The sequence below is a fragment of the Streptomyces sp. NA04227 genome (genome assembly GCF_013364195.1).
Classification (GTDB): domain Bacteria; phylum Actinomycetota; class Actinomycetes; order Streptomycetales; family Streptomycetaceae; genus Streptomyces.
Genome location: NZ_CP054918.1, coordinates 4,027,665 through 4,489,037 on the forward strand (window position 1 = coordinate 4,027,665; position 461,373 = coordinate 4,489,037).

Below are 461,373 nucleotides of genomic sequence, written 5' to 3' on the forward strand. Positions count from 1 at the left end.
GGTGAGCGACCCCCGCTACCTGGAGCACTTCAGCAAGAGCGCGTACTTCCAGACGGCGTTCACGGGGCATCTGCCGAGGCGGTAGGGACGGCGGCCGGTGCGCGCTCTGTAGTGGGGGGCCTCAGATTGTGGCAGTGGCCGTCCCCGCTCGTGCACGAGGCGCCACTTCAACTCATCGGCTCAGGGGCTCAGTTCATGGACCCGGGGTCCCAGTTCGTGGACCCGGCGCCTCAGTTCGCCAGCGGCAGGCGGCGGACCAGGAGTTTCCCGGCCATGGTGATACCGCCGTCCATCGCGATCGCCAGCCCGTCGGCATAGATGTGCGGTCCCTCGACGGCCGGGCCCTCGCCGTCTTCGCCGTCCTCCGAACCGACCTCACCGAGCAGATACGGGATCGGGCTGTGGCCGTGGACGACACGGGAACCGCCGTACGTCTCCAGGAGTTCGCGCACCGCAGCGGCGCCGCCCTCGTCGCGGAAGGCGAAGCGCTTGGTGAACTTGCGGAACAGGTCCCAGGTCTCGTCCGCGTCGTTGCGGGTCAGCGCCTCGCGGACGTTGTCGTTGACCTCCTCGATGGAGGCGCCGAAGTCCAGGTACGCGGTGGTGTCGGAGTGCAGCAGCAGATGCCCGTCCTCCTCCTCCATCGCGTCCAGGCGGGACATCCACTGGATGTGGTGGTCCTGGAGCCGCTCCATGTCGGTCTTCTGGCCGCCGTTCAGCAGCCAGGCCGCCTGGAAAGTGGCCGTGCCCGCACCGGAGTTGACCGGGGTGTCGCCGAAGCGCTTGGCACCGATGAGCAGCAGCTCGTGGTTGCCCAGGAGCGCCTTGCAGTAGCCACCCGCCGCCGCGGCCTGCGCCGACAGCCGCATCACCAGGTCGATCACGCCGATGCCGTCCGGGCCGCGGTCGGTGAAGTCGCCGAGGAACCACAGCCGGGTGTTGCCCGCCGACCAGTTGCCCTCGGCGTCGATCAGCCCCTGCTCGGCGAGCGCGGCGACGAGTTCGTCGTAGTAGCCGTGCACATCGCCGACCACATAGAGCGGGCCGAGCCCGTCCTGCTCCTGCGGGGCGGGCGCGGGCTGGTTGACGACCGAAACCTGAAGTGTGTCGCCCCGGTTGATGACCGGCAGGTCGCGTTGGGTGGGGCTGTAGCCGTCGAGGTCGCCGGCGCCGCCCGGCGCGGGGTCCGCGGCGCCTTCACGGGGTTCACCGATGCTCGCGGCGGGGCGTTGCGCGGGGACGGACGACGGGGCGGGAGGGACGGGGGAAGCAGGGACTGCGGATCCTGGGATCGCCGATCCTTGGTTCGCCGACCCCGGGATCGCCTGGCCGCGCGCCTGTTGGCCGTGTGCCGATTGGCTGGGGGGCGTCTGCCCGGGGAGTGCCTGTACGGGGGCTGCCTGCCCCGGGACGGTCTGGCCGGGGGCCGCCGGGCGAGGGGCTGCAGAGGCTGGGTTCGCCGATCCGGGGTTCGCTGATCCTGGGATCGCGAGTCCCTGGTTTGTGGGCCCCCCGGTGGTAATCCTCCCCAAATACGCGGGAGTTGATACGTCGAGGGCCGCCCCGGAACCCGGGTGGTCCCGCCGTTCCACCTTCCGAAGCCGCCGCGTCTGCTGCGTCTCGTGAGCCTGCTGGGCCTGCCGGTCTTGCTGGACCTGCCGGTCCTGCGGGACCTGTCGATCCTGCGGGACCTGCCGTTCCTGCTGAGCCTGCCGTTCCCGCTGAACCTGTCGGTCCCGCGTGGCCTGTTGGCCCTGCTCGGGCGCCCGCACTCGCGGGATCTGCTGGGCCTGCTCGTTCAGCTCGTTCCGTTCGACCAACCCGGCCCGCCGCGCCTCGTCCCGAGGCGCCTGCTGCACCCGCGGCGCCTGCGCGTTCTGAGGGACCTGCGGGGCCCTCTGCGCCTGCGAGTCCTGCACCGGCTGCTGTTGAGGGGCTTGAGGGGCTTGAGGGGCTTGTGGCGCGTGCGGAGCTTGGGAGGCCTGAGAGGCGTCCTGCGCGTGCGGGCCGGTCTCGTGGACGTACGCGGGGACGCGGAAGTCACGCAGTGTCGCTGTGCGGACCACGGGTCCCTGACCGGCCCCCTGAGTCATCGACCCCTCCACCATCGCGCCGCAACTGCACCGGAGGGGACTGCCTCGTCGCAGCTTGCCCGCGGTGTCGTGCGCCCATCATAGGAATGCGGCTGGCGCCGTGTGACGTCCCAGGGGTGCTGAATCCTTGCTCTTCCCTGGATCATCACGTTTTTCGCCCGAATTGCGGCCCTTGGCCTGCGGCCGACCCCGCACGGCCCGCACCTCGCACCGCGCAGCGGCGGCGCCCGCCCCGTGCGGCGCCCGCCCGGGACATCCCGCGCCGCCGCCCCTCAACTCGGCGTCGGATTACGCGGCGGGCTCACCGTCGTCCGGGGCTCGCGACGCTGGGAGGAGGCGCGCACGATCAGTTCGGTCGGTATCACCTGCTCGACCGGCTGGTCCGAGGCGACGCCCTCGATCGCGTCGATGAGCAGCTGGACGACGGCGGTGCCGATCCGGCGCGGCATCAGGGACAGCGTGGTGACCGGCGGCTCCGTGTTGGAGTACACGGCCGACTCGCTGCAGCAGACCAGCAACAGGTCGTCCGGCACGCGCAGTCCGTAGCGGCGGGCGGCGGCGAGCAGGTCGGTGCCGTTGGGGTCGAAGAGACCGTAAACGGCGTCCGGGCGGTCGGGCCGGGCCAGCAGCCGGTCGGCGGCGCCTGCCCCGGCGCACGGGTCGTGGGCGGGGTAGGCCTCGTACACCGGGTCCTGGCCGACCCGTTCGCACCAGCGCAGGTAGGCGGTGGTGGACAGGTGGGTGTACGTGTCCGTGGTGGTGCCGGTGAGCAGGCCGATGCGGCGGGCACCGGCCGCGGCGAGGTGGTCGAGGATGCCGTGGACGGCGGCCTCGTGGTCGTTGTCGACCCAGGCGGTGACCGGCAGCGAGCCCGCGGGGCGGCCGTCGGAGACCACCGGCAGGCCCTGCCTGACCAGCTCGGTGACCACCGGGTCCTGGTCGGAGGGGTCGATGACAACGGTGCCGTCGAGCGCGACGTTGGACCAGACGTCGTGCCGGGAGGTGGCGGGCAGGATCACCAGGGCGTAGCCGCGGGCGAGCGCGGCCGAGGTGGCCGCCCGTGCCATCTCCGCGAAGTAGGCGAACTCCGTGAAGGTGAAAGGTTCATCCCCGTATGTGGTGACCGTCAGGCCGATGAGTCCTGATTTGCCCGTACGGAGGGTGCGCGCGGCGGCCGAGGGGCGGTACCCGAGGCGGTCCGCGACCTCGCGGACATGACGGCGCGTGGCATCAGGGAGCCTGCCCTTGCCGTTGAGGGCGTCGGAGACCGTGGTGATGGAGACACCGGCGGCGGCGGCCACGTCTCTGATGCCCGCTCTGCCCGGCCGGCTGCCCCGGCGTGTCGTGTCCGTTCGGCCCACCTGATGCTTACCTGCTGCTGTCATGGCGAGCCGATAGTAGGGCTCTCCGGGAGGGGTAGTGCGGACGCATATGCACCCATTGACAGTCACGTTTCTGCATGGCCCTCATGACTCAATGACCTTGGAAAGCAAGGAAGTTGACGATATGCCAGATGATTGACGCTGTGCAAAAGCGTGCGCGCCTGCCAATGTCGTGATGTTGCGAACAGGTCTCAACTCACCTTGACGAGCGATGCGCGCCACGGCGCAAGCCACCGGCGCGTGTTTTCCGGCCACGCGCCCCTGGCGTGATCCGGTGTGGTGGCGGTGTCCGCCCCCGCCGTGACCGGCGGACTTTTCCACAGGTTCGGCCGCCCCATTCGCAGCGGCGCTCAATCCTCATATGGTGAGCAGTATTGGATCGACAGGGACGGAAACCGGTCGGCCGGTCGACACAGGATCGAGTTGCCGCTCTCGGTACGAGGAGGACCACGGTGAGTGAGACGAGCCCCAAGCTGCGTGCCGTACTGGACGGCATCCCCACCTACAAGCCGGGCAAGCCCGCGGCCACGGGGGGCGCCAAGGCGTACAAGCTGTCCTCGAACGAGAACCCCTACCCGCCGCTGCCGGGTGTTCTGGAGAGCGCGATCGCGGCGGCCGGTGCGTTCAACCGTTACCCGGACATGGCCTGTACGGGCCTGATGAACGAGATCGCGAGCCGTTTCGGCGTCCCCGTCACGCACGTGGCGACCGGCACCGGCTCGGTCGGCGTGGCCCAGCAGCTGATCCAGTCCACCGCGGGCCCGGGGGACGAGGTGATCTACGCCTGGCGCTCCTTCGAGGCGTACCCGATCGTCACCCAGATCAGCGGGGCGACCTCGGTCAAGGTGCCGCTGAACGACGCCGAGGTGCACGACCTGGACGCGATGGCCGCGGCGATCACCGAGCGCACCCGGCTGATCTTCGTCTGCAACCCGAACAACCCGACCGGGACCGTGGTCCGCCGCGCCGAGCTGGAGCGGTTCCTGGACCGGGTGCCGGAGAACGTCCTGGTGGTGCTCGACGAGGCGTACCGCGAGTTCATCCGGGACGCCGAGGTGCCGGACGGGGTGGAGATCTACCGGGACCGGCCCAACGTCTGTGTGCTGCGCACCTTCTCCAAGGCGTACGGCCTGGCCGGTCTGCGGGTCGGCTTCGCCATCGCCCACGAGCCGGTGGCCGCCGCGCTGCGCAAGACGGCCGTGCCGTTCGGCGTCAGCCAGCTCGCCCAGGACGCCGCGGTGGCCTCGCTGCGCGCCGAGGACGAACTCCTCGGCCGGGTCGGCACCTTGGTGTGCGAGCGCGCCAGGGTCGTCGAGACGCTGACCGCGCAGGGCTGGACCGTCCCGGAGACGCAGGCCAACTTCGTGTGGCTGCGGCTCGGCGAGCGCACCCTCGACTTCGCGGCGGCGTGCGAGGCGGCCGGAGTGGTCGTACGGCCCTTCCCGGGCGAGGGCATGCGCGCCACGATCGGCGAGCCGGAGGCCAACGACGTGTTCCTTCAGGTGACCAAGGAGTTCCGCAAGGAGCTCTGAGGCCCGCCCGCGCGCTGCCCCTCGGGGCGCGCGCCGAGGACGGATCCGCCCGCGCGAGCTGTACGGGCTCGCGCGGGCGGATCCGTGATCCTGGGATCGAGGCGCCCCCTGGGAGGCGCCCGCTGGGAGGCACCCCCTCGGAGGCGCCGCCTCCGGTCCGGGGACGCGCCCTCAGGCTTGTGCTCCCGGCTCAGAACGCCTCGTCGGAAACCTCCACCGCCGTGCGGTCCAGGCTCTCCAGGAGGGCGAACTGGGCGTCGGTGCGGGGGAGTTCGTGGCGGAAGAAGAAGCGGCAGGCGGCGCGCTTGCCCTCGTAGAAGCCGCCCTCCGACTCGCCCGTCGCGAGGAGCTGTTCGAGCCACATCCAGGCGACGACGACATGGCCGACCGCCTCCAGGTACACGCTCGCGTTGGCGAGCGCGGTGGCCGGATCGCCGGTGCCCCACAGGGTCGCGGTGACCTCGCCGATCCGCCGCAGGCGGCCGCCGAGGGCCTCGGCGAAGAGGGCCGCCTCGCCGCCCGCCTTGGTGGCGCGGGTGAGCGTCGCGGTGATCTGCTCGCCGAGCAGGGCGAGACCGGCGCCGCCGTCCATCACGGCCTTGCGGCCGAGCAGGTCCAGGCCGTGGATGCCGTGCGTGCCCTCGTGGATGGGGTTGAGCCGGTTGTCGCGGTAGAACTGCTCGACGTTGTACTCGCGGGTGTAGCCGTAGCCGCCGTGCACCTGGATGGCCAGGTCGTTGGCGGCCAGGCACCACTGCGAGGGCCAGCTCTTGGCGATCGGCGTGAGCACGTCGAGCAGCAGTTTCGCGCGGGAACGGTCCTCTTCGGCGGGGGCGGTGCGCTGCTCGTCGACGAGCCGTCCGCAGTACAGGTTGAGCGCGAGCGCCCCCTCCACGTACGACTTCTGGGCCAGGAGCATCCGGCGCACGTCCGCGTGGGCGAGGATCGGCACCTGCGGGCTGCCCGGGTCGCGGTCGGTGAGGGGGCGGCCCTGCGGGCGGGTGCGGGCGTAGTCGAGGGCGTGCAGGTAGCCGGTGTAGCCGAGGGCGGTGGCGCCGAGGCCGACGCCGATCCGGGCCTCGTTCATCATGTGGAACATGTACGCGAGCCCGCGGTGCGGTTCGCCGATCAGGTGTCCCACGGCGCCGGGCGCGCCGCCGGGGCGGTGGGCGCCCTCGCCGAAGTTGAGCAGGGTGTTGGTGGTGCCGCGGTAGCCCATCTTGTGGTTGAGCCCGGCCAGCACGACGTCGTTGCGCTCGCCCGGTGAACCGTCCGCGCCGACGAGGAACTTGGGCACGATGAACAGCGAGAGGCCCTTGACCCCGGGCGGTCCGCCGGGGATGCGGGCGAGCACCAGGTGGACGATGTTCTCGGAGAGTTCGTGGTCGCCGCCGGAGATCCACATCTTGCTGCCGAACAGCCGGAACGTGCCGTCCTCCTGCCGCTCGGCGCGGGTGCGCACGTCGGCGAGGGAGGACCCGGCCTGCGGCTCGGACAGGCACATGGTGCCGAACCAGCGGCCCTCGGCCATCGGCCGTACGTAGGTGTCGATCTGCTCCGGACTGCCGTGCGCGAGCAGCAGGTTGGCGTTGCCGATGGTCAGGAAGGGGTAGGCGCTGGTGCCGACGTTGGCCGCCTGGAACCAGGCGAAGCAGGCGCTGGACACCACGACGGGAAGCTGTCCGCCGCCGATCTCGTAGTCCATGGTGGCCGCGGTGAGGCCGGACTCGGCGAAGACGTCCAGGGCCTTCTTGACCTCCGGGATGATGTGCACGCGCTCCCCGTCGAACCGGGGCTCCTCGGCGTCCGCCTTCTTGTTGTGCGGCGCGAAGTGGCGGGTGGCGATCTGCTCGCTGAGGTCGAGCGCCGCGTCGAAGGTCTCACGGGAGTGCTCGGCGTAGCGGGGGCGCTCGGTCAGGGCCCGGACATCCAGCCACTCATGGAGCAGGAAGTCGAGATCGCGGCGGGACAGCAGCAGGGACATCTGGGTCTCCCGTGGACTGGGACTCGGGCAGGCGGGCGCGTCGGCTCGCGTCCGTGCGTCGTGCCGAGGACGGAACCGCACCCAGACTAAGCGGTTGCTTACAAATGTGCGAGGGGCCGGTTCGGGGCGCCGCGGAGGGCCCGGGCGTGAGCCTGGGCACAGTCGGACCCCCCGCTTCGGGGATCCGTACGGTCGTAGTACATAATTGCTTGTGAATGTGAACGCGTTCACAAGCGCGATGCATATCTCCCGTTACTCCCGATATTCAGGTGGGCAAAGGGGCGCTCGGCCACCTTGGTTCACCGCGACGCAAGGAGAGGCGACGTGGACCTGGCACTGGCTCCGGAGACTCTCGCCCGATGGCAGTTCGGCATCACGACCGTCTACCACTTCCTGTTCGTACCCCTCACCATCTCGCTGGCCTCCCTCACCGCGGGCCTGGAGACGGCGTGGGTGCGCACCGGCAAGGAGAAGTACCTCAGAGCGACGAAGTTCTGGGGAAAGCTCTTCCTGATCAACATCGCCATGGGCGTGGTCACCGGCATCGTCCAGGAGTTCCAGTTCGGCATGAACTGGTCCGACTACTCGCGCTTCGTCGGTGACGTCTTCGGTGCGCCACTGGCCTTCGAGGCGCTGATCGCCTTCTTCTTCGAGTCGACGTTCATCGGGCTGTGGATCTTCGGCTGGGACAAGCTGCCGAAGAGGCTCCATGTGGCGTGCATGTGGATGGTGGCCATGGGCACCGTCCTGTCCGCGTACTTCATCCTCGCCGCGAACTCCTGGATGCAGCACCCCGTCGGCTACCGCATCAACGAGGCTTCGGGCCGCGCCGAGCTGACCGACTTCTGGCAGGTCCTCAGCCAGAACACCGCGGTCACCCAGGGCTTCCACACGCTGTCCGCCTCCTTCCTCACCGGCGGCGCCTTCATGGTCGGCATCTCCGCCTACCACCTGCGCCGCAAGAAGCACGTCCAAGTGATGCGAACCTCGCTGCGTCTCGGCCTGATCACCGTGGTCGTCGCCGGCATGCTCACCGCGATCAGCGGCGACCTGCTCGGCAAGGTCATGTACAAGCAGCAGCCGATGAAGATGGCCGCGGCCGAGGCGCTGTGGGACGGCGAGAAGCCCGCGCCGTTCTCGGTCTTCGCGTACGGGGACGTGGAGAAGGGGCACAACACCGTCGCCGTCGAGATACCGGGTCTGCTGTCCTTCCTGGCCAACGACGACTTCACCTCGTACGTGCCCGGCATCAACGACGTGAACAAGGCCGAGCAGGAGAAGTACGGGCCCGGCGACTACCGGCCCAACATCCCGGTCGCGTACTGGGGCTTCCGCTGGATGATCGGCTTCGGGATGACCTCCTTCGGCCTCGGGCTGCTCGGCCTGTGGCTGACCCGCAAGAAGTTCCTGCTGCCAAGGAAGCTGCGCACCGGCGAGGACGAGGCGCCGCATCTGGTGCCGCTGAACAAGCCCCTCGGCGCCCGGCTCGGCGGCGCGTACTGGCGCGTGGCCACCCTCACCCTCGTCTTCCCGCTGATCGCCAACTCCTGGGGCTGGATCTTCACCGAGATGGGGCGTCAGCCCTGGGTGGTCTACGGCCTCTTCCAGACCCGGGACGCCGTCTCCCCCGGTGTCTCCCAGGCCGAGGTGCTCACCTCGATGATCGTCTTCACCGCGCTGTACGCCGTGCTCGCCGTGATCGAGGTCCGGCTGCTCGTGAAGTACGCCAAGGCCGGGCCGCCGGAGCTGACCGAGGCGGACCTGAACCCGCCCACCAAGGTCGGCGGCCACGACGAGGCCGACCGCCCGATGGCCTTCTCGTACTGACCGCCCGCTCGCGAAAGGAACTGAGCCGCTGTGGAACTCCACGACCTCTGGTTCGTCATCATCGCCTTCCTGTGGACGGGCTACTTCTTCCTGGAGGGCTTCGACTTCGGGATCGGCGTCCTGACCAAGCTGCTCGCGCGCGACCGGCCCGAGCGACGGGTGCTGATCAACACCATCGGCCCGGTCTGGGACGGCAACGAGGTCTGGCTGCTCTCCGCGGCCGGGTCGACCTTCGCCGCCTTCCCGGAGTGGTACGCCACCCTGTTCTCCGGCTTCTACCTGCCGCTCCTCGCGATCCTGGTCTGCCTGATCCTGCGCGGCGTCGCCTTCGAGTACCGGGTGAAGCGGCCCGAGGAACGCTGGCAGCGCAACTGGGAGCACGTCATCTTCTGGTCCTCGCTGCTGCCGGCGGTGCTGTGGGGCGTGGCCTTCGGCAACATCGTGCACGGCGTCGAGATCGACCGGCACAAGGAGTACGTGGGCGGGCTCGGCGACCTGCTGACCCCGTACGCGCTGCTCGGCGGGCTGGTGACGCTGACCCTGTTCACCTTCCACGGGGCGGTCTTCGCCGCACTGAAGACGAACGGCGAAATCCGGCTGCGGGCACGGAAGTTCGCGGGCGGCAGCGGGCTGCTCGCCTTCGCCGCCACGGCCGGTTTCCTGCTGTGGACCCAGGCCGACAAGGGCGACGGTGTGAGCCTGGCCGTTGTCCTGGTGGCGGCCGGGGCACTGCTCGCGGCGCTGGTGGCGGTCCGGGCCGGGCGCGAGGGCTTGGCCTTCGCCTTCTCGGGTCTGACGATCGTGGGCACCATGGCGACGCTCTTCCTCGTCCTCTTCCCCGACGTCATGCCGTCGACGTTGAACGAGGACTGGAGCCTGACGGTGACCAACGCGTCCTCCAGCCCGTACACGCTCAAGATCATGAGCTGGTGCGGCCTGTTCGTCACCCCGCTGGTGATGCTCTACCAGGGCTGGACGTACTGGGTCTTCCGCAAGCGCATCGGTACGCAGCACCTGGCCGACAGCGCGCACTGAGCCAACTCGGGCCCTGCTCCCGGGAGTACGGCTCGCCACCGACCGAACTACTCGCCGCTAGGCGGTGTTTCACGTGAAACCAATCGACATCCGACTGCTCCGGCACGCCCGTGCCACCCGGCGCTTCTTCGTCCTCCTGGTCCTGCTCGGGGTCGCGGGGGCCGGACTGGTCATCGCGCAGGCCACCCTGATCGCCGAGATCGTGGTGGGCGCCTTCGAGGACGGGCGGTCGGCGGGTCAACTCCGTGACGCACTGCTGCTTTTGGTGGCCGTGGCTCTCGGCCGGGGCGCCGTCGGCTGGCTCACCGAGCTGGCGGCGCACCGGGCGAGCGCGGCGGTCAAGTCGGAGTTGCGCGGCCGGTTGCTGGAGCACGCCGGACGGCTCGGGCCCGACCGGCTCCCGGGCCAGGACACCGGCTCCCTGGTCGCGTTGGTGACCCGAGGCGTGGACGCCCTCGACGACTACTTCGCCCGCTACCTGCCCCAACTCGCCCTCGCCGTCGTGGTTCCGGTGGCCGTGCTCGCGCGGATCGTCACCGAGGACTGGGTCTCCGCCGCGATCATCGCCGGGACCCTGCCGCTGATTCCGGTGTTCATGGTGCTCATCGGCTGGGCGACGCAGGCCCGTACCGACCGCCAGTGGCGGCTGCTCTCGCAGCTCTCGGGGCACTTCCTCGATGTCGTCGCGGGGCTTCCGACGCTCAAGGTGTTCGGCCGGGCCAAGGCCCAGGCCGAGTCCATCCGCAAGATCACCGATGACTACCGCCGGGCGACCCTACGCACCCTGCGCATCGCCTTCCTCTCCTCCTTCGCCCTCGAACTGCTCGCCACGCTCTCGGTCGCGCTGGTCGCGGTCGGCATCGGCATGCGGCTCGTGCACGGCGATCTCGACCTGTACGTGGGACTGGTGATCCTCATCCTGGCGCCGGAGGCGTATCTGCCGGTGCGTCAGGTGGGCGCCCAGTTCCATGCGGCGGCCGAGGGACTGGCCGCCGCCGACAGTCTGTTCGCGGTCCTGGAGACACCCCTGCCACCGGCCGGTACCGAGCCGGTCCCCGCGGGCGCCATCGAGTTCGACGAGGTCACCGTCCGCTATCCGGGCCGGAGTTCGGCCGCGGTCGCCGGGGTCTCGTTTCACGTGAAACAAGGCGAGGTGGTGGCGCTCACCGGTCCCAGCGGCTCCGGAAAGTCCACGCTGCTGCATGCCCTGCTCGGTCTGGTGACCCCCGAGAGCGGCCACATCCGTATCGGCGGCGGGGACCTCACCACCCTCGCGCCCGCCCGCTGGCACGAGCGGATCGCCTGGGTGCCCCAGCGCCCGCAGCTCTACGCGGGCACGCTCGCCGAGAACGTACGCCTCGCCCGCCCCGACGCCACCGACGAGGAGGTCCGCAGGGCGCTGGCCGAGGCGGGCGCCCTTGACTTCACCGAGGCACTTCCCGAGGGCCTCGCGACCCGCCTCGGCGACGACGGCGCCGGACTCTCCGCAGGCCAGCGCCAACGCCTCGCCCTCGCCCGTGCCGTCCTCGCCGACCGCCCCGTCCTCCTCCTCGACGAGCCGACGGCCGCCCTCGACGGCGCCACCGAGGCTGAGATCGTCGCCTCCGTACGACGGTTGGCGGCGGGGCGCACCGTCGTCCTGGTGGTGCATCGCCCGGCACTCCTTGCGGTGGCGGATCGGGTGGTGCGGGTCGGGGGCGGGGAGGAAAAGGAAGCGGGGGCTGCGGTCGGTACGCGCGCCTTGGCCTGTGCGGATGGGTCGGCAGGTACGGGAAGCGCCGTAGGTACGGGAAGCGCGGTAGGTACGCGAGCCGCGGTTCCGAACTCGCCCACGGCGCCCGTCGATTCGCGCGCCCACGCCGACGAGCTGCCCTCCGCCCCCAGCCCTGCCCACAGCCCTGCCCACACCTTCACCCACCCCTCCGCCCACACCCCCGTCCTCACCCGCGTCCGCGCCCTCGGCCGTCCTCGGCGGGGGCGGCTCGGGCTCGCGTTGCTGCTCGGTGTGCTGGCGCTCGGCAGTGCGGTGGGGCTGATGGGCACCTCGGGCTGGCTGATCTCGCGGGCCTCCGAGCAGCCGCCGGTGCTGTATCTGATGGTCGCCGTGACGGCCACGCGCGCCTTCGGCATCGGCCGGGCCGTGTTCCGGTACGGGGAACGCCTGGTCTCGCACGACGCCGTACTGCGCATGCTGGCCGACACCCGGGTCGCCGTCTTCCGCCGCCTGGAGTCGCTGGCGCCCGCCGGACTGCGCACCGTCCGCCGCGGCGATCTGCTCTCCCGGCTGGTGTCCGACGTGGACGCGCTCCAGGACTACTGGCTGCGCTGGCTGCTGCCGACCGGTGCCGCCGTGCTCGTCTCGCTGCTCGCCGCCGGGTTCACGGCCTGGCTGCTGCCCGAGGCGGGTGCCGCGCTCGCCGTCGGCCTGCTGCTCGCCGGTGCCGGGGTGCCGCTGCTCGCCGCCGCCCTGGCTCGCCGCACCGAACGCAGGCTGGCCCCGGCGCGCGGCGCGCTGGCGACCACCGTCACGGACCTGCTCACCGGCACCGCCGAACTCACGGTCGCGGGCGCACTCGGCTCCCGTACCGAGGCCGCGCGGACCGCCGACGCCGAGCTGACCCGGATCGCCTCGCGCACCGCGGCCGTCACCGCGCTCGGCAACGGACTCACCGCACTGCTCTCCGGTCTGACCGTCGCCGCGAGCGCCCTGCTCGGCACGGCGGCCGTCGCGGCCGGACGACTCGACGGCGTCCTGCTCGCGGCCGTGATCCTGCTGCCGCTCGCGGCCTTCGAGTCCGTCCTCGGCATGCCGCTCGCCGTGCAGTACCGGCAGCGCGTCCACGCAGGCGGACGGCGCGTACACGAGGTGCTCGACGCCCCGCTTCCCGTACCGGAGCCCGAGTCACCCGCATCCGCTCCCGCCTCCCCGTTCCCGCTGGAACTGCGCGGGGTCGTCGCCCGGTACGACCGGGTGCGTACGGGCGAGGACGCGGGCGCGCACCCGGACGCGGACGCGCAGGGGCATGCGGACGAAGAGCACCGCCACGGCGAGGTGGCGCCCGCGCTCGACGGGTTCGATCTGACGCTGCACGAGGGGCGGCGGATCGCGGTGGTCGGGGCCTCGGGTGCCGGGAAGACGACGCTGGCGCAGGTGCTGCTGCGGTTCGTCGACGTGCACCGGGGCGCCTACCGTCTCGGCGGCACGGACGCCCGGGCGCTCGACGGCGACGTGGTCCGCGGATTCGTCGGGCTGTGCGCGCAGGACGCCCACCTCTTCGACTCCTCCGTACGCGAGAACCTGCTGCTCGCCCGCAAGGACGCGAACGAGGCACAGTTGCGGGAGGCGCTCGCGTCCGCCCGGCTGCTCGACTGGGTGGACTCGCTGCCGGACGGCCTGGACACGGCGGTCGGCGAGCACGGCAGGCGGCTCTCCGGCGGCCAGCGGCAGCGGCTCGCGCTGGCCCGCGCCCTGCTCGCCGGGTTCCCCGTACTGGTCCTGGACGAGCCCGCCGAACACCTCGACCTGGCCACCGCCGACGCCCTGACCCGCGACCTGCTCACCGCCACCGAGGGCCGGACGACGGTCCTGATCACGCACCGGCTCGCGGGCCTGGAAGCGGTGGACGAGGTGCTCGTGCTCGACGCGGGCCGGGTCGTCCAGCGCGGACGGTACGCCGACCTGGTGGCGGTGGAAGGCCCGCTGCGCCGGATGCGGGAGCGGGAAAGGGAGACGGATCTGCTGGTGGCGGGGGTTCGGACGGCGCGGGTGGGGGCGCCGGTGGTCCGGCGACGTGCCGGAATCGGTGCCCCCACCCGGTAGGGACGTGTGCGGCCGGTGGGGCGTCAGGCGACGGGGCTGGTGAATCCCTGGACGTTGTCGCCGGGCCCGGTGTCGACCTTCTTGTACTGGACCTCACCGGGGCCCGCGTTGCCGCTCACGACGTAGGTGTTGGCGGCGGCATCGTGCTGGTAGACGATCCCGACGTGATCGGCGCGAGAGTCGCCGTCACCGTCCTTGTAGACGACGGCGTCGCCGGGGCGGGGGGTGTAGCCGTCCCCGACGGGGTGCCAGGTGCCGTGCTTCTTCCCGTACTTCTTGAACGACTCCGCGTCGGGGTCGAGGGTGCCGAGGTGGGCGATCCCGCCGGCCTCGCGCCAGGCGTAGCGGGCGAAGTCCGAGCACCACACGCCCCGGCCCCAGTCCGGCTTTCCGACCGCGGCGCACACCCGCACACCTGCCTTGGTGGCGGGTCCGTTCATCCTGCCCGAGTAGAAGTTGCAGTCCGCGAGCCTGGAGAGGACCCCGGGATCGATGCGCGGGCCGGGTACGTCGATCCGGGAGAGCTGGGCGGCACTGTGCACATTTCCGTCATAGATCTCCTTGTGGTACTCGCGCATGGCGATGTCCGCGGCCCGTTGCCCGGCAGCGCGCGCCTTTGTGTCGCGCGGCCGGTCCCGGTGCGTGGGGCCGGAGGTGGCGATGGCGAGCCGGGACCGGTCGCCGTCGCAGGTGCCGAGGACGACCGGGTCCCCGGGGCCCCAGCCGATGTGGACGCAGGTGCCGGTCCGGAGGTTCTTCAGCTTGCCGGTGCCGTCGGCTTCGTCGGCGACCGCCCAGTAGTCGCTCCCGTCGTCGCCGCAGGTGCTCTGGACGACCCGGTCTCCCCGGGTGGTCACGCAGGTGCCGCTGTGTTCCGCGTGGAGCCGCTTGTACGCGCCCTCGCTGTCGTGGCGCTTGCCCCACCAGAACACGGAGTTGGCCGTGGCGGCGTCGGGGCTGCCGTACTTCCAGGAGATCACGGGTGCGCCGTCGTCACGGGAGGCGTCGCGCACCGCGGGGGCGAGCTGCTTGCCGCCCGGCGAGGCGTCGGTGAACACATAGTGGTTGTGGCCGTGACCGGCGGGCGCGGACGGCGGGGCGGTGCCGGGGGTGTCCTGCTCCGGGCAGGCGGGAACGTCCGTGCCGTCGTCCGCCTTCGCCTCGTTGTCGCCGCCGCTCTTCGCGTAGTACGCGGACACCCAGCCCTGCGTGGCGCCGTCGTCGAGGTCGGCCAGGAACCAGCGGTTGTTGGTGCCTTCGGGGCCGGTGACGGAATCGCCGGTGACCGCGCAGCGGACGTAGTTGCGCCCCTCGCGGAGCGTGCCGACGCGTGCGGCGGTACGGGAAGGCCCGCCGCGTCCCGGCGCGTCCTTGAACGTGCTCACCCAGTACGTGCCCGCCGGGACATCCGGCGCCGCCGTGTTCTGCTCGCCCCCGCTGCTGGTGCCGTCGTCACGGATACCGGTGAGGCGGAAGGCCTTGTACTCGGCGTGGGCGGCCGCACTCCACACGTTCTCGCGGGGCCCGGCGGCCCCGCCGGCCTGCTCCCACACCACCGCCGCGCCGCCCGGCTCGTTCTGCCAGCGGACGAACAGCGCGATGTGCGCGTCCGCGCCGGGCCCGCGGTAGTACGCGAGTGCGTCACCCGGTTCGAGTTCTTGCTTGCCGATCTCGTGGGACATGCTGGGGTTGCCGCCGAGCGGCGTGAGTGCCGGACTGGTGCTGCCCACGGTCAGGTTGTCCGCGCCCCATGCGAGCGACACGAATCCGGAGCAGTCGGCGCGGAAGGTGTCCGGCGCTCCGCAGTCGGCCGCGGTGCCCTGGGCGGTGTAGCAGTCGCTCATCGAGTAGGGGATGTCGCTTCGGTTCAGCCACACGCGGGCCCGGTCAAGGACCTCGGTCCGGGTCGGCGGCCGGTCGTCGGCCGAGGCGCTGCCCGGCTGCGGCAGGTGAACGAGGCCGACCATGGCGGCGATCAAGGCGATCACCAGCAGGCCCCGGGTAACAAGGGTTCGCATCGAACCTCCATCGGGTGGTGGCGGCTCCAGCGGCCGCCCGCGCGACCACGATGGGGCGAGCCGGTGTTCAGACCCTGTTCAGTTGAACTGCCCGGCCGGTACTGGCTGTTCAGATACGGGGTGAGCCCGCGCAGCCGCTATGGTCTGCCGGTGTGACAAGCCCTCATGGCGAACACCCGGACCTCACCGAGAGCCTGCGCCGGGTCAACGACAAAGAAGAACTCGGCCGTCACCTGACGCTGCTGCACGAGGGGCGCTGCCCCGACCTGACGCTGGAAGCACTCGCCCGCGCCGCCTTCGGCAGGACGCGGACGAGCAAACGCGGGGTGGTCAGGAACTGGCTCAAGGGGCAGAACGCGCCCCGCGAGTGGGAGCCCCTGAAGGCACTGCTCGTGAAGCTCGGCGCCACGGAGGAGGAGATCACCGAGTTCGAGCGCGCCTTCGAACGCATCGAGGACCGCAGGAAGGCCAACGGCGCCCGCGCGACGAGACCCGGCGGGGACGCCGAGGCCGACCGCACCACGGCGCCCCCACCCGGCCCGGAACCGGACGTGGACGACGGTGACGGCGCGGATCCCGGCGAGGCAGCGACCCCTGTTCTTCCTGGCCGCCCCGACACCGAGGACGCCCCGGCACCGGTGCCTGGGCCGACCGGTACGGAACGGAACGGCGAGGCATCGGTCCCCGAGCCGACCGGTACGGAACGGAACGGCAAGGCACCGGCCCCCGAGCCGACCGGTACGGAACCGAACAGCAAGGCACCGGCCCCGCCCGCGCGCCGACGCCGACGCAGGATTGCGCTGGTGAGCTGCGGCGTGGGAGTGGGCGTGGTGCTGTGCGTGGGAGCGGCCGCGTACCTCTTCACCAGGTCCGACCAGCCCCACAGCGCCACCGGTGATCCCGGGCGCAGCGCCGGCCCGGCCCCCACCGGCACCACCGCACCCCGTCCCGCTTCCCCCGGGCCCGCCGTGACCGGCACCCCGGACAACCGGTCGCCCGGCGGAGCGCCACCGGTCACGGCCACGAAGCCGCCTGCAAAGTCCCATGCCCCCACCCGCCCTCCGACCGGGCAAGCCCCCGGGCCGCTTCCCGCTTTCGGCAGCGGTACCCAGCTCGTCTCGGTGGAGAGCGGGCTGTGCGTGGACGCGGGCGTCGACAGCGACGACTCCGAGGTCTACCAGTGGGCCTGCGCCGACGGAGCCGCGAACCAGACCTGGCACCTCGGCCGCACCGGCGGCGACGTCTACCGGATCAAGGACGACCACTCCGGCAAGTGCCTGGGAATCGTGCGGACCCCCGAGCGTCTGGACGTCGTCCAGACCGCCTGCACCGCCGAGCCCGCCCAGCGGTGGAGGTTCAAGGCCGCCGACACCGGCAGGTACGGCGGCGAGTGGTACTCCGGCTACTTCATCAACTCCCGCTACGGAAAGTGCCTCACGCTCAGCCAGTCCTCCCACGAACAGCGGGCCGACATCGGCGAGTGGGACTGCGCCGACGGCTCCCGCAATCAGATCTTCCGCGTGCGCCCCAAGGCCCTGTGACCCCGGAAACGGCGCCGCGACCGGGGCCGCGACCGGCGCCAGGCGCGGGGCCGGGCACCGGGCGGGACCAAACGCCGACTTTTGTCACCAATGCGGACTAACTACTCTCGGAGGCATGTCCGAATCAGTCGGCTCCGCAGCCCCCGCACCGGACCCCGCCGCCACCTCCGGCGCCGCCCCTGCCGCCGCGGGCACCGCACGCCCCGCCGATACCGGTCTCCCGGAGCAGCCCGGAGACCCCGTAGGCCTCTCGCCCGAGCTGAGCGCCGGGATGCCGCGCCTCCTGGAGGCGATGCGGTTCGTGGACGCCGGTCTGGGGCTGCACACCACCCTGGACCGGATCACCGCGATCGCGGCGGCCCTGGCCGATGCCCGGTGTGCCGCGATCGCGGTGCTGCCCCGGGAAGGCGAGGGAAAGGCCGAGTATGTGTTCCACGGGGTGGACGACGCGACCTGTGAGCGCATCCGGACGCTGCCCGAGGGGCACACCGGCATGCGCGCGGCGCTCGCCCGGGCGCACGGGCAGCATCCGGACCGGGGCAGGCACAGCCTCGATGTGGCGATCCGGGTGCACGGCTCGCTGTTCGGCCTGCTCTGCCTGGCCGAGAAGCGGGACGCCGACGAGTTCACCGACGACGACCTGGTCCTGGCGCGGGCCATCGCCACCGAGGCGGGCATCGCGATCGGCAACTCGCGGCTGTACGAGGAGGCCAGCCAGCGGGAACGCTGGATCGACGGCACCGCGGCGGTCACCACCGCCCTGCTCACCGCGAGCGACGCCGACGAGGCGCTCCAGGTGATCGCCGAACAGGCCGGCCGGCTCTCCGACTCGATCGCCGCCGCCGTTCTGCTGCCCGCCGAGGAGGGCGGCATCGAGGTCGTCGCGGTCGCTTCCGACCGGGCGCGGGAGGCGCTCGGCCGGATCGTCTCGACGCGCAGCAAGGTGGTACGGCAGGTCTTGGCGGGCGAGGCGGTGTTCATCGAGGATGCGGCCACCCACCCGTGGATGACGGACGACATCGCCCGCAGCTACGGCCCCACCATGGTGCTGCCGCTCCAGAGCAGCGGACGCGTGCTCGGCGGGCTGATCACCCAACGCAAGCGCGGCGGGCGCCAGTACACCCGCACCGAGCGGACCCTGGCCACCCGCTTCGCCTCGCAGGCCGCGCTCGCGCTGATGCTCGCCGACGCGCAGCGCGACCGGGAACGCCTCGCCGTCTACGAGGACCGCGACCGCATCGCCCGTGACCTGCACGACCTGGTGATCCAGCGGCTGTTCGCGACCGGGATGACCCTGGAGAGCGCACACCGGGGTTCGCACGAGCCGGAAGTACGGACCGGCGTCGAGAAGGCCGTCGACGAACTGGACGTCACCATCCAGGAGATCCGCGGCGCGATCTTCGCCCTGCAACAGGGCCCCACCGAACGGCAGCCGGGCCTGCGGGCCCGGGTACTGCGCGAGATCGGCATGTCCTCGGTACTGCTCGGCTTCCGGCCCGGCCACCACTTCGCCGGACCGGTCGACGCGGTGGACCCGGTGACCGGCAAGAACCTCATCGCGGCCCTGCGCGAGATGCTCTCCAACGCCTACCGGCACGCCCACGCCGGACGGATCGAGGTCGTCGTGGACGCGACGGTGACCCTCGCCGACGGCCGTCCCGGGGTACGCCTGAGCGTGGCGGACGACGGCGTCGGCATCCCGGAGGACGGCCGCCGCAGCGGCCTCGCCAACCTGGAACGCCGCGCCGAGTCGCTGGGCGGCGCGAGCTGGCGCGGCGGCGGCATCGGCCAGGGCGGCGCGGGCACGACGGTGTACTGGCAGGCGCCGGGGGCACCCGCGCGCTGAGGCGGCGGTGGCACCGCGTCGGTGACGGCGTGGGCGACACGTCGGTGACGGCGTGGGCAACGCGTCGGTGACGGCGGGGGCGACACGTCGGTGACGGCGGGCCCGTCCGCTGGCGCTCACGCGGTGACCACGCGGGCGATCACGGTCCCGCAGCGTTGGGCAAGCCGCTGTTCGGCGGAACGCCGGTCGTCCGTACGGGGTAGTGCGTCCCCCGGGCGCAGGAGCAGCGCGGGCCCGTCGGCGCCGTCCGCGACACGATCCGGACATGTCGTCATGCCGCCGAGGTCCCCGTCGCCCGGGCCGTCACCGAAGCCGCCGCCCGCTGGTGGCGGTGGTGCTGTGTGCGCTGACCGGCCTCGGCACCCCGGCGGCCACCGCGACCGGCGTCCCGCAGCACCCGGACACCGCATCGGCCGCTCCGGCCGCCCCGGCCGACCCCGCCCCCGGCCCCGAGTCCGCGAGCGCCGAAGTGGCGCGGCTGTACGCGGAGGCGGCGCGGACGAGTGCCGCGTACGAGCAGGGGCGGATCAACGCCGAGGGGCAGCGTGAACGGGCGGCGCGGGCGGAGGAGTTGTTGCGGACGGAGCGGGAGCGGGCCCGGGTGCTGCGGCGTGACCTGGGACAGCTGGCGCGCGAGCAGTACCGCGTCGGCGGCGGGCTGCGGTATGCCGCGCGGATGCTGCTCGCCGCGGACCCCAGCGAGATGCTGCGCGGCTCGCACACGGTCGCGCACGCCAATCTCGCCGTCGACAACGCGGTGGCCCGCAGCCTTGCCGCGCAGCGCAGGCTGGAGCGCACCGAGCGCGAGGCGGCGGGCGTACAACGCGCCCTGGACCGGCAACTGGCCGCCCTCGGCACCATGAAGCAGCAGCTCAAGGACCAACTCGCCCAGGCCAAGGGCACCTTGCAGGGCGAGGCCGACGACGCGCTTGACGCGGGTACCTGCCCGGACGCCGCGCGACTCGACGTCCCCGAGAAACCGGCGCCCGGCCCCTGGGTCGCCCCGGTGGACGAGTACCGCCTGTCCGCCGGGTTCGACAGCGCGGGCGCCCGCTGGTCGCACCGGCACACCGGGCAGGACTTCGCGGTGCCGATCGGAACCCCGGTCCACGCGGCGGGCGAGGGCAAGGTGGTACGGGTGGCCTGCGGCGGCGGCTTCGGCATCCAGGTCGTGATCGCGCACCCGAACGGCTACTTCACGCAGTACGCCCACCTGGCCGCGCCCGCCGTCGAGGAGGGCGAACGCGTCCGTAGTGGCCAGTGGATCGGCCAGTCCGGCACCAGCGGCAACTCGACGGGCCCGCACCTGCACTTCGAGGTACGGCTCACCGAGTCGATGGGCTCGGCCGTGGACCCGGTGCCCTGGATGGCCGAACACGGCGTACAGATCGTGGAGTTCAGCGGGACGCCGGACGACGGGCCGGAGCTCTGACGAGGGTCCCGCCTGGCCCAGGTGGGTCCGGCGGAACTCGCTGATTCGCCCACGCGACAACTCGGTAGCGGCCCGCGCCGTCCCCGCCTACGTTCGGTCCATGGCTGACGAAGGCTTCACCCATCCGCGACTGGCCGCGCTCTACGATCCGCTCGATCCCGACCGCAGCGATCTGGACGCCTACCTGCGGATGGCGGAGGAGTTCGGGGCGCGCCGGGTGCTGGACATCGGGTGCGGCACAGGGGTGTTCGCCCTACTGCTCGCGGACCGTGGGATCGAGGTCGTCGGCGTCGACCCCGCGCGGGCGTCCGTCGACGTCGCCCGGGCCAAGCCGGGCAGTGAGCGCGTGCGCTGGATCTGCGGCAATGCGACGGAACTCCCGCCGTTGCAGGCCGACTTGGCGACCATGACGGCGAATGTCGCGCAGGCCATCGTCGACCCGGGGGTGTGGCGGGAGACGCTGCGGGGAGCCTACGAGGCGCTGCGGCCCGGCGGGCGTCTGGTCTTCGAGACCCGTGATCCGGCGCGGCGCGGATGGGAGGAGTGGACTCGCGACAACTCCCTTGGCGTTACCGAGATTTCGGGCGTCGGACCGGTCGAGACGTGGGTGGAGCTGATCGAGGTCGGCCTGCCCCTGGTGACCTTCCGCTGGACCTACGCCTTCGCCTCGGACGGAGAGGTACTCACCTCGGACTCGACCCTGCGTTTTCGTGAACGGGCGGAAATCGAGCAGGACTTGGCCGAGCAGGGCTTCGTCGTGGAGGAGGTCCGCGACGCACCCGACCGGCCGGGGAAGGAACTGGTCTTCGTGGCACGGCGCCCCTTGCCCCGCCGTCCCTGACGAGCAGGGGCCAGTACCCGCCTGCTCCGTACATCGGTACTTCGGTATCCGACCGGCCCGGTGGGGAACCGCGTGCGCGGCGGGAGACCGACTGCTCCTTGGAGGCGTGTACTCGCCACGCAGAAACCCGGCTCCGCTGTCGGCGCTCTCCTCTAGAGTCGCTCGTGTGACCGAACCCGCGTATCTCGCCGCAGTCCGGGAGTCGTACAACACCGTCGCCATCGATTACGCCCAACTGGTCAAGGAACCAGCGGAGTTGGACCCTGTCACCCGGGCGATGCTGACCGCGTTCGCCGAGACCGTGCGGGTGGCCGACCGGGGGCCGGTCGCGGATCTGGGATGCGGGCCGGGCAAGATCACGGCGCATCTGGCGCAGTTGGGGGTGCCGGTCTTCGGGATCGATCTGTCGCCGAAGATGATCGAGCTTGCGCGGCGGGCGTATCCGGGACTGAGTTTCACCGTGGGCTCGATGACCGCGCTGGAGGTCCGGGACGACGAACTCGGCGGCGTACTCGCGTTCTACTCCGCGCATCACACCCCGCCGGAGCAACTGCCCACCGTGTTCGCCGAGTTCCACCGCACGCTCGCCCCCGGCGGCCATCTGATGCTGGCCGGCTACGTCGGAGACGACGAGCGGCTGCGTCCGACACAGGCGTACGGAGGCCATCCGGTGTCCTACGAGTCCCACTTGCTGCCGCCGGACCGGATAGCCGCGCTGCTGACGGAGGCCGGGCTCGTCCTCACCGCCCACCTCGTGCAGTTGCCCCACGAGGGGTTGGTGAGGACGGTCGCCACGTTTCTGGCCCGGAAGCCCGAGGACGGCTAACGCACCGGTCCCGCTCCCGGCCGGGACCGGGACCGCGACAGGTGCCGGGCCTGGGACCGGAGCCTAGAGAGTGAGCTCGTAATAGAGCACCTTGTGCGTCGGCTCGTAACCGAGGCTGTCGTTGACGCGCCGCATGGGGGTGTTGCTGTCGGCGGTGTCGGTGATCAGGGTGCCCAGGTCGGGGTGGTCGTGGCGGGCGCGCAGTACGGACTCGGCCTTCATCCAGTGGCCGAGTCCATGGCCGCGGTGCTCGGGCAGGACGCCGGTGCCGTAGTGCTGGGCTTCGCCCTTGCCGTCGCCGGGGACCACCAACTCCGTGAAACCCACAATGGAGTTGGGGGAGGGCGCGGAGGTGTCGACGGCGACGACGGTGTGGAGCAGATCGCCGCGCTCGGCGATGGTGCGGGCGGCGGCGCGGACGCGCGCCACGTCCCAGGTGACCGTGCCGTAGTCGGCGTCGTCCATGGGCATGTCGTCCATGGCGCGGCGCGAGTCGGCGAAGCTCTGGGCGAGGTGGTCGGGGACCGTGCCGTACCAGGATTCCAGGCGGTAGCCGGGATGCGGGGTGTCGACGACCGCGCTTAGGGCAGTCAAGTCCGCCTTGTTCAGGGTCAGTTGGGCATAGGTGAGGCCGAGGACGCGGCGGAAGCCGTGTGCGGCCAGGAAGCGGTCGCCGGGGGATCCGTCCTCGGCCTGGGCGGCGAGGCAGCGCCTGCCGTTGTCCCGCGCGGCCGCGGCCGCCGCGTCGAACAGGCGTGAGCCGATACGGGTGCGCCGCTCGGTGGGGTGGACGTTGATGTCCAGTTCGGCGCGGTGCGCCTGGCCCTCGGTGGTGAACAGTCGCAGGAACGCCGACCCGACGGGGATCGCGTCGGCGTCGGAGGCGAGCCACGCCAGGCGGTAGCTGGACGTGCCGCGGTCGGGGTCGGTCAGTGGGGTGATGCGGATGGGCAAGAGGTCTCCGTCGTCGGAAGGTGGCAAAGCTCGACACAGGGTTCGGCACAAGGAACGGCACGGGAAATCGACTGCCGGGCACTGATGCGCATGTGCGGCACACCTCCTCAACGAAAGCGCCGGTCCGGGACGTGACCGGCCGGGGGACCGTACCCGTACGGCCGGGTGCCGGGCAACGGGATATCGACGGCGGGCAGGGCACGGGTGTCAATCGTCCACGCACGGCGTTGAGTTGAGGCGCGTTGCGGGAGTCGCCGCACGGTGCGTCGCCTCGGCTCTTGACCCCGGCGAGGGAATCTCCAGACAACAACTTGCCGGTATCCGTACCCCCGTTTGGATAGCTTAACTATCTTATATGTGTTAGCGAATCTAGGGGGATTTCGCATGGAGCACATCCACACCGAGCCGCCGACCTCGTCCGTTGTCGCTCTGGCCGGCGAGTGGGGCTTCGGCGGCTGGCTGCGGACGTACGCATCCCGCCAGAGCTGGATGTACAAGAAGTGGCGCGACTGGCGGCTGTATCTCTACGACGGAGGCGTGGTCGTCACGGCGCCCAGCGGCTACGAGGCCGCGTTCGACTGGGGTACGTCGCGGGTATTGCAGTACCTCCGCACCATCAACGGCTCGGACGCGCACGCCCGTTACACCCTGATCGACCCCTACGGCGACGCCGTGAACATCGGGCCGGGCGCGAATCTCCTGACGCAGAAGTGGCAGGAGCGCCTCGGCATCAACTCCTCCCTGATCGGCCCGCCGATCCTCGGCTGGGGGGAGTGGGGCGAGCACATCCAGCTCAAGATCACCGAGGCGCAGCTCGCGGATGTGCTCGGCCGTATCGCACGGGGCGAGACGGCACAGTTCGGCCCCATCAACGCCGACCGGCACGGCCTGCTCACCGGTGAGCAGGAGGCCGACTGGGCGGAGATCGACCGGGTCAGGCTGGCCGACGGTACGGTTCAAGTCGTCGCCCACAACGGCGAGTTACTCCTCGACGGGCTGCACGAGATCGGGTTCATCCCCAACCTCGACCTCTTCCTCCATGTCTGTGAGTACTTCACGGCGAGGGACTGACGGCGGCGCGAGGGACGACGGCTCAGCGGGAGGCCAGGATCTGTTCGATGACGGCGGCGACGCCGTCCTCCTCGTTGACGAGGGTCTGATGCGGGGCGGCGGCCACCACGGCCGGGTGGGCGTTGCCCATCGCGTAACCGGCGCCCACCCAGCGGAGCATCTCGATGTCGTTGGGCATGTCCCCGAAGGCGACGACCTCGGCCGCCTCAACTCCCCTGTCCGCACAGCACTGTTCGAGCGTGCTCGCCTTCGTGACACCGGGACCGCTGATTTCGAGCAGCGCGCTCGAACTGGAACGGGTCAGGGTCGCGGTGTCCCCGATGGCCTTGCGGCCCAGGTCCATGAAGGTGTCCGCGTCGAGCACGGCATGCCGCGCGAGCATCTTCAGGATCGGCTCGTCGCCGCCCTCGAAGTCCTCGGCGAGCAGCTTCTCGGCCGGGGCGACGATGTCGTGCGACTCCACCCAGATCCTCGGATACGTGGGCTCGTGCTGGAGCCCGTGCCCGGTGCGCTCGATGGCGAAGCTCGTACCGGGCAGTGCCGCGCGCAGCCGCTCGACCACCTCCAGGGCGGTCGCCCGGGGCAGCGGACGCAGCTTGACGAAGCGATGCTCGTCCAGGTCCGTGGACATGTCGACCACGGCGGCACCGTTGTTGCAGATGGCGAGGCCATGGCCGTGCACATAGTCCTGTACGGGCTGCATCCAGCGCAGCGGCCGTCCGGTCACGAAGAAGACGTCGATACCGGCGGCCTCGGCGTCGGCCAAGGCCTGGACGGTACGAGGTGAGACGGTCTTGTCCTCACGGAGCAACGTTCCGTCAAGATCGGTCGCGATCAGCTTGGGCTCGGCGGGCCAGGGCGCGGCAGGGCTCTGTGTGGTCACGAGCCGCATTCTTGCGCATATGCCACGGCGGGCGGGTGGCCGCGGGGGAAACGTGTCCAGCGGTTTCATCCCCCGGGCCCCCGGCCTCGACCTGGTGCGGCAGTACCCCTGCTCAGTGGGCGCCGGGCTCCTCGAACGCACCCTGCCGCGCCGCAACGGTGAACGCGGTGAAGGCGGCGGCTCCGATGGTGAAGACGGGGCCATGGGGGTTCTTGGAGTCGCGGATGGCGATTTGGCAGGGCTGGGCGGCGATTTCGATGCATTCGCCGCCGGTGTTGCCGCTGTAGCTGGACTTGCGCCAGGTCACGTCACCCAGCGGGGTGCATTCGATGCAGTCGCCGCCGCTGTCGCCGCTGTAACTCGACTTACGCCAAGTCGTGTTCGGCGGAATCCACGTTCCCGTCCCCATAACGCTCCTCCATCACGCGGCTGATCAGTGCCGCGGACTTCTCGACGGAGAGCGCGGCGGCCTGCAAGCGAGCGTAACGGAGCGAACTCTCCTTGAGAGTATCTGGATTGGCAGTCGCATGACCCGAGGCCATGTCCTCCGTATAGAAGACGTCAGGGTCGTCCTCGAATCGCAGGACGTTGAACGAACCGGTCAGCGCAGTGTGCTCCCCGGCCGAGAACGGCAGCACCTGCACGTTCACGTACCGGCGCTGCTCGTGGACGCTCAGGAGATGGGCGAGCTGGTTCCACATGACGTGCTGGCCGCCGATTGGCCGGTACAGAACCGCCTCGTCCAGCACCACCCAGAGCTGAGCGGGGGCCTCACGGTCAAGGATTCGCTGCCGCTCCATGCGTGCGGCCACGAGTTCGTCGAGGTTGTCCGGTGACGGCGCTCCCATGACCGCCCGCGCGTAGGCCTCCGTCTGCAAGAGCCCGTAGACCACCTGCGCCTGGTAGGTGGAGATGTAGGACGCCTTCGCCTCCAGACCCGCGTACTCCTGGAACCACGGCGGGAGTTGGCTGCGCAGCACGAGACCGACGAGGCGGCCCATGTCTCCGCCCGTCTTGAGCGTGACGTCGACGCGCTCGGCGAATTCCCGAGTTGGAACTTTGTGGGCGGTTTCAATCTGACCGACGAGGGAGCCGGTGCAGAAGAGCTTGGCGCCGAGTTCGGCCTGGGTGAGTTGAGCGGCCTCGCGGCGGAGGCGGAGTTCGGCGCCGAAGTGGTGCAAGGGTGAGGCGTCCGGGTCGAGTTGTCGGATCTGTACCACAATGCCCTCCAACGGAAGTCACGGTTCGTTTCTGTCCGTAGCCGAGAGTAGTCAGGCGGGGTCAAGCTTGTGGAGTGAAGTCACCAACTCATTTGCCCCCAATGGGAGTTCACGTGCCCGAACGCGATACCCCGCGCGCCCTTCGCGCCCCCTACGTCTCTCACGACTCCCGTGAGGCACTGGTGGTCCTGCACCCCGAGGGTGCCGTCGCGACGACGTACCGCATCCGCCTGACGGTGGGCGACCACTCGGCCGGCCACCTGCGCCGCATCCTCCGCCACTACCTGGACGCCTGGTCCCTGCCGGACCTCGCCCCGGCGGCGGAACTCGCCCTCACCGAACTCCTGGCGAACGTCGTACGGCACGTACCGGATCGCCTCTGCGCCCTGTGGTTCCGCCGCCACGGCGAGGGCGTACGCGTCGAAGTGACCGATGGATCACCGGAGTTGCCGCAGGTGCGGGCGGCCGGTCCGCTGGACGAGGGCGGGCGCGGGCTGCGCCTGGTGGAGGCGGTCACCGACCGCTGGGGAGTCGAGCCGTGCGGCTTCGGGGAGCAGGCGTACTGGGGGCTGGGCGAGGAGGGGAAGCCGGGAAAGACGGTGTGGTTCGAGTGCGTACGGGAGGGCGGGGCGGGCACGGTGAGCGGCACCGGGACGCTGCGGGTGGTCGACGCGTGGCAGTGACCGGCGCGGCTCCGCTGCGTCCTATCCGTCGATGTCGAGTGCCGTGCCGTACAGCCGGTCCACCTTCAGCCGGATGACCATCCGGCGCTCGGCGACCAGCTCCTCCAGGAAAGCGGCTTCGTCCTCGGGCCTCCCGTCCGGCGGGATCATCCCGAGCAGCTCCCGCCCCACCGCGTCGCCGGGAACCGTCGTGATCTCGGAGACCAGGGCCTCGCCTTCGGCGACGGCGAACGACCACACGTCGCCGCCCGGTACGTGCAGCGCGGCACGCGGATTGTGCCGCAGATGCGCGACCTTGACCCGGTCCGCCGTCGTCGAGAACCGCACGATGCGGGCTTCGGGGTCCCAGCTGTACACCATGGTCGTCAGATGGGGGTGGCCACTGCGCTTGACGGTGGCGAGCGTGCCGAACTGCTGCCGGCCCAGCAGGCTGGAGAGGGCTTCGTCGGACAGTGGACGAGGTGCTGGTCGTTGAGTCATGACGTGATCAACACCCGCGGCCCCCAAGCAATTTCCTGGACCTCACATGCCCAACGCCCACCTTGTTCAGTACCTGCCCCGGACGCCCCGGACGAGCAGAGTGCCCGTGCGCCGACTCCCCGGGGGCGGGGCAAGGACGGAGGCTCATACATCCACGTAGCCGTGTTCCTTGAGGATCAGCGTCCACACATCGGGTTCGTAGTCCCACCGTTTGACGACCGCGGGGTCCTCCTCAGGGCCGCGGGGGATGTACGACGCCTGGCAGCCGTAGCACCCTTCGACCGGGGGGCGTTGGGAGAGCGCGAACACTCCCCCTGGCTTGAGGTTCGCGTGCACGAGCGGCAGCAGCAGCCCCGGATCGGTGAACCAGGCGGCACCGAACACGCTGTAGACCGCGTCGAAGGGTGTGCTCGTGTCTCCGAAGCAGGCGAGGGCATCGGCCTGGCGGAGTGTCATCCCCTCCACATCGGGCCACCGCTCGCGTGCCTTGTCGAGCTGCTTGGCGGAGAGATCGATCCCCACGGCCTTCATGCCGAGCGCCGCGAGATGAGCCACGTTCCCACCGGACCCGCATCCGAGGTCGAGCACACTGTCGCCGGATTCGAGGCCGAGTACGTCGGCCCCGGGACCGTGGTCCGGGTACTGGGTCCAGTTGAACCATGTGGTCTCGCCCCTGGCATTGGTCTGCCGCCGCTGAGGCTTGCTCTGTGAGTAGGTGTCCCATGCGGCGCTGCGAGAGTCCGTCACTACCCGTCCGTTCTCGTCAAGGCGACAGCCGCCCGGCACGATACCGGGCGGCTGAGGCTCTGGTGGTTCAGTCGTTGCGTGGTGCGGAACTACTTGGCCACGGGGCTGTCGGAGCAGCCTGTGTAGCTCTGGGTGCGCAGTCGGCCGCACCGTTGACGGAGTGAGGCGTCAGGAGATGGCGTAAGGCGGCCTGACCTCTGACGTCCCGTCTCTTGCGCCGCCCCGTGTCCGCACCGCGATACCGCATGCCCCGGACCTCGACGGGTGCGGTTCAATCGTCCGTGGTCACGGCGTGGGGCACCGGAACTCCCCACGCTACGGGGGAGGTTGAGCGGTGTGCGGGTCCTCGCGGACAGGTACGAGCTGGTGTCGTTCGTCGGGCGCGGCGGAATGGGTGAGGTCTGGGAAGGGCGGGACCGGGTCATCGGGCGCCGGGTGGCCGTCAAGCTGTTGCCGCACCAACGGGGCGCCGGGAGCTCGGAGTTGTTCTTCCGCGAGGCGCGGACCGCGGGCGGACTGAACCACCGGGGCGTCGTCACCGTTCACGACATGGGGCAGGACCCGTCGGACGGCACGCTGTTCCTCGTCATGGAGTACGTGGCGGGCCGGGACCTGTCCGCCGTACTGCACGAGGACGGGCCGCCCCCGGTGGCGGCGGCACTGGACTGGGCCGCACAGGCCGCCGCCGCGCTCGCCGCGGCCCACGAGGCCGGGGTCGTGCACCGGGACCTGAAGCCCGCCAACCTCATGCTGACGACCGGCGGCGAGATCAAGGTCCTCGACTTCGGCATCGCCCGCTTCATGGCCACTACCGACAAGTCGAGCCAGGTGATGGGCTCCCTGGCGTACATGGCCCCCGAACGCTTCGACGAACACCCGGGCGACGCCCAGTCCGACCTGTACTCCTTCGGTTGCGTACTGCACGAACTCCTCACCGGGGAAGCGCCATTCACCACTTCGGGCGCCGTCGCGACGATGACCGCGCATCTGCGCGGTACGCCCGAGGCGCCGGGACGCAGGCGCGAGGGTGTGCCGAGTGAAGTGGACGCTCTTACGTTGCGGTTGCTGGCCAAGGAGGCCGCCGAGCGGCCGGAGTCGGCGAGGCGGGTGCACGAGGAACTGCGCGCGTTGGCTGCGGGGGCTCCTCCCGCATCCGCGGTTTCGACGGCCTCCTCGGGTTCGGCGCCTGCCTCGGCTCCGGTGCCTTCCTCGCCTCCCGCCCCTTCCTCGCCTCCCGCGCCTTCCTTTGCTCCGGCCGGGGCATCCGCACCAACCCCCGTACCCACCGCGGCTGTTGCGGAGGTGAATTCCGCGGCTGCGGTCGCGCCAGCGGTCCCGGTCGTTTCCCCGGCGGCTTCGCTCGCTCCTCCCTCGGCTCCCGAGATGCCGCAGACCCCTCCGCCGTCTGCGGCACCCGCGTCGGGCAGCGGCGGCGGACAGCACGTACACCATCTGCCGACGCAGACCGCCGTACCGCGGCGCCCCACCGAAGGACCGGCGGCGGGTGGTGGGCGTCAACTGCTCACCCGTAGGCGGGCGTTGTGGCTCGCGCTGGGGGTCGGGGCGGTGGCGGTCGCGGGGGCCGGTGGGGCCGTCGCCCTGCTCGGCGACGAGGGGGAGAAGAAGCCGGAGGCGTCCGGCGACAAGGGCGCCGGGAGCCGGAAGCCGAGCGGGCCGCCCGCTCCCGCGCGCAAGCCCTGGGCGCTGCGGCAGGAGACGGTCATCCCGTGTCCTCCGGTGCTGTCCGGCCGGGTGCTCTACTTCAGCGACGGCGGCATGGTGTGCGGCCTGGACGCGCTCACCGGGACGCAGCAGTGGGAAACACCGATGGAATCGGACGCGAACCAATTCACCGTCGCAGGTGGCCTGTTGTACATCGGGGACGAGGAAGGCCATCTCCGGGCGCTGACCGTCGACGGCGGCGTACCGAAGTGGAAGTTCCCCACCGGCGACCGGGTGCGCTCCAGGCCCGTCGTCGCGGACGGGACGGTGTACTTCGCGAGCCTCGACAAGCAGGTCTACGCGGTGGACGCGGTACGCGGCACCAAGAAGTGGAGCTTCCCGGCGGGCGAGGAGATCTACTGCTCGCCGATCGTGCGCGACGGCACGGTCTACATCGGCGTCGACGGCGACGACCGGACCCTCTACGCCCTCGACGCCGAGAAGGGCACCAAGAAGTGGGCCTACCGTGTCGACGTCGGCTTTCCGAAGCAGCCCGCGACCACCGGTGACCTGGTCTTCTCGACCGGCAACGACCAGAGCCTGTACGCCGTTTCGATCTCCGACGGCACCAAGAAGTGGTCCCTGCCACTCAAGGGCAAGCCGGGCACGCCCGACTACTACGACGCCTCACCGCCGTCGGCGGACGGGGACATGGTCTACGTCGGCGGCCTCGACGCCGTACATGCCCTGACCGCCGCCGACGGCCGCGAGAAGTGGTCCTACCCGGGTCTCGTCGAGCCCTCCACGCCCGTCCTCGTGGACGGCACGGTCTACGTCAGCGACCTGGGCGACCCGGAGGGCACCGTCTACGCACTCGACGCGAAGTCCGGCACCGAGCGCTGGTCCACCCCGACCGGCGCCAGCCTCGACAGCATGACCCTGCACAACGCGCCCGTCCTCGGCCACGGTCTCGTCTACGTCACCAACGAGAACGGCCTCCATGCCCTTGATGCCGCGACGGGGCAGGGGCCGGAGGGGATGGGAACGGAGGGGTGACCGGAGGGGATGTGACCGGAGGGGATGTGAACGGTGGTGCGTGGCGGGCAACCCGCTCCCGCCCGGTTGTTCACCCCCAGCCGCTCAGCCGAGCTGCGCCACCGCCTCCGTCGCGATCCGCTCGAAGACCTGCTGGTCCGCGGCGAAGTCGGTGTCAGGGATCGGCCAGTGGACGACGAGTTCGGTGAAGCCCAGGTCCCGGTGGCGGCCCGCGAAGTCGACGAAGGCGTCGAGGGAGGCGAGGGGGCGGGCGCGGTCCGGGGTGAAGCCGGTCAGCAGGACGCGGTCCAAGTCGCCTGTGTCGCGGCCCAGTTCGGCGCAGGCGGCGTCCAGCTTCTCGGCCTGGCGGCGGATCGCTTCGACGGACTGCTCGGGGGTGCCGTCCTCGTACAGCTTCGGGTCGCCCGTGGTCACCCACGCCTGCCCGTACCGGGCGGCGAGCCGCAGCCCGCGCGGGCCGGTGGCGGCGATGGCGAACGGCAGGCGCGGGAGCTGGACGCAGCCGGGGACGTTGCGCGCCTCGGTGGCCGCGTAGAACGTGCCCTCGTGGGTGACCTCGGCCGGTTCGGTCAGGAGCCGGTCGAGCAGGGGCACGAACTCGCCGAAGCGGTCGGCCCGTTCGCGGGGCGACCAGGGCTCGGCGTCCTTCGGGCGCAGCGTGGTCGCGTCGAAACCGTTGGACCCCGCGCCGATGCCGAGCGTGATCCGCCCTTCGGAGATGTCGTCGAGCGAGATCAGTTCCTTGGCCAGGGTGACCGGGTGCCGGAAGTTGGGCGAGCTGACCAGCGTGCCCAGTCGCAGGCGCGTGGTGGCGCCCGCGGCGGCCGTCAGCGTCGGCACCGCCCCGAACCACGGACCGTCCCGGAAGGGGTAGCGCCAGGCCAGGTGGTCGTAGGTGTAGGCGGCGTGGAAGCCGAGGTCCTCGGCCCGTTGCCACAGGTCACGGCCGCCCTGGTGCCAGCGGCGGGTGGGGAGGATGACGGTGCTGAGGCGCATGGCAGGAGATTACGCGAGGGGGAGGCGACCGGTTCGGTGCGGGGGCCGGGGCGGAACTCCGGATTCCGGGGGCGGGGCTGGGCGCAGGGCTCCGGGGCGGATTCTCCCGCTCACTCGCCCTCGGGAACAGTGATGATCTTCCCGTTCTTGTCCACCGAGTGGGTCTGCCAGTACTTGTCCCACTTGTCGTCGACGTGCTTGGGGACCTTGCCCTCCGGGTAGCGGACGTAGCCCTTCGGGGGCTCCTCGTCGTCGGGGACGCAGGCGCTGCCGGTGCCGCCCACGGTCATGACCGGGTACTCGCCGCCGCCGCAGGTCGCTTCCTGCAGGGAACAGCCGGTGGTCAGGGTCGCGGCCGCCGCGGAGGCGAGCGCGAGGCCGAGGGCGGCGCGGCGGGTCCGGCCACGGCTCCGGTTTCCGGCCCGGTTCCGGGTGAGGGCCCCGCTCGCGGAGGGCTGGGGCTGAACGCGGCTGTTGGTACGCACTGGGGGCTCCTTGGGGGGTTGGCTTCGGGTACCAGAGTGCGGGAGGGGGCGGGAGGGGGGCATGAGTATGGGTACTCAGGCTGGGAGTTGGGCGTACCCGGGGTCGGGATGCCCGCCCGCCACAGGGATCACTTCTGGGAATCTGTGATGACGGAGTGTGGTGTCGCGGGTGTGGTTCTTGCTGCTGCGGGAGCGCGCATTTCGCAGCATGCTCGACCCTATGGCGGACACGACGCGTATCAGGGTCACACTGCCGACCGACCAGGTGGCCGAGTTGAAGAAGCTCACCGACAACGTCTCCGGCTACGTCGCCGAAGCGGTGGCACGGCGGCTCCGGCACCAGCTGCTGGGGGTCGAACTGCTGTGCAACCAGGCGGAATACGGGGCTTTCACCGAGGAAGAGCTGGCTGAGGCCCAGTCCCGGATCTTCGGAGCGGACGTGATGGATGCGGAGGGCGGGGTGGCGAGCGGGGTGTGAGGGAGCATGACGAGACCGTGGTCCTCGACTCCCAGGGGGCTGAGCGCTTGGACGACGTGGAGGGCTGCAAGGTTCTTGCGATGCTCCAGGTCTTCCACGGCATCGGTGCCGACCTCGCTGCCTGGCCCTGCCGCCCGCGACGGCCGCTGTGAAGGCCCCCGAGTGCACAAGGGCCTGCCCCCGAGTACACACAGACCTGTGGACAACTCCTGTGTACAGACGCCGTGCCGGGACCGTCGAAATTCGGCCGAGTACGGGGCGGATTCGCAAGCTGCTTGCTGAGGCCGCTTGGTGAGGCTCCGTCAGAGGCCGTGTAGCTCAGTGTGGTTGGGAGAAGCGCACGTAGCGCGGTGGGACCTCGGCGGTGAGCCAGACGCCGTTGGCGGTGACGCGGAAGGTGTGGCCGTCGGCGTGCATGGCGGGGGCGTCCACGGTGAGGATGACGGGGCGGCCGCGTCGGGCGCCGACCCTGGTGGCCGTCTCTCGGTCGGCCGACAGGTGGACGTCGTGCCGGTTCATCGGGCGCAGGCCCTCGGCGCGGATCGCGGCCAGGTGTCGGGCGACGGTGCCGTGGTAGAGCACGCCGGGCGGAGGGGTTGGGGAAAGTCCCAGGTCAACGGGGATGCTGTGGCCTTGTCGTGCCCGGATCCGGGTGCCTTCGACGGCGAAGCGCTGCTTGTCGTTGGCGCGGACCACGTGGTCGAGCTCGGCGCTGGTGAACGCGAAACCGTGGGCCGACGCGGCGGCCATGAGTACGTCGATCTCCACCCAGCCCGCCTCGTCCGGGGCCAGGCCGATCCGCTCGGGAGAGTGCCGCAGGTGCCTGGACAGGTACTTCGAGACCTTGATGGTGCGCTGCTCGTCCGGGGTGCTGGGGGTGTTGGGAGTGCTGGGGGTGTCAGGGGTAACGGGGGTGCCCGTCCCGCTCGCGCCGTTCACGCCGTCTGCTTCGTCCATGTCGTACATGCCGTCCATGGAATCTCAGCGTGCAGATCTGTCCGGATCTTGTCCATGCGATTTTGTGCGGTGATGTTTGATCCACAGAAAGTTAAGTTATCCACAGGGGTGCGGTGTTTTCTGTGGACAACTCGTCTGTGAATAAAGGGGCTTGGTCAACAGGCCCTCACTCAGGCTCGGTTGAATCGCCGTCAGCGGTCAATCGCCGTACGGGCAACGCCGGTTCACCTTGGCCGCAACTCCCCTTGGGGGACGGGCAACATTACAACCCTGGGGATTCCGGGTCCAGTTGCGGGGCGAGGAGAAACGTAGGCGTGCCGTCGCCTCGCGATACGGCAAGTTCGCGGTCCGCTGTGGGGCGACCGTGCCCAGCGCGCGGTCATCAACGAGTGGCTGTGACGCTCGGCCCTCTCACCAGGGCTCCACGTTCCACCACCGCGGGCAGGTCGCTGGTGGGAACAGCACCTGAAGGCCACTCCGGCCGGTGCTTGACCTCAACCTTGGTTGATGTACGAGAGTCGTGCCATCGAACGGCGAGACGAGGAGATTCCCATGACACATCCCAGGATCCTGGTGACCGGCGCGACGGGAAAGGTCGGCGGCGCGGTGGTGGCCCAACTGCACGCGGCGGGCGTGCCCGTTCGGGCGCTGGTGCGAGGGGAGTCGGACTTCCCGGAGGGTGTACAGGCGGTGCGCGGCGATCTCGGTGATCCCGCGTCGCTGGGCACGGCCCTGGAGGGCGTCGATTCGGTCTTCCTGGTGTGGCCGTTCCTGAGCGCCGAGGGCGCGTCGGACGTGATCGAGACGATCGGGAAGCATGCTCAACGGGTGGTGTACCTGTCATCCGCCGGAGTGGGGAGCGAGAAGGAGGAGCCGGGCGAGGCGATCACCATGTTCCACACGGAGCTGGAGCGGCTGATCGAGGCATCGGGACTGGAGCGGACGGCGCTGCGGCCGACCGGGTTCGCGAGCAACACGCTGGGCTGGGCGGAGGAGGTCCGCACCACCGGTGCGGTACGGGCGCCGCTGGCAAGGCTGGCCCGTCCGCTGATCCACGAGGCGGACATTGCCGCGGTCGCCGTTCAGGCGCTGACGACCGACGCCCTGCTCGGCACCCGCCCTCTGCTCACCGGCCCCGAACTGATCACCCAGGAACAGCAGGTGGCCCTGATCGGCGAGGCGATCGGGCGACCGGTGCGGTTCGAGGAGATCACGCTGGACGAGGCCGCCGAGCAGATGAAGGCCGCAGGCTACCCGGCAGAGCTGGTGGAGGCCGTGTTGCCGGCCCAGGCCGGGATGATCGGCAATCCGGAGCCGGTCAACGAGGAAGTGGAGCGCATCACGGGCAGCCCGGCCCGATCTTTCCAGGAGTGGGCGGTGGACCACGCGGCGGACTTCAGCTGAGAGGGACGCCCGCACACGGCTGAGAGGGACGCCCGCGCACGTTGACGTAACCGACCGAAGCGCCGGATCTCGGCTCCGTCGCCCCTGCACATGACGCCGAGACACATGACGCCGAGGCCGAGCCCCTTGCTCAGGGACGCGGAAGGCTCGCGTCAGGATCCGCGTGGGGCCCGCACCGGGAAAGGTGCACCCGGGAGGGGCGGTAACGGTAAGGGCCACCCCGGACGTCTCTCCTCCGGGAACCACGTCTCTCCTCCGGGAACCTCCACCACCCACCACACGTTCCCCTCACGGAAGCGGCCGAGGCACGGCACCACCTCGCGTCCATGCGGAAGCCCCCGCCCCGCCCCCGAGGCCGCGAACCAAAGGTCTGCCGGGCCCCCTCCCCATTGGGGAGAACCCTTACGGGCCCGTAGTACCCAAGACGTAGAAACGGACGCTCCCGTGGTCTGACGACCGGGCGCGGGCCGCGCGCCTACGGTCGATTCGTGACTGTGATCCTGACCGAAGGCCTGAGCAAGCGGTACCCGCGGGTGACCGCTCTCGACCGGCTCAGCATGGAGATCGGGGCCGGCGTGACCGGGCTCGTCGGCGCCAACGGCGCCGGCAAGTCGACGCTGATCAAGATCCTGCTGGGCCTGTCCCCCGCCACCGAGGGCCGAGCCGAGGTGCTCGGGCTCGATGTCGCCACCAAAGGCGGCGACATCCGCGAACGCGTCGGCTACATGCCCGAGCACGACTGTCTGCCGCCGGACGTCTCCGCCACGGAGTTCGTCGTCCACATGGCGCGGATGTCGGGGCTGCCGCCCGCCGCCGCACGTGAGCGCACCGCCGACACCCTGCGCCATGTCGGCCTGTACGAGGAGCGGTACCGCCCGATGGGCGGCTACTCGACGGGTATGAAGCAGCGGGTGAAACTGGCACAGGCGCTGGTGCACGACCCGCAGCTGGTCTTCCTGGACGAGCCGACCAACGGCCTCGACCCGGTCGGCCGCGACGACATGCTCGGCCTGATCCGCCGCGTCTACACCGACTTCGGCATCTCGGTCCTGGTCACCTCGCACCTGCTCGGCGAGCTGGAGCGCACCTGCGACCACGTCGTCGTCGTCGACGGCGGGCAGCTCCTGCGGTCCAGCTCCACCACCGACTTCACGCAGATCACCACCACGCTCGCGGTCGAGGTCACCGACACCGACGAACACCCCGACGGGACCCGTGCGCTGCGCGAGGCCCTGGAGCGGCTCGGCATCGGCACCCAGTCCGGCGGCAGCCTGCCGGGCGCGGGCCATGTGGTGCTGCTCACCGCCGAGGGCGAGCAGACCTACGACACCGTCCGCGACACGGTCGCCGATCTCGGCCTCGGCCTGGTCCGCATGGAACAGCGCAGGCACCACATCGCCGAGGTGTTCCACAGCGACGCCGACACCACCCCCAGCGCCCCCGGCCCGCACGCCCCCGGCCCGCACGCACAGCCCGACCCGAAGGAGGCGGCCGGTCATGGCGGCTGAGCAGAGCGGACAGTTCGGCGGTGGTGGCGGGCTCGCCCAGCGCGCGTCCGCGCCCACCGACCAGTCCCGTATCCACAACATCGGCTACCGCCACTACGACGGGCCCCGGCTCGGCCGCGCCTACGCGCGCCGTTCGCTGTTCGTGCAGTCGCTGCGCGGCGCCTACGGCCTCGGCCGCTCGGCGCGCTCCAAGGTGCTGCCGATGATCCTGTTCGGCGTGATGGTGCTGCCCGCGGCGATCATCGTCGCGGTCGCCGTGACGACCGACATGAACAAACTGCCGGTGGACTACCGCGAGTACGCGATCGTCCTCCAGGCGGTGATCGCCCTCTACCTGGCCTCGCAGGCACCCCAGGCGGTCTCGCTCGACCTGCGGTTCAAGACCGTGCCGCTGTACTTCTCGCGGCCGATCGAGCACCGCGACTACGTCCAGGCGAAGTTCGCCGCGCTCAGTGCCGCACTGTTCGCCCTGACCGCGATGCCGGTGACCGTCCTGTACGTGGGCGCGCTGCTCGGCAAGCTCGACTTCGTGGACCAGACCAAGGGATTCGCGCAGGGACTCGTGGCCGTGGCAGTGCTCTCCCTCCTCCTCGCCGGAATCGGGCTCGTCGTCTCGGCGGCCACCCCGCGCCGCGGCTTCGGCGTCGCCGCCGTCATCGCGCTCCTGACGATCCCGTACGGCGCGGTCAGCACCGTGCAGACCATCGCCCAGGAGTCGGGCAGCCCGGGCGCGATCGCCTGGCTCGGACTCTTCTCGCCGATCAGCCTGATCGACGGTCTGCAGAGCGCCTTCCTCGGCGCCGAGTCCAACTTCCCCGACTCCGCGGGCCCCTCGAACGCGGTCGGCGTCGTCTATCTCCTCGTCGTCGTCGGCGTCATCGCGGGCTGCTACGCCCTGCTCGTACGCCGCTACCGGAAGGCCGGGCTGTAACCCATGACGACAGCCCGCCCGTCGCCCACCACCACCCTTCTAAGGAATGGGCTGCGCCCATGACGACAATCCAGATCGACCACGTGAGCCGCTGGTTCGGCAACGTCGTCGCCGTCAACGACATCACCATGGACATCAGCCCGGGCGTCACCGGCCTGCTCGGCCCGAACGGCGCCGGAAAGTCCACCCTGCTCAACATGATGGGCGGCTTCCTGGCCCCCTCCACCGGCTCGGTGACCCTCGACGGCACCCCGGTCTGGCGCAACGAGCAGAGCTACCGCCACCTCGGGATCGTCCCCGAGCGTGAGGGCATGTACGACTTCCTCACCGGCCGCGAGTTCGTCGTCGCCAACGCCGAACTGCACGGCCTCGGCAAGAAGGAGGCGCAGCACGCGCTCGCCACCGTGCAGATGGAATACGCCCAGGACCGCAAGATCTCCACGTACTCCAAGGGCATGCGGCAGCGCGTCAAGATGGCCTCCGCCCTGGTGCACCAGCCGTCCGTGCTGCTGCTCGACGAGCCGTTCAACGGCATGGACCCGCGCCAGCGCATGCAGCTGATGGACCTGCTGCGGCGGATGGGCGACGAGGGCCGTACGGTCCTGTTCTCCTCGCATATCCTCGAAGAGGTCGAACAACTCGCCTCGCACATCGAGGTGATCGTGGCCGGACGGCACGCGGCCAGCGGCGACTTCCGCCGTATCCGCCGCCTGATGACCGACCGCCCGCACCGCTACCTGGTCCGCTCCAGCGACGACCGCGCGCTCGCCGCCGCGCTGATCGCGGACCCGTCCACGGCCGGAATCGAGGTCGACCTGACCGAGGGCGCGCTGCGCATCCAGGCCGTCGACTTCGGCCGGTTCACGCACCTGCTGCCGCGCGTCGCCCGCGAGCGCGGGATCCGGCTGCTCACGGTCTCGCCGTCCGACGAGTCCCTCGAGTCCGTCTTCTCGTATCTCGTCGCGGCGTAGGAGGCCCTGATGTACGACCCCACAGTCGCCCGGCTCACCTACCGGGCCCTCCTCGGCCGCCGCCGTGCCCTGATCCTGTTCGCCCTGCCCGCGCTGCTGCTGCTGATCGCGGTGGCGGTGCGCGCCTTCAACGGCGCGGACGACCGGACCGCGAGCGACCTCCTCGGTGGCTTCGCGCTCGCCACGATGGTGCCGCTGATCGGTGTGTTCGCCGGTACGGGCGCGATCGGTCCGGAGATCGACGACGGTTCCGTGGTCTATCTCCTGGCCAAGCCGATCAAACGGCCGTCGATCATCTTCACCAAGCTGATCGTGGCCGTCGCGGTCACCATGGTCTTCTCGGCCGTACCGACCCTGATCGCCGGGCTCATCCTCAACGGCAACGGCCAGCAGGTCGCGGTCGCCTACACGGTGGCCGCCCTGGTCGCTTCCATCGCCTACGCCGCGATCTTCCTGCTGCTCGGCACCGTCACCAAGCACGCGGTGGTCTTTGGCCTCATCTACGCCCTGGTCTGGGAGGCCGTGTTCGGCTCCCTGGTCGACGGCGCGCGCACCCTCAGCGTCCAGCAGTGGGCCCTCGCCGTCGGCGGCCGCACCGCCGAGGGCAACCTGGTCACCTCCGACGTCGGCCTGCCGCTGGCCACCGTCCTGCTCGCGGCCGTCACGGTCCTCGCCACCTGGTACGCGGGACAGCGGCTGCGGTCGCTGACGGTGGCGGGGGACGACTGAGGCACACCCGGTACGGGGCGGGCGGCGGCTCGACGAGCCCCGCAGCCCGGGAAATTCGGTGGCACGCCGGGTGGCGTACGCGGCACAGTGACTGTGTCAGCGGCGCCGCCCGGCGCCCTTGTTTACCGGGAGAGGAGCGCGGCGATGTCCAGTAGGAGTCCGTCCACAGCTCCCTTCGGGGCAGCCGGCGACAGGTAGCCGAGCAGGCTCACAGCCGCTCCGGCCGCGCTCGTCCCGCGGCCCCTGTCACCGCCCTCCCCTCCGCACGGGGAGCAGGCTGTCCGGGGCGGCCGCTTCGAGCGCGCAGACATACGCGCTGCGCGAGGCCGCCCACCCGGAGGATTGGCCGAGTGGCAAGGCACCGGCTTGCGCGAGTCGTTGAGCGCTTCGCGCAGGGCGTAGTCGGGTATACAGCCCGCGCGCGTTCGATCCGCGCATCCTCCGCAGAGCAGGGACTTGTTCGGTTGAGTTCTTGAGACTTTGGGCCTTTGGGCCTTTGAGCCCTTGGGTCCCCGAGTTCCTGAGCTTTGCGTCCTTGAGCCGTTGGCCACTGGGTCCTTCAGTGGTCAACGGCTCAACTCATGCTCTGGCTCAGCTCACTTGGCAGACCCGTTGCCGTTGCCGCCCCGCCCCGGGTAGCCGAACAGCAGCCCCTCCATGGCCGCGAGCAGTTCCTCGCGCGCGGTCTCGCGGTCCGTCGCGCGGGCGACCAGGCGGGCCGCCTCGTCCAGGGCGCCGAGTACCAGGTGCGCCAGCGGACGTACCGGCTGCTCGGGCAGAGCGCCCGCGTCGATGGCGCTGCGGAGTGCGGCGATGATCGCGCCGAGGCCGTGTTCCTCGCCGATGCGGCGCCAGCGTTCCCAGCCGAGCACGCCCGGTGCGTCGATCAGCAGGATGCGCTCGACCTCGGGTTCCGCGCAGGCGTCGAGGAATCCCCTGGCTCCGGCGCGCAGGGCCTGGACCGGGTCGGCGACGCCCGTCAGCGCGTCCGCGACGACCCGCCGGGTCACCTCCGCCTCCACCTGCTCGACCACCGCGTCGAACAACGCCCGCTTGTCCTTGAACTGGTGGTACAGCGCGCCCCGGGTCACACCGGCCGCGCGCACCAGTTCCTCGGTGCCGACCGCCGCGTACCCCCGTTGCCCGAAGAGCCGCGTACCGGCGGCGATCAGCGCCGACCGGGTCTCCTGCGAGCGCTCGGCCTGCCTTCCGGCCATGCCGCCTCACCGTCCGTCCTTCCCCGACTGCCCCATGACCTTACTGACCTGGGGGAGCGGGTGACGTGTCCGGACCGGCCCCACCGGTCCGCCGAGGGCGAGGAGGGTTGAGATACATACTGCCTGTATGCAATTCTCCATACAGGCAGTATGTATCTTTCTCGCGCCGGGAGGTTCCGCATGCCGCAGGTCCGTCTGCCACAGGGCACGCTCCACTACCGAGAGGCCGGGTCGGGGACCCGGACGATCGTCTTTCTGCACGGGTACCTCATGGACAGCCGCCTCTGGGACGGGGTGATGGCCCGCCTGGACGGGGAGTTCCGCTGCATCGCCCTCGACCTGCCGCTCGGCGCCCACCGGGAGCCGATGAATCGCGGCGCCGACCTGAGCCTTAGGGGTCTCGGCGCGCTGGTGGCCGACGCGCTTCAGGCCCTCGACCTCAGGGACGTCACCCTGGTGGGCAACGACAGCGGTGACGCGATCGCCCAGGTGGTGGCCGGCTGGCACCCCGAGCGGCTCGGCCGGCTGGTGCTCACCCCGGGCGACTGCTTCGACAACTGCCCGCCGGAGGGGTTCAGGTCGCTGCCGAACCTCGCGCGGATCCCCGGAGCGGTCGCGCTCGGCCTCCGCACGCTGCGGTTCCGGCCGCTGCGCGCACTGCCGTTCACCTACGGCCTGCTCACTAGGGGACGGCTGCCGCACGACCTGATCGACGACTGGATCGCGGCCTTCCGCTCGGCGCCGGGCATCGCCCGCGACTGCGCCGAGGTCACGCGGAACCTCGGTCCCGCGACCACCCGCGAGGCGGCGCTCAGGCTCGCCGGGTTCACCAAACCGGCCCTCCTCGCCTTCGCTCCCGAGGACCGCCTCTTCCCCTTCGTGCACGCGGAACTGCTGGCGGCGCTGATGCCCGACGCCCGGGTGGAACGGATCGAGGGGAGCCGTACCTGGGTCATGCTCGACCAGCCCGAGCGCACCGCCGCAGTCATCCGGGACTTCGTCCGCGCGACCACGGACGGGCCCGCACTGTCGACCGGGGAGCAGCCGGAAACCGCCCGGCGCTGAGCGGCGGCGTTCGCGGCCGGGGCGGTGGCTGGAGTGTCAACGCCCCGGCGGCGGCCGGGGTGTCAGCGTCCCGGCGGCGGTCGGGCTGTCAGCCGGCGGTCGCCTCCGCGAGCAGCCGCTCCAGTACGACGGCGACCCCGTCCTCGTCGTTGGAGCAGGTCACCTCGTCGGCGGCGGCGCGGGCTTCCTCGTGGGCGTCGGCCATCGCGACCGCGTGGCCCGCCCAGCGGAACATCGGCAGGTCGTTGGGCATGTCGCCGAAGGCGATCGCCTCGGAGCCGCGCAGGCCGAGGCGGCGGGCGGCCAGGCGCAGGCCGGTGGCCTTGGTCAGGCCCAGCGGCAGCAGTTCGACGATGCCGGGGCCCGCCAGGGTCACCCCGACCAGTTCACCGGCGATCCGCCGGGCCAGCGCGGTGAGTTCGTCGTCGTCGAGGTCCGGGTGCTGGAGGAACACCTTGCCGAGCGGCGCCGCGAACAGCTCCCCGGCCTCGGTGACCGGGGTGCCGCGCAGGGACTCGCCGGTGCGGTAGCCGGGGCCGAGCAGTACCTCGCCGTCGGTGCCGTCGCGGACTACGGCCACCGCGAGCGGGCCCGTCTCGGTCTCGATCTTGGCGAGCGCGAGCGCGGCGAGGTGGCGGTCCAGGGTGACCGAGCTGAGCAGCCGCCCGGAGTCGGCGTCGTAGACCTGGCCGCCCTGACAGCACACGGCCAGCCCGCGATAGCCGATCTCCTGAAGGATGTGCCTGGTCAGCGGCACCGCGCGCCCGGTCACTATCAGGTGTGCCGCGCCCGCCTCCGTCACGGCGGCCAGCGCCTCGCGGGTGCGGGGCGAGACGGTGCCGTCGCCGCGCAGCAGCGTTCCGTCGAGATCGGTCGCGACCAAGCGGTACGGGAAGGGGGCGGGCGCGGCGGCGCTCACGGGCGGGCCGTTACTTCGGGTCGAGCGTGGTGCGGCCGCCGAGGTAGGGGCGCAGCACCTCCGGCACGTACACCGAACCGTCGGCCTGCTGGTGGTTCTCCAGGAGCGCGACGATCGTCCGCGGTACGGCGCACAGGGTGCCGTTCAGCGTCGCCAGCGGCCGGACCTTGCCGCCGCCGGACTCGCGCATCCGGATCGAGAGGCGACGGGCCTGGAACTCCAGGCAGTTGGAGGCCGAGGTCAGTTCGCGGTACTTGCCCTGGGTCGGGATCCACGCCTCGCAGTCGTACTTGCGCGAGGCGGAGGCGCCGAGGTCGCCGGAGGCCACGTCGATGACCTGGAAGGGGAGTTCGAGGCCCGAGAGCCACTGCTTCTCCCAGGCCAGCAGCCGGTCCAGCTCGGCTTCCGCCTCGGCCGGGTCGACGTAGGAGAACATCTCGACCTTGTCGAACTGGTGCACCCGGAAGATGCCGCGGGTGTCCTTGCCGTAGGTGCCCGCCTCGCGGCGGAAGCAGGGCGAGAAACCGGCGTAGCGCAGCGGCAGCTTGTCCGCGTCGATGATCTCGTCCATGTGGTACGCGGCGAGCGGTACCTCGGAGGTGCCGACCAGGTAGAAGTCGTCCTTCTCCAGGTGGTAGACGTTCTCGGCGGCCTGGCCGAGGAAGCCGGTGCCCTCCATGGCGTGCGGGCGGACCAGGGCCGGGGTCAGCATCGGTACGAAACCGGCCTCGGTGGCCTGCGCGATCGCGGCGTTGACCAGGGCGAGTTCGAGCAGGGCGCCGATGCCGGTCAGGTAGTAGAAGCGCGAGCCGGAGACCTTCGCGGCGCGCTCCACGTCGATCGCGCCGAGCGCCTGGCCGAGCTCCAGGTGGTCCTTGGGCTCGAAGCCCTCGGCGGCGAAGTCGCGCGGGGTGCCGAGCGTCTCGACGACCACGAAGTCCTCTTCGCCGCCGACCGGGACGTCCGGGTGGACGACGTTGCCGAGCTGGAGCAGCAGGGCCTTGGCCTCCTGGTCGGCGGCGTCCTGCTCGGCGTTGGCGGCCTTGACCGCGGCGGCCAGCTCGCTCGCCTTCTTCAGGAGCTCCTGCTTCTCGTCGCCCGTGGCCTTGGGGATGAGCTTGCCGAGCGACTTCTGCTCGGAGCGCAGCTCGTCGAAGCGGACGCCGGACGCCCTGCGCCGCTCGTCGGCACTGAGGAGGGAGTCGACGAGCGCGACGTCCTCTCCACGGGCGCGCTGGGAGGCGCGCACACGGTCGGGGTCCTCACGAAGCAGGCGAAGGTCAATCACGCGGCAAGGCTACCGGTGTGCCGGGCGGCTCCTCGACTTGAAATACCCCTGCGGGTGTTCTGTCGGAAATGCCGGAATTGCGGGACGCGGTGGGGTGGGGGATGGGGAGAACGGCGCCGGGAGCGGCTGTCTGGTATGCGTGATTTGTTGCTTCTTGATACCCAGTCAAAGAGTTGGCGCCGAATAACCGGAAGGGGTTCGTACGGTGCTTTTGTCTTGACCGGAAAGCCCGTCGGAGCGGTCCCGGGCGGGGTCGGGGCGGGCCTGTGAGTCACCTCCGAGGCCCTGGTTGTCCACAGGATTCCGGGGCTCTCGGGGGTTATCCACAGGGTGTGGGGAAGATCTGTGGACAGTGCTTCTTGATCTTTATCAAACCGCGACGCGTCAGCGAGGATTCCTGATTTCGTTGGGTTCGGTACGCGCTTTCGCAAGTTCGGCACCCACTTTCGGGTGGGATTCCTTCGCTCCATCGAGTTGATCAAGAGGAATGGGTGGACGAGGGGTGATCTGCCCCGGCCGTACCGCTTCTCGTGGATTCCTCACCGATTTGTCGATGAACTCTTCGCGCCGTGTCGACTTGTCCCCAGGTCGAGAACCGACCCTGTGGATAACTTCTGTGGACAACATATATCTGCAGGTAGGACAAGTGTCAGTAGCGGCCTCCGCGGCCTCGGCGCGGGCCGCAAGAGCGCGAACCGGCCCGACTCCCACCGGCGGCCGAACACACTCCCGAGTCCCGGATCGACCCGGCGACGGCACCTCGGGAAAAAGAAAGCGAACAGCCGGAATCCGGGCTTGCCGAACCGGGCGAAAACCGTCGGCCGCGCACGCTTCCAGGGCCGACTCAGGGGCCGACGGGAAACCGCCTGTGGAGATGTGGACGAAGGGCGGCGGGAGGACGGCAGGCTCAGGCCCGCCCGTCCCGGCTCCGGCGGAGCCAGTCCGAGGCGTCGGCGAACTCGGTGTCCGAGGTGCCGCGGCGCAGCGGCCGTACGTCGGCGCGGCTCACACCCGCCCGCGGATAGGAGCCGAGGAACCGGATCTGCGGACAGATCCGCTTGAGGCCCATCAGCGCCTCGCCGACGCGCTGATCGTCGATATGGCCCTCGGCGTCCACGGCGAAGCAGTAGTTGCCGATGCCCGCCCCGGTCGGCCGGGACTGGATGAGCATCAGGTTGACGCCGCGTACCGCGAACTCCTGGAGCAGTTCGAGCAGGGCGCCGGGGTGGTCCTCGCCGAGCCAGATGACCACAGAGGTCTTGTCCGCGCCGGTCGGCGCCGCGGGCCGTGCGGGACGGCCGACCAGGACGAACCGGGTCTCGGCGTTCTCCGCGTCGTGGATCTCGGTGACCAGCGGTTCGAGCCCGTAGGCGGCCGCGGCGAACTCACCGGCGAACGCGGCGTCGTAGCGGCCCTCCTGAACCTGGCGGGCCCCGTCGGCGTTCGAGGCCGAGGACTCCCAGACCGCCTCCGGCAGATGCGCCGCGAGCCAGTTGCGTACCTGGGTCTGGGCGGCGGGGTGCGCGGTGACCGTCTTGATGTCGGAGAGCTCGGTGCCCGGCCGGACCAGCAGGGCGAAGCTGATTTCGAGCAGCACCTCGCGGTAGATCTGCAGCGGCTCGCCTGCGATCAGCTCGTCCAGGGTGGTCGTGATGCCGCCCTCGACCGAGTTCTCGATCGGCACCAGCGCCGCCCCGGCCTCGCCCGCCCGTACGGCGTCCATCGCGGCGGACACCGAGACCATCGGGATCAGCTCACGGGTCGCCGCCTCCGGCAGCTTGCGCAGTGCTGCCTCGGTGAACGTGCCCTCGGGGCCGAGATACGTGTAACGCGTGGCGGACATACCGTAACCCTAGTCGTCCGGGGAGTCCCCCCGTTCCGCCCGGCCACAGTGCGGACACCCGCCGGACACCTGTACGCACGGGGGCCGCCCGGAGCCGCGCGGACGCCCGTGCGCGGCCGGTGCCCGCGCCCCGGTTCTCCCTCAGGACTCGAAGAGCCGCTGCCCCACGTACTCGCCCTTGCCCGCGCCGCCCGGCACCGCGAACAGGGCGCTCGACTCGTGCCGGATGAAGGGGGACAGCGCGTCGCCGCGGTCGAGCTTGCGCTGGACCGGGACGAAGCCGCGCACCGGGTCGGCCTGCCAGCAGATGAAGAGGAGCCCGGCGTCGGGCTCGCCCTTCGCGTCGAAGCCGTCGTGGAAGGAGAAGGGTCGGCGCAGCATCGCGGCGCCGCCGTTCTGGTCCGGCCGCGAGATACGGGCGTGCGCGTCGACCGGCACGACCAACTCGCCGTCCTTGTCCAGCGCTTCGAGCTTGGGCTGAGTGGTCTCCTTGCCGCCCGAGAGCGGGGCGCCGTCGGACTTGCGGCGCCCGATCACCCGCTCCTGCTCGCCGAGGGAGAGCCCCTCCCAGTCGTCCAGGAGCATCCGGATCCGGCGTACGACGGCGTAGGAACCGCCCGCCATCCAGTCCGGGCCGTCGCCCGCCGCGACGAAGACGCGCCGGTCGAAGTCCTTCTCGGTCGGCTTGGGGTTGTTGGTGCCGTCGATCTGGCCCATGAGGTTGCGGGTCGTCATGGGGTAGGCGGTGGCGCCGGGCGAACGGTTGAAGCCGTTCATCTGCCACCGCACCTTCGCCGCCCCCGCCGCCTCCTTCTGCAGAATCCGCAGCGCGTGGAAGGCGACCAGAGCGTCGTTCGCACCGATCTGCACCCACAGATCACCGTCGCTGCGGCGCTTGTCCAGCCGGTCGGACGAGAACTCGGGCAAGGCGTCCAGCTCGGTGGGACGACGGCGCTCCATCCCCGTACGGGCGAAGAAGCTGTGCCCGAAGCCGAAGGTGACGGTGAGCAGGGAAGGGCCGGCGTCGCGGGCGACGTCCGTGTCGGGGCTGCCCGCGCCCGTCACCGGCTCCCCCGCCATCAGCCGCTCGGCCGCCGCGGACCAGCGCCGCAGCAGCGCCGCCGCCTCCTTGCGCCCGGCGCCCGGAGCGAGATCGAAGGCCACCAGGTGCCCGCGCGCCTGCATCGGGGTCAGGATCCCGGGCTGATGTTTCCCGTGAAACATCGCCCTGTCCCTGCCAACCGAGGTCAACGGCTGCCCTGCCGCGCCCGGTTCACCGGACCCGCCGCCCGAGCCGCCCGATTCGGCGAGGGCGTATCCGGCGCCCGCCCCCACGGCACCGAGCGCAAGCCCGGTCGCCCCGGCGGTACCGAGGAGGGTGCGGCGGGAGACCCCGGAGGGGGAGGGCGGGGAGGCCGCGGACACCACCGACGGCTCCTTCTCCTCCTGCCCCTTCTCCTCCGGCCCCTGCTGGGTCTGTCCCTCTCGGGTCTGCCCCTGCCGGGACTGCTTCTGCTGCGGTGCGGGTTTCCTGGCCATGGTCAGCCGATCTTCAGGTTCTTGTACACGGTGGTCTGGTCGATGTCCGAGGTGCGTACCGTCACCGCCACGCGCCAGTCGCCCGGCGCCGGGAGCTGTACGCCCTTGGCGCTCCAGTGACCGGTGACCACGCGCTCGGGCGTGACGCGGAGGGGGCCGATGTCCTTCGCCGCGAGCGTGAAGGACACCTTCAGCTCGGGGAGGTTGACGGAGGTGCCGTCGGGCCGCCTGGCGTAGATGTGCAGTTCGTTGGGGCCGATGCCGCCCGGGTCGAGGTCGAGCTCGATCCGGCCCCGGCCGTCGTTGCCGCCGGTGTCGTAGGGCAGGGTCACGGAGACCGGCTGCCCCGGCACCGTACCGGAGCCGTTCGACCGTGCCGCCTCCTCGACGGTACGGGCGGGCTCGGTCGAACTGAGCAGAGTGGCGACGGCGAGCAGGACCACGGCCACCACGGTCTCCGTCAGCGCGGAACGCCTGAGCGCGGCCCGGTCCGGGTCCGCGTCCCGGCGACGCCTGGCGCCCGCGTCGGCCACGGCCCGCCGCTGCCGGGCGAGTTGGGCGGCGCGCACGGGGTCGGCGACTTCGGCTGCTTCATCCGTCTCAGCCGCTTCATCCGCCTCAGCCGCTTCATCCGCCTCGGCCACTGCATCTGCCTCGGCTGCTTCAGCGGCATCCGTACGGGAGTCCGTAGCAGCGCCCGTACGCGATTCGGAACCGGCCGAACTCGATTCCGTACCGCCAGTGCCGTCCCCCATCCGCCCCGACCACCGCCGCGAGAAGAAGGCGATGCCGACGAGGACCGCCACGAGGGCGCCCTTGATCAGGAGGAGGCGGCCGTAGTCGGTGTCGGTGAGGGCCGGCCAGGAGCCGACCTGGCGCCAGGACTGGTAGAGGCCGGTGGCCACCAGGACGACGACGCTGCCGAAGGCGACCGAGGAGAAGCGGCGTACGGCGCGGGCGGGCAGGGCGGGGACGAAGCGGAGTGCGACGAGTACCGAGGCCACGCCGCCGAGCCAGGCGGCGGCCGCGAGCAGGTGCACGATGTCCACCGGCATCGCGACACCGGTCTGGATGCCGGTCGAGGAGTGCTCCGACATGGCCCAGGTGGCCGCGATCCCGGCGGCCACCACGACCCCGCCGACCGAGAGGCCGAAGGTCAGGTCCCGCCGCTCCTCGGCCTGTTCGGCGGTGTCCCGGTGCACGTACGCGCCGAAGAGCACCGTGACGAACAGCGCGGCGGCGGCGAGCAGCAGCAGCCGGGAGACGAGCGCGGCGCCGGTCTTGGTCTGCAGGACCTCGTTCATCAGGGAGAGGTCGAAGACGTCCCCGAAGGCGCCGGTCGTCGTGTACGCGCCGCGCAGCAGGAGTTGCAGCAGGGTGCCGCCGGTCAGCGCGAGCCAGCCGCCGACCACCAGCCGCTGGAGCGGCCGCGCCGCCGCCCCGCCCTGCCAGCAGGCGAGGATGAAGGCGCCGCCTCCGGCGAGCAGGATGAATCCGGCGTACGAGGCATAGCGCGCGACGTCGTACAGCGCGCCGATCGTCCCGCCGCCCGCCTCGGGCTCGCCGACCGCGACCGTGGTCTTCGAGGGCGCCCCGATCGAGAAGGTGAAGGCGCCCGAGACGGGATGGCTGTCGGCGGAGACGACCTGGTACGTCACCGTGTACGTGCCGTCCGCGAGGCCGGGCCGCAGGCCGACCGCGTAGGTGTGGCGCCCGCGGTCGACCGTCTTGCCGTCGTCGGCCCGCTTGCCCTTCGGGTCGAGCACCTTCACCGAGTCGTCGGACGCCGCGACCTTCTCGGAGAAGGTCAGGCTGACCCGCTCCGGCGCCGACTCGACGACCGAGTCCTTACGCGGATCGCTCCCGCTGAGCGCGGCGTGCGCGGCGGCGGGCGGGGCGCCCAGGAGCAGCGCCGCGGCGAGCATGGGGAGCAGGCAGAGCAGGAGGCGTACGACGCGGCCCGGCCGGTGCGGGCCTTCGCCCCGCTTCGGTCGCCGTCCTTCGCGTGGGTCGGGCGCCGGTCGCCATGCCGCCCGCCGCGCAGCCTGCGCTGGCACCCGCCGCGCGGCCTGTCGTGGCGCCCGCCGCGCGGCCTTTCCTGGCGCCCGCCGCGTGGCCTGTCCGTCCGCCTGCCATGAAGTCCGCACGGACTCAGCCCTTCTCGGGCCGGTACGTCGCGGGCTTGACCGGTACCCGCACGGTGACCGTCCCGGACTTGGTGAACTTCAGCCGCAGGGTGACCTGCTCGCCCGCCTTCGGCTTGCGGTCGAGGCCCTCGAACATCAGGTGGCTGCCGCCGCTCTCGAAGACGACGCTGCCGTGCGCGGGCACGGTGAACCTCTCCACCTGGCGCATGGCCTGGTCCTTGGTCTCGTGCAGCGTCACCTCCTCGGCGAACTCGCTGCCGACCGAGGTCAGCACGTCGTCCGTACCGCCCTTGTTGGTGATCCGCAGATAGCCCGCGGCCATGTCCCCGGCCAGCGGCTGCGGTACGTAGGCGTCGCCGATCTCGATCCTGGGCGCGGACTTCTCGCTGCCCCCGTCCCCGTCGCCGGAGTCCGAGCAGCCCGCGAGCAGCGGGGCGAGGACGAGCGCGGACAGGGCGAGGGAGGTGACGGTCGTACGGCGCGGGCTCACGGGGCCTCGCCCTTCACGAGCTTGGGCAGGTCCTGGGTCCAGTCCTCGATCTCGGTGTCCTCGCCGTAGATCACGTACCCGTCGTCCGTCTTCGGCGAGAAGGCGATGACCTGGGTGCCGTGCATCGAGACGACGCGGCCCTTCTTGTCCTTGCTCGGCGGGTCGATGCTGATGCCGAGCTGCCGGGCCCCGGCCTGGATGGTGGCGAAGTCGCCGGTCAGGCCGGTGAAGTCGGGGTCGATGTCCTTCAGCCAGGCACCGAGTTCCTTCGGGGTGTCCCGCTCGGGGTCGGTGGTGACGAAGACGACCTGGAGGTTCTCGCGGTCCTCGGCGGAGAGCTTCTTGCCCAGTTCCTTCATGGCCACCGAGATGTTGCCCATGATCGGCGCGCAGACGTCCGGGCAGTGCGTGTACCCGAAGTAGACGAGGGTCGGCTTGCCCTTGGTGCGGGCGCGCAGGTCGTACTTCTTGCCCTCGGTGTCCTTGAGGACCAGGTCGGGCTTGGTGAACGGCCTGTCGAGTACGGTCGCCGCCTTCGCGTCGGCGCCGGACTCGGCGGAGACCTCGGCGACCGGCTTGGCCGAGTCCTCGCTGTCGCCGCAGGCGGTGAGGGTGAGTGCCGCGGCGGTCAGGGCCGCGGCGGCGAAAAGGGTGTGCTTGCGCATGAAGAGCCCCTGGATGAGGGGGGCGCCGGACGGTTGCCCGGCGCCCCGGGTCGTACTGGGTGGTTCCCGGTGGTACCTGGTGGTGCCGCGTACTACCGGACAGGCAGGTCAGCCGGTGCGGCGGCGGCCCGCGAAGACGCCGAAGGCGACACCCGCGGCGCCCACGACGATGCCGACCACGGCGAGGACGCGGGCGGTGGTGTCGCTGCCGCCGTCGTTGTCGTCGTCCGCGGCCTCGACGGTGGCCTTGCCGTCACCGGACTCGCCGTTCTCCTTGGAGTCACCGGAGCCGGAGTGGTCGTCGTCCGCCTTGCCGCCGCCGTGGTGGCCGCCCTCCTCGGCGTCCGCGAGGGTGAGCACCGGAGCCGGGTGCTCGGGCTCGGCCTGACCCTCCTGCGGCGCCTCGATCCAGCGCACGACCTCCTTGTTGGAGTACGTCTGGATCGCCTTGAACACCAACTCGTCCGTGTCCTTGGGCAGCTGCCCCATCGACAGCGGGAACTTCTGGAAGAAGCCCGGCTCGACGCCCTTGCCGTCGGCGGTCCAGGTGACCTTGGTAACGGCCTCGTCGATCTTCTCGCCGTGCATCTCGATCGGCTTGTCCAGCTTCGACTTGGTGACCACGGCCTTCCAGCCCGGCACCGCCTGCGGCTGCACGGAGGCCAGCGGGTGGTCGGCCGGGAAGTTCACCTCGAGCTTGGTGGTGGAGGCGTTGTCCCGCTCGTTGGGCACCTTGAAGTTGACGGTCGCGTAGTCGCCCTTGGCCGCCACACCCTCGGGCGACACGCTCACGTGCGCGAAGGCGGGCGCCGAGAACAGCGCGAGGGCGGTGAGGGTGCCCGCGCCGACGACGGCGGTGCGAGTGGCGCGGGCGGTGCGGGTGCTCACGGTGTGCTGGGAGTTCTTCGTCGGGTTCGTCATCGCGTTCTTCATCGGGAAGGGCTTCGCTTTCGGCAGTGGTTCGTGGGGCGCGGGAACGCCATCGGAAGCGGACGTACGGACGTGGCGTACGGACGTGGCGTACGGACGTGACACGCGCACGTACACACATACGTACGTGCTGTTTCGTCCGGTTCGCCTGATGCTTGTCCGGTGTTCGTCCGAGGGGTCCCGGCCGGGGTCTCAAGGTGGAGGTGGCTGTGCCGCGCCGCGCCGCGAGGAACGGGCGGGACAGGGGCGGGTACGTGCGCGCGGGGCGGACACACCTCGGACCGAGTTCCCGGATCGACGGACTCCCGGAGACCGGGGCCGTGGGCCGGTGAGGGCGAAGGGGTGCGCCGCGTCAGGCAGCGAGCACGAAGGCGGGGGCGGCGGGCGGTCCGCGCCGGACCACCGCGTGCTGAAGGTGGATGCCGCAGGGTTCGGGTACGTCCTCGCCGGTGCGGCGGCACGCGCCAGGTACGGGTACGGGGGTGCCGTGCCGCCCGGCGCCGAGGCCGAGCACCGCGAGCAGTGCCGACCGCAGGGACCGCATCAGGGCGACCTCGACGGCGCCGTGCGTGGAGAGCGCGACCAGCCGGAACAGGGCGAGTTCGCCGTGCCGCAGCAGCCAGGCCGCGACCAGTGCCGCGAGCAGGTGGGCGAGCGTCATCGCGGGCGAGGGCAGCAGGGTCTGCCAGGCCTCACCGGTGCCGGACGCCGTCTCGGCGGCGGAACCGTGGTGATGGGCGGCCGGGCCCGGGTCGATGCCCGCCCGGGTGAGCACCTCGCGGGCGCGCTCGGGGCCTATCGCCGAGGCGGGCACCCCGCACAGCAGTTGCGCGGCCTGCGCGGCGAGCGAACGCCCCGCCTCGTCGGCGGGGCCGCCGCCGGAGCCGCCCGAGCCGCCGCTCATCGCGGCCGCCGCGTGCTGGCCCGCGCCGAACAGCGAGTGCAGGGCGAGCTGTCCGGCCGCGAGCAGTGCCGCGATCCCCGGCAGCGAACGCCTGTGCCCGGCAAGGGCGGCGGCCACCAGGAAGACCAGTACGAATCCCGCCAGGAGCGAGGCGAGGGGCACGGCCGCGCAGGACGCCAGCGCGTGGCCCGCGGCGGCAAGCGCGACACAGGCCGCGGCGAACACCGCGGCCCTCAACAGCCGGAGCCCCGCTCCGGCCCGCACCTCGTCACGGGGGGCTCTCATGGCCCGTGCATCATCCCACCCGCCCCGGACACCTCGTACGGCAGGTGTCCTCGCCCGCGCATGGCAGAACCCGCCTGGTGGGGCCGGGTGTCCGCCCCGCGTACGCCGGAGATCACTACACCGGCGGCCGCACCGGGCGCGTCGGCCGTATGGGCGGTATCACGTCAACAGGGCGCTTACCTTCCTCCGCACCCGGCAATACGTATCGGTATGTCGAGCCGCGGCCTGGAGGGTGAAGCATGAGCATCTGGTGGTCCCTCCAGTTGCGCCGTGACGCGGCGAGTGTCCCGCTGGCCCGGCGCCTTCTGATCGGCGCGATGGAGACCGCGGGCGTCGACCCCGACATCTCCTACGACCTGTCGGTCGCCCTCAGCGAGGCCTGCGCCAACGCCGTCGAACACGGCGGCCGGGCCCCCGGCGCGACCCCCGGCGGCTACCGCGTGACCGCCTACCTCGAAGGCGAACGCTGTCGCATCGAGGTCGCCGACGCGGGCCCCGGCTTCCCCGTCGGCCGCCCCCGCACCACCGCCCCCGGCCGCGTCCCCGCCGAGTCCGAGAGCGGCCGCGGCATGTACCTGATCGAGGAACTCGCGGACCACGTCCACTTCGGCAACGCCCCGGGGCGGGGCGGGGCGGTGGTCAGCTTCGACAAGATCCTGAAGTGGAAGGCGCAGCCGCCGCTGCTGACGGCGTAGCACTCGCGCACGGAGGGAACCGGAACACCTCCCGCGCCCTCTGTTCAGTTGTCCGGCTGCCGCACTCCGGCGCGGCAGCCCGCAGCACCGGTGTGCCCGCCCTCTCGATCACGGACCTCGTGGCACGGACGTCAGAGGGTCGGCCCGTCCCCCACCGGGGCCGCCGGCCGGCCGCACCGGCTCGGCACAGCTGAGCAGGAGGCTGACTCTCGTGACGAACGTTCTCGCGCACGGCACCGCCGGACAGGACAGGGGTTTCCCGTTCGTGGGGCGGCAACGCGAGTTCAACCTGCTGCTGGACGCGGTCGGGCACCCTCCGGCGGTGGTACTGGTCGAGGGCGAGGCGGGGATCGGCAAGTCCCGCTTGGTGCACGAGGCATCACTCGTCCTGTCGGAGCAGGGCGGGCGGGTCCTCATGGGCTTCTGCCAGCCGCTGCGGGAGCCGTTTCCCTACGGCCCGGTGGTGGACGCGCTGCGCAAGGCCCGCGACTGGCTGCCCGAGGCCGGCGTCCCGCCGACGGCCGGCGCCCTCGCCCCGCTGCTCCCCGACCTGGCCGACCGCCTGCCGCCGGCCCCCGCCCCGGTCGAGGACCCGCACACCCGGCGCCACCTGCTGGTCCAGGCCGTGCACTCCTTCCTCGCCGCGCTCGGACCGGCCGTCCTGGTCGTGGAGGACCTGCACTGGGTCGACGAGGCCACCCGGGACCTGCTCCTGCTGCTCGCCCGCGATCTGCCCGACCAGCTCGCCCTCGTCCTCACCTACCGGGCCGAGGACCTGCCGTCCGCGACCCCGGTGCTCGGCTCCGCCTACCGCCGCCCGCCCGGGGTCGGCGGGAGCACCATCCGCCTCGGCACTCTCGCCGAGGACGACATCCACTCCCTGGCCGCCGCGGCGCTGGGCCACCGCGCCACCCGGGCACTGGGCCGGGCTCTGTACCGGCGCAGCGAGGGACTCGCGCTGGTGGTGGAGGAGGACCTGCTCACCCTGCGCGAGCAGGGACGGCAGCGGGACAGCGACCGGGACAGCGACACAGTGGTGGACTGGCTGCACGGCGCGGACGCGCCGCACGGCCTGCGCGAGGCCGTCACGGAGCGGCTGGCCGCGCTGTCGCCGGCCGGTGCGGCCGTCGTGGACGCGGCCGCGGTGCTCGCCGTCCCGTCCCCCGAGCCACTGCTCGCCCAGGTCACCGGGCTCCACCCCGACGAGAGTGCCGCCGGGATCACCGAGGCGGTGAAAGCCTCGGTCCTGCGCGAAACGGACGCGGGCCAGTACACCTTCCGGCACGTGCTGGCCCAGCAGGTCGCCTACCGGCACGTCCTCGGGCCACAGCGCAGGCTGCTGCACCAGCGGGTGATCGCGGAGCTGGAGACCCGGCAGCCGGTACCGCTCGTGCAGGTCGCCCACCACACACGCGCCCTCGGCGACCGGCAGGCGTGGCCGCGCCGGGCCGAGGAGGCCGCCGACCAGGCCATCACCATCGGCGACACCGGCACCGCGGCCACCCTGTTGCGTCAGATCATCGAGGAGCCGCACTCCGACGACGGCCTCCGCTCGCGGAGCGCACTCGCCCTCGCCCAGATCGGGACCCTCGGCGCGGACTACACCGCGAACGCGGCCCTGCTGCGCCGCATCCTGTCCGACCCCCAACTGACCGATGCCACCCGCGGCGAGGTCCGGCTCGCCCTCGGCCTGCTGGAGGCCACCCAGGCAGGCGACCGCGCCGGCTTCCGCCAGATCGAGCGTGCCGTCGACGAGTTGGCCGGCCGTCCGGAACGGGCGGCGCGGGCGATGGTGGCGCTCGCCATGAACGAGTGGGACGGCGGGGTGGAACGGTCCGGAGAGTGGATGGACCGGGCCGAGGCCGCGGTCGCCGACAGCGGCGACGACGGCATGCGGGCGGCCGTCCGGGCGTCCCGCATCACCCTCATGGCCAGAGAGGGCGACCCCGGCCTCTGGTCGCTGCTCGAGCAACTGCCGCAGGAGTCGGAGAACCAGGAGGTCGTACGGCAGACCGCCCGCGCCGTGCACAACGCCGGCACCCTGACCGCGGAGATCGGCAACGACGCCCGGGCCCGGCAACTCCTGGCCGGCAACCGGCACCTGTCCGACCGGTCGGGCATCCCGTACCTGGGGGTGTACGGGCGGGCCACCCTGCTGAGCCTGGACTTCACGGGCGGCCGCTGGCACGGGCTGGAGGAGCGCCTGGCCGCCCTCGCCGACGAGTATCCCGATCTCATCCTGGTCAGCATCGAACGCGCCCTCCTGCTCGGCGGTCTGGCCGCGGCCCGGGGCCGGAGCGGCCAGGCGCTGGAACACTTCGGCGTCGCGGCGGCGTACGGCGACACCCACACCGAGGTGAGCGTGGCGCTGAGGGCGGCCGCCGGGCTGGTCGGCCTCCGGCTGGCCCAGGGCAGCCCCGACGACGCCGCGGCGGCGGCCGGGCCCGCCGTCGCCGTGCTGCGCGAGACCCGGGCCTGGCCGAGGAACGCAGGTCTGCTGCCGGCCGCGGTCGAGGCCGCCCTCGCGGTCGGTGACCGCAGTGGTGCCGAGCGGCTCGCGGACGAGGCCGAGCGCGCGCTGTCCGGACGCCGGACTCCCGCCGCGGACGCGGGACTTCACCTCGCACGCGGACTGCTGCTGCGCGACGCCGCACCGGCCGATGCGGCCGACCGGTTCGCGCGGGCCCGCCGGGCGTGGCAGGAGATCGGCCGCCCCTACGACGCGGCCCGCGCCGCCGAGCGACTCGGGCACATCGAGACGGTCACCCGGCCCGGCACCGAGCCGCGGCACCTCACGGAGGCACTGGAGACCTACACGCTGCTCGGTGCTTCGGCCGACACCGCGCGCTGCCAGCGACTGCTGCGCGAGCTCGGGCTGGACCCGTCGGCGTCCCACCGCCGCCGGGGCTACGGCGACCGGCTCTCCCCGCGCGAACGCGAGGTCGCCGAGCTGGTGTCGCGAGGAGCGACCAACCGGGACATCGCCGGAGCACTCGTCCTGTCGCCCCGGACCGTCGAGCAGCACGTCGCCCGCGTCCTGCACAAGCTCGGCACCACGCGCAAGGCGGTGGGCGAGGCGCTCCGCGACCTGGAGGACCAGCCCTGACTTCGGGCCGGGCTGCCCCCGCCCGGGTTCGCGTCCCCCGCCCGGGTTCGCGTCCCCCCGCCCGAGTACGCGAGGTCGCTCCCCCCGAGGGCCGGGGCCCGGAAGGGGAGAGCACCGCAGCAGCCGACCAGAAGCACCCACGACGGCACGCGGTGACGGACCGTCGGTGTCCCGGTGCCCGTACCCGTGATGCGGCGCCGATTAGGGATACGTATTTCAGGCTTCCCTGACTGGTCACGTGAGCTCGCGGCGAGAATCCTCTGAGCCGTCGCGTGCCCACCCACGCCGGACCACTCCACACCGGCGGCTGTTCTCACGTTCCAGCCCGGCCCACGCGTCTCTTGGCCCCGGGTAACACCCCTCGTCCGGTGCCGGACGGGCCGCCGGGCCCGCACCACACGCTCCACCCCACGATCCGTCCGCGCACCCTCATCCCCCGGAGTGAACCCATGAGATCCGACAACCCGGCCCCCCATCGCCGAAGGCTCCAGACGCGTCCCCTCGTCGTCGGCGTCGCGGCCTCGTCGCTGGCCCTCGCAGGACTCCTCTGCACCGGCCCGGCGGTCCCGACCGCCGCCGCCGCACCCGCCGCCGCGACCGGCGCTCCCGCGGCGCTGACCGGACCGCAGCTCGCCGCCTCCTGGACCGGCCCGCTGAGCACGCGAGGACGGTACGTCGTCGACGCGAACGGCGACCGCTTCAAGCTCAAGGCCGGCAACTGGTCCGGTGCGCAGGGCACTTGGGAAGGCAGCGGCGACGTGGACGACGTCGCCAACCACCAGGCCGACCAGAAGTCGAACAACATCCCGCTCGGTCTGGACCGCACCCCGATCAAGCGGATCATGGCCGACTTCCACGCCCTCGGCCTCAACACCATCCGGCTGCCGTACGCCGACGCGATGATCAAGGACGACACCGTGGTGCCGGACTCCGCGGTCGCGGCCAACCCGCAGCTGAAGGGCAAGACCCCGCTGCAGGTCTTCGACGCCGTGGTGGAGGACCTGACCGCCGAAGGCTTCGCCGTCATCCTCAACAACCACACCACCACGTACCGCTGGTGCTGCTCCCTCGACGGCAACGAGCGCTGGAACACCAGCCAGACCACCGAGGAGTGGATCGACAACTGGCTGTTCCTGGTGGACCGCTACAAGTCGAACAAGCGGGTGGTCGGCGCCGACCTGCGCAACGAGGTCCGCCGTGACTGGAACGACGACCCCAACTGGGGCTGGGGCAACGAGCACGACCTGTACGAAGCCTTCCAGCAGGCCGGCAACAGGATCCTCGAGGCCAACCCGGACCTGCTGATCATCATGGAGGGCATCAACTGGCAGGGCATCCCCCAGGCCATGTTCCCGCACGGCCGGCCGACGCTCACCCCGGTCCGTAACCTCTCCAACACCCTGATCAACTCGGGCAAGCTGGTCTACTCCGCGCACTTCTACGGTTTCACCGGCCCCAACCACACCGGCTCGACCGGTGGTTGGCAGAACGGAGAGACCAACGACCCGCGCTACCGCGACCTCAGCCCCGAGGACCTGGTCAAGGTCGTCAACGACCAGGCCCTGTTCGTCACCCAGGAGGGCCAGCACTTCACCGCTCCCGTCTGGGTCAGCGAGTTCGGCACGGGCGGGCGAGGCCAGAGTGACGAGAAGGAGAAGGACTGGTTCAACCGCTTCACCGACATCCTGGTGGAGAACGACACCGACTTCGCCGTCTGGCCGCTGACCGGCTGGAGCACCGACGGCAAGCCCAACGACAACTGGGCGCTGATCTCCTACGACTCCGCCGGCAAGCGGCAGAGCGTCCTCGACTCCGGCGACTGGCGCACCACCTCCTGGAACAAGCTCGTCAACGCCACCGGCAAGACCGGCCAGGTCGCCGAGGTCAGCCACTGGAACATGCTCAACCTCGACTACGGCGACCAGAACGCCTCCGCCACCATGCGAGAGCAGGCGGACTGGAGCGAAGGCAACCGCAAGGGCAACTGCCCCGACAGCCAGCGCCTCGTCGCCCTCGCCCGCAGCAACAACCGCGGCCTGTGCACCGACGCCAACCAGCCCGAAAAGGGCGACGGCATGTGGACCACCGTCATCGACGAGCGCTACGTCAAGAACGGCGACTGGGCCAGCGGCTACAACAAGCTCGAATGCCCCGAGAACACCTTCGCCGTCGGCTACAGCGTCAACGGCAACTCGATGGCCGCCCTGCTCTGCGCCCCCTCCGCCGAGCCGTTGCCCACCACGAACCGGCTGGCCTGGTTCGACCACGGCGACAACCGGCCGGACAGCGGCGGGTCCAACGCCAGCGACTGGGCGCCCGGTGCCTACAAGGGCCAGTGCAAGGACGACGAGTACCTCGCCGGGGTCGCCTACACCTGGAAGTGGAACCACGGCGGGGCCCCCGACGCCCTGCTCTGCCGCCCGCTCGACTGACCTGACCCTCCGGCAGTTCCACGTTCCCTCGCCAGAAGAACCACACGGTCGAGACCTGCGTCCCGTGGCACCCGCGCGTACCCGGACCCGGGCGAGTTCCGTCCGTAGAACGCGTCCCCCAACCCTCCACCGAAGGTGACTCAACGTCATGTCCATCAGAAGGAAGACCGCGACCGTCCTCGCGACCGGCTCGATACTCGCGCTCAGCGGCCTGGCAGCCGCACCCGCGGCGAACGCCGACACCGCCGGGGCGACCCGGCCCGCCCCTCCCTCCGCCGTCGTCACCGGTGCCGGCGGAAATCAGCTCGTCTCCTACGACCCCGCCACCGGCCGCGCCGTGCTGACCACCGGCACCGCGTCCACCATGAACCGGACCGCCTCCGGCACCAAGGCCGGTAGCGTCAAGGTCGGCCAGGTCATCGACAGCCTGCCCTGCGCGGCGGCTCCGGAGGGCGCGCTGCTCGTCGTCACGGACGTGCAGAAGGCCAAGGGCGGCAGGCAGACCGTCAGCACCCGCCCGGCCGCCATCAACGAACTGCTGGGCGACAAGTCCGCCGCCGTGCACACCGCGGTGACTCCGTCGAGCCTCAAGGTCACCTCCGAGCTGCCCGGCCTCAAGGTCAGCTATGTGCCGAGAATCGACGGCGCCTCGGCCTCCGCCTCGATGGACCTGAACCTGAGCGCCGACACCAAAATCCCGCTGCCGGACGGCGGTTCGGCCGACTTCTCCGGCTCCGTCTCGCTCAACCCGAGCATCGACTTCGACTACCAGGGCGCCGCGATCGACGTCCAGAAGGCGCAGGTGAGCTTCAACACCGACGCCGAGGCGAAGTGGCGCGTCGCGGGCACGTTCAAGGCACTCAACAGCTCGGTCAAGATCCCGATCGCCAGCCTCAAGGCCTCGCCCGTCGTCTGGGTGGGCCCGGTGCCGGTGGTCGTGAACACGGACCTCACGCTCTACGCCCACATCACGGCCGAAGGGACCGTCACCGTCGACACCGAGCAGAGCTACACCGACAACTGGGGCGTGCACGCCGGTTACACGAAGCAGGACGGCTGGACCGCGGGCTCCGATTCCGGCGCGCCCGACCTCTCGCCGGTGACGGGCTCGGTGTCCGGCCACGGCGACATCCGCACCGGCCTGATGACCGAGGGCACGATCGCCATCTTCGACAGCCTGGGCGTGAAGGCCCACATCGAGCCGTACCTGCGCACGGTGGTCTCCGGCAAGGCCACGTTCGACGGCGAGGGCGGCGTCCAGTCACAGACCGGACCGCTCGAACTCTACGGCGGCGTCGACATCGGCGGCGCGCTGATGGCCCGCCTCAGGATCCTGGGCACCACGCTGTTCGAAAAGGAACTGCCGTTCACCGTCTACCGCGAGGAATGGCCGCTGCTGACCACCGAGGCGACCGCGTAGGACCGACCGGGCGCCGACCGTACGACACCGGGCGCCGACCGTACGACACGGGGCGCCGACCGTACGACACGGGGCGCCGACCGTATGACACGGGGCGCGGAGCGACCCTCAGTACTCGCTCCGCGCCCCGCGGCAGCCGGGCCCCTCAACCCTGGCGGTGACCGGGCCTCAGTCCCGGTCGTAGGTGTGGAACCCGCGGCCGGTCTTGCGGCCGAGGAGTCCCGATTCGACCATGGCGCCCATCCGGCCTCCGCCGACAACGCCCACGCGCTCGATCGCGGTCACGTCGGCTCCCCGGTACGGCGTACGAGGTGGCGGGTGTAGGCGTCGGGGGTGAAGAAGGCGGGCAGGTCCCGGCCGAGGGCGACGCGTTCGAAGACGGCGCGGGACTCGTCCGCGAGCGCCGCCGGGTCCTCCTCGGTCAGCGCGGCCGTCTCCTCGTCGAGCAGCCGCAGCACCGTCTCGCGCTCGACGACCTGATGCCGCAGCCACTGCCAGATCTGCACCCGGGCGATCTCCGCGGTCGCGGCGTCCTCCATCAGCCCGTACAGCGCGACGGCTCCGTGGCCGCGCAGCCAGGCGTCGAAGTAGCGCAACGAGACGGCGATGTTGGTACGGACGCCGTCGGGGGTCGGCGGTCCGCTGATACGGCGCACCGACAGCAGGTCCGCCGCGGTCACCCCCACGTCGTCACGGACGCGCTCGACCTGGTGGGGGCGTTCGCCGAGTACCGCGTCGAAGACGGTGCGGCAGACGGGGACCAGGCCGGGGTGGGCGACCCACGAGCCGTCGAAGCCCGCCTCGGCCTCGCGCTCCTTGTCCAGCCGCACCCTCGCGAGCGCCGCCTCGTTCGCCACCGCGTCCCGGCTCGGGACGTGCGCGGCCATGCCGCCGATGGCGTGCGCTCCGCGCTTGTGGCAGGTGCGTACGAGCAGTTCGGTGTAGGCGTGCATGAACGGGGCGGTCATCGTGACCTTGGCGCGGTCGGGCAGCAGGAAGTCGGTCCGGTGCCCGAAGGTCTTGATCAGGCTGAAGAGGTAGTCCCAGCGGCCCGCGTTCAGACCGGCGCTGTGCTCGCGCAGCTCGTAGAGGATCTCCTCCATCTCGAAGGCCGCGGTGATCGTCTCGATCAGGACGGTGGCGCGGATGGTGCCGCGCGGGATGCCGAGGAGCTCCTGCGCGAGGACGCACACCTCGTTCCACAGCCGTGCTTCGTACCGGTTCTCCAGCTTGGGCAGGTAGAAGTACGGGCCGTGTCCGGCGTCGATCTGCCGCTGCGCGCAGTGGAAGAAGTACAGGCCGAAGTCCACCAGCGAGGCGGGCGCGGGACGGTCGTCGACAAGGAGGTGGTCCTCGGTGAGGTGCCAGCCGCGGGGGCGCACGACGATGGTCGCGAGCTGCTCGCCGAGCCGGTACTCCTTGCCCTCGGGCGTGGTGAAGTCGATCCGGCGCTCGATGGCGTCGAGCAGATTGAGCTGACCCTGGACCACGTTGTCCCAGGTGGGCGAGGTCGCGTCCTCGAAGTCGGCCATCCATACGCGGGCGCCCGAGTTGAGGGCGTTGATGGTCATCCTGCGTTCCGGCGGGCCGGTGATCTCCACGCGGCGGTCGGTCAGTCCGGGCGCGGGCGGCGCGACGCGCCAGGAGTCGTCCGCGCGGACACCTCCGGTGGCGATCGGGAAGTCGAGCGGGGAGCCGGAGGTCAGCCGGGACGCGTGACGCCCGCGCTCCTTGAGGAGTTCCAGGCGGCGCTCGTGGAAGGCGGCGACGAGCCGGCCGACGAATTCCAGGGCCTGGGGCGTGAAGATCTCGTCGAAGCGGTCACCCGGTGCGTCGAGGACCTGGACGCGGTGCGTCAGTGCGTTGGTGGTGCCTGTGGACATACGGGTCTCCTCGTTGGGACCGGTGGACCGGCGGGAGCGGCGGGACCAGGGACGGTGGGAGCAGGAAGCAGGAAGCAGGAAGCAGGAAGCAGGGAGCAGGAAGCAGGAAGCCGGAAACGGATCGAGCAGGGAACGGATCGAGCAGGGAACGGAGGGAGCGGGGAGCGGAGGGAGCGGGGAGCGGTGGGAGCCGGGTGTGGAAGCGGAGACACGCCGGCCCCCACCTGTATGCGGGGCTGTCCGGCCGGGGGCGCCCCCGGCCGACGGGGTGCCTAGTGGAACTGCTCTTCCTCGGTGGACCCGGTCAGAGCGGTGGTGGAGGAGGCCGGGTTGACGGCGGTGGAGACCAGGTCGAAGTAGCCGGTGCCGACCTCGCGCTGGTGCTTGACGGCGGTGAAGCCGTGTTCCTGGGCGGCGAACTCGCGCTCCTGGAGGTCGACGTAGGCGGTCATGCCGTGCTCGGCGTAGCCGCGGGCCAGGTCGAACATGCCGTGGTTGAGGGAGTGGAATCCGGCCAGGGTGATGAACTGGAAGCGGTAGCCCATCGCTCCCAACTCCCGCTGGAACTTGGCGATCTGGTCGTCGTCGAGGGACGCCTTCCAGTTGAAGGACGGCGAGCAGTTGTACGCGAGCATCTGGTCCGGGTGCTCGGCGTGGATCGCCTCGGCGAACTCGCGGGCCTGCGCCAGGTCCGGGGTGCCGGTCTCCACCCAGATCAGGTCGGCGTACGGGGCGTAGGCCAGGCCACGGGCGATGACCGGCGCCATGCCGTTCCGCACCCGGTAGAAGCCCTCCGCGGTGCGCTCGCCCGTGACGAACCGCGCGTCGCGCTCGTCGACGTCACTGGTGATCAGGTTGGCGGCGAGGGCGTCGGTACGGGCGACGATCACGGTCGGCACGTCGGCGATGTCGGCGGCGAGACGGGCCGCGTTCAGGGTGCGGACGTGCTGGGCCGTGGGGACCAGGACCTTGCCGCCCAGGTGCCCGCACTTCTTCTCCGAGGCCAGCTGGTCCTCGTAGTGGATACCCGCCGCACCGGCGGCGATCATCGCCTTGGTCAGCTCGAAGGCGTTGAGCGGGCCGCCGAACCCGGCCTCCGCGTCCGCCACGATCGGGGCGAGCCAGTCGGTGGTGTCCGTGCCGCCCTCGGCGGTGGCGATCTGGTCGGCCCGCAGCAGCGCGTTGTTGATACGGCGCACCACCTGCGGCACCGAGTTGGCCGGGTACAGGCTCTGGTCGGGGTAGGTGTGCCCGGCCTGGTTGGCGTCGGCGGCGACCTGCCAGCCGGACAGGTAGATCGCCTGCAGTCCGGCCTTCACCATCTGCACGGCCTGGCCGCCGGTGAGCGCGCCGAGCGCGTGGATGTAGTCCTGTTCGTGCAACTGACGCCACAGGCGCTCGGCGCCGCGCCGCGCGAGGGAGTGCTCCTCGCGCACGCTGCCGGACAGCCGGACCACGTCCTCGGCGCCGTACGTACGCTCGATCCCCTTCCAGCGCGGATCCGTCGCCCACCGCCGGGCCAGCTCCTGTGCCGCCGCCTGTGTGCTTGCCTGCGCCGCCTGGGCCATGACCGTCTCCTGTTTCGGGTCGAGATCGAAGATCTGTGAAGGGTGCGAAGAAGACCGAGCGGCCTTCTGTGTGATGCGGCCCCGCCGGGCCGCGTCCCGCCAAGTGGGCTGGGACCGTCGGTCGACGGATGACAGGAAGAGCCGGGATCTCCGACGTCAGGGCATGAATCGCGCCCGGTTCACCGATGCCGCACCGGGATTCCGGCGGGGCCGCACTACGACTCTGACAGTGGCACTGAGTGCCATCAACCTTGGCACTCTGCCAACTTCTGCGAATCTTCCCGGGCCGGATTGCCAAGGTTGCGAAGCCCCGGGATGCGCCCTGCCCCTTTAGGCTGTCGGCGACGAGAGGAGGTCGGGGTGAGCAGGACATGAGCAAGACCTACGCGGGGGCACGACTGCGGCGGCTGCGCGAGGAACGCCGGATGAGCCAGGCGGAACTGGCTCGCGTGCTCGCGATCTCGCCGAGCTACCTGAACCAGATGGAGCACGACTCACGGCCGCTGACCGTCCCGGTCCTGCTCCGCCTGACCGAGACCTTCGGCGTGGACACCGCCTTCTTCTCCGAGCACGACACCAGCCGACTCGTCGCGGGCCTGCGCGAGGCCATGGCCGACGAGGTGGCGGCGGGCCGTATCTCCGCCGCCGACCTGTCGGAACTGGCCACCCGGCTGCCCGCCGTGGGAGAGGTGCTGCTGCAACTGGGCCGCCGCAACCTGGAGTTGGGCGAGCAGCTCGCCGAGGCGGCCGACGGGCGCGCGGCCACCGGCGAGACGACCGCCGCCCGTACCCCGCACGAGGAGATCCGCGAGTTCTTCTACCGCCGCCGGAACTACCTCCACGAAGCCGACACCGCCGCCGAGGAGTTGGCGGCCGCGGTCGGCATCCGGCCCGGCGAGGTCCGCCAGGCACTGGCCGCCCGCCTCGCCGACCGGCACGGCGTACGCATCGCGTCCGACGCGGACACTCCGCACCACTACGACCCGCAGGACCGCACGCTCCACCTCTCGCCCCGCCTGCGCCCCGGCCAGCAGGCATTTCGCATGGCCACCCAGCTCGGGCTCCTCGAACACGGCGAGGAGCTCTCCCGGCACGCCTCCGAGGACTTCGCCGAAGACTCCACCACCTGGAAGCTCGCGCGGATCGGCGTCGCCAACTACTTCGCCGCCGCGCTGGTCCTGCCGTACACCGTCTTCCACAGCGCGGCCGAGGAGTTGCGCTACGACATCGAGCGCCTCACCGACCGCTTCGGCCTGGGCTACGAGACGGTCAGCCACCGCCTCAGCACCCTTCAGCGCCCGCGCCTGCGCGGCGTCCCCTTCTCGTTCGTCCGGGTGGACCGGGCGGGCAACATGTCCAAGCGGCAGTCCGCGACCGGCTTCCACTTCTCCCGGGCCGGCGGCACCTGCCCGCTGTGGAACGTCTACGAAGCCTTCGCCGCCCCCGGCCGCATCCACGTGCAGATCGCCGCCATGCCCGACGGCCGGCGGTACTTGTGGACCGCGCGCACCGTCACCCGCAGCCGTGGCGGCTGGGGCGAACCGGGCAAGAGTTTCGCGATCGGCCTGGGCTGCGAGATCCGCCATGCCTCACGGCTCGTCTACTCCGACGGGCTCGACCTGGACAACGCCTCCGCGGCCACCCCGATCGGCATGGGCTGCCGCGTCTGCGAACGCCTCGACTGCCCGCAGCGCGCCGTGCCGCCACTGGGCCAGCGGCTCGCCATCGACGAGAACACCAGCACCTTCGTTCCCTACCCGATCGCCCCCTCGCCCTGAACCGCACGCGCCGCGTGAGGGGCAAGGCACGTGCCGACCGGTCGGCACGTGCCTCCTGTCATGCGCGCTCTGTCGTACCGACGTCCGCGCGCCCCGCTTCCCCGGTGCTCAGGGCCGGGACGGGGCGCGGGCGGCTCTCGGCGTCGATGGCGACGAAGGTGAGCTGAGCGGTGGCGACACCGGCCGCGGGCCCGGAGGAGTTCCACCGCTCGGCGGTGACGTGGACACCTACGTCCATCGAAGTGCGCCCGGCCCGCTCGACCTGCGCGTGCACGGTGAGGAGATTGCCTGCCCGTACGGGAGCGAGGAAGGCCATGCGGTTCACCGAGACGGTCACCGCCGGGCCGTCCGCGTGCCGTCCGGCGGCCGCTGCCACGGCGATCGTTAATTATCAAATGACCAAAATGACGATCGAACGCTAGGTAACTCTTGATCTGATCAAAACTTCGCCTCTACGTTCTGGCCACCTTCCCCAGCAGAGAGGCCGTTCTGTCATGACGATCAGATCAAATCGGCGATCAATTGCCCTCAGGGCACTGGTCGTTGGCGCCCTCGCCCTCGCCGGTACGGCGGTCGTGCCCGTTCCCGGCGCCGTCGCCGCGGGATCGACCACCTACGTCGACTGCTCGAAGCCGAGCGCCGGCAACGGCAGCCAGTCCAGCCCCTTCAACAGCGTCGGCCAGGCCAACGGCAGGACCTACCGGGCCGGTGACACGCTGGCCCTCGCCGCCGGCACCACCTGTACCGGTGCTCTCGCGCCGAAGGGCAGTGGCACCGCGGCCGCGCCGATCACCCTCACCAAGTACGGCACGGGTGACCTGCCGGTCCTCAACGGCGACGGGGCCGCCGACGCGCTCTCCCTGACCAACCAGGATCACTGGACGATCAAGGAGCTCAAGGTCACCAACCCGGCCTCTTCCCTGGCCCGCCGTACCGGCATCCGCATTTCGGCGACCGACGGAAAAGCGCACACCGGATTCGAACTCGCCAACCTCGTGATCGACCGTGTCGCCGGGCAGACGAACAAGACCGGTGACACGAAGGAGGACTACATCCAGTCCGCGGGCATCGTCACGGGCGCCACCGGCGCGAACTCCACGCTCAACGACGTCCACGTCCACCACAACACGGTCACCAACACCGGTGGCGGCGGCCTCAAGATCCGCACCGGCTCCCTGGAGACCAAGGGGAACGACATCCTCGTCGAACGCAACACCGTCCGGGCGGTCGGCGGTGACGGCATCATCGTCAGCTACTCCGACTCGCCCCTGATCCAGTACAACACCGCCGCCGACGTCGGAACCGGCGAATACCCCTTCTCCGGCGGCGTCTTCGCGGGGATCTGGGTTCTCGGTGACCACAACCCGACCATCCAGAAGAACGTCGTGTACGGGCTGCGGCCGTACACCAACGACAGCCAGGCATTTGACTGCGACTGGGCCAACACCGGCTACTGCACCATCCAGTACAACTACAGCCGCGACAACGCCGGAGGTTTCTTCCTCGACTGCGACGGCTGCGGCACCACCGGCGGCGCCAAGCAGGTCATTCGCTACAACATCTCCGAGAACGACTGCCGCATCAACAGCATCGGCTCGGGCAAGTCGGCCCTGCACATGTACAACAACGTCCTCTACTGCACGGACAAGAAGTGGAGCGTCAAGCTCCCCGCGAAGAGCCTGGTGGAGAACAACATCTGGGTGGGCACCTCGGACACCCGCCTGCCCACGGCCACCGGCACCGAGTGGAAGTGGAACGTCTACCAGGGCTTCCCCCGCCCCACCGCCAACGGAATCGAGGCCGACCCGCGGTTCGTCAGCCCCGGCACCGGCGGCAGCACCCTCCACTCCGTCGACGGCTACAAGCTCAAGCGCACCTCCCCGGCCCTCGGCAACGGCGCGGTCATGAACGAGAACGGCGGCCGCGACTACTGGGCCAACCCCGTCCCCGGCACGACAAAGCCCAACCGCGGCGCCTACGAGGGCCCCGGGCTCTGAGAACCGGGGCTCCGAGAACCGGGGCTCCGAGAAGCCGGGGCTCCGAGAACCGGGGCCGGGGTGGGCAGCTCCTTCCTGCCCGGGTGCGGTGGTGACCAGGAAACCGGGTGCGGCTGTCGGCCGTGTCCGGTCCACCGCACCGTTCCGGTCGCGTGGGGGTCCTGGCTAGGATCTGCCGCGATGAACGCGCGGCGCAGGGACGAAGGCTGTGCGACGGCACCGGCCGCCGCACAGTTCCTGCTGCGTTGCGCCGCCCTGCTGGCCCTGGTGATCTGGGCCGTCCCGGTCTGCTCCCACGCCGCGTCCGGCTCCGTCGGCTCCTTCGTCCCCGACCCGTCCGCGCCGGTGTCCGCGTCCGTGGCCGCGCCGGTGAACACGTCGGCGTCCGCGCCGGTGAACGCGTCGGCGGAACTCACGGAAGAGCACCTGTGCCCGGGCTCCGGGCACAGCCCCGGTGACACCGACTGCCGGGCCGCCACCCGTGCGCCGGTCCTCCCGGCCTCCGCGGCTCCCGGCTGCTCGCCGGGCGGCCCCGACGCGCATCCCCCGGCCCTCCGTTCCGGGACCGCTCTCCCCGGACCCGGCATGCCGGAGGTGCGCGAACACACCCCCGGCATCCACCAGTTGCAGGTCCAGCGGACCTAGGAGTTCGCGCGGGCAGGTCACCGAAAGTACGGCTGCCCACCCCGCGCCCCTCCGCCCACTGCCCGCCGCTCCGGCCCGGCAGTGCGTTCCGTCCGCTCGACTCACACCGCCGCGCCCACCGAGGGAGCGGCGGAGAACTGGACTTGTCATGGGATCCGCCGGATCGAAGCAAAGACGTACTGCCCGTACCGCCCGCCAGGCGAAGATCGAGGAAATGCGTCGTGCCCAGGCCGCACGCGAACGCCGCGCCCGCATCCTGACCTGGACGGCGACCGGTGCCGTTCTCGCCGGTGTCATCGGCGGCGGCTGGTACCTCGTCGAGGACACCCGGAAGAAGGACGCCGCCAGGGAGAGGGCCGCGGCGGCTCCCGTACCGGGCGAGAAGTCCTGGCGAGAACTCGGGCGCGAGCACGTCGCCACACCCGTGAAGTACGCGATGTCCCCGGCCGTCGGCGGTGATCACGCACAGGCCTGGATGAACTGCGACGGCGACGTCTACGGCACCGCGATTCCCGAGCCCAGCGCCGTCCACGCGCTGGAACACGGCGCCGTCTGGATCACCCACAACGGCAAGGCCGCCGCCAAGGACGTGGACCGCCTCACCTCGCGCGTGAAGCGGACCCCGTACTCGCTGATGAGCCCGTACGCCGAGCAGTCCTCCCCGATCGTCCTGTCGGCGTGGGGCAAGCAACTCCATGTGGAGTCCGCCGCCGACCCGCGGATCGAGAAGTTCCTCGACAAGTACGTGCAGGGCGCGCAGACGCCCGAGCCGGGCGCCGCCTGCACGGGGGGCATTCAGGCGTAGGTGCCGTCCCTGCGGCGCGCCGCCCCCGCCGCGTACGGCGGGGGCGGTCGCGCTCAGGACGGTGTCTCGACGGCGAGTTCGGCGAGTTCGGCGAGCAGTCCGCGTACGCGCCGCTCGATCTCGTCCCGGATCGGCCGGACCGCCTCGACGCCCTGTCCGGCGGGATCGTCCAACTGCCAGTCCAGGTACCGCTTTCCGGGGAAGTACGGGCAGGCGTCGCCGCAGCCCATCGTGATGACGACGTCCGACGTCCGCACCGCTTCGGTGGTCAGGACCTTGGGGATCTCGGCGGAGATGTCGATGCCGACCTCGCGCAGCGCTGCCACCACGGCCGGGTTCACGGCGTCGGCGGGTGCGGATCCGGCGGAGCGCACCTGGACCGAGTCCCCGCCGAGGTGGGTGAGGAAGGCGGCGGCCATCTGGGACCGGCCGGCGTTGTGTACGCAGACGAAGAGCACGGACGGGGTGGATCCGGAGGCGGACCCGGAGGCGGGGCCGGGGGAGGGAGTGGGAGTGGGAGTGCTCATGTGGACACCGCGCTTTCTTCGGAGGGCGGGGCAGTGGCTACGAGTGGCTTGGGGGCGGGTGCCGAGCGTCCGAAGGTGACGGCGACCAGGCCCAAGCCAACGACGGCACCGGCGAGTTGAGCGGCCACGAAGGGCGCCACGGAGGCGGGGGCGATGCCCGCGAAGGTGTCGGTGAACGCCCGGCCGACGGTCACCGCGGGGTTGGCGAAGCTGGTGGACGAGGTGAACCAGTAGGCGGCGCCGATGTAGGCGGCGACCGCACCCGGAGCGAGGTGCGCGCGCCCCGCGCGGGCCAGTCCGAAGATCAGCCAGACCAGTCCCGCGGTGGCGACCACCTCGCCCAGCCACAGCTCGCCCTCGAACCGGTCGTGCGTCGACCACCGCACCAGCGGGCGGCCGAACATGGCGTCCGCGAGGACCGCGCCGCCGATGGCCCCGGCGATCTGGGCGGGCAGGTACGCGGCCACCTCGCGCAGCCCGGGACCCTCGTGCGTACGGCGTCCGGTGAACCAGGCCGCGAGGGTCACCGCCGGATTGAAGTGCGCCCCGGACACCGGACCGAGCAAGGTGATGAGCACGCCCAGACCGAACACCGTCGCCAGCGAGTTGGCCAGCAACTGCACACCGACATCGCGGGTCAACTCGGTTGCCTGGATACCGGAACCGACGACCACGGCCACCAGCGCGGCGCTGCCGAGGGCCTCGGCAGCCGCACGTCTCACCAGCGGTACCGAGGCGCTCATACGGAGGTACCCACGGGCCCGACGGGCGTTTCGAGCAGCGCGGACAGCCGGGCCAGAGCACCGGGAACCACCCGGTAGTACACCCAGGTACCGCGCCGCTCGGAGCCGACCACCCCGGCCTCGCGCAGCACCTTCAGATGGTGCGAGATGGTCGGCTGGGAGACGTCGAACGGGCCGGTCAGATCGCACACGCACGCCTCCCCGCCCTCGTGGGAGGCGATCAGCGACAGCAGCCGCAGCCGGACCGGGTCGGACAGCGCCTTGAACATCCGCGCCAGCTCGGCCGCGTCCCCTTCGCCCAGCGGCTCGCGTACGAGCGGGGCGCAGCAGGCGGCGTCCTGAGCGACGGCGACCACCGGCAGAGCAACTTGTTTCGACATGCCTCTATGTTGACGCTCATCTATTCACGTGGCAACCTCGGCCGTATCGGCTGTATCGATAATTGTCGATGCAGAGGCTTCCGACTCCGACTCCCGACTCCCGACTGCGGCTTCCGGCTCCGACTTCCGGCTCCGACTTCCGGCTCCGATTTCCCGGACGGACGCGGTACGCGGTACGCGGGATGCGGGATCGGAACTCGTGAGGGGAGACCGTCATGTCGCGAGTCCAACTCGCTCTGCGCGTCGCGGATCTGGAAGGCTCGGTCGCCTTCTACAGCAAACTGTTCGGCGTCGAGCCCGCCAAGCGGCGCCCGGGCTACGCCAACTTCGCCGTCGCCGAACCCGCGCTGAAACTCGTCCTCATCGAGGGCGAGGCCGGGGAGGACACCCGCCTGGACCACCTCGGCGTCGAGGTGGAGGGCACCGGACAGGTCGCCGCCGCCACGACCAGGCTGCGCGAAGCGGGCCTGGCGACCTTCGAGGAGAACGACACCTCGTGCTGCTACGCCCTCCAGGACAAGGTGTGGGTGACCGGCCCCGGAAACGAACCGTGGGAGGTGTACGTCGTCAAGGCCGACGCCGACACCCTGGGGAAGGCCGACACCGCGGCCGACACCACGGCCGAGGCCGGTGCCGCGTCGGGCGACTGCTGCGGGACCACCTGTTGCTGACCGAACGGTGCTGACCGAACAGTGCTGACCGAAGGTTGCTGACCGAACGGTCGCCGACCGAACCGGCTCGGGGACCGAGGCTCAACCCGCCCCGTCCGGGCGCCCGTTGGCGGCACGTCCGGACCGGCCGTCGGCCGGTCCGGACGAACGGGCCTCAGAACGGGCCTCAGGCAGACGTCACGACGTTGTCGGCCTGGGGGCCCTTGGCGCCCTGAACGATGTCGAACTCGACCTTCTGGCCCTCGAAGAGCTCCCGGTAACCGTCACTCTTGATCGCGCTGTAGTGCGCGAACACGTCAGGGCCGCCGTCGTCCTGGGCGATGAAGCCGAAGCCCTTCTCCGCGTTGAACCACTTCACCGTGCCTGTAGCCATCAGTCTTCCTTCAACCGTGATTCGTGGTGGCCTGTCGGGCACCGGGAGCAACGCTATGCAAGAACGGCCCCTTTGGTGATCGCAATTGACCGATTGCCGACAACTTCGTGGCAGGGCCGTGGCGTTGGGCACCGACCGCCGCCCCTTGCACCACCCGCTCGCTCGGCGCCGCGGGCCCCGGAACGGCGAAGGGCCGGACACCGACCAGCGGTGCCCGGCCCCGGTGGAGCGGGTGACGTCCGGCCGCCGTGACGGCCGGACGTTTCGTACGCGCCCGCTGCGGGGGCGCCGATTCAGCCCTGCTGCCCCTTGAGCTTCGCCATCCACAGCTCGACCTCGTCCGAGCGGCGCGGCAGGCCCGCGGAGAGGTTCCGGTTGCCGTCCTCGGTGACGAGGATGTCGTCCTCGATACGGACGCCGATGCCGCGGTACTCCTCGGGCACCGTCAGGTCGTCGGCCTGGAAGTATAGACCCGGCTCGACAGTCAGGCACATGCCCGGCTCCAGGGTGCCGTCGACATAGGTCTCGGTACGGGCGGCCGCGCAGTCGTGGACGTCCATGCCGAGCATGTGGCCGGTGCCGTGCAGGGTCCAGCGGCGCTGGAGGCCGAGCTCCAGGACGCGGGCGACCGGGCCCTCGACGAGGCCCCACTCGACCAGCTTCTCGGCGAGGACGCGCTGCGCCTCGTCGTGGAAGTCGCGGTACTTGGCGCCCGGCCGCACCGCGGCGATGCCCGCCTCCTGCGACTCGTAGACCGCGTCGTAGATCTTCTTCTGGATCTCCGAGAAGCGGCCGTTGACCGGCAGGGTGCGGGTGACGTCGGCGGTGTAGAGGCTGTGGGTCTCCACGCCCGCGTCGAGCAGGAGCAGGTCGCCGGCGTTGACCGGGCCGTCGTTGCGCACCCAGTGCAGGGTGCAGGCGTGGGCGCCGGACGCGCAGATGGAGCCGTAGCCGATGTCGTTGCCCTCGACGCGGGCGCGCAGGAAGAAGGTGCCCTCGATGTAGCGCTCGCTGGTGGCCTCGGCCTTGTCGAGGACCTTCACGACGTCCTCGAAGCCGCGCACCGTGGAGTCGACGGCCTTCTGCAGCTCGCCGACCTCGAACGCGTCCTTGACCAGGCGGGCTTCGGAGAGGGAGACGCGCAGCTCCTCGTCGCGCTCGCCGGTCACCTTGTCGGTGAGGGCCGCCTCGATCACGGCGTCGTGGCCGCGTACGACCCGGACCGGGCCGGTGGCCTCGGTGAGCGCCTTCGGCAGCTCGCGCACATCGGAGGCGGGGATGCCGTACAGCTTCCCGGCCTCGGTCAGGGAGTTGCGGCGGCCGACCCACAGCTCGCCCTGGCCGTCGAGCCAGAACTCGCCGTTCTCCCGGTTGGAGCGGGGCAGCAGGTAGAGGGTGGCCTCGTGGCCGTCGGCGGTCGGCTCCAGGACCAGGACGCCGTCCTCGGTCTGGTCACCGGTGAGGTACGTGTACTCGACCGCGGAGCGGAACGGGTACTCGGTGTCGTTGGAGCGCGTCTTGAGACGGCCCGCGGGGATCACCAGGCGTTCGCCCGGGAAGCGCGCCGACAGGGCGGCCCGGCGGCGGGCGGTGTTCGGCGCCTGCTCGACCGGGTCCAGCTCGTACTGCTCGGTGTCGGCCCAGCCGGAGCTCATGTTCTGAGCAAGCTCGTCCGAGACTCCGGGGTACAGCCCGTTCTTGCGCTGCTTGATCGGCTGCTCTTCGTCCTCCGGGGTCTCCGGGGTGAGCTCGTCCGCCACGGTCGTCCTCCTCTGTACGGCATATGACCACCTCCATCGTACGGGTGTGCGGGAGGGGTCGCGGGCGGGATTCTGCCGGTTCGCGCAGTTCGGGAACGGGAGGGGGAAAGGGGCTTTCCGTGAGGTGATCGGTGAGGTGATCGGTGAGGGATCGGCGGGGTGACCGGCGCGGCGGCGGGGCCGCTCGCGGGGTCAGGCGAAGCGGGCGGCAAGGAGGACGACGTCCTCGGAATGGCCCGGGTGGCCGGGGCGGTCAGGACTGTCGAGAGGGCCAGGGCGGTCGGGGCCCAGGGCCGCCGGGGCGCCGTCGGTCTCCTCGGGCAGGAGGGTGCGCAGTACGTGGTCGGTGAGCGCCTCCGGGTCCTCGCGCACCGCGCGCGCCGCCCCCGAGGCGGCGGCGTGGAGGCGGGCGAAGGCGCGGTCCATGGGTTCGCCGGTGCGGCGCAGCAGTCCGTCGGTGTAGAGCAGCAGGGTCTCGCCGGGTTCGGTGTTGACCTCCACCGAGGGCGCCTCCCAGCAGGCCAGCATGCCGAGCGGGGCGGAGAGCGAGGTCTCCACGAACTCGGTGCGCCGGGCGCCGACGATCAGCGGCGGGCTGTGGCCCGCCCCGGCCAGCGTGATCCTGCGCACCGCGGGCTCGCAGTGCGCGAACAGGGCGGTCGCGCTGCGCGCGGGTTCGGTCAGCCGCAGCAGCAGTTCCAGATCGGACAGGACCGCGACCGGGTCCTCGCCCTCCATCACCGCGTACGCGCGCAGCGAGGCACGCAGCCGTCCCATCGCCGCCACCGCGCTCGGCCCCGAGCCGGTGACCGAGCCGACGGCCAGGCCGAGCGCGCCCTCGGGCAGCGGCAGCGCGTCGTACCAGTCGCCGCCGCCGTGCGCGCCGGTGCGATGGCGGACGGCGAGCTGGACCGAGGCGACGCGCGGTAGCCGGGGCGGCAGGAGTTCGGCGGCCAGGGTGGCCGTGACGGCGCGGGCCCGCTCCAGTTCGAGCAGCCGGGCGAGGTGTTCGGTGGCCTGGCGGGCGTACAGGCCGATGAGATGGCGCTGGCGTTCGGAGGGTTCGGCGGGCTCGTCGTAGAGCCAGACCGCGGCGCCGACGCGGCCCGCGGACTCGCTGGCCAGGGGGAGCGCGTAGCTCGCGGCGTAGCCGAGGCGGGCGGCCACCTCGCGGTGCCGCGGGTCGAGATCGTCCTCGGAGAGCAGATCGGGGTGGGCGATCTCACGCTCGCCGCCGGGCAGTCCGGCCGGGGTGTCGAGCAGCCTGCCGTACGAGGTCGCGCTGCGCGGCACCGTCTCGATGTGCCCGAGGTCGGCGCGGCCCAGACCGAGACCGACCGTGGTCTCGGTGCCGTCGCCCGGCTCGACGACGATCAGCGCGCGCCGGGCGCCCACCAGCAGCGCGCCCGCGCGCAGGATCTCGTGCAGGGCGGCGTCGAGCGTCGCGGTGCGGGACAGGCTCTCGGTGAACTCGTGCAGCGTGGTGAGGTCGGTGACCCAGCCCGCGAGCTGGTCCTGGAGCGCCTCCGCGGAGCTTTTGGGGGCGGCGGTTCCCGCGGACCCCGGGGAAGCGGAGCCCTCGGCGGCGGGGTGCTCGTCCGAGGGCTGGGCTGTATGGGCGGGGGAGGGAACCCGCGAGTCCGATGAGTTGATTCCGGCCACTTTCGGCAGGCGGGGCGCGTTCATGGCGTCCAGCCTTTTGGCCAGTGCGTTCTGCTCATGAGCATCGCAAACCCCCTGACTGTCTGCGCCGTGGGCGGTGCTTCCACATCTACACGCACGGAACGCGGGATGTCCAGCATTGTCCTGCGGGGATTCCCGGTGTTCGAGCGACGCAAGTGGTAGCTCCAACTTGACTGAAAAATGCCTCAGGTAACGGCATATTGAGGTCGACTGTGAGCGTTCGACGGAGCGTCACAGCGGTCGCGATGGGTACGTACTCGGTGTAGTCCGGGGGCAGTTGGTACCGCCCCGGAACCTCAAGGCCGCATCGGGCGTCCTAACCAGCGACGACCGTGCCCCAATCCTCCGTGGCTCAGGCGCCATGCACTACGCGGGACGGCAATTCGCCAGTCATCGCCACCCCCGCGCCATGGCCGTGCTTGTCGGACGAAGCTTGTCCGACGCAACAGGGAAGCAGCCGGTACACCGGCCCCCAGGGGCACCCCGCGCCGATCGACGGGGTGTGACGCACCGGTACGTGCGACGCGTACGTACGCACAGTGCACAGTTCGGTTCCATGTGTGATGTGGTTCGCGGTGCTCGGAGTGCTCGCAGCGCTCGCGGTATTGGCAGAGTTCCCAGAGTTCGCACAGTTGGCAGCGTTCAAGCGCGCAACGGAAAGGAACGAGCGGTCATGCGCGAGATCCTCGGAAGGCGACGCAGGCTTTTGTTCCGGCGAGACTCCCGGCGGCCGGAGACGACCTCCGCCGCCCTGGCGTACGCGACCGACTGGCAGTGGCCGGTGGTCCCGGGTGCCGGATGCCTGGCACGCGGCTCGGACCGCTGTGCCTGTCCGGACCCGGACTGCGCCGCGCCCGGCGCCCACCCCTTCGACCCCGGACTGCTCGCGGCCACCACCGACGCGCGGATGGTGCGCTGGTGGTGGACCCGGCGGCCGCACGCCCCGGTCCTGCTCGCCACCGGCGGCCGCGCCCCGTGCGCGGTCAGCCTCCCGGCAGCGGCCGCCGCCAAGGCGCTCGCCGCCCTGGACGCGCTGCAGATGCGGCTCGGCCCCGTCCTCGCCGACCCGGAGCGCTGGACGTTCCTGGTCGCCCCGTACTCACTGCCGCGGCTCGGTGAACTCCTGTACGCCAAGGACTTCGTGCCCGGCTCGCTCCGCTTCCACGGCGAGGGCGGCCACATCGCCCTGCCGCCCTCCCGCACCGGCGCGGGTCCCGTGCGCTGGGAGCGCGCGCCCCTGCCGGGCTCCAGTACGCCCTGGCTCCCCGATGTGGAGGCGGTCGTGGACGTCCTGGTCGACACTCTCACTCATACGGGTGTCAGCGCGCCGGAACTGTGACGCGCGCGGTGGACGGGGCCGGTAAGGCGTAGTCCGGGTACGTCCTGTTGCGTACGCGGACTCGAATCGATACCGAACCGAATTGCGAACGCGGTCGATATTCGACCGCGCCCGGCTAAGCGCCGGTGCGTACCGGTCGGCCGGTTCCGTCTCTCGCGTGTGTATACGGACGGGAAAGCGTTTACCGGCGGTACGGGAGGCCGTGATCGCTGCGGCCGGGGCACCCGGTGCGGCGGGAAGCGGAGCCAACTCCTCCCGCGCGCCCGGCCGTTGGGCGGGCTGACCTGCGGGGTGCACGCGCGACGTGGACAGCGCTCATGAAAAGACCCGGTTGCTGGCGACGGGGGATGCACCAGCAACCGGGCTATCTGAACGGTAACAAGAGATCGGTGTTCTGCAAATTCGATCGCGATTATTTGTGGACTGATTTACCTGTCCGGACCGTGAGTTGTGACAGGAGTCACCCACGGGAACTGGCTGAACGGTCGGTCAGGATGTTTCCCTCCGCCGATTTCGCCGCCCATGAGCCGGTGGCTGACCGACTGTTCAGCCCGCGGTCCGCCTCGCCGGGCGACGGGGGCCGTCCTCGCCGAGGGTCGGGGGCCGCCTCCGACGGCCTCGTCGTACGACGAGGGCCGCCCGCACACGGACGGGGCCGCGGCCCGGACCTGCGGCGGGGTCGCCGCAGCCGGTCCGGGCCACCGCCGCGATCAGCTCAGCGTCACCTGGCGGTTGGTGAGGCCGCTGCGCGCCCGGCGCTCCTCGCCGCTCAGCGGCTCCTTGCTCGCCAGCGCCGCCGTGAGCCGCTCGGCGAACTCGGCCGCGGGCTTCTCGACATCCGCCGCCGTCATCTCGCTGGGCAGGTCCCACACCGGCACCGTGAGCCCGTGCGCGCGGAACGAGCCGACCAGGCGGGTGCCCTCGCCCAGGGCGGAGGTCCCGGCGGCGTGCAGCCGCGCCAGCGCGTCGAGCAGCGTCTCCTCGGCGTGCGGCATGACCCAGCGCAGGTGGTTCTTGTCCGGCGTCTCGCACCAGTACGCGGCGTCCACGCCGGACAGCTTCACGGTCGGGATCGCCGCCTCGTTGGCGCGCTCCAGGGAGGCCGCCACCTCCGGCGAGGCGGACTCGCTGTCCGGCACCCAGAACTCGAAGCCGGAGTGCACCTCGGGCGCGAACGGCGCCTCGGGGTCGAGCAGGTCCTGGAGCCGCGGCCCGTCGGCCGGGGCCCGGCGTGCCTCGACCGGCGTGCCCGGCGGCACGGTCAGCGCCCGCTGGAGGGTGTCCGCGAGGTCGCGGCTCAGGTCGCCGGAGGAGGTGTCGTTCTGCAGACCGAGCAGGACCGAACCGTCGTCGCGGCGCAGCGCGGGCCACGCCATCGGAAGCACGGTCGCCAGCGTCACCGCCGGGACCTCCTCCGGCCGGTCCTTGAGCGTCAACTCGACCGTCGCGGCGGGCACCAGCTCCCGCAGCGCGATCCAGTCGCACTCGCCCTTCAGGCCCTCGAAGGGGCGCTGCACCAGTTCGGTCACCGCGTGCGCGGCGGCGCGGCCGTGGCACGCCTTGTAGCGGCGGCCCGAACCGCACGGGCACGGCTCGCGGGCGCCGACGACGGGGATCTCCCCGTCCGTGAGTTGCGGCTTGCCCGTGGCCTGGGGGCGCTTCTTCGCCATCGTGGGGTCTCCCGGTTGCGGCTCGTCTCGTACAGGCCGCGAGCCTAACCTCTCCCCGGTACGCGGACGCCGCGCCCGCCCGCGCGGCGAACGGGTCGACGGGAGGCGGGAGTCGGACCCGTCCACCCGCGCGAACCTCGCCAACTGCCCGCGTCAGTCCGCCTCTTCGAACTCCCCCAGCTCGTCGAGCTTCTGGAACTCCTCCAGCTCGTCGAAGGCGCGGGTCAGGCCGAGGGTGTCGAGTGCCAGGGCGCGCGGCGCGGTGACGCGGGCGGCGAAGTCCTCGCGGCGGTGGCGCGCGGACAGTCCGCCGTCGCCGCCGTGGACCAGCGCCCAGACGGTGACCTCGCCGCGCACCCCGTCCCGTACGCCCCAGTCCTCGGCCAGTGTCGTGATGATGTTGAGCCCGCGGCCGCCGTGCGCGGTGACCGACGGGGTGGCCGGGACGGGCCGGGTCGGGCCGCCGCCGTCGGTGACCTCGACGGTCAGCCGGCCCGCGCCATCGACCTGCCAGCCCGCACGGACCTCGCCCTCACCGCTCGGCCGGCCGTCCAGCGGTCTGCCGTGCCGACAGGCATTGCTCAGCAGCTCGGACAGTATGAGTACGGCGTCGTCGACGACCGAGTCGTCCAGCCTGTGCCCCCGCAGCTGTTCGCGCATGCGACGCCTTGCTTCCGCCACGCCCGCAGGGCCATGGGGCACGGCCATGCTCGACGACGTGGGCACCTCACGTGCCACCACCAACGCCACCCCCGAGACCTCCTTCGCCCCACGCCACGGAGTGGATGCCCCTTGTTACCGGCCGGGAAACCGGCGGAGGAACGGAGCGTGACGCATTTCCTACGATCGCGTACGCACCGAACGCGCCGGAGCACTCCCCGTGACCGTCCGTCATCTGCCCAGTTGGGCGAGGACCTGGGCCGGGCGGTTGGTGATGATCGCGTCGACGCCGAGCTCGGCGCAGAGCTCGACGTCGGAGGGTTCGTCGACCGTCCACACGTGCACCTGGTGACCGGCCTCCTTGAGCCGGGCCACGTAACGCGGGTATCTGCGCACGATCCGCATCGACGGCCCGGCGATCCCCACCCCCGGCGGCAGCCGCCCCTCGCGCAGCCACGGCGACAGGAACTGCAGCAGGTAGACGGTCGGAAGCGCGGGCGCCGCTTGCTGTACGCGATGCAGCGAACGGGCCGAGAAGCTCATGATCCGTACGGGGGAGAGGGCTTGGGCGGCAGCCGGGGGCGGAGTGGGGGTGAGCAGGCGCGGGGCGGCGTCGGGCGCGGCGAGACCGGGGTCGGGGCTGGGTCCGGCGAGGCCGTGGCGGTCGAGGAGGCGGAGCAGGCGCTCCTCCACCCGGCCCGCCCAGCGGGTGGGGTGCTTGGTCTCGATCGCGAGCTCCACCGGGCGGCCCGCCCCCGCCACCAGTTCGAGCAGCCGCTCCAGGGTCAGTACGGAGGTCTCGCCCCAGTCCGGTGCCTCGGCCGACTCCAGCGCGCCGCGGTGTTTCCAGGAGCCGAAGTCCAGGGCGGCGAGGTCGGACAGTTCGAGGGCCGAGACGGCTCCGCGCCCGTTCGACGTACGGTTGACCCTGCGGTCGTGCACACACACCAGGTGCCCGTCCGCGGTCAGCCGGACATCGCACTCGAGGGCGTCGGCACCGTCGTCGATCGCCTTCCGGTAGGCGGCCAGCGTGTGTTCGGGGGCGTCCTCGGAGGACCCGCGATGGGCGACGACCTGGATACGGCGCGCGTGATTCACCGCGCCATGGTGTCACCCGGCGGTCCCCCGGGGGCCTCAGCGGATGCGCTCGTTTCCCGGTCCGTCAAGGATGGCCGTGGAAACCGGAACGGCGTTCGTGGCGGTTCACGGTGGTCCGGGGCGGCTCTCACGGCCGCTCTCGGCGGCCGGTGGACGCACAGCGTCGGTTTATGGTGCCCTGACGCCCCTTGGGAAAGGCTTGTCCCGGACAGGTGCACAGCTGGAACAGCCGCCGGGCGCGGCCCGCGACCGGTACCGGAGGCAACAGCCGTGGAGCGAGGAGTAACGCAGTGAACACGGAGAACACCGGGGACACCGGGAACGCCGAGCACGCGGACGGCAAGGTCCCGCCGACCCCCGCCCCGTCCGCATCCCCCGTGCCGGTGGACTCACCCGCCCCGTCCTCGGCCGAGCAGGCGGCGGCCTCGGGCCCTGACCCTGATCCCGCCGGCGCGGCCCCGGCGGCAGCTTCCGGCGGTTCCGGTTCCGGTTCCGGTTCCGGTTCCGTTTCTGGGTCCGCTCCCGCTTCGTCCGCGGCCGAGCAGGGCGGGACGGGTGCGGCGCCGCAGTACGGCCACGGCAACCACCAGGCCCAGGGCAACCACCCCGAGTACGGCGCCGGTCACCAGTACGGTGGCGGCGGCGAGTACCAGTACGGCGGCGGTCAGGGCCCGCAGCAGGGCGCGGCGGGCCAGGGCCCGCACGGTCCCGGTCCCGCGCCCCAGCAGGGCGGCTGGCCGCCCGCGCCGCCGACCGTCCCCATGTACGCCGGTGGCGGCGGAGGCGGAGGCGGCGGCGGGCACCACTGGGGTTCCGGCTACCAGCCGCACCAGCCGCGGCCCAAGCGCCGCCGCGGTCTGTTGGTGGCGCTGCTCGCGGGCGCGCTGCTCACCGGTGCGGCGGGCGGCGGCATCGGCTATCTCATCGCGGACAGCAAGGACGACGACAGCGCCTCGGGCACGTCCACCACCGTCAACGCGAACACCCCGGCGGCGGACCTGAAGCGCTCGCCGACCTCGGTGGCCGGTATCGCCAAGCGGGCCCTGCCCAGCGTGGTGACGATCGAGGCGTCCGGCGGCAACGGCCAGGAGTCCGGCGGTACGGGATTCGTCTACGACCAGGAAGGCCACATCCTCACCAACAACCACGTGGTGGCCACCGCCGCCGAGGGCGGCAAGCTCTCGGCGACCTTCGCGGACGGCAAGAAGTACGCGGCCGAGGTCATCGGCCGGGCCCAGGGCTACGACGTCGCCGTCATCAAGCTCAGGAACGCTCCCGACGACCTGAAGCCGCTGCCGCTCGCCAACTCCGACAAGGTGGCCGTCGGCGACGCCACCATCGCCATCGGCGCCCCCTTCGGCCTCAACAACACCGTCACCACCGGCATCGTCTCGGCCAAGGACCGCCCGGTGGCCTCCAGCGACGGCGGCACCAGCAGCAAGGCCTCGTACATGAGCGCCCTGCAGACCGACGCGTCCATCAACCCGGGCAACTCCGGCGGCCCGCTGCTCGACTCGGGCGGCGCCGTGATCGGCATCAACTCCGCGATCCAGTCCGGCAATCAGGGCGGCGGCATGGACGGCGGTCAGGCCGGTTCGGTCGGCCTCGGCTTCGCCATCCCGATCAACCAGGCCCGTACGGTCGCCTCGCAGCTCATGAAGACCGGCGAACCGGTCTACCCGGTGATCGGCGCCTCGGTCAGCCTGGAGGGCGGCGGCGACGGCGCCCGCATCACCGAGGAGGGCGAGAACGGCGCCGAGCCGGTCACCCCCGGCGGCCCGGCCGACAAGGCGGGCCTCGAACCCGGCGACCTGATCACCGAGCTCGACGGCACCGTCATCGACAGCGGCCCGACCCTCATCGGCGAGATCTGGACCCGCAAGCCGGGCGACAAGGTCGAAATCACCTACGAACGCGACGGCGAGGAACACACGGTCGACGTGGTCCTGGGCCAGCGCAAGGGCGACGACAACTGAGCCGTTACCCTTGACCCCGCGCCGCGCATGCGCCGGCGCGGGGAGGTGTGCCCGAGCGGCCGAAGGGAACGGTCTTGAAAACCGTCGTGAGGCAACCCCTCACCGTGGGTTCAAATCCCACCGCCTCCGCGCAGTTCAGCTAGGTAGCTGGTCAGAAGGGGTGCCCCGAGTTGGGGGCACCCCTTCGTCGTGGGGACTTGTCCCGCCCTGAACCGCCTACTCGTGAGCACACCGCAGCGTCAGTCATGCCGGGCGACCTTGACCGCGGAAACGAGCAGGACCACGGCCAGGGCAGGGATCAGCACCGGATCCGCAACCACACCGAGCAGCAGGCCCCCCAGCAGCGCACCAGCGATCGAGCCCCCGCTCAGGATCACGGTGAACCGGATGTTGGCACCCAGCACCGCGAAGCTGCCATCACGGCTGTAGCGAGCGAAGGCCACCAACATGGTCGGCAAGGACACCAACAGCGACAGGCTGCCCGCCACCTTGATGTCCAGCGCGAACAGCAAGACGATCGTCGGGATCAGCAACTCACCCCCGGCGACGCCCATGATCGCCGCGACCACTCCGATTCCGAACCCGGCCACGACTCCGCAGGCAATCCGTGCCCACAGCGGCAGCGCGAGCATTCCCAGAACCGAACTGTGGGTGGCCACCAAGGCGGCAGCCATGAACACCATCAGCGCGGCCAGCACCTTGTACAGGGTGGAGCTACGCATCCGCACCGCCCAGGACGCTCCGGCCCAGGCCCCGAGCAGACTCCCGGCCAGCAAGTTGACCGCGACGGGCCAGTGCGCGGCCACTTCCGAAGCCGGAACCGCTGCCATCCGGGCGGGCAACGCGGCCAGGACCACGACAAGACTCATCGCCTTGTTCAGGATCACGGCCGAGAGCGCGGCGAACCCGAACAGGCTGATCAGCAGGGGCAGGCGGAACTCCGCACCGCCCAGCCCGATCATCCCGCCGAGTACGCCCACAGCGGCTCCCGCGCCGAACACCAAGGGCGCGGAACGCGTCGAGCGCGCGCGAACGAGGGCCGTGGCGTTGGTCATTGGGCGATCGTGCCTGGTAGGAGGCGCCGCCCGCTAGATCAGGCCGCGCTCCGGATCACCCGGCCCGGTCCGCCGCCACGGCTCTCTCCCCTCCCACTCCCTCCCCGGGTGCCCCTTCCTCCCCTTCCTCCACTTGCTCCTCGTCCTCCCTCTCCACCCCGCCGCCGTCCCCCGTACGCCCCCACCGCCGCGCCATCCCCGCACACACCATCAACTGGAGCTGGTGGTAAAGCATCAGTGGCAGTACGGCGAGGGCGGCGTCGCGGCCGAAGAGGACGGCGGCCATGGGGAGGCCGTTGGCGAGGCTTTTCTGGGAGCCGCAGAGGATTGTGGTGATGCGTTGCTCGTGGGGCAGTCCCGCCATCCGGGCGGCGGCGTGTGTGGAGCCCAGGGCGAGCGTCAGCAGCAGGGCCAGGACGAGGAAGAGGGCGAGCATGCGGGGCGGCGTGATCTGGGACCAGACGCCCTGGTTCATGCCTTCGCTGAACGCCGTGTAGACCACGAGCAGGATGGAGACGCGGTCGACGGGGCCCAGTACGCGCTTGTGCCGGGCCACGAAGCCGCCCAGCCAGGGGCGCAGCAACTGCCCTGCCAGGAACGGCGCGAGGAGCTGTCCGGCGATGCGCAGCAGGCCGTCCGTGGAGAGGCCGGTGCTCGGGCCGATCAGCCAGGCGGTGAGCAGCGGGGTGAGCGCCAGGCCGATCAGGCTCGAGTACGTGCCGGCGCAGATCGCCGCCGGTACGTCGCCCCGTGCGAGGGAGGCGAGGGCCACCGACGACTGGACCGTCGAGGGCACCACGCACAGGAACAGCACGCCGGTGTGCAGGTCGGGGCTGAGCAGGGACGGTACGAGTCCGGCCGCCGCCAGGCCGAGCAGCGGGAAGAAGACGAAGGTGAAGCCGAGTACGAGCAGGTGCAGCCGTACGTTGCGCAGCCCGGCCAGTGTCTCCTTCGTCGAGAGCCGGACGCCGTAGAGGAAGAACAGCAGGCCGATCGCGACGGCGGAGGCGTGGTCGACGACCGCGGCGGGTCCGCCCGAGGCGGGCAGCAGCGCCGCCAGCACCACGGTGCCGAACAGCGCCGCCACGTACGGATCCACCACCCGCCGCAGCCCGGAGACGGCTTTGCCGAGCGAGTTCCCGAGCGGGTTCCCGAGTGTGCTCCGGAGCCGGGCCCCGAGCCGGGCCCCGAGCGAGCCGGGAACGCTGCGGCGCGGGAGCCCGTCGTCCTGCCCGGGTGCCGCAACCGCCTTCCCCGCAAGGGGAGTTGGATCCTCGCCGCCCCGCTTCCCGAGCTCGTCGTCGACCGCGCCGCCCGTCATCCGTCGCTCTCGTCGTCTCCCGGTGGATCCGGGTTCATCAGGGTGTCCATGAGGTCCACCGCGCTGCCGTCGTGGTCGCTGCCCGAGGTGCCGCCGCCGGTGTTCAGGTTGCCGGTGCGGTCGATCTCCAGCCAGGAGTCGGCCTCGGAGTTGTCGATGAGGGTCAGGCTGGGGAGGCCCTTGGCCTCGGCGGGGGTGGCACCGGCGCCGAACACGACGCCGACGGCCGAGACCGCCGCGGCCACAACGGCCGCCGTACGAAAGGCAGTTGGGGTGGAAGGTGCCGCCCCACCGCCGGGCGCCGACCGGTGCCCGGCGGTGCGGCCGAGGGGGCGCGTCATACGGCGACGGCCTGTCGTACGGCCTCGTGGTGGCGGCTGATGTTGCGCTCCAGGAGCTCCGTGGACTCGCGTACGCCGACCGCGCCGGTGCCGTCGGTGGCGGCGGGCAGACGGCCGTCGGCGAACTTCAGTTCCGCGAGCGCGGTGTCCATCGCGGTGTGCGCGGCGAACAGGCACGGGGTGCTGTAAATGGCGACGTCGACGCCGAGTTCGGTGAGCTCGGTGAGCGAGAGCCGGGGGGACTTGCCGCCCGCGATCTGGTTGAACAGGATCGGCTTGTCGCCGACCACGGTGCGGATGCGGCGGATCCAGTCCGTGCTGCGCACACCGTCCACGAGCACCACATCGGCGTCGGTCTCGGCCAGCGCCTGGGCGCGGCGCAGGATGTCCGACTCCTCCGTGGCGTCCGTACGCGCCACCACCAGCAGGTCGGTACGGCTGGAAAGGACGAGGTCCAGCTTGGCCAAGTACTCGTCCAGCGGCAGGACTTGCTTGCCGTCCGCGTGCCCGCACCGGCGCGGCCGCTTCTGGTCCTCCAGGATGACGCCGGAGGCGCCGATCCGCTCGAGGCGCTGTACGACGTGGCAGGCGACCTCCGGGTCCACGTACCCGTCGTCGATGTCGACGAGCAGGTGGTGCCGCGGGAAGGCGCCGCGCAGCCGCTCGACGAAGGCGACCATGTCCGGCCAGGCGATGAAGCCGATGTCCGGCAGGCCGTAGTACGAGGCGGCGAAGCCGAAGCCGGAGACGAAGAAGCCGTCGAAGTGCTGGGCCGCCACGGAGGCGGAGTACATGTCGTAGACGCCGATCAGGGGCGTGGTGCCGGGGGCCGCGATCTCGCCGCGCAGGGTATGTCCGTACGTCATGAGGTTCTCCTGTTCATTCCTGTGAAGGGGCCCAGGGGAAGGGGAGGGCCCCGTGCGCCGCGCAGCACGGCGGGCCGCCCGGGCGCGGGCGCGCGGGCGGGTGCGGTGCGCAGCGGTGTGGTGCCGAGGGAGGGGCCAGCGCATGGCGTGCACGGCGCGGCAAGGCATGGCCGCGACCGGGCACGGCATGCGCTGCTGTCCCAAGAACAGGTCTAGATATAGCGAAACTTGCATCAATATGCGGCGTGGCGCGCCTTTAGTGAAGAAGTGACTCAGAGTCATCGTATTATGCGGAAACGCGCTGCTTCTGGCATATGCGCAACCTCGCGCTCCCGCGCGCCCTCCCGCGCCCTCGTGCGCGCCCGGAAGGGCCGGAGTGCGGTGACGCCCGTGAGGCGGGCCCGCGCGCCGCTTCAACCGCCGGACGGGGGTGGGGAGTTGGCGCGGGGGCCCGAGTGTCGAGTGTCGGCTCGCGTCGGGTCGTGTTGTAGGGCGCCCGGCCTCAGCGGGGTCCGCGGGTCAGGCGGGCCGCCGAGGTGAGGGTGGCGCGGGCCTCACGCTCCGTCAGGCCGGTGGTCAGGGCCGCCTTGACGAGGGCGTGGGCCAGGGTTTCGCCGATGCCGTTCTCGTAGGCGCGGCAAGCGGCCCAGAACAGGCGGGTGTTGCGCTGGCCCTCGTGGGCCGCGAGGACGAACTGCACGAGTCCCTGGCCCGCACCGGGTGGAGTGGTGCCGCCCGCGGGGTGTTCGGGCCGGGTCGGTGGCAGCAGCAGGCGCAGGAGTGCGGGCGGGCAGGGGGCGGGGTCCAGGTGGGCGGTGCCGGGGACGGTGCCGTAGGTGCCGTGGTCGGTGCGGGAGCCGGGGCCGACGAGGTAGCCGCCCGCGCCGCGGACGTCGATGCCGGGGGCGAGCCGTCCCGCCGAGTTGGGCACGACCACGTCCGGCGGGCCGCTCAGCCACACGTGCCGGCCCTCGCTCGGGGTCACCACCACCACGGTCTCCGGGATCGTGAACAGGTGGCGCAGCGCGAGTTCGCGCAGCGCGGCGGGGCCGTGCGGGGAGCCCGCTTCGGACTTGGTGTCGAGGTCGATGCCGATCAGGTGGTGCGGCGGCAGCCCGCAGGCGATGCCGTAGCCGGTGGACCAAGGGGCGGCGGCGAAGAGTTCACGGATGCGGTGCGGGTCGGTGGTCGCGTCGTGCACACCGTGGCCGGGCCGCCCGCACTCGCCGTGGCAGTGGGCGGGTTGCGGTTCGTCGCGGTGCGGCGAGGGCAGGGCGGGGAGCTTGCGGCGGGACAGGGGGATCACGGCCAGTCCGCGTTCGGCGGCCGTCAGGGCGTGGGCGAGGGCCAGAGCGGCGGGAGGCACGGCATGCCGGTCGGTGGTGGCCATGGCTCCATGTTCGTACGGATGTTCGAAAAGGGGAAGTGGGGGGCGCCCGGATCGGAGGCCTTCACGGGGAATGAGGGGAAACGGTTACCCCCTTGGCGCGCCTGGAAATCGACCGTCCTGTGCCGCTGACCTCGGGTTTGTTCGGGAAATGGTTGCAATACGGGTTTATCGACAAGTGCTCACGCCTGCGAGCGAATCGGCCCCCGCGCAGCCATGGCCGCCGAGACCGCTGGGCAACTCTGCTCTCGCGACGTCGTAACCACTCCGGGGCGGCGGGCCGGCCGCCCCGGAAACCAAGTCGTACGGCCGGTGACACCGGTACGTACAACCGTTCTGGGAGGAACAGACATGGCAAGCATCCGTACCGCTCGTGCCCTTGCCGCCTTCGCGGCCGTGCCGCTGGCCGCCGCCCTCTTCACCGGCGTCGCGTCGGCCGACACCGGGGCTCTCGCGGGCGACGGATCGAACGCCGGGGTGGCCTCCGTCGTCGGCAGCGGTGTCGGCGGAACCAACACCGGTATCTCGTCCACCCAGCAGCAGCAGGCCGTCGGCAACGGCGCCACCAACGAGAACACCACGGCCAACGTCAACGGCTCCGCCTTCACCCACATCGACCAGGACCGTACGGGGATCGTCTTCGCCCCGCTCTGGTGAGCCGCGCTCTTCCGGGGGCTGGTCCTCCTCCCGCGGTGGGGTGCCGGGAGGCGGACCGGGGGGCCCGGAAGAGAGCGGCCCGAGGGGGTGATGGCCCGCGCGGCGGTGCTTCGGCGCCGCCGCGCGGGTGTGTGTGCGTGCGAGGGCGTGTGGGGGGTGCGAGGCGTGCAAGGCGTACGGGCGTGCAAGGCGTACGGGCGTGCAGGGCGTGCAGGGCGTGCAGGGCGTGCAGGGCGTGCAGGGCGTGCAGGGCGTGCAGGGCGTGCAGGGCGTACGGGCCGTGCAAGGCGTACGGGGCGTGCGGATCGGATCGTCCGTACGCCTGTTGTGCCGCGCCGCGCCCCGTGCTCGGGGAGCATCCCTCGCGGGCGGGGAACACCCCTCGTAGTACGGAGAGTTGAGCGCGTTACGGCTGCGGGAGCAGGCGTGGGCGCGCGGGTCCGGCCCGCTGCCCGGGCCCTGTCCGGCCGCTGCCGGGGCCGCTGTCCTGGGCACTCGCGGTCCTCACGGAGGCCCGTCCCTCAGGGGCTCAGGGCCAACCCGCAAGGGGTCGCGCCGGGGACTCCACCCTCAGGAGGTGAGCTTGAGTTCACCCCTACAACCTGAGGGGGACAAGCCTTCGGCACCTCCGGCCGATCCCCATCACGGGCGGCCGCTCCTAGCGTGGAGCCATGACCGTTACTGGGCATTGCACCAGCGCACCCCAGGCCGTCGCCGCCGTGCCGACGGCCACCGCAGTACGCCCTGCCGCCCGCCCGTCGCCCGCCACCACCCCTTCAACGAGCGCGAAGCGCCCCCCTTCCCTTCCGGCGGCCGCGAAGACCGGAAAAGCCGGAAAGACCGGCCGCCCGGCCGCCGCGATGGCCGGTGCCGGGCGTCAGGCCACGGCCCTGCGCGTCCCGGCACAGCACCGGACCCGTCCCGTGCGCCCGGCCGGAACCCCGCGCACGGAACCGTCCCCGTACGGGACCCTGACCTCCGCGCCGACCTCCGCGCCCGGACCGACCACCGCCGCGCAGACCGCTTCGGCCACCGCCTCGGCCACGGCCGCGTCCACCGCCCGGTCCCTGACCCGGGACCGGGGCCGTCCGGCCTCCGCCCCGGCCGTCCCGGACGCGCACCTCGTCTACCCCTCCTTCGCCTCGTACGTGAAGGAGCGCGGCCCGGTGCTGCTGCGCACCGCGCGCTCGCTGACCTCGAACGTCAATGACGCCGAGGACCTGTTGCAGACCGCGCTCACCAAGACGTACGTCGCCTGGGACCGGATAGCGGACCACCGGGCGCTGGACGGCTACGTACGCCGTGCGCTGGTGAACACCCGTACCTCGCAGTGGCGCAAGCGCAAGGTCGACGAGTTCTCCTGCGACGAGCTGCCCGAGCCGGAGTCGACGGTCCTCGAGGACCCGGCCGAGCAGCAGGCGCTCCGGGACGCCATGTGGGGCGCGATCACCAAGCTGCCCGATCGTCAGCGCGCGATGGTCGTCCTCAGGTACTACGAGGACCTCAGCGAGGTGCAGACCGCGGAGATACTCGGCGTCTCGGTCGGCACCGTGAAGTCCGCCGTCTCCCGCGCCCTCGGCAAGCTGCGTGAGGACCCGGAGCTGCGCCAGGGAGTCTGAGGGTCCGAGCCGGTCGGCCGAAGTGGTGGCCGAGCGGCCGAAGTGTCCCGGAATCTCCGCCTCCGCGAACACGGAGAGCGATTTGACGGCTCCGTTACAGCAACGTTGCGTCACGAGAGCAGGAACATACCGAAGGCTAGTGACAGAGCGTCCACTACCGCACCAGAATCACGAGGCGAAACCCGCCATCGCCTCGGGAGGCCACCGGTGTACAGCACGATGCAGGACGTTCCCCTGACCGTAAGCCGCATCCTGACCCACGGCGCGACCGTGCACGGTGCCGCCGAGGTCATCACCTGGACCGGCGAGGGTGACCCGCATCGACGTACGTACGCCGAGGTCGGTGTGCGCGCCGCGCAGCTCGCCCACGCCCTGCGCGACGAGCTCGGCGTGGTCGCCGACGAGAGGGTGGCGACCCTCGCCTGGAACAACGCGGAGCACCTGGAGACCTACCTCGCGGTTCCGTCCATGGGTGCCGTCCTGCACACCCTGAACCTGCGCCTGCCCGCCGAGCAGCTCGCGTGGATCATCAACCACGCCCAGGACCGGGTCGTCCTGGTCAACGGCACCGTGCTGCCGCTGCTCGTGCCGCTGCTCCCGCAGCTCCCGACCATCGAGCACCTCGTGGTGATCGGCCCCGGCGACCGTTCCGTGCTCGACGGGGCCTCGGTCCGGGTCCACGACTACGAGGAACTGCTCGCGGGCCGCGCCGAGAGCTACGACTGGCCGGAGATCGACGAGCGCCAGGCCGCCGCCCTGTGCTACACCTCCGGCACCACCGGCGACCCCAAGGGCGTGCTGTACAGCCACCGTTCGCTCTACCTGCACTCGATGCAGGTCAACAACGCCGAGTCGTTCGCGCTGACCTCCAAGGACATCGCGCTGCCGGTGGTCCCGATGTTCCACGTCAACGCCTGGGGCCTGCCGCACGCGGCCTTCATGGCGGGCACCTCGCTGCTGATGCCCGACCGCTTCCTGCAGCCGGTGCCGCTGGCCGAGATGATCGAGCGGATCCGCCCCACGGTCAGCGCCGCGGTGCCCACCATCTGGCAGGGCCTGCTCGGCGAACTCGACGCCAACAAGCGGGACATCAGCTCCCTGGCCACCGTGATCATCGGCGGCTCCGCGTGTCCGCCCTCGCTGATGCGCGGCTTCGAGGAGCGCCACCAGGTCCGTCTCGTACAGGCCTGGGGCATGACCGAGACCTCCCCGCTCGGCTGCGTCGGCCACCCGCCGGCCGGACTCACCCCCGAGGAGGAGTGGCCGTACCGCATCACGCAGGGCCGCTTCCCCGCCTCCGTGGAGGCCCGCCTCACCGGCCCGGCCGGTGAGCGGCTGCCCTGGGACGGCGAGTCCGCGGGCGAGCTGGAGGTCCGCGGCCCCTGGATCGCGGGCGCGTACTACGGCGGCGCCGCGGGCGAACCGCTGCGCCCCGACGACAAGTTCAGCGAGGACGGCTGGCTGAAGACCGGCGACGTCGGCACCATCACGCCGAACGGCTACCTGAACCTCACCGACCGCGCCAAGGACGTCATCAAGTCCGGCGGTGAGTGGATCTCCTCGGTCGAGCTGGAGAACGCCCTCATGGCGCACCCCGAGGTCGCCGAGGCCGCCGTCGTCGCGGTGCCGGACGAGAAGTGGGGCGAGCGCCCGCTGGCGACCGTGGTCCTCAAGGAGGGCTCGACGGCCGACTTCGCCGTACTGCGCGAATTCCTCGCCACCAAGATCGCCAAGTGGCAGCTCCCCGAGCGCTGGACGATCATCCCCGCCGTCCCCAAGACCAGCGTCGGCAAGTTCGACAAGAAGGTCATCCGCAGGCAGTACGCGGAGGGCGAGCTGGACGTCACCGAACTCTGAGGTCTGGACGTCACCGAACTCTGAGGTCTGGACGTCACCGAACTCCGAGGTTCCGTACGCCCGTTGCCGACCGCACCTGTGAAAGGGGCGGTCGGCGGCGGGCGTTCGTGTCGGGTGAGGGGTTGGGTGGTGAGGGATGGTGCCTCTCAACGACTCGGCTGGGCAGGCAAGTTCGCCAAGTCGCCTGCCTACTGCGCGGGTTGCGCAACTCGGCCTTGCGTCAAGGTTCTTGGGCAGGCGCTTCTTGTGCGGTCGCTGCGGTCGCTTCTTGTGGCGGGCGGGATCTTGGGTCCTCCTCCGCCAGTCGACGCAGGACGGCAGCGGCCTGTGCCTCGGGAGGGGTGCCGTCGTCCCGGATCCGCCAGTGGTGGTGGCGGATGTCCTCGGGCGGCTCCGGGTTCCCGGACTCCGTGTCCGGCAGGCGCAGGAAGGTCATCTCGACCACGTCGGGATCGCTGAAGTCGGTGGCGATCCGGCCCCGCTCCAGGCCCCATCGGCTCAGCAGTTCCGGCTTCTCGGCCAGCCCCTCCTTGATCAGGCGGGCCAGCGTGCGAGCAGGCCAGGACCAGGAGTGGTCGGCCTCGGCCCTGGCGATCTCCGCGTCGTAGGCGGCGGAGTCGAAGCGGTGGGTGAGCAGTACGGGGCCGAGTTCGAGGGCATCCGGCTTGCTCCACGGCAGCGTTCGCCGGAGCTCCCAGACCACCTCGCCCACCTCGTCCGCGTCGTCCGCGTCGTCCGCGTCGTGCCGGATGGTGACACCGAAACCGCCGCAACATCCCTCGGCACAGTCGGCTACGGCGAGTTGCACCGTACGGGGCTCCGCCGTGGCCCGCAGCTTGCCACCGTCCAACACATAGGCGGGGCCGAGGGCGGCACCGATACGGAAGGCCGCCGGTATCAGCGGGCGGCCGTCGACGAGGATGCGCGCCTGGACCGATTGACGCTTCGCCGGGTCGTTGACAACCACCTCGATGCGCAGCCTGCCGGGCGGCTCGGCAGTCAGCCGGAACGGCCGTTGCCGGGTGCGGCGGATCCAGTTCGCTCGGGTCCGCGGCTTCGGTTCGCGTGTGGCTCTACGCCCCCTCCGTCCCGTGGCTTCACCTGAGGCGTCGGGCGGGGCGTCGGCCGGGGCGCCAGCGACGGCGAGGTTCGCGCTCGCCCATCGGGGCTCGGCGAGGAGCCGTTCCAGCGCATCCAGCAAGGTCGCGCGCCGTCCCGGAGGCCAGTCCAGGAGCACGCCGGTACCGCTGCTCAGGTCCAGTGCGAGCGAGAGCAGCAGGGCGGCGTTGTCGAGGGTGGCCGGGAGCAGGCCGGCCCGGGTGACCACCCGGTCGTAGAGGCCGAGTGCGTCGTGGCAGTGGAGCAGGTGGTGCGCGTCGTCGGGCGCGCACCCCATCCGGACCAGCAGTCTGCCCGCTCGGGCGAGCAGGTCGGCGTCGGAGGGCAACTGGTCCAATAGGTGCGGGAGTTGAGAGGCCTCCGCGAGTCGGCGGGCCTCTGCGCCGCAGACGAAACGGTGAGTGAAGGGACACGCGACCAGCTCCGTGCGTATGGCCTGCCCCTCCTCCGCACGCAACGTTCGGATCAGTGGCCGCAGTTCGTCGCGGTCGGCGTACACCGTGAGCCAGACGACGGCCGCGGCCCGGCTGTCGAGATTGTCGAGTGCGTGGACCGCCGGCTTGGTGAACTCCCGGACGAGGCCGAGACGGAAGAGGTGCGGAACGTCCTCGGCCTCGCCGACGCGGGCGAGCAGTGCCAGGCCCGTGAGGACGGCGGGCATGTCGGCACTCGTCCGGACCAACTGCCGAGCCAGCCTGCGGGCAGCGTCGAACTGACTTTCCGGCAAGGGAAGTTCGGCGACGGCGAAGCGGATCGGATTCCGGTGACGGTACCGAATGCCGAGCCGTTCGAAACGGCGGTGCAGGGTGTCGGCATCGTCCGGGAGCGGGCTGAGCGCCTCCCGGAGGGCTTCCTTCGCCTCGCGGCCCGAGGGTGGCTTCTTGTGTGCCGCGGACTGGCTGGGGCTCGGGAGGGAGAAGCCGCCTTGGGGCGGGATTCCGTCGGGGCAATCGCCCAGCAGGCGCAGGACCTTGTCGTACAGGGCGGTCGGGGAAGCAGTCGGGGGAGCAGGCGGTGAGGCAGTCGGGGGAGCGAGCGCGTCGCGCTCTTCCTCGGCGCTCACCGGGTGAAGTGGGACTCGATTCCGTAGGTCATGCGCGCAGCCTGGCAGCCGGAGCCTGCCGTGTCCAAGGAATTAGCCGAAGGAAATACCGGAGCGTGGACACAACACCGCTGGCAGGGAAGGCACTTCCGCGCCCGTGGCGAGAACTCCCGGCGTGCGGAAGGGACTTCCGGAGCGGGTACGAACGAACCCCGCGCGGATGCGAACGAACCCCCAGCAGGTGCGAACGAACCCCGAGTGGCAGCGGTCCTTGTGTCCCGGTCGACGGACCCCGCCACCGGAGAACCCTGGGGCCCGGGCCCGCCCCAACTCCCTCAACCCTGAGGCGCGTTGGTCCCGATCCGGGTCAGCAGGTCGACGATGTGGCTCTGTACCTCCGGGCTGGTCGAACGCTCGGCGAGGAAGAGCACCGTCTCACCCGCGGCGAGGCGCGGGAGGTCCTGGTGGTCGACGGCGGCGGTGTAGACGACCAGCGGGGTGCGGTTCAACTGCCCGTTGGCGCGCAGCCAGTCGACGATTCCCGCCTGGTCGCGGTGGACGCCCATGAGGTCCATCACCACCAGGTTGGGCCGGATCTGGGTGGCCAGACGTACCGCTTCCTGGTCGTCCGGCGCGCACGTGACCTGCATGCCGCGCCGCTCCAGGGTGGCGGTGAGCGCGAGCGCGATCTCCTCGTGCCGCTCGATCAACAGCACACGCGGCGGGTGCTGTTCGCTGTCGCGCGGTGCGAGGGCCTTGAGGAGTACGGCGGGGTCGGCGCCGTACGCGGCCTCGCGGCTGGCCTGGCCGAGTCCCGCCGTCACCAGGACCGGCACCTCGGCGGCCACCGCGGCCTGGCGCAGCGACTGGAGGGCGGTCCGGGTAATGGGGCCGGTGAGCGGGTCGACGAAGAGGGCCGCGGGGAAGGCGGCGATCTGGGCGTCGACCTCGGCACGCGAGTTCACGGTGACGGGCCGGTAGCCACGGTCGCTCAGCGCCTGCTGGGTCCCCATGTCGGGCGCGGGCCAGACCAGCAGCCGACGGGGGTTGTCCAGCGGCTCGGGCGGCAACTCGTCGTCCAGGTGCTGGCGTTGGGGGCGCTCGGCGATCTCGACGGCGCCGCCGGGGCCGTCCAGCGGCTCCGGGCCCTCGTCGGCGTTCTCGTCCGGCGCGCCGATCGCGTACGAGCGGCCACCGCCCTCGGACGCGGCGGGACGCGCCAACGCCGTCCCGTTCCCGTTCCCGCCGAGCGGCTGCCGCCGCGCACCCGTGTCACCGGAACCACCGCGCTCGCCGGGCGTCCCGAGCTTCCGCCGCCGTCCGCTGGTGGACTGCTGTCCGCCGGAGCCTGGGCCGCCTGGGCCGCCTTGCGTCTGGCCGCCGGAGGCCTGGACCGGGGTCCCCTGGCTTGGGGTGGCTTGTCCGGCTCCGGCCTGTCCGGCTCCGGTCTGGCCCGGGGCGGGCTGTCCGGGTCCGGGCTGTCCGGTGGACGCGGAGGCTGCGGGGCGGGGCGGTACCGGGGTCTGGCCGGTGTGCGGGCCGGTGCCGGGCTGGGGTGCGGCGGCGGGCAGGGCCTGGGCGGTACGTCCTGTGGTACGCGGCTGCGGCAGGGCGCCCGAGCGCTGCTGCTCGGCGATACGGCGGCCGAAGGGCACGCCCTGTCCGAGGGTGCGCACGCTGATGGCGCGCCCCTGTGTGGAGTCGGGGTCGGGCGCGGGCTGCCCGAGGGGTACGCCGCCGGTGTCGCCGGTGGCGCCCGCCTCGGCCGGGAGCGGTTGGGCGAGGGAGCGGCCCGAGCCCGAGGTGTGCGAGGTCGGCCCGGTCGGGGTGCCGTGCGACGGGGTACCCGGCGTGCCCTGCGCGGGATTTGCCGTCCGCGGATCCGTGGCGGGAGCCGTACCGCCCCAGGGGCCCGGGGCGGGCTGGCCGCCCTGGGTGTGCGGAGAGCCCGCAGCGTGGGCGGCATCCGGGGCGTCCGGAGCCTGCGCGGGGTTCGGGGTGTTCGGGCCGTCCGGGGTGGCGATCCTGGGATCGCGGATCCCGGGCACGGGGCCGCCGGGCGCACCGGGCGCAGGCAGCTGAGGCCGGGCGCGGCCGGAAGCCTGAGTGGCCTGAGCGGCGTGATACGCCTGAGCGGGGAGGGCACCGGCCGGTGTCCCGTTGCCGGGCCCGGGTGCCGGGACGGGCGCGGCCTCCGGCAACGGCTGAGCCGTCGTACCGGGACGCCGGACACCGGGCGGCCGCCCGGGAGCCTCGATCGGCCGTGCGGCATCCATCGACCGTGCGGATTCCATGGGATGGCCCTGGCCCTGGCTCTGGGCCCCGGCCTCCCGCCCGCGACCCTCAACCGCCCCTGCCTGACCGGGAGTTCCGAGTCCGTCGGTGGCCGGTGCGCCCTGCTCGGCGGCAGCGGCGGAGCGGCCACGGCGGCGGCCGGTGGGTGCCGGACTGGGGTGGGCCTGCGGCGGGGTGAAGTCGTCGGGGCCGTCCGTGAGCAGCATGGTGTGCTGGCCCGCGTCGTTGGCGTGGCCCCAAGCCTGTCCGTGCCCCTGCGGGCCGCCCCGGTCCTCCGGGGAACGGTCCGCCTCGGCGGGCGGCAGCGCGAACACCCGTCCGCCCGCCGCCTCCTGCGCCGAGGACCGCTCGGCCGCGGCCGCCAGCGCACGCCGACGGCGCCCGGCAGGCTGCTGCACGCCCTCACCCTCGGGACCCGGCATGCCCGTACCGGACGGACCACCCGTACCCGCCGAACTGCCCGTACCACTGGGCAGACCAGGAGCCCCAAGGGTCCCGTGAGCGGCCGCGAGCGCGGCGGCACCCGGAAGAGCCCGGGCACCGGGAAGCGCGGCGGCACCCGCCCCGCCCGGCCCCGCCGGTCCGGCGCCGGGCCGACGCACACCCGCGAGGCCCGCGGCGGGCACCGGCTGCCCGAGCCCACCGTGCGGTCCGTTCTGAGGGCGGTCCTGAGATCCGTCCCGAGCGTCGTCCCGAGATCCGTCCTGAGGTCGGTTCGTGCCACGGCCCTGCGCGGGGACGCCGCCCCGGCCGACCTGACCCTGGGCACCCGCACCCTGACCGGGCACCCCGCCATGGCGGCCGGGACCGGAAGCCTCCACGGCTCCGTGGCCGCTACGGGCCGCCGGAACACCGGGAGTTGACGGGAGTCCGGGAGCCGCGGGGCCTCCAGGAAGCTGCTGAGAACCCCCGGGGTTCTGAAGGTTCCCCGGTTGCCGACTGTTCGGCGCACCCGGCGGAACGGGAGCACCGGACGGTACGGAAGCACCGGGCCCCGCGCCCAGGGCATTGCGCGCCGCTGGAGCACTCGCACCGGGCTGCCCCGGCTGACCCGACTGAGCCGTGGAAGGAGAGGGAGCCGCCGGGAGTGCCGGGGCGTTGCCCTCGCGTCGGGCGCGGCGGCCGGTGGGAGCCGGTACGCCCTGCGGCGGCACCGTGTCACCGAGCCGCTGGCCGGGCGCCGACTCACCGGAAGCCGTCACGGCGCCCTCGGCCGGGCTCGGCCTGCCGCGCCTGCGGCCGGTACCGCGCGCGGCGGGCACCTCGGCGCCCGTACCGGCACCACCGTTCGTACCGTTCGTACCGTTCGCATCGCCCGAAGCGCTCGTGTCGCCCGCGCCCCCGGCCGTCGCCTCGCGATCGCCCCCGGAGACCTGCGCGTCCGGCGCCGCACCGGCGCCCTCCGCCTTGCGTCGACGACGCCGCCCGGTCCCGGCCTGCGCCGCACCGGCACCGTCCGTACCACCGGCGCCCGCACCGGCACCCTCGGTACCGCCCGCGCCGGAGCCCGAGGCGCTCACGCCGGAGCCCGAAGTACCGCCTCCGGAAGCCGAGTTGCCGGTCTGCTCGTGGCTCGGCGTGTCTGTCTGTGTGTCCGTCTGCGTGTCCGGCCGCGCGCCACGCCCCGGGAGCCCGCTGTCCAGGAACGCGTCCACCGAGGACCGCCTGGCCCGCCTGCGCCCACCCCCGGCCGTCGCGCCGGAGGCCGCACCGGCCCCGTCCGTGCCGGGTCCGGCCCCGTCCACGCCGGATCCATCCGTACCGACACCACCAGGCGCCCCGAACTCCCCGGTCTCCGAAGGTCCTTCAAACCCTTCGAACTCCCCGGACCCTTCGAACTCCCTGGCCCCGTCGAACTCTCCAGACGCTCCGAACTCCCCTGAAGCAGCCGATCCCGACGCCCCCGAAGCCCCCGAAGCAGCGGATCCCGCACCCGGCCCGGCAGCCCCGCCCCGGGTGCCGCCTTGGTCGGCCTGCTCGCCCTCTCCCTGCCCCACGGCCCCCGCCCCGGCGCCGATCGGCACCTCCAGGACGAACGCGCGGCCGCTCATGCCGGGCACCTCGTGGGTCTGGAGCACGCCGCCGTGGGCGCGTACCACGCCGCGCACGATGGGCTCGTGGACCGGGTTGCCGCCCGCGTAGGGGCCGCGTACCTCGATCCGTACGACCTCGCCGCGCTGCGCGGCGGCCACGACGATCGTCGAGTCCATGTAACCGCTGGCCGCCACGGGGGCGTTGCCGGTCGCGTCGACCCCGGCGACGTCGGCGACGAGGTGCGCGAGCGCGGTGGCGAGGCGTTCCGGGTCGACCTCGGCCTCGATGGGCGGGGCGTGTACGGCGAACTGGGCGCGGCCGGGGCCGATCAGTTCGACGGCGCCCTCGACACCGGCGGTGACCACCGCGTCGAGCAGGACGGTGCGGCGGTTCAGGTCGTCCGTACCGGCGTCGAGGCGCTGGTAGCCGAGGACGTTGTCGACGAGTGTGGTGATACGGGCGTAACCGGCGGACAGGTAGTGCAGGACCTGGTTGGCCTCGGGCCAGAGCTGGCCCGCGTCGTCGGCGGCGAGCTTGCCCAGCTCGCGGCGGAGTTCGTCGAGCGGGCCGCGCAGTGAGCCGCCGAGCATCTCCATGAGCTGGTCGTGCCGCGCGTCCAGGGCCTCGTACCGGTCCTGTTCGCGCTCGGCGAGCGCCGCGTACCGGTCCTTCTCGCCCGCGAGCTGCTCGTCGTGCTCCTCGGTCAGCCGCGCCAGCTCGGCGGAGTGCTCCTCGCGCAGCGCGGCCAGGGCGGCCTCGTGCTCCTCGCGCAGCGTCGTCAGGGTGGTGGTGTGCTCCTCGCGCAGGGTGGCGAGGGTGCTCTCGTACTTCTCGGCCTGGGCCTTCTTCGCCGCGGCGAGCTTGTCGAACGCCCGCCGGTCGGTGAACGTCAGCACCGCGCCGACCAGCTGATCGCCGTCCCGTACCGGCGAGGTCGTCAGGTCCACCGGCACCGGATCGCCGCTCTTGGCCCACATGACCTGTCCGCGCACCCGGTGCTTGCGCCCGGAGCGCAGGGTGTCGGCGAGCGGCGACTCGTCGTACGGGAAGGGCTCGCCGTCGGCCCGCGAGTGCAGGACGAGCGGGTGCAGCAGATGGCCGCCGAGGTCGCTGGCCCGGTAGCCGAGGATCTGGGCCACGGCCGGGTTGACCAGGACCACCCGGCCCTCGGTGTCGGTGCCCACGACGCCCTCGGCCGCGGCGCGCAGGATCATCTCCGTCTGCCGCTGCGAACGGGCCAGTTCGGCCTCGGTGTCGACGGTGCCGCTGAGGTCGCGCACGACGACCATCAGCAGTTCGTCGCCGGAGTAGGCGTAACCGTCGTACGCCTCCTTGCCGTTCTCCAGATTCGCGCTAGTGACCTCGACCGGGAACTCGCTGCCGTCGGTGCGGCGGGCGGTCATCCGGTTCGGTTTGGTGCGCCCGGCGGCGTCGAGGGAGGCGGGCCTGCGCATCGAGCCGGGGATCAGACGGGAGTCGAAGACGGGCAGCAGATCGAGCAGTCCGCGCCCGACGAGCGCGCAGCCGGGGGTCTCGAAGGTCTCCAGGGCGACGCTGTTGGCGTTGACGACGGTGCCGTTGGCGTTGACCAGCACCAGTGCGTCCGGCAGCGCATCGAGTATCGCAGCGAGGCGAGCAGCGCCTCGGGATGGCCTGCTGCTCACGACGAAGCTTCCTCCCTGTTACCGCACCTTGCCGACTCGCTAGGCCATCTTGCCCGCTGACCCCACGCGTGTCACGGGAGGGAGTCTACGGGCAGGCGTTGCGCTCGCGACGCCGGACGTGATCCGGCCCGCGCACGAACCGAACGAAGAGCACAAGCGGAGCGAATCGGGGGCGGGGACGAGTCGCCCGAAGACACCGGTACGGGTGGGGAGATGGCGCTCGGGCGTCCGGACGGTGCGAAAAGTGAGCGGCAGGGAGACCTCGGGCGAATCCGGGGCGGGCGCGGGGAAGGTACGGGAATCCTGCGCGAAGTGGGGAGGAAGAGTGGGCGAACGGGGGCGCGCCCCGGATTCACCCGCGCCCGCGCACACGCCCGAGCCCGCGCCGGGTCACGCTGGTCCGGTCCGGTGCGGAGAGGCGCGGACCGGTGTGAGGAAGCGCGGACCGGTGCGGGGAGGCGAGGGGAGGCGCGGACCGGCGCAGGTGGGCGCGGGCTGGTCAGCCGAGCGTCAGCGGTGGGCCCCGGCGGTGTGGTCGACCGGGCGGTCGTCGCCACGGCCGCCGATGACGGGGATGACCGGGACCATCTCGTTCCACTCCGAGATGGCACAGCCGTCGCGACGGTCGTACGTGACGTCCACGGGGTGGTTGTGCCAGGTACCGGTGATCCGCGCCTTGGCCGGTCCGCCGTACTGCATGGTGCACATCGGCGCCTGCGCCGCCCGCTCCCCGCCGGGGCCGGGCTTGCCCTGCGCCGCGCGGCGTCCCTTTCGCTGCTCGCTCTCGGCGAACGCGTAACCGCGCTCGGCCTCCAGCTCGGCCAGCCGCTCGCACGCCTGCCGCGCCTTGGGGTGGTTGCCGCTCGCCGGATTGCAGTTCAGCTGGTACGTCCCGTTGAGCGAGCTGTCGGCCTCGGTCACGGTGACTTTCAGCCGGTCCGGGGCGGCGATCGGGGACGGGTCCAGCGGCAGTGGCAGCAGCGATTCGGCGTGCGCGGCGACGGGTGCGGCGGCGAGGACGAGCAGGCCGAAGGAGGCGGAGAGGGCGAGGCGGCGCAGCATGGCGACTCCACAGTGATCACGCGTACGCCTGGGCGGCGCACGGTCTCTGCCGCGTTCAACGCCCAAAGCGCCCGGACGTTGCGCCCCGCCACCCGACTTGGCTCGATCGGGACCCGGCCGCGTCCGTCCGGCCGCCCCCGCTTGCGGACGGCACCGATCCGCCGGAGGGTGGCGGCGCTCACAGCCGGGCAGGGCGGGGCGGAGCGTGAGCGAAATTGGCGGAGACTCCGCTCGGGCCGATCCAGTACCGTGGGGTGCGATTGGTGACACCCCGGCGGACTGTGTCATCATCTGCACGCACCCGCTTCACGCAGGTGTGCTGGAGGCGTCGCCTAGTCCGGTCTATGGCGCCGCACTGCTAATGCGGTTTGGGGCTTAAACCCCATCGAGGGTTCAAATCCCTCCGCCTCCGCCGAAGATCCGAAGCCCTGGCCAGACGGCCGGGGCTTCGATCGTTTGTGCCCCGCTCTCACCGGTACGGGTGAGTGGTGGTGCCGGTGGGGGTGGCGGGTCGCGCGCGCGGGGGCGTGCGGGCCGCGACGTGCCGCGAGGACGCTGATCAGGCCCCGCCAGGCAGGGGCACTCAGAGGGAGTTTTCCCAGGTCAGGCGGGGTGCGGGTAATGGATTTCGCCTGACGGCCCAGGTCATGTAATGTTGTTCCCGCAACGCCGACCGGGACGAAAACCGGCCGGGGAGCACAACAAAACAAGCACTCGTAGCTTAACGGATAGAGCATCTGACTACGGATCAGAAGGTTGCAGGTTCGAATCCTGCCGAGTGCACAGCAGACCAGAGGCCCTGTGGAGTGATCCACAGGGCCTCTGGCTTTGGCTTGACGGCAGCGTTTGACGGCAACCCCTCAGAGGATGTCCGTGGTCACGCGGTTCGAACTGTGGCCAGAACCTCCATGATCATGCGGGCGTCGGTGCCCTGTCCGTGGGGGAGCGAAGCACAGGTGCGGCGCAGATCGTGGAAGCGGACCTTGCGGACGTCGGCGCGAGCATCCAGAGCCTCAAAGGAGCCGCCAGGAGCTGACGCCCTTCCTCGACGGTGAGCGGTTCGATATCACGCTTCGTTCCCATGCTCAGCTCCACGTTCCGCGCCACGATGCGGGGCAACTCGTCTTCACGGACGGCGTGCTGGAGAGCCGCCCGCAGGATCACGAGAAGGAAGCGCACGGTTCGGTCTGAGGGGAGCTTGTTGCAGCACTTGCCAAGGGCGCAGCAACGACTCGTAGTTGACGTACAACGGCGCCGCACCAATCGCTGCCGAGCACTACGGCCGCGCCGTCCTCGACAGTCGAGGGCGAGGGTGAGCAGCCCGGACAGGTGTATGAGCCGGGTGGCCTCCGATGTGGTCCGAAGCGCCGCCTCTCCTAGCTTGATCTGTCCGTGAAGGGGCTTGGACCCTTCGGAAAGAAACTGACGCTAGCGGAGTGATTTGGGCCCAACTCCATCCAATTTCGCACGCTTGCCTGCAAGACGTCCTCTAGCTTGTGACGGGCTTCGGGAATTGCCCCCGGCAATCTCAGCAGGCCGCCCGAGCTTTCCGAGGGATATCCGGAGTCGATCCTCGATGACGAGAAAGCCCGTAAGGCGGTCTGAGCGGTCCGGTCCCCAGCAGCACGGCTGCTGGGGACCGACGGCGAAGAGAAGGCTCCGCCCCTCGCACCGCGGATTTCGGTTCCGCCGTGCTCACAGAATCAGGAGACCCACGTTGCGCCTGGTCATCCCCTCGCTCGCCGCCGGTGCCGTCGCCTTCGCGCTCGCGGGCGCTGCCCCCGCGGGGGCCTATCCGGCCGCCGACTCTGTCACCCGGATCTCCTCATGGAGAAGCGGTGTGAACTACTGCCTGGACGCATCCGCTGACGGTGGCGTGAACGCGCATCGGTGTTCGACAGCCAATGGATACATGAAATGGAAGTGGATCCACAAGGAGGGCTTCGTCCGCCTGCAGAACCAGGAAACCGGTCAGTGCCTGGCCCAGAGCGGTGGCAGCCTCGCCACCATCAGGTGCGACTCGGACGGCTATGACCACGTCTGGCGCGCACGGGACCGCGACGAGGGTCGCGTCTCCATCAACAACGTGCGCAGCAACTATTACCTCGGGCTGAATGGCCGCGGGGATCCCTTTTTGTACTCGATTCAGGACTCCCTCGCGGATAAGTGGGACACTCCAGCCGTCGCCTAGGAGCTGTTCGGGGTTCGGATCTTGGTGAGGCCGGGTGGTGTGCTGGTCGGGGCTGGTAGAAAGCGGCGTGTGGCACGTTTTGATGTGACGGATGCTGAGTGGGCATTGCTGGAACCACACCTGCCGGTGGCCGCTTCCGGGCCGCTGCCGCGTCGGGTACGGGACCAGTTCAACGGGGTGTTGTGGCGGTTCCGCACCGGGTCGGGCTGGCGTGACGTGCCAGAACGCTACGGCCCCTGGTCCACGGTCTACTCCCGTTTCAATGCCTGGGCCAAAGCAGGGGTGTTCCAGGTGTTGATGGAAGCTCTCATCGCTGAGGCCAGCATGCGCGGGCAGGTCGGACTTGAGCTGGTCAGCGTGGACTCCACCATCGTGCGGGCTCACCACGAAGCAGCGGGGCTGGCGGTCGCCGGGGAGACCCTGGATGCGCTGGAGCAGGCGCTGACCGAGGAAAAGGGGGCTCCGCTGGACGATCAGCCGCCGGTGTGGAGGGTGGTGCGCGCCCGTCCGCGACCGGTGCGGACACGCCGCCGGGCCAGGACCGTGCTCGCGCACGCCGCCGCACCAGGGCCCGGGCCAAGGCGGCCGGACTCGGCCGGTCCCGCGGCGGGTTAAGCAGCAAGATCCACGCCGCTGTCGATGCCCGGGGCCTGCCGCTGGCGTTCGTCCTCACTGCCGGCCAGGCCGGGGACTGTCCGCAGTTGCCGACACTCCTGAACAAGATCCGGGTGCCCGGACCGGCGGGCAGGCCCCGCACCCGCCCCCGGTCGGTGGCCGCGGACAAGGCGTACTCGTCGAAGGCGAACCGGGCCTATCTGCGCCGTCGGCACATCACCGCGGTGATCCCTGAGAAGGCTGACCAGCAGGCCAACCGAAAGAAGAAGGGGTCGGCCGGTGGCCGGCCTGTCACCTTCGACCCAGAGCGCTACAAGCAGCGCAACACCGTCGAGCGCTGCTTCCAGAAACTCAAGACCTGGCGCGGTCTGGCCACCCGCTACGACAAAGCCCCAGAGAATTACGAAGCCGGACTCCATCTACGAGGCTCAATCATGTGGTTGAAGTACCTCACCTCCACCACATGATCCGAACCCCAAACAGCTCCTAGCACACGGCGGCTGTGAGCGGGGACGCCGGCTGACTGCGGTACCGTCGGATGGAATAGTGACGAATGCCCTCCGGAATCCCGGAGGGCATTCGCCGTTTGTGGAGGAGTGACATGGGGGCGCGGTGATGTGGCCGTGCTCAGGCCGCAGGCGTCAGCCCTCGGCGCCAGTACCGGAGTCCGTCTCGCCGTTGTTCCGCTCCGGTCTTGTTCCGCCCCGCTCTCGTCCGCCCGTCAACCCCCCGAACCGCCCCCGCGTGAAAGTTGCGCCTTCGACGTGCTGATGAACTCGTGGATCCAGGTGCGGGAGTCGTGGCGGTGGAGGGCCAGTTGCTCGTTGGTTTCGGCGGCGAGCATGGTGGCGATGCGGTTGATCGTGTCGCGGCCGAGCTGGCTCAACGCCGGGTCGTCGCTGAGGAGTTCCACCCGGAACACGGCCTCCTCGGCGGCCGAGCGCTGACGGTAGGACTCGTAGCGCAGTTCCTCCTGGACCTCGGCGGGCTTCTGCTCGTCGCGGGCGAACCAGCGGTCCATGACGCTGCGGCGGTAGTTCATCAGGGCGCCTCCGCAGTGTGCGTAGGCGTCGAGGCGCTCCTGGCGGATCTGTTCGGCCTGCCGTGAGCGCTCGGCGTCATTGGCCGCCCTGCGCTGGAACACGTGCGTGAGCGCCGCGCCGAGCAGTGTGCCGAGCACCGCTATGAGGCTTCCTGCCACCACTTCCATGGCATCAGTGGATCACGAACTGTCCGCACGGTCACGAACTCCCCTTGCCAGGCCGGGGTTTGGCGCGCGGAGTAACGTCGCCCGCCGAACCGCGCGTCGTACGGTCCGCCGTCACCGGTCCCGGTCGGGGCCGCCCAGGTCGGCCCGCATGGCGACGCGGAGGGTTTCCAGGGCGTCGACGTACGGGGTGTGGACCGTTTGCCAGGCCTCGCTGCGGGGGGCGGGGACGGAGGTGGTGTCCGGGCTGGGGGTGGTGTCCGGGCCCGAGGTGGTGTCCAGGGCGGAGGTGCGGGTGGCGAGGTTCTGGGTGCCTACCGCGTTGCGCAGTTCGCGCAGGCGGCGGTAGGTCTGTTCGGCGGCTTCGGAGACCGGGGCGGGGGCCACGAGCTGGATCTCGTACTTGAGGGCGAGCAGGGCGTGGCTGCGCCAGGCGTCGCGGATCTCCAGCTCGTCGACCGGGCCCGCGTTCCGGTGGCGGACTGCCAGGAGCTGGAGTTCGCTGTCCGTGGCGGTCAGTGCGGCCAGGTAGCGGGCGTACAACTCCCGTTTCAGTGACTCGTGTTGCGTGCCACGGTCTCGCCGCGAGCGCAGGCTCTCCGCGAGCAGGGTCGAACCGACGCCGACCACGGCGCCGATCAGTGTGCTCACGGGCGTGGTCCAGTCCATGGGGCGCAAGGCTAGATCACGGGCGGGAGGTGCTGACGTGCACCTGCAGTGCACACTTCTCGCCGAGCGGCGGGGCCTGGCCGGGCAGGCCCCCCAGGCCCGGCGGAAATTCCCTACCCCCGTGGCCGGAAACGGCTCAGACTCGTGTCATGGCTGACATGGGGGAGTTCCGGGAGGCGGTCGTCGCGTGGGCCGCCGGGGGGTCCGGTGAGCGGGCGCGGGAGCTGGCCGGGCGGGTGGCGGTGCGGGCGGCTGTGCTGCTCGAAGGGCCGAGCGATGTGGCGGCGGTGGACGCGCTCGCCGAGCGGCGTGGCCGGAATCTCGCGGCCGAGGGGGTCTGTGTCCTGCCGATGGGCGGTGCCATGAGCGTCGCGCGCTTCGCCGGGCTGCTCGGGCCGTCCGGCCTGGGCATCCGTCTCACCGGGCTGTGCGACGAGCGGGAGCGTCCGTACTACGCGCGCGGTCTCGAACGGGCCAGTGCGGGACAGGAGTTCTTCGTTTGCGCCGCGGATCTGGAGGACGAACTCATCCGTGCCCTCGGCGTGACGCGGGTGGCCGAACTCGTCCGCGCGGAGGGCGAGGTACGCCCCCTGGAGACCTTCCTGCGCCAGCCCGCACAACAGGGCCGCAGCTCACAACAGCAGCTTCGGCGCTTCTTCGGCACGAAGAAGGGACGCAAGATCCATTACGGTCGCGTCCTTGTCGAGGCACTCGAACCCGACCGGGTACCGGCGCCGCTCGACGATCTCTTCGCCTGCATCTGACCACCTGGCCACCACCTGCCGATTGGCAGCTTGGCCGAGTCGCCATCTGGCTGTCCACCCATCCGCCCACCCGCCTGTCCCGCCTCAGTGTCAGACCCTCCGGCTAGCGTCGAGGGATGGCCTGGTGGTGTACGGGGATGAGGTGGCGGGAGCGGGGCGGAGGGAGTGGGACGGGCGGGCCCGTGCTCGGGTGGTACGCGCCCGGGCGTGCGGACCGGGAGAGTGCGCCCTTGTTGGGGGAGCGGCTGGCTTTTCGGGTGGCGGCGGGCAGGCGGTGCCTCGGTGTGTGGCGGGGCGGGCGGTGGACGCCGTGTCCGGAGGAGGTGGCGGTGCCGGGTACGGTCACGCGCGCGCAGTGTGGCGACTGTGCGCGGATCGACCGCGCCCACTCGGTGGCCGCCGACACCTACGCCGACGACCCGCGCCCGTACCACGTCTACCTCGCCTGGTTCGGTCCCGGTCTGCTGAAGGTCGGCATCACCGGCGCCGCGCGAGGCTCGGCACGACTGCTCGAACAGGGCGCCGTCGCCTTCACCTGGCTCGGCGCCGGGCCACTCATGGCCGCCCGGCGCGCGGAGGAACTGCTGCGTGCCGCGCTCCGGGTGCCCGACCGGATCCCGTACGCCCAGAAGCGCGCCGTCCGCGGTCTGCTGCCCGGGCCGGAGGAACGCGCCACGGAGCTCGGCACCTTGCACGCGCGCGCCCGCGCACTGCCCGCCTGGCCCGAGTCTTTGGCGCCGCTGCCCTGCCAAGTCGTCGACCATGAGCAGGAGTTCGGGCTTGGTGCGCTGCCCGCGGCCGGTACGCCCGGCGTGGTCGGTGAGCTGGTCGTCGGAGGCACCGTCGCGGGGCGCCTGATCGCCGCCGCCGGTCCCGACCTGTATCTCGCTCAGAAGGATGCGCGGCGGGTAGTGATCGTCGACAGCCGGTTGCTGGCGGGGTGGCAGCTGGTGAGGGCGCCGGAGGCGGCGGGGACGACCGTGCCGGTGCGGCCGTTGGCCGTGGTGCAAGGGGGACTGTTCTGAACGGTGCTGCGTAGGGGTCCTGCGCCCGCGCCCGCGCCGGAGCCCGCGCCCGCCCTCATCCTCATCCCCACCCTCATCCCCATCCCCACCCTCATCCCCGCCCCGATTCTCAGGAAATTCACAGATTTCCCCAAGGGGGCTCTCACGGTGGCCCCGCACGGTGGGGACATGACCGTGACCTCGCCCCAGGGGCGTACCGAACCGCTGCGGCCGGACGGGAGTCCGGTCCGGGTGCTGGTGGTGGACGACGAGCAGTCCGTCGCCGAGTTGTTGTCGATGGCGCTGCGCTACGAGGGCTGGCAGATCCGGCATGCCGAGGACGGCGCCGGTGCGGTCCGCGCCGCCCGCGCGTTCCGGCCGCATGCCGTGGTCCTGGACATGGCGCTGCCGGACATGGACGGGCTGTCGGCCCTGGGCCGGCTCCGGCGCGAACTGCCGGACGTGCCCGTGCTGTTCCTCGCCGCCAGGGACGCGGGCGAAGGACGGATAGCCGGACTGACCGCGGGCGGCGACGACTGTGTGACCAAGCCCTTCGGCCTGGAGGACGTGGTGGCCCGGCTGCGCGGGCTGATCCGCCGCTCCGGCGCCGTCGACCGGCGCACGGAGTCGGTCCTGGTGGTCGGCGATCTCACCCTCGACGAGGAGAGCCACGAGGTGACCCGCGCGGGCGTCTCCATCCACCTCACGGCCACCGAGTTCGAGCTGCTGCGCTTCCTCATGCGCAATCCGCGCCGCGTCCTCAGCAAGCCGCAGATCCTGGACCGTGTGTGGTCGTACGACTTCGGCGGCCAGGCCAATGTCGTCGAGCTCTACATCTCCTACCTGCGCCGCAAGATCGACCGGGGCCGGGAACCGATGATCCACACGCGGCGGGGCGCCGGGTACCTGATCAAGCCCGCACCCGCGCCCGCACCTGCCCCCGCGCCTACTCGGGCCCCGGCATCGGCCCCGGCACCGGCCTTGACCACGACGTCCCGCTGAGCCGCCTCCTCGCCCCCCCGGCACCGCCCCTGTCGGCCCGCCGCCTCCTCCCGTAAGCAGCGCTCCCCTCACGGCTTCCGGCGCAGGCGCAGGTCCGCCACGATCGGGAGGTGGTCGGAGGCCAGGGTGTTCACCACCTCGGAGTTCAGGACTCGTACGCCCTCGCCGACCGTCACGTAGTCGATCCGCTTGACCGGAGCGGCTGCCGGGAACGTCGGCGCGGCGGGGTCGGCGTCCGTCAACTCCTGCCAGAGCGGGGCGAGTTCGGCGGCGCCGGGTTCCGCGTTGAAGTCGCCGAGCAGGATCTGGCGGGGGCAGCGGCCGTGCCGGTCGCAGTCCTCGGCGAGGATGCGCCGGGTGTCGGCGACCTGGGCGGTGCGTACGGCGGGGTCGGGGCGGTAGTCGAGGTGCGTGGAGTAGATGTGCACCGGCAGGCCGCGCACCCGTACGACGACCTCGGGGAAGCCCGGCGCCGGGGCGGGCACGGGGTTCGGGTCCTGCGTGGACAGCCGGGTGATGTCGTGGTTCACGGTCTCGGTGAACCGGTACCGCGAGAGCACCGCCGGGCCGTACTCCCGTCGCGGGGCGCCCTCGGACGGCGGGTCGAAGCTGTATATGGGCGCGAAGTAGACGTGCATACCGAGCCGTTCGGCCAGCTCGGTCGCGAGGTCGCGCCACTGGCTGCGGGCGCCCCAGTGGACGTCCACCTCCTGGAGGCCGATCACGTCCGCGTCGAGTGCGCGCAGCGCCGCCTCCTGCCGGTCCACGTCGAAGACACTGTCCGCGCCCGCGCCCGCGTGGATGTTGTACGTGGCGACACGCAGCGGCACGGAGTCCCAGGCCGCCGACTGCTCGCGTACGGGCGACGGTGGCGTTCCGTCGGACGTGTTCGTTGCCGTCCTCGCCGTCGCCGCCCTCGTCGCCGCCGTCGCCGGTGACGCCAGCGGGGCCAGGAGCGAGGCGGCGGCCGCGAGGGAGGCGAGCGCCGAGACGGACACGAGGGGGACGGGTGAGCGGCGGGTCGGGGTGCCGAGACGTGAACGGCCGTGCGGGGAAAGGGGCTTGAGCCCCGAGTGGCTCCCTGAGCCGAGTTCTGGTGCGTGCCGAGGCAGTGGAGACATCCGACTTCCCTGGGGTCAGGTCCGGCTTCGGGGGCCGGAGTCAGGTCCGGTGGCTGATCCGATGTCAGGGGTGCGCGCAGCACCGTACCGCTCCCGGCCGTCACTGAACCCGTACGCGACACGTGCGGCGAGTGACCGTGAGCTTGCGAGGGGCGGATTGGCGGAAGTTTGCGTTCCGCTTGGCTTCGGGGACCGTCGCCCGCGTGCGCGAAGTTGAACACGATCCGGGGTTTCCGTGAACGCTCCGGTGCGGGCAGACTCGCCCTGTGGCCGGGCCCGGTGAGGGCCGAGCGCGGCTGGTCGGGCATGGGGCGACGGGAAGAAGAGGACCATGGTGAAGGCAGCCGAAGGAACCCGCCGTCCCGCGCGCAGCAGTGTCTGGCTGGAGCGGTCGGCGGCGCGTGGCGCGACGGACCGGCGCAGTGATCAGCCGAGCGGTCTGGACCGTGCGCGGATCACGGCGGCGACCGTGCGGCTGCTCGACGCCGAGGGGCTCGCCAAGTTCTCCATGCGGCGGCTGGCAGCCGAACTCCACGTCACCGCCATGTCGGTGTACTGGTACGTGGACACCAAGGACGACCTGCTCGAACTCGCACTGGACGCCGTCTACGGTGAAATGACCCTGCCCGTCGGGGAATTGGGCACCGAGGACTGGCGGGACCAGTTGCGCGCGCTGGCCGCCGAGTACCGCTCGCTCCACGTACGCCACCCGTGGGTTTCCCCGCTCACCGGCAACTATCTCAACATCGGCCCCCGGGCACGGGAGTTCTCGCACGCCGTACAGCGGGTGGTGCGCGGCACCGGGCTCGGGCCCCAGGGGCAGATGGGGGCGATCTCGGCGGTCTTCCAGTTCGTGTACGGATTCGGCACCATCGAGGGGCAGTTCATCCGGCGCTGCGCCAACGCCGGTGTCAGCCAGGACGATTACCTGTGCGAGGCGCTCCGGGGCGTCAACACCGACCCCGAACTCGCCGACTCCCTCAAGCAGGCCACCGGCCTCATCGAGGCGGGCGGCGCCGAGAGTGTCGAGGAGATGCGCGAACGCGATTTCCGCTGGGCACTCGACCTGCTGATCTCGGGCATCGAGGTCGCGGTCGGCGCCGAGTCGATTCCCCCGCCCAGGAGTTGAGCCCGGGGACGACTCACGAACTCCCTTCTGAGGTAGGGGAGTTGGGGCCGCCTGCCCTGCTGAACCGGGCGCCCCACTCATGGATCCGGTCGACCAGTTCGGGCGGCTGAAGGACGGTGAAGTCGGCCTCCAGGGAGCCGAGGGCGAGGATCGTCCAGTCGAGGTTGTCGGCGTTCATACGGACCCGGCAGTGCTCGGCGTCGACCTCTTCCACTGTGCTCCACCGGCCGATCCGTTCGCGTACGGAGGCGGCCGGGGAATCCACCAACGCCTCCACGCGGCGCGGCAGTTGCACCAGGCGGGCGCGGATGAACTCGGCGGCGTCGGCGGCGGGAAGTTCGCGCGGCCGGAAGCGGGCGCCGGTGCCCTGGGGCGCGCTGAGCCGGTCGAGGCGGAAGCTGCGCCAGTCGTGCCGGGTCAGGTCGTAGGCGACGAGGTACCAGCGGCGGCCGAGCGGAACAAGGCGGTGCGGTTCGACGTGCCGCTCGGTGGCGCGGCCGTCGGCGGAGGTGTACGAGAAGCGGAGCTGTTCGGTGTCGCGGCAGGACATGGCCACCTCGGTCAGCACCGTGGGATCGATGTTCGCCGCGGCCGGGCCGACCCAGCCCGCGGGTACCGTCATCGCGCCCAGCGCCTCCACCCGGCGGCGCAGCCGGGCGGGCATCACCCGTACGACCTTGGCCAGCGCCCGTACCGAGGACTCGGCGATGCCCTCGACCGTGCCCTGTGCGGCGGTCTGGAGCCCGACCGCCAGGGCGACCGCCTCGTCGTCGTCGATCACCAGCGGGGGCAGGGCCGCGCCCGCGGCGAGCTGATAACCGCCGTCCACCCCGCGCCGCGCCTCCACGGGATAGCCGATCTCGCGCAGCCGGTCCACGTCCCGGCGCAGGGTGCGCGGTGAGACCTCCAGCCGCTCGGCCAGCTCGGTGCCGGGCCAGAAGCGGTGGGTCTGGAGCAGGGACAGCAGACGCAGGGTCCGGGTGCTGGTGTTCGCCATGCTCGGGATTGTTCCGTAATTCAGGACAGAAAGTGGCCGCAATGGCTTCTATCGTCGTTCTTGAGCGACGGGGCGGAGCGCAAGCTCCGAAGCCCTGGCCTCGGACGTCGCGCAGCCCGCGACAGCAGCTTCAGAACCGGCAGAACCTACGGAAGGTGTGGATCATGACCGTCAAGCAGGCGACGACCCCCAACCCCGGCCAGTCCGTCCGGAACGGCCAGGCCCCCGCCCTCACCGGCGAGCGCGCCGACCTCCTGGAGACCCTGGCCACGCACCGGCAGTTCCTGCGCCTGACCACGCGCGACCTGACCGACGAGCAGGTGGGCCGCCGTACCACCGTCAGCGAGCTTTGCCTGGGCGGACTGATCAAGCACGTCGCCGCGGTCGAGCGGGGGTGGCACGGCTTCATCGTCGACGGCCCTTCGGCGATGCCGAACTTCACCGAGTGGACCGAGGAGGACTTCGCCCGCCGCACCGACGAGTTCCGGATGCTGCCGGGCGAGACGCTGGCCGGAGTGCTCGCCGACTACGCCGAAGTGGCCCGTGGGACGGACGAGTTGATCGCCTCGCTGCCCGACCTGGACGCTTCCCACCCGCTGCCCGAGGCACCCTGGTTCGAGCCGGGCGGTCGCTGGTCGGTGCGCCGGGTGCTGCTGCACATCATCGCGGAGACCGCCCAGCACGCGGGCCACGCCGACATCATCCGCGAGGGCCTGGACGGCGCGAAGAGCATGGGCTGAGCCGCCCAACAGGCGGCGGCCGCCGGGCCCTTGGCAACCCTCGACGAGTGGCGACGAGTGGCTGACGGGTAACTCCCCTTGCCCAGGGCCCGGTTCACAACTGAGGCAGCGCCTCCCCGCGCACCGCCTGGATGTCGAGTTCGACCCGCAGCGTCGTACCGATCGCCGCGATGCCGGTCTTCAGTACCTGGTTGTAGTTCATCGCGAAGTCCTCGCGGCGCAGTTCGGCCGTGGCGCGGAAGGCGGCGCGGGTGCCGCCCCAGGGGTCCGGTCCGGTGCCGAGGTAGCCGAGGTCCAGGTCGACCTCGCGCAGGACGCCGTGCATCCCGAGTTCGCCGTGCACCATCCAGCGGCCGGGCCCGGCCGGGGTGAGACTGTGCGAGCGGTAGGTGATCTCCGGGAACCGCTCCACGTCCAGGAAGTCGGGCGACTTCAGGTGGCCGTCGCGCAGCGCGTTGCCCGTGTCGAGGGAGGCCGGGGCGATGGTCGCGGACACCCGTGAAGTGCCTGGGTTCTCAGGGGAGTTGGCGATGTCGATGCGGGCCCCGAAGTCCAGGAACCGTCCCCGCACACTGGAGATGCCCAGGTGCTGGGCGACGGCCGTCACCGAGGAGTGCGCGGGGTCGACGGTCCAGGGGCCGGGCGGCGGGAGTGCGTGCCCGTCCTGCCGGGCCAGTTCGATCCGGCCGAGCTCGGCCCGGCCGCTCGCGGTCACGAACGCCGTTCTGGCGAGCGGCTCGTAGCCGACGGCGGTGACGATCACCGTGTACGGACCGGGGGTCAGCGGCGCCCCCGTGCGCACCGCGCCCTCCGCGTCGACCTCGGCACGCAGCACCTGCGTACCCGCCATATCGGTCAGCGTGACAACGGCATGGGGCACCGCCCACCCGTCCCGCGTGCCGATCCGTGCGCTGACTGCCATCGCTTCAACCGCCTTGTGTTCAAGGTGAGTTACGTGTGAGGGGCCCCGACGGCGGCGCGAGCGGCCGTCCCCTGCCGCTGGGTCGCGCGCCGTCGGGGCCCGTTCCCGTGACCCGGGCGGCGGTGTCCTCCGCTCAAAGGCACCGGCGGGGCCGACGGGAACCCGGGGCGGCCGCCGCACCTGGCGGGGTGCGGCGACCGGGTAACTAGGGCCTGTCCGGGTGGGCGAGTTGGATGTCGTGACCGGCCGTGTCGCCGCCGGTCACGTGCAGGGAGGTCGCGGTGGGCGGGTAGCCGGTGGCGATCACCGTGTACTGCCCGGCGTCCAGATCGGTGAAGACGTACGCGCCGTCCTCGCCCGTCGTCGCGACCGCGACCACATTGCCCACGGCGTCGACGAGCGTGACCCGCGCGTCCCCCAGCGGACGGCCCGCGGCGGACACCGTGCCCCGCGCCTCGGCGCCCGGGTCGAGCGCGATCTCGACGCGGGTGACCCCCGCGCCGCCGATCTCCACGGGACGGGCCAGCGGACGGTAGCCGCTCGCGTTGACCGCGAGCGTGACCGGCCCCGGCACCAGCCCGGCGAAGTGGAACGCGCCCCGCTCGTCCGTGGTCGCGGTGGCGAGGACCTCGCCCCGGACATCCGTCACGACGACCACGGCCGCCGTCACCGGCCCCTCGCCCGCCACGGTCGTGACCACGCCGGACAGCCCGCTGGCCCCGCTGAGCAGCAGGTCGTACGTGACCGGCTCGCCCGTCACCACGACGGTCGCGGCATGCGGCCGGAACCCCTCGGCGGAGGCGATCAGGACGTACGTACCCGCGCCGGGCGCCGCCACCTCGTACCCGCCCTCCGGCCCGGCGAAGGACCGGCCGACCTGCCGCCCGACCAGCGAGGTCAGGGTGACTGCGGCGCCCGGGACGGGCGCGTCCTCGGCGCCGCGGACATGGCCGGTGACGGGGATGCCGGAGGTCGCGTCAGCGGGAGCGGCTTCGGTCGGGGTGACCTCCGCCGGGGAAGCCTCCGTCGGAACGGTCTCCGTCGGAACGGCGTCCGCAGCGCGTGCGAGACCGGAGCCCTCCGAACCGGCCGCGGAATCAGCGGAGTTGGAGGTGGCTGCCGCACCCCGCAGCGGCACCTCCTTGATGAACAGCACGGCGAGCAGGGAGAGGGCGGCCAGCGGGGCGGCGTAGAGGAAGACGTCCGCGATGCCGTGGCCGTAGGCGCTCTCCATCACCTGGCGCAGGGGTGCGGGCATGGCGTCGAGGTCGGGAATGCTGCCGTGGCCGCCGCCCTCGGCGGCGAGTTTCGCGCCCTCGGGGCCGAGGTCGGTCAGGCCGTCCTTGACGTAGTCGGTGATGCGGTGGGCCATCATCGCGCCGAGCGCGGAGACGCCCATCGCGCCGCCGAGCGAGCGGAAGAAGGCGACGACGGAGCTGGCGGAGCCCAGGTCGGAGGGGGCGACCTGGTTCTGCGTGCACAGCACCAGGTTCTGCATCATCATGCCGATACCGAGGCCGAGCACGGCCATGTACAGCGCGAGCAGCCAGTACTCGGTGTCGTAGCGCATGGTGCCGAGCAGGCCCAGGCCCGCGGTGGTCAGCAGGCTGCCCGCGAGCAGCCAGGCCTTCCAGCGGCCGGTCTTGGTGACCACGATGCCCGCGCCGGTCGAGGAGAGGAACAGACCGGCGATGAGCGGGATGGTCATCACCCCGGACATGGTCGGCGACTTGCCGCGCGCGAGCTGGAAGTACTGGCTGAAGAAGACCGTGGCCGTGAACATCGCCACCCCGACGAACAGCGAGGCGATCGAGGCCAGCGTGATCGTACGGTTGCGGAACAGCCGCAGCGGGATGATCGGTTCGCTCGCCCTGGTCTCCACCAGAAGGAAGAGCAGTCCGAGCAGGACCGCGCCGCCGACCATCGCGTACGTCTGGGTGGACAGCCAGTCGTACTTGTCACCGGCGAAGGTGATCCAGATGAGCAGCAGGCTGACCGCGGCCGTGATGAGGAAGGCGCCGCCCCAGTCGACCTTGACGTCCCGCTTCACGACGGGCAGGTGCAGGGTCCGCTGGAGGACGATCAGCGCGATCACCGCGAAGGGCACGCCGACGTAGAAGCACCAGCGCCAGCCGAGCCAGGAGGTGTCGGTGATGACGCCGCCGAGCAGCGGCCCGCCGACGGTGGCCACCGCGAAGGTCGCGCCGAGGTAGCCGCTGTAACGGCCGCGCTCGCGCGGGGAGATCATCGCAGCCATGACGATCTGGGCGAGCGCGGTGAGACCGCCGACGCCGACGCCCTGCACGACGCGGCAGGCGATCAGCATCGCGGGGTTCTGCGCGAGACCGGCGACCACCGAGCCGAGGACGTAGATGACCAGGGCTATCTGGACGAGCGCCTTCTTGGAGAAGAGGTCGGCGAGCTTCCCCCACAGCGGTGTGCTCGCCGTCATCGACAGCAGCGCCGCCGTGACGACCCAGGTGTAGGCGCTCTGGCCGCCGCCCAGGTCACCGATGATCTCGGGCAGGGCGTTGGACACGATGGTCGACGACAGGATGGCGACGAACATGCCGAGCAGCAGCCCGGACAGCGCCTCCATGATCTGCCGGTGCGTCATCGGCGCGTTGGCGTCGTGGTCGGCCTGTTTGCCGTGGGAGGGGCGCCCGGCGCGGTGTGCGCCGTTGCCGTGCGCCGTGCGCGGGGGATTGCCCTGCGCAGCGGCCTGTTCGGCGTCGCCGCCCCGCACACCGGTGTCTGGTGTGGTCGTTGCCATGGAGGTCCTTTGCTTGCGTGCTTCGTCGCTTGCGCGTGTGTGCCGGTGCGCCGGTGTGCTTCGTCTGTGCTTCGTCGTCGTTCAGGTGCTGCTGGGAGGCACGCGCGGCGTGGGCGGGGGCGCGAGTGTCCGAGAGTGCGCGGGCGCCTGGGGGTGCACGGGTGTCTGGGGGCGCGCGCTGGCGCGGCAGTCACCGAAGCCGGCGCGCAGTCTGGTCAGCAGATCGGTGAGGGTGCGGACCTCGTCCTGGGTCCAGTCGCTCAGCCGCTCGGACAGGTGCCGGGCGGTACTCGCGGACATTTCCGCGAGTTTGGCGGTGCCCGCCCCGGAGAGCCGGAGGATGCGCGAGCGCCGGTCGGCCGGGTCGGGCAGCCGGTCGATCCAGCCGCGCTCGGCCACGTGCGCCACATGCCGACTGGTCACCGACAGGTCCACCGCGAGCAGCTCGGCGAGGCGGCTCATCCGCATCTCGCCGTCGCGGGCCAGGACGAAGAGGACCGCGGCACTGGCCGGAGGGCAGTCGGCGGGCAGGATGCGGGCGAGGTCACGCTTGACCGCGTTCACGCTGCTGAGCTGACGCGCCAGTTCTTCGTACGGGTCGAGGTCCTCGTGCGGAGGGAGTTCCTTGTACGGAGGGAGTTCCTCGTACAGGGGGAGTTCCTCGTGCGGAGGGGGTTCCTTGTACGGATCGAGGGTGGCGCGCCGCCGGTCGTGGTCCGGTTCCTGACGCTTCACGGAGTTTCCCGTCTGCTTCTTCGTGGTTCTGCTCGGTCTGTTCCGGCTCGTTCCGGCCCGGCCTCTTCGCGGCGCCGCTGTCTGAGGTCCCATGCCTGAGCACCCCTGTGTGAGCACCCCTGTGTGAGCACTCCCGCACAGTTTGTTGCTTAGAGCAACGATAGGAGAAGTTGGTTGCCGCAGGCAAACGTAATGACGGGGTGGAGCCCTAAAGAAGGCGCAAAGGTCTGGGTGCGTACGGATAAAACGGCTGGTGGGAGGCTGTCCCGCCGTTTGGGGCGGTGTACTGGGACAGAGGGCGGGCGGTCCCGGTGGCCGACGAGTGACTTCAGCGGATCGTCGCGCCGAAGTGTCCTGCCCGCTCTTGGGTGCGGGGGCCGACTTCGCTAGTGTCCTGGCTCATGGCACACAACCCCCAAGCCCCGCAGGGCCCCGAGGGTCACGACCCGTCGGGCAGCACCCAGATGTTCCGCGCCTTCGTCGACGAGGGCGCCCCGCAGGCCGCTCAGCCCGCGGCGGCCTCGTCCGGTCCCCGTATCGGCCTGATCATCGGCGTCGTGATCGCCCTCGCCGTGGTGGCCGGGGTGGCCTGGCTCGCCCTGGGCTGAGCCGGGCGCGGGCAGGTAACCACGGCACGGCCGAACGGCTCGACGGGCTCGGGCAGTCGACAACGAACGGACAGCCGGACAGCCGGACAGCCGGACGGCCGGACGGCCGAAGACAAACGGACAAAGGACAGCGCGCGGCATTCTGCGCCGCACGCTGTCCTTCCGTTTTCCGGCGGTCGTTTCCGGCGGTCGTTCTCCAGTGGCCGCTCTCAGGCGGTAGCTCTCAGGCCGTCGTTCTCAGGCGGTCCGTCCCGCCCGCCGCCGGTCAGCCCAGCAACGCCTGCCAGGTCTGGGCGCCGACGATCCCGTCCGGCGTGAGCCCCCTGCTCTTCTGGAAGGCGGTCACCGCGTCCTTGGTGCCCTGCCCGAACTGCCCGTCGACCTTCAGCGCGGCGCCATGGCCGTTCAGCAGGAACTGGGCCGCCTTCACCGGGTTGCCGCCGCTGCCCGCGCGCAGCGTGTCGGCGAGCGCCTGCCAGGTCAGCGGGCCCGCGATGCCGTCGGCCGTGAGCCCCTTGCTCTTCTGGAAGGCGGTCACGGCCGCCTTGGTACCGGGACCGTACGCGCCGTCGACGTTCACCGCACCGCCGTGCCCGTTCAACAGATGCTGAAGAGCGGTCACTTGACTCCCCGAGCCACCCTCCTTGGCGATTGGCCATGACTGTACGGGCGGCGGGTTGTACCTCCCCTTGGCGAAGGTCTTCAGGTCGTTCAGCGAGCCGTTGAAGACGTTCTGGTCACCCGGCAGCGGTCCGGAGCGCGCGGTCTGCCAGATCGTGTACGTGGACCAGCCGGACGGCAACGGCAGCGCCGAACCGCCGTAATTGGCGATCCACAGCGGGGACTTGTTGGCGAAGGCCGAGGTGTTGCCGGTGCACTTCCTCCACCAGTCGGTCGTCGAGTAGATCACCGGATAGCGCCCGGTGCGCTGTTTGTAGCGCTCCAGGAAGTCGCCGATCCACTTGGTCATCGCGCCCTTGCCGAGCCCGTAACAGTCGTTGCCCTGATCGGGGTTGTACTCCACGTCGAGCGCGCCCGGCAGCGTCCTGCCGTCCGCCGTCCAGCCACCGCCGTGGTCGACGAAGTAGTCCGCCTGCCGCGCGCCGCTCGACTTCTCCGGGCTGGCGAAGTGGTACGCGCCCCTGATCAGCCCCGCCTTGGCCGAACCCCCGTACTGCTGACCGAAGTTGGGGTTCCGGTAGGTATGGGACTCGGTCGCCTTGACGTACGCGAACTTCGCCCCCTTCGCCGCCACCGCCCCCCAGTCCACATTGCCCTGATGGCTGCTGACGTCGAGCCCCTTCACCGCACCGGCGGCGAGCGGCGCCGGGATCTCGCGGCCGGTGTGCTCGGCGACACCGGAGCCCGCGTGGTGGTCGTCGGCCGGGGACGCCGCCGGGCGGGCGCCGTCGGCGAAGGCACCGACCGCGGGCGTGAGGCAGGCACAGCCGAGGGCGAGCGCGAGCGTGGTGAATCCGTATGTACCGATACGGGACTTGAGGGTCATGAAGCTTCACTCCTGTACGTGGGTGGGGGCGTGCGGGTGCGCACGCACCGGGTGGGTGCGTAGGGGGGAGGGGGTGGGGGTGGCGGTATGCGTGTCCGCTCGCCCCGCTCGTCAGTGGACGCGCAGGGTGGAGAACGCCCGCTCCACCGCCTCCTGGTGCAGTGCCCTCAGCAGGGTCGGCTTGCGCGTGCACGGGCGTCCGTAACGGGCTGGGGCGCGGTGCCCAGCCGTCTCAACAGCTCTGTTCCGTACGGCTTTTCGCTGGTCGTCGGCGTCCTGGGCGGCCGTACGTGCCTCGTACGCGCATTGAAGCGCCGACGGGCTCACGGCTCACGGCGAGAGATACACGTGATCTTGCGCGGCGGCGCGTACGGAGTCACACGTCGCCCGGTCGGAGCACCGCCCGTCCCCGCACGCCGACCGCGCACGCCGGGCGCACCTGCCCCGCACAGCTCGGACGCCTCATACGTATCCCCGTGTCCCCATGCGCGTCCCGGTGCACGTCTCCATACGTGTCTCCATGCGCGTCCCCCCGGATTTCCTGTCTCCGTTCCCTGGGGAAGAACGTACGGAGAAGGGACAACAGGGCGCGTCCAACAGGCAGTTGAAGTCCGGTGGCCTACCAGGGGCCGAGTCCGCCGCGCTCTCCACCCTGGGTCGCAGCTGACAGCCGACAGCCGATAGCCGACAGCCCTTAGCTCGGCAGGGGGACCTGTATCAGAGGGCTGCCCGCCCAGGCCCGACAGGACCTATCGGGTCCCGCACCGGGCGCAGCCGCCCTCCGGCTGTCCGCCGTCCAACTTGCCGCTCTTCCCACTCTTCCCGCTCTGCGGCAGCGCGAGGCCCGACTCGTACGCCACGACGACCGCCTGCGCGCGGCTGCGCAGGTCGAGTTTGGTCATCACGCGGTGCAGATGGGACTTGACCGTGGCCTCGGAGACGAAGAGGTGTGCGGCGATCTCCTCGTTGCACAGTCCGCGGGCCACCAGGAGCAGAACTTCCCTTTCCCGGGAGGTGAGTTGCTCCAGGGCGGTGTGCTCTTCGGCGGGCATGGTCCGCTGCGGTGCGTACGCCTCGATCAGACGGCGGGTGACGCTCGGCGCGAAGAGCATCTCGCCCCCGGCGATCACGGAGATGGTGTGCACCAGACGGTCCGCGGGGGTGTCCTTGAGCAGATAGCCGGCACATCCGGCCCGCAGCGCGGCGTAGACGTACTCGTCCCGGTCGAACACCGTCAGCACGATGACCCGGGGCAGCGGGTCCAGGTCGAGCGCGAGGATGCGCTCGGCGGCGACGATCCCGCCCATCCCCGGCATGCCGATGTCCATCAGCACCACCTCGGGCTTCTCGCGCGCCGTCGTCGCCAGCGCGGTCTCTCCGTCCGCGGCCTCCAGCACAGGGTCGAAGCCCGGCGTCGCGCGCAACAGGGCGGCCAGCCCGGCCCGGATGAGTTCCTGGTCGTCCACTACGAGAATGCTCGTCATGTCCTGATACCCCCGACCACTACGACGACTTCCGTACACGCCGGGTTTCAACAGCCCCTGGGGAACGAGGGATTGGGACAGTTGTTACGTACCGTCGACGGGCAGTGAGAGCCGCACCTCGAAGCCGCCCTCCGGCCGTTGCCCGGTGGTCAGGGTGCCGTCCCAGACCTTGACCCGCTCCCGCATACCGATGAGCCCGAGCCCCGAACCGGTGCCGCCACCGTCGGCCGCCGTGCGCCTCGCCCCGCTGTCACCCTTGCCGTACGAGCCGTTGCCGTACGTCCCTTCGCCGCGGCCGTCGTCCCGCACGGTGACCGCGATCCGCCCCGGCTGATGGGCGACCCGTACCTCCGCCTCGCGGGCGCCGGAGTGCTTGACCACATTGGTGAGGGCTTCCTGCACCACGCGGTAGACGCAGAGTTGGAGTCCGGGGCTGAGCGGCGGCGCGATGCCCTCGGTGTGGACGCGTACCCGGACTCCGGTGAGCCCGGTGCGTTCGGCCAGTTCGGGGATGCGGTCGATGCCGGGGAGTGGCTCGTGCGGCGGGAGGAGCGAGGGAGATCCGCCGTCGTGCGAGCCCGTGCCGGTGCCGTTGGGGCTGTCGTCGCTGCTGTCGGGGTCCGTCCTCAACAGGGCCAGCAGCCTGCGGAGTTCGTCGAGGGATTCGTGGGAGGCGCGGGCGACGGTCTCGACGGCGGTGCGGGCGGTCGGCGGATCGGAGGTGAAGACGTAGGAGGCGAGTCCGGACTGGATGCTGATCACGGACATGTGCTGGGCCAGTACGTCGTGCAACTCCCGTGCGATACGCACCCGTTCGTCGGTGATCGCCCGGCGGGCCTCGGCGGCCTGCTGGCGGGCGAGGAGCCGGGTCAGGCGGCGCAGTTCGGCGGTGCGCTGTGCGGCCCGGCGCTGCGCGAGGCCGAAGGCCAGTGCCACCAGCGGCACGACGAGCGCCTGCACCGCGACCAGGGCGGGTGACAGGCCGCCGCTGATGCCGCTCTGGGTCACGACGGCGGCGGTCAGCGCGGCGCCCGGAAGGGACACGCGCGGCGGGCGGGCGGCGGCCAGGCCCACCAGGGCGATGGCCGGGACCCAGTAGTTCAGCGAGGGCTGGTAGCCCAGGGCGAGATACGTCGCGTACCCGGCGCAGCACAGCACCAGCACCGTCGCCGGTGCGCTGCGGCGGGCGAGCAACGGCAGCGCGGTGCACAGCGTGAGCGCGTACGCGAGGGCGTCGAACTCGGCCCAGCCCGGCGGGTGGTACTGCTGCCCGGCCACACAGCCGCCGATCGCGAGACCGACGGCGAGGACCACGTCGCCCACTCTGCCCAGGCCCGGTTTGATGCGCACCGGTGGATGCTAGGCGGGCGCCGCGTCGGCGTCTTCAACCGCGGGGTTGAAGTTCCTTACCGCAAGCGGCAGTTGCCAGGCCCGATGGTTGGCGCTCCCGGCAGTTGCCGCTCCCTGCGGTCCCCACGATCCGGCCGCTCAGTCGTTGATGAGGCCCTCGCGGAGTTGCGCCAGCGTCCGGGTCAGCAGACGCGAGACGTGCATCTGCGAGATGCCGACCTCTTCGCCGATCTGGGACTGCGTCATGTTCGCGAAGAAGCGGAGCATGATGATCTGCCGTTCGCGGGGCGGGAGTTTGGCGAGCAGCGGCTTGAGCGACTCGCGGTACTCCACGCCTTCCAGGGCGCTGTCCTCGTAGCCGAGGCGGTCGGCGAGCGAGCCCTCGCCGCCGTCGTCCTCCGGTGCCGGGGAGTCGAGCGAGGAGGCCGTGTAGGCGTTGCCCACCGCGAGGCCGTCGACCACGTCCTCCTCCGACACCCCCAGTACGGCGGCGAGTTCGGCCACCGTGGGCGAGCGGTCGAGGCGCTGCGAGAGCTCGTCGCTGGCCTTGGTGAGGGCCAGCCGCAGCTCCTGGAGGCGGCGCGGTACGCGTACCGACCACGAGGTGTCGCGGAAGAAGCGCTTGATCTCCCCGACGACCGTCGGCATCGCGAACGTCGGGAATTCCACGCCGCGTTCGCAGTCGAAACGGTCGATCGCCTTGATCAGGCCGATGGTGCCGACCTGGACGATGTCCTCCATGGGTTCGTTGCGGCTGCGGAAGCGTGCCGCGGCGTACCGCACGAGGGGGAGGTTGAGCTCGATGAGGGTGTCGCGTACGTAGGCCCGCTCCGGGCTGTCCTTGTCGAGCGCGGAAAGCCGCAGGAACAGGGAGCGGGAGAGCGTGCGCGTGTCGATGACTTCCGAAGTGTGCAGCATGTCGGGTGCCGCCTCGGGCTCGTTGGGCGTCAGTACCTTCGAGCTGCCCTGGTCTGCGGACATGCCACCCCCTTGAGGTCGCGTAACGGTCGCGGTGGGCGCCCCGGTTGTGGAACGCAGCCTCCACCTGAATACCGGCGGGGGAGGCTCGCCAAACGCCGTTTCCGCAGAATGTCACATGTCGGCAACACGCTGTAGTGACATGTCGACATCGATCCGGGACGTCTGCGCAGGAAGCGGGGGTCCGCTTCACCCTTCGTGGCGCACGTCACAGTCCGGCCCCAAGTCGCGGACCACCCGTGCCGGTTACGCCTCGATCCTGTTTGCGGACCGGAGCCGAGCGAAGCTCCGGGCGAGCAGTCGCGACACATGCATCTGCGAAACGCCCAGTTCCGCGCTGATTTGGGACTGGGTGAGGTTGTTGTAGTAGCGCAGCAGCAGAATCCGCTGCTCGCGCTCGGGGAGCTGGACGAGCAGATGCCGTACGAGATCGCGGTGTTCGACGCCGTCGAGGGCCGGGTCCTCGTAGCCGAGCCGGTCGACGAGCCCCGGCAGCCCGTCGCCCTCCTGCGCCGCTTCGAGCGAGGTCGCGTGGTACGAGCGCCCCGCCTCGATGCAGGCGAGGACCTCCTCCTCGGTGATGCGCAGCCGTTCGGCGATCTCCGCGGTCGTGGGCGAGCGTCCGAAGGCGGTGGTGAGGTCCTCGGTGGCACCGGTCACCTGCACCCACAGCTCGTGCAGCCGCCGCGGTACGTGCACGGTGCGGACGTTGTCCCTGAAGTACCGCTTGATCTCGCCGATCACCGTCGGCATCGCGAACGTCGGGAACTGCACACCGCGCTCGGGGTCGAACCGGTCGATGGCGTTGATCAGGCCGATGGTGCCGACCTGGACCACGTCCTCCATCGGCTCGTTACGGCTGCGGAAACGTGCCGCCGCGTAGCGGACGAGCGGCAGGTTCGCCTCGATCAGTGCGGCCCGCACCCGGCCGTGCTCGGTGCTGCCCGGCGCGAGCCCGGCGAGCCTGGCGAAGAGCACCTGGGTCAGGGCGCGGGTGTCGGCACCGCGCTGCCGGGCCGGGGTGGCTTCCTGGGTGTACCCGGATTCCGATTCGGTTTCGGACTCGGTTTCCGGCTCGGGATCGGGCTCAGGATCGGGATCGGATTCGGGCTTTCCGCGGTGCTGTTCGGGGTCCTGCTCGTGACGGTGTCCCGGAAGCTGTTCGTGCTCCGGATTCCGTTCGTGTCCCGGGCCCTGCCGGGGTGGAGCCTTAGGCGCTGTGCTGGCCGGCAAGGTCGACGCCACCCCTTTTCGCGGAGATTTGCTCGTTCGGGAACTTCCTGAACCTGAAACCGTCAAAAGCGGTCATAGCATCACAAGACATGTGCACAGTGTGCAAGCACCGCAAATCTACGTGTTGACCGGTGAATCTGCAGGTAAGGGCGGGTGTGAGCCTGCGTGGGCACGGGCTTGCGACGCTCGTGCGGGGGACACGGGTGCGGACATACGAACGTCCCCCGCCGGAGGGGCGGGGGACGTGCGAGGGTGACGTCCAGGCCGGTGCGCGAGTCGTGTGCGGCCTTGAGTTGTCCGGGAGTTCGGAGGTGCGGGAGTTCGGTCGGCCCGCGCCTGCGGAGATGTGCCGTATCAGGCGGGGACCGTGTCGTGTCCGGCGCGGAACTCGTGCTTCCGGGCCGGGAATCGCCGTCCTGGGCTCAGAACTCGTAGTCGGCGATCACCCAGGTGGCGAACTCGCGCCAGAGCGCGGCCGCGGCCTGGTGGGCGGGGTGTTCGAGATAGCGGCGCAGGGCGTCGGTGTCCTCGACGGCGGAGTTGATCGCGAAGTCGTAGGCGATCGGCCGGTCGGTGATGTTCCAGGCGCACTCCCAGAAGCGCAGCTCCGGGATCTGCCCCTCGAGTTCGCGGAACGCCTTCTCGCCCGCGAGGACGCGCTCCTCGTCGCGGGCCACGCCCTCGTTCAGCTTGAACAGGACCAAGTGCCGGATCACGTGTGCTCCTCGGGGGGCTCTGGCCGACGGCGGGCCCGTGCCGCCACCGGTGTCAGTCGTTCTTGCCGCCGTTGGCGATCCATGTCATGAAGTCGCCTATGGACTTGGCTCCGCTGGATATGCCCTCGAAGCCCATCTGCACATAGTCGGCGGCCTTCGCCGGGTCGGTGATGATCACGTAGAGCACGAACACGGCCAGCACGTAGACTGCGATCTTCTTCGACTGCACACCCACGCTGTGGCTCCCCTTGCCCGGTGTCCCTCGTACTCCCCAACCTGCGCGGCGCCGCTCCGTGCGCCACCGGCGGCGAGTGTATCCCGCCCGTCCGACGGCCGACGGGGGGACGAGTCCGTATTCACCAGGCATTTCCTCTTCAATGCCCGCGTGTTGTAGGGGAGTTGTGGCAGGAGTGCCGCATATCCCTCACGGAGGGTGGTTGGCGGCAGAGGGCGGGTGGCCGGAGCAACTCCGTTTGTCCGGGCCGTTGTTCGCTCGCGCGATTTCTTGGGGCGAGCTTTGTGGGGCGAGTTCCTGCGGGGCGAGCTCTCGCAGGGCGGGCTCTCGTGGGCCTGGCGGTATCTGCCGACGGAACGCTGCGAGGGGCCCGATCCATTGGATCGAGCCCCTCGTTCACCAGCGGTAGCGGAGGGATTTGAACCCTCGGTGACTTGCGCCACACTCGCTTTCGAGGCGAGCTCCTTCGGCCGCTCGGACACGCTACCGAGAGAGATCCTAGCCCAAGGTCGGCCGTGCCCTGAAATCCGTATCCGGAGGCTGCTCAGCGGTCGCGGAAGAAGTCGGTGAGCAGGCGGGCGCACTCCTCCTCGCGGACGCCGGCGATCACCTCGGGGCGGTGGTTCAGGCGGCGGTCGCGGATCACGTCCCACAGCGAACCGGCCGCGCCCGCCTTCTCGTCGCGGGCGCCGTAGACCACGCGGTCGAGACGGGACAGGACGATGGCGCCCGCGCACATGGTGCAGGGCTCCAGGGTGACCACCAGGGTGCAGTCGGCCAGGCGCCAGCCGCCGAGTTGCTCGGCTGCCCGGCGGACGGCGAGCACCTCGGCGTGCGCGGTGGGGTCGCCGGTGGCCTCGCGTTCGTTGTGCGCGCGGGAGAGGGGGGAGCCGTCGGGTGCGAGGACCAGCGCGCCGACCGGGACGTCCCCGCCGCCGACCGCCAGCCGGGCCTGCGCCAGCGCCAGCTCCATCGGCTCCCGCCAGCGGTCGCGTACCGGGTCGGGTTCCTGTGCCGAGCTGCTCATGGTCCGGAACCTACCTTCCCGGCTCGGCCTCGGCGCGCCCGTCCCCGGCTCCGCCTCGGCGCCCGCCCCCGCCTCTGCCTCGGCGCTCACTCGGCGCCCCTGCCCGTCTCCTCCCCGGCCCCCTCGCACTCCGCCTCCGCGACGAAAACGCGCGCCAGCATCGAGTGGAACTGGCCACGCTCGGTGGCCGACAGTGGTGCGAGGAGTTCGTCCTGCGTCCTGAGCAGGTCGCCCAGCGCCGCCCGGTAGGCGTCGGCGCCGCTCTCGGTGAGGGTGACGACGTACTTGCGGCGGTCCGCGGTGCTGCGTTCCCGGCGGGCGAAGCCGCGTTGTTCCAGGTCGTCGACGACGGCGACCATCGTGGTGCGGTCCAGGCCGGTCAGGCCGCACAGGTCGCGCTGGGAGGGGGCCTGGGCCTGGTCCCGGATGAACGCCAGTACGCGGACGAGCCGTCCGGTCAGCCCGTGCCGCCGCAGTGCCCGGTCCACGGAGCGGCCGGTCATCGCCGAGGTCTTGATCAGCAGGTAGCCGGTGAGTTCGTCCACGTGCGGGACGGCGTCGTCCGGGGTTGCCGGGCGCTCGGGCACTGGACCCCCTCTTCATTCATCAGTTAGCGTGATCGTCATGACTGCTGACGATATTTTACGGCGCAGGGTCCCGCGGCGGAACGCGACGACGGCACGCCGCCGCACACAACGGGAAGAGACCGCGGTACGCGCGGTGCTCGTCATTATCGGTCTCATCACCGCGACCCCCGCGCTCGCCCTGGTCTCCCCGGGCACGCTGGACATCGCGTACGGGATCGGTGACGTCGCGGACCCGATGACGCTCGCTCTTCTCCAGCACCGCGGCCTGTTGCAGGGCGCGTTGGGGGCGGCGTTGGTCTGGGCCGCGTTCCGGCCCCTGGTGCGGGTCGCGGTGGCGGGCACCGCCGTCGTCACCAAGAGCACCTTCCTCGCGCTCACCGAACTCGACCCGGATGTCGGCGGCGCGGCGTCCAGCACCTTCGACGTGGTCGCCGTTGTGGTGCTGGCCGCCCTCATCGTCCGGCAGCTGACACGGCAGCGGCGGCGGGCCGGGAACTCGCCCGCGGCCACCGGCATCTGACGGCGGGACGCAGGCAGCGGTACGCAAGCGGCGGTACACAGGCGGCGGGCCGGGACCGCATACGACGGTTGCGTACGGCGGCTGGGTACGACGGCTGCGTATGGCAGCCGCGTGCGCGGGTCCCGGCAGGGCGACTCCCGGGACGTCCCGGCGGGCCGACTCCCCGGACGTCCCGGCGAACCGCGCCAGGACGCCCCGACCGACGGACGCCCCGACCGACGGACGCCCCAGCCGACGGACGCCCCGACCGACGACGTCCTAGCGCACCGCCTCCAAGACCTCCGCGACGCCCAGGAGTTCGGCGATCTCGCCCAGGGCGTCGCCGCTGTCCATCTGGCGCAGGTCGGCTTCGGAGACGCCGAGGTCGGTGAGGACCGTGCGGTCGCCGAGCGGTCCGGCGGGCAGCGGGTCGAGGGCGTCGATGCCGTCCTCGTCCTGCGCGCCGGTGTCCACCTCGGCGGGCTCACCGTCCTCGGTGCCGTCGAGGTCGAGGGTGTCGAGGTCGGTTCCGTCGTCGGATCCCGGCTCGCGGCCGACGAGTTCGTCGGTGAGCAGGATCTCCCCGTACGAGCTGCGGGCGGCGGCCGAGGCATCCGAGATGTAGATGCGCGGGTCCTCCTCGCCCTCGACACGGACGATGCCGAACCAGGCACCTTCCTGTTCGACGAATACGAGAACCGTGTCGTCGTCGACCGAGTTCTCGCGGGCGAGGTCGGTCAGATCTGACAGGGTCTCCACGTCGTCGAGCTCTGTATCGCTCGCTTCCCACCCGTCTTCGGTGCGCGCGAGCAGTGCGGCGAAGTACACCGTGACTCTCCCACTGGTCTAGGGCGTGCCGGTTGGGATTCCCCCCGGCGGAGGCTGCGAGCGGGAACGCAAGCGCGACCCCGCCCATCGGAATCGTGGCAGAAACAACGCCGTCAGGAGAGGTCTTCCGCCCGCTGTGTTGCGCGCGCCTCATCCCGGACCGTACGACAGCGGATCCGGCCGCACGCCTGCGGCCCCGCCGAGGACCCGAACGGCCGCGCCCGTTCACCGGGGGACGAACCCCTGGTCACCGGCAGTACGCCGGACGGTTCGGTACCGCGGTTCGGTGCTGTGGATCGGGGCGGCCGGGGCCGTCACCAGCGGAAGGTCCGCATCCGCATGTGCTGGCGCATCCGGGCGGCGCGGGCGCGGCGTGGCTGGACCCGGTCGCGCAGTTCTCGGGCCTCGTTGAGGTCGCGCAGAAACTGCGCGCGACGGCGGCGTCGCTCCGCCTCGTTCTCCTCCGGATACGCGTCCGGTCGGTCACCGCTCGGGTTCTGTTCCGGCATTCACCACACCACCCCGGGTCCGTCCCTCTCACTTTCCCCCCGGTGGCCGGTTTGATGCCAGTGCGGGAGGCGGGAACCGTGGGCCGCGCGGCGAAGGGCCTTGGCTACCCTGTGGCCATGCGCCTCCACGTCGTCGACCACCCGCTGGTCGCCCACAAACTGACCACACTGCGCGACCGGCGCACCGATTCCCCGACCTTCCGCCGTCTCGCCGACGAACTGGTCACGCTGCTCGCCTACGAGGCGACCCGCGACGTACGCACCGAGCAGGTCGACATCGAGACGCCCGTGGAGCGGACGACCGGGGTGAAGCTCTCCTACCCCCGGCCGATGGTGGTGCCGATCCTGCGCGCCGGTCTCGGCATGCTCGACGGCATGGTCCGGCTGCTGCCGACGGCCGAGGTCGGCTTCCTCGGCATGATCCGCAACGAGGAGACCCTGGAGGCCTCGACCTACGCGAGCCGGATGCCGGAGGACCTGTCCGGGCGGCAGGTCTACGTACTCGACCCGATGCTCGCGACCGGCGGCACCCTGGTCGCGGCCATAAAGGAACTCATCCGGCGCGGCGCCGACGACGTCACGGCCGTGGTGCTGCTCGCCGCCCCCGAGGGCGTCGAGGTGATGGAACGGGAGCTCGCGGGCACCCCGGTCACCGTCGTGACCGCCTCGGTCGACCAGCGCCTGAACGAGCACGGCTACATCGTGCCCGGCCTCGGCGACGCGGGGGACCGGTTGTACGGGGCGGCTGAGTAGAGGGGTTCCCGGGTTCCCGGTTCACGGGTTTACGGGTTTACGGGATTGCGGGTCTGCGCGCGGGTGGTTCGGGGCTGGTTCCCGGGGCGCCCGCGTGTGTTTTCGGGCCGCTTCTGAAGGCTGAGCCCGAGTCCGAGGCTGGGTTGCCCGAGGCGGGGCTCGAGCGCTCAAGTCCCTACGTGCCCCGGCCCGTTCTCGCCACAGCGGCAGGACAACGGGCGGACCCGGCTCGCCCCCAGCCTCAGTGGCAGGACTCCGACGGCTTCGGGGCCGGGGCCGGGTGGGCCAGCTGGTTCAGGGCGCGGGCGGCCTCGGCCTTCGGGGCGAGCTGCTTGAAGGCGGTGCCGATGATCAGGTCGACCTTGGCGCCGGAGCGGGTGTCGGCGCGCTTCTGGGCGCCGGGGAGCTGGCTGCCGAGGACCGGCAGCGAGGTGTCGAGCGAGGCCGGGGAGCCGAGGAGCAGGCCGGTGCCCGGGACCTTCTTGTCGAACTCCTTGGTGGCGTTGCCCACTTCGCCGATCTTGAAGCCGCGCTTCTTCAGCTCGTCGGCGGTCTTCTTGGCGAGACCGCCGCGCGGCGTCGCGTTGAAGACGTTGACGGTGACACGGCCCGGCTCGGGCAGCGGACGGGCCGACTTCGCCGAGGCGGAGGCGGAGGCGGACGCGGAGGCCTTGGGCCCGCAGTCCGGCGCGGAGGCGGAGGCGCTGTCGCCGCCGCCCGAGAACACGTCGATGAGCTGCAGGGTTCCCCAGCCGACCATGCCCAGCGCGGCGGCCGAGGCGATGGCGGCGACCACCCACCGGCCACGGCGGCGAGGCCTGCGCATCCGCGGATACTTCGATCCTGTGACGCGGTACTGGCGGCCCATGCCGGGAGGAGTCAGCATGCTCATGAGCGCAGCGTAGTGCCGCGAAGCGACAATGCCTACTAGATGATCATTGCCTTGTTGACGGACCAACCCAAAAGGGCCAACTGTTCATTGGTGGGCCCACTGAGGTTTGCCGGAGAGGCGCCCAGGCCACCGCCCCTGCCGGTGCTCGTCGGATTCCGTTTCCGGCCCTGTTCCGGTCCGGCTTCGTAACCGAGTCCGGTGCGTACGCCGTACCGGTGACGGACACACGCCGCCCCGGGCCGTGGTGCGCACCGGCCCCGGCCGCGGTGTGCGTTCCGGTTCGGGTTGCCTCAGTCCAGTTCGAGGACGCGGGCGTGGAGTACCTGGCGCTGCTGGAGGGCGGCGCGGACGGCCCGGTGCAGGCCGTCTTCGAGGTACAGGTCGCCCTGCCACTTCACGACGTGGGCGAACAGATCGCCGTAGAACGTCGAGTCCTCCGCGAGCAGCGTTTCCAGGTCCAGTTGGCCCTTGGTCGTCACGAGCTGATCGAGGCGGACCGGGCGCGGCGCGACGTCCGCCCACTGCCGGGTGCTTTCCCGGCCGTGGTCGGGGTACGGCCGGCCGTTTCCGATGCGCTTGAAGATCACACGGAAAGCCTACCGGTCCGGGCTCTTCGGGCGCAGCCATCGCGACGCTGTGTAGTGTCCGCGTCAGGCGGGACGGAGGGGAAACCCCGGGTCAAATCGCGGCAAACCCGGAGGCGGGGGCGGCCGGACGGAAGCCGGACGGAAGTCGGACGGCAGCCGGACGGAAACAGGGGCGCACTCCGACCCGCCGTTCACCGGACGCCTGCGCCGAGCTGCAACGCGCCCCCGCGCACGCCGCGCGAGCCGCGCACTCGTGTGCACCGAGCCCCCTTTGCCCCTACGAGCCATCCTCCGCCCCGTACCGTCGGGAAATTTCCGTCATCAGTGGCGGACGATTACTTTGCGTTCCCGTCGCCGCCCGGCTTCGCGGCCTTGGCCGCCTTCGCCGCGGCCTTCATCTCCTGCTTGTGCGCGCGCACCTTGACCAGCGAGTCGGGCCCGGTGATGTCCGCCACCGACCGGTACGAACCCTCCTCGCCGTACGAGCCCGCCGCCTCCCGCCAGCCCTCGGGCCGTACCCCGAGCTGCTTGCCGAGCAGGGCGAGGAAGATCTGCGCCTTCTGCTTGCCGTAGCCGGGCAGGTCCTCAAGGCGCTTCAGGAGGTCCCGGCCGCTGGCCGCGCCCTCCCAGACCGCGCTCGCCGAGCCGTCGTAGTGCTCCACGAGGTACTGGCAGAGCTGCTGCACCCGCCCCGCCATCGAGCCCGGGTAGCGGTGCACGGCCGGTTTCTCGGAGAGGAGCGCGGCGAAGGCCTCCGGGTTGTACCGGGCGATCTCGTGCGCGTCGAGGTCGTCGGCGCCCATGCGCTGGGCGATGGTGTACGGCCCCGTGAAGGCCTTCTCCATCGGCACCTGCTGGTCCAGGAGCATGCCGACGAGGGCGGCGAGCGGACTGCGCCCGAGCAACGCGTCCGCGTCGGGCTGCTGGGAGAGATGAAGGGTGACGTCCATGAGTCGATGATCGCCCGTCGGCCCGGGGAATGCCCGTCACCGCCCCGCCGCAGCCCCGTGCCCAGGGCTCCGGCGGGGCTGGGCCGGGCGGCCGCGCACCTACTCGCTCGACAGTGGCCCGAGCAGCCAGGCGCCCGCCGAGCGCGGGTGCTCGGAGAAGTAGAACTCCCGGATGGCCGTGAGGATTTCGTCGCGGTCGACGAGTCCGTCGGCGTCGGTGTCGAGCCGTCCGAAGACCTCGCGGGCGTCCGGCTCCGGCAGGCCCATCAGGGCGCCGGTCCAGCGGACCTGCTCGTCGCGGGTGAGCAGTCCGTCGCCGTCCTCGTCGGCGATGTCCATCAGGGCGTCCAGGAAGGGTTTGTAGCCCGCGTCGAAGGAGTCCGGGGTTTCCAGGAGGCCCGCGGCGAAGGCCGCCTTGTACTCGGCCTCGCTGATCCGACCGTCGTGGTCGGTGTCCGCCACGTGCACCAGGTGGTCCCACAGGCCGAGGCTGAGACCGCGCAGCCGGGCCAGCGGTTCGGCGGCCGGGGACAGGGCGAAGGCCTCGCCGAGCCGGGCCACCGCGGACTCGAAGTCGGCGCGGTCGACGTACCCGTCGCCGTCCGTGTCGTACGTGGAGAACCTGCGGGCCAGCTTGCGGTCGAGGAAAGCGGAGATCTCCAAGGCAAGTCCCTTCGTCCGCCGGGGTGTTGACGGTCCGCCAGGGTGTGGCGAGGGCGTCCCGTGCCCCCGCCGCGGCGTCCCGGGCTCCCGGCCGGGACGAGGGTAGCGGGGGCACGGCGCCGCGCGCCGGACTTCGGGGCGCCTCGTCCGACGACGGCCCCGCCGATGGCCCCGCCGATGGCCGCACCGATGGCCGCACCCTTGGCTGGGGGGCGGCACCGCGAGCGCCAACCACCCCAGCGCGCTCAACTCACCGCTGGCGGCGTCCAGTTGGCCGGAACGTGCCCGAGACGTACGCGCTGCGGATGGTCACCGACCGGCACCGTGGCCACCTTCTTCCCGGTGGCGAAGCTGATCGCGGTGACCTGGTCGGTGCCGCTCTCGGAGATCACGCAGTCCTCGCCGTCGCCGCTGACGGTCGCCCAGTACGGCTTCGAGGCGGTGACCAGCGGGCCCTCGGTGAGCGTGGCGCGGTCGACCACGGTGGCGTAGTCGTCCATGGTTCCGGCGACGCAGAGCTTGTCGCCCGCCGGGTTCATCGCCATTCCGTGGTGGCGCGAGTCGTTGACGTAGGTGGTGCGGTCGTCGCTGGTGTCCGGATTCTTGGGGAGTTCCCTGACCCGGGTGACCCGGTCGCGGTGTACGTCGTACTCCACCAGGCCGTTGAAGAACGAGACCTGGAAGTACAGCTTCGACTCGTCCGGGGTGAAGGCCACCGGCCGGATCGCGTCCGAGAGGTCCTCGCGGCCGAAGGCGTCGAGCCGTTCGCGCATGTCGATGACCTTGACGACCTCAAGGGTCTTCGCGTCGGCGATGGTGATCCGCCGGTCGCCCTTGGTGAAGTCCAGCCAGGGCGCGTCGAGATCGGTGTTCACCTCGCCGATCGACATGTTCCAGAGGTGCCGGCCGCCGTTCGTGTAGACGTTCTCGTGCGGCTTGTCCCCGGTCGAGAACGCACCGGCCTCCTCGCCGGTGGCGATGTCGAGTACGTGCACCTTGTTGGAGATCGACGCGGAGACCGCCACCCGCTTGCCGTCCGGCGAGACGGCCATGTGGTCGGAACGGTAACCGGACACCGGGAAACGCCAGTTGATCCGTCCGGTACGTACGTCGATCGAGACGACATCGGCGAAACTCGGCCGCGAGGCGACCACCGCGGTGCCGTCCGGCGTGGTGTACATGTCGTCCACGAACTGGTCGTGCCCCTCGCCGGGACCGGAGCGGATCCCCAGGAAGTAGGCCAGCTTGACCGGGTTGAGGTAGATCTCCCGGAGCCGCTCCTCCTTGTCGGGGATCATGTTGATCCGCCCGAGCTTCCCGTACGCGCCGCCGGACTCGATGACGTCAGCGGTCCCGTCCCAGTTGTTGCCGACGAAGAAGACCTGGCGCAGGTTCTGTTCGCCGCTGATGCCGCCCGTCCTGTCCTCGGAAGCGCCCGAACGCCACTGCGGCGTACGCGAGTTGAGGGACCGTACGAGGGAATCGGAAGCGCCGGCGGTCGTCGCTGCCGTGGCTTCGGGTGTCGTCGCGGTGGCGGTCGGGGTCAGGCACGCGGCGCCGAGTGCCAGGGTCAGGGCGAGGGTCGCGGTGAGAGTAAGCGCGGGGCGGCGTACGGGGGAACGGCCGCTTCGGGTCGGGTGGAGGGAGTTCGTCACGGGGTGCTCCCTGGCGTGAGGAGGAGGGGCGCGCCATGGAAGGTAGTGGCCTCCGCAAAAGGTGACCAGTGTTCATGTTCCAAATGTTCGTGCGTCGTTTGTGCGTGCGGGACAACAAGATCGTGGACGCGAACGCGAACGCGAACGCGAACGCGAGGGAGACAGGGGGACGGGAGAGGTCCGTGCCCAGGGTTCAGACGGTGTCGATGTGCACGTTGGTCGACTTCACCCGGGCCGTCGCGCGCATGCCGACCTCGAGGCCGAGTTCCTCGACGGCCTCCCGTGTGAGGAGGGAGACGAGCCGGTGCGGTCCTGCCTGGATCTCCACCTGGGCGGCCACGTCACCGAGTTTGACGGCGGTGACGATGCCGGGGAAGGCGTTGCGCGCGGAGGTGTACGAGTCCTCGTCGTCGCCGCCCTGCGCCAGTTCCACCGAGAAGGCAGCCAGGTCCCGGCCGTCGATCACCCGTCGGCCGCCCTCGTCGCGCCGCGTGGGCAGCCGTCCGCCGTCGGCCCAGCGCCGGGCGGTGTCCGGGCTGACACCGAGCAGGCGCGCGGCCTGGCCGATCGTGTAGGACTGCATGCGCGGCAATCTAGTCCATCGCCGCAGGACGGCCGCCGTCCCCGCAGGTCCGTCCGGCAGTGGCGGAACGAACTCCGCCTCGTCCGTCCGGCAGTGGCGGAACGAACTCCGCCTCGTCCGTCCGGCAGTGGCGGAACGAGCCCCTGGCCCGACCGTGCCGCAGGCGGCCCACTCCTCGCCGGCGCCGGGATTCCGACTCCCCGAACGGCCCCGAATGATCAACTTACGACGGGCGGCGCCGTACAAAGGATGCGGAAACCGGTCCGATTTCCTGCCGATTGACCGTCCCGTACCCCCACCCCTCGCGAACCCTCGGAGGTCCGCCATGCCCATCTCCGACCCGTCCTCGCACCCCTCCCCGCACCCGTACTCACCCACGTACCCGTACCCGAACTCGCGTCCGTCCCCGTACTCGCAGACCCGCAAGGAGCCCAACCCCGGCCGCCGGACGGTGAGTTCCTCGTCCGCCGGTGCCGTGGCGGCGGCCGTCGGCGCGCTTGCGCTGACCGTGCTCGTCCCGCAGGGGACCGCCGTCGCCACCATCTCGGGGGACGGCGGCGACCGGATCGGGCTGCTGCGGCCCGGCGGCGGCGCGTACGTCGCGGAGGGGCGGCTCACCTCGGACCCGGTGCGTCAGACGGAGGGGGCGAAGCAGCTCACGCTCGCGGGCGACCGGGTCGGGGTCCTGCTCGGCGACGGAACGGCCCAGGTCAAGGAGGGCGGCCTGGGCGCCGGATGGCAACCGGTGCGCGGCGAGGTGAAGCAACTCGCGCTGACCGGTACGCGGACGGGGGTGCTCCTGGCCAACGGCGAGGCGTACGTACGCGAGGGCGACGGGCCCTGGACCCTGGAGTCCACCAAGGTCAAGGAGCTCGACCTGGCGGGCGACCGGATCGGCATGATCCGCGGTGACGGCGCGGCCTACGTCAAGGACGGCCCGCTGGACGCCCCCTGGATCAAGATGGCGGACAACGTCACCGGCCTCGGTCTCGCGGGCGACCGGGTCGGCATCCACAACGGCGCGGGCGACGCGTACGTGAAGGAGGGCGCCCTCTCCGAGCCCTGGACGATCCAGCACCGCAACACCCTCCAGCTCGAACTCTCCGGCGACCGGCTGGCCATGGTCAACGACAAGGGCGAGGCCTTCGTCAAGGAGGGCGCCCTGCACGCGGACTGGGTCAAGGTCTCCGCGCACGTCACCCAGATCGCCCTCTCCGGCCGCCGGATCGGCATCCTCGACGGCGAGGGGCGGGCGCGGGTCAAGGAGGGCGCGATGCAGGCGAGATGGGTGGTGGTGGCGGAGGGGGTACGGGAGTTGGTGATGTCCTGAGGCCGGCATGTGTGGCGAACGGGGCCCTGGTGTGCCGGGGCCCCGTTCGTGCGGCAGCTCTGCGTCGCAATGCTGATGTGGGTTGCCGAGGGGGCTGTGTCGCGTCCTCAGGCCGCCACCGCCACGGCCGAGACCGCCGGTACGCGCAGGGTCCTGCGGGTGGTGGCCAGGCTGGTGCCGAGGGTGGCCGTGGCGGCGATCGCGGCGATGGCGAGCCAGATGCCGTAGGTGGCGTCCGGCAGGGCCGTATCGGTGCGGACCGCGTTGAACGGGAGGGTTCCGGCGAGGCCCGCGACCGTACCGAAGAAGACACCGGTGAGGGTCAGGAACAGGCCCTCCACGCCGACCGTGGTGAGCACCTGGCGCGGAGTCGAGCCCGCGAGGCGCTGGCGGCCGAACTCCCGGGTGCGGTACGAGGTCGCCGCGTACAGGCTGTTGACCAGCATGACGCAGGCGAAGACCACGATGATGCCGACGACGGTGAGGTTCAGCGTTTCGAGGTTCTTGTCGTCCACGGACTTGGTCAGGCCGGACGCCTCGATGGCGTCGTTCTCGATGGTCTGCATCGACAGCGTCGCCGCCGCCACCCCGGTGAACAGGATCAACGGCATGAGTACGGAGGCCAGTTGGTCCGCGCGCTGCCGCAGATTGTGCACCGCGAGATACGCGCCCGCGCCGCCGATCCTCGCCACCGGCCGCGCGATCCGGTCGAGCAGCACGCGCAGCAGCCGCGGCGAGAACACCGCGAACCCGATCGAGAGCAGAATCGCCCCGTACGCGGGCGCCGCCATCAGCGCAGGTTCGGTGCTCTTCATGGCGTACGTGGAGGTCACCGACCCGGCGCCGAGGACCAGCGCCGCCGCGCCGCCGAGGTTCCGCAGCCGGCTGCGGGGCGGGCGGCCGCCGGCGAGGGCGCGGGTGGCACGGCGTACGGCGAGGAAGGCGGCGCCGACCGCGGCGAGCAGGGTGATGGCGAAACCGGAGCCGAACGCGATCGGGCCGAAGGCGTAGTCGACGTTCTCGGCGACCTGGCCGCTGTCCTGGAACATCCCGAACAGCGCCCGCCCGCCGAGCATCGCGGGCCCGATCGCGAGCACCGCCGCGACCAGCGCGACCGCCAGCGCCTCGCCCACCACCATCCGCTTGATCTGCGCGGGAGTCGCCCCCGTACTGCGCAACAGGGCCAGTTCCTCGCCCCGTTGGCGGACGTTCACGGTGAGGGTGGAGGCGATCGCGAAGAAGACGAGCAGGGTGCCGTACCCGCCGACGACGCTCGCGGAGACGCTCAGGGTCTCCGCGCTGGTGTCGTCGATGTGCGCGGCGCCCGCCGTGTCGTGCAGCGAGTTGAAGGTCATCGTGATGCCCGCGCCGAGAAAGGCCGCGAGCAAGGTGGCGACGAACCGCCCCGGCCGCTGCCGTACGGACTTCACGGCCAGCGAGAACATGGCGAAGGGAGCGTGCATGGCGGTCAGACCTCCTGTCGGGTGGTGGGGGCGGTGCCGGGGGCGGTGTAGAGGGTGGTCGGGGCCGTCGGGATGGTCGGCGGCTGGTGCGCGGGGTGTGGCGGGTGGGCGCTTCCGTCGTCGCCCAGGCGGTCGCCGAGGTGGGCGAGGCGCTCGGCGACGGCGTCGACGGTCGGTGCGTCGATACGGCCCGCGAGGCGCCCGTCGGCGAGGAAGATCACGGAGTCGGCGTACGAAGCGGCGACGGGGTCGTGGGTCACCATCACCACGGTCCGCCCGTGCACCCGTACCGTCTCCTGCAACAGCCGCAGCACCTCGCGCGCACTGCGCATGTCCAGCGCGCCGGTGGGCTCGTCCGCGAAGATCACGCTCGGCTCCGTGACCAGCGCCCGCGCGATGGCGACCCGCTGCCGCTGGCCTCCGGAGAGCTGGTCCGGCCGGTGGCTCATCCGGTCGCCGAGTCCGACCTGGGCGAGGATCCGCTCGGTGCGGGCGCGGTCGATACGGCGCCCGGCGAGCCGCAGCGGCAGCGTCGTGTTCTGCGCGACGGTGAGCGTCGGCATCAGGTTGTACTGCTGGAACACGAACCCGATCCGGCTCCGCCGAAACTTGGTCAACTCGGCCTCGGAGCCCCCGGTCATCTCCTCACCGTCGACCATCACGATCCCGGCATCCGGCCGGTCGAGCCCCGCCGCACACTGCAACAGCGTCGACTTCCCCGACCCCGACGGCCCCATGATCGCGGTGAAACTCCCGGCGGGAAGGCTGAGGCTGACTCCGTCGAGGGCGGTTACGGCGGTGACGGCGGCCGGGGTGCCGGTGGCGGTCGCCTGCGGGTTCTTGCCGTTCCCGGTGCCCTCGGCGACCCCGTACCGCTTGGTGACCTTCACCAGCCGCAGGGCCTCGCCCCCGGCGGGCCCGGTGCGTACGTGATCCCTGGTCCTGCTCCTGCCCTTGCCCGTGCTCTGGCTCTTGCCCTTGCTCCGAAACATCGGCATCCCCTTGTGTCCCGTGAACTGCGTGGTCCGTGCTCGACCCGGTCGCGGCCTGCGAACTCGGCCGCCCCGTCCGACACTTCGAAGCTACGCAGGGTGAGCGCGGGGCACATTGGGGCTACGGACCGTATGGGGGGTGGTGTTGGGTACACCGGGGGTGGGGGGTTTCCGGCGGGCGGTGCCGGGGAGCGGGACGTGTCGGAGCGGGCCACCGCAAGGACCGGATCGAGCCCCGCACGGGTCCCAACTCCCTTGTCAGTACGTCCTGTTAGACATCACCCATGACGACGCGTCGACCGCAGATCAGTCTTGACCAGCTTCTCGAACGCCTGGCGCACAAGGTGGCCGGGGCCGCACCGGAGGGGTGGCGGAGGGGGCGGGTGAGTGCGGTGGGGAGCAGATCCGGGTCGGCGCAGTACGCGGGCTGGTACGAGCTGGGGGACGGGCGCCGGGCCGGTATGGAGGTGGAGGTCATCGGGGACCGGTACTGGGAGTGCTACTTCGGCGAGGTGGCGCCGGAGCGGCTCGCCGTCGAGTTCGTCGTCGAGGCGTCGGGGCGGTTCGAGGCCTTCACCAGCCCGGACGCCGAGCGCACGTTCGCCGCAGCCGACCGGCTGCTCCTGGTGCGCGATCCGGACGGCCTCCCGCCCGAGCCGGGCGACGAGCAGGAAGGTCCCGCCGACCCGACGTACGCGGGCGATCCGGACGAGGCCGTACGGCTGTTCCGTGAGTATCTGCGGCTGCGCGCCGGGATCCTCGGGCACGACGGATACCTCAACCCGCCGCTGGACGCCGCCTCGCGTGAACGGCTCCTGCGGCGGTACGACGTCGCGCTGCCGCCCGATCTGCTCGCCCTCTACGGCGAGTTCAACGGCGAGTACGACGAGGGCATGCTCTTCGAGAACCAGACCTGGTACGCGCTGGAGGGGGCGCTCGACCAGTCCTCCTTCTGGTTTCCCACCCTGAAGTGGTCCGACAATCCGCTGTGGTCGGCGGTCCCCGACTCCGATCCGCCGGGGGCGGTGCGGCGGTCCGTGCACCGCGCGGGGTGGCACCGGTTCGCCACCAACACCGGTGGCGACTTCCTCGCCGTCGACCTGGACCCCGGCCCCGGCGGGCGCCCCGGCCAGATCATCCGTCTCGACCGGGACTACGGGGCCTGCTACGTCGCCGACTCGATGACCACCCTGCTGCGGCACCACGTCGACGCGCTCCGGCGCGGTGACTACCGCTTGCGCACCCACGATCTCGACGCCGCTGATCTGGAAGACCTGGACGATCTGGACGGCGTGGAAGACCTGGACGATGGGGAAGACCCCGACAACGCAGAGGAGTTCGCGGGTCTGGACCCGGAGAACCTCGACCCCGATCTGCTCGACCGGTACCTGGACCGGGAGGGTATGGAACGCGGTGACCTCCGCCTCTTCCTGACCGTCGAGACGGGCCTGCCGCGCGAGCGCCACGCCCCCGTCGGCAGCGCTGCCACGCATCGCGTGACGCTCTCCGGCGAGGGGGCCGACTTCCACGCCGGGCTCGTGTCCCTGCGCCGGGCTCCGGTTGAGGCACTCCGGCTCGTGCTGGATGCGACCGCGCCGACGGGTTCGCCGGAGGGGGCTGGTTCCTCCGAGCCGACGGGTTCCTCCGAGACGGCGGATTCGCCCGAACCGGTAGACCTGGCACCGCTGTTGGGCCACCCGACCTTGCGCGCGCTCACGCTCGTCTCCGAGTGTCCGGTCGATGTGAGGGTACTGCCCACCCTGCCCAAGCTCCGCGGCCTCGACCTCTCCAAGGCCGAGGCGCACGGCATCGATGTGATGACCACCGAACTCGACGGACTGGCCTTCCTCTGCCTCCGGTACGCGCAGTGGCAGGCGGTCCCGGAGCCGGGCAGTGCGTCGTCGCTCGCGGCCGTGGCGCTCGGTGGCGACGCCTCACCGCGTGAAACGTACGACTGGGCAAGCCGGTTCGGGGCCGAGGCGTCGTTCCACGAGGGGAACCTGGAAGGTGAATAGCCCCTGCCTGGCCGCCTGTTCCCGCCCTCTCTCACTCGCTTTCCCTCTCGCTCGCTTTCCCTCCCTGCTGTCCCTCTCCCCTCACCTCCGTGCCATGGCCAGGAACTCCCGGCCTCGTTCGGGGGTGATGAGCGGGGCGAGGACCGGATCGGCGAGGAGGACGACCGGGGCCAGGTGGTGTTCGCTGCGGGGGCGCCACAGGGTGAGGGCGCGGTGGAGTTGCGGCCAGGCGCGCTCGTACAGGCGCTGTTTCTCTTCCTGGGCGCTGCGATAGCGGTCGTACGGGGACTCGCCGGGCCGGTACCGGCCGCCGTCGACGAAGGTGGGGGCGGGGCCGTCGAAGGGGTCCGGTACGCGGAAGGCGGGTTCGGCGGCGAGGCGGGCGGCGAGTTCGTGCACGGGGGCGTCGAACTCGGGGTTGCCGTAGGAGATGCGGAAGTCCGGTGTTTCGGAGCGGGCGGCGTACGCGGCGAGCAACTCCCGTACCGGCTCGGGGCCGTGGCCTTCCAGGTACTGGCGTGGGGACCAGGCATGCGGGAGTCGGCGGTAGCTGCGTTCCTCGTCGAAGAGGAGGGGGAGGAACTCGGCGGCCATGGAGGGGAGTTCGAGGACGTTGCGGTCCCCGATGCGGCAGGTGAGGAGGCGGGTGAGGGAGACGGTGTGCCGGTCGCCGAGCATCACGAGCATCTGGAAACGCAGCACGTCCGCCCGTTCGCGGCCGAAGCGGGCCGCCTGCTCGAACTCCTTCAGTGGCTCGTCCACGGCGCCGTCCAGCGCCGCGTGTCTCGCCTCCTCGGTACGGGCCTCCCAGTGCTCGCGGGTACGGCCCGGGGGCTGTCGCAGCGCATGGAAGGAGGCGTACAGGCGATTCATCAACTCCCAGAAGGAGGTGTGCCGTTCGGCGGGCATGCCGTCCCACGAGGCGAGCCAGTAGGCCGCCCATTCCCCGTTCTCGTCCACGTCCTTGGGATCGAGGAACAGTACGGCCGCGTCCGCTTCCAGGGACAGCCGAAGGGAGCGGGAGATGACTACGGATTCCGTGGCGATTCCGGTCTCACCGTCACCGTCACCGTCACCGTCACCTTGCTCGTTCCGCTGCTCCTCGCCTTCGTGATCCTCGTTCTGCTGCTGCTCGTTCTGTTCGCCCTGCGGGCTCTGCTCGTCCTCGCCGGTCGGCACCGGCAGGAGTAACTCGTCGCACCAGGCGTACGCCTCGGCCCAGTGGGCGTCGTCCGTGTCCTTCAGCCAGGCGAGTTCCTGGGCGCCGGCGAGCCGGTGGACGAACTCGCCCGCCTGCCGCCAGCCGTTGCTGACCAGGAAGAACGCGCGGAGGGACGGGGGCAGGGCGCGGCCGAGGCGGTTCTCGGCGGCGCGAATTTCGTCCACCGTGGCAGGGGCGAAGCCGAGTCCGCCCCGCGCGCGTATCTCGGTCGTGCCGGGGCCGTCGCCCCCGGGATCGTCGACGGACAGCCATTCCTCGCTCCACCGGTCGAGTAACGACGTCCACTGCTCTCGGTCCATGTGCCCGCCCCCCTCAGGCCGGTTACGGGCGTTGCGGGCGCCCGCGAAATCGCTTTCCCTCCGTGCCGCGGGTCAGTGACGGCACGGCTACCACGACACCACAAGCCACTGACAATGCGGCCTGGCCTGCAGCCGCCGATTCGTGAAGTGTCAAATATCCGGCGGAGTACGGCAGTTGGAGAGGAATGGAGGGGAAGGGAGGGTGAGGGGAAGCGGGAGGATGAGAGAGCGGGAGGGCGGCCGAGGAAGCGTGGCTACCGCGTGGCCCCGCCTCCGCCCCCGCTCGCCGCCCGCTGCCGATGCCGTACATACGCCCGGGCGTGCTGGGCCTCCGCCCCCGGTTCCGTGTCCAGTTCCTCGGCCAGGCGCAGGCGCAGGGCCTCGTAGACCTGCAGGGCCCGGTCGTGGTCGCCGAGGCCCGCGAGGGCGAGCATCAGGTGGGCGGCCAGGCTCTGGTGGAGGGGTTCCTCGTCGGAGAGGGGGCCGAGCCAGGCGACGGCGTCGCCGAACCGGCCCTCGGCACAGGTCAGTTGGGCGTGCACCAGGGCCAGGGCGATACGGCGTTCGGCGGCGGCCTGGGCGGCCGGGTGGTCGCGCAGCCGGGGCGGCAGGTCGGACAGGACGGGGCCGCGCCAGCAGCGCAGGGCCTCCTCGTAGTACGCGCGGGAGGCGGGCGGGTCCTGGGAGTGGACGAGTTCGGCGCGTTCGGCGGCCTCGTAGAAGCGGAGCAGGTCGAGCTGGGGGGTGTCGACCACGAGCCGGTAGCCGGTGTCGGCGGCCAGCATCGTGCCGGGGCCGTCGCCGCGTCGCGCCTCCAGCCATTTGCGCAGCCGTGCCACGTGCGTGTGCACCAGCGACCAGGCCGAGGGCGGCGGGTGCTCGCCCCACAGGACGTCGATGACCTCTTCTCGCCGTACGTCCTCGTTGGCGCGCAGCGCGAGAAGCGCGAGCAGGGACCGCTCCATGGCGGACCCGAGGTGGGCGGGCCCGTCCTCCCGTTCCACGGTCAGCGGGCCCAGCACCGAGAAGTGCAGCATCGATGGCTGGAGGGACTGCGGGGACTGTGGGGATTGGTGGGACTGCAGGGACTGGTGGGACTGCGGGGTCTGGAGAGGTTGGAGGGGCTGGGGTGGTCGTGGCGCGGCCGTTGGGTGGTACGGGTCCGCCGACTGCGCGTACGGCCCGGGGACCGGCTCCGTTTCCGAATGCGACTGCTGTGCGGCGTGGTCCGGCGGTGGTAGCAGCCTGCCCGTCGGCTGCCCGGAACCCCATGCCTGTGACGATGCGGCGCTCACGGTTCTCCTCTCGGCTCGGCCCCCCGGCTGTCCTGATTGACGGACTTTTTCGGGGCGGGGTTCCGTGCGCGGCCGACGCGGCGATTTTCGGCCAGTTCGTCCACCGGATCGTTCACCGGAGATCCATCACGGTTCACGAAGGCACACGAGAGGGGGTGGGTGTGCACGACGCCTGGACGTCGTGCACACCCTGTTCACACCGGTTCACCCCTGCTCGGCACGGCTCGTGGCATCTCGTACGGGGGACGCGACGGGATGGGACTTCAGAGGCTTCGGAGGTGTCAGAGGCATCAGCGGGATCAGCGGAATGAGGGCGAGGAAGACGAGGCAGCCGCTCGCCCAGAGCGGTCCGCGATCACCGGCGGCGGTGCCGAGGGTGGTCGCGGCGATCAGGGGTCCGGCTGCGGCACCGATGTTGAGCGCCGCGGTCGCATAGGAACCGGCCATCGTCGGGGCCCCCGCCGCCTCGTAGAGAACGCGGGCGATCAGTGTGCTGCCGACCCCGAACGACAGCACGCCCTGTACGAAGGTGAGGACGAGCAGGGCGACCGGCTCGTCCGCCACCACGGCCAGGGCCGGCCAGCCGACGAGCAGCAGCGGACCACCGCACGCGACGACCAGGCCCGGGCGCCGGTCGGACAGACGCCCGGCGACGGCGACCCCGACGAAGGAGCCCGCGCCGAAGAGGACGAGAGCGACGGAGATCCACAGTTCGCCGAGCCCGGCGACGTCGGTCACCACGGGGGCGAGGAAGGTGAAGCCCGCGAAGGTCGCCGCGTTGACCAGTGCGCCGAGCAGCATCGTCAAGAGCAGCCGTGGACGGGTGAGTTGGGCGAGTTCGGCGCGCAGGGCCGGTACGTCCCCGGTGGTCCGTGCGGTGTCGGTGGTCCGTACGTCGTCGGTGGTCGGTTCGGGAATCGCAGGGGCGGGGACCGCGCGCAGGATGCCGAGCGCCGTGGGGAGGCAGAGCGCGGCGACGGCCCAGAAGGCGGAGCGCCAGCCGAACAGCGCGCCGAGTACCGATCCGGCGGGGACACCGGCGACGGTGGCCACCGTCGTGCCGGACAGCAGTACGGCGAGTGCGCGCCCCTTCCTGTCCGGCGGGACCAGCGCGGCCGCCGTCGTCAGTGCCACGGCGAGGAAGCCCGCGTTCGCGAGCGCGGCGATCACCCGGGTCGCGAACAGGACCGGGAAGGACGTGGCGGTGGCGCCCACGACATGAGCCGCCGAGAAGACCAGGACGAAGCCGAGAAGGCTCGTCCGTCCCGGCCGGTCGCGGGCGAGCGCGGCCATCAGCGGAGCGCCGACGACCATGCCGATCGCGAACGCCGAGGTGAGCGTGCCCGCCGTTCCGACGGTGACGTCCAGGTCGGAGGCGAGGTCCGGCAGCAGGCCCGCGAGCATGAACTCGGAGGTACCCATGGCGAACACGGCCAGGGCGAGCAGGTACAGCGGGAGAGGGAGAGGGAGAGGGAGGCGGCGAGCGAGCGGGAGGAGAGGGCGCGGCCGGGGAGGACGCGGCGGAGTGGGCAGAGGACGAGGACGAGGACGGGACATCAGTGGCTCCGGGGTGAGGAGAGGCGTGGAAAGGCTTCTCGTCACCGCGGTCAGCGCCCCGGCGCGCAGCCGTCCGGCCGCGGACTGCGGCGGGACGGCGGGATCACGAGCACGCACGATTCGTGAGCTCGCACGATTCACGAGCTCACGGGATCATGAACTCCCCGGATCCCGAACTCACGGGATCACGGGATCACGAACTCAGTGGTTCCGGGGGCTGACGGGGTGACCGGCAGCCCCCACCTCGTCCGACTCGGGGCTCGACATGGGGCGCACGGTACCCCGGCAGGGGGCTCGGGAGCACCTGATTTCCGGGGACTCCGGCCTACCGGCATCCCGGCCCTGCCGGTATCCCAGCCCAACGCGCATCGCGCACCGCGCATCCGCATGCCCGCCTGCCCGCAACCCCGCATGTCTGGGCACGCGTTCCCGGGCCGTGTGCGCCTCCAGGAACGCGTGCCTTCGGACCCGTACGTCACCGGTCTCTACGGATAGGTGGCGAACTCCTACGACCGCGGCTTCGCGATCAACGCCGTTGCCTCCATAGGAAGTTGGGCGGCGCGTTCGACGACCAGGCCCGCGCGTTCGAGCAGGGAGGTGAAGAGGTCGACGGAGCGGTGGCGGCCGCCGGTGGTCATCAGGAGGTGGAGGTCCCAGAGGGCGGGCAGCATGGTGGAGTGCTCGTCGACGACCATCCGGTCCAGGACGAGCAGGCGGGCGTCGGGGCCGGACATCGCGCGGCGGCAGTGCTCGAAGGCCCGTACCGCGTCGTCGTCGGACCAGCCCGCGAGGACCCGGCAGAAGAGATAGACGTCGCCGCCCTGCGGCACGGCCTCGAACATGTCGCCGCCGAAGAGTTCGACGCGGTCCAGGCCGACCGTCTTGGACAGGTATTCGCGGGCGAGCGGGATCACCGACTCGCGGTCGAGCAGCTTGCCGCGGGCGTCCGGCGCGGCCTCCAGGAGTACCGAGAGCAGGTGGCCGTTGCCACCGCCGCAGTCCACGATGGTGCGGCCGGAGAAGTCGAAGACCTCGGGTACGTAGTCGAAGAAGAGGTTGCCCGCCTTCATGGTCCGCTGGAAGCGGTCGGCGAAGTCGGGGTGGCTGTCGAGATAGCGGTAGAGCGGTTCGCCGTAGGCGAGTTCGAAGCCCGCCTGGAGCGTGGTGAAGCACTCGGGGGCGTTGCCCCAGGCGGTGTAGAACTCCTCGCCGTAGAGGAGGCACATGTCGCGTAGGGAGCCGGGGCGCGTCAACAAGGCTTCCGCGACAGGGGTGTTGGAGTAGCCGGTGAGGTGGCTGCCCTCGAACACCCCGACCGCGACCAGCAGCCGCATGAGCCTGCGGATGCCCTCCTCCTGTGCCCCGGTCGCCTCCGCGAGTGCGGCGTCGGTGGTCAGCCCCGCCTCGATGTGGTCGGGCAGTCCGAGCTTCGCCGCGGTGTGCAGGGCCTGCGCCCGCCAGCCGCCGGAGATGAGCTCGACCACGTCCTGCACTGCCTTCAGATCAGCTTTCACCGCGAATTTTCTCCCAACTCCGGGGACGGGGGTGTCTCGGTCTGGCGCCGTACGCTCGTGGCGGACCTGAACGGCCGCCGTTGCCAAGGGAGTCGAGGCACTGTTCACTACGGAGCCCGACGGCGGACGCGTGGGACGCGCGGGACGCGAGAGTCGTTACGCGCCGGTCGGGACTCGCTGGGGAACTGGTCGGGGGAGGGCTCTGGCCGGGGCGAACCGTCCGGTCGGAGCCCCTGGTGGACGCGGCCGGTCGGTACGTGGAGCTGCGGATTGACTGGTGGGCGCTGGTCGGCCGGGACACCCTAGCCGCTCGTCCGGGTGTCCAACCGAAGCAATTCCCCAGTTGTTTCCCGGTCTCCCGTCCACCTCTCGTTCCTTTCGTCACATGCGTCTCGGCAGCCCCTTCCGTTTCGTCGGCCGTGCTTTCGAGGTCGGTCCCGATGGGTGCGGACGGGTGGCCACGTATGTGTGTGACTGCGGAGAGTGTGCAGTCGAACACCGTGGCGCACCCGTCGGTTCACCCGAACTCACCCCGTCCCCCTCCCGCGGGGTCAGTCCGCACGCCGGGCCGTGACCAGCCAGACGCTGCTGCGCAGTAGTACGGCCGATTCGGCGTTCCCGTTCAGGTGTTGCTCGCACTGATCGTGTTCCTCGGGCTGGTCGCGCTGCTCGGGCTGGTCGCGCTGCTCGGGCTGGTCGGGCTGTTCGTACGGTCGGAGGGTTTCGGTGAGGGTCCGGTGGGCGCGGGCGCGGGTGTCCTGGTCGGCGTGGGCGGTGAGGTGGCGGCCGGGGCCCGAGTCGAGCAGGAAGGCGCCGGCGTCGGCGGCGTCGCGGCCCCAAGTCCCCGGTGCCGTCACGTGGTTGACGGAGATGTCCGTGTAGTCCGCGGCGGTCAGGATGCCGGTGATGCGGTCCGGGTCGGCCAGGGAGAACATGCCGGGCCCGCCGGGGGCGCCGAAGCCGCCGAGGGGAAGCAGGTCGCCGAGTGCCTTCAGGGCCCGGAACCAGTCGTTGCCCTCGGCCTCCGCTCCGCAGACGAACGCGATCCGGCCACCGGGGCGCAGGGCCCGCCCGATGTTGCCGAAGGCGGCCACCGGGTCCGCGAAGAACATCACCCCGTGGCGGCTGATCGCCACGTCGAAGGTGTCCGGCCGCCACGGGTGGACCTGGGCGTCACCCTGCTCGAAGGCCACGTTGGCGAGCTGCTCGCGCCGGGCCGACTCGCGGGCCCGCTCCAGCATCGGCCCCGACAGATCGACACCGAGGGCCCGGCCCGCGACCGCCTGCCGCGCCGCCAGCCTCGTCGTACGCCCCGCCCCGCAGCCGATGTCCAGCACGTGGTCCCGCGCCCCGATCGCCGCGGCCGCGAACAGGGGCTCGTTCAGCCCCTCGTTCACCGCGTCCCAGCGGTCCTGGTGACGGGCCCAGTGATGGCCCTCGTAGCCGTTCCATGCCTGTTCCTGCGGGGAGTTGACGTGGGGGAGCTGAGCCATGGGTCTGGTCCTCCTGCCGGGTCGGTGGATCCGCGAGCCCTGCCGATCCACGGGCATGTGGACTTCCGGACATCCGGGCACGGGGGCATGCGGACATCCGGGCACAGACGCACAGACGCACAGACGCACAGACGCACAGACGCACAGACGCACAGAGGCACAAGGGCATCAGGGCATGAGGGCATGAGGGCACGAGGGCATGCGGATCTACGGGAATGGCCGCCCGTCTAGAATGGGCGCTTGCCCAAACAGTATGGGCGAGTGCCCGGACCGGCAACCCGGAATCCGTGCCAAGACCCTTGATGTGATGGGGTGTTGCCGTTGTCTCGTAGCAGGGAGGCGCCATGTCGCCGCGTGGAATAGCGACCCCCGACGTCCGTGAGCGGCTGTTCGCGGCCGCGGAACGGGTGCTGGAAAGCTCCGGTCCGGTCGCCCTGACCAGCCGTGCGATCACCGGCGAGGCCGGGTGCGCCAAGGGCCTGTTGCACGCGCACTTCGCCGGTCTCGACGAGTTCCTCGCGGAGCTCGTCCTGGACCGGTTCGCGCGTACCGCCCGGCAGGCCGAGGCGCTGCCCGGCCGGGCGGGAGAGGGCACCGTGACCGAGAACCTGGTTGCCGTCTCGCAGTCCCTGCTGACCTCAACCGCCCCTGTGATCACGGGACTTGCGCTCACCCGAGCGGACGCTGCCGTCCGGATACGCGAGGCGCTGGCGGCGGGTGCGCCCGGGTTCACCGCCCTCCAGGACTCGATCGCGGCGTACCTGGAGGCCGAGCGCCGCCTGGGCCGCATCGCGGACGGCGCCGACGTGAGCGCCCTGGCCCTCGCCCTCGTCGGTACGGTCCACCACCTGCGGATGACCACCTGGGCCGACGCCCCCGCCCCGACCGATCAGGTGGAGTCGCTCGTGGCACTGCTCGTCGGGGCGGCGGCCCCGAGGTCGTGAGCTCCAACTCCCCTCTTGCGTATGGCTGACCGCCGTACCGCCGTACGGGGCCGATCGCGGCGGTACCGGGCCGACCGTCGCCCGGGGGCGGAAGGCGTCACGCACTCGCGGCCCGGTCGCGCTCCCCTCGGTTCAGCTCCGCCGGATCGGCCGACTGAGTCGGCTCGGTCTGATCGACCTTCGCCTGGGGCCCCTGGCGCCGCGGGGCGGTGCGGGCGTGGGTCGCGTAGAGCGTGAGGCCGACGAAGGCCAGGCCGCCGACCAAGTTGCCGAGCACGGTGGGGATTTCGTTCCAGAGCAGGTAGTCGCCGAGCGAGAAGTCGCCGCCGAGCATCAGGCCGGACGGGAACAGGAACATGTTCACGACCGAGTGCTCGAAGCCCATGTAGAAGAAGACCAGCACGGGCATCCACATGGCGATCACCTTGCCCGAGACGGACGTTGACATCAGCGCGGCGACGACGCCCGTGGACACCATCCAGTTGCAGAGCACGCCACGGATGAACAGCGTCACCATTCCGGCCGCGCCGTGATCGGCGTAGCCGACCGTCCGGCCCTCGCCGATCTTGCCGATCGCCTGACCGATCTCGTTCGGGTCCACGGAGAAGGCGTACGTGAAGGTCACGGCCATCATGCAGGCGACGGTGAGCGCGCCCGCGAAGTTGCCGAGGAAGACCAGGCCCCAGTTCCGCAGGACGGAGCGCAGTGTGACGCCCGGCCGCTTGTCTATCCAGGCCAGCGGAACCAGCGTGAAGACGCCGGTCAGCAGGTCGAATCCCAGCAGGTAGAGCATGCAGAAGCCGACGGGGAACAGCAGCGCTCCGACCAGGGGCTGCCCGGTCTGCACGGTGATGCTGACCGCGAAGGCCGCGCCCATCGCGAGGATGGCGCCGGCCATGAAGGCGCGGATCACGGTGTCTCGGGTGGACATGAAGACCTTCGCCTCACCGGCGTCGATCATTCGTCTGACGAACTCGGACGGGGCCACATACGACATGACATCGCTCTTTCGCTGGGACGGCCTTGGCGATCGGCCGCGCGCACCCGGCCGGGCCCGTCCCGGACGCGGCATGGCGCGACTGCGGGCGGGCCCGGAAGGGCATGGCGCGGCGATCGTTTGGGTGCGGGGACTTGCTTGTCATGACACAGCGAAAAGCATGGAATCACGGACTTCTCACGGTGGCCAATGTGCGACTGTGAGCTTTCTGTACATCCGATACGGACGACTGTGAGGTCGGACCGCCCGGAGCCGCTGACCGAGGTGCGGGTGCGCCCGGTTGATGGCCTTCAGGGAAGGGAGCCAGCGAGAGGGAGCGAGACGGAGGAGAGACGTGGGAGAGGCGGGGGAGAGGGGGCCCTCGGCGAACTTCCGATCGCAGCCTCCCCCTGCGGGCGGAGCGCAGGCCCGCCCCACAGGTTGATGGGGAGAGCGGGGGTGGCGTGGGAGTGTCGACGCAGAGGGACCGGGTGCCTCCGTCTCCCCCACACAGGGGGCGCCCGAGGGCCGGTGCGCGACTCCCCCGCCGCGCACGGGCCCTTCCGGACGTGGCGGTCGTGGCCCCCTGGCGACCGGGTGGGCGCCGGGATGCGGACGCCATCGACCGCCACGTCCGACCTCTGACATCTCGCGCCCGGCGCAGCCCCGTCCGGCGGCTCATAGCGGATGACCCTCGCGTGCGCCCGTCCGGCCGGAAACGTACGCATGATTCGATGAGGATTCGACGCGGCCTGTGCGAATGCAACTCACCTTCTAGGCTGCCTTGGTTGAGGTTCCCTCAGATCCAAGGAGCAGGTGTGTCCGGTTCAGTCTTCGTCCGTTCCGCTCGTGCGTCGGCACCCACCCCGGTTCGCGGTTTGCTCGGCAGGGGTGGTCCGGGGGCCGTCGCGCTGGCCGTGTCCTGCGCGCTGGCGCTGACCGCCTGTGGTTCCTCGGACGACTCCGGTGACGACAAGCCCGCGGCGTCCGAGAAGGCGCGGCCCAAGGGCCTGGTCACGCCGCAGGAGGCGAACCGGATCGTGGACGAGTACGAGCGGGTGAACAACGCCGCCAACAAGAAGCAGGACGCCAAGCTGCTGCACACCGTCGAGGGCGGGCAGTCCTGGGTGCAGAGCAACGCCGACTACGAGCAGTTCGGCACCCGAAGCGCCAAGGAGAAGAAGGACTACACGACGCCGTTCTTCTACAGGAAGCGCACCTTCTACATACCGGCCGGTGGCACGTGGTTCGCGATGCGGGCGGAGTCGAGCAACGGCTACCCCTCGCTGGTCGTGTTCGACAAGGAGGGCGGCCGTTTCAAGGTGGTCGCCTCGGTCGGCGCGAAGGGACTGCCCGAGCTGTACAAGGACGCCGACGGGCTCGCCGAAGTGGCGGACGGCGCGGCGAAGTCGGGACGGCTGGCGCCCGAGGAGGTGGCGCCCGCGTACGAGGACCTGCTGTTCACCGGCGGCACCAAGCAGGGGCGCGACCTCTCGAAGGAGACCGAGCCCGCGAAGCTTCTCGTCAACTCCTACAAGAAGCGCAACGAGGGCGAGGTCGGCAAGGTCGCGTACCGCAACTTCGAGCCCATCAAGACCAGTTACGACAAGACGTATGCCCTGAAGACCAAGGACGGCGGCGTGGTCGCCGTCTCCGGCACCTCGTACCGCGAGGGCATCTCGGTGAAGCTGAAGCTCGTCAACACCACCAACCTGGTCCCGAACGAGCAGCAGTCCGTGTACAACCCGGACGAGCGCATCGTGATCCGCGACGAACACCAGGGCCTGCTGGTGGCCTCGCTGCCGAAGCAGGGGCTGCCGTCCGTGGAGTACAGCGAGTACGAGCTGACGAAGTCCGACTGAGGCGAGCGGACGAGTCGCGGTTTTCGGGTGGCGGCCGGGCGGCGGGACAGGTGTCCCCGCCCGGCCGGTGAGCCGCTCCGCTCAATGCCCGCCCGAAAATGCCTGGACGTCCGCGAGTCACTCCGTCTAAGTTGGGCGGACGCCCGCGATCACAGGGAAGGAGGCGAGAGCGATGTGCACCGTGTCGGTTCTGCGCTCCCGCCCCGATGTCCGGGCGTCCCACGGCTGATCCGGGAGCGCGTCACTCTCCCGAAGGATCGCTTCACCCATGACTGAACTGGTCATCCGTCCGCTGACCGCGGACGAGACTTCCCTCTTCAACTCCCTGTCCGACCCCGGCCTCGTCGGCCGCGCGCTGCTCGGCGATACGTACGCCATGGTCGCCGACGGTGGCGCGTACCGGCCCGAGTGGACCTGGGTCGCCCTGCGCGACGGTGTAGTGGTCGCCCGCGCCGCGTGGTGGGCCCCGCCCGAGGCCCCGCAGCCGACCGGCCTCGACTGGTTCGACTTCACCGACGCCGAGGCGGCCGTCCAACTGCTGCGCGCCGCGCCCTTCCACGTCGAGTACAGCCTGATGCTGCCGCCCGACTGGCGTGCGAACCCTCGGGTGCGGGCCGAGGCCGAGGCGCGGACGGCCGCGATCGAGGCGGCCGGTTTCCGGAAGCTGGTCGAGCGCTACCGCTACGCCTGGACCTCCGACTGCCCGCTCCCCGAGCGGACCGGGCGCCTGGAATACCGCCCGGCAACGGATGAAGCGGTCCTGCGCGACGTGGTGCGCCGTATCCAGGAGGACTCCCTCGACGCCCACGACCTGCACGACATCGCGGAGTTCGGCACCGAGAAGGCCGTCGACATCCTTCTCGACATCCTCGACTCCATGCCCTCCCCGCGGAGCTGGTGGCGCCTCGCCCACACGCCGGACGGCGAGATCGCGGGCCTCCACGTCCCCGCCCGCAACTCCTCCGGTCCCTGCGTCGGCTTCATCGGCGTCGTCCCCGAACAGCGCGGCCACGGCTACGCCCGCGACCTGCTGATCGAGTGCACCCAGGACCTGGTGGCACACGGCGCCACACGCATCATCGCCGCCACCGACCAGGGCAACTTCCCCATGGCGGCGCACTTCGCGGCGGTGGGGTATCCGGTGAGCGAGGAGCGGGTCGACTTCGTCTGACAGCGGTCGGCTGCGCCGAACACCCCACCATCGCGGCGCTGTTGGAGCGACTGATCGGGCGAGGGCCGGGCGCGGACATGGCGCGATGCCCTCCTTCCCCGGGCCGGTTGGGCCGGGGAAGGAGGGCATGTGCCGGTTCCCGCACGGGCGCGGCGCCCGTGGGTCCCGGATGCCGGACGAAGGTCAGCCGATCGTCCACCGCTGGAGCGCGGATCCCGTGCCCGGCTGCTGGGTCACCAGGGCGCCGTCCGCGTTCGAGGCGGTGGTGAGCAGCAGACCGCTCTTCGCGGAGGTCACGAGGTAACCGCCGTCGTTCTGCCGGTCGGCGTGCCAGAGCTGGTTGGCGGCACCGGTGCAGGTCCACTGGATCACCTTGGCGCCCGCGGCCGTCGAGGCGTCGCTGACGTCCGCGCACAGTCCGGACTCGACGTTGCGGAGTTCGTAGGCGCCGTTCGTCCGCCTGGTGAACGTCCACTTCTGGTTGTCGCCGCCGTGGGCGCCGTAGGTGATCAGCTGGACGCCCTTGGTGGTGCTGTGGTCCGGCACGTCGAGGGCCTTGCCGCTCGCGGCCAGGGTGCGGGTGCCCTCCAGGGAGGTGGCGCTCACCGGCGTCAGCGTCAGGGTCTGCTCGGCGGCGGTACGTGCCCCTCCGACGGCGTTGCCGGTGGTGTCGCTCCAGGAACGGTACGGGGTGGTCTCGGCGTACCTCGCGGCGTTCGCCGACATGCCGATGACCAGTCCGCTGTAGCGGTTGACGAGCCGGTACGTGCCCGCGGCCGAGGACCCGGGGATCACGAACCACTGCTGGCCGACGGTGGGACCGCTCGAACCCCCGGCCGTGACCGTGGGCTTGGTGCCCCAGGCCCGGTTGCCGGTGGCGGCGGAGTCCACGCCGAGGAATCCGCCGGTGGCGGTGTTGGCGATGCGGTAGGAGCCGTCGCCGTTCGGCGTGAACCGCCAGCTGTCCCGGCCCGATCCGGAGCTCGCGAGCGACGTGGTGCCCGAGCCGTCGGCGGCCTGGGCGAGGAAGCGGCCGCCCCCGCTCGCGATGCGGTAGGTGCGCGCCGGGTCCACGGGGGCGGCGGGCGAGTCGGTGTCGATGGTGATGTTGGTGTACTCGCTGGCGGAGTCGCCCGAGCAGCCGAAGGAGCAGTAGGAGCGGAAGCTCTTGCCGACGATGGCGGAGCTGGTCTTGTTCTTGCTGTCGAGGAACCAGCGGTACCAGGAGGCGTTGGTGTACGAGCCGGTGTCGCCGATCAGCTTCCACTGCTGCTTGGAGAGGTCGTCGGTGGCGTAGAACTGCTGGGGTGCCTTGCCGCTCTGGTCGACGGCCTGGGGTTCGCCGATGTAGAGGCCTAGGTGGGCGTTGTAGGTGATGTCCATGACGAAGAGGGGTGAGGTCGGCGGCGTCTTGCCTGCCGCCACCTGCTCGGTCACGGTGCCGGTGTTGGCCGGGTCGTACTCCTTGTCGGCGGGGGTGTAGCCGGTGGTGCTGCCCGAGCCGACCGGGACCATGTTGCTCTCGCGGCCGCCCTTGCCGGGCTCGGACCACTTGCCGTCGTACCACTTCTGCCAGGAGTCGGGCGCCATCTTCTGGGAGATCGGGGCGCGGGCCACGTGCGCGTGGAAGGCCTTCCAGCCGCCCTTCTTGTCGACGATCCGCGAGCCGTAGAAGACGTAGAAGTAGCCGGAGGCGGTGTCGGCGTACAGGCGCGGGTCGCCGTCGCCGTAGTGGTACGTCTGCTGCGGGAAGGCGGCCGCGTCGTCGCGCTTGGTGCTGTACGGAGACGTCAGGACGTGGTCCTTGATGTCCCAGGTCTTGCCCTGGTCGGTCGAGACGGCGTAGTCGATGCCGTCGTAGTGGACTCCGTCGGCGAAGGGCTGCGGTGTGAACTCGTTGTGCACCAGTCCGTACCAGTGGCCGGTGTCCGGGTCGACCCACACGCCCGCGAGGTCGCAGTAGTTGCGGTGCGCGTAGCCCGAACCCGCCGGGGCGGCGGTGGACTCCTTGCCGGTGACGCTGTTGTTGCAGCGCCAGGTGGTGTCGTTGTTGCGGTCCCTGCTCTCGGCCGGGTTCACCGCGTCGCTGATCGCACCGGACCGGTTGGCCGTGTCGAAGTCGCTGCCGGTGTAGAACGTCCACTTGCGCTGGTCCGTGGCGCCGTAGAGCGCGTGGGCCTGCTGGTAGTAGAAGGCGCCGTCCTTGTCGATGTACGTGCCCGCCGGGGTGTCGTCGGGACGGGTCCAGGAACCCTTGCCGTCCACGGTGACGCTGTACGTGGCCGACGACGACGCCGAAGCGGCCGAGGACGGTGCGGCCGGTTCCGCCGCCGCCGGCGCGGTCGCCGCCACGGCGCCCGCGGTCAGGGTGAGGGCCACGGCGACGAGCGTGCCTGTCAGTTGTCTGCCACGTCTTCGAGGAGCTGACACAGGGACTCCTAGGGTACGAAAAGGCCTGAATCGGTCTAGGCAGAGTGCTACGCGACCGCCCTCGTGCACATGGACGCAGCGGCGGGATGCCTTGGACTTTGGGAAGGCCGTGATCTCGACGTCGGGACGGTCGGCCCCGAGCCCCGCCCCGGAAAACGTCCGAGGCCGCGCCTTCCGGCACGGCCTCGGATGCGTCAGACGCTGTGGCGCGTCACACCGGACAAGGCCGGTACTCAAGGCCCAGTTCGTGGTCGACCGCGGCGCTCGTCCTCAGCGAGGCGTCGGTGACGCGTTGCCAGGAGCCGTACTTGGCGTAGAGCTGGTCGGCCGTCGGGCCCAGGGGGTTGCCGTACTTGGCGATGTTGCGCTCCTCCAGGACGCGGACCTCCTCGGGGCTCATCCCGGCGCGGGTGATCTCCTTGGCGTTGTTGCGCATGTCGACCAGCTTGCGGGCGATCTCCTCGTCGGTGGCGCCGTCCGCAGCCATGTCGGCCCGGGTGCGGTTCATGTCCTCCAGGAGCCAGTGGTACTTCGACCGGGTCACCTGGGCCTCGGCCTTCTCCTCCCACGACAGGACACGGATCCGGCAGACCACCGGGTCGGCGCTGGTGCAGGGCTCGTCGGCGGAGGCCGGTGCGGGCAGCGGGGCGACGATCACCGAGCCGCAGGCCTCGGCGGAGGCCGGGGAGGCGGCGGTGGTCAGCAGGGCCGCGGCGGTCAGGAGTGCCAGGAGCACGCGGCGGAGGGTGAGTCGGGCGAGTCCGGGGCCCGGTGCGGGCGGGGTGAGGCGCACGGAAGTGGCCCGGGAAAAGGGGGATTTGTGCATACGCGCAAGCTTGGGCGCGTGGGGGAGGCCCGACGCGGAGGCGCACACGGCTGTCGCCCCTAAGAGGGGCGTGCGCCGACCCTCCGTCCTCGCTTCCGCGAGCCCCCTGCCGAGCTTTCGCAACGCGCGAGGGCCCGGCCGTGTACAGCCGGGCCCCCCGGACGGCGAGATACGGGCCGTCCCTACGCGGAGTGGAGCGGGCCCCCAATGCCCCGCTTCACCTCAACTCACTTGGGAGTCACGTCACTTGACGTTGACCGCGGTCCACGCCGCCGCGACCGCCTTCTGCTCGGCGCTGTTGGCGCCGTAGAGGTCGGCAGCAGCCTGGAGGGTGGTGGTGCGGGCGCCCGCGTAGTCGGTGTTGGAGGTCATGTACGTGGACAGCGCGCGGTACCAGATCTTGTAGGCCTTGTCGCGGCCGATGCCGGTGAGCGTGGAGCCGTCGGACGTGGGCGAGTTGTAGGTGACGCCGTTGATCGTCTTGGTGCCGCTGCCCTCGCTGAGCAGGTAGAAGAAGTGGTTGCCGACGCCCGAGGAGTAGTGGACGTTCAGGCGGCCCAGGCCCTTGGACCAGTAGTCGGCGGACTTGCCGTCCTTGCTCGGCTTGTCCATGTAGCGCAGCGGGGTGCCGTCGCCGTTGATGTTGATCTTCTCGCCGATCAGGTAGTCACCGGCGTCCTTGGTGTTGTTCGCGTAGAACTCCACCGAGGTGCCGAGGATGTCGCTGGTCGCCTCGTTGAGGCCGCCGGACTCACGGCTGTAGGTGAGCTTTGCGGTGGCGGAGGTCAGACCGTGGGTCATCTCGTGGGCGGCGACGTCCAGCGAGGTGAGCGGGTTCTGGTTGTTGATGCCGTCGCCGTAGGTCATGCAGAAGCAGGAGTCCGACCAGAAGGCGTTGACGTAGGCGTTGCCGTAGTGGACCCGGGAGTACGCGGCCTGGCCGTCGCCCCGGATGCCGCTGCGGTTGAACTCGGACTTGTAGAAGTCCCAGGTGACACCGGCGCCGTAGGCGGCGTCGACGCCCGCCGTCTGCTTGTTGGCGGGGGTGCCGTCGCCCCAGGCGTCGTCGGCGTCGTGGAACAGGGTGCCGGTGCCGTTGGAGCCGCCGGCCAGGTCGTACGTCTTGTGGCCGCCGCGCCCGCCGTCGGTGAGGTCGAAACCGCCGCCGGAGGCCGGGGTGGTGCCGAGCGTGACGGAGCCCGCGTACTGGCCCTCGCCGGAGCCGGTGTGGATGCTCTCGTACTCGTGGAGCTTCTTGCCGGTCTTGGCGTCGGTGATGACGTGGAGTTCGCTCGGGGTGCCGTCGTGCTGGACGCCCTCGACCACGGACTCGTGGGCGAGGACCGGCGTGCCCTTGGCGGCCCAGATCACCTTGCGGGTGGTCGCGTCGGAGGCGTCGGCCGCGCCCGCGGCGGACAGGGCGGACTTCTTCGCGGCGGCGGCGGATATCGGCGCGTCGGTCGAAGTGACGGCTATCCGGGCCGAGTTGGCCTTGTTGACGCCCTTGAGCTTGCCGCTCTTTGCGGTGTGGGTGACCAGGTCGCCGCCGAGCACCGGGAGGCCGCGGTAGGTGCGCTCGTAGCGGGTGTGGACGGTGCCGTCGGCGTCCTTGAGGACGTCGCGGACCAGGAGCTTCTCGTCGCCGCCGAGGCCGAGCTTCGACGCGGTGGCGGAGACCTCCGCCTGGGCGGCGCGGATCGCGGTGGTGCGCTGGGCGGCGCCGAACGGAGCGGCGGCCGCCGTGTCCTGGCCGGAGCGGGAGGCGGGCGCCTCGGCGGCGCCCGCGGTGCCGAGGCCGCTCTGCACGGCGAGGACGACCAGGGTGGCCGAGGCGGCGAGTGCCGTCGCGCGCAGGGCCTTCTTGTTGACCGAACGGGAGTGGGTTCTCACTCGGTTCTCCTAATGGGGAGGAGCACGTGGGGAGGTGCGCGCACCCGTGTTCGGTGCACGAACGTGGGATTGCACCGAGGTGCGCGAGGAGAGAGTGACACCCGCGGGCCCGTAGGGACAGGTTTCGGCCCCGAGATTTTGCCCGACCGAATCGAAAGACGGGGATCAATGTCCGTCAATCGGACAAGTTGGGGGTGGTGAAGGCTTGTTCGCCGCCACGTGAACAGGCCGTGGCGACGGTCACGGACTCGACACCATTGCTTCACCGCTCGCCGTCCCCGTCGCGTTGACGCTCCCGAAGCGCGGTTGACAGGGTTGCCGCACCTGACCAATCGCAAACAGGGGGAAGAAATGGGACAGGAGAAGGACCATGCGTCCGGTGTGCCGGACGGGACTTCGGGCGGGACTTCGGGTGGCGCGCACGGGCGGTCCATGAGCCGTGCCAGGTTCCTGCGCACCGCCGCCGGGGTCGTGGTCGGCGGCGGCGCGGTGCTCGGCGGCGTCGGCGCGATGCAGGCCTCGGCCGGGCAGGACGGCTCCGACGCGAAGGACGGCGCCGAGGCCAAGGGTGCCGCGGCCGGTGCGGGCGCCAAGGCGCTGAACGTCACGTATGTGAAGGACCTGACGGGCCCGGGCATCACCGACCGCTTCGGTATGGCCGCCACCGACCTCGGCGTGCCCGCCAGGACCCCGGACGGGCGGCTGCTCTTCGTCTTCGGCGACACCTGGGAGGACGTGCCCTTCGGCAGGGACTGGCGCGCCCCGGTCGCGCTGTACTCCGAGACCACGGACCTGGCCGCGGGCATCGAGTGGTCGGGCGCCGTCGGCGGCGACCGCGCGCAGCAGCTCTGGGCGTACGAGCACGACAACCCCGAGTTCTCCACCGTGCTGCCGGGTGACGTGATCACCATCGGCGACACCATGTACCTGCATGTGGCCGTGCAGAAGCCGTACCCGACCGTGGTGTGGACCGAGATCTGGAAGTCGACCGATTCCGGGGCGAGTTGGCAGCACACCGGCTGCCGCTGGGGCAAGCCCGGCACCGACGACCCGGGCCTGAGCCAGCACTTCCAGATGGTGACCTGGGGCCAGGGGAACAACGGCTACGTCTACTGCTGGTCCACCCGGTTCGACGGCAACGAGCCGGTCATCATGCACCGGGTCCGTGAGGACCAGATCACCAACCCGACCGCGTACGAGCCGTGGACCGAGTCGGGCTGGGGCCGCTGGGGCGACCCCGCGAAGTTCGTGCTCACCGGCAAGTACCGGGAGCTGTGCCTGCGGCCGATCGACGGCAAGTGGCTCTTCACCGGCCTTGGTCCCGGCGGCATCGTCGCGCACGTCATGGACGTGCCGGACGGCGACCCGGGCCCCGCGCACACCCTCGTCCAGGGCGTGGGCTGGCCCGAGAACAACCCGCAGGCGGGCCGCGTCGCGCAGGTCTACGGCGGCTACGTCATCCCCGGTTCGACCCTGAACGACCTGCATCTGGCGGTCAGTCAGTGGGAGAACCCGGACGACCAGGTGCCGGACTCCTGGTCGTACCACGTGATGCAGTTCCGGGTGCAGGGCCTGGCGGGCTGACGCGAGCCCGGTCCCGGGTACGCGAACTCCGGGGCGGGTGCGGGCAGTTGCCCGGCCCGCCCCCGGTTCGTGAAGGTGGCCTGCGGACGGAACTCCCGCGTCCGTAACCCCGCTGGTCTACGGTCTGACCGTGGACCGACTCACCGCCGAAGACCCCTCCCGCATAGGCCCGTACCGGATCGTCGCCCGCCTCGGCGCGGGCGGGATGGGCCTGGTGTATCTCGCCCGCTCCGAGGGTGGCCGGACGCTCGCGATCAAGGTGGTGCAGGGGGAGTTCGCCCAGCACCCCGAATTCCGCAGGCGGTTCGCGCGCGAGGTGGCCGCCGCGCGGCGGGTGGGCGGGGAGTGGACCGCGGATGTGCTCGACGCGGACACCGAGGCCGAGACGCCCTGGGTGGCGACGCAGTACGTGCCGGGGCCCGATCTGCACAGTGTGGTGGCCGAGCAGTACGGGCCGCTGCCCGAGCACTCGGTCCGTGTGCTCGCCAACCGGCTCGCGCTCGCGCTGCGGGCCGTGCACGGTGCCGGGCTCGTCCACCGGGACCTCAAGCCCTCCAACGTGCTGGTCACCGTCGACGGCCCGCGCGTCATCGACTTCGGCATCGCCCGGGCGCTGGACAGCGTCACCGGCGACAGCCTGCACACCCGCACCGGCGTGGTCATCGGCTCGCCCGGCTTCATGTCCCCGGAACAGGTCCGCGGCCTCGACGTCACCCCGGCCTCGGACGTCTTCTGCCTGGGCGCGGTCCTCGCCTACGCGGCGACCGGACGCCAGCCCTTCGGCGCGGCGGACCGCGGCCTGCACGCCCAGATGTTCCGGGTCGCCGAGGAGGAGCCGGACCTGGACGGCGTCCCCGAGTCGCTGCTGCCGCTCGTACGGGAGTGCCTCACCAAGGATCCGGACGCCCGGCCGACTGTGGAGCGGGTGGCCGAGCGGACGGTCACGGTGGAGGGGGAGGAGTGGCTGCCGGGGGCCGTACTGGGTCAACTCGGGCGGCATGCGGCGCAGTTGCTCGACTTTGACGCGCTGGTGGCGCCTGCCGGGTCGACGACGCGGCGGTCCTCGGACGTCCCGCACCGGCCCGCGGACGTCCCGCGTCAGCCCTCGGACGTCCCGCACCGGCCGACGGTCGCCGTTCACGACGCGCCTACGGCGGCCGCCTCCGCCCCGGTGCCTCCCGCTTTCGCCGCCGACCCACCCGCCGTTCCGGCACCCTCCTTCGCGCCCGCCCAGGCGCCCGTCGCCGTCGGCCCGGACCGCCCCGGTGGCCGGGACCGGAAGCGGCGTCGGCCGCTGCTGCTCGGTGCGGTGGTGCTCGCCGTTCTCGCCGCCGGTGGCGGCTTGGTCGCTCTCCAGCCGTGGGAGAAGGAGAAGGGGAAGGGGGCGGCGGACGGGGCGGGGACGGGGACTGACCAGGGGGCGGTGGAGGTGCCAACTGCCCTTCAGGGGCCCTGGGAAGGGACTCTGGAGGACAAGGTGAACGGGAAGGTCATTGGCCACATCCCGGTCCGCCTCGACGTCGACTCCGACGGAGCCAAGTTCTCGTGGATGGACTCCACACATACGTGCACCTGGGACTCCCCGGCCGAGTCCACGTCCAGGGGCCCCGGCGCGGGTGAGCACGAACTCTCCCTGGGCACCGGGGACTTCGAGCACGCGGAACCCGAGGCCGGAGCCGCGAGCTGTCCGCCCTGGGCAGAGGCGACCGTCCGCACCCAGGGCGACGGACGGCTGACCTGGGAGGCCATGGGCAAGAAGATCCAGTTCGCCAAGGCGAAGGGCAGGAACCGGACCGAGGTGCCCGTCGACGTCGTGGGCGACTGGCGGCCGGAGCCCGCCAGCGAGCGGCAGCACAACGGCTACCGCCTGGAGGCCCTGACGATCCCGTCCGGCACGCTGGCCGAGAGCGCCGTCCTGCTCCGCTACCGGGGGACCGAGGGAAACCTGTGCCACTACAAGGGCGGCGTCTTCTCGGGGGCCGAGACGACGGTGGCCGTGTACGCCTCGGGCCCGAACTCCGCCGAGAAGTCCGCCCCGGGCTGCCCCGCGGAACAGCCCACCTTCACCGCGGCGGTGTCACTCTCCGGTGGCCTGACCCTGGACGTGAACGAACTGGACGGACCCTCGCCCCGTGTGGTGATGAAGAGCGGGGGCTGAGGGGCGCCTCACGGAGGAGCCGTTCACGGAGAGGCCGTTCACCCCACCCCCACCCCCCGCGCCCCGGCCGGGAAGCTCCCGAACCACCCGAGTTGTCACCGGCGCCGACGGAGTAATGGAGGCGTACACGGCGTACACGGGCTGACACAGCCGTAGATTCGAGTGGAGTCGAAGGGGGCGGTACACGGTGGTACCGAACATGATCGAGACCCTCGCGGTCGACGGCGGCCGGGAGTTCGTACGGGCGCTGGCGGCCGGTTTCGCCGATCTGCTGGTACGGGCGCCGGCGCTGTGGCGCCGCTCCGGGCCGGAGGCGGAAGGCCGGATGGCCGCCGAACTGGAGCGGTACGCGGGGGAGTTGGCGGACGCCGACGAGGACGGGGCGGCCGTCACCAGGGCCGAGCTCGTCTGGGAGACGCGGCTGCGCGATCTGCTGGCCGCGCACCCCGAGGCGCAGACGGAGCTGGCGGAGATCATCGAGGCGATCCGGCAGGAGCGCCCGCCCGTGCAGTCGGTGCGGCAGAACATCACCGCCAGCGGCCAGAACTCCACCGCCCAGGGCGTCATCGGCGGCAACATCGTCAACCACGGTCCCTACGGGCCGCCGTCGCTCGGTGAGCCCGCCCACGCGCCGGGCGCGGGCCGCGATGAGCCCGCGCCCCCGGAGTCCGCCCTCCGGCCCCCGGAGCCCTCAGCCCGGGAGGAAGGTTCGAGGTGACGGCCCCGGGTCCCGGCAGCGGCGAGCCGGAACGGGCGGCCCGGCCGAGCCAGTACGTCCACGCCGAGGCGGGCCACGCGTACGGCGTGATCGACGGCGATCTGCATGTGATCAGCGGGCGCGGACCGGTGTACCGGCTGTCGCGTCGGCCACCGGACGGACCCCGCCAAGAGGCGGGCACAGGCGCCGAGTTGGGGCGGCGACGGGGGCCGGGCCCGGACGGCGGCGGACCGCCCACCAGCCCGAGCCACCTGCTCAGCGCCCGCGCCGCCGTGGTCGACTTCACCGGGCGGGAGGCCGATGTCCGTGAGCTGACGCGGTGGCTGGCGGACGGGGAGCGGGTCGTGCGCTGGCTGTACGGGCCCGGCGGCCAGGGCAAGACACGGCTGGCGGCGCACCTGGCCGGGCAGGCCGCGCGCCGGGGCTGGCTGGTGCTCACCGCCGAGCATGTGACCGGCCGTATCGACGCCGAGCAGGCCCAGAGCCGGGACCTGGGGGTGGGCGAGGCGCCCGGTCTGCTCCTTGTGGTCGACTACGCGGACCGGTGGCCGCTGGCCCATCTGCTGTGGCTGTTCAGCAACCAGGTCCTCCAACAGGACGTGCCTGTAAGGGTGTTGCTGCTCGCCCGCACCTTGCATCCGTGGCCCGCCCTGCGGCACGCGCTCGCCGAGGGCGGCTGGCCGCTCGCCGCCTGCGTCGGCCGACGGCTGGGACCGTTGTCCACGCAGCGCAGCCGCAGCCAGATGTTCGAGGTGGCCCGCGACTGCTTCGCCGCCCGCTACGGGCTGCGCGACCCGGGCCGGATGCCCGCGCCCGACTGGCTGGAGAACGACGAGTTCGGCCTCACCCTGGCGGTGCAGGTCGCCGCCCTGGTCGCCGTCGACCGCCGCGCGCGCGGCGCTCCGGACCCGGGCGGGCGAGGCGCCCCGGGCCCGTGGTCCCCCGGCATGACGGAGCTGACCACCTACCTCCTGGACCGCGAGCGCCACCACTGGCACACCCTGTACGACGGCGGCGCCGCCCGGACCGGCTACGACCCCGCGGGCGGGCGGACATCCTTCGGCACCCCGCCCGCCGAGCTGTCACGGGCCGTGTTCACCGCCGCGCTCACCGGCCCACTCCCCTTCCGCGAGGCCCGAACCGCCTTGCTGGCAACGGGATTCGAGGGAGCCGACGCCGACCGGGTGCTGACCGACCACGCCTACTGCTACCCGCCCTCCGGCACCGCGACGGCCCTGGAACCCCTCTACCCCGACCGGCTCGCCGAGGACTTCCTGGCCCTCGCCCTGCCGGGCCACGATCACCCCGACCACCCCTCGGACCCCTGGACGAGCGAGGTCCCGCGGCTTCTGCTCACCGTCGAGGAAGGCGCCGACCCGCCGCCCTACGCCGCGCGTACCGTCATCTTCCTGGCCGCCGCCTGCGAGCGCTGGCCGCATCTCGCCGCCATCCTGGAGACCCTCGAACCGTGCCTGCCCGAGGAGCCCGGCGGCGAACTGGCCGTCGCCGCCGCCGACCTCGCCGAACGCCTCGCCGCCCACCGCCTGGCACGCGTCGAGGATCCGGCCGAACTGGCCCGCCTGCAGCAGGAATTGGGCGAGCGGCTCAACCGCGCGGACCGGCGGGGCAAGGCGGTGGTGGCGTTCACCGAGGCCGCGCGCCTGCACCGGTCGCTGATGGAGCGGGAACTCCCGGTCCACGGGCCGCTGTTCGTGAAGTCGGCGGCATTCGGTGCGGGCGTACTCCTCACGCTGCACGTGAACCAGGCGATAAACATCGAGGGCGCCGGGTTCGAACTCCCCGGCGAGGACATGGCCCAGGGCCACGAGATCGCCGGGATCCTGCACGAGGCCGTCGACGTGTGCCGCCGCCTGGTACGGCTGAACCCGGCCGAGCACGAGGACGACCTCGGCGGGGTGCTCGGCATGCTGGCCCTGGTACTGCGCTGGCTCGGACAGCCGCAGGAGGCGGTGGCCCCGGCGACCGAGGCCGTACGGATCTACCGCCGCCTCGCACGCGAGGATCCGGCCGAACACGAACCCCCGCTCGCCACCATGCTGATCGAGGCGCTCGCCCCGAGCCTGGTCGCCTCGCGCGGGCAGGAGGCACTCGACGCGGCGGGCGAGGCCGTGGACATCTACCGGCGGCTGGCGCGCGAGGAACCGGCCGAGTACGAGGGCGAGTTGGCCAGGGCGCTGGAGAGCCAGGCGGAGATGCTCCAGGAGCTGGGGCGTACGGACGAGTCCCTGGCAGTCCTCGACGAGGCCGTGCGGATACGTCGCCGGAAGCCGGGCGGCGAGGGCCCCGGCGGTCCCGATGCGGCCGCCGGACAGGAGGTGAACCTCGCGACCGTACGTACCGGGCACGCGATCAAGCTGTGGCTCCTCGGCCGCCGGGAGGATTCCCTGGCGCTGCTGACCGAGACCGCCGAGCAGTACCGGCCCCTCGCGGCCGCCGACCCCGCCACGCACGGACCGGGACTGCACTACGTACTGGCGAACCTCGCCCACCGGCTGGAGGAACTCGGCCTGTGGGAGGAGCAGTTGGCTGTGCACCGGGAGGTCGTCGAGCTGAGCCGGACCCTTGCCGGTCACGACCCGGAGTACACGGAAGACGTCCACGGCGCGCTGGCCCTGAGCGCGGTCGACCTGGTCCTCCTGGGCAGATGGGAGGAGGCGGTGGCGGTCGTCGGCGAGGTCGCCCCGTACTTCCGCGCGCCGGACGGATTCGACGGTGCGGTCAACGGCTACTGCTCCGTCCTGGAGAACGTCGGCGCAAAGGCGGCCGACCTGGCCCCCGACGGGGGCGGATATCCGGCCGTACTCGCCGAGTTCGCCGCGACCTACCGACGGCTGGCGCGTGACCGTCCGTCCGCCTACGACGTCGGCCTCACGGCGGCCCTGAAGTCCCTGACCCTGCTCCTTGGCGAGCAGGGACGCTGGTGGGAGGCGCTGGGCACCGCCCGGGAGGCCGTCGCGGTCCGTCGGAGGCTGGCGCGTCACAGCGCGGCCGTGACCGACGCCGGTCTCGCACTGGCGCTGAAACGGGTCGTCGACATCCTTCAGGCACTGGGGAGTTGGGACGAACTCCTGCACCCGGCCCGCGAGGCCTCGGCGATCCGCCGGAGGCTGGCGCACGACGAGGACCCCGCCGAGCACGAGAGCGCTCTGGCCGCTCTGCTCGCTCTGGAGGCGATGGCGCTCGGACGGCTGGCCCGTTGGCAGGAGGCGCTCGCGCCCGCCGAGGAGGCGGTGGCGATCCTGGGCCGACTGGCACTCGACGCCCCCGCCGAGCACAACCGCACGCTCGCCACCGCCCGGGACATTCTCGCGGAGGTGCGGGAGATGGGGCGGTGGTAGCGGTCCGGGAGGGGGAAGTAGAGCGTGCCCGCCGCCAGGTCCTCCTCGACGTCCAGGAGGAAGTCCAGGGTCTGCGGCCCGAAGGACCAGGAGATCATCGCGCGCACGGCGTCCCGGAACGGCCGTGCGCCCGGCGGCAGTTGGTCCCGCATCCAGGTGTGCGCGGCGTGGTTGTCGGTGCGCATGCTTGTGCAGAAGGCTTTCTGACGCGATGTCAGCGGGGTAAGCGATGCCTGGGAAGTCGGTGACGTCGGTGACGTCGGGAAGCCGATGACGCCGGTGAAGTCGGTGCTCTGCCCCCGGGACCTCCCACGCCCGTCAAAACCGGATGCGGCGCCCGGCGCGGACGTAGAGCATGAACACACAGGCCCCTGCCGTTCCCACTCGGCACCGTTCGGGCCCCGGGGGCCCGCCGCGTTCCGCCCCCCGCCGCCCCCTTCTCGTACCTCGCCTCTCACCTCCCGTACCTCACCCCTCACCTCCCAGGAGCTGATCCGCCCGTGCAGGCCGCCGTCGCCGTGAACCCGGCCCAGGTGCCCGAGCTGCTGCTCGGCCTGGCCACCGTCCGTCCCGTGTTCCTGTGGGGCGCGCCCGGCATCGGAAAGTCGTCGCTGGTAAGGGAGTTCGCGGAGTCGATCGGGCTGGAGTGCGTGAGTCTGCTCGGTACGCAGCTGGCGCCCGAGGACCTCATCGGCGTACCGCAGATCCGCGACGGCAGGTCGGTGTTCTGCCCGCCCGAGGCGATCGCCCGCGACGAGCCGTACTGCCTCTTCCTGGACGAGCTGAACGCGGCGACGCCCGATGTGCAGAAGGCGTTCTACTCGCTGATCCTGGACCGCCGTATCGGCAACTACGAACTGCCCGAGGGCAGCGTCGTGATCGGCGCGGGCAACCGTGCCACCGACAACGCGCTCGCCCGGCCGCTGGCGTCCGCCCTGGTCAACCGGCTCACCCACGTCCATCTCCAGGCCTCGCCCAAGGACTGGCTGAACTGGGCGGCCAGGTCCGGCATCCACCCCTGGGTGACCGACTACCTCACCGACCGGCCGCACCACCTGTGGTCCAAGCCGCCGAAGACGGAGGAGCCGTTCTCCACGCCGCGCTCCTGGCACATGCTCTCGGACGCCATCGAGTCCTTCGGCCCGACGCTCGACGAGGCGACGCTCAAGGTGCTCGCGCACGGCACCCTCACCCCGTCGCACGCCTCGGCGTTCTGCGGATACGTCAAGATCGTGCGCAGCGAGTTCGGTATCGACGCGATCCTCAAGGGCGACGCGCGCTGGCCGAACCGGATCCAGGACCGTGACCTGCTCTACTACCTCGCCGAGTCGTTCCGCGGCCGCCTGATCAAGGAGCTGCCCGGCAACAAGGAGCACGCCTCGCCGTCCGTACGGCAGACGGCGTACCGCGCACAGGCCCTGCTCGTACAGCTCGCCGAGATATCGGTCGAGGTCGCGCAGACCGTGATCGCGGACGACGAGGACGGCAACCCGGTGCTGCCCGCCTGGTTCCTGGTGGAGGCCGCGCGGGACATGCCCCGGCTGGTGGAGGCCCGCCGGTGAACGGGCAGACGCGCGGCGGCGGGAACGGACGGGGAGGGAACGGGCGGGGTGGGAACGGGCGGCGACGGCAGCAGCCGCCCCCGCTGGACCCGCGCGTCGAGCAGAACTACCAGAGCGGCCTGGAGATCGTCCGCCGCGACCCCGCCTTGAGCGCGCTGCGCGCGGACTTCTGCCGTACGGCCTGCCATGTCGCGCCGAAGGACGGCTGGGCGCTGGTGGAGTCGGACGGCTGTGTCCATGTGAACCCCAAGCGGCTTGCCGAACCACGGGAATGGGCCTGGGTGTTGGCGCACTGCCTACTGCACCTGGGCTTCGGCCACGTACCGGCGGCCCGGGGCGCGCGCGAACAGCCGGACCGCTACGAGGTGGCGGCCCGCTGTGTGGTCGTGAACCGTTTCCAGCAGTCGTTCCCGGTGGGCACGCCGCCGTTCGAACTGCCCGCGTCCTTCCCCGGCGGCGACGAGGAGCAACTCGCCGAACGCTTCCGCCGGGACGGCATCCCGGAGCGCTACGCGCACTGCGGGGTGGGCGGCCCGGACCTGCCCGACCAGCGGCTGGAGCCCTGGCCGTACACCCGCGACCCCGAGGACTGGCGCGAGGTCTTCGCCCGTTCGCTGACCCGTGGTGTCTCCGCCGCGATGAACGCGGCCGGACGGGGCCCGCTCGACTCCCCAAAGGGCCCCTGGGACAGGGCACTTGAGTGGTTCGTCTCCTCGTACCCGCTGCTCGGCGGCATCGCCTCCGGCATGACGGTGGTCGCGGACGCGGACCTCGCCCGCGCGCACCACATCTCCATCGCCGCGGTGAACGCCGCCGCGGCGGAGATCTACATCAACCCGCGCTGCGTCTACTCCGAGGAGGAGTGGCGCTTCGTCCTCGCGCACGAAATGCTGCACGCCGCGCTGCGCCACGCGGACCGCCGCGGCGCCCGCGACCCGTATCTCTTCAACGTCGCCTGCGACTTCGTCATCAACGCCTGGCTGGTCGAGATGGGCGTCGGCGAGATGCCCGACGGCCTGCTCCACGACCCCGAGCTCACCGGCCTGTCCGCCGAGGAGGTCTACGACCGGATCACCACCGACGCCCGCCGAAAGCGCCGCCTCGCCACCCTCGCGGGCAAGGGCCGCGGCGACATCCTCGGCGAACCGCTGCCGCACGCGTCCGCCGCCACGGACTACGTCGACCTGGACGAGTTCTACCGCCGCGGTCTGCTCCAGGGCTTCGACCTGCACGATCGCAGACGCGGCACCCTGCCCGCCGGTCTGGTGGAGGAGATCGAGGCCCTGGCCCACCCGCCGCTGCCCTGGGACGTACGGCTCGCCCGCTGGTTCGACGAGTACGTGCCCCGCCCCCAGCCCCTGCGCAGCTTCGCCCGCCCCGCCCGGCGCCAGGCGTCCACCCCCGAAATCCCGCGCGCGGGACGGTACTTCCCGCCCGAGGAGCAGGAACGCTGCACCTTCGGCGTCGTCCTGGACACCTCCGCCTCCATGGACCACCGTCTGCTCGGCAAGGCCCTGGGCGCCATCGCCTCCTACGCCGCGTCCCGCGACGTCCCCGCCGCCCGGGTCGTCTACTGCGACGCGGCCCCCTTCGACGCGGGCTACCTCCCGGCCGCAGACATCGCGAGCCGCCTGCGCGTACGCGGCCGCGGCGGCACCCGTCTGCAACCCGGCGTGGACCTCCTCCTGACCGCCGACGACTTCCCGCCGACCGCTCCCGTACTGCTGATCACGGACGGCGCCTGCGACGTACTGCGGGTGCGACGCGAGCACGCGTTTCTGCTGCCGCGCGGGGCGGGGCTGCCGTTCCGGGCGCGGGGGCCGGTGTTCGAGATGCACTGAGGTGTGTCGAGACGCGCTGAGGTGTGGGGCTGGGTTTTCCGGTCACTTATGGCGTGAATTGCGGCGACGTGGTCGAACTCCCCGCGACGGTGAGGCCTTCGCACCAGACTGAGGGCGTCCGGTTCGTCCGCGGGAAGCGGTTCGCGGGAAGCGGTTCGCCGGAACCCGCTGAAAGCTGAAAGGGGTCTTCGTGACCACGTACACGCCAGACGTTCTTCTTGTCGGCTCGGGCCCGGTCGGGGCCGCGCTGGCGCACCGGCTCGTGGTCGAAGGGGGCCTGGACGTGCTGATGGTCGAGCTGGGCGCGCAGGAGTCCCACCCGCGCGGGGAGAACCGCCGCAACCGGGCCGACTTCCGCGAGCGCGACGTGGTTCCGCCCGCCGTGCGCGCGGTGGGCGGCCTGGGCACGGTCTGGGAGTGCGGCGTCCCCACGTTCGTCCCGGAGGTGGAACTCACCTGGCAGGGACAGAAGTACCCGATCGACGCCGCCGCGCTGGACAAGCAGTACGCGAAGGCGGGCGAGCAACTCGGCCGTACGACCGGCCTGTTCCCCACCTCCGTACGCCATCGTGCGGTCCGGAAGGCGTTGTTGGAGGCCGGGCACGACGCGGTGACGGAACTCCCGCTGGCCGCCCGGACCGTCGCGGAGCCGGACCACGAACGGGTGGTGTGGGCGGGGACCGACGCGCTCTTCGGTCCGCTCGGCGACCCCGCCTTCACGCCCGACGCGGGCAGCTTCACGCTGCTGTCCGATCACCTGTGTACGGGGCTCAGCGTCGAGCGGGACGGGGAGAACCGGCGGGTGGTGGGCGCCGTGGTGACGGACCTCGACGCCGGGGCCGGGGTCGGGGGTGGTGGTGAGGTCAGCGTCGTCGCCAAGGCGTACGTCGTCGCGGGCGGCACGATGGCCACTCCGCAACTGCTCGCGGCCTCGGGCCTCGGCGAGCGGCTCCCGGCGCTCGGACGCTATGCGACCGACTCGCCGATCGCCGTCTGCCGTGTGGTGCTGAAGTCCGCGGTCGTGGACGCGGTCGAGGGGTCGGCGACCGGGGCGGCGCTGGAGCGCATCCGGCAGCACCGGAAGCGGCACCCGGAGGACCGGCTGCCGATCCCGCACAAGGACACTCCGGTCAACCTCTTCCTCCCGCCGTCCCAGGACAGGCCCTGGCACGCGCACATCCGCTCCGTGCCGGAGGGCGTGGCGGGCACCTCGGTCGACGAACGGATCGTTCTCGAACTCCGCTGGTTCGGCATCTGCCGCCCGCGCGAGGACAACAGGGTGGAGTTCAGCACCACGGCGCAGGACCGCAACGGAATGCCGCAGCCCGCACTGCAGCTCACGGCCGGTGCGGACGACGCGGCCAACGCCGAGGCCATGCTGCGCCACATGGTCGAAGTGGCCCAAACCATCGGCCAGTTCCTGCCGGGCGCCGAACCGCAGCTCATCCCCGCCGGGGCCGGGATGCAACTCGCCGGGACCACCCGCATGGGCACCGACCCGGACACCAGCGTCGTCAACGCCGACTCCCGGGTCTGGGGCGTGGCCAACCTCTACCTCGGCGGCAACGGCCTCCACCCGTTCGGCAACGCCTCCGCTCCCACCCTGACCAGCATCGCGGCGGCGCTGCACGCGGCGGACGCGATCACGGAGACGGTCAAGAAGGCTTAGCGGGGAGCACGGCGGGTCGTATGACGTGAAGACGCGCGTAGGGTCCCGACCGGTTCTCGGTCGGGACCCTACGAGTTGTGTGTGACCCTCGGCCCGTGACCCGCGTCGTCAGATGCCGAACTCCTGGCTGGACAGCCCGAGTACGGAGCACGCCTCACGCAGCACCTGCTCCTCGGCGGGAGCGACGTAGCCGTCCGCGCCCGCGACGACGAAGCCGGTCTGTACGACGGCCCTGGCCTCGGTCGGCTTCTTCGCGGCCTTGGCGATCTCCTGGAGCGCCTCGGCCTTGCCCTGCTGGAAGTTGAACGCCAGCTGGTCGACGTGCTTGTTGAAGCGTGTGCGCAACTGCTCCGACGGGAAGTTCTGCAGGACGTCGTTGTTCAGGATCAGCGACTCCACGTGCTGCCGCTCGGCAGGGTCCACGTTCCCGTCGGCGGCGGCGACCAGGGCGCACATGGCCATACTGGCGTCCCGGTACGCCCCGCTCTTCAACTCCGTCTTCAGGGACGTGAGCTGGGTCTTGAGCGCACTGACCAGCTGCGCCTTGGACCCACCGGAGCCTCCCGCACCCGGCCGCCCGTGCCCGCCGGCGCCACTACCGCCCCGCGCTCCCTGCGCCTGCTGCTGCAGACCCTTGGCCTGGTCCTTGATCCGATCCCACATCGCCATCCGTGCCACCTCGGCTTCAGCCGTGTCGTTCCACTCGTCCGCGTACGTTCCGCGCCTTCTCTGCCCACTCTCTTTGCAAACTCTTGGGGGGCTTTGGAAGTTCCGGGGAGAGCAGGGGCTGTCTGTTCTGATGGTCGCCGCCCTGGCCGGAAACGGTCGTACGCGGACGGCGGATCAGGCGGCGGCCCGACCGGCGCTGCCCAGGTGGGCGGGGATGTCCTGCTCGGCCCAAATGATCTTTCCTCGTGGGATGTAGCGGGTTCCCCAGCGGCGACTGAGTTGCGCGACGAGGAAGAGACCTCGGCCTCCCTCGTCCGTGGTGCGCGCGTGCCTGAGTCTGGGCGACGTGTTGCTGGTGTCGGAGACTTCGCAGATCAGGGCCGAGTGGCGGATCAGTCTGAGCTGGATCGGACCGGTCGCGTGTCTGATGGCGTTGGTGACGAGCTCGCTGACGACGATCTCTGTCGTCGCCGTCATTTCACCCAGGCCCCAGTTCTCGAGGTGGCGCGATGCCAGGGCGCGGGCATGGGCGACCACGGCCGGGTCGGACGGCATGTCCCACGTGGACACTTGGTCGGCGGTCAAGGGGTGTGGGCGGGCCAGGAGCAGGGTGATGTCGTCGGGCTGCGGTTCTGGCAGGAGTTGCTGGACCGTTGTCTCGCAGAGTTCTTCGAGGGGCAGGTCTCCCTGGACGAGGGCGGTTGCGAGCTTGGTCATCCCGCGGTCGACGTCCTGGTCGGCCGCCTCGATGAGCCCATCGGTGTAGAGGCCGAGGATCCCGCCCTCGGGGAGTTCGATTTCGGCCATCTCGAAGGGGAAGCCTCCGAGGCCGAGGGGAGGGCCTGCCGGGAGTTCGGGGAAGTGCACGGTGCTGTCGGGTGCGACGACGATCGGTGGCGGGTGCCCGGCGCGGGCCATCTGGCAGTGCCGGGTGACCGGGTCGTAGACGGCGTACAGGCAGGTCGCGCCGAGCAGGGCGGTGGCGGTGGCCGTGGCGGTGGTCCGGTCCGAGGGTTCCCCGTCGATGAGCCGGATGACCATGTCGTCGAGGTGGGCGAGGAGTTCGTCGGGAGGCAGGTCCATGTCGGCCAGCGTGTGGACGGCGGTACGCAGGCGCCCCATGGTGGCGGCCGCCGTGATCCCGTGGCCGACGACGTCGCCCACGGCGAGGGCAACGCGGGCCCCGGACAGGGGGAACACGTCGAACCAGTCTCCGCCGACACCGTCCTTCGCGTCCGCGGGGTGGTAGGAGGAAGCCACCTCAAGGACCGTGCCGGCCAGGAGAGTCTGTGGGAGCAGGCTCCGTTGCAGGGCCAGGGCGGTCGCGTGCTCGCGCGTGTAGCGGCGGGCGTTGTCGATGCACACCGCGGCTCTGGCCACCAGTTCCTGTGCGAGGAGCATGTCGTCGGGTTCGAAGGAGGCGACGTTCTCAGAGCGGACGAACGTGGCAAGACCCAGGACCGTGTCGCGGGCCCGTACGGGAACCGAGATGAGGGAGTGGAGTCCAAAGTCCCGCATGTTCGCGGCTCGTGCGGGTTCTTCGATCGCCCAGAGGTCGCTGGAGGGATCGAGGACGGACATGAGAACGCCATTGCCGTGCACGAGGTAGCTGGCGTCATGCGGCGGGGGTACGAAGTCCACCTGGTCGCCGATTCTGGCCACGGCTTCGGGGCAGCCTGTGCGGACGGACTGCATTCCGGCGCGGCGCATTCTGGGTTTGCTGCCGGGCGCCAGCGGGGTGGGCAGTTCCAGATTGAAGACGGACTCCAGGAGGTCGACGATGACGAAGTCCGCGAAACCGGGCGCGGCGACATCGGCGAGCTCCTGGGCTGTTCGCATGACGTCGAGTGAGCTTCCGATGCGAGCGCCGGCTTCGTTGACCAGTGCGAGGCGCTGCTGGGCCTTCCACCGGTCGGTCACGTCGGTGACCATGTAGCACACGCCGGTGATGGAGTCGTCCGCGTCGACCAGCGGGAAGAAGGAAGTGGAGTAGGAGCGCTGCCTGTGCGGGTCGGCCCAGCTCCAGCCCTGGTACTCGTGGTCGATGACAGGCTCGCCGGTCCGCAGTACGTCACGCATGGTGGCTTCGATCGCCCCTGAGACAAGGCCGGGCAGCAGTTCGCCGAGACGGTGGCCGATTCTCTGCGCGCGCGGCACCCCGCCGAAGCGTTCCAACGTGTCGTTCAGCCATACGTATTGAAGGTCCGAATCCATCACCGCCATGCCGATCGGCGAACGGGTCAGAAAACCGGCGAGAACGGATTGGCCTATTTCCCACTCGAGTTGTCGTTCGCGGACGGAGACGAGGAAGCACTCGTCCTCCCCCTCCCGCAGGACGAATCCCGCGGAGACGTTCAGGTCCACTTCCATCCGGTGGTGCTCCCGGTGCCGGACGGCGACGGTGCCGCTCCAACCCGTTCCCGTGCGGCAGCGGTCGGCGACCCTTCTGGCGCGCACACGGTCTGCCGGTTCTGCCAAGAGGAAGGCCGCGGATCGGCCGACCGCATCAGCCGGCGCGTACCCGAAGAGTTCCTCGGCTCTGCGGGACCAGCCGACAACGGTGCCCTTGGCGTTGATCAGGGCTGTCGCATCGAGGGCCGGGTTCACGGCGCCGGGGCGCCCAACCGGAGACACTGCGCCTGGCCCGACCTTCGAGGGACCACCCGCTGAGGGCATACGGCTCACCACCGTCCGACAGGTCTCCATGGTCCCGCCCCTCCCTGCGACTTTCCACTCGGGTTGGCAGGGGGAGTGGCGGGTCACGGTTGGGCTCCAGCAGGTGACGCTGCCGTCGTCGTGCAGACTGCCCATGCACCGGTCGTCGTCGTTGACGGAATCACCAGGTAGAACCCGTGGAATCCCAAGATGATCTCGCCGGATGCGGCACGGTTTCCCGGAGCACCGTTCCAGGAGTTCGAGCGCGGCGTGGCCCGGTCGGGGGCCGCCTCATGGTCCTGCGCTCAGCCTGCGGCTTCCGGCTCGGTTCTTCGCGACGTTCCGTGTCTTCTTCCTGTTGCCCGACTCGGCGAGCACGGCGAGGACCGCTGGAGACGCCGACTCTTCGGCGAGGAGGCGCTGCATCCAGTCCGTGACCGTGGCCAGCTCGACCGGTGTCGGCACGTGACCGTCCTCGATCGACAGGTAGAACAGCCAGTCGTGGACGCGTCGGCGGATGAACTCGCGGTTCCCTTCCGCCTTGAGCCGGCCGATCTCCGGCAGTAGTTCGGCCGACCACTGCTGGAACTCGGCAGGGCCGGTCACCTGCATCGCGATCCCGTCCACGAGGGCGACCACCGCCGATTTGGACACGATCTCGATGGGGTCGCGCAGGATCATGGTCACGATCGCGCGGTCCCGGTCCCGGTCGCGTCTCGGCGAGGAAGCGGTCACCGAGACGACGCGTTGGTACGCGGACGATCGCACGTGCTCGTCCGCTACGGCGTCGTCGACGTCCACGTCGAGGATGCCGGCGCCTGCCAGCAGCTCGGCCACATCGGAGCGCAATGTCATCGCTTCATCGCTTCATCTCTTCTCGCGGGGCCGGACTCCATATCGCGGGCATCCTCCTCCGGTCCGCACGCTGATCCAAACGAGACGGCCTCCAGCTGCGACCACGGGAGCCCAGCCCCGCCTACGCCCGGCTCCACGCACTGAGCAGCTTCGGGTCCCGTACCCGCTGATCGCCGGGGCGGCGGGCAGGAGCTCGGTTCGGATGGCTGCGGGCCCATCCGGGTGCCTTCCGGACGTGCCGTGGGCGGGAGGCGCCCGTTGAGGGGTATGTCGTTTCGGTCGGGGGCGACCTCGGGATCCGTGAGGAGATCAGCTGTGTACGCAGTGGTTCGGCGGTACGAAGGGGTGACTGATCCTGTCGAGGCGGGACGCCGAGTGGACGAGGGATTCGTGCCCCTCCTCCGCCAGGTCCCCGGCTTCGTGGCCTACTACTGGATCGACGCCGGGGACGGAGTGATGGTCTCCGTCAGCGTCTACGACAACCAAGCCGGGGCCGACGAGTCGGTCAGGAGGGCGGCCGACTTCGTACGGAACAACCTCGCATCGCTGCTCCCCCACCCTCCTCAGGTCACGTCCGGCCAGGTTGTGGCTGCGTAGCGACCTCCGCAACGGGGGGCGGATCCCCGCATCTCCGTGCTGCTGCCCCGGTCATTCGGAAACCGAGACGCACAACGTCGAAGGGCCCCACCGCAAGCGGTGGGGCCCTTCGACTTCGTGCCCGGTGAGGCACTGGCGGAGGATACGAGATTCGAACTCGTGAGGGGTTGCCCCCAACACGCCTTCCAAAGGTTCGTCCACTCGTCCGCAGGGGAACGTGTACGTCCTGGCCTGCGGTGACGTGGTCACCGAGAGCCGGTTCGTGCGGGGCCGGACGGAGGTGAATGAGGCCAGAACTGAGACCATCAGGACTACCTCGTCGTGCGACCTGGACCGGTGAGCGTCGCTGCTTCGGTTCGTGCCAGTACGACGCTGAACCAGGCGTAGGAATCGGGCAGTACGCGGAACCCGGGGAAGGGCGTCTCGCCGCGGTCCGTCGGCCGCACGATGTCGGCCGTTTTGTTCGCGTCCTCCAGGGTTTGGATTCGTCCTCGTTCACCGGCAGCCTTTCGGTCGGCGTCATGTGGCGTGAGCCGGAGGGACGGTAGAGCGGCCCGAGGGAGCGCAAGCAAGTACGCACGAGGGGGCGCAGGCGAGGATTCGGCCAGTCGGTCTCCGATCGCGAGGCCGGTCTGGTTTCGCGCGGCGAGCCGCCCAGGCCACTGGTCGTCAGGCGGCCGGATTCGATCCCGAGGAATTCGGCAGTCCCGTACTCGCCGAATCCGTGCCCAGTGAGATCCGACTCGTCCATCGCGGATGTCGCGAAGTGCGGGGTGCATCAGACCTGGCCGTAGAGGGCCGCCGAGTCGACCAGCCGGATGTCAGGTTCGGTTTCCGCTGTGGCATGCGCCTTCTCGTTGAATCCGGCTCCGCTGAAACAGATGAGCTGGGTTCTGCTGGTGTCGTAGCGGCCGGCCTGGGTTACGAGATCGCGGATGTGTCGTAGGCGGTCGATGTGAGCTGCGCCCATGGTGTCGTTCCACTTGGCTTCCCCGATGGCCAACAGCGGTGGCTTGGCGCCGTCGGCGATGCCGATGACCGCCACGTCGACCTCGTGACCGGTTCGGGCCTTGGGGTCGTGAACGACGCCGTGCCCGACGCGGGCCGGTAGACCGCCCAGAAGCTCGGGGTCGGCGTGATGCAAGGCCCATTCGCGGCAGATCTGCTCGAAATGGGGCCCGAGGACGTTGCTCACGAAGCGACGGCGGCTGGCCTGCCACACGCGGGCGGCGCTGCCGGGCCGCTCCAGCTGATCCCACACCGGGCGCATGATGGCGTGGTAAAAGCCGATCAAAGGCTCGGCGATGCGATAGGTGGGGCGGTTGTCGCGGAAGGCGTCGGCGTCGCGGTGGAGCAGGCCGGCGTCTTCGAGGACGTTGATGGGGTGGGCGATGTCGGTGGCCTTGCGTTCCAGATAGCCGGCCATGCCGCCGCGAGTGGCGTTGCCGTCGGCGACAGCCGCCAGGACGGACAAGTAGAGGGCGGTGTCGCGCAGATCGGGTTCCTCGGCGAGCAGGTACCGGGCCTCGCGAAAGAGCGGCGTTTCGGGATTGAGGACCGTTCGTACGACCCAGTCGTCGAAGTCCTCCGGCCCCGCCGGGCTGTCGCCCCGGGCGAACTCCCGCCGGTAGGCCGGGGTTCCGCCGACGATCGCGTTGACCTGGAGTGCAAGCCGGGGGTCGGTGATGCCCCAGAACTCGGCGGCGAGGCGGTGGTCGAGGGGGCGTACGACCAGTTCCAGTCCCGCCCGGCCTCGCAGCGGCGCATTCCCCGACAGCAGCCTGCCCATGAAGGACAAGGCCGACCCGCACAGCAGCAACCGGGTCCGGGAACCGGCGCGCTGCTCGCGCAGGGGGCGGAGCGCTTCCTGGATGACAGACGGCAGTTCCGGGTTGGCTTTGGCGAGGTACGGGAACTCGTCGATGACCACCGGCACCGGGCGCTCGGTGCCCAGGGCGAGAAGCGCGTCTACGACCTCCGACCAGTTGGCGAAGTGGAACGGGCTCGGCGGTCGCACATGTGTCGTCAGAGCAGCACTGATCCGGCGCAGCGACTCCGCGTCGGCGGCCTCGGTGGCTCCGAAATAGAAGCCGCCCGCGGCGCGGCAGGCGGCGTCCAGCAGGAAGGTCTTTCCCTGACGCCTCCGTCCGGAGACCACTCCGAGGGTCGCACCGGGTTGCGGGTCGGTGATGAAGCGCGTGAGTGCCGACCACTCGTAGTCACGGTCGAACATCTCGATCGGCCTGTCCATGAGCACTCCGTATAGATAGAAGTACACTTCTATAAAGCGTACCTCTATCTATCGCGCCGCTGTGCTGAACACGGGACTACCGCGCCTGGAAGCAGTTCTTCGAGTGCGCCGCGGTCGGGGATGATCGCCTTCACGATGCTGGGCCGCAGCGAAGGCGGCCCAGAAGATCGGAACGGTGATCCAGGACGCCTGTGAAACGGCCCTGTGGGCAAAAACCAGGACAACGTGGGCTGGGAACACGTCGAAGGGCCCCACCGCAAGCAGTGGGGCCCTTCGACATCGTGCCCGGTGAGGCACTGGCGGAGGATACGAGATTCGAACTCGTGAGGGGTTGCCCCCAACACGCTTTCCAAGCGTGCGCCCTAGGCCTCTAGGCGAATCCTCCGCCGGGAACATTACATGAAGGCCAGGAGTGCTAGCGAACTCGTTCCCGGTCGGCCGATCGGGTACCCTGGGCGCAGCCCCTCACGTGGCGCTATCTGACTGAACTCCCCCAGGGCCGGAAGGCAGCAAGGGTAGGTTGGCTCTGGCGGGTGCGTGGGGGGCCCTTGCGTTCCCGGGATCGGTTGTCCGTGCCGCGTGCCGCGTGTGGTCTGTGCCCTCGCTGCCTGTGCCATCCCTCTCGTCTCCGGGCTCCGGGCTCCGGACTGCGGCGGGACTCGTTGTCGGTGGGCGCCTATAACCTCGTAGGCGTGTCGTCTCTCGCGCTGTACCGCCGTTATCGCCCGGAGTCGTTCGCCGAGGTCATCGGGCAGGAGCATGTCACCGACCCGTTGCAGCAGGCGCTGCGGAACAACCGGGTCAATCACGCGTACCTGTTCAGTGGTCCGCGCGGCTGTGGCAAGACGACCAGTGCGCGCATCCTGGCGCGCTGTCTGAACTGTGAGCAGGGTCCCACCCCGACGCCCTGCGGGGAGTGCCACTCCTGTCGTGACCTGGCGCGCAACGGGCCCGGTTCCATCGACGTCATCGAGATCGACGCGGCGTCGCACGGTGGTGTGGACGACGCCCGTGAGCTGCGCGAGAAGGCGTTCTTCGGGCCGGCCGCCAGTCGCTACAAGATCTACATCATCGACGAGGCGCACATGGTCACCCCGGCGGGCTTCAACGCCCTGCTGAAGGTGGTCGAGGAGCCGCCCGAGCACCTCAAGTTCATCTTCGCCACCACCGAGCCCGAGAAGGTCATCGGGACGATCCGCTCGCGTACGCACCACTATCCGTTCCGGCTCGTGCCGCCGGGCACGCTGCGCGACTACCTCGGCGAGGTGTGCGGGCGCGAGGAGATCCCGGTCGAGGAGGGCGTACTGCCGCTGGTGGTGCGGGCGGGCGCCGGGTCCGTGCGTGACTCGATGTCCGTCATGGACCAGCTGCTCGCCGGGGCCCGCGCCGAGGGCGTGACGTATGCCATGGCCACCTCGCTGCTCGGGTACACCGACGGCTCGCTGCTCGACTCCGTGGTCGAGGCCTTCGCCTCGGGGGACGGCGCCGCGGCCTTCGAGGTCGTGGACCGGGTCATCGAAGGCGGCAACGACCCCCGCCGCTTCGTCGCCGACCTGCTGGAGCGGCTCCGTGACCTGGTGATTCTCGCCGCGGTCCCGGACGCCGCGGAGAAGAGTCTGCTCGACGCGCCCGCCGATGTCGTCGAGCGTATGCAGGCCCAGGCCGGTGTCTTCGGCGCCGCCGAACTGAGCCGCGCCGCCGACCTCGTCTACCAGGGCCTGACCGAGATGCGCGGCGCCACCGCTCCGCGCCTCCAACTCGAGCTGATCTGCGCCCGCGTCCTGCTGCCCGCCGCCTACGAGGACGAGCGCGCCGTACTCGCCCGCCTCGAACGGCTCGAACGCGGCGGCCTCCAGATCATGCCCGGCAGCCCGACGCCCCCCGTGGCCTACGCGCCCGGGGCCGGAGCGCACCCGCCGATGCAGGCGGACCCGAACGCGGCGGGGCCGGGGGGCGGTCCCGCCGGTGGCGCGGGGTACGGAAACGTGCCGCCCGGTGGGGGACCGGCGGCGGCGCGGGCTGCGGTACGGGGTGGTGGGGTTCTCGCTCCCACTCCGGCGCCCACTGCTCCCGCTCCCACTCCGGCTTCCGCTCCTCCTTCTGCTGCCCCACCCTCTACCTCTCCCTTCCCCCCTCCGTCTCCCTCGGCTTCCGCCGATGTGCCCTCCGAGGTGGCGCCCGCGCAGTCCGATGGAGGTGGCCAGCCCGCCCCGGGCGAGGCCGGACCCGGCGTTGCGGCAGAGACCGGAGCCGGGACCGGTGGCACCGGCGGGCGGCCCGGAGCCTGGCCCGGTGCGGCGGCGCCTGGCAGCGGAGGTGCTGGTGCCGGGGGCGGCGCCGACCGTCGTCCCGGCGGCTGGCCCACGGCTGCCGCGGCAGGCAGCGGGCAGGCCCAGGCTCCGGGACGCGCCGCTCCGCCGACGGCGCCGAGCGCCACGGGATCCAGTACGCCGGGACCGAGCTCGGCGCCCGCGACCTCAGCGGGACCGGCCTCCCAGGGACCGGCCTCCGCGCCCCCGAACCAGGCAGGCCCGGGCGGCACCTCGCCAGGCGCAGGCGCAGCTACTGGCGGTGGCGGCGGCACTGGCGGCGGCCTCGACCCCCGAACCCTGTGGCCGAACATCCTTGAGGCGGTCAAGAACCGGCGCCGGTTCACCTGGATTCTGCTGAGCCAGAACGCCCAGGTCGCCGGGTTCGACGGGACCACGCTCCAGCTCGGTTTCGTGAACGCGGGTGCCCGCGACAACTTCGCCAGCAGCGGCAGCGAGGAAGTGCTGCGGCAGGCGCTGGCCGAGGAGTTCAACCTCCCGTGGAAGGTCGAGGCGATCGTCGACCCCTCGGGCGGCAGCGCACCGCCCCCGGCGGCGGGCGGCTTCGGCGGTGGGCCGGGCGGTGGCTCCGGCGGCGGCTCGTACGGCGCCGGGGGTACTGGTGGTTCGTACGGCGGCGGTGGCTCCGGCGCCGGAGGCGGCAGCTCGTACGGCGGTGGTGGTGGAGGTGTCGGTGGTGGCTCGGGGCCGTCCGCTCCGCAGGCGTCGGCCGGTCCCTCGGCAGGCGGGCCGGGTGCGCAGCCGCAGCAGTCCGGTCCCGGGGGATCCGGGCACAGCGGCCCCGCCGCCTCCGGATCGCCCGCGCCGTCCTCGGCACCGCCCGCGCAGAGACCGGGCGCCGGTACCCCGGCAGCCGCTTCCGCACCGCGACCTCCGGAGCCGCAGTACGTGGCACCCGAGGACGACGTACCGGCCGAGGACGACGACGACCTCGACGCCTCCGCGGCCCTTTCCGGCCATGAACTGATCGTCCGCGAACTCGGCGCGACGGTCGTCGAGGAGACCCCGCACGGGGGATGACGGGTAGGGCGGGGGCTGACCTGGGTAGGGCGGGGACAACTCGGCTGGGACGAGGGGATGCCCAGGCTGGGACAGGAGATGACCCGGGTGGGCGGAGCGTGGAAGCGGCTGGGGCAGAGCGCGGAAGCGGGCGGAGCACGGAAGTTGGCGAGTTCGGGGCGCGGAAGCGGGCGGGTTCGGAGGAATCCACCAACCTCCCGACCCCCCTCCACTCGGCGGCCCGTACAAGAGCGGGGCGGCGTCGGCGGATAGGCTGGGCGGCGTGAAGGTCCTTGTCATCGGCGGCGGTGCCCGCGAACACGCCCTGTGCCGCTCCCTGTCCCTCGACCCCGACGTCAGCGCTCTGCACTGCGCGCCCGGCAACGCCGGTATCGGCGAACTGGCCGAACTGCACACGGTGGACGCCCTCGACGGCGATGCCGTGGCCGTGCTCGCGCGCCGGCTCGGGGCCGGTCTGGTGGTCGTCGGGCCCGAGGCCCCGCTGGTCGAGGGGGTCGCCGACGCCGTACGGGAAGCCGGTATCGCCTGCTTCGGGCCGAGCGCCGAGGCGGCGCGGCTCGAAGGGTCCAAGGCCTTCGCCAAGGACGTGATGGCCGCGGCCGGTGTGCCGACCGCCCGTAGCTACGTCTGCACCACGGCCGCGGAGATCGACGAGGCACTGGACGCCTTCGGCGCCCCGTACGTGGTCAAGGACGACGGGCTCGCGGCGGGCAAGGGCGTCGTCGTGACCGACGATCTCGCCGCCGCGCGCGAACACGCACTGGCCTGCGGACGGGTCGTCATCGAGGAGTACCTCGACGGTCCCGAGGTCTCCCTCTTCGCGATCACCGACGGTACGACGGTGCTGCCGCTCCAGCCCGCCCAGGACTTCAAGCGCGCCCTCGACGGCGACGAGGGCCCCAACACCGGTGGCATGGGCGCCTATTCGCCGCTGCCCTGGGCCGATTCCGGCCTGGTCGACGAGGTGCTGCGGACCGTGCTGCAGCCCACCGTCGACGAACTCCGCCGCCGTGGCACCCCCTTCTCCGGCCTCCTCTACGCGGGCCTCGCGCTGACCTCGCGCGGCGTGCGCGTCATCGAGTTCAACGCCCGGTTCGGCGACCCCGAGACCCAGGTCGTCCTGGCCCGTCTGCGGACCCCGCTGGCCGGAGTGCTGCTCGCCGCCGCCGAGGGCACCCTCGCGGACCTCGAACCGCTGCGCTGGAGCGAGGACGCGGCGGTCACCGTCGTCGTCGCCTCGCACAACTACCCCGGCACCCCGCGCACCGGCGACCCCATCACCGGCCTGGACGAGGTCGTCCAGAACGACGCCCCGCACGCCTACGTCCTGCACGCGGGCACCCGGCACACCGACGCCGCCGTCCTCAGCTCCGGCGGCCGCGTCCTGTCCGTCACGGCCACCGGCCCCGACCTGGCCCGCGCCCGCGAGCGCGCGTACACCGCGGTCGGCCGTATCCACCTCGACGGTTCGCACCACCGGACCGACATCGCGGCCAAGGCGGCGGCGGACACGGTCTGACGGGCGGATGGTCTGACGGCCGGACGGCCCGGCGGGCCGGTGGCCCGGTGGCCCGACGGGCCGAGCGAGGTTCCGCGGTTTCGTAGTTCTGTTCAGGTCAGGTCAGTTCAGTTCAGCGAAGCGGGCGGCGGCAGGAGACGGCTGAAACGGCCCCTCCTGCCGCCGCCCTCTTTTGTGCCTCCCGAACAGCGTTCCCGTACGCCGTTGTGTCTCTCCCATACGCCCCCGCCCCCCTCCCGTACGTCCCCGCGTCCCGCCCGCACGCCCCGGCTCACGCGTCGCCGTAGATCTCGCCGTACGACAGCCGCACCTCCTATACGCCTCGCAGGCCTCGGATTTCCCCTCTTTCCCCAAAGCCATTCCATTGGGTGAGGCGCTGCGCTACGGGCTGACGGGCGGGGCGGCCCCAACTACTGTGCGGCGCAAGCTTTCCGGTACGTGGCTCCTCGGCCGTATCGGGCACTTGGCCCACTGCCATTGCGATGTCAGTGGCGGCTGCCACAGTGGGGGAGTGAGCAGAGCTGAGGATGTGCGCGCGGGGATTCCGGCATCGTGTCCGGGGTCGCGGCAGGCGCGCCGGGACTGCCGTCGGCGAGCGTAGGGGGTGACAGCGGCCGTGTCCGGTACGGGTGTGGAGATGGGTGCGCGAGTGGCGCGGGCCCGGGCCCTGGGAGTGCTGCGGATTCGCGGCCGGGCACTGGCCGTCGCGCTGCTGCCCGCCGCCGTGTTCGTGATCCTCCTGGTCGCCGGTGCCACGGAACGTCTCACCGGTGCGGCCTGGGACGTGGTGCGCTGGGTCGTCGGCGCCGTCGCCGTCGTGGTGCTCCTGTGCGCGGTCGGGGTCGGCCTGGTCGTGGCACGTGCCCGGCCCGCGCTGAGCCCCACGGTGCCCATCCCCGAGCATGCCGCCCCGGACCTGTACCGGCTGGTGCGCGAACTGGCCGACCGGCTGGGCGTCCCCGCGCCCTCGGCGATAGCCCTCACCCCGGACTGCGACAGCTGGCTGGAGGACCGCACCCATCGGGCGCATCGTGGGCACGACGTGGTTACGGGAGCGTCGGGGACGGGGGTTGGGTCGGGCGCGAGTGCCGTCGCAGGGTCAACTTCCGCCCCGGCTACGGGTTCCGGCTCCAGTTCCAGTTCCAGCTCCGGTTCCGGGTCCGACACGTCGTCTCGCGGCGACGATGCGGTCGCAGGCGCCGGTGGGGCAGCGGGCCACGAGGAACCCGGTGGTGGCACCGTCGGTGAGTCTCGTACGGAGGCCCTCGCCTCGGCCTCAACTCCCGTGTCACGCCCCGTCTCCCATCGGGTCGGTACGGGCGGTACGGGTGTCGGTACGGGTGCGGACGCGCGCGACGGGGTGCATGGGCGGGGCGGGCCCTTGGCTCCCGTGCTCGTGATCGGCTCGCCGTTTCTGTGGTGGATGCGGGTGGGCGAACTGCGGGCCGTGCTCGCCCCGGTGGTCGCCGGTACGGAGCCGTCGGCGCACCCGGACATAGCGGCGGCCCGGCGTTTCGTACGAGGACTGGACGCGGCCGTGGCCGTCAGCGCGGCGCCCGGACGCGGGCCGCTGGCGCGGGTGGCGCTGGCCGGAGTGGGCTGGGTGACACGGCTGATGTTGCGCGGCTGCCGGGTGCACGCCGCGGAGATGGAGCGCGGGGTCGCGGCGGCCGCCGCCGAGCGTGCACAGGCTGTGGATTACGGTCCGCGCATCATGGCGCAGGAACAGGTGGGCCTCGCCTACGCGGGGTGGGACCGCCTGCTCACCAAGGTCGCCCTGCCCGCCTGGCGGATGGGGCGCTGGCCCTCGCGCCTGGACGCGGGAGTGGTCGCCGCGCTCACCGAACTGTCCCGGCGTGACCGGCTCGCCGACAACTTCTCCTCCCGCCTCAACGAACGCCCCGCCTGCGACCTGCTCGAAGAGCCCGGTGCGATGGACGAGGCGGCCTCCCTGCTCGCCGCCCGCCTCTTCCACGGCGGCCCCGCCGAGCCCGGCCCCGACTGGGCACCCATCGACTGGCAGAGCTACCCCGACGAAGTCGTGGACCGCAAGTGGCGCTCCGACGCGGCCCGCCTCCACAAGGTCCTGGACGGTCTCGGGGAACCTCAGGAGAGCGCTTCCGCAGGGGAGTTGAGGGGTGGGGAGGCGCGGGAGGGGGCGCATACGGATGCGAGCGCGGACGCGGTGGCTCGTACCGCGACCGATCCCGGCCCGACCCTTGCGCGAGTGGTGAACCAACTCAGCCTTGTCGGCGTCCCGTTCACCCCCGCTCCGGCCGTTTCCTCCGCCTCCACCACGCACCCCACCGACATCGACACCGAAACCGGCATCAGCACCGGCACCGACACCACCTCCGGTGCCGATCGCGACGACCGGGCCTCCCTGATCGCCGCCGCGCTCAGCGCCGAGCTGTCGCGGGAGGAGGCGAGCGGTCCGGGAGCGGGTTCGTCCGGTGGCGGGGGTACGGGCGGGGGCAGGCACGGGTCCGCCGCGGACGCCGAGGCGGTGTGGTGGGGGGAGGGGATGATGCCACTGTTCCCGTTGCAACCTCCGCGTACGGCACGGGAGTTGCTGGCCGATCACGTACGGGCGATGGTCTGCTGTGCGGCCGTGGACACGGCGGGCGCGGCGCCCGGTCTCGACTGGCTGGACGGCCCCTCGCTGCTGATCGACGGCCAACGGGACGCGGGACTGGGGCCGTTGGTGCTCAGCCTCGTCGAGGACGGCGACCCGGAACCGCTCAAGGACTGGCTCGCCGACCGCGGCGTACGCGCGGACAAGCCCGTACGTCTGGTCTGAGTGTGACGACCCGGGCCCCGTCTCGCGCCTGGGTCTGACGACTCGGGCCATGCCTCCCGCCTGGGCCTGACGATTCGGGCCATGCCTCCCGCCTGGGTCTGACGACCCGCGCCCCGTCTCACGCCCAGGGGGGCCCGACGACCCGCGCCCGCTTCCCGTACACCCGTTACCCCACCCTCCTCAAGCGCGCCCAACCGGCGCGCGGGCGCACGCCCCCGCGCACACTTGTGGTTTCCGTCACGCCAATTCACGACGAACGGTGACGAGACAGGTGCGGGATGTGGTGTGCTGGGACCAGTCCTGACACGGGCGGTGGCCGGGGGATCGCGGAACGCGACAATCCGTTCGCCCTGCCCGCAGGCGAGGGAGGGGAACCACGATGACCACACAAGGCCCGGGGCCGGGGCGCACGCCCAACACCGCCGCGTCCCCGGCAACGCCCCCGCGCGCCACCGCCCCACCACCCCCCGCGCCGCGCGCGACCCCGGTCACCCCCACGACCTCCGTCACCCCCACGACCCGAGCCATCCCCACGCCCAAGCCCCCCACCGACCCCTCCGATGCCCCGGCCCGCCACCCCGGCGCCCCGGCCCCTCACCCCGACGCCCCCACCCCACCCCCACCCCCGGCCCCCCGCTCCCTCGAACTCCCCACCCCCCGCTGGGAGTCCGGCGCCCTGGCCCACGCCGTCACCGACCCCTTCGGCCAGGGCCCGCTGCCCTGGCTGCGCGGCAGTGAGACGTACTTCGACGACACGGGACAGGTGGTGCCCTGGTACGTGGACCACGCTCCGGCGCCCGGGGCCCGGCACGTTCCGGCGCCGCGGGCGAGCGGGCCCCGTACCGCCGACGACGTGCACCGGCAGATCAAGGGGTTCACCGCGACCGGGGCGGTGGCGCCGGGCGAGGCGATCGACTTCCATGTGACGGTCGACCCGCCGCAGCAGTTCGGCGTGGACGTGTACCGGATCGGCCACTACAACGGCGACGGCGCGGCCAAGATCACCACGAGCCCGCGGCTCTCGGGCATCAAACAGCCGCCGCCGCTGACCGCCGACCGCTCGGTCTCCTGCCACCACTGGTGGCTCTCCTGGCGTCTCCAGGTGCCGAGTTACTGGAGCGTCGGCGCGTACGTCGCCGTGCTGACGACCGCCGACGGCCACCGCTCGCACGTCCCCTTCACGGTCCGCGACAACCGCAGCGCGGACCTGCTCCTGGTCCTCCCGGACATCACCTGGCAGGCGTACAACCTCTTCCCGGAGGACGGCCGTACGGGCGCGAGCCTCTACCACGCCTGGGACGAACAGGGGCGGCTGCTCGGCGAGGAACAGGCCGCGTGCACCGTCTCCTTCGACCGGCCCTACGCGGGCGCCGGACTCCCCCTGCACGTCGGCCACGCCTACGACGTCATCCGCTGGGCCGAGCGCTACGGCTACGACCTCGCCTACGCCGACGCCCGCGACCTGCACGCCGGACGCGTCGACCCGAGCCGCTACCGGGGCATGGTCTTCCCGGGCCACGACGAGTACTGGTCGACACCGATGCGCCGTACCGTCGAACGCGCCCGCGCCCAGGGCACCTCGCTGGTCTTCCTGTCCGCCAACTCCCTGTACTGGAAAGTGGAGTTGAACCCCTCACCGTCCGGAGTGCCGGACCGGCTGCTGAGCTGCCGCAAGCGGCGCGGGCCCGGAAAGCCGGTGCTGTGGCGGGAGGTCGAGCGGGCGGAGCAGGAGGTACTTGGCATCCAGTACGCGGGGCGGGTGCCCGAGCCGCGGCCGCTGGTGGTGCGCAACGCCGGGCACTGGCTGTGGGAGGCGACGGGGGCGTACGAGGGCGACAGCGTGGAGGGACTCGTCGCGGGCGAGGCCGACCGCTACTTCCCGCGCGCCCCGCTGCCCGAGCACGAGGAACGCGTGCTGCTCGCGCACTCCCCGTACGAGGACGTGGAGGGGACGCCGCGCTTCCAGGAGACCTCGCTGTACCGTGCGCCGTCCGGTGCGCTGGTCTTCGCCTCCGGCACCTTCGCCTGGTCGCCCGCCCTTGACCGGCCCGGCCACGTGGACGAACGCATCCAGCGCGCGACGGCCAATCTGCTCGACCGCATCTGCAAGCACAGCTGAGCAAGCACAGCTGAGCAAGCACAGCTGAGCAAGCACAGCTGAGCAAGCACAGCTGAGCAGGCACAGCCCAGCAAGCACCGCTGAGCGATCACAAACCGAGCAAACGCTGCTGAGCAAACACAGCTGAGCAAACGCGGCCGGGATCCGCGAACGCGGCCGAGGCCCGCGCGTGCGGTCGGATTCGGCCACCGGCACCGCTGTCGCGAGCGGTGCGCGCCTTCCCCGGCGGACCGCCCGACGGGCCCGCGCCACGAAAGACCCATCCCGTGGCCAGGGCTCCCGCCGCGATGCGGGAGAATCGAGGCACTGTACTGAACCACGGGGAGGCACCGTGTCCGGATTCGTCGTAAAGCCCGAGCCGCTGGAGGTTCCGGGCCTGGTGCATCTGCACACCGGCAAGGTGCGGGAGCTGTACCGCAACGAGTCCGGCGACCTGATCATGGTCGCAAGCGACCGGATGTCCGCCTACGACTGGGTGCTGCCCACCGAGATCCCGGACAAGGGGCGGGTCCTCACCCAGCTCTCCCTGTGGTGGTTCGACCAGCTCGCCGACCTGGCCCCGAACCACGTCATCGGCACCGAACTGCCCGCCGGCGCCCCGGCCGACTGGGCCGGGCGCACGCTGGTCTGCAAGTCCCTGGACATGGTCCCGGTCGAGTGCGTGGCCCGCGGCTACCTCACCGGTTCCGGCCTCGCCGAGTACAAGCAGTCGCGCACCGTCTGCGGCCTCGCCCTGCCGCCCGGCCTGGTCGACGGCTCCGAACTGCCCGCGCCGATCTTCACCCCGGCGACCAAGGCCGCGGTCGGCGACCACGACGAGAACGTCTCGTACGAGGAGGTCGCCCGCCAGGTCGGCGCGGAGACCGCCGCCGACCTGCGCCGCGCCACCATCGACGTGTACGCGCGCGCCCGCGACATCGCCCGCGACCGGGGGCTGATCCTCGCCGACACCAAGTTCGAGTTCGGCTTCGAGGGGGACACCCTCGTCCTCGCCGACGAGGTGCTGACCCCGGACTCCTCGCGCTTCTGGCCCGCCGACGAGTGGCAGCCCGGCCGCGCCCAGCCCTCCTTCGACAAGCAGTACGTACGCGACTGGCTGACCTCCGCCGAATCCGGCTGGGACCGCGCCTCCGAAACCCCGCCGCCCGCCCTTCCGGAGCGTGTGGTGGAGGCGACGCGAGCGAAGTACGTGGAGGCGTACGAGCGGCTTACGGGCTTGAACTGGCAGTGAGTCGGGGCTGACCAGGGGGCGGGGCGCTGAGCTGGAGGCGGGGCGAGGCGCTGAGCCGGAGACGGCGGTGCCGTGGCCCGCGTGATCGCGTCCCCTGGCGCCCCCGCCCCCCGTTGTCCGGCGCCGGCCCTGCTATCCCGCGCCACTGCCTCGGGTCAGCGGGGCGAGCGCCGCGTCCACCGTTTTCCGTAGGCTCCGGGCGCTCGCTCCGGCGCGTGAGCGTACGTTCACGCCGTACGCGAGCAGGGCGAGAACCTCGGCGTACGCGGCCGGGTCGGTGCCCTCGGTGAGCTGACCGAGGGCCGCCGCACGGGTGAGCGCGGCGCGCATGGCGTTCCGCAGTGCCCGGTGATGAGCGTCGAGCAGCTTGTGCACCTCGGGGTCGGGGCCCGTCGCGGCGCCCGTCTGGGCGTTGACGATCATGCAGCCCCAGCCCGCGCGTTCGCCGGTGCAGCGCACCGCGACCAGGCCCGCGAAGAACTCCCGTATCGCGGGCAACCCCCGCTCGTCCCGGCTCAGTTGCTCGAAGGCGGGCAGCGACCGGTGGTGCAGATAGCGGCGCAGGGCGGCCGCGTACAGCGCGTCCTTGCCGCCGAAAGTCCCGTACAGGCTGGACCGGTTGAGCCCCGTCGCGGCCGTGACCGCCTGGATCGAGGTGGCCGGTCCGCCCTGTTGCCAGAACAGTTCCTCGACGCGTTCCAGCGCCTGTTCGGGGTCGAAGTGCTTGATGTCCGGCATGAGTTGGGCTCGGGCTTCCGTGCGGGGCGGGCGGGGACCGGGGCGGCGCCGTACTTGAAACGACTGTTCCAAGATAGTCCCCGGGGGCCCTTGACGTACGACTGTCGGGCGCAGCAGTCTGGTGGTCCGATCCTGAAACGATCGTTCCAAGTTGATTCCGGGGCGAGCCGAGCGCCGGAAAACGTGTGCCGGACAAACGTGTGCCGGACAAGCGAGTGCACCGGCCGAATAGGGGGCGGAATTCATGAGCCGTAGCCTGCGCGAGGAATTACGAGAGCTGTACGAGAACGGTCATCTGAAGCTGCCCGAGGACGTGCTCAAGGTGATGAGCGAGGGCGCGTTGGAGCTCGTGGAGTCGGGCATGCGGGCGCACGCGCTGTCCGTGGGGGCGGCCGCACCGCGCTTCACGCTGCCGACCGCCTCGGGCCGTACGGCCGCCCTGGACGACCTGCTCGCCGAGGGCCCCGTCGTCCTCACCTTCTACCGCGGCGCCTGGTGCCCGTACTGCAACCTCGCGCTGCGCGCCCTGCAACGGCACCTCGACGCGTTCACCGCCCGGGGCGCCCGCCTGGTGGCGATCTCCCCGCAGATCCCGGACGAGTCGCTGGCCCTCTCCGAGCGGGAGAGCCTCGGCTTCGACGTGCTCAGCGACATCGGCTCCGAGGTAGCCGAGCGGTTCGGCATCGCCTTCGACCTCTCCGCGGACCTCGGCGCCCTGTACGACCGGCTGGGCTTTGACCTCCAGCGCGTCAACGACGGCCACGCCCGCACCCTGCCGCTGCCCGCCACGTACGTCATCGACCGCGAGGGCGTCATCCGCTGGGCCTTCGTCGAGACCGACTACACCGTGCGCGCCGAGCCCGCGGACATCCTGGCGGCGCTCGACGGCCTCGGCGGCGCGGAGTAGTGCTGGAGCAGTAGTGCCGGAGCGCGACCGGCCCGGGTGACGCTGCGGCCGAAGCTTGACGAGCGGGGCGGCTGGGCTGCTGGGCGGCCGAGTGGCCGGGCTGTCACGCGGGCAGCAGAAAAGGCCCCTGTCCGGTGATCCGGGCGGGGGCCTCACTGTCGTACTGAACTGCTGAACTGGAGCGAACGACGAGGTTCGAACTCGCGACCTCAACCTTGGCAAGGTTGCGCTCTACCAACTGAGCTACGTTCGCATGCGCCGTGGCGCGTCATCCACTATACCCAACCGCGAGAGCGCGCGAGCCGGACCGCGGCATGACGGTTCTCGGCCCCGAGTTTGCCGGCGGCGGAGGACAGGTAGTTGCGGACGGTGCCCTGGGAGAGGCGGGCGCGTTCGGCGATCTCGGACACCGGCGCTCCGTCCGCGGCGAGTTCCAGCACCTCGGCCTCCCGCGCGGTCAGCGGTGAGTCGCCCGCGGAGATCGCGTCGGCCGCCAAGTCGGGGTCCACATAACGGTTTCCGGCGTGCACGGTACGGATGATCTCGGCGAGGCCCTGTGCGCTGACCGTTTTCGGAACGAAGCCGCGTACGCCCGCCGCAAGGGCCCGCTTGAGGTGTCCGGGCCGCCCATGACTGGTCACGATCAGCGACCGGCACCCGGGCAGTTCCTCGCGCAGCCTTGTGGCCACACTCACACCGTCGGCGCCGGGCATCTGCAGATCGAGTACGGCGACGTCGGGCACATGCGCCCGGGCCATCGCCAGCGCCTCCGGACCGGACGCCGCCTCGGCCACCACGAGCAGGTCGTCCTCCAGCGCGAGCAGCGCCGCGAGCGCTCCCCGGATCAGATGCTCGTCGTCGGCGAGGAGTACGCGTACGGCAGCACCGGAACCGGAGTCTCCGATTCCGATGTTGTCTGCGCTCGCGCGGGAGTCCGAGCCCACGCCCGAGCCCGCACCCGCGCCGGAGCCCGAGCCCGCGTGCGAGCCCGCGTGCGAGCCTTGCCCCGCGGCCTCGCCGCCCCCGTCCGCCGGGCCCACGATGCCCTGGATCACGCCGCCTCCTCGCCGTCCGCAGCACGCTTCGTCATGTACGTCCCACCGTCCGCCGTCGCTGGGCGGTCCTGGTCCAGGCCGTGGCCCAGGCCCGGGCCCGGGCCCTGTTCCTGCTCTCTCTCCGGCCCGTCCGCACCGAGAGAAGCCTCCCCGTGGGAAGCCGTCCCGAGGGAACCCGCCCCGCGCCCACTCCCGCCCGTCTGACCCGGCGACCCGCCGGCCCCCCGTACCGGCACCTCAGCAACCACACGGAACCGCCCGCCCACCACCGGCCCGGCGCTCAGGCTCCCGTCCACCACCGCGAGCCGCTCCCGCAGCCCAGCCAGCCCGGACCCGCCCGATCCCGGCGTTCGGGCCCCTGCCACCGTCGTCCCAGACGTGGCTGTCGTGGCGGTCGCCCCCGCCCCGTCCCGCACCCCGTCGTTCTCCACCGTCAGCCTCGCCCGGTCACCGTCGACGGTCAGCGCGATGACGCACGTACGCGCGTCGCCGTGGCGCAGGACGTTCGTGGCGGCCTCGCGGACCACCCAGCCGAGGGCCGAGCGGGCCTCGCCGGGTAGGAGGCCCGCGGCGGCGGTGCCGGAGACGGCGCAGTCGATGCCCGCGGCGGTCAACACGCCCTGGGCGCCGGCCAGTTCGGTGTCGACGGCGACTCCGCGATAGCCGCGTACGACCTCGCGTACCTCGCGCTGCGACTCCTGGGCGATGCGCTGCGCCTCGATCATCTGCTCCACGGCCTCGGGGCGGGAGCGGCGGGCGAGCTGGACGGCCAGCTCGCTCTTGAGGGCGATGACGGCGAGGTTGCGGCCGAGGATGTCGTGCAGGTCGCGGCCGAAGCGCAGCCGCTCCTCGGCGACCGCGAGCCGGGCCCGGGTCTCCTTGGCCTCGTCGAGCGCGTACACGGCCCTGAGCAGCCAGACCGAGAAACCCGAGGTGAAGGCCAGGAACCCGCCGCTAATCAGTACCGCGAGACCGGCCGCGAGCACCTCGCCGCCGGACTGCCCGACCGGCACGCAGATCAGCGCGGCCGCCACGGCCACCCCGACCACCAGGCCCGGCAGCCGCTTGTGCCGCCGCACGCCGAGCGAGGCGATCCCGAGGCCGAAGGCGATCATGCCGAAGTACATCTGGCCTCCGGCCCGGCCGACTCCGCCGCCCGGCGCGTGCAGCGCGAGGGCGAGCACGGTCACGGCGGCGACGAGGGTGGACACGGACAGGACGACCAGCCGCCGCACCGGCCGGGGACGGCGCCCGAGGACCCAGTCCAGGCTGGCCGGGATGGTCACCATGCACAGCAGCGCGTGCACGGTCACGATCAGCAGCAGCGCGGTGGCCAGCGGCGTCGAGACCTCGCCGAAGCCGGTCGGCCCGAACGTGAAGATCTCGGTCGTGGCGATGAAGTAGTAGCACCACCGCGTGTATGCCTCGACCTTCGCCGGTGTGCTCTTGCCCCGCCACCACCTGCCGGGCTTTTCCATGGCCTTCATACGCGCCTGTTCCTCACCCGAGTTCTTGTCCGCGGCCTGGCCGCCGCTGCCGTTCGTCGCCCCGGCCCAGGTCAGCGGCGGGGCTCCCAGCGGAACCACCGTCGCACAGCGAAGCAGCACACGACGATCCAGGCCAGCGCGGTCGCCGTGGCGCCCAGCGTCTCGTACCCGGAGAGGTCGCCGGTCCATCCGGCCCGGATCAGTTGCACGGCCGGGGACAGCGGCAGCAGTTCGCACACGCCGGCCACGCGGTCGGGCATCACCTCCAGCGGGACGGTGATCCCGGAGCCGAGCATCGCGACCAGCAGGAACGGCATCACGGTGACGCCCGCGCTCTCCACGGTCCGGGTGAAACTCGCGGTCAGCGCGCCGAGCACGGCACACAGCGCCAGGCCGAGCAGGACACCGAGCAGCGCGAGGTGCGGCGCCTCGGGCGCCTCGACGCCGAGCAGCAGCGCACAGCCGACCGCGACGAGCAGGCACTGCACGAACCCGACGGCGGCCGCGGGCACCGAGGCCCCGGCCAGGACCTCGGCGTCGCTCGCCTCGCCGGTACGCAGCCGCTTCAGTACGAGTTCCTCGCGGCGTGCGACAAAGGTGGTCGTCAACGCGGTGTAGACGGCGAACAGCAGCGAGAAGCCCATCGCGGCGGGCAGCAGCACCTCCGCGAGGTCGAGTCCCGCCTTGTCCAGATCCATGTTCTCGGTACCGGAGCGCACGGTCAGCGGGAGCACGAACGGTACGAAGAGCGCCGTGAACAGCGTGCCCCGGTTGCGCAGAAACAGCGCCACCTCGGCCCGCGCCAGCGCGCCCACCCGCCCCCGCGCCGTAGTGCGCGCCCCACCACCCGCCACGGGGGCACCCACGCGCGCCCCGCCCTCGGCGACCGAACCGACCGAATCGGCTGCACCAGCTGAACTCGCTGAACCGACCGAACTCGCCTTACCGGCAGAGAACTTACGTTCCGTACGTTCCGCACTCACGCGCTGACCCCCTTCGCCCCGGTCGCAGCCCCGGCCGTACGACCCGCATCGCCCCCACGACCCGCATCGCCCCCACGACCCGCATCCGCCCCCTCGGCAGCCTCCGCCACCCCCGTACGCCTGTTGCTGTTGCTGTTGCTGTTGCTGTTGCTCTGCGCGATCCGCAGGAACGCCTCCTCCAGTGACGCCGCACGGACGTTGAGGGCGCGCAGCTCGACGCCGTGCTGGGCGGCCCAGGTCAGTACGACGGTGGCGGTGCGCTGCAACTCCCGTGTGTACAGGCGCAGATGGCGCCCGTCGGTCTCGTGGTGGGTGACGCCGAGCGGGGCGAGCGGCGGCAGATCGCCGGGCAGGTAGCGCTCGGGCAGTTCGAAGGACATCTGCGAGGGCTGTGAGGCCACCACATCGGCGACCGTGCCCTCGGCTGCGATCCGGCCCTCGTGCAGCACGGCGAGCCGGTCGGCCAGCTCCTCGGCCTCCTCCAGGTAGTGCGTGGTCAGCAGTACGGTCGTGCCTTCCTCGCGCAACTGCCGTACCAGGCGCCAGGTTTCGCGGCGCCCCTCGACGTCGAGTCCGGTGGTCGGCTCGTCCAGGAACAGCACCTCGGGACGCCCGAGCAGCGCGAGCGCGAGGTCGAGCCGCCGCCGTTCGCCGCCCGACAGCTGCTTGACCCGGACGTTCGCGCGCTTGCCGAGCCCGACCATGTCGAGCGCCTCGTCGACCGGGCGCGCGCCACTGGTGCACCCCGCCCACATGCGCACCGTCTCCGCCGCCGTGAGGTCCGAGGGGAAGCCGCCGTCCTGGAGCATCACGCCGGTACGGGGCCGTACGGCGGCGCGTTCGGTGAACGGGTCCCGGCCGAGCACGCGGACCCGGCCGCCCGCGGGCACGGCGAGCCCCTCCAGGAGCTCGACGGTGGAGGTCTTGCCCGCGCCGTTCGTACCGAGCAGGGCGAACAACTCCCCGCGCCGCACGGAGAAACTCACCCCGCGCACGGCCTCGAACCCGCCCTTGTAGGTGCGGCGCAGCTCCCTCGCCTCGATCACGCACTCAGTCGATTCCGTGTCCATGCCTTCGAGCCTCCCCGCCGCCGGGCCTCATCGGCAGTGCGCACTGTCATCGGCCCGCATGACAAATGTCAGACGCGGGTGAAGCGACGACAAGCGACCACAAGCGGCCACAAGCGACCACAGGGGAAAGCCGGGAATCAGCAGTAGCGGCGGCAGGAAGCAACGGGCAACACGCAACGGGCGAGAGACAACAGGTAACCGGCAACAGCCGCCGCGCAAGAAGCACAACGAGCAACCCACAACCCACAACTCGCGACTCGCAACCCACAACGCAAGAAGTCCCGGTCCGAAGACCGGGACTTCATCCGTTCACTGCACTTTTACTGCTCTGTGCATCTACAGAGCGAACGACGAGGTTCGAACTCGCGACCTCAACCTTGGCAAGGTTGCGCTCTACCAACTGAGCTACGTTCGCATTGCCTCCGACCGGCTCTCACCGATCGGCGCGAGCACCAGCCTACCCCATCCACAAGAGTGGTCGGTCCGGCGGTGCAGAGCGGGTGACAGGAATTGCACACTGCGCCTCCCCCTTGGAAAGGGGGTGTTCTACTACTGAACTACACCCGCACGTTCGTGAGGCCCGGCCTTTCGGCCTCGCCCCTCGGCGTGCTCCAGACTTTAGCTGACCTGCGGGGGTGCAGCGCAAGTCGGCTGCGTCCGGGGGCTGTTCCGATGGCCGCGGGCGGCCGGTGCCGACCGCCCGCGAAGTCCCCTGTGCCGAACCGGAACCCGCTGTTCAGCGGGCCGCTTCGAAGGCCTCGTAGACCTTCTTGGGGATGCGGCCGCGCGGCGGGACATCCATCTTGTGCGAGCGGGCCCAGGCGCGGACGGCGGCGGGATCCGGGGTGACGGCGGTGTGTGTGAAGGCCTTGCCGGACTTCGCCTGCTTGCGGCCCGCGTCGACGTAGGGCGCGAGCGCCTCGCGCAGTTTCGAGGCGTTCGTCTTGCTGAGGTCGATCTCGTACGACTTGCCGTCCAGGCCGAAGGCGATGGTTTCCGCCGCTTCTCCGCCGTCGATGTCGTCAAAGAGTGTGACCACGACACGCTGCGCCACGAATATCGGTCCCTTCGCGCGGCATCAACGGGCTTGACGTGCCCGTTTGCCGACTGTCCGGCTGTCCCTGGGAAAATCCCCCAGTAAGTGATTTCCTTTCTACAGGGCCCGGCATTGCATTGTGAAGCCCTCAGAAATATCTCTGCGTGTCTGCACACAATCTGCGCCGGACCATTTCCCTGGGGTTTCTCGGGTGTTTGTCGGGTGCTTGTTGGGGGGTTTCGACCCGGCTGCCCCCGCGTTAGGCGCATGGACGTGATGGACGTCTCGTGGGAAGCTACGAATCTACTCGCGTAGAATTTTCGGCGGATAGTTCCAGGTAGTCTGAAGGGACCTTGCAGGAATCTGAAGGGACCTTGCAGGAAGCTGCGGGAACCTGCTCAGCACCACACACCGGGAGTGCCAGTGGCACGCGTCGTAGTCGACGTCATGCTCAAGCCGGAGATCCTCGACCCCCAGGGCCAGGCCGTTCAGCGTGCGCTGCCGCGCCTCGGCTTCCAGGGCATCTCCGACGTACGTCAGGGAAAGCGCTTCGAACTCGAAGTGGACGGGCCGGTTGACGACGCCGCGCTCGCCCGAATCCACGAGCTCGCCGAAACCTTCCTCGCCAACACCGTGATCGAAAACTTCACCGTGAAGGTCGAGGAGGAAAAGTGACTTCACGTATTGGAGTCGTCACCTTCCCCGGCAGTCTCGACGATCGCGACACCCAGCGCGCCATCCGTCTCGCGGGCGCCGAGCCCGTCGCCCTGTGGCACAAGGACAAAGACCTGAAGCAGGTCGACGCCGTGGTCCTGCCCGGTGGTTTCTCCTACGGCGACTACCTGCGCGCCGGCGCCATCTCCCGTTTCTCCCCGGTGATGGAAACGATCATCACCGAGGCCCGCGCCGGACTTCCGGTGCTCGGCATCTGCAACGGATTCCAGGTCCTCACCGAGGCGCATCTGCTTCCCGGCGCGATGCTCGGAAACAATCACCTGCACTTCATCTGCCGCGACCAGAAGCTCCGCGTCGAGAACGCGGACACCGCCTGGACGGCCGATTACGAGGCGGGCCAGGAGATCCACATCCCGCTGAAGAACATGGACGGCCGCTACGTCGCCGACGAGCACACGCTGGACATGCTGGAGGCGGAGGGCCGGGTCGCCTTCCGGTACGTGGCCGGTTCGACGGGCAGCACGCCCGGCGTGGGCCACAACCCCAACGGCTCGCTGCGCGACATCGCGGGCATCACCAACGAGGCCGGAAACGTCGTCGGCCTCATGCCCCACCCCGAGCACGCCGTCGACCCGCTGGTGGGCAGCGGACGCACCGACGGCCTGCCGTTCTTCACCTCGATCCTCAAGAAGCTGGTCACCTCATGAGCCTCGACACGGTCGAGAACGCGACCCGTACCCCGGACGTCGACCTGCCCTGGGCCGAACTCGGCCTGAAGAAGGACGAGTACGAGCGCATCCTGGAGATCCTCGGCCGCCGCCCGACCGGCGCCGAGCTCGCCATGTACTCCGTGATGTGGTCCGAGCACTGCTCGTACAAGTCCTCCAAGGTGCACCTGCGCCAGTTCGGCGAGAAGGCCCCGCGGTCCGAGGCGATGCTCGTCGGCATCGGCGAGAACGCCGGTGTGGTCGACGTCGGCCAGGGCTACGCGGTCACCTTCAAGGTCGAGAGCCACAACCACCCCTCGTACGTCGAGCCGTACCAGGGCGCCGCGACCGGCGTCGGCGGCATCGTGCGCGACATCATCGCGATGGGCGCGCGCCCGGTCGCCGTGGTCGACCCGCTGCGGATGGGCGCCGCCGACCACCCCGACACCCACCGCGTGCTGCCCGGCGTGGTCGCCGGAATCGGCGGCTACGGCAACTGCCTGGGCCTGCCCAACATCGGCGGCGAGGTCGTCTTCGACGCCTGCTACCAGGGCAACCCGCTGGTCAACGCGGGCGCCATCGGCGTCATGAAGCACGAGGACATCCACCTCGCCAAGGCGTCCGGCGCGGGCAACAAGGTCATCCTGTACGGGGCCCGCACCGGCGGCGACGGCATCGGCGGCGCCTCCATCCTGGCCTCCGAGACCTTCGACGACGCCAAGCCCTCCAAGCGCCCCGCGGTCCAGGTCGGCGACCCCTTCCAGGAGAAGCTGCTCATCGAGTGCACCCTGGAGGCCTTCGCCGAGAAGCTCGTCGTCGGCATCCAGGACCTCGGCGCGGCCGGTCTGTCCTGCGCCACCAGCGAGCTGGCCTCCAACGGCTCCGGCGGCATGACCGTCGTCCTGGACGACGTACCGCTGCGCGACTCCACGCTCTCGCCCGAGGAAATCCTCATGAGCGAGTCGCAGGAGCGCATGTGCGCGGTGGTCGAGCCGGAGAAGGTCGAGCGCTTCCTCGCCATCTGCGAGAAGTGGGACGTCATCGCCACCGTCATCGGTGAGGTCACCGACGGCGACCGCCTGGAGATCTTCTGGCACGGCGAGAAGATCGTCGACGTCGACCCGCGCACCGTCGCCCACGACGGCCCGGTCTACGAGCGCCCGTACGCGCGCCCCGACTGGCAGGACGCCCTCCAGGCCGACGACGCGAACAAGCTGCCCCGGCCGGGCACCGGCGCCGAGCTGAAGGACCAGGTCCTCAAGCTCGTCGGCTCCCCGAACCAGGCCTCCAAGGCATGGGTCACCAGCCAGTACGACCACTTCGTGCAGGGCAACACGGTGCTCGCCCAGCCCGAGGACTCCGGCATGATCCGGATCGACGAGGAGACCGGCCTCGGCGTCGCCCTCGCCACCGACGGCAACGGCCGCTACGCCAAGCTGGACCCGTACCACGGCGCCCAGTTGGCGCTCGCCGAGGCGTACCGCAACGTCGCCACCACCGGTGCGACCCCGCTCGCCGTCTCCGACTGCCTCAACTTCGGCTCCCCCGAGGACCCGGCGGTCATGTGGCAGTTCGCGGAGGCGGTACGCGGTCTGGCCGACGGCTGTCTCCAGCTCGGCACCCCGGTCACCGGCGGCAACGTCTCGCTGTACAACCAGACCGGCGAGGCGGCCATCCACCCGACCCCGGTCGTGGCCGTCCTCGGCGTCATCGACGACGTCGCCCGCCGCACCCCCGTCGGCTTCCGGGAAGAGGGCCAGCTCCTCTACCTGCTCGGCGACACCCGCGAGGAGTTCGGCGGCTCGGCCTGGTCCCAGGTGATCCACGACCACCTGGGCGGTCTGCCCCCGCAGGTCGACCTGGACCGCGAGAAGCTGCTCGGCGAGATCCTCGTCTCGGCCTCCCGCGACGGCATGATCGACTCCGCCCACGACCTCTCCGACGGCGGCCTGATCCAGGCCGTGGTCGAGTCGTCCCTGCTCGGTGAAAAGGGCGCCCGCCTGACCGTCCCCGACGGTCTGGACGCCTTCACCTTCCTCCTCTCGGAATCCGCGGGCCGCGCCCTGGTCGCCGTCCCGCGCTCGGAGGAGGTCCGCTTCAACGACATGTGCGGGGCCCGGGGGCTGCCGGTCACGCGTATCGGTGTCGTGGACGGCGTCGAGTCCGAGGGCGCGGTGCTGGATGTGCAGGGCCAGTTCAGCGTTGCGCTGAGCGAGCTGCGTACGGCGCACGAGTCGACGATTCCGGGGCTCATGGCCTGAGTTCGGCCTCGTTCGGAGTAACTGCCGCCGCCCTGCCCGGAGTTCCGGGTGGGGCGGTGGTGTGTTTGAGGTGGGGATGCCGGGGCCAGTGATGAGATGTCGGGTGCGTCGAAGTAAGAATCGATCTACGTAAGAACTCATCTACCTTTGATGGCGTCGAGCCTCCGCTGATGGGCATCGAGCCTCCGCGGGCTATGTGGCGCGGCCCTGTCATGGCATCGCCGACCGAGCCGAGGACGACGCGACGACGTCCCGGCTATTCCTGCAGTCCGAGGTCGGCAGTCTGCACGCCGGGTAGTTCACCGAAGTTCGCCCGGTCGTCGAGGGTGACCACGGCTCTCGCTGTGGCGGCGGCAGTGGCCGCGATGATCAGGTCATGCGCGCCCCTCGGGCGACCCAGCCGACGAACCTCAGCCAGCAACTGGGCGTGAGTACGGGCGACTTCGAGCGTGTAGTCCTCAATGGGGACGACAGCGAGAATGGCGGTGACGAAGTCCTGGCGCTTCTGCCGCCGTTCTGGTGCGGCAAGTTCAACACCGAGAAGCAGCTCGGCCGCGGTGACCGCGGCAATGGTGACGTCGTCGCTGTCGGCGAAGACGATCCGCTTGCCGGATCGCTCCAGGCCGATAAGGACGCCCGTGTCGAGAATCAGTCGTCGGGCCACGACGCGCTCGGCTCGTCGGTGACCAGCGTGCGCGCCGCACGAACGTCGTCGGCGAAGTCAGGGTCGGGGGCATGGGCGGCCAGTATGTCGTTCAAGGCGGCGCCGTTCCCCGTTGGCGCAGGGCCGATGATGGCCAGACGCCGACCCGCACGAGTGATCACGACCGACTCACCATGCTCCGCCGCGTCGAGCAGAGCGGCGAAATTCCGCGATGCCTCTGTGGCGGTCATCAGTCTCATGAAATCAGAGTATCTGATTCCTGCGATGCGTGACTAGGTGCCACCCATCGTGATCATCGATCCGGAACCCCGTACGCCATCCCAGGTTCGGGCGTCACGTTCTCTCCAGCCGTAGCGCTCGTGCACCACCGAGCGGTGTGGCTACCGGAACCCGCCGGGTCGCTGGATCCGCCCGTCGCCTCAGCTCCAGAAATCGTCCGACTTCTCGATGTCCGCGCTGCACTCGTCGATGTCGCTGATCATGCCGTCGACCAGGGTGAAGAACAGGCCTTCCTGGAGGTCGATCTTCTTGCCCGCGCGTTCGGCGTGCATGCGGTGCATGGAGATCACGTGGCCGCGGCCGTCGGCGCAGACGGCTTCGAGGTCGGCGCGCATCTTGCCGGCCGTCTCGTCGCCCATCCGCCGGTACAGGCCGATGCAGGCGTCGCGGCCCTTGTGGTGGCCCGAGAGCTCGCCGTGGCCGGGGACGTGGTGGACGACGTCGGCGGTCATCAGGCCCGCGAGAGCGTCCATGTCGCCCTTGTTGAAGGCGTCGTAGCCCTTGCGGATGACTGTGCTGTCCGGGTGCTCACCCATGGTGACGCACCCCTTCCCTGTGTGAGTGTTCCGTCCTGCTTCTTCCCTTTGTTCCCCTCACTCATGGTCTCCCTTCGAGGGACTCAGGTCCATGCGGGAGGAGAAGGGAGGGGCGGGAGGAGAGGGGCGGAAGGCGGGACGAGCCGCGGGGCGAGGGGAGGGTGGGTCGGCCGGAATTGGCGGCACGGGTGTGAACTGCCGCGAATAGACTGGCCGGCATGCCGCCCAGGAAGCGCACCCGCAGCTACGACTCCGCGAAGATCAGGGCCGCTGTGCTCGCCCAGTACGCGCAGGTGCGCGAGGCCGTGGCGGGGCTCGACGCGGAGCGGCTCGCGGCGGACAGTGCGCTCGGCGGCTGGGCCGTGCGGGATCTTGTCGCGCACATCGCCATAGGGGTGCAGTCCGTCAGTCGCGGTGTGCAACGACCCGCGCCCGCGAAGGCCGAACACACCGCGCTCGACTTCCCGTTCCTCACCGCCCCCTTCGCCGAGGTGGTCGCCGAGGGCAGCAGGGCGCTGGCCTTGGCCGAGGCCGACCTGGTCACCTTCGGAAAGGCGGTCGCCGACCGGGTCGCCAAGGATCTCGCCAAGGCGCCGGACGAGCGGGTGATCGACGCCCGGTTCGGCTCGATCACGCTGGGGGACTTCCTGGTCACCCGTACGCTCGAACTCGCCGTGCACACGGACGACTTGAACCGTTCGACGGGCCTCGCCATCCCCATCGAGCGCGAGGTGCTCGCCGCGTCCACGCGGCTGCTCGCCGACGCCCTCGCCGTGAAGGCGCCCGGTGGAGCGGTGGAGGTGCGCGTCCCGCCGTTCGCCGTGGTCCAGTGCGTCGAGGGGCCGCGTCACACGCGCGGTACGCCGCCGAACGTCGTCGAGATGAGCCCGCTCACCTTCATACGGCTGGCCACCGGCCGTACGGACTGGGCCACGGCACTGGACGCCGCCCAGGTCAGCGCGAGCGGAGAACGCGCCGATCTGTCCGAGCTGCTGCCGCTGATGGGCTGATCCGTCCGCCCGGCGCAGCCCACCCCTCGCTACGCCAACTCCCCTCCCCACCCGAGGACTTCGCGTGACCACCCAGCAGGACTCGCTCCGGGCCGTTCCCGGTTGCCCCTTCGACCACGACTTTCTGGCGGACCCCTTCGCGGGATACGGACGGCTGCGTGCGGACGGGCCCGTGCACCGGATCGCGCTGCCGGACGGTTCGCCCGCCTGGCTCGTACTGCGCGAGGCGGATGTACGGGCCGGGCTCGCCGACCCCCGGCTGTCCTTGGACAAGGCCCATTCCGGGGGCGGTTACAAGGGGTTCAGCCTGCCTCCGGCGCTGGACGCCAATCTGCTCAACATGGACGGCGCGGACCATCTGCGGCTGCGGCGGCTGGTCGCACAGGGCTTCACGCCACGGCATGTCGAGAAGCTGCGCGGGCCGGTACAGGCCGAGGCCGATCGGCTGGCGGACGCGCTCGCCGCGCGTATCGCGGCCGAGGGCAGTGCCGATGTGGTCGCCGGGTTCTCGCAACCGCTGCCGCTCGCGGTGATCGGGGACCTGTTCGCCGTACCGGACGCCGACCGGCCCGCCTTCTCCGGCTGGGTGGCCACCATGCTCCTGCCGGAGGACCCGCGTCAGATCCCCGAGGCGGTGCGGCAGATCCACGGCTACTTTGTGGACCTCGTCGCCGAGCGCCGCCGCACCCCCGGCGACGACCTGCTCTCCGAGCTGATCGCGGCCCGCGACGAGGGCGACCGCCTCAGCGAGAACGAACTCGTCTCCCTCGCCTTCCTGATCCTGCTCGCCGGGAGCGAGAACGCCCAGCACCTGATCAGCGGCGGCCTGCTGACCCTGCTCCGCCACCCCGCCCAACTGGCGGAACTGCGAGCGGACTTCAGCCTGATGCCCGAGACCGTCGAGGAACTCCTGCGGCACGTCAACGCCAACCAGACGGCCATCCGCCGCTTCGCCACGGAGCCGATCGAACTCGGCGGTACGACGATCCCGCGCGGCGACACCGTCATGCTCAGCCTCGCCTCCGCCCACCGCGACCCGGCCCGCTACACCGCCCCGGACACCTTCGACATCCACCGGGCGGACAAGGGCCACCTCGCCCTCGGCCAGGGCCTGCACTACTGCCTCGGCGCCCCGCTGGCCCGGATGGAGATCGACGTCGCACTGAGCACGCTGCTGCGGCGCTTCCCGAACCTGGCCCTTGCGGTGCCGGCCGAGGAGCTCGCGTGGCGTACGACGTTCCGGACACACGCGCTGGGGGCGCTGAAGGTGCGGGGCTGAGGACTTCAACGGCGGTTGTGCACAGGAGAGTTCGGCCCGTACGGCCTCACCAAGTGGCCGGTCGAAGGCGCCCTGACGTGCGTACCGACGGCGCGGAGCGCAACCTGGTAGAGACGCCCGCGTTCGGCGGTCGCCCATGAGGGAGGCACGATGAGCGCACGCAGTGGAAAGCCGCGCAATATCTTCCTCGTATGGCTGATCTGGCCACTGATCACGCTCGGTATCTACTTCTTCGTCTGGTACTTCAAGATCAACCGCGAGGCCCGTGACTTCGACGAACGCATCGAGGTCAGCCCCGTACACGCGATGTTGGCCCAGCTCATCGGCTGGATCATCATCGTGCCCCCGTTCGTTTCGACCTACCGCACCGGCCAACGGATCGCGGCGATGCAGAGGGCCGCCGGACTGCCCGGCAGTTGCAACGCGTGGATCGGATTCATCCTGATGTTCGTCGCCGGTCTGCACTCGCTGTACTACCAGCACGAGATCAACCAGGTCTGGGCCCACTACGGCAACCCACCCGAGGGAACAGCCGTACCGCTCACGAGCTGACGATCACGCGGGAACTCCGGCCGCCGTCCAGTCCGGGGTGAACACGGGCTCGTGGCTGACCTGGACGCCGGATGTTCGGCCCCGCGGAGCGCCGTCTCGTCTCGGCGCGGAAGGGGCGTTCGGCCGGGGCCGGTGCCGCCGGGACGGACTCCCCAGGGGTGGCGGCGGTGTGGGCGTGCTGCCTGCCCGAGCCGTGACGTCCGACGGGCGGACGTCGAGAACCGCTCGGCAACGGGAGAACTCTCAGCCGGACCGGGAGAGCTCCCAGCCGGCCGTCACACAGAGCGACCAAGCGCGGGCTGAGCGCTGATTTTCAGCCAGCGCACCAGCAGATGGCGCTCGCGACACGGACCAGGTCGACGTGGCGGCGCTCCGCGAGGACGGCGTACGGGCCGTCGGGCAGCTGCATGGCCGAGAGCGTGACCGATGACACTCGTGGCCGTCAACGATGATCCGGATACCGGACATCGGCGTCTCAATCAGGCTCTGTCCTGGGGTTTCTTGCCGGAGGAGGGGAGTGGCGGCCGGGGCGGGGAGCAGGGGGCGGGTACCGGCCCCATTCGGACCAGTGGTCGATCTCGCCTACACTCGGTGGCGTGCCACGTGGTGACGGTCGACTCAATCACGACTTGCTCCCCGGCGAGAAAGGCCCCCAGGACGCTTGTGGCGTCTTCGGTGTCTGGGCTCCGGGCGAAGAAGTCGCAAAGCTCACGTACTTCGGGCTCTACGCCCTCCAGCATCGAGGTCAGGAGTCCGCGGGAATCGCGGTGAGCAACGGCTCCCAGATTCTCGTCTTCAAGGACATGGGCCTGGTCTCGCAGGTCTTCGACGAAACCTCTCTCGGTTCCCTCCAGGGACACATCGCCGTGGGCCACGCCCGCTACTCCACGACCGGTGCCTCGGTCTGGGAGAACGCGCAGCCCACCTTCCGTGCCACCGCGGAGGGCTCCATCGCCCTCGGGCACAACGGCAACCTGGTGAACACCGCCCACCTCGCCGAGCTCGTCGCCGAGCTTCCGCAGGGGCACGAGAGCCGCGGCGCCAAGGTGGCCGCGACCAATGACACCGACCAGGTCACGGCCCTGCTGGCCGGTCAGCGGGACGAGAACGGCAAGCCGCTCGGTCTCGAAGAGGCCGCGCTGAAGGTGCTGCCCGAGGTGCTGGGCGCCTTCTCGTTCGTCTTCATGGACGAGCACACCCTCTACGCCGCCCGCGACCCGCAGGGCATCCGCCCGCTGGTCCTCGGCCGCCTGGAGCGCGGCTGGGTGATCGCCTCGGAGAGCGCCGCGCTCGACATCTGCGGTGCGACCTACGTACGCGAGATCGAGCCCGGCGAGTTCGTCGCCGTGGACGAGAACGGCTTCCGCAGTACGCGCTTCGCCGAGGCTCGGCCCAAGGGCTGCGTATTCGAGTACGTCTACCTGGCCCGGCCGGACACCGACATCGCGGGGCGCAACGTCTACCTCTCCCGCGTGGAGATGGGCCGCAAGCTCGCCAAGGAAGCGCCGGTCGAGGCGGACCTGGTGATAGCGACACCGGAGTCCGGCACCCCGGCCGCCATCGGTTACGCCGAGGCCTCGGGTATCCCCTTCGGCGCCGGGCTCGTCAAGAACGCGTACGTGGGGCGGACCTTCATCCAGCCCTCGCAGACCATCCGTCAGCTGGGTATCCGGCTCAAGCTGAACCCGCTGAAGGAAGTCATCGCGGGCAAGCGTCTGGTGGTCGTGGACGACTCGATCGTGCGCGGCAACACCCAGCGCGCCCTGGTGCGGATGCTCCGCGAGGCGGGTGCCGCCGAGGTGCACGTACGGATCTCCTCGCCGCCGGTGAAGTGGCCCTGCTTCTTCGGTATCGACTTCGCGACCCGGGCCGAGCTGATCGCCAACGGCATGACCGTGGAGGAGATCGGCAAGTCGCTCGGCGCCGACTCGCTCTCGTACATCTCGCTCGACGGCATGATCGAGGCGACCACCATCGCCAAGCCGAATCTGTGCCGGGCCTGCTTCGACGGCGAGTACCCGATGGAGCTGCCCGACCCCGAGCTGCTCGGCAAGCAGCTCCTGGAGACCGAGCTCGCCGCGGGTCCGGCCTCGACGGCCGCCTCCGAGGCCGTCCGGCGCCCGTAGCTCCCGTACCTCCGCATTTCTGATCGCCTCCCGAAAGAGACGTGTCCCCATATGTCTGGTGTGCCAGGTTCCGCTGACGCACCCACCGGCGCCTCCTACGCCGCCGCGGGTGTCGACATCGAGGCGGGCGACCGCGCCGTCGAGCTGATGAAGGAGTGGGTCAGGAAGACCCGCCGCCCCGAGGTCCTCGGTGGCATCGGCGGCTTCGCCGGGCTCTTCGACGCCTCCGCGCTGAAGCGCTACGAGCGTCCGCTGCTCGCCTCCGCCACCGATGGTGTCGGCACCAAGGTGGACCTGGCGCGGCAGCTCGGGGTGTACGACTCCATCGGGCACGACCTGGTCGCCATGGTCATGGACGACATCGTGGTCTGCGGCGCCGAACCGCTGTTCATGACCGACTACATCTGCGTCGGCAAGGTGCACCCCGAGCGGGTCGCGGCGATCGTGAAGGGCATCGCGGAGGGCTGTGTGCTCGCCGGGTGCGCGCTGATCGGCGGCGAGACCGCGGAGCACCCGGGCCTGCTCGGGCCCGACGACTTCGATGTCGCCGGTGCCGGTACGGGCGTGGTCGAGGCGGACCGGGTGCTCGGCGCGGAGCGCATCCGGGAGGGCGACGCGGTGATCGCGATGGCCTCCTCGGGTCTGCACTCCAACGGCTACTCGCTGGTGCGCCACGTGCTCTTCGACCGGGCCGGGCTGCGGCTGGACCAGCACGTCGAGGAGTTCGGGCGCACCCTCGGCGAGGAGCTGCTCGAACCCACCAAGATCTACTCGCTCGACTGTCTGGCGCTGCTGCGGACCACCGAGGTGCACGCCTTCTCGCACGTCACCGGTGGCGGCCTGGCCGCGAACCTGGCCCGGGTCATCCCGGATTCGCTGTACGCGCGCCTGGACCGTTCGACCTGGACCCCGGCCCCGGTCTTCGACCTGGTCGGGCGGCACGGTCAGGTGGAGCGCCTCGAACTGGAGAAGACGCTCAACATGGGCGTCGGCATGATCGCGATCGTCCCGCAGGACTCGGTCGACGTCGCCCTGGCCACCCTCGCCGACCGCGAGGTGGAGGCCTGGGTCGCCGGTGAGATCACGGCCCGCGGTGCTCACTCGACGGGCGCGGCCCTCCATGGCGACCACGCCGCTTGACGCACGAGCGCCGAGGACGGCCCGCCGGCGACATGGCGGGCCGTCGTCCGGCGACCCGTTGACGCATGCGCCGTCGTCCGACGCGTGCCGGTGCGTGACGCGTCCGCGCCGCGGCTCTCCGTGCGCTGGACCGGCTCCCTCACCGCTCGCGCGGCAGCACGAAACCCGGTCCGGCACAAAGGCTCCGGACCGGGTGAAGTGCGGTTGTTGCGAGAGCGAGGGCTACAGGAGCCCGGCGGACCGCGAAGGCGGTCGCGTCAAGCGCCGCGGCGCTGTGACGACGGATCGGACTCTTCGGAGTCCTCGTCCTCGTCGTCGTTGTAGCGAGACGCGTACTGTGCGTACGGATCGTCTTCGCCCTCGTCATCGTCCTCGAGCGGCTCGCCGTTCGGCGGCTGGCTCGAAGTCGATGCGCCCAGCTCGTTGGCCAGACGCGACAGGTCAGTCCCGCCGCTGTTGTACTTCAGCTGGCGGGCGACCTTTGTCTGCTTGGCCTTGGCCCGGCCGCGCCCCATGGCTCGACCCCCTCGGTGACGGGGCTCGACGGCCCCAGAGTCTTGACACGCGTTCATGATCTGGAACGGGCCCTCCGTGGAGAGTCCGGTCCGTAGGGCTTCCACGGTACCTGCTGTTGCGGCCATACGGTACGTCGCCCGCAGGACGCGCCTGTCAGCAGAACCGGCGAGGAGCCCCATCCTCGCTGGTCAGCCGCAATATTAACCTCTTCTTCGCGGCCGACCCGCCGACGGGGGTGAGTCTTGTCTCTCACCGCTGCCGACGGCTGCGGTTCTGCTGGTCAAGCGCTTTCCGGTCGTCTTCCTGGCGGCTTGGCGCAGAGCGTCGCCGCACGCAAGCGGAAGGCGACCGCCCGCCCCCGCCGGGCCGGTCCGGAACAGATGTTCGGAGCGGTGGTTCGGAGCAGGTGTCCGAAGTCGCGGTCCGAAAAGAGTGTCCGGATCCGGTCGGCGGGGGCGGCCCGGCTCAGGCGCGGCGGGCCTGGGCCATCAGTCCTTCCGCGATGCGGTCCGCCGCCGCGGCCGGCGGTATGCCATCGTCCTTCGCGCGAGCGAATATTTGCAGCGTGGTGTCGAAGATCTTCGCGGCCTTCGTCTTGCAGCGCTCGAAGTCGAAGCCGTGCAGCTCGTCGGCGACCTGGATGACGCCACCGGCGTTCACCACGTAGTCGGGCGCGTAGAGGATGCCGCGGTCGGCGAGGTCCTTCTCGACGCCGGGGTGGGCGAGCTGGTTGTTGGCCGCGCCGCACACCACGGAGGCCGTAAGTACCGGCACCGTCGTGTCGTTGAGGGCTCCGCCGAGGGCGCACGGGGCGTAGATGTCCAGACCCTCGGTGCGGATCAGGGCGTCGGTGTCGGCGGCGACCGAGACGGCGGGGTGCCGCTCGGTGATCTTGCGCACCGACTCCTCGCGGACGTCCGTGATCACGATCTCGGCGCCCTCCTCGACGAGGTGCTCCACCAGGTGGTGGCCGACCTTGCCGACTCCGGCGATGCCGACCTTGCGACCGCGAAGTTCCGCGGAGCCCCACAGGTGCTGGGCGCTGGCGCGCATGCCCTGGTAGACGCCGAAGGCGGTGAGCACCGAGGAGTCACCGGCGCCGCCGTTCTCGGGCGAGCGGCCGGTGGTCCACTGGCACTCGCGGGCCACGACGTCCATGTCGGCGACGTACGTGCCGACGTCGCAGGCGGTGATGTAGCGCCCGCCGAGGGAGGCCACGAACCGGCCGTAGGCCAGCAGGAGTTCCTCGCTCTTGATGCGCTCGGGGTCGCCGATGATGACGGCCTTGCCGCCACCGTGGCCGATCCCGGCCATGGCGTTCTTGTAGGACATGCCGCGCGAGAGGTTCAGCGCGTCGGCGACGGCCTCCTCCTCGCTCGCGTACGCGTAGAAGCGCGTACCGCCGAGCGCGGGGCCGAGAGCGGAGTTGTGGATGGCGATGACGGCCTTGAGGCCGCTCGCGCGGTCCTGGCAGAGCACGACCTGCTCGTGGCCCGCCTGGTCCGAGTGGAACAGGGTGTGCAGTACCCCGGCAGGGGCGCCGGTTACGTCGGTCACTGTGGTGACTCCTGGGTAATAGCGGCGATGGACGGATGGTCCGCGGCCCGGTTGCCGCTTGTGGCGGAACGCCGGTCCGCGGCATTTCGGGTGCGGCCTTGGGGGCCGACGAGCACGAGATTAGAGCCTGTGGGGCGATGCGTGCGCACAGTCCCGCCGATCACGTTCCGGCCGCGCGGTGCCGTGGCACGATTTGCAGTGCTTTCCGTGCCGTCGACCGCCGTCGATCGCCGCCGCCCGCCGCCCGTCGCCCCCCCTGGGGCCGGTGCGGCACCGGCGGCCGGGCGGGCGGCCCGAACTGGAAGAGGAGTGGCTGTGCCCCAGGTGTCCTCGGTGACGGTGCCGTACGCCACGTATCTGCGTGTGTACGAGCCACTCGCCGCCTTCCCCGAGCCGGAACGCGGGCACTGGGAGCGGTACGCGAAGCGGACCGAACTGCCCTCCTGCCAGGACGAGCTGCGCCGCTCGCTGGCGTCCCTGGTGGCGACGCCGCCGATGGCGGTGCCGGTGCACGAGAGCGAGGACGCCTTCGTCGCCGAGGTGGACGGGGTGCTGTGCGTCTGCCCCTGGCGGACCCGGCTGCGCGGCTGGCAGTCGCTCGGCGAACTGGCCGGGCAGTGGCCGCTGCCGGTCCTGGACGCGGTGCTGCCGCCGGTGGTGCGTCAGCAGGCGATGGCCGACTACGAACAGTGGCTGGCCGAACACCCGGACGCACGGCCGTGGATCAGGTCCTCGACCTGGCAGGTGCCGCTGAGCTGGTTCGCGCTCTTCGAGGACGAGGAGCGCGAGTACGCGAAGGAGAACGGCGAAGAGCCCGCGCGACTTCGCTATCGCACGCCGATGGTGCAGGCCAGGCGCCGGGTCGCGCGCGCCTTCAAGGCGCTCAAGGACAGCGTGGACGAGGGCCCGCTGCTGGACGGTCTGGTGGAGGTGGGCCGCTGGCTGGAGGAGTTCCATCCGCGGTCCCTGGTCGAACTGGACTACGGGGGACTGGTACACGCACTCCCGGCGGAGGAACTCGACGCCGACCATTCGGCGGCGGATGTGACAGAAGGCATCACGGCTTTGCGCAGGGGCGAGGGAGCACAGGCGGCCGAGGCGTACCGTCGTCTCGTGGAGCGCTGGCGTTCGGTTCGCGAACGTCAGTTGGCGAACTGACGGGCCACCACATCTCCTTGTGGGGACGTAGGTCCCGATCCGGGCCAACCTCTCAAGCGTGATGGACCGCACTTACGGCCCTCTTGCGCCCATCACCCCTCCTCGTGCCAAAATAGGACAAGGAGTCCGGTGAGGCCTCCTTCCGCTCAACTGTGGGTGGAATGCTCGACATTGCACGCCATCGGGGGTCCGAGTGATCACCGAGCGCCACTGTGACTGATCGTCACGGTGGCGTAACTGTCCGCTATGGCATGGTCCATCGGCTTCCGTCGCTGATGGATACCTGACGGGGCAATTCCATCGGTTTGGCCGACGCGGCTGGACAGATGGTGTAGTTGTAGTGCCGAGGACAAGCCGTTCGTCCTATAACCGACTCGACCCGGGTCGCCCATTTCGGGCAACGCGGGCCAAGGTGCAGAATTTAGAGGAAAGAACCGAAGGTTCGGTTCTCCGAGGAGGCCGCTCATGACCGCTCGCACCCCTGATGCCGAGCCACTGCTGACGCCCGCTGAGGTTGCCACGATGTTCCGCGTCGACCCGAAGACGGTCACGCGCTGGGCAAAGGCCGGCAAGCTCACGTCGATCCGCACGCTCGGCGGCCACCGCCGCTACCGCGAGGCGGAGGTCCGTGCCCTGCTCGCGGGTATCCCGCAGCAGCGCAGCGAGGCCTGAGAAAAACCGCAAGAACCGTAGAAAACAGGACGTAGAGCCCCCAGTCGGGGCTTCGCCCGCACCGGACCCCCATCCGGTCGGCGTCCGACTTGCAGCTCCATGCGGCGCGGGCCCTGCCCCAACAGGCCCTGTTCCCCTGCAAGATCAAAGGGTGCGTCGTCGATCGCGCTGGACTCCGCCGGGTCCAGCGCGATCTTTTTTGTGCCCGGTGAGTGGCGCGCGCGAGGCCGCCCGGGACTCCCTCGTGAGCCGCTGGGCGCGCCGCGGACCCTCGCACTCTCTTCGCGCCCGCCGTTTCTTCCGCTCGCCACAGCGGGCGGCCAGCGCTTCTGTGGGATCCCTCCAACTGCCGGAACGGTGCGTGAAGCTCTCGCCACCGCCCCTCACCGGCACGTGCAATTGCACATATTAAATCGATGCGTTGTAGGAGGGGGTTAAGTAATGCCCCTGCGGTAAGAGATTCCGTGACACCTGTCACAGTGTGATGCTCTTGTTACTGCACCAGGGCCTGCGCTATGCGCAACTCTCCTGAATTGGAAGATGCTTGACAGCTCCCGGAGGTTGCTTCGCGAAGAGCATCAGTTCTGGCGAGTGTGTCCGGGGGCGGGGCGGCGGCGGGGCTCACGCCCTGTGAGGGCGGCGGTCCGGCGGGAGTTGGGGGCGGGTGGGGGTGCGGCGTACGTACGGGGTGCGGGCGCGGCGTGCTTGCGCGTACGTACGGGCCTGCCGTACGGCCCCTGGAGGTCACAGCGGGACTTGGCCGGGCGGGCCCGGCTCGGCCGGACTCCGCGCGGGCGCGTGCCCGCAGCACGGCGAAGGCCCGCACCCACTGGGTACGGGCCTTCATCTACTGCGGTCCTGACGGGATTTGAACCCGCGGCCTCCACCTTGACAGGGTGGCGAGCACTCCAAACTGCTCCACAGGACCTGGCTTGCAGCGGAACCTTCCTTCGCTGCGGAAGAGACTGTACCCCAGGTCAGGGGGGTGGGTCGAACTGAGCGGGAACGGGGCCCGAACAGCGGTCGAGCAGGGCCCCGACAGGTGTCCGTGGCCCTGCTCGACGTCGCGCGGGGATGCGTCCCGGCGCCGCCTCAGGCGTACTTGTCGACGATCTTCAGGATGCGCTTGTCGGAGACCGGATACGCGGTGCCGAGGGCGTGCGCGAAGTAGCTGACGCGCAGTTCCTGGAGCATCCAGCGGATCTCCTGGACCTCCTGCGGCGCGGGACGGCCCTGCGGGAGCTGTTCCAGGAGCCAGGCGTACTCGTCCTGGAGTTCGCGGACCTTGTCCATGCGGGTGGTGTCCCGCTGGGCGTTGGACGGCATCTGCTGGAGACGGCGGTCGGCGGCGACCAGGTACCGCATCAGGTGACCGAGCCGCCCGAGCCCCGCCTCGGTGACGAAGCCGGGGTGCACCAGGGCGTCCAGCTGGGCGCGCACATCGGCGACGTTGTCCTTGAGCGCGGGCGAGGTCACCGTCTTCAGGCGCCGCTCGCAGGACTGCCAGGCGGCGAGCACCTGCTGCACCTGGCCGACCGTGTGCACGGTCGCGTCGACGATCTCGGCGCGGACCTTCTCGTACAGCTTGCGGTAGGACTCCTCGTCCCAGGCGGGGCCGCCGAAGTCCGCGATCAGCTTGTCCGCGGCGGCCGTGACACAGTCCGCGAAGAGCTGCGGGATGCCGCCGTGGGGGTTCGCCGAGAGGGCGAGCTTGGCGGCGTTGCTCAGCTTGTCCGAGGCGAACTTGGCCGGGTTGACGGGGATGTTGCGCAGGATGAGCCGCCGGGTGCCGCGCCACATCGCCCGCTGCTGCTCGGCCTCGGTGTCGAAGAGACGTACGGAGACGGTGTCGCCGTCGTCCACCAGCGCCGGATACGCCTTGACCGGCTGCCCGGCCCGCTTGGTCTCGAAGAGGCGGCTGAGCGTGCCCACCGTCCAGTCGGTGAGGCCCGAGCGCTCCACCGACTGCTCGCCGGAGCGTTCCGCGGTCGCGGCGGCCGCCCGGGAGATCGCCTTGCGCGCCTTGGGCCGCAGCTGGAGCTTGAGCGCCTCCAGGTCCTTGTCCTCGGCGAGTTGGCGGCGCCGTTCGTCGACGATGCGGAAGGTGATCCGCAGATGCTCGGGCACCCGGGACAGGTCGAAGTCGTCGCCCGTGACCGGCACCCCCACCATCCGCTTCAGCTCGCGCGCCAGCGTCACGGTGATCGGCTCCTGGAGGGGCTGGGCACGCTCCAGGAAGGCCTTGGCGTAGTTGGGCGCCGGGACGTAGTGACGGCGGATGGGCTTGGGCAGCGAGCGGATCAGCTCGGTGACGACCTCCTCGCGCAGGCCCGGGATCTGCCAGTCGAAGCCCTCGTCGGTGACCTGGTTGAGGACCTGCAGCGGAATGTGCACGGTGACGCCGTCCGCGTCCGCACCCGGTTCGAACTGGTAGGTCACCCGGAACTTCAGCGCACCCTGGCGCCAACTGTCCGGATAATCCGCCTTGGTGACCGCCTGCGCCTGCTCGTTGATGAGCATCGAGCGCTCGAAGTCGAGGAGTTCGGGCTCCTCGGTCTTCTTCCGCTTCCACCAGGAGTCGAAGTGCGCCCCGGACACGACGTGTTCGGGCACCCGCTCGTCGTAGAAGTCGAACAGGGTCTCGTCGTCGACGAGGATGTCGCGGCGCCGCGCCCGGTGCTCCAACTCCTCGACCTCGGTGAGGAGTTTGCGGTTGTCCGCGAAGAACTTGTGGTGCGTGCGCCAGTCACCCTCGACCAGGGCGTGCCGGATGAACAGCTCGCGGCTGACCTCCGGGTCGATCCGGCCGTAGTTGACCTTGCGCTGCGCGACGATCGGCACCCCGTACAGCGTCACCTTCTCGTAGGCGAGCACCGCCGCCTGGTCCTTCTCCCAGTGCGGCTCGGAGTAGGTGTGCTTGAGCAGATGCCCGGCCAGCGGCTCGATCCACTCCGGTTCGATACGGGCGTTGACGCGCGCCCACAGCCGCGACGTCTCCACCAGCTCCGCCGACATGAGGAACCGCGGCGGCTTCTTGAACAGCGCCGAACCCGGGAACACCGCGAACTTCGCGCCACGCGCCCCGAGATACTCGTTCCGCCCGCCACGGCCCTTCTCGCCCTCGCCGCCGCGAGCGGGCTTCGCGTCCTTGCTCTCCTTGACGTCCTTCATACCGACGTGCGACAGCAGACCCGCGAGCAGCGAGATGTGGATCTGCTGGTCACCGGAGTCGTCCTCGGCGATCGTCAGGCCCATCTGCTTTGCCACGGTACGCAGTTGGGTGTAGATGTCCTGCCACTCGCGGATGCGCAGATAGTTCAGGAACTCGCTCTTGCACATCCGGCGGAACGCCGATGACGACAGCGCCTTCTGCTGCTCGCGCACATACCGCCACAGGTTGATGTACGCGAGGAAGTCGCTCGTCTCGTCCTTGAACCGGGCGTGCTGCTGATCGGCCTGCGCCTGCTTCTCGGTGGGGCGTTCGCGCGGGTCCTGGATCGACAACGCGGCCGCGATCACCATGACTTCACGGACACAGCCGTTGCGGTCCGCCTCCAGCACCATTCGCGCAAGGCGCGGGTCCACCGGCAACTGGGCCAGTTTCCGCCCCATTTGGGTGAGGCGTTTGCGTACGTCCTTCTCGCTGGGGTTCAACGCCCCCAGTTCCTGAAGGAGTTGGACGCCGTCGCGGATGTTGCGGTGGTCGGGCGGGTCGATGAAGGGGAACTTCTCGATCTCGCCGAGCCCGGCCGCGGTCATCTGCAGGATGACGGAGGCCAGGTTCGTACGCAGGATCTCGGCGTCGGTGAACTCCGGCCGCGCCAGGAAGTCGTCCTCCGAGTACAGCCGGATGCAGATACCGTCCGAGGTACGGCCGCAACGCCCCTTGCGCTGATTGGCACTTGCCTGACTGACCGGCTCGATCGGCAGCCGCTGCACCTTGGTGCGGTGGCTGTAGCGGGAGATACGGGCGGTGCCCGGGTCGATCACGTACTTGATGCCGGGGACGGTCAGCGAGGTCTCGGCGACGTTCGTGGCCAGCACGATGCGCCGCCCCTGATGCGCCTGGAACACCCGGTGCTGCTCGGCGTGCGACAGCCGCGCGTAGAGCGGCAGGATCTCGGTGGCACCCGGCATGCCCTGGGTGTGCCGGTACTTCTTCTCCAGCGCGTCCGCGGTGTCGCGGATCTCGCGCTCACCGGACAGGAAGACCAGGATGTCGCCGCGCGGCTCGCGCGAGAGCTCGTCCACCGCGTCCACGATCGCGGTGATCTGGTCCCGGTCCGACTCGGCGGAGTCCTCCTCGAGCAGCGGCCGGTAGCGCACCTCCACCGGATACGTCCGCCCGCTCACCTCGACGATCGGCGCGGCCCCGAAGTGCCGCGAGAAACGCTCCGGATCGATGGTCGCCGAGGTGATGACCACCTTCAGGTCCGGGCGGCGCGGCAGCAGCTGCGCCAGATAACCCAGCAGGAAGTCGATGTTCAGGGAACGCTCGTGCGCCTCGTCGATGATGATCGTGTCGTAGGCGCGCAGCTCCCGGTCGGTCTGGATCTCGGCGAGCAGGATGCCGTCCGTCATCAGCTTCACGAAGGTCGAACCGCCGACCTGGTCGGTGAACCGCACCTTCCAGCCGACGGCCTCACCCAGCGGCGAGTCCAGCTCCTGCGCCACCCGCTCGGCGACCGTACGGGCCGCCAGCCTGCGCGGCTGCGTGTGCCCGATCATGCCGCGCACACCCCGGCCCAGCTCCAGACAGATCTTCGGGATCTGCGTGGTCTTACCGGAACCGGTCTCACCCGCGACGATCACGACCTGGTGGTCGCGTATCGCCGCGAGGATCTCGTCCTTCTTCTGGCTGACCGGAAGCTGCTCGGGATACGAGACGGCCGGCACCCGGCCCGCCCGCAGGGCGAGCCGCTCCTCGGCGGCGGCGGCCTCCGCCCCGATCTCCGCGAGCACGGCGGACCGCGCCTCGGGCTTACGGATCCTGCGCGCACCCTCCAGCCTGCGGCCGAGCCGGTTGGCGTCGCGCAGCGACAGAGCGGAGAGGCGGTCGGAGAGAGCGGCGAAGTCGCCCTGCGGGGCGGTGCCCGAGGCGGAGGCGGGGGCGGGCTGCGTAGACATACGAACCCCAGGATCTCATCCCGGGGAAATCGGTGGCGAACTCTTTTGCCGGGGAGGCAGGGGAGGCGGGAGGGAGAGGGATCACGAGGGGCCGGGGGCTGGGTGCCCTGGGCTGGGGGCCTCCGGGGGCGGGGCTGGTGTGGTGGGTCGTGCGGCCGACCGTCGCGGGGCCGGTTTGGCGGGTTTGTCCTAGCGTGGCCGTATGTCTGAGGAATCCGGGGCGGATACGGGCGGGGACGTCCCCGAGGACGGGGACAGGGACGGGGGCGAGGGCCGGAGCGGGGGCGGCGCGCACGCTCGTACGCGGCGGCCCCGGGAGCGGTGGTCGTGGTTTCGCGGGACGCCGTTCTGGCCCGCGACCGTGCTCGTCGTCATCCTCGCCCTCGCGGCGGGCCTCTTCGCGGGCTCGTACACGTACTCCATGGCCAAGCCCACGCCGCACCACATCCCCATCGGTGTGACCGGGGACGTCGCGGCACTGAGCGGCAAGTCCTACATCGCCGACCTGGAGCGCGAACTCGACACCTCGCTGAGCCCGCACCGGTACGACACCCGGGCCGAGGCCGTGCACGAGGTGCAGGAGCAGAACATCTTCGCGATCGTCGACGTCGCGCCGGGCGGGCGGGCCGTCGAGTTCGCGGTGTCCAGCGCCTCGGGCGCCTCGGTCGCCGACGTACTCACCCGGGCGGCGCCGCAGGTGGCCGAGGAGGCCGGGGTGAAGGTGCGGGTGAGAGACCTCAACCCGCTCCAGGAGGGCGACCCGCGCGGCCTGGCGATCTTCTACATCACCCTGGCCGCGGTGATCGTCGGCTTCGTCGGCTCGATCCAGCTCTCCGTGCACGGCAGGGACCTGGGCCCGCTGGCACGCATCGTGTTCACCTCGGCGTACTCGATGCTCGGCGCCCTGGTGATCGTCGGGGTCGTCGACTGGTGGATCGGGGCCGTCGACCTGCCCGAGGGCGAGTCCTGGGTGATCCTCGCGCTGACGATGTTCACCTCCGGCATGGTCTCCACGATGTTCACCACCCTCTTCGGCCGCTGGGCGATGCTGCCCACCTGGGGCCTGCTGATCATCCTCGGCAACCCGTCCTCCGGCGGCGCCGTCTCCTGGCCCCTGCTGCCGACCGCACTGCGCGTCATCGGCCGTTGGCTCCCGCCCGGCGCCTCGGTCAGCGCCCAGCACACGGCCGTCTACTTCCCCCACAACCAGCACGCGGCCCCCTTTCTCGTCCTCGCCGCCTGGGCCCTCGTCGGCACCTCGGTGTTCTGGTTCTGGCGGCATCGCCATCCCGGCGCCTCGTCGACGTTGCCCCGGGGGGAGCACGCGGCGGTGTGAGAGGGGCCGGGTTGGTCGGCTCGGGTGGGCAACCGTTGGGCGGGGCGGATGGTCGTTGTCTGTACGGATGCGCGAAAGCGTTCGTGTGCGCGTACGCCGCCAGGACTTTCAAGAGCGCAAGATCACCAAGATCACCAAGAGCGCGACGATCGCCAAGATCACGAACATCGCAAGGTTCACGAAACACGAGATCCGTCCTAGGGGGGACCCATGTCTCGCAGTGCTCGTACGTCCCGTTCGCTCGGCTTACTGGCCGCCTCGGCCCTGATCGCCCTGCCCGTCGGGGTGGGGCTCGCGGCCTTGCCCGCGTCCGCGGCCGAACCCACGGCCACGGCGGTCGCCGACGACGGCGGCCACTCGGTCACGTACACGGCCGGGGCGCAGCAGTACAACGAGGTGGTGATCACCGAGGCCAAGGGCACGGAGTTCACCATCGACGACACCGTGCCGATCACGGCCGGCACCGGATGCGTGCACCCCGACAAGACCGACCAGACCAAGGTCGTGTGCACCCTGACCGAGTTCGGCGACTACTGGGTCCGCATCCATGTCGACCTCGGTGACTACAAGGACGAGTTGTCCATGCACGCTGGCAACGAGAACGTCATCCACGGCGGCTCCGGCAACGACACCCTCACCGGCGACGGCAACGACATGCTCTACGGCGACGACGGTGACGACACCCTCACCGGCGGCACCCAGCTCGGCGGCAACGGCGCCGACCTGCTCTCGGCCCCGAACTACAGCGCCGACGGCGGCTACGGCAACGACACCCTCGTGGGCACGGACGACGCCGACACCCTTTACGGCGGCCCCGACCACGACATGCTGATCGGCCGCGCGGGCGACGACGTGCTGTACGGCAACAGCGGCAACGACACCATCTACGGCGGTGGCGGCAACGACACCATCTCGGGCGGTCCGGGGACCAACGAGATCCACCAGTAGGGGCGCACGGCTCGGCGTCGTCGAGTCATCGGTAACGAAAGCGGTCGCAGGTACGAAAGCGGCTCCAGGTACGGAAGCGGCCCCACCGATGGATGGTCTTTCTTCGGTGGGGCCGTGCCGGGTGCCTTGTTCGGGCGTACGTTGGCGTACCGGTATGAAAAAGGCCCCCTCCGAGAATCTTCGGAGGGGGCGTTCTGCCTGTTCAGGCTGCTGTGGCTGGGGCCGGGGTCGAACCGGCGACCTTCCGCTTTTCAGGCGGACGCTCGTACCAACTGAGCTACCCAGCCATCCGCTCGGAGAGCGGGAGTGATCCGAGGGATCACAGCGGTCCTGACGGGATTTGAACCCGCGGCCTCCACCTTGACAGGGTGGCGAGCACTCCAAACTGCTCCACAGGACCAGGCTTTTGCGTGGTGCGCGGGATAAGTCTCGCACATCCTCTCGCGTGTCCCCAACGGGATTCTCGCCGTCTCCGCACGCTCACCGGGCAGCCGGAAGGTGGGGGATTCGCAGATTCCTGGAGGGAGATCACACAAGCCCGCCACCCTTCTTCCGGAAGCTCCGCCTTGCTCCGAGAAGCCCTTGAGCAAGGCCTTCATCGGTGTGAGGTGGTGCTCCGTCAGCTCGGGTGACGTCGCTGAATGAGCGTATCAGAACCACGGGGGTGCTCCGAAAACGTCCATGTGGGGAGGGTGGGAGGGGAGGGCGCGTGCGGGGTGGGTGGTCGGCTCCGGGAGCGCAAGTTGTTGTCCCCGGGCTGTGGATAACTGCCCGACCGTGACTGCCTGTGGAAAACCTCGGGTGAGGTCCGTCGCCGTGCCAGACTCGCAGTGCCTTGATCACAGGGCGCCGGGCCCGGGGAGCGGGCGCGGCCGGGGGGGAAGGGGCTGGGGGAGTGAAACCGAGGATACGAGGGACCTTGATCGCGGTCGCGGTGGTGGCCGCCGCGATCGGGGTCACGGAGTGCGGCAAGGCGGTTCGGGGCGACGAGGAGCCTCCGCGAGCGAAGAAGGAAGTACAGCGAGATGTGCGGCAGGTGATCGAGGACGCGGGGCTTTCGCCCGTGGACTCCTCGTATGTGGCGACCATGCACAGCGGGGGCTCGGCGCCTCGGAAGGAGTGTTGGATCGATGCCGAACGGTCGTTGGCCGCGGCGGTACCCGCGAAGGAGGACCTGGGCGCGGTGGTCGCGGTCGCCGAGCGGCACGGCTGGCGGGCGGGGAAGCGGCAGAAACTCCGAGGCGAAAGCGATCTTGAGTTCGTCGAGCTGAAGAAGTCGGGCTGGACACTCATCTTCTCGCGGTTCCTGTCCCAGGACCGCTTCGGGGGTTCCCTCCACTTCTCCGCCAGCCGCGACGACTGCTGAGGGGGCGGTGGTTGGCGTCGGCCGGAGCGGAAAACGCTCGAAGCCCGTCACCTGGGAAGGCGAACGGGCTTCGGGAAAAGAACGATGTGCCCCCAACGGGATTCGAACCCGTGCTACCGCCTTGAAAGGGCGGCGTCCTAGGCCGCTAGACGATGAGGGCTATCGGCCCACCTGGGCGCTGCGGTGCAGCGCGTCGGGGACGTGAGAAGCATATGGGATGCGAGGAGGGATCGCCAAAACGATTGTCGGGCGGAGCTGGCAGCAACGACCGACCACTGCCGGCACCGGGTGACGGCCACGGCCACGGCCAGGCCACGGCCACGCCTCCCGCACCGACCCGTCCCACAGGGCGGCCCGGTGCGGGAGGCGCCGGAGCTCAGCTGGTCGCCACCGGCTTCCCCGTCTGCTGCTCACCCTTGTCCGACCCCTGCTGCTCCCTGATGGGGAAGGCCAGGGAGTCCTCCAGCATCTTGATCAGGCTGGCGCGGGGCAGGAAGCGGAAGAAGGCGTCGCGCAGGGGGCGGAGGATGCCCGTGGCCTGCTCGAAGGAGCTGAGCCGACGGGAGGCGGCGACCATGCCGCTGGTGCGTTCGCGGCGCTCGTCCTCGTAGCGGCGCAGGGCGGCCGGGAGGTCGGTGGCCGATTCGAGGCAGCGGCCGAGGACGACGGCGTCCTCGATGGCCATGCCGGAGCCCTGGCCGAGGCTGGTGAGCATCGGGTGGGCGGCGTCGCCGAGGAGGGTGACCGGGCCCTTGCCCCAGCGGTCCAGGAAGGCGCGGTCGCGGGAGGGCACGGCGATGATCGACTCCTCGGGAGTGGAGCTGATCGCCTGCCGCACCTCGTCGGCCCAGCCCTCGTAGGAGGCGAGGACGTCGTCCTTGGTGCCCTGCCAGTCGTGGGAGCGCTCGGTGGGCATGTTCTCGGTGCCCCACCAGTAGAGGGTGCCGCCGCCCATGTCGACCAGACCGAAGCGCTTGCCGCTGCCCCAGAAGTGCACGACGGAGCCGGGCGGGAAGTTCGGGTGCGAGAAGGGCACCAGGCCCAGGTAGCAGACGTAGCCGCTGTCCTGGGACTCCTCCGGGGCGGGGCCGACGAGTTGGCGGCGGATGACGGAGTGGAAGCCGTCCGCGCCGATGAGTACGTCGCCGTGCGCTTCGGTGCCGTCCTCGAAGGCGACCCTGACGCCGTCCTCTTCGGACTCGAAGCCGGTGGCCACGGCGCCGGTGCGGATCGGGATGCCCTCGGCGGCGTCGAGCAGGGCCTTCTGCAGGGCGGGGCGGGTGATCAGGACGCTCGGTATGCCGATCCGGTCGATGATCTCCGGGAAGGGGAACTCCCGGATCGGCCGTCCGGCGGCGGTGCGGACGTGGTACGACTCGAGCGTCTGGCCGTGCGCGGCCAGGTCGATGCCGAGGCCGAGCGAGTCCAGGGCGCCGATGGCGTTGCTCATGACGGACAGGCCGGAACCGGCCGCCCGCAGTTCCCCGGCCCGCTCGTGGACCTCGACGTCGAGTCCGGCGCGACGCAGCGAGATCGCCGCCGTCAGTCCGCCGATTCCCGCGCCGATAACGAGGGCCTTCTTGGGTGCGTGCTGTGTCACTTCAGTGTCCGATCAGTTCGGTGACGGCCTTGACCAGGTGGGCGATGTGCGGTTCTTCCATGATCGTGAGGTGGTCCCCGGGCACGTCCACCACGGTGAGTTCACCCGCGGTGAGTGCGCCCCAGCCGTTGGCCGGGTCCTGGTGCAGGGACTCGGCGTGGCTGTGCATGGCGTCGAGGACCGCGGGCAGCGGCTCGGAGGCGTGCAGGAGTACCAGGTCCTGGTCGACCACGTCGGGCCGGTAGGCGGCGGTGGCCCGCCAGTTGGCCTCGTAGACGCGGAAGAGGCGGCGTACGACGGCACCGGTGCTGCCCGCGGGGAGGACTCCCTCGTCCACCGCCAGCCGGGCGATGAACTCGAACTTATCCTCCAGGGTGTCCAGTTCGGCGGGGATCACCTCCATCGGGGAGTCGCCGCCACGCTGGAGCCACAGCAGTTCCCAGAAGAACCACCCGAGCAGGGCGTCGTCGTCGGTCCTCTTGTGGGTGCCGAACTTCAGCGCCACGGTGTCGAGCAGGATGACGCGTTCGGCCTTTTCCCCCGCGGCCCGCAGCTGCCGGGCCATCTCGAAGGCGACGAAGCCGCCGAAGGACCAGCCGCCGATGGTGTACGGGCCGCTCGGCTGTGCGCGGCGCATGGCGGCGACGTAGGAGGCGGCGATGTCCTCCAGGGTGGTGAGGGGTTCGGTGCCGTGGTCGCCGCCTGCCGCCTGGAAGGCGTAGAACGGCTGGTCCTCGTGGAGGTACTTGGCGAAGGGGACGTAGCACAGGACGTTGCCGCCCATGGGGTGGACGAGGAAGAGCGGGCGCCGTGAGCCCTTGGTGCGCAGCGGCACCAGTGGGTCGAAGGCGGTGGTGGCCCCGCCGGAGCGCAGTCGCCGCGCCAGTTGCGCGACGGTCGGCGCGGACACGAACTCGGACAGCGGCAGGGCGGCGCCGTAGCGCTGTTCGAGGATGACGACCAGGCGCATGGCGGTGAGCGAGGTGCAGCCGAGTTCGAAGATGTTGTCGTGGACGCCGAGTGAGGGCAGTTCGAGCAGGTCGCAGATGACCTCGGCGAGGGTGCGTTCGTAGGCGTCCCGGGGCGCGGTGGCCTCGGTCGCGGCGGCCGTGGTCAGGGGGAACCGGCGCAGGGCGGCGTCGTCGCGTTTGCCGCTCGGGGTGAGCGGGAGCGCGTCCAGCCACTCGAAGTGCGAGGGCACCAGGTAGTCCGGCAGGACGGTCCGCAGCTGCTTTCCGAGCAGGGTCAGGTCCGCGCCCGCCGGGTCGCCGACCAGGAAGGCGGCGAGGAAGGAGTCGTTGCTCTCGCGCCGCCGGGCGACGACGGCCGCCTCCGAGAGGCCGGGGTGCATGGCCGCGAAGCGGGTCACGGCCAGCTCCACCTCGGCCGGTTCGACCCGGTAGCCGCGCACCTTGACCTGGGAGTCGGCCCGGCCGAGGCAGACCACGTCGCCGCCGGGCAGGGCGAAGGCCAGGTCGCCGGTGCGGTACAGGCGGCCGAGCGGATGCTCCACGAAGCGTTCCGCGGTGAGCTCCGGCTGGCCGATGTACCCGTCGGCGAGGCAGTCGCCCGCGAGGTACAGCTCGCCCTTGACCCCGGTCGGCACCGGCCGCAGCTCCTCGTCGAGGATCAGCAGCCGCGAGCCGTCGACGGCGGTGCCGATCGGCGGCAGCGCCGGGAAGAGGGCCGGGTCGCCGCTCATCGTGTACGAGGCGACCACGTGCGACTCGGTGGGCCCGTACTGGTTCTCCAGGATCACCCCGGGCGATGCCGCGCACAGGGCGCGGATTTCGTCGGTGACGCGCAGCTGCTCGCCGGAGGAGATGACGGCCTTCAGGCCGCTCGGCGCCAGGTCCAGGGCGGCGGCGGTCTCGGCCAGTTGCTGGAGGGCCACGTAGGGGAGGTAGATCCGCTGGACGCGTTCGCGCTCCAGCAGGCGCAGCAGTCCGGGCAGGTCGCGCCGTTGCTCCTCGGTCAGTACGTGCAGGGTGCCGCCGCTGCCGAGAGTGGCGAAGATCTCCTGGAAGGAGACATCGAAGCTGAGCGGGGCGAACTGCGCGGTGGCGCCGCCGGGTACGCCGCTCGGGATGCCGTTCTGCCAGTCGATCAGCTGCGACAGCGAACGGTGCGGCATCGCCACGCCCTTGGGGCGGCCGGTCGAGCCCGAGGTGAACAGCACGTACGCGGTGTCCGTGGGCGAGATCGCCGGGAGCGGCCCGCTCGCCTCGGCGCCGCCGAGGGCCTCCTCGGCGAGGAGTACGGGCGCGCCCTGGCCGAGCGGCGCGATGTGCGCGGCATGGGCGATGACGCTGTGCGGCCGGGCCTGTTCGACCATGGCGGCGAGCCGTTCCGCGGGGTAGGCGACGTCGAGCGGGACGGCGGCGGCGCCCGCCTTCAGCACGCCGAGGGTGACGGCGACCGTCTCGGGCGAGCGCTCCATGGCGATGCCGACCCGGTCCCCGGAGCGCGCGCCGCGCGCCAGCAGGGCGGCGGCCACCCGGTCGGAGGCACGGCCCAGTTCGGCGTAGGTCCAGTGCTCCTCGCCGAAGGCGAGGGCGCGGGCCTCGGGAGTACGGGCGGTCTGGGCGGCGACGGCGGTGACGACGTCCTGGGGCTCGGCCCCGGTCCGGGTGGTGAGGATGTCCTGGGGCTCGGCCCCGGCGGTCGCCCGGCCCGGCTGCCCGTCGGTCGGGGTCAGGAAGCCGAAGTCCGGTGCCTCGTCGGCGTGTTGGACCAGTCGCTCCAGGATCGCCGTGAAGCGGTCCCCGTACAGCTCGGCCTGCGCGTGCGTGAAGGTCTCGCCGTGGTGGTCCATCCGCAGCCGCAGGGCGCCGTCGCGGGGGTCGACCACGGCGTTGACCAGGAGCTGGAAGTTGGTCTCCTCCCAGGTGCGGAAGTCGAGCAGCCGCACTCCGGGCAGTGCGAGCACGGCGGTGAGCTGGCGGAAGTGGACGTAGTTGAAGGCGGTGTCCACCACGGTCCGGCCGAGGTCCTCCTGCACGGCGCTCAGCGGGTAGCGCTTGTGCGGGTGGCTCTCGCGCTCCAGCCGGAACGCCTCGCGGGCCACCTCCGCCCAGCTCGACCGGGCGGTGTTCAGCCGCAGCGGCAGGGTGTTGAGGAACAGCCCGGCGGTGCGGTCGGCGTCCTGGACCTCGGGGCGGCCGTGGGCCACCAGGCCGGTGGTGACGTCCTCGATGCCGGTGAAGTGCCGCAGCGTCAGGCAGTGCGCCGCGAACAGCACCGACTTGAGCGGCAGCGCGCGCTCGTTGGCGAACTCCCGTGCCGCGTGGACCAGTTCGTCGGGGATGCCGATCAGCCGGGTGATCTGCTCCGGTGGCCGGACGTCCTCGTGGGGGCGGAAGCCCGCGAGGCGCAGCCGCGGGGCCCCGGCGAGCAGCTCGCGCCAGAACTCCCGGGTGGGCGCCGACTCCAGGGCCTGGCGCTCGGCGCGTACGTGGTGCGCGGCACTGGGCGCGGCCGGGTCCGTGACGGCGGCCACGTCGAGGCCGCGGGCGTGCAGATGGTCCTGGAGGAGTTCCTGGATGAGGTGGGCGACGCTGCCGCCGTCGAGGATCGCGTGGTGGAAGCTCAGCACCAGCTCTACGGAGTCCGCCAGTACGTACACCTGGAAGCGGTGGAGCGGAGCCCGGGCGAAGTCGTAGTGGTGGAAGCGGCGTTCGTCGACGTGGGCGCGGATCTCGGCACGGGCCGCCTCCTCGTCACGGTCGCGCAGGTCGGTGATGCCGAGGCCGTCGGTGACCTCGGTGTGGACGATCTGCAGCGGCTCGGAGTGGCCGCCGAGGTCGAAGGAGGAGCGCAGCACGGGGTGGCGGGCCACCAGCCGGTCGAAGGCGGTACGGAAGGCGGACTCGTCCCAGTCGAGGGCGAGGGAGTACTGGAAGACGTCGTGGTAGACGGCCGAGTCCTCCTGGGCCCTGCTGTGGTAGAGCAGTCCGAGCTGGAGCCGGGTCAGCGGATGGGCGTCCTCGCGGCCCTCCAGGCGGCCCCGGTCCACTGAGGAGATCAGCGTGAAGGGCGCGAGCGGCGCGGAGTCCGCCGCGTCCGCCGGGGCGGTGGCGGTGGAGCGGGCGGCCACCTCGGCGACGGTCGGGTGGCGCACCAGGTCGCCGAGGGAGAAGTGCACTCCGGCCTGCTCGGCGCGGGCACGGATGCGCAGCATGGTGAGGGAGTCGCCGCCGAGCGCGTAGTAGTCGTCGTGCACGCCGACCCGTTCGACCTCAAGGACCTCGGCCCAGATTCCGGCCAGCAGCGCCTCGGTCGCATCGCGCGGAGCGCCGTCGCCGCGGCCGCTCGCCGCCACCGGGGCGGGCAGGGCGCGGCGGTCGGCCTTGCCGTTGGGGGTGAGCGGTACGGCGTCGATCCGGACGAAGTACGCCGGGAGCATGAACTCCGGCAGTACGGAGGCGAGTTCGGCGCGCAGCCGGGCCGGGTCGAGGGTGTCCGCGCTGACGTAGTAGCCGGTGAGGAAGGTGCCGCGGGTCGGTGACCGGTGGTCGGTGACCACCGCGTCGCGCACCCCGGGCACCGAGGCGAGGCGGTTCTGGACCTCGCCCAGCTCGACCCGGTTGCCGCGGATCTTCACCTGGCCGTCGATGCGGCCCAGGTACTCCAGGTCGCCGTCGGCGAGCCTGCGGGCCAGGTCGCCGGTGCGGTACAGTCGCCCGCTCCCGGCGAAGGGGTCGGGCCCGAAGCGCTCCTCGGTCAGCTCGGGACGGCCCAGATAGCCGCGGGCCACCTGGACGCCGCCGATGCACAACTCCCCCGGTACGCCCGGGGGTTGGAGGTTGCCCTGCGGGTCGAGCACGTAGAGGCGGGTGTTGTCGACCGGGCGGCCGATGGGCACCCGGCGCACCGGCTGCGAGGGGTCGGTCGGGCAGTCGTGGTACGAGACGTCGACGGCCGCCTCGGTGGGCCCGTACAGGTTGACCAACCGGGGCGCCGGGCCCGGTCCGTCGGCGAAGACGCGGTTGAACTGCTCCACGCGGGCCGGGGGAAGCGCCTCTCCGCTGCAGAACACCTGGCGCAGCGAGGCCACTTGCGCGCGGGCCTCGGCGGAGGCGTCAAGGAGGTCGAGGAAGGGCGCCAGCATCGAGGGGACGAAGTGCACGGTGGTGACGGCCTGTTCGGCGATGGCCCGCGCGATGTCGCCCGGGTCGCGCTGGGCGCCGGGCGGCAGCAGGGTGAGGCTCGCGCCCTCGATGGCCCACCAGAACAGCTCCCAGACGGAGACGTCGAAGGAGATCGGCGTCTTCTGGAGCAGGGTGTCGCCTTCCCCGACCGGATAGCGCCGCTGCATCCAGGCGAGCCGGTTGACGACCGAGTGGTGCTCGACCATCACGCCCTTGGGGCGGCCCGTGGAACCGGAGGTGTAGATGACGTACGCCAGGTCGGAGCCGGTGGCCAGCGGCTCCAGTGGCCCGTCCGGGCCGGTCAGGCAGTCCTCGACCGCAAGCACGGACACCTCGCCGACCTCGCCGACGTCGTCGGCCTCGGTTTCCGGCAGTACGGTCCCCCGGTCGGTGAGCGCGACGGGGGCGCCGCTGTCGCGCAGCACGAAGCGGATGCGGTCGGCGGGGTAGCCGGGGTCGACGGGGACGTAGGCGCCGCCCGCCTTGAGTACGCCGAGCAGGGCGACGATCAGCCGCGGGGAGCGGTCCATCAGGACGGCCACCCGGCTGCCGACGCCGACGCCGCGGGCGCGCAGCGCGCGGGCCACCTGGTTGGCCGCGGCGTCGAGTTCGGCGTAGCTGAGGGCGTCGCCCCGGGCGCCGGTGACGGCGGTCCGGTGCGGGGTGCGGGCGGCCTGCTCGGCCACCAGCTGGTGCAGGGTCTTCTCGGCCGGGTACGCGACGGGGGCGTCCTGGCCGCCGTGGACCAGTGCGGCGTATTCCGCCTCGTCCAGCATCGGCACGGTCAGCGCGGGGCGTTCGGGTTGCTCGACGCCGTTGCGGAGCAGGTTGAGCAGGTGCGCGGAGACCGATGCGATGGGCAGGTCCTCGTCGAAGATCTCCGTGGCGTAGTCGAAGTCGACGCGCAGGTCGCCCCCGTCGCCGAAGGCCCAGATGACCACGGCCAGCGCGGAGCCCTCGTGCAGCGGCGCCATGAACACCGTCTCGCGGTCCAGTCCCTCGGGCGCCTCGCGGGGCGGGTAGCGCAGGTAGGACAGCGTGACGTCGAAGAGCCTCCGGGAACCGGCCTGGTCGGGTGCGAGGGAACCGAGCACCTCGCCGAGCGGCAGCCGCTCGTGTTGGTGCAGCCGGTCCGTGTCGCGGCGCACTTCGGCGGCCAGTTCGGCCAGGGTCGCCTCGGGCGGCACGGCGACCCGCAGCGGCAGGTTGTTGGCGCGCTGCCCGGCGATGCTCAGCTGGGCGGCACCCCGCCGGTTGAGGAAGGGCACCCCGAGCACGACCTCCGGACGGGAGTGGACCCGGGCCAGGTAGGTGGCGAAGACGGCGGCGAGGTAGGCGAAGGGCGAGCTGCCCTGGGCGCGGACCCGGCGGACCAACTCGCCGTCCACGGTGAAGGAGTGCCGGGCCCGGCGGGCCCCGCCGGGGTGCTCCGCGCCGCTTCGCGCGAACAGGGCCGGGCTCGCCCCGGCGAGGTAGTCCCGGTGGAAGGCACGGTCGCGCGCGTGGTCCGCGGAGGCGCGGTAGGCGGCGTCGTCCTCGACCAGGGTGCGCACGGAAGGGGGCGCGGGCGGCTCGGCGGGGGCGGATCCCGCCGCCGCCGTGAGCCGTGCGTACTCCTCCCACAGCTGGCGGTCGATCTCGTTGCCGGACCAGCCGTCCATGAGGAGGTGGTGGGTCTTCAGGTGCAGATGGAGTACGGAAGGGCTCTCGCGCAGCAGGGTGGCGACGACGAGACGCGTACGGCGCGGGGGGAAGGGGCGGACGAAGGACTCCTCCCGCCAGGCGGCACAGGCGGCCGCGGGGTCCTCGGCCCCCGACAGGTCGAGGTGTTCGACCCACGGTTCGGAGTCCGCCGTCTCTATCCACTGGTAAGGAATTCCGTCTTCTTCATCGAAACGCAATGAGAATGCATCATTCCGCTTGAGGGTGCGCGTCAGGCTTTCCGTCAGCGCTGCCACGTCGACGGCCCCGGAAAGTCGCTGGTACAGGACACCGTTGAACTGTGGATCGCCGACGGCTGCCGCCTCGGCGGTCCAGATATCGTGCTGGTAGGCAGACAGAGGTATGCGCCGGGAAGCGGGCACGGGCCTTCCTTCAGTAGACAAGGGGTATCGGGTTCCGTTTATCGAAGGTCACCACCCGACACTCATCGACCCTATGTCCCGTCAGGTGGACGCTGTGGCCAATCTTCCTGAACCGGGCTCGCATCCCCTAGGAGATCGGCTGGTCAGGGAGCAAGGGGAACCCCCCGACGACAGTAGGTCCGTGATCGTAACCGGAAATGACGAGGGAATTAACACCGGTCTCATAAGGCTGCGGGGCAGCGGCTGAGGGGCGGCGTCCGGCACGGGGCGAAAAGACGTGCACAGTGATTCTGTGGCCGAATATCCCTGGGTATGGCGAGAAGCGGAGCGGCCACTTCCTCGTTAACTTCGGGAGATCCCGCGAGAATTCGCCCTACTATCCATCGAGTGAGTTTTTTCACGTCGGATGCACGGGAGAGTTGTGGCGGGGTTGGGTGCCGAAAAGGGCAGTCAGCAGCCTCGTCAGCCCCACCCCACCCCAGCCGCGGAACTACCCCCACCCCAGCTCATGCAGCCGCTCATCCTCGATCCCGAAGTGGTGGGCGACCTCGTGGACGACGGTCACGGCGACTTCCTCGACGATCTCCTCGGGGGCCTCGCAGTAGCGCAGGGTGGGGCCCATGTAGATCGTGATGCGGTCGGGGAGCACGCCGGCGTACCACTCGCCGCGTTCGGTGAGGGGCGTGCCTTCGTAGAGGCCGAGGAGTTCGGGGTCGTCGGAGGGGGGTTCGTCCTCCACGAAGACGGCCACGTTGTCCATCACCCGGGTCAGCTCGGGCGGGATCCGGTCGAGGGCCTCGGCCACCAGCTCTTCGAAGGCGTCGCGTGTCATCTCCAGCACATGCCCATTGTCCGGGACGCGGCCGGATACGGGAGGTGGCGTGCGCCAGGTGGCGCGCGGGAGGTGGCGTTTGCTGACCCCGAGGCCCGGGTCAGCTCGTCTGGGCCGTCAGAGCGCGGGTCGACAGCAGGCGGGTCATGGATTCCAGGTCCTGGCTGTCGTAGCGGCGGCTTTCGTTGTCCTCGCCGACGATGGCGGTGAGCACGGTGCCGGTGCGGACCAGGGTGCAGCGGGTGGTGTTGGCGTTGTAGCCGTCGCCGCGGTTTTCGGTGAGGGCGAAGGCGAAGGTCTCGTCGCCGATCCGGGGCATGGCCAGCGGGGTCGCGCCGTCGGTGCGTGCTTCCTCGCTCCAGGTGTCGAAGGCGCGGCGGGCCGCGTCCGTGTCCGGGAAGGCGGCGACGATGAAGTCGGTTTCCATGCTGTAGGTGCCCGCGTACTCGGCCTCGCCCCGGTAGGTCGAACCGTCGTCCTCGCCGGAGACGTCGGCCGAAGGTGCGGTGAGCTCGGTCCAGCCCGTGGGCAGGCTCGCCGTGTCGGGCAGGACTTCGAGGAGCCGGTCCGCGCTGGTCAGCGGGGCCATGGCGGCGTCGCCGTCCAGGCCGCCCGCGGAAGCGCCGCCGTCCGAACCGCCCGCGTCGCCGTCGCCCGCCTCACCCTCGCTGGCCCCTCCGTTTCCGGAACCTGAGCCTGAGCCCTCCCCGTCCTCGCCCGCCGGGCCACCGGTCCCGCCCGGGTGCTGGGCAGCCGGACCGTTCGACCCCCGCCCGTCGTCGGAGTCGACGAGTTCGGTGGCGGTGAAGACGAGCAGACCGGCGAGTACGGCCAGGGCGAGGGCGGCGAGGGCCAGGGCGGTGCGGCCGGAGGGGGTGTTGTTGAAGGTGACGGGGCCGAGCGAGATCGTGTTGCCGCGCACTTTCGAGCCGCCGTCGATGACGACGCTGTGGTGGTACTGCCGGGGCGCCTCGCCCGGCGGCGGTCCGGCCAGCGCCGCGGTGAGCCGGGCGGCGAAGTCGGGGTCCTCGGTGAGGTGTGCGGCCACCGCCTCGCGCAGGCGGGCGACGGTCTCGGGGTCCTGCGGCCGCTCCTCGGTGGCGTCGAGCGCGTGCTGCCCCTCGCTGCTGCGGCTCAGCTTCTCGCGTACGAGACCGGCCACCGTCTGTCCGATTTCGGTGCCGACGCCGGTGGCGGCTCCCGAGGACAGCCCTGTCACCACACGTACGGCCACTGCGACCAGATCCGAAGACTCCACAGACTCCACGCCCACCCATCCGAGCCGTACGTGCGCCGGTCCGGCCTCCGAGGTGCTGCGCCGGACAACCAAGTATGAGTCAACTCACGGTCATATCCCAGGAGTTGAGCACGTGTCGGGACCGGTGCGGTCCGTGGTGGTGCGGGGCGCCGCAAGGGCGTGAAGTGCGCACGCCGGGCGTACGCGGTGCGTGTCCTCTTGTGCGCCACGGGAGTTGGTCAGTCCGGTGTCCGTTCGCCCGGGGCATTCGGTGGCCCCGCGACCCGCACACCCGTCCGACACGACCGTCCGACCAGTGCCTGTGCCCGTACCCGAACCAGTGCCTGTACCTGTGCCTGTGCCCGTACCCGAATCCGTACCCGTGCCGTCCTGCGCCGTGCCGCATCCGGAGGTGGCTGTTTTGCGTTCCTTGTCGTTGGCCGTTCCGTTGAGTCTGAGCGTTCCCCGTCCCCTGCCCGTGCGGCTGGCCGCCGTGGCGCTCGTGGTCCTCGCGGCCGCGGGATGCGTGAAGGTGGCGGGCGACGACGGCGGCCGCCGTCCGCAGGTCCCGGACGGGCAGGGGGGTGCCGTGGCCGGGGTGGACGCCGGGGACACGGTGGGCGGCGAGGGCGCCGGGGCGCGGTCCGAGCAGGGGACGGGCCCGGACGGGGCGCAGGAGAGTCCGTCCGCTTCCGCGTCGGCCCCGGACGCCGAGCGCGGGGACGGCGCCTCGCCCTCCGCGCCGGCGGACCGGAGCCCGGGCCCGGACGGGGCCTCCGGGCCCGCGGCCGGAGGTTCCGGCGGCAGTGACGGCGCGCCTACGGACCGTCCGACCGCGCCGGACCGGCCGACCCCGCCCGCGCCCGGCGCGACGCCGACCTCGCCGCCCGGCGAACCCTCGCCCGAACCGACATCCGGCGGCGAGGGCGACACGAGTCCGAAGCCGTCACTCCCGGCGAAGTGACTTTCCGGGCCTCCTGCCCACCTGTCGGGCCCGTCAACTTGCCCACCCTGCCCTGCTGTTGAGCCGCCAAAGCCCCAGCGCCCTGCGGGGGCGCCCCTCGCGCGCTCACCCCGATATGGCGCACCTCACAACATCCACCTCCGCCCGCCTGCTCCCCGCCCCCGCGCCGCCCGCCGAGCTGACCTGCTGAAACGGTTACGGTGGGGTGGCGGGGCGGTGGCCACCAGCCGGTTTGCTCCGTGGGGGCGGGGGTGCGTATGGTGGTAGATCGTTTGATCCCATTTGCCCGGCGCAGCTCCTCACCGTACGAGGAACGAAGCGCGCCGCGTGTGGCGCGTACTCCCCCTAGCCGTGGCTGGACCGCATAGAGGCGGTCGATTGCGAGAACTCACGGAGTTTTGGGCGCGCGTGCCGAGACTCCGGAAGGTTTCGCATTTCGCATGTCTGTTTCCAGTACTGACCAGGTCCAGGCCGAGGCTCCGAGCCAGGCCGAGAACAACCCGGCCGACACCACCGAGGCCACTGCCGCCGCTGCGGAGAACACCGCCTCGGACACCGTCGACGCGGAAGGCGCCGCCGACGCCGCCCCCGAGCTCACCTTCGGCGACCTCGGTCTGCCCGAGGGCATCGTGCGCAAGCTCGCGGCGAACGGTGTGACCACGCCGTTCCCGATCCAGGCCGCCACCATCCCGGACGCGCTCGCCGGCCGGGACATCCTGGGCCGCGGACGCACCGGTTCCGGCAAGACCCTCTCCTTCGGTCTGCCGCTGCTCGCCACCCTGGCGGGCGGCCACACCGAGAAGAAGCGGCCGCGTGGCCTGATCCTGACGCCCACCCGTGAGCTCGCGATGCAGGTCGCGGACGCGCTCCAGCCCTACGGCGATGTGCTCGGCCTGCGGATGAAGGTCGTCTGCGGCGGTACGTCCATGGGCAACCAGATCTACGCGCTGGAGCGTGGGGTCGACATCCTCGTCGCCACCCCGGGCCGCCTGCGCGACATCATCAACCGCGGCGCCTGCCAGCTCGACCAGGTGCAGATCGCGGTGCTCGACGAGGCCGACCAGATGGCCGACCTCGGCTTCCTGCCCGAGGTCACCGAGCTGCTCGACCTCGTTCCGCCGGGCGGCCAGCGGATGCTCTTCTCGGCGACGCTCGAGAACGAGATCGACACCCTCGTGAAGCGGTACCTGAAGAACCCGGTCACGCACGAGGTCGACCCGTCCGCGGGCGCCGTGACCACCATGACGCACCACATCCTGGTCGTGAAGCCGCGCGACAAGGCGCCGGTCACCGCCGCGATCGCCGCGCGCAAGGGCCGCACGATCATCTTCGTCCGCACCCAGCTCGGTGCCGACCGTGTCGCCGAGCAGCTGCGCGACGCCGGAGTGAAGTCCGACGCGCTGCACGGCGGCATGACGCAGGGCGCGCGCACCCGCACCCTCGCCGACTTCAAGGACGGCTACGTCAACGTCCTGGTCGCCACCGACGTCGCCGCGCGCGGTATCCACGTCGACGGCATCGACCTGGTCCTGAACGTCGACCCGGCCGGTGACCACAAGGACTACCTGCACCGCAGTGGCCGTACCGCGCGGGCCGGACGTTCCGGCACCGTCGTCTCGCTGGCCCTGCCGCACCAGCGGCGGCAGATCTTCCGGCTGATGGAGGACGCGGGCGTGGACGCCTCGCGCCACATCGTCGGTGGCGGCGGCGTCTTCGAGCCCGAGGTCGCGGAGATCACCGGTGCCCGTTCGATGACCGAGGTGCAGGCCGAGTCGGTGGCCGGTGCCGCCAAGCAGGCCGAGCGCGAGGTCACCCAGCTCACCCGTGAACTGGAGCGCGCCCAGCGCCGTGCCACCGAGCTGCGCGAGGAGGCCGAGCGTCTTCTCGTACGTGCGGCCCGCGAGCGCGGCGAGGACCCGGCCGAGGTCCTGGCCGCCGCCAACGGCGGTGCGCAGCAGCCGAGTTCGGCGGACGAGCAGGCGGCTGCCGCCGATGTGGCCGTGACCGCCGAGACCGGTGGTTCGGTGCCCGAGCAGCCCGCGACCGAGGCCGTCGACCGCGAGGTGCGCCCGGCCCGCGACGAGCGTCCGGCCGCCGGCCGTGACGAGCGCCCGTTCGGTCGTACGGTGCGCGAGGAGCGCGGTTCGTACGAGCGCCGGGACGGTGACCGTGGCGGTTTCCGTCGCGACGACCGCCGGGACGACCGCCGGGACGACCGCGGTGGGTTCAACCGTGACCGCAACGACCGTGACCGGGGCGACCGGGGCGGCGACCGTGGTGGTTTCCGCCGGGACGACCGACGCGACGACCGTCGTGACGGCGACCGTGGCGGCTTCCGTCGCGACGACCGCCGGGACGACCGACGTGGCGGCGGCTTCAACCGCGACCGCAACGACCGCGACCGCGGCGGCGACCGTGGTGGCGACCGAGGCGGCTTCCGCCGGGACGACCGTCGTGACGACCGCGGCGGGTTCAACCGTGACCGCAACGACCGTGACCGGGGCGACCGCGGCGGCGACCGTGGTGGCTTCCGCCGGGACGACCGACGCGACGACCGTCGTGACGGCGACCGGGGCGGCGACCGAGGCGGCTTCCGCCGGGACAACGACCGTGGCGGCTTCAACCGCGACCGTGGCGGGGACCGTGGTGGTTTCCGCCGCGACGACCGTGGTGGCCACCGCGCCGGTGACCGTCCCTTCAACCGTGACCGCCGTGACGACCGTCCCTCGGGTGGTCACCCCTCGGGCGGCCACCGTTCCGCCGGGCACGACCGTCCCTTCGGCCGTCGTGACGACCACCGGGGCAGCGGTTTCGCCGCCAACCGCCGTGAGGACAAGCCGCGTTGGAAGCGCAACGGCTGACGGAGTTCCGTCCGGCGCTGCGGCCGTAACCGTGCTGTAGTGCTGTAGCCGTCCTCGCGACGACACGTGCACCGAGGCCCGGCCCGATCCCCCCAAGGGGACCGGGCCGGGCCTCGTTCGTCGTGTCTCCCGGAGCCGTGTCTCCCGGGGAAGAGGGCCCAGCCGCCCTCAGAGCAGCCGCCCCCTCAGGGCAACCGCCCTCAGACCAGATGCACATCCGGCACGTAAAGAATCCACTTGCCGCCGCTCGCCCGGAACGCCGACTCCTTGGACATGATCTCCTCGGCGTGGTTCCAGGCGAAGAGCAGGGCGTAGTCCGGGTACGGGGACGCGAAGCGGTCCGGGGTGACCACGGGGAGGTGGGAGCCGGGGGTGAGCTTGCCCTGTTTGGCGGGGGTGGTGTCGGTGACGAAGGGGATCAGGTCGGGGCCGATACCGCAGTAGTTGGCGACGGTGGCGCTCTTGGCGGTGGCGCCGTAGGCGACCACGCTGTGGCCCTCTTCCTTCAACTTGACCAACAGCGCGATGAGTTGGTCGCGGATCGCGGCGACGCGGGTGGCGAAGGCGTCCAGCGTGGCGGGCTCGGTCAGGCCGCGTTCGGTCTCCTCGGCGAGGAGCGCGCCGACGGCCTCGGCGACCGGGCGGGCGCCCTTGCGGGCCAGGGTGTAGCGGACTTCGCCGCCGTGCACGGTGAGCCGTTCGACGTCGACGAGCTCGAAGCCGTGGCGGGCGGCCAGGGCGGCGACCGAGCGGGCGGTGAAGAAGTAGAAGTGCTCGTCGTAGATCTGGTCGAAGGAGGCCCGCTCGACGATGTCGCCGAGGTAGGGGTCCTCGAAGACGAACACGCCGCCCCCGGTGAGCACCGCGTCCAGGCCTCGGAAGATCGAGTCCAAGTACGGGATGTGGCACAGGGTGTTGGCCGCGTAGACGACATCGGCGCGGCCGTCCTCGGCGGCGATCTCGCGGGCGGTCGACTCCTCGAAGAAGGCGGTGCGCACCCGGATGCCCTTGCCGCGCGCCACCTCGCCGACTCCGGCGGAGGGCTCCACGCCGAGGTGGCGCACCCCGGCCTCGTGCACGGTGCGCAGCATCACCCCGTCGTTGCAGCCGAGTTCGACGAGGAAGGAGTCCTCGCCGGTGAGTTCACAGTCCAGGAAGTGCCGGGCGGTACGGGTGAAGTGCTCGCGCATCACCGAGGAACCCGAGGAGTGGTACGGGTAGTCGGCGTGGAACATCTTCTCCCGCGGTACCTCCTCCAGGAGTTGGACCATGGTGCACTCGGTGCAGTGGCCGACCGCGAGCCGGAAGAAGAACTCTTCGTCGGTGGCGTCCGGGGCGCGGAAGGCATCCGAGACCGGCTGCCGTCCGAGGTCGAGGAACTCGCGGAGCGCGCCGCCGCAGATACGGCAAGGCGGCGTGGTGGCAGGGTAGTTGGCGGGCGCGGGCGCCGGGGCGGTGTCGGGGCTCGCGGTGGTCCCGCTCTCGTCTGTTGCGTTCGTCTCGGTCGCGTTCGTGTCGGTCACGGTTCAGCTCTCCTGGGCGGCGGGGTGGTTCGGGACGCGGCCGCCCGTGGCGGGGTGGTGCGGGTCCGGTCGGGTGGGTCGGTGGACGGGAAGCTGTCCGGCGGCGCGGGCCTCGGCCAGGGTGGGCGCGGCGAGGTCGCGTGCGGAGAGCAGCGGCTCGATGTCGGCGGGGATCGGCAGGCCGAGTGCCGGGTCCAGGGCGGACAGGGCCCGCTCCTGCGCGGGGGCGTAACTCGCCGCGAGCAGATAGGACATGACGCTGTCGTCGCGCAGGGAGACGAAGGCGTGTCCGACGCCGGGCGGCAGGTAGACGGCACGGCAGTGGTCTGCGTCCAGGACCACCGCGTCCCAGGCGCCGAAGGTGGGCGAGCCCTCGCGGAGGTCGACGACCAGGTCGAGCACTTCGCCGTACGGGCAGTGCACGTACTTGGCGTTGGCGGGCGCGCGGTCGTCGGTCAGCGTGTAGTGCACGCCGCGCACCACGCCGCGCCGGGAACGGCTGTGGCTGAGCTGTGCCACCTCGAAGAGCGGTCCGCCGTGTGCCTGGAGGAAGGCCGGTTCCTGGAAGGGGGAGACGAAGGCGCCGCGCTCGTCCGGGTAGACGGCGGGCGTGAACTCCAGGGCTCCCGCCACCGCGAGTTCCCGTACCAGGGTGTCGCCGTAGCGGCGGGGCTCGTCCTCGGCGAGGCCGCGTGAACTCCCCTGCGGGGAGGGCGAGAGGGTGCTCATACCGCCGCCAGGACCGTTCGCAGGGCGCCGATCACCTTGTCCTGGAGGGACTCGGGCAGCGAGGGGTACATCGGCAGCGAGAAGATCTCCTTGGCCAGGGCCTCGGTGTGCGGCAACGAGCCCTCGGGGACGCCGAGATGGGCGAAGCCGGACATGGTGTGCACGGGCCACGGATAGCTGATGTTGAGCTGGATGTCGTGCGCGCGCAGTGCTTCGAGGACGGCGTCGCGCTCGGGGTGGCGTACGACGTAGACGTAGTACACGTGGTCGTTGCCCTCGGCCAGACGCGGCAACTGGAGCCCCGTGTCGGCGAGTTCGGCGGCATAGCGGTCGGCGACGCGGCGGCGGCCCGCGAGGTAGTCGTCGAGGCGGCCGAGCTTGCGGCGCAGGATCTCCGCCTGCACCTCGTCCAGGCGGCTGTTGTGCCCGGGGGTCTCCACCACGTAGTAGCGCTCGGCCATGCCGTAGTAGCGCAACCGCCGTACCCGCTCGGCGACTTCGGGGTCCGAGGTGAGGACGGCGCCGCCGTCGCCGTAGGCGCCGAGCACCTTGGTCGGGTAGAAGGAGTACGCGGCGGCGTCGCCGAGGGTGCCCGCGAGGCTGCCGTGGTGCCGGGCGCCGTGGGCCTGGGCGCAGTCCTCCAGGATCACCAGGCCGTGCCGGTCGGCGAGTTCGCGCAGCGGCGCCATGTCGACGCACTGGCCGTACAGGTGCACCGGCAGCAGGCACTTGGTGCGCTCGGTGATCGCGGCCTCCACCCGGGAGGTGTCCATCAGGAAGTCCGCGGGCCGTACGTCCACGAAGACGGGGCGGGCGCCGACCGCGTCGATGGCGATCACGGTGGGCGCCGCGGTGTTGGACACCGTGATGACCTCGTCGCCGGGGCCGACGCCGAGCGCTTGGAGGCCCAGCTTGACGGCGTTGGTGCCGTTGTCGACGCCGACGCAGTGCGCCGCGCCGTGGTAGGCGGCGAACTCCTCCTCGAAGCCGCGCACACTGCGGCCGAGGATCAACTGCCCAGAGGAGAAGACGGTTTCGACCGCGTCGAGCAGGTCCTCGCGCTCCTCGCGGTACTCCTGAAGGTAGTCCCAGACGTACGTGGTCACGCGCTGTCCTTTCCGAGGGCGCGGGCGGTGCCCGGTGCGTTTGCTGCTGCGGGTGCTTGCTGCTCGCCGGGGCGGGCCCGCCGGTTCCCCGAGGCGAGGTCGTGCTCGGCGGCCGGTGTCGCTGCCGGTGCCGCCGTCGTGGACATGGGCGGTGGCGCCCCCGGTGGTGGCACCAGGGCGGCGACGGTCGCCTCCAGGGCGGTGCGGGTGTCCAGGAGGGGCCGCCAGCCGGTCACCGCGCGGAACGGGGCCGCATCGACGCGTACGTCCCGGAAGTCGCTGCCGGTCGCGGCGCCCGTGGGCGGTGCGGTGCGGTGTACCGGCACCGGCGGGCGGCCGGTGTACTCGGCGACCAGGGCGGCGACCTGCTCGAAGACCTCGCCGAGCGAGCTGTCCCGGTCCGCGCCGAGCGTCCAGGAGCGGCCCGCGAGCCGGTCCGCGTGGTCGAGCGCGGCGAGGAAGCCACGGGCGGCGTCGGCGACCGGCAGCAGATTGCGCCGCAGCGACCCGTCCGCCCACAACGTCAGCGGTTCGCCTTCCAGTGCGCGCCGCACCATCGCCGAGACCACACCCCGGTCCGGCGCCCGCGGGTTCACGGCCGGTCCGAAGACGGTCGGCAGCCGCAGGGCGACGCCGCGCACCACGCCCGCCAAGTCGGCGGCGCGCAGGGCGAGTTCGGCAGCATACTTCTGGCGGTCGTAACCGGTGAGGGGGCCTGCGGCGGCGGTGGCGGGCGGTGTCGCACCCGGGGCGGTGGGCGGTGGCTCGTGGGCGTCCAGGCTCGCCGTCGACGCGAACAGGACGGTCGGCGGCGGGGCGCCCTCCGAGCGGGGCCGCTCGGCGAGGATCTCCAACAGGTCCCTCAGTACGGTGACGTTGGTGTGCTCGGCGACCGGGTCACCGTCGCGCGTACGCCAACTCCCCTGTGCGTCCCGGTGAGTTACGAGATGGACGACGGCGTCGGCGTCCGCGACCGCTTCGGCCAGGGCGGTGCGGTCCGTCAGGTCCGCGCTGCGGATCTCGGTGTGCGCGGGCGCCGAGCAGGCGGGCGGCACGGCCGGGCGCCGGGCCACCGCGCGCAGCAGTACGGGCCGCTCGGCGAGCTGCGCCACGAGCGTGGCACCGAGGAAGCCGGAGGCGCCGAGCACCACCACACGCGGGGTCATGCCGGGCCTCCCGGGGCGCCGGTCGCGGCCGGGGCGAGCGCGGGGGCGAGCGCCGGGGCGGCCGACGGACGCGCGGCCGCGTCGTCCCGAGTACCGTCCGCCTCCCTCACGGCCACCGCGTCCACCGCGTCCACCGCGTCCACCGCGTCCATCGCGTCCACCGCAGACATCGCGTCCATCGCGTCCACCGCAGACATCGCGTCCATCGCCCGCAGGCACACCAGCAGGCTCCGCGCCTGCATGTTCACGTAGTGGCTGTGCCGCAGCAGGGCGCTGATCTGGTGGACGGAGACCCAGCGATGCTCGGGGCCCTCCGACACCTCACCGCCGCCCTCGGCCAACTGCCCCGCGTCCAGGACAACATGGCGCGTACGGGCGTGGTGGAACCGTCCGCCCTCCTCGGAGAGCACCGCGTCGAAGCGGACCGGGGACCGGTCGCCGGAGAGGGCGTCGAGTACCAAGTCCAGGTAGCGGGGGCGGAGTTCGGCGGGCAGGACCTCGTAGGTCTCGGGGGCGCACTGCACGGTCGGGGCCAGCTCGGCGGTGTCCACGAAACCGGGTTCGGTGCGGCAGTGCAGCAGTACGTGCGGTACGTCGTCGATACGGGTGACCAGGAAGGCGACAAGTCCCGTATGGGCGGGGGCGATCATCGGCTGGCTCCACTGCGAGACCTCCCGGCCCGCGGCCCGGACCCGGACCCCGATGACCCGGAAGAACCGTCCGCTCTCGTGCGCGAGGTCCCAGGCGCCTTGCCGCCATCCGTCGAGTTCGGCCAGTGCGACCCGCTCCACCTGTGGCTCGGTGCTCTCCCGTACGTCGACGATCCAGCTCAGCAGCGAGCGCGTACTGTGCAGCGAGGTCGCGGGCGGCAGGTCGCCTTCCGAAGCCTCGCCCGTGTGCCCCAACTCCCTTGGCAGGCAGGCCAGTACGGACCGGGTGTCCATGTTGACCAGGTCGTCCACGGCGAGCAGGGAGAGCAGTTCGCGCAGGGGGAGCCAGACGAAGCCGTCGTGCACCGGCACCGGCACCGACGGGTCCACCTCGACCGCGATGTTCCGGTTGCGTTTGCGCAGGAACCAGGCGCCCTGCTCGGACTGCCGTACGTCGCACAGGACGTGGTGCTGTTCGCGTGCCTCGGCGGTGAAGTACTCCACGTAGGGCACCCGGCTGCCGCCGTGCACGCCCTGGTAGTTGCTGCGGGTGGCCTGCACGGTGGGCGAGAGCTGGATGCCGTTGCAGTTGCCGGGCTCGGCCTTGAGCTGGACCAGGACCTGTGGTTCGCCGTCGACCCGGCGCAGCAGCAGGCCGAGGATGCCGGTCTCGGGCTGGTTGATGATCGGCTGGTCCCAGGCCGGAACGGGATGGCCGGGGCGCCGCACCCGCAGCCCTTCGACCGCGAAGAAACGGCCCGAGCGGTGCCGCAGACATCCGGTGCGCGCGTCGACGGCCCAGCCGTCCAGGCCGTCGAGCGGCACCTGTTCGGCGTGGGTGTGCATCCAGCCGCGCGCCTCGTCGAGCGGACCGGCGAGTGCGCGGGGAAGCAGCCCCGCCCGTGCCGGTCCGGTGGCGCCGACCGGGGCGTCCGTGGTCAGCAGACCGTCCCCAGGCGACCGGTCGGCCTCAGCGCTCAACTGCCTTCTGTCAGCCGGGAGTTCAGCACCCCTGGTCACACCCGCATTTCCACTCACCGGGTCACGCTCCCCGCCGCCCGGACCACGCTCGCCTCCCCCAGCACCTCCGTGAAGAACCCCATCTGGTGGTGCATACGGCTCCGGAAGAACTCGCTGTAGCGGGCGGCGTGTTCGGGGGTCATGGTGCCGAGGACCATGGCGAGGGCGACGTAACCGTCCTTGGGTTCGATGATCAGGTTGTTCCAGGCGGGCTCGACGTTGTCGACGTGGCGGTGGACGGCGCGGTCGAGTTCGGCGCGGCCGCCCTGCCAGCCTCGCGGCAGGGCGAGTTCGCCGCTCGCCGCGAGCGAGCCGTACCAGTCGAGCAGGTCCGCGCGGGCCGCCTCGGTCCCGGCCCGGTGGTGGCGCGGGTGGGTCAGCGCGCGGTAGGCGGCGCGGGCGCTGCGCGCGTCGGGAAAGCGGGCGATCTCGTGGTCGTGGTCGCAGGGCAGGCTGTGCTGGCGGGTGCCGAGGTCGTGCAACATGCTCACCGTGCAGTCGAGCAGGGTGGTGCAGCGCGCGCCGAGGTCGGTCAGGCGCAGCCACAGGTCCCAGTCCTCAAGCCCCACCCGTGACTCCCGCCAGCCGCCGGCCTGTTCGGCGAGCTCGGTGCGGTGCGCGGCGCAGGAGTTCTCGAAGAGCGGGTTCATGAGCTGGAGCTCGGGGTGCCAGCACATGGTGAGCGGGTCGGCCACCGAAAGCAGCGTGCCGGCGGCGTCGACCTTGCGGGCCCGGGTCGCGGCGAAGTCGGCGCCCTGGTCGAACACCTCGGTCAGCAGGGCCAGATGGTGCGGGTCCCAGACGTCGTCGTGATCGAGGTAGGCGACGATCTCGCCGCTCACCTCTTTCAGGGCGATGTTGGTGGGGCCCGCCTGGAAGCCGAAGCGGCGGGTGCGGCGCAGGGTGATCCGCGGGTCCCGCGCGGCGAGTTCGGCCACCACCTCGTCCGTGCCGTCGTCGCTGGCGTCGGACATCACGAAGAGTTCCCAGTCGGTCATCGTCTGGGCGCGCACGGATTCGAGGGTCGCGGTGATCGCCGGGCCCCGATTCCAGGTCGGACAAATCACGGAGATGCGAGGCACCTGCGTGTCCTTTCGTGCTCCGTGGGGGACCAGCGGTACGCACTCGCGACAAGCCGTAAATCGTGAATGGGCGGGCCTGGCCCGTGAATTGGGCGGCCTTGAACCGGCAGGCGCCGGACGCCGAGAATTTCCCCCGTCAATGCCATGCGAGAGGCATGTACGAGGAACAGGGTTAACGGGATTCCCGGGGCCTGTCAATCCGGGATTTATCCGTACCCGGAGGGTGAGAAACCCGTGGCGGTGTGTGAGGGATGGTGGCGAGTGTTCACTTTGGGCGGGATCGGCCCCGGGGTGGGGCTCTGCTCATGCTTTGACTTGAGCTTTACCTCTTGTGAAGTTCCTGCGATGATTCCTCGGACCAATCGTATTCCCCGGGGGAGCCAGGGTGGATTCTGTTGCTGTCTCCATCAGGACACCGTCGCTGAGACACAGGGTGATCAAGGCCCTGTCGGCGGCCGGTTTGGAGGTGTTCGCGGTGCCCGGACCAGGTGCCGCGACAGCTCAGGTAGTGATCGTGGAGTCGTGCGAACTGCTCGCACGGCCGCGGTCGACTTCACGCCACGGGGGCCTTGTTGCCCTCGTGCACGGCGAGCAGGACGCGGTCTGGGACTCGGCCGCGCTCATTGAGGTGGCGGGGGTCGTCGACCGAGACGACATGGACGACGTGCTCGTCACCGCGGTGCGTGAAGTGCGCGACGGGCACGGCTGGATCTCGCCGGGCCTGGCCCGGCGGGTGCTGTCCGGTCTCGGCGAGGAACGGCGCAGTCCGGCCCCGCCGCCGGGACTGCTCACCGCACGCGAGTCGGATGTGGCCGCCCTTGTGGCACAAGGCCTGTCCAACGCCGAGATCGCGGGCGAGCTGCGCGTCGAGGTGAGCACCGTGAAATTCCATGTCTCCAACGTTCTGCGGAAGTTGGAGTGTCGGGATCGAGCCAAGCTGGCGGCGGTGGTGCACGCCCACTCCGTCACGGCGGCCTGAGGGCGGCTGACCACCGTTGTTCGGGTTCCTCCCCCGTCTTCGGACGGGGGAGGAGAGGCCGCAAGACCCGTCTCGGGGCGGGGGTGCACAACTCGTGCGATGGCTATATTTGTTCTTGTTCGGCGGGGCGCGAGACCTGACCAGATGAATGTCCGCCCGCCCGTTCGCCGAACCAATAAACGGGGTGCATCCCAGGAATGATTGCCGGTGTGGGGCCGGCGTTCCATGACGGATGCTGCAAATTCAGGGAAACTCTGCGATGCGTCATTCTGGCGTACCGGGGCGGGGCTTTTCATGACCGATTTCTCGGTGCTCATTCCTTTCTCACCACGCAGGCCGGAACAGGTTCTGCCCTATGCCGCGCTGGTCCAGTGGACCGCCGCCCGGCGACTGTGGCAGGGCCAGGCGATGCTCGTGGACGCCGCACACGCGGCGGCCTCGGCGAGCGGCGCCGGGTTCCGGGTGCCGCTCGGCCTCGGCGTCACGCTGATGCCGCTGCGCCACCCGTACGACGCCGCCCATCAGGTCCGTTCGCTGGCCCTGACGACGGGTCAGCCGGTCGTGGCGGGCTTCGGCCCCGGGCAGCCCGCCTTCCAGGCGAGCATGCGCGGCAAGCCGTACGCCAGTCCGCTGACCGCGAGCCGGGAGTACGTCGGCATCGTGCGCGGGCTGCTGACGGGGGAGATCGTGCGCACTGAGGGACAGTACTTCTCCTGCCACGGCGGGCTGCCCCCGGCGACCCCGCCGCAGGTGGAGGTCGGACTCGGTGTGCTGCGCCCCGGCATGGCACGCCTGGCCGGTGAGGTCGCCGACCGGGCGATCACCTGGCTGACCCCGGCCACGTATGTACGCGACACCCTGCTGCCCGCCCTGCGCGAAGGCGCGGCGAAGGCGGGGCGCGAGGTGCCGAAGGTGACCGCGATCGTGCCGGTGGCGCTCAGGCGCCCCGACCGTGAACCGGAACAGCTCGCGCTGTCCTCCAACGCCGCGCACCTGGCGGCCGGTCACTACCAGGACATGCTGCGCCGCTCGGGCATCGAGGTCGTCGCCGACGACCCGGTGCTCAGCGCCAAACGCCTGGTCGCGGGCGGCGGTTTCCTGCACGGGGACCTGGACGAGGTGAGTGCCGCGCTCGACGCCTACCGCGAGGCGGGCGCCGACGAGGTGGTCCTCAACCTCACCGGTGTGTTCAACACCTTCGGCCAGCAGGCGGCGCTGGACGACCTCAAGAAGATTCTGGCGGCCCGCGCATGACGTACGAGCCGCAGGACGGCGCGGACCCGCGCACGGACCGGAGCAAGGAAGTGAGCGCAGCCATGAGCGAAGCGGGGACCGAAGGCAACGGCGGCCAGGCCATCGACGGCGGCAGCGGACTGGGCCCGGCCAAGCGCCACCTCGCCTCCTGGGGCACCGGCTCCGCCCTGCCCCGCCCCGAGGGCGCCACCGGCAGCGCCACCGTGGTCCTCGAATCCCCGGCCCACCTCGACCAGTTGCTCGCCTCGGACCTGGCCGGGCCCGGCACGCTCGTACTCGTCCCCGGCGACCAGGAAGCCGAAGGCCAGGACCCGGCGGCCGCGCCGCTGGTGCTCGGCTACCAGGGCTCGCTCGTCGAACCCGGCGACGAAATGTCGCTCGGCGACGCCTTCTTCCTGCAGACGCAGGACTACGCCACCAGCCAGTACATGTCGGTGATCGGTCCCACCCTGATCCGGATCACCGAGCCCGGCGACTTCGAGGCATTCCTCGCCGACGCCGACGCCGCCCACGACAAGGGCGAGTTCCCGGCCCACGTCAGCGAACCCGTCGTACGGCTCGCCGACCTGTCCGCGCTCGGCGCGGGCACCGGCGCCGACGGTCCGCGCACCCGGCTGTACGTGAACGCCGACGGCCAGGTCTCCACCGCACCCGGCGGCATTCCGCTGGGCGGCCTGGACTCCGGCCTCGACGCGCTCGACGCCCAGTGGCGCGACCTCAACTCCCGTTCCTTGCAGCCCTGTTCGGTGGCCCTCTCGGCAGCCGTACCGGACGAGGACCGCACCGCGCAGCTCACCGCGCGCCCCTGGCTCGGCCGCTATCTGGCCGTCCTGGACGCCCTGCGCGAACTGCGCACCCGCGGGGTCACCGGTCTGAAGGTCTCCGGCTTCGGCGGCCGCCTCGACCCGGCGCTCGACGAGGTCACCGTGCCCGCCGACACCGACCGCGCGCTCCCGCTGCTGCTGTGGAGCGAGGACAAGGCGTACGTGCACGTCGCCGAGACCGGCCGGTTCTTCCAGCTCGACCTGCGCGCCGCCAAGGTCGCCGAGGCCCTGCTCGTGCACGGCGAGCCCGGCGCCGCCGCCGCGCACGCCGCACCCGCGGCACTCCAGCAGGTGCAGGCCTTCTTCGGCACGGCGGGCGTCCGCCTGACCGCCGACCGGTCCGGGGACGGCGCGTGACGGCGGCCACGACGGCCGGGACCGTCACCACCACGACCACGCAGACCGTCGCCACCACGGCTACGGAGACGGCCACCACCACGGCTACGGAGAACCTCGCCGAAGCCGTCGGCGGCAGCCCGCGCACCGTGCCCGGGCGCGCCGGTGAGTGGCTCGCCTCGCTCGGCCCGGACCGGGTTCAACTGTGCGGCGTATACGACGAGTTGGGCGCCCCGCTGTACGAGGACCTGTGCCGCCGGGACACCTTCGAGGTCCGCGAGATCGTCTCGCTGGTCCGCACCACCCGAGGCCCGGTGCTCGATCTCGCCGCGGGCACCGGACGCCTGACGCTGCCGCTGCTTGCCGCGGGACGCGAGGTCACCGCGCTCGAACTCTCCCCGTACATGCTGGAGTTGCTCGGCGAGCGGCTCGCCGAGGCCCCGGCCAGGCTGCGCGAGAAGTGCACCCCGGTGCGCGGCGACATGGCGTCCTTCGCGCTCGACGCCCGCTTCGGCGCCGTCGTCCTCGGCACCACCTCGGTGTCCCTGCTCGACGCGGCGGGCCGCGCGGGCCTGTACCGCTGTGTGCGCGAACACCTCGCCGAGGGCGGCCTGTTCCTGCTCTCGACGGTCGACGTGCGCACCGGCGACGGCACCGAGCAGGAGGTCCGCGTGGCGGCCACCGGCGCCAGTGGACAGCTCTACCACCTGCACGAGCACCACAACCCCGAGGCGGGCACCCGCACGGTCACGCTGCACCGGGCCCAGGCGGACGAGGCTCCTCTTGACGAGAACGTGCTCGACGAGAACCCGCTGACCGTGTGCACCTCCACCGTCGCGGTGCTGCCCTCGGCCCAGCTGGAGGCCGAGTTGACCGCCGCCGGGTTCCGGGTGCGTGCCCAGCACCGGCCCGCCGGATCCGACGGCCGCCACGACGCCGTACTCCTGGAAGCAGAGGTGGCCCCGCGATGACCGAGACCACGACCGGCACGGCCCAGGCCGCGCCCGGCACCCACGAGTACGACCCGCTGTGGCCCTCGCTGCTGCCGCCCGAGAGGCAGGGCGCCGACGAACTGTGCGCCGTCTCCGCCGACGGCGTGCGGGTCCGTTTCGCCGACGGGCGTGAACTCCTGTGCGGCACCAGCGGGTTGTGGAACACCAACATCGGCTACGGCAACCCCGTCGTCGCCGAGGCGGTCGCCCGCGCGGTGCGCGAGGGCTCGTACCTGAGCGTCTTCCGGTACGAGAACACCTATGCCCGCGAGGCCTCCCGGGTGCTGACCGAACTCGCGGGCGCCGACCACTTCGGCCGCGTCCTGTGGTCCACCTCCGGTGGCGCCGCCAACGACCTGGTGATGAAGCTCGCCCGGATGTACCACGCACTGCGCGGCGAACCCCGGCGCAAGCTGGTGGTCGGCCTGCGCGGCAGCTACCACGGCCTGACCTACGGCAGCTTCGCGCTCACCGGCGAGGACCTCGGCCAGGGCGTGTACGGCGTCGACCAGCGCCTGATCCGGCACGTCGCCCCCAACGACCCCGAGGAGCTGACCACGCTGCTCGCCCGGCAGGGCGGCCAGGTCGCCGCCGTGGTCGTGGAACCGGTCCTCGGCTCCGGCGCGGTGCCGCTGACACCCGAGTTCACCGAGGCGCTGCTGCGACTGCGCGAGGAGCACGGCTTCCTGCTCGTCGCGGACGAGGTCGCCACCGGCTTCGGCCGTACCGGCTCCTTCTTCGCCTCCCAGCAGTGGCCCGGACGCCCCGACCTGGTCGTCGCCTCCAAGGGCCTGACCAACGGCACCATGGCCGCCGCCGCGGTCCTGGTCGCGCACCACGTCGCCGAGGCCGTGCACCGCTCGGGCGCCGTGCTCACCCACGGCGAGACCCAGGCCGGTACGCCCACCACCTGCGCCGCCGTCCTCGCCACCGTCGAGGAGATGCGCCGCCTGGACGCGGTCGCCCGCGGGCGGCGCCTGGCGGAGCAACTGGACGCCCACCTGGCCCGGTTGACCGCCGAAGTGCCCTCGGTGACCGGCACCACCGGACTCGGCTGCTTCCGCTCGGTGCGCCTGGCCACCGCCGACGGTGAGCCGCTGCCGCAGGCCGAGGTGCCCGAGCTGATCGCCGCGATCCGCACCGCGGGCGCCATCGTCCACCCGGGTCCGCACGGCATCCAGCTCATCCCCGCGCTCACCTACACCGAGGCCGAACTCACCGAACTCCTGGATTGCGTACGCGCCGGGATCGCCGCCCACACCGGGCGCGCCGAGGACATCGCGCACACCACCGGAGCCGACCGGTGAACCTCAGCTGGCACTGCCCCACCCGCGCCCTCTACGGGACCGCCGGGCTGGGCGACTGGATACGCGGACAAGGGGCCCGCACGGTCGCCCTGCTCGCCGACCCCAATGTCGCCGAGGGCGAACTCGCCTCGCGGCTGGGCCAGTTGCTGGAGGGCACGGGCTGCGAGGTCCGGTTCCTGACGGCGGAGGGCCCCGGCGGGCTCGACGAACTCGCCGCGCTCGCCCGGGATCTGGACGGCGCCGACCTGCTGGTGGCGATCGGCGGGGGAGCCCTGCTCGACCGCGCCAAGCTCGCCGCGCTGCTGCGCGACGACCCGAGCGCGTACACCCGGCTCGCGATGTCGCACCGCAGCGGCCTGGTCATGCTGCCCAGCGACGTGGTCCGCCGCCTGCCGCTCGTCGCGGTGCCCACCACCCTGGGCACCGGCGCCGAACTCAGCGCCGCCGCCTGCCTGTTGGAGCCCGCCGACCGGCGCAGGCTCGTCGTCGGCGAGGCGCTGCAGGCCGAGCTCGCGGTGATCGACCCGGCGGCGACGAGCACCCTGCCGTACGCGCTGGTCGCCGAGGGAGTCGTCGAGGCGCTGTTCCGCGTCACCGGTCTCTACGTCGGCGACCACCGCGAACTGCCCACCGAGGACGCGCTCGCCGAGGCCCTCGCCCGGCGCCTGGTACAGCTCGGCAACGAGGTGCGCGACGCCGGGCGCGAGCCCCAAGGCCTCGCCGCCCGGGGCGAGTTGCGCGCCGAGATCGCCAAGGTCTCCGGGCTCACCCACCTCACCTGGACCAGCCTCGGCCGCAACCGCTACGGGGCCAAGGGCTGGTACCTGGCCAACGAGCTGTCCACCGCGCTCGGCACCCGTAAGACCACCGCCGTCAGCGCACTGCTGCCGCCGCTGTGGCGCGCGATCACCGCGGGCGACACCCGGCTCGGCTCCGCGCCCCGGCTGCACCGGCTCTGGGACCTGCTGCGCACCGCGCACGGCAGCGCCCCGGACCTGCCCGCCGACCCGTCGGACGGGATCGCCGCGCTCTTCGACGACTGGCGCGTGGAGCGCGAACTACGCGCCGACGAGGAGCAGTTGACGCGGATCGCGACCCGCACCGTGCGTGCCTGGGGCGGCGGCCTGCCGATGCTCGGCGGGCTCTCGGCGGCCGAGATCCGGCAGTTGCTCGCGGCGGCCACCGCCCGGGCGGTGCCTCCCGAAGCCACCGACCGGCCCGCCGCGGGACCCACCGCAGAACCCGCGGCCGAAGCGGCCGCCGGACCGGCCGCCGGACCCGGAGCGCTCGCCACGGCAGCGGGCTGACGGACCAGGTCAGGCCCGGTCCCACCACAGACTTCCGCCTCCCGCTCACCCGGGGCGCGGGCACACACTTCCGGTTCCCGGTGACGGGAGACGGGGGAAATAACACACCTTTTCATTAGGTAAGGGAGGGAAAAGACATGCAGGGAGTCATCGACTCGCAGCACGGCGCCGAGGCGCTGGAGCTGGGCATGCAGGAGCTCGAGGCCATGGAGGCCCCGGGTTGGCAGACCTGGGCCGGTTTCGGCACGGGCACCGTGGTGACCAGCGCGATTGCCTACGGCAGCGTGTACGTCGCCGTTTCCGGCGCCGCCATCACCTGATCGGGCAGGCGCGGATCTCGCCGCGTCTGAGCGATTGCCTCGGAACGGTTGCCCGGCTGCCTGTGACGTAGCCGGGCAACCGCCCCGAACAGCATGACCGACCACTTGTTCTCCACTGTCACCAGGATCGAGGTGAAAGAAACATGCAGACCATCACCAACACTGCCGACCTGATGAAGGGCGGCGAGGCGCTGGAGCTCGGCATGCAGGAGCTGGAGGCCATGGAGGCCCCCGGTTTCTACACCGGCTTCAAGGACGGCCTGACCTTCACGGTGGCCGTCGGCACCCTCTCCGTGGGCGCCGCGATCGCCACGTGATCTGAGGCGAAACGCAGTTCGCGGCCTTGACCGCGACACGCACGCCCGGCCCCGGACGGCTTCTCGCCGTCCGGGGCCCGGGTGGCACTGCCGGACCCGCGCCCCGGGCGCGCACCCCGGCCACCCCCCAAGCAATTTGATTGGAGAGAAAGGCGATGTCGCACCCCGGATCGCGCTCACCGAACACCATCCTCGTATGGGTCCTCCTCGCGTTCGCCATGATCACCATGCCCGTCGGCTTCATGCTCGACAGCGCCGCGCGGTGGATCTTCCTCGGCGGGGCCTGCGTGGGCCTCTTCCTGTGCGCCTGGTCGGCCAATGTCAACCGGCGGACAAGGCAGCAGCAGTGAGCGCCCCCGTAGCCGTGTTCCACGGACTCACCAAGCGCTTCGGTGAGGTCAGCGCCGTCGAGGACGTGTCGTTCGAGGTACACCCGGGCCGCATCGTCGGTCTGCTCGGCAGCAACGGCGCCGGCAAGACGACCTCACTGCGCATGCTGCTGGGCCTGGTCCGGCCGACCTCCGGTACGGCCACCGTGTTCGGCAGCCCGTACGCCGAACTGCCCGGCGCCAACCGGCGGGTGGGCGTCGCCATGGACCACGTCGCGCCGATCCCCGGCACCACCGGACGCCGCGACCTGGAGATCTGGGCGCGCATGCTCGGCCTGCCCAAGCGCCGCGTCGGCCAGGTCCTGGAGCAGGTCGGCATCACCGAGGCCGCGGGCCGCAGGATCAAGGGCTACTCGACCGGTATGCGCCAGCGCCACGCGCTAGCCGCCGCGCTGCTCGCCGATCCGGAACTGCTCGTCCTGGACGAGCCCGCCAACGGCCTGGACCCCGAGGGCATCCGCTGGCTGCGGCACTTCCTGCGGTCGCTGGCCGCCGAGGGCCGCACCGTGCTGCTCTCCAGCCACCAGCTCGCCGAGGTCGAGCAGACCGTGGACGACGTCGTCATCATCCAGCGCACCACCCGCTACGCGGGCTCCATCACCGAGCTGGTTCCGCCGGGCAGCGGCGCCACCCTGGAGTCGCGCTTCTTCGACGTGATCCACGGCGAGCAGGCGGCGGCGCCGGGCTACGCCCACCCGACGGAGGTGCGCGGCTATGCGTGACGTACTGCGTGCCGAATGGCTCAAGGCCTGGAGCGGGCGCACCTGGTGGATCATGCTCCTGGTCGGGCTCTTCCTCGGCCTGCTCGGCGCCAGCGGCGCCGCGGCCGCGGCCGACGTCCAGATCGACGACGGGACGACGGACGCGGTGGCCGGTTCCGCCGAGGTGGTCCGCGCCTGGTTCTCGACGCTGCTCGCGTCCATGCTGTTCGGCGCCGTCTTCGTGACGCGCGAGTACGGCGCGGGCGCGATCAGCCGCTCGGTGCTGCTCAGCGGCAGCCGGAGCCGACTGCTCGCCGCCAAGACCCTGGTGGGCACCGGCATGGGCGCCCTGCTCGCGGCCGTCGCCACGCTGTGCGCGCCGCTGTCGCTGTGGCTGTTCTTCCCGATGTTCGGCATCGACGCGCACTGGTCGCGCGACGCGAGCCTCACCCTGCTCGGCGTCTTCGCGGTGATCACCCTCGCCGCGCCCTGGGGCGTCCTGCTCGGCTGGATCCTGCGCAACCAGGCCGCCACCATCGCCACCCTGCTCGTGGTCACCCTGTTCGTGGACGAGGGCCTGCACGCCCTGCTGCCCGAGGCGGGCCGCTTCACCATGCAGGTCGCGATGGGCACGGTCTACCGCGACGACAAGAACATGGCGCTCGACCTGCCGTACGCGCTCCTGGTCATCGCCGCCTGGCTGGCACTCGCCGGGTTCACCGCGAGACGCCTGTTCACCCGGCGTGACGTCACATGAGGGCCACCGAGGGAACGTCCCTCTCGCTCAGCGTGACCCACCTGGTCCGCAGTGGGACCGGCAAGCACCGTCGGCCGCGGGGCATCCGCGGCCGCCGGGCGGGCCGGTCCACCGGGCCGGGCACGCAGCGGGACACCACCCAGCTCCTGCTGCGGCCGCGGCTCGCCTCGCACGTCCAGGTGCACGCCCCCGTCGAGGACGGCTCGCCCTGGATCGTGCAGTCGGGCCAGGCCAAGTACATGCGCGTCGGCGCCGACATGGGACGGCTGCTCACCGTCCTGGACGGCGCCCGCGACCGGCGGGCCCTGGTCGAGACGCTCGGCCCGCCGTGGAACGAGGCCGTCCTGGACGGCGTCGTCGGCAAGCTCAACGCACAGGGTCTGCTCGACGACGGCACCGAACACCGCCAGAGCGGCACCTGGTTCAAGTGGGTGCCGCCGATGACGCTGCAGTTCACCGTCATCAAGCCGCACTGGCTTCTCAGCCGCCTCACCCCGGTGATCCGGTTGCTCGCCAACAAGGCGGGCGCGGCGCTCGGCATCCTGATCCTCGCGGGCGGCCTGCTCTCGCTGCTGCTCCAGGCCCCGGCGCTGACCACCGCGCTCGGCGAACCGGTGTCCTTCACCGTCCTGCTCGCGGTCTTCGCCGCCACCCTCGCCACCACGGCCCTGCACGAGATGGGCCACGGCGCGGTGCTCACCCACTACGGCGGCCGCCCGAGCCGGATGGGCTTCATGCTCTTCTACCTCTCGCCCGCCTTCTTCTGCGACGTCTCCGACGGCTGGCGCCTGCCGCGCAAGGAACAGCGCACGCACGTCGCCCTCGCGGGCATCGCCACCCAGCTCGTCATCGGCATGGGCGCGGCGATCACCGCCCTGGCCGTCGGCGGCCCGAGCGGCGAATCCGCCCTGCACACCGGCCTGTTGGTGTTCGCCGTGTCCACCTCGGTGACCGGCCTGCTCAACTTCGTGCCGTTCGTCAAGCTCGACGGCTACCTGGCCCTGATGAGCCACTTCGACGTCTCGCACCTGCGCGACCACGCGATGACCGACGCCCGCCGCTGGGTGGCGGGCGTCCTCTTCGGCGGCCGCTACACCCGCGAACTGCCGCAGCTGTCCTGGTCGGTGCCGTTCGGACTGGCCTGCATGGTCTTCCCGCTCTACTTGGTCGGGGTCGCCGCGACACTGTGGACGGACGTCTTCACCGGCCTCGGCATCACCGGCGCGATCATCCTCGGCTGCGGCCTGTGCTACCTCCTGTACCGGGCCGGGCTCGGCTGCAAGAAGCTTGTCCAGGAGGCGCGTTCGGCCGGAGCGGGCTTCGGCCGGATCACCGTGGTCGGCGTCCTCGCCGCGGGCGCGCTGACCGCCGCCCTCACCCTGATCCAGATCCCCTACACGGTCACCGGCGGCTTCGTGCAGAAGGACGGCCGGGTCGACCTGGTGATCGCCGACTCCGGCGACATCGACGCGGTCCACAAGGGCTCCCGGGTCGAACTCGTCAAGCGCGGCATGATCCTGCGCAAGGACCTCGCCACCACCACCCTCGGCGAGGTGCGCCCCCGCCAGGGCGAGGCCCCCCTCTCCGCCTTCCTCCCGGTCAAGGAGGGCTCGCGCTACCCGGTGCCCGCCGCGCGCATCCCGCTCGGCACCGTCGACGCGCTCCCGCCGTCCGTCAAGGTCGGCATGGCCCAGATCGACGCGGGCGAGCGCCCGCTCGGCCAGTGGCTCTACCTCAAGTACGTGGCACCCAGCCTGCGTTGACGCGGCGCGCGGGGCCGGCCACGGCGCCCGCACCGTCCGTCCGGACAGGCACGACAGGCAACAGGGTCAGGTAAGGCAGGCAAAGGCAGCACATGGACATCGATCGGCATCTGCACTTCTGCCCGCAGGGCAGCCCCTACTTCGACCTGCCCGCACGGCACAGCGCCGAGGAGGGCAACTTCGCCCTCGCCCGCGAGGAACTCCCGCCCGGCTGGACCCGCGGCGGCGACACCGAGTGGCTCGGCATCACCGCGCCGGACGCCAGGCTCCCCCTCCAGGGCTGGAAGATCCACGTCTCGGCCACCCCGGACAACGCCGAACGCATCCTCGCCACGGTCGCCAAGTACTGCCTCGCCGACGGCCTCACCTTCAAGTTCATCCGCAGCCCGCAGATCCTCGCCCACCGCAACGGCAAGTACGGGGACCGCAGCGCCAGCGGCAAGTTCATCACCATGTACCCCCTGGACGAGGCCCATCTCGCCCGCGTACTCGAGGAGTTGGGAGCCCTCCTCGACGGCGAGGAGGGCCCGTACATCCTCAGCGACCTGCGCTGGCGCAAGGGCCCGCTGTACGTCCGCTACGGCGGCTTCGTCTCGCGCACCGTGCGCGGCCGTAACGGCGAACTGGTGCACTGCATCGAGGACTTGGACGGCAACCTGGTGCCCGACCACCGCGGCCCCGGCTTCCGGCCGCCGCCGTGGGTGACCCTGCCCGACTGCCTCACCGAAGCCCTCGCCGCACGCAACGCGGGCACCCTCACCGACTTCCCGTACCGCGTCACCGCCGCCGTGCACTTCTCCAACGGCGGTGGTGTGTACCGGGGTTCGGACACCCGCACCGGCAAGGACGTGCTCCTCCGCGAGGCCCGCCCCCTTGCCGGACTCGTCGAGGGCACCGACGCGGTGGCCCGCCAGCGCCAGGAGCACTGGGCCCTGGAGCGCACCGCCGGACTCGACTGCGTCCCCGAGGTCCTCGACTACCGCCAGGGCAACGAGCACTGGTTCCTGGTCCGCGACTGGGTGGAGGGCGAGCCGCTGGCCAAGCTCATGCTCCACCGCAACCCGCTCACCAGCGGCAGCGCCGACCCCGAGGACTTCGCCGCGTACGCCCGCTGGGCACAGCAGGTGCTCGCCCACATCGAGCGCGGCATCACCCAACTCCACCAACGCGGCGTGGTCTTCGCCGACCTGCACCCCTCCAATGTGCTGGTCCGCCCCGACGACACGGTCGCCTTCATCGACTTCGAGACCGCCCGCGCCACCGACTCCGACGCCCCCCAGACCCTCGGCGCCGCGGGCTTCACCGCCCCGCACGACCGCACCGGCCCCGCCATCGACCGCTACGCGCTCGGCTGTCTGCGCCTGGCCGTCTTCGTCCCGCTGCCCACCCTCCTGATCTGGGGCCCGGAGAAGGCGGAACACCTCATCGACGCGGTCACCTCCCGCTTCCCCCTCCCCGCCGACTACGCCGACCTGGTACGCCGCGACCTCGGCCTGACCGCCCCCGCCGAACCGACCCCGCCCGCCGACTGGCCCGCCGCACACGGCAGTTCGTGGGAATCCCTGCGCACCGAGATCGCCGAGGGCATCCTCGCCACGGCCACCCCCGACCGCGAGGACCGCCTCTTCCCCGGCGACCCCGAACAGTTCTTCACGCCGGAGGGCGCCGCGGCACTCGCGAACGGCTCGGCGGGAGTTCTGTGGGCGCTGTCGCGTACGGGCACCGAGGTCCCGCAGGAGCATGTCGACTGGACCGTGGCCAAGGCGCGGTCGGTCGACTCGCCGAGGCCGGGGTTCTACGACGGGTTGGCGGGTGTCGCGTATGCGTTGCTGGAGCTCCAACGGCCTGAGGAAGCGGTCGAGTTGCTGGGGCGGGCGCTGGAGGCGTACGACGCCTCGGAAGGGGAGCCCGGCGAGGCGGCCGTGGACGACACGTTGCTGAGTGGGACCGCCGGACTCGGCCTCACCCTGTTGCACTTCGCCTCCGTCACTGGTGAACGGGCCTGGCTGGAACGGGCGTTGGCCCTCGCCGCACCTCTGCTCGCGCTCGACGCGCAGTCGTCGCAGTCCTCGCAGCAGTCCGGGGAGGACGGCGCCGACGGCGCCGGGACCGACCCGCGCGCCGCCGAGGCCAAGCGCCGCTTCGGCCTCCTTCGCGGACCGTCCGGCCGGGGACTGTTCCTGCTGCGCCTGTACGAGGCGACCGGTGACCGGGCCTACCTCGACGGCGCCGAGTACGCGGTCCGCCAGGACCTCGACCACGCCGGATGGACCGGGACGGAACTCCCGCCGGAGGCCCCCGGCCGACTCCCGCTGCTTGGCCTCGGCACCGGCGGCACCGCGATGCTCCTGCACGACCTGCTCCGGCACCTGCCGGATGCGGACACGGACGCGTCGCTGGTCGGGGCGCGGGACGCCGTGGCCGAACTGGCCAGGCACCAATTCCTTCCTCAGGGAGGCCTGTTCCACGGGCGGGCGGGGGAGTTGTTGGCTCTGCTGCATCTGAGTGGTGTTGGCATGGCAGTCGGCGGGGGTGCGGGTGCCGCCTCGGCTGTGGGTGCCGGTGACGGTGACGGTGCAGACCCGGCCGTCCGTACCGCGATCCTGCGCCAGGCAAGGGACTTCGCCCTTCAGGCCGTACCGGACGAGGAACGCACCGCCTTCCTCGGCCACGAATCCCTGAAGATCTCGACGGACTTGGCCACGGGCGGCGCGGGTGTCCTGCTAGCCCTGGACGCGGCGTTCGGCGACCGGGGGGCCACCCTTCCGTTCTTCGGTGCGTCGGCTGGTGCGTCGGTTGGTTCATCGGTCGGTTCGTCGGTCGGTCTGCCGGGTGGCCCGTCGTGATCGACTTTCTCGCAACTCTCCGTCCCGAGCAGGGACTTGCCGAACTGTGCGAGGTCCGCCCGGCACGCCCTGGCGACCTGCTGTGGCAGGTGCTGGTCCGTCTGCGCGTGGGCGCAGGGGCGGCCGAGTCGGTCGAGTTGGCTGACTCGGCAGAGCTGGCACGGTCGGCCGAACCGGGGGAGGAAGCCGCCGCGGACAGCGCCCCGGAAAGCGCCCACAGCCTCACCCCGCGAGTGGTCGGCGCATACGGCCACTCGCGTACCGACGCACTCGTACGCGGAGTCGGCGAGGCGGTGGAACGGTTCGCGCTGTTCCCCGAGCGGGGTGCGCCCGAGGGCGCCGTACGCGGCACCTTGCGTGAACTGACGCCGGACGCACTGGAGTTCGCGGACCCGGACGTCGCGCTCGGCGACCCGCGCGCGGCGGAGCAGGAGCTGCTCTGGTACCCGGCCCGGCGCCTGCGCGACGGTGCCGAGGTCCTGGTTCCGGCGGCCCTGGTGGACTACCCGGCTTCCGTCGAGGACGGGGCGTACTTCGACCCGAGCCCGTCGGGTGCCGCCTCCGGCCAGGGACAAGAAATGGCCCTGCGCTCGGCCCTGTTGGAGACCGTCGAACGGGACGCCCTGATGGTGGCCTGGGAGCGCCGCCTGGTCCTGTCGCGGATCAGGGTCGACCGGTTGCTCGGTGCGGACGGTACGGCCGGCATCGCCGGTTCGGTCGGCACGGGCGGCGGCGCGGCAGATGTCGGACCAAAGACGCCTGGCGCCAAGGCTGTTGGCGCAGCCGCAGTGGCCGCCGCCGCCGATGCCCGAGGCAAAGCGCACGCCTCCCGCCGTCACCTGCTCACGCTGTGGCGCCGGGTCGAGGCCGCGGGCCTGCGGCCGGTGCTCGCCGACCTGCCGACCGGGCTGCCCGGTGTCCACTGCACGGTCGCGATCGTCTTCGACGAACAGCGGCGGCACCCGTTGGCGGCGGTCGGCTGCAATACGAGCGACGACCCCTGGCGCGCGATGCTCGGCGCCTTCCAGGAGGCCCTGCAGATCCGTACCGTCGTCCGCCACCTCGGCACCGAGGAGGACGGTCTCGGCCCGGCCCCGGAGGTGATCGTCACGGACGACGACCGCCTGCGGCACGTGGCCTCCCGTACCGGATACGAGCAGGTCTCGGAGTGGGTGGCCGCCTTCACCGAGACCGAGGCGCCCGAGCGGTCGGCGGAGCTGCCGCCGCCGCTGTCCGCCTCGGACATCGTGGACCGGATCGTCGCGGACGGCGGCGACCCGCTGGCCCTGGACCTCAGCTTCCGGCTGCCCGCCGGACTGCGGGCCATGGGCTGGTCGGCGATGAAGGTGATCCCGGCCGGTTCGCAGGCCCTGCGCCTGTCCGAACGCCACGACTTCACCTGGCACCGCCCCCGCCTGGCGAGCGCCGAGGCCCGCACCGGCTGCACGGCGGGCCCCCCGTCCGCGTACCCGACCCGCCCTCACCCGCTGCCGTGAAGCCCGGCGGGAGAGGCCCGGAAGAGGCCGGGACGATGCGGGGCCGCGCGGCTGCGGGGTTCCGAGGCCCGGGCGTGGTCCCGGTCGGCCCGGACCTCGCGAGCCCCCGTCGAGACGGAGTGAGATGCACCATGCCGACCCTTCTGTCCCCACCCGCCCTGATTGACTGGACCGGGCCCACCAGGGTGCCGACCGCTCCCCTCTCCCCTCAGGAGTCCTCGTGAAAGCGCTGGTCCTCGCCGGAGGCAGTGGGACGCGGCTGCGGCCCCTGACCCACACCTCGGCCAAGCAACTCGTACCGGTCGCCAACAAGCCGGTCCTCTACTACGGCCTGGAGTCGCTCGCGGCGGCCGGGATCACCGAGGTCGGAGTGATCGTCGGCGCGACCGGGGCGGAGATCAGGGCGGCGGTCGGCGACGGCTCCCGCTTCGGCCTCAGCGTCACGTACATCCCGCAGGAGGCCCCGCTCGGCCTCGCGCACGCGGTCCTGATCGCACGGGACTTCCTGGGCGAGGACGACTTCGTGATGTTCCTCGGCGACAACTTCATCGTCGGCGGCATCACCGAGGTGACCGAGGCCTTCCGCACCGGCCGCCCGGACTCCCAGATCCTGGTCACCAAGGTCCCCGACCCGTCCGCCTTCGGTGTGGTGGAGCTGGACGAGGACGGCAGGGTGCGCGCCCTGGAGGAGAAGCCCCGCTTCCCCAAGAGCGACCTGGCCCTGGTCGGCGTCTTCTTCTTCACCCCCGTCGTGCACCGCGCGGTACGCGCGATCGAGCCCTCCCCGCGCGGCGAACTGGAGATCACCGACGCGCTCCAGTGGCTGGTGGACGAGGGCCACGAGGTACGCTCCCAGCCCGTCACGGGCTACTGGAAGGACACGGGCAACGCCAACGACATGCTCGACGTCAACCGCACCGTCCTGGACACCCTCGCCCCGCGCGTCGAGGGTCTGGTCGACACGGAGTCGGAGCTGACCGGCAACGTGGTGGTCGAACCCGGCGCCCGGATCGTGGGCTCCCGCATCGTCGGCCCCGCCATCATCGGCGCGGGCGCCACCGTCGTCGGCTCCCGGATCGGCCCGTACACCTCCATCGCCGCCGACTGCCGCATCGAGGACAGCGACGTCGAGTACTCGATCGTGCTCCAGGGCGCCCGCGTCTGCGGCGTCCGCCCGGTGCACTCCTCCCTCATCGGCCGCGAGGCCACCGTCGGCCCGGCGGCCACCGCCCCCGGCGCCCACCGCCTGATCGTCGGCGACCACAGCAGGGTGCAGATATGCGCCTGAGTTCCGGCCCCGGCCCCGGTCCCGGTCCCGGTCCCGGTCCCGGCGCCGATCCGAGCCCGAGCGGCGGCCATCCGAACCCGGGCGGCGGTCCTACGCGCATCCTGGTCACCGGCGGCGCGGGGTTCATCGGATCGGCGTACGTACGGGGCCTGCTGAACGGCACGCTCGGCGGCCCCGTCCCTTCCGTCTCTCCGGTCCCTCGCGAGCAGGAACCCCAGAGGGCCCGGGCGTCGGCCACCCCCCGGCAGCGCCAGCGCCAGCGCCAGCGCCAGGAGGAAATCCGGGTAACCGTCCTGGACAAACTCACCTACGCGGGCAGCCTCGCCAACCTGGCCCCGGTGCGGCAGGACCCGCGCCTGTCCTTCGTACGCGGCGACATCTGTGACGCGGACCTGGTCGGACGGCTGCTCGCGGACCACGACGAGGTGGTGCACTTCGCCGCCGAGTCGCACGTGGACCGCTCCCTGGACGGCGGCGCCGCCTTCGTCCGTACGAACGTCATGGGCACCCAGACCCTGCTCGAAGCGGCGGTCCGCCACGGCATCCGCACCTTCGTGCACGTCTCGACCGACGAGGTCTACGGCTCCCTCGCCCCGGGCGACCCCTCCTGGACCGAGGACATCCCGCTGGCCCCCAACTCGCCCTACTCCGCCTCGAAGGCGTCCTCGGACCTGCTCGCCCGCGCCGCCCACCAAAGCCACGGCCTGGACGTCCGCATCACCCGCTGCTCGAACAACTACGGCCCGTACCAGTACCCCGAAAAGGTCATCCCCCGCTTCGTCACCAACCTCCTCGACGGCCTCACGGTCCCCCTCTACGGCGACGGCTCGCACCTGCGGGACTGGCTCCACGTGGACGACCACTGCCACGCCCTGGAACTGGTCCGTACGCGGGGCCGCGCGGGCCGTACGTACAACATCGGCGGCGGCACCGAGCTGACCAACAAACAGCTCACCTCCCGGCTCCTGGCGGCCTGCGACGCCGACTGGGACCGCGTCCGCCACGTGACCGACCGCCAGGGCCACGACCACCGCTACTCCGTCGACTGGACCCGCGCCCACGAGGAGCTCGGCTACCGCCCCCACCACGACTTCACCACCGCCCTCACCGAAACGGTGCAGTGGTACCGCACCCACCGAACCTGGTGGGAACCGCTCGCCGCACGCGTACGCGGCACCACGGCGACAACCGGCGCACGTCAGCGGGTGCGTCCGGGCTATGCTGCTGGGGCGGGCCGTTAGCTCAATTGGCAGAGCAGTGGACTTTTAATCCATTGGTTGTGGGTTCGAGTCCCACACGGCCTACGGAATGAGACCAGGTCAGATAGCCCCTGACCTGGTCTTTTTCCTTCTTGTGGCGCCGGTGCCCGGGGAACGCGATGATCTTCGCACCCTCGTGTGAGGCCATTGTGAGGCCATCCTGCTCGGAAGGCTCCTCGACGGCGGCAAGGTCGGCGGTCTGTGAGGCCGGGCTCGTCTCCTCCGGAGCCTGCGCGGGTGCGCGGGAGGCGCCCCGCGGGACCATGCGCGCGGTGGCCTCGGCCGCCGCGGCAGCGACCTTCGGCAGCACCGATTCGTACGTGTCCCGCGTAAACCACGTGCTGCTGTGGCCGAGCGTTTCACTCACGATCTTCTCGTCAACCCCGGCGGCGAGCATCAACGAGGCGGCGACGTGCCGCAGATCGTGCAGCCGGATCGGCGGCAGCCCGGACGCCTCGACCGCCCGCTCAAAGTGATCGGACAGCCAACCGGGGTGGATCATGGACCCGTCTTCCCGGGTGAACATGCGCCCGCTGTCGACCCACGCCTCGCCCCACTTGGCGCGCTCGGCATCCTGCAACGCTTCCTGCGCGTCGAGGACTTCATCGGTGTACTCGTCGACCGTGACGACGCGTTCGCCGCTGTCCGTCTTCGGCGCGCTCTCGATGACCTCCCAACCGTTCTGCACAAGCTGCGTCGCAATGGTGAGCGTCTTGCGCTTGCGGTTCCGGTCCAGGCGCCGCAGCCCGCAGGATTCGCCGCGGCGCAGCCCGCGAAACGTGATGACGTGGTAGATGCCGTACAGGCGGTCGCCTCGCTCGGCCAAGAAGTCGAGGAACTGCCCGGCCTGCTCGGGAGTCCAGACCATGACCGGTGAGGGCCGTTCGCCGGTCTTCAGCCACTCCTCGACCAAGTGCTCTTCCCACACGAGCGGCTTGGGCCGTTTGGCCTGTTCGAGCTCGACGTGCACGGCGGCGTTGAACGTGATGTGCCCTCGCGCGATGGCGATGTTCAGCGCTGCGCGCAGCGTCCTGCGGATGTGCTGCTGTGACGAGGGTCCGGTGATACGCCGGAACGGCGGCATCTCTGCGATAGCGGCTTTCAGGGCCTTTCGGCGGCCCCGGTTCTCCACCCCTTTCCAGGGAACCCTCTTGAGCTCGTCCAGCGCATCGCGGCGGAGAGTGTTGGCGTCGCGGATTTCCTCGTTCGTCTCGGCTATGTCCTCGAACATGGCGTCGAGGTGCGGCACGTTGAGGCGGTCAAGGCGTATGTGTCCGATGCGCGGTTTCAGGTGCAGCCTGACGTCGACCTCGTAGCGGTCCCGGGTGGTTTCCCGGACCGACTTCCGGCCAGCGAGCCAGAGGTCGAGCCATTCGCCGACGGTGGTGTGCTGGGTGAGCGACTGGCCGGTGCTGAACCTGCGCTTGGTCTCGTCGTAGTTGGGGATGTCTTCCTTGCTCGCCGACACCGATTCGAGCAGGTCTGCAAGGCGGATGCGGCCCTCGGGATCGTCCTTGCCCGCGATGTTCAGCAGGGCGCGCAGCTTGTCGAGGTCCTGCTGCGCGTCGGTCTTGGTGTCGTAGCCGCTGCGGCGGAACCGGCGGCGGGTGCCGTCGCTGCGCGGCGGAAGCTCTTGGACGAGCGACCACACGCCGTGCTGCCGCTTGGGCAACTTCGGGCAGGCAGCGCCGAGTTGTTTGTTCGTAGTGGCGTCACGGCAACTGCAACGCTTGGTGATGATGCCTTTCACTCACTTCCCCTTGGTGCGCTTGGCCCTCGGCGGGGTGCCTCGGGTGGTCTGCTGGAAGAGGGCTACGTGCATGGTCTTGGGCGGGACGGTGGCGCCGAGTTCGTCCAGGGTTTCGAGGACACGCTGAAGGCGCGTGCGCGCGTGCTCGGCTTGCTCGGCCTGCTTGTGTGCGGCGTGGGCGAGAGCGTCGCGTGTGGCCGTGTCGTCGACGTCGTAGGCGTCGGCGCGCATGCGGTCGGCGCGGTCGGCGTGCTTGAGACCTTCCTCGGCGGTGCGGTCCGCCTTGCGGTACCCGGACAGGGCTTCACCGCCGTGCCCTTCCGTGCGCCACGCGAGGTGCTGCAAGGCGGCTGCGCGGCCCTGTGCGGCCGTTCCCGGGGTGGCTGACTGCTCCTCGCCTGCGAACCATCGCACGGCCTCGAACGGCGGTGTTGGCGCCGCGGGCAGGGCTTCGGTCTGTTCGGTGTAGCCGACGGGGAAGGCGAGTACCGCGGGGGGTACGTCGAGGGCGGCGGCGAGCACCAGGAGCTCGGCGACGGTGACGGAGGTTCGGCGGCCGTTTTCGAGATTCGAGATGACTGCGCGTGGGATCTCCATTCCGAGTTCGGTGCAGCGGTCGGACAGTTGTTGTGCGCTCATGCGGAGGTTGAGGCGGTAGCGCCGTACCTCGTGCGCGATCGTGGCGGCCAGTCGTTCCGGCCATCCTTGTTGCTCCATGGTGAATCAATATCACATTCATTCTGGCTTGTGGCAGCGCAGGTCGGTAGCGTGTGCGGTGTTCAGACCAGATCGGATTGGGAGGTGCACGCATGCCACGGGCCATTGACGAGGTCGAGGAGCAGCGGGGGATGACACACGATGAGTTGCTGGCTCTGCCCGTGAGCTTTTCTCTCGACGTTGCGAACCGCGCCCTAGACCTGGGGCGGACTACGGGGTTCGCGCTCGCCAAACGGGAGGCGTACCCGGTGCGCGTGCTGCGGCTTGGTCGGCAGTACCGCGTGACTCGGTACGACTTGCTGCGCTACCTCGGCGTAGTAGAGAGCAAGTCCGAGGATGTTTGCCCAACAGCGGCATGACTCGCTCTCACGACAGGTTATTGGTTACTGCGGCGTGACCTGCGGGAACGCCCCCGAAAGGCTCCTGTTGCCGCACTTCGGAATGCGGCGGCAGGAGCCCGAACCCTCGCCGAGGTGGGCGACAGCCGTCAGATCTGTCCTGCATCCGCGAGGGACCATAGACCTGGAGTCATGCCCCTCAGATGCCCCATGCCTGGCACAATGCCAGGCATGGATTCGGGGGCTGTTACAGGGCTGATCGGGGCGCTAGTTGGTGCTGTGGGCGCGCTCGTCGCTGCGCGGATCACGGGAAGGCTCGGCTCTCGTGGCCAACATGCACAAGCGAGGCATCAAGCCCGTCGAGAGGCATACGTCACGTTCATGCACAGCGTCATGGAATTCGAGGACGCTTTCATCCCTGTGAGGGTGGCCGCAACGCAGGGAGATGACAGCTCAGTGGCGGTCGCCCTCACTGCGCTGACTGCTAAGTATGAGGCAGTTCGTCGTGCTCAGGCGGCTGTCGGTATCGAGGGACCCGCCGAAGTGATGGGTGCCGCCGCCGCTACAGTCGTTGCCGTTCGTGGCGTGCTCTCCGAGCTGTCGGAGAATGCTCGTAGAGCGTCGAGTAGCGACCGCATCCGACACGTAGTAACCGAGCGCAACCGGTTTGAAAATAGGGTTGCACTCGTCTTGGACTCGCCCGAGCACATCCCAAATGATCCTTATCCGGTGCGACTGCGTCCATGACAAGTCAGGGCTGACTACTCGCATCATGTGAACCCCGTGGGGTCTACGCACAAGGGGGAGCACGGACCGGGTTGGCCGCAGATTCAGCAACGCCCCGACGTGATGAGCGCCGGGGCATTGGTGGCTATGTGGCCGTGCAGGGCAGTTGTCAGGGGTTTGTGATTGCCCAGCGGGCGCCGCTGGTTTCGTGCCACAGGGCGACGGCGCCGTCGGCCTCGCGGGTGTACCCGAACGTGCCGTGCGTGGGTCGGCCGTGTTCGTTCCACCATTGCCATGCGGCCTCGGCGCGTTGCCAGAGTTCCGGGTCTCCGCCGTAGGTCACGGTGCTGGTGTGGTCGCCGGTGAGAGGGATGCGAGCCCATGACCCGTCGGTGCGCTGAAGCTGTACGGACGTTGTCGTGTCCTCGACGTGGTACACGAGTTCCGTGCCGGGCAGATGGGCCGACACCAGTAGTCGTAGGGGGTAGTGCGCGCGGAAGTCGGCGGCGGTCAGGGTGGTTTGGCGTGAGCTGGCCTCGGGGGCGAGGGGGGCCCGGTTCGCGGTGGGGTAGGTCTGTGCGTCGCCTCGTGCGGCCATGAAGCGCCCGGCGGTGGCGGTGAAGCGCCCTGTTGCCCGGTGGTCGTCGTCGACCGTGAGTCGGACGATTCCGCCCTCGATGCCGAGGACGAGGTCGGCGACGATCAGCCCGCCCGTCACGGTCTGCTCGATCCAGGCCGTAGGGAGGTCGGTTGCGGGCACGGAACAGGTGGCGATGATCCGGTCGAACTTGTCCTCGGCGGGGTTCCCGAGGCGGCCGTCGCCGACGACGAGCCGGGGCATGTAGACGAGCTGTGCGAGGCGATCCTGCGCGGCCTCGACGAGGGCGGGGTCGATGTCGACGGAGTGCACGAGGCGGTCGCCGAGGCGGGCGCACAGCAGGGCGGCGTTGTAGCCGGTGCCGGTGCCGATTTCGAGGACACGGTGACCACTTTTGACGTCGAGGTCTTCGAGCATGCCGGCCATGAGGCTTGGCAGGGTGCTGGACGAGGTGGGAATGCCGGTCCACGCGGTGTCGTCGACCTGCTCGGCCGTCTTGGGGTCCAGGGCGGTGACGAGGGTGTCGTCACGGTAGGCGGCGGCGAGGTGTTCGGGGCTCTTGGTGGCGCGTTGCTGGCGCCACACCGTGATGCCCTGCTCGTTGGTCTCTTGGGCGAACCAGGTGGGGACGAACACGTGTCGGGGGATGGTGGCGAATGCGCGGGCCCATGGCGTGGAGCGGATGGCGCCGGCGCGTTTGAGTTCGTCGGCGAGCGCTGCCATGTGGGGGCGCGCGGCAACGGCAGGATCATGCACGGGGGGTGACTCCTTGCAGTTCGTCGGCGATGGCTTCGGCGATGGGCAGTCCGGTGGCGCCTTGAATCCAGTCCCATTGGCCGCATGGGTTGGCTTCGAGGAACGTCCAGGTTCCTCCCGGGGAGACGATGAAGTCGAGAGCGGCGAAGCTCAGACCGAGTTTGCGCATGAGCTGGCGGACACCGAGCCGGATGAGGTCGGGAACTTCCGTGGCCTTGTAGGTGAGTGAGCGGTAGTCGCTGCGCCAGTCCTCGTGTGCGGCGTCGCTGCCCGCGTGTACCTCGGCTGTGAACATGGCCTCGCCCACCACGGTCAGGCGGACCTCGTACGCCTTGTCGATCCAGGCTTGGAACATGTGGGCGGTGGTGTCGATGCCGCGCAGGTCGGCGAGGTCGTCGTCGGTCAGGCGGCGGGTGTAGACGGCCTTGAGTTCGTTGTCCTCGATGAGTACGGGCGAGGCAACGGGTTTGACGATGACCGGGCCCGCGATGCCGTCGACGAACTCGCGGACGGCGGCCGGGTTGTTGGTGATCAGGGTGCGGGGGATGGTGAGTCCGCACTGCCGCGCGGTGGCGAGTTGGTGGGGCTTGTACTCGGCGCGGGACATGGCGGCGGGGTGGTTGACCCATCGGCAGTCGAGGGCGGACAGGATTCCGCCGAGGCCGGAGCGTGCTTGCGCGGCGGCGAACCGGCGTTCGGCGTCCGACATGCCGGAGGGCAGGTTGAAGGGGTGGGGGGCGCGGAAGTAGCAGGCGCGGATGTCGGCGAGGTCGACGGAGCGGCGTGAGGTGGCGAGTTGGCCGTGCCACCCTCGCAGGGCGTCGATGCGCCCTGCGAGGGTGAGCTCTTGCGGGAACTCGGCGGTGTCCATGCGGAACACCTGCACCCCACGCTCTTGCAGCACCTTGACGACGCGGTCTGTTGGCCAGTCTTCGCGTGCGGCGACTACGAGAACGTGGGTCATGGCGCGTCAGTCCTTGGTGCCCTCGTCGAGCGGCGGCGGGTTGGTGATACTGCCGTCGGGGATGGTGGGGCTGTGGGTCTGCATGAACGGCAGGGGCCCGTCGTAGAGACCGACGGACATCTGCAAGTCCTCGTCGTAGAGAGCGGCCGGTTTGACGGTGGCCTGTGTCGCGTCGGGGGTGCGTGCGAAGCGCAGGGCCCACGGGCGGGTTTCCGGGGCGCTCGGGGGTTCGCTGCTGTGGGGGATACGGCCCCCTTCGGGCGCGAGGGGGAATGCCTCGCGCGGGTGCGCCAAGGTGATCACTTGGTTTGCCCTTCTGTCGGTTGTTGTGTGGAACCCCGGGCGGCCGACGGGCGGTGAATGCGTCCGCCTGCCGCCCGGGAGCTTTGGGGCCCGTCGGTGACGGTCAGACCGCTGCCTCGGGGGCGAAGGAGAGAACGCGTTCGAGCCGGCCGCGGTCGAGGCGGACGAGGAAGAGCGCGTGATCGGACACGCTGCGCGTCTCGTCGTTGTCGACGACTTCCACACCGACCACGGCGGGATGGATGCCGTAGCCGTACACGCGGTCGATGCGCTGGGGGCCGCCCTGGTCCCGGCGGCGGTATCCGGCCGTGGGGTTACGGGCGCTGGACTGGGTGAGTCCGCACTCGGTGTAGGCGGCGAGGTCGGTGTACCCGGCGTCGCACAGGATTCGGTCGGGTTCCGTGTCGCGCACGAGCTCGCCGTCGGCTTCCGGGATGGTGCGGTGCACCATGTGCGCGCGGTCCCCGACGGGCCATTGCGGCGGGGGGACGGGCCCGGGGTCGACGGTGTACGAGTTCGTGTCCCCGCCCACGATGGTCGCCATTTCGCGATTGGCGAGGGTGGTGAGCCAACGGGCCTCGGTGGCACGGGTGGTGGGGTCGTAAAAGCACATGTGGAACGACACGAGGTTCAGCAGGCGCGGGCAGTTGCCGAAGCGCACAACGAGGTGTGTCGGGTGCAGCCACCAGGGTTTCATCACGGGGTTGTTGCGCAGCACCGTGAACATGCCGGGGCGTATGAGGATGGACGTGGCGATGTCGTCTTTGTTGCCCGGGTCGGGGGCGGAGAGGTAGTCGACGAGGCCGAGGCGGTCGGCCGCGGCGTGCAGGCGGCGCTCGCCGCCGGCGCGGCTGTGCTTGGCTTCCTGGCGCAGGACGATGTCGGGCCGGTACAGGTCGAGGATGTCGTGCGCGTGTCCCCAGTGCACCCCGTCGGCGCCGCCGTCGGCGTCGAGGTTCCACACAGCGAGCGTGATCGTGTCGGGGCTCATGCGGCGGCGCCTTTCGGGGTGTCGAGGACGACGTCGCAAATGCTGGGGTAGTGGTCGGAGAGGCGGCCGGTTTCCTGTGTGTAGTAGGACTTGACGGCCAGGCCGCGGGTGAGGATGTGGTCGAGCCGGTATTTCGGGGGCTCGTTGGCCCAGTAGTCGCCGACGGTGTGTGTCTTGGGGGTGTCGGTCAGGGTCTCGGGGTCCTGCCAGCCGGAGTTGAGGAGTACGCGCACGGCCCGGGTGTCGAGGCCGCCCCACTGGCCAGCGGCACCGATCGAGCGGTAGCGCGGCCACATGTTCCGGGGGTGGTCCTGCTCCCAATCGGGCGTCGGGTCGTTGGGGTGGGGGCAGTTGAGATCGCCCATGAGGAGCGCGCGGGCGGGGACTTGGGGGAAGTCGCCTGCGTAGTCGGTCAGCCAGCGCGCTTCGCGCAGCCGGGTGTCGCCGTCGGTGTAGCTGAGGTGGGTTGCGAGGGTGAGCAGGTCGAACCTGTCGTCGTCGCCTGCCTCGACGGGGCGCAGCAGGGCGCGCAGCAGGGCGTGATGGAACACCCCTGCCCCCATCACGCGTCGGGCGAGCAGGCGCAGCCGTGAGGGCCGGTACAACAGGGCAGTGAAGTTGCGGCCGTCGCCGATGGACGAGGGCGCCATGAGGGCCGGTGCCATGCCGAGGCGGTGCGCGGTGTCGAGCAGGCGCTGCTCGCCGTTCACGTCCCAGTTGGTGCACTCCTGGAGCGCGAGCACGTCCGGGGCGAGGTCGGCGAGGATGTCGAGCTGAGCGTCGAGGCGGGTCTGCACGTGCCCGTCGAGTCCGCCCAGGTAGAGGTTCCATGTCACGGCGCGAAGGGTGGCGGTCATGCGTGCGCTCCGTTCTGGCACAGGGTGCGTACGGGGTGGTTGTCGTAGGTGAGGGCGCCGGAGTTGAGCGCGGCGACGAGGTCGGCGTCGTAGTCGATGCCGAGGGAGGCAAGGGCGGCGGCGGTGCGCCGTTCCCGGCGCAGTTGGTCGCTCCACTCCTGGCGGAGCTGATAGGGCCGGATCGAGTACCGGTTCTCGGCGTTGTGCGTGAGCCGACGTACCCGCACGTGCAGGGGCAAGGGGGCGGAGAGGCGCACGGGCTTGCGCAGCAGCGGCACGGGGAGCACTGGTTCCGGCTGCGCGGGCCGCTGGAGGAAGGGGAGGCGGTAGAGAGCCCGGCGTATTCCGGGCCCGAGCCAAATGGCGAGGCAGTCGATAAAGTCGCGCATGCGTCGTCTTCCGTAGGGGTTGGTGGCGTTGCTGCCTCGGCAGCCGTTGCACCGGCTGCCGAGGCTTCCTGCGGTGTGGAACCCGCACCCCGATCACGCGACGTCGGCGGGGAAGCCCGTCGGTCGAGCGCGACAAGGGGCGGGAATCTGGGGGCGCCTGCTCAGGCGTGAGTCCCGACCCGGGGCGGGCGGGTGACCTTGAGTCGCTGAGAGGCTTCGAGGGTGTAGAAATTGCCGTCCGTGAAATGGAGCCGGACCCTTCCGGCGGCACGGTTCTCGGCGTTACTCACGATGTGCGGAACACCGCCGATGATCACCACGTCATCGGGCCGTATGTGCTGGCCTGTCGCACGGAAGTGCGCGGCGCTCGGCACGCTCGGCCCGGTATCGCCCGGGGCGCCGAGCTGTACGGCGCCGGCGGGGGTGACGAGGCGGGTGCAGCCCACGCGCATATGGCGCTGCACGATCGGGGTGCGCATCACGAGGTCGACCCGCTCGGAATCGCTGTCCGGCGGAATCGGAAGAGCGCTGAGGAACACCAGGACGGGGAGACGTTCCGCGGACACCCGGTCTGCCCAGTCCGGGCCGATGGCCAGGGGTATGGAAGGCATCCCGTCGGCGAGGCGGAGCAGCGCGCGGTAAGGGGTGTCGATCTCGACGCGCGGCCCGATGTCGGCGACGTCGTTACCAGAGGACTTCGAGGTGAGGGGCACCAGCCATAAGGCGTCCGCGAGTTCGCCCATGACGTCGCGTACCTCGGCCGTGCGGTGCAGGTTCTCGGCGGGGTCCCGGGGGTGCGCGAGGAACACGAAACCGGCGGGGCCGGCCTCGGTCTCCTCGATCCACACCCACGACATGACACGGCCGATGAACTCAGGGGAGATCGTCACGACGAGGCGCCCCCCGTCCTCAGCTCGAACCACACTTCTTTCCCGCCGGTGGGGACAGGATCGGCGCCCCACTTGTCGACGGATTCGCTAACTAAGTACATACCTCTGCCGTTTTCAGCTAGAAAGTCAGGCTGCTTCACGACTGGTAGGGCAGGCTCGGTGTCCCGAACCGAGGCCCGGAGGCGGTCCGGGTGGTTGTGGAGCGTGAGCACACACTCAGGTGAACTCGCGTGCGCCCCCACGTTCGCCAGGAGTTCGGTCACACACAGATTCACCGTGTCCGTTATGGCCTCACGCCCCCACAGCGTCAGCAGGGCAGTCACGGCACGCCGGACACCAGGGATGCCGTCCGGGTGCGCCCTGAGCTGCTGCTCGTAGCGCTGTGAAGGCAGATCCTCCACAAAGTTCATGGCCCCTCCGGTGCGTGATGGCATGACGAGAGAACCGGCCCCACTCCATGCGAAGGCTCACCCTTCGCATGCAGGTCGTGACGCCTAGCGTGCTACTCAACTCCCGAGCGCGCAAGTAGTTCTCAAGATCAGTAAATTTGCATATGCCGCACGGGAGTTGACGAGTAGCGTGCGCCCTGACGCGGGTGGCGCACCGCTCCCAGCGCGGTGCAGACTTGCCCCCAGACCAGGGAGGACAAGGGGAGATGAGCGCTCCGACCGTTCGACGCAGGCGCCTCGGTGCGACGCTGCGCAAGCTGCGCGAAGACGCAGGCTTGACGCTTGAGGTCGTAGAGGAGCGAGTCGGTTTCACTGTGGCCAAGCTGTCTCGCATCGAGACTGCGCGCGTCGCAGCCAAGGCCGGCGACGTCGAGAAGTTGCTCGACCTGTACAAGTTCACCGACGAGGCCAAGCGTGAAGGGCTGTTGAAGCTCGTACGTGAGGGCGGTAAGCGTGGGTGGTGGCAGAGCTACCGCGAAATCTTGAAGCCCGTCTATCAAGACTTGATCAGCCTCGAAGCTGAGGCGTCCGGGATACGGACTTTCGAGACCCTGCTGATCCCTGGCCTGTTTCAGACCTCGGCCTACGCGCGCAGCGTCATCGGCGCAATCAACTTGCGCGCTACCCCGGACAAGGTGAATGCCCTTGTTGAAGTCCGGGTAGCCCGCCAGTCGGTCTTGACTCGCCCGGAACCGCTGGAAGTTTGGGCAATCATCCACGAAGCCGCCTTGCGTACCACGGTGGCCAGCAACCCGGCAGTGATGCGGGATCAGTTGCAGCGACTGTGTGACCTCGCGGAGCTCCCGCACGTCAACATCCAAGTCATGGCCGAGCGGTCAGCGCCGCACCCTGGTGCGGCAGGTGCGTTCACCATCCTGGGATTCCCAGAGCGTACGGACCTCGACGTTGTCCTGCTGGAGAGCCTTTCCAACAGCCTCTATATCGAAGATGACGAAGACGTGGAACTCTACGGAGCGGCCTTTGAGTTGCTGCGAGCAGACGCGTTGGGATTCGACAAGTCCCTCGAAATGATCACTGAATTGAAGGAAGCCACAAAGTGAGCAAGCGCATTCCCAACGCAAGCGCCATCGACACTCAGTGGGTGAAGTCCAGCCATAGCGGTGGGGACAGTAACTGTGTGGAGATCGGCGAGTATGGCGCCGAGGTCGTGGTGCGGGACTCCAAGAATCCGACGGGGCCGGCCCTGGTCTTTGACCCTGCTGCCGTGCAGGTGTTCGTCGGTCGAGTCGCTGGCGGGGCGTTCGACCTCTAACTCAAGAGGAAAGGACCGGTCTATGTCTGAGCATGTCCCCAACGCAAGCGATATCGATACTCAGTGGGTGAAGTCCAGCTACAGCGGCGCGAACAGTAATTGCGTCGAGCTCGGGAAGTTCGGTGCTGAGATCGCCGTGCGCGACTCGAAGAACCCGACGGGTCCGGCGCTTCTGCTCGGCCGCCGTGCCGTGCAGACGTTCGTCGGCCGGGTCGCCGGAGCGTTCGACCTGTAGAGCACCAGAACGCGAAAGCGCCCCCGGCGCCGGCCAGTTGGCCGGTACCGGGGGCGCAATGCGTGTGGGGTGGTTAGACGCTGCCACCGTCGCGCGGGGCGGCGGGGGCGCGGTCCGGGCCGGTGGGGGCCGGCTGCGGTGTCGGGAGTGGCTTGGGCGGGGTGGTGCGCAGCCACTTGGGGAGCAGGTTCTGTACGGCGTCGAGGGCCATCACGCGCGTGATACCGGCGGCGACTGCGAGGGCGGTTGCGACGCCGGCGGCGGTGCGCGGGATTCCGGCTGCGTCGATGATGAGCGGTGTTGCTGCGGCGAGGCCGAGCAGGGTCTGCACGATGGTGCGCAGGGTGCGGCGGGCGGCATCGGACATGGGTGGGGTGTCCTTCCTGTTCAGTTGTGGTCTGTCGGGGCGGGGGCGCGGTCGAGCTGGTGCTCGCCCTGGTCCTCGTTGGCCTCGACGTCGAGGCGGGGGTCGGGTGTCTTGCCGGTGTCGGGGTTGCGGCCGAGGGGGAGGTCGGGCGCCTCGTCGGCCGTGAAAGTGTTGCGGGTGTACGCGGTGAACAGCCGGGTTTCAACGGGCTGTCCGCGCTTGAGGCTGCGGTGCTGGATCTGCCATCCGACCTCGTCGAGGAAGTCGACGCCGTGCAGCGGCTGCACGCCCTGGACGGTTGTCCACGCGCGGGCGGGCACCTTCCGCGAGGTGACGACGACCGGTTCGCCCTCGGCGGGGAGCATGACGAGGCGGACCTCGGCGCCGGCCTCGGCGTAGGTCGAGGCGCGCAGTACGGCAACGGCGTTGTGTGCGGGTGCCTTGCCGACCCACGCATACCGCCATCCGTCCGAGGTGGTCGACTGGTCCGCGGTGGGGTGCAGCGGGACGGGCATCCAGGGGCGGCCGAGGAACCGGTCGGAATGCCGGTCGTCCATGACGAGGATGCGGTCGGGCGCTGCGAGGTCACGCGACCACATGCGCACGGTGCCGCGGTCCTCGCGTTCGCCCTCGACGGTGAGCGCGTACGTACCGTCGAACCGGCGGACGACCATGCCGAACGAGCCGTCGGGCCACTCGCCCACGGTGAACGTCGCGTAGTCCTTGCCGGGCGGGGCGACGACGAGCTGCCCACCGTCGACGATGCGCACGGCACCGTCGGATATCTCATTCAGCGGCGGGCGGGTCTGGGAGCGGCCGGCGAGCTCGCGCACCTGCCGCTCAAGGCGCCGGATGCGGTCGAGGAGATCATTCGGGATCGTTGCCATAGGGGTTCTCCAGGGTGAGTTGGGCGGACTCGGCGCGTCCGCGCTCGGGCGGGGTGACCGTGATGCCGACGACCCGGTGCCGGACGTCGTAGCCGTTGGGGAACCACAGATCGCGGATACGCAGGCGCACGGTGCGGCCGAGCAGGTCGGGGGTGATCTGCTTGCCGAGGTGCACCGTGATCTCGGGAATGGACACCGGGCGGCGCGCCGCGGCGGCGTCCGCGCGGGCGTGCTCGTCGAGGCCCTGCTGCGTCTCCTCGCTCGTGTAGTCGCTGGTGCCATCGAGGCGGGGCCAGCCGGCGGCGAGGTCGTCCTCGGCGATCAGCAGCTCGGACACGAGCGGTTTCGTGGCGGCGGCCTGGTTGGTGTTCGTCGACGCGCCGCGGGACTGCCAGACGTTCGCCTGCACGGTGGCGTCGGTGGGGAACTTGTAGGTGAGCACCGGGCCGGGGGAGTCCAGGACGAGGGCGGCCTCGCCGCGGGCGATGACGGGGTGCCCGAGGTCGAGCTGCCTGGCGCGGCGGCCGGTGGCCGGGTCGCGGAAGCACCGTATGCGCCACTCGAACCCGCCCTCGGTGCCGGCGAGTTTGTCGAGGAGTTCCCGCACCCGGGGAAGATCGGTCCGGGAGAACTTCCGGGACCGCTTCACCCCGGACAGGGCGGTGTCGTAGCCGATGCCGAGGTCACCGCCCGGGGTGGCTTGGACGTAGTCGACGAGGTCGCGCGCGATGTCGAACTGATCGAGGTTCTTGGCTTCGAGGGTGTCGAACAGAATCCGGTGATCGAGGTACGTGTCGACGGTGCCGGCCTGAATGCCGACGGACACGAACCCGCGCTCGTCCTTGGCGGCCTCGGTGGTCCACAGGATTCCGCCCCACCAGATGTCGCGCCCGCGCTCGACCCACAGCGCGGTACGCCCCGGGACGAGGATTGGCCGCACCCGGGCGGCCATGGCGCGGTTCGGGATGGGCACGGTGCCCTTGAGGCTGCCCGGCTTGCCGAGGAAATCGTCGATCGTGACGTCATGCAGCGGCAGCACGTCGAGTAGCCGGTCGGATCGCAGATCACACACCAACACCCGGTACGCAGAAGGCAAGTTCACGGCATCTGCTCCCTTCACCAGTGGGCCGAGCGCCACCGAAGAACGGCGCGCGCGTGTGGGTCGGGAGCGGTGCGGGACCGGAACGCGAGCGCCGTGTCGCCCGGCGGGAGCGTGAACAGTTCCTCGGGGTAGCTGCGGGCGGTGGCGGTGTCGTGCAGGTTCTCGGCGCCGTTCAGCACCACCGAAGAGGCGTAGGTGTCCACGGTCAGCTTGTCGCCCTCGTCGAGCTGCACCCCGTATTCGAGGACAACCCCGGTGGCCTCGTTGGTCAGTGACGGGGTGCCGACCGGGCCCCGGAACGTGATCACGGGATGAGTCGGTGCCCCGCCCCAGTTGCGCACGGTCAGGTTGCCGGTGCTCGCCGGTATCCCGCGCAGCAGGTCGCCCTCGTCGTCACGGTGCCAGTCGAGGCACGGCTCAGGCAGACCGGTCTCGGCGCACTGCTCGGCCGGTTCGTAGCGGCGCGGGTCGCTCGCCTCGAACTGGAGCGCCGCGCCGGTGATCGTGCCGACCGCGTACTCCTTGTCGACCGGGACCGCACGCTTTGTGATCCGGGCGAACGCGAGCAGCGGTCCGCGCTCGTCGGTGTGGATCAGCAGCGGCACCTCCTCGTCGACGAGACCCGTACCGGCGCTGAGCACGCGCATGGCCTCGCCGATCTCCTCGACCGGGGCCCGGATCACCATGTTCTCGAACGTGATCGTGCGCGGCTGCGCGAGCAGGGCGCCCGGGTAGGCGCCGTGCGCACCGGACCGGGCGACGGTGCCGGAGTCCAGGGCCGGGAGTTCTTCCCAACCGGTCAGTTTCTTCCACCTGTAGGGGGTGCCGGGGCCGAGCAGCAGAGAGCCGTACTGCACGGACCCCGGGCGGGTGGTCTGGGTGGTCACGGGCTATCCCCTTGCTTTCATCTGCCAGGCGAGCGCGGCGGCGGTCTGATCCGGCGAGGCGCCCGCGGTGTTCCAGTTCTCGATGTGCACCAGCGGCCCCGAACCGGCCCCGGCCGCGCCCATACCGGCCGCGCCGGCGAATGAGGGCACGGCGGGGGTGGGAACAAGGCGGCGCATGGTGCGGTCGACGGCGCCCTCACCGGACCGGATACCGGCGACGATGCCCGCGGGAATCCAGCGGCCGACGTCGCGCGCCATCAACCGGGAGGGCGAACCGATGTGAAGGGCCTTGCTGATCGGCCCCGGAATGACCTTCTTGGCCCATCCGGTGAGGGTCGATTTGATCGTGCCGCTCATGGACTGCACGCCGCGCAGCAGCCCGCGCGCGACGTCCTGCCCCTTGCCGTACAGGAGGTTGCCGAGGCTGCCGACCGCGGCGGCCATGCGGCCGGGCAGCCCGCGCAGCCACGCGAGGACCTGCTCGCCCACAGCGACCATGCCGGCCTTGAACCGGTTGAACGCGTTCGTAGCCGTCGCGTACAGCTTCGGTGCGAGGGAGGCGAGCGCGGCAACTGCCCGGCCGGGAAGGCTCGCGATCCAGCGCACGGCCCCGTCGATCCCGCCTTTCGCCCACGTGACCAGCCGGGCGAACAGCGATTGCAGGAACGCCCCGACCTTGGCGACGTGGGCCTGCACCTGCGTCCAGGCGGCGGAGAAGTCGCCTCGCAGCAGCGCAACGACGACGTTCAACGCCGGGACCACAACCCCTGTGAGCGTCTTGGAAAGCGCCGTTGCGAATACGGACGCGAGCTTGCCGAAGAGGGCAATCAGCGGCACCAAAACCGGCATCAGATCTTGCAGCAACTGCGTGTTGAGCTGCGCGATCTGAACAAGCAGAGGCGCAAGCGCGACCATGACCTGAGAGAACGCGAGCCCGAGCTCGGCAAGCGAGGGCGCGAGCGCAACGAGCAACTGCGACAGGACGGGCAGCAGCCCTTGAACCATGGTGAGAAGGACTTGCATCAACGGCTGCATGAGTACGGGAAGTTGAGCAAGGATCGGCGCAAGGGCGGTCATCAACACCTGTGCGAGCTGCTGCACGACCGGTGCGAGCATCGCGAACACCTGCCCAACCGCAGTCAGGACGGGTGTCAAGGCGGGCAGCAGCGCGGCGACGAGCTGCCCCACGATCGGCAGCAACGGCGCCACAGCCGAGACGAGTTGCCCGATGGCGCCGGCCGCCGCGGCGAGCACCGGGCCCAGGGCGGCGACGATGGGCTGCAACCCCGCGCCGAGCGCGGCGATCAACTGCTGCAACGGCGGCCCGAGCATCGCGAGCGCCGGACCCAACGCGCCGGCGAGCTGGGAGACGAGCGGCCCGAGCGCCCCCATGAGGGCGGACAGCACGGGCCCGCCTGCCTGCGCGAGCTGCGCGATCAACTGCCCCAGCGCAGGCAAGATGCCGGAGATCCCGGAGAACAGCGCCGAGAGCCCCGTAGCAGCGCCGGACGCCCCGGATTGCAGAGCAGTGAAGAACCCGGCCAACCCGTCGCCCATCGAGGCGAGACCGTCGGATATCGCCTCAATGACGGGGGTGGCCGCACTTACCGAGCTCGCCAGGGCGGGGGCGAGTTTTTCCACCATCGACAGCGCCCCGTCGGCGAGCGTGCCGATCTGCGGAGCGACCGCGGCGAACGCCTGCTTCAGGCTCGGCGCAATGGTCTTGAACGTGTCCCCGGCCTTGCCCGCGATCGAAACGAGCTGATCCTCGATCGGGCCGACCATGCCCTTTACCTGGCCGGTCACGTCCTCTTTGAGGCTGCCGAACGCGTCCTTCACTTCCTGCGACGAGGCCGCGGCCTTGATGCCGATCCCGGCGAACAGCGCCGGTATCGCAACGAGGGCACCACCGGCCGCAACAGCCCCGCCAGCAAGCGCGAGCGTCGACGCCTTGAGCACCCCCAACAGGGGGCCGAGGCCGGCGATACTCGCCCTGGCTCGCTCGGCGCCCCCGCCGATCCCCTCGCCGACCGCAACGCCCAGGGCTGCCGACTCGGCGACGAACTGGCCCCGCATGTCCCGCAGCCGGCCATCGGCCGACCGCTGCAACCCCTGTAGCGCGAGGTCGGCCTGCGCCACGCCCCGGCGAGCCCCGGACGAGTCAAGGTCGATAAATCCGACGAGCTCGCCGACAGTAAGCGCCATGGCGCAGACCACCCCGCATATTCAGTTGTGTATTCCGTTAGGTCCTGCTGTTGGTATTCGGTTGTTATTCAGTTATGGCGCACCGTTCCCTTATGCGGAGGGTGCGCCGGTCAGTGCCGCGATTTCACGAGGGTCCGTGACCTTGCGCGGCGTGCGAGCCCACGCGCGGGCGAATTGCGAATCGGAGGGAAGTCCCCCGACGAGGACGAGGAAACGCCGGGTGCTCAGGCGCGCGAGATCGTCGGCGCTCACCCCGTACTCGCGGGCGAGATCGGCCTCGACGGCACCCCAATGAATCAGGACCGCACGCCAGAACTCGGCGGCCTCGGGCCCGGTTTCGCCGCGGCCCGGCGCTGCTCCCGATTCGGCGACGAGGCTTTTCCCTCCTCGCCTGCTTCCTCCCGCTCGTCGTAGAGCCGCGCGGCCTCGGCCATACCGATGCTTCCCGGGGTTCGGCAGTTGGCCGCAGCCCACACCAGGACGATGCCGAGCTGCCGGTCGGTCATACCGGCCTCTGCCCACGCATCGAGTGCGTCCGGGCCGAACAGCGAGGCCAGCATGCGGCGAATGTCGTCCGGGTGGCTGCTGTCGCGTACGCGCTCCATCTGGAGCGTGAACAGCACCGGAAGCGAGGCCGGCAGCACGTACTCGACCCCGAACAGGCGCAGTACCGCACCCGTGCGCGCCTCGGCGTGCTCGCCAAAAAACTCGTCGAAATCGGCGGCCTCGACCTCGTCGACCGGGCCGAGCTGGTCCTCGCTCATGCGGCGACCTCCACGCACACCGGAGCCCAGTACGGGCGCGCGCACCGCGTGAATGTGGCCTGCCAACTCGTCTTGTCGTTGACCTCGCCGCCCTGCTCGTCCGGCGTGACGGTGGCCTCCCACACCGCCCAACGATCCTGCGAACGGTGGCGCCACCGAACGAGGTTGCGCGAGTCGATGCCGACCTGCGGAGTCCACACATGGTCGACGTACGCCTGCCCCGGCATCTGCTCCCCGGTACGCGGGTCGATGGCGTACTGCCCTTCCAGTTCGATCGTGGCACCGCGCTGCATCACGTCCTGCTCGTAATAGCCGCGGCTGTCGAAAGTCGTCGTATCGGCCGTTTCCTCGTTCTCACCCGGGTTGTGGGTGAAACTCGTCAGGTTCTCGATGGGCAGCCACGTCTCGCATTCCGCGGTGGCGTCGTTGACCTCGAATATCCAGTCGCGTGCGTCAATCGGTCGTCCCATGACGGGAACTCCCTTCGTTATGAGGGTCGGTGAAGAGTGGGGAATTCGATATCGAGCCGGAAATTCACGACGTGCTCGTGCCGGCCGTTCGCGTCGGTCCCCATCGGCGCGGGCGCGGCCTGTGCGACAGCGAGCACCAGCCACACACCGCCGGGCAGTTCGGTGCGGGTGAGCCCGTGCAGCGCGCCGTAAATCGCCTCGACTCGACGGCGGGAGAGACGCGGGTCGCTTGTGCCACGACACCGAACTTGAAGACTGCGCACGTCCCATCCCGAACGGGGATCCGTAGGGCCCGCCCCGTAAAGGGACAAGCAGACCGCCCGATGGGGATAGGGCGGCATGGTTTCGATGAAGGTGTCGCCCGTGGTGCCGGTCGGGTCGTACGCCAGTAGCCCGTGATCATGTAGATGCTGCGCGAGAGCGTGAAGCAGCACGGCACACTCCTAACTCGCTTGAGCCGGACGGGTGATGGGCGAACCCGAGATCAGCAAGAACCGTTTGCAGTCTCAAAGATTGGACGTTGGTGGCGCTGGAGGGTGCCCACACCTACCATGTCGATCTCAATGGACTAGACCACCCATTGGGGGAAATATGCGTAAACCCGCAGCCGCCATGATGGCGGCCCTTTCAGCCGCTTCAGTTCTCGCTCTCGGTATCGCTCCCGCGAATGCGTCCGACGACGTTCCGTCCGACTACTCCAATGAGCAACTTGCCGAGAATGTCGTCATCGAGGACGTTCCGGGGGATCCCGTTACTCAGGCCGACGAGGACGCACTGAAAGCGGCGATGATGGCGCGGAGTGCCTTCGGTAGCACGGCGATCGATCCATTCGCTCTCGATGTCTTTGGCGTCAGTGTCAACGTCCCCAAAGGCTGCTTCCTGAATCACAAGATCGAGGGTTCAGGGAAAAAAGTCGGCTATCAAATGGCCGGTGTTGACTGCGTCGGTCCCGCTGCCACGGTGACTCGCTTCTGCAACAGTCGACTTGAATTCCACTACGCCGACACATCCGGAAAAACCTACAAAATTGAGCGCGGGCCCGTGAACAAGTCATGTTCCACAGCGGGAGTGCCCACCTTCAAGATCGAACAGTTCCGTATCCTGCCCGAGTACGGTAAAACTTGCGCGCACCTTTACGTAAACGGCAAACGCAAAGCCGTGCAGTGCCACTTCATCACCAAGTGATTGCGACTGGGGACATGACTTACCGCTCTCGTAACTGGTGGATCGAGTGGGCAGTATTCCTGGCTGTCTCCGCCGCCACCACACTCGCGCTCATCGCGCTGTGGAGCATCATCCAGGACAGCAATGGGCCCATCAGCGGCCTGTACTTCATTGTTCCTGGCATACTCGCAGGAGTTCTCGCAGCACGCTGGTACAGGAGAAAACACGGCGGATAGCAAGGGCCAAGGGGGCGGGGCATCGCAGCTCTCCATCGTGACGCCCCGCCTAGCCAAGTCTCATACGAATCTGCGCAGCGATGATCTCAGCCACTGTCGCGGTGTTCTGATTCAGCGGATCTTCCAGGTACTTCGCCCTCCGGCCCGGATCGTGCCGGTAGTTCATCTCTTCATGCTGCCGCACCGCGTACGGGGTGTCATACGACACCGCAGCTCGCAGGTTCGCCTCGTCGACGGTGGCGACCCCGGAGCGTTCGAGCAGCCCCTCGTCGAGCGGGACCTGCGCGCGGGAACGGCCGAGGACGAACTCGCCCGCGAGCCGCAGCCCGCGCACCGCCCCCACCTGTGTGCCCCGCAGGATCGCACCGCCGTTGAAGCGGAGCCGCGAGCGCTGCGTCATTCACACATCACCTCCGTGCAGGCCGGGGCGGGCAGCCCCGGCGCCGTATGCGCGTGCACCTCTACGGCGGTGGTGGTGCGCCCGCCGGGCAGCGTGACGCGGCTGCCGGGCGGGCAGTTCAGATCCGGGCCGGCGATGACTTGCGCCGTGGCGGTCACCTCGCGGCCGTCCTTGTCGACGAGCTGCCGACGCACCGCGGCGACCAGGGCCGGTATCCCGCAGACCGTCGGCCCGAACTGCGGGCCGTACGCGGTGTCGCCGAGGTAGGGCTCGACGTCGATCCGGTGCCGCAGCAGCCACCCCGGGACCCGGGTCAGCACGATGTGACCGTGCCGGGCAGCAGTGCGGCCAGGCGCAGAAGCCGCACCGCGCGCGGGGCGACCTCAACCCCGTTGATCGCCTGCGGCTCGTTGGTGGGCTGCCGACCGGACAGGGAGACGGGGCCGATGCTGACCGAGTCCCACACTTCCCCGGTCACCGTGCCGTCCTCGCCGGTGGCGAGCATGTACTCGACCTGTGCGCACACCGCGCCGGCGAGGGCAGCGCGTATGCGCGCCTCGGCCGGATAGCCCATCTCGTCGACGTCGTAGACGGCGGTCATCACTGCGGTGTCGATGATCTCGGAGGCGCGCACGAGCAGGTCCTCGGCGTTGTTCGGAACGTTCGTCGCGATGAACGCGGCGAACTGGTCCCGGGTGGCGTAGACACGGCTCACTCGGCACCCCCTCTACCCGGGTTAGACCGTCCCCCAGAGCGGACCGCAGGGCGCTTGCCCGGCGGCCCGTCGAGGGCGGTCTGCTCACCGCTCGCGGGCGGGTCGGTGTCGAGCGCGGCCACGGTGAAGGCGTGGCGGCGGAAGTACAGCAGCGCCCCCGCCGCAGGCTCGTCGACCACGGCGCGGCCCGCGGTGAACGCGACGCCGGCGACGATGCCCTCGACCTGATCGGGCGCGGTGATCTCGTAGGGCACGCCGGTCACCTCACCTTGATGTTCCGCAGCACCGCGGCAGCCTTGGTTGCCTTGAGCACCACGGCGACGGGGCCGAGCTCGACCTCGCCGCGCTTGACCGCGTAGGCGGTGGTGAAGTCGGGCATCCACTGCTGCACGAGGTTCCCGGCGGTGGTGGTGACCCCGTGGAATCCGTCGAGGCCGAGCCGCACGGCGTACAGGTCGGAAAGGTGCTGCACGAGCGGGGCCTCGCCCTGCGCGATCTCGCGCTGCTCGATGGGGATCACGGGATCGTTGGTGCCGGCCTTGGCGCCGAGGTTGACCAGGGGGATACCGCGGTATCCCTCGATCTGGCGGCCGAACGCATCCTCGCTGTGCGTGTAGTAGCCGGCCCGGCGGGCGAGGGAGACCACGCGGCCGATGGTTTCCTCGTTGGCGAGCAGCGCGGACGGCGGACCGTCGAGCTTGCGCAGGAACGCGTCGAGGACGTCCAACGCGTCATTGGCCCGGCCGCGGTCATCGCCGATGGCCTCGCCCGTCCAGTCCTGCACGGTCTCGGCGCCTACCTCCGTCGTGCTGCCGGCGAGGGCGACGTCGAGACCGTCGAACCCGACCTCGCCGTTCGGGGTAGCCACGCTGCGGCCGTTGATGACCTGATCGGCGAAGAACGCGCGCGCGGCCTTGATGACCTGCTGCATTTGCAGCGTGACCTCGTTCGAGGCGGCCGGGCCGAGGTTCGCGAGGACGCGGTCGATTTCGAACGCGCCGCCGAGCGGGACGAGGTCGACGGAGTACCGGGCACGCTTGGCCTCGGCGACGTCGTACTCGGTGTTGTAGGGCCGGAACGCGGCGCCTCGTTCGGCGACGAGACGCGTGTAGCCGTAGGTGAGGGTGGCGCCCCCGCCGGCGGGGTTCACGGCCTGATCGAAGGTGAGGTTGTCGAGCAGCCACGACGACTTGCGGAACTCGTCGATGACGTTCAGGTCGATGTCGTCGAGGGTGTTGAGTTTGGCGTCGGCAAGGGTGATCGCCATGAGATCTCTCTCTGCAAAGTACGGGAGGAGGGGGAGGGGCGCGAGGTCCCCCGCGGCGGGCAAGCAGGGACGCTTGCCCGCCGCGGACCCTGCGCGGGCCGGTCAGTCCCGGACGGTGAACCCGTGGCGACGGCCCAGAGCCGTAAGGCTCTTCCTGCCCGGGATGCCGTCGGCGTCCTTGCCGCTGTAGCCAAGGGAGCGCTGCCACGCGGCGTAGGCGTCAACCGAGTTCGTGCCGAAATAGCCCTCGACGTACAAGTTGCCGAGCAGCCCCTCGGCGTGCAAAGCCTTCTCGACGATGAGGGCGCCGGTCGGGTAGTGGCCATCGTCGTCGTTCGCGTCCAGTCGCGCCGCCTTGATCAGCGCGCTCAGGTCGACCGATTCACGTTCCGCCATGACGGTTCTCCTTCACATGAAAAAGCGCCCCGTAGGGCGCGTTGCGGGGTGGTGGACTGCCGACGGGTCAGCCGCCGAGGCGGGCGGCGACGGCGTCGTGCAGGGTGACCGGGCGACGCTCGCCCGCCGGGGCGCCGTTGATCTCGGCGCCCCCGCGCGGCGGCGCGGTGGTTGCCCGGTACAGCTCGGGGTCGGCCTCGACCGCGGACGTGATCGCTGCGGCGAGCCGTTCGCCGAACTTCGCGTCGTCGGGGTCGAGGGCGGCGACCTGGTCCAGGAAGCTGCGGGAGTTGAGCAGCCGGTCGGCACGGGCCTCGTGCTCGCCCGCGGCCCGGTAGGCGGCGAGCTCCACGCGCGCCGTGCGCAGTTCGCCCGTGAGCGAGGCGAGCTGCGAATCGCGCTCGGCGACCTGCGCGGCCAGCGCGGCGGGGTCCGCCCCGCCGTCCTGGTCGTCCGGGTTGAGGGCGCGCTGCACGGCGTCGAGCGCGGTCTGCAACTGCTCGGCACGCTCGGCCTGTTCCCTCGCGCGCTGCTCGGCTGCGGCGAGCTGCTGCGCGTCAGCCTCCGGCGTGGTCGGTGCCGGGGCGGCCGGGTTCTCCGCATTTGGAACGGTGTCGGCGGAAGCTGGCTGCGCCTCGGGCCCGAGGGCCGAGGCAGGGTCGTCTTCGCCCGATCCTCCAAGGATCGGCCAGATCGGGCGACCGTCCCGGCGGCGGCCCACGGCCCGCAGGCCGGTGTTCGGGTGCACTGGAAGAGCATCGAAGCACATAAGAATTTCCTCTGCGGTCCTAGAATGTGCGAGGTCGCCAAACCTTCGACCTCGACCGTGATAGTCAGGGGCGGTGGTCGTTGCGTGCGACGAAGAATCCGGGCCATCTCGAAAGGGTTGCGATCATGACTGACGGGACGCTTATCGCCGTTTCGAGCATCTCGGCGGGTAGTGCGATTATCGGCGTGGTGGTCACCGAGGTATTCGAGCATCTGCGATCCAAACGGGGCGAGGAGGCCCAGAGGTCCGCTGAACGACAGGAACGCAAGCGGAGCGTCTACCTTGATTTATTGAGCGCCGTTCAAACCTACGAGTCGCGCAGGAACGAGGAATCTAGAGAGGCCCTTACCTATCAGATCGCAGCTTCGCAGCTCGTTGCTGATGAGGAGTTGCGTGCCGAGCTGCACAAGATCGAAAAAGGTCTGAGGGAGAGTGCATCCTTTACCTTCTGGGGCCCAAAGTTTGGAGAATTAACGGATTCTCTGACTAAAGACATTCAGAGATAATTGGATGCCTAACTCTGGTCCGCGCCCCGGCGTCCGGCGGTGTAGCCGCGCACCCACGCGGAGCGGCGCAAGTCGCTTGCCGGGTAGGGACATACGGTTACGGGCTGCCGACTGCGGCCGGCCTGCTGGCCTTGATTGATGGCGCGCACAATCTGCTCGCGTGCTCTCGCCACCGTGCGCCCCTCCATCACATTCGATTCTGCTGATCACTCAGGGCGCGCCGTGCGCGGTCGCCCTCGGCAGTGCGAATGCCGGTGAGCTGTTCAGTGTATTCCGCAAGAGTCAGCCGCGGCTCGACCTCGGCCCAATACCGCTTGAGCTCTTCAGACGCGCGCGCGTACGCGACGTGCGTGGGCCCCGAGAACAGGCTCTCGGGGTCGACGCCTTGCGCCTGCGCGCGGCGATTGAGGAGGTAGCCGCGGCAGTAGTCCTCGGCCGCGAGCCACTGCCGGTACACGTGCTCTCGGTACAGCTCGCGAATCTCCGCCCGCGTGTACGCGGCCTGTGCGGACTGCTGCGCCTCATCCCGCTCTGCGATCCAACGCTCGGTTGCGGTCATGCCCGCGTGCGGGTCCGGCGGCGGATCGGTGAGCGCCACGGCCCACACGGCGGCGTCCGGCGCGGGGGCGAGGACGTCGTCGAGCTGGGCAGCGTCGGCGAGCTGCCCCTCGGGCCCGGTAGCGTTGGCAGGCTCTGGCACCACCGTGGGGTATCGGCGGTCAAGCTCGGCGGCGATGCGCTCGGCCTCGGGCGGTTGCGCGTAGCGCAGGGCCCACCCGAGCACGTCGTCGCTGAACGACGCGAGATCGGACGCGAGTTGCCCGGCAGGGAAGAGCGCGACGAGGAGCTGTCGGCGGTTCGCCTCGGCGGCGAGGGCGGCGAACTCGGCCGCCTCGGTGGCCATCCGGACACGGGTGGCGAGCGCGGCCTCGGACAACCCGACGAGGTCGGGGCGGCCAGCGGGCAAGCGGGCGGCGACGTCGCGCCGGTCCATCTCCGCGGCCACCCGCAGGGCCTGCTCGTCGTCCAAGTGGCGCAGCACGCGGCCGAGCTCGCGATCCGAGAACACGCTCAGGTCCTCGGCGAGCTGCCCGTGCGGGCGGACACGGTCGAGCAGTACCTGCTCGTCGCGCCGGTCGAGCTCGCCTGCTGCACGCTCGTAGTCCCGCCCATCAAGCAAGCCGGTACCGACTGCGTCGGCGAGCTGCTGCTCGCTCATCTCCCCGGGTGTGTGCTCATCACCGGCGCGCAGCCGCGCAACCTCGACGGCCTCGGCCGGCGCCGGGGTGCGCTGCGGCGGAAGGTTCCCGGCGCCGATCTGCTCGCGCTCGGGTTTGCGGCGTAGCCCCGGGTGTTCGGCAAGGTGCCTGCGCATGGCCTTCTGCCAGTCGCGCATCTTGGCCTCGGCCGCCTTCCTCGCCTCGGGGGTCGGGGCGCCGGCCGCGCGCCGCTTGTACTTCCTGATGTTCCGCTCGATCGCGCGCTGCCTCTGCCCGGCCTCGTACCCCGTGCCGTCCGACCGCATCGGCGGCACGAGCGAGGACAGCCCCGGCACGTAACCCGACACCGAATGGCGGCAGTTGGGGTGTTGCAGTCCTGCGCGGCGCGCCTCGTCGAGGGTGCCCTGCACCACCACAGACAGCATCTTGCCGTCGATGGTGGCATGCTCGACCTCAACCGTACGGCGCCCGTCCGGCCCGTCAATGGCGAGCAGGCGGCCCTCCCACGGGCGGCACAGGGGGCACTCGCGTGGCGCGTCCGAGACGAGGACGAGGTCGATACCGACCTCGGTCAGGGTCCGGGTGTGCGCCTCGATGGCGGCGCGGGCGGTCGAGGTGCGCACGGCCATCTCAGCGTACGAGGTGAGCTGCCAGGAGCGTCCGGCCCGGTCAACGAAACTGCGGATGCCGCGGTCTGCGAAGTGCCGCATGGCGTCCTGCGTCGCCTGCCGACGCGTGGCCACACCGAGCAACGGCGTTGCGGACACCTGGGCAATCACCTTGCGGAACCCGTCCACGACCGCGCGCAGAATCCCACGGTGGGTGGCCGTGACGAGGTCGACGGTTTCCACGGCCAACCGGTCAACTGCCTGCGCGTTCGGGGCGATCTCGTCCACCAGGGCTCGCCCGCGGTCCGAAAGCGCGCCGAGCTCGGCGACCGCGGCACGGTGCCCGCGGTTGTACGCCTCGGCGACCACGTCGAACACCTCAAGCGACACTGCGCGGCCGAGCTCGTCGACAACGGCCTGCGCGGCGCGGCGTAGGGGCTGGATCGCGGTGAGCTTGAGCTGCGCCCACCCCGGAGCCTCGAACCCGTCCGCTAACTGCCGGGCGCAGAGCTGCAACAGCCGGTCCTCGGCATCGGCATACAGGCGGTAAGTACCGGCGGTCAGGTCCTCGACCATGTCGGGGGAAGCAGGCACTGGCCCCTCCGGAAAGTGAGGTGTAAGTCACAAGCGTCGTCGGTGGACGTTCGACAGGTGGGTGCTGAGCTGCAAGATTTCCGATTGGGTAACGGCGTTGTACTTGAGATCGAGAAACTACAAAAATTCTGCAAGCCACGTTCTGAAATTTTTGGAGTTTTCGTCTCGCCTACGATCCTTCGTATGGCTTTTCTTTGCTGGGCCCCGGTAGTTATTTCCATTGCGGTCACCGTGCTCTGTGCCCTTTTTGGAACCCAAGAGATCAGCTCCCGAGCCATGCGGGTGCTTCGCCTTATGAGCGGCCAGCCTGACGGCTCGCTGCCCCTGGCTGATCGCCCGGAACCTCCGCCGGGACGAGGCCGCCAATGATCGGGTCCGGCACGACGGAGCCGGTGTCCGCCCGGATGCGATCAACCTCGGCGAGCACCTGCTCGTCGCTCCAATCCGGGTGCAGCGCACGCACCTTGGTGTCGGTACTGGCTGCCTCGGCCTGCGCGAGCAGCGCGAGCGTCTGCGCGACGTTCTGCGGGTCCTCGCTCACGGCGTCCCCGAACTGCACATGTGGCCGCAGGTCGGTGCGCACAGTGGAGAATCCGAGGGTGCGGTCGAGCATGAGCAGCACATGCAGCATGTCGCCCAACGGGCCCCAATAGCGGGCCTTCTTGTCCCGGGTGATCATGCTGCGGCGCTCTCGGGCGGTGACCTCGGTTGCCGTGACGGCTGTTGCGTCGCCGAGGCCGAACGACTGGGCGGAATAGCCGGCGCCCTGCACGGCCTGCCGCACGATGGCCTCGGCGCTCTGCTGATGCTCGGCAACGCGGATCGCGAACTGAGACAGGGTGATCCCTGCGCCGTTCTCGGTGGGCGGGATGCTGAGCGTCTGCCAAATCTCGCGGTCATCGTCGAATGAGGCACCTTGCCCGGGGCCGTTCGCCCGCAGGTACCCGTCGGGCACGATCAGCCGGGCCCGCGCGAGGCGGATGTCGCGCAGCCACGACGTCCACACCTCGTCGAGCGCGTCGAACAGGTCGTGTTGCCCCTGGTAGTCGCTGCGCCCGTAGGGGCTGCCGCGATGGCGCCTGTTGGGCCGGATGTTGGGCACATAGGCGGCGGTCAGCAGCGGAACCCCGGTCTCGATGGCGTCGCCGGCCGGGCCGAGGGAGTCGGCGAGCTGCGCGACGTCGGGGTGCTCTGTCAGCGGTACGCGCACGCCGAGGCGGTCCGTGCTGCCCTGGTAGAGGGCGTGCAGGATGCGGCCCGGCTCGTGGCGCTCCAGGTGGCGCCACACGGTTGCCGTGTCGCTGCTCAGCTCGTGCCAGAACGTGACCGCGGTCAGGATGCCGAACCGGAACTCGGGCAGCGCGGCATCAGGATGAACGGCTGTCAGCAGCGGTCGGCGCACCAGCTCGGCATCCCAGGTGACCCGGAGAAACACCCCGCCCAGGGCGGCGGCGACCTCGGCGGCCTCAAGGAGCGTGTTCGCGACGGCGCCGGCCTCAGTCACCTCGTCGAGGCGGGTCTGCGTGGCGGTGTCGTCCACGGTGAATGTGGGCGGCTCACTGAACAACAGGTCGGCAGAGGTGGCTGCGATGTCCGCGGCGAGGGGGGCGTGCAGCCGGTGGTCGGGTCGCCCCGGTGCCTGCTCGCTACGCTGGCCCCACAGCCGGCGGCGTCCGTCACGGCGCTGATGCATGGAACGGTACAGCTCGGCTAGGCAGGCCCGGTTCCCGGAGTACCAGGCGTCGTCGAGACGCATCTCGCGGAGCACCACCGCCAACTGTGGCGGAGGCCAAGGAGAGTTGGCTTCGGGCCACATTCTCGGTTTCCTTCCCCTCGGTCTGGTCTGAGGCGCAGGCGTAGGGCAACCTGGCGCAGTGGATCAAGGACTTGCGGCAGTACTTGGAGCGGCGACGGGCGTGGTCGGTTCGGTGGGAGCGGCCGTGTTGACCTACATCGGCGTACGCCACCAAGTCCGAGCCACGGCGGAAGAGGAACGTAAGCAGGTGGTCAGATCCGAACGGGTCGACGCATATTCCGCCTTTGTGGCGGCTGCCATGGAAGCCATCGAAGCTGTGCACGTGCTGCGTGCGGTTGTTTCTTCCGAGCGAGATAATCCGACTCTCGGGGAAGACGGCGATATGCATGAAAGTGCCGCTCAACTACTTGTCGAACGGACGGACTTTGCGCAGAACTGCATTCGGGAAACTGCCAAGTGTCAGGCCAGGCTGTTGATTCTTGGTCCGCTTGAAGTAGTGGAGATCACGCATGACGTGCTAGGGAGTGCACGGAAGGCTTTCGAGATCGCCGCCGAAGAATTTGGTTTTCAAGACAGTGATGCTGGCAGGGATGTGCAATATGAAGAAAGCGTCGATTCTTTCGCGCGGGAATTTGGGAAGTTCTCCGCTGTAGCCTCTCAACTTGTCGGGGAGCTCAGGTAGGCGAAAGACGCAGCAAGCAATTGACGCCACTCCTGCGCGGTCGATTGCAGGACGTAGCGCAGAGCGTCGAGGCTGTGGTCATCCCGCTTGAGCGGCTTGTCCTCGCCCCTCTCGGATGCCTCGGACGACCACGCGTACGCGGGCAGCTCGTCGAGCAGGCCCGTGCACAGGCTGTGGATGCGCAGCAGGCCGGAGTCGAGGGCGGTCGAGGTGGTGCGGATGCCGTCGAGGACGTCGTTACGGGCCCGTGCGATGTTCGGGTGCCCGTCGCTCCACAACTGATTGAGAAAGCTCGCCGCGGACGGGTCTACGAACGTCCACTCGGGTACGACGTTGCGCTCGTCCAGCCACCTGCGGACGGCGGCGGAGTACTGCGCGTCGGTCATCTGCCGGTGCGCGCGGCGGGAGTCATGGCGCCACTCATCGACCACGTACAGCCGGTCATCGGTCCCGAGGCCGAGCAGCACCGCAGCGAACGGATTCGTCGTGCCATAGTCCACGCCAAGCCAGTGCCGGCGCATGGCTGGCAGGCTATCGACGACGTGCCGCTGCTCGTCGAACATGTCGTAGACGGCGCCCTCGGCAACCACCCACGCCCCATCGATCATCCGGCGGCGCCACAACCCGACGTACTCGGCAGCGAGCGCGGCCACGTAGGCCGGCGGCAGGCTCGGGTTGTCGTCAAGCTTGAAGTGCCATGAGACGAGGTCGAGTTCGGCCTCGCGGTCGAGGTAGCCCTGCTTGAGCCAATGCCGGGGGCTGTCGGGGTTCGTCGTCGCGAGCAGCCGCGCACCCGGCACGGACAGCCGGGCCAGAAGCTGAGTCCAGAAAGCCTCGGGGAGCAAGGTTGCTTCGTCGACGTAGGCGAGGCTCGCGGTCATGCCGCGCAGCCGGCCCTCGGCCCGCGCGTCGGCGGCGCCGATCAGGTGCACGGTCCGGCCGAGCACCGTTGCGACTGTCGCCCCGCGGGTGTGCCGGACCTGCGCGGCCACGGGCCCGAACAGCGCCGGGTCGGTGAGCGGTTCGAACACGTTCCGCTCGATGGTCTGCAAGCTGCGCCCCACCACCACGATCAGCCCCGATGAGGGCGCCTCGGCAATGGCGAGCAGCCACGCGAGCAGCGAGGCAATCGTCTTCCCGGACCGCACCGCCCCATGCCACAAATTGATGCGCGCACGGGCCTGCGCGACGCTGCGCAACTGCTTGCGCGACAGGGGCAGTGCGTCGAGGGCGAGCACGCGAGCTCACCCCCCGGTGTCGGTCTCCTGCTCCTCGTCGGCGAACGCCTCGCGGATGCCCGCGGCGAGGTCGGTGAGCATCGAACGCACCGCGCCCGAGCTGCTGCCTGCGTCGACCTCGGCCAGACGCTGAGCAGAAGCGAGGTACGACGCGACAGCCTGCGAATGATGGCGCTCGTCCTGCGCCGGGGGCTCGTGGCTCGTCACCCGCACTACGCGCCCGTTGGGCAGCAGCTCGGTACGGGTGTAGTCGTTGGCCTCGACCCGGGCGAGGTTGGCGGACGCACGGGCGTAGAGCCGCTGTTGCAACTCGGTGCGCACTGCGGCGAGGTCCTGGCGGCGCGCCTCGGTGGCCGGTGCCACCCGGGCGCCCCCCTCGAACCGCAGCCCCAGCTCGCGCCCGATCTTCGACACGGTCGAGCTGCTGCGGCCGATCTCCCGGGCAATCGCGTTCCGGGACTTGCCAGCAGCGTGCAGGCGGCGCACCTGCTCGCGGTCGGCGTCGGTGATCGGATCGGCCACGGTGGCACCTCCCAGCCATGAGAAAGCCCCGCCACGTGGGGGGATACGTGGCGGGGCGAGTGCGTCAGGGCGGCCGGGTAAGTTTCCGGGCACGCCGAAGGCACGGCCAACATTACGGCGCCTCAAGGTCGCGAACTACCCCGAAAACAGCGACCTTCCGCGCCCGGACGGCCGAGCCCCGCAGCGCTCGGCCGCAGGGGCTCGGCCCATCAGGCAGCGGTACGCTTATGAGGGGGAGGGGGCGGAATCCGGCGGCCCACGCCCCGGGGCGTCAGTTGTCCGGGCTGCGCGTGCTGCTCGGGCAGTGACGCGCCAGGGGCGCCGAGCTGGTAGGCGAGCAGCGCGGGCGCCTCGTCAGGTGAGCAGACACCGTGGACGTGCGCGGTGCGGTAGAGCTGGGCAGCGATCCGGATGCCCTCGCGTATCGCCTCGGATTTCGACAGGCCCGTGCGCATGAGCACCGCGAAATCCGCAGCGAGCGCGCCATCGACGCGTACGGAGGGGCGGTCACCGGGCGCGGGAGGGGGTGTTCTCGCGGGCCCGGGTAGGGTTCTGGTCAGCCATGGCGGGGTTTGCTCCCGTTCGTGGTCAGGCCCGTCCGGCGGTGGAGTCGTCGAGGCGGGCCGCTTGGGTCTGGGCGGGCCCGCCCCGCGCGCGGCGAGGCGGGCCTCGGTCGTTGTCAGGTGAAGAGGGCGCCCTGCTGCCCGTCGGGCTCCGTGCCGTCGAGGGTGAGCTGCTGCGAGGGCTCGGCGCCGATCCACTCGCGGCGCCATGTGCCGTCGGCCGCCTCGGACTGCTCAACAGCCGTCACGGCCTCGGCGAGTTCGCCTGCCCCTTCGCTGTCCGCGCTCGTCTGCGCCAGCGCGAAACCGAGCCTGGCCGCGAGCCGTTCGGCGGCGTCCACGCTCGCCACATACATGCCGTCTTCGATCTCCCGCGCGGGAACCTTGAGGCCGTGCAGCTCGCCATGCTGCTCGGTGATCGCGACCGGCCACGCGCTGTTGAGGAAGCCGACCACCTGCTCGCGCTCGATCAGGAGCAGGTCCCCGTCTTCGATGTCGTCCCGTGTCTGCGTGGCGTCGTAGGCACTGCGCGTGCTCGTGAAGCGGTGCACCACGGCCTTTCCGTTGGCGCGGTACAGGCGGCGCACCTCGCTCCGCATCTTGGGGACGCGTGCGAGCCAGCCACGGGCGGCGCGTTCCTCGTCGCGGCTGCGCTCGTCGGCGTAGAGCAGAGTCTCGGCGTACTCGGTGATTACCTCGATCACGTCCAAAGACGCGGTGAAGACGCGCGAGTTTCCTCGGCCTGCCGTGCTCGTCTCCAGCGCAATGCGCGTGGCGCGCGAGGCGGGATCGGCGTCCTCGGTGCCCGTGACGAGCTGCGTGCCCTCCAGGAACTCGACGAGTGCGCCAGCAACGACGGTCGAGATGCCGAGCGGCTGCGCGTTGTCGCTGTTGTGGTTGCTGTTCATGGGGTTTGCTCCCGTCCGTGTGGGATGCGGTCCGCGTGGTGGTGGAGTCACCAAGGCGAACTCGCGAGGAAGGCGGGGGCCGAGCGCTGCTGCTCGGCCCCCGTGCTGCTCAGGCGAGGCGTGCGGCGGGGATGATCAGGGTGAAGTCATCGGCTGGCCACGGGTCGCAGGTCTCCCACGGGCCCGAGGGGTACCCGTCGGTGAGCACCACGTGCGGCACGTCGCGTTCGGCGAGTTCGCACACGCCGCACTGGCATTCCGGCTTGAACGGCTGCGGGTGCGCCTCGTACTGGTCGTTGAAGTAGTCCGCGCGCTGCATGCCGCTCTTGGGGATGCAGAACGAGGCGAGGATCAGGTCGCCTTCGACCACGTCGCGCGCACGCACGGGACGCGCGTGCACAGGGTCGACGAGCAGCGGCGCATGGCTCTCGTCGCGCGGTTCCTCGGTGACGATCACGGGGGAGAACTCGGCCTCAACGCTGGTCTGCCGCGCTTCGACGGTGGTCTGCGCCTCGCGGGTGTGGTTGGGGTCGTCGCAGTCGGCGCCGCGCTCGCACTCGCATGCGCAGGCGCACTCGACAGGGGTGATCCAGAACTCGATGTCGCCGATGATGTGGCGCTCGCCGACACGTGCCTCGGTGTCCTCGCGGGTGAGGTGGACGTGCGCGAGGAAGTGGTCGAACGCTTCGGCCTCGGCGCCCTCGTAGTCCTCGGCGGTGTTGGCCACGTTGTCGTCGTTCCAGTCGCGGGCGAACGCGAGGTCCCCGATGCACTCGACGCGGTACTCGGGCGCCTGCCCGATCTTGTTCTGTCCGATGTGGTAGCGGGCGCGGGTCTTGTTGTTCATGGGGTTTGCTCCCTTCGTTGGTGGGCTCCGCCGGGTGGAGTCCGGTGGAGCGGTCTCCAGTTATAGGGGGGCCTAGAAGGGTGTGTCAAGGGGGGTCTATAAATCCCGTGCGGGAAGGCCGTACCCTGCTGTCATGACGGACACCCACCACCCGCCAGACGAGGTACGCGCAGCGCTTCGCACCCTCGCCGCCGACCACGTCGAGGCCGTACGCGCGCTGCTCGACGGCATCGCCGACCCCGTCGCGCGCGAACGCGCCGCCCGCTTCTACACCGACGAACTGCTGCCCGACGTCGTCCAAGGCGGCGCCAAGTCCGTGCGCCGCGAGGCCATCCGGGAACTGCGCGGACAGGGTCTGACCCTGCGCGAGGTGTCCGGGCTCACCGGCCTTTCCGTGCCGCGCGTCGACCAATTGGCCAAAGGCAAGTAGCAGCCGACGCGCGGCACGGAGGGAACCTCACGCGGCGCGCACGCTGCCCGGCCCGCCGGAACCCAGCGCGGCGACCAGGGCCGGAACGTTGCGCCACAACCACACGCGGCGCCCCAGCTCGTCACGGTCCACCGGCGCCGTGCATCCCGCCCCGGTCGAGCACGTCACCCGCGGCGGCTCGCCGGGCCCGGTATGCAGCGTCAGCTCACCCGCGCACCACGGGCACACCCGGTCCGGAACCACAGTCGCCCGGTCATCGAGGCCGAGCTCGCGCAGCAGCCGGGCCTCACAGCGTCGCGCGGCCTGGTGCGCCTCGTGCAGTAGGTGCTCGGGCAGCTCGCCGAACGGCGCCGCGAACAGGGTCCCATCGCGGCCCTGCTCGGGTGTGGTGTCCTCGTCGAGCAGCCTGCCCTCGACCCACACCACGGCCCACGGCAGCCCGTGCGCCCGGCTGCCCGGCGAGGTTGGGCTGCGGAATGTCCAGCGCCGCGGGTCATCCAGGCTCGCGCGCTGCACGACGGCGGCGAGGGTGTCGGCGAGGTCGAACACCGCGCGCTCGATGACGAGGCCGGTGTCGAGGGCGGAGAGGTTGAGCGGGGCAGGGTGCTCGCGCAGCACCAACGGCGCCCGCTCGACCAGGGGTTCATCATCGACGGGGCGCAGGGTGTGCGCGAGCTGTCGCGGCGGCCACACCTCGGCCGGCGCGGTTTCGATCGCGAGCAGCAGCTCGCCCCACCGGTCCCGGATCGTGCGCAGTGCCGCGGCACCATCCCGGCGGGCGCTCTCGGCGGTAGTCATGGGTGCACTTCCTTTCTGGGTCACGCGGCGGCCGCCGTATCGGCGTTGATGCGGTCGAGCAGCAGCCGCAGGGCTGCCGCGGCCTGCTGCGGCACCACCCCGTTACCGAGCGCCTTGAGCTGCGCCGCGCGGGAGAGGCCCGGAACCCCGGTGACGTGCCCGGCGTCAAGGCCCATCAGCCACTCAACAAACGGCGGGTCTAGGCGGCCTCGATCGTCAGTTGGCCGGGGAGCGGGCCGGGTGAGCCGTTCCCATCGGCCGACCGCTTGCGCGTACGCGCCCCAATCGACGTCGTCGCGTTCGACAGGTAGACCTGATGCCCCTGCGCCGCTCTCTCCTCCGCTGTCGCGTAGTTCGATCCGTGGTCGCTCGCTGAGGGCGTGGGCAGCAGCGCCGGGGCAATCGGCTCCAACGAGGGGCGTACCGAAGCGCCGGGCGAGGGCGACTGATTGCTGCCATACGGCGTCGCCGTGCGAGTCGGCAGCAGCCGGGCCGCTGTGCTCGCCAGGGTCAGACTCCCGTCCCCGTGCTTCTGGTTCGGGCTTCCCTTGGTGCCGTCGCTCGCCCGGGGCGTGGGGAGCAGCGTCGCGGCGTCCGTCAGCGTCTTGCCGTGTCCCTCGCCGTACGGTGCCCCGTCCCGGCGCCGGGTTCGCGTTCCTCGGGAATCCGCCACAGTCGGCGTCGGCAGCAGGTGCTCGACCTCGTCGGCCAGATTCGGCCCGTGCCCGCCCCTCTTGCGCTTGTCCGGATGCTGCGACCCCCCGTTCGAGCCCAGGTTCGAGGTCGGTGTCTTCAGCAGCCGCACCCGCGAGCGCAAGGTGCCGACCCCGCGCCGGTTCATCGGTCCGGGCCCGTTCGCCTCGCTCGCCGTCGGCGTGGGCAGCAGCGTCCCCGCCACCGAGGGCAACCCGTCCGGGTACCCCACTCCCTTGCCGTCCCGCGCCCGCGGTGTCGGCAGGCCAGGCAACGACGAATACCCGCTCTCGCTGGTGGGGAGCGCCGATCTCCGAAGCGCGTACGCTCGCCCACTCCGCATCGAACCCGAGGCCGGCCAGGTCGCCAAGTACGGCGCCGAGTGCTCGCAAAGCAGGCTCAGCGCTTGTGTCTCCCAGACACCACGGGCAGGGCTCCATATCGCTATGAGCCTGCGTCGAGAGGATGCCGCGGACATTCTCAATCACCACCAAGGAGGGTCGAAGGAAGCTGATAGCGCGCGCCACGTGCAGCCACAGACCGGACCGGGTGCCCTCGGCGATACCGGCCCGGCGGCCGGCGAGGCTCAGGTCGGTGCACGGGAACCCGGCACACACGACGTCGACGGGCTCGACGTCGTGAAAGTCGAGCGCGGACAGGTCGCCGAGGTTGGGAACGTCGGGCCAGTGCCGGGTGAGGATCGCCGAGGCGTGCGGGTCGATCTCGCTGTGCCAAGCGACCTCACCACCGACCACGGACCGCACGCCCTCGTCAAGGCCGCCGTATCCACTGCACAGGCTGCCGATACGAACGTCACTCACGCGGCACGCTCCTCGTCTGCCCGTCGGGTGAGCAGGCCCTCGACGTGCGCGGCCAGGCCCGGCCAGTCCGGAGCCCCGCAGGCACGCTGTGTGTTGGCGAGGTAGGCGCCGAGGCGCTGCACCGTGGCCTCGGTTTCGGTGAGTCGCTGCTCGGACCGTTCGAGCCGGGCCTCGGCAGCGACGAGGGCCTGCTCGGCTGCGGCATACCGTGCGCGCAGGGTGCGCGCCGTGGCCTGCGCCCCGCCGTTGCTGCGCCGCGCGGCGTCGAGGCTGTAAAGGCCGGTGCGCAGCAGCTCGGCCTCGCCAGTGAGCAGCGTGCCCCGCTCCGCGCGGTCGACCAGGTGCAGCAGCGCCGCAACGTCGGTCACTGGAACCCCACCGCCTTCGGGGCCTGCTTGGGCTGCTCGGGCACGACGTACGCGACGGTGAGCGCGCGGCCGTGGACGCGCAGCACTGCGTCGGTGGCGGGCTGGCCCGCGCTGCCGAGTTCACCGCGTACGACGTCGAGGAGTTCGGCGAGGTCGACGAGCGAGGCCGGAAGCGGAAGGGTGCGCTCGGCCCGTATCTCGTGCACCTCGCGACGGGGAGGAACGGACAAGGGAATCACTCCAATTCGGAAAGGTGTGGCCGCCCGTACGCGCGCGTAGGGCGCGCTCGACCGGTCGCGCGAGCCGCGCTCAGAGCGGCGGTTGGCTGGTCTGCGGGGCGGGGGTGGTTTCGGTGAGCTGCCATCCGTCGGCGGCGAGGGCTGCGAGGACGGCCTCGGCGTCGGCCAGGGCTGCCGGGTCGACGGGCTGCGGTGCGCGGTGGATGCCCGGGCGCCGGGAGGCGAGGGCGCCGGCGAGGGCGGCACGTTCGGCGCCGGTCATGCCGCAGCCCCGCCGTTGTCGTCAGTGATGCGGGCGTAGAACTGCTGCCGGGCGTCGTGGGTGTGCTCGCGCAGTTCGCGCCCGCTGGGGGTCTTGCAGCGGTGGCGGGCGGCGGCGCGGCACGTGGGCACCGGGCAGGCGACGGCCAGTTCGGGGAAGCGTTCGCGCTGGGCGCCGAGACCGGCCGCGGCGAGCTGTTGCGCGGCGTCGGCCGGTACGTACACGCGGGCCTCGGCGACACCGGCGACGAGCTCGGCAACGCGCTGGGCACGGGCGTTGTTCAGGGCGGCGCGGTAGAGGGCGGGCGAGGTCTGGCCGGTGGCCACGGCGGCGCGGGTGTCGGCGAGTTCGGCGCGGTAGGCGGCGACATCGTCGGGGTCCGCGGCCGGTACGGGGTCCGTGTGGCGGTTCATGAGCGCGTGCCGGTGCTCGGCCCATACGGCGAGCAGGTGGTGCGGCTCGATCGCGAAATAGCGGGCGGTGCGGTCGCCGCGGTGCTGCTCGTAGTACCGGCGCACGGCGGTCGTGGCGTCCCATGAGCCGTCGGCGAGGGTGGCGGGGACGTGGGAGAGGGCGGCGGCCCATTCGTCGATGGTGCGGGCGGCCTGGTGCTCGTCGACGAGGCTTCGGCGCACGCGGCTGTCGAGGGTGGCGGCGTAGTTGAGCAGGGCTGCTATCTGGCGTCGGTTCACTGGGCTTGCTCCCGTTCGAGCAGGGCGAGGCCGGCGAGCAGGGTGTCGCTGTGGCCGGCTGCGGGGCGGCGCATCGGCACGACGTTCCCGGCCGCCATGGCCGGACCGGTGGGGGCGCTTGCGGGCAGGCTGGGAAGCGCGCGCCATCCGGGGAGGAAGTACCGGCCTGACTGGGGGCGGCTGCGGGCGTTGTCCCACATGCCGCGGGCGTGGTCGACGAGGACGGGCACGGTGCAGCGGTCGATCAAGGCGTGCAGCAGCAGCCACTCGTCGGCCGACAGTTCCCACCCGACGACGAGGCCGGCCGCAGTCATGGCATCGACCAGGGGACGCACCGGTTCGGCGATCCGTGGTGCCGAACTCGCGCGGGGGGCTTGCTTGTTGGTACCCCCGTAGGGGGTACTCGGGTCGGGTCGGGTCTGGTCTACGCGCGCGCCCGTGAGGCGTCCGCCGTGACGGTCCCCGGTGACCTGCGGTTCCGCCTGAAAACCGAGGTCTGATTCGGGGGCCGGTTGGGTTTCGTTTCGCGTCGCGTTCGTCGGCGAATCGGATGCGTTTCGGGGCCGGTTCGCGTCCCGGTTGCGCTGGTGCTGCTTGCGCTGCGCGTCCTTGCTGCGGCCCTCGCGGACCTGGGTGCGCGTCGGGTTGGGCACGAGGTAGTCGTGCAGCACGTAGTCGCCGGCCTCGGGTTGCGGGCAGCGTGCGCAGGTGTGCCCCTGCTCGTGCAGCAGCCCCACCGACACGAGCTTGCGCAGTTGCGGGGCGGTGCCGTAGTCGCGTGCGACAGCGCCGAGCACCACCCCGTCGGTCAGGTGCTGCCCGGCGTACGACAGGAGGCGAGCGAACAGGCCAGCGGCGGCGTTGCCCGCGCTGCGCACCTTCGGGTGACTGTGGAACCCGTCATCCAACTTGGTCCACACGGGCCCGGTGCCTCCTCCCTGGTGTGGCGGGGGCCTCGGGCAGGAAGTCGGGCCACTGGACCCCGTCGAGGGCCCGCAGGTGCTGCTCGGGCACCGTGGCGAGGGGCGCGCCGAGGCGGTGCCGTCCCATGGCGGCGAGCACGTAGGCGTCGGCCTCGTTGTCGTTGGCGACGTCGACGGCGTACCGGTCGCGGACGGCGTCGAGCACGTCCTGCTTGGGGGCGTTGCCGCGGCCGGTGGCGTACTGGGCCCGGCAGGCGGGCGGCACGATCGCGACGGGCAACTCGCGGGCGTGCAGGGCGTCGACGACGAGCCACCACAGTCCGGCCCGGTCCCACGTGCCCGCCCCCTGCGAGCCGTATGAGGGGCCCTCGACGAGGACGAGGTCGGGCCGGCCGGTGGCGAGCAGGATCTCGGCGAGCAGGGACCGCAGCCGTGTCCGACGGGCGCCCGCGCGGTCGGACACACGGCCGGTGCTGCGCACGGTGCGCGCCCATCCGGGGCCCGCGATGCCCGTTGCGCGCAGCGAGAGATCGAGGCCGATCACGCGCGGGGCCCCGGCCGTGTCCGACAGTGCCGCGGGTGCAAACAGGCTGGTCACGAGGCATCCGTCGCCGTGTCGGACGGGCTGTCAGACGCAGGGTCGGACGGCTCGCCGGTGGTGTCGGACGCGTCGACGGTCTCGCCCTCGATGTAGTCGGGCACGGCGTCGATTCCGTCCGCCGTGGCGTCCCGGCGCACCATGCCGTCGTGGGCGACGGCCTGCGCGAGCTCGCTCGATTTCGGCAGCAACTTGAAGAGCTGGCGTATGGCGGTCTTCTTGGCCATGGCGTCGTAGTCGGTGCGCCACGGTCCCGAGTCCCGCGCCTTGGAACGGCGGCGCACCGCCTCGATGTCACCGGGCGACAGCACGACGAACGCGCTCCCGCCGTTCTTCAGCCGGGCAACGGCGTAGTACGCGACAGGTTGACCGCGGTCGGCGGCCATCGACGGCACGTGGCGCAGCACCGGATCGAGCCCGTACGCATAGGTGAACTCGTCGTCGGCATAGACGACTTGAGCGTCAAGGCCAGCGGCGAGGGGGTGCTGCCAGAACAGCTTGATCATGCCCTGATAGCCGATGACGAGCTGCACCTCGTAGACGCGCGCGTCCTTGTTGAAGAACGGCAGCAGGTACGCCTCGCCGAGTGCGCCCCCGGGTTCGAGGCCGAGCTGCGCGCACGTCATGAGCGCACCACCGAACGAGGCGCGGGTGCACTCCGCGAGGTGCCGCACCCGGCGCAGCTCGGTCAACGCGATCCGGGCTATCCGGTCCGGCGTGAGGTGCTGGGGCAGCGCACGGGCGAGCTCGCCGCGCATCTCCTGCACGAACTGCGAGAGCGGCTGCTGTCCGGCGGGGGCAACCTGCTTGCCGGTGGCCTTGGTCTGCGCGCGCTTGGCAACGCGCTGCGTCAGTTCGGTACTCACTTCTTCCCCTTCTGGGCAGGCACGAGCAGACGCCGCGCACGGTGCGCGCGGTAGAGGTCGGGGTGTTCGGCGGCCAGGCGCTTGACGTCGAGCGCGGGCCGCGGCCGGGTGTACTGCGCGGCGAGGTCGGGGTGCGCCTCGGCGAAACGCTTCGAGGCGAAGGTGCCGTTGCGGCGCCACGTGAACGCGGTCTCGCCGCGCACCTGCACCACCTCGGCCGCGCCCGCGATCGTCTTCAACCGGGCTTCGACGGCTCGGCGTTCGTCGGCGAGATCGGCCTCGCGAGCCTTTACCGTGGCGAGCTCGTCGAGCAGGGGCTGCACCTCGGCGGGATCGGCGAGCGTGACGGCGTCCGGTTCGACCTCGTACAGGTGGGCGAGCAGGTCGGCCGTTGCCGGGGACTCGTCCACGGGCGGCGGAGTCCGGTCCTGTACGCGCTGCCAGAACTCGCCGGCGAGCTGCACCAGGTGCTCGACGAGCTGTTCGTCGCGCTCGACGCGGTGCACGACGAGGCGCTGCCCGCCGATCAGTGCGGCGACGTGCGCCTGCGAGTAGCCGGTCACCGCGAGGTACCAGTGCGTTTGCAGCGCGGGCCCGTCAGGTACCCCCTCGCGCCACTCGTCGAGTTGGTAGGCGCTGCGGGTCTTGATCTCCAGTACGCCGACGGAACCGACCGTGCCCGGTTCGAGGGCGAGGCGATCGACGTTCGCGAGCATCCACGGGCGGTCGACGTGCGCGAGCGTCCCCGGGCCGAGCGTGACGTGCAGTCCGGTGCGCTCGGCGAACACCTCGGCGACCATGGGTTCGAGGGTGTGCCCCCAGAACGCGGACTCGTCGAGGTCGGTGTCACGCGGCAGTTCGGGTAATTCGCCGACCTTGTCGAGGTAGACCTCAAGCGGACCGCGGTACTTGTCCATGCCGAGCACCGCGGCCACGTCCGAACCGCCCACCCCGCGGCGGCGCGTGGCGAACCAGTCCTCGCGGCTGAGCCCCGGCGGGGCGACCACGCGGCCGGTGGGTGTCGCAAGTGCGGAGTGCCCGGCGGTCACGGTCGCACCTTCAACAGGTCGTCACTGGCGAGGCCGTAGGGCGAAGCGAGGGCGACCAACGTCGGCATGGCAGGCGCGCGTTGCCCGGAGAGCAGGGCGGACAGCGTGCTTTCGGGCACTCCAGTGGTGCGGGAGATGGCGGCGGCACTCTCGTCCCCGTGGCGCCGAGCATGCTTGATGAGGGCCGCGCGGTTCAGGCGTAGAACTGGCAAGGCAGACGTCCCATCTTTCTTCCGAGGAAGGTTGATCTTCCTCGGAAGGAACATATGCGACACGAGTTCGATCGGACAAGGAGATATGCCACTGGCAAGGTCCAGTGAGTTAGAATTTCCAACTGAGTCCAAGCCAGGGTGGGGAGGGGATGCCCGGGAAAGTCCGCGTATGGTGCACTCGATTCTCGCCTAGCTTCCTTCCGCGATCGAAAGGAGTGTCTAGCTTCCGCGCGCGGTAGATAAGGTGCGCCCATGAACGCCACAGCAAGCGTCGCCCTGGCGCGAACCTTCGGCGCCTTCGTCAAAGCAGCAGCCCTCAAGGCGGGCTACCCCGTAGACGATCAGCGCAGCGGGGCCAGAAGTCGACTCGCGGTCGACGCCGGCATGAGTCCGGCCACCGTGAGCCGCATTCTCAACGGCCAATCGCTGCCTGACCCGAACCATCTTGAGGGACTGTCGCGAGCGATCCATGTCCCGGTGAGTCAACTTCTCGTTCGATCAGGTGTCGTGAGCGAGGGCGCTCTCAGTGGTGCTGCACCTTCTGCGGTCCCGCCCCTCAGCGTCGAGGACATCGCGGAAGCGCTGGGGATCAGGAGCCCGAACAACGTGGAACTGCTCCGCGGGCTCGTTCGCACGCTGCAACAGACAGAAGGAATCGACGAGTCGGGCCACGGCGGAGAACAAGCTCACACGCGTTGAGCCTCCCCCAGAGGAAAGCCCTAAGTGCACGCCACCCGTAAAAGGATCATCCACCTACGACTCACGCTCATCGCATCAGTCGCCTTCGTGGTCTTCACCATCGCGTCACTGACGGCCGCCATGGGCCAAAACGACGTTGTCACTCTTGACGGGGCGATCGTCCTTACCGCCCTCAGCGCGCTCCCGTGGGTGACGTCCTACTTCCAGGAACTGAACCACAAGACCGAAGACGACCGCGCAGACCTTCTCGTCACGGAACTGCGGGAAGCCCAGCACCGCCAGGACACCAGCATTGAACGACTCAATGCCGCGCGGTCGTTCTTTCAGGACGCACGCCGCGCCAGCGAAGTAGCCTGGCGCCTCGCTGACGAAGCTGCGGCCCGCGCAGAAGAAGAGCGCGACCAGCTCCAAGCCGCGCGCCAGCAGTGGGAACTCGACCGCGAGGCCGAGCTGCTGAAAGCTTTCGCCCACGGTGTTCAGCTCGGCAAGTCCGAGTCCTGCCTCTGTGAGGCAGACGAACAGGGCGACGTGCTCAGCTTGGACCGCTACCGGAGCACTCGCCCCTCGCCGCAGCAGCCGACCCCGGAGGGCCCCATCAACTGACAGCCAGGCGAGGCCATGCGCCACGTTCACGCGTCTGCGGGAATCCTCAATGTCATTGAATCTGTGCTGCACAGAGGGGCCCCAGTGTGAGGCCATTGTGAGGCCGGACTGCTGTGAACACGTTGATATGAGTTGAATGCAAGAGGGGTGCCGCCCGGCGCTGACCTGCACAAATAGCCACCGGGCGGCAGAGGTTGGAACCCCCCGTCACAAAAGATCTTGAGCTTTTAATCCATTGGTTGTGGGTTCGAGTCCCACACGGCCTACGGGGAAATGAGCCGGGATTCCCGCTCTGACCTGTTACTTAGCGCCTCGGTTCCGCTCTGCGGACCGGGGCGCTTCGGTTTTCCCGGCCCCGTGCGTGAGAGGGGACAGCCCAAGGAGTGGCCGGCACCGACTGGGTTCGATGACCGTGGGCTCTCCTGTCCGTCCCCTCGTACGCGAGGGGTGCTGGTCGCGATCGGCGTGCGTACGCTTCCCCGCATGTCCCAGTCTCAACGAGCCGTGGTCGGCGGGGTGTTGGCCGCAGTTCTCGTGGTCGCGGTTCTCGCGGTCGAGAGCTCGTCCGGCGATTCCGTACCCGTCACCGTCCTGTCCGGGGCGCTGATGCTGGCGGGTTTCGTGGCGCTCCGCTGGCGGCGGCGACGGCCGGTGTGGGTCGCGGTGTTCGTGCTGGCCTGCAGCATGGCCTACTTCCCGCTCTCGGAACGGGATGTGCCGGTGCTGCTGGCCGCCTTCGCCTTCGCGCTGTTCACCGTCGCGGCCGAGGGCTATCTGCTCGCCGCCGCCACCCTCGCGGTGTCGACCATGCTGATGATCGCCATCTCGGAGCAGATCGGCTCCCCGGACGGCCGCCACGTGGACGACACCTCGATCTTCCTGCTGCTCGGCTGGTTCGTCGGCCTCGTCGCGGCGGGCCACGCGTACAGCACCAGGCTGGCCTATCTGCGCGAGGCCGAGCAGCGTGCACTGGCGGCGGAGCGGGAGCGCGACGCACGGGCACGGCAGTCGGCGATCGAGGAGCGGCTGCGGATCGCGCGCGAGCTGCACGACGTGCTCGGCCACAACATCTCGCTGATCAACGTGCAGTCGAGCGCCGCCATGCACCGGCACGCCAAGGGCAGGACCGGCGCGGCCGAGATGGCGCCCGCGATGGAGGCCATCCGGGACACCAGCCGCGAGGCGCTGCGCGAACTGCGGGCCACGCTCGGCGTGCTCCGGCAGGTGGACGAGGCGGCGCCGACCGTCCCCGCCGACGCCGGACTGACAGAGATCGCCGGGCTGGCGGACCGGGCGTCCACGGCCGGACTCTCGGTGCGTACGGTGATGGAGGTACCGCGGGAGGTGCCGCGGCTGCCTCCCCAGGTGGGGCTGGCGGCGTACCGGATCGTGCAGGAGTCGCTGACGAACATCGTGCGGCACGCGGAGGCGACGGAGGCGGTGGTCACGGTACGGCTGGAGCACGACGGCGGCGCTGCCGACGACGGCGGTGACACGAGCGTGCGCGTACGCATCGAGGACAACGGCAAGGGCATGCCCGGCGTACGCGACGGCGCGGGCCGGCACGGTGCCACCGGCCTCGGCGGCAGCGGACTGGGCGGCATGGCCGAACGGGCACGGGCCCTCGGCGGCGAGTTGACGGCGGAGAACATCCCCGGCCGCACCGGAGGCATCTCCGGCTTCCGGGTGGAGGCACGGATTCCGGTGGAGGACGGTAGATGATCAGGGTTGTGCTGGCCGATGACCAGCGACTCGTGCGGGCCGGGTTCCGCTCGATACTCGACGACGAGGACGACATCGAGGTCGTCGGCGAGGCCGCGAACGGTGTGGAGGCCGTACGCCTCGCCCGCGAACTGCGGCCGGATGTCGTCCTCATGGACATCCGGATGCCGGAGAAGGACGGCCTCGAGGCCACCGGTGAGATCGTCGGCGACCAGCGGCTGGAGGGCGTACGGGTGGTCATCCTCACCACCTTCGACGTCGACGACCACGTGTACGGGGCGCTGCGCGCCGGCGCCTCGGGCTTCCTGGTCAAGGACACCGAACCGATGGAACTGCTGCACGGCGTACGGGTCGCCGCGCGCGGCGACGCACTGATCGCCCCGACCGTGACGCGGCGCCTGATCGCGGAGTTCGCGGGCCGCGTCAAGCGCCCCGAGCCGAGCACCCGGCTCAACAGCCTCACCCAGCGGGAGCGCGAGGTGATGGGCCTGGTCGGTGCGGGGCTGACCAACGACGAGATCGCCCAGCGGCTCGTACTGAGCCCGGCAACGGCGAAGACCCATGTGAGCCGGGTGATGACGAAGCTGGACGTCCGAGACCGCGCCCAACTGGTCGTCCTGGCCTACGAGTCCGGGATGATCACCCCAGGCTGGCTGGGATAGCCGTATCGAGTTGACGTCGGCCGTCACGGTCGTCCGGCCGCCTGAGCAGGCCGGGGCGATCTTCGCCGACGTCCGCAAGTTCACGCCGACGTCCTCGAGTTCATGTCGACGTCCTCAAGTTCCCTTACTTCGTTACCGACATGGCCCTCATGCCGGAGGCGTGGGCGGCCCGTGACGGTGCTCGGCATGCGCCATGCCCGAGTTGCTCTGTCGGGTGGGCTGTGACATTCACATTCCGCATGCCATGAGTGCCCAGTGCCTCGGGGCGGCCGCAACTCCCGTGGTACGGCGCCTCTTTCGGACGCAACTCCTGGGGTACGCCGGGTCGTGACCCCAGGCTGACGCGGCGCACCAAGCCGTCACCGCACTGTGTTCCCAGGTCGAGGGACCGGGAGCACAGAAGGGGGTGGCGGCGGTGGACTCGTCGGTGGAAGCGGTGGTCGGAGCGCTCGCGATCGGGCTGCTCGGCTTCTTCACCGTCGGCTACTTCGTCGTGGTCGGTGCCGGGCTTGGCCTGGGCATGCTGCTGCCCTGGCTGGCCCACGACCCGCGCGAAAGGCGGCAGGTGCTGGCCGCCTCGGCACGCGGTGGCGCCGCGTGGCTGGTCGCCGCGGCCGGGGTGCTCCTGACCTGTCTGCCGCAGATGGCGGGGGAGTTGCTCCGTGAGCGTTGTCCTGCCCTCCTCGTGCTGCTGCTCGGCCTGGCCGTGCGCCGTGCGGGTCTGCTGCGCGCCAACCAGGCGTCGGTGTACGGGTGTTGGCTGACGGTGCTCGGCTGGAGCTGGCTGCTGGCCTCGCTGCTCACCGGCCGAACGACCGGGGCGACCGGTACGACGGCCGCCGGGACGGTGGCCGTCGTGGCGCTCGCCGTGGCCCTGCTGTTCGCCCTGCACGGGCTGGGTTTCGGGACTCTGCGGCTCACCGGCAGGCCCTTTGAGCGGGCCCGGCTGCTGGCGGGCCGCGGCAGCTCACGCGAGTTGTACGCGCTGACCGCCGTGGCGATGGTGGCGCTGCCGCTGGTCTGCGGCCTCCAACTGCCGCTGTGGGATGCGGCGGTGGACGGGCCGGTGGGCGGGTCGCCGACGTGGCTGGCATGGCTGCCGTGGGTGGTCGTGCCGCTGCTGGCGGCCGTCGCGGCGCTGCTGACCGTCGCGCGGACGCAGGCCCGGCGCACCTTCCCGGACACTCTCCGCCCCGCCTTCCGCTCGGCCCTTCGAGGCACCCGACGGGGTGGCCCGCGGGGCGGGACGGGCGGTGGTGCGCCGTAGGGCGCGCGGAGGACCCGCGCAGCACAGGACTTCACAGCCTCGGAGATCCGGATCGCGGATTCGCCGACGAAGACGCCGACGAAGACGAAGACGACGCCGACGAAGACGACGACGAAGGCGACGAGACGAACATGCGTAGAGACACGGAGGAGCCGTCATGAGCAACGCACGGACCGGGCCGCGGGCCCACGGAGACACGGCCGGAGGAGGGCCGAAGAGGCCGGGGATCTTCGAGCGGATCGCCGCCTTCTCCTTCCGCCACAAGTGGCGGGCGCTGGTGCTGTGGGCCGCGGTGCTCATCGGAGTACAGGCGCTGTCCATGGTGGTGGGCAACGACTACCGCAACGACTTCTCCCTTCCGGGCACCGAGTCCCACCAGGCGCAGCGGACGTTGGAGGAGAAGGGCGCCGCGCAGGCGGGCGACAGCATCCAGATCGTCGTCCGGGACGAGGAGGGCCTGCGGACCGCCGCGCATGAGAAGCGCGTCGCGGCGATGCTGAAGAAGGTCGCCGCACAGGACAGCGTCACCGCGGTGGTGAGCCCGTACGACGACAAGTCCGCCGTCTCCCGCGACGGCACCATCGGCTACGCGACCGTCACCCTGGACGGCCTGGCCGAAGAGGTGCCCAAGGAGGAACGGGTCGAACTCATCGACACGGCCCAGGAGTTCGAGGGCGACGGGCTGCGGGTCGAGCTGGGCGGCGACGCCATCCGCAACGCGGAGGAAGGTGAGGGCGGCGCCGCCGAGGGTGCGGGCATGCTGGGCGCGCTGATCATCCTGGTCTTCCTGTTCGGCTCGGTGGTCGCGGCCGGACTGCCGGTGATCACGGCGCTGTTCGCGGTGGGCAGCACCATGGGGCTGATCGTGATGGCCTCGCACTTCGTGACCCTCGCGGACTTCACCCCGCCGCTGATGATGCTGGTCGGGCTGGGGGTCGGCATCGACTACGCGCTGCTGATCTTCTCCCGGTATCGCACGGAGCTGCTCGTCGAGGCGGCCCGGGACGGTTCCCTCGCAGGCGGCGGCGGTGCCGGTGAGGGCAACGACCGGGCTTCCCGCAAGGCCGCCGACCGCGCCAGCCGCCCCGGGCAGGAGCGTGCCGCACGCGTCGCGCTGGACGCGGCGGGCCGTACCGTCTTCTTCGCGGGCTGCACGGTCATCATCGCACTGCTCGGCATGTACGCGCTCGGTCTCGGCTCGCTCCAGGGCGTGGCCCTGGCGATGGCCCTGACCGTGCTCGTCACCATGATCGCCTCGCTGACGCTGCTCCCCGCGCTGCTGAGCGCCTTCGGCGGCCGTATCCGGCGCAATGTGCTCAAGCGGGCCCGCGGGCAGGCGGCCCGTGGCCGCAAGGAGGAGGGCACGGCTTGGCGCCGCTGGGGCGGCGGCGTGCAGCGGCATCCGTGGGCGGCGCTGCTGGTCGCCGTGGTGGCCCTGGGCGCGCTGGCCGCACCCGCGCTGAACATGCGGCTCGGTTTCGCGGACGCCGGCAACGACGCGGAGTCCACCACCAGCCGCCAGGCGTACGACCTGCTCGCGGAGGGCTTCGGGCCCGGCTTCAACGGCCCGCTGATCGTCGTCGCGGACGGCGAGGAGAAGGGCGAGCCGGTCAAGGACGCGGCGGGCACGCTCCGTACGACGCTCGAGGACACCACCGGCATCGCGGCCGTCTCCCCGGCCATCCCGACGAAGGACCCCTCGGTGGCGTTGCTCATCGCCTACCCGGCCTCCGCGCCGCAGGCCGAGGCGACCTCCGACCTGGTCGGCTCGCTGCGGGACGACATCCTGCCGCGCGTCGAGCGGGAGACCGGCACGCGGTTCCTGGTCGGCGGTGCGACGGCGGCGGCCGAGGACTTCTCGTTGAAGGTGCAGGACCGTATCTCGGTCTTCGTCGCCATCGTGGTCGGGCTCTCGGCACTGCTGCTGATGGCCGTCTTCCGCTCGGTGCTGATTCCGCTGAAGGCGGCAGTGCTCAACCTGCTGAGCATCGGGGCCTCGCTGGGCGCCGTCACGCTGGTCTTCCAGGAGGGGTGGTTCGGGGTCCAGCCGGGCCCGGTCGAGGCGTTCATACCGGTGATGATCTTCGCGATCGTCTTCGGTCTCTCCATGGACTACGAGGTGTTCCTGCTGTCCCGCATCCACGAGGAGTGGGAGAACACCAAGGACCCCTCGCACGCCGTACGGGAGGGGCTGGCGCACACCGGCAAGGTGATCACGGCCGCCGCGGCCATCATGATCGTGGTCTTCGCGGCCTTCATCCTCAGCCCGGAGCGGATGCTGCAGCAGTTCGGCCTGGGCCTGGCGGTGGCGATCCTGCTGGACGCGGTGCTGATCCGGTGCCTGATCGTGCCCGCCGTGATGCAACTCCTCGGCCGCCGCGCCTGGTGGCTCCCGGCGCCGCTGGGCAGGCTGCTGCCGCGGGTGGAGATCGAGCGCCACGAGCAGCGCGGGCCGGAGTCCGGCGAGAGCGCCCCCGAGGCGCCGGGCCAGGGCGCCCCCGAGGCGCCGGGCCAGGGCGCGTACGCGGACCCGGGCCTGCGCCGCTGACGCAGGCGGCGGCGCAGCAGCGGGGGACACCGGGAGGGGTGCACCTCCCGGCGTCACCTGCACGGGTCTCCCCGGCGGAATCCTCCCGCTTCCCGCTCCTGTCGCCGAAGGTGCCGGCGGGCTCGTGCTCTCTCGGCAAAATGCCTGCTCACGGGCACGTCTCGGGGCCTCGGAGCGGCGTAGAGTGAGAGGGCCGGAGCCGCGTTCGGGACCTTGAGTTCCACCTCGAGGAGGTGAGGACATGGAGGCAGCCGTCACCGTCGCCGTGATCGTCTTCGTGATCGTCGCGGGAATGTTCCTGATCCACCGGATCAACGTGCAGCACGGCGCAGGGACCGAAGGGTTCCGCTACCGCGGTGCCCTGCCGGGAGGCGGTCGGCGGAACCGTAAGGGCCCACGTGCGACCGCGTCGAAGGGTCCTCCTGCCGACGCCCCGCACCGTGAGCGTCGAGAGGGGAGCAAGGGGGCTCCGTGAAGTCACCGGAACCGCCGTCGGCCGGGCATGCGGAGGTGCGTATCGTCGCCGCGGATCCGGAGGTGGTTCGCGGTGTGACGGAGGTTCTCCGCCGTGGTTTCGCCGCCACCGAAGCGCGCGGTTACCCCGCGGGCGCCGACGGCGGATGACGGCCCACGTCATCCGATATGACCGAAATGGCATCCGGGGCCTACGCTGGTGAGTGGGTCCGCGCACGCTCACGTGCAACGACCCGGAAGGGCGGCCCCGGTGTGTCCATGCCGGGGCCGTTGGCCGGTCCTCCGGCGTGCTCGCATCGTGCACGAGCCCCTCGCGCTCCGGTGCGCGCAGCGTCTGGGACGGCATCCTCGGAGTGCTCGCTGGACCGGCAGAGCGGAGCCCGCTGAAACCGAGTCGTACACGAAAGGCAGGACGCCCCATGGCGAGTGGTCGGACAACGAACGCCTTCATCTGCCTCAGGATCCCCGACGAGCTCGCCGACGCCCTGGTCGACCTGCAACCGCGGTGCCGGGAGCGCGTCGACCCGCAGCACCGGGAACACATGCACATCACCCTGGGCTTCCTGCACGACGCCGACGAGCGGAAGCTGACCGAGACCCGCTCGCTGCTGACCGGAGGCACCTGGCCCGCTCCGGTCGTGCGCCTGACCGGCCAGGTACGTCATGGCAGCTGGGCCCTGACGAAGGACCCGGCCTACCGCTACGACGAGGAAGTCGTCCAGAAGGGCGAGCAGGTCCGGCTGGGCGTCGAACACAACGACGAGCTGCGCCGCCTCCAGGAAGAGATCACCCGGGGCCTGGGCATCGTCGAGAACGGTTTCTGGCCCCATGTCACGCTCGGCCTGGCCAAGGAGGACTTCGCCGCGGCTCAGGTCAGAGACCTGCCCCTGCCCTCGGCGAGCGGGGCGGCTCCGTGCGTGGACGTGCAACAGGAGGTGTCGGCCGTGGAGTTCACCACTCTCGTCCGCAAGGATTTCGCCGGGGCATGACGTGTCCCACGCGGGCTGCCGCAAAGGGCCGGCTCACAGAACCCAAGAACATGTGAGCCGGCCCATTCCTCTTTTGGGGCTTGGGGCGTTCCGGAGATCATCTGGTGAGCGGAGCAAGTCGCCCTGCCCGGCCCTCAGTTGAAGACGACCCCTAACCCCCGACCCCGCCTCACCGCGCCCCAGCCGCCCACCGCTGCCCCGACGTCCCCTTCGGCTCCTCCTGCGTGAGTACGTCCCCGTCACCCGCACCCGCCGCCGTGAGCGCGAGCCCACTGTGCTGCGCGATGAGAGCGAGATCGTCACCGTTCCCGGTCAGCTTCCAGCGCTGGTTACCCGAGCCCGTGCACGTCCACTGGATCACCCGTGCCCCGGGCTGCCGCGAGGCCGCCTCGACGTCGAGGCACTGCCCGGAGTGGACGTTCTTCACGGTGTAGGTGCCGTCGGCGTCGCGGGTGAGGGCGAACTGCTGGTTGGTTCCGGCGTGTTCGGTCCAGACGACGAGTTGGGTGCCGGGGCGGGTGGAGTGGTCCGGCACGTCCAGGGCGAGCGGGGTGCCGGACAGGCGCAGGGTGTACGTGCCGTCGGCCACCTGGGGCGGGCAGGCGAGGCCCCCTCCGGCGTCGGCGCCGATGTGGGGGGCGCCGGTGGGCAGCGGGTTGCCGAAGTAGTCGCGGGTGCCCCGGGTGACGTCGGGGCTGCCGGTGCCGAGGGCGGGGGAGCCGGTGCACAGGCGGTAGCCGTCGGCGTCGGTCCGGCCGGTGGCGGTGCCGGGGGCGGACAGCTGCGGGTCGGCCCCGGTTCCGGCGCCGTCCGGAGCTCCGGTGACGCCCTTCAGTACGTTGTGGTCGAGGGTGAAGCCGCCGCTCTGGAGGTTGATCGAGGCACGGCCGGTACCGGCGGCGACGACGATGTTGTTGCGGAAGACGACGTTGCGGCGGGTGGTGTTGTTCTCCTGGAGCACGCTCTGGGTGACGCCGTCGCCGACGTACAGCGTGTTGTGGGAGATCTCGGCGGACTCGATCTCGCCCTTGCAGGTCTCGACTCCGCGGTGGGCGTCGTTCTGGCTGACGTTGTGGCGCACGACGGCGCCCTCGAGGATGCCGGTGGCGTTGCAGAGAAGCATGAAGCCGCCCTCGTTGTCGTGGCTGTAGTTGTACTGGAAGACGGTGCCGACGGTGCCCTGGTCGACGTCGTAGGCCATGCCGTCGCGGTGGGTGCGTCCGCCGGTCGCCTCGTTGTACTGGAAGACGGCGTCGTCCGAGTCGTACGTCCACATGCCCGCGTTGTAACCGGCGGAGCGCTTCTGGAATCCGTCGACCTTGTTGTGCTCGACGAGCGCGCCGGTGGTGTTGCCCGCGACGATGCCGTCCCCGCCGAGGTCGGACAGGTCGTTGCCGGTGATGTGCACGTTCGGCCATGGCACGAAGGCCCCGGCGCTGGGGGTCTCGAAACCGGAGCGGTTCCAGGTGGAGACGAAGAAGATGCCTTCCCGGTCCACACCGCGGATGGTGTTGCCGCGCAGCGTGACGCCGTCGAACTTCGTCTGCTTCTTGGTCCCGGCGACCGTGAAGTAGATGCCGCCGCTGCCGCCGAGGTCCTTGGTGTCGTCGCCGTTGACGTCGTGGATGTCGAGGTTCTCCAGGACATAGTGGCCGCCCGTGCCGTAGTCGGAGAGTTCCACCGAGACCGCGCGCCGATTGCCCATCGTGGCGCCCTTGTTGGTGATCTCCAGATTGCGGATCTCCCAGCCCTGCTGGTTGCGCAGGACTACCGCACGGGGTGCGCCGCCGCCCTCGATCAGCGGCTTGGCGCCCGTGCCGTAGGTGTCCACCGCGATCGGCGCGCTCGCCGTTCCGGAGCCGCGCGGCGCCAGCGTGCCGGTGCAGCGGGTGCCGCGCCTGAAGACGATGCGGTCACCGGGGGAGTACGTCTTGTCACTGGCCTTCGCGAGGGTGCGCCAGGCCGTGGCGGGCGAGGTGCCCGCAGCGGCGTCGTCGCCCGCCGCGCAGTCCACGTGGTACGTGGCCGGGGCGGCGGCCCAGGCGGACGGCACCGCGGCGAGGAGGGAGATCGGCAGAGCCAGGGCGGCCGAACAGGCGGCGGCGACTACGGGGACCTTGCGCTTCACGGCGCCTCATTCCTGATACTTGGTTCTCGGTAGTGGCTATTGACTACTGGCTACTGGCTATTGGTGGCTCGGGGGACGGGAAACCGGTGCCGGGGAAAGCCGGTGCCTACGGCGCGGGCGGCGGCCGACTCGGAACTGTCGGCCGCCGCCCGGGAGTTCGCTGCCGTGTCAGGAACCGGCGGCCAACACCTCGAAGGAGTACAGGGAGTACCCGTAGCTCGTGCCGCGGGTGAGGCCCTTCATCCGGACGTAGCGGGCGGTGACGTCGTCGAAGTCGAGCGTCTGGGTGCCCGCTTGGGTCAGGCCCCGCTGCTCGGCGACGGTGCGCCAGTCGGTGCCGTTGTCGGAGACCTGGAGGTCGTAGTCCTTGGCGTAGGCGCTCTCCCAGCTGAGCCGGGCCGAGCCGAGGTGGCGGGCGGTGCCGAGGTCGACCTGGAGCCACTGGTCGTCGGTGTACTTGCTGGCCCAGCGGGACTTCGGGTCGGCGTCGAAGGCCTTGTCGGGGCCGAGTCCGCCGGTCTCGGAGGAGGAGGCGGCGGTGTCGCGCCCGTAGGCGAGGTCGGCCGGGTCGGGCTTGGGCAGGGTGTCGGGCAGGTAGCCGGTGCCGGGGCCCTGGCCGACGGTGTGCAGCCGGTCGAGGAAGGCGCGGTAGTCGGTGCCCGCCGCCGTGGGCGACCACATCTTCTCCGCGAGGGCGCCGAAGCTCTTCTCGACGAGCCGGTGCACGTCGAACTCGGTGTAGTCGGCCTCGGTGAGGTCGTTCCACACCGCGGGCATGGCGCCGAGCAGCTTCGGGTCCTGGGCGGGCAGGTTCTGGTCGCCGCCGAAGATGTTCGGCGCCCAGTTGCGGTGGATCCACCGGCCGTCGAGACCCTGCCCGTGGTAGTAGTCCGCGAACGGCACGACGTACAGCAGTCCGTCGTTGGAGTTGATCACGTCGTAGCCGTCGGCGATGGCGCCCTTCGGCCCGTACCAGCCGTTGTTCCAGCTGTTGAGCGTCATGTCCTTGTCGTAGCCCGCGCCGCCGCCGGACATCTGGGCGAAGCTGCCCCAGGCGTTGACCTTCTTGCCCAGGCCGCGGACGTACGGGGCGATGGTGTTGACGTAATCGCGGTACTGCGCCTCGTACTCGCGCGGGTACTCGTCGATGCCGATGTGCACGGCCGGGCCGCGGAACCAGGGGGCGAACTCGCGGTACACGGACTTCATGAACTCCGTGCTCTCGGGCTTGCTCAGGTCCAGGTGGTCCGAGTTGCCGTTGTTCAGGCCGAGTTCGGGCTTGAACCTGATGAAGGAGAGCGCGTGGGCCGGGGCGTCGATCTCCGGGACCAGGGTGACGCCGCTGTCGGCGGCCGTGTCCTCGAAGGAGTCCCAGTCCTTACGCGTGTACGCGCCGTCCTTGGCGGCCAGGCCCTCGAACTCCGGGTTGTCGCTGGCGAGCCGGAACCCGGCCTGGACCTTGGACCAGTCGCCGTCCTTGCCGACGAACCCGTTGTCGTTCAGGTGGAGTTGGAGGGTGTTCATCTTCATCCAGCCCATCCACTTCAGATAGGACTTGATGAACTCCGGGGTGAAGTAGCGGCGTCCGACGTCGAGCATGAATCCGCGCACCGCGTAGTCGGGCCAGTCCACCGCGGTGCCGACCGGCAGCGTCTGCCGCCCGGGCGAGCCGAGCAGGGACTGGAGCAGGGTACGGCTCGCGTAATACGCGCCCTTCTCGCCACCGGCGACCAGACGCACCCGGCCGTCCGCGACCGTCATGCGGTACGACTCCGCGCGCAGGGCGGGCTTCGCCTTCCCGTAGTCGGCGTCGGGGTCGAGGGCGAGCCCGATGTCGCCACGGCGCGGAGTGCCGACGGTGACGCGCAGCCGCAGCGGGGTCAACTCGGCGGCGTCCCGGGCGATTTCACGGGCCAGGCCCACGAATTTCTCGGAGGAGCCGGAGGGCACCACGAGGCGCGCGTCGCGGTCCAGGGACACCGTGCCCCGGCCGCCTTCCCATTGCTGCAAGGCGGGCAGTACGCCCGGGGGAGCGGCGTTGAGCGGTGCCGGGGCGGCGGTGACGGCGGCGGCACCGGGGACGAGGGTGAGCAGCAGTGCGAGCAGGGTTCCCAGCCAGAGGGGTCTGTTGCCGGAGGGACTGTTCATCGGCGTCTCCGTCGCAGAAGGGGGGTGGACGACGCCGTTCTCCCGGGGCGTGGGAGCGGGGTGAGCAGGCGCCGAAGGGCGGAAAGCTGCCCCAGAATGAGGTGGTCCAGACCATGAAGTCAATGGGTTGGTGTAGACCTCTTGCAGGACTTTCTGGGGGTGGTGGAGAGGCTCGTTCGCGGTAACTACCTTGCTGAACTGGGGAGTTGTAGACCCTGCCGAGTGCGCAAATCGTATGCGTAACAAATTATTTCGGGCGGGTATCCGGATGTGATGGATGGCGGGGCGTCGATCCGGGAGCGCGGCTCCCGCCTCCGCCCGGGTTCCCCCTCCGCCCGGCTCCCCCGCTTCCCCCGGCTTCCCCGGCTCCCCTTCGCCTACCGTCGGATCCGCCGGAACATCATCATGGGAGCTCGAAGAGGCCGGACGAGCTGAAGAAGCCGAAGAAGCTGAACTAGCCGAAGAAGCCGAAGAAGCCGGCGAGATCCGGAGCGGCCGGAGACGGAGGGGCGGTCATGGCGGGGCGCAGGCCATCTCGGCAGGACATCAACCGGCGGCGCGGGCAGGCGGGGTTCGTGGGGCGGCGCAGTGAACTCGCCGTGTTCCGGGAGACGTTGGTACGCGATCCCGAGGAGACCGACTTTCCGTTCCTCTTCCATGTGCACGGCAACGGCGGGGTCGGGAAGTCGACGTTGCTGCGGCAGTGGGAGACGGCCGCTCGCGAACGGCCCTCCGTGGTCACGGCGTTGGTGGACGACGAGGTGCACGACCCGCTGGAGGCGATGGAGGCCCTCAGCGCGCGGCTGGGTCAACAGGGCTGCCCGCTCAAGAAGTTCGACAAGCAGCTGTCGCTGTACCGGCAGCGGCGTCATCAGGCCGACAGCGCGCAGCCCGTGACACCGGCCGGTACGGGCGAGTCCGGCGCGGGCGAGGAGGGGGCGGCGCCCGCGTCGACGTCCGGCACCGTGATGGCGCAGCTCGGTCTGGTGGGTCTCGGCGCCGTGCCGGTGGTCGGGGCGTTCGCGGGCGCGGTGGATCCGCAGCAGGTCGCGCAAGGCGTGGACCGGGTGCGGTCGATGCTGAACGCGCGGCTGCGCAGCCATGAGGACGTACAGCTGGTGATGCGGCCGGTGGAGATGCTGACGCCGGTGTTCCTGGAGGACCTCGGCGATGTCGCGGAGCGCTGCGAGCGCGTGGTGCTGTTCTTCGACGTGTACGAGCGGACCGGCCCGGTGCTCGACGACTGGCTGCGCGAGATCACCTTCGGCGAGGTGCTCGGAAGCCTGCCGGTCAACGTGCAGATCGTGCTCGCCGGGCGGTCCCGTCCGCACCCGCGCAGTTGGGGGGACTGGCTCGGCGCGGTCACCGAGGTCGCGCTCGACGTGTTCACCGAGGAGGAGGCGCGGACGCTGCTCGCCGCCCGGGGCGTCGTCGACGAGTCGAGCATCGAGCTGATCCTGCGGCTGTCCGGACGGCTGCCGCTGCTCGTCGACATGCTCGCGCAGAGCGACACGAGAACGGGCGACGGCCTGGACGACGTGTCGGAGACCGCCGTCGAACGGTTCCTGAAGTGGGAGAGCAACGAGCAGCGCCGGGAGGCGGCGCTGGCCTGCGCACTGCCCTCGTATCTCGACGAGGACATCTACCGGGCCGTCGTACCGCCCGAGACGAGCGAGGACTACGCCTGGCTGCGCGCCCTCGCCTTCGTCTCACGTCAGGACGGCCGCTGCCGCTACCACGACGTCGTACGTACCGCCATGCTGCGCCTGCGCCGCACCCAGTCCCCGGCCCGCTGGGAGGAGCAGCACCTGCGGCTCGCCGAGACCTTCCGGGCCCGGCGGCAGAGTGCCGAAGTGGCGCTCGGCAGCGACGAGTTCGCTCACTGGGACGACGCCTCGTGGCGCGAGCACCGGCTCAACGAGACCTACCACCGGCTCTGCGTCCAGCCCGCCAGGGCCCTGCCCGACGCCCTGGCGCAGACCATCCGCGCGGTCGACCACGACATCACCACCCTGCACCGCTGGGCGCAGCTGCTGACCCGGGCCGGGCGGGACGCCGACCACCCTCCCCTGACCGCTTGGGGCGAACGCCTCACGGCGGTGACCGAGGCGAGCGAGGCGCGTGGTGCGGCCGAGTCGGCCGAAGGGGACACGGCCCCCGTCGCCGCTCTGACCCTGCTCCTGGGCGCGGCCGAACTCACCACCCCCACAAGGGCGTTGGCGCATGCCGTCCGCGCCCGAGAGAACCGTCTCGCCGGTTCCTACGCCGAGGCCCTGGCCGACTACGCGGTGGCGCGGCGCCTCGACCCGGAACTGAAACGGGTGCACGAAGGCCGGGGTGAGACCCTTCGGCTCCTGGGGCGCAACGAGGAAGCCCTGGTGGAGTTCGACCGTGCCATCGAGTTCGACCCCCAGAACGTCTGGGCCATCGCCAGCCGCGCCGAGACGTATCAGGGGATGGGCCGCCATGAGGAGGCGCTCGCGGACTTCACCCGGGTCGTCGAACTCGATCCCCGCAATGTCTGGGTCCTCCTCAGGCGGGGTCTCTCGTGCCGGTCCCTGGGGCGCTATGAGGAAGCTCTGACGGATTTCACCAGCGCCCTTGAACTCGACCCGAGCTCCGCATCGGCGCTCGCCTTTCGTGGGGACACCCATCAGGCCGCGGGGCGCTACGACGATGCTCTGACGGATCTGACGCGCGCCGTCGAACTCGACCCCGAATACGAGTGGCCCCTCGCCATGCGCGGCGAAATCCATCGGCTCATGGGGCGCTACGACGAGGCGTCGACGGACTTCGGCCGCGCCCTGGAACTCGACCCCGAGGACGACTGGGTCCTCACCAGTCGCGGTGAGGTCCACCAGAGTCTCGGCCGCTACGAGGACGCCTTGGCGGACTTCACGCGTGCCCTCGAATTCGACCCCAACTACGCCTGGGCGGCGGCCAGTCGGGGCCAGACCCACACCAGCATGGGGCGCTACGAGGACGCCTCGGCGGATTACACCCGGGCCGTCGAGCTCCGCCCCGGGACCGCCTGGTTCTGGGCCGGGAGGGCCGAGGCCCGGCTCCTCCTGGGCGACGGCCCGGCCGCTCTGGAGGATTGCCGCCGTGCGCTGGACATCGACCCCGAGGACGGCGAACTCCACCTGCTGCACGCTCTCGCGACGCGGAGTACGGGCGATGACGAGGCCACCGCACGGTTCGAGCAAGCCCGGTCCGCGTTGACCGCGGTGTCGGACGGCGCGTGGGCCGACAGGGGCAAGGCGAGGCGGGCCGCCGGATTCCTGGTGGTCCTGCACTGCGCGACCGCCGAATGGGACAGCGCGGCGGAGAGACTCGACGCGTTCCTCGACGCCGAACCGCCCTTTGAGCAGCTCCGGGATCTCGTGGAAATGATCGATCTGGTGGCACGGGTGGCGCCGGAGACGCGAGCGGGGACCGTCCCGCTCAGGGAACGGGTGCGCGAGAACCTGATCAGCCGGACATGACGGACGGGCGGGCCGCGCGCTCTCCGGTGGCCCCCGCCCTCGTCCCCACCGCCTCCGCGACGGCCATTCCACCCCTCCCGTACCCGGCGGCCACCCGCACCGCCTCCGCCAACCGCGCCTGCACCGCCGTCCCCTCACCCGGCGCGCCCCCGGCCGCCACCGCCCGGGCGAAGGCCGCGACCGCGCGTACCGCCTGGTCGCACGGTTCCAGGGAGACGTCCTCGCTCCCGCCGTCCCGGTGCACCGTCACCACGGGCCCGTGGTCCGGCGGCGGGGTGAAGGCACGGTCGACGGTGATACGGCCCTCGCTGCCCCAGAGTTCGTACGCGGAGCGGTACGCGTGTTCCATGCCGAAGGTGATGTGGGCGGCGACCCCGGTGTCCGTACGCAGCAGGGCGGCGCCCGAGGTGTCGACGGTACGTCCCGGGCCCTGGCCGAGGCAGGCGCCGACGACGCGCAGGCCGGGGCCGAGGAAGTGCAGGGCGGCGCGCAGCGGGTGGACGCCGACGTCCCACAGGGCGCCGCCGCCGAGTTCGGGGGCGTAGCGGATGTCCGTGGCCGGACGCGGCGGGGTGGTGAACGCCCCGTGGAAGGCGCGGAGTTGGCCGATCAGGCCGCTGTCGAGGAGTTCGCGTACGCGGGTGTGGCCGGGGTGGTGGACGAACAGGACGTTCTCCATCAGGGCCAGGCCCCGGTCCCGGGCCAGGGTGAGCAGGTGCTCGGTCTGCCGCGGGTCGGTGGTCAGGGGTTTCTCGGCCAGTACGTGCTTGCCCGCTCTGAGCGCGGCCTCCACCCAGGGGGCATGCAGGGCGACGGGCAGCGGTACGTACACGGCCTGGACGTCGTCGAGGGCGAGGAGGTGCTCGTAGCCGTGCACCGGGCGGCAGTCGTAACGGGCCGCGAGGCGGGCCGCCTTGCGCGGGTCCCGGCTGGCGACCGCGGCGATCTCGGTGGCGCGGCAGGCGGCGAAGGCGGGCAGCATCCGCCGGAACGCGAAGTCGGCGCAGCCCATGACGCCGATCCGGACCGCGCCGTGCGTACCGCTCGGGGGCGCTGTCGCCGAGCCGGTCGAGGGGGTCGTCACAGACATGGGTCGCTCCTCCTCAGGGTGGTGCCCTCACTTCGTACGTGACATATCGGTCATTACTATCACTATCGGTCAGGATGAATCGCTCACCGGCCAGCCCCGTTGGACGGAACGCCGACCCCCTCACTCCACCGCCGCCCCACCAACTCCCGACCCCCGCTTGGCACGCTCCGCCCCACGAACACGGCACACGTGTCCGCGCCCGGGTCCGGACCCGGGCGCGGTGGACGCGAGGGGGGATCGCTGCCATGGCAGGTCACGAACAAGGGCTCCACCGGCGGAACTTTCTGACCGGCGGCGCGGCCGCGTCGGGCGCCGCGCTCCTGGCGGGGACGGGGCTGGCGGGGACGGGTCTGGCCGCTCCGTCCACAGCGGCCGCCGCCGACGGCGGGCCCGCGGCGGAACCGCTCGCCACAGTGACCCCCGGCGACAAGCGCTACCAGGATCTGGTGCGCGGCTACAACCAGCGCTGGAGCGCCGCACCCGAGAAGGTCTGTCTGCCCGTGACGACCGAACAGGTGCGGTCCGTGGTGCAGAGCGCCGTGAGCGCGGGCAAGCGGCTCACCGTGCGCAGCGGCGGCCACTGTCACGAGGACTGGGTGTTCAACTCCCAGGTACGCGTCGTCCTCGACATGAGCCGGATGAACAAGGTCTCCTACGACGCCGCCAGGAACGCGGTGTGCGTCGAGGCCGGATCGCAGCTCCTGAACGTGTACGAGCGGATGTACCGGACCTGGGGCGTCACCATCCCCGGCGGTATCTGCTTCCAGGTCGGCGCGGGCGGCCATGTCAGCGGCGGCGGATGGGGGCTGCTCTGCCGCCAGTTCGGCCTGGTGATCGACCATCTGTACGGGGTCGAGGTGGTGACCGTCGCCGCCGACGGCACGGTCAGGGCGCAGGTGGCCACCCGCGAGCCGGACGACCCGAACCGCGAGCTGTGGTGGGCCCACGCGGGCGGGGGCGGCGGCAACTTCGGTGTCATCACCCGCTTCTGGTTCCGCTCGCCCGGCGCCACCGGTACGGACCCCTCGAAGCTGCTGCCGCAACCGCCCGCCGAGATCCTGCTGCACGCCGTCTCCTGGCCGTGGGCCGAGCTCACCAAGGACCGGTTCACGCGCCTGGTGAAGAACTGGAGCGACTGGCACGCCGCCCACCTCGAACCCGGCACCGTCCACGACCACTTGTTCAGCGCGCTGTGGCTGAACCACAAGTCGAGCGGCCAGATCGGCATGGTCACCCAGGTCGACGCGACCGTCCCGGACGCGCGGCGGCTCCTCGACGACTTCCTGGCCGCGGTGACCGCGGGCCTGGACGTCGCGTACCAGCCGATGACCGTGCACATGGGCGAGATCTCGGCCATGCCCGACCTCGCCGAGCCGCGCCGGATGCCGTGGTTCCAGGCCACCCGCTACGCCTGCACCACCAACCCGACCCTGAACGACCCCAGCAACCGAAGCGACAACAAGTCCTCGTACTACCGCACCTCGATGCCGGACGCGCACCTCGACGAGTTCTGGACCCATCTGACCCGGGACGACCTCAACAACCCTTTGGCCAACGTGCAGTTGAGCTCCTTCGGCGGGCGGATCGCCGCCGTCGCCGAGGACGCCACCGCCTTCCCGCACCGACGAGCCGCGTACAAGGCGGCGTGGTCGATCTGGTGGACCGACCCGGCGGCCGAGGACCTCTCGCTGCGCTGGATCCGCGAGTTCTACCACGGCGTGTACGCACGGACGGGCGGCGTTCCGGTCCTGAACGAGGTCACCGACGGCTGCTACGTCAACTACCCGGACATCGACCTCGGAGACCCGGCGTTCAACACCTCCGGCGTGCCCTGGCACGAGCTGTACTACAAGGACAACTACGCCCGGCTCCAGCAGGTCAAGCAGAAGTACGACCCGCGCGACTTCTTCCGGCACAGTCAGTCGGTGAGGCTGCCGGGAGCGTGAACGGCCGGGGTGGGGGCGGCAGTTGGCGGGTCCCTATATGGACCTACGGCAGGTCAGCCGCCGAGAGTCCGCCGAGCCTGGTGGTACCGACACCAGGTTCGGCACACACTCCCGGGCCCGCCCCGCCCCTGCCAGGATCCGGTGCATGACCCCACGTACCACCCTGATCACCGGCGCGACCCAGGGCCTCGGCCGCGGTATCGCGCTGGACCTCGCCGCGCGCGGGGACACCGTGTTGCTGCACGGCCGTGACCGTACGCGCCTGGCCGCCGTCGCCGACGAGATCCGGGCCGCTGCCCCGAACGCCACGGTCCGGAGCTACCTCGCGGATCTGGCCGACCTCGACCAGGTGTACGCGCTGGCCGACGCGGTGCGCGCGGCGGAACCCCGGCTCGACGCGCTGGTCAACAACGCCGTCTCCGGCGGCGGATCGCAGCCCCTGCGACGGGAGTTGAGCGCGCAGGGCCACGAACTGCGGTTCGCCGTCAATCACTTGGCGCCCTACGCCCTCACCCGCGCCCTGCTCCCGCTGCTCACCGCCTCGGCGCCCGCCCGCGTGGTCAACGTCGCCTCGATCGGGCAGGAGGCGGTCGACTTCGACAACGTGATGCTGGAGCGCGACTACGAGGGTCTGCGCGCCTACTGCCGCAGCAAACTCGCCCTGATATCCGCCACCTTCGCGCTGGCCGCCGAACTCGACGGCACCGGTGTCACCGTGAACACCCTGCACCCGGCCCATCTGATGGACACCGCCGCCGTACGGGCCTACGGACTCACTCCGGTGACCACCGTCGAGGAGGGCGTACGGCCGACCGTACGGCTGCTCACCGACCCGGCTCTCGCGTCCACCACCGGGCGCTACTTCGACCAGTTCACGGACACCCGCGCGCATGAGCAGGCGTACGACGAGCAGGCGCGCGGGCGGCTCATGGAGCTGACGCGGCGGCTCACGGAGCGGCGGGCGCCGGGAATCCGTTCCCCTCAGCCGACTTCGCGCGGTGACGCAACGCGAACCGGGACCCCCGGGAACCAACTCCGGTAGCGCCACGACTCCTGAACCAGTACGGCTGGACGACGACCGGCGCGGCTGGGCGAGCGCCCCACGCCGTGCGGGCGATCAGGAGAACCGGTATGGACGAGCCCTCAGGACCGCGGCCTCCCGTGCGCGGGGTGCGCATCGCGGCGCCGCCACCCGCGTTGTGCGGCTTCCTGCTCCTGCTGGCGTTGATGTTCACGGTGTCGTACGCCGTGGGTGCCGCGAGCGGGCCGGTCGCACCCGGCATGCACCGTGACGGTACGGGTGGGGGCGGCCACGACAACGCGCCCGAGGACGGCGGCGAGAGCGGCGGCGACGGCGAGGGTGGCCACATGGGCGGGTCGCACGGATGACGATTCCGGAGACGGTGCTCTCTCCCGGGGCCGCCGGTCCGCCGCCGGCGAGGACCGATCTGCACGTGGCCGGTATGACCTGCGCCGCCTGTGTCCGCCGGGTGGAGAAGCGGCTGGCCAAGGTGGACGGCGTGAGTGCGACGGTCAACCTGGCGACCGGGCTGGCGCGGGTGAGTCACCCGGTTCATGTGCGTCCCGAGCAGCTTGTGGCGGTGGTCGAGCAGGCCGGGTACGCGGCGGTGCTGCCCGAGCGCGAGCCCGAGCCCGAGCCCGAGAGCGAGCGCGAGAGCGGGAGGAAGCCGGAGTGGGAGTCGGATTGGGAGCCGGAGTCGGAGTCCGGGGCGACGGCAGATCCGCGACGGGTGGCTGGGCCGCAACCCGGGGCCCAGGAGCGGGGGTTGAGATACGGCCCGGAGATTCAGCGCCTCGCCGTCACCGCGCTCCTCTCCCTCCCGGTTCTCGCCTTGTCCATGGTCCCCGCCCTTCAGTTCCGCAACTGGCAGTGGCTGTGCTTCGTGCTGGCCGCGCCCGTCGCCGTGTGGAGTGCGTGGCCGTTCCATCTGCGGGCGGTGCGGGGGCTGCGGTACTCGACGGCGACGATGGACACGCTGGTCTCCCTCGGGGTGGTGGCCTCCTTCGGCTGGTCGGCGTACGCGCTGTTCCTCGGCGGGGCGGGGGACCCGGGGATGCGGATGCCGTTCAGCCTGGTGCCCGACGCGGGGAGCGGGGGTGCCGCGCACCTCTATCTGGAGGCGGTGGTCGCGGTACCGCTGTTCGTCCTGACCGGGCGGTTCCTGGAGGTGCGGGCCCGGCACGGTACCGGCCGGGCACTGCGGTCACTGGCCGAACTCGGGGCCAAGGACGTCGCCGTGCGCGAGGCGGACGGGACCGAACGGCGCGTCCCGGTGGGCGAGTTGAGCCGAGGGCAGACGTTTCTCGTACGGCCGGGGGAACGAGTGGCCACCGACGGGGAGGTGGTGGACGGAAGCTCCGCCGTGGATCTGTCGCTGGTCACCGGTGAGAGCGAGCCGGTCGAGGTGGGGCCCGGTGCGGCGGTCGTCGGCGGCGCCCTGAACGCCCAGGGGCTGTTGCTGGTGCGGGCGAGCGCCGTCGGCGCCGATACCCAACTCGCCCGTATCGCACGGCTGGTGACCGAAGCGCAGGCGGGAAAGGCGCGTGCGCAGCGGCTCGCGGACGTGGTGGCCGGTGTGTTCGTACCGGTGGTGCTCGCGGTCGCCGTCACCGTGCTCGGTTTCTGGCTCGGCGCCGGAGCCGAGCCGCAGGCGGCGGTGACGGCGAGTGTGGCGGTACTGGTCGTGGCCTGTCCGTGCGCGCTGGGCCTCGCCACGCCGACCGCACTGCTCGCCGCCACCGGCCGGGGCGCCCAACTCGGCGTACTGGTCTCAGGACCCAGGGCGCTGGAGGCCCTGCGGCACATCGACACCGTCGTCCTGGACAAGACGGGGACCCTCACTTCCGGAGAGATGAGCGTGGTCCGCGCGACGGTGACGACGCCGCACGGCAACGGTAACGGCAACGGCAACGGCAACGGCGACGGAACCGGGGACGGCGACGGCGACGGAACCGGGGACGGCGACGGCGACGGAACCGGGACTGATGCGGGCGCAGAGACCGAGGCGGCCACCGAAGCCGACTCCGTCACCAACGCCGCTCCCTCTGCCGACCCGGTACGCCTGGCCGCCGCCGTCGAGTACGGGTCCGAACACCCGCTGGCCCGTGCGATCACCGCTCACGCCGGACCGTCGCCCCTGCCGCCCGTGAGCGATTTCCGATCGCTGGCGGGCCGGGGCGTGAGCGGCCGGGCGGAGGGACGTCGGGTCGAAGTCGGTGTACCCACAGGGGAGTTGCCCGAGCCCTTGGAACGGGCGCTGGACGCGTGCGAGTCCGCCGGGCACACGCCGGTCCTGGTACGGGTCGACGGTGAGCCGGGTGCCCTGCTCGCCGTCGGCGACCGTGTGCGGCCGGGCAGCTATCGCGCCGTGGACCGGCTTCGGCGCCTGGGCGTACGTCCGGTACTCGCCACCGGTGACCACGCCGCGACCGCCCACGCCGTCGCCGCCGAACTGGGCATCCGCGAGGTGCGTGCCCGTTGTACACCCGAGGAAAAGGCCGCGCTCGTACGGGAGTTGAAGGGCGAGGGCAGACGTGTGGCGGTGATCGGCGACGGCGTCAACGACGCGGCGGCGCTGGCCGGGGCCGATCTCGGCATCGCCATGGGCAGCGGTACGGACGTGGCCATCGGGGCCGCCGATGTGACCCTGGTGCGCGGCGACATCGAGGCCGTCGCGGACGCGGTCCGCCTCGCCCGCCGCACGCTCGCCACCATCCGCACCAATCTGCTGTGGGCGTTCGGCTACAACGCCGTCACCGTGCCCCTCGCCGCCGTGGGCCTGCTCGGCCCGATGCTCGCCGCCGGTGCGATGTCGGCGAGTTCGCTGCTGGTCGTGGGCAACAGCCTCCGATTGCGGACCTGGCAGCCGAGGCCGGGCGGGGGTGGCTCCCGATGACCGCCGCCCGCAGGGAGGTATCCGAAGCCTTGGCTTCCGAAGTCCTGGCCCCCGAAGTCCTGGTCCCCGACGGCTGGCGCCCCTCGCGACGACGGCTCACCGAAGCGCTGCGCGCCGCGCTCGCCCCCGTCGTCGCCTGTCTCGTCGTCCTCGGTGGCCTGGTCGTCTGGACCGACTCCGGGGCGGCGGGAGGTCCCGTGCGGATCGAGGTGACCTCCGCCCGCATGCTCCTGCCGTACGGGAACGGCCGGGAGTCCGCCGTGTACTTCCGGATCACCAACTCGGGCCGCACGGACGACCAGTTGACGGGCGTCACCTCCGACGCCGTCGACGGGGCGATGCTCGCCCGCAACACGAGAACCGACGGCAACGCCGGATACATGCGCCACCTGGACTCCGTCACCGTCCCGGCGGGCCGCACCCTCGCCATGTCACCGCAGGGCGTGGACGTGATGGTGACGGTGCGCGAGGCGGTGCGCGTGGGGGACGTCGTGCCGTTCGTCCTGCACTTCCGGCAGAGCGGACGGGTGGAGGCTTCGGCGGTCGTGGTGGAGGCCGGAAGCGGCTGAACACACGCCCGGGAAGCCGGCAGGAGGTGACCTGCCCGGCCCGGGTCGAATTCGGCGGGAACCCCACACCTCCCCCTTCCGACTCCTCTCGGAGAACCGACGGGGAGGTGTGTGGGGTGGACGGCGACAGCCAGAGTGGCAAAGGCAGCCAGAGCGACCAGGACAGCCGGAATGGCCAAGCCAGCCAGGGCGGCCAAGGGAGTCAGGGGTGCGACGGCGGCCGGGGCGGGCTGGATCTGCGGATGCGGGCGGTGAGCTGCCGGCACGGCCGGGTGGAGGCCGTGCGGGCGGTGGATCTGGACATCGACGCGGGGCAGCGGGTGGCGCTGACCGGTACCAACGGCTCGGGCAAGACCACGCTGCTACGTGCCGTGCTCGGGCTGCACCGCGGGGCCGACGGCCGGATCCTGGTGGGCGGCCGGGGGACCGACAGCGCGGCGCAGTGGGCGTGGCGGCGGCGTGTGTGCGCGTGGATTCCGCAGAAGCCCGCCGTCGGGCGGTTTCCGCTGCTCGCCCGTGAACTCCTCGCCAGCAGCGGGGCGTTGGGCGAAGCCGCCGATGCCGCGCGCACACTCGGCGTGGGGCCGCTGACCGGTCGTCCGCTGCACACCTTGTCCGGCGGGCAGTTGCAGCGCATGTACCTGGCCCGGGCGGTCGGCTGTGTCGCGGCCGGGGCGGGGGTGCTGCTCGCCGACGAGCCCACCGCCGCACTCGACTTCGCCGGGCAGGAGGAGGCCGCCGACCTGCTGCTGTCCCTCAAGGTGACGGTGGTGGTCGTCACGCACGACCGGGCGCTGGCCGACCGCAGTGACCGCGTCCTGGAGATGGCCGCCGGACGGCTGCGGGAGGTCCGGTGAACACGGCTGGGGGAGACCCGCTGAACGGGGTCGCCGGAGCTCCGGTGCACCTCGCCACCGCCGACCTCGGGCAGCTCCTCCAGCTCCTGCCGGTCCAACGCGCGGGCGCCGCACTGCTGTTGGCCTCGGTCGCCCTGCCCGTGATCGGGGTGGTGATCGTCGGACTCGACATCATGCCGGTGCGGTTCGCGATGATGCACGTCGCGCTGCTCGGTGTCGCCGTCGCCCTGCTCACCGGGCTCGATCCGCTGCTGTGCGCCCTGCTCGCCTGCGCGCTCGCGGGTGCCGGAGTCGCGCCCCTCGCCCGTACGCCGGACGGACTCTCCGGCGCGATGGGACTGCTGATGAGCCTGGCGATCGCGGCCGCGCTCCTGGTCCTGTCGGTGTCCGGGGTCAACGCGCAGGGCGCCTTCGCCCTGTTGTGGGGCTCGATCCTGTCGGTGGGCACGGCGGAACTGTGGCTGCTCGGCGCGCTCGCCGTCGTCGTACCCGCCCTGTTCGTGTGGCGCCGCCGGGACCTCGCGCTCCTCCTCCACGACCGTGAACTCGCCCTGATCTGCGGGGTGCACGTCGAACGGCTCACGCTGCTGCTGCTCGTTCTGGTCGCGGTGTCCGTCGCCGGGGCCCTCAAGCTCACCGGCGCCCTGCTCGTCGACGCGCTGACGCTGCTCCCCGCGCTCGCCGCACGGCGTCTGGGTACCTCCCTCACCTCCATCACCGCCTGGGCGGTCGGCTTCGGCATCGTCGTGAACCTGACCGGGTTCCTCGTCGCGCTGAAGCTCGACTGGCCGCCGGGGCCGGTACTCGTCCTGACGGCCGGAGTCCTCGTACTCCTCGTCCATCTCATCCCCGAACGGAGAATCACCTCATGGCGCGCACCCGCGTCCGCACCCGAACCCGTACCCGCGTCCGAGGCCGCGGCTCCCTCCCCGTCACCTCTACCGCCCTCGTACTGAGCCTGAGCGCCCTGCTGGCGCTGACCGCCACCGCCTGCGGATCCGACCAGGACGATGACGGCGCCGACGGCAAGGGCGGAAAGGACGGAAAGGGCAAGGGCGGCCCCACTGTCGTGGCCACAACCACGTGGGAGGGGGCCCTCGCCAAGGCCGCCGGCGCCCGGGACGTGAAGGTCATCGTCCCCTCCTCCGCCCAGCACGCCCCGGACTACGAGCCCAAGCCCTCCGACCTCGCCGCGGTCGCCGGAGCCGACTTCGTGCTGTACGCGCCCTTCGAGCCGTACGCCGAGCAGATCAAGGAAGCGGCCGGCTCCGACGCGAAGCTGGTTCAGGTCGGGCTCGACAATGACGCGAACAAGACCAGGGCCGAAGTGACCCGGCTGGGACGCGAGTTCGGTACCGAGGACGCCGCCGCGAAGTGGAACACCTCCTTCGCCGGTACGTACGCCGCACTGCAGAAGGACCTCAAGTCCGCCTGGCCGGACGGCAAGCCCCCGGCCGTCGTCGCCCAGGTCTTCTCCACCTGGTCGGCGAAGATGGCGGGCGCGGACCTGCGTGGCCGGTACGGGCCCGGCTCCGTGACCGCCGGACAGCTCGCCGAACTGTCCGCGAAGAAGCCCGTACTCGTCCTGGACAACGCGCACATGACGACCGGCGAGGTGTTGCCCGACACGGACGCGCGACAGGTCGAGATCGTCAACTACCCGGACAAGAACCTGGACTTGGTGGCGGTGTACCGCGACGCCGCGAAGACGATCAAGGACGCGATGGCTTCGTCCTGAGCCGTACGACGGGCCAAGGCGCGGGCCGTTCCGAGGCTCGGGCCGTTCGGCGCGGGTCGTTCGGCGCGAGCCGTTCCGACGCGATGTCGGGCGGCCCGCGCCTCGTACCGTTCTCAGACGGCCTGCGCGAGGGACTTCGACGAGCCCGAGTCCGGTCCGGTCTCCGAATCCGGTCCGGTCTCCGAGCCCTGCCCCGAATCCAGCTGCGCCTTCTGCGCCAGAACCCGCTCCCGCAGCGCGACCCGGTCCGGCTTGCCCGCCGGAGTGAGGGGCAACTCCTCGATCACCAGCAGGTGTTCGGGGTGCTTGTGCCGGTGAAGGCCGCGTTCGGTGAGGTGCGTGCCGAGGGCGTCCAGGGCGAGTGCCTCGCCGCGGGGTACGACGCAGGCCGCGAGGCGCTCGCCCATCAGGAGGTCGGGAACCCCCACGCACACCACGTCCCGTACCTGGGGATGGGCCGCGAGTTCGAGCTCCACCTCGGCGGGGCTGATGTTGGTGCCGCCACGGATGACCACGTCCTTGAGGCGGCCGACGACCCGCAGCCTGCCGTCCTCCCCGACGACGCCGAGGTCGCCGGTGCGTACCCAGCCGTCCCCCGTGCGGTAGCGGGCGTCGAGTTCGGGAGCGGCGACGTAGCAGAGCGGGGACATCGGGCCGCGGGCCACGATCTCGCCCACCGAACCGGTCGGCGCCTCCCGCAGGTCGGGCCTGCCCGGGACGGCGATACGGATGTCGGCGACGGCCGGGTCCGGGATGCCCGCGAGCACGCCGGGACCCGCACCGCGCAGGGGCTCGTCGCCCAGTCCCGTATGGCAGTTGACGCCGTCGGCCGAGCCGTAGAGGTTCACCACGGGGCAGCCGAAGACCTGCCGGGCCTCCTCGGCGGTGGCCTCGTCGAGCGGTGAGCCGCCGACGACCAGGGCCGTCGGGGGAGTGAACGCCGGACGGTCGCCCGCTGTCTCCGCGACCCGGTCGAGCATCATCCGGATCATGGTCGGCACGCCCAGGACGTGGGTGGGCTCGTGTGCGGCCAGCGCGTCCAGGGCGGTCTCGGGCGTGAAGTGGTCGAGCAGGACGAGGGTCCCGCCGTGCCGGGCGAGGGCGACGGCGGTGCCGTTGCTGCCGAACGCGGAGGCCAGCGGCACCAGGAACAGACAGCGCGGCGGCTGCCCTTCGGGCATCAGCGAGGCCAGGAAGTTGCCGCGCCCACCCGCCAGCGCGTTGTGCGAGTACGCCACCATCTCCGGCTCCGCCTCGGAGCCGGAGGAGACGAGGATGCGGGCCGCCGAGTCGGGGTGGGGGCGGGCCGGTACGAAGGTGGCCGGGTCGCTGCGCAGCAGCGCGGAGAGGGAGAGCGTGCCCTGGGGAGGGTTCGGTCCGGCGGCCACCACCGTGCGCAGATGCGGGAGTTCACCGGTGAGTGCCCGCAGTTCGGCCGCGTGCGGGATGCCTCGGTGTTCGACGGCGGCGATCACGGCGACCGCCTCCGACCTGCGCAGCAGGGAGGCCGCCTCGCGCACTGCGCGCCCGGCCGGGAAGGGCAGCGCGACGGCGCCGAGCGCGGCGAGTGCCAGATCGGCGATGACGGCGTCGCGCCCACCGGGCAGTTGGACGCCGACCACGTCCCCGGCGCGTATGCCGGTCTCCGCGAGACCGGCGGCCAGACATCGCGCCTTGCGGTCGAGGGCCGCGTAACAGAGCTTCCCCTTGGCGTCGATCAGCGCGGTGCGGTGCGGGTCGGCGATCCGGCGGGCCCGGTACAGGCTGTAGACGTCCAGGTCCGGGCAGGTGCCGTCGACCGCCCAGGCCCGGCGCAGCGCGGTGGGCAGCAGGTCGTGCAGGTCCACGGTCACAGGAAGCTCCAGGGGTCGGGGACGGCGGGGGCGCCGTGCGCGTCGCGGGTGATCGGGCCGGAGGTGAGCAGCTCGCGGAGGTCGGCGAGGACGGGGACGGCCGTCAGACCGTGGTCGCGGAGGTGCTCCAGGGCTTGAGATGTGGGGAGTTGGGCGATCTCGGGTGCGTGGGGTCTGGTCGTGGACCTCTTGTCCGCGGAGGGTGCGCCCGTGGGCGTTCCCGCCGGGGAGGTTCCGTCTCCGGGTGCCGCCGTCCCGGTCCCGGTTGTGGACGTGGGCGTGGGCGTGACCCGGTCCGAGTCGCGATCGGCGACGGCGAGCCACCCGTCGGCGGTGCGCAGGGGGCGGCGGAAGGCGGCCGGCCGGCGTGGCGGGAGTTGCCGTGCGGCACGTGCGCGGGCGGGGGCGGTGAGCAGGTCGGCGGCGCCGAGGAGGGCCGATTCGACGCGGATGCCACGGCCCGTGCGCTCGCGCAGCAGCAGCCCCGCGAGAACGGCCTCGGCGCCGAGCAGTCCGCCGAGTACGTCGAGCAGGGTCATCAGGGACGGCGCGGGCGACTCGTCGGACGGCCGTACGGCCTCGCCCACACCGGTACGGGCCTGCACCATGAAGTCCGTGCCCATCGGCGCGCCGGGCAGCCGGTCCGCCCAGCCGCTGGTGTACGCGTACACCAGGCCCGGGTTGACCCGCGCGAAGTCCGCGTGGTCAAGGCCGAGTTGGCCTGCCTTGCCGGGTGCCCAGTTGTGCAGGAACACGTCCGCGTCGGCGGCCATCGCGCGCAACCGGTCCCGCTCGGCCGGGGACTTGATGTCCACCTCCACGGCCTTTTTGCCCCGGTTCAGCGCTAGCCAGCGTGCCGAGACACCCGAACAGGCGGGCGGCATCCCGCGCAGGGGGTCGCCGCCCGGCGGCTCGATCCGGACCACCTCCGCGCCGAGCAGCCCCAGCAGGTGCGCGGCGAGCGGTGCCTGAATGCGCCGCCCGGCCTCCAGGACGGTGAACCCGGCCAGCGGCAGGTCACCGGGGGGAGGTGGCGTGCGCGGGGTGTACCCGGTGCTGTGCGCGCGCAGCGACCAGGGCGCCGCGCCGTCGTACTCGGCGGCCCGCTCGGCGAGCGAACGCAGTCGGCACACCTCGGCGCCGGACGCGTCGGCCGCCTGCCGGATCCGTTCCCAGGTGTGTGCGCGCGAGGTGGCGTGCAGTACCGGCGGGAAGGGCGCGCAGGCCGTGGCGTACCGGAACTGGAAGGGGCGCCAGCCCCGGCGGATCGGTTCCTCGGGGGCGTCGAGCGCACGCCAGAACGCCGCCCAGGCTCCCGGGTCCAGGGTCTCCAGCTCGAAGACGACCCCGTCAGCCGAGGTGAACGGCGGTCCACCCGGGGCGAGTTCGGCGGCCTCGCCCTCCTCGGCACCCGCTGCGGCGAGGTACTGCGAGACCGTCAGCAGGGCGGCCCGTTCGGCGTCCACCTCGACGCGCGGCGCCCGCCCGCCCCGCGCCTGCGCGAGCAGGGCAGCGAGCACGCCCTGGACGGCGAGGACGCCGGTGGCGGCGGCAGCGTAGTCGACGGCGAGGCCGCGCGGGGCACCGTCACGCCGTCCGTGCACCGCCATGACGCCGGTGACCGCCTGCGCCGTGGCCTCGTCCGATGCGGTGGCGCCCCAGCCGGTGCGCAGCAGGACATCGAACGGCACGTCCGCGCGGTCGGTCCCGGCGAGGGCGAACAGGCCGCCGGAGCCTTCACCCCTGCCGCCGCCCCTGCCTTCGCCCGTCCCTTCGGTCCCTTCGCCTGCTCCTTCGCCTGTCCCGTCGTCCGTCGCGGCGCCGAGTAGCCGCAGATGCTCTCGTACGAGGTCGTCCGCCGGACCCGGCGGGCCCGAGCGGTGCGACCGGAGACCATCGAGTGGCCCGGCCGTCCGCGCGACGGCCGGTGTGGCTGGAGTTGCCATCCCTCTTCCTTTCCTGACGCGCGGGAACCCGGAGGCGGTCGCCTCCGACCTGTTCCACGGAAGAGGCAGTCGGATGGCGGACGGCCGGGGTTCCAGGACTCCGGCCGGGAAGTCACGAGAGTTCGAGAAAGTTCAAGAAAGTTCAGGACAGTTCGGGTAGTTGGGTCATTGGGCCCTTGGGCTTCGCGAGTACGCGAGTACGCGAGGCTGGGATGTCGGGAGAGGACGAGAAGGTGGACGTGCTCGGGGGCGAGCCCCAATGTCCGCAGGACGTAGTCGAGTTGAGGGAGCGCGTCGCCACCTTCGTGCGCGACCGGGTCATGCCGTGCGAGCCCGTTCTGGACGCGGGCGGGCCCGAGGGCGCCGACACCCTGCGGCGGTTGCAGGGGGAGGCCAGGGACGCCGGGCTGTGGGGGCTTCCGCTGCCCGTCGAGGTCGGCGGGCAGGGGCTGCCACTGCGGTCGTACGCCCATGTCGCCGAGGCGGAGGGCGCCAGCGACCACGGCCCGGCGGCCCTCGGCTCGGCGCCACTGCTCGACGTGCTGATGCTGTGGCGGCACGCGAGCCCCGCCGTACGCGACCGCTGCGTGCGCCCGCTGGCCGCCGGGGACCTACGGGCCTGCTACGCGATGACCGAACCCGGAACCCCCGGCACCGACCCCTTCCTGACCGCCACCCGGGCCGTTGAACAGGCCGACAGCTCCTGGGAGTTGACCGGCAGGAAGTGGTTCACCAGTGGCGCGGCCGACGCCGACCTCGTCACGGTCCTGGCCCGTACCGACTCTCTGCCGCCCGACCGCGAGGGCCTGTCCCTGCTCCTGGTGCCGACCTGCGCACCGGGTTTCCGCGTGGTGCGGGAACTGCCGGTGCTCGGCGCGGGCGGTCAGTGGGAGATCGAGCTGGACGGGGTCGTGGTCGGCGGGGACCATCTCGTCGGCGAGCGCGGCAAGGCGCTGGCCGTCGCGGGCGAACGGCTCCAACTCGGCCGTACGCTGCGGTGTTTGCGCTGGCTCGGGCAGGCGCGGCGGGCCTTCGACCTGATGCGCGACCGCGCCGTGCGACGGACCGGGTCCCGTGGCGCGCTCGCCGATCTCCAGCTCGTCCAGAGCCATGTCTTCGAGTCGCTGCTCGCCCTGCGCACCACCCGCCCCCTCGTCCACGAGGCGGTGGCCCGGCTGGCCGAAGGACGTGACGCCCATGTGGAGGTGGGCCTCGCCAAGGTCGCCGCGGCCCGGACCCTGCAACAGGTCGCCGACGCGGCGATCCAGGTGCACGGCGCCGAGGGCCTCGGTCCGGACACGGCCCTGCCCGCCCTGTTCCGCACGGGCCGCGCGGCCCGGATCCTCGACGGCCCGGACGAACTGCACATCGGATCCGTCGCGCGGAGGGTGCTTCGGGATCAGTAGCTGGACTAATCCTCAATTAGCCTGAATGCGCCGGTTGTTCGGGCCGTTCGGGCTTTCTGGGTTTGTTCGGGCTGGGCGGCAGGTCGGACGTCGCCGGTCCCGCCGCCAAGGCCGCCGCCAAGAGCGGCCCCCGGATCCTCGACGGTTCGTCCCTACTTGCCACCGCCCCAGGATCGCCAGGCGATCACGAAGACTGTGCCGACCCCGATGGCAAAGATGATCCACACGGCAGCGCTCATGACACCCTCTCCAGGACAGGTCGCATCGACCACGGGTACATGGCTCCCGCCTGCCCGGTACGCGAGAACCTACCCCTCGCCCGGGCCGACGAGGCCGGTGAGCAGGGCCAGGGCGTACGCGAGGAAGAAGTCGCCCCAGATCAGCTCGTGTTGTGTCGCCGTGCCCGAGGCGTGGTCGTAACAGCCGTTCAGTAGCCGGCCGTCGTCCTGGAGGTGGGCGTGGACCAGTTCGTGCAGGAAGGCGAGTGCGTGGTCGCGGTGCCCGAGCCCCAGCAGGGCCGTCGCGGTGATGGCGGCGGCCGAGGTGTCGAGCGGGCCCGTGGGGTGGGCCTTGTCGGCGAGGGGGATGTGCGCCATCGGGCTGGAGGGCGAAGGCGAAGGGGAAGGGGATGAGGGCGCGGGGTCCTGCAACTCGCCAGCTGTATAAGCAAGTTGGGCGGTGTCGGTGCCGAGTCCCGGGGCGCCCAGGTCGGGGATGCCGAGTCGGCAGAGATCGAGTCGGTTGAGGTCGACGGTGTGCGAGCCGAGATGCCGTACCCCCTCGGACGCCGCGAGAAGGAGCCAGGCCGGGCCTCTGCTCCAGCCGGGTGGAGGCTCGGCGCACGGGGACCAGCTCCCGGACTCCCACCGGTGGGACCAGTGCAACGCGCGCTGGTCCTGGGTGAGTTCGACGTGGCGGCGCAGGTGGGACTCGGCCGCCCGCGCGTCGGTGGTGGCGAGCAGCGGGACCATGCCGGGTACGCCGTCCACCCGGGCCATGAGGCGCGGGCCGCCGAACTCGCCGCCCCAGGGGACGAGTTCGAGGTCCGCGTCGTAGGAGGCACGGCAGGCCTGTGCCGCGCGGGCTCGCAGGGCGGCGGACTCGGAGGTGTCGGCGAACAGGGTGCCGTACCAGAAGATGAGGCCGCGGGTGGCGGTGTCGGCGTGCACCCAGTGCGCGAGCCGGCCGGTGCACCGTACGGCTGCCGCGTGGTCGGCCCCGTTTCCGGTGTGCCGGGCGCGCAGCCACAGCAGCCCGGCCCAGAAGCCTCCCGTCCACGAGCCCCGGCCGGTGGTCTTCCACCGTCCGTCGACCGGATCCGCGAACAGCGGGAAACGGTCGCCGACTTGAGCCCGGGTCGCGGCCACCCGGTCGAGTACGGCGTCGAGTGCGCGGGCGACCCAGCGGGGGAGCGGATCGACGTCGGCTGCCACGGGTACACCTGCCCCCGTGCCGTCCGGGCGGCCCTCCGCCGTACTCGCCGTATCGTCCGTGCGGCCCTCCGCCGTACCCGCCGTACCGTCCGCCTCCCGCGTGCTCACCCCGATCGCCTCCCCGCCGTACCGTCCGCTCTCCCCGTGCTCATCCCGCCCGCCTCCCCGCCGCCCCGTCCGCCGCACGGCGGTCCCGTACCGCCCAGGTCAGCGCCACCAGTGCGGCGCCGGTGAACTCGGCGGCGACCAGGAGCCAGCCCGTCGCGTACCGGCCGTCCTGGGCCAGGAGACCGAACAGGGGCGGGCCCGTCGCGAAGCCCGCGAAGAAGCCGGCCGAGACCAGGGCCGAGTCCTGACCGGCCCGGCCGGGGGCCGCGCGTTGCAGCACGAGGACCATGGAGACGGCGTTCGCGGCCACCGCGAACACGCCCACCGCGACCGCCGCGACCCAGACCAGTGCATGTATGTACGTGGCCGCGCCGAGGAGCAGCGCCGCCGCGACCGCGCCCACGGCGAGGCCGCCGGGCAGCCACACCGCACGTCCGGGGCGCCCCGCGAGCCTGGACCAGCCCACCCGTCCGGCGACGCCCGCGACACCGAGCACGGCCACCAGGATGCCCGCCGTCGTGGGCCCAAGTCCCAGGCGCCGTACGCCGAACAGGGCCAGGTAGGTGTTCACCGAGGCGATGCCGCTGCCGAGCAGCAGGGAGAACAGAGCGAGCCAGGCGATCGTTCCACGGGGGACCCAGGCGGCGGGCACCTTCTTCGGCGGCGGGTCGGCGGGCAGGCCCCGGGCCGCCCACAGGGCCGCCGGGAGGGCGGCCGCCGCTGCCGTCCAGACGGCGCCCCGCCAGCCGATCGCTCCCGCCAGCGTGGCGAGGGGCAGCCCGGCCGCGAACGCGCCCAACTGCACCCCGGACTGCTTCATGCCGGTCACCGACCCGCGGCGCTCGGCGGGTACGGCCGCCAGGATCGCCTTGTTCGTGGCCGGGTTCGCGAGTGCCTGCGGCAGACCGCCCAGGGCGACCGCCGCGAGCAGCGGCCCGGCGCCCGGAGCCGCGCCGATCAGCGCCAGCGCCGCCCCCGACACCAGCAACAGCCCGACCAGACACCGGCGCGGACCCACCCGGTCCACCACGCGCCCGCCGAGCGGCGAGAGTACGGCGGCGGCCCCGAAGCCGACCGTCGTCGTCAGCCCGAGGACGGTCGGCGAGACGTCCAGGTCGTCCACGAGCCGTGGCCCCAGGGCGCCGAGCAGGAACAGCTGGAGCATGGAGAAGGCCATGGCGCAGGTCAGCAGCGCGGTGGTCGCGCCGGTCGCGGTACCGGTTCCGTCGCGTTCGGCCACCCTCGATATCCCTCCCCCTCGGCTCCGGGCTCTGCCACTTGTCTTCGTGTCTGTTCGTCTTCGTGTCTGTCTGTCTTTCGTGTCCGTCGCCGGTTTCGCCCGCGCGGCGGATCTCTCCGGCTTTCGGAAGGAGTCGGGCGCCGATCGGCCCTGGTTCCCGGCGAGTTGTATGGCCCGGATCACTGTGCGCGCCGCCGGGAAAGTGCCCCCGCGTTTTCCGCACCGGGGGGTGCCCGGCGAGTGACGAATGCGAGGATGAGCCCCGCCATGACAGCAGGTTGGTGTTCGCGCACGACAAGGGCCGCCGTGTTCGCGGCCCTGTGTGTGCTGCTCGCCTCCCTGGGCCACGTCATGATGTCGGGGACCCCGGTGCCCTGGTGGGCCATGGCGGCGGGCGCGTTGGCGACCGGCGGCACGGCCTGGGCCCTGGCGGGCCGGGAACGCGGACCGCTGGCGGTCGTCTCCCTCACCGTGGCCGCCCAGGTGGCACTGCACGCGGCGTTCTCGTTCGCCCAGGTGTTCGTGCACCCCGTGTCCGGCGGGTCGTTGGGCACCAGGTGGCTGGAGCACATGCTGTGCGGCGCGGTGCCCGGAACGGGAGCCGCCACCCCGCACGTGACACCGGGCGGCGGCCACGCGGCACACACCATGGAGCACGCGGCACACACCATGAACCACGCGTCGCACGGCATGGACCACGGCGCACACGCCATGCCGGGCATGCCGATGCCGGATGCGCCGGGCATGGCCGGGGCGGGCGACCTGCACGGCATGTCCCCGACCGGCATGCTCCTGGCCCACCTGCTCGCCGCCCTGGTGTGCGGCCTGTGGCTCGCGCACGGCGAACGGGCGGCCTTCCGTATTCTCCGGGCCGCCGGCAACCGGCTCTTCGCGCCGCTGCGTCTGCTGCTGCGCCCGCCGGCTCCCGCGCACAAACCCCGTGTACGGCGCCGCCGTTCGGGCGTCGAGCGGTGGCAGCGCGGGCGCCTGCTCATCCACACCATCACTTCTCGGGGTCCACCCGTGGGGACCGCTGTCGCCTGACGACAGCCGGTTTCCCGAGGCAGCTCACGGAGCCGTCGGCTCCCGCCTCGGGCATCGGCCGCGCCCCTCGCGCGCGGTCGTACCTCCACACCCACACCGGTCCCGCCGTGCTGCCCACTGCCCGCGGTTCGCTGTCCACGCGCACGCGTGCAGGCCGGCTCGTACCCATGCATGCGCACGCAGGTACATCCGTACGTACGCATGAGGGCACGTCCGCATGTCCGCACGGCCGGGGGCCGGGAAGCCGGATCCGATCCCGGACTCCGGAACCCCGAGAAGGACGGACCCCAGGTGATCACCCCTGCCCCGACGCCAACCGCCCCGACCGCACGCGCGGCACGCCCCGCCGCCACCGACCCGGACCAGGCACATCGCGAACACTCCATAACCACCTGGGCACTTGCCGGCCGCGGCGGTGACGCCGAGGCCGTCGACCTCTTCGTGCGCGCGCTGCACAGGGACGTCCGCCATTACGTGACGTACCTCGGTGCCGACCCGCAGGCCGCGGACGACCTGACGCAGGAGACCTTCCTGCGGGCGCTGGGGAGTCTGCACCGGTTCGAGGGGCGTTCCTCGGCCCGGACCTGGCTGCTGTCCATCGCGCGCCGCGCGGTCGTCGACAGCATCAGGTACAGCTCCTGCCGCCCGCGGCTCTCCGACACCGGCGACTGGGAGGCGGCCGCCGAACGCACCCAGCCCCGCGACCTGCCCGGCTTCGACGACGGCATCGCGCTCGGCGAACTCCTCGCCGCACTGCCGGAGAACCGCCGGGAGGCGTTCGTGCTCACCCAACTCCTGGGCCTGCCCTACGCGGAGGCGGCCAGCGTCAGCGACTGCCCGGTGGGCACGGTGCGTTCCCGGGTCGCCCGCGCCCGTACCTCCCTGATCGCCTGGCTGGACGAGGCCGAGCAGGCGGCCCCGGCGCGGTCCGCGGCGTAGGCCCCGCGCCGCGGTTCACCCGGGAAAGCGCCCTGTCCGGTACGAGAGCGGGCAGTGACAGGGAAATGACCGGTTGGGGCGCTCGGCCGGGGACTCGCGCCCGGCCGAGCGCCCCAACCCCCGCTTCGACCTCAACTCCCCTGTCACTACGCTCCCTTCACCGCGCGGACACCGGAATCGGTACGGAATACGGCCGAATTGACGGGGCGAGGGCGACGCCCTTTGCCCGGACATCGAGAACGGCACGGCGGCGACTTCGTACCCGGACTCAGACGCGCACAACACCGTTGCTCCGTCAAAGAGTTGGGCGCACATCCCCGCCCACGCCCGTGTGAGCTGTGCCACAATGTCACCCGCGTCATGAGGTGTGCCGGCGCCGTAGAGGTCCCGATGCCCACGCATCCCGCCATCGCTCCCGCCGGGTGCCGGAGAACTTTCGCCGAAGGTTCCGTGAGAAGCGGGAAAACGGAATTATTCCTTCCGTGTGATTACGCGTTCGGCCCTGGTCCTCGGTGGCCCTCTGGCCTCCAACTTCCTTGCTGAGTAGGGGAGTTGAGACCCTGTCCGGGATATGGAACGATGCTCCCTCTTGTCAGGGAGATGTCCTTGATTGATCCCCTAGGTGTCGAAATGCTGGCGAGGTGAAAAATAAAATGGCCTCGGGGACCCCAGCGCGCGCATCTCGATGAGGCAACGGATGTTTGCGACCGCCGAGTCCCCGTCGGTAGGTTTTCGGCACCCCGGACAACTGTCCTGGTTGAACGCGCATCCATCGCAACTGGCTTCCCAGCAACTGGTCGAGCGCAGCTTGGATTTTCAGTTCCAAAGTCAATGGGAGTAATGGATATGAGCGCCCCCGCGTCCGCCGAAGAAATTGCCGGCAACCGCGAAGCGAACCGACGTATCGTCGAGCAGTACATGAACACCCGTGGTCAGGACCGCCTGCGCCGCCACGAGCTGTTCACCGAGGACGGCCAGGGTGGTCTGTGGACCACCGAGACCGGCGAGCCCATCGTGATCAGTGGCCGCGACCGTCTCGGTGAGCACGCCGTCTGGTCCCTGAAGTGCTTCCCCGACTGGGCCTGGGTCGACATCGAGATCTTCGACACCCAGGACCCCAACCAGTTCTGGGTCGAGTGCAACGGCCGCGGAAAGATCATTTTCCCCGGCTACGAGGAGGGGTTCTACGAGAACCACTTCATCCACTACTTCCGTTTCGAGGACGGAAAGATCCGGCTCCAGCGTGAATTCATGAACCCGTGCCAGCAGTTCAAGGCCCTCGGCATCGAGGTGCCGCGCGTGAAGCGTGAAGGCATACCCACCTGAGCCGGGCCCGTGGCTGCACGGGTCGTCATTCACAAGTCTGCGGGGGAAGAGTTCGTGAATAATTCAGGGTTCTTAGACCGAGGCCTTCCCGCTGCCCAGCAGCCGGAATGGGAGCATCCGCATCAGGTTGCTCAGGTCCGCAATGTTCTGTCGGCGACCGACGCTCTCGTCAGTCCCGAACAGATCCTCGCGTTGCGGGAGTCGCTCGCCGATGTCGCCAGGGGTGAGGGTCTGGTTCTCCAGGCCGGCGACTGTGCCGAGCACCCGGACGAGTGCGGCGAAGCGCACATCGCCGCGAAGGCCGGTCTCGTCAACCGGCTCGCCGAGGCACTCGGCGAGCAGCCGGGGGTTCCGGTCCTGCGGGTGGGCCGGATCGCCGGACAGTTCGCGAAGCCTCGCTCCAAGCCCACCGAAGAGATCGACGGCCTTGTGCTGCCCGCCTACCGGGGGCACATCGTCAACGCCCCCGAGGTCGACGAGCACAGCCGTCGGCCCGATCCGCTGCGCATGCTGATGTGCTTCATGGCCTCGCGCGAGGCGATGCAGCACCTCGGCTGGCGGCAGGGCGGCGACTGGGCCACTCGCGCGCCCGAGGACCGCGTGTGGTCCAGCCACGAGGCCCTGCTCATCGACTACGAGGAGCCGCAGCTCCGCAAGCTCGACGACGGCAGGCTCTGGCTGAGCTCCACCCACTGGCCGTGGATCGGTGAGCGCACCCGTCAACTCGACGGTGCCCACGTGGAGTTGCTGTCCAAGGTCGTCAACCCGGTCGCCTGCAAGGTCGGCCCCACGATGACCCCCGACGAGCTGCTCGAACTGTGTGCCCGTCTGGACCCGGAGCGCGAGCCCGGTCGCCTGACGCTCATCGTGCGGATGGGCGCCGAGCAGATCGGCGAGCGACTTCCGGCCCTCGTCCGCGCCGTCCGGGACAACGGCCACCCGGTGCTGTGGTTCATCGATCCGATGCACGGCAACACGGTGAAGCTTGCGGACGGCACCAAGAGCCGTGATGTGACGACCGTCTCCGACGAGGTGCGGCAGTTCCTGTCGTGTCTGGCCGAGGCGGGCGTCAGGGCGCACGGGCTGCACCTGGAAGCGAGCCCGTACGCGGTCGGCGAGTGCTTCGGCGGTTTCGGACCGCGCTCGGCGCCCGGCACGCACGGAACCGGCATGCCGAGTCTGTGCGACCCGCGGCTGGACCCGGACCAGGCCGCCGAGGTCGTGGCGGCGTGGTCGGACGTCCAGGCCGCACCCGCAGCTTCCGCTCTCAGCAAGGGGTAGAGGACTTGACCACATCTCTTCGCGTCGAACCGTACGACCTTCCCAGCAGGGAAGATCTCCCGGTCGGCCCGGTCGACTGGCAGGTGAGCCCGGAGCGGGCCGTCCTGCTCATCCACGACATGCAGACCTACTTCCTGGAGCCGCTGGGCCAGGACATGCGCAGCCGCCTGGTCGACAACGCGGCCGCACTGCGCAAGGTCTGCGTGGAGCGGGGGATGCGGGTCGCCTACACCGCTCAGCCCGGTCGTATGACCGAACAGGACCGCGGACTGCTCCGCGACTTCTGGGGACCGGGGATGACCAGCTCCGAGGCCGACCGCTCCATCGTGGCCGAACTGGCCCCGCAGGCCTCGGACTGGAACCTCGTCAAGTGGCGCTACAGCGCCTTCTTCCGCACCGATCTGCTCCAGCGCATGCGGGAGGAGGGCCGTGACCAGCTGCTCATCGCCGGTGTGTACGGACACGTCGGCATCCTCACCACGGCGCTGGAGGCGTACACCAACGACATCCAGGTCTTCCTGGCCGCGGACGCCATCGGCGACTTCTCGGCCGAGCACCACCGGATGACGCTGGAGCACGCGGCGCGTGTCTGCGCCAAGGTCTCGGACGTGGACGGACTGGTGGCATGAGCATCGACAACGAGCCAACCGGGGCGCACGGCCACAGACCGGCCGATCTCCTCCAGGCCGTACTCGACGGCTCGGTCCGGGACTTCGCGCTGATCTGCCGCGACGGCGAGCACGGCCGCCGCGTACAGGTCCTCACCGGCGAGGTCGGCCACCACGAGTCGCTCGACGCGCTCGACCTCGGAGCCCGCGGCGGCGCGTCCGCGGGCGCCGGGGCGGACGGCAGCGACGTACTGGTGGTGGTGCCCTACCGCCAGCTCGCCGAGCGCGGCTACCCCGCGCCCGACGACGGCACCCCGCTCATCGCCATGACCGTGCAGCAGCAGGAGCACCACGCGGTGGCCTCGGTCCTGGACCGGCTGCCCCAGCACGCGGTGCGGCTGGCCAACGGGCGCTTCGAGCCCGACGACGCGGCGTACGCGCAGACCGTCAAGTCGGTCATCGCCGACGAGATAGGCACCGGCGAGGGCGCCAACTTCGTCATCAAGCGCACCTACCTCGCCGACATCACCGGCTACCGCCCCGAGCAGGCGTTCTCCGTCTTCGGCGAACTCCTGTCCCGGGAGCGCGGCGCGTACTGGACCTTCCTGGTGCAGACCCGCGACGCGACCCTGATCGGCGCCTCGCCCGAGCGTCACGTCAGCCTGGCCGACGGCGTCGCCACCATGAATCCGATCAGCGGCACCTACCGCTACCCGGACGGCGGCCCGACCCTGGCCGGTCTGACCGAGTTCCTCGCCGACCGCAAGGAGGCCGAGGAGCTGTACATGGTGGTGGACGAGGAACTGAAGATGATGTGCCGGGTCTGCGAGCCCGGCACGGTGCAGGTGAACGGCCCGCATCTCAAGGAGATGGCGAAGGTCGCGCACACCGAGTACCACATCACCGGAACCTCCGGCGCGGACATCCCCGAGGTGCTGCGCGCCACCATGTTCGCGCCCACCGTCACCGGCAGCCCGGTGGAGAGCGCGGCCCGCGTGATCCAGCGCTACGAGCCCGAGGGCCGCGGCTACTACAGCGGCATCATCGGCCTGGCCGGCACCGACGAGCAGGGCCGGCGCACCCTCGACTCCGCGATCCTCATCCGTACCGCCGTCCTGGAGCCCACCGGCAAGGTGGCCATCTCGGTCGGCTCCACCCTGGTACGCCACTCCGACCCGCAGGGCGAGGTGGCCGAGACCCGGGCCAAGGCGAAGGCGCTCCTGGAGGCCTTCGGCGAGCGTGCGCAGGGGAGTTCACCCGCGCAGGACCCGCGGATCCTCGACTCGCTCAAGAGCCGCAACGACGGCATCGCCGGGTTCTGGGTCGGACAGGACGCGGGCCGCGGCGTCACCTCCTCGCTGCTCGAAGGGCGCAAGGCCCTGGTGATCGACGCCGAGGACACCTTCACCTCGATGCTCGACCACCAGCTGCGCGCACTGGGCCTCTCGGTCACCGTGCGCCGCTTCGACGAGACCTTCGAGGTCCGCGACCACGACGTGGTCCTGGTCGGCCCCGGCCCCGGTGACCCGCTGGCCACCGAGCACCCGAAGATCGCCGCCCTGGACAAGGTGGTCGGTGAACTCCTCGCCGAGCGGCACCCGTTCGTCGCGGTCTGCCTCAGCCACCAGGTCCTGTCCCGGCGGCTCGGCCTGCCGCTGGTCCGCCGCGAGCGCCCGAACCAGGGCACCCAGCGGCAGATCGACCTGTTCGGTTCGCCGGAGCGGGTCGGCTTCTACAACACCTTCGAGGCCCGCAGCGCGACCGCGAACTGGACCGGCCCGGACGGCGAGCAGGTCGAGATCAGCCGCAACCCGGACACCGACGAGGTGCACGCGCTGCGCGGCGACCGATTCGCCTCGCTGCAGTTCCACGCGGAGTCCCTGCTGACCGTCGACGGTCCGCGGATCCTGACCGACATGTTCGAAGGGGTGCTCGCACCATGAAGATGGAGATCGCCTGGTGGGACCTGGACGGGTCCCCCGCCACCGTGGAGAGCCTCGAAAAGCACCTGAGCGAGGACGGCGTCGCCCACAACTGGCAGTCCGTGGAGGGACTTCGGGAGAAGTTCTGGATCGCCGACCCGGAGGGCAAGCGCTGGGGCGCGGTCATGGTCTGGGACCAGGAGCGCCCGGCCGACCTGCCCGAGAACCTGGCCGCCGCGCTCATCGGCGCCCCGATCAGCCACCGGGACCGCTTCGACGTCCAGGCCACCGTCCGCGGCGAGGGCCTGCTGCGGGTCCGTGACCGCGCGCACCGCTACGTCGTGGTCGACGCCTTCGCCACCGAGGTGCTGCGCGGCAACCCGGTCGCCGTGTTCTGGGACGCGGACGACCTGACCTCCGACCAGATGCAGCGCATCGCCAAGGAGATGAACCTCTCCGAGTCGGTGTTCCTGCTGTCGCCGACCGTCGAGGACGCGGACGTACGCACCCGTATCTTCACGCCGGTCAACGAACTCCCGTTCGCCGGGCACCCGTTGCTCGGTACCGCCGTCGCGGTCGGCCTCGACCGCCGCGCGGACCACCTGCGCTTCGAGACCAAGATGGGCGTCGTGCCCTTCGAGGTCGACCGCACGCCCGCCGAGCAGTTCGGCGGCGGCGTCGCGTACATCTCGATGGAGCAGCCGATACCGGTCCACGAGCCCTACGAGCACGCCGAGGCGCTGCTTGAGGCACTCGGCATCGACTCCTCCACGCTGCCGGTGGAGATCTACCGCAACGGCCCCCGGCACGTCTTCGTCGGACTGCCCGACGCCGACGCGCTCGCCGCGCTGCACCCCGACCACCGGGCCCTGTCCGCCTTCCCGGACATGGCCGCCAACTGCTTCGCCCCCGAGGGCGAGCGCTGGCAGACCCGGATGTTCTCGCCCGCCTACGGCGTGGTCGAGGACGCGGCCACCGGCTCGGCGGCCGGCCCCCTCGCCATCCACCTGGCCCGGCACGGACTCGTGGAGTACGGCAAGACCATCGAGATCCACCAGGGTGTCCAACTCGGCCGCCGCGCGGTGATGTTCGCCGAGGCCACGCTGAAGGACGACAGCACCGAGCTCGACCGGGTGCGGGTGAGCGGGCACGGCACCGTCGCCTCCGAAGGCACCATCCACATCTGACCGGACCTGAACGGAAGCGTCATGAGCAGCGTCTACGAGAGTCTGACCGGGTCGGTCGACCTGCCCTTCCCCGAGTACGACAACCCGCCGCCGAGCCCGATGGGCCTGGCGAAGCAGTGGACGGACCACGCCCGCGAGGTGGGTGTGCGCGAGCCCATGTCGCTGGCCCTGTCCACCGTGGACGGCGAGGGCCGCTTGTCCAGCCGGATCTGCCAGATCATCGAAGTCGCCGAGGGCGGGCTGCTGTTCACCACGCACAGCACCAGCCGCAAGGGCCGCGAGATCGCCGAGAGCGGCCGGGCGACCGGGTTGTTCTACTGGCGCGAGACGGGCCAGCAGCTGTGTGTCTCGGGCCCGGTCGTCCAGCTCGACGACGCCGCCCACGACAAGTGGTGGATGGCCCGCGACCACCGGCTGCACACCATGACCGTCGCCTCCCGGCAGAGCGACGTCCTCGACGACCCGGCGGCGCTGCTCACCGAGGAGCGCCGCCAGGCCGAGATCGCCGGCGGCGGCCCGCTGCCGCGCCCCGACCGGTTCGTCGCGTACCAACTCCAGCCGGAATCGGTCGAGTTCTGGAACGCCGCCGCCTCCCGACTGCACCGCCGCCTGCGCTACGAGAAGCAGGACGGCGGCACCTGGAACGTCGTCAAGCTTGAGCCGTAGTCGACGAACTCCCCACGCGAGGCCGCCTTTTGAGGGGGCGGCCCCGCGTCCGTCGCGCCCGCCCCGCACCGAGGCACCTCTCTCCTCCACCGCATGATTCGAAAGGCCGAGATGTCCAAGAAAGAGAACCAGCTCGACTCGATTGTCATCGGTGCCGGTTTCGCCGGCATCTACATGCTGCACAAGCTCCGCAACGAACTCGGCCTGAACGTACGGTCCTTCGAGCGAGGCTCCGGCATCGGCGGCACCTGGCACTGGAACCGCTACCCGGGCGCGGCCGCGGACGTCGACTCCATCGCGTACCGCTACTCCTTCGACAGCGCGCTGATCAAGGAGTGGAACTGGAAGACCCGCTACGCGCCGCAGGCGGAGATCCTGGCCTACCTGGAGCACGTGGTCGACCGGTACGAGCTGCGCGAGGACATCCAGCTCAACACCACCGTCGAGGCGCTGACCTTCGACGAGGCCACCAGCCTGTGGACGGTGCGCACGGACGACGGCGAGGAGTACACCGCCCGCTACGTGGTCGGCGCGCTCGGCCCGCTGTCGACCGCCAACTTCCCCGACATCGAGGGCCGCGAGAGCTTCGCGGGCACCCAGGTGCACACCGGCGCCTGGCCGCAGGAGCTGGACATCACCGGCAAGAAGGTCGGCGTGATCGGCACCGGTTCGACCGGTACCCAGTTCATCGGCGCCGCCGCCAAGATCGCCGACCACCTCACGGTCTTCCAGCGCTCCGCGCAGTACGTCGTGCCCGCGGGCGACGGACCGCTCAGCGAGGAGTTCCTGGAGGACTACCGCGAGAACCACGAGCAGTTCTGGAAGCAGGTCTTCAACTCCCGGGTCGCCTGTGGTTTCCAGGAGGCCGAGATTTCCGCGATGGCGGTTTCCGCCGAGGAACGCGAGCGGAAATTCCAGGAGAGCTGGGACGCGGGCAACGGATTCAATTTCATGTTCGGCACTTTCGCCGACATCGCCTTCAACCCGGAGTCGAACGAGGCCGCCGCTTCGTTCATCAGGTCGAAGATCAAGGAAATCGTGCGCGACCCGGAAACCGCGCGCAAGCTGATGCCGACCGATTACTACGCGAAGCGGCCGATCTGCAACACCGGTTACTACGAGTCCTACAACCGGGACAACGTGGCGCTCATCTCCACCAAGGAGAACCCGATCGTCAAGATCACCCCGAAGGGTGTGCAGACCGAGGACGGCACTGAGCACGAGGTCGACGTGCTCGTGTTCGCCACCGGTTACGAGGCGATGCAGGGCAGCTACAACAAGATCGACATCCGGGGCGCGGGCGGCCGCTCGCTGAAGGAGCACTGGGGCGAGGCTCCCAGCAGCTACCTGGGCGTGGCCACCAACGGATTCCCGAACCTGTTCACGGTCTTCGGCCCGAACAGCGTCTTCTCCAACCTGCCGCCGGCCCTGCAGACGCAGGTCGAGTGGATCTCCGACACCATCGGCGAGGCCCGCAAGCGTGGCGTCGGCCGGGTCGAGGCGACCGCCGCAGCGGAGGAGGAATGGACGGTGATGTGCCGTGAGATGGCCCAGCACAGCCTGTTCGCGCAGACCGACTCCTGGATCTTCGGCTCCAACATTCCCGGCAAGGAGCGCCGCACGCTCTTCTACTTCGGCGGAATCGCGGCCTACCGCGAGAAGCTGAAGGAGATCGTCAGCGCGGACTACGAGGGCTTCACCCTCGACGGGGAAGCCGCGCCGAGCGCGGTCTGACCGGCGCGGGCGCGTAGGCAGGGAGGCACCGTGGACACCGCGTCCGGCGTCGGAAGCTCCGTCGCCGGACACGGTGCCACGGTGCCGTCGTGTGCGAGGGCACCGCACCGGACAATCCGTATCCGGCAGTTGTACGCTCCGCACGGTCTTGTTCACTCAGGCGACATCCGTAATGATGGCGGATGCCCTTCCCGGCTTCGCCGGAGAGCCGCCGCAGTTGACAGTCCCTGCGTATTTCCTGTTTCGCGGCTTTTGTCTAAGGGATCCGAATTCACGCCGGGCGCGAGCATTTTCATGAGTCAATGGATGTGTGGCCCGGAAAATGGGAGCGTTGCTAGCTTCGGACGTATGACTGAAACCGTGATTCGCGCAGGCGACGACGTAGCGACCGTGATCAACGTCTTCGAAACCCAGCCGGACAAGCAGCAGGAACTTGTCGGTGTTCTCAACGAGGGACTCGACAAGGTTGTTCGGCACCGTCCGGGATTCGTCTCCGCGACGATTCTCGCCAGCAAGGACGGCAGCAAGGTCGTGAACTACGCCCAGTGGCGCAGCCCGGCCGACGCGCAGGCCACGTTCGGCGACCCGGCCGTTCAGGAGTACGGCAAGAAGGCCGCGGCGCTCGGTACCCCCGCGCCCGGTGTCTACTCCGTCGACTCGGTCACCCTCGCCCCCTGACCCTCGGTCCGCCCCACTTCCTTTTCCGCAGCGCACGTTCCGGCTCCACCCGTACGAGCGTCACCGGACTTCTTCCACACAGCTCATCCTGAAAGAAAGGCGAAAGCCGTCATGACCGAGGCAGCTACCCCCGGCATCGTCATCGCCGGGGCCGGGATCGGGGGTCTGGCCACCGCGCTCGCCCTGCACGCCCGAGGACTGAGCGTCACCCTCATCGAGGAAGCGAAGGAGATCCGGCCGCTCGGCGTCGGCATCAACATCCAGCCCGCGGCGATCGGTGAGCTGACCGCTCTCGGCCTCGGCGAGAAGCTGGCCGCCACCGGCATCGCCACCCGCGAACACCGCTACCTCGACCACAAGGGCAACACCCTGTGGACCGAGCCGCGCGGTATCGCCGCGGGCAACGACTTCCCGCAGTACTCGATCCACCGCGGCGAGTTGCAGATGATGCTCCTCGAAGCGGTGCGCGAACGGCTCGGCGACGACGCGATCCGTACGAACACCCGGGTGCGCGGCTTCGACCAGGACGCCGACGGGGTGCGGGTGCACCTGAGTTCACCCGTCGACGGCGACTCGACCATCGAGGCGTCCGTACTGCTCGGCGCGGACGGCATCCACTCGCCGATCCGCGCCCAGCTGCACCCGGAGGGCTCGCCGCTGCGCAAGACCGCCGTGCGGATGTGGCGCGGTCTGGCCGAGCTGCCCGAGTTCATCGACGGCCGGACGATGATCATCGCCTCCGACGACAACGCCAACCGCCTTGTGGCGTACCCCTGTTCGCGGCCGCACGCGGACCAGGGCAAGGTCCTGTTCAACTGGGTGTGCCTGGCTGCGGACCCGAAGTGGGACGGCGAGGTGCAGCTCACCCCGGGCCGTATCGAGGACGTCCTGGAGCACTTCAGCGACTGGGACTTCGGCTGGCTCGACGTCCCCGCGACCCTGAAGTCCAGCCCGCAGGTCATGCACCACATCATGGTCGACCGCGACCCGCTGGAGACCTGGGGCGAGGGCCGGGTCACCCTGCTCGGCGACTCGGCGCACCCGATGTACCCGATCGGTGCCAACGGCGGCACCCAGGCCATCCTCGACGGCATCACCCTCGCGAGGGAACTCGCCGAGGCGGGCGACGACATCCCTGCCGCCCTGCAACGCTACGAGAGCGTCCGGCGCCCGGCCACCAACGAGATCGTTACGGCCAACCGCAAGATGGACCGCTCCGAGCGCGATCTGGCGGGCACCAAGGGCGATGTGGCGGACGAACTGGAGACCATCACCACCGACTACCGGGACGTCGTCGAGAAGTCGCACGCCTAGACGCGTCCTCGAGCGGGCGCCGGTTCGCCCGGCCCCGCTCACCCCGGTCACCCCCACCTCTCCGCCCGGCGGGCCGGAATCCGGGCCGCCGCCGCCCCCAGTGGCACGGTTCCCGGCCGTGCCGCAGAACGAAAAGAAAGAAAGGCAGAGATGTCAGCCACCGCAGTCTCGGCCCGCGAGAAGTTGTCGCGGATCCTGACCGACACCAGTGAGGACGATCCGCAGCGTCCGCCACTGGGCACCCAGCTCAAGTACTACTTCTACATCCGCCGCCCCGAGTTCCTGCCCGGCCACATCCTGATCGGCCTCGCGCCGGCCATGCTGGCCGCCACCAGCTGGGACGAGTTCACCTCCGTGAACGCGGTGGTGGCGATCCTGTTCGCGATCGTCAACATGCAGCTGGCCGACCAGATCAACGCCCTGGCCGACCGCTGGGAGGACGCGGCGAACAAGTCGCGCCTGGCCACGGCCGTCTACGGCCTCGGCGTCAAGCGCGTGGTCGGTGACGTCATCGTCACCAGCCTCGTCTACATCGCCATGGCGGTGTTCCTGGCCGCGAAGACCGGGCACTGGGACCTGTTGCTGATCGTGGCGGCGGGCTGGGTCGTGGGCATGCAGTACTCGCTCCCGCCGTGGCACCTCAAGAGTGCCGGTGTCGGCCAGCTCTTCGGCCTGTACCTGTGGGTCTGGATCCCGATGCTGTTCGTGCTGCGCGCGTTCGACAACGAGCTGCAGTGGACCAACGTCGTGGCCACCGCCGCGCTGACGGTGATACTGGTCGCCCTCTTCACCACGAACCAGATCGAGGACTTCTTCGACGACGAGGAATTCGACGTACGGACATACGTCCGTGCCCTTGGCATCAAGAAGACGCTCGCCGTCCAGTCCACGATCCTGTGCGTCGCGTCCCTGGTGATCGTCGCTGCCGTGTGGCAGAACTCCGGCTTCAACTGGGGCATGATCCCGTTCCTCGCCGCGTGGCTGGTCTGCCAGGGATACATGTACTCCCTGTCCAAGGCCGCTGGAGCGCCGATCGAGAATGTGGTCGACAGCGTCAAGAAGAAGTCGCTTGTCGGCCCGTACTTGAGCATGCTGATGAGCAGCATGACCACTGTGGTGGGCATCGGGGTTCTCGCCTGACCGCATCCGACCGAGTCGGCCGGACCGGCGCTGGCATCGTCCAGCCCGGCCCGGCCGCCGCGGCCGTGCGGATGTGCGGCGCCGGGAAACAAGGCTCTTGAATATCGGTATGGACCACGCAGCAGACGCATCGGACGCGGTGAACCGTTCACCGCGGCAAGAGGCACGACCATCACTCGGCGAACGGCGCAGCGCACCACCCAGCAAGCCACGCAGCACGCCACTCAGCAAGCCAGGTAGACAACAAGGGGGGTTGAGCGCGTTGACTTCGCCGACGTCGGCACAGGGGCTGCCGAGGCACTTCGGTACTCGCCGTATCGGAATCGGGCGCGCACACGGCAAGATCATCCTGATCGGGGAGCACGCGGCCGTCTACGGCGCGCCCGCACTCGCCGGTCCGGTGCCTCAGTTGCCGGTGACAGCCAGCGTCGCACAGCTTCCCGATGCCGAAGGTGGTAGCGGGGAAGCGTCCTTCTCGGTCACCAGTGCGGTGACCGGAACCGTCGCGATGAAGGCAACAGACGGACTCCAGCGCCTTGTCGTGGAGTTCAAGGAACGTACCGAGGTCACCGACCAGCAGCACATCGACGTGGTCGTGGACTGCGAGATCCCGCTCGGCCGGGGCCTCGGCTCCAGCGCCGCCTGCGCCCGCGCGATCGTGCTCGGACTCGCGGACCTCTACGACCGTGAACTCGACGAGGACACCGTCTTCGAGCTGGTGCAGATCGCCGAGAACGTGGCCCACGGCCGGGCCAGCGGCGTGGACGCCCTCGCCACCGGCGCCCGGGCACCCTTCCTGTTCTCGGCCGGAACCGCCGACACATTGCCCACCGCCCGTGAAACGCCCATCGGCCTCGACGGTTTCCTCGTCATCGCCGACAGCGGCGAGGCGGGCGGGACCCGTGAGGCGGTGGAGATGCTGCGCGCCTCCTTCGGCCGCGAGGAGGGCTCCCAGGAGCGGTTTTTGACTCGCGCGAACGAACTGACCGGCGCGGCCGTACGCGACCTCGCCGAGGGCCGGGTGGCCGAGCTCGGCGAAAGCTTCACCGCCTACCACGAGCTGTTGCGCGCGGCGGCATTGAGCACGCAGCGCATCGACGCCCTGGTCGAGGCCGCACTGGCGGCCGGAAGCCACGGCGCCAAGATCAGCGGCGGCGGACTCGGCGGCTGCATGATCGCGCTGGCCGACGGGACGGACCAGGCGCGCCACATCGAGACCCGGCTGCGCGAGGCCGGTGCGGCGCGGACCTGGACCACGCCCCTGAAAAGGAGCACCGACCGTGCCAGCTAGCAGCTCAGAAAGCCCGGGCGGCCCAGCGAGGGCCAAGAGCCCCGCGAGCTCCCACCACTCGCCGAACACCGAGGAAGCACGCACCATGCAGGAGCCGGTCACCGAGGGCGGCGCGACCGCCGTCGCCCAGCCGAACATCGCCCTGATCAAGTACTGGGGCAAGCGCGACGAGCAGCTGTTCATCCCGATGACCAGCAGCCTGTCGATGACCCTGGACATCTTCCGGACCACCACGACGGTCCGCCTCGGCACCGAGGCCGACGTCGACAGCGTGGCCCTGAACGGCAAGGCCGCCTCGGGCGAGGCGGAGCGCCGGGTGCTCGTCTTCCTCGACCTGGTACGGGAGTTGGCCGGGCGCAAGGAACGCGCCGTGGTCGACACCCACAACGAGGCGCCGACCGGTGCGGGCGTCGCCTCCTCCGCGAGCGGCTTCGCCGCCCTGGCGCTCGCCGCCTCGGCCGCGTACGGCCTCGACCTGGACGCGCGGGCGCTGTCCCGGCTCGCCCGGCGCGGCTCCGGATCGGCCTCGCGGTCGGTCTACGGCGGCTTCGTGCAGTGGCACAAGGGCCAGGGCGAGGGCGCCGACGCCGACCTCTCCTCGTACGCGGAGCCGGTGCCGGTCGGCGACATCGACCCGGCCCTTGTGATCGCGCTCGTCGACGGCGGCCCCAAGTCCGTGTCCAGCCGCGCCGCGATGCGCAGCACCGTCGACACCTCGCCGCTGTACCAGGGATGGGCGGACTCCAGCGAGGGCGACCTGACCGAGATGCGACGGGCCCTGAGCCGCGGTGACTTCGAGGCGGTCGGCGAGATCGCGGAGCGCAACGCCCTCGGCATGCACGCCACCATGCTGGCCGCGCGTCCCGCCGTGCGCTACCTGTCCCCGGCCACCGTCACGGTGCTCGACCGGGTGCTCCAGCTCCGCGCCGACGGCATTCCCGCGTACGCCACCATGGACGCCGGACCCAACGTCAAGGTGCTCTGCCGCCGCGCGGACGCGGACCGGGTGGCCGAGGCCGTACGCGAGGCGATGACGGCCGGCTCGGTCGTGGTGGCCGGCAGCGGCCCCGGCGCGCGGCTGCTCACCGAGGGCGGCTGATGCCCGCCCAGCAAGCGGTGACACGGCGCGCACCGGGCAAGCTCTTCCTGCTCGGCGAGTACGCCGTCCTGGAGCCCGGCACCCCGTCGATCCTGATGGCGGTCGACCGGTACCTCGGCGTCACGGTGTCGGTGCCGGAGGAGGCCGACGGGCCGGACGGACCGGGGGACGGCGCGGACATCGTCGTCGTCACGGAGCTGCTGCCCGAACCGGCCCGGTTCACACGGCAGTTGGACGGCGAACCGCTCTGGTGCGGCCCCGCCGAGCAGGAGCAGAGCGCCCGCGCGGCGCTGGCACACATTCTCTCCGTCGTCGGCGTACTGGACGCGCTGCTGGCCGAGCACGGCCGGAAGGCACCCGCCTTCCGCCTCTCGGTGAGCAGCGAACTCCACGAGGGCGGAACGAAGTTCGGGCTGGGTTCGAGCGGTGCGGTGACGGTGGCCAGTGTCGCCGCCCTCGCCGCGTACTACGGACTCGACCTCACGCGGGACGAGCGCTTCCGGCTCGCCCTGCTGGCCACCGGGCGCCTCAACGCCAGTTCCTCCTGCGGGGATCTGGCGGCGAGCACCTTCGGGGGCTGGATCACCTACCGGGCGCCGGACCGGGCCGAGGTTGTCGCAATGGCGCGACAGCACGGCATCGGAGAGTCGCTGCGCGCCCATTGGCCGGGATACGAGGTACGGCCCCTGCCGTCACCGCCCGGCCTCAGTACCGAGATCGGCTGGACCGGCACACCCGCCTCCACCGACGCGCTGGTCTCGGGCCTCGGCAGGCGCAAATGGCGGGGCACCGCCGCCCATCGGGCCTTCGTGGCCGCGACGGACGAGTGCGTGCGGGCGTCGGTGAAGGCCATCGAACAGGGGGACCGCGACGAGTTGCTGGACCGGATCCGGAGCGCACGGACGACACTCGCCCAGCTCGACGAAGAGGTGGGGCTCGGTGTCTTCACCAGCAGGCTGACCGCGCTGTGCGAGGTCGCCGAGGAGCTGGGTGGTGCGGCGAAACCCTCCGGGGCGGGGGGCGGCGACTGCGGGATCGCGCTGCTGCCCGTCGAACGGGAGCCGGAAATCCGACAGTTGCGGACACGGTGGGCCGCCGCAGGGGTGCGTCATCTGCCCCTGCGTCCCGCCGAGGTAAGTACAACCGAAAGGAATGCGCGCAATGATCGCTGAACGCAAGGACGATCACGTCCGGCTCACCGTCGAGCAACAGCGTCGGCTCAGCGGGCAGAACGAGTTCGACGACGTCAGGTTCGTCCATCACGCTCTGGCCGGTATCGACCGCGACGATGTGTCACTGGCCACCAGCTTCGCCGGTATCGACTGGCAAGCGCCGATCTACATCAACGCGATGACCGGCGGCAGCGTCAACACCGGCGTCATCAACCGGGACCTGGCCATCGCCGCGCGCGAGACCGGCGTCGCGATCGCCACCGGTTCCGTGAGCGCCTTCTTCAAGGACCCGTCCTCGGCGGAGACGTTCAGTGTGATGCGCCGGGAGTACCCGGGCGGCTTCATCATGGGCAACGTCAACCTCAACGCCACCGCCGACCAGGCGCGCAAGGCCGTTGAGCTGCTTGAGGCCAACGCCCTCCAGATCCACCTGAACACGATCCAGGAGACCGCGATGCCCGAGGGCGATCGCGAGTTCTCGCACTGGCAGTCGCGGATCGAGGAGATCGTCACCGCCCTCGACGTTCCGGTGATCGTCAAGGAGGTCGGCTTCGGCCTCAGCCGCGAGACCATCGCCACCCTGCAGAAGCTCGGCGTGCACGTCGCCGACGTCGGCGGGCGCGGCGGCACCAACTTCGCCCAGGTGGAGAACGACCGCCGGGACGTCGCCGACTTCGGCTACCTCAACGACTGGGGCCTGTCCACCGCGGCCTGTCTCCTCGACGCCCAGGACGCGGGCATACCGGTACTGGCCTCCGGCGGCGTACGCAACCCGCTGGACGTGGCCCGCAGCCTCGCGCTCGGCGCCTCGGCGGTCGGTGCCTCCGGCGGTTTCCTGCGCTCGCTGATGGACGGCGGGGTCGACGCGCTGGTCAAGCACATCAACACCTGGCTGGACCACCTGTCGGCGATCATGACCGCACTGGGCGCCCGCACTCCGGCCGAACTGGCCCACTGTGATGTCCTTATCAAGGGCGAGCTGCGGGACTTCTGCGCCGATCGGGGCATCGAGACCGGGCCGCTGAGCAGGCGTTCGACGCGCCTGGCCGCCACCGAGCAGACGACGGGAAGCGCACGATGAGCGACATCACCACCGCCGGGGTCCCCATGAAGTGGGTGGGACCGATGCGGATCTCGGGCAACGTAGCCACCACCGAGGCCGAAGTCCCCCTGGCGACCTACGAAACCCCGCTGTGGCCGTCCGTCGGCCGGGGCGCGAAGATCTCCATGCTGACCGAGAAGGGCATCGTCGCCACCCTGGTGGACGAGCGGATGACCCGTTCCGTGCTCGTCGAGGCCGAGGACGCGCAGACCGCGTACGCGGCCGCGCAGCAGTTGGAACTGCGCTTCGAGGACCTGCAGAAGGTCGTCCGTACCTGCAGCCGGTTCGCCGAACTGGTCAAGGTGCGGCACGAGATCGCGGCCAACCTGATGTTCATCCGGTTCGAGTTCACCACCGGTGACGCCTCCGGACACAACATGGCCACCCTCGCCGCGGACGCCCTGCTGACCCACATCCTGCAGACGATCCCGGGCCTGTCCTACAGCTCGATCTCGGGCAACTACTGCACGGACAAGAAGGCCACCGCGATCAACGGCATCCTCGGCCGCGGCAAGAACGTCGTGACCGAACTGCTCGTCCCGCGCGAGATCGTGGAGAGCCGGCTGCACACCACGGCCGACAAGGTCGCCAAGCTGAACGTGCGCAAGAACCTGATCGGCACCCTCCTCGCGGGCGGCATCCGTTCGGCCAACGCCCACTTCGCGAACATGCTGCTCGGCTTCTACCTGGCCACCGGCCAGGACGCGGCCAACATCGTCGAGGGCTCGCAGGGCGTCACCTTCGCCGAGGACCGCGACGGCGACCTGTACTTCTCCTGCACCCTGCCGAACCTGATCGTGGGCACCGTCGGCAACGGCAAGGGCATCGACTTCGTCGAGGAGAACCTGATCCGGCTCGGCTGCCGCGAGGAGCGCGAGCCGGGCGAGAACGCGCGGCGCCTGGCCGTGCTGTGTGCCGCGACCGTGCTCTGCGGTGAGCTCTCGCTGCTCGCCGCGCAGACCAACCCGGGCGAACTCATGCGCGCCCACGTCCAATTCGAACGCAAGAATTCTTCGACACAGGCCGGGGTGTAGCGGATGAGCGCAAACGGAAACCACACGCAGGGCGGCAACAACGGCAGCAACGCGACGGGCGGAACCGGCGGCGCGATAGCCGTCGGCATCGAGGACCTCTCCTTCGCCACCACGGAGTACGTCCTGCCGCACACCGAACTCGCCGCGTACAACGGCACCGAGATCGGCAAGTACCACCTGGGCATCGGCCAGCAGTCGATGAGCGTCCCGGCGGCCGACGAGGACATCGTCACGATGGCCGCGGCCGCCGCGGCGCCGATCGTGGCCCGGCACGGCGCGGGCCGCATCCGCACCGTCATCCTGGCCACCGAGTCCTCCATCGACCAGGCCAAGGCGGCCGGTGTCTACGCGCACTCGCTGCTCGGACTGCCCGCCGCGACCCGCGTGGTCGAGCTCAAGCAGGCCTGCTACGGAGCCACCGCCGCCCTCCAGTTCGCCATGGGCCTGGTCTACCGGAACCCCTCCGAGCAGGTCCTGGTCATCGCCAGCGACGTCTCCAAGTACGACCTCGACAGCCCCGGCGAGGCCACCCAGGGCGCCGCCGCCGCGGCCATCCTGGTGGGCGCCAACCCCTCCCTCCTGCGCATCGAACCGGCCTCCGGCCTGTTCACCGCCGACGTGATGGACTTCTGGCGCCCCAACTACCGCGACACCGCGCTTGTCGACGGCCAGGAGTCCATCTCCGCCTACCTCCAGGCCGTCGAGGGCTCCTGGAAGGACTACAGCGAGCAGGGCGGCCGTTCCCTGGAGGACTTCGCCGCCTTCTGCTACCACCAGCCCTTCACGAAGATGGCGTACAAGGCCCACCGCCACCTCCTCCACTACTGCGGCCACCCGGTCGAGAACGACGAGGTCGCCCGCGTCCTGGAACCGACCACCACGTACAACTCCGTGGTCGGCAACAGCTACACGGCCTCCCTCTACCTCGGCCTCGCCGCCCTCCTCGACAGCGACGCCGACCTGACCGACCGCGCCATCGGCCTCCTCAGCTACGGCTCCGGCAGCGTCGCCGAGTTCTTCGCCGCCACCGTCGTCCCCGGCTACCGCGCCCACCTGCGCACCAAGGCCCACCGCGAGGCGATCGACCGCCGCAAGCCCATCGACCACGCCACCTACCGGGAACTGCACCAGCGCTCCTTCCCGACGGACGGCGGGGACTACCCGGTACCGGCGCAGACGAGCGGCCCGTACCGGTTCTCGGCGCTCTCGGGCCACAAGAGGATCTACGAGCCGCGCTGAGCCCACCCGTAACCTCGCCGTCCAGGCCGCCCACACCCGGCGGTGGCCCCGGACCGCACCCATGACGTAGCTGAACGGCCCGGCCCACGTGGATCCGTGGGGGCGGGCCGTTTTGGTCGGTGTTTGGTGTGTTCGGTGTGGTTGGTGAGTTGTGGGTGGGCGATGAGTGGCGCAGGGGAGCGGGACCGTCCCGGACAGAGGTCTTGATCTAGGCCTTGGCCTGGACCATGACCAGCCGACTGTCGAATCCGGCGCGCCGGAGTCGCGCGTACGCGGCGTGGACCTCGTCCGGTACGTGCTGCTCGACGGCGAACCCCAACTTCGGGTACTCGATGACGCGTTGGAGGTCCCCGACAAGCATGTCCACCACCAGTTTCCCGTCACCGATGGCCTTCACGTAGTCGTCGAGCCCGAGCGGCTCCGAGGCGCATACGAGGTCGGCCTCGGGCCACAGCTTGCGGCATGTCGCATACGTACGACGTTCCATGTACGGCTTGGAGACCAGCAGCAGTGATTCGACGTCGACCCCGGCCCCGCTCAGGATCTCCCGCGAGAACCTGACGTTCTGGCCGGTGTTTCCGGCCCTGGGCTCGACGAGGATCGCGTCGTCGGGCACACCGACTTCCAGTGCGTGCTCGCGGTAGTGGACAGCCTCACCGCGCGGAAAGCGGGCCTTGGTCGTCGGACTGTTGCCTCCGCTGAACACGATCACCGGCACCAGACCGGCGCGGTACAGGTCGACGGCGGTGGTCGCGACTCCGAGGTCATGACTGCCGAAAACGATCGCCGCTGAGCAGGGGCTGGGCTTGTGGCCCATGAGGTGGTAGTCCCAGATCAGTTGGGCGTCGGCCCATTGCGCGGCAGTGATCGCGGGCTGTTCACGGTCCGCCACTCAAACTCCCCGGCTCGTCCCAACCGTCCTGTGCCCGAACTCAAGAGGCCTCAGGTGCCTGCATACCGCGAAGCATCACTGTCAACTGTGCTGAATCCGGGGAAGGTTGTGAAACTCCGATCACGCGGTAGCCCCAGCGAGCGTAGAGCGCTTGTACGCGACCATCCTGGTTTGCGGGGGACACCATGAGCGAGACGGCTTCTTCGTCCCGACTGGTGAGCAGTTCGTCGTGGATCTGCTGTGCGATCCCACGACGGCGGTACGGCTCCAGCACCATCATTTCCTTGACGGCGAGCGTCGGGACCGAGGTGATCTGTATGGGCGGCCGCGGGTCGGCGCGTCTCCACCAACGATCGTCCGCGGTGAGCGTGTTGGCGTATCCGTATCCGACGGGCTGCGCCCCCGCGTACGCGAGGACCGCCTCCCAACCGGGTTCGCGGCCGTGGCGGGCAAGACGTTCGGCATAGCGCTCGACGGAGTAGTGCGGGTTGTCGAGCTGTGCCTCGCGTACATCCGCGTACACATCGATCAGCGTGGACCACACAGTGTCGACATCGTGTGCGTGCACCATCACGATCGGGGCGTACTCCGCGCGACCTTCACCCTTCATCCGTCACCCCTTGATCAGCTGGCTATTGAAACCTGCAGGATTGTTCCAGTCGGAGGACGTCCTTGATCATTACGGCACAACGCGGAGAGTCGTCAGGAGGCTCTGTCTCCCCATACTCCTCATAGCCCCATTTCTCGTACAGAGCTTGCACTTTGGGGTGAGTGGAATCGACGAGAAGTGTCACGAAGTCGACCTCGACCTCGTGGAGCAGCGCGTCATGGAGCGGCTGGGCCCGGCCGGTGCCCTGCCATCGGGGCACCACCATCAGCTCGGACAGAGCGAAGATCCGGCCGCGCACACCCTTGGGGCGGCTCGCTCCTTTCCACCAGCCGCCCGGTTTGAACCTGGAGCCGTACGCGTAGCCGACCGGGCTGTCGTCCTCCCAGCCCGAAATACAGAGCCAGTCCTCGCGTCCGGACCACAGATCCACGAAGTACGAGAACCGTTCGCGTGAGTGGAACGGATCGGGAGCGTTCGCGTACACCTCGTCGTGGATGTCGAGGAGCAAGGAGCGGACGTCGGGTGCATCGGCGTGGGTGTAGCGCTTCAGGTCCATGTACGTGACTCCTCGGTCCAGGCCAGGACCTCAAGCCGCTTCGTGCCCGTGGCCTCGATGACTAGGCGTGTTCTGGTGAGGGTGTTCGTCGTGCGCTGCGAACCGGACGGCGGCGGCCTGGCCGGGCTAGTCCCGCGTGGCCCCCTCTGGCCAGACCACATTCACCGGGACACCAGCACTGTGCGCATGACCGACCACATCGCCCGTTCCTCCGTACCCTCGGGCGGGCTCTCCGTCCCAGACGGCGATCATCCGTTCCACCAGACCGACCATGAGCTCGCTGCCTGCCATGTGAGCCTCGGAGGTCGATTCGTGCATGCCCGTCGAATGCACCTTCGCGGCTCGCGCGAGGAGGGCGTCATACGTGGCGTGGTGGGACTGCGGCAGGGCCTCGCGGTACTGCTCCGCCGGAACAACGACCTCGACATGGCCGCCCAGTTCCAGTACCAGCTCGGCGAACCAGGCGTCGGGGCCGTCGGCGATGCAGGAAACTCCGCAGAGCATCGACGGATCGTAGGTTTGCAGCTCCGCCCGGAGCAGTTGCCGGACCGTCAGCTCGATGCTGTCTGACAGTCCCCGGTGACCGGTGATTCCGATGCGCACGGTGCCTCGTTTCTCTCCCTGTCTCTGTGAGTAGGCGCCGCTCGGGCTCGCGTTCGCGACCGTCCGGTATTGCCTCGGGCCCCTCCTTCGTGCACCCCGGCTTGGCCAAAGGTGGGGCTCAGGGAGCAGTCGGCGGAGCCGCGTAGTAGTCCCCGAGCATCTCGCCGGTCCAGGCTGGTTGACGTACCTCGCCTCGGGGGCCCATCTCCTCGAACCACGGTTTGATGTCGAGGACGGGCGTGCCGTCGACCGCATCCAGGTCTTCGACGTGCAGGTCGAGTCCGTCCACCTTCAGCAGACGGCACCGCGAGACGCCGAGCCGGTTCATGCGGAGCATGTTCCGGTGGCCGAAGGTGCCGACCTCGGGCCACTTGGGATTGTTCCTGGGGCGGCGGGCGCCGAGGTTGAGGTTCGTCAGGTCCGTGAGGTGGAAGTGGAAGACGACTTCGAGGTGCGAGAAGTCGCCCAGGTTCTTGGTGGATTCGGGGCTGAACCGCTCGGAGTCGATACGGATCACGGCCCGTGTGCCGCCCCAGTAGTCGTCCGTGGGCTCGATACGGCCACCGACGACGTGTGCGACGGGCTCGATCGGGATTGATCCGGCCATGGTCTCTCCTTCAGTAGTTGTCCTGCCCGCCTTGCCCACCAGGTTCAACGGGATCCGGCCGTCTCCAGATAGGCCCTGGCCCGTGCGTCGATCTCCGTGGCCACGCGCACGCCTCGCTTCCGGAAGGGGGAGAGCGCGGCCCGCATCTCCTGAGCGGTTCGACGAGTACGCCCCGACCGGACTCCGTCCATCGAGTCCAGCGCCTGCGCCCAAGAGCCGCAGGCTTCTTCGAGGTTGCCCTGCCGTATCTGCACCTGCCCCAGGTATCCGAGGGTGACGGCATGGGTGCGGGTGAACGTCGACGTCTTTCGCGTCCTCGCGCTACGACTGAACTGCCGCAGTGCACCGTCGAGGTCGCCGCAGTCGCGCAAGGTGCACGCCGTCTCGTGAGCGAGGCTGGCCTCCTGGAAGAAGAAGACCCGCTCCGGCTCCTCGTCCCCCGGCCGAGCAGCGGCCAGATCATCCTCTGCGCGTACGAGAGCCGCTGCCGCGGCCGAACTCTCACCGACCGCAGCGAGGCTGCGGGCGTGCACGACGCCGAGCAGGGCGCGCTCGCGCGGGGCCGCCGTGCTGTACCGCTCGCCCGCCATGGACGCGCTCGCCAGGTCCAGCGCACTGCGCGGCTGGCCGAGGTCAACTGCCTGGTGGGCCATGGCACGCAGTACATGACCGGCCATCGGGCCGTCGTCCGCCTCGGCCGCGAGCTTCACGGCGAGTACGAAGTAGCGCTGTGCAATCGCATGTTCGGAGTTGTCGAAGGCCATCCAGCCCGACACATAAGCGAGTTCGCCGGCTGCGGAGAACATCTCCCGGCGGACACGATCGGTGGCGAACCGTCCCTTGAGATAACCGGCGACGTCCGAGGTCAGGTACTGCACAGCGGCAGTACGGGCATGTCCGCCACCATGGCGCTGATCCATCCGGGAGAACAGCGAGACCATGTCCCGTACGGAGTCGACCTCACCCCGGCCCACCCCACGAGTGGCGGACTTCTCGCGCCCGTCCTGCCGGGCCTTGCTCTGCCACCAAGCGGCGCCGGGAAGTGCCAGTGCCGTGACCGAGTACGTGGCAGTGCTGAGTACCTGTCTGCGTTCCATGTCCAAGTCGGCGCCCCCGAGGTCGGCCAGCGCCGTCAGCGTATCCGTATGCCAGTCCACGACAATGCCCCGTGAACCAGGTGACCGGGAGAATCCGGCGTCCTCGGTCGTGACGGTCCGCCCGAGACGGCGGGACAGGCTTTCGCACAGCAACTCCGGTGCCCTGCCCGAAGGTTGGGTGCCCCGAACCCAGTGCGACACGTGAGAGCGCCCGACTCCGGCGAACTCCCGCGCTCCGTGCTCCATGGCCACGCGCACGAGTGCGGCTGCCAACTGCGCCTGGGACCAGTGGGCTTCCTTGATCAGAGCCGCCAGCTTCCGGTTCCGGCTGCGAGTCCGAGCCATGGTTCCTCCCCGTCGCCGTCAGTGATCTTTCACCGCTTTCCCCGGATCACCGCTTGCCGGGGCATACCGGCAACCCGTGATCAACAGTTCACTAAGCGTAATGGATGCGAAGCGTTCCGTTGGTCCAACAGCCCATGAACAAGCCCGACTTGGAGAGACGGTGGCAGACAACCGAATCCAAACCGTGGGACAGCGCGAGCGGCAGCGTGCACGGCAAGGCGCCCTGCCGACCGTGCTGTTACTGGCAGGCGTCCCCGAATCAGTGCGCAGGGCACGCGCGTTCGTACGAGACGGCCTCACCTGCGATGCCCGCCTTGCCGACCCGGACCACATCGACACCGTCGTCCTGATCACCAGCGAACTAGTCACCAACGCCATCCGCTACGGCACCGAACCCGGCGACTCGGTCCGCGTAGTCCTCGACGCCGACGCCACACGCACCCGCGTCGAGGTGCACGACCCCGTACGACGCCGCCCCCGCATCCGGCCCGCATCCGACGAGCGGCAGCGCGGGCGGGGCCTGATCATCCTGGACGCCCTGTGTCCCGGGCGGTGGGGTACGTACGACATCCCGTTCGGCAAGGCGGTCTGGGCGGAGGTGGCAGCGGCGCGGGTCGGTGGGCGCACGTGACGGGGTTCAGACGGACGAAGGGTGCCCCGGCCCGCAACCGCGACCCGAGGCACCCCCGGCGTGCGAACCCCCATACGGGCCGCCGCCTCCCCACCTCCCCCCTCCGAAGGTGGAGCCCTTCACCTCCCCCTGGGAGGCCAGTCCCCTGGGAGGTCAGCTCGTGGTGCCGCTGTCCCCCGGAACCGCGTCGGCGGGAGCCGTGTGCCAGTTGGTGACGACCGGCTTGTCGACCGTGAAGGCGCCGACGCTCAGGCTGATCGGGTCCGTCGTGTCGTCCATGCTCGCCTTGACGATGATTTCGGACAGTTCCTTGCCGTTGTTGTCATTGGTGGTCTTGGGGTTGACCCCGGCGTAGGCCATCGCGTCGCCGGTCAGCTTCATCGGCTCGCCGACCGAGTGCTCCAGCGGGGCGGCTTCGGTGCCGTCCGAGCCGAAGGCGACCACCGGGTACTCGCCCGGCAGCCAGCAGGTGATGCCCTCCTTGGCCTTCACCGAGATGAGGATGTAGCCGCCCGCCTGGGTCTCGTCGCTGGCGTTCCAGTCGAGGTCGTTGGTGCCGCAGGACTGGCCGTAGCCGTCCTTGTCGCCGGACCCCTCGCCGGCGCCGTCGCCCTCGGAGCCGCCGTTGCCGGACGAACTGCCGCCCGTCGAGCCGCCGTTACCCGAGCCCGCCGAGGTGCCCTCGGAGCCGGAGCCGCCGGTGCTGCCGCCCGAGCCGCCGTTGGTGCCCTCTCCCGTACCCGGGGACTGCTCGGCGGCGGGCGAGGACGGGGCCTGGCCGGAGTTGTCCTTGTCGTCCCCGTCGCAGGCGCTCAGCGACAGGACCGCGGCCATCGCCATGGCGGCCAGGGTGGACGTGCGGATGAGGTTCTTGCGCATGGGTGGGCTCCCCCGTGGTGACGATCGCGGTGATCGGTCGCAGTGATCGGTCGTGTGGATCGGGCGTATGGAACGTTCGGGTGGATCGGTGTGTGGATCCGTGGTCTGTTCATCAGTCTGCTGGTGCCGGAGGTGGTGCGGGGCACCTGCCCTGGCGGCGAGAACCACGTTCGCCGCTCGGCGGCCCGCCCCGCAATGATCTACGGGAAGAAGGGACGGTGGAACGCGGAAACAGCCCCTGACCTGCGTGAACTACCCACCCCTGGAACGCTGTTCTGGGACGGGACGAAAGGGCGGCAGGCCGCGAACGCGAGGCGGTGGGCGCCGGATCGGGCCCTGTGGGCCGAAGGAAGCGGAACCGAACGGGGACTAAGGGCGGACGAAGGCGGAACGGGGAAAAGGGAACGGCCCGCCCCCCGGGGCGAAGACGTCCACGGGGGCGAGCCGTTCCCTCACACAAGCGTCGTGCCGTCTACCTCACGACGCCAACTCCGCCCGCTCCTCCCGCTCCTCCCGACCCGTGGCCGTGAACCCGTGTCCCGGCCGGTGCAGCAACGTCGTCGCCCTGCTCTGGGCGATCAACCGCAGCCGGTCCGCCAACGCCGTGATCCTGCGGTGCAGTTCGGCCGGGTTGAGGCAGGGGTAGACGTCGGCCAGGATCGCCTTGTCCTCCGGGGTCACGCTGTCGTGCCGGTCGGTGCGGCGGTACGGGGTGGCCGTCTCGTACTCCTTGCGGCGGCGGCCGTCCTGCTTGCCGCCGGGCAGTGAGTGCTGTTGCGGGTAGTAGAAGTTGGTGAGCCGGGACAGGGCCGTCCAGATCTCGTTGAGGAGGGCGAGCTCGCCGGGGGTCTCGTAGCGGTACTCGCCCGCGAGGGCGTGCAGCATGCTCCAGTTCTTCTGGCCGACGTGGTGGCTGCCGCGTCCGGCCGGGCGGGCGTGGGTGAAGGTCACCCGGCGCTGCTGGCACCAGCCGAGCAGGACCTCGTCGGTCAGGGTGCCGTGGCTGCCGCAGTCCAGGCCGAGGATCGGGAAGGGCAGGCTGCGGGCGATCTGGTCGAGGGCCAGCGGGATCTGGGCGATGCCGCGGACCGTGCGGTTCTCGGTCCAGCCGGTGGCGATGTCGGTGGCGGCCACGGTCCGCAGGCCCCCGTCGTCGCTGCGGCCCCCGTCATGGCTGACGACCGCGATCTCGAAGAAGCCGGGGCGGCTGTGGTCCCACTCCGTCCAGGTGACGAGCGGGAGTTCGTTGCGCAGCCGGGAGCCGGGCCTCAGGCGCGGTGCGGTGCCCGCGGACTGACGGTGCGGTGCCAGGCGACGGCAGATGGTCGCCGCGGACATGCCCATCAGCAGCTCGGCGGTCTGGTCGTCGATGGACAGCTCGTGGTGGCGGCGCAGTACCGGGACGAGCTCCGGGAGCATCGGCGCGAGGCGTTTGCCCGCCGGGCGGTCCAGGATGGTCCAGCACAGCATCAGGGCGGCGACCACCTCGGTGTCGTACTTGGTGTACCTGCCCTGCGGGGACGCGGCGAGCTTGGGCCGGGCGGCGTTCAGCAGGGCCTTGCGGGCGTGGCTGCGGTGCCAGCCGGTCGCCGCGCACACCTCGTCCAGGATGCGTGTCTTCTCCTGCTTGTCCCCCTGGGCGTAGCTGGTGGCGTAGGCGTTGGTGAGGGCCTTGCGTCCGGCGAGTGTCGCGGCGGACTCCGCAGGAGCGGGCTCCTCGGACGGTACGGCGCCGTCGGACCCGTCCGAGCCGGCGGCACGCTGTCCGGAGGCGGCCCCCGCCGCTGTCTCCGGACGTGTCCCGCGGTGGGGCTGTGCCGTGTGCCGGTACAGCGGTGCGGACGCGAGCCCCTGCGGGAAGCGGACTCCGATCAGCTCGTCGAACTCGTCGTAGCGGTTGTATACGGCGTAGCGGTTGTTCTGTGTGGTGTGCGCGTCGTGTGCCTCGTGCTGGATGTTGCTCGTGTTGCCTGTGTTACCAGTTCCGATCCGGACCATGACCTTGGCTGAGCTCGTCACTGCGCCCCCGTAGGCTGTGGCCTCCTCGCGAGGCCCTTCATCACTCTGTCGAACGAGCGGGACCCCGGATCGACAACTGCCCAGAGAATGTCGAGAAGTTGTCCGGATCACCCGTAAAAGAGAGGAAACGTCGGGTCGGTTGTCACCCTCCCGACGGGTGCCCTCGCGGCCGGATTCCTCGCGGTCCGCTCGCGGGCGTGATGGGTCGCCGTTCATATGTGCATTCTGTGCGGGCGGACGCACCCAGGGCGACGGATTTGCGGACAGATACGGGCGGTGTGGGGATGGTCACGGTCGGCGAGATCCGGCGATCCGCAGGCGGGCGACTTGGCGGCAGGTGACTGAACGAAGGGTGGCGCGCGGTTTGCGATGCCCGTCCGCGAACCGCGCCGCGCGCCCTTCCGTTTTCGGTCGCACAGGCCGGAACGCATCGCTTTGACGGCCACCGACCCTTGGTTTCAGGACAGTTGAGGCCGCCTCCGTGTTACCGGCGGGTGACGAACGAGCTTCAACGAACATCGCTGCACAGAGCATCGATTGCAACCGTTCGTACGTCGGGGGCTACAGGGGGCGACTATGTGCCAACTGTCCTGCCGTTCCGGGCCGTCGACAGCGACCGGGGAACGCTGTAGCGTTCCACATGACCATGAATGATCATGTACGGAAGCCGGGTGGCGCAGCGAAGACCTCGAGTGCCTGACCGGCGAACGCCTTCGACGTCGTGAACAGTGCAGAACCGCACCGGCGCCAAGCGGTGGCGGGCGTGAAGAGGGAGGGCATGGGGCGGTGGCGGAGTACCTAGTGCTCATCTACGAGGATGAAGCGCGCACTGCCGAGATGGATCCGGCGACCGATGCCGCGCTCGTGGGCAAGTTCCAGGAATTCATGGCGAAAAACGCCTCCCATGTACAGCGCGGCCAGCGCCTGCACACGAGCCCCTCGGCCCGCTCCGTCCGTCGCGAGCCCGACGGCGGGGTGAGCGTCACCGACGGGGCCTTCATCGAGTCCAAGGAAGTCGTCGCGGGCTACTTCCTCATCGAGGCCGAGGACTTGGGCCGGGCCGTCGAGATCGCCCAGCAGATCCCGGTGCCGCACGGCGGCGTCGAGGTCCGCCCGATCCGCGCCCTGCCCCAAGACGCCTGCCCGCATGCCTGACCACGCCCCCGGCTTCGTCCCGTACCGACGAAGCGCCTGATGGACGCCGCCGTCGCAGCCGCGGTCGCCGAGGCGCACCGCAGGCAGTGGGGTTTCGTGCTCGGCGCCACCCTGCGCATCACGCGTGACCTCGATCTGGCCGAGGAATGCGTACAGGAGGCGTACACCCAGGCGCTCACGCAGTGGGTGAGCCAGGGCATCCCCGAGCGGCCCGAGGCCTGGCTGACCCTCGTCGCCCGGCGCCGCGCGGTGGACGTGATCCGCCGTCACGACACCCTGCGCGGCAAGCTTCCGCTGCTCGCGGAGGAGGAGACGGCCCCGGCCGCCGACCAGGCCATCGCCGACCAGGACATCCCCGACGACCGGCTGCGGATCATCTTCATCTGCTGCCACCCGCTGCTCGACGTGGACACCCGGGTCGGCCTCACCCTGCGCCTGGTGTGCGGCCTGTCGACGGCCGAGGTGGCCCGTGCGCTGCTGGTCTCCGAGCAGGCCATGGCGGCCCGCATCACGCGCGGCAAGAAGAAGATCAAGGCCGCCCGGATCCCGTACCGGGAGCCGGAGCCCGAGGAACTGCCCGCCCGCGTCGACGCCGTCCTCGACGTGGTCCACCTGATCTTCAGCACCGGGCACACGGCACCCTCCGGCGACCAGCTCCAGCGCCGCGACCTGGTCTCGCGCGCCACCCATCTGGCCCGCATACTGCACCAGTTGCTGCCCGCCGAGTCCGGTCCCGCGGGCCTGCTCGCGCTGATCCTGCTGATCGACGCGCGTCGCTACACCCGTACCCGCCCCGACGGCGCGCTGATCCCGCTCTCCGAGCAGGACCGCACCCTCTGGGACACCACCCAGATCGGCGAGGGCCGCAGACTGGTCACCTCCGCGATGCGCCACCGGCCGCCGAACCGGTACGCGCTGATGGCGGCGATCGCGGCCGTGCACGCGCAGGCCGGACGGTGGGAGGACACCGACTGGCGGCAGATCGTCGGTCTGTACGACGCGCTGCTGCTCGCCTGGCCCTCGCCGGTGGTGGCCCTGAACCGCGCCATCGCCATCGGCCAGGCCCTCGGCCCGGCCGCGGGCCTCGAAGCCCTCGACGAGCTCGCCAGCGAACCTAAGTTGGCGCAATACCACTACTTCGCCGCCGCCCGCGCCGACTTCCTGCGCCGCCTGCACCGTCTCGACGAGGCCCTGGCCTCCTACCACGAGGCCCTTTCCCGTACGGAGAACGCGGTCGAGCGGGAGTTTCTGGAGGCGCGGCTGAAGGAGTTGGGGGCCGGGTGCTGAGCGGCCACATGCCGGTGAACGGGGACCATGTGCGGCAGGCCGTCACCGCCTGCGTCACTGTCCTCGATGGTGTCCCGGCCGCCCAATGGCACGACCGGGCCGGTGAGTTGGAGTGGACGTGCTGGGAAACGCTCGAACACCTCGCGGACGATCTGCTCACGTACGCGCTGCGGTTCGGGCTCGCGCGGCCCAACGCCGTGCCACGTGTCCCGCTGCGCGTTTCCTGTGATCGTCCGGGCGGCCCGGGCAATGTCGTCTTCGGGGATCACGAGGCAGGGCCCGAGGGACTCCTGACCGTTGTCGAGGCATGCGGCGGACTCCTCGCGACCGTCGTCGACGCCACGGCCGCGACCACCTTGGCCCCCCACGTTTTCGGCGCCTCCGACCCGGAGGGCTTCGCGGCGATGGGCGTCGTCGAGACCCTGGTCCACACCCACGACATCACCCAGGGACTGCACCGCCCCTGGGAGCCCTCCCAGGAACTGAGCGAGCGGGTCCTGGCGCGCCTGTTCCCCGACGTCCCTGTCGTCGACACTCCATGGTCGACCCTTCTGTGGGCCACCGGACGGATGGAGACTCCCGGTCGCCCCCGCCGGACGAACTGGCGCTGGAACGGCGCGCCGCTCAGCCGCAGTTGACTCATCGTGGCCATCAAGTAGGTCTGCCCGTCGGCGGGTTGGGTCGTACACCTACGGTGCGGTGCGTGATCAGCCGCGACGGGCCAGCAGGTAGGCCCGGCGGGTCTCCGCCTCGTGGGGGTAGTGGGCCCGCTCCATACGCATCTCCACGGTGAAGCCGGTCTCTTCGAGGAGTCCGGCGAGGTGCCCGGGGTCGAGGAAGCGGAAGTCGAGGTCCACCTCGTGGCCCCACCACTCGTCCAGGTGCCGGACCTCCGTACCGACGTGGAAGGCGACGAGCAGCAGGCCGCCGGGGCGCAGTACCCGCCGGGCCTCCTCGCAGGCGCGGCGCAGGTCGCCCGGGTCGAGGTGGATCCACGTGTACAGGGCGACGGCGGCACCGAACTCGCCGTCCCCGGCGGGTAGTTCGAGCAGATCGCCCTCGCGGAACTCGACCTGCGCGAACCGGCGACGTCCCGCCGCGACCATGCCCGCGGACAGGTCGATGCCGACCGCGTGCACACCCTTCCCGGCGAGCCAGGCCGCCACATGTCCCGGACCGCAACCCAGGTCGGCGACGGCGGTGCCCGGCTCCCGCTGTTCCAGGAGCGCGGCGAGCAGCGCGCGGTCCAGCGGCTTCCCGGCCAGCTCGTCGTGCAGCCGGGTCGCGTACTCCTCGGCGACGGTGTCGTAACTCCGGCGCACGGAGGCGGTGTTGGAGGCCGGCGGGCTGGAGGAAGCCGGAGAGTCGGCGTGCTGATCGTCCATGTCGGAAAGGATGCAACAGGACCGCGCCGGCGGGGAGTTGGCGCTCCGAGCGTGCGTGCGCGGGAACCGTCCCCGCGGCCCCGACCGTCGGAATGACTGTGCCCACTCAGCCGAGACAGCCCGCCCGCGCACCGCAGGACGGCCACATGATCGTCTGTGGGGACGACGCGCTCGCCGAACGGCTCGCCCAGGAACTGCGCAAGGTCTACGGCGAGCAGGTCACCGTCGTCGTCCCCCTGACCCGGCCGCGTACCGGCCCCGAGACCCGGGGCTCCGGCCGCGCACGGGCCGCCGCCTGGTTCAGCCGTATGCAGACGGTCGTGAGCCGGACCGCCGCAGCGGGGCAGGAGTTCCGGGACGGGCGGGACGGGCGCGACGGGCGGGAGGCGCGGGACACCGGGGGAGCCCAAGAGGGCGACGGCATGGGCGAGTTGCGGGTGCTCGAAGCCGCCGAGCCGGACGGGGAGATCCTCAGCGAGGCCGGGGTCGCCAGGGCCAGTGCGGTGGCCCTCGTCTATGACGACGACGAGACCAACATCCGCGCCGCGCTCGCCGCCCGACGGCTCAACTCCCGCGTACGGCTGGTGATTCGGCTCTACAACCGCAAGCTCGGCCAGCACCTGGAGAAGCTGCTCGACCAGGCCGCCGTGATCAGCTTCCTCCAGGAGGCGGGGGAGAGGCTGCCAGGGCCGCGCCGGGCGGACGGCGGCGGCGGTGCGGGGGCGCGCGACGGCGGTGGCGGCACGGGGGCGCGCGACGGCGGCGGCGCGGGGCAGCGCGAGGAAGGTCCCGGACGCGACCGCACCCAGCACGGCCCAGCCCGTATCGACGCCGCCACCAGCGCACGTATCGATGCCGACATCAGCGCCCGTATCGACGCCTCCACCACCGTCCTGTCGGACGCGGACACCGCCGCGCCCGCGCTGGCGGCGACCGTGGTCGCGGGGACGACCAAGGTGATCCAGCGGGCGGGGCTGATGTTCCGTGCCGTGGAGCGTCCGGCGCCCGCCGCCGGGACCGGGGTCGAGCCCGGTGTGGTCACCCTCGCCCTGCTCGCACCGACCCCCAACGACACGGCGGGCGTGGACAGTTGGTTCGACACGAGTGCGCCGGTCGGGCCACGGCTGCTGCCCGACGACGAGACGGTGGTGGCGGCCGAGGGCCGGGCCCGGGTGGTGCTCGAAGGGCTCGCGTACGCGCCGGGCAGTGCGCCGGGGCCGGGGCGGCTCGCCGGGCGGCGGGTGCCGATCAGGACGCTGTTCTCGCAGCGGCTGCGCTGGTCGCTCGCCGTGCTGCTGCTCTGTGTCCTCGCCCTGGCCGTCATCTCCTGGCTGACCACCGGGGACCATCCGCTGCACGCGGGCTATCTGACCCTGCTCGACCTGTTCGCGATGGGCGACCCCGCCCTCGGTGAGTCCACCGCACGCCAGAGCCTGCAACTCCTGTCGGGACTGGCCGGACTGCTCCTGATGCCGGTCCTGCTCGCCGCCGTCTTCGAGGCGCTCGGCACCTTCCGCAGCGCCTCCGCCCTGCGCCGCCCGCCGCGCGGCCTGTCCGGTCATGTGGTGCTGCTCGGGCTCGGCAAGGTCGGCACCCGCGTACTGGCCCGGCTGCGTGAACTCGGCATCCCCGTGGTGTGCGTGGAGGCGGACCCCGAGGCGCGCGGCGTCGCACTGGCGCGGCGGCTGCGGGTGCCGACGATCATCGGCGACGTGACCCAGGAGGGCGTACTGGAGGCCGCGAAGATCGGCCGCGCCGATGCCCTCCTCGCCCTGACCAGCAGCGACACCACCAACCTCGAAGCGGCCCTGTACGCCCGCTCGGTCAAGGCCGATCTGCGGGTCTCACTGCGCCTGTACGACGACGCCTTCGCCTCGGCCGTCTTCCGCACCCTGCGCGCCGCCCACCCGCGCGCGCTCACCCGCAGCCGCAGCGTCACCACGCTCGCCGCGCCCGCCTTCGCCGGGGCGATGATGGGCCGTCAGATCATCGGCGCCATACCGGTCGAGCGCAGTGTGCTCCTGTTCGCCGCCGTGGACGTCGCCGGGCATCCCCTCCTGGAGGGCAGGACCTTCGCCGAGGCCTTCCGTCCGGAGCGGTGGCGGGTGCTCGCCCTGGACCCGGGCGAGAGCAGAGGCGGCAGGGGCGGCAGAGGCGAAAGAGGCAACGGCAGCGAAAGAGGCAACCCAGGCGGCCGGGACGGCGGCCGGGACCGTAACGGCAACGGCGGCGGGCCGTTCTGGGCGCCCGACCCCTCGTACGTACTCGACGCCGGGGACCGTGTCCTGCTGGTCGCCACCCGTCAGGGCCTCGCCGAACTGTTGCGCCGCCACCCCTGAGGGGCTCGCCCGCGCGGCGGTTCGCTCGTCGACCGCTCCCTGACCGCCTCTCGACCGTCCCTTGGTCGCCCCTTGGTCGCTCCTCGGTCGCCCTCAACCCCCCGGCCACCCGGCCCCACTTCACGCCCGGTCGCGTGACGCGGCAGCGGGTCAACACGATGGCGACGTTCACTCGTCATAGTGTCCTTTTTGCGTCGAATGTGACGTCACTGTGAGCAGTGTGAGCAGAAGGAGCACCCATGAACCCAGTCGCCGAACTCGCGGCGCGCAGTGCGCGGATCTTCGCGGCGGGCAGCCTTGCGGCGGCCACGGCTGTCGGAGCGGCCGGTATCGGGACCAGTGCCCAGGCCGCCGACCCCGGCTACGGAAGCCAGACCCTCGCGGCTCCGGCCAGGCCGTACGTCACCGTCACCACGCGCGCGGGCCTGAACATCCGTCAGTACCCCTCCACCGACTCCTCGGTGAAGGGCGTTCTGAAGTACGGCACCAAGGTCGGCGTGCTGTGCAAGGTGCGTGCCCAGAACATCGAGGGCAACAGCATCTGGTACCAGCTGCGTGACAAGCGCCATGTGTGGATCTCGGGCCGCTACGTCCACGTCACCGGCTACGTGCAGTACTGCAAGGACGTGTACCCGAGCAGCCGCAGCGCGCTGCCGGGCGCCGACGGCTGACAGGTACGCACGGGTACGCGCCGCCGCACGCGCGGCGCCCACCGACGGGCCCCCGGCCGGGGTCGCACTCCCCCGGCCGGGGGCCCAGCCGTTCCCTGCCGGGGCTCAGCCGTTTCGGTGCCCACGTCCCGGCCCGGCCCGCCGTCGCGGAGGCTCAACTCACGCGTCGCAGCGCCTCCGCCGTGAGGTCCGCCAGGGTCGGATAGCCGTCCACCGCCATGATCAGGTCCGCCTCCGCGAGCAGCGAACGCAGTACGTGGACCACTCCGTCGACGCCGCCGAGGGCGAGACCGTAGGCGTACGGGCGGCCGATGCCGACGGCGGTGGCGCCCAGCGCGAGGGCCTTGATGACGTCCGCGCCGGTGCGCACGCCCGAGTCGAACAGGACCGGCATGCCGTCGGCCGCGGCGACCACCTCGGGCAGTACGTCGAGGGCGGGCAGTCCGCCGTTGGCCTGGCGGCCGCCGTGGTTGGAGCAGTAGATGCCGTCCACGCCGAGGTCCTTGGCGCGGCGGACGTCCTCGGGGTGGCAGATGCCCTTCACGATCAGCGGGAGCGCCGTGAGCGAGCGCAGCCAGGGCAGGTCGTCCCAGGTGAGCGGATTGCCGAAGAGCTGGGTCCAGTGCAGGATCGCGGCGCCCGGGTCCTCCTCGGGGCTGCGGGCGAGCAGGGCGCGGAACACCGGGTCGGCCGTGTAGTTGGCCAGGCAGTGGCCGCGCAGCTGGGGGAAGTTGGAGGTGCTCAGGTCGCGTGGGCGCCAGCCGGTGATCCACGTGTCCAGGGTGACCACGATGCCCCGGAACCCGGCGAGTTCGGCCCGCCGCACCAGGTTCTCCGCGAGGTCCTTGTCGGTGGGCGTGTAGAGCTGGAAGAAGCCGGGGGTGTCCACGAGTTCCTCGGCGACCCGTTCCATCGGGTCCACCGAGAGCGTGGAGGCGACCATCGGTACTCCGGTCAGCTCGGACGCCCGCGCGGTGGCCACGTCGCCGTGCCCGTCCTGTGCGCACAGCCCGATCACGCCGATCGGCGCCAGGAACAGCGGCGAAGGCATCCGCAGGCCGAACAGGTCGACGGACAGATCGCGTTGGGCCGCGCCCACGAACATCCGCGGGACCAGGCCCCAGCGTTCAAAGGCCCGTACGTTGGCGCGCTGGGTGAACTCGTCACCGGCGCCGCCCGCCACGTAGGACCAGACCGAGCGCGGCAGCACCGCCTCCGCCGCGGACTCCAGCTCGGCGTGGGTGAACGGGAACGACGGCTGTACGCCGCCGAGGCCGTTCAGGTAGATCTCCTGCTGGTAGTCGCCGAACTGGCTCATCGACCCGCCTCCGCCGCCCGCCCGCGGTGTGGCGCCGAGTCCGTCCGCTGTTGTCCGGACCGCGCGGGCCGTGCGCTGCTCTCGTTGTGTCCGTAGGTGTCTGTGTGCCGGTACCTTGCCGGGTCAAGGATCCGGAGCGGAGGGCGGCACGCCAGGATTCGCAGGAATCCCGCAGGGCACAGGCGTTCGCGCAGGATCCGTTCACCCGCGGGGAGCCGGGTGAACGGGCCCTGGCGCGACGCCCGTTCGACGGGCGAACCCGCGTGGCTGCTCAGAGGGGCAGCCCGTAGTCCTTGCACTCGGCCTTGAAGTCCTTTACGTCCGGGCCGAGTTCGTTCAGTACGTTCTGCAGGGTCGGGCTGTCGTTGAACAGGCCGATGTGCGAGACCGGGTCGCTCGGGCACTGGTCCTGGATGGTGATGTTCTCGACCTTGTCGCCCTTGAGGAAGTTGTTCGTGTACGGGGTGGTGACCCAGTCGCGCTCGGTGGACAGGACGACGTAGCGCACGCCCGGGACCGTGTCGCCGTCGCCGAAGAGGTCCTTCTGGAAGTCGGAGTCCACGGCCTGGTCGGTCAGGCCCCGCATCTCCGCGAAGTCGAGCAGCCCGGTGGCGAAGCCGAGCAGGCGCAGCTTCTCGGCGAGGGTGACCAGACCGCTCACGTCGGTGCCGTGGTTGCTGGGCGCCATGCCGATGTTGACGTCGACCTTGTCGGCCCCGCCGAGCCGCTTGAGGTAGTAGTTCGCGACCAGGCCGCCCTGCGAGTGGCCGACCACGTCGACCTCCTTCGCCCCGGTGGCCGCGAGCACCTTGTCGACGAAGGCCCGCATCTGCTTGCCGGAGTCGGCGACCGACTTCAGACCGCCCACGCGGTTCAGGGACAGGGGGTGCATGCCGTAGTTGAAGGCGAAGACGCAGTAGCCCTTATTGGCGAGCATGGGGGAGAGCGCGACCCAGTTGGCGCCCGTGTTGAAGAAGGTGCCGTGCACCAGGACCACCGGCTTGCGGTGCTCGTCGCTCGGCTTGCAGTTCCAGTCGTTGGCGCCGGCGACCTTGTCGGGTGTCAGCGCGTAGTTCAGCAGCGCCGTGCCCACCCCGCCGACGGGGTACTGCTGTGGCTGTTCGGTGGCCTGTGCCGTGCCGGTGGTCAGCGCACCGGTGGCGGCCAGGGCCACACCGGCTGCGGCGAGACGGCAGGCGAGCGAGGTGATGCGGCTCATGGCGAGAGGTCCTTCGGTCGGCTTCGGAGTACCTGAGGGGGCACTCCCACCGGGCCGGGGGCGCAGTGCACGCGTCCTGTACTTCGCGTGTACTCCGCACAACCCCCGTGGTCCGGCCGACACCAGACTGCGCCGACGCGCCGGAAAGGGCTTTGGTTCGGCCTCCAGAGTTTTCGGCGGGGTTTGTGACCGTCCACAAGAGCGGGACCTCGTACTCGGGTCGGCGGTGCGTGTCGACGGCGGGTGTCGGCGGCGGTGAGTGCCGACGACGGCACCGGAGAGGGAGGGACCCTCCCGGGGACCGCCGGCCGAGGGCAGGGGGTGGCCGACGGCCCCCTTCCGCGCGGGTCCGTCTTCCCGCACGGTGCTCATCCAGTTCAAGCGTGTTCGGCGGCGCGGGGAAGGGTGCGTGCGCGCGGTGATGCGTGTGCGGACTTCACACGGCGTGTGCGGCGCGCACTCCGGCTCGCACTCCCCACTGCGCTCGCGCCGATCCGAGGGGGTGCGTGCCACCGGCCGACGGGCTCTCGGGACACCGGCCGACGGGGCTCCCGGGACACCTTCTTCCGGGCCCGGCCGTGGCGCTCCGCACGGGCTCCGAACGGACTCCGAACGGGCTCCGGACGCCGCCGCTCGTTAATCGGTACGAGGCACCCCCTTTGATGGCGTAGACTTCATTTCAACGACGCGGGGTGGAGCAGCTCGGTAGCTCGCTGGGCTCATAACCCAGAGGTCGCAGGTTCAAATCCTGTCCCCGCTACTGAAGGCCGAGGGCCGGAACCCGGAAACGGATTCCGGCCCTCGGTGTTTTTCGTGCCGTGCGGTGCACCGCATCGCGGTGCCGTGCAGTGCTCTGTCGCGCCGTGCCGTGCCCGCCTCGGGCCGTACACCCGTCCGGGCCCCGCCCGGTCGTCTCTGCCGGGCTTCCGGGAAACGCTGAAAGTGTTCTGTTGGCCCGGCCGCCGCGCGGTCGTCGAGACGGCGGGAGCCGCGTAGTGGGGAACCCAGGCGGTCGGGACGAGGAGCGGGTCCCGTACGCGGTCTCCCACGGAGCCAACGCCGACCCCGGTGTGCACCCGCCCCGCCGCTCGATGTCCCAGCTGTTCGTCCGCGCCCTGCCCGTCCTCCTGATCGTGCTCGGCACCGTCTACGACGCCCTCACGCCGCCGGTGTACAGCGCCCTGCCGATGTTCTCGGCCGCGCCGCTGATCGCCGCCCCCCTCTACAGCAGACGCGGCACCCTGGCCATCTCCGCCCTCGCCTGTGCGGCCGTGCTCGCCCTGCGGAACTACCAGGAGCACTTCTCCAACATCGAGGGCCGGACCGAGGTGGTCACCGTGGTGACCGTCTCCGTCCTCTCCCTCCTGGTGAACCGGGCCGTCCAGCGCGGCGGCGCGCAGCTCGCCTCGGCCCGCGAGATCGCCGAGGCCGCCCAGCGCGCCGTACTGCCGGAGCCGCCCGAGCGTCTGGACGGACTCCAGATCGCGGTGCGCTACGAGGCGGCGCAGGAGGGCGCGTTCATCGGCGGCGACCTGTACGCGGTGCAGGACACCCCCTACGGCGTACGGATGATCGTCGGCGATGTGCGCGGCAAGGGCATGGGCGCGGTGGCGACCGTGGCCGTGCTCATCGGCACCTTCCGGGAGGCCGCCGAACAGGAGGTCACCCTGGAGGCGGTGGCCCGCCGCCTGGAACACGCCCTGGCCCGGGAGGCCGCACTGCGCAGCGGCATCGACGGCTTCGAGGACTTCACCACCGCCGTGCTCGCCGAGATCGTGCACGAGGGCCGGGTGGTACGGCTGCTCAACCGGGGGCACCCCGGGCCGCTGCTGCTCGACGGCGACGGCGGGCTGCGCGTCCTCACGGCGGACCGGGCCGCGCTGCCGATCGGCCTGGCCGAGCTCGGCGGCGCGGGCGCCGACCGTGTCCAGGAGATCGACTTCCCGCTCGGCGCCACCCTGCTCTTCCACACCGACGGACTCCTTGAAGCACGCAACGCGGACGGCGTCTTCTACGACCCGGTGTCCCGTCTGGAGGGGCGGGTGTTCCCGGCGCCGGGCGTGCTGCTGGCCACTCTGGTGAAGGAAGTGGTCCGGCACACCGACGGCGGCGCGACGGACGACATGGCGCTGCTCGCGGTGCGGCGCCCGGTCACGGCGCCGCCCGACGACACAGGGGCCGACGACTCCGTGGCGGGGACGCGGAGTGACTTTCGGTGAGTGGGCGATGCCACTGAATAACAACTGACACACCGTCAGGAGATTGTGGGTTTGGGAAGTTGGCGAAAATCGCGTCCAACTCGCCCCATGCGGCACCCTTATGTCCGCAAAATTTCTTGCGCCGACGTCAAGGATCACGGGGAACTCTTGGAATACGGGGTCCGGGTCTATTAACGTTCGATAACGCAGCGCGGTCGTCACAGCCGTCACAAGGGTCGGCTCCGTGCTCATGCGCCTAATCCCGCAAGGGAGCCGGGGAACCACCTTTTTGGGGTGAATCGGTCGCCTTTCCTTCGAGGGGCGACGGTAGGAGACCTTCCTGCTCCGAACCCGTCAGCTAACCCGGTAGGCGAGAAGGAAGGAAAGGAGCACGCCTCCGTGGCGTCCAACGGCCCTGCCACCCGCACCGGTTACTTGCCCAGTGACGAGGACTACGGCTTCGAGGAGCCCCTCCCGCAAGCCGGGGAGTGGAATCCCACCGCCGAGTCCGTCCGCCCGGTACGCGGCAGACACCGCGTCATCAAGCAGCGGGGCGGCCTCGCGCGCAGCTCCACGGTCCTCGGTGTCGGTGTCATCGCCGCCGTGGGCGCGGGCGGCATCGCGACCGCACAGGGCGGCAAGCCCGCGGTGCAGATATCCGTCCCGGACGTCGCGAAGGTCACCGACTCCCTGCCCGAGGCCAAGTCCCTGCCCGGCGTGGGCTCGCTGGTCTCCGGCTCCGAGGAAGCGGCCGCCGACCCGGCCGCCGCGGCCCCGCTGAGCACCGCTGCCCGTGGCGTCTCGCCCGAGGCCGGTGAGAACCTCCGCAACCGCATCCTCCAGCAGGCCGAGCAGCAGGAGGACGCCGCCGCGAGCGCCGCGCAGCAGGCCGCCGAGCAGGCCGCGGCGAAGAAGGCCGCCGAGGAGGCGGCCGAGCAGCAGAGCAAGGCGAAGGCGGAAGCCGACGCCAAGGCCGAGGCCGCCAAGAAGGCGGCCGAGGAGGAGGCCCGCCGCAAGGCCGAGGCCGAGCGCCTGGCCAAGCTGGCCCGCAGCTACTCGCTGCCGACCTCCTCGTACACCCTCACCTCGCACTTCGGCGACGCCGGTTCGATGTGGTCCTCCGGCTACCACACCGGCCTCGACTTCGCCGCCCCGACCGGCACCCCGGTCAAGGCCGTGCACTCCGGCACCGTCAAGGAGGCCGGCTGGTCCGGCGCCTACGGCTACCGCACGGTCCTGGAACTCGAGGACGGCACCGAGATCTGGTACTGCCACCAGTCCTCGATGAGCGTCAGCGTCGGCCAGCAGGTCACCACCGGCGACGTCATCGGCCGCGTCGGCTCGACCGGCAACTCCTCCGGCCCGCACCTGCACGTCGAGGTCCACACCCCGGGCGGCACCGGCATCGACCCGCTGGGCTGGCTCCAGTCCAAGGGACTCAACCCCTGAGACACCCGCTGCGGCGGATGCGCCGAAGCACACGTACACGGCACACGGCACCTCATGGCGTACTCACGCCGTGGGGTGCCGTTGTCGTTGCGGTGCCCCACGGCGCCCGGGGTCACCAATGCCGTTGTCGCGGTGGCCAGTTGGGCGCGGCGTGGTGCGTCGGCGGAGGGGCCGGGGCCGGGGTCGGGGCCGGGGTGCCGGGCGGGTGGTACGCGTAGGGGTGCTGGGGCGGCGGGCGGTGCGGGCCGGTCTGCTGCTGGGGCCAGTTGGCGTACGGCCGGTGCGGGAGGCCCGGCGGCGGGCGGCCGTGCGGGCCCCAGCCGTGTGCCGGGTACGGGACGGGCGGCGGCTGCGGGGCCGTGAGGTGAGCGGCGTAGGCGAGGGCGGGGGCGGCGACCCGGCGGCCGCGCCACAGGCTTTCGAGGAGTTCGCGTTCCCGGGTCACGAAGTCGGCGTTCGCACGGCCCCGGCGGCCGCGTCTGCGCAGCAGTGCCAGGGCGGTGGCCCGGTGCGCGTAGTCGGCGACGGTACGGGCGGCCGCCTTGTCGAGCGCGTGCGCCGCGTACTCGCGGGCCAGGGTGCGGGCGCGCATCGAGCCGAGGGCGTACGGCTCCGGGGCGCTGAGCCATCCGGCGGCGGCGTAGGCGGGCAGTTCCTCGCGTACGGTGCGCAGTTCGCGCTGTCGCTGCCAGACGGCGAGCCAGGTGAGCAGGGCGAAGGCGGGCAGCATGAACAGCGCGTAGACAGCGAAGAAGCCGAGCGGGCCGAGCGCGGCGGAGCCGTTCCATCCGGCGTGCACCGCCATGGCGAGCAGCAGTCCGGCGAGCGGCAGCAGGGTGCGGCGCAGCCGGTGCCGTTCGGCGCTGAACGCGGCGAGCCCGAAGCCGATGCCGGTGAGCACCGTGAACAGCGGATGCGCGAACGGCGACATCACGATCCGTACGAAGAAGGTCGCGGCGGTGACCGAGGCGAGCCCCGAGTCGCCGCTGATCCGGTCGGTGCCGAAGGCGTTGCCGAGGTAGAGGATGTTCTCGGTGAAGGCGAAGCCGGAGGCGGTGAGACCGGCGATGACCACACCGTCGACGAGCCCGGTGAAGTGCTGTCGTCGGAACAGGAAGACGAGGAGTACGGCCAGGGCCTTCGCCGACTCCTCGACCACCGGGGCTATCACCGTGGCGGCCAGAGTGTCGGCACTCTCGGGGTCGGCGGTGGTCGTGGCTATCCAGCGGGCCGCGAAACTGTTCGCCAGGATCGCGATCAGCGCGGCGGCACCGGCGCCCCAGCCGAAGGCGAACACCAGGTCCCGCCAGGGCCCCGGCTGCACCCGGTCCAGCCACCGGAACGCGGCGAACAGCAACGGCACCGGCACCACCGCGAGCCCGAGCCCGACCAGGAACCCCTCGGTGCCCGTCTGTTCGCGCACCAGCGCCAGAATCACCAGCCCCGACACCAGCAGAACCGCCCCGGCCGCCCCCAGCCGCACCCCCCGCCGCTGCCACCAGCGCGCGTGCCGCACCGCCCCGCCGGACATCGCACCGGGCGGGGTACGGGACGGCTCGCCCGGCGGCTGCGCGTACGGGGGAGTGGCCACGGTCCGACCCTAACGAGGGGGTGGCGGGGGGCGCGATGGGGCGTGGGGTGGTGGGGCTGTTGGGGGCGGGCCTATGTGGGGGCGGCCGTGCCCCGGGGCCGGGTCACAGCCGGTCCGCGCCGAGGGTGCGAGTGGTGCCGTCGGCGAGGGTGAGGGTGAGGGTCACCGGGCCGTCCTCGCCCGTGCTGGGCCACCAGGCGCTCCAGCGGCCGTACGGCAGGGAGGGGATCTGCCCCACTGTCGCCTTGACGGTGCGTCCGTCGGCATGGAGGGTCACGCTCTTCACCTCCGCACCCACGGACCCGATGGCGTAGGCGAAGCGTGCGGAACCGTCGCCGCTGGAGTCGAAGGTGTCCAGGGTGACGCCCGTGTCGCGTACGGGGGTGGGCGGATCGACGGGGACGACGGTGCCGGTGCCGTCCCGGCCCGCCAGGCAGTAGGCGGACTGGCCACGCCTGGTGATGATCACCGAGACGGTGCTGCCGCGGAGGTCCGCGTTGCTGTAGTGGCCCGGGCCGTAGTCCCCGGTGACCTTCTTGGTGTCCTGGAGGCACTTGTACTCCAGGTAGACGGAGCTGCCGCTGTCGGCGCTGGTGACAGCGGTGGCCGTCTCGGTCCAGGCGCCGACTTCCGCCGGGGAGAGAGGGCCCGAACCGCCTTCGTCGGACGGGGTGGAGGTGGTGGTCAGCACAAGGGCCGCGGCGGCGAGCACACCGGCCAGGGCGAACGACGTACGGCGGACGAGGGGCCGGCGTACCCATGCGGGGGCCGGACGGGCGGGCCGCTGGGCGGCGGTGGTCTCGTCGAGCACGCTGTGCAGCAGGCGTTCCCGGCGGTCGGCCTCGGCCGTGGTCAGCGGAGTGCGCGGGGCCGGGTCGAGCTCGGCGAGACGGACGAAGACGTCGTTGCTCATGTCGAGGGCTCCTGTCGGGGCGTCAGGGACAGCGCGGTGAGCTCGGCGGCGGGGGCTTCGAGACGTTTGCCGAGGCGTCTTCGCGCGCGGGCCAGGCGCATGGTGTAGGCGGCGCGGGTGCAGCCGAGGACGGTTGCCGCCTCGCGGGCCTCCAACTGCTCCCACACATGCAGGGCCAGGACTTCCTGGTCCGCGGGTGCCAGTGAGCGCCAGGCGGCGGCGAGGTCGAGCCGGCACTCCACTTCCGCCGCGGGGTCCGTGGCCGTGCCCCGGCCGTCGGCGGAGACGGCGGACTGCTGGATGTGGACCTTCAGCGCGGACTGCCGCCGCATGCCGCGATCGGCGTTCAGCATGACTCTGCGCGCGGTCCCGAACAGCCAGGGGCGGGGGTTGTCGGGGATGTCGTGCCGACGGCGCCAGGCGGCGAGAAAGGTCTCGCCCACGATGTCGTCGACGTTCGTCGGGTGGGCGCGACGACGCACGAAGCGCAACACGTCCTCGTAATGGGCCCGGTACACGTCGGTGAACTGGTCCTCTGTTGCGATGGGCATGACTTCCTTCCGGTTCAGCCTCTGCCCCTACATGTCCGGCACCCGGACACCTGCAACAGGCACGACGGACGGCACGACCGCCGGTCGCGAAAAGAGCCTGCGCGCTCCTGCGGCCCCTACCGCTCCCCGTCGCCCTCCCCCACCGCCGACCCTTCGCGCGCCCGCGCCTCCTCCGGCTCCCGCACCCGGCGGAACAGCAGGTCGTGCACCTTGTGGCCCTTGGTCAGGCCTTGGCCCTCGAAGCGGGTGCGGGGGCGGAAGCCGGGGCGGGGGGCGAAGCCGCCTGAGGGCTGGGTGTTGGCGTAGGCGGGGTGGGCGGTCAGGACTTCGAGCATCTGGTGGGCGTACGGTTCCCAGTCGGTCGCGCAGTGGACCAGGGCGCCGGGCTTGAGCGAGGTCGCGACCAGGTCGAGGAACTCGGGCTGGATCAGGCGCCGTTTGTGGTGGCGCTTCTTCGGCCAGGGGTCGGGGAAGTAGACGCGCAGTCCGTCGAGGCAGGCCGCGGGCAGCATTTCGCGCAGCAGGATGATGGCGTCGCCGTTGGCGACGCGGACGTTGGTGAGCGCGTCCCGTTCGGCGAGCGCGAGCAGATTGCCCTGGCCGGGGGTGTGCACGTCGACCGCGAGGATGCCGGTGTCCGGGTCCGCGGCGGCCATCTGCGCGGTGGCCTCGCCCATCCCGAACCCGATCTCCAGGACCACCGGGCGCCCCTCGAACATCGCCGCCAGGTCCAGCTCACGGCTGCCGTCGATGTCGAAGCCCCACACCGGCCACAGCCGCCGCAGCGCGTCCTCCTGCCCCTGCGTCACCCGGCTCCGGCGCGGCTGGAAGCTGCGGATCCGGCGCTCGTAGTGCGAACCGGCCGGATCGGGCGCGGGGCCCTGCCCCTCGGCGAACCGGCGGCTGCGCGGCGGACGGCGGCGGGCGTCGGCGGCGTCCGCCTCCTCGGCCGCGCGGCCGAGGGTCTCGGTGGCCCGGCCCAGGCTCTCCCGGGCCTCGCGGGTCCGGGCGGCGTCCAGCGCCTGCGCGGCGGCACGGTCGTGGGCGGGTTCGCGTACGGGCTCGTGCTCGGGCTCTCGGACGTCAAGGCCGGGTTCGCGTACGGACTCGCGCCCGGGCTCACGGGCGGGGTCGCGTACGGGCTCACGGCCGGACTCGGCGTGCGCGGCCGGTTCGGTATGTGCGGTGGTTTTGGGGTGCTCAGACACAGTGCTCCGATTCTACGGAGGCACGTGGACGGGGCCCGCGGGGGCGAGGGGGCGCACCGTCGCCCGCCGCGGCAGTGGCCTCAGCTCCCGCCGAGCGCGCCCGCTGCGGTGGTGGTCCTCAGCTCCTGCCGAGCGCCCGTACCACCCGTCCCGCGATCTCCCGTCCGATGGGCAGGCAGGCGGTCGCGGCGGGGGAGGGAGCGTTGAGTACGTGGACGGTGCGGGGGCCCTCGGCGAGGAGGAAGTCGTCGGCCAGGGTGCCGTCGCGCAGTACCGCCTGGGCGCGTACGCCGGCGGGGGCGGGGACCAGGTCGGCTTCCGTGACGGCGGGGAGCAGGCGGGCGACGGCGCGGGTGAAGGCGGCCTTCGAGGCGGAGCGGTGGAGTTCGCCCACGCCGTAGCGCCAGTGGCGGCGGGCGATGTGCCAGGAGCCCGGCCAGGCGAGGGTCGCGGCGAGCTCGCGGGGCGCGAGGGTGCGCCAGTCGTAGCCCTCCAGGGCGAGGGCGGGCACCGCGTTGGGGCCGACGTGTACGCCGCCGTCGGTGCCCCGGGTGAGGTGGACGCCGAGGAAGGGGAACGCGGGGTCGGGCACCGGATAGACCAGGCCCTTGACCAGGTCCGGCCGGGCCAGTTCGTAGTACTCGCCGCGGAACGGCACGATCCGTACGCCCGGGTCGTCGCCCGCGAGCCGTGCCACCCGGTCGCAGTGCAGCCCGGCGCAGTTGACCAGGACCCGGCCGCGCACCACGTCCCCGGCCTCCGTCAGGACCGCGACCCCGCGCGAGGGCCGCCGGTCGATACGGGTGACCCGGGCGCCGTAGCGGATCTCGGCGCCGGAGGACTCGGCGAGGCGGCGGGTGACGGCCGTGTAGTCGCAGATGCCGGTGGTGCCGACATGGATCGCGGCCACCCCGGCCACCTGGGGCTCGTACTCGGTGATCTGGGCCGGGCCCAACTCCCGTACCGGGATGCCGTTTTCGCGGCCGCGCTGGACGAGGCCGTGCAGCCGGGGCAGCTCCTCGCGGTCGGTCGCGACGATGAGTTTGCCGGTCACCTCGTGCGCGATGCCGTGCTCGGCGCAGAACCCGGTCATCTCGGCGGCGCCGCGTACCGCGAAGCGCGCCTTGAGCGAACCCGGCCGGTAGTAGATCCCGCTGTGGATCACCCCGGAGTTGTGGCCCGTCTGGTGCCGGGCCGGGCCGCTCTCCTTCTCCAGGACGGTGATCCGCACGCCGGGCGCGGATCTGCTCAGGGCGTACGCCGTCGCCATGCCGACGATGCCGCCGCCGATCACCAGTACGTCGCAGTCGTAGCCGTGCGTCCCCGCCGTGGACCCACCCGCCGACCCAGCCGTGCGCACCCCGCGCCACCTCCAGCCTCTGCCGTCGATAGTGCACTGCACAGGCCCGCACGCCCTCAAACCCGCCAGTGCGGCCGGATGTGTGTCGAAGGAGGCGAGGCCGGGTAAGTGCCCGACTTTTCTCCGGATGACGCGCGTCGTGCGGGTTGCGGGCAGGTGACGACAGGGCGGCCTACGCCGGAGCCATGAGCAACGGCCTTGCCTGCTCCCGGAGTTCGACGACCCGGGGCTCGTCGCCGTAGGCCTCCAGGCGGTGCAGGAGGTCCTTCACGTACTCGGTGGTGCGTGCCGAGGAGATCCGGCCCGCCACCTCGACGGCGCGGGCGCCCTGGGCGCAGGCCGCGTCCAGGTTGCCGGACTCCAGCTCGGCGACGGCCGAGACGACCAGGCGCAGGCCGTGCGAGCGGACGTACTCCTCGGTGGGCCGGGAGAGCGCCTGTTCGGTGAAACGGCGGACCTCGCGCGGTGCCTTGAGGTCGCGGTAGCACTCGGCGGCGTCCGCGGCGAAGCGGTCGTAGGAGTAGAAGCCGAGCCAGGTCGGGTCGTTGTCGCCGTCGCGGGCCCGCTCCAGCCAGCTCTCGGCGGCGCGCAGGGCGCCGCCCGCGGCGTGCGCGTCGGCCGCGCGGGCGTGCGCGCGGGCCTCCACCAGGTGGAAGAAGCTCATGGTGCGGGCGGTGGCCAGGCCGCGGTTGCGTTCCAGGGCCGCCTGCGCGAGGTCGACGCCCTCGTCGCCGAAGCCGCGGTAGGTCGCCTGGAGCGACATGGTGGCGAGGACGTAGCCGCCGAGCGGGACGTCGGCGGCGGCCCTGGCCAGGCGCAGGGCCTGGATGTAGTAGCGCTGCGCGGCCTCCTGCTGGCCGGTGTCGAAGGCCATCCAGCCCGCGAGCCGGGTGAGTTCGGCGCTCGCGCCGAACAGGGCGCGGCCGACCTCGTCCGAGTACGAGCCGAGCAGCAGCGGTGCCGCCTCCACCCGCAGGCACTCGGGCACCATCGACGAACGCCAGTCCCCGCCGCCGTACTTGGAGTCCCAGCGGCGCGCGTCCTCGGCGGCCTCGCGCAGTTTCCGTACGTCGCTGTGGCCGACCCGTCCGGCCGAACTGCCCTCGGCGGGACCGGCTTCACGGGCCACCGAGCTGTCCGCCGGAGTTATCAGCCAGCGCGAGGCGGGGGTGGCGTACGCGCTCACCGCGAACGAGCCCGCCAGCGACTGCCAGATCCCGCCACCGCCTCGTCGACCGACCAGATCGAGCCGGTAGAGCTCGGTGGCCGACTTCACGGCCGCCCCGACATCGCGCGGGAAGGCGAGCCCGACCTCCGGTGCCGGGTCCGCGTCGGCCAGACCGATCTCGTGCAGCGGGACCGGCCGGCCCAGTTTGTGGCCGATGGCCGCGGCGATCAGATGGGGTGCGGCGCCCTGCGGCACCATGCCCTTGGAGACCCAGCGGGCCACCGATGTCTTGTCGTAACGCAGCGTCAGACCGCGTTGCGCGCCGAGGTCGTTGACCCTGCGCGCCAGTCCCGCGTTGCTGATTCCCGCGAGGGCGAGAACTGCGCCGAGCTTGTCGTTCGGTTCGCGTTGCTCCCTGGACATGCGCCACCCCTCGACACAGAACAGACGGCTGCCGCCCGACTGGCATACTCGCGCGGCATTCGTAAACACAGCGTAGTTCGACGCCTCCCAAGCGTTAAGGGGGTCCCTTCCGGATGGCGGGATTCGACACCTGCGCCGCCGGTCGTCCATGCGCCCCCTTGTGCGAGCCCCGCGTGTGTGGCTGTGCGCCCGGCCGTGCGCTCTTCACCCTCCGGGGCGGCCCGGATTATCTGGAGGGGCGTGGGTCGGCCCGCTGTACTGGGTCCAGCGGGCTGGGGGAACACCCCGCCGCCCCCATCCCCGCGGGCGGTGGAACGGTCCGGGAGGCGCCGCGACGCCTCCCGGACTCCGTGCGTCGAAAATCCGCCCATATGGCCCGGCCGAGTTGTGCCCATCCTCGGCCAACCGTTTCAAGGTTGGCCGATTCTCGTCTACGTGTACGGGGGTTGAGCGCTCCGTCGGAGCCTCGAATGAGGGCGCATGGGGTGGCGGGGAGCGGTGGGAGATATTCCGCTTGTGGGGCCGGTGGTGCTTCGGGGGTGCGGGTTCGGTCGCGGTGTACGCGGCGTGCGGGGTGCCCCTTCGGGTTCCGTGACGGGTTCGGGTGTCGGCGGGGGAGCCGTGACGCGCGGTGATCCGGGGTGGGGTGCGGGTGGGGCCGGGGTGGCCGCCGGGTCGACCGGCTGACCCTGGGTGACCTGGTAAATGCCGTGTGTACGGGGCGAGTTGGGGGAGTTGCGGGTCAGGAGCCGCGCGGGGCCGAGGGTTTCCGGGGGCGACGGTGGGCTGCGCGGACGTCGTTCGTGCCCGGTGCGGTGGCCGTGGACGGTGACGAGTGCGGGAGGCCGCCCGTCCGGTCGCGGGTTTCCGGAACCCGTCGCAGGTGCCGGATTCCGGTTGTCGCCGTGGGTCGCCCCGGACTTCCTTTGCGCAAAGGTGAGTTGGACCGGCCAACGGTTGAGGAATCCAGGCTGGTCAGAGGCTTCCCGTAGGGGCGGGAGTCGGCGTATTGGTGGCGAGGCGGAGGCGGCTGCGTACCGCGCCCCGCGGTCACGCTGGGGAACCCCCGTACGGCACAACGCCGTTGAAGCCGTTGAAACCGTTGAGCCGCGGACGTCGGGTGTGCGCGGTGGCGTCCCGGGGGCGCATACGGGGGGCGTCCGGGGGAGCGTCCAGGGAGCACAAAGCCGTACCGGGGCCCCACCTGTGCGCCTGCTTCGTGGCAGCATGGTCCCGGTCGAGCAGTGCCTCGATGTCCGGCGGCCGTCCGTCGTGGTGCTCCGCGAACGGCGTACTCCGGTTTTCGGGGCCGCGGTGCTGTGTTCGTCGGCGTTCCGCGGTGCTGGTCGGTGTTCTTCGGTGGCCGGGCCCGCGGCCGGTGCGGTGAACTGCCGTACGCCGGGGGCGAGGTACTCCCGCGCACTGCCGCCGCGCTGCGAGGTGCGGCCCGGTGCTCTTGTTGTCCACAGGCTGTGGAGGCGTGCGATGCGGTGGTTGGTGGGGTGGAGCAGTACCGCCGCCGGGCCGCGTGACATCGGTGCCGCCGGGGTGACCGGCAGCAACGGCGAGGCCGTACTCCCGGTCGGGGCCCATCTGTTGTGGGGCGACCCGGATCCGCTGTGGGCGGTCGGCGACTGGCGGCCCGACGAGGTCCGCGTCGTCCAGGCCGACGAACGCACCCGGATCGCCGTCCTCGGCGTCTGCGGCGCGGGCGACGAGCAGCTCAGGCTCGGCCTGTTCGCGGCGCGCGGCGGGGCGCTGCGGCATCTGACCAACTGGCCGGGCAGCTACACGGCCGTGGTCCAGGTGGGCCGCCGCCTCACCGTCTGCGGCGACCTGGCCGGAGCCCGCCCGGTTTTCCACACCCCGTGGGACGGCGGCACGGCCTATGCCACCGCCGCGCTCCCGCTGGCCGACCTCGTCGAGGCCAATCTCGACATCGGGCACCTGGCCGCGCTGCTCGCCGCCCCGGACGTCCCCGAGGCGCTGCACGACTCGACCCCCTACCTCGGCGTCCGGCGGGTGCCGCCCGGCCACGCGCTGGTGCTGCGCGCGGGCGCGCGCGAGATCGTCGGATACGAGCCGGTGGCCTCGCTGGCCGTGGGAGCCGCCCCCGCGCTGGACGCGGAGAGCGCGGTGCACCAGGTCAGGGACGCGCTGGTGGACGCGGTACGCACCCGGCTCGCCGCGCCACGGCACGTCCCCGGCGAGGGCATCGACGCGGGCCCGGTACCCGGGATGGGCCCCGACGAACGCCACGGCCCGCGCCGGCTGCCGGTGCCCGGAATCGGCGCCGACCTCTCCGGCGGGCCCGCCTCGGCCACCCTCGCGCTGCTCGCCGCGGGCCTGCCCGGCATGCCGGGCACCGTCCTCGGACACGGCACCGGAGCGGGCGAGCGGCTGCTCGCGGTCACCTTCAACGACCTCGCGGTACGCGGCCGGGAGGCCGAGGTCGAGCGGGCCGCGGTGCTCGCGGGCAACCCGCGGCTGCACCATGTGATCGTGGCGGGCGGCGAGGAGTCGCTGCCGTTCGCCGGGCTCGGCGACCCGTACGGCCCGCTCACCGACGAGCCGGGGCCCTCCCTCGTCACCGCCGCCCGGCACCGCACCCGGCTCGCCGCGGGCAGCGCCGACCACTTCACCGGGTACGGCGCCCGGCAGGTGATGGACGCCCATCCGGCCCGCCTGGCCGACCTGTTGCTGGACCGCAAACGGCGCCATCTGCTGCGGCCGGTCGCCGCGCTCACCAGGGCCGACGGTTCGGTCATGGTGCCCGCCCGGGTGTACGCGGCGGCCCGGCGGCTCGCCCGTACCCCCTACCGTGCCGGGATCGAGGGACTCGCGGACCGGCTGCTGCGCCGCGAGTTCGAGGAGTGGGCCGATCCGACGGCGCCGCTGTCCGCCTCGCTGGCCGCGCTGTGCTGGGCCCGGCCCGGTCCGGCCGCCCGGTGGCTGACCGGAGAGGCACTCGCTGAAGTATCGGTTCGCCTTCAGGGCGCGGCGGCCCGCGGCGGACCCGGCCCCGGCCAGCGCCCCGGCGAGTTCCGCGCCCGCGCCGCCCTGGCCCGGCACGCCGCCGACCTGCGGGTGCTCGAACAGGCCGCCGAGATCCGCTTCCAGCGCCTGCACGCCCCCTTCCTCGACAACCAGGTCGTACGCGCCTGCCGCGCCCTGCCCGAGTCGTTGCGCGTCCAGCCCGGGGCGCGCGCCGCCGTACTGCGCGCCGTGCTGGCGGGCGCCGGAGTGCCCGAACTCCCGCCGGGCTGGGGCGCGCCGAGCCCCGTCGGCGCGGGCACCGCGGCGCGCACCGGACTGCGGGTCGCGATGCACGAGGTGGTGGACCTGTTCGACGCACCGCTGCTTGCCCAGGCGGGACTCGTGGAGGCCCGCGTCGTACGCAAGGCCCTGCGCGCGGCGGCCGACGGCGAACCGCTGCCGCTGGACGGCCTGGCCGACCTGGTCTCCCTGGAACTGTGGCTCGGCCGCCTCCTCGCCCGTCGCGGAACCTGCTGGACCGGCACTCCGGGCCGCCAGCGCGCGGTTCCTTCGGGGAGCGTGGTGCCGGAGCGGGGGGCTTTGGGGGCGGCGCAGGGGTAGGGGGCGGGCTCAGGCGGAAGCGGGGCTCGGCCTCATTCCACCGGGCGCCCGTCACCGAGATAGCCCTGGAGACCGGCCTGAAGACCGGCCTGGAAGCGGGTGCGTGCGCCGAGCGTGTCCATGATGCGGCGCATATGGCGTTCGATGGTGCGCTGGTTGAGGCCGGTCTTGCGGGCCGTGGCCTGGTCGGTGCAGCCGATGGCCGCGTACCCGAGGAGGAGTCGGTCGAAGTCGCTGAGGTCCCCGTGACCGTCCCGGGCGCCGCCCGTGGGCCAGAGCGGTGTGGCTCGCTGCCACAACAGCTCGAACAGTGTCTTCATCCCGTCCAGTAGTGGCGAGGAGTGCAGGACGACGGTGTGCCGGTCCTCGTGGAGGACGACGGGAACCAGTGCGACGGCGCCGTCGGCGATGAGGGCCTTGAGCGGAACACCGTCGAGGACCCGGGCCACTTCGCCGTGGGCGGCGAGTTCCCGGGCGAGGTGCTGCTGCTCCGGCTCCAGGAGCGACTGGCGGTCGTACAGGGTGCGGTAGCACACCCCTTGCGCCATGCGTTCCTTCTGGACGTCGGCCTGGCGCCGCACGCCCTCGGTGACGTACGGGGGCTTGTCCAGAGTGAGGATCTCCTGCCGGGCCGTGTGCTGGGTCTGCAGAAAGCGCCGGATGTTGGCCTCGGCCCCCTGCACCACTTCGACGGACGGCTCGGCGCTCGCCTCCCAGAGCAGGGTCAGCTCCCGGGCGTCCGTACGGGCGCGCTCCAGCTGCTCCTGCCGCCGAGCGACCAGAACCTCAACGGCCGGACCGGGTGGAGCGGGGAGGTAGCGCAGGGGGCGGGTGGGGGTCTTCGTGACGAGCCCCGCGTCCTGAAGGACCCTCAGTCGTCGGCGCAGCACGGCGCGCGGAGCGCCGAGTTCGTCCGAGAGTTCCGCGAGGGTGCGGGCGGGGCGGGACAGCAGCCGTCGGTAGAGCAGCTCTTCGTCCTCGCCGATGCCCAGTGCTTCCAGCACGTCGGGTTCCCTCCTCGTCAGGCGCTGTCGGTTTTCCGGCAGGGACGGTATTCCGGTGGCTCACCTTCCGCCAGGCGCCCCTACATTGCTCGGCGTCCACCCCAACCCCTTTCTCCAGGAGGAGAGATGAGACGAGCTGCCATATTCGCCGGCCTGGCGCTGGCGATCGCGGGCCTGGGCGCGGCTCCCGCAACCGCGCGACAGGCACCGCCCGAGGCACCGGGCGACCGGCCCGGTGACTACGTCGTCGTCCTGAAGAGCGGCAGCGGCGACCCGGCCGCCACGGCACGCGGCATCGCCGGGGCCGAGGTCGGCACCGTCTTCCGCGACGCGCTGCGCGGCTTCGCCGCCGAACTCACCCCCGACGCCCTGGAGCGGATCCGCTCCCACCCGGACGTGGCCTACGTGCAGCCGCAGCACCGTGCGCACTTCGACGGCCAGGAAGTACCCAACGGTGTGCGCCGCACGTTCACCACCGACAACAGGGGGCTGGGTGTGGGCGACGGCGTCGACGAGCGGGTGGACGCCGACGTCGCCGTACTCGACACGGGCATCGACCACAACCACCCCGACCTGAACGTGAGCCGTCGCGTCAACTGCCTCGGTGACCGGGGCTGTACCGAGAACGCCGGGGTGGACGACAACGGACACGGGAGCAACGTCGGCGGCATCGTCGGCGGACTCGACAACACCATCGGCTACACCGGGATCGCCCCCGGCGCCCGGCTGTGGTCGGTGAAGGTCCTCAACAGCGAGGGCTCGGGCAGCACGGCCGAGATCGTCGCCGGTATCGACTACGTCACCGCCCACGCCGACGAGATCGAGGTCGCCAACCTCAGCCTCGGCTTCGACGGCGACGAGCCCGCCGTCAGGGACGCCGTCAACCGTGCCATCGCCAAGGGCGTCGTCGTGGTGGTCTCGGCCGGGAACGACCACCGTGACGTCAAGCTGCAGACCCCCGCCAACGTCGCCGACGCCCTCACGGTCTCCGCCCTCAGCGACGCGGACGGCAAGCCGGGCGGCCGCGGGAACTTCGCCTGGTGCAACGCGAACAACACCAACCGGGACGACTCACTGGCCGATTTCTCCAACTTCGGCAGGGGAGTGGACCTCACCGCGCCGGGCGACTGCATCAAATCCGCCTTCAACAACGGCGGCTACTCCAACTACAGCGGCACCTCACAGGCCGCCCCGCACGCCGCGGGAGCCGCGGCCTGGCTCACCCGGGGTTCCGCCAAGCCCCACGACCGCGCCGGAGTCATCGCCGTACGCGACAAGCTCGTCCGCTCCGGCAACTCGAACTGGAGGGACACCTCCGGCGACGGTGCCAAGGAGCCTCTGCTCGACCTGCACGACGCAGCGGTCTTCCCCGCCGGTGATACGGGCGGGATCCGGCAGCACGAGGTCCGGCCGGACTCCGGCGAGGCGACGAAGGAGTAGGCGGCCCGGCACGAACCGGTACGGCGAGCGTCCGCTGCGGCCGTAGAGGTGACGGAACGAGCGGTCCGCGCTGGTCGGTGTGTGAGGCCGCAGCCAGTGGGCGGGCGTCCACGGTCAGGACCGGGCGCCCGTCGGCGGTCTCGGGCCGAGTCGAGTTCCGCACGGCCTGTCCCGCACGGCCTGTCCCGCACGGCCTTCGTACTGGTCAGTGCCACTTCGGTCGGAGGCGCAGGATCAGACGGAGGCCGTGTTCACGTCCCGGAATCCTCGTACGGGCGGTCACGTCCGCGGCGTCGTGCGAGGCAGGACCACAGGGAACGAGCTCAGAGGGTGTGCGCGTAGGACACGACGAGCGCGCCCGCCGAGAGTCCCAGCATGCCCAGACAGTTGATCCAGAACTCGGACGTCATGTAGCGCGCCCGGATGTGTGCGTAGGCCGCGACCACGAAGTAGACGACGACGCCCGCGTTCGCGGCCAGGCCCAGACCGGCCGAGGAGATGCCGAGGATCAGGCCCGCACCGGCGAGCACCTTGATCACGACGAGCGTCCACCACCAGTCGTCGGGGAAGCCGACGCCGTTCAGGCAGCCGCGGATGAAGCCCGGCGGCCGGAGCGAGAGCGCGGCGTCGCCGAGGATGACGGCGGCGAGCAGAGCCTGCGGCCACCAGGGGTCCGGATTCACGGTCATAGCTGGTCACGTCCTTGATTCTCGGTGAGGAACTCCACTACGGAGATGAGGTCTTCGACGGGTTTGCTCGGATCCCTCGCGCCGGTACCGGCACTGATGAAGAGGCTGCCGAGGTGCGCGAGATGGAGCGTGGTCGCGCCGCGGGCGGCGGCCTCGGGCGGGAAACCGGCGCGCATCAGGACCTCGCCGATCTCCCGCCGCAGCACCGCCGCCAGCTCGGTGAACACGGCTGCCCGGTACTTGCCGGTGACGAGCGTCGCCGCGTACTGCCGGGCCAGATCGACGTCGCTGTAGAAGAGCGCGAGGAACGGCTCGAAGACGGCGAGCAGCTCGTCGGTCAGTGGGCCGGGTGGCGTGGCCGCCCGGCCCGGTTCGTCCATCGGTGCCCGGGCCGCGTGGAGGGCGGCCACGCGCCGGTCGAACAGTTCGACCAGGATGGCGGCCTTGTCGCCGACCGCCATCACGGTTCCCACGCTCACCGAGGCGTCGGCGGCGATCTCCCGGACGGTGGTCGACCCGAAGCCTCGCGCTGTGAAGAGCCGCTCCGCGGCACTCAGAACCCGCTCGCGGGTGGCTTCCCGCTGCGCCTTGCGCGTGCTCATACCGACTCCGGCTCCGACTCCGACCCGCGTCCTGAACGCGTTCAGTGAACATGTTCAGGATGTTTCCCGAATTGTCGGGCGTCAAACGGAGGGGATACCTCCGGTACGGCGGCTGACCAGCCCGATCGTGGGGGAGCCGAGCGCCCGCTCGGCGCCAATGGCCGTCCGGGGAAAAGGGGTTGAGGAAAGCGGCGGGGCGCGCCCGGGAAAAGCACAGCGACGTGACGCCGCCCGGCAGCGAGAATGGTCGGGTGCGGTACGGAATCCTGGGCGTCACCGAGGTGCGCGGCGAGAACGGCGAGCTCCTGCCACTGGGCGGTGCCCGGCTGCGGGCACTGCTCGCCGCGCTCGCCCTGCGGGCCGGGCGCACCGTCGGCGCCGAGGTACTGATCGACGAGGTCTGGGCCGACGAGCCGCCCGGCGACGCCCCCGCCGCGCTCCAGGCCCTGGTCGGACGGCTGCGCCGGGTGATCGGCCGGGAGAGCGTCGCCCTGGACGCGGGTGGCTACCGGCTCATGGCGGCACCCGCCGAGGTCGACCTCTTCGCGTTCGAGCGGCTGGTACGTGACGGTACGCAGGCCCTCGCGGCCGGTGAACCCGAGCCCGCGGCACGGCTGTTGGACGAGGCCCTGGCCCTGTGGCGCGGACCCGCGCTTGCCGATCTGCCCGACGCCGGTGCGGGCACCCGCCCCGAGGCACAGCGCCTGGAGGCCACCCGCGCCCGCGCCGAGGCGGAACTGCGGCTCGGCCGCGCCACGGCCCTCGTGCCCGACCTGCGGGAACTGACCGCGGCCCACCCCTACGACGAGACCCTGCACGCCCTGCTCATCCGCGCCCTGCGCGACGCGGGCCGCCGCGCCGACGCCCTCACCGCCTACGACTTCGCCCGTCGCACCCTCGGCGAGGGCCTCGGCACGGATCCGGGGCCGGAACTGCGGGAGTTGTACGGGGAGTTGTTGGAGGGCGGGGGTGCCGGGGATGCGGGGGCTGCCGGGGATGCCGGGGGCGGGGATTCGCGAACCGGGGATTCCTGGTCCGGGGTTTCCGGGAGCATGGATCTTGGGAGCGCGGATGGGCGGTCCCAGTCCGGCTGGTCCCAGTCCGGCTGGTCCCAGGACGGCCGGTCCAAGGATGGCCGGTCCAAGGATGCCTGGTCCCCGGACGGCCGGTCCCAGGATGGCTGGTCCCAGGACAGCCGCCCCCAAGACCAGCAGCCCCCCACGCCAAGCCCCCCACCCCCCGACTCGCACCCCCACCCCCACCGGCTGGCCCCCCGCCAGGGCAACCTCCGCCCCCGCCTCACCTCCTTCGTCGGGCGCGAGCCCGAACTCGCGGCGATCTGGGCGGACTTGAGCCGGTCGCGGCTGGTGACGCTGACCGGGCCCGGAGGTTCGGGCAAGACCCGGCTCGCGGAGGAGTCGGCGGGGCGGATTCCGTACGCGTGGATCGCCGAGCTGGCGCCCCTGGACTCCGCCGAGGCGGTACCCGGCGCCGTGGTCACCGCGCTCGGGCTGCGCGAGACCATGCTGCGGAGCAGCGGTGAGCTGGGCGCGGCGCAGGAGGACCCGGTCGGCATCCTGGTCGAGCACTGCGCGGGCCGCGAGCTGCTGCTGATCCTGGACAACTGCGAGCACGTGATCGACGCCGCCGCCGCTCTGGCCGAGACGCTGCTCACCCGCTGCCCGGGGCTGACCGTACTGGCGACGAGCCGGGAACCGCTCGGGGTGCCGGGGGAGTCCGTACGGCCGGTGGAGCCGCTGCCGCCGGATCCGGCGGTACGCCTGTTCACGGAGCGCGCGCGGGCCGTACGCCCCGACTTCGACGCGGACCGCGAGGCCGGAGCGGTCGCGGAGATCTGCCGTCGGCTCGACGGACTGCCACTGGCCATCGAACTGGCCGCCGCCCGGCTGCGGTTGCTCACGCCCCGCCAGATCGCCGACCGGCTGGACGACCGCTTCCGGCTGCTCACCAGCGGCAGCCGTACCGTGCTGCCGCGCCAGCAGACCCTGCGCGCCGTGGTCGACTGGTCCTGGGAACTGCTCGACGAGCGGGAACGCCGGGTGCTCTGCGAGGTGACCGTGTTCGCGGGCGGCTGGGACCTCGCGGCGGCCGAGGCCGTGTGCACCGGTCCGGCGGCCGATCTGCTCGGCGCGCTGGTCGACAAGTCCCTGGTGGTCGCGGCCCCGACCGGCCCCGAGGGCGGCGGCATGCGCTACCGGCTCCTTGAGACGATCCACGAGTACGCGCGCGAACGGGCCACCGCCGCACCGGACTTGCTCCGGGAAGCGGAGATTCGGCATGCCACGTACTTCCGTCAACTGGCCGCGACCGCCGACCCGTTGCTGCGCACCGCCGACCAACTCGTCTGGATCGAGCGACTGGAGACCGAGCTCGACAACATCCGGGCCGCCCTGCACCGCGCCGTCGAGCGGCGCGACGAGACCCTGGCACTCGCGATCGCCGTCCACACGGGCTGGTTCTGGTGGCTGCGCAACTACCGCCAGGAGTGCGTGGAATGGGTCTCCACGATCCTGCGCCTGGGTGCCGAGGAAGCGGGCATGCGGCCCGAGCAGGGTGACGTACTCGCCGCTGTGCTCACCGAGTTCTGGCAGGCGGCGGACGGCGCGACCGAGTCCACCCGGTCTGCGTCCACAACTGCCGCTGACTCACCCGTACTTGAGGGCGAGCTCGGTCGGCCCCTTGGGCTCCCGGCCGCAACAACTTCTGCCCCGAACGTCCTTGAACTCGACGAGAGTGAGCGCGACACCCTGGGACTCACTGCCGCAACGGCCCCCGGCCCGCGGCTGCTGGAGGACGAGGACGATCCCCGCTTCTGGCCCCGGGCCCGGCTGTGTCTGCTCCAGCTCGTCCTGCTCGCGGAGGCCGGTCCCACCCAGGCGTTCGGGGATCCGCGGATCCGCGGCCATCTGCGGCGTATCCGGGAGATCTTCGACCGGCCGGTACCGGAGGCCGTACGGTTCCCCGGCGCCGTCTGGCCGTTCGCCGTCTTCCTGATGGAGGGGCCGGACCGGATGGTCGAGGCGATGGACCGCGCGCTGGCCAACTGCCGTCGCTACGGGGACGGTTGGGACATCGGCGTGACCCTGATGTTCCGCACCCACATGGTGGTCGACCTGCCCGGCGGCATGCGCGGCGTGGACGCGGACCTGGCGGAACTGCGGCTCCTGAGCAGGCAGGTCGGGGACCGCTGGATGCGTGCGCAGGTGTGCAGTGCCGCCGGTGAGGCGGCGACCGCGCGAGGGCGGTTCGACGAGGCGCGCGACTGGTACACCGAGGCACTGCAACACGCCTACGAGGTGGGTGCGTACGCCGAGATGCCGTTCCTGCGCGGTCGGCTGGCCGAGACCGCGTTCCGTGACGGAGAGCGGGAGGCGGCGCTCGCTCTGCTCGACGAGGCGACCGAGGAGGCCGACCGGCACGGCGTGGCCGACGCCCGGGCCTTCCTCTGCCTGCTGCGTTCCTACATCGCCCTGACCGACGGCGAACTGCCCCTGGCCCGCGAGGAGTTGGCGAAGGCCCACCGCGCGGCCGCGGGCGGCACCCCGCCGCCGCAGTTCGTCGCGGCGGTCGACAGCCTGAACGCCAGGCTCCTGGCCGCCGAATCCGGCCCGGCCGCCGGACTGCCCGCCCTCACGGAGGCCCTGCACCGGGCCCTGGTCGCACGCTGCGCGGACAACGTCGTCGCGAGCCTGATGGACTGCGCGGCCGGACTGCTCGACGACGTCGGCGACCCGGTCCGCGCCGCCCGGCTCCTCGGCGCGGGCGCCGAACGCCGCGGCGGCCCCCGCGCCGAGCCCGAACTCGGCGACGCCCGCCGGGTGCACGCCCACGCGGAGGAGGCCCTGGGCGCCGACGCCTGCGCGCGCGAAGTCGCCGCCGGAGCCGCCCTCGACCCCGACGAACTCGTCGCCGAGCTGTGCGCCGCGTCCGGCATCGAGCCACTGCCCCCGGTGGGCGAAACCGACCGGGCGTGGCCACCGGCCTTGCGGTAGGGCGGGCGGAGTCCGGCGGTCGCGTCGGTTGTACGGGCGCGCGCATTCGTACGGCCCGACCGGGTGCACGGGCGCGCGCATCCGTACGGCCCCGCCGTGTGCACGGCCCGCCCGGCTGTCCGTACGGCCCAACTGCGCGTACGGCCCGGCCGCCCGTACGTCCGGCGCCCGTACGTCCGGCGCCCGTACGTCCGGCGTCCGGCGCCCGGCGCCCCGCACCCGGCGAACCCTCAGCCCGGCAGCCCCGCCAGCCACTCGGTCAGCATTCGGTTGACCTCCTCGGGGCGTTCCTGCTGGATCCAGTGGCCGCAGCCGTCCAGGATCTGTGAGGTGACCAGGCCGGGAAGGGTGACCGGGAAGGCCTCGATCGACTCGGACAGCCAGGTGAGGGAGGCGTCCAGCGCGCCGCCCGCGAACAGGGAGGGCTGGGTGAGCGGGGCGCCGTCGAGGTCGGCGAGGTCCTCCCAGTCCCGGTCCATGTTCCGGTAGCGGTTGAGTGCTCCGGTCATGCCGGTGCGCTCGAACTCCCCGGCGTAGACGTCGAGTTCGTGTGCGTCGAGCCAGCCGGGCAGCGGTCCGGTGGGGAAGCGGTCACGCAGTTTTCCGCCCCGGGGGACGAGGTAGGGGCCGGGGGCGTCGGGCGCGGGCATGGTGTCGGCGGACAGGGCGGCGTAGAAGCCCGCGAGCCAGCCGCGTACGTCGGGTTCGATCTCGGCCTCGGCCCTGCCGGGCTCCTGGAAGTAGGAGACGTAGAACTCCTCCTCGCCGCCCATGCGCGCGAAGATCTCGGCGGGCCGCGGCCCGCCGCGCGGGGTGTAGGGAACGCCGAACATGCCCACCGCGCGGAACACGTCGGGCCTCAGCAGACCGGAGTTGGCCGCGATGGCCGCACCCCAGTCGTGGCCCACGATCACGGCGGACCGTTCGCCCAGGGCGTCCACCACGGCGACGTTGTCCGCCACCAACTCCCGCATCCGGTACGCCGCGACGTCGCCGGGCCTGGACGAGCGGCCGTAGCCGCGAACATCGAGGGCGACGGCGCGGTACCCGGCCGCGGCCAGGGCCGGGAGCTGATGGCGCCAGGAGTACCAGGACTCGGGGAAGCCGTGCACGAGCAGCACCAGCGGCCCGGTGCCCTGCTCCACCAGATGGATCCGGCCCGCGGGGGAGGGAACCAGCCGGTGCCGGGCTTCCGCGGCCCGCGCCGACGCGGCTCCCGACGTGGCTTCCGACGCGGCCTCCGACGTGGCTCCCGACGTCTCTGTGGACATGGCTCCTCCAGGATTCTCGCGCCGCCGTGCTCCGGGCTGGTCCCCCGATCATGCGGGCAACGGCGCGAGCGGGACGAGCCCTGTTGCCGGTCCGGCAAAGCCGTGTCGCGGGCTGTCCGCCTGGCCTCCCCCGGGTGCGGGAGCGCCTCCGCGGCCCGGTGTTCCTCAGCCGCTCAGCAGTTGCTCCGAAATTCGGCAGTTGCTCCGCAACTCAGCAGACGCTCGGCTCCTCGGCACCCGCTCAGCGACTCGGCAGCCGCCCGCTCAGCAACTGAGCCGCGACTTGGCCCAGTCCGCCGAAACCAGGCCGTCCACCGGGGCGTTGGGCTCGACCACCAGGCGGATCGTCTCCACCCCGGTGAGGTTCACGTGGATCGGGCGGGCCGGGTCGTCGGCGTTGACCAGGGGGGAGCGGTAGAGCTGGGCGCCGTCCCCGTAGACGGAGAAGCGGACCTTGCCGAAGCCCAGGGTGAGGTCGTCGATGCCGATCAGTGCGTCGTACGCGGAGCAGCTGCGGTTGAGGTCGATCGTCACCGAGGAAGCGCCGGGGACCGTCACGCCGTTGTCGTAGCGGGTCCCGGCGATGGAGACGCTGTTGCGCTGCCAGACCGGAGTGCTGCCGAGGCGCATCGCGGGCTCGGTGCCGTCGCCGAACAGGCCGTAGCCGAGCTCGCTCCACTGGTAGACCTCGGGCGCCGGAGGCGTCGGGGTCGGAGTCGGTGTGGGCGTCGGAGTCGGAGTCGGGGTCGGGGTAGGCGTCGGGGTGGGTGTGGGCGTCGGCTTCGGCGGCGTCGGCTTCGGGGTCGGCTTCTCGGCCTGCGGCTTCGGGTCCGGCTTGGGCTTCTCGGCGGGCTCGGCCTTCGGCGGCGCGGGCGGCGGTGGAGGCGGGGCGGGCTTCTCCTCCGCGGCCGGGGGCGGATTCTCGGGCGGCGCGGGCTGCGAGGCGGGCGGCTTGGCGACCGGCTTCTTGTCCGGCGCGTCTCCTTCGCCACCGGCCAGCGCCAGGGCGACCACGGCGACCGCCACCGCGACCAGACCCGCGGCGGCACCCGCCTTCGCGGGGGCGCCGAGCCCCTCGGAGGCCGCACCGCCGCCCGCACCGGCACCGCCCGAGCCACCGCCCGTGGCGGCACCGGCCGCACCCGCGGCACCCGCCGCCCCGGCTCCGCCCGCGAACAGCGCCGCGACCTTCGCGTACCCGGCGGCGCCGAACCAGCCGATGACCGCGACCGGTACGACGGCGGGGATACCGCCCGCGACTTCCTGGATCTGGCCTGCCGCCAGGCGGCACTTGGCGCACTCCTCCAGGTGTTTGCGCAGGCCGCGTTCGGCCCGGCTGCGCAGTCCGCCGCGCGCGTAGGCGCCGAGCCGGTCGGCGTAGCGCGCGCAGGCGTCGTCCGAGGTCAGCGTGGCGCTGACATGCGCCTGGAGATACGCCTGCTTGAGGCCTTCGCGGGCGCGGCTGGCGAGGACCCGGGTGCCGTTGGCGTCCAGGCCGAAGATGCTCGCCACCTTGCTGGGCGCCTCGTCCTCGACCTCGGTGTGCCAGAGCACGGCCTGCCAGCGCTCGGGCAGGCTGCGGAACGCCTGCATGGCGAGGGACTGTTCGGCCTCGTGCATGGCGCGTACGTCGGCGCCCTGCTCCACGGTGTCGTCGTCGGGCGCCTCGGCGCTGCGGTGGGCCTGGGCGGCGAACACCGCGAAGTCGTCCACGAGTTGCTCGCGCCGGGCGGACTTCGTCCAGCCCGCGGCGACCCGGCGGACGGTGGTCAGGAGATAGGCGCGTACGGCGTACTCGGGGCCCGCGCCGCCGCGTACCGCCTGGAGCATCCGGGCGAAGACCTCGGCGGTCAGGTCGTCCGCGGTGTCGGCGTCGCGGCAGCATGTACGCGCGTAGCGCCGGACGCCGTCGGCGTGCCTGCGGTACAGCTCCTCGTAGGCGGTGTCGTCGCCCTCGCGCATCCGCAGCAGCAACCCGCCGTCGGAGGTGGGGGCTTCACCGGCACCGGCCGCGAGCGCCGCGGCCTCGCCGTCGGCCGCGTCACGCTGTGCGGGGACACCGGGGTCCGTGCCGCCGTGGCCGGAAAGCTCCGCAGCCTCGGGCGCCGGGTTCGCGGGCCTGCCCGAACGGCCGCCCTGCCCGGGCACCTTGTGTCCGGACAGCTCGTCGGTACCGCCGCCGCTGCCGCTCTCGTGCAGCGGCTCGTCCCGCCCGTCCATGCTCATCGCGGACCGCCTCCGCTGCCCCTCGGTACGTGCTACTCGGCATTACCGGGCAAGAGTGTCACACGGAAAGCGGCACCCGAACGGCGCAAGTGAGCCAACCCACCCACCGGATCCGGCCGTCGCGGAACTGCTCCCTCCGCAGCCGAGCGGTACCCGTCCTGCGCTTTCTCGCCATCCGTCGAGGTGCCGTACGTGGCTGGTTGCGGCTCTCAACCTGTCCGGACTCGCCGTAACTGTCCGAACGATCCGAACCGTGGCGACATCGTCCCGGTCGGGGGCATCCCCCGTTCCATGCTGCCCGGGACCGGGCCGTATGTCCGGTTGAGCGTCCCGCCCCGCGTCCCGGGTTCGCGCCTTTGTTCGCCGTGCGAAGCGCGGGCGCGCGGGTGCCCGCGCTTGTGTACGGGTCCGGTGTGTACGGGTCCGGGGAGCCCAACGGGTCTGTGTGGCTGTGCGGTTGTACGTCTGTGCAGTTGTACGGATTGTGCGGCGAGCGCCCCGCGGCGTCCGGTACGGGCAGTCCCCTACCGGACACCGCGGCGCGCCTCAGGAGCGGACGGACGGCCGCACCGCTTGCCTCAGACGGTCTCGCGCACACCTCGTGCGCGCAGGCCCTCCAGGAGGATCTCCAGGACCCGGGCCGAGGACGCCGCCTGCTGGGCGGGGTCCGGCAGCGCGGGGGCCGAGGTGGCGATGACCAGGAGGACGTCGGCCACGGCCACGTCCTCCCGCAGCTCGCCCGCCTCGTGCGCGCGCTGCACCAACTGGCCGACGACGTCGAGGAGTTCGGCGGCACCCGCGTCGTCCGCCTCGTCGATCGCACCGGTGTCGGGCGCGCCGACCTGGGCCGGACGGCCGAAGCCGAGACCGGCCGCCCGGTCGGGCGACGGGGTCCGGCCGACGAGCCGCAGCCCGGGCCCGGCCGGATACCGCGCGTCACCCTGGCGCTGCTGCGGCACCAGGGTGCCCTCGGCAGCCGCCTCGGGCGCCTCCTCCACGCTGACCTGGAGCACCTGGGGCGGCAGCAGCCGTCCCGCGCCGGAGGCGACCGAGGTGCGCAGGAAGCGCGAGAGCGCCGACCACGCGTCGTCCTCCTGACCGAGGGCCGCACGGGCCTGCTCGGTCAGTCGCGAGGTCTCCTCGGCGGCGATCCGCCGCACCAGAACGTCCTTGCTCGGGAACCTGCGGTACACCGTGCCGACGCCGACGCGCGCCCTGCGGGCCACGTCCTCCATCGGTGCGCCGTAGCCCAGTTCACCGAAGACTTCCCGAGCCGCACGCAGTACGTGCTCGAGGTTGCGCTGTGCGTCCACGCGAAGCGGAGTCGTCCGCCCGCTCTCGCCCGCCCTGCGTCCGCGCGTGGCGACCGAGCCCGCCGATGTCGCCGCCGAGGCCATCGAGGCCGAGGCGACGGACGAGCCCGCGGACATCGCGGACATCGAGCCGAGCGAAGAATCGGTGGCGACCGCAGCTGCGGAAGACCAATGAGAATCCATGTGCATGACCGTTTCCCCCGGTTTTTGTGACGTCTCCCCCCGGAGACGCTCCCTGCCAATCGGCAGCCGGAGAACGAGGAACTGCGTCGAACGCGGGCACGCCCACAGGACGTGTAGCCCGCCGAGCGCATCCCCCGACACCCCGACGACTTCTGAAGATAGTTGAGGTGCTGTCAATTCAGAAGAGGAATCGTTCACCAAGGTGTTCACCCCGATCGGAGTACGTCACTCCGGTGCACCACCCAGGCCCCTCCAGTGCGCCCCCTTACCGGCGGTAGACCTGGGCACTCACCCTGCGTCACCCCCTCCGGCGCGAGCGGACACGCCGAGCCGCCTCCGCACACCCAAATCGACGGTTCCTGACAGGCGTGTGGACAAACGGCCCGCGCCGATGCCTCATGGACGGGTGAAGGCTGCATTCTCCCGGGGAACGGCCCCGGGCCCGGCGCCGGGCGCGCGCATTCTCGTGGTGGGCGGTGGATACGTCGGGATGTACACGGCCTTGAGACTCCAGCGGAATCTCAAGGGCGAGCTGGCCCGCGGGGCGGCCGAGATCGTGGTCGTGACGCCCGACCCGTACATGACGTACCAGCCCTTCCTGCCGGAGGCCGCCGCCGGGTCCATCTCGCCGCGGCACGTCGTGGTGCCGCTGCGCCGGGTCCTCGACAAGTGCCGGGTGCTGATCGGCGAGGCGGAATCGATCGACCACGCCAAGCGGACCGCCGTCCTGACCACCCTCGCCACCGAGGAGGAGGGCACCGGCAGCCTCGAACTCCCCTACGACGAACTGGTCATGGCCCCCGGTTCGGTCTCCCGCACCCTCCCGGTGCCCGGCCTCGCCGAGCACGGCATCGGCTTCAAGACCGTCGAGGAGGCCATCGGACTGCGCAACCACGTCATCGAGCAGATGGACATCGCCTCCTCCACCCGCGACCCCGCGGTCCGCGACGCCGCCCTCACCTTCGTCTTCGTCGGTGGCGGCTACGCGGGCGTCGAGGCCCTGGCCGAACTCCAGGACATGGCCCACTACGCCACGCGCTACTACCACAACCTCGCCCCGGCGGACATGAAATGGCTGCTCGTCGAGGCGACCGGCCGGATCCTGCCCGAGGTCGGCGAGGACCTCGGCCGCTACACGGTCAGCGAGCTGCGCCGCCGCAACATCGACGTACGCCTGGAAACCCGCCTCGACTCCTGCGCCGACCGCGTCGCCAGGCTCAGCGACGGTGCGCACTTCCCGACCCGCACCCTGGTGTGGACGGCGGGCGTCAAACCGCACCCCGTGCTCGCCGCCAGCGACCTGCCGCTCACCGACCGCGGACGGCTGAAGTGCACCACCCACCTGAGCGTCGACGGGGCCCGGCACGCCTGGGGCGCGGGCGACGCCGCCTCCGTCCCCGACGTCACGGCCGCCGAGGAGGGCGCCGTGTGCGCGCCCAACGCCCAGCACGCCGTCCGCCAGGCCAAGTTGCTCGGCGACAACCTCGCCGCCTCGCTCCGCGGCGAACCCCTGACCGGCTACGCCCACAAGTACGCGGGGTCCGTCGCCTCGCTCGGCCTGCACAAGGGCGTCGCCCACGTCTACGGCCGCAAACTCAAGGGCTACCCCGCCTGGTTCATGCACCGCGCGTACCACCTCAGCCGGGTGCCGACGTTCAACCGCAAGGCGCGCGTACTGGCCGAGTGGACCCTGTCCGGCCTGTTCAAACGCGAGATCGTCTCGCTCGGCTCCCTGGAACATCCGCGGGCCGAGTTCGCGATGGCCGCGGGCGGCGAGCACCACAGGAGCGGCGGCACCGACGGGAAGAACGGCCGGCCCGGCGCGGGCGGGAAGAACGGCCGGCCCGGCGCGGGCGGGCGCGGCGATACGGACAACAGTGGTGGCGGGAGCGGTGGCGGTGGCGGCGACGAGGGCCGAAAGCGCGGCGACGGTACGGACGACGGGGTCGGCAACTCGCCCTGAACCACCGTGGAGCGAGCGGCCCTCGGCGTCGGCGCACGCGTGACGGCGGCCCGGGATGCATCCCCGATCCGGCCGCGCACCGGACACCGAGCCCGAGCCACCCGAGCCAATCGCGGGCGAACCGACGGCAACGCCCCGCGGTCCGTCCCCCGTCGAGCCGACGCACGGAACACCGTCCGCTCGCGAACGAGCAGTCGTACGGCCGGAGTTCACCGTAGATTCACTGGAGCGGCACCCGCCGTTCGGGCCGGGACGGCGAGACGACCCGCGTCCCGTCCACCGGCGCTCCGCCCGGGATCCATGCCCGGCCCGGCCGGAATCCGTCACGAATCCTCCGGTACGGGAACTTGACCAGCTCTTCGGGCGTCTGACGGATGTCGGTCCGGTCCGCCACACTGTTCCCGCTGACCATGGCGGCACGTCCGCCTTCCACACCCGACAAAGGCCCAGATCCGTGCACATCCCACCCGGACACGATCCCCGCACTTGGCTCCCCACGGCCCCGGCCTGCGGAATTCCGACCGGGTGCACGGCCAGGCCCACCACCACAACACGAGGGCTGCATCGGTGAACTTCACGCGCTGGAGCGCCCGGCTCCCCGGAGCGCAGCGCCGCACCGCGACGCGGGCCGCCGCCTCCCCGGGGCCGCGCCCCGAGACGCCCGTGCCCGCCGCCCGCGGCGAACAGGGCGCCGGTACGGCACCGATGGGCGACCTCCCCGCCCGCGAGGTGCTCGACCGCATCCCCGCCCTGGTCGCCCTCGTCCACGGCCCTGACCACCGCCTCAGCTACCTCAACGACGCCTACGTCAGCGCCTTCGGCCCCCGCGTCCTCGGTACGCCCGCCCGCGAGGCGCTCACCGAACTCGAAGCCTTCGGGCTGCCCGAACTCCTCGACCAGGTGACGCGCAGCGGCACCCCGCGCACCGTCAAGTCCCGTAAGGCGCCCGGCGGTCGCTCGTACACCCTGACCTGCACACCCGTCGAGGCGGTGCCCGGCTCGACGGAGACCGGCGTCCTGATCTTCGCCGCCGACGTCACCGACCACGCCGAGGCCGCCGAGCGGCTGCGCGCCAGCGAGCGCCGCCACCGCGAGACCGCGGTGACCCTCCAGCGCTCGCTGCTGCCCCAGGAGTTGGAGGAGCCCGACGACCTGCGGATCGCGGTCACCTACCAGCCCGGCGGTACGGACGCGGCGGTCGGCGGCGACTGGTACGACGTCATCACCCTCGGCGGCGGCCGCACCGCGCTCGTCATCGGCGACGTGATGGGCCGCGGGGTGCGGGCCGCCGCGGTGATGGGCCAACTGCGCACGGCGGTACGCGCGTACGCCCGCCTGGACCTGCCCCCGCACGAGGTGATCCAGCTCCTGGACGGCCTCGCCACCGAGATCGACGCCAACCAGATCGCCACCTGCGTCTACGCCGTGCACGACCCCAACGAGGGCCGCCTGGTCTACAGCTCGGCCGGTCACCTGCCGATCCTCGTACGCGACGAGAAGGGCACCGTCCACCGCGCCGACGAGATCACCGGGCCACCGCTGGGCACCGGCGGCTGGCTGCACACCTCCGGCTCGGTACCGCTCACGCCCGGCTCGACCGCCGTGCTGTACACCGACGGGCTCGTGGAACGCCGCGGCGAGGACATCGACGTCGGGGTCTCCGCCCTCGAACAGGCCCTCGCCGGAGCCCAGGGCAGCCCCAAGGTCGTCTGCGACCGGCTGCTGCGCACGGCGGGCGTCACCGCGGACCACGACGACGATGTCGCGGTCCTCGTCCTCCAGCACCCCTCGCGCGCGGGCGCCCGCGGCGAGCTGTTCCGCAACGCGGCGCTCGACCTGCTCGGCGGGGTCGAGGCCACGCCGCGCGCCCGCGCCTTCGCCTCCGGCGTCCTGGCCAGCTGGCGCTTCCCGACCGAACTGCGCGACCTCGGCGTCCTCGCGGTCAGCGAACTCGTCGCCAACTCGCTCCAGCACGGCACCCCGCCGATGCGCCTGCGGCTGCGCCGCACCGACCGACGGCTCATCGTCGAGGTCACCGACAGCGACGAACACCTCCCGCGCCGCCGCCGCGCCGAACCCGGCGACGAGACCGGCCGCGGCATCTCGATCATCGCCACCATCGCCTCCAACTGGGGCTCCCGCCGCACACCCGGCGGCGGCAAGTCGGTCTGGTGCGAGTTCGCGCTGCCGCGTACCGAGGAGCGGGGGGCGGTGGCGGGCGGGGCGTGGGATCCGCAGGAGCCGGAGAGGCCGGAGAGCCAGGAGAGCCAGGAGAGCCTGACGGCGGATCAGGAGGACTGGGCGGATTCCGAGGGGTGGGCGGATCCGGACGCCGCTTGGGCGGCGGGCCGGGGGGAGCCGCTCGGTGGAGACGACGTGGCGGGTACGGACGACGCGGCCGGCGCGGAGGACGCGGACGACCCGGTGGAGCGGAGTGAGGTCGTGGGGCACGTGGGAAAGGAAGCGGCGCCCCCCGAGCCGAGTTGACCGGAGGGCGCCGTACGCAGTCGTCGGCCGTGAGGCCCTGGGGGGTTGGCCCGGGCAGGCCCGGACTCGGGCTCGGGCGTGTGCCTCAGGCGGGTGAGGTCTGCGGCCTCGGTTCGGTCTCCGGGTGCGGGTGGCCGCCCTGCGCGACCACGCGGGTGCCGCGCAGCGCCGGGCGGTCCTGCACCGGGGTGAGCCGCTGCCCGAGGCTGACGGCGAGGGCCGTGATCCCGAGTGAGACCAGCAGGAACGCCACGATGTACGGGCCGTGCAGGGTGGCACCCATCGGCCCGCCCACCGCCGGACCCACGGCCAGCGCCAACTGCTTTACCAGCGCGAAGGCCGAGTTGTACTGCCCGACCATGCCTTCCGGAGCCAGCTCCGCGACCAGCGGCGGCACGGTCGGCGAGAGCATCGCCTCACCGAGCCCGAACAGGGCGTACGTGGACACGAACGCGGCCGTCGCCATCGCCTGGCTGCCGTGCCCGAGTCCCGCGTACCCGGCGAACGCCCAGGCCAGCGCCCACAGCAGACCGACCGCGGCGATGACCCGCGAACGCCGCCGCCGCTCCACGAACCGCAGCACCGCGAACTGCGCCACCACGATCACCGCGGTGTTGGCCGCGAGCGCGAGGCCCAGCGTGGACGGCGAGATCCCGGCGGCCTCCACGCCATACGCGGAGAGCCCCGACTCGAACTGTCCGTAGCAGGCGAAGAACAGCACGAACCCGAGCACGCACAGCTGCACCATCGCCCGGTGCCCGAGCAGCGCACGCAACCCACCCCGGGGCGCGTCCTTGTGCGGCGCGCCCCCACCGAGCGCGGGCGTACGCGGCAGACGGACGCCGAGGGCAATTCCGGCGAGCACCAGGAACATCGCCGCCTCGATCGAGAACAGCACGATGAAGGTGTCCGGCCGGTGCTCGTCGACGATCTGCCCGCCGAGCAGACCGCCGATGCCGAGCCCCAGGTTCTGCAGGAAGAACTGCATGGCGAAGGACCGGGTCCGCCGCTCCGGCTCCACACACCAGACGATCATCGTCGCCAGCGCGGGCTGGATGACGGCGGTGCCCGCACCGAGCAGCCCCGCGGTCAGCACGGCCGAGACCGCCGTGTCCGCGAAACCGAGACCGAGCGCGCCCACCGCGGCGACGACCGAGGCCACCACGACCACCGGCAGCGGTCCGCGCCGGTCGATGGTGCGGCCGGTGACGGGCAGGACGACCAGGGCGGCCATGGCAAAGGCGCCGAGTACCAGGCCGGCGGTAGTGGCACCGAGGCCACGCACCTGCGCCACATACACATAGAGGAACGGCACCGTGAAGCCGATACCGAACGCACTCAGCAAGCTGCCTGTCTGGATCCGGCGCAGCGCGCCCATCGCCCTGGTCACTTTCACCTGCCCCTGTCTGTAGGAGGCCTCGCCACCGGAGACCTCTTAGGAATGAAGACTTAGAACCTAAAGTTCGAAGCTAAACACTACACACCCAAGGACTTCGATGCCAAGTTGGGCCGTGCCATACTGACCGGCCATGGGCGACAACCCCGGCGACGTCGAGCGCACGCTCGAGGAACAGATCGCCGCCTACCAGCGCGAATTCCAGGACCTCGACCCCCAGGTCGAGAAGATCGTCTCGGCCCTCGGCCGCCTCAACCGGCGGATGAACGTGGCCTACGGCAGACAGACGGCGACCCTCGGCATCAGCAACGCCGAGTGGGAGGTCCTCAAGGCCCTCGTCCTGTCCGGCGCCCCGTACCAGATGGGCCCCGGCGAACTCGCCAAGCGACTGGGCCTCACGCCCGCGGCCATGACCCACCGCATCGACCGGATGGTCGCGGAGGGTCTGGTCACCCGGGAGCGCGACGAGACCAACCGGGTACGCGTGAACATCGAGCTCACCGGCGAGGGCCGGGAGAAGTGGCTGGAGGCCATGCGGCTCGCCACCGTCTTCGAGGAGGACCTCCTCCAGGACCTCTCCGCCCCGGAGCGCACCGCCCTCGGCGAAGTCCTCACCCGCCTCCTCAAGCGGGTCGAGCAGGCCCAGCCGGACGCGGGCGGACGCCTCAACGACCTGGACTGAAGGGCCACTTGGGAGCCATCCGGGGGACTCGTCCGGGACGCACCCGCGTCACTTGACAGCCCCCTTCCCGATCCGTAAGGTTCTTCGAGTTGCCACGGAGCCGGAAGGTTACGAGGCAGCACCTCCCGCCGCAGTAGCGGCAACCCAAACTCTCAGCACGACTCCCCGACGGGGTCAATTCGGCATGCCCGAATTGCATTCCAGCCGCTCGATTATGAGTGAACCGGAGAATGGGCTAGAGTTTGAAACGTCGGAACGGCCGCGAGGCCGGAAAGACATCCCGCCGACAGGGAAATCGGAACCGAAAGGGTCTGATAGAGTCGGAAACACCGAAGGGAAGCGCCCGGAGGAAAGCCCGAGAAAGTAACTTGGGTGAGTACAAAGGAAGCGTCCGTTCCTTGAGAACTCAACAGCGTGCCAAAAGTCAACGCCAGATATGTTGATACCCCGTCTCCAGCATTAGCTGGGGCGAGGTTCCTTTGAAGAAAACACAGCGAGGACGCTGTGTGCGAGAGCGATTATTCCTTGCTCTCGCACCGCTCTCGTGATGTGTCATCCCGATTACGGGAAAACATTCACGGAGAGTTTGATCCTGGCTCAGGACGAACGCTGGCGGCGTGCTTAACACATGCAAGTCGAACGATGAAGCCGCTTCGGTGGTGGATTAGTGGCGAACGGGTGAAGAGTTTGATCCTGGCTCAGGACGAACGCTGGCGGCGTGCTTAACACATGCAAGTCGAACGATGAAGCCGCTTCGGTGGTGGATTAGTGGCGAACGGGTGAGTAACACGTGGGCAATCTGCCCTGCACTCTGGGACAAGCCCTGGAAACGGGGTCTAATACCGGATAACACCCTCTCTCGCATGGGAGAGGGTTGAAAGCTCCGGCGGTGCAGGATGAGCCCGCGGCCTATCAGCTTGTTGGTGAGGTAGTGGCTCACCAAGGCGACGACGGGTAGCCGGCCTGAGAGGGCGACCGGCCACACTGGGACTGAGACACGGCCCAGACTCCTACGGGAGGCAGCAGTGGGGAATATTGCACAATGGGCGAAAGCCTGATGCAGCGACGCCGCGTGAGGGATGACGGCCTTCGGGTTGTAAACCTCTTTCAGCAGGGAAGAAGCGAAAGTGACGGTACCTGCAGAAGAAGCGCCGGCTAACTACGTGCCAGCAGCCGCGGTAATACGTAGGGCGCAAGCGTTGTCCGGAATTATTGGGCGTAAAGAGCTCGTAGGCGGCTTGTCACGTCGGTTGTGAAAGCCCGGGGCTTAACCCCGGGTCTGCAGTCGATACGGGCAGGCTAGAGTTCGGTAGGGGAGATCGGAATTCCTGGTGTAGCGGTGAAATGCGCAGATATCAGGAGGAACACCGGTGGCGAAGGCGGATCTCTGGGCCGATACTGACGCTGAGGAGCGAAAGCGTGGGGAGCGAACAGGATTAGATACCCTGGTAGTCCACGCCGTAAACGGTGGGCACTAGGTGTGGGCAACATTCCACGTTGTCCGTGCCGCAGCTAACGCATTAAGTGCCCCGCCTGGGGAGTACGGCCGCAAGGCTAAAACTCAAAGGAATTGACGGGGGCCCGCACAAGCGGCGGAGCATGTGGCTTAATTCGACGCAACGCGAAGAACCTTACCAAGGCTTGACATACACCGGAAACGGCCAGAGATGGTCGCCCCCTTGTGGTCGGTGTACAGGTGGTGCATGGCTGTCGTCAGCTCGTGTCGTGAGATGTTGGGTTAAGTCCCGCAACGAGCGCAACCCTTGTCCCGTGTTGCCAGCAGGCCCTTGTGGTGCTGGGGACTCACGGGAGACCGCCGGGGTCAACTCGGAGGAAGGTGGGGACGACGTCAAGTCATCATGCCCCTTATGTCTTGGGCTGCACACGTGCTACAATGGCCGGTACAATGAGCTGCGATACCGCGAGGTGGAGCGAATCTCAAAAAGCCGGTCTCAGTTCGGATTGGGGTCTGCAACTCGACCCCATGAAGTCGGAGTCGCTAGTAATCGCAGATCAGCATTGCTGCGGTGAATACGTTCCCGGGCCTTGTACACACCGCCCGTCACGTCACGAAAGTCGGTAACACCCGAAGCCGGTGGCCCAACCCTTGTGGAGGGAGCTGTCGAAGGTGGGACTGGCGATTGGGACGAAGTCGTAACAAGGTAGCCGTACCGGAAGGTGCGGCTGGATCACCTCCTTTCTAAGGAGCATCTAGGCCGCCAAGCTTGCTTGGTGGTCCAGAGCCATAACGCAGGCGAACGTCCTGCGATGGTCGCTCATGGGTGGAACGTTGACTATTCGGCACAGACAGTTGGATGGGTTCACTAGTACTGCTCTTCGGAGCGTGGAACGTGGAGATCGTCAACTGGCTGTGCCGGGCGCGCTGTTGGGTGTCTGAGGGTGCGAGCGTGAGCTCGCCCTTCGGTATGCCGGCCCCAGTGAACTCGGACTCTGGTTCGGGGTGGTGGGTGGTTGGTCGTTGTTTGAGAACTGCACAGTGGACGCGAGCATCTGTGGCCAAGTTTTTAAGGGCGCACGGTGGATGCCTTGGCACCAGGAACCGATGAAGGACGTGGGAGGCCACGATAGGCCCCGGGGAGCTGTCAACCGAGCTGTGATCCGGGGGTGTCCGAATGGGGAAACCCGGCAGTCGTCATGGGCTGTCACCCTTGCCTGAACACATAGGGCATGTGGAGGGAACGCGGGGAAGTGAAACATCTCAGTACCCGCAGGAAGAGAAAACAACCGTGATTCCGGGAGTAGTGGCGAGCGAAACTGGATGAGGCTAAACCTCAAGCGTGTGAGACCCGGCAGGGGTTGCGCTTGGGGTGTTGTGGGATCTCTCTTCTGTCGTCTGCCGGCGGCAGGACGAGTCAGAAACCGTTGATGTAGGCGAAGGACATGCGAAAGGTCCGGCGTAGAGGGTAAGACCCCCGTAGCTGAAACATTAGCGGCTCGTTTGAGAGACACCCAAGTAGCACGGGGCCCGAGAAATCCCGTGTGAATCTGGCGGGACCACCCGCTAAGCCTAAATATTCCCTGGTGACCGATAGCGGATAGTACCGTGAGGGAATGGTGAAAAGTACCCCGGGAGGGGAGTGAAATAGTACCTGAAACCGTGTGCCTACAAGCCGTGGGAGCGTCGGACACACTTTGTGTGTCTCGTGACTGCGTGCCTTTTGAAGAATGAGCCTGCGAGTTTGCGGTGTGTTGCGAGGTTAACCCGTGTGGGGAAGCCGTAGCGAAAGCGAGTCCGAATAGGGCGGTTTAGTAGCGCGCTCAAGACCCGAAGCGGAGTGATCTAGCCATGGGCAGGTTGAAGCGGAGGTAAGACTTCGTGGAGGACCGAACCCACCAGGGTTGAAAACCTGGGGGATGACCTGTGGTTAGGGGTGAAAGGCCAATCAAACTCCGTGATAGCTGGTTCTCCCCGAAATGCATTTAGGTGCAGCGTCGTGTGTTTCTTGCCGGAGGTAGAGCACTGGATAGGCGATGGGCCCTACCGGGTTACTGACCTTAGCCAAACTCCGAATGCCGGTAAGTGAGAGCGCGGCAGTGAGACTGTGGGGGATAAGCTCCATGGTCGAGAGGGAAACAGCCCAGAGCATCGACTAAGGCCCCTAAGCGTACGCTAAGTGGGAAAGGATGTGGAGTCGCAGAGACAACCAGGAGGTTGGCTTAGAAGCAGCCATCCTTGAAAGAGTGCGTAATAGCTCACTGGTCAAGTGATTCCGCGCCGACAATGTAGCGGGGCTCAAGCGTACCGCCGAAGTCGTGTCATTGCAGCAATACTCCCAACGGAGGCTGTGATGGGTAGGGGAGCGTCGTGTGCCGGGTGAAGCCGCGCCGGAAGGCAGTGGTGGACGGTTCACGAGTGAGAATGCAGGCATGAGTAGCGATACAAACGTGAGAAACGTTTGCGCCGATTGACTAAGGGTTCCTGGGTCAAGCTGATCTGCCCAGGGTAAGTCGGGACCTAAGGCGAGGCCGACAGGCGTAGTCGATGGATAACCGGTTGATATTCCGGTACCCGCTGTAGAGCGTCAAACATTGAATCCAGTGATGCTAAGCCCGTGAAGCCGTTCCGGACCCTTCGGGGAATGGAAAGTGGTGGAGCCGGTGACCCGAGCTGGTAGTAGGTGAGTGATGGGGTGACGCAGGAAGGTAGTCCATCCCGGGCGGTGGTTGTCCCGGGGTAAGGGTGTAGCCCGTCATCTAGGTAAATCCGGATGGCACGTGGGTGAGACCTGATGCCGAGCCGATTGTGGTGAAGTGGATGATCCTATGCTGTCGAGAAAAGCCTCTAGCGAGTTTTATGGCGGCCCGTACCCTAAACCGACTCAGGTGGTCAGGTAGAGAATACCGAGGCGTTCGGGTGAACTATGGTTAAGGAACTCGGCAAAATGCCCCCGTAACTTCGGGAGAAGGGGGGCCATTTCTGGTGATGAGCTTCGCGCTCTGAGCTGGGGGTGGCCGCAGAGACCAGCGAGAAGCGACTGTTTACTAAAAACACAGGTCCGTGCGAAGCCGTAAGGCGATGTATACGGACTGACGCCTGCCCGGTGCTGGAACGTTAAGGGGACCGGTTAGTCACATTTCGGTGTGGCGAAGCTGAGAACTTAAGCGCCAGTAAACGGCGGTGGTAACTATAACCATCCTAAGGTAGCGAAATTCCTTGTCGGGTAAGTTCCGACCTGCACGAATGGCGTAACGACTTCTCGACTGTCTCAACCATAGGCCCGGTGAAATTGCACTACGAGTAAAGATGCTCGTTTCGCGCAGCAGGACGGAAAGACCCCGGGACCTTTACTACAGTTTGATATTGGTGTTCGGTTCGGCTTGTGTAGGATAGGTGGGAGACTGTGAACTCTGGACGCCAGTTCAGGGGGAGTCGTTGTTGAAATACCACTCTGGTCGTGCTGGATGTCTAACCTGGGTCCGTGATCCGGATCAGGGACAGTGTCTGATGGGTAGTTTAACTGGGGCGGTTGCCTCCTAAAGGGTAACGGAGGCGCCCAAAGGTTCCCTCAGCCTGGTTGGTAATCAGGTGTTGAGTGTAAGTGCACAAGGGAGCTTGACTGTGAGACCGACGGGTCGAGCAGGGACGAAAGTCGGGACTAGTGATCCGGCGGTGGCTTGTGGAAGCGCCGTCGCTCAACGGATAAAAGGTACCCCGGGGATAACAGGCTGATCTTCCCCAAGAGTCCATATCGACGGGATGGTTTGGCACCTCGATGTCGGCTCGTCGCATCCTGGGGCTGGAGTCGGTCCCAAGGGTTGGGCTGTTCGCCCATTAAAGCGGTACGCGAGCTGGGTTTAGAACGTCGTGAGACAGTTCGGTCCCTATCCGCTGTGCGCGTAGGAATATTGAGAAGGGCTGTCCCTAGTACGAGAGGACCGGGACGGACGAACCTCTGGTGTGCCAGTTGTTCTGCCAAGGGCATGGCTGGTTGGCTACGTTCGGGAGGGATAACCGCTGAAAGCATCTAAGCGGGAAGCCTGCTTCGAGATGAGTATTCCCACCTCCTTGAGAGGGTAAGGCTCCCAGTAGACGACTGGGTTGATAGGCCAGATATGGAAGCCCTGTAAGGGGTGGAGTTGACTGGTACTAATAGGCCGAGGGCTTGTCCTCAGTTGCTCGCGTCCACTGTGTTGGTTCTGAAACCACGAACAACCTCCACACCCATATTGTTTGGGTGTGATACTGGTTGGTGTTTCATAGTGTTTCGGTGGTCATAGCGTGAGGGAAACGCCCGGTTACATTCCGAACCCGGAAGCTAAGCCTTACAGCGCCGATGGTACTGCAGGGGGGACCCTGTGGGAGAGTAGGACGCCGCCGAACTATAGTGTTTCGGTGGTCATAGCGTGAGGGAAACGCCCGGTTACATTCCGAACCCGGAAGCTAAGCCTTACAGCGCCGATGGTACTGCAGGGGGGACCCTGTGGGAGAGTAGGACGCCGCCGAACTAAAATTGAGAAGAATGCGTGTGAGCCCCTGTACCGGGATACGGTACGGGGGCTTTCCGCATTTCCGGACCTATTTCCAGACTCTTTTCCCGGGTCTTATTCGGTTGCTCGTCGGGCGGTGGAGGCCTCAGCATCGGGGCATGGACCATGTGATTCGCCGGGTGCGGGCTGAGGAGTGGGTGGCAGTGCGGGAGCTGCGGCTTGCCGCGCTGCTCGACCCTGCGGCGCCGATCGCTTTCCTGGACACGTACGAACAGGCCGTGGCGCGACCCGATGAGTTCTGGCAGGAGCGTACGGAGCGGGCCGCTGAGGGCGTTGCCGCGGCGCAGTTCGTGGCCGAGACGCCGGACGGGGGCTGGGACGGGTCGGTGACCGTGATCGTCGAAGAGCCCGGTGGCAAGGACTACTTCGGGCAGGTCATCGAGGCCCGGCAGGTGCATCTGGTCGGCGTTTTCGTGCGGCCGGAGCAGCGCGGGCGCGGGGTCACCGAGGCACTGTTCGAAGCCGCCGTGGACTGGGCCTGGAGTGCGGCAGGAGTGAGCAGGGCACGGCTGTTCGTGCACCGGGACAACCCGCGCGCCGAAGGCTTCTACCGCCGGTTCGGCTTCGTACCGACCGGAGTGCTCGCGCCCGAAGCGGACGGCCCCGAGCGGGAGTTCGTGCTGGACCACTGAACCCCTGACGGCTGCCGTCCGCTCGCGGGAGTTCTCGTTAGCGGCGCTTCTTCGGGGTCGTCACCGGGCGGTCGTTCTTGAGCTCGTCGAAGAGTCTGGACGATTGGTGTTTGTCCCACTTGATCACGTTGCCCTTGGGCGTGGGGATGCCGATGCCGGCGACGGGAACGTTGATCTGTTTGCCCTTGCCGCCCGAGACGCTCTGCACCGCGCGGAACATCTTGGTGAGTTGGCGCAGGTTCATGTCCTTGTCGACGATCAGAGTGTCCAGACCGGCCCGTACCGCGGGATACATCGAGGACGGGTCGAGGAGGGTGTCGGGCTGGGCGGCCTGGTGGGCGAGCGAGGAGAGGAACTTCTGCTGGTTCTGGGTGCGGCCCAGGTCGCCCTCCTTCTCCTGGTGACGTTGCCGGACGAAGGCGAGCGCCTGCCGGCCGCCGAGGCTCTGGCAGCCCTTCTTGAGGTCGGCGCCGGACTTCTTGTCCTTGATGTCGCGGTCCAGGCACATCCGGACACCGCCGATGGCGTCGACGATCTTGACGAAGCCTGCGAAGCCGATCTCCGCGTAATGGTCGATACGCAGGCCGGTGTTGCGTTCGATGGTGTGGGCGAGCAGCTCGGGGCCGCCGTAGGCGAAGGTGGCGTTGAGCTTGTCCTTGGCGGGCTGGAGGAACTTGCCGGTGGACGGGTCGCGATGGCTCGGGATGGTGATCTGGGAGTCGCGCGGCAGGCTGACCATGCTGGTGCCGTTGGCGCCGGTGTGCAGCACGATGATCGAGTCCGTGCGGCGCCCGCCGCCGCCTCCGGCGTGCAGGTCCTTCACGGCGTCGTCGGAGAGACCGTCACGGCTGTCCGAGCCCACGATCAGGTAGTTGGTGCCCTTGCCGGGGGGCGGGCGGTCGCCGTAGGCGCCGAGGTCGACCTCGCGGTGCAGCCGCGTCTCGGCCCAGCCGTAGGTGCCCGCGGTCGCGGCGACCAGCGCGGCGAGCGAGGTGAGCAGTACGCGCCGCAGCTTCCTGCGCTTGCGCTTCGGGTTGCGTGCGTGTGTGCGCCGGGGCCCGTAGCGCGAGCTCGGGCGGTCGGCGAACCGTTCCAGCTGGGCGGTGCTCTCCGGGTCGGGCTCGGAGGAGGGGTCCGGGTACGGGCCCTCCCGGTGCGAGTCCGCGGAGGTTTCCCGGTACAAGTCCACGGCGGTATCCCCGTACGAATCCGTAGAGGTTTCCTCGTGCGAGTCCGCGGAGGTTTCCCGGTACGGGTCGGCCGAAATTTCCCCGTACGTGTCCGCGTACGACTCTCCGTACGGGCCCGCGTATCCCTGCGTGGCGGTGTCCGGATGTGGGGCGGGGCGCCACAGCGGTCCGGCGACGCGTACCGGATCGTGGTACGCCGCATGGTCGGTGAGGCGTTCGCCCCAGCCGTGGTCCCCCGTCCGCATGCTGTGTCCGGCCCGCTGGTCAAGCGGGTCTGTCATGGTCCGACTCCCTCGGTCCTGCTGCTGTGGTCCGACTCCCCCGGACCGTTTCTCCGGGCACTTCGGTGGGCCCGGCCGGTTTGCGCGTGGATTCGACGTGCCGGGCCGGTGAGGCGTTCCATCCCGGCCCGGCACGTCTTTCGGTGATGACGGTTTTTGGTCACTTCGACGGCAGGCGGCGCCGCTCGGGCGAGTCGACGAGTGGCTCTTCGGGCAGCAGCGGGTCCGCGGTGCCCGCGCGCTGCATGCTGTGCCACTTCAGACGGGTGCCGAGCAGTGCCGTGATCACGGAGTGGATCACCACCAGGTACATCAGCTGCCGGTAGACGAACAGCTGGAGCGGCAACGACCACAGCACGCGCAGCCGTTCCCGGTCCAGGCGCAGCGCGTACCAGGCCGTGAGCACCTGGACCATCAGGAAGCTGAGCCAGACCGTGACCGCCTGGGCGACGTCGTCGAAGAGGAAGCCGTACAGCGCGAAGAGGTCCACCAGCGGGCCGCACAGCGGCAGCAGGATCTGGAACAGCGCGATGTACGCCAGGCCGCGGCGGCCGAACCGGCCCGAGGGCCCGATCTCGCGCAGCGAGCTGCGGTGCTTCCACATCGACTGGAGGGTGCCGTAGCACCAGCGGTAGCGCTGGCGCCACAGCTGGCGCACGGTGGTGGGCACCTCGGTCCAGGCGACGGCGGACTCCACGTAGACCACCCGCCAGCCGGCCCGCCACATCGCCATGGTGAGGTCGGTGTCCTCGGCGAGGGTCTCGTCGCTGACGCCGCCGACGCCCATCAGCGCGTCCTTGCGGAAGGCGCCGATCGCGCCGGGCACGGTGGGCATGCACTCCAGGACCTCGGCCATCCGGCGGTCGAGGTTGAAGCCGAGCACGTACTCCAGGTGCTGCCACTTGCCGAGCAGGCTACGGCGGTTGCCGACCTTGGTGTTGCCGCTGACCGCGCCGACGGACGGGTGGGCGAGCGGCTGTACGAGCCGGGACAGTGCCTCCGGTTCGAGGATCGTGTCGGCGTCGACCATCACCACGATGTCGTGCCGGGCGTTGGCCAGGCCAGTGTTGAGCGCGCTGGGCTTGCCGCCGTTGGCTTTGCGGATGACGGTCACGCGCGGGTCGTCGATGGCCTCGGCGATGTCCGCGGTGGTGTCCGAGGAGCCGTCGTCGATCACGATGATCTGCAGCTCGGGATGGGTCGAGGCGAGCAGCGAGTAGACGGTCGAGGCGATGCCCGCCTCCTCGTTGTACGCGGGGACCAGCACCGTCACCGGGTCACGGACCTCGCGCAGCCGGGGCGCCCCGGGCCGGTAGGTGTGCAGCCTGCGCACATGCATCCGGGCGAACACCATCAGCATCAGCATCCGCAGGACGCCGAGGGAGCCCGAGAAGATCAGCGTCCACTTCATGAGCTTGGCGAACAGGCTGCCGAGTTGCTGGGACCAGATGAAGCCGACGCCCTTGATCTGCTGATCGACCGGGGCCGGGCTGACGAAGGACGGACGGCCGAGGCCGCCGCTGATGGTGGTGAAGCGCTCGATGCCGCGGTTGCGCAGCAGGTCCTCGGTCTCGCGGTAGCCGAGGTTGGTGTGGCTGGCCTGCTTGACCATGCCACGGGTCGGGTCGCGGTCCTGTGCGTCGGCGGCGACGATCAGGTAGCCCTGGTCGGCGGCGCGTTCGGCGGCGGGCCACTCCGGCCCGCAGAGGGTGTCCGCCTCGGTGGTGTGCGGCAGTCGCAGCAGCCGGGTGTTGATGTCCGCGGTGCCCGCGAGCGCGGCCTGGGTCAGGGACAGTTCCAGGCGCGCGCGGAAGCGGGAGGCGACGCCGAGGTCACCGCCGGTGTAGGTGTACGAGCCGACCTCGTGGCCCTCGTGCACGATCCGCCGCATCAGCTCCGGGTGGCGCACCGCGCCCTGGCCGTAGACGAAGAAGGTGGCCCGGGCGTGGTGCTTGCGCAGCAGGTCCAGGATGCGCGGGGTCCACACCGGGTCGGGGCCGCCGTCGAAGGTCAGCGCGACGGTCCGCGCGGGCATGGCCGAGGTCTGCACGCCGTTCTCGCCGAAGCGCAGGATGGGCTGGCCGTCGTCGGCCTGCCGCGGGATGGGCTCTGTGCACGCCGGCTTGGTGCGCGCCGGGTCGACCTGGTGCGTGGCCCAGCCCTCGAAGAGCAGCGTGGCCACGATCACCGTCAGGACGAGCAGGAGCAGCAGCCAGTGTCCGCGTGGCGGTCGACGAACAGAGGCGTTCTGGCTCACCGCTGTGGGCCTCCGCTTCCGGCCCGGGGGTCGGGCGACGGGGGCGCGGGGGAGCGGCGGTGCCGGTCGGGGTGCGCCTCGGGGGAGGGCCGGTGGCCCTCGGCCTGGGCGCCGGGGTCGCGGCCCGGCCGGTCCGGACCCGAGGTCAGCGGGCCGGTGGTGCTGGGCGGCTGGGTGCCGACCGGCTTCCACAGTCCGGTGATCACGGTGCCGAGGAACAGCAGATAGCCGACGCAGACGCTGCCCACGGTCAGGGCCACGGCCTGGAGCAGTCTGCGACGCCAGCCCGAGTGGTCGATGAAGACGGGGCCCTGAGTGGCCTCGGGGTAGTGCGGTGTGTGCTGTGTCACGCCCGGCGGTGTCGGGTCGAACTCCCGGGACGTCGCCCGGGGCATCATGGCCGCGCCATGCCGCTGCCCGGGCGCCTCTGGTCGGCAGGTGACGGTGCCGGTATGAGCCCGTCGTGCGATGTGCTGGCTATGTGGGGGGTGCCGTGCACTTCTTGCTCCTGATCCGTGGCCGCGCGAACGCGGCACCTTACCGTGGGGGGTACGTACCCGAAGGTCCGTTTTGGTGCCTTGCGTAAGGCCTTTCGAACCCCACCCGGAGCCCGGCTTGTACGGATTTGACCGTACTGACACTCGCCGTCGCACCCCTCCCGGTGCCGCCGGGAAGCGCACTTGGACGAGCGTCCGCTCAGGTGCCGGGAGACCAGGAGGTGGCCGTCAGCCCTTACGCAGGCCCCCGACCCTACTCGGACAAACGGTGGCAGGCATCCCCCGCCCCAGCCGTCCTGCGGGTCCCGGGAGCTTCAACTGGCCGAATCAGAACGGGAGTTGGGCCTGGGGCCAGCGCGCGCGGGCCTGTTCCTGTGACCTGAGCAACGCCAGCGTGGGCAGACCCTGCTCCGCGCCGCCGGTGAGCAGGGCGGGCAGCTCGGGGAGCGGGGCGACGGCGGCGACGTCGTCGAGGACGAGGGTCATTGGTGGGTCGAGCCGACCGGAGGACGACCGTGCGGCCGCGCCCCGGCCGTGCTCGACCACGCTCGACGCCAGGGCGGTCAGCAACGGCATGGCCCCCGGCTGTGTCTTGGGGTCCTCGATGGGCTCGCCCACCACGTAGAGGGTGCCCCCTTCGGCGCCGAAGGAATCCAGGCTCACGGTGTCGGCGCGGTTCGGTGTGCAGGTCTCCCTGATGTGCACCGAGAACAGCGCCGACAGGCAGCGCGCGGTCAACTCCTGTGCCATGTCCCGGCGTTCGGGGTACGCGGTGAGCGCGGCCTCCAGCTCGCCCGCGGCGCCCGAGGCGGCCTTCGGATGCGACCGCAGAATCCGTACCGCCTCCTGCACGCCGGTGCCCTGCGCCCAGCGGTGCACATGCTTGAACTGGCGCCCGTCGACCGCCGCCGCGTGCAGGAAGCTGCGCAGCAGGGTCTCGGCCGTGTCGGCCATCGCCGCGTCCACCCGGGCCGCGGGCCGTACCGGCGCGAGCAGCGCCGCCGCCCGCGCGGCCGCGACAGCGCGCAGTTCGCAGCCGCGCGAGGGCGACCAGTGCAGCCGCGCCGGGGTGTCGCACAGATGTGCCGGGTCGTAGACCAGGACCGGGCCCAGCTTGGCGCGCGCGTCCTTGGTCTCCGCCCAGAGCGAGGGGTCCGAAGTGACGACCAGCGCGGGGCCTTCGGCGTCCTGCACGGCCTGTACGGCGGCGCGGCGGCGGGTGGCGTGGGGGCCGAGGATCAGAGGGGAGCGGGGGGAAGGGAGTGGGGAGGCCGTGGGGGTGGGGAAGGCGATGGGTGCGGGAGGGGTGCCAAGTCCGTTGTGATCAGGGGTTGTTGAGAGTGCGGAGGTGGGGTCGGGGTGGGCGGTTGTGGTGGGGGCGGTGCTCGTACCCGGAGTAGGGGAGGGGGCGTACGTAGCGGAAGTTCCGTACGTGTCAGGGGGGTTGGGGGCGGCCGACGGGCCGGGCGCTTGGGACGGGCCGGGGGGCTGTTCGGAGGGGTGTGGGCCGACCTCGGCCGTTCCTCCAGCTGTTGCCTGGCCCGGGGCGGTGCCCTTGCCCGCGTACTGGTCGGCGTTCGCCGGTTCCTCCGTACCCTCACCTGCCTGCGCCCGCTGGCGGGCGAACTCCGCGCGTTCGCGGGCCAGTTCGGCTTCGGCACGCTCGAGCTCGAAGGCGGCGCGGTCGCGGGCGAGTTCGGCTCGTCGGCGGGCGAACTCGGCGTCGTCGTAGGGCAGTTCGTTGGTGGAGGTGGCCGTGGCGTCCTTGTCCAGGGAGGGGGCTCCCGAGGTCTTGGAGCGTCCGTCGGCCGCCGCGCGCTCGCTTCGCCCCGGTGACCGCTTCCGCTGCCTGCCACGGGTGGACTCGCCGCGCCCGTAGGCCTGTTCGGCGGCGGCGCGGGCCTCCTCCTCGTAGGCAAGGTCCTTCTCGTGCTCCTCCTGCTGCCGTGCCTTGAGGGAGGCCTCGCGCTTACGGGCGCGTACCGCGCGCCAGCGGGCGAAGGTGCCCATCGCGAAGACGGTGAGGACCATCAGAACCATCATCTGGCCGATGAACAGACCCCAGAACAGGCCGTATCCGGTGAGCTGTTCGGCCGGGGTCTCGGGCCAGGCGCCGGTCAGGTCGTGCGGCTCGCCCATCAAGTGCCGCATGGCGAGCGGGGTGTGGGTGAAGGTGACGTCGTTGGGCCAGGCGCCCTTGGCGAAGAGCCCGGCGAGCCCGGTGGCGGACCAGGTCAGCACGGTGACGCCGAGCAGAAAGGCCAGTATGCCGATCACCAGGCCGTCCGGTACGCCCCGTTCGCCTTCGTCGCCCGGGCGCCGACGGCGTGCGTCCGCGCCCATCAGGCCACGCCTCCGGCCCTGGGGTCCCGCATCTCGGTTCCGGCGGCCCTCGTCCCGGCCATGTCCCTCACCTCAGGCCACGTCCTTCGTCCCGGCCGCGGCCCGTACCTCGTGGGCCGCGGCAGTTGTCGTCCGGTGCCGCGGCTGGTCGTGGCCGCGGCGCTTGTCGTCAGGTGTCGTCAGGTGCTGTGGTCATCGTCGCAGGCCCGGCCCTGTCCCGGTACCGGTGTCCGTGCGGAGATCCGCCCTTTCGGGGACCGCACGGGAGCGGCGGTGACCCGGCGCGGCGGTACCGGGCGCTGTCGCGGCGCCCCACCGGGGCGTCTACCCTGCCGGGGCGCCGTGCTCAGGCCACCGTCGAGTCGTTCATCTGCTGCTCCATGTACGCCGCCCGCCGCTCGGCCTCGAGTTCGGCGGCGCGCAGCGCGTCGTCCGCCAGCTCGGGGTCCACGCGGGAGGCCTCCGTCATGGCCCGGTCGGTGAAGACCAGCGGCCGCTCGGCCTCCGTGATCAGGTGCTTGACCACCTGCACATTGCCGTTCACGTCCCAGACCGCGATACCCGGGGTCAGCGTCGGAATGATCTCGACCGCCCAGCGCGGCAGGCCGAGCACGCGTCCGGTGGCCCGCGCCTCGTCGGCCTTCTGGGCGTAGATGGTCCGGGTCGAGGCCATCTTGAGGATCGCGGCCGCCTCCTTGGCCGCCGCGCCGTCGACGACGTCGGACAGGTGGTGCACCACCGCCACGAAGGACAGACCGAGCCGCCGCCCGAACTTCAGCAGCCGCTGGAACAGCTGCGCCACGAAGGGGGAGTTGATGATGTGCCAGGCCTCTTCGACCAGGAAGATGCGCTTCTTGCGGTCCGGCCTGATCCAGGTGTGCTCCAGCCAGACGCCGACGATCGCCATCAGGATCGGCATCGCGATCGAGTTGCGGTCGATGTGCGAGAGGTCGAAGACGATCAGCGGCGCGTCCAGGTCGATACCGACCGTCGTCGGACCGTCGAACATGCCCCGCAGGTCACCGTCGACCAGCCGGTCGAGCACCAGCGCGACGTCCAGTCCCCAGGCGCGTACGTCCTCCAGGGCGACGTTCATCGCCTCCGCGGAGTCCGGCTCCGGGTGCCGCAACTGCTCGACGATGTCGGTCAGTACGGGCTGTCGTGCGGTGATCGTCTCGTTGACGTAGGAGTGCGCCACCTTGAGGGCGAAGCCCGCGCGTTCGTCCAGACCGTGGCCCATGGCCACCTCGATGATGGTGCGCAGCAGCGCCAGCTGACCGGTCGAAGTGATCGACGGGTCAAGGGGGTTGAGCCGGATGCCCATGTCCAGGGCGGCCGTCGGGTCGAGCCGGATCGGGGTGATCCCCAGCTCCTCGGCGATCAGGTTCCACTCGCCGACGCCGTCCTCGCCCTGCGCGTCCAGGACCACGACCTGCCGGTCACGGAACCTCAACTGCCGTAGTACGTACGTCTTTTCCAGTGCCGACTTGCCGTTGCCGGACTCGCCGAGCACCAGCCAGTGCGGGGCCGGGAGTTGCTGGCCGTAGAGCTGGAAGGGGTCGTAGATGTAGCCCTTGCCGGAGTACACCTCGCGGCCGATGATCACGCCGGAGTCGCCGAGGCCGGGCGCGGCCGTGGGCAGATAGACGGCCTGGGCCTGGCCGGTGGAGGTGCGCACCGGCAGCCGGGTCGTCTCCACCTTGCCGAACAGGAAGGAGGTGAAGGCGTCCGTGAGGACGGACAGCGGATCCCGCATCAGGGCCTACCTCCGGATGCCGGTGGCGAACGGGAGCGTGTTGACGAAGGCCCGGTGGTGCTCGCGGTCGCACCATTCCAGCTTCAGGTACGACTTGCCCGCCGAGGCCCTTATCGTGCGCTTGTCCCGGGCCAGCGCCTCCGGGTTGCGCGAGGAGACCGTGATGTAGCCGACCAGGTTGACCCCGGCGGCGCCGCTGGCCAGGTCCTCGCCGCGCTGGTCGAGCCGCGAGTGGGCGGCGATGTCGCGCGGGTCGACGGTGCGGTTCATCTTGGCCGCACGACTGGCCTCTGCCGCGTCGTTGGTCTTCTCCGTGAGCATCCGCTCGATGGCGATCTCGGTCGGCTCCAGGTCCATCGTCACCGCGACGGTCCGGATCACGTCCGGGGTGTGCACGAGCAGCGGCGCCAGGAAGTTCACCCCGACCGGCGTCATCGGCCACTCCTTCACCCAGGCCGTGGCGTGGCACCAGGGCTCGCGGGTGCTGGACTCGCGGGTCTTGGCCTGGAGGTAGGTGGGCTCCATCGCGTCCAGCTCGGCCGGCCAGGCGTTGCGCTGGGTCATCGCCTGGATGTGGTCGATCGGATGGTCGGGGTCGTACATCGAATGCACCAGCGAGGCGAGCCTGCCCTGGCCGAGCGGCTGGCGCACTCGGATGTCGGCCTCCTGCAACCGCGAGCAGATATCGGTGAGTTCACGTGCCATGACGACGGCCAGACCCGAGTCCCGGTCCAGCCTGCGCCCGTCGTGCCCGCGCGCCGCCCGCGCCAAGGCCTGTGCCTCGGCGGCGAGTTCACGCGAGTAGTGCATACAGGCGACCAGATAGGCGCGGTGCTGCTCACTGCTCGTGGACACCATCGACTGCAACTGGTCGTACGAACCCCGCAGCCAGTGCGGCGACTTGTCGTCCCCGCGCTGGGCGACGTCCTTGGCGTGCGCGTCGGGGTCGGCGGGCAGCGTACGGGCCAGCATCTGCAGCCGGGTGACGAAACCGTCGCCGTTGGCCACATGCTTGAGCAGCGTCCCGAACCGGTCGACCAGGGCCTCCTGGTCCTCCGAGTCGCGCAGTCCGACGCCCGGGCCCTCGATCTCGATGGCGGCGGTCACGGTGCGGCGGTCCGCGTGCAGCAGTACGGCGATCTCGTCGGGGCCGAACGGCGCGGCCAGCCAGCTGATCCGGCCGATACCGGGCGGCGGGCCCACCTCGACCTCACGCCCGTCGAGGCGGGTGCCGGCCTCCACGGCGCCCGACTGGTAGGCACCGCCGCGGCGCAGATGACGCTTGAAACTCCGGTTGATCTCGAACCACTTGTAGAAGGTGCGCCCCTTGTACGGCACGTATACGGCGGCGAACGCCAGCAGCGGGAACCCCATGAGCAGCACGATCCGCAGGCTGAGCACCGGGACCAGCAGGCCGCACATCATGCCGAGGAAGGCGCCCACGACGATCAGGGCGATCTCGCCGGTCTCGCGGTTGCGGCCGATCATCGCGTTGGGCCTGGCCCGGCCGATCAGATAGGTACGGCGGGGCGAGACCGGATGCGAGGCGTGCGTCATGTCGGTCGTCAACGCCCGTCACCTCCCGAGCGGTTGGCGCTCTTGGCGCTGCGGTTCCCGGCATGCGGCGTGTTCGCCGGGCTGGTACGGGGTGCGGGGGCGCTGGTGCCGCCGCCGTCGCCGCGGGTGCTGTGCGCCGCGACGCCGCCGCTGACCGGGTTCGAGGGCGCCTGGCCGCCGCCGCTGCCGCCGGAGTCGGCCCGGCTGCTGTGCGCCTTGATGCCCTGCGACACCAGGGCGGCGGGCGAGCTGATGACCGCGGCGGCGCGGTTCTCGGCGCCCCGCGAGAGCCGGTTGTTGCGCGAGGCGGCGATCTCGTCGCCGAAGCCCGGCACGAAGCGGTAGATCATGGCGCTCGCGAAGATGGCGAGCAGGATGATCGCGAGCCCGGAGACCACGGCCGAGAAGGAGTCGGGACCGTCGTCGGTGCTGAGCGCCCCGGCGAGGCCCAGCACGATCACGATCACCGGTTTCGCCAGGATCACCGCGATCATGATTCCGGCCCAGCGGCGTACGTGCGTCCACAGGTTCTTGTCCACCAGGCCCGCGTACACCACGGTGCCCAGCAGCGCGCCCACGTACAGCAGTGCCGCTCTGATGACCAGTTCGAGCCAGAGCACCCCGGCCGCGAGGATCGACACCAGCGAGACCACGATCAGCATGATCGGTCCGCCGCCGATGTCCTCGCCCTTCTTCAGGGCACCGGAGAAGTTCCCGAAGAACACGTCGGTCTGCCCGCCCGTGGTCTTGGCGAGCACATCGGTGATGCTGTCGGTGGCCGAGACCACCGTGTACAGGATCAGCGGCGTGAAGGCGGAGGCCAGCACCGTCAGCCACAGGAACCCGACCGCCTCACCGATAGCCGTGCTCAACGGCACCCCACGCACCGCCCGCTTCGCCACGGCCAGCAGCCACAGCAGCAGCGTCAGCACGGTCGACGCGGCGAAGACCACGGCGTACTGCTGGAGGAAGGTGGGGTTGGTGTAGTCGACTTGGGCGGTTTCTTTTACTGCTTCGGAGAGTTTGTCGATGGTCCACGAAGCGGCCTCGGCACAGCTCTTGGAGAGGGAGGCCAGGGGGTCGAGGGGGGTGCCCTTGACCGGGTTGGTCGGGTCGGGGGCACTGCCGCCGCCGGAGCCGCCGTCGTCGCGTTCGCAGTATTGCTTGGCGGGGCCGACGATGAGGTCGCAGTTGTCCTTGGACGGCTTGGGGTCGGGGTCGGCGACGGCGCGGGTCGCCAGCAGCAGGACTGCGCCCTGTACCGCGGCCAGAGCCGTGCCGATCCTGAGCGCGTGGCGTCGCCTACCGTGCATAGGTGAAGCCTCCGTACTCGTCCACGGCCTTGGCGATCTCCTCGGCCGTGGAGATCTTGTTGTCCCCGTTCACGGGTGCGGGCCCGTCCTTCTGGGAGTAGCTCTCGACCTTCCAGTCCCCGCCGGTCCAGCGCAGCTTCAGCGTCATCGTGAACCAGTCGTTCGTCACGGGGTTCGTCGATCCCTGCCCGGCCGTGCCGAACACTCCCGAGCACCACACGTCGACCGTCGCGGCCGTGTCCGAGTAGGCGGTGTTCTTCGAACCGATGGGCATCGTGCGGGAGATGTAGGTGTTCCCTCTGGGAGCGTTTCCGTTCTCGTCCAGGCCAAGCTTGCTCAGGAACGTCTTGGAGTACGCCTTCGCGAACTGCTCTTCCAGGTCGGCCACTTTGCTGGGCACGAAGATCTGCTGGACGATCGCGCTTCGGCGGGCGGGTTTGAAGATATCCGCCGAGACGAGCGCCACCGCGTAGTTCGCCGCCGCGCTCTCCGCCCCCTGCGCGTCGTGGCCGAAGCCCGAGGGGATGGTGCCGGTCTTGGTGCCGACCGGCTTCTCGCCGGTGGCCGCGGTCGGGGCCGCGGCGGGGCGGTCGCCGCCGCCCTCGTCGGAGCCGCCCGAGTCGTCGGTGTCCCGGTTGGCGAAGGCGATGGCGGCGATCAGCAGAACGACCACACCGACCACGGTGGCCATGCCGCGGGTCGAGGACCTGCGCCGGTTGCCGCTCGCGTACGGGTCGCCGCCGCGCTCGGGGAGCCGGGTGCGAGTCTGTCCCGAGCCGTGGAAGCCGTCGTCCGTGCGCGTCTCCGCGCCGTAACCGTGCTCGTCGCTCGGGCTCATGCCGCGTACGCCCCCTTGAACTCTTGCCGGACCGCTCTTGCATACGACGGTAGCTGTGCCGGATACCGCTTGGGAGCGGTGTGGTGACTGGACATCAAGGGGACGCAACCTCGGCCGGTGGGCATCACGGGCTAACTGGTGGGAGGACGGCCGGTACTGCCCGGCCGGTCAGTCGGGCGCCGCTATACCGCCATGCCGTAGACGATCGTGAACAGGGTGCCGAGCGAACCGATGATGAAGACTCCGGTCAGGCCCGCGATGATGAGGCCCTTGCCCTGTTCGGCACTGAAGGTGTCGCGCAGTGCCGTGGCGCCGATGCGCTGCTTGGCAGCGCCCCAGATCGCGATGCCCAGGCACAGCAGGATGGCGACGGCCATGACTACTTCGATCATGACCCGGGCTTCGTTGCCCAGGCTCCCGAACGGTCCCCAGTCAGGGGCGATTCCGCCGATAATCGTGTTGATATCGCCCTTTTCGGCTGCCATAAGCATCTAACTCACCGCCCCTAGCGGGTAGTTCCGTAGTCCCCTGCGAGCGTGCAGAGGTCACACCCATTCTCGCTGACGATCCTGCCGAGCAGTGTCGACTTTGACGTCATTGGTTGGCGGGTTTCGTACGAATCCGTGGCCCGCCGTTCACCTGGCCCCGGCTCGGGTCGGGAACGGGCATGCGAAGGATCGTATGGTCACTCTGTGTATCACGCCGGGTGACCCCGGGCAATGACGCCTCAACTGACGAGATTGATCTTGTCGCAGGCCGGGGCGGGTCGGCGAACCGTTCCGGGTGCTGACTCGACGTCAAAAGGGGTGGTGTGGGTGGCTGCTGTGCGTGTCCGGTGGGGGTGGGGCTGGGGTGCGGTTGCCTTGGGTGGGGTCGGTGGCTGGGTGGCTGGGGTCGGTCTTGGTGCCGGGTGTCGGGTGCCGGGTGCCGGGAGTGGGCGGCTGGCGGCTGACGGGTGATGACGACCTCGCTCGGGGGCGGGTGTTCGGGATGGCTGGCCGTGTTGTCGGCGGTGCCGTGAATCGCGAGGGCTCGGTGGGTGGGTGGAGCCCTGGGCTGATGTGCCGTGTGCTGAGTGTGACGAGGCGGGGGCGGGTGCCGGCTGCGTGACCGAGTGGATCGGGGTGGCGGCTACGTTGCGCAGAGGTCTGTGGGAGGTGTGGCGGGCGTCTGCACACAGGGCCCGGGAAGTCCCCACGCTTCACGCGCCGAACGGGCACAACGCGGGAGCATCTGTACAGGTCGGGCCGTTTGTCGACACCGGCCTGGGCTGGCTGGACCAGCCGCTCGGTTCACTCTTCAACTCATAAGAAAGACCGGCCGGTTGCTCACCGGATGACAAAAAAGCTACCGCTGGTAGCCCCGTTCAGGATTCTGCGGACGGAGCCATTGCGGGCCGCTGTTACGTGCTCTTAACGTCACAGCGAGTGCTCGATCGGGCCGGCCAACGGGCCTGGCCGGCTTCCCCGTTACGTGTGTCGCTCCGGTACCCCCTGCCCGAACGGGCGGAGGCTCCCGTCGCGTGCCACGCCGAAGGAAGGAAACCGTTCCATGCACAAGTTCGCGCGTAAGGCCGTCGTCGTCGCTGCCGCTACCAGCGCCGCCTTCGGTCTCGCCATCACCTCCACGTCGGCCGCCCCCCAGGCCACGTGGACCGTCGCACCCGGCGGTGCGGTCACCGCACACGCCGACAACCCCTCGGTGGTCACCGACTCCGGGGAGTTCAAGTGCACCAGTGCCGACGGCACCGGCTCCGTGAAGAGCGGATCCGGTCTCAGCGGCACCGGCATCGGCCAGATCAACTCCCTGAGCTTCGCCGGCTGCTCGGCCATGGGAATCAACATCACGATCACCACGAGCGGTCTCCCGTACGGCATCAACATCACCGGTGAGAGCCCGGACAACCCGGACCACGTCCTCGGCGAGATCGCGAACGTCAAGGCCCACGTCTCGGGCTTCGGCTGCAGCGCCGACTTCACCGGCACCGTCCACGGCTACTTCGACAACACCCAGAGCGCGCTGATCGCCGACGGCACCAGCCGTGACCTCACCGCCTCCAACGCCAGCTGCCTCGGCATCATCAACAACGGCGACACGGTCGCACTGAAGGCCGTCGTCAAGATGTCGCCCGGCCAGACCATCACCGCGGACTGACCCCCGGGGACCACTTCAGGGATCCCGGTCTCACGGTCTCTTGGACACCTGAACTCCTGGAGACCGGGCTCGACCCCTGACGTGCCCTTCGCTTCCGCCACTTGAGGCCAAACGGCAACCACTAGTGGCCCGCCGGCACCGGCTCTCCCCGACGCCGGCGGGTCGGCCTCTCGGGCACCAGTCCTGCACGCGGTCCGCTCCCGCCGAGAGGTGGGGCGGGCCGTTCGTGCGCTACTTATGGCTCACGCGCCACGCCGCACGCCGCTGCCGTCTCGCGGTGACGAGGAAGTAGGGGCCCAGGCGTGGGACTCAGCCCCCACCATGGCGCCGTGGCGCTTCGTCCGGCGAACACACCCGCACCTCCGTCGAGTTGCGCGTACGCACACCCGGCAGCCAGCCGTGCGTACCGTCCCCCTTCTCGACCGCGTACCACCGCGTGGACGAGACCCCACTCTCGTCCCGGACCAGTGTGCCGTCGGGAACCACGCACTTCGCGGTGAGTACGTCGCCCGCCCAGACCCGCCCCGCCGCGTTGTCCCTCGCCGCGTAGCGCCCGTACGGGGTGCGGGCCACACGCAACGCGCACTCCAGGGTGTGCTGTTCCCGGCAGACCGACTCGGCGTTGTGCACCTCGAGCCGGATGCCGGGGGCGGCGGCAGGCTGGCCGTTGACCTGCCCCGGCGAGAACACCCACCAGGAGCCCAGCCCCAGAGAGGCCACTGCCAGTGCGGCCGCGAGCGCGAACCCCGTCCCCCGCCGCCGTGCGGCACGGTCGGCCATCGGACTCTCGGGCCCCGCCGACTCCCGCACCCTTTCCCACAGTCCTTGCGGAGTGCGGATCTCCTCGTCGGCGGTGCGGAGGCGTTCTCGCAGTACGGCAATGCTGTGTTCGTCCTCGTCAGGACTCATCACGCCCGTCGTCCTTCCCGCTCGATGCGGCGCAGTGAGCCGCGGAGCTTGTGCAGCCCCCGGTCCCGGTTCCTGGACACCGTGCCGCGGTGGACCCCGAGGATCTCGGCGGCCTGGTCGATGGTGTACCCGTCGAGGTCGACCAGAATGATCACCCCTGCCTGCCGTACCGTCAGCTGCCCGAGCAGTGCGACCACTCCCAGCTCGCCCGCCCGCTGCTCGACACCGCCGTCCCACGCCCAGTGCGCCGACTGACCTGCCACCCACGTCTGCTCGACCTCCGCCACCGGTGTCTGCCGCCGGTCTCTTCGCCAGCCGCTGCGCAGCACGCTCACCAGGGTGGCGAAGGCGTAGGCGTAAGGCTCGGGGTGGGCGAGGAACCTTTCCGGGCGGTGGACCAGCTTGAGGTAGACCTCGTGTACGGCGTCCTCGGCCGCGTGCGGTGTGCCCGCCAGTATCGCCGCACGTCGGTAGAGGCGGTCGAGCAGTGAGCAGAAGACCTCGTCGAACGAGGCACGTGCGGTGGTCCGGTCGGTGGGCGGCGGCGCGGGCGCCTTTGTCCCGCCGCCTTGAGTGGAGTGCGGCACCTTCGATGCATCCCCCGTCTAGCAGCATGTTCTGTCGTCCTCGGCCTCCCCTCGGTTTGCCGGTGCCAATCGGTGTGTAAACGAACTTCCGGGTCTTGCGGGAGTAAAGGGGTGTATGGGGCGCTCGTGGGTTTGCTTGCGCGCCCCGTGTCAGGTGCCGAATCGTTGGCGCCCACACCCACCTTGACCGCCGCCATCTGCGAGACGGACGGTGCTGGTTGTCGGCGTGCTGGCGGTCGGTGTGCCCCGGGATGGATCCCTCCCAGGGCACACCGGTGACAGCGGGCGGTGGCAGCCCGCCGAGGCACGGCCCGGATCCCCCGTGGTCCCGGGTCGGCCGATGAGTCACCGAGACTGCCGACCGGTGCGGTGCCACCCACTCACCGACCGGCGCCGGTCAGTGGGCCGATGGGGGAGGCGCCGGTCGGCGAACCGGTGAAGTGGCGTCTCAGCAGGCCGGCTTGACGAGGTCGATGCGGCTGCCGAACTTGCCGTCCGCCTTGTAGGCGTTGGAGTAGTCGCCCACCGCGACACCCCGGCTCTCCGCCGGGTCCGTATCGACGAAACAGGCGGGCGCGTTGGCCACGAACGAGCCGACATTGTCGTGCAGGTTCGGCGGCATGTTGAGCTGGCCGCTGCCCGGCGACCAGCGCCAGGTGGGCGCGCCCGGCATGTCGTTATCGATCCAGAAGCAGACCTCGTTCGCTCCGCAGTCCGCGTTGGCCCGAGCCTTGCCGTCCACCGCCACCGCGTTCGCGGCGCCGAGCAGAGAACCGCCGAGGACGCAGACCGACAGTGCGCCGAGAATCCGGGCGCGTGTCTTGTTCATGCTCATCGTTCTTCCTCCCGTTTTGCTGTGCTGTCTTGCTGGAGCTGCTGCTCCGTGGTCAGTGCTGCGTCCGGCCGGACGCCTTCTATACGCACGGGAGGACCGGTCTGTATGACAAGCGAGCGAGATTTTTTTTCGAGCGGAGAGAAGCCGTGGGTTGAGGCGCGTTCCGAGGCCGGGTGAGGGGCTCCGACGGGCTGAGGGGCTGGGAGTGGGGCGGCCGGGAGCGAAGAGGCGGCAGGTGAAGGAGGAGACTCCGGCCCCAGTGTCTGGGTGCGAGCCTGACGTGCGCTCACATGGCTACTTCTGGCCCGTCGTTGATGGCTCGGAGCCCTGCGTCTGTCCGCGTCCCCTGCCGGCGCGTGCCGCGGCCGTGGTCAAATAAGAGCTGTCGTCCGGCCGGTTGAGGAGTGGCCCCGGTGCGCAAGGTCTGGATCGTCGGCGGACTCGCCGGGTCGTTGTGCTCGTTCGTCGCGCTGTTGTTGATCGGGACCTTCGTGGTCGCCGGGAACATGTCGGCGGGTACGGGCGGTGGCACCGTCGGCCTCGCGAAGGGCGCCGTGCCCGGTCAGTACCAGCCGATCGTGCAGAAGTGGGGCAATCTCTGCCCGGCGCTGAATCCGGCGCTGCTGGCCGCACAGCTCTACCAGGAGAGCGGTTTCAACCCGCAGGCGAAGAGCCCGGCCGACGCGCGCGGCATAGCGCAGTTCATCCCCACCACCTGGGCCGCCCACGGGGTCGACGGGGACGGGGACGGTGACAAGGACATCTGGGATCCCGCCGACGCCATCCCCTCGGCGGCCACGTACGACTGCGAGCTCGCCAAGTACGTGCGCAAGGAGCCAGGGAACCAGACGCACAACATGCTCGCCGCGTACAACGCGGGCGCCTACGCCGTCATCAAGTACGACGGGGTGCCGCCGTACAAGGAGACGCAGAACTACGTACGGATCATCACGACCCTGGAGAAGAGCTTCGCGCGGCCCATCGACCGCGTCGAGCCGTCCCAGCAGGCCGCCGGTGCCATCTACTTCGCGCAGAAGAAACTCGGGACCGAGTACCTGTGGGGCGGAAACGGAACCGCCGAGCAAGGCGGGCGCTTCGACTGTTCAGGGCTGACGAAGGCCTCGTACGAGAGTGTGGGGATCGAGCTGCCCCGGGTGGCCAATGATCAGTACAACGCCGGGCCGCATCCCCGGCGGGACGAACTGCTCCCCGGTGATCTGGTGTTCTTCTCGGACGATCTGACCAACTCGCGCAAGATCCGGCATGTCGGGATCTATGTGGGCGGTGGGTACATGATCGACGCGCCCCGGGCCGGTGCCGTGATCCGATTCGATCCCATCGACACCCCGGATTATTTCGGGGCGACGCGAGTGACCCAGGATGGCGCGAAGGCGCTGCCGACAAAACCGGCGAACGCCTGATCGCGAGGAGCAAAACGGACGGCGGGATGCGGGTTTCGGTGACACTGCGTCACGGCCGACATGGGTGACTTGGCTGAAACCCTGCGTCAGGCACCCGGTGCTGAGCTGGGAAGACGTGTTTCTCTTCGATAACGGCTGCATGATGCTGGGGCGGATGTTGGAACGTATGGACACGGTGTGTGCGTTCCTTTGCTGTGTGCACTGAAGACCGCGGGGGGCTGGAAGTCCGGCGCACGGGTGTGTGCCGGTACGAGGTGACGGGAGCCGCCGCGTGAACGCCGCTATCGAGGCCTCCGGGTCCAATCCCGACGTCAGCCTGCTCGTCGACGTGAACCATCTGAGCCGTTCCACGCCGAACTGGTTCGACAGGTTCGTCGAATTCGCGGGTGACCGGGGGCTGTTGCTCCTCCTCGTTCCGCTGCTTGCCGCCTGCTGGTGGATGCTGCGCAGACAGCCCGCCGAGCGCGGCGGAGCGGCGGCCTCGATGGCGGCGCTGCTGTGGGCGCCCCTCGCCGCCTCGCTCGCGCTGCTGGTCAACCTGCCGATAAAGGACTTCGTGGAGCGGCAGCGTCCGTTCGTGGACCACACGGAGGTCGACGTCCTGGCCGACGGCACCTCCGGGTTCTCCTTCGTCAGTGACCACGCCACGCTCGCCATGGCCGTGGGTGCCGCCCTGTTCGTCGCTCATCGCGGCTTCGGGCTGGCCGCCATCGGGATCGCCCTGCTCGAGGGGGCGTCCCGGGTCTACCTGGGGGTCAGCTATCCCTCGGACGTCGTCGGCGGCTTCGCCCTCGGCACCGCCGTGGCCCTGCTGTTCGCCCCGGCCGCCTCGGCCCTGCTCACTCCGCTGATGAAACGGGCCGCCCGGTCGCCGCGCCTCGGACGGCTGGTCAGCGCACCGGCCGCGGCGGGCGCCGACGACGGCGGGCGGCTCGAACTGCCGGAGCCACGCCCGGAGATGCGTTCCGGCGGGGGCTCGACAGAGCGGGACCTGGCGGCGTAGCTCGGCTCCGGCCCACGGCCCGCCGGGGACCTCGGCGGCAGCGCCCGCACGGACGAGAGAGCGACAGCACCCGTACGAACCGGAGACCAACCGCGCCCGCAGGGAGGGCGAGAACCGCGGCCCCCCGCGGAACGAAAGTTCCAGCCTTCGCAGGGGCCGGTGCGTCACAGCCCCTGCGCGCGCGAGACCGTCACAGGGACTGCCCGAACGAGAAGAAGCGGTTGGGGTCGTACTGCTTCTTCACCTCGGCCAGACGGCTGCCGGCCGAGCCGTAGTAGGCCTTGCGCCAGTCGCGCAGGGTGGTGTCGGTGTAGTTCTGGTAGGCGCGACCGGTGGCGTAGCGGCTCATCGTGGTGTGCGTGCTGTTCAGCCAGGACTCGACCGTTCGGCCGGAGGCGCCCGGTTTCCACGCTCCTATGTACTGGGCGAGCATGCGCGAGCGGCGGTGCACGAACGCCGTGGCTGCGGGGTCGACCCGGTTGATGGCACCGCCGAGCGCGGTCAGCGTAAAGGCGCCGCTGCCGCCGCGCACCGACTCGATGCGGTCGAGCAACGCCCGGATTCCCGCGGCCGACAGGGAACGGTCGAAGAAGTCGGAACGCGCGCTGTACGTCTCGCGGCCCAGGGCGCCCGCCTTGGTGCGGCCCGGGGTCTCGCCCGGCAGATGGCACATCGCGTCGGTGTAGTCGGAGCAACCCGCGTACACGTCCATCGCCGCCTGGTACGCGCGCCGCTTCAACGAGACGCTGCGCGCCGGTGCGCCGACACGGTCGGCGAGGCGGTCGACGGCGTTCTGCAGATCGCTGTACGAGCCCAGCGAGAACGCGGCGACGGAGACGGTGGGAGTGCCGCCCGCGGCGTTGTCGAGATGCAGCGAGGACCAGATCTCGTCCGGCTGGTCCGGCCCCCACTGCTGCCAGGCCTTCACCACGGCGGCGGCACGGGAGTAGGGCCAGCTCATGTACGCGCTCACGCCCTCGGGCGCGGGGTGGGTACGGAAGTGAAGCTCCGTCACCACGCCGAAGTTGCCGTTCCCCGCGCCACGCAGCGCCCAGAACAGGTCCTTGTTCTCGTCCTTGCTCGCCGTGATCTGCTTGCCGTCGGCCGTGACCAGGGTGGCCCGGGTGAGGTTGTCGCAGGTCAGTCCGTACGCACGGGAGGCTACGCCGTGGCCGCCGCCGAGGGTGAGCCCGCTGACGCCGACGGTCGGGCAGGAGCCCGCCGGGATCGTCACGCCGTGCTTGGACAGCCCCCGGTAGACATCGATGAGTTTGGCGCCCGCGCCGACCACGGCCTCCTTGCCGCTCGTACGGACCGTGGCGAGCTTGGAGACGTCGAGGATCAGGCGGCCGTTGCCCGAGGAGTAACCGGCGTACGAGTGCCCGCCGTTGCGGATGGCGACCGGGATCCGGTGGGCGCGCGCGTAGGCGAGTGTGGTCCTTATGTCGTCGGTGTGGGCGACATAGGCGACCGCGGTCGGCTTCAAGGAGTCGAACTTGGTGTTGTAGAGCTGGCGTGCCGTCGCCCAATTACGGTCGCCGGGGCGCACCAGCGGTCCGTCCAGGTCCTTGGCGAGGGCGCGCCAGTCGGCCGCCGGTGCCGAGGCGTGCACGGCGGCTGACGAACGGGCGTTGCGGCTGGCCTTGGCATCACCCGTGCCGCTGGCCGTGCTTGTCGCGGTGCGCGCGTCCGCGCCGGACCCCGCGTCACATGCCGTTGCCGCACCGGCCGCGAGCACGGCGGCCCCCGCCCCGATGAAACTCCGCCGCTCCATTTCGCCGCCTCCGCCCGGCGGGTGTTCCCCCACCCGCTTGTGTCTGTCTGCCCGTTCACGGGCCCGTGAGTCCACGGCACCGTGGGTCCGCTGATCCTGGGATCGCCGATCCCCGGATCCTCCATCCCCGGATCCTCCATCCCCAGACCCTCGATCCCGGGATCTCCGGTCCCTGGGACTGGCGCTCCGTGGGACCACTGGTCCTCTGGCTACGCCTGCCGGTTCCGGTTGAGACTTCCCGCAGTACGAGACGGCATCCCCGAGGAGCGGGTTCCATGGTGACGGAGGCGAAGTGCGATGAGGCGGTACGGCGACGGGCGGCGGACAGGTCGACGGGGCGAGGCACACGAACGGCGTCGGCCTTCCCCTGCGCACCGTACGAGGGTGCGATGCACCTCCGTACGGAGGTGCGAGTGGGGAAAGCCGACGCCGTTCGATGTGCTGGGGCGGCCGGGGTCAGCCGATCTGAGTGCCCGTCTTCTGCAGTGCCTCGGTTACCGGCTGGAAGAAGGTGGTGCCGCCGCGCATGCAGTCGCCGTTGCCGCCGGAGGTCAGGCCGAGCGCGGTGTCGCCCTCGAACAGGGCTCCGCCGCTGTCGCCGGGCTCGGCGCAGACATTGGTCTGGATGAGGCCCTCGACCCTGCCCTCCCGGTAGTTGACGGTGGCGTTGACCGCGGTCACCGAACCACCGTGCAGTCGGGTGGTGCTGCCGCTGCGGCGGACGAGCTGTCCGACGGTCGCGTCGCCGGCCTTGGTGATCGCCTGCCGGCTGCCGTTGTAGAGGTTCACCTCGCTGGGGTGCGCGACCTCTGCCGTGTACCGGGCGAGGCCGTAGTCGTCACCGGGGAAGCTGGCGTTCTCGGAGGTGGCGACCTCCTCGCCGCCCTGCTTGTCCGACCAGGTGGGGATCGGCTTGGTGCAGTGCCCGGCGGTCAGGAAGTACGGCTTGCCGCCCTTGGTGACGTTGAAGCCGAGCGAGCAGCGGCCCTGCTCGCCCCAGATGGCGTCGCCCCCGGCGATCAGTGGACGGAACTCGCCGGGGGTGCGGGTGACCGCGGCGCGGCTGCCCAGCGAGGCGACCACGGAGTTGAGCCGCTTGAGCTGCTCACCGCGGACCGTGCTGTCCACGGTGACCTGGACCTGATTGGTCTTCGGGTTCATCGCCCAGGCGGTACCGGGCAGACCGGCCTTCGCCTTGAGGGCGGCGCGGGCCGCGTCCAGCGAGGCCAGCGAGTGCTGCACGATGCGGGACTCGGCGCCCGCGGCACGGACCTGGGCGGCGGCGGTCTCGTTCAGGACGTTCACGACGAGGCGCTGGTTGGCCGGGTCGTAGTAGGCACCGGCCGCGGACGGGCCGAGCCGGGCGCTGATGTCGGCGGCCAGTTGTCCGGCAGCGGCGGCCGTCAACGGATCGGGGGCCGGGGCCGCGTGCGCGTGGGGCAGGGCGACGGTGGCGCTGAGCACCGCGGCCGCGCTCGCGCCGACGAGGGAGAGACGCCGCAGCGAGCTGCGACGGGACTCGCGGAGCTCACGGTTCGCACGGCTCACGGAATTCGGGGGATTCAGGCGATGCGTACGGTGCCTACGGGCGTGCTTCAACTCGAACCTCCGGTGGGGGGTGGAGCCGGGCCGGTCGACCCGGCAGGGGCAGGCGGCAGGACGAGTGCCCACGGGCGCGCGGGGCGCACTCTGCGCTGCACGGCCCGCCACCGGTCACTCCGGCACCTCGCGCACCGTGCTCTGTCCGGAGGGTGCTCCCTACCTACTGCCTCCCGAATCGACATTTGCCGCATATCGGGTGGGTCGCAACTGGGGCGCCGCACACAGGTGTTGTCGCCGTGTCATAGGGCGAGGGAAGGGAGAGCGCGCCGAGGCGTGACGCCATGGTGTGGGCGGGACAGCGTGCGGCTGGGCGCGGACGTGCGAGGGCACGCCCATGGCCGGGCAACCGTGGCTGGGCCGAATGGCCGAGGGAGAGCGGCTGGGGAACGGGCGCCCGAGAGAGCTTCGACAGGAGGGTTGTTGTGACCCGTGACCCGTGACCCGTGACCCGTGGACCCGCGCCCCGTGCCCTGTGTCCCGAGTGCCGTGACGAGGCGTCCTAGATCACCGCGGAGCAGTGGGCATCGGCGTCCGAGCGTGCCTTGCTGCGGGCCCGTCTGGCGGGGCCGCGCCAGCCGCAGGTGCACATGGCCGCACAGAAGCGACCGTTTTCCACGGTTGCGGTGCGATGTTCCGTCGTGTCGGTTCCGGCTTGGTCATCCTGCTGGTGCGCCACCCCTCCAACGTACCCGTCCCGGGTGAACGCCAGGCGCGTGACGAGGGCCCCCTACTCGTCGTTAACCGGAGCGACGAGAGCAGGGACAAACGGCTCGGGACAACGGGGAATGGCGGCGATGGTGAGGCGGCGGCAGACGCACACGGGGAGTGCCGCGGTCGCGCTGTGCGCGGCGGCGGGGCTGATGGCGACGAGCGGCTGCGGTGGTGGCGGCGACGGTACGACCGTCGACGGCCGCGGAGCCAACGATCCGACGCAGGCCGTGCAGCGCGCGGCGGCGGTGCTGGCCCGCGCGGGGAGCGCCAAGGCACGCACCTCGATGGAGATGGCGACTGGCGGCACCCGGGTCACGATCAACGGCGAAGGTGTGTACGACTTCCGCCGTGGGCGCGGGCGGCTGCGAGTGCTGCTCCCGCAGGACCCTGCCGGTGAGGTGCCGCACCGCCCGATCACCGAGCTGCTCGCCCCCGGAGCTCTGTACATGAAGAACCGCGGCGCCGGCGTGCCCGCCGACAAGTGGGTACGCATCGAGACGGCGTCCATGGCGGACGGAAACCTGGTCACCGGCGGTGCGACCGATCCGCTCGCCGCCGCCCAACTCCTCGGTGGGGCACGGGACGTCAGATACCTGGGCCGCAGTGAGGTCGACGGGGCCGTCGTACGTCACTACCGAGGCACGGCCGAGCTCCGCCGGGCGGCGCTCGCCCTTCCGGCGCGCGACCGGGCGCCGTTCCTCGCCGCGGCGAAAGGGTTCAGCAGTGAGCGGGTGCCCTTCGACGTCTATCTGGACGAGGACGGAAGGGTGCGCCGGATGCGTCATCAGTTCGCTTACGACGCGGGCCGGGAACGCCCCGTGGCGGTCGCCTCGACCACGTACCTCTACGACTTCGGGGCTCCCGCCGAGGTGCGGCTGCCTCGGTCGGAGGACATTTACTGGGGCAAGATCGCGGAGTAGCGGCTGAGGGCCGCCGCGTTCGTGCGACGGGGGCTGGTGGGCTCATGCGCCGGGGCCTGTGGTTCGTGCGCTGCGGGATTGGTGCCCGTGCGCCGGTGAGCCGGGCTGCGTAGCCTCCGCGACCTGAGGGGCGGTGGGCGCAGGCCCCGCGTGACAGGGGGCACGGCACGGCTGGTGTGTAGCACGCCGGTGCGCGTGCGCGAGCCCATTGGGGCACGGTTCCGTAAGCCGGGGGATTTCGGCGGCTGATGGATTTGTGGACTGCGTCACCGAACGGTTCGAACCGTGGAGGAAGATCCCTGCGTAACAAGGGGAGGGCCCGGTCGGGATGCGGCCGGGATTCGTAAATGGTCCGTTGGGGCCATGCGCCGTCTGTGCGCCCCTCCCTACTCTGGGAAGCCGGTGCCGGTGCGCAGCACAGTGCCCGGGAGAGGTTTCCGGCCGAGGACGGAGGTGGACGTCGTGGTGGGAACGCGGGGCACGGCCGTTCACGACCATGTGGCCCTTGCCGAGATCGAGCTCTGTGGCGACCTCATGATCGCCGCCTCGGCGACTCGGGCCGAACGCCTCAGCGCCGATCGGATCGACGAGATCCTTCGTGTGCACGACGAGCGACACCGTCGACTGCCCGAGGAACGTCGTCGTCACCGTCATCGGGGCACGGGACCGAGCTAGTCGCGGAAGCCGGGCTCGGCGGGCACCGAGTCCGCTTGTTCTGCTTGTTCCGCTTGTTCTGTGTCGTCGGGCCACGGCTTCGGACTTTGCGTAACCCGGTCCTTGCGGAACGAACGTTTGGCGCGGCCTCTCGGTCAGGATCGCCTGCTCTGCCCCGCTCTGCCCTGCTCTGCCCTGCTCTGCCCTGCTCTGCTCTGCCCCGCTCTGCTCTGCCCTGCTTGCCATGCCTGCCGCGGCGAACTCGAAGAGAGCGCCTGCTTGAGTCACCGAACGGCGCCGAAAGCTACATCTGGGGCCCCCGCCCCCGCCCCCCGCCTCCCCCACCCCACGCCCACCGCCCCCACCTACCAAGCTCGCCCCCGTCCCCCGCCAGCCTCAGCAGCCAGCCAGCCAGCCAGCCTCGCCCCCAGCCCCACCCCACCGTGCCGCCCCCGCAACCACCCCACCACCTTCCCGCATTTCCCCCCTGGCTGAAGATCGCCTGTGGAAAAACTTCCCCCGTGACTCGCCATGTGGACAAAAGCAGCGAGATCAAGCCACCGTGCATATGCCCCACCTGTGACCGTGAAACGGGTGCCCCGTGTGCACGAAGTGCAGGTCGGACCCTGTGCGATGGCATGCCGGAGGTGGCCCCGGATCGGACCCGTGGGGGGTGAACCGTTGCCGGGGGTGTCCGGTGTCGGTGGGGGTCAGGTGCGGAGGAGGCGGCCGATGGCCTTGGTGGCCTCCTCGACCTTGGCGTCGATTTCGCCGGGGCCCTTGAGGGCGGCGTCGGCGACGCAGTGCCGCAGGTGCTCCTCCAGTAGTTGGAGGGCGAAGGACTGGAGGGCCTTGGTGGAGGCGGACACCTGGGTGAGTATGTCGATGCAGTAGATGTCCTCGTCCACCATGCGCTGGAGGCCGCGGATCTGGCCCTCGATCCGGCGCAGGCGTTTGAGGTGCTCGTCCTTCTGTTTGTGGTAGCCGTGCACACCGCGGTCGTGGTCGGTGACGACCGCGGCGCCGGCGGTGGGGTGAGTCCCCTCACCCCGCACGGAGGTCGCCTCGCCGCTCGCCGCTCCGGACTCGCTGCTCGTCATTGCGTCCTCCCACTGCTAAATCCATGTTTTCTGATACCCCTGGTGGGTATATGGTACGGGTTTTCGCTGGGTAAACACCCCTTGGCCGAACCCAGTACTGAGCACTGTGCCCGATGGGCGACACTGGTGGAACGCCGGTTAGCAGTGGCCGGATGATGCGCCTAGCATCAGCCTGACCGAAACCTGAGCACCCCGAGGACCCCCAGTGCGCTTTCGTCTGACCCCCAGGGAGACGAGCTTTTACGACATGTTTGCGGCCTCTGCCGACAACATCGTCACGGGCTCGCGTCTCCTCATGGAACTGCTCGGGGCAGACGCCTCGGCAAAGGCCGAGATCGCCGAGCGCATGAGGGCAGCGGAGCACGCCGGGGACGACGCGACGCACGCGATCTTCCACCAGCTGAACTCCTCCTTCATCACGCCCTTCGACCGCGAGGACATCTACGCGCTGGCCTCCAGCCTCGACGACATCATGGACTTCATGGAAGAGGCCGTCGACCTTGTCGTCCTCTACCAGATCGACGAACTGCCCAAGGGTGTCGAACAGCAGATCGAGGTGCTCTCCAGGGCGGCGGACCTCACCGCCGAGGCGATGCCGAACCTGCGCACCATGGACAACCTCACCGAGTACTGGATCGAGGTCAACCGGCTGGAGAACCAGGCCGACCAGATCCATCGCAAGCTGCTCGCCCACCTCTTCAACGGCAAGTACGACGCGATCGAGGTGCTCAAGCTGAAGCAGATCGTGGACGTGCTGGAGGAGGCGGCCGACGCCTTCGAGCACGTGGCCAACACGGTGGAGACCATTGCGGTCAAGGAATCCTGAGGCCTCGTGGACACCTTCGCGCTTGTCGTGACCATCGGGGTCGCGCTCTTCTTCACGTATACCAACGGGTTCCACGACTCGGCGAACGCCATCGCCACCTCCGTGTCCACGCGCGCCCTGACGCCGCGGGCCGCGCTCGCGATGGCCGCGGTCATGAACCTGGCCGGTGCCTTTCTCGGCTCCGGCGTCGCCAGGACCGTCAGTGAGGGGATCATCGAGACCCCGAAGGGCGACCGGGGGATGGGCATCCTCTTCGCCGCGCTGGTCGGCGCCATCATCTGGAACCTGATCACCTGGTACTTCGGCCTGCCCTCCTCCTCGTCCCACGCGCTGTTCGGCGGCATGGTCGGGGCGGCGCTCGCGGGCGGCATCGACGTGATCTGGACCGGGGTCTTCGAGAAGATCGTCATCCCGATGTTCGTCTCGCCGCTCGTGGGTCTGCTCGTCGGCTACCTGGTCATGTGCGCGATCCTGTGGATCTTCCGCAGCTCCAACCCGCACAAGGCCAAGCGCGGTTTCCGTATCGCGCAGACCGTCTCGGCGGCGGGCATGGCGCTCGGTCACGGTCTGCAGGACGCGCAGAAGACGATGGGCATCGTGGTGATGGCCCTGGTGATCGCCGACGTCGAGGACTTCAGCGACCCGATTCCGGTCTGGGTCAAGGTCGTGTGCGCGGTGATGCTGTCACTGGGTACGTACGCGGGCGGCTGGCGCATCATGCGTACCCTCGGCCGGAAGATCATCGAGCTCGACCCGCCGCAGGGCTTCGCCGCGGAGACCACCGGCGCCTCGATCATGTTCGGTTCGGCGTACCTCTTCCACGCGCCCATCTCCACCACCCACGTCATCACCTCGGCGATCATGGGTGCCGGCGCGACCAAGCGGGTCAACGCCGTGCGCTGGGGCGTCGCGAAGAACATCGTCCTCGGCTGGTTCATCACCATGCCCGCCGCGGCCCTGGTCGCCGCCGCCAGCTACGGCGTCGTCTATCTCGCCTTCGGCTGACCCGCCCCTTCCGGCACCTTTCCCGGCCCCTCTTCCGACTGACCTCTCCCGACACCCCTTCCGGCCGGGCGCTACGGATCCCCTCCACCGCAGAAACGTTCGTGCGCCACGCGCGAGCCGCACCCGCCGAACAGCACACGAGCCGCACCCGCCGACCAGAACACCAGCCGCACCCGCCGAACAGCACACGAGCCGCACCCGCCGAACAGAAACAGAAGAGGACCCACCCCCCGGGAGCCAGGAGGCGGGTCCTCTCAACCTCGCGACGGCACCGCCATGCAGCGTCGCGAGGGCCTGGGTCGCCGTCCCGCCCCCCGTACTCGCGGGACGGCGAAGGCCGTCTAGCCGAAGCGGCCCGAGATGTAGTCCTCGGTCGCTTGGACGGACGGGTTGGAGAAGATCCGCTCGGTCTCGTCGATCTCGATGAGCTTGCCGGGCTGGCCCACCGCGGACAGGTTGAAGAACGCGGTGCGGTCCGAGACGCGGGCGGCCTGCTGCATGTTGTGCGTCACGATGACGATGGTGAAGCGTTCCTTGAGCTCCCCGATCAGGTCCTCGATGGCGAGGGTGGAGATCGGGTCGAGCGCGGAGCAGGGCTCGTCCATCAGCAGCACGTCGGGCTCGACCGCGATCGCGCGGGCGATGCACAGGCGCTGCTGCTGACCGCCGGACAGGCCCGAACCCGGCTTGTTCAGGCGGTCCTTGACCTCGTTCCAGAGGTTCGCGCCCTTGAGGGAGCGCTCCACGATCTCGTTCAGCTCGCTCTTGCGGAACGAACCGTTGAGCCTGAGGCCCGCCGCGACGTTGTCGTAGATCGACATGGTCGGGAACGGGTTGGGGCGCTGGAAGACCATGCCGACCGTACGGCGTACGGCGACGGGGTCGATGTTGGAGGCGTACAGGTTCTCGTCGTCCAGGAGCACCTTGCCCTCCACGCGGCCACCGGGGGTGACCTCGTGCATGCGGTTGAGGGTGCGCAGGAAGGTCGACTTGCCGCAGCCGGAGGGGCCGATGAAGGCGGTCACGGAGCGGGGCTCGACGGTCATCGAGATGTCCTCGATGGCCTTGTGGGAACCGTAGTAGGCAGTCAGTCCGGAGACGTCGATGCGCTTGGCCATGGAAATCACTGCTTCTTTCGGGTCACTGAGGCCGCGTCAGCGACCGGACTTCGGGGCCTTCCAGCGGGCGATGCCGCGGGCCACCAGGTTGAGGATCATGACGATCGCGATCAGGGCGAGCGAGGCGGCCCATGCGCGGTCGTACGCGGCACCGGAGCCGGCGCTGTTCTGGAACTGCTGGTAGATGTACAGCGGCAGCGATGCCTGCTCGCCCTCGAACGGGTTGTTGTTGATGATCGGGTTGCCCCACACCAGGAGCAGCACCGGAGCGGTCTCGCCGGTGATACGGGCGACCGCGAGCATCACACCCGTGGTGATGCCGCCGAGCGAGGTCGGCAGGACCACCTTGAGGATGGTGCGCCACTTCGGGACGCCGAGCGCGAGGGAGGCCTCGCGCAGCTCGTTCGGTACGAGCTTGAGCATCTCCTCGGTGGAGCGCACGATCACGGGGATCATCAGGATCGACAGGGCCAGCGAGCCGGCGAAGCCGGAGTAGCCGAAGCCCAGGGCCAGGTTCCACAGGGTGAGGATGAACAGACCGGCGACGATCGAGGGGACGCCGGTCATGACGTCCACGAAGAAGGTCACGGCCTTGGCGAGCGCGCCGCGCCCGTACTCCACCAGGTAGATGGCGACCAGCAGACCGATCGGGACGGACATCAGGGTGGCCAGGCCCACCTGTTCCAGGGTGCCGATGATCGCGTGGTAGATGCCGCCGCCGGGCTCGGTGTCGGCGACCACGCCCATGGAGTGGCTCAGGAAGTAGACGTCGAAGACCTTCACGCCGCGCTTGACCGTCTCGTAGAGGATCGAGCCGAGCGGGATGACGGCGAGCAGGAAGGTGACCCAGACGATGCTGGTGACGACCCGGTCCTTGGCCTGGCGCTTGCCTTCGACGGCGGACGCCGCGACGTAGGTGATGATCACGAAGAGCAGGGCCGCGATCAGGCCCCACTGGACCTTGCTGTCGAGGCCGCCGACCATGCCGATGCCGGCGCCCAGCGCGGCCGAGACGGCGGCGATGCCCCAGGCGGAGCCACGCGGCAGACGCGCGGTCTTGAGCGTCTTGGGCCGCGGCGAGTGAGTGAGCGTGGTGTGGCTCATGCGTTGGCCCCCGAGTACTCCTTGCGGCGGGCGATGATGGCTCGGGCCGCACCGTTGACCAGCAGTGTGATGACGAACAGCACCAGACCCGAGGCGATGAGGGCGTCCCGGCCCTGCTCGTTGGCCTCGTTGAACTTGGCGGCGATGTTCTGGGCGAAGGTGCCGCCGCCCGGGTCGAGCAGGCTCGCGTTGATCACGAACTCGGGGGAGAGCACGGTGGCGACGGCCATCGTCTCGCCGAGGGCGCGGCCGAGGCCCAGCATGGCGGCGGAGATGATGCCGGAGCGGCCGAAGGGCAGCACCGACATCCGGATGACCTCCCAGCGCGTGGCGCCGAGGGCCAGTGCGGCCTCCTCGTGCGCCTGCGGGACCTGGCGGAAGACCTCACGGCTCACGTTGGTCACGATCGGCAGGATCATGATCGCGAGCAGGATGCCGACCGTGAACAGGGCGTTGGGCGCCTTCTCGTCCCAGGCGAAGATGGCCGTCCAGCCGAGGTACTTGTCGAGCCAGCCGAACAGGCCGTTCAGGTTCGGCACCAGGACGATGAAGCCCCACAGGCCGTAGACGATGGAGGGCACCGCGGCGAGCAGGTCGATCACGTAGCCGATCGGACCGCTCAGCTTGCGCGGCGCGTAGTGGGTGAGGAACAGGGCGATGCCGATCGCCACCGGCACGGCGAGGGCCAGGGCGATGATCGAGGAGACGACCGTGCCGAACACCAGGACCGCGATACCGAAGTCCGGCGGGCTGGCGGTGGCGTTCCACTCGAAGGTCGTGAAGAAGTTGCCCTCGTTCTTGCTGAGGACCAGGGAGGCGCGATAGGCGAGGAAGCCCGCGATCGCGGCCATGATCAGCAGCAGGAGGATGCCGGATCCGCGCGAGAGCGCGAGGAAGATCCGGTCGCCGGGGCGGACCGACGAGGACTTCTTGGTCGGCGCTGCCAGTGGCACGGGGGGCGGCGGGGGGGTATCGGTTTTCGTGGATATATCCATGGAATTCTCCGGTCTGCGAAGTCGTGCCCCGTCGGGCGGCGGCTTCAGGCGGCGGTGCACCGGACGGCGCGGGCGGGCCACCGGTAACTGGTGACCCGCCCGCGCTCAGGGTCAGCTGAGGCCCTTGATGACCTCACGGACCTTCGTGTTGATCTCGGCCGGGATCGGGGCGTAGCCCTTCTCCTTGAGCAGGGCCTGGCCCTTCTCGCTGGCGATGTAGCTGAGGAACGCCTTCGTGGTGGGCAGCGTCTCCGCCTTGTTGCCCTTCTCGCAGGCGATCTCGTAGGTGACCAGGGTGATCGGGTACGCACCCTCGGCGGTCGGCTTGTAGTTCAGCTCGAGCGAGTAGTCGTTGCCCTTGCCGACGCGCTTGGCCTCGGAGATCGCCTTGGTGGCGTTGTCGATGGTGGCCTTCACCGGCTCCTTGGCGTCGGTCTTGAGGTCGACCGTCTTGACCTCGGTGCCGGCGTAGGAGAGCTCGAAGTACGTGATGGCGCCCTCGGTCTGCTTCACGGCCTGCGCGAGGCCGGAGGAACCGCTGGCGGCCTGGCCGCCCTTGGCCTGCCAGGCCTTCTCGGGCTCGTACGGCCAGTTGGCCGGGGCGGCGGCCTTCAGGTACTTGGTGAAGTTGTCCGTGGTGCCGGACTCGTCCGAGCGGTGGAAGGCCTGGATCTTGGTGCTGGGAAGCTTCACGCCGGGGTTGAGCTTGGCGATCGCCTTGTCGTCCCAGGTCTTGATCTTGTCGTTGAAGATGTCGGCCAGGGTGGCCGCGTCCAGGATCAGGTTGTCCACGCCGGGGACGTTGTAACCGACGGCGATCGGGCCGCCGACCATCGGAAGGTCGATGGCCTGGCTGTCCTTGCAGACCTTCGAGGACTGCTTGATCTCGTCGTCCTTGAGCGCGGAGTCCGAACCGGCGAAGGCGGTGGAGCCCTGCAGGAAGTCGGTGATGCCCGCGCCGGAGCCCTTGGGGTTGTAGTTCAGCTGCACCTTGCAGGCGGCGGCGAAGTTCTTGCGCCAGGCGTCGATCGCGTTCTTCTGGGCCGACGAGCCGGAGGCGAGGAGCTGCCCCTCGGCGTCGCCGCACTCGATGCCTTCGGCCTGCGCCGAGGCCGACGGGTCGGTCTCCGTGCCCGAGTCGTCCGAACCACACGCCGTCAGGGCCAGGGCGCCGGAGACGGCGACGGCACCGATGCAGAGGGCGCGAAGCCGGTTCTTGCGCTGAAGCTTCACTTTCGGGATGTCCTTCCAGGAGCCGCCAAACCGTTTGGCGGCGTGCGAAGTCGGTGTTCTCACAGCACGGGGGTGGGGGCGCCGGGACGTATCCGGCGCACTCCGTGTACGGCCGAAATTAGGCAGAGCAGGTGAAGCGGCCAATTGGCGAGAGTGAACGGGGAGTGAACCTCGACTGTCGGCACGGTGAGCCAGGGCGCTACGGTTTGTGTTCCACCCATTACGCCAGGTCGGCGCAGGTCATGCGAGGTGCAGCGCCGCCAGAAGGGCGTCCACCAGCCGGCGGTCACGGGACTGGGTCAGCAGATTCCGTGCGGACAGCGGGGCCAGCCAGCAGATGCGGTCCACTTCGCGGCTGGGCCGGAACGCGCCCTCCGCCGCCTCCGCGGCCCAGTAGCTCACCTGCTTGGGGCGGCCCTGGGCTATGTAGTGCACCGAGGGCAGCGGGGCACCGGGTACGCAGCGGTACCCGGTCTCCTCCTCGACCTCGCGCAGCGCGCCCGCGAGCGGCGGCTCGCCCTGCTTCAGCTTCCCCTTGGGGTGCGACCAGTCGTTGTACTTGGGCCGGTGCACCAGGCACAGCTCGATGCCGCCGTGCCCCTGGTAGGACTCACCGAGTTCGCGGTAGGCCAGCGGCGAGCGGGCCCGCCGCCACAGCACACAGCCCGCCGCCCTGATGACTCCCTCCGCGCTCATGGCGCCGCCACCGGCTCCTTCAGCCATGCCTGGTGGAAGGCGTAGCGGGCGGCCTCCACCTCGTGGCGCTGGTCGGCGTGCAGCACACCGAGCGCGTACGCCGTCGCCGGGGCGATCCGCGGGGTGCGCGCCGCGGAGGCGGCGGCCGAGGCGGCCTCGGCCGCGTCCCGGTGCTCGGTGAGCGCGCGCCCGGCCGCCAGCAGCCGCAGGTCGGGGCCCGGGGGCTGCTCGCCGTGCAGCACTTCACGCGCGTATCGGTGCAGCCGCAGCAGCAGTCGTACGTGATGCCAGGGCGCGTCCTGCGGCTGCGGTCCCGGGTCGGCGGACAGGCCGTGCACCAAGGCCTCGGAGTTGTAAGGGAGTCCGGCCCGGTACAGCGGCAGCGCCTCGACCGACTCGTTCAGGCGGCCCTCCGCCTCGCGGGCCAGGAGCTGGAGGTCGCCGGTGCGGGCGTTGGGGTCGATCGGGACCTCGCTGGCCAGTACGGCGACGCCGTCGGCCACCGCGTGGAAGCGTGCCGAGCCGAGCGCCTGGAGCGCGGCCGAGTGGGCGCGGGTCCGGGCGAGGGTGAGCTGGCGTTCCAGGAGGGCGCCGGCTTTGGCGGCGCCCACGGTCAGTCCCGCGCCGGGCGTGCGCTCCTCACGCCGCGCGGGCGCGGGCACCCGCGCTGTCGCCGACCGCGCGCGCACCGCGGTGTCGTCCCGCTTCCCGGCCCGGTCCGTACGCAGATCGGTCCGGTCCGTACGGCCGCTTCCGTCGGCCTGGCCCGCCGCACCGCCCGTACCGCCAGCACCGCCCGTACTGCTTGTACTGCCCGTCTCGCTCTGAGCCCGCTCCGCGTCCCCGGCGCCGCCGTCGTGCAGCGCCCCCGAACCGGAGAGCCGGTGCAGCGCGCCGAGCAGCCGCTCCAGGCGGTCGGCGTAGGCGTACTCGCGGGCGAGGGTGCCCGAGAGCCAGGCCAGTTCGGGACGCAGCTCGTCCGACCACGGCCCGTCGAGCAGGGACTTGAAGGTGAGCAGGGTGCCGCCGATGCGGCGGGCCGAGGCCCGCAGGGCGCGTGCGGCCGCGACGGCCTCGTCCCCGCTGCCGCCGTTCCCCCCGTTTTCGCGGTGCAGTCTCAGTGAACGGAGGAACTCCGTGGCCTGGCCCTGAAGGTAGGCCGAAAGGACGTCCCCCGCTGCGGACTGAACCGCAACGTCATGGTGTTGCTGTGCCACGCCGGCGCCTCCGGGCGTCAATGAGCATCTCCTGTACGTTCCGCAGAGGCCGGCCGTCCGGGCCGGTGGCATGCCGGGTCCAGTCGCCGTCCGGGCCGAGGTGCCAGGAGGCGGTGCTGTCGGACATGCCCGTTTCGAGGAGCCGGTTCAGGGAGGCCCGGTGTGCCGGGTCGCTGACCCGCACCAGCGCCTCGATACGCCGGTCGAGGTTGCGGTGCATCATGTCGGCGCTGCCGATCCACACCTCGGGCTCGCCGCCGTTGCCGAAGGCGAAGACCCGCGAGTGCTCCAGGAACCGTCCGAGCACCGAGCGCACCCGGATGTTCTCCGACAGCCCCGGCACACCCGGCCGCAGCGCGCAGATCCCGCGTACCCACACATCGACCGGCACGCCCGCCCGGCTCGCCCGGTACAGCGCGTCGATGACCGCCTCGTCCACCATCGAGTTGACCTTGATGCGCACGGACGCCGGACGCCCGGCGCGGTGGTGCTGGATCTCCTTGCCGACCCGCGCGACCAGGCCGTCGCGCAGCGAGTGCGGCGCGACGAGCAGGCGCCGGAAGTTCTCCCGCAGCGAGTAGCCGGACAGCCGGTTGAACAGGTCGGACAGGTCGGCGCCGACCTGCGGGTCGGCGGTCAGCAGCCCGATGTCCTCGTAGAGCCGGGCCGTCTTCGGGTGGTAGTTGCCGGTGCCCACGTGCGAGTAGCGGACGAGGTTGTCGCCCTCCTGCCGCACCACGAGGGAGAGCTTGCAGTGGGTCTTCAGGCCGACGAGGCCGTACACCACATGGCAGCCCGCCTCCTCCAGCTTGCGCGCCCACTTGATGTTGGCCTGCTCGTCGAAGCGGGCCTTGATCTCGACGAGGACGAGCACCTGCTTGCCCGAGTCGGCGGCGTCTATCAGCGCGTCGACTATCGGCGAATCGCCCGAGGTCCGGTACAGCGTCTGCTTGATCGCCAGCACGTCCGGGTCGGCCGCGGCCTGCTCCAGGAAGGCCTGCACCGAGGTGGAGAAACTGTCGTACGGGTGGTGCAGCAGCACGTCCCGCTCGCGCAGCGCGGCGAAGATGTCCGGCGGCGAGGCCGACTCCACCTCGGCCAGGTCCCGGTGCGTACCGGCGATGAACTTCTTGTACTTCAGCTCCGGCCGGTCCAGCGCGGCGATCCCGAACAGACCCGTCAGATCCAGCGGGCCGGGCAGCGGATAGACCTCGTCCTCGCTGATCTTCAGCTCGCGGATCAGCAGGTTGAGTACGTGTTCGTCGATGCTCTCCTCGACCTCGAGCCGCACCGGCGGCCCGAAGCGGCGGCGCATGAGCTCCTTCTCCAGCGCCTTGAGGAGGTTCTCGGCGTCGTCCTCCTCGACCTCCAGGTCCTCGTTCCGGGTGATCCGGAACATGTGGTGCTCCAGGACCTCCATGCCCGGGAAGAGCATCTCCAGGTGCGCGTGCGCCGCGATGACGTCCTCGATCGGCACATAGCGCTGCGGCGAGGCCTCCAGGAACCGCGACAGCAGCGGCGGCACCTTGACCCGCGCGAAGTGCCGGTGGCCCGAGTGCGGGTTGCGCACCACGACGGCGAGGTTCAGCGAGAGCCCGGAGATGTAGGGGAAGGGGTGCGCCGGGTCGACGGCCAGCGGGGTGAGCACGGGGAAGATCTTGCGCCGGTACAGCGTGCCCAGCCGGGCCTGCTCGGCCTCGGTCAGCTCGGGCCAGCGGACGAGGTGGATGCCCTCCTCGGTCAGCCCGGGCGCGACGTCCTCCTGGAAGCAGGCGGCGTGCCGGGCCATCAGCTCACGCGAGCGGGACCAGATCATCTCCAGGACCTCGCGCGGACGCAGCCCGGAGGCGGAGCGGGTGGCCACCCCGGTGGCGATACGGCGCTTCAGACCGGCCACCCGGACCATGAAGAACTCGTCCAGGTTGCTGGCGAAGATGGCCAGGAAGTTCGCGCGCTCCAGGAGTGGCGTGTTCGGGTCCTCGGCGAGTTCGAGCACCCGCTCGTTGAACGCGAGCCAGCTCCGCTCGCGGTCCAGGAACCGGCCCTGCGGCAGGTCGGGGTCGGACTCGGCGCCGTCCTCGAAGTGGTCGAGGTCCGCGTCGAGGTCCGGTTCCAGATCCGAGGTGGTGGCCGCGAGCGCGTGCGGCCGGTGCGCGGCGATCGAACCCACGGAGGGCCGCGCGTGCGTGAGAGGGGCCTGGGTTTCGGACTGCTGCGTCATGGATCCATTGTTCCGCGCCGACGAGTCTTCGGGCGCGCCCAAAGGCACGGGCTCCGGCTCGGGGCGCTGATGGAGCCGCGTTTCCTCGGAGCCCCCCGCCCCCGTGGACAGGGGCTCGTGGGCCTCGGACGCGACGGGCTGCATTGGCCGAGCGTCGCAAGGTCACCTGAATCGACGGTTACGGAGACATGACGTGCAGGACATCGGAGGGCGGCTCCGGGGCGTCCATACCGTCCACGCGGATCCGGCACGGCACCGGACCTGTCCCTCTTCGGCCAAGTGGCTGCCTTCCGGCCGTCCGCTTTCGGTCAGGAGAGTGACGGGCGGCCTCGGGCGGCCACGACCACCGGTCTCGACCACCGGCCACGGCGACCGGTCGCGAATACCGAGGGCGGGCGAGGCGCACGCGGGGGCGACGGTGCCGGAGCGTACGCCCCCTTTCGCACCACCGCCCCCCTGCGCCCCTCCCCGCGCTCCTGCCCGCGCCCCTGTTCGTTCCGTCGGATCAGCCCACACGGCTCCTGACCACGCGCAACGTCACGAGGACGACCAGCGCGGCCACCGCGAGCACCAGCACCGACTCGGTGAGCTGGAGGTACCAGAAGTGGGACTTCGGGTGGTACTCCGCCCACCCGCCGGTGATCTCCACGCGGGACGGGCACTTTCCGTTGTGCCCGGCCTGATAGCAGTAGTCGAGCGGGAGACGGCGGCCGGTGGAAGTGGTCTGCCCCCATTCCATGAGCAGGGAGTCGGACGGCAGCCTGGGCGGCCCGAGGATGTCGCCGCCCGCCTCGCCGGAGGTCCGCCAGGTCGACGTGCTCACCGGCCACAGACGCCACCGCAGCTCGGAGGCCGCCTGGGTCAGCGCCACCACGAGCCCGCCCGCCACCACGAACGCGGCGAGCGCGTGCCGCAGCACCAGCCCGAGCAGGGCGCCGAGACCGATACCGAGCAGCGTGTATGCGACCAGCGGCGGCCCGTACGACTCGAAGACGCCGCGTTCCGACCAGTCCAGCCAGCCCCCGTCGGTGATCGCCGACCGGGACAGTTGGAACAGGGCGGCCAGGACCAGCCCGGCGGGGACCGCGACGGCGGCCGTCAGCGCGAGCTTGGCGCCGAGCCACCGCACCGGACTCACCGACTGGCTCCACGCCACCCGGTGCAGCCCCGCCTCCTGCTCCCGCCCGATCAACGGGCCCGCCACATAGGCGGCGACGATCGCGGGCCAGCAGAGCAGGAACGGACCGCCGTGCTCGATCGGGACCTCCATCCACTCGAAGGCGTTCCAGTACCCGAAGAGCCCTTCGCAGGCACCGAACCCCCTGTCGCAGGACTGATCCTCGGTGGCCGCCACCCACCACCGCACCCCGACCACGGCGACGACGGCGGCGCCGACCGCGGCGATCAGGGTCCACATCGCCGTACGGTGCAGTCGCGCGACCGCCCAGTACGGGCCACGCAGCCGCGAAGCGGACAGGGCACGGTCTCCCTTCCCGGACATGGGGCCGTCCTTCTTCGGCGGGGGCGGCGTGAGTACGGCGGTGCCGGTGTCCGTTGGGGTCATGACAGGGCCTCCCGTCCGGTTGAGGTCGAGTTCGTGGTCGAAGCCGTGGTGGACGTGGAGGTCGCTGTGGGCGTGGAGGCGGGAGGGGAGGCGGTCGTCGAGACCGCCGCCGCGGTGGACCGTGCCGCCTCGGCCCGCGAGGACCGCAGATGTCCGAGCAGTACCTCCTCCAGGGAGGGCTCGCTCACCTCCCAGTCACCCGTCACGGGCCGCTCGGTACGCAGCAGCGCGCTCACTCCGCGCCCGGTGACCTGCGACTCGATCACGGTGTGGGAGCCCAGCTCCGTCAGCGGACCCCGGCCGGTGACCAGGGCGTGCCCGGCCACGATCTCGTCGACCTCGCCCGCGAGGCGCACCCGCCCACGGTCGAGCAGCACCAAGTGGTCGCAGGCGGTGGCCAGTTCGCCGAGGATGTGCGAGCTCATGACCACGGTCGTGCCGGTGTCGGCCGCCTCTGCGAGCAGCAGGCCCATCAGTTCGTGCCGGGCCAGGGGATCGAGGTCGGCCATCGGCTCGTCCAGGAGCAGCAGCGAGGGGCGCTTGCCGAGGGCCAGCGCCAGGGCGATGCGGGTGCGCTGCCCTCCGGACAACTGTCGTACCACGGCGCCCGGTTGGAGCTCGCCCCCGTCGACCACACGCCACGCGGCCTCCGCGTCCCAGCGCTCCGGGTTGAGTTCGGCCCCGAGCCGGAGCGTCGCCTCCACGGTCAACTGCGGGTACAGCGGCTTGTCCTGCGCCACATAGGCGATCCGCTCCCGCGCCTCGCCGGGTGCCGTCCCGAGTACGCGGATGTCACCGGAGGTCGGCGGCAACAGGCCCGCGGCGTGCGCGAGAAGAGTCGACTTCCCGGCACCGTTGGGCCCGACGAGCGCACAGATCCGCCCCGCCGGAATCCGTACGTCGCAGTCGCGCAGGGCCCACGCCTCGCCGACCGGTCCTGCGGCGCCGGGCACGCCCGAGTGCCGCTCCTCGCCCTTCCCGCCCTTCCCGCCCTTCCGGAACCTCCTGCCCGGCGAACTCCCGCGCCGAAAGCCCATGGTGCGCAGCTTCCGGTCCGGGTACTTCTTGCCGAGCGCGGTCGCCTCGACGGCGACCTCCTCGGCCGCGGTCTCACTCATCAGCGGATTCCCCCTGGTCTGTCTTCCCGGCCTGCCGCGCCGCCGCGTCCGCGGACGAACTCGCCGCAACGGACGCGGTCTTGGCCTTGGTCTTGGTCTCGGCCTTGGACTTGGCACCGGCACCGGCACCGGTCGCGGCCGTCCCACCGTCGCCGAACCGCTCGTCGAGCACGGCGGACATCAGCGCGGCAACGTCCTCCCGATCGAGCCCGGCGGCCCGTGCCCGCCCCGCCCAGTCGGCGAGTTCGGCGCGCAGCGGGGCGTCGGTGGCGGCGGCGCCGAGCGTGCGTCGTACGAAGGTGCCGAGCCCGCGCCGGGCCTCGACGAGCCCCTCCCGTTCGAGCTCCCGGTATGCCTTGAGCACGGTGTTCGGATTGATCGCCGTCGCCTCGACCACCTCACGGGCCGTGGGCAGCTTGTCCCCGGGTTCGAGCAGACCGAGCCGCAGGGCCTGCCGGGTCTGCTGCACGATCTGCAGATAGGTGGCGACGCCGCTGCCCCGGTCGATGCGGTACTGGAGCACTCCCCTCCAACCCCCTTTCACTAATCAAGTAGTGAAAGGGTGGTGCAAGGGTGGGCCGACGTCAAGTGCCCAGATCGCGAGGGGAGTTGCGCGGAGTGCGCGCGAAGTACGCGCGTTGGAGAGTGGCGCCGTCATCCACGCGCCCGTCGCCCACCCGGGAGAGTGACTCCCTTTCCGGACCTGTGACCGGCGGGCTCCTCGGCGACGCGGCCGCCCGGTACGGGACCCACTCGACATAAACGCTGTCTTTACGGACAGTTGCTCTCCTCAACGCCCGGCCCTCGCCGTTTGCCGATTTCACCGCCTGCGCAACCTGCAATTGTTTGCATGGGCAAGCGGAAAGAGAGGTACCTTCATGGCTGATTGGGAACTGATCCCCGGTGGTCTGAAAGCGATCTCGGCCGGGTCCCGTACCTGCGTGTGGGGCGTCAACGCCGGCGGGAACATCTACCGGTTCACCAACGACGACGCCACTCCGTGGGTGCAGATCCCGGGGGCGGCCACCGACATCGGCGCGGGGGCCGACGGTACGGTCTGGCACGTCAACTCGGACGGGAAGATCTTCCGGTACACCGGGGACCAGGGCACGCCGCACTGGAAGCTGATCCCCGGCGGACTGGCCCGCATCGACGTCGGGTCCCGCACCTCTGTGTGGGGCGTCAACGCCGGGGGGAACATCTACCGGTTCACCAACGACGACTCCAGCCCGTGGGTGCAGATCCCGGGGGCGGCCACCGACATCGGCGCGGGGGCCGACGGTACGGTCTGGCACGTCAACTCGGACGGCAGGATCTTCCGGTACACGGGAGACCAGGGCACGCCGCACTGGAAGCTCATCCCCGGCGGACTCACCCGCATCGCCGTCGGATCCCGCACCTGCGTATGGGGCGTCAACGCCCACGGAAACATCTACCGGTACACCAACAACGACACCAGCCCGTGGGTGCAGATCCCCGGAACGGCCACCGACATCGGCGCGGCGGCCGACGGCACGGTCTGGCACGTCAATTCCGACGGGAAGATCTTCCGGTACATCGGAGACCAGCAGGGCTGAGCGTGAGCGGACCTGGACTTCAGCGCCAGGCGCACCTGTCCGCCCCGCTCCGGCGGGGCGGACAGGTGCGCGCTCAGGACTCCGTCCGGTACATCAAGTCCGTCTCGTACGTGGAGAATCCGAGCCGCTCGTACACGCTGACCGCCGCCTTGTTGTCGGCGTCGACGTAGAGCATCGCCGTCGGGAGACCGCGTCCGGCGAGGTGGCGCAGGCCGATGGTGGTGAGGGCTTTGCCGAGGCCGGTGCCCTGGGCCTCGGGCTGGACGCCGACCACGTACACCTCGCCGAGGCCCTCCTCGGCGTGCACCTTGGTCCAGTGGAAGCCGCGCAGCGCGCCGTCCTCCTCGCGGACGGCGAGGAAGAAGCCCTCCGGATCGAACCAGGGCTCGGCCTTGCGGTCGTCGAGGTCGCGCTGGGTCAGGGAGCCCTGTTCGGGGTGGTGGGCGAAGGCGGCGGCGTTCGCGGCGAGCCAGGCGGCGTCGTCCTGGCCGGGCACGAAGGCGCGTACCCGGACCCCGGTGGGCAGTACCGGCTCGGGCAGTTCCAGACCGGTCAACGGCCGCCGCATCTGGCGCAGTTCACGGAACAGGGTCAGGCCGAGCACCTGCGAGAGATGCCGGGCCGCGGAGTGCCCGCCGTGCGCCCAGACCCGCAGCCGCCGCCCGGACTCGTCGAGCAGCAGGGTGCCGAGCGCGCGCCCGTGCCCGTTGCCCCGGTGCCGCGGCCGGACCACCATCTCGGCGGCCGGCGCCTCCACGGGATCGGTGTCCTCCAGCTGTGCGTAGCCCACGAGTTGGTCCGCCACGTACAGCAGCAGATGCCGCACCCCGGCCCGCTCACCACCCCTGAGCTGCAACCGCCCCTGCTCGGACACCGCCGACTGCCCGTCCTCGTGCGCCGCTTCGGCGATCAGTTCGAGTACGGCATCGGCCTGCTCGGCGGTCAGCGAGTCCAGGGTCTCGATACGGCGGAGGCCTGCGGGGGTGGGCGCGTCGTCGCTGGTCATGCGTCGAGGATAGGCCGGGTGGGGACTGTTGGGGCGGAATCACCCCTCCTCGGCGGCCACCGGCGCAAGCACCTCTCCCGCGACCCGGGCCACTTCCTCGGCGCTGGGCAACTGCTGTGCGGTGTCCGCGTCGACCCCGGTCCAGGTGGCCACGGCGAGGGGGCTGCCGGTGCGGCTGAGGGCGTACTCGACCACGAGCTGGTCCTGGTCCGCGGCGATGAGGAGCCCGATCGTCGGCCCGTCGCGCTCCGCGTCCCGCAACAGATCGTCCGCGACCGCGAGGTAGAAGTTGAGCTTGCCGAGGTGCTCGGGCTGCACGGTGGTCGTCTTCAACTCGATGATCACGTAGCGGTGCAGCGCCGCGTGGTAGAAGAGCATGTCGATACGGAAGTCCGAGGCGCCGACCCGCAGGGGGTACTGGCGCCCCATGAAGGCGAATCCGGCGCCGAGTTCGGTGAGGAACTGCACGACACGCTCGCACAGCGCGTCCTCCAGATCCCGCTCGCGCGTCTCCCCGACGGTGGCCCGCGTGAAGTCGAAGCAGTACGGGTCCTTGATGATCTCGGACAGGATGTCGCTCTCGCCCGGCGGAAGCGTGGTCGCGAAGTTGTTCAGGGCGCCGCCCTCGCGCTCGTGCAGGCGGGTGCGGATCTGGAGTTCCAGGGTGGCGCGGCTCCAGCCGTTCTCGATGGCACGGCGGGCGTAGAAGTCCTGCTCGCGAGGGGTTTTGCAGGACTGCATGAGGGCGATGATGTGGCCCCAGGGCAATTCTGCAACAGGCTGTTGCACAATTGACTCGGGCCAGGTTCGTGCGAACTTCTGCATGTGGTGGAGGTTGCGTGCGCTGTAGCCGTTCTGCCCCGGGAACTCGGTGCGGAGCTCCGCCGAGACCCGGTCGATGATCTTCGCGCCCCAGCCCTCCGCGTCCTGCCGGTCCAGGATCGTCCGCCCGATCTCCCAGTACATCCGGATCATCTCGGTGTTGACCTTGAGGCGGGCGCGGACGTGGGCGCCCCGCACGATCGCCTTCAGGTCGTCCACGAGTTCGTAGAAGCCCGGCGGCAGAGTCGAGTCCGACGTGGATGAGGTGGCCGAACTCTGAGCCGGGACAGGGGACTTGGCGGCGGGAGTGATCTTCTCGTTCATGTCGCACACTCTTGCGTCGTACGTCCGTGCGGTGACGTTTCTTCCCCAAACACTCACCCGTACGGCCTATTTGTCGTACTGCGAGGAGTAGCCGTTCCGGCACCTCCGTCCCCCACCCCGCAACCAGTCCGTAACCCGTTCCCCCTGGCCGCGCTACGCGCGTCAACCTAGGCTGCGCCCTGCCGTAGTGACGTACTTCGTTGCTCGTTCGACCGCTCAACTCGACCCTCAGGGGGAATCGTGTCCGCCACTACCCAGTCCCACAGGAAGCGAACGCGTGCCCGGCGCGTGATCGTCGCCGGTGTCTCGCTCGCCGCGCTCGGCGGGCTTGTGGCCGCGCTGCCCGCCGTCGCCGGTTCGGACCGGAGCGAGGGGAGCGGCGGGGGCAACGGGCACGGCCGTACCGTCGACGTCCAGTTGCTGTCCTTCAACGACCTGCACGGCAACCTGCAGCCGCCGGCGGGGTCTTCGGGCACGGTCACGCACACGCACCCGGACGGGACGACCGAGAAGATCGAGGCGGGTGGCGTCGAGTACCTGGCCACCGCGCTGCGCAAGGAGCGCAAGGGCGAGCGGTACAGCGTGACCGCGGCGGCCGGGGACATGATCGGCGCGAGCCCGCTGGTCTCCGGGCTCTTCCACGACGAGCCGACGATCGAGGCGCTGAACAAGCTCGACCTCGATGTCGCGGGTGTGGGCAACCACGAGTTCGACGAGGGTGCCAAGGAGCTCGCCCGGATCCAGAACGGTGGCTGCCACCCGAAGGAAGGCTGCTTCGAGGACGGCAAGAAGTTCGAGGGCGCCGACTTCCCGTATCTGGCCGCCAACGTCACCGACGAGAAGACGGACAAGCCGATCCTCGCCCCGTACTCGATCTGGGAGCGGAACGGCGTCAAGATCGGCTTCATCGGCGTGACCCTGGAGGGCACCCCGAACATCGTCTCCGCCGAGGGCATCAAGGGCCTGAAGTTCCACGACGAGGCCGAGACGATCAACAAGTACGCCAAGGTCCTTGAGCGCAAGGGCGTCAAGTCGGTCGTCGCGCTGATCCACGAGGGCGGCGCCCCGGCCTCGCAGTCGTACAACTACGACTGCAACTCGCCCGGCCCGGGCGACGGTGTCTCCGGCCCGATCGTCGACATCGCCAAGAACATCACGCCCAAGGTGGACGCGCTGGTCACCGGCCACACCCACCAGGCGTACGTGTGCGAGATCCCCGACCCCTCGGGCAAGCCGCGCATGGTCACCTCGGCCGCGTCGTTCGGCCGTCTCTACACGGACACCACGCTGACCTACGACCGTGCCACGAACGACATCGTCCGTACGAGCGTGAAGTCCGCGAACAAGGTGGTGCGCCGTGACGTGCGCAAGGCCAAGGACATGACCAAGCTGATCCGCCGCTGGAACAAGCTGGCCGAGCCGATCGCCAACAAGCCGGTCGGCTACATCTCCGCCGACCTGCCCTCCAGCGCCTCCCCGGCGGCTCCCGAGACCCCGCTCGGTGACGTCATCGCCGACGCCCAGCTCGCGCACGCCAAGACCGTCGACCCCGAGGCCGACCTCGCGCTCATGAACCCGGGCGGCGTCCGGGCCGACCTGCTGCACAAGGCGAGCGGCAGTGAGGGCGACGGTGTGGTGACCTACGGCGAGACGTACACCGTCCAGCCGTTCAGCAACACCGTGAACCTGATCGACCTGACCGGCGAGCAGCTCCTCACCGTGCTGCGCCAGCAGGTCAGCGGCGCCAACCAGGCCGCCCCGAAGGTCCTCCAGGTCTCCAAGGGCGTGACCTACACCCTGGACACCACGAAGTCCGGCGCCGACCGTGTGGTCGCCGACTCGATCAAGATCGACGGCAAGGCGCTGGACCCGAAGGCCACCTACCGGGTCGCCCTCAACTCCTTCCTCGCGGGCGGCGGCGACGGCTTCCCCGAGCTGGCCAAGGGCAAGAACCCCGTGGTCGGCGGCGACGACCTGAAGGCCTTCACCGACTACCTCGCGGCCAACTCCTCCGAGTCCGGCCCGCTCGCCCCGCCGAAGACGGACCGCATCACCGTCGTGAAGTAGCCGTGGTGAAGTAATGGACCGCAGCACCGTCGTGAAGTAGCCGCAGCCGCGTACGCGCACGGCGACCCACCGGCCCCCGCCGCCGACCGACACGGTCGGCGCCGGGGGCCGACGTGTTCTCGGTCCTGCGTACCGGGTCTGCGGTCCTCGGTCCCCGGCAGGTCAAGATCGTCCGCAAGCCCGATGCCCCCGCCCGTGGATACCGGCCACCATTTCCGATGGAAACCCGCCAACGGGGACGCCCGCCCAGAGGAGCGCATCATGTCCTACCCGGAATTCCTGGAGTACCCGGAGAGCCGCTACCGCGGTGACAAGGGCGAAGTGAACGCGTCCTTCCGCCCGGCCGGCACCCCGCCGGACCTCTCCTCGCCCGGCGGCTCGACCCACTACCTCGCCACCAACGAGTCCACGGGCGGCGAATTCGGCCTGTACAAGGTGGACTTGGGGCCGCGGTCGGCCGGTGCCAAGACGCACTTCCACAAGGCGATGTCGGAGTCCTTCTACGTCCTGTCCGGCGAACTGGAGCTCTACAACGGCGAGAAGTGGGTCACGGGCCGCGCGGGTGACTTCCTGTACGTACCGGTCGGCGGACTGCACGGGTTCAAGAACGTGACCGACGAGCCCATGTCGATGCTCATGCTCTTCTCCCCTGGAGCGCCGCGCGAGGAGTACTTCGAGCGGGTCGCGGAGGTGGCGCAGCGCGGTGGCGAGGAACTCAAGCAGTTCCGTATCCGGCACGACAGCTACTTCGTGGAGGACTTCGAGCCCGAGGAGCGGTAGGGCCCGCCCGGCGCCTAGCTCACCCCGGCTGCCGTGGGGCGGGGCTCAGGCGCCGCCCGCCCCCTCCCACCCAGGCGGCGGCGTCGGCGCCCCCGGAATCCGTACCGTCACCAGCGTCCCGCCGCCCTGCGCGGGCCGCAGCGTCACCTCGCCGCCGCACTGGCGCACCGTGCGGGCCACGATGGACAGGCCGAGGCCCGAGCCGGGGAGGCTGCGGGCGGTGGGGGAGCGCCAGAAGCGGTCGAAGACGTGCGGGAGTTCGTCGGCGGGGATGCCGGGACCGTGGTCGCGGACCCTCAACTCGCCGCCGGTGAGGGTGACTTCGACGTGTGCGCCGGGCGGGCTGAACTTGACCGCGTTGTCCAGGATGTTGACCAGGGCGCGTTCCAGGGCGGGCGGGTCGGCGCGTACGTACCAGGGGTCCAGGGTGGAGTCGAGGGTGAGCTCGGGGCCGCGCAGGCGGACGCGGTCCAGGGCGGTGGTGGTGAGCTTGTGCAGGGCGACCACCTCGGCGCGGCCGCCGCCGTCCTTGCCGGTGTCGGGGCGGGAGAGCTCCTGCAAGTCGCCGATGAGCGAGGCGAGTTCGGTCATCTGGGCGCGTACCGAGGCGAGCAGTGCGCGGCGGTCGGCGGCGGGCAGGGCGCGGCCGCTCTCCTCGCTGCGCACCAGCAGGTCGACGTTGGTGCGCAGCGAGGTCAGCGGGGTGCGCAGTTCGTGGCCCGCGTCCGCGATGAGCTGCTGCTGGAGGTCGCGGGAGGAGGCCAGCGCCGAGGTCATGGCGTTGAAGGAGCGGGACAGCCGGGCGATCTCGTCGTCCCCGTCGACCGGGATCTGCACCGCGAGGTCCTCGGTGCGCGCCACGTGCTCCACGGCGCCGGTGAGTTCGTCCACCGGTCTGAGCCCGGTGCGTGCCACCCACAGACCCGCGACGCCCGCGCCGACCACGCCGAGCCCGGCGACCGCGGCGAGCAGCAGGGCCAGCCGGTTGAGGGACTGGTCGAGCTCCGAGAGAGGCCGGGAGATGGACACCGCGATCGCGCCGACGGCGCTCTGCGAGATCTGGGTGTAGACGCGCACCTCCTCGCCGTCGGCGGTACGGGCGTCGTGCAGGGCGTCGGACCTGAGGCCGAGGGCGACCTCCTGGTCCTCGGCGCCGACCCGGACCGCCTTGGAGCCGGAGGCCACACAGCGCGAGCCGTCCTGCTGGACGGTCTGGATGTACGCGAAGGCGGGCGGGGCGTCGTGGCCGGTACGCGAGTCGCTGACGCAGGACTCCTGGAGTGCCCGCAGATAGCCGCCGGGCGCCGTGGTGTTGCGCAGCGAGTCGTCGAGTTCGTCGCGCAGCTGGGCGCGGGTGAGCAGCCAGCAGGCGGAGGCGGCCACCGCCACCGCCAGGGCCACCGAGGCGGCCACCAGCAGCGCGAGCCGCGAGCGCAGCGGCAGTTCGCGCAGCCGGGCGCCGCTCACTCGCTGCCGCCCGTGCGCAGCGCGTAGCCCACCCCGCGCACCGTGTGCACCAGACGTGGCTCGCCGCCCGCCTCGGTCTTGCGGCGCAGGTACATCACGTACACATCGAGGGAGTTGGACGACGGCTCGAAGTCGAAGCCCCAGACCGCCTTGAGGATCTGCTCGCGGGTCAGCACCTGCCGCGGATGGGCGAGGAACATCTCCAGGAGCGTGAACTCGGTACGGGTCAGCTCCACCCGGCGGGTGCCGCGCATCACCTCGCGCGTGGCCAGGTCCATCCGCAGGTCCGCGAAGGCGAGCACATCGGCCTCGCCGCGCGCCGCGCCGCTCTCGGCCGCGTACGAGATACGTCGCAGCAGGGCCCTGAGCCGGGCGAAGAGCTCGTCCAGTTCGAAGGGTTTCACCAGGTAGTCGTCCGCGCCCGCGTCGAGTCCGGTGACCCGGTCGCCGACGGTGTCGCGCGCCGTGAGCATCAGGATCGGCACCGTGCTGCCGCTGGCGCGGATGCGGCGGGCCGCTGTCAGGCCGTCCATCCGCGGCATCTGGATGTCCAGAACGACCAGGTCGGGGCGGTAGTTCTCGGCCTTCTCCAGTGCGTCGAGACCGTCCACGGCCACCTCGGTGCCGTAGCCCTCGAAGGCCAGCGAACGCCGCAGCGCCTCGCGCACGGCGGGCTCGTCGTCGACGATCAGGATGCGCTGCTGCGCGCCTTCGGGCGCGGAGGCGGCTGCGGGGGAGGCGGGGGCGGGCGACATGGCGGGGTCCTCAGGTGCGGCGGAGGGCGGGTTCGGTACGAGTACGGGTGCGCGTGCGGGTGGCGGCGGCACGGGAGGGTACGGCCGTGCCCAGCCTCGCACGGGGGTGGTGCGGTGGGCGGCGGACACCCACAAGCCCCGCCGGCCCGGGGTGTCCCGGCCCGGCGGACCCCCACAAGTCCCGCCGGGCCGGGGCACCCCGGGCCGGTACGCGCACCGCCTCGCTCAGCTCTCGCCTCCCGAGCGGAGCTGGTCCAGGTCGGCCTTGAGGGTGTTGACGGGGATGGCGAAGCCGAGGCCCGCGCTGCCCGAGTCGGAGCTGCCGCTCGCCGAACTCGGCGCGTACATCGCGGAGTTGATGCCGATGATCTCGCCGTCCATGTTGATCAGCGCGCCCCCGGAGTTGCCCGGGTTCAGGGCCGCGTCGGTCTGGATCGCCTTGTACGTGGTGGTGGCGGAGCCGGGGTCGCCGTTGAACTGCCTGCCGTCGAACTCGAAGGGCCAGCCGTCCTCGGGCCCGGGCGCCTGCTCCTCCTGGTCGGCGGCCACGGTCACATCGCGGTTCAGGGCCGAGACGATGCCGCGGGTGACCGTACCGCTGAGGCCCTCGGGCGAGCCGATCGCGACGACGTCCTGGCCGACCCGGAGCCGGGAGGAGTCGCCGAG

371 protein-coding genes, 15 tRNA genes, 4 rRNA genes, 1 other RNA gene, 9 pseudogenes and 1 riboswitch (2 of these 401 running past the window's edge) are annotated in these 461,373 nt (G+C 70.8%); of the genes and pseudogenes, 177 read left to right on the forward strand and 223 right to left on the reverse strand.

Going from position 1 to position 461,373, the window contains the following annotated elements:
* Positions 1–85: the final stretch of a hypothetical protein gene (locus tag HUT18_RS17130; protein WP_176101514.1), read on the forward strand. Its footprint begins 467 nt before the window's first position; 85 of the gene's 552 nt are visible here — the last part of the coding sequence; its start codon lies off the left edge, out of view; its stop codon occupies positions 83–85.
* 145 nt (positions 86–230) lie between these two features.
* Here the strand turns inward: HUT18_RS17130 and HUT18_RS17135 are convergent, their stop codons facing one another.
* From HUT18_RS17135 to HUT18_RS17140, 3 genes and pseudogenes are all read right to left on the reverse strand, one after another.
* The gene (locus HUT18_RS17135) at positions 231–1,214 is read right to left on the reverse strand and encodes a metallophosphoesterase (RefSeq protein ID WP_254879037.1); all 984 of its coding nucleotides are present in this window, start codon (positions 1,212–1,214) and stop codon (positions 231–233) included.
* A 783-nt stretch (positions 1,215–1,997) separates the two neighbouring features.
* A pseudogene (locus tag HUT18_RS33810) lies at positions 1,998–2,108 on the reverse strand (serine/threonine protein phosphatase); the annotation flags it as partial.
* Between the two features lie 257 nt (positions 2,109–2,365).
* Complete coding sequence (locus HUT18_RS17140) at positions 2,366–3,478, reverse strand: LacI family DNA-binding transcriptional regulator (RefSeq protein WP_176101515.1); 1,113 nt, start codon at positions 3,476–3,478, stop codon at positions 2,366–2,368.
* Between the two features lie 449 nt (positions 3,479–3,927).
* Between HUT18_RS17140 and hisC the strand changes: the two genes are divergently transcribed.
* Positions 3,928–5,007, forward strand: coding sequence for a histidinol-phosphate transaminase (gene hisC / locus HUT18_RS17145; RefSeq protein WP_176101516.1), 1,080 nt, complete (start codon positions 3,928–3,930; stop codon positions 5,005–5,007).
* A gap of 190 nt (positions 5,008–5,197) precedes the next feature.
* Here the strand turns inward: hisC and HUT18_RS17150 are convergent, their stop codons facing one another.
* Complete coding sequence (locus HUT18_RS17150; protein WP_176101517.1) at positions 5,198–6,991, reverse strand: acyl-CoA dehydrogenase; 1,794 nt, start codon at positions 6,989–6,991, stop codon at positions 5,198–5,200.
* A 324-nt stretch (positions 6,992–7,315) separates the two neighbouring features.
* Here HUT18_RS17150 and HUT18_RS17155 point away from each other — a divergent pair, with 324 nt between their 5' ends.
* From HUT18_RS17155 to cydD, 3 genes are all read left to right on the forward strand, one after another.
* On the forward strand, positions 7,316–8,818 hold the full coding sequence (locus HUT18_RS17155; RefSeq protein ID WP_176101518.1) for a cytochrome ubiquinol oxidase subunit I: 1,503 nt from the start codon (positions 7,316–7,318) through the stop codon (positions 8,816–8,818).
* Between the two features lie 30 nt (positions 8,819–8,848).
* Entirely contained in the window at positions 8,849–9,853 is a 1,005-nt protein-coding gene (cydB, locus tag HUT18_RS17160) for a cytochrome d ubiquinol oxidase subunit II (protein WP_176101519.1), read from the forward strand.
* A 73-nt stretch (positions 9,854–9,926) separates the two neighbouring features.
* Positions 9,927–13,673 (forward strand): thiol reductant ABC exporter subunit CydD, encoded by a 3,747-nt coding sequence (gene cydD / locus HUT18_RS17165; RefSeq protein ID WP_176101520.1) that lies wholly within the window; start codon positions 9,927–9,929, stop codon positions 13,671–13,673.
* Between the two features lie 23 nt (positions 13,674–13,696).
* Here the strand turns inward: cydD and HUT18_RS17170 are convergent, their stop codons facing one another.
* Entirely contained in the window at positions 13,697–15,691 is a 1,995-nt protein-coding gene (locus HUT18_RS17170) for a CHAP domain-containing protein (protein ID WP_176101521.1), read from the reverse strand.
* A gap of 152 nt (positions 15,692–15,843) precedes the next feature.
* Between HUT18_RS17170 and HUT18_RS17175 the strand changes: the two genes are divergently transcribed.
* Together HUT18_RS17175 and HUT18_RS17180 are read left to right on the forward strand one after the other, a co-directional pair.
* The gene (locus HUT18_RS17175) at positions 15,844–17,232 is read left to right on the forward strand and encodes an RICIN domain-containing protein (protein WP_176101522.1); all 1,389 of its coding nucleotides are present in this window, start codon (positions 15,844–15,846) and stop codon (positions 17,230–17,232) included.
* Between the two features lie 271 nt (positions 17,233–17,503).
* Positions 17,504–19,078, forward strand: a complete 1,575-nt coding sequence (locus HUT18_RS17180; protein WP_254879038.1) for a GAF domain-containing sensor histidine kinase — start codon at positions 17,504–17,506, stop codon at positions 19,076–19,078.
* A gap of 116 nt (positions 19,079–19,194) precedes the next feature.
* On the opposite strand, the gene HUT18_RS17185 is transcribed toward HUT18_RS17180, so the two are convergent.
* Entirely contained in the window at positions 19,195–19,353 is a 159-nt protein-coding gene (locus HUT18_RS17185) for a hypothetical protein (protein ID WP_176101524.1), read from the reverse strand.
* A 50-nt stretch (positions 19,354–19,403) separates the two neighbouring features.
* Here HUT18_RS17185 and HUT18_RS17190 point away from each other — a divergent pair, with 50 nt between their 5' ends.
* The 3 genes from HUT18_RS17190 (at position 19,404) to HUT18_RS17200 (ending at position 22,177) form a co-directional block, all read left to right on the forward strand.
* Complete coding sequence (locus tag HUT18_RS17190) at positions 19,404–20,510, forward strand: M23 family metallopeptidase (RefSeq protein ID WP_254878649.1); 1,107 nt, start codon at positions 19,404–19,406, stop codon at positions 20,508–20,510.
* 100 nt (positions 20,511–20,610) lie between these two features.
* Positions 20,611–21,351 (forward strand): bifunctional 2-polyprenyl-6-hydroxyphenol methylase/3-demethylubiquinol 3-O-methyltransferase UbiG, encoded by a 741-nt coding sequence (locus tag HUT18_RS17195; RefSeq protein WP_176101526.1) that lies wholly within the window; start codon positions 20,611–20,613, stop codon positions 21,349–21,351.
* A 166-nt stretch (positions 21,352–21,517) separates the two neighbouring features.
* Positions 21,518–22,177, forward strand: coding sequence for a class I SAM-dependent methyltransferase (locus HUT18_RS17200; RefSeq protein ID WP_176101527.1), 660 nt, complete (start codon positions 21,518–21,520; stop codon positions 22,175–22,177).
* A 63-nt stretch (positions 22,178–22,240) separates the two neighbouring features.
* On the opposite strand, the gene HUT18_RS17205 is transcribed toward HUT18_RS17200, so the two are convergent.
* On the reverse strand, positions 22,241–23,131 hold the full coding sequence (locus HUT18_RS17205; RefSeq protein WP_176101528.1) for a GNAT family N-acetyltransferase: 891 nt from the start codon (positions 23,129–23,131) through the stop codon (positions 22,241–22,243).
* A 384-nt stretch (positions 23,132–23,515) separates the two neighbouring features.
* Here HUT18_RS17205 and HUT18_RS17210 point away from each other — a divergent pair, with 384 nt between their 5' ends.
* Entirely contained in the window at positions 23,516–24,202 is a 687-nt protein-coding gene (locus tag HUT18_RS17210) for a DUF6585 family protein (protein WP_176101529.1), read from the forward strand.
* Between the two features lie 22 nt (positions 24,203–24,224).
* Here HUT18_RS17210 and HUT18_RS17215 read toward each other — a convergent pair whose 3' ends face one another.
* From HUT18_RS17215 to HUT18_RS17225, 3 genes are all read right to left on the reverse strand, one after another.
* A complete protein-coding gene (locus HUT18_RS17215; RefSeq protein ID WP_368661533.1) occupies positions 24,225–25,085 on the reverse strand; it encodes a Cof-type HAD-IIB family hydrolase in 861 nt (286 codons plus the stop codon).
* A gap of 112 nt (positions 25,086–25,197) precedes the next feature.
* Positions 25,198–25,494: a DUF397 domain-containing protein gene (locus HUT18_RS17220; protein ID WP_176101531.1), complete on the reverse strand. Its 297-nt coding sequence runs from the start codon at positions 25,492–25,494 to the stop codon at positions 25,198–25,200.
* On the reverse strand, positions 25,451–26,305 hold the full coding sequence (locus tag HUT18_RS17225) for a helix-turn-helix transcriptional regulator (protein ID WP_176101532.1): 855 nt from the start codon (positions 26,303–26,305) through the stop codon (positions 25,451–25,453). The genes HUT18_RS17220 and HUT18_RS17225 overlap by 44 nt, the downstream gene beginning before the upstream one ends.
* Positions 26,306–26,418: 113 nt before the next feature.
* On the opposite strand from HUT18_RS17225, the gene HUT18_RS17230 reads away from it, so the two are divergent.
* Positions 26,419–26,988 (forward strand): ATP-binding protein, encoded by a 570-nt coding sequence (locus HUT18_RS17230; RefSeq protein ID WP_254878650.1) that lies wholly within the window; start codon positions 26,419–26,421, stop codon positions 26,986–26,988.
* A 21-nt stretch (positions 26,989–27,009) separates the two neighbouring features.
* Here the strand turns inward: HUT18_RS17230 and HUT18_RS17235 are convergent, their stop codons facing one another.
* Both HUT18_RS17235 and HUT18_RS17240 read right to left on the reverse strand, forming a co-directional pair.
* Positions 27,010–27,468: a pyridoxamine 5'-phosphate oxidase family protein gene (locus HUT18_RS17235; RefSeq protein ID WP_176101533.1), complete on the reverse strand. Its 459-nt coding sequence runs from the start codon at positions 27,466–27,468 to the stop codon at positions 27,010–27,012.
* Positions 27,469–27,612: 144 nt separating this feature from the next.
* Positions 27,613–28,215 (reverse strand): class I SAM-dependent methyltransferase, encoded by a 603-nt coding sequence (locus tag HUT18_RS17240; protein ID WP_176101534.1) that lies wholly within the window; start codon positions 28,213–28,215, stop codon positions 27,613–27,615.
* Between the two features lie 336 nt (positions 28,216–28,551).
* On the opposite strand from HUT18_RS17240, the gene HUT18_RS17245 reads away from it, so the two are divergent.
* Positions 28,552–30,933, forward strand: coding sequence for a PQQ-binding-like beta-propeller repeat protein (locus HUT18_RS17245; protein ID WP_254879039.1), 2,382 nt, complete (start codon positions 28,552–28,554; stop codon positions 30,931–30,933).
* Between the two features lie 84 nt (positions 30,934–31,017).
* Here HUT18_RS17245 and HUT18_RS17250 read toward each other — a convergent pair whose 3' ends face one another.
* A complete protein-coding gene (locus HUT18_RS17250) occupies positions 31,018–31,929 on the reverse strand; it encodes an LLM class flavin-dependent oxidoreductase (protein WP_176101536.1) in 912 nt (303 codons plus the stop codon).
* Positions 31,930–32,039: 110 nt separating this feature from the next.
* Entirely contained in the window at positions 32,040–32,414 is a 375-nt protein-coding gene (locus HUT18_RS17255) for an SCO0607 family lipoprotein (protein WP_176101537.1), read from the reverse strand.
* A gap of 220 nt (positions 32,415–32,634) precedes the next feature.
* Between HUT18_RS17255 and HUT18_RS17260 the strand changes: the two genes are divergently transcribed.
* Positions 32,635–32,892, forward strand: a complete 258-nt coding sequence (locus tag HUT18_RS17260; RefSeq protein WP_176101538.1) for a hypothetical protein — start codon at positions 32,635–32,637, stop codon at positions 32,890–32,892.
* A complete protein-coding gene (locus tag HUT18_RS17265; protein ID WP_176101539.1) occupies positions 32,889–33,044 on the forward strand; it encodes a hypothetical protein in 156 nt (51 codons plus the stop codon). The genes HUT18_RS17260 and HUT18_RS17265 overlap by 4 nt, the downstream gene beginning before the upstream one ends.
* A 166-nt stretch (positions 33,045–33,210) precedes the next feature.
* On the opposite strand, the gene HUT18_RS17270 is transcribed toward HUT18_RS17265, so the two are convergent.
* Positions 33,211–33,867, reverse strand: a complete 657-nt coding sequence (locus HUT18_RS17270) for an RNA 2'-phosphotransferase (RefSeq protein ID WP_254878651.1) — start codon at positions 33,865–33,867, stop codon at positions 33,211–33,213.
* Positions 33,868–34,401: 534 nt separating this feature from the next.
* Here HUT18_RS17270 and HUT18_RS17275 point away from each other — a divergent pair.
* The 6 genes from HUT18_RS17275 (at position 34,402) to HUT18_RS17300 (ending at position 39,836) form a co-directional block, all read left to right on the forward strand.
* Positions 34,402–35,253: an NAD(P)H-binding protein gene (locus HUT18_RS17275; RefSeq protein WP_176101540.1), complete on the forward strand. Its 852-nt coding sequence runs from the start codon at positions 34,402–34,404 to the stop codon at positions 35,251–35,253.
* A 494-nt stretch (positions 35,254–35,747) separates the two neighbouring features.
* Positions 35,748–36,761, forward strand: coding sequence for an ABC transporter ATP-binding protein (locus tag HUT18_RS17280; protein ID WP_254879040.1), 1,014 nt, complete (start codon positions 35,748–35,750; stop codon positions 36,759–36,761).
* Positions 36,751–37,692, forward strand: a complete 942-nt coding sequence (locus HUT18_RS17285; protein ID WP_254878652.1) for an ABC transporter permease subunit — start codon at positions 36,751–36,753, stop codon at positions 37,690–37,692. The genes HUT18_RS17280 and HUT18_RS17285 overlap by 11 nt, the downstream gene beginning before the upstream one ends.
* A gap of 59 nt (positions 37,693–37,751) precedes the next feature.
* Positions 37,752–38,663 carry an ABC transporter ATP-binding protein gene (locus tag HUT18_RS17290; RefSeq protein WP_176101541.1) on the forward strand — a complete coding sequence of 304 codons (912 nt, stop codon included), beginning with the start codon at positions 37,752–37,754 and terminating at the stop codon, positions 38,661–38,663.
* Positions 38,664–38,672: 9 nt separating this feature from the next.
* Positions 38,673–39,392 carry an ABC transporter permease gene (locus HUT18_RS17295; RefSeq protein ID WP_176101542.1) on the forward strand — a complete coding sequence of 240 codons (720 nt, stop codon included), beginning with the start codon at positions 38,673–38,675 and terminating at the stop codon, positions 39,390–39,392.
* 336 nt (positions 39,393–39,728) lie between these two features.
* A tRNA-OTHER gene (locus HUT18_RS17300) sits at positions 39,729–39,836 on the forward strand.
* A 152-nt stretch (positions 39,837–39,988) separates the two neighbouring features.
* Here HUT18_RS17300 and HUT18_RS17305 read toward each other — a convergent pair.
* Entirely contained in the window at positions 39,989–40,609 is a 621-nt protein-coding gene (locus tag HUT18_RS17305) for a TetR/AcrR family transcriptional regulator (RefSeq protein WP_176101543.1), read from the reverse strand.
* A gap of 180 nt (positions 40,610–40,789) precedes the next feature.
* Here HUT18_RS17305 and HUT18_RS17310 point away from each other — a divergent pair, with 180 nt between their 5' ends.
* Complete coding sequence (locus tag HUT18_RS17310; RefSeq protein ID WP_176101544.1) at positions 40,790–41,674, forward strand: alpha/beta fold hydrolase; 885 nt, start codon at positions 40,790–40,792, stop codon at positions 41,672–41,674.
* Between the two features lie 88 nt (positions 41,675–41,762).
* Here the strand turns inward: HUT18_RS17310 and HUT18_RS17315 are convergent, their stop codons facing one another.
* The 9 genes from HUT18_RS17315 to HUT18_RS17355 all read right to left on the reverse strand — a co-directional run bounded on the left by HUT18_RS17315 (position 41,763) and on the right by HUT18_RS17355 (position 52,684).
* The gene (locus HUT18_RS17315; protein ID WP_176101545.1) at positions 41,763–42,593 is read right to left on the reverse strand and encodes an HAD family hydrolase; all 831 of its coding nucleotides are present in this window, start codon (positions 42,591–42,593) and stop codon (positions 41,763–41,765) included.
* A gap of 10 nt (positions 42,594–42,603) precedes the next feature.
* Positions 42,604–43,881: a serine--tRNA ligase gene (gene serS, locus HUT18_RS17320; RefSeq protein WP_176101546.1), complete on the reverse strand. Its 1,278-nt coding sequence runs from the start codon at positions 43,879–43,881 to the stop codon at positions 42,604–42,606.
* 907 nt (positions 43,882–44,788) lie between these two features.
* The gene (pheA, locus tag HUT18_RS17325) at positions 44,789–45,724 is read right to left on the reverse strand and encodes a prephenate dehydratase (protein ID WP_176101547.1); all 936 of its coding nucleotides are present in this window, start codon (positions 45,722–45,724) and stop codon (positions 44,789–44,791) included.
* Between the two features lie 141 nt (positions 45,725–45,865).
* Complete coding sequence (gene efeB, locus HUT18_RS17330) at positions 45,866–47,263, reverse strand: iron uptake transporter deferrochelatase/peroxidase subunit (protein WP_176101548.1); 1,398 nt, start codon at positions 47,261–47,263, stop codon at positions 45,866–45,868.
* Between the two features lie 2 nt (positions 47,264–47,265).
* Positions 47,266–49,188: a copper resistance CopC/CopD family protein gene (locus HUT18_RS17335; protein ID WP_176101549.1), complete on the reverse strand. Its 1,923-nt coding sequence runs from the start codon at positions 49,186–49,188 to the stop codon at positions 47,266–47,268.
* Positions 49,189–49,414: 226 nt separating this feature from the next.
* A complete protein-coding gene (locus HUT18_RS17340) occupies positions 49,415–49,900 on the reverse strand; it encodes a copper chaperone PCu(A)C (RefSeq protein ID WP_176101550.1) in 486 nt (161 codons plus the stop codon).
* Positions 49,897–50,565, reverse strand: coding sequence for an SCO family protein (locus HUT18_RS17345; protein ID WP_176101551.1), 669 nt, complete (start codon positions 50,563–50,565; stop codon positions 49,897–49,899). Before HUT18_RS17345 ends, HUT18_RS17340 begins: the two co-directional genes overlap by 4 nt.
* Positions 50,566–50,673: 108 nt before the next feature.
* Complete coding sequence (locus tag HUT18_RS17350; RefSeq protein WP_176101552.1) at positions 50,674–51,486, reverse strand: YcnI family protein; 813 nt, start codon at positions 51,484–51,486, stop codon at positions 50,674–50,676.
* A 361-nt stretch (positions 51,487–51,847) separates the two neighbouring features.
* Positions 51,848–52,684 (reverse strand): hypothetical protein, encoded by an 837-nt coding sequence (locus tag HUT18_RS17355; RefSeq protein WP_176101553.1) that lies wholly within the window; start codon positions 52,682–52,684, stop codon positions 51,848–51,850.
* Positions 52,685–52,923: 239 nt separating this feature from the next.
* Between HUT18_RS17355 and HUT18_RS17360 the strand changes: the two genes are divergently transcribed.
* From HUT18_RS17360 to HUT18_RS17375, 4 genes are all read left to right on the forward strand, one after another.
* On the forward strand, positions 52,924–53,379 hold the full coding sequence (locus tag HUT18_RS17360; protein ID WP_176101554.1) for an ATP-binding protein: 456 nt from the start codon (positions 52,924–52,926) through the stop codon (positions 53,377–53,379).
* Between the two features lie 211 nt (positions 53,380–53,590).
* Positions 53,591–56,485: an AAA family ATPase gene (locus HUT18_RS17365; RefSeq protein WP_176101555.1), complete on the forward strand. Its 2,895-nt coding sequence runs from the start codon at positions 53,591–53,593 to the stop codon at positions 56,483–56,485.
* A 449-nt stretch (positions 56,486–56,934) separates the two neighbouring features.
* Positions 56,935–58,917 carry a glycoside hydrolase family 5 protein gene (locus HUT18_RS17370; protein ID WP_176101556.1) on the forward strand — a complete coding sequence of 661 codons (1,983 nt, stop codon included), beginning with the start codon at positions 56,935–56,937 and terminating at the stop codon, positions 58,915–58,917.
* A 148-nt stretch (positions 58,918–59,065) separates the two neighbouring features.
* A complete protein-coding gene (locus HUT18_RS17375; protein ID WP_176101557.1) occupies positions 59,066–60,337 on the forward strand; it encodes a hypothetical protein in 1,272 nt (423 codons plus the stop codon).
* Positions 60,338–60,618: 281 nt separating this feature from the next.
* Here the strand turns inward: HUT18_RS17375 and aceB are convergent, their stop codons facing one another.
* Both aceB and aceA read right to left on the reverse strand, forming a co-directional pair.
* Positions 60,619–62,220 carry a malate synthase A gene (gene aceB, locus HUT18_RS17380; protein WP_176101558.1) on the reverse strand — a complete coding sequence of 534 codons (1,602 nt, stop codon included), beginning with the start codon at positions 62,218–62,220 and terminating at the stop codon, positions 60,619–60,621.
* Between the two features lie 272 nt (positions 62,221–62,492).
* Positions 62,493–63,788, reverse strand: a complete 1,296-nt coding sequence (gene aceA, locus HUT18_RS17385) for an isocitrate lyase (protein WP_176101559.1) — start codon at positions 63,786–63,788, stop codon at positions 62,493–62,495.
* A gap of 371 nt (positions 63,789–64,159) precedes the next feature.
* Here aceA and HUT18_RS17390 point away from each other — a divergent pair, with 371 nt between their 5' ends.
* Positions 64,160–65,566, forward strand: a complete 1,407-nt coding sequence (locus tag HUT18_RS17390; protein ID WP_176101560.1) for a short-chain fatty acyl-CoA regulator family protein — start codon at positions 64,160–64,162, stop codon at positions 65,564–65,566.
* Between the two features lie 58 nt (positions 65,567–65,624).
* Here HUT18_RS17390 and HUT18_RS17395 read toward each other — a convergent pair.
* A pseudogene (locus HUT18_RS17395) lies at positions 65,625–65,936 on the reverse strand (acyl-CoA thioesterase); the annotation flags it as partial.
* A 124-nt stretch (positions 65,937–66,060) separates the two neighbouring features.
* On the opposite strand from HUT18_RS17395, the gene HUT18_RS17400 reads away from it, so the two are divergent.
* From HUT18_RS17400 to HUT18_RS17410, 3 genes are all read left to right on the forward strand, one after another.
* Positions 66,061–67,563 carry a right-handed parallel beta-helix repeat-containing protein gene (locus HUT18_RS17400; RefSeq protein WP_176101561.1) on the forward strand — a complete coding sequence of 501 codons (1,503 nt, stop codon included), beginning with the start codon at positions 66,061–66,063 and terminating at the stop codon, positions 67,561–67,563.
* A 180-nt stretch (positions 67,564–67,743) separates the two neighbouring features.
* On the forward strand, positions 67,744–68,208 hold the full coding sequence (locus HUT18_RS17405; RefSeq protein ID WP_176101562.1) for a hypothetical protein: 465 nt from the start codon (positions 67,744–67,746) through the stop codon (positions 68,206–68,208).
* Positions 68,209–68,422: 214 nt separating this feature from the next.
* Entirely contained in the window at positions 68,423–69,013 is a 591-nt protein-coding gene (locus HUT18_RS17410) for a DUF3105 domain-containing protein (protein WP_254878653.1), read from the forward strand.
* A gap of 53 nt (positions 69,014–69,066) precedes the next feature.
* Here HUT18_RS17410 and HUT18_RS17415 read toward each other — a convergent pair whose 3' ends face one another.
* Genes HUT18_RS17415 through HUT18_RS17425 form a run of 3 tightly spaced genes read right to left on the reverse strand, consistent with a single transcriptional unit; the run spans position 69,067 to position 70,663 of the window.
* Entirely contained in the window at positions 69,067–69,540 is a 474-nt protein-coding gene (locus tag HUT18_RS17415; RefSeq protein WP_176101564.1) for an arsenate reductase ArsC, read from the reverse strand.
* Positions 69,537–70,283, reverse strand: coding sequence for an aquaporin (locus HUT18_RS17420; protein ID WP_176101565.1), 747 nt, complete (start codon positions 70,281–70,283; stop codon positions 69,537–69,539). Before HUT18_RS17420 ends, HUT18_RS17415 begins: the two co-directional genes overlap by 4 nt.
* Positions 70,280–70,663 (reverse strand): helix-turn-helix transcriptional regulator, encoded by a 384-nt coding sequence (locus HUT18_RS17425; RefSeq protein ID WP_176101566.1) that lies wholly within the window; start codon positions 70,661–70,663, stop codon positions 70,280–70,282. The genes HUT18_RS17420 and HUT18_RS17425 overlap by 4 nt, the downstream gene beginning before the upstream one ends.
* A gap of 215 nt (positions 70,664–70,878) precedes the next feature.
* Between HUT18_RS17425 and HUT18_RS17430 the strand changes: the two genes are divergently transcribed.
* Entirely contained in the window at positions 70,879–71,334 is a 456-nt protein-coding gene (locus HUT18_RS17430) for an ArsI/CadI family heavy metal resistance metalloenzyme (RefSeq protein ID WP_176101567.1), read from the forward strand.
* A gap of 166 nt (positions 71,335–71,500) precedes the next feature.
* Here HUT18_RS17430 and HUT18_RS17435 read toward each other — a convergent pair whose 3' ends face one another.
* The 3 genes from HUT18_RS17435 to HUT18_RS17445 all read right to left on the reverse strand — a co-directional run bounded on the left by HUT18_RS17435 (position 71,501) and on the right by HUT18_RS17445 (position 75,153).
* Complete coding sequence (locus tag HUT18_RS17435) at positions 71,501–71,707, reverse strand: cold-shock protein (protein WP_176101568.1); 207 nt, start codon at positions 71,705–71,707, stop codon at positions 71,501–71,503.
* A 293-nt stretch (positions 71,708–72,000) separates the two neighbouring features.
* Positions 72,001–73,467 carry an aminopeptidase P family protein gene (locus HUT18_RS17440; RefSeq protein WP_176101569.1) on the reverse strand — a complete coding sequence of 489 codons (1,467 nt, stop codon included), beginning with the start codon at positions 73,465–73,467 and terminating at the stop codon, positions 72,001–72,003.
* Between the two features lie 192 nt (positions 73,468–73,659).
* Entirely contained in the window at positions 73,660–75,153 is a 1,494-nt protein-coding gene (locus tag HUT18_RS17445; RefSeq protein ID WP_176101570.1) for a PP2C family protein-serine/threonine phosphatase, read from the reverse strand.
* A 670-nt stretch (positions 75,154–75,823) separates the two neighbouring features.
* On the opposite strand from HUT18_RS17445, the gene HUT18_RS17450 reads away from it, so the two are divergent.
* Positions 75,824–76,489, forward strand: a complete 666-nt coding sequence (locus HUT18_RS17450; protein ID WP_176101571.1) for a bifunctional DNA primase/polymerase — start codon at positions 75,824–75,826, stop codon at positions 76,487–76,489.
* A gap of 710 nt (positions 76,490–77,199) precedes the next feature.
* On the opposite strand, the gene HUT18_RS17455 is transcribed toward HUT18_RS17450, so the two are convergent.
* The 3 genes and pseudogenes from HUT18_RS17455 to HUT18_RS17465 form a co-directional block, all read right to left on the reverse strand.
* Positions 77,200–78,159 carry a DUF5926 family protein gene (locus HUT18_RS17455; protein ID WP_176101572.1) on the reverse strand — a complete coding sequence of 320 codons (960 nt, stop codon included), beginning with the start codon at positions 78,157–78,159 and terminating at the stop codon, positions 77,200–77,202.
* A gap of 153 nt (positions 78,160–78,312) precedes the next feature.
* Positions 78,313–78,996, reverse strand: a pseudogene (locus tag HUT18_RS17460) (ATP-binding protein).
* A gap of 54 nt (positions 78,997–79,050) precedes the next feature.
* The gene (locus HUT18_RS17465; RefSeq protein WP_176101573.1) at positions 79,051–79,917 is read right to left on the reverse strand and encodes a glycerophosphodiester phosphodiesterase; all 867 of its coding nucleotides are present in this window, start codon (positions 79,915–79,917) and stop codon (positions 79,051–79,053) included.
* A gap of 290 nt (positions 79,918–80,207) precedes the next feature.
* On the opposite strand from HUT18_RS17465, the gene HUT18_RS17470 reads away from it, so the two are divergent.
* Both HUT18_RS17470 and HUT18_RS17475 read left to right on the forward strand, forming a co-directional pair.
* A complete protein-coding gene (locus HUT18_RS17470) occupies positions 80,208–81,893 on the forward strand; it encodes a S1C family serine protease (protein ID WP_176101574.1) in 1,686 nt (561 codons plus the stop codon).
* A 41-nt stretch (positions 81,894–81,934) separates the two neighbouring features.
* Positions 81,935–82,022 (forward strand) — tRNA-Ser (locus HUT18_RS17475).
* Positions 82,023–82,132: 110 nt separating this feature from the next.
* Here HUT18_RS17475 and HUT18_RS17480 read toward each other — a convergent pair.
* The 5 genes from HUT18_RS17480 to HUT18_RS17500 form a co-directional block, all read right to left on the reverse strand.
* Positions 82,133–82,948: a sulfite exporter TauE/SafE family protein gene (locus tag HUT18_RS17480; protein WP_176101575.1), complete on the reverse strand. Its 816-nt coding sequence runs from the start codon at positions 82,946–82,948 to the stop codon at positions 82,133–82,135.
* A 55-nt stretch (positions 82,949–83,003) separates the two neighbouring features.
* Positions 83,004–84,269 carry a bile acid:sodium symporter family protein gene (locus tag HUT18_RS17485; protein WP_176101576.1) on the reverse strand — a complete coding sequence of 422 codons (1,266 nt, stop codon included), beginning with the start codon at positions 84,267–84,269 and terminating at the stop codon, positions 83,004–83,006.
* Positions 84,266–84,514 carry a hypothetical protein gene (locus tag HUT18_RS17490; RefSeq protein WP_176101577.1) on the reverse strand — a complete coding sequence of 83 codons (249 nt, stop codon included), beginning with the start codon at positions 84,512–84,514 and terminating at the stop codon, positions 84,266–84,268. The genes HUT18_RS17485 and HUT18_RS17490 overlap by 4 nt, the downstream gene beginning before the upstream one ends.
* 92 nt (positions 84,515–84,606) lie before the next feature.
* The gene (locus HUT18_RS17495) at positions 84,607–85,476 is read right to left on the reverse strand and encodes an oxaloacetate decarboxylase (protein WP_176101578.1); all 870 of its coding nucleotides are present in this window, start codon (positions 85,474–85,476) and stop codon (positions 84,607–84,609) included.
* A gap of 502 nt (positions 85,477–85,978) precedes the next feature.
* The gene (locus HUT18_RS17500; RefSeq protein ID WP_176101579.1) at positions 85,979–86,866 is read right to left on the reverse strand and encodes a bifunctional DNA primase/polymerase; all 888 of its coding nucleotides are present in this window, start codon (positions 86,864–86,866) and stop codon (positions 85,979–85,981) included.
* Positions 86,867–87,214: 348 nt separating this feature from the next.
* Between HUT18_RS17500 and HUT18_RS17505 the strand changes: the two genes are divergently transcribed.
* From HUT18_RS17505 to HUT18_RS17520, 4 genes are all read left to right on the forward strand, one after another.
* The gene (locus HUT18_RS17505; RefSeq protein WP_176101580.1) at positions 87,215–87,520 is read left to right on the forward strand and encodes a hypothetical protein; all 306 of its coding nucleotides are present in this window, start codon (positions 87,215–87,217) and stop codon (positions 87,518–87,520) included.
* Positions 87,521–87,719: 199 nt separating this feature from the next.
* The gene (locus HUT18_RS17510) at positions 87,720–87,908 is read left to right on the forward strand and encodes a hypothetical protein (protein ID WP_176101581.1); all 189 of its coding nucleotides are present in this window, start codon (positions 87,720–87,722) and stop codon (positions 87,906–87,908) included.
* A 679-nt stretch (positions 87,909–88,587) separates the two neighbouring features.
* Positions 88,588–89,139: a SigE family RNA polymerase sigma factor gene (locus HUT18_RS17515; RefSeq protein WP_176104602.1), complete on the forward strand. Its 552-nt coding sequence runs from the start codon at positions 88,588–88,590 to the stop codon at positions 89,137–89,139.
* Between the two features lie 207 nt (positions 89,140–89,346).
* A complete protein-coding gene (locus HUT18_RS17520) occupies positions 89,347–90,996 on the forward strand; it encodes a long-chain fatty acid--CoA ligase (protein ID WP_176101582.1) in 1,650 nt (549 codons plus the stop codon).
* 220 nt (positions 90,997–91,216) lie between these two features.
* Here HUT18_RS17520 and HUT18_RS17525 read toward each other — a convergent pair whose 3' ends face one another.
* From HUT18_RS17525 to HUT18_RS17535, 3 genes are all read right to left on the reverse strand, one after another.
* Positions 91,217–93,178 (reverse strand): hypothetical protein, encoded by a 1,962-nt coding sequence (locus tag HUT18_RS17525; RefSeq protein WP_176101583.1) that lies wholly within the window; start codon positions 93,176–93,178, stop codon positions 91,217–91,219.
* Between the two features lie 314 nt (positions 93,179–93,492).
* A complete protein-coding gene (locus HUT18_RS17530) occupies positions 93,493–99,150 on the reverse strand; it encodes a PAS domain-containing protein (protein WP_176101584.1) in 5,658 nt (1,885 codons plus the stop codon).
* Positions 99,151–99,660: 510 nt separating this feature from the next.
* Positions 99,661–100,212 (reverse strand): SSI family serine proteinase inhibitor, encoded by a 552-nt coding sequence (locus HUT18_RS17535; RefSeq protein WP_176101585.1) that lies wholly within the window; start codon positions 100,210–100,212, stop codon positions 99,661–99,663.
* A 321-nt stretch (positions 100,213–100,533) separates the two neighbouring features.
* On the opposite strand from HUT18_RS17535, the gene HUT18_RS17540 reads away from it, so the two are divergent.
* The 4 genes and pseudogenes from HUT18_RS17540 to HUT18_RS17555 all read left to right on the forward strand — a co-directional run bounded on the left by HUT18_RS17540 (position 100,534) and on the right by HUT18_RS17555 (position 103,485).
* Positions 100,534–100,624, forward strand: a tRNA-Ser gene (locus HUT18_RS17540).
* A 298-nt stretch (positions 100,625–100,922) separates the two neighbouring features.
* A tRNA-Arg gene (locus tag HUT18_RS17545) sits at positions 100,923–100,995 on the forward strand.
* Between the two features lie 934 nt (positions 100,996–101,929).
* The gene (locus HUT18_RS17550; protein ID WP_176101586.1) at positions 101,930–102,403 is read left to right on the forward strand and encodes an RICIN domain-containing protein; all 474 of its coding nucleotides are present in this window, start codon (positions 101,930–101,932) and stop codon (positions 102,401–102,403) included.
* A 69-nt stretch (positions 102,404–102,472) separates the two neighbouring features.
* Positions 102,473–103,485: pseudogene (locus HUT18_RS17555) on the forward strand (IS5 family transposase).
* Positions 103,486–103,739: 254 nt separating this feature from the next.
* On the opposite strand, the gene HUT18_RS17560 reads toward HUT18_RS17555, so the two are convergent.
* Positions 103,740–104,228, reverse strand: coding sequence for a hypothetical protein (locus tag HUT18_RS17560; protein WP_176101587.1), 489 nt, complete (start codon positions 104,226–104,228; stop codon positions 103,740–103,742).
* A gap of 111 nt (positions 104,229–104,339) precedes the next feature.
* Positions 104,340–104,894 carry a hypothetical protein gene (locus HUT18_RS17565; protein WP_176101588.1) on the reverse strand — a complete coding sequence of 185 codons (555 nt, stop codon included), beginning with the start codon at positions 104,892–104,894 and terminating at the stop codon, positions 104,340–104,342.
* Between the two features lie 149 nt (positions 104,895–105,043).
* Between HUT18_RS17565 and HUT18_RS17570 the strand changes: the two genes are divergently transcribed.
* The 3 genes and pseudogenes from HUT18_RS17570 to HUT18_RS17580 form a co-directional block, all read left to right on the forward strand.
* Positions 105,044–105,658, forward strand: coding sequence for a TOPRIM nucleotidyl transferase/hydrolase domain-containing protein (locus tag HUT18_RS17570; protein WP_176101589.1), 615 nt, complete (start codon positions 105,044–105,046; stop codon positions 105,656–105,658).
* 116 nt (positions 105,659–105,774) lie between these two features.
* Positions 105,775–106,683 carry a DUF2797 domain-containing protein gene (locus HUT18_RS17575; RefSeq protein ID WP_176101590.1) on the forward strand — a complete coding sequence of 303 codons (909 nt, stop codon included), beginning with the start codon at positions 105,775–105,777 and terminating at the stop codon, positions 106,681–106,683.
* A 168-nt stretch (positions 106,684–106,851) separates the two neighbouring features.
* Positions 106,852–107,589: pseudogene (locus tag HUT18_RS17580) on the forward strand (response regulator transcription factor); the annotation flags it as partial.
* Positions 107,590–107,732: 143 nt separating this feature from the next.
* Here HUT18_RS17580 and HUT18_RS17585 read toward each other — a convergent pair.
* Positions 107,733–108,662, reverse strand: a complete 930-nt coding sequence (locus HUT18_RS17585) for an endonuclease/exonuclease/phosphatase family protein (RefSeq protein WP_254878654.1) — start codon at positions 108,660–108,662, stop codon at positions 107,733–107,735.
* Positions 108,663–109,116: 454 nt separating this feature from the next.
* On the opposite strand from HUT18_RS17585, the gene HUT18_RS17590 reads away from it, so the two are divergent.
* Positions 109,117–109,914 carry a TetR/AcrR family transcriptional regulator gene (locus HUT18_RS17590; RefSeq protein ID WP_176101593.1) on the forward strand — a complete coding sequence of 266 codons (798 nt, stop codon included), beginning with the start codon at positions 109,117–109,119 and terminating at the stop codon, positions 109,912–109,914.
* A gap of 13 nt (positions 109,915–109,927) precedes the next feature.
* On the opposite strand, the gene HUT18_RS17595 is transcribed toward HUT18_RS17590, so the two are convergent.
* Positions 109,928–110,911: a YafY family protein gene (locus HUT18_RS17595; RefSeq protein ID WP_176101594.1), complete on the reverse strand. Its 984-nt coding sequence runs from the start codon at positions 110,909–110,911 to the stop codon at positions 109,928–109,930.
* Positions 110,912–111,075: 164 nt separating this feature from the next.
* On the opposite strand from HUT18_RS17595, the gene HUT18_RS17600 reads away from it, so the two are divergent.
* Complete coding sequence (locus tag HUT18_RS17600) at positions 111,076–111,651, forward strand: DinB family protein (protein WP_176101595.1); 576 nt, start codon at positions 111,076–111,078, stop codon at positions 111,649–111,651.
* A 94-nt stretch (positions 111,652–111,745) separates the two neighbouring features.
* On the opposite strand, the gene HUT18_RS17605 is transcribed toward HUT18_RS17600, so the two are convergent.
* From HUT18_RS17605 to HUT18_RS17615, 3 genes are all read right to left on the reverse strand, one after another.
* Positions 111,746–112,573, reverse strand: a complete 828-nt coding sequence (locus tag HUT18_RS17605; RefSeq protein WP_176101596.1) for a YceI family protein — start codon at positions 112,571–112,573, stop codon at positions 111,746–111,748.
* Positions 112,574–112,778: 205 nt separating this feature from the next.
* A complete protein-coding gene (locus HUT18_RS17610; RefSeq protein ID WP_176101597.1) occupies positions 112,779–115,346 on the reverse strand; it encodes an MFS transporter in 2,568 nt (855 codons plus the stop codon).
* A gap of 81 nt (positions 115,347–115,427) precedes the next feature.
* A complete protein-coding gene (locus tag HUT18_RS17615; RefSeq protein WP_254879042.1) occupies positions 115,428–115,997 on the reverse strand; it encodes a MarR family winged helix-turn-helix transcriptional regulator in 570 nt (189 codons plus the stop codon).
* A gap of 485 nt (positions 115,998–116,482) precedes the next feature.
* On the opposite strand from HUT18_RS17615, the gene HUT18_RS17620 reads away from it, so the two are divergent.
* Positions 116,483–116,689 carry a hypothetical protein gene (locus HUT18_RS17620; RefSeq protein WP_176101599.1) on the forward strand — a complete coding sequence of 69 codons (207 nt, stop codon included), beginning with the start codon at positions 116,483–116,485 and terminating at the stop codon, positions 116,687–116,689.
* A 265-nt stretch (positions 116,690–116,954) separates the two neighbouring features.
* Here HUT18_RS17620 and HUT18_RS34190 read toward each other — a convergent pair whose 3' ends face one another.
* The 10 genes from HUT18_RS34190 to HUT18_RS17670 form a co-directional block, all read right to left on the reverse strand.
* On the reverse strand, positions 116,955–118,196 hold the full coding sequence (locus tag HUT18_RS34190; RefSeq protein ID WP_176101600.1) for a GH25 family lysozyme: 1,242 nt from the start codon (positions 118,194–118,196) through the stop codon (positions 116,955–116,957).
* Positions 118,197–118,945: 749 nt separating this feature from the next.
* A complete protein-coding gene (locus HUT18_RS17630) occupies positions 118,946–119,680 on the reverse strand; it encodes a response regulator transcription factor (RefSeq protein ID WP_176101601.1) in 735 nt (244 codons plus the stop codon).
* An 84-nt stretch (positions 119,681–119,764) separates the two neighbouring features.
* Positions 119,765–121,030: a sensor histidine kinase gene (locus HUT18_RS17635; RefSeq protein WP_254878655.1), complete on the reverse strand. Its 1,266-nt coding sequence runs from the start codon at positions 121,028–121,030 to the stop codon at positions 119,765–119,767.
* A 138-nt stretch (positions 121,031–121,168) separates the two neighbouring features.
* Positions 121,169–122,011, reverse strand: coding sequence for an RNA polymerase sigma factor SigF (locus HUT18_RS17640; RefSeq protein WP_176101602.1), 843 nt, complete (start codon positions 122,009–122,011; stop codon positions 121,169–121,171).
* A 243-nt stretch (positions 122,012–122,254) separates the two neighbouring features.
* Positions 122,255–123,241 (reverse strand): RNA polymerase sigma factor SigF, encoded by a 987-nt coding sequence (locus HUT18_RS17645; RefSeq protein WP_254878656.1) that lies wholly within the window; start codon positions 123,239–123,241, stop codon positions 122,255–122,257.
* 422 nt (positions 123,242–123,663) lie between these two features.
* Positions 123,664–123,957, reverse strand: coding sequence for a Dabb family protein (locus HUT18_RS17650; protein WP_176101603.1), 294 nt, complete (start codon positions 123,955–123,957; stop codon positions 123,664–123,666).
* 52 nt (positions 123,958–124,009) lie between these two features.
* Entirely contained in the window at positions 124,010–124,192 is a 183-nt protein-coding gene (locus HUT18_RS17655; RefSeq protein ID WP_176101604.1) for a hypothetical protein, read from the reverse strand.
* 403 nt (positions 124,193–124,595) lie between these two features.
* Positions 124,596–124,680 (reverse strand) — tRNA-Ser (locus tag HUT18_RS17660).
* A gap of 56 nt (positions 124,681–124,736) precedes the next feature.
* Entirely contained in the window at positions 124,737–125,219 is a 483-nt protein-coding gene (gene tadA, locus HUT18_RS17665) for a tRNA adenosine(34) deaminase TadA (protein ID WP_176101605.1), read from the reverse strand.
* An 86-nt stretch (positions 125,220–125,305) separates the two neighbouring features.
* Entirely contained in the window at positions 125,306–125,806 is a 501-nt protein-coding gene (locus tag HUT18_RS17670) for a MarR family winged helix-turn-helix transcriptional regulator (RefSeq protein ID WP_176101606.1), read from the reverse strand.
* A gap of 37 nt (positions 125,807–125,843) precedes the next feature.
* On the opposite strand from HUT18_RS17670, the gene HUT18_RS17675 reads away from it, so the two are divergent.
* Positions 125,844–126,326, forward strand: a complete 483-nt coding sequence (locus HUT18_RS17675; protein ID WP_217710500.1) for a hypothetical protein — start codon at positions 125,844–125,846, stop codon at positions 126,324–126,326.
* Between the two features lie 258 nt (positions 126,327–126,584).
* Here the strand turns inward: HUT18_RS17675 and HUT18_RS17680 are convergent, their stop codons facing one another.
* Together HUT18_RS17680 and HUT18_RS17685 are read right to left on the reverse strand one after the other, a co-directional pair.
* The gene (locus HUT18_RS17680; RefSeq protein ID WP_176101607.1) at positions 126,585–127,133 is read right to left on the reverse strand and encodes a hypothetical protein; all 549 of its coding nucleotides are present in this window, start codon (positions 127,131–127,133) and stop codon (positions 126,585–126,587) included.
* Positions 127,134–127,447: 314 nt separating this feature from the next.
* Complete coding sequence (locus HUT18_RS17685) at positions 127,448–127,642, reverse strand: hypothetical protein (RefSeq protein WP_176101608.1); 195 nt, start codon at positions 127,640–127,642, stop codon at positions 127,448–127,450.
* A gap of 117 nt (positions 127,643–127,759) precedes the next feature.
* Here HUT18_RS17685 and upp point away from each other — a divergent pair, with 117 nt between their 5' ends.
* Positions 127,760–128,395 carry a uracil phosphoribosyltransferase gene (gene upp, locus HUT18_RS17690; protein ID WP_176101609.1) on the forward strand — a complete coding sequence of 212 codons (636 nt, stop codon included), beginning with the start codon at positions 127,760–127,762 and terminating at the stop codon, positions 128,393–128,395.
* A 241-nt stretch (positions 128,396–128,636) separates the two neighbouring features.
* Here upp and HUT18_RS17695 read toward each other — a convergent pair whose 3' ends face one another.
* The 6 genes from HUT18_RS17695 to HUT18_RS17720 all read right to left on the reverse strand — a co-directional run bounded on the left by HUT18_RS17695 (position 128,637) and on the right by HUT18_RS17720 (position 133,725).
* Positions 128,637–129,287: a LytR C-terminal domain-containing protein gene (locus HUT18_RS17695; RefSeq protein ID WP_254878657.1), complete on the reverse strand. Its 651-nt coding sequence runs from the start codon at positions 129,285–129,287 to the stop codon at positions 128,637–128,639.
* 290 nt (positions 129,288–129,577) lie between these two features.
* Positions 129,578–129,874, reverse strand: coding sequence for a type II toxin-antitoxin system VapB family antitoxin (locus tag HUT18_RS17700; RefSeq protein WP_003999914.1), 297 nt, complete (start codon positions 129,872–129,874; stop codon positions 129,578–129,580).
* 335 nt (positions 129,875–130,209) lie between these two features.
* A complete protein-coding gene (locus HUT18_RS17705; protein ID WP_176101610.1) occupies positions 130,210–130,824 on the reverse strand; it encodes an HhH-GPD-type base excision DNA repair protein in 615 nt (204 codons plus the stop codon).
* A 99-nt stretch (positions 130,825–130,923) separates the two neighbouring features.
* Positions 130,924–131,487: an EF-hand domain-containing protein gene (locus tag HUT18_RS17710; RefSeq protein ID WP_176101611.1), complete on the reverse strand. Its 564-nt coding sequence runs from the start codon at positions 131,485–131,487 to the stop codon at positions 130,924–130,926.
* 245 nt (positions 131,488–131,732) lie between these two features.
* Positions 131,733–133,142, reverse strand: coding sequence for a YncE family protein (locus HUT18_RS17715; protein WP_254878659.1), 1,410 nt, complete (start codon positions 133,140–133,142; stop codon positions 131,733–131,735).
* Positions 133,143–133,335: 193 nt separating this feature from the next.
* The gene (locus HUT18_RS17720) at positions 133,336–133,725 is read right to left on the reverse strand and encodes a molybdopterin-binding protein (RefSeq protein ID WP_176101612.1); all 390 of its coding nucleotides are present in this window, start codon (positions 133,723–133,725) and stop codon (positions 133,336–133,338) included.
* 325 nt (positions 133,726–134,050) lie between these two features.
* On the opposite strand from HUT18_RS17720, the gene HUT18_RS17725 reads away from it, so the two are divergent.
* Positions 134,051–135,055 (forward strand): peptidase S1, encoded by a 1,005-nt coding sequence (locus tag HUT18_RS17725; RefSeq protein WP_176101613.1) that lies wholly within the window; start codon positions 134,051–134,053, stop codon positions 135,053–135,055.
* Between the two features lie 107 nt (positions 135,056–135,162).
* Here the strand turns inward: HUT18_RS17725 and HUT18_RS17730 are convergent, their stop codons facing one another.
* Positions 135,163–136,500, reverse strand: coding sequence for an FtsX-like permease family protein (locus HUT18_RS17730; RefSeq protein WP_176104607.1), 1,338 nt, complete (start codon positions 136,498–136,500; stop codon positions 135,163–135,165).
* A 23-nt stretch (positions 136,501–136,523) separates the two neighbouring features.
* A complete protein-coding gene (locus HUT18_RS17735) occupies positions 136,524–137,510 on the reverse strand; it encodes an ABC transporter ATP-binding protein (RefSeq protein ID WP_176101614.1) in 987 nt (328 codons plus the stop codon).
* Positions 137,511–137,794: 284 nt separating this feature from the next.
* Here HUT18_RS17735 and HUT18_RS17740 point away from each other — a divergent pair, with 284 nt between their 5' ends.
* On the forward strand, positions 137,795–139,525 hold the full coding sequence (locus HUT18_RS17740) for an SMI1/KNR4 family protein (RefSeq protein WP_176101615.1): 1,731 nt from the start codon (positions 137,795–137,797) through the stop codon (positions 139,523–139,525).
* 81 nt (positions 139,526–139,606) lie between these two features.
* Here HUT18_RS17740 and HUT18_RS17745 read toward each other — a convergent pair whose 3' ends face one another.
* The 5 genes from HUT18_RS17745 to HUT18_RS17765 all read right to left on the reverse strand — a co-directional run bounded on the left by HUT18_RS17745 (position 139,607) and on the right by HUT18_RS17765 (position 146,905).
* On the reverse strand, positions 139,607–141,046 hold the full coding sequence (locus tag HUT18_RS17745) for an SMI1/KNR4 family protein (protein ID WP_176101616.1): 1,440 nt from the start codon (positions 141,044–141,046) through the stop codon (positions 139,607–139,609).
* 254 nt (positions 141,047–141,300) lie between these two features.
* Positions 141,301–142,083: a BTAD domain-containing putative transcriptional regulator gene (locus HUT18_RS17750; protein WP_176101617.1), complete on the reverse strand. Its 783-nt coding sequence runs from the start codon at positions 142,081–142,083 to the stop codon at positions 141,301–141,303.
* Positions 142,084–142,545: 462 nt separating this feature from the next.
* Positions 142,546–143,793, reverse strand: coding sequence for a Cmx/CmrA family chloramphenicol efflux MFS transporter (locus tag HUT18_RS17755; RefSeq protein ID WP_303246582.1), 1,248 nt, complete (start codon positions 143,791–143,793; stop codon positions 142,546–142,548).
* 611 nt (positions 143,794–144,404) lie between these two features.
* A complete protein-coding gene (locus HUT18_RS17760; RefSeq protein ID WP_176101619.1) occupies positions 144,405–145,412 on the reverse strand; it encodes a methyltransferase in 1,008 nt (335 codons plus the stop codon).
* 551 nt (positions 145,413–145,963) lie between these two features.
* Positions 145,964–146,905, reverse strand: a complete 942-nt coding sequence (locus tag HUT18_RS17765; RefSeq protein ID WP_176101620.1) for a class I SAM-dependent methyltransferase — start codon at positions 146,903–146,905, stop codon at positions 145,964–145,966.
* Positions 146,906–147,249: 344 nt separating this feature from the next.
* On the opposite strand from HUT18_RS17765, the gene HUT18_RS17770 reads away from it, so the two are divergent.
* Entirely contained in the window at positions 147,250–147,849 is a 600-nt protein-coding gene (locus HUT18_RS17770) for a TetR/AcrR family transcriptional regulator (protein ID WP_176101621.1), read from the forward strand.
* 97 nt (positions 147,850–147,946) lie between these two features.
* On the opposite strand, the gene HUT18_RS17775 is transcribed toward HUT18_RS17770, so the two are convergent.
* Positions 147,947–148,846, reverse strand: a complete 900-nt coding sequence (locus HUT18_RS17775; RefSeq protein WP_176101622.1) for a formate/nitrite transporter family protein — start codon at positions 148,844–148,846, stop codon at positions 147,947–147,949.
* Between the two features lie 797 nt (positions 148,847–149,643).
* Here HUT18_RS17775 and HUT18_RS17780 point away from each other — a divergent pair.
* Both HUT18_RS17780 and HUT18_RS17785 read left to right on the forward strand, forming a co-directional pair.
* Entirely contained in the window at positions 149,644–150,687 is a 1,044-nt protein-coding gene (locus HUT18_RS17780; protein ID WP_176101623.1) for a hypothetical protein, read from the forward strand.
* Positions 150,688–150,955: 268 nt separating this feature from the next.
* Positions 150,956–151,858 carry a GNAT family N-acetyltransferase gene (locus tag HUT18_RS17785; protein ID WP_176101624.1) on the forward strand — a complete coding sequence of 301 codons (903 nt, stop codon included), beginning with the start codon at positions 150,956–150,958 and terminating at the stop codon, positions 151,856–151,858.
* Positions 151,859–152,041: 183 nt separating this feature from the next.
* Here the strand turns inward: HUT18_RS17785 and HUT18_RS17790 are convergent, their stop codons facing one another.
* The 3 genes from HUT18_RS17790 to HUT18_RS17800 form a co-directional block, all read right to left on the reverse strand.
* Positions 152,042–154,237, reverse strand: coding sequence for an RICIN domain-containing protein (locus HUT18_RS17790; protein ID WP_254878661.1), 2,196 nt, complete (start codon positions 154,235–154,237; stop codon positions 152,042–152,044).
* Between the two features lie 262 nt (positions 154,238–154,499).
* Positions 154,500–155,024, reverse strand: a complete 525-nt coding sequence (locus HUT18_RS17795; protein WP_254878662.1) for a hypothetical protein — start codon at positions 155,022–155,024, stop codon at positions 154,500–154,502.
* A gap of 333 nt (positions 155,025–155,357) precedes the next feature.
* Entirely contained in the window at positions 155,358–157,004 is a 1,647-nt protein-coding gene (locus HUT18_RS17800) for a M4 family metallopeptidase (RefSeq protein ID WP_176101626.1), read from the reverse strand.
* Between the two features lie 432 nt (positions 157,005–157,436).
* Here HUT18_RS17800 and HUT18_RS17805 point away from each other — a divergent pair, with 432 nt between their 5' ends.
* The 7 genes from HUT18_RS17805 to HUT18_RS17835 all read left to right on the forward strand — a co-directional run bounded on the left by HUT18_RS17805 (position 157,437) and on the right by HUT18_RS17835 (position 169,895).
* On the forward strand, positions 157,437–158,588 hold the full coding sequence (locus HUT18_RS17805) for a DUF4185 domain-containing protein (protein WP_176101627.1): 1,152 nt from the start codon (positions 157,437–157,439) through the stop codon (positions 158,586–158,588).
* 130 nt (positions 158,589–158,718) lie between these two features.
* Complete coding sequence (locus HUT18_RS17810; RefSeq protein ID WP_176101628.1) at positions 158,719–160,746, forward strand: serine/threonine-protein kinase; 2,028 nt, start codon at positions 158,719–158,721, stop codon at positions 160,744–160,746.
* Between the two features lie 199 nt (positions 160,747–160,945).
* Entirely contained in the window at positions 160,946–161,464 is a 519-nt protein-coding gene (locus HUT18_RS17815; protein ID WP_176101629.1) for a hypothetical protein, read from the forward strand.
* Positions 161,461–164,823 carry a tetratricopeptide repeat protein gene (locus HUT18_RS34195; RefSeq protein WP_176101630.1) on the forward strand — a complete coding sequence of 1,121 codons (3,363 nt, stop codon included), beginning with the start codon at positions 161,461–161,463 and terminating at the stop codon, positions 164,821–164,823. The genes HUT18_RS17815 and HUT18_RS34195 overlap by 4 nt, the downstream gene beginning before the upstream one ends.
* Before the next feature lie 500 nt (positions 164,824–165,323).
* Positions 165,324–166,385 carry an ATP-binding protein gene (locus tag HUT18_RS17825; RefSeq protein ID WP_176101631.1) on the forward strand — a complete coding sequence of 354 codons (1,062 nt, stop codon included), beginning with the start codon at positions 165,324–165,326 and terminating at the stop codon, positions 166,383–166,385.
* Positions 166,386–166,468: 83 nt separating this feature from the next.
* Entirely contained in the window at positions 166,469–168,226 is a 1,758-nt protein-coding gene (locus HUT18_RS17830; RefSeq protein ID WP_176104609.1) for a hypothetical protein, read from the forward strand.
* Between the two features lie 190 nt (positions 168,227–168,416).
* Positions 168,417–169,895 (forward strand): GMC oxidoreductase, encoded by a 1,479-nt coding sequence (locus HUT18_RS17835; RefSeq protein ID WP_176101632.1) that lies wholly within the window; start codon positions 168,417–168,419, stop codon positions 169,893–169,895.
* Between the two features lie 108 nt (positions 169,896–170,003).
* Here the strand turns inward: HUT18_RS17835 and HUT18_RS17840 are convergent, their stop codons facing one another.
* The 3 genes from HUT18_RS17840 to HUT18_RS17850 form a co-directional block, all read right to left on the reverse strand.
* Positions 170,004–170,564 (reverse strand): tellurite resistance TerB family protein, encoded by a 561-nt coding sequence (locus HUT18_RS17840; protein WP_176101633.1) that lies wholly within the window; start codon positions 170,562–170,564, stop codon positions 170,004–170,006.
* Positions 170,565–170,738: 174 nt separating this feature from the next.
* On the reverse strand, positions 170,739–173,240 hold the full coding sequence (locus tag HUT18_RS17845; RefSeq protein WP_176104610.1) for a SpoIIE family protein phosphatase: 2,502 nt from the start codon (positions 173,238–173,240) through the stop codon (positions 170,739–170,741).
* A gap of 270 nt (positions 173,241–173,510) precedes the next feature.
* Entirely contained in the window at positions 173,511–174,074 is a 564-nt protein-coding gene (locus tag HUT18_RS17850; RefSeq protein WP_176101634.1) for a hypothetical protein, read from the reverse strand.
* 390 nt (positions 174,075–174,464) lie between these two features.
* Here HUT18_RS17850 and HUT18_RS17855 point away from each other — a divergent pair, with 390 nt between their 5' ends.
* Positions 174,465–174,671, forward strand: a complete 207-nt coding sequence (locus HUT18_RS17855; protein ID WP_254878663.1) for a hypothetical protein — start codon at positions 174,465–174,467, stop codon at positions 174,669–174,671.
* 778 nt (positions 174,672–175,449) lie between these two features.
* On the opposite strand, the gene HUT18_RS17860 is transcribed toward HUT18_RS17855, so the two are convergent.
* Together HUT18_RS17860 and HUT18_RS17865 are read right to left on the reverse strand one after the other, a co-directional pair.
* Complete coding sequence (locus HUT18_RS17860; protein WP_176101636.1) at positions 175,450–176,922, reverse strand: ATP-binding protein; 1,473 nt, start codon at positions 176,920–176,922, stop codon at positions 175,450–175,452.
* 297 nt (positions 176,923–177,219) lie between these two features.
* A tRNA-Ser gene (locus HUT18_RS17865) sits at positions 177,220–177,307 on the reverse strand.
* Between the two features lie 71 nt (positions 177,308–177,378).
* Here HUT18_RS17865 and ffs point away from each other — a divergent pair.
* From ffs to HUT18_RS17895, 6 genes are all read left to right on the forward strand, one after another.
* An RNA gene (gene ffs / locus HUT18_RS17870) (signal recognition particle sRNA small type) lies at positions 177,379–177,475 on the forward strand.
* A 139-nt stretch (positions 177,476–177,614) separates the two neighbouring features.
* Entirely contained in the window at positions 177,615–180,272 is a 2,658-nt protein-coding gene (locus HUT18_RS17875) for a DNA polymerase III subunit gamma and tau (protein WP_176101637.1), read from the forward strand.
* A 262-nt stretch (positions 180,273–180,534) separates the two neighbouring features.
* Complete coding sequence (gene purD / locus HUT18_RS17880; RefSeq protein ID WP_176101638.1) at positions 180,535–181,791, forward strand: phosphoribosylamine--glycine ligase; 1,257 nt, start codon at positions 180,535–180,537, stop codon at positions 181,789–181,791.
* 637 nt (positions 181,792–182,428) lie between these two features.
* Positions 182,429–184,591 carry a hypothetical protein gene (locus HUT18_RS17885; RefSeq protein ID WP_176101639.1) on the forward strand — a complete coding sequence of 721 codons (2,163 nt, stop codon included), beginning with the start codon at positions 182,429–182,431 and terminating at the stop codon, positions 184,589–184,591.
* Positions 184,592–184,970: 379 nt separating this feature from the next.
* The gene (locus HUT18_RS17890; RefSeq protein ID WP_254878664.1) at positions 184,971–186,710 is read left to right on the forward strand and encodes a N,N-dimethylformamidase beta subunit family domain-containing protein; all 1,740 of its coding nucleotides are present in this window, start codon (positions 184,971–184,973) and stop codon (positions 186,708–186,710) included.
* Between the two features lie 331 nt (positions 186,711–187,041).
* Complete coding sequence (locus HUT18_RS17895; RefSeq protein ID WP_176101640.1) at positions 187,042–187,941, forward strand: phosphoribosylaminoimidazolesuccinocarboxamide synthase; 900 nt, start codon at positions 187,042–187,044, stop codon at positions 187,939–187,941.
* 132 nt (positions 187,942–188,073) lie between these two features.
* Here HUT18_RS17895 and HUT18_RS17900 read toward each other — a convergent pair whose 3' ends face one another.
* Positions 188,074–188,679 carry a TetR/AcrR family transcriptional regulator gene (locus tag HUT18_RS17900; RefSeq protein ID WP_176101641.1) on the reverse strand — a complete coding sequence of 202 codons (606 nt, stop codon included), beginning with the start codon at positions 188,677–188,679 and terminating at the stop codon, positions 188,074–188,076.
* A gap of 244 nt (positions 188,680–188,923) precedes the next feature.
* Between HUT18_RS17900 and HUT18_RS17905 the strand changes: the two genes are divergently transcribed.
* The gene (locus tag HUT18_RS17905; protein ID WP_176101642.1) at positions 188,924–189,586 is read left to right on the forward strand and encodes a peroxiredoxin-like family protein; all 663 of its coding nucleotides are present in this window, start codon (positions 188,924–188,926) and stop codon (positions 189,584–189,586) included.
* A gap of 177 nt (positions 189,587–189,763) precedes the next feature.
* Here HUT18_RS17905 and HUT18_RS17910 read toward each other — a convergent pair.
* The 8 genes from HUT18_RS17910 to HUT18_RS17945 form a co-directional block, all read right to left on the reverse strand.
* Positions 189,764–189,839 (reverse strand) — tRNA-Gly (locus HUT18_RS17910).
* A 22-nt stretch (positions 189,840–189,861) separates the two neighbouring features.
* A complete protein-coding gene (locus HUT18_RS17915) occupies positions 189,862–190,491 on the reverse strand; it encodes a response regulator transcription factor (protein ID WP_176104612.1) in 630 nt (209 codons plus the stop codon).
* A gap of 146 nt (positions 190,492–190,637) precedes the next feature.
* Complete coding sequence (locus HUT18_RS17920) at positions 190,638–192,119, reverse strand: sensor histidine kinase (RefSeq protein ID WP_176104613.1); 1,482 nt, start codon at positions 192,117–192,119, stop codon at positions 190,638–190,640.
* A gap of 80 nt (positions 192,120–192,199) precedes the next feature.
* Complete coding sequence (locus HUT18_RS17925; protein ID WP_176101643.1) at positions 192,200–192,994, reverse strand: ABC transporter permease; 795 nt, start codon at positions 192,992–192,994, stop codon at positions 192,200–192,202.
* A gap of 113 nt (positions 192,995–193,107) precedes the next feature.
* Positions 193,108–194,181: an ABC transporter ATP-binding protein gene (locus HUT18_RS17930; RefSeq protein WP_176101644.1), complete on the reverse strand. Its 1,074-nt coding sequence runs from the start codon at positions 194,179–194,181 to the stop codon at positions 193,108–193,110.
* A 342-nt stretch (positions 194,182–194,523) separates the two neighbouring features.
* Positions 194,524–194,596 (reverse strand) — tRNA-Gly (locus HUT18_RS17935).
* 80 nt (positions 194,597–194,676) lie between these two features.
* Positions 194,677–194,748, reverse strand: a tRNA-Gly gene (locus tag HUT18_RS17940).
* Positions 194,749–194,917: 169 nt separating this feature from the next.
* Complete coding sequence (locus HUT18_RS17945; RefSeq protein ID WP_176101645.1) at positions 194,918–195,235, reverse strand: Lsr2 family protein; 318 nt, start codon at positions 195,233–195,235, stop codon at positions 194,918–194,920.
* A 405-nt stretch (positions 195,236–195,640) separates the two neighbouring features.
* Here HUT18_RS17945 and purS point away from each other — a divergent pair, with 405 nt between their 5' ends.
* From purS to purL, 3 genes are read left to right on the forward strand one after another with little or no spacing between them, the layout of a single operon-like run.
* Positions 195,641–195,892 (forward strand): phosphoribosylformylglycinamidine synthase subunit PurS, encoded by a 252-nt coding sequence (gene purS, locus HUT18_RS17950; protein WP_176101646.1) that lies wholly within the window; start codon positions 195,641–195,643, stop codon positions 195,890–195,892.
* Positions 195,889–196,599, forward strand: a complete 711-nt coding sequence (gene purQ, locus HUT18_RS17955) for a phosphoribosylformylglycinamidine synthase subunit PurQ (protein WP_176101647.1) — start codon at positions 195,889–195,891, stop codon at positions 196,597–196,599. The genes purS and purQ overlap by 4 nt, the downstream gene beginning before the upstream one ends.
* Entirely contained in the window at positions 196,596–198,860 is a 2,265-nt protein-coding gene (purL, locus tag HUT18_RS17960; protein ID WP_176101648.1) for a phosphoribosylformylglycinamidine synthase subunit PurL, read from the forward strand. Before purQ ends, purL begins: the two co-directional genes overlap by 4 nt.
* 256 nt (positions 198,861–199,116) lie before the next feature.
* Here purL and HUT18_RS17965 read toward each other — a convergent pair whose 3' ends face one another.
* From HUT18_RS17965 to HUT18_RS17975, 3 genes are all read right to left on the reverse strand, one after another.
* Positions 199,117–199,524: a PIN domain-containing protein gene (locus HUT18_RS17965; RefSeq protein WP_176101649.1), complete on the reverse strand. Its 408-nt coding sequence runs from the start codon at positions 199,522–199,524 to the stop codon at positions 199,117–199,119.
* Entirely contained in the window at positions 199,509–199,763 is a 255-nt protein-coding gene (locus HUT18_RS17970) for a type II toxin-antitoxin system Phd/YefM family antitoxin (RefSeq protein WP_176101650.1), read from the reverse strand. Before HUT18_RS17970 ends, HUT18_RS17965 begins: the two co-directional genes overlap by 16 nt.
* A gap of 180 nt (positions 199,764–199,943) precedes the next feature.
* Positions 199,944–200,339, reverse strand: a complete 396-nt coding sequence (locus HUT18_RS17975) for a nuclear transport factor 2 family protein (protein ID WP_176101651.1) — start codon at positions 200,337–200,339, stop codon at positions 199,944–199,946.
* A 218-nt stretch (positions 200,340–200,557) separates the two neighbouring features.
* Here HUT18_RS17975 and HUT18_RS17980 point away from each other — a divergent pair, with 218 nt between their 5' ends.
* The 3 genes from HUT18_RS17980 (at position 200,558) to HUT18_RS17990 (ending at position 203,180) form a co-directional block, all read left to right on the forward strand.
* Positions 200,558–201,349 (forward strand): maleylpyruvate isomerase family mycothiol-dependent enzyme, encoded by a 792-nt coding sequence (locus HUT18_RS17980; protein WP_176101652.1) that lies wholly within the window; start codon positions 200,558–200,560, stop codon positions 201,347–201,349.
* A gap of 64 nt (positions 201,350–201,413) precedes the next feature.
* Positions 201,414–202,628 carry a cytochrome P450 gene (locus HUT18_RS17985; RefSeq protein ID WP_176101653.1) on the forward strand — a complete coding sequence of 405 codons (1,215 nt, stop codon included), beginning with the start codon at positions 201,414–201,416 and terminating at the stop codon, positions 202,626–202,628.
* Positions 202,629–202,778: 150 nt separating this feature from the next.
* On the forward strand, positions 202,779–203,180 hold the full coding sequence (locus HUT18_RS17990) for a DUF4234 domain-containing protein (protein WP_176101654.1): 402 nt from the start codon (positions 202,779–202,781) through the stop codon (positions 203,178–203,180).
* Positions 203,181–203,493: 313 nt separating this feature from the next.
* Here the strand turns inward: HUT18_RS17990 and HUT18_RS34330 are convergent, their stop codons facing one another.
* Positions 203,494–203,589: a putative leader peptide gene (locus HUT18_RS34330; protein WP_368661535.1), complete on the reverse strand. Its 96-nt coding sequence runs from the start codon at positions 203,587–203,589 to the stop codon at positions 203,494–203,496.
* 187 nt (positions 203,590–203,776) lie between these two features.
* Between HUT18_RS34330 and purF the strand changes: the two genes are divergently transcribed.
* Positions 203,777–205,306, forward strand: a complete 1,530-nt coding sequence (gene purF, locus HUT18_RS17995) for an amidophosphoribosyltransferase (RefSeq protein ID WP_176101655.1) — start codon at positions 203,777–203,779, stop codon at positions 205,304–205,306.
* A 60-nt stretch (positions 205,307–205,366) separates the two neighbouring features.
* Positions 205,367–206,446 (forward strand): phosphoribosylformylglycinamidine cyclo-ligase, encoded by a 1,080-nt coding sequence (purM, locus tag HUT18_RS18000; protein WP_254878665.1) that lies wholly within the window; start codon positions 205,367–205,369, stop codon positions 206,444–206,446.
* A 257-nt stretch (positions 206,447–206,703) separates the two neighbouring features.
* On the opposite strand, the gene HUT18_RS18005 is transcribed toward purM, so the two are convergent.
* Both HUT18_RS18005 and HUT18_RS18010 read right to left on the reverse strand, forming a co-directional pair.
* Positions 206,704–206,961: a DUF3073 domain-containing protein gene (locus HUT18_RS18005; protein ID WP_176101657.1), complete on the reverse strand. Its 258-nt coding sequence runs from the start codon at positions 206,959–206,961 to the stop codon at positions 206,704–206,706.
* A 466-nt stretch (positions 206,962–207,427) separates the two neighbouring features.
* Complete coding sequence (locus HUT18_RS18010) at positions 207,428–208,519, reverse strand: Glu/Leu/Phe/Val dehydrogenase (RefSeq protein WP_176101658.1); 1,092 nt, start codon at positions 208,517–208,519, stop codon at positions 207,428–207,430.
* A gap of 315 nt (positions 208,520–208,834) precedes the next feature.
* Here HUT18_RS18010 and HUT18_RS18015 point away from each other — a divergent pair, with 315 nt between their 5' ends.
* Positions 208,835–209,677, forward strand: a complete 843-nt coding sequence (locus tag HUT18_RS18015) for a hypothetical protein (RefSeq protein ID WP_176101659.1) — start codon at positions 208,835–208,837, stop codon at positions 209,675–209,677.
* A 465-nt stretch (positions 209,678–210,142) separates the two neighbouring features.
* Entirely contained in the window at positions 210,143–210,349 is a 207-nt protein-coding gene (gene bldC / locus HUT18_RS18020; RefSeq protein WP_003949541.1) for a developmental transcriptional regulator BldC, read from the forward strand.
* 853 nt (positions 210,350–211,202) lie between these two features.
* Here bldC and HUT18_RS18025 read toward each other — a convergent pair.
* Positions 211,203–211,277, reverse strand: a tRNA-Asp gene (locus tag HUT18_RS18025).
* Between the two features lie 164 nt (positions 211,278–211,441).
* Positions 211,442–215,476, reverse strand: coding sequence for an ATP-dependent RNA helicase HrpA (gene hrpA / locus HUT18_RS18030; protein ID WP_176101660.1), 4,035 nt, complete (start codon positions 215,474–215,476; stop codon positions 211,442–211,444).
* Positions 215,477–215,678: 202 nt separating this feature from the next.
* On the opposite strand from hrpA, the gene HUT18_RS18035 reads away from it, so the two are divergent.
* Together HUT18_RS18035 and HUT18_RS18040 are read left to right on the forward strand one after the other, a co-directional pair.
* Positions 215,679–216,812: an ABC transporter permease gene (locus HUT18_RS18035; protein ID WP_176101661.1), complete on the forward strand. Its 1,134-nt coding sequence runs from the start codon at positions 215,679–215,681 to the stop codon at positions 216,810–216,812.
* A 210-nt stretch (positions 216,813–217,022) separates the two neighbouring features.
* Positions 217,023–217,760 carry a calcium-binding protein gene (locus HUT18_RS18040; protein WP_176101662.1) on the forward strand — a complete coding sequence of 246 codons (738 nt, stop codon included), beginning with the start codon at positions 217,023–217,025 and terminating at the stop codon, positions 217,758–217,760.
* Between the two features lie 213 nt (positions 217,761–217,973).
* Here the strand turns inward: HUT18_RS18040 and HUT18_RS18045 are convergent.
* Together HUT18_RS18045 and HUT18_RS18050 are read right to left on the reverse strand one after the other, a co-directional pair.
* Positions 217,974–218,047 (reverse strand) — tRNA-Phe (locus HUT18_RS18045).
* A gap of 38 nt (positions 218,048–218,085) precedes the next feature.
* Positions 218,086–218,160: transfer RNA gene (locus HUT18_RS18050), tRNA-Asp, on the reverse strand.
* Between the two features lie 519 nt (positions 218,161–218,679).
* Here HUT18_RS18050 and HUT18_RS18055 point away from each other — a divergent pair.
* Positions 218,680–219,126, forward strand: coding sequence for a hypothetical protein (locus tag HUT18_RS18055; RefSeq protein WP_176101663.1), 447 nt, complete (start codon positions 218,680–218,682; stop codon positions 219,124–219,126).
* An 87-nt stretch (positions 219,127–219,213) separates the two neighbouring features.
* Here the strand turns inward: HUT18_RS18055 and HUT18_RS18060 are convergent.
* The 5 genes from HUT18_RS18060 to HUT18_RS18080 all read right to left on the reverse strand — a co-directional run bounded on the left by HUT18_RS18060 (position 219,214) and on the right by HUT18_RS18080 (position 230,059).
* Positions 219,214–219,286 (reverse strand) — tRNA-Glu (locus HUT18_RS18060).
* Between the two features lie 216 nt (positions 219,287–219,502).
* Positions 219,503–220,726 carry an FAD-dependent monooxygenase gene (locus tag HUT18_RS18065; protein ID WP_176101664.1) on the reverse strand — a complete coding sequence of 408 codons (1,224 nt, stop codon included), beginning with the start codon at positions 220,724–220,726 and terminating at the stop codon, positions 219,503–219,505.
* Position 220,727: 1 nt separating this feature from the next.
* A complete protein-coding gene (locus HUT18_RS18070; RefSeq protein WP_254878672.1) occupies positions 220,728–227,960 on the reverse strand; it encodes a non-ribosomal peptide synthetase in 7,233 nt (2,410 codons plus the stop codon).
* 490 nt (positions 227,961–228,450) lie between these two features.
* On the reverse strand, positions 228,451–228,801 hold the full coding sequence (locus HUT18_RS18075; RefSeq protein ID WP_176101665.1) for a metallopeptidase family protein: 351 nt from the start codon (positions 228,799–228,801) through the stop codon (positions 228,451–228,453).
* Positions 228,802–228,892: 91 nt separating this feature from the next.
* Positions 228,893–230,059 (reverse strand): hypothetical protein, encoded by a 1,167-nt coding sequence (locus HUT18_RS18080; RefSeq protein WP_176101666.1) that lies wholly within the window; start codon positions 230,057–230,059, stop codon positions 228,893–228,895.
* A 463-nt stretch (positions 230,060–230,522) separates the two neighbouring features.
* On the opposite strand from HUT18_RS18080, the gene HUT18_RS18085 reads away from it, so the two are divergent.
* Both HUT18_RS18085 and HUT18_RS18090 read left to right on the forward strand, forming a co-directional pair.
* Complete coding sequence (locus HUT18_RS18085; RefSeq protein WP_176101667.1) at positions 230,523–230,993, forward strand: hypothetical protein; 471 nt, start codon at positions 230,523–230,525, stop codon at positions 230,991–230,993.
* A gap of 440 nt (positions 230,994–231,433) precedes the next feature.
* Positions 231,434–233,854 (forward strand): DEAD/DEAH box helicase, encoded by a 2,421-nt coding sequence (locus HUT18_RS18090; RefSeq protein ID WP_176101668.1) that lies wholly within the window; start codon positions 231,434–231,436, stop codon positions 233,852–233,854.
* Between the two features lie 200 nt (positions 233,855–234,054).
* On the opposite strand, the gene HUT18_RS18095 is transcribed toward HUT18_RS18090, so the two are convergent.
* From HUT18_RS18095 to HUT18_RS18120, 6 genes are all read right to left on the reverse strand, one after another.
* Positions 234,055–235,257 (reverse strand): class I SAM-dependent methyltransferase, encoded by a 1,203-nt coding sequence (locus HUT18_RS18095; protein WP_217710570.1) that lies wholly within the window; start codon positions 235,255–235,257, stop codon positions 234,055–234,057.
* 123 nt (positions 235,258–235,380) lie between these two features.
* The gene (locus tag HUT18_RS18100) at positions 235,381–236,106 is read right to left on the reverse strand and encodes a dTDP-4-dehydrorhamnose 3,5-epimerase family protein (RefSeq protein WP_176101670.1); all 726 of its coding nucleotides are present in this window, start codon (positions 236,104–236,106) and stop codon (positions 235,381–235,383) included.
* Positions 236,103–237,212, reverse strand: coding sequence for a DegT/DnrJ/EryC1/StrS aminotransferase family protein (locus tag HUT18_RS18105; RefSeq protein ID WP_176101671.1), 1,110 nt, complete (start codon positions 237,210–237,212; stop codon positions 236,103–236,105). The genes HUT18_RS18100 and HUT18_RS18105 overlap by 4 nt, the downstream gene beginning before the upstream one ends.
* The gene (locus HUT18_RS18110; protein WP_176101672.1) at positions 237,209–238,378 is read right to left on the reverse strand and encodes an NAD(P)-dependent oxidoreductase; all 1,170 of its coding nucleotides are present in this window, start codon (positions 238,376–238,378) and stop codon (positions 237,209–237,211) included. The genes HUT18_RS18105 and HUT18_RS18110 overlap by 4 nt, the downstream gene beginning before the upstream one ends.
* The gene (locus tag HUT18_RS18115; RefSeq protein WP_254878673.1) at positions 238,375–240,009 is read right to left on the reverse strand and encodes an NDP-hexose 2,3-dehydratase family protein; all 1,635 of its coding nucleotides are present in this window, start codon (positions 240,007–240,009) and stop codon (positions 238,375–238,377) included. Before HUT18_RS18115 ends, HUT18_RS18110 begins: the two co-directional genes overlap by 4 nt.
* 53 nt (positions 240,010–240,062) lie before the next feature.
* Positions 240,063–241,130, reverse strand: coding sequence for a glycosyltransferase (locus HUT18_RS18120; protein ID WP_176101673.1), 1,068 nt, complete (start codon positions 241,128–241,130; stop codon positions 240,063–240,065).
* 385 nt (positions 241,131–241,515) lie between these two features.
* Here HUT18_RS18120 and HUT18_RS33840 point away from each other — a divergent pair, with 385 nt between their 5' ends.
* The 17 genes from HUT18_RS33840 (at position 241,516) to HUT18_RS18200 (ending at position 259,310) form a co-directional block, all read left to right on the forward strand.
* Positions 241,516–242,109 carry a response regulator transcription factor gene (locus HUT18_RS33840; protein ID WP_254878674.1) on the forward strand — a complete coding sequence of 198 codons (594 nt, stop codon included), beginning with the start codon at positions 241,516–241,518 and terminating at the stop codon, positions 242,107–242,109.
* Positions 242,110–242,403: 294 nt separating this feature from the next.
* Positions 242,404–243,363, forward strand: coding sequence for an LLM class flavin-dependent oxidoreductase (locus HUT18_RS18130; protein ID WP_176101674.1), 960 nt, complete (start codon positions 242,404–242,406; stop codon positions 243,361–243,363).
* Positions 243,364–243,425: 62 nt separating this feature from the next.
* On the forward strand, positions 243,426–244,544 hold the full coding sequence (gene mpaB / locus HUT18_RS18135) for a daptide biosynthesis RiPP recognition protein (RefSeq protein WP_217710501.1): 1,119 nt from the start codon (positions 243,426–243,428) through the stop codon (positions 244,542–244,544).
* Positions 244,541–245,494, forward strand: a complete 954-nt coding sequence (gene mpaM / locus HUT18_RS18140; protein ID WP_254878675.1) for a daptide-type RiPP biosynthesis methyltransferase — start codon at positions 244,541–244,543, stop codon at positions 245,492–245,494. Before mpaB ends, mpaM begins: the two co-directional genes overlap by 4 nt.
* On the forward strand, positions 245,491–246,822 hold the full coding sequence (gene mpaD, locus HUT18_RS18145; protein ID WP_176101675.1) for a daptide-type RiPP biosynthesis aminotransferase: 1,332 nt from the start codon (positions 245,491–245,493) through the stop codon (positions 246,820–246,822). The genes mpaM and mpaD overlap by 4 nt, the downstream gene beginning before the upstream one ends.
* On the forward strand, positions 246,819–248,129 hold the full coding sequence (gene mpaC, locus HUT18_RS18150; RefSeq protein ID WP_176101676.1) for a daptide-type RiPP biosynthesis dehydogenase: 1,311 nt from the start codon (positions 246,819–246,821) through the stop codon (positions 248,127–248,129). Before mpaD ends, mpaC begins: the two co-directional genes overlap by 4 nt.
* 137 nt (positions 248,130–248,266) lie before the next feature.
* Positions 248,267–248,449, forward strand: coding sequence for a daptide-type RiPP (locus tag HUT18_RS18155; protein ID WP_176101677.1), 183 nt, complete (start codon positions 248,267–248,269; stop codon positions 248,447–248,449).
* Between the two features lie 143 nt (positions 248,450–248,592).
* Positions 248,593–248,766, forward strand: a complete 174-nt coding sequence (locus tag HUT18_RS18160; RefSeq protein ID WP_176096583.1) for a daptide-type RiPP — start codon at positions 248,593–248,595, stop codon at positions 248,764–248,766.
* Positions 248,767–248,921: 155 nt separating this feature from the next.
* Positions 248,922–249,116 carry a hypothetical protein gene (locus HUT18_RS33845; RefSeq protein WP_254878676.1) on the forward strand — a complete coding sequence of 65 codons (195 nt, stop codon included), beginning with the start codon at positions 248,922–248,924 and terminating at the stop codon, positions 249,114–249,116.
* The gene (locus HUT18_RS18165) at positions 249,113–249,877 is read left to right on the forward strand and encodes an ABC transporter ATP-binding protein (RefSeq protein ID WP_254878677.1); all 765 of its coding nucleotides are present in this window, start codon (positions 249,113–249,115) and stop codon (positions 249,875–249,877) included. Before HUT18_RS33845 ends, HUT18_RS18165 begins: the two co-directional genes overlap by 4 nt.
* The gene (locus tag HUT18_RS18170) at positions 249,870–250,613 is read left to right on the forward strand and encodes an ABC transporter permease (protein ID WP_176101679.1); all 744 of its coding nucleotides are present in this window, start codon (positions 249,870–249,872) and stop codon (positions 250,611–250,613) included. Before HUT18_RS18165 ends, HUT18_RS18170 begins: the two co-directional genes overlap by 8 nt.
* A complete protein-coding gene (mpaP, locus tag HUT18_RS18175; protein WP_254878678.1) occupies positions 250,610–252,376 on the forward strand; it encodes a daptide biosynthesis intramembrane metalloprotease in 1,767 nt (588 codons plus the stop codon). The genes HUT18_RS18170 and mpaP overlap by 4 nt, the downstream gene beginning before the upstream one ends.
* Positions 252,377–252,468: 92 nt before the next feature.
* On the forward strand, positions 252,469–255,222 hold the full coding sequence (gene lanKC, locus HUT18_RS18180) for a class III lanthionine synthetase LanKC (protein WP_176101680.1): 2,754 nt from the start codon (positions 252,469–252,471) through the stop codon (positions 255,220–255,222).
* Positions 255,219–256,718 (forward strand): YcaO-like family protein, encoded by a 1,500-nt coding sequence (locus tag HUT18_RS18185; protein ID WP_176101681.1) that lies wholly within the window; start codon positions 255,219–255,221, stop codon positions 256,716–256,718. Before lanKC ends, HUT18_RS18185 begins: the two co-directional genes overlap by 4 nt.
* 220 nt (positions 256,719–256,938) lie before the next feature.
* Positions 256,939–258,006 (forward strand): glucose-1-phosphate thymidylyltransferase, encoded by a 1,068-nt coding sequence (locus tag HUT18_RS18190; RefSeq protein WP_176101682.1) that lies wholly within the window; start codon positions 256,939–256,941, stop codon positions 258,004–258,006.
* Positions 257,997–259,247, forward strand: coding sequence for a dTDP-glucose 4,6-dehydratase (gene rfbB, locus HUT18_RS18195; RefSeq protein WP_176101683.1), 1,251 nt, complete (start codon positions 257,997–257,999; stop codon positions 259,245–259,247). The genes HUT18_RS18190 and rfbB overlap by 10 nt, the downstream gene beginning before the upstream one ends.
* Positions 259,238–259,310 (forward strand) — tRNA-Lys (locus HUT18_RS18200). Before rfbB ends, HUT18_RS18200 begins: the two co-directional genes overlap by 10 nt.
* Positions 259,311–259,638: 328 nt before the next feature.
* Here HUT18_RS18200 and xerC read toward each other — a convergent pair.
* Positions 259,639–261,015 (reverse strand): annotated as a pseudogene (gene xerC, locus HUT18_RS18205) (tyrosine recombinase XerC); the annotation flags it as partial.
* Positions 261,016–261,732: a helix-turn-helix transcriptional regulator gene (locus HUT18_RS18210; RefSeq protein WP_176101684.1), complete on the reverse strand. Its 717-nt coding sequence runs from the start codon at positions 261,730–261,732 to the stop codon at positions 261,016–261,018.
* A 731-nt stretch (positions 261,733–262,463) separates the two neighbouring features.
* Here HUT18_RS18210 and HUT18_RS18215 point away from each other — a divergent pair.
* Positions 262,464–262,817, forward strand: coding sequence for a hypothetical protein (locus HUT18_RS18215; RefSeq protein WP_176101685.1), 354 nt, complete (start codon positions 262,464–262,466; stop codon positions 262,815–262,817).
* A gap of 148 nt (positions 262,818–262,965) precedes the next feature.
* Here the strand turns inward: HUT18_RS18215 and HUT18_RS18220 are convergent, their stop codons facing one another.
* The 8 genes from HUT18_RS18220 to HUT18_RS18255 form a co-directional block, all read right to left on the reverse strand.
* A complete protein-coding gene (locus HUT18_RS18220; RefSeq protein WP_254878679.1) occupies positions 262,966–264,150 on the reverse strand; it encodes a methyltransferase domain-containing protein in 1,185 nt (394 codons plus the stop codon).
* The gene (gene tgmB / locus HUT18_RS18225) at positions 264,143–265,114 is read right to left on the reverse strand and encodes an ATP-grasp ribosomal peptide maturase (protein WP_176101686.1); all 972 of its coding nucleotides are present in this window, start codon (positions 265,112–265,114) and stop codon (positions 264,143–264,145) included. Before tgmB ends, HUT18_RS18220 begins: the two co-directional genes overlap by 8 nt.
* 6 nt (positions 265,115–265,120) lie before the next feature.
* Positions 265,121–265,417 (reverse strand): putative ATP-grasp-modified RiPP, encoded by a 297-nt coding sequence (tgmA, locus tag HUT18_RS18230; protein ID WP_176101687.1) that lies wholly within the window; start codon positions 265,415–265,417, stop codon positions 265,121–265,123.
* A gap of 103 nt (positions 265,418–265,520) precedes the next feature.
* Positions 265,521–266,408, reverse strand: a complete 888-nt coding sequence (locus HUT18_RS18235; protein ID WP_176101688.1) for an endonuclease/exonuclease/phosphatase family protein — start codon at positions 266,406–266,408, stop codon at positions 265,521–265,523.
* Complete coding sequence (locus tag HUT18_RS18240) at positions 266,405–267,265, reverse strand: endonuclease/exonuclease/phosphatase family protein (protein ID WP_176101689.1); 861 nt, start codon at positions 267,263–267,265, stop codon at positions 266,405–266,407. The genes HUT18_RS18235 and HUT18_RS18240 overlap by 4 nt, the downstream gene beginning before the upstream one ends.
* Complete coding sequence (locus HUT18_RS18245) at positions 267,262–267,654, reverse strand: hypothetical protein (RefSeq protein WP_176101690.1); 393 nt, start codon at positions 267,652–267,654, stop codon at positions 267,262–267,264. The genes HUT18_RS18240 and HUT18_RS18245 overlap by 4 nt, the downstream gene beginning before the upstream one ends.
* 161 nt (positions 267,655–267,815) lie before the next feature.
* On the reverse strand, positions 267,816–268,544 hold the full coding sequence (locus HUT18_RS18250) for a hypothetical protein (protein ID WP_176101691.1): 729 nt from the start codon (positions 268,542–268,544) through the stop codon (positions 267,816–267,818).
* Positions 268,541–268,954 (reverse strand): ATP-binding protein, encoded by a 414-nt coding sequence (locus HUT18_RS18255; RefSeq protein WP_176101692.1) that lies wholly within the window; start codon positions 268,952–268,954, stop codon positions 268,541–268,543. The genes HUT18_RS18250 and HUT18_RS18255 overlap by 4 nt, the downstream gene beginning before the upstream one ends.
* 245 nt (positions 268,955–269,199) lie before the next feature.
* Between HUT18_RS18255 and HUT18_RS18260 the strand changes: the two genes are divergently transcribed.
* Genes HUT18_RS18260 through HUT18_RS18270 form a run of 3 tightly spaced genes read left to right on the forward strand, consistent with a single transcriptional unit; the run spans position 269,200 to position 270,501 of the window.
* Complete coding sequence (locus HUT18_RS18260; RefSeq protein WP_176101693.1) at positions 269,200–270,054, forward strand: helix-turn-helix transcriptional regulator; 855 nt, start codon at positions 269,200–269,202, stop codon at positions 270,052–270,054.
* A complete protein-coding gene (locus HUT18_RS18265) occupies positions 270,051–270,266 on the forward strand; it encodes a DUF397 domain-containing protein (protein WP_176101694.1) in 216 nt (71 codons plus the stop codon). Before HUT18_RS18260 ends, HUT18_RS18265 begins: the two co-directional genes overlap by 4 nt.
* Positions 270,267–270,288: 22 nt before the next feature.
* Positions 270,289–270,501, forward strand: coding sequence for a DUF397 domain-containing protein (locus HUT18_RS18270; protein ID WP_176101695.1), 213 nt, complete (start codon positions 270,289–270,291; stop codon positions 270,499–270,501).
* Between the two features lie 73 nt (positions 270,502–270,574).
* Here HUT18_RS18270 and HUT18_RS18275 read toward each other — a convergent pair whose 3' ends face one another.
* The 8 genes from HUT18_RS18275 to HUT18_RS18310 form a co-directional block, all read right to left on the reverse strand.
* Entirely contained in the window at positions 270,575–270,868 is a 294-nt protein-coding gene (locus tag HUT18_RS18275; protein WP_254878680.1) for a hypothetical protein, read from the reverse strand.
* Positions 270,869–270,888: 20 nt separating this feature from the next.
* Positions 270,889–271,755, reverse strand: coding sequence for a hypothetical protein (locus HUT18_RS18280; RefSeq protein ID WP_176101696.1), 867 nt, complete (start codon positions 271,753–271,755; stop codon positions 270,889–270,891).
* Positions 271,736–272,857: a hypothetical protein gene (locus HUT18_RS18285; protein ID WP_176101697.1), complete on the reverse strand. Its 1,122-nt coding sequence runs from the start codon at positions 272,855–272,857 to the stop codon at positions 271,736–271,738. Before HUT18_RS18285 ends, HUT18_RS18280 begins: the two co-directional genes overlap by 20 nt.
* 14 nt (positions 272,858–272,871) lie before the next feature.
* Entirely contained in the window at positions 272,872–273,744 is an 873-nt protein-coding gene (locus HUT18_RS18290) for a phage tail domain-containing protein (RefSeq protein WP_176101698.1), read from the reverse strand.
* A 3-nt stretch (positions 273,745–273,747) separates the two neighbouring features.
* Positions 273,748–275,949 carry a hypothetical protein gene (locus HUT18_RS18295; RefSeq protein ID WP_176101699.1) on the reverse strand — a complete coding sequence of 734 codons (2,202 nt, stop codon included), beginning with the start codon at positions 275,947–275,949 and terminating at the stop codon, positions 273,748–273,750.
* 296 nt (positions 275,950–276,245) lie between these two features.
* Positions 276,246–276,713: a hypothetical protein gene (locus HUT18_RS18300; RefSeq protein WP_176101700.1), complete on the reverse strand. Its 468-nt coding sequence runs from the start codon at positions 276,711–276,713 to the stop codon at positions 276,246–276,248.
* A complete protein-coding gene (locus HUT18_RS18305; protein WP_176101701.1) occupies positions 276,710–277,183 on the reverse strand; it encodes a phage tail tube protein in 474 nt (157 codons plus the stop codon). Before HUT18_RS18305 ends, HUT18_RS18300 begins: the two co-directional genes overlap by 4 nt.
* 17 nt (positions 277,184–277,200) lie before the next feature.
* Positions 277,201–277,617, reverse strand: a complete 417-nt coding sequence (locus tag HUT18_RS18310) for a minor capsid protein (protein WP_176101702.1) — start codon at positions 277,615–277,617, stop codon at positions 277,201–277,203.
* Positions 277,618–277,774: 157 nt separating this feature from the next.
* Here HUT18_RS18310 and HUT18_RS18315 point away from each other — a divergent pair, with 157 nt between their 5' ends.
* On the forward strand, positions 277,775–278,368 hold the full coding sequence (locus HUT18_RS18315) for a hypothetical protein (protein WP_176101703.1): 594 nt from the start codon (positions 277,775–277,777) through the stop codon (positions 278,366–278,368).
* 264 nt (positions 278,369–278,632) lie between these two features.
* On the opposite strand, the gene HUT18_RS18320 is transcribed toward HUT18_RS18315, so the two are convergent.
* From HUT18_RS18320 to HUT18_RS18350, 7 genes are all read right to left on the reverse strand, one after another.
* Entirely contained in the window at positions 278,633–278,983 is a 351-nt protein-coding gene (locus HUT18_RS18320) for a hypothetical protein (RefSeq protein ID WP_176101704.1), read from the reverse strand.
* A complete protein-coding gene (locus tag HUT18_RS18325) occupies positions 278,980–279,303 on the reverse strand; it encodes a hypothetical protein (RefSeq protein ID WP_254878681.1) in 324 nt (107 codons plus the stop codon). Before HUT18_RS18325 ends, HUT18_RS18320 begins: the two co-directional genes overlap by 4 nt.
* A complete protein-coding gene (locus HUT18_RS18330) occupies positions 279,297–279,698 on the reverse strand; it encodes a hypothetical protein (protein ID WP_176101705.1) in 402 nt (133 codons plus the stop codon). Before HUT18_RS18330 ends, HUT18_RS18325 begins: the two co-directional genes overlap by 7 nt.
* Positions 279,695–279,952 (reverse strand): hypothetical protein, encoded by a 258-nt coding sequence (locus HUT18_RS18335; RefSeq protein ID WP_176101706.1) that lies wholly within the window; start codon positions 279,950–279,952, stop codon positions 279,695–279,697. The genes HUT18_RS18330 and HUT18_RS18335 overlap by 4 nt, the downstream gene beginning before the upstream one ends.
* Before the next feature lie 5 nt (positions 279,953–279,957).
* A complete protein-coding gene (locus HUT18_RS18340) occupies positions 279,958–280,965 on the reverse strand; it encodes a major capsid protein (protein WP_176101707.1) in 1,008 nt (335 codons plus the stop codon).
* Between the two features lie 102 nt (positions 280,966–281,067).
* Complete coding sequence (locus tag HUT18_RS18345) at positions 281,068–281,361, reverse strand: hypothetical protein (RefSeq protein ID WP_176101708.1); 294 nt, start codon at positions 281,359–281,361, stop codon at positions 281,068–281,070.
* 67 nt (positions 281,362–281,428) lie between these two features.
* Positions 281,429–282,109: a hypothetical protein gene (locus tag HUT18_RS18350; protein ID WP_176101709.1), complete on the reverse strand. Its 681-nt coding sequence runs from the start codon at positions 282,107–282,109 to the stop codon at positions 281,429–281,431.
* A 146-nt stretch (positions 282,110–282,255) separates the two neighbouring features.
* Between HUT18_RS18350 and HUT18_RS18355 the strand changes: the two genes are divergently transcribed.
* A complete protein-coding gene (locus tag HUT18_RS18355) occupies positions 282,256–282,636 on the forward strand; it encodes a hypothetical protein (protein ID WP_176101710.1) in 381 nt (126 codons plus the stop codon).
* Between the two features lie 8 nt (positions 282,637–282,644).
* Here HUT18_RS18355 and HUT18_RS34200 read toward each other — a convergent pair whose 3' ends face one another.
* The 3 genes from HUT18_RS34200 to HUT18_RS18365 all read right to left on the reverse strand — a co-directional run bounded on the left by HUT18_RS34200 (position 282,645) and on the right by HUT18_RS18365 (position 286,814).
* The gene (locus HUT18_RS34200) at positions 282,645–282,824 is read right to left on the reverse strand and encodes an Rmf/CrpP fold protein (RefSeq protein WP_303246545.1); all 180 of its coding nucleotides are present in this window, start codon (positions 282,822–282,824) and stop codon (positions 282,645–282,647) included.
* Positions 282,824–285,040, reverse strand: a complete 2,217-nt coding sequence (locus HUT18_RS18360; protein ID WP_176101711.1) for a phage minor capsid protein — start codon at positions 285,038–285,040, stop codon at positions 282,824–282,826. The genes HUT18_RS34200 and HUT18_RS18360 overlap by 1 nt, the downstream gene beginning before the upstream one ends.
* A 310-nt stretch (positions 285,041–285,350) precedes the next feature.
* Positions 285,351–286,814, reverse strand: a complete 1,464-nt coding sequence (locus HUT18_RS18365; protein WP_176101712.1) for a phage portal protein — start codon at positions 286,812–286,814, stop codon at positions 285,351–285,353.
* Positions 286,815–286,932: 118 nt separating this feature from the next.
* Between HUT18_RS18365 and HUT18_RS18370 the strand changes: the two genes are divergently transcribed.
* The gene (locus HUT18_RS18370) at positions 286,933–287,496 is read left to right on the forward strand and encodes a hypothetical protein (protein ID WP_176101713.1); all 564 of its coding nucleotides are present in this window, start codon (positions 286,933–286,935) and stop codon (positions 287,494–287,496) included.
* On the opposite strand, the gene HUT18_RS18375 is transcribed toward HUT18_RS18370, so the two are convergent.
* The 5 genes from HUT18_RS18375 to HUT18_RS33850 form a co-directional block, all read right to left on the reverse strand.
* Positions 287,472–288,734, reverse strand: a complete 1,263-nt coding sequence (locus tag HUT18_RS18375) for a PBSX family phage terminase large subunit (RefSeq protein ID WP_176101714.1) — start codon at positions 288,732–288,734, stop codon at positions 287,472–287,474. The genes HUT18_RS18370 and HUT18_RS18375 overlap by 25 nt on opposite strands.
* A 6-nt stretch (positions 288,735–288,740) precedes the next feature.
* A complete protein-coding gene (locus tag HUT18_RS18380) occupies positions 288,741–289,256 on the reverse strand; it encodes a helix-turn-helix domain-containing protein (protein ID WP_176101715.1) in 516 nt (171 codons plus the stop codon).
* Positions 289,257–289,465: 209 nt separating this feature from the next.
* Positions 289,466–289,717 (reverse strand): hypothetical protein, encoded by a 252-nt coding sequence (locus tag HUT18_RS18385; RefSeq protein ID WP_176101716.1) that lies wholly within the window; start codon positions 289,715–289,717, stop codon positions 289,466–289,468.
* Between the two features lie 218 nt (positions 289,718–289,935).
* Entirely contained in the window at positions 289,936–290,727 is a 792-nt protein-coding gene (locus tag HUT18_RS18390) for a hypothetical protein (protein WP_176101717.1), read from the reverse strand.
* A 109-nt stretch (positions 290,728–290,836) separates the two neighbouring features.
* Positions 290,837–291,574 carry a hypothetical protein gene (locus HUT18_RS33850; protein WP_254878682.1) on the reverse strand — a complete coding sequence of 246 codons (738 nt, stop codon included), beginning with the start codon at positions 291,572–291,574 and terminating at the stop codon, positions 290,837–290,839.
* A 133-nt stretch (positions 291,575–291,707) separates the two neighbouring features.
* Here HUT18_RS33850 and HUT18_RS18400 point away from each other — a divergent pair, with 133 nt between their 5' ends.
* Positions 291,708–292,004 carry a hypothetical protein gene (locus HUT18_RS18400; RefSeq protein WP_176101718.1) on the forward strand — a complete coding sequence of 99 codons (297 nt, stop codon included), beginning with the start codon at positions 291,708–291,710 and terminating at the stop codon, positions 292,002–292,004.
* Between the two features lie 27 nt (positions 292,005–292,031).
* Here HUT18_RS18400 and HUT18_RS18405 read toward each other — a convergent pair whose 3' ends face one another.
* The 13 genes and pseudogenes from HUT18_RS18405 to HUT18_RS34340 all read right to left on the reverse strand — a co-directional run bounded on the left by HUT18_RS18405 (position 292,032) and on the right by HUT18_RS34340 (position 299,579).
* A complete protein-coding gene (locus HUT18_RS18405) occupies positions 292,032–292,802 on the reverse strand; it encodes a hypothetical protein (protein WP_176101719.1) in 771 nt (256 codons plus the stop codon).
* Between the two features lie 20 nt (positions 292,803–292,822).
* Entirely contained in the window at positions 292,823–292,978 is a 156-nt protein-coding gene (locus HUT18_RS33855; protein WP_254878683.1) for a hypothetical protein, read from the reverse strand.
* Positions 292,979–293,001: 23 nt separating this feature from the next.
* Entirely contained in the window at positions 293,002–293,727 is a 726-nt protein-coding gene (locus HUT18_RS33860; protein WP_254878684.1) for a hypothetical protein, read from the reverse strand.
* 88 nt (positions 293,728–293,815) lie between these two features.
* Positions 293,816–294,316, reverse strand: a pseudogene (locus HUT18_RS34335) (DNA cytosine methyltransferase); the annotation flags it as partial.
* Positions 294,313–294,684, reverse strand: coding sequence for a hypothetical protein (locus HUT18_RS18415; protein ID WP_176101721.1), 372 nt, complete (start codon positions 294,682–294,684; stop codon positions 294,313–294,315). The pseudogene HUT18_RS34335 and the gene HUT18_RS18415, both read right to left, overlap by 4 nt.
* A complete protein-coding gene (locus HUT18_RS18420; protein WP_176101722.1) occupies positions 294,681–294,914 on the reverse strand; it encodes a hypothetical protein in 234 nt (77 codons plus the stop codon). Before HUT18_RS18420 ends, HUT18_RS18415 begins: the two co-directional genes overlap by 4 nt.
* A gap of 79 nt (positions 294,915–294,993) precedes the next feature.
* Positions 294,994–295,185, reverse strand: coding sequence for a hypothetical protein (locus tag HUT18_RS18425; protein ID WP_176101723.1), 192 nt, complete (start codon positions 295,183–295,185; stop codon positions 294,994–294,996).
* Positions 295,182–295,877 (reverse strand): hypothetical protein, encoded by a 696-nt coding sequence (locus tag HUT18_RS18430; protein WP_176101724.1) that lies wholly within the window; start codon positions 295,875–295,877, stop codon positions 295,182–295,184. Before HUT18_RS18430 ends, HUT18_RS18425 begins: the two co-directional genes overlap by 4 nt.
* Positions 295,874–296,797: a mucin-2 gene (locus HUT18_RS18435; protein ID WP_176101725.1), complete on the reverse strand. Its 924-nt coding sequence runs from the start codon at positions 296,795–296,797 to the stop codon at positions 295,874–295,876. Before HUT18_RS18435 ends, HUT18_RS18430 begins: the two co-directional genes overlap by 4 nt.
* On the reverse strand, positions 296,778–297,398 hold the full coding sequence (locus HUT18_RS18440) for a hypothetical protein (RefSeq protein ID WP_176101726.1): 621 nt from the start codon (positions 297,396–297,398) through the stop codon (positions 296,778–296,780). The genes HUT18_RS18435 and HUT18_RS18440 overlap by 20 nt, the downstream gene beginning before the upstream one ends.
* Positions 297,395–298,264, reverse strand: coding sequence for a recombinase RecT (locus HUT18_RS18445; RefSeq protein WP_217710502.1), 870 nt, complete (start codon positions 298,262–298,264; stop codon positions 297,395–297,397). Before HUT18_RS18445 ends, HUT18_RS18440 begins: the two co-directional genes overlap by 4 nt.
* Positions 298,261–299,313, reverse strand: a complete 1,053-nt coding sequence (locus HUT18_RS18450; RefSeq protein ID WP_176101727.1) for a YqaJ viral recombinase family protein — start codon at positions 299,311–299,313, stop codon at positions 298,261–298,263. The genes HUT18_RS18445 and HUT18_RS18450 overlap by 4 nt, the downstream gene beginning before the upstream one ends.
* Complete coding sequence (locus tag HUT18_RS34340) at positions 299,310–299,579, reverse strand: helix-turn-helix domain-containing protein (RefSeq protein WP_368661568.1); 270 nt, start codon at positions 299,577–299,579, stop codon at positions 299,310–299,312. The genes HUT18_RS18450 and HUT18_RS34340 overlap by 4 nt, the downstream gene beginning before the upstream one ends.
* 198 nt (positions 299,580–299,777) lie before the next feature.
* Here HUT18_RS34340 and HUT18_RS18460 point away from each other — a divergent pair, with 198 nt between their 5' ends.
* The 8 genes from HUT18_RS18460 to HUT18_RS18495 all read left to right on the forward strand — a co-directional run bounded on the left by HUT18_RS18460 (position 299,778) and on the right by HUT18_RS18495 (position 308,489).
* Entirely contained in the window at positions 299,778–300,224 is a 447-nt protein-coding gene (locus tag HUT18_RS18460) for a helix-turn-helix domain-containing protein (RefSeq protein WP_176101729.1), read from the forward strand.
* Positions 300,225–300,248: 24 nt separating this feature from the next.
* Complete coding sequence (locus HUT18_RS18465; protein WP_176101730.1) at positions 300,249–300,827, forward strand: hypothetical protein; 579 nt, start codon at positions 300,249–300,251, stop codon at positions 300,825–300,827.
* A gap of 483 nt (positions 300,828–301,310) precedes the next feature.
* Positions 301,311–302,549, forward strand: coding sequence for a sensor histidine kinase (locus tag HUT18_RS18470; RefSeq protein ID WP_176101731.1), 1,239 nt, complete (start codon positions 301,311–301,313; stop codon positions 302,547–302,549).
* Entirely contained in the window at positions 302,546–303,211 is a 666-nt protein-coding gene (locus HUT18_RS18475; protein WP_176101732.1) for a response regulator transcription factor, read from the forward strand. Before HUT18_RS18470 ends, HUT18_RS18475 begins: the two co-directional genes overlap by 4 nt.
* 415 nt (positions 303,212–303,626) lie before the next feature.
* Positions 303,627–304,478: a cytochrome d ubiquinol oxidase subunit II gene (locus HUT18_RS18480; RefSeq protein ID WP_176101733.1), complete on the forward strand. Its 852-nt coding sequence runs from the start codon at positions 303,627–303,629 to the stop codon at positions 304,476–304,478.
* Between the two features lie 157 nt (positions 304,479–304,635).
* Positions 304,636–307,026 carry an MMPL family transporter gene (locus HUT18_RS18485; RefSeq protein ID WP_176101734.1) on the forward strand — a complete coding sequence of 797 codons (2,391 nt, stop codon included), beginning with the start codon at positions 304,636–304,638 and terminating at the stop codon, positions 307,024–307,026.
* A 241-nt stretch (positions 307,027–307,267) separates the two neighbouring features.
* Positions 307,268–307,501 (forward strand): hypothetical protein, encoded by a 234-nt coding sequence (locus HUT18_RS18490; protein ID WP_176101735.1) that lies wholly within the window; start codon positions 307,268–307,270, stop codon positions 307,499–307,501.
* A 418-nt stretch (positions 307,502–307,919) separates the two neighbouring features.
* The gene (locus HUT18_RS18495) at positions 307,920–308,489 is read left to right on the forward strand and encodes a 2'-5' RNA ligase family protein (protein WP_176101736.1); all 570 of its coding nucleotides are present in this window, start codon (positions 307,920–307,922) and stop codon (positions 308,487–308,489) included.
* A 169-nt stretch (positions 308,490–308,658) separates the two neighbouring features.
* Here HUT18_RS18495 and HUT18_RS18500 read toward each other — a convergent pair whose 3' ends face one another.
* On the reverse strand, positions 308,659–310,617 hold the full coding sequence (locus tag HUT18_RS18500) for an RICIN domain-containing protein (RefSeq protein ID WP_176101737.1): 1,959 nt from the start codon (positions 310,615–310,617) through the stop codon (positions 308,659–308,661).
* Positions 310,618–310,785: 168 nt separating this feature from the next.
* A complete protein-coding gene (locus tag HUT18_RS18505) occupies positions 310,786–312,765 on the reverse strand; it encodes a family 20 glycosylhydrolase (RefSeq protein WP_176101738.1) in 1,980 nt (659 codons plus the stop codon).
* A gap of 515 nt (positions 312,766–313,280) precedes the next feature.
* Between HUT18_RS18505 and HUT18_RS18510 the strand changes: the two genes are divergently transcribed.
* Positions 313,281–316,250 carry a tetratricopeptide repeat protein gene (locus HUT18_RS18510; protein WP_176101739.1) on the forward strand — a complete coding sequence of 990 codons (2,970 nt, stop codon included), beginning with the start codon at positions 313,281–313,283 and terminating at the stop codon, positions 316,248–316,250.
* On the opposite strand, the gene HUT18_RS18515 is transcribed toward HUT18_RS18510, so the two are convergent.
* Positions 316,237–317,340, reverse strand: coding sequence for a Gfo/Idh/MocA family protein (locus tag HUT18_RS18515; protein WP_176101740.1), 1,104 nt, complete (start codon positions 317,338–317,340; stop codon positions 316,237–316,239). The two genes, HUT18_RS18510 and HUT18_RS18515, sit on opposite strands and share 14 nt — an antisense overlap.
* A 245-nt stretch (positions 317,341–317,585) precedes the next feature.
* Between HUT18_RS18515 and HUT18_RS18520 the strand changes: the two genes are divergently transcribed.
* The 8 genes from HUT18_RS18520 (at position 317,586) to HUT18_RS18555 (ending at position 326,367) form a co-directional block, all read left to right on the forward strand.
* The gene (locus HUT18_RS18520) at positions 317,586–319,286 is read left to right on the forward strand and encodes an FAD-binding oxidoreductase (RefSeq protein ID WP_176101741.1); all 1,701 of its coding nucleotides are present in this window, start codon (positions 317,586–317,588) and stop codon (positions 319,284–319,286) included.
* Between the two features lie 145 nt (positions 319,287–319,431).
* The gene (locus HUT18_RS18525) at positions 319,432–320,328 is read left to right on the forward strand and encodes an SDR family NAD(P)-dependent oxidoreductase (protein WP_176101742.1); all 897 of its coding nucleotides are present in this window, start codon (positions 319,432–319,434) and stop codon (positions 320,326–320,328) included.
* 89 nt (positions 320,329–320,417) lie between these two features.
* Positions 320,418–320,675 carry a hypothetical protein gene (locus tag HUT18_RS18530; RefSeq protein WP_176101743.1) on the forward strand — a complete coding sequence of 86 codons (258 nt, stop codon included), beginning with the start codon at positions 320,418–320,420 and terminating at the stop codon, positions 320,673–320,675.
* Positions 320,672–323,203, forward strand: a complete 2,532-nt coding sequence (locus tag HUT18_RS18535; RefSeq protein WP_176101744.1) for a cation-translocating P-type ATPase — start codon at positions 320,672–320,674, stop codon at positions 323,201–323,203. Before HUT18_RS18530 ends, HUT18_RS18535 begins: the two co-directional genes overlap by 4 nt.
* 29 nt (positions 323,204–323,232) lie before the next feature.
* Entirely contained in the window at positions 323,233–323,772 is a 540-nt protein-coding gene (locus tag HUT18_RS18540) for a copper chaperone PCu(A)C (RefSeq protein WP_254878685.1), read from the forward strand.
* A gap of 242 nt (positions 323,773–324,014) precedes the next feature.
* On the forward strand, positions 324,015–324,629 hold the full coding sequence (locus tag HUT18_RS18545; protein ID WP_176104624.1) for a metal ABC transporter ATP-binding protein: 615 nt from the start codon (positions 324,015–324,017) through the stop codon (positions 324,627–324,629).
* A gap of 44 nt (positions 324,630–324,673) precedes the next feature.
* Positions 324,674–325,585, forward strand: a complete 912-nt coding sequence (locus HUT18_RS18550; RefSeq protein WP_176104625.1) for a metal ABC transporter permease — start codon at positions 324,674–324,676, stop codon at positions 325,583–325,585.
* Positions 325,498–326,367 (forward strand): metal ABC transporter substrate-binding protein, encoded by an 870-nt coding sequence (locus HUT18_RS18555; RefSeq protein ID WP_254878686.1) that lies wholly within the window; start codon positions 325,498–325,500, stop codon positions 326,365–326,367. The genes HUT18_RS18550 and HUT18_RS18555 overlap by 88 nt, the downstream gene beginning before the upstream one ends.
* A 113-nt stretch (positions 326,368–326,480) precedes the next feature.
* On the opposite strand, the gene HUT18_RS18560 is transcribed toward HUT18_RS18555, so the two are convergent.
* Both HUT18_RS18560 and HUT18_RS18565 read right to left on the reverse strand, forming a co-directional pair.
* Positions 326,481–328,220 (reverse strand): class I adenylate-forming enzyme family protein, encoded by a 1,740-nt coding sequence (locus tag HUT18_RS18560; RefSeq protein ID WP_176101746.1) that lies wholly within the window; start codon positions 328,218–328,220, stop codon positions 326,481–326,483.
* The gene (locus HUT18_RS18565; protein ID WP_176101747.1) at positions 328,217–330,166 is read right to left on the reverse strand and encodes a CoA transferase; all 1,950 of its coding nucleotides are present in this window, start codon (positions 330,164–330,166) and stop codon (positions 328,217–328,219) included. The genes HUT18_RS18560 and HUT18_RS18565 overlap by 4 nt, the downstream gene beginning before the upstream one ends.
* Before the next feature lie 212 nt (positions 330,167–330,378).
* On the opposite strand from HUT18_RS18565, the gene HUT18_RS18570 reads away from it, so the two are divergent.
* Complete coding sequence (locus HUT18_RS18570; protein WP_176101748.1) at positions 330,379–331,572, forward strand: acyl-CoA dehydrogenase family protein; 1,194 nt, start codon at positions 330,379–330,381, stop codon at positions 331,570–331,572.
* 308 nt (positions 331,573–331,880) lie between these two features.
* Here HUT18_RS18570 and HUT18_RS18575 read toward each other — a convergent pair whose 3' ends face one another.
* Positions 331,881–333,005: a sugar ABC transporter permease gene (locus tag HUT18_RS18575; protein WP_176101749.1), complete on the reverse strand. Its 1,125-nt coding sequence runs from the start codon at positions 333,003–333,005 to the stop codon at positions 331,881–331,883.
* Between the two features lie 148 nt (positions 333,006–333,153).
* The gene (locus HUT18_RS18580) at positions 333,154–334,353 is read right to left on the reverse strand and encodes an MFS transporter (RefSeq protein WP_368661536.1); all 1,200 of its coding nucleotides are present in this window, start codon (positions 334,351–334,353) and stop codon (positions 333,154–333,156) included.
* A gap of 267 nt (positions 334,354–334,620) precedes the next feature.
* Between HUT18_RS18580 and HUT18_RS18585 the strand changes: the two genes are divergently transcribed.
* The 18 genes from HUT18_RS18585 to HUT18_RS18670 all read left to right on the forward strand — a co-directional run bounded on the left by HUT18_RS18585 (position 334,621) and on the right by HUT18_RS18670 (position 355,129).
* A complete protein-coding gene (locus HUT18_RS18585; RefSeq protein WP_176101750.1) occupies positions 334,621–335,397 on the forward strand; it encodes a hypothetical protein in 777 nt (258 codons plus the stop codon).
* Between the two features lie 384 nt (positions 335,398–335,781).
* A complete protein-coding gene (locus HUT18_RS18590) occupies positions 335,782–336,336 on the forward strand; it encodes a sigma-70 family RNA polymerase sigma factor (protein WP_254879047.1) in 555 nt (184 codons plus the stop codon).
* A gap of 846 nt (positions 336,337–337,182) precedes the next feature.
* Positions 337,183–337,662 (forward strand): PhzA/PhzB family protein, encoded by a 480-nt coding sequence (locus tag HUT18_RS18595; RefSeq protein WP_254878687.1) that lies wholly within the window; start codon positions 337,183–337,185, stop codon positions 337,660–337,662.
* A gap of 54 nt (positions 337,663–337,716) precedes the next feature.
* Positions 337,717–338,943 (forward strand): 3-deoxy-7-phosphoheptulonate synthase, encoded by a 1,227-nt coding sequence (locus HUT18_RS18600; RefSeq protein ID WP_176101752.1) that lies wholly within the window; start codon positions 337,717–337,719, stop codon positions 338,941–338,943.
* 5 nt (positions 338,944–338,948) lie between these two features.
* Entirely contained in the window at positions 338,949–339,572 is a 624-nt protein-coding gene (locus HUT18_RS18605; RefSeq protein ID WP_176101753.1) for an isochorismatase family protein, read from the forward strand.
* Positions 339,569–341,494, forward strand: a complete 1,926-nt coding sequence (locus tag HUT18_RS18610) for an anthranilate synthase family protein (RefSeq protein WP_176101754.1) — start codon at positions 339,569–339,571, stop codon at positions 341,492–341,494. Before HUT18_RS18605 ends, HUT18_RS18610 begins: the two co-directional genes overlap by 4 nt.
* On the forward strand, positions 341,491–342,660 hold the full coding sequence (locus tag HUT18_RS18615) for a PhzF family phenazine biosynthesis protein (RefSeq protein ID WP_176101755.1): 1,170 nt from the start codon (positions 341,491–341,493) through the stop codon (positions 342,658–342,660). The genes HUT18_RS18610 and HUT18_RS18615 overlap by 4 nt, the downstream gene beginning before the upstream one ends.
* Positions 342,661–342,681: 21 nt before the next feature.
* On the forward strand, positions 342,682–343,326 hold the full coding sequence (phzG, locus tag HUT18_RS18620; protein ID WP_176101756.1) for a phenazine biosynthesis FMN-dependent oxidase PhzG: 645 nt from the start codon (positions 342,682–342,684) through the stop codon (positions 343,324–343,326).
* A 111-nt stretch (positions 343,327–343,437) separates the two neighbouring features.
* On the forward strand, positions 343,438–345,060 hold the full coding sequence (locus HUT18_RS18625; protein ID WP_176101757.1) for an NAD(P)/FAD-dependent oxidoreductase: 1,623 nt from the start codon (positions 343,438–343,440) through the stop codon (positions 345,058–345,060).
* Positions 345,061–345,408: 348 nt separating this feature from the next.
* Entirely contained in the window at positions 345,409–345,738 is a 330-nt protein-coding gene (locus tag HUT18_RS18630) for a putative quinol monooxygenase (protein ID WP_176101758.1), read from the forward strand.
* A 111-nt stretch (positions 345,739–345,849) separates the two neighbouring features.
* Positions 345,850–347,052, forward strand: a complete 1,203-nt coding sequence (locus HUT18_RS18635; RefSeq protein WP_176101759.1) for a flavin-dependent oxidoreductase — start codon at positions 345,850–345,852, stop codon at positions 347,050–347,052.
* Between the two features lie 150 nt (positions 347,053–347,202).
* Positions 347,203–348,192, forward strand: a complete 990-nt coding sequence (locus HUT18_RS18640; RefSeq protein ID WP_176101760.1) for a UbiA family prenyltransferase — start codon at positions 347,203–347,205, stop codon at positions 348,190–348,192.
* A gap of 262 nt (positions 348,193–348,454) precedes the next feature.
* Positions 348,455–349,483, forward strand: coding sequence for a mevalonate kinase (gene mvk, locus HUT18_RS18645; RefSeq protein WP_254878688.1), 1,029 nt, complete (start codon positions 348,455–348,457; stop codon positions 349,481–349,483).
* 85 nt (positions 349,484–349,568) lie between these two features.
* Positions 349,569–350,582, forward strand: a complete 1,014-nt coding sequence (mvaD, locus tag HUT18_RS18650) for a diphosphomevalonate decarboxylase (RefSeq protein ID WP_176101762.1) — start codon at positions 349,569–349,571, stop codon at positions 350,580–350,582.
* The gene (locus HUT18_RS18655) at positions 350,582–351,754 is read left to right on the forward strand and encodes a phosphomevalonate kinase (protein ID WP_176101763.1); all 1,173 of its coding nucleotides are present in this window, start codon (positions 350,582–350,584) and stop codon (positions 351,752–351,754) included. The genes mvaD and HUT18_RS18655 overlap by 1 nt, the downstream gene beginning before the upstream one ends.
* On the forward strand, positions 351,744–352,835 hold the full coding sequence (gene fni / locus HUT18_RS18660) for a type 2 isopentenyl-diphosphate Delta-isomerase (protein WP_176101764.1): 1,092 nt from the start codon (positions 351,744–351,746) through the stop codon (positions 352,833–352,835). Before HUT18_RS18655 ends, fni begins: the two co-directional genes overlap by 11 nt.
* On the forward strand, positions 352,832–353,890 hold the full coding sequence (locus tag HUT18_RS18665; RefSeq protein WP_176101765.1) for a hydroxymethylglutaryl-CoA reductase: 1,059 nt from the start codon (positions 352,832–352,834) through the stop codon (positions 353,888–353,890). Before fni ends, HUT18_RS18665 begins: the two co-directional genes overlap by 4 nt.
* Positions 353,891–353,893: 3 nt before the next feature.
* Positions 353,894–355,129 carry a hydroxymethylglutaryl-CoA synthase gene (locus HUT18_RS18670; RefSeq protein ID WP_176101766.1) on the forward strand — a complete coding sequence of 412 codons (1,236 nt, stop codon included), beginning with the start codon at positions 353,894–353,896 and terminating at the stop codon, positions 355,127–355,129.
* A 208-nt stretch (positions 355,130–355,337) separates the two neighbouring features.
* On the opposite strand, the gene HUT18_RS18675 is transcribed toward HUT18_RS18670, so the two are convergent.
* The 6 genes from HUT18_RS18675 to HUT18_RS18700 form a co-directional block, all read right to left on the reverse strand.
* Complete coding sequence (locus HUT18_RS18675) at positions 355,338–356,021, reverse strand: YdcF family protein (RefSeq protein WP_368661537.1); 684 nt, start codon at positions 356,019–356,021, stop codon at positions 355,338–355,340.
* A 40-nt stretch (positions 356,022–356,061) separates the two neighbouring features.
* Positions 356,062–356,631 carry a GNAT family N-acetyltransferase gene (locus HUT18_RS18680; RefSeq protein ID WP_176101767.1) on the reverse strand — a complete coding sequence of 190 codons (570 nt, stop codon included), beginning with the start codon at positions 356,629–356,631 and terminating at the stop codon, positions 356,062–356,064.
* A 22-nt stretch (positions 356,632–356,653) separates the two neighbouring features.
* Positions 356,654–357,187, reverse strand: a complete 534-nt coding sequence (locus tag HUT18_RS18685) for a GNAT family N-acetyltransferase (RefSeq protein ID WP_176101768.1) — start codon at positions 357,185–357,187, stop codon at positions 356,654–356,656.
* A 126-nt stretch (positions 357,188–357,313) separates the two neighbouring features.
* Positions 357,314–357,790: a hypothetical protein gene (locus HUT18_RS18690; RefSeq protein WP_176101769.1), complete on the reverse strand. Its 477-nt coding sequence runs from the start codon at positions 357,788–357,790 to the stop codon at positions 357,314–357,316.
* 118 nt (positions 357,791–357,908) lie between these two features.
* Complete coding sequence (locus tag HUT18_RS18695; protein WP_176101770.1) at positions 357,909–358,397, reverse strand: SAM-dependent methyltransferase; 489 nt, start codon at positions 358,395–358,397, stop codon at positions 357,909–357,911.
* A 44-nt stretch (positions 358,398–358,441) separates the two neighbouring features.
* On the reverse strand, positions 358,442–359,839 hold the full coding sequence (locus tag HUT18_RS18700) for a Tat pathway signal protein (protein ID WP_176101771.1): 1,398 nt from the start codon (positions 359,837–359,839) through the stop codon (positions 358,442–358,444).
* Between the two features lie 175 nt (positions 359,840–360,014).
* Between HUT18_RS18700 and HUT18_RS18705 the strand changes: the two genes are divergently transcribed.
* A complete protein-coding gene (locus HUT18_RS18705; RefSeq protein ID WP_254879048.1) occupies positions 360,015–360,470 on the forward strand; it encodes an ATP-binding protein in 456 nt (151 codons plus the stop codon).
* A 153-nt stretch (positions 360,471–360,623) separates the two neighbouring features.
* Here the strand turns inward: HUT18_RS18705 and HUT18_RS18710 are convergent, their stop codons facing one another.
* Positions 360,624–361,349 carry a DUF4232 domain-containing protein gene (locus HUT18_RS18710; RefSeq protein ID WP_176101773.1) on the reverse strand — a complete coding sequence of 242 codons (726 nt, stop codon included), beginning with the start codon at positions 361,347–361,349 and terminating at the stop codon, positions 360,624–360,626.
* 477 nt (positions 361,350–361,826) lie between these two features.
* Positions 361,827–363,368: a hypothetical protein gene (locus tag HUT18_RS18715; protein ID WP_176101774.1), complete on the reverse strand. Its 1,542-nt coding sequence runs from the start codon at positions 363,366–363,368 to the stop codon at positions 361,827–361,829.
* An 801-nt stretch (positions 363,369–364,169) separates the two neighbouring features.
* On the opposite strand from HUT18_RS18715, the gene HUT18_RS18720 reads away from it, so the two are divergent.
* The 3 genes from HUT18_RS18720 to HUT18_RS18730 are packed head-to-tail and all read left to right on the forward strand — an operon-like array spanning position 364,170 to position 366,448.
* Positions 364,170–364,523, forward strand: a complete 354-nt coding sequence (locus HUT18_RS18720) for a YciI family protein (RefSeq protein ID WP_176101775.1) — start codon at positions 364,170–364,172, stop codon at positions 364,521–364,523.
* A gap of 39 nt (positions 364,524–364,562) precedes the next feature.
* Positions 364,563–365,810: an RNA polymerase sigma factor gene (locus tag HUT18_RS18725; protein ID WP_176101776.1), complete on the forward strand. Its 1,248-nt coding sequence runs from the start codon at positions 364,563–364,565 to the stop codon at positions 365,808–365,810.
* Entirely contained in the window at positions 365,804–366,448 is a 645-nt protein-coding gene (locus tag HUT18_RS18730) for a DinB family protein (protein ID WP_254878689.1), read from the forward strand. The genes HUT18_RS18725 and HUT18_RS18730 overlap by 7 nt, the downstream gene beginning before the upstream one ends.
* 69 nt (positions 366,449–366,517) lie before the next feature.
* Here HUT18_RS18730 and HUT18_RS18735 read toward each other — a convergent pair whose 3' ends face one another.
* Positions 366,518–367,195: a class I SAM-dependent methyltransferase gene (locus HUT18_RS18735; protein ID WP_176101777.1), complete on the reverse strand. Its 678-nt coding sequence runs from the start codon at positions 367,193–367,195 to the stop codon at positions 366,518–366,520.
* Positions 367,196–367,341: 146 nt separating this feature from the next.
* Here HUT18_RS18735 and HUT18_RS18740 point away from each other — a divergent pair, with 146 nt between their 5' ends.
* Positions 367,342–369,534 carry an NAD-binding protein gene (locus HUT18_RS18740; protein ID WP_176101778.1) on the forward strand — a complete coding sequence of 731 codons (2,193 nt, stop codon included), beginning with the start codon at positions 367,342–367,344 and terminating at the stop codon, positions 369,532–369,534.
* 239 nt (positions 369,535–369,773) lie between these two features.
* On the forward strand, positions 369,774–370,205 hold the full coding sequence (locus HUT18_RS18745) for an SH3 domain-containing protein (RefSeq protein ID WP_176101779.1): 432 nt from the start codon (positions 369,774–369,776) through the stop codon (positions 370,203–370,205).
* A gap of 154 nt (positions 370,206–370,359) precedes the next feature.
* Here the strand turns inward: HUT18_RS18745 and HUT18_RS18750 are convergent, their stop codons facing one another.
* Both HUT18_RS18750 and HUT18_RS18755 read right to left on the reverse strand, forming a co-directional pair.
* Positions 370,360–371,523: an alpha-hydroxy-acid oxidizing protein gene (locus tag HUT18_RS18750; protein WP_176101780.1), complete on the reverse strand. Its 1,164-nt coding sequence runs from the start codon at positions 371,521–371,523 to the stop codon at positions 370,360–370,362.
* Positions 371,524–371,794: 271 nt separating this feature from the next.
* Positions 371,795–372,742, reverse strand: a complete 948-nt coding sequence (locus HUT18_RS18755; RefSeq protein WP_176101781.1) for a triacylglycerol lipase — start codon at positions 372,740–372,742, stop codon at positions 371,795–371,797.
* A 686-nt stretch (positions 372,743–373,428) separates the two neighbouring features.
* Between HUT18_RS18755 and HUT18_RS18760 the strand changes: the two genes are divergently transcribed.
* From HUT18_RS18760 to HUT18_RS18770, 3 genes are all read left to right on the forward strand, one after another.
* Positions 373,429–373,502, forward strand: a tRNA-Met gene (locus HUT18_RS18760).
* A gap of 331 nt (positions 373,503–373,833) precedes the next feature.
* The gene (locus tag HUT18_RS18765; protein WP_176104631.1) at positions 373,834–374,961 is read left to right on the forward strand and encodes a PP2C family protein-serine/threonine phosphatase; all 1,128 of its coding nucleotides are present in this window, start codon (positions 373,834–373,836) and stop codon (positions 374,959–374,961) included.
* A gap of 222 nt (positions 374,962–375,183) precedes the next feature.
* Positions 375,184–375,328: riboswitch (cyclic di-AMP (ydaO/yuaA leader) on the forward strand.
* A gap of 11 nt (positions 375,329–375,339) precedes the next feature.
* A complete protein-coding gene (locus tag HUT18_RS18770) occupies positions 375,340–376,389 on the forward strand; it encodes a M23 family metallopeptidase (protein ID WP_176101782.1) in 1,050 nt (349 codons plus the stop codon).
* A gap of 112 nt (positions 376,390–376,501) precedes the next feature.
* Here HUT18_RS18770 and HUT18_RS18775 read toward each other — a convergent pair whose 3' ends face one another.
* The 6 genes from HUT18_RS18775 to HUT18_RS18800 all read right to left on the reverse strand — a co-directional run bounded on the left by HUT18_RS18775 (position 376,502) and on the right by HUT18_RS18800 (position 383,603).
* Positions 376,502–377,920 carry a PrsW family glutamic-type intramembrane protease gene (locus HUT18_RS18775; protein WP_176104632.1) on the reverse strand — a complete coding sequence of 473 codons (1,419 nt, stop codon included), beginning with the start codon at positions 377,918–377,920 and terminating at the stop codon, positions 376,502–376,504.
* A 163-nt stretch (positions 377,921–378,083) separates the two neighbouring features.
* Positions 378,084–378,893 (reverse strand): hypothetical protein, encoded by an 810-nt coding sequence (locus tag HUT18_RS18780; RefSeq protein ID WP_176101783.1) that lies wholly within the window; start codon positions 378,891–378,893, stop codon positions 378,084–378,086.
* Entirely contained in the window at positions 378,890–379,444 is a 555-nt protein-coding gene (locus tag HUT18_RS18785; RefSeq protein WP_176101784.1) for an RNA polymerase sigma factor, read from the reverse strand. The genes HUT18_RS18780 and HUT18_RS18785 overlap by 4 nt, the downstream gene beginning before the upstream one ends.
* A gap of 116 nt (positions 379,445–379,560) precedes the next feature.
* Positions 379,561–380,652, reverse strand: a complete 1,092-nt coding sequence (gene trmB / locus HUT18_RS18790) for a tRNA (guanosine(46)-N7)-methyltransferase TrmB (RefSeq protein ID WP_368661538.1) — start codon at positions 380,650–380,652, stop codon at positions 379,561–379,563.
* A 118-nt stretch (positions 380,653–380,770) separates the two neighbouring features.
* Entirely contained in the window at positions 380,771–382,012 is a 1,242-nt protein-coding gene (gene lhgO / locus HUT18_RS18795) for an L-2-hydroxyglutarate oxidase (protein WP_303246546.1), read from the reverse strand.
* Between the two features lie 172 nt (positions 382,013–382,184).
* Complete coding sequence (locus HUT18_RS18800) at positions 382,185–383,603, reverse strand: MFS transporter (RefSeq protein WP_176101785.1); 1,419 nt, start codon at positions 383,601–383,603, stop codon at positions 382,185–382,187.
* Positions 383,604–385,088: 1,485 nt separating this feature from the next.
* Between HUT18_RS18800 and HUT18_RS18805 the strand changes: the two genes are divergently transcribed.
* The gene (locus HUT18_RS18805) at positions 385,089–387,200 is read left to right on the forward strand and encodes an asparagine synthase-related protein (RefSeq protein WP_176101786.1); all 2,112 of its coding nucleotides are present in this window, start codon (positions 385,089–385,091) and stop codon (positions 387,198–387,200) included.
* A gap of 32 nt (positions 387,201–387,232) precedes the next feature.
* Here HUT18_RS18805 and HUT18_RS18810 read toward each other — a convergent pair whose 3' ends face one another.
* Entirely contained in the window at positions 387,233–388,204 is a 972-nt protein-coding gene (locus tag HUT18_RS18810; RefSeq protein WP_176101787.1) for a helix-turn-helix transcriptional regulator, read from the reverse strand.
* A 126-nt stretch (positions 388,205–388,330) separates the two neighbouring features.
* On the opposite strand from HUT18_RS18810, the gene HUT18_RS18815 reads away from it, so the two are divergent.
* The gene (locus HUT18_RS18815; RefSeq protein ID WP_176101788.1) at positions 388,331–389,644 is read left to right on the forward strand and encodes a S8 family serine peptidase; all 1,314 of its coding nucleotides are present in this window, start codon (positions 388,331–388,333) and stop codon (positions 389,642–389,644) included.
* Between the two features lie 323 nt (positions 389,645–389,967).
* Here the strand turns inward: HUT18_RS18815 and HUT18_RS18820 are convergent, their stop codons facing one another.
* Positions 389,968–390,333, reverse strand: a complete 366-nt coding sequence (locus HUT18_RS18820) for a DoxX family protein (RefSeq protein WP_176101789.1) — start codon at positions 390,331–390,333, stop codon at positions 389,968–389,970.
* Complete coding sequence (locus HUT18_RS18825; RefSeq protein ID WP_176101790.1) at positions 390,330–390,935, reverse strand: TetR/AcrR family transcriptional regulator; 606 nt, start codon at positions 390,933–390,935, stop codon at positions 390,330–390,332. Before HUT18_RS18825 ends, HUT18_RS18820 begins: the two co-directional genes overlap by 4 nt.
* Positions 390,936–391,186: 251 nt before the next feature.
* Between HUT18_RS18825 and HUT18_RS33870 the strand changes: the two genes are divergently transcribed.
* Positions 391,187–394,948: a BTAD domain-containing putative transcriptional regulator gene (locus HUT18_RS33870; protein WP_254878690.1), complete on the forward strand. Its 3,762-nt coding sequence runs from the start codon at positions 391,187–391,189 to the stop codon at positions 394,946–394,948.
* Positions 394,949–395,178: 230 nt separating this feature from the next.
* Here the strand turns inward: HUT18_RS33870 and HUT18_RS18835 are convergent, their stop codons facing one another.
* The 3 genes from HUT18_RS18835 to HUT18_RS18845 all read right to left on the reverse strand — a co-directional run bounded on the left by HUT18_RS18835 (position 395,179) and on the right by HUT18_RS18845 (position 399,842).
* Positions 395,179–396,219 carry an alpha/beta fold hydrolase gene (locus HUT18_RS18835; protein WP_176101791.1) on the reverse strand — a complete coding sequence of 347 codons (1,041 nt, stop codon included), beginning with the start codon at positions 396,217–396,219 and terminating at the stop codon, positions 395,179–395,181.
* A gap of 264 nt (positions 396,220–396,483) precedes the next feature.
* A complete protein-coding gene (locus tag HUT18_RS18840) occupies positions 396,484–398,445 on the reverse strand; it encodes a sigma-70 family RNA polymerase sigma factor (RefSeq protein WP_176101792.1) in 1,962 nt (653 codons plus the stop codon).
* 578 nt (positions 398,446–399,023) lie between these two features.
* On the reverse strand, positions 399,024–399,842 hold the full coding sequence (locus HUT18_RS18845) for a TetR/AcrR family transcriptional regulator (RefSeq protein WP_254879049.1): 819 nt from the start codon (positions 399,840–399,842) through the stop codon (positions 399,024–399,026).
* Here HUT18_RS18845 and HUT18_RS34205 point away from each other — a divergent pair.
* The 3 genes and pseudogenes from HUT18_RS34205 to HUT18_RS18855 form a co-directional block, all read left to right on the forward strand.
* Positions 399,805–399,933 carry a hypothetical protein gene (locus HUT18_RS34205; RefSeq protein WP_303246589.1) on the forward strand — a complete coding sequence of 43 codons (129 nt, stop codon included), beginning with the start codon at positions 399,805–399,807 and terminating at the stop codon, positions 399,931–399,933. The two genes, HUT18_RS18845 and HUT18_RS34205, sit on opposite strands and share 38 nt — an antisense overlap.
* Positions 399,934–400,431: 498 nt before the next feature.
* Positions 400,432–401,904, forward strand: a complete 1,473-nt coding sequence (locus HUT18_RS18850; protein ID WP_254878691.1) for an NAD(P)/FAD-dependent oxidoreductase — start codon at positions 400,432–400,434, stop codon at positions 401,902–401,904.
* 567 nt (positions 401,905–402,471) lie between these two features.
* Positions 402,472–404,100: pseudogene (locus tag HUT18_RS18855) on the forward strand (SpoIIE family protein phosphatase); the annotation flags it as partial.
* Positions 404,101–404,476: 376 nt separating this feature from the next.
* On the opposite strand, the gene HUT18_RS18860 reads toward HUT18_RS18855, so the two are convergent.
* The gene (locus HUT18_RS18860; protein WP_176104635.1) at positions 404,477–405,769 is read right to left on the reverse strand and encodes an MFS transporter; all 1,293 of its coding nucleotides are present in this window, start codon (positions 405,767–405,769) and stop codon (positions 404,477–404,479) included.
* Positions 405,770–405,920: 151 nt separating this feature from the next.
* Here HUT18_RS18860 and HUT18_RS18865 point away from each other — a divergent pair, with 151 nt between their 5' ends.
* The 6 genes from HUT18_RS18865 to HUT18_RS18890 all read left to right on the forward strand — a co-directional run bounded on the left by HUT18_RS18865 (position 405,921) and on the right by HUT18_RS18890 (position 413,110).
* A complete protein-coding gene (locus tag HUT18_RS18865; protein WP_176101795.1) occupies positions 405,921–406,469 on the forward strand; it encodes a MarR family winged helix-turn-helix transcriptional regulator in 549 nt (182 codons plus the stop codon).
* A gap of 675 nt (positions 406,470–407,144) precedes the next feature.
* Positions 407,145–408,669: ribosomal RNA gene (locus tag HUT18_RS18870) — 16S ribosomal RNA — on the forward strand.
* 315 nt (positions 408,670–408,984) lie between these two features.
* Positions 408,985–412,101, forward strand: a 23S ribosomal RNA gene (locus HUT18_RS18875).
* A 93-nt stretch (positions 412,102–412,194) separates the two neighbouring features.
* Positions 412,195–412,311 (forward strand): 5S ribosomal RNA (gene rrf / locus HUT18_RS18880).
* A gap of 8 nt (positions 412,312–412,319) precedes the next feature.
* A 5S ribosomal RNA gene (gene rrf, locus HUT18_RS18885) occupies positions 412,320–412,436 on the forward strand.
* The 16S, 23S and 5S rRNA genes sit together here, the layout of an rRNA operon.
* Before the next feature lie 140 nt (positions 412,437–412,576).
* Complete coding sequence (locus HUT18_RS18890; RefSeq protein ID WP_176101796.1) at positions 412,577–413,110, forward strand: N-acetyltransferase; 534 nt, start codon at positions 412,577–412,579, stop codon at positions 413,108–413,110.
* A gap of 37 nt (positions 413,111–413,147) precedes the next feature.
* Here the strand turns inward: HUT18_RS18890 and HUT18_RS18895 are convergent, their stop codons facing one another.
* From HUT18_RS18895 to HUT18_RS18940, 9 genes are all read right to left on the reverse strand, one after another.
* Positions 413,148–414,581 (reverse strand): LCP family protein, encoded by a 1,434-nt coding sequence (locus HUT18_RS18895; protein WP_368661539.1) that lies wholly within the window; start codon positions 414,579–414,581, stop codon positions 413,148–413,150.
* 160 nt (positions 414,582–414,741) lie between these two features.
* Positions 414,742–416,838: a bifunctional polysaccharide deacetylase/glycosyltransferase family 2 protein gene (locus HUT18_RS18900; RefSeq protein WP_176101797.1), complete on the reverse strand. Its 2,097-nt coding sequence runs from the start codon at positions 416,836–416,838 to the stop codon at positions 414,742–414,744.
* Positions 416,835–417,188 (reverse strand): hypothetical protein, encoded by a 354-nt coding sequence (locus HUT18_RS18905; protein ID WP_176101798.1) that lies wholly within the window; start codon positions 417,186–417,188, stop codon positions 416,835–416,837. Before HUT18_RS18905 ends, HUT18_RS18900 begins: the two co-directional genes overlap by 4 nt.
* A 474-nt stretch (positions 417,189–417,662) precedes the next feature.
* A complete protein-coding gene (locus HUT18_RS33875) occupies positions 417,663–419,678 on the reverse strand; it encodes a hypothetical protein (protein ID WP_254878692.1) in 2,016 nt (671 codons plus the stop codon).
* 346 nt (positions 419,679–420,024) lie between these two features.
* Positions 420,025–421,434, reverse strand: a complete 1,410-nt coding sequence (locus HUT18_RS18920; protein WP_176101799.1) for an ATP-binding protein — start codon at positions 421,432–421,434, stop codon at positions 420,025–420,027.
* A gap of 6 nt (positions 421,435–421,440) precedes the next feature.
* Entirely contained in the window at positions 421,441–422,991 is a 1,551-nt protein-coding gene (locus HUT18_RS18925) for an SCO6880 family protein (RefSeq protein ID WP_176104637.1), read from the reverse strand.
* An 8-nt stretch (positions 422,992–422,999) separates the two neighbouring features.
* Positions 423,000–424,304, reverse strand: a complete 1,305-nt coding sequence (locus HUT18_RS18930; RefSeq protein WP_176101800.1) for a hypothetical protein — start codon at positions 424,302–424,304, stop codon at positions 423,000–423,002.
* The gene (locus tag HUT18_RS18935; protein ID WP_176101801.1) at positions 424,294–425,142 is read right to left on the reverse strand and encodes a hypothetical protein; all 849 of its coding nucleotides are present in this window, start codon (positions 425,140–425,142) and stop codon (positions 424,294–424,296) included. Before HUT18_RS18935 ends, HUT18_RS18930 begins: the two co-directional genes overlap by 11 nt.
* Positions 425,143–425,324: 182 nt before the next feature.
* On the reverse strand, positions 425,325–425,633 hold the full coding sequence (locus tag HUT18_RS18940) for a hypothetical protein (RefSeq protein WP_030363595.1): 309 nt from the start codon (positions 425,631–425,633) through the stop codon (positions 425,325–425,327).
* Between the two features lie 1,060 nt (positions 425,634–426,693).
* On the opposite strand from HUT18_RS18940, the gene HUT18_RS18945 reads away from it, so the two are divergent.
* Positions 426,694–427,296 (forward strand): hypothetical protein, encoded by a 603-nt coding sequence (locus tag HUT18_RS18945; protein WP_176101802.1) that lies wholly within the window; start codon positions 426,694–426,696, stop codon positions 427,294–427,296.
* A gap of 309 nt (positions 427,297–427,605) precedes the next feature.
* Here the strand turns inward: HUT18_RS18945 and HUT18_RS18950 are convergent, their stop codons facing one another.
* The 3 genes from HUT18_RS18950 to HUT18_RS18960 all read right to left on the reverse strand — a co-directional run bounded on the left by HUT18_RS18950 (position 427,606) and on the right by HUT18_RS18960 (position 429,621).
* Positions 427,606–428,205 carry a hypothetical protein gene (locus HUT18_RS18950; protein ID WP_176101803.1) on the reverse strand — a complete coding sequence of 200 codons (600 nt, stop codon included), beginning with the start codon at positions 428,203–428,205 and terminating at the stop codon, positions 427,606–427,608.
* Positions 428,205–428,792, reverse strand: a complete 588-nt coding sequence (locus HUT18_RS18955; RefSeq protein ID WP_176101804.1) for an RNA polymerase sigma factor — start codon at positions 428,790–428,792, stop codon at positions 428,205–428,207. The genes HUT18_RS18950 and HUT18_RS18955 overlap by 1 nt, the downstream gene beginning before the upstream one ends.
* 448 nt (positions 428,793–429,240) lie before the next feature.
* Positions 429,241–429,621, reverse strand: a complete 381-nt coding sequence (locus HUT18_RS18960) for a hypothetical protein (protein ID WP_176101805.1) — start codon at positions 429,619–429,621, stop codon at positions 429,241–429,243.
* 419 nt (positions 429,622–430,040) lie between these two features.
* On the opposite strand from HUT18_RS18960, the gene HUT18_RS18965 reads away from it, so the two are divergent.
* Both HUT18_RS18965 and HUT18_RS18970 read left to right on the forward strand, forming a co-directional pair.
* Positions 430,041–431,048 (forward strand): bifunctional lytic transglycosylase/C40 family peptidase, encoded by a 1,008-nt coding sequence (locus HUT18_RS18965; RefSeq protein WP_176101806.1) that lies wholly within the window; start codon positions 430,041–430,043, stop codon positions 431,046–431,048.
* A 271-nt stretch (positions 431,049–431,319) separates the two neighbouring features.
* The gene (locus HUT18_RS18970) at positions 431,320–432,051 is read left to right on the forward strand and encodes a phosphatase PAP2 family protein (RefSeq protein WP_176101807.1); all 732 of its coding nucleotides are present in this window, start codon (positions 431,320–431,322) and stop codon (positions 432,049–432,051) included.
* A gap of 190 nt (positions 432,052–432,241) precedes the next feature.
* Here HUT18_RS18970 and HUT18_RS18975 read toward each other — a convergent pair whose 3' ends face one another.
* Both HUT18_RS18975 and HUT18_RS18980 read right to left on the reverse strand, forming a co-directional pair.
* On the reverse strand, positions 432,242–433,825 hold the full coding sequence (locus tag HUT18_RS18975) for an FAD-binding oxidoreductase (protein ID WP_176101808.1): 1,584 nt from the start codon (positions 433,823–433,825) through the stop codon (positions 432,242–432,244).
* 456 nt (positions 433,826–434,281) lie between these two features.
* Positions 434,282–435,373: a S1 family peptidase gene (locus HUT18_RS18980; RefSeq protein ID WP_254878693.1), complete on the reverse strand. Its 1,092-nt coding sequence runs from the start codon at positions 435,371–435,373 to the stop codon at positions 434,282–434,284.
* An 848-nt stretch (positions 435,374–436,221) separates the two neighbouring features.
* Between HUT18_RS18980 and HUT18_RS18985 the strand changes: the two genes are divergently transcribed.
* Both HUT18_RS18985 and HUT18_RS18990 read left to right on the forward strand, forming a co-directional pair.
* Positions 436,222–437,058, forward strand: coding sequence for a hypothetical protein (locus HUT18_RS18985; protein WP_176104638.1), 837 nt, complete (start codon positions 436,222–436,224; stop codon positions 437,056–437,058).
* Positions 437,059–437,523: 465 nt separating this feature from the next.
* The gene (locus HUT18_RS18990) at positions 437,524–437,733 is read left to right on the forward strand and encodes a hypothetical protein (protein ID WP_176104639.1); all 210 of its coding nucleotides are present in this window, start codon (positions 437,524–437,526) and stop codon (positions 437,731–437,733) included.
* A 689-nt stretch (positions 437,734–438,422) separates the two neighbouring features.
* Here HUT18_RS18990 and HUT18_RS18995 read toward each other — a convergent pair.
* A complete protein-coding gene (locus tag HUT18_RS18995) occupies positions 438,423–438,812 on the reverse strand; it encodes a metal-sensitive transcriptional regulator (protein WP_176101810.1) in 390 nt (129 codons plus the stop codon).
* A gap of 205 nt (positions 438,813–439,017) precedes the next feature.
* Here HUT18_RS18995 and HUT18_RS19000 point away from each other — a divergent pair, with 205 nt between their 5' ends.
* Both HUT18_RS19000 and HUT18_RS19005 read left to right on the forward strand, forming a co-directional pair.
* Entirely contained in the window at positions 439,018–439,638 is a 621-nt protein-coding gene (locus tag HUT18_RS19000; RefSeq protein ID WP_176101811.1) for a DUF47 domain-containing protein, read from the forward strand.
* A 6-nt stretch (positions 439,639–439,644) separates the two neighbouring features.
* Positions 439,645–440,643, forward strand: coding sequence for an inorganic phosphate transporter (locus tag HUT18_RS19005; RefSeq protein WP_176101812.1), 999 nt, complete (start codon positions 439,645–439,647; stop codon positions 440,641–440,643).
* 341 nt (positions 440,644–440,984) lie between these two features.
* On the opposite strand, the gene pstB is transcribed toward HUT18_RS19005, so the two are convergent.
* The 10 genes and pseudogenes from pstB to HUT18_RS19055 form a co-directional block, all read right to left on the reverse strand.
* Positions 440,985–441,761: a phosphate ABC transporter ATP-binding protein PstB gene (gene pstB, locus HUT18_RS19010; protein WP_176101813.1), complete on the reverse strand. Its 777-nt coding sequence runs from the start codon at positions 441,759–441,761 to the stop codon at positions 440,985–440,987.
* 36 nt (positions 441,762–441,797) lie between these two features.
* The gene (gene pstA, locus HUT18_RS19015) at positions 441,798–442,865 is read right to left on the reverse strand and encodes a phosphate ABC transporter permease PstA (protein WP_176101814.1); all 1,068 of its coding nucleotides are present in this window, start codon (positions 442,863–442,865) and stop codon (positions 441,798–441,800) included.
* Positions 442,862–443,860 carry a phosphate ABC transporter permease subunit PstC gene (gene pstC, locus HUT18_RS19020; protein ID WP_176101815.1) on the reverse strand — a complete coding sequence of 333 codons (999 nt, stop codon included), beginning with the start codon at positions 443,858–443,860 and terminating at the stop codon, positions 442,862–442,864. Before pstC ends, pstA begins: the two co-directional genes overlap by 4 nt.
* Positions 443,861–443,971: 111 nt before the next feature.
* Positions 443,972–445,093, reverse strand: coding sequence for a phosphate ABC transporter substrate-binding protein PstS (pstS, locus tag HUT18_RS19025; RefSeq protein WP_176101816.1), 1,122 nt, complete (start codon positions 445,091–445,093; stop codon positions 443,972–443,974).
* A 240-nt stretch (positions 445,094–445,333) separates the two neighbouring features.
* On the reverse strand, positions 445,334–445,789 hold the full coding sequence (locus HUT18_RS19030; RefSeq protein WP_368661540.1) for an NUDIX hydrolase: 456 nt from the start codon (positions 445,787–445,789) through the stop codon (positions 445,334–445,336).
* Positions 445,786–447,006: a CHAD domain-containing protein gene (locus HUT18_RS19035; RefSeq protein WP_254878695.1), complete on the reverse strand. Its 1,221-nt coding sequence runs from the start codon at positions 447,004–447,006 to the stop codon at positions 445,786–445,788. Before HUT18_RS19035 ends, HUT18_RS19030 begins: the two co-directional genes overlap by 4 nt.
* Positions 446,987–449,227, reverse strand: coding sequence for an RNA degradosome polyphosphate kinase (locus HUT18_RS19040; protein ID WP_176101819.1), 2,241 nt, complete (start codon positions 449,225–449,227; stop codon positions 446,987–446,989). Before HUT18_RS19040 ends, HUT18_RS19035 begins: the two co-directional genes overlap by 20 nt.
* A gap of 505 nt (positions 449,228–449,732) precedes the next feature.
* Positions 449,733–450,791 carry a hypothetical protein gene (locus tag HUT18_RS19045; protein WP_176101820.1) on the reverse strand — a complete coding sequence of 353 codons (1,059 nt, stop codon included), beginning with the start codon at positions 450,789–450,791 and terminating at the stop codon, positions 449,733–449,735.
* The gene (locus HUT18_RS19050) at positions 450,788–451,909 is read right to left on the reverse strand and encodes an ABC transporter ATP-binding protein (RefSeq protein WP_254878696.1); all 1,122 of its coding nucleotides are present in this window, start codon (positions 451,907–451,909) and stop codon (positions 450,788–450,790) included. Before HUT18_RS19050 ends, HUT18_RS19045 begins: the two co-directional genes overlap by 4 nt.
* A 148-nt stretch (positions 451,910–452,057) precedes the next feature.
* Positions 452,058–452,432: pseudogene (locus tag HUT18_RS19055) on the reverse strand (GntR family transcriptional regulator); the annotation flags it as partial.
* 319 nt (positions 452,433–452,751) lie between these two features.
* Here HUT18_RS19055 and HUT18_RS19060 point away from each other — a divergent pair.
* Positions 452,752–453,486, forward strand: a complete 735-nt coding sequence (locus HUT18_RS19060; RefSeq protein WP_368661541.1) for a tectonin domain-containing protein — start codon at positions 452,752–452,754, stop codon at positions 453,484–453,486.
* A 73-nt stretch (positions 453,487–453,559) separates the two neighbouring features.
* Here the strand turns inward: HUT18_RS19060 and mshD are convergent, their stop codons facing one another.
* The gene (gene mshD, locus HUT18_RS19065) at positions 453,560–454,492 is read right to left on the reverse strand and encodes a mycothiol synthase (protein WP_176101823.1); all 933 of its coding nucleotides are present in this window, start codon (positions 454,490–454,492) and stop codon (positions 453,560–453,562) included.
* A 39-nt stretch (positions 454,493–454,531) separates the two neighbouring features.
* The gene (locus HUT18_RS19070) at positions 454,532–455,638 is read right to left on the reverse strand and encodes a YhcG family protein (RefSeq protein ID WP_176101824.1); all 1,107 of its coding nucleotides are present in this window, start codon (positions 455,636–455,638) and stop codon (positions 454,532–454,534) included.
* Between the two features lie 240 nt (positions 455,639–455,878).
* On the opposite strand from HUT18_RS19070, the gene HUT18_RS19075 reads away from it, so the two are divergent.
* Both HUT18_RS19075 and HUT18_RS19080 read left to right on the forward strand, forming a co-directional pair.
* Positions 455,879–457,705 carry a bifunctional UDP-sugar hydrolase/5'-nucleotidase gene (locus HUT18_RS19075; protein ID WP_176101825.1) on the forward strand — a complete coding sequence of 609 codons (1,827 nt, stop codon included), beginning with the start codon at positions 455,879–455,881 and terminating at the stop codon, positions 457,703–457,705.
* A 261-nt stretch (positions 457,706–457,966) separates the two neighbouring features.
* On the forward strand, positions 457,967–458,485 hold the full coding sequence (locus HUT18_RS19080) for a cupin domain-containing protein (RefSeq protein ID WP_176101826.1): 519 nt from the start codon (positions 457,967–457,969) through the stop codon (positions 458,483–458,485).
* A 45-nt stretch (positions 458,486–458,530) separates the two neighbouring features.
* Here the strand turns inward: HUT18_RS19080 and HUT18_RS19085 are convergent, their stop codons facing one another.
* From HUT18_RS19085 to HUT18_RS19095, 3 genes are all read right to left on the reverse strand, one after another.
* Positions 458,531–459,952 (reverse strand): cell wall metabolism sensor histidine kinase WalK, encoded by a 1,422-nt coding sequence (locus HUT18_RS19085; RefSeq protein ID WP_176101827.1) that lies wholly within the window; start codon positions 459,950–459,952, stop codon positions 458,531–458,533.
* Positions 459,949–460,707 (reverse strand): response regulator transcription factor, encoded by a 759-nt coding sequence (locus HUT18_RS19090; protein WP_176101828.1) that lies wholly within the window; start codon positions 460,705–460,707, stop codon positions 459,949–459,951. The genes HUT18_RS19085 and HUT18_RS19090 overlap by 4 nt, the downstream gene beginning before the upstream one ends.
* Positions 460,708–460,932: 225 nt before the next feature.
* Positions 460,933–461,373 carry the 3' portion of a S1C family serine protease gene (locus tag HUT18_RS19095; RefSeq protein WP_176101829.1) on the reverse strand. It continues 726 nt past the right edge of the window, so the window shows 441 of its 1,167 coding nt (coding positions 727–1,167); the start codon falls outside the window, past its right edge; the stop codon is at positions 460,933–460,935.

Coding starts and splice junctions, on each gene's coding strand:
- HUT18_RS17140 (WP_176101515.1), bottom strand. CDS start 3,478: ATGACAGCAGCAGGTAAGCATCAGGTGGGCCGAACGGACACGACACGC.
- HUT18_RS17150 (WP_176101517.1), bottom strand. CDS start 6,991: ATGTCCCTGCTGCTGTCCCGCCGCGATCTCGACTTCCTGCTCCATGAG.
- HUT18_RS17170 (WP_176101521.1), bottom strand. CDS start 15,691: ATGCGAACCCTTGTTACCCGGGGCCTGCTGGTGATCGCCTTGATCGCC.
- HUT18_RS17180 (WP_254879038.1), top strand. CDS start 17,504: ATGCCGCGCCTCCTGGAGGCGATGCGGTTCGTGGACGCCGGTCTGGGG.
- HUT18_RS17185 (WP_176101524.1), bottom strand. CDS start 19,353: ATGACGACATGTCCGGATCGTGTCGCGGACGGCGCCGACGGGCCCGCG.
- HUT18_RS17195 (WP_176101526.1), top strand. CDS start 20,611: ATGGCTGACGAAGGCTTCACCCATCCGCGACTGGCCGCGCTCTACGAT.
- HUT18_RS17210 (WP_176101529.1), top strand. CDS start 23,516: ATGGAGCACATCCACACCGAGCCGCCGACCTCGTCCGTTGTCGCTCTG.
- HUT18_RS17220 (WP_176101531.1), bottom strand. CDS start 25,494: ATGGGGACGGGAACGTGGATTCCGCCGAACACGACTTGGCGTAAGTCG.
- HUT18_RS17235 (WP_176101533.1), bottom strand. CDS start 27,468: ATGACTCAACGACCAGCACCTCGTCCACTGTCCGACGAAGCCCTCTCC.
- HUT18_RS17250 (WP_176101536.1), bottom strand. CDS start 31,929: ATGCGCCTCAGCACCGTCATCCTCCCCACCCGCCGCTGGCACCAGGGC.
- HUT18_RS17260 (WP_176101538.1), top strand. CDS start 32,635: ATGGCGGACACGACGCGTATCAGGGTCACACTGCCGACCGACCAGGTG.
- HUT18_RS17270 (WP_254878651.1), bottom strand. CDS start 33,867: ATGGACGGCATGTACGACATGGACGAAGCAGACGGCGTGAACGGCGCG.
- HUT18_RS17275 (WP_176101540.1), top strand. CDS start 34,402: ATGACACATCCCAGGATCCTGGTGACCGGCGCGACGGGAAAGGTCGGC.
- HUT18_RS17285 (WP_254878652.1), top strand. CDS start 36,751: ATGGCGGCTGAGCAGAGCGGACAGTTCGGCGGTGGTGGCGGGCTCGCC.
- HUT18_RS17290 (WP_176101541.1), top strand. CDS start 37,752: ATGACGACAATCCAGATCGACCACGTGAGCCGCTGGTTCGGCAACGTC.
- HUT18_RS17295 (WP_176101542.1), top strand. CDS start 38,673: ATGTACGACCCCACAGTCGCCCGGCTCACCTACCGGGCCCTCCTCGGC.
- HUT18_RS17305 (WP_176101543.1), bottom strand. CDS start 40,609: ATGGCCGGAAGGCAGGCCGAGCGCTCGCAGGAGACCCGGTCGGCGCTG.
- HUT18_RS17310 (WP_176101544.1), top strand. CDS start 40,790: ATGCCGCAGGTCCGTCTGCCACAGGGCACGCTCCACTACCGAGAGGCC.
- pheA (WP_176101547.1), bottom strand. CDS start 45,724: ATGTCCGCCACGCGTTACACGTATCTCGGCCCCGAGGGCACGTTCACC.
- efeB (WP_176101548.1), bottom strand. CDS start 47,263: ATGGCCAGGAAACCCGCACCGCAGCAGAAGCAGTCCCGGCAGGGGCAG.
- HUT18_RS17335 (WP_176101549.1), bottom strand. CDS start 49,188: ATGCTCGCCGCGGCGCTGCTCCTGGGCGCCCCGCCCGCCGCCGCGCAC.
- HUT18_RS17345 (WP_176101551.1), bottom strand. CDS start 50,565: ATGCGCAAGCACACCCTTTTCGCCGCCGCGGCCCTGACCGCCGCGGCA.
- HUT18_RS17350 (WP_176101552.1), bottom strand. CDS start 51,486: ATGACGAACCCGACGAAGAACTCCCAGCACACCGTGAGCACCCGCACC.
- HUT18_RS17355 (WP_176101553.1), bottom strand. CDS start 52,684: ATGAGAGCCCCCCGTGACGAGGTGCGGGCCGGAGCGGGGCTCCGGCTG.
- HUT18_RS17360 (WP_176101554.1), top strand. CDS start 52,924: ATGAGCATCTGGTGGTCCCTCCAGTTGCGCCGTGACGCGGCGAGTGTC.
- HUT18_RS17370 (WP_176101556.1), top strand. CDS start 56,935: ATGAGATCCGACAACCCGGCCCCCCATCGCCGAAGGCTCCAGACGCGT.
- HUT18_RS17375 (WP_176101557.1), top strand. CDS start 59,066: ATGTCCATCAGAAGGAAGACCGCGACCGTCCTCGCGACCGGCTCGATA.
- aceB (WP_176101558.1), bottom strand. CDS start 62,220: ATGTCCACAGGCACCACCAACGCACTGACGCACCGCGTCCAGGTCCTC.
- aceA (WP_176101559.1), bottom strand. CDS start 63,788: ATGGCCCAGGCGGCGCAGGCAAGCACACAGGCGGCGGCACAGGAGCTG.
- HUT18_RS17390 (WP_176101560.1), top strand. CDS start 64,160: ATGAGCAAGACCTACGCGGGGGCACGACTGCGGCGGCTGCGCGAGGAA.
- HUT18_RS17400 (WP_176101561.1), top strand. CDS start 66,061: ATGACGATCAGATCAAATCGGCGATCAATTGCCCTCAGGGCACTGGTC.
- HUT18_RS17405 (WP_176101562.1), top strand. CDS start 67,744: ATGAACGCGCGGCGCAGGGACGAAGGCTGTGCGACGGCACCGGCCGCC.
- HUT18_RS17410 (WP_254878653.1), top strand. CDS start 68,423: ATGCGTCGTGCCCAGGCCGCACGCGAACGCCGCGCCCGCATCCTGACC.
- HUT18_RS17415 (WP_176101564.1), bottom strand. CDS start 69,540: ATGAGCACTCCCACTCCCACTCCCTCCCCCGGCCCCGCCTCCGGGTCC.
- HUT18_RS17420 (WP_176101565.1), bottom strand. CDS start 70,283: ATGAGCGCCTCGGTACCGCTGGTGAGACGTGCGGCTGCCGAGGCCCTC.
- HUT18_RS17425 (WP_176101566.1), bottom strand. CDS start 70,663: ATGTCGAAACAAGTTGCTCTGCCGGTGGTCGCCGTCGCTCAGGACGCC.
- HUT18_RS17430 (WP_176101567.1), top strand. CDS start 70,879: ATGTCGCGAGTCCAACTCGCTCTGCGCGTCGCGGATCTGGAAGGCTCG.
- HUT18_RS17435 (WP_176101568.1), bottom strand. CDS start 71,707: ATGGCTACAGGCACGGTGAAGTGGTTCAACGCGGAGAAGGGCTTCGGC.
- HUT18_RS17445 (WP_176101570.1), bottom strand. CDS start 75,153: ATGAACGCGCCCCGCCTGCCGAAAGTGGCCGGAATCAACTCATCGGAC.
- HUT18_RS17450 (WP_176101571.1), top strand. CDS start 75,824: ATGCGCGAGATCCTCGGAAGGCGACGCAGGCTTTTGTTCCGGCGAGAC.
- HUT18_RS17455 (WP_176101572.1), bottom strand. CDS start 78,159: ATGGCGAAGAAGCGCCCCCAGGCCACGGGCAAGCCGCAACTCACGGAC.
- HUT18_RS17480 (WP_176101575.1), bottom strand. CDS start 82,948: ATGACCAACGCCACGGCCCTCGTTCGCGCGCGCTCGACGCGTTCCGCG.
- HUT18_RS17485 (WP_176101576.1), bottom strand. CDS start 84,269: ATGACGGGCGGCGCGGTCGACGACGAGCTCGGGAAGCGGGGCGGCGAG.
- HUT18_RS17495 (WP_176101578.1), bottom strand. CDS start 85,476: ATGACGTACGGACATACCCTGCGCGGCGAGATCGCGGCCCCCGGCACC.
- HUT18_RS17500 (WP_176101579.1), bottom strand. CDS start 86,866: ATGGCCACCACCGACCGGCATGCCGTGCCTCCCGCCGCTCTGGCCCTC.
- HUT18_RS17505 (WP_176101580.1), top strand. CDS start 87,215: ATGGCAAGCATCCGTACCGCTCGTGCCCTTGCCGCCTTCGCGGCCGTG.
- HUT18_RS17535 (WP_176101585.1), bottom strand. CDS start 100,212: ATGCTGCGCCGCCTCGCCCTCTCCGCCTCCTTCGGCCTGCTCGTCCTC.
- HUT18_RS17560 (WP_176101587.1), bottom strand. CDS start 104,228: ATGGAAGTGGTGGCAGGAAGCCTCATAGCGGTGCTCGGCACACTGCTC.
- HUT18_RS17565 (WP_176101588.1), bottom strand. CDS start 104,894: ATGGACTGGACCACGCCCGTGAGCACACTGATCGGCGCCGTGGTCGGC.
- HUT18_RS17570 (WP_176101589.1), top strand. CDS start 105,044: ATGGCTGACATGGGGGAGTTCCGGGAGGCGGTCGTCGCGTGGGCCGCC.
- HUT18_RS17575 (WP_176101590.1), top strand. CDS start 105,775: ATGGCCTGGTGGTGTACGGGGATGAGGTGGCGGGAGCGGGGCGGAGGG.
- HUT18_RS17590 (WP_176101593.1), top strand. CDS start 109,117: ATGGTGAAGGCAGCCGAAGGAACCCGCCGTCCCGCGCGCAGCAGTGTC.
- HUT18_RS17595 (WP_176101594.1), bottom strand. CDS start 110,911: ATGGCGAACACCAGCACCCGGACCCTGCGTCTGCTGTCCCTGCTCCAG.
- HUT18_RS17600 (WP_176101595.1), top strand. CDS start 111,076: ATGACCGTCAAGCAGGCGACGACCCCCAACCCCGGCCAGTCCGTCCGG.
- HUT18_RS17605 (WP_176101596.1), bottom strand. CDS start 112,573: ATGGCAGTCAGCGCACGGATCGGCACGCGGGACGGGTGGGCGGTGCCC.
- HUT18_RS17610 (WP_176101597.1), bottom strand. CDS start 115,346: ATGGCAACGACCACACCAGACACCGGTGTGCGGGGCGGCGACGCCGAA.
- HUT18_RS17620 (WP_176101599.1), top strand. CDS start 116,483: ATGGCACACAACCCCCAAGCCCCGCAGGGCCCCGAGGGTCACGACCCG.
- HUT18_RS34190 (WP_176101600.1), bottom strand. CDS start 118,196: ATGACCCTCAAGTCCCGTATCGGTACATACGGATTCACCACGCTCGCG.
- HUT18_RS17630 (WP_176101601.1), bottom strand. CDS start 119,680: ATGACGAGCATTCTCGTAGTGGACGACCAGGAACTCATCCGGGCCGGG.
- HUT18_RS17640 (WP_176101602.1), bottom strand. CDS start 122,011: ATGTCCGCAGACCAGGGCAGCTCGAAGGTACTGACGCCCAACGAGCCC.
- tadA (WP_176101605.1), bottom strand. CDS start 125,219: ATGAGCAGCTCGGCACAGGAACCCGACCCGGTACGCGACCGCTGGCGG.
- HUT18_RS17675 (WP_217710500.1), top strand. CDS start 125,844: ATGACTGCTGACGATATTTTACGGCGCAGGGTCCCGCGGCGGAACGCG.
- HUT18_RS17685 (WP_176101608.1), bottom strand. CDS start 127,642: ATGCCGGAACAGAACCCGAGCGGTGACCGACCGGACGCGTATCCGGAG.
- upp (WP_176101609.1), top strand. CDS start 127,760: ATGCGCCTCCACGTCGTCGACCACCCGCTGGTCGCCCACAAACTGACC.
- HUT18_RS17695 (WP_254878657.1), bottom strand. CDS start 129,287: ATGAGCATGCTGACTCCTCCCGGCATGGGCCGCCAGTACCGCGTCACA.
- HUT18_RS17705 (WP_176101610.1), bottom strand. CDS start 130,824: ATGGACGTCACCCTTCATCTCTCCCAGCAGCCCGACGCGGACGCGTTG.
- HUT18_RS17720 (WP_176101612.1), bottom strand. CDS start 133,725: ATGCAGTCCTACACGATCGGCCAGGCCGCGCGCCTGCTCGGTGTCAGC.
- HUT18_RS17725 (WP_176101613.1), top strand. CDS start 134,051: ATGCCCATCTCCGACCCGTCCTCGCACCCCTCCCCGCACCCGTACTCA.
- HUT18_RS17730 (WP_176104607.1), bottom strand. CDS start 136,500: ATGTTCTCGCTGGCCGTGAAGTCCGTACGGCAGCGGCCGGGGCGGTTC.
- HUT18_RS17735 (WP_176101614.1), bottom strand. CDS start 137,510: ATGTTTCGGAGCAAGGGCAAGAGCCAGAGCACGGGCAAGGGCAGGAGC.
- HUT18_RS17740 (WP_176101615.1), top strand. CDS start 137,795: ATGACGACGCGTCGACCGCAGATCAGTCTTGACCAGCTTCTCGAACGC.
- HUT18_RS17745 (WP_176101616.1), bottom strand. CDS start 141,046: ATGGACCGAGAGCAGTGGACGTCGTTACTCGACCGGTGGAGCGAGGAA.
- HUT18_RS17750 (WP_176101617.1), bottom strand. CDS start 142,083: ATGCTGCACTTCTCGGTGCTGGGCCCGCTGACCGTGGAACGGGAGGAC.
- HUT18_RS17765 (WP_176101620.1), bottom strand. CDS start 146,905: ATGGCTCAGCTCCCCCACGTCAACTCCCCGCAGGAACAGGCATGGAAC.
- HUT18_RS17770 (WP_176101621.1), top strand. CDS start 147,250: ATGTCGCCGCGTGGAATAGCGACCCCCGACGTCCGTGAGCGGCTGTTC.
- HUT18_RS17775 (WP_176101622.1), bottom strand. CDS start 148,846: ATGTCGTATGTGGCCCCGTCCGAGTTCGTCAGACGAATGATCGACGCC.
- HUT18_RS17785 (WP_176101624.1), top strand. CDS start 150,956: ATGACTGAACTGGTCATCCGTCCGCTGACCGCGGACGAGACTTCCCTC.
- HUT18_RS17805 (WP_176101627.1), top strand. CDS start 157,437: ATGAGCCGTGCCAGGTTCCTGCGCACCGCCGCCGGGGTCGTGGTCGGC.
- HUT18_RS17815 (WP_176101629.1), top strand. CDS start 160,946: ATGATCGAGACCCTCGCGGTCGACGGCGGCCGGGAGTTCGTACGGGCG.
- HUT18_RS17840 (WP_176101633.1), bottom strand. CDS start 170,564: ATGGCGATGTGGGATCGGATCAAGGACCAGGCCAAGGGTCTGCAGCAG.
- HUT18_RS17845 (WP_176104610.1), bottom strand. CDS start 173,240: ATGCCCTCAGCGGGTGGTCCCTCGAAGGTCGGGCCAGGCGCAGTGTCT.
- HUT18_RS17850 (WP_176101634.1), bottom strand. CDS start 174,074: ATGACATTGCGCTCCGATGTGGCCGAGCTGCTGGCAGGCGCCGGCATC.
- HUT18_RS17860 (WP_176101636.1), bottom strand. CDS start 176,922: ATGGACAGGCCGATCGAGATGTTCGACCGTGACTACGAGTGGTCGGCA.
- HUT18_RS17885 (WP_176101639.1), top strand. CDS start 182,429: ATGGGTGCGCGAGTGGCGCGGGCCCGGGCCCTGGGAGTGCTGCGGATT.
- HUT18_RS17890 (WP_254878664.1), top strand. CDS start 184,971: ATGACCACACAAGGCCCGGGGCCGGGGCGCACGCCCAACACCGCCGCG.
- HUT18_RS17900 (WP_176101641.1), bottom strand. CDS start 188,679: ATGCCGGACATCAAGCACTTCGACCCCGAACAGGCGCTGGAACGCGTC.
- HUT18_RS17905 (WP_176101642.1), top strand. CDS start 188,924: ATGAGCCGTAGCCTGCGCGAGGAATTACGAGAGCTGTACGAGAACGGT.
- HUT18_RS17920 (WP_176104613.1), bottom strand. CDS start 192,119: ATGGAAAAGCCCGGCAGGTGGTGGCGGGGCAAGAGCACACCGGCGAAG.
- HUT18_RS17930 (WP_176101644.1), bottom strand. CDS start 194,181: ATGGACACGGAATCGACTGAGTGCGTGATCGAGGCGAGGGAGCTGCGC.
- purL (WP_176101648.1), top strand. CDS start 196,596: ATGAGCCTCGACACGGTCGAGAACGCGACCCGTACCCCGGACGTCGAC.
- HUT18_RS17970 (WP_176101650.1), bottom strand. CDS start 199,763: ATGAGACTGATGACCGCCACAGAGGCATCGCGGAATTTCGCCGCTCTG.
- HUT18_RS17975 (WP_176101651.1), bottom strand. CDS start 200,339: ATGGGTGAGCACCCGGACAGCACAGTCATCCGCAAGGGCTACGACGCC.
- HUT18_RS17980 (WP_176101652.1), top strand. CDS start 200,558: ATGCCGCCCAGGAAGCGCACCCGCAGCTACGACTCCGCGAAGATCAGG.
- HUT18_RS17990 (WP_176101654.1), top strand. CDS start 202,779: ATGAGCGCACGCAGTGGAAAGCCGCGCAATATCTTCCTCGTATGGCTG.
- HUT18_RS34330 (WP_368661535.1), bottom strand. CDS start 203,589: ATGCAGCTGCCCGACGGCCCGTACGCCGTCCTCGCGGAGCGCCGCCAC.
- HUT18_RS18005 (WP_176101657.1), bottom strand. CDS start 206,961: ATGGGGCGCGGCCGGGCCAAGGCCAAGCAGACAAAGGTCGCCCGCCAG.
- bldC (WP_003949541.1), top strand. CDS start 210,143: ATGACCGCTCGCACCCCTGATGCCGAGCCACTGCTGACGCCCGCTGAG.
- hrpA (WP_176101660.1), bottom strand. CDS start 215,476: ATGTCTACGCAGCCCGCCCCCGCCTCCGCCTCGGGCACCGCCCCGCAG.
- HUT18_RS18035 (WP_176101661.1), top strand. CDS start 215,679: ATGTCTGAGGAATCCGGGGCGGATACGGGCGGGGACGTCCCCGAGGAC.
- HUT18_RS18040 (WP_176101662.1), top strand. CDS start 217,023: ATGTCTCGCAGTGCTCGTACGTCCCGTTCGCTCGGCTTACTGGCCGCC.
- HUT18_RS18090 (WP_176101668.1), top strand. CDS start 231,434: ATGTCTGTTTCCAGTACTGACCAGGTCCAGGCCGAGGCTCCGAGCCAG.
- HUT18_RS18100 (WP_176101670.1), bottom strand. CDS start 236,106: ATGAGCACCCTCTCGCCCTCCCCGCAGGGGAGTTCACGCGGCCTCGCC.
- HUT18_RS18110 (WP_176101672.1), bottom strand. CDS start 238,378: ATGACCCCGCGTGTGGTGGTGCTCGGCGCCTCCGGCTTCCTCGGTGCC.
- HUT18_RS18130 (WP_176101674.1), top strand. CDS start 242,404: ATGACCGATTTCTCGGTGCTCATTCCTTTCTCACCACGCAGGCCGGAA.
- mpaB (WP_217710501.1), top strand. CDS start 243,426: ATGAGCGAAGCGGGGACCGAAGGCAACGGCGGCCAGGCCATCGACGGC.
- mpaD (WP_176101675.1), top strand. CDS start 245,491: ATGACCGAGACCACGACCGGCACGGCCCAGGCCGCGCCCGGCACCCAC.
- HUT18_RS18155 (WP_176101677.1), top strand. CDS start 248,267: ATGCAGGGAGTCATCGACTCGCAGCACGGCGCCGAGGCGCTGGAGCTG.
- HUT18_RS18160 (WP_176096583.1), top strand. CDS start 248,593: ATGCAGACCATCACCAACACTGCCGACCTGATGAAGGGCGGCGAGGCG.
- HUT18_RS33845 (WP_254878676.1), top strand. CDS start 248,922: ATGTCGCACCCCGGATCGCGCTCACCGAACACCATCCTCGTATGGGTC.
- HUT18_RS18170 (WP_176101679.1), top strand. CDS start 249,870: ATGCGTGACGTACTGCGTGCCGAATGGCTCAAGGCCTGGAGCGGGCGC.
- mpaP (WP_254878678.1), top strand. CDS start 250,610: ATGAGGGCCACCGAGGGAACGTCCCTCTCGCTCAGCGTGACCCACCTG.
- lanKC (WP_176101680.1), top strand. CDS start 252,469: ATGGACATCGATCGGCATCTGCACTTCTGCCCGCAGGGCAGCCCCTAC.
- rfbB (WP_176101683.1), top strand. CDS start 257,997: ATGCGCCTGAGTTCCGGCCCCGGCCCCGGTCCCGGTCCCGGTCCCGGT.
- HUT18_RS18210 (WP_176101684.1), bottom strand. CDS start 261,732: ATGGAGCAACAAGGATGGCCGGAACGACTGGCCGCCACGATCGCGCAC.
- HUT18_RS18215 (WP_176101685.1), top strand. CDS start 262,464: ATGGAATTCGAGGACGCTTTCATCCCTGTGAGGGTGGCCGCAACGCAG.
- tgmB (WP_176101686.1), bottom strand. CDS start 265,114: ATGACCCACGTTCTCGTAGTCGCCGCACGCGAAGACTGGCCAACAGAC.
- HUT18_RS18235 (WP_176101688.1), bottom strand. CDS start 266,408: ATGAGCCCCGACACGATCACGCTCGCTGTGTGGAACCTCGACGCCGAC.
- HUT18_RS18240 (WP_176101689.1), bottom strand. CDS start 267,265: ATGACCGCCACCCTTCGCGCCGTGACATGGAACCTCTACCTGGGCGGA.
- HUT18_RS18245 (WP_176101690.1), bottom strand. CDS start 267,654: ATGCGCGACTTTATCGACTGCCTCGCCATTTGGCTCGGGCCCGGAATA.
- HUT18_RS18255 (WP_176101692.1), bottom strand. CDS start 268,954: ATGAACTTTGTGGAGGATCTGCCTTCACAGCGCTACGAGCAGCAGCTC.
- HUT18_RS18260 (WP_176101693.1), top strand. CDS start 269,200: ATGAGCGCTCCGACCGTTCGACGCAGGCGCCTCGGTGCGACGCTGCGC.
- HUT18_RS18270 (WP_176101695.1), top strand. CDS start 270,289: ATGTCTGAGCATGTCCCCAACGCAAGCGATATCGATACTCAGTGGGTG.
- HUT18_RS18275 (WP_254878680.1), bottom strand. CDS start 270,868: ATGTCCGATGCCGCCCGCCGCACCCTGCGCACCATCGTGCAGACCCTG.
- HUT18_RS18280 (WP_176101696.1), bottom strand. CDS start 271,755: ATGGCAACGATCCCGAATGATCTCCTCGACCGCATCCGGCGCCTTGAG.
- HUT18_RS18295 (WP_176101699.1), bottom strand. CDS start 275,949: ATGGCGCTTACTGTCGGCGAGCTCGTCGGATTTATCGACCTTGACTCG.
- HUT18_RS18300 (WP_176101700.1), bottom strand. CDS start 276,713: ATGAGCGAGGACCAGCTCGGCCCGGTCGACGAGGTCGAGGCCGCCGAT.
- HUT18_RS18305 (WP_176101701.1), bottom strand. CDS start 277,183: ATGGGACGACCGATTGACGCACGCGACTGGATATTCGAGGTCAACGAC.
- HUT18_RS18315 (WP_176101703.1), top strand. CDS start 277,775: ATGCGTAAACCCGCAGCCGCCATGATGGCGGCCCTTTCAGCCGCTTCA.
- HUT18_RS18320 (WP_176101704.1), bottom strand. CDS start 278,983: ATGACGCAGCGCTCGCGGCTCCGCTTCAACGGCGGTGCGATCCTGCGG.
- HUT18_RS18340 (WP_176101707.1), bottom strand. CDS start 280,965: ATGGCGATCACCCTTGCCGACGCCAAACTCAACACCCTCGACGACATC.
- HUT18_RS18345 (WP_176101708.1), bottom strand. CDS start 281,361: ATGGCGGAACGTGAATCGGTCGACCTGAGCGCGCTGATCAAGGCGGCG.
- HUT18_RS18355 (WP_176101710.1), top strand. CDS start 282,256: ATGACTGACGGGACGCTTATCGCCGTTTCGAGCATCTCGGCGGGTAGT.
- HUT18_RS34200 (WP_303246545.1), bottom strand. CDS start 282,824: ATGGAGGGGCGCACGGTGGCGAGAGCACGCGAGCAGATTGTGCGCGCC.
- HUT18_RS18360 (WP_176101711.1), bottom strand. CDS start 285,040: ATGGTCGAGGACCTGACCGCCGGTACTTACCGCCTGTATGCCGATGCC.
- HUT18_RS18365 (WP_176101712.1), bottom strand. CDS start 286,814: ATGCGTCTCGACGACGCCTGGTACTCCGGGAACCGGGCCTGCCTAGCC.
- HUT18_RS18390 (WP_176101717.1), bottom strand. CDS start 290,727: ATGAACAGCAACCACAACAGCGACAACGCGCAGCCGCTCGGCATCTCG.
- HUT18_RS33850 (WP_254878682.1), bottom strand. CDS start 291,574: ATGAACAACAAGACCCGCGCCCGCTACCACATCGGACAGAACAAGATC.
- HUT18_RS18400 (WP_176101718.1), top strand. CDS start 291,708: ATGACGGACACCCACCACCCGCCAGACGAGGTACGCGCAGCGCTTCGC.
- HUT18_RS18405 (WP_176101719.1), bottom strand. CDS start 292,802: ATGACTACCGCCGAGAGCGCCCGCCGGGATGGTGCCGCGGCACTGCGC.
- HUT18_RS33855 (WP_254878683.1), bottom strand. CDS start 292,978: ATGGGCCTTGACGCCGGGCACGTCACCGGGGTTCCGGGCCTCTCCCGC.
- HUT18_RS18425 (WP_176101723.1), bottom strand. CDS start 295,185: ATGACCGGCGCCGAACGTGCCGCCCTCGCCGGCGCCCTCGCCTCCCGG.
- HUT18_RS34340 (WP_368661568.1), bottom strand. CDS start 299,579: ATGTTCCTTCCGAGGAAGATCAACCTTCCTCGGAAGAAAGATGGGACG.
- HUT18_RS18460 (WP_176101729.1), top strand. CDS start 299,778: ATGAACGCCACAGCAAGCGTCGCCCTGGCGCGAACCTTCGGCGCCTTC.
- HUT18_RS18470 (WP_176101731.1), top strand. CDS start 301,311: ATGTCCCAGTCTCAACGAGCCGTGGTCGGCGGGGTGTTGGCCGCAGTT.
- HUT18_RS18475 (WP_176101732.1), top strand. CDS start 302,546: ATGATCAGGGTTGTGCTGGCCGATGACCAGCGACTCGTGCGGGCCGGG.
- HUT18_RS18485 (WP_176101734.1), top strand. CDS start 304,636: ATGAGCAACGCACGGACCGGGCCGCGGGCCCACGGAGACACGGCCGGA.
- HUT18_RS18490 (WP_176101735.1), top strand. CDS start 307,268: ATGGAGGCAGCCGTCACCGTCGCCGTGATCGTCTTCGTGATCGTCGCG.
- HUT18_RS18495 (WP_176101736.1), top strand. CDS start 307,920: ATGGCGAGTGGTCGGACAACGAACGCCTTCATCTGCCTCAGGATCCCC.
- HUT18_RS18505 (WP_176101738.1), bottom strand. CDS start 312,765: ATGAACAGTCCCTCCGGCAACAGACCCCTCTGGCTGGGAACCCTGCTC.
- HUT18_RS18510 (WP_176101739.1), top strand. CDS start 313,281: ATGGCGGGGCGCAGGCCATCTCGGCAGGACATCAACCGGCGGCGCGGG.
- HUT18_RS18515 (WP_176101740.1), bottom strand. CDS start 317,340: ATGTCTGTGACGACCCCCTCGACCGGCTCGGCGACAGCGCCCCCGAGC.
- HUT18_RS18520 (WP_176101741.1), top strand. CDS start 317,586: ATGGCAGGTCACGAACAAGGGCTCCACCGGCGGAACTTTCTGACCGGC.
- HUT18_RS18525 (WP_176101742.1), top strand. CDS start 319,432: ATGACCCCACGTACCACCCTGATCACCGGCGCGACCCAGGGCCTCGGC.
- HUT18_RS18530 (WP_176101743.1), top strand. CDS start 320,418: ATGGACGAGCCCTCAGGACCGCGGCCTCCCGTGCGCGGGGTGCGCATC.
- HUT18_RS18535 (WP_176101744.1), top strand. CDS start 320,672: ATGACGATTCCGGAGACGGTGCTCTCTCCCGGGGCCGCCGGTCCGCCG.
- HUT18_RS18545 (WP_176104624.1), top strand. CDS start 324,015: ATGCGGGCGGTGAGCTGCCGGCACGGCCGGGTGGAGGCCGTGCGGGCG.
- HUT18_RS18555 (WP_254878686.1), top strand. CDS start 325,498: ATGGCGCGCACCCGCGTCCGCACCCGAACCCGTACCCGCGTCCGAGGC.
- HUT18_RS18565 (WP_176101747.1), bottom strand. CDS start 330,166: ATGGCAACTCCAGCCACACCGGCCGTCGCGCGGACGGCCGGGCCACTC.
- HUT18_RS18570 (WP_176101748.1), top strand. CDS start 330,379: ATGTCGGGAGAGGACGAGAAGGTGGACGTGCTCGGGGGCGAGCCCCAA.
- HUT18_RS18585 (WP_176101750.1), top strand. CDS start 334,621: ATGACAGCAGGTTGGTGTTCGCGCACGACAAGGGCCGCCGTGTTCGCG.
- HUT18_RS18595 (WP_254878687.1), top strand. CDS start 337,183: ATGAGCGCCCCCGCGTCCGCCGAAGAAATTGCCGGCAACCGCGAAGCG.
- HUT18_RS18610 (WP_176101754.1), top strand. CDS start 339,569: ATGAGCATCGACAACGAGCCAACCGGGGCGCACGGCCACAGACCGGCC.
- HUT18_RS18615 (WP_176101755.1), top strand. CDS start 341,491: ATGAAGATGGAGATCGCCTGGTGGGACCTGGACGGGTCCCCCGCCACC.
- phzG (WP_176101756.1), top strand. CDS start 342,682: ATGAGCAGCGTCTACGAGAGTCTGACCGGGTCGGTCGACCTGCCCTTC.
- HUT18_RS18625 (WP_176101757.1), top strand. CDS start 343,438: ATGTCCAAGAAAGAGAACCAGCTCGACTCGATTGTCATCGGTGCCGGT.
- HUT18_RS18630 (WP_176101758.1), top strand. CDS start 345,409: ATGACTGAAACCGTGATTCGCGCAGGCGACGACGTAGCGACCGTGATC.
- HUT18_RS18635 (WP_176101759.1), top strand. CDS start 345,850: ATGACCGAGGCAGCTACCCCCGGCATCGTCATCGCCGGGGCCGGGATC.
- HUT18_RS18640 (WP_176101760.1), top strand. CDS start 347,203: ATGTCAGCCACCGCAGTCTCGGCCCGCGAGAAGTTGTCGCGGATCCTG.
- mvaD (WP_176101762.1), top strand. CDS start 349,569: ATGCAGGAGCCGGTCACCGAGGGCGGCGCGACCGCCGTCGCCCAGCCG.
- HUT18_RS18655 (WP_176101763.1), top strand. CDS start 350,582: ATGCCCGCCCAGCAAGCGGTGACACGGCGCGCACCGGGCAAGCTCTTC.
- fni (WP_176101764.1), top strand. CDS start 351,744: ATGATCGCTGAACGCAAGGACGATCACGTCCGGCTCACCGTCGAGCAA.
- HUT18_RS18665 (WP_176101765.1), top strand. CDS start 352,832: ATGAGCGACATCACCACCGCCGGGGTCCCCATGAAGTGGGTGGGACCG.
- HUT18_RS18670 (WP_176101766.1), top strand. CDS start 353,894: ATGAGCGCAAACGGAAACCACACGCAGGGCGGCAACAACGGCAGCAAC.
- HUT18_RS18680 (WP_176101767.1), bottom strand. CDS start 356,631: ATGAAGGGTGAAGGTCGCGCGGAGTACGCCCCGATCGTGATGGTGCAC.
- HUT18_RS18685 (WP_176101768.1), bottom strand. CDS start 357,187: ATGGACCTGAAGCGCTACACCCACGCCGATGCACCCGACGTCCGCTCC.
- HUT18_RS18695 (WP_176101770.1), bottom strand. CDS start 358,397: ATGGCCGGATCAATCCCGATCGAGCCCGTCGCACACGTCGTCGGTGGC.
- HUT18_RS18700 (WP_176101771.1), bottom strand. CDS start 359,839: ATGGCTCGGACTCGCAGCCGGAACCGGAAGCTGGCGGCTCTGATCAAG.
- HUT18_RS18710 (WP_176101773.1), bottom strand. CDS start 361,349: ATGCGCAAGAACCTCATCCGCACGTCCACCCTGGCCGCCATGGCGATG.
- HUT18_RS18725 (WP_176101776.1), top strand. CDS start 364,563: ATGGACGCCGCCGTCGCAGCCGCGGTCGCCGAGGCGCACCGCAGGCAG.
- HUT18_RS18735 (WP_176101777.1), bottom strand. CDS start 367,195: ATGGACGATCAGCACGCCGACTCTCCGGCTTCCTCCAGCCCGCCGGCC.
- HUT18_RS18740 (WP_176101778.1), top strand. CDS start 367,342: ATGATCGTCTGTGGGGACGACGCGCTCGCCGAACGGCTCGCCCAGGAA.
- HUT18_RS18745 (WP_176101779.1), top strand. CDS start 369,774: ATGAACCCAGTCGCCGAACTCGCGGCGCGCAGTGCGCGGATCTTCGCG.
- HUT18_RS18750 (WP_176101780.1), bottom strand. CDS start 371,523: ATGAGCCAGTTCGGCGACTACCAGCAGGAGATCTACCTGAACGGCCTC.
- HUT18_RS18755 (WP_176101781.1), bottom strand. CDS start 372,742: ATGAGCCGCATCACCTCGCTCGCCTGCCGTCTCGCCGCAGCCGGTGTG.
- HUT18_RS18765 (WP_176104631.1), top strand. CDS start 373,834: ATGTCCCAGCTGTTCGTCCGCGCCCTGCCCGTCCTCCTGATCGTGCTC.
- HUT18_RS18775 (WP_176104632.1), bottom strand. CDS start 377,920: ATGTCCGGCGGGGCGGTGCGGCACGCGCGCTGGTGGCAGCGGCGGGGG.
- HUT18_RS18780 (WP_176101783.1), bottom strand. CDS start 378,893: ATGAGCAACGACGTCTTCGTCCGTCTCGCCGAGCTCGACCCGGCCCCG.
- HUT18_RS18785 (WP_176101784.1), bottom strand. CDS start 379,444: ATGCCCATCGCAACAGAGGACCAGTTCACCGACGTGTACCGGGCCCAT.
- HUT18_RS18800 (WP_176101785.1), bottom strand. CDS start 383,603: ATGTCCAGGGAGCAACGCGAACCGAACGACAAGCTCGGCGCAGTTCTC.
- HUT18_RS18805 (WP_176101786.1), top strand. CDS start 385,089: ATGCGGTGGTTGGTGGGGTGGAGCAGTACCGCCGCCGGGCCGCGTGAC.
- HUT18_RS18815 (WP_176101788.1), top strand. CDS start 388,331: ATGAGACGAGCTGCCATATTCGCCGGCCTGGCGCTGGCGATCGCGGGC.
- HUT18_RS18820 (WP_176101789.1), bottom strand. CDS start 390,333: ATGACCGTGAATCCGGACCCCTGGTGGCCGCAGGCTCTGCTCGCCGCC.
- HUT18_RS18825 (WP_176101790.1), bottom strand. CDS start 390,935: ATGAGCACGCGCAAGGCGCAGCGGGAAGCCACCCGCGAGCGGGTTCTG.
- HUT18_RS18835 (WP_176101791.1), bottom strand. CDS start 396,219: ATGTCCACAGAGACGTCGGGAGCCACGTCGGAGGCCGCGTCGGAAGCC.
- HUT18_RS18840 (WP_176101792.1), bottom strand. CDS start 398,445: ATGAGCATGGACGGGCGGGACGAGCCGCTGCACGAGAGCGGCAGCGGC.
- HUT18_RS18845 (WP_254879049.1), bottom strand. CDS start 399,842: ATGGCCTCGGCGGCGACATCGGCGGGCTCGGTCGCCACGCGCGGACGC.
- HUT18_RS18850 (WP_254878691.1), top strand. CDS start 400,432: ATGTACACGGCCTTGAGACTCCAGCGGAATCTCAAGGGCGAGCTGGCC.
- HUT18_RS18860 (WP_176104635.1), bottom strand. CDS start 405,769: ATGGGCGCGCTGCGCCGGATCCAGACAGGCAGCTTGCTGAGTGCGTTC.
- HUT18_RS18865 (WP_176101795.1), top strand. CDS start 405,921: ATGGGCGACAACCCCGGCGACGTCGAGCGCACGCTCGAGGAACAGATC.
- HUT18_RS18890 (WP_176101796.1), top strand. CDS start 412,577: ATGGACCATGTGATTCGCCGGGTGCGGGCTGAGGAGTGGGTGGCAGTG.
- HUT18_RS18895 (WP_368661539.1), bottom strand. CDS start 414,581: ATGACAGACCCGCTTGACCAGCGGGCCGGACACAGCATGCGGACGGGG.
- HUT18_RS33875 (WP_254878692.1), bottom strand. CDS start 419,678: ATGGGCGCGGACGCACGCCGTCGGCGCCCGGGCGACGAAGGCGAACGG.
- HUT18_RS18920 (WP_176101799.1), bottom strand. CDS start 421,434: ATGCGGGATCCGCTGTCCGTCCTCACGGACGCCTTCACCTCCTTCCTG.
- HUT18_RS18925 (WP_176104637.1), bottom strand. CDS start 422,991: ATGACGCACGCCTCGCATCCGGTCTCGCCCCGCCGTACCTATCTGATC.
- HUT18_RS18930 (WP_176101800.1), bottom strand. CDS start 424,304: ATGCACGGTAGGCGACGCCACGCGCTCAGGATCGGCACGGCTCTGGCC.
- HUT18_RS18935 (WP_176101801.1), bottom strand. CDS start 425,142: ATGAGCCCGAGCGACGAGCACGGTTACGGCGCGGAGACGCGCACGGAC.
- HUT18_RS18940 (WP_030363595.1), bottom strand. CDS start 425,633: ATGCTTATGGCAGCCGAAAAGGGCGATATCAACACGATTATCGGCGGA.
- HUT18_RS18945 (WP_176101802.1), top strand. CDS start 426,694: ATGCACAAGTTCGCGCGTAAGGCCGTCGTCGTCGCTGCCGCTACCAGC.
- HUT18_RS18950 (WP_176101803.1), bottom strand. CDS start 428,205: ATGAGTCCTGACGAGGACGAACACAGCATTGCCGTACTGCGAGAACGC.
- HUT18_RS18960 (WP_176101805.1), bottom strand. CDS start 429,621: ATGAACAAGACACGCGCCCGGATTCTCGGCGCACTGTCGGTCTGCGTC.
- HUT18_RS18975 (WP_176101808.1), bottom strand. CDS start 433,825: ATGGAGCGGCGGAGTTTCATCGGGGCGGGGGCCGCCGTGCTCGCGGCC.
- HUT18_RS18985 (WP_176104638.1), top strand. CDS start 436,222: ATGGTGAGGCGGCGGCAGACGCACACGGGGAGTGCCGCGGTCGCGCTG.
- HUT18_RS18995 (WP_176101810.1), bottom strand. CDS start 438,812: ATGACGAGCAGCGAGTCCGGAGCGGCGAGCGGCGAGGCGACCTCCGTG.
- pstB (WP_176101813.1), bottom strand. CDS start 441,761: ATGGCCAAGCGCATCGACGTCTCCGGACTGACTGCCTACTACGGTTCC.
- pstA (WP_176101814.1), bottom strand. CDS start 442,865: ATGAGCCACACCACGCTCACTCACTCGCCGCGGCCCAAGACGCTCAAG.
- pstC (WP_176101815.1), bottom strand. CDS start 443,860: ATGGATATATCCACGAAAACCGATACCCCCCCGCCGCCCCCCGTGCCA.
- HUT18_RS19030 (WP_368661540.1), bottom strand. CDS start 445,789: ATGAGCGCGGAGGGAGTCATCAGGGCGGCGGGCTGTGTGCTGTGGCGG.
- HUT18_RS19040 (WP_176101819.1), bottom strand. CDS start 449,227: ATGACGCAGCAGTCCGAAACCCAGGCCCCTCTCACGCACGCGCGGCCC.
- HUT18_RS19045 (WP_176101820.1), bottom strand. CDS start 450,791: ATGACCCCAACGGACACCGGCACCGCCGTACTCACGCCGCCCCCGCCG.
- HUT18_RS19050 (WP_254878696.1), bottom strand. CDS start 451,909: ATGAGTGAGACCGCGGCCGAGGAGGTCGCCGTCGAGGCGACCGCGCTC.
- mshD (WP_176101823.1), bottom strand. CDS start 454,492: ATGACCAGCGACGACGCGCCCACCCCCGCAGGCCTCCGCCGTATCGAG.
- HUT18_RS19070 (WP_176101824.1), bottom strand. CDS start 455,638: ATGAACGAGAAGATCACTCCCGCCGCCAAGTCCCCTGTCCCGGCTCAG.
- HUT18_RS19080 (WP_176101826.1), top strand. CDS start 457,967: ATGTCCTACCCGGAATTCCTGGAGTACCCGGAGAGCCGCTACCGCGGT.
- HUT18_RS19090 (WP_176101828.1), bottom strand. CDS start 460,707: ATGTCGCCCGCCCCCGCCTCCCCCGCAGCCGCCTCCGCGCCCGAAGGC.